Raw genomic sequence first — 461373 nt, forward strand, 5'->3', positions numbered from 1 at the left:
TTTACAAGCTGATCTTGGAATGGTGTGCGACCGCCAAGAAACAGAATTACAAACTGCGCGCTATCAAATTGTGCTGGCATCTCGTCTTGCACAAATTGCCCCTCCTATTGATGGGGTTACACCATCTACCGATGATATTGAGCGCATTACTGATGATGCTGAGCGCGCCAAGCGCATGGGCTTTGGCGGCAAGTTATGCATCCACCCAAAGCAAGTCAGCATTGTTGTTAAAGCCTTTACCCCAACGGAGGAAGAGCTGGCGTGGGCTGCACGGGTTATTGAGGCCGATAAGGCGTCCAAAGGGGGTGCAGTGAAGCTGGATGGCCGCATGATCGATCGACCAGTAGTCTTACTAGCCCAAAGAACCTTGGCAATTACTGGTAAACACTAGGGTTTTTGCGAGACAAATAAGTAACAAAACTGGCAAAATTGGTCTACACAAAAACAAGATGGAGACCAAAGTGAAAATCAAGCAATTCTTATCTTCCGGAATAGTCGCAGCATTGACTGCCGGCGCACTTCTAAGTACTAGTGCGCTCGCACAAAAAGATTGGCCGACTAAATCAATCACACTGATTGTTCCTTTTGCAGCCGGCGGACCAACTGACTCTGTTGCACGCTTAATTGCAGTGCCAATGGGTCAAGCCCTTGGACAAACTGTTGTTGTTGAAAACGTGAATGGTGCTGGCGGAACAATTGCTAGTACTAAAGTTGCACGTGCAGCACCAGATGGCTACACAATCTATTTGCATCATATGGGCATGGCAACTGCTAATGCACTTTATGACAAGCTCCCATACGATCCATTGAGTAACTTTGAATACATTGGCCAAGTAGCTGATGTGCCAATGGTACTTTTGGGTAAAAAAGATTTGCCAGCAAATAACTTCAAAGAGCTCGAAGCCTATATCAAAGCAAATGGCTCTAAAGTAACAATGGCTAATGCTGGCCCTGGCGCTGTTTCACAACTTTGCGGCCTACTCTTTCAGAGTCGCATGGGCGTCAAGCTAACCAACATCCCTTACAAAGGAACTGGCCCTGCTCTGACAGACTTATTGGGCGGTCAGGTTGATTTGCTGTGCGACCAAACCACTCAAACCATTCCCTATATTAAGGATGGTCGTGTGAAAGCCTTCGGTACAACTACTTTAAAACGCTTGCCAGCCATTCCAAATGTACCTACTTTGGATGAGCAGGGCTTAAAAGGCTTTGAAGTCAAAGTTTGGCACGGCATGTACACACCAAAAGGCGTTCCAAAACCAATCTTGGATAAATTGAATGCCGCTTTGAAAAAAGCACTCAATTCTCCTGATGTTAAAAAACGTTTAGAGGATGCCAATATCGATATCGTCTCTCAAGACAAAATGACTCCTACTGGCCTCAAGTCTCATCTTGAAGCTGAAATCAATAAATGGGGTCCAATTATCCGTAAGTCCAATATTCCGGACTAAGCGTAGTTTCTCCAAAGAAAAAGCCAGCTAACTTAGCTGGCTTTTTTGTTATTCAGTGCTGTTATTTACAAGGGTAATTAACCGTAAAAAAGCGCATTAAGGTTTTTGCTGCTTTCTCATTATTGAACTGAGGATTAGTCTTGGACCACGCCAAAAACTTTTGCAAGATCTCATTGCGAGTCTCGCTTCTTTCTCCAAAGCAGATGGCTGGCTTCGCGTCTTGACGACGGTTTGCTAAGTACCCCTGATACACACCCTCTCCAAAACCAAAACAGAAACTGCGGCCTTGTTCGTCATCAGGATTTTTGCAGAGCTCAACAAATGCAGTGGTGCTCGCATCGTCCGCCGGGAGATCCTTCTGCGCAAAAGCACTTGGCACAAAGGAAAGAATGGATGCCGTGAGTATGAATGCTGCTGTTAATGTTTTCATGGTTCTCTTCTCTAAATAATAGTTAACGTCTAAAGCCACCCATATGACCCCCGCCAAATCCACCCATGCGGCCAGCGCCGCCGCCATTAAATCCACTCATGCGACTGCTACCGCCACCATATCCACCGCCGCCAAAGCCGCCCATGTGACCGCCACCATAGCTGCTGGAGCGATCTTGATTTCCATCAAAGCGAGCTTGATCACGCAAAGCGTTTTCTTGAGCGGCCTCACGATAAGCATTGGGATCAGATCTATCCATCTGGGCGTCATTGCGGGCTTCTTGATTTAGTCGGTCCGCTTGATTCCGCTCTTGAGGGGTTGCGTCTTTCTGGAATGCATTATTGGCTCGTTGACCATCCATTCTGGCAGCCTGCCTCTCCCCTGGGGTGGCATTATTTTTCCAATCATTTAGCAAACGTTGCTGGTTAGCGATATTGGCTGGCCCAATAATTGGACGAGACGGTACGCGCCCAGAAGAGTTGATGGTCGTTGAGTTAATCGTGCCGCTATTCCAATTTGGATAGGTCCAAAAACCATCACCAATCATGAAGCCCACACCAAAAGTCATTAGCCCCCAAGCAGGATCATAAATAGGGTATGGCGGATAATCTGAATAAGGCCATGGTCCATAAACAACCGTAGGGTTATAGCTCGGGATGTAAACCACTTTTGTATTGGCCGGACTAATTAAGATGTTTCCGCTTGCGTCGGTAGTAACAGTAATTTGTTTATTCGATTTCAGGGTGCCGGCTTTAATGGCCATTTTTCTAAGATCCTGAACCGCCTTCATGGTATCTGCAGCTTGGAGCTTATAAGCGTTACCTAGATTCTGGGTCCACTGTAACTTGCTACCCATCATGTTGAATGCACTTGGAAATGACATTAGTGATTTCACACTGTCATTCCAGGATTGCGCCTTCAGTGCATTTTGCAGATCATCGCCCTTTAATGCAGCATTACTATTTCGCCAGTTATAGGCTTCAGCCACTTCTAGCGGATAAGTAGAGGCTAGAAGCATTAGTGAGAGCAAAGAATCTGGATAGAGCGCTACTGGCGAAACCAATGACTGCAATTGCTGTGAAGAAATCGTTTGTGGGCCAGCGTTATAGCTTGGATCCTCGTTATAGCCTTGGGGGTAGTAGTCCCCGCTAGATTGATATGGACCAGGATTCATCACACAACCATTGAGCAGAGATCCAAAAGCAAGCGTTGCTAGCGCTAGCAACCCCAGCTTTTTACTCAATATAGGAATACTTGATTGGCTTGTCTGTTTCATATCTGCCTCAGTATGGATTTATTCATAGCGATCTTTTGAAATAACTCACTAGATTCATCTCAATGTACTACTTTACGTTTAATTAGCATTAACCCGGTCTAAATAGATAGCCAGAACGAGCCTTATCACGTCGCCTTCTATACATGGCGCCTATGAAAGCAACTAGCGCCCAAACTGCTAAAAATGGATCTAGTAAGTAGTCCCATAAATTTGCAGACTCATGCCAATGAGCTGCCCAGGCAAGAATGGCTACAGAAATAATCCAAACACCCTTGCTCCATCCAGCAAACCCACAAACCACTGCCACCAAAATCACGGCAATGAAGAAAGCAATAGAGCCGTAGCCCCATCCATATGGGTCAAACATACCAAGCCCTAAGGCTAAGGGATAAAAAATCAATGCAATCAGGGCGATGACAAATTGAAAGCCAATTGGCGTTGGCTTATTTTTTGGCAATAAGGCACTCCAAAGTAAGAGCATGGTTACGACACTGAGATCTCCAACTACACCACGTACATATGCAGCAATAGGCAGCTCAACTGGAAGTCCAAGCGGCCAGAAAAAGAGATTTGTGAGGACCAACACCAAAATCACCTTGGCAATAAAAGGCCACCCCTTCGGAGAGAGCTTTTGCAAAAACCAAATAATCAACACAGCACTAGTGAGCGACATCTCTAACAAGGCAATGGTTTGCATGAGGCTATTCATTAGTTAACCTCCTTAACAACGCTAGCATTGGCATCTGGTTCGCCCGCTGAAAATTGACTAAAAGCGCGTTTCAACCATGCGCCCGAAAAATAACGATGCCGAATCTTTTTGCGATCCCAGGTATATACCAAATGTGCATCATTGCCATCGACAGTAATTAAATACGGATAGGAAAACTCTTTACGTTGCTCATCAGCCAAAGCACCATCATCCTCTAACACCTCAACAGTTTGCCAACGGTCAGATTTAGCATCGCTAATTAAAAGGACCAAGCGATAGCGGCCGGCTTCAATATTGTTTAATACCAGCAAGCGAGCGCCACTATTGAGTGTCAGCCCTGTCACCGCAGAATTTGGATTGGCAATTGGCAAATCCTCTGAAACTTGCCAGGATTGACCTGAGTTCTGGGTGTAGCTCACCGGAATCTGTTTGGGCTTTCCAGAACTGCGTGTTTGCCGAAATACTGCAATGGCATCTTGAGGATCATTCACAAAAAGTAATGGCTGAATCGCACTGCGCCCGGAGCTCATGCGACGCTTATCTATCACTTGGCCAGCATCAATTCTCAAGAATTCCCCAAAGCGCCCTATCCACTCGTGATATGCAGGCAGACCAAGGCGGCCATCAGAAAATTGCACTGCTGGTGATTTAACCAGCGTACTTAAATTAATTAATGGAGAGCTAATCAATCTTTGAGGATTGCTCCAAGTTAACCCTTCATCATCAGAAACAATTGAGGAGATTGAACTTCCAGCCCATCCACCAATAGAGACAGTGACAAAGAAAAGTTGTAAGCGTCCATCAGCCAGTCTGGTCGGCACAGGATTGCCTAATTTAGCAATGTAGCGAGATAACCCTTTTTCAGCACTAATGCGATCCATCGCCACAGTGGGGGCGCTCCATTGATTGGCTTTTGGGTCAAAAACAGCGCTATAGATAGCCACATCAGCAGCACCCTCGCGACTGCCAGCAAACCAAAAAGCACGAATTGCGCCATCTTTCAGGGCGATCAGTGAGGCAGCATGAACAGATGCGGCGCCGGTATCTGGCAACCATGTTGCTATCGGATTGGCAATGCTAGGCTTGCTGGCTAGCTTTGCTTTTGGTGGCAAGACTTGCTCAGCTTCTTCAACCGGATTGCCTGCAGTAACGGTAAACGGCGCCCAAACTGGACGACTATCGATATGCAAGAACCCAGTCACACTTGCAAGCAATAAAAAACAAAAGGCTATGACACGACTCATCTACAAACATCCTTGATATTGGAAAGCTCTGGAATACTCGCTGGAGTAGAAACCAGATACTCAATCACAAATAGATGTTTCCCTATTTGCCCTTTAAACATTTCTACAATCTCTTCATTGGAGTGGCGAGCCCGCATCTCCATTCTTTGGCCGATGATTTGGCAAGATTCACATAATTCTGGCGCAACTCCCAAGGGGGTCTGCACTGCTACAAGAGGGTAAGCAGTTGTGAGTCCGTTGATATCGCCAGCATCTTTGGCTAGATACCCGTGCAACTTTGCTCCAGGCATCAGCAACCTGTACTCTTCGTCTTTAGCGCGATAGTCACAGGGAATCCAAACATCTTTACCTTGGAGCTGAGCAATGGATGCTGAAGAAAAGTGTCCTAAGCGCCCCTCTAGAGGCGCCAAGCTACTGGTTAAAGCGCAATACACTACAAAACATCCCGCCAATGAGACAGTCTTAGTGAGGTTTGGTCTAACCAATCCCGCCAAGACAATCATCAATCCTGCGGCCATGAGGATCCAATGACAATATGAGTAGATCCAGGCTCCAGCCCCCTCAATGAATGGCATGAGCTGTAGGTTGACGCCAATCCAAAGAAGTAGTGATAGCACTATCAATTGCAACGCCAAGGCAATCCGGAAACCCCATAAAGGTAACTTTTCCCAATACAAAGCAATCAATGCGGCGAGTGCTGGCATTACTGGCAATAAGTAACGACCAGAGCGTTGGCTTGGCAAACTAAAGACCAACAAGAATGCGCCAACCAATAACAACAAGAGTACTTCTTCAAAAGATAAAAAGCGTCGGCCACGCCAGCATTGCACTAATGTTGATATCAATACAAAACTAAATAGACCTGCATTTGCAATCGTGGTGATGAGCAACAACCAGATGCTGTCACCACCGCGAATGAAATCCATTAAATAATTAGTCTGGCGTGCAGCAAACTTGCCGGCATTTTCGCCTAGAATGAATTCACTCCAAATCGCCTCTGGATAAGGGTCCAAGGCAAACCAAAGCGCAAAGACTCCTAAAGCTAAAACACATACAAGAATGACTTTATAGAGATCTCGCACTAAAACTTTCGGGATACTCCACTCTTGCCAACGCCAGTAATACAGACCCAAGGCAAATGATGCGGGAACAATGTAAGCAAAAGACTTGGCTAATAAGGCTAATCCGAAACAGATGCCAGAAAAAATAGGAAAAAAGAGTTTTGATTCAAATGCACTTCTGCCCCAATATAAAAGTGCGAAGAATGGCAGAGTAATCCAAAAGACTTCAGGGGGGTCAGTTAAGAACGGGCGGCCATAACGATAGGTCGCAAAAAAAGATAACCAAATTAAACTAGCCAGAATTCCAGTTTGCGTCTTGCCGCTAAATCGACGCACAGCTAGGAATAAGAAAAATGCGGTGAGGCCGGTATAGAGAACGCTAGGCCAACGAAGATTTGCCAAGGTCCATTCACTCGCCCAGCCAGTGCTCGCAATGCCCTGCCAAAAAATGAGTGGTGGCTTGGTATTTTTAATGCCGTCCATTTGAGACTGTAGGGGCAGCCAGTTGCCAGCATCCGCCGTCATCCGAACAATGTGCATATACGGATACTCATCGCCATTTTTAGGGGCAAATCGACTATCCAGGCCGTATAGGTAGGTAAATACACCTAAAAGCAGTATGAATAAGGCGGAACGGTATGAAAATGAAGCTCGCATACCTATAGTTTATAGGCCTTACAAGAAGTTCCTGCAAAACTCAATACACCCTCATTTTCTAATGAGCTTATAAAAAATGAATCTGTAAGAAGCGTCACTTTTCAGGAAGATTTTGATTAAGATGCTGGTATAGAAGAATGTAGTCAATTACCCAGAAATATTGCCAACGGAGATAGCCCTTATGCGAGCAAAGTATTTAAAACCCGCAATCCTAGCGACGATTTATATCGGCTTAAGCCAGTGGAGCACATTTGCCCTTGCGCAAAATGCGGACGCAAGTAACTTATACAAACGCGGTCTTGCTGCAACCTGTGCCAACTGCCATGGAACTGATGGCAAAGGCGTAGTAGATGGGGGCATGCCCTTGATCAACGGTCTGACGAGCGAGCAAATGCTTACCCAGTTAAAAGCATTTAAATCTGGTGCACGCGAAGGCACCATCATGCCGCAGCTAGCCAAAGGCTACTCTGACGAGCAACTCGAAATCATCGCCAATCAACTTGGCAAAAAATAATAAAGGAGCACATCATGGATCGTCGACACTTTATTGGTAATAGCGCGGCTGCGCTTGGCTTGCTGGCTGGCTTCTCAGGCCAAGCTCGTGCCAATTTACAGAAAGCAGAAATTCTTGTTATTGGCGGTGGTTACGGTGGCGCAACTGCCGCTAAGTACCTGCGCCTCTTCTCTAACAACACCGCCAAAGTCACGCTGATTGAGCCAAACGCATCGTTTGTGTCTTGCCCACTCTCGAATTTAGTAGTTGGCGGCTCACGCACACTTTCAGAAATCACTACGCCTTACGACAATCTGAGCAAGCGACATGGCGTAAAGATTATTCAAGATAGCGTTGCCAGCATTGATACAGACAAAAAAACTGTCAAGCTTGCGTCTGGAAAAACTTTGCGTTACGACAAGGCTGTTGTTTCACCTGGTGTTACCTTGATGATGAATAGCATTGAAGGTTTGGCGCAAGCAAATAAAGCAGGCGTTACTTTGCAAGCCTGGAAGGCAGGGCCTGAAACAGTAGCACTTCATAAGCAATTGGCGTCTATGCGAGATGGCGGAACTTTTGCCATTAGCATCCCAGAAGCCCCGTATCGCTGCCCTCCTGGACCGTATGAGCGCGCTTGCCAGGTTGCCAACTACCTAAAGCAAAACAAGCCCAAATCTAAGGTGTTGATTTTGGACGCAAACCAGGATGTCACATCTAAGGGCGCTCTTTTCAAAAAAGTCTGGGCCGAGCAATACGCAGGAATGATTGAGTACTTACCTAAGTACAACGTCACTGCAGTTGATGCAAAGACCAAAACCGTTAAGTTTGAAGTACAAGATGACATCAAAGCAGACGTTTTAAATTTATTGCCTGCAATGAGCGCCGGAGAAATCGCCGTTAAAACCGGTTTAGCAAATGCTAATGGTCGCTGGGTCAATGTGAACTTCCTCAATTTTGAATCCACAGCACAGAAAGATATTCACGTGCTCGGCGATTCCATTCAAATTGCACCTGCCATGCCCAAGTCTGGACACATGGCAAATCAACATGCAAAAGTAGCTGCCGCTGCTATTGTGGCGGAACTCAGTGGTTGGGAAATTAATCCAGCTCCAGTTCTCACCAATACCTGCTACAGCTTTGTGAATGAAAAGGAAGTGGTTCATGTGGCCAGCGTTCACCAATACAACGCTGCTGAGAAAACCTTTAAAACGGTTCCTGGATCTGGAGGTCTATCTCCGGCACCATCCACGCTAGAAGGGGTCTATGCATGGGGTTGGGCTCACAATATCTGGGCAGACAGCCTGGGTTGACCTAAGTCAATTCTTCCCAAAAAAAACAGGCCATAGTGCCTCTTTTTTGTTTACATGAGCAGATAGATACCTATACTGGGTAAAACACATCAGAAAACTGGAGACTTCATGAATATGACCCCAACATCCCCCAAAGATGCATCCAAGTTAGAGGATGCCATTGAAAAATGGACGGTGCCTATTGGAAACCTATTTGTATCCCTCTTTCACCGCATTGCTCTTTTTGGAATTGGGGCAGCAACCGTATGGTCAGCTGCAGTTGCCTTCTTAGGAATGGTAAGCAAAGGTTCTGCATCTATTGAAGACTTACTCTTGCTATTTATCTACCTGGAGATTGGTGCGATGGTTGGCATCTACTTCAAAACCAACCATATGCCTGTGCGCTTTTTGATCTACGTTGCCATCACAGCAGTAACGCGGCTCATCATTGATCTTGTCAATACAAAACATGAAGCGGATATGGCTATCTTATTCATGGGCATTACCATTCTTGTGCTTGCTTTGGCAAATGCAGTGGTACGTTACGCCTCCTTCAAATACCCCAGCAGAACAGGCGACAACGAATAAAGCCCTAAAGATCCGGATCAACACCCTCGTCAAACTGATAAGGGTGTTGCCCCCTATTCAGGCAGTTACGGACATAGTCAATGCTTGTTCGCAAAGCATAGTAATCGCTCGATAGGCGCTTAGAGACTTGTACATTCAGGGCTTTGTACTCCAGCAAATCTAATTTCTTTAGATATTCATTGCGCTGCTCTGGGTTGTAATTCAACAGCAATTCTTGCTCAAACTTTTTCAGCTCCCCATAAAGACGATTGAGCTTGTTTTGCATCCGCTTCGCTCGATAGCTTGGAAGCGCTTGCAAAATTGGGTAGGCAAGCACACAAAACGGCAACAACACAAATATCAAGCGACTAATTAATTCAGCAATCCAAAATGGGAAATAAGCAGCTAATAAAGGATAGTTATTCTTCTCGTAGTGAACGGCAACTGGGCTCTCAGTCGTGATCGAATCTTTGAAGGATGGGAACTCCCCACGCTCTGCAAAAAATGAGCCTTTACCGTTTATCGTTCTAGCGGCCTCCAAGAATAAAAACTGAATCGCTGGATGCATACGGTCATCAATCAATATATTGGTTGTGGTTGCAAGCAACTTCATATCCGCAGATGGAAAGTTTCTCGGCAAGCTAAATGCTCCTTGAGGAACATCCAAAAGATGCAGATAAGGGATGAGCTTGGCATAAGCCTCCGCCCGCTTAAAGGTTACGAGATGCATCATTGGATCGTTCAGTAGGGCCTGGACATTCGGGGCTTCATAGCTGTCCACAATGAATGCGCCATCGATCTCACCAAGTTGCAGCGCCTTCACAGCATCTCCGCCTGGAAGATTGCGCAATTGCACCCCACCCACATAACCAGACTCTTTTAAGATCTTGGTCGCCTGAGCATGCGTACCGCTACCCTCTACCCCAGTAGAAATTGTCTTGCCCAAGAAATACTTCAACATGCCATCTACCGCTTCAAGATCGGCAGACTTCATTTCTGGACCGCGATAAAAGAACCAAACAGGGTCGTAACCGATTGCGCCCAAAGACTGGATGCCTTTTATATGCTTTGCATGGACCACACCAGCTTGGACAAAGGCGGCCTGCACCGGATCATTTCGATCAGCCAGGCGCTCGATGTTTTCTTGCGCACCTTTAGTTGGAACAATCTCTAGGGTGACACCTTTTTCTTTAAAGAATTCTGCGTATTTTTTTCCAAGGTCCTCATAGGATCCGCCAGGAGATCCTGTAGCGATCATCACATGCCTTGGAGGCGGAGGATCTGCATATAGCCAAATGCCAACCAGAATAGCCAACAACAGCACTAAGAGCGGCCAAGCCTCTTGCATGAACTGAGTAAAGTCGCTCCACTTCTCCTCTGCAGTCTCTGCGAGGCCTAAATAGGTTTCTTTTAAGTCTTGTTTAAAGCTTCCCATGCATTACCGATCAGCAAATATGGCAAAAGCTAATGATAATGTGCTTATTGTCATTTTCTCAACTTGTATTCGGATACCCCAAAACCATGATGTTTCTTAGAAAATCCCAAGATCGCGGCTATGCAGACCATGGCTGGCTAAAAAGCTTCCACTCTTTCTCATTTGCCGGCTACCACGACCCTAAATTTATGGGCTGGGGAAACCTAAGGGTCATTAACGAGGATCGGGTTGCTGCTGGCATGGGCTTTGGAAAGCATGGTCACCGCAATATGGAAATTATCAGTTACGTACTTTCGGGCGAGTTAGCGCATGAAGACAGTATGGGTAACGTTAAAGGCATTCCTCCGGGTGATGTCCAGCGCATGAGCGCTGGTACAGGCGTTACCCACAGTGAGTTTAATCACGCCAAAGATCAAACCACCCACTTCTTGCAAATCTGGATAGAGCCAAATTTACTGGAGATTGCACCAAGCTATGAACAAATCAGCGTGCCCAGAATCGAAAAAGAAGGGAAGCTTCGACTCGTAGCATCCCCAAATGGCAAAGACAATTCCGTAAAAATTCATGCTAATGCCTACATGTACGCAGGATTATTTAATGGATCAGAATCGACCACCCTAAGCCTTAATCCACAGCGCAAGGCTTATGCGCACTTAATTCGAGGATCGCTCACCATCAACGGTCAGCAGCTTGAAGGAGGTGATGCCCTCTTGATAGCTGATGAGGGCTTATTAGAGATCACCAATGGAAAAGACGCTGAAGTCTTGATATTTGACCTCAGCGCCTAAGTTGAATTCTAGAGTTAGTCCAGCTTAATCTTTGCTTTCTCAATCACCACTTTCCATCTAGCAATATCGGAGTTATACAAATCCGTAAATTGCTGGGTGTTCATTGGCGCAATTTGAACGCCCGCTTTTTGAAAACGCTCTTTCATTTCGGGGGTTTCTAAGATTTTTAATACCGCGCTATTAAGCGCCTGAACAATACTAGTAGGCGTGCCAGCAGGAACAAACATTCCTTGCCATAGAGCCATTTCATAACCCTTTACACCAGCCTCCTGGATGGTCACCAACTCAGGAGCGCCGCTAAAGCGAGCCTTGCTAGTAACAGCCAATGCCCTTACCTTTTCACCTTTATACAAAGGAAGACCTACTGGCATACCAGCAAAATAGAAATCGATTTGACCACCCACTAAATCAGTTGCTGCCGGTGATCCACCTTTATAAGGAATATGAATTGCCTGTAAGCCGGTAGTGGCGAGAAACAGTTCGCCCGCCATATGATCTGAATTTCCAATCCCTGAAGATCCAAAACTTAACTTGCCAGGTTCTGCTTTGAGCATCGCAATGAGATCAGCGACACTTTTAGCGTTGGAATTGTTATTCACAATCAAAATATGCGGTGTAGCAGCAACGCCTACTACTGGCAATAAATCCTTTTGGCCATTAAATGGCAATCTAGGATTTGCTGCCACATTGATTGCCAAGCCATTTTGTGCAAACAAAATGGTATAGCCATCCGGCGTACTTTTCGCTACCGCATCGGCAGCCAAACTACCCGCCGCACCACCACGATTCTCCACCACAATCGGTTGCTTTAATGCAATGCTCAGGTCATTTGCAATCATCCGACCCACAATGTCGGTTGAGCTACCTGGCGCATAGCCAATCATCATTTTGATTGGCTTATCTGGGTAAGCAGCAAAGGCCGCCCCCGCTATTACCGGAACTACTGCCACGCTTATTGCTATGTTTTTTATTAATTTTTTAAACATATTGTCTCCTCCAGTATTTCTATAAATGTAAAGCTGCGATACCGCACTCCTTAGCGCAGGTATTCAAAGCCTGCAACAACTCAGGCGCTACCGGAATGCCTTTGCGCATTCTTTCCGCCATCACTTTTGCCGCACCTTCTCCAGGCACACGAATTTCTTTTACACCAGGCAGTGTTGATGAGTTCTTAAGATCCTCAACCAAGGTCATCACCCGTTGAACAAAATCTTCTCTATTTCCAAAGGCGCTTGGATCAACAGCAATAATGGTTTGTCCAGTGTTGGTAATCAAATCATGATGTGCATTGAAATCAATAGTTCCCTTACCAACAGCCGCATTATTTAAAGCACCCGCAAGCAATCCAATCATTACGGCCAGACCGTAACCTTTATAGCCACCAATAGGCAACAAAGAGCCCTCAGAAGATTTTTGTGGATCAGTAATTGGATTTCCCTGACGGTCCATCATCCAACCTTCTGGAATAGGCTCGCCTTTTTGGGCGGCTACCTTAACCTTGCCATAAGCAGCAACTGTTGTTGCTATGTCTAATAGCACAATAGGTTCATTGCCAGCTGGCACAGCGATCGCTATAGGATTTGTAGAAAGCAGTAAATCAATTCCGCCCCAAGGAGCCATGTGATTTGCGTTGCCGACTGCCATATAAATACCGATATAACCCTGCTCCGCTAATTTCCGTACGTACACCGAAGCCGCGCCAGAGTGATTTCCAAAGTGACTACCAATCCAGCACACGCTGTGTTGTTTCACTTTCTCAATTGCAAGCTCTACCGCTTTATTCATCACCAGGTGACCTAATGCGTTATCACCATTAATCAAAGCCGTTGCACCTTGCTCGCGCTCAATATGAATATTGGGATTCAGGTTTACGCCCCCTGCACGAATTCTCTTTAAATAAGCAGGCAGGCGAAAGATGCCATGGCCATCAGCACCAACCAAGTCAGACTGGATCATTAACTCTGCAATGAGATTCGCATCAGCCAACGGAACTTGCGCTGACTGCAATGCACTAGAGATAAATGCCTGTGCATCAGAGATGGGAAGATATTTTATGTTTGACATACTGATTTAGATTTCGGAGCTTGCCTTGAATTCCATACTGTAGATGTATTTATTTTCGGGGTGGTGAGTCACTGTAACCTCAAATAACTTATCTTGGTCATCAAAATAACGGCGAATAATCACCAAACACGGATCATGTGGCTTGAGTATTAGCTTTTCCGCCATTTCGACCGAGGCTGGAGCTGCATAGACATCCACTTCCGCCCGCTCAATTCTGGCGCCATACTTTTTTTCAATCTGCTCGTACACCATCACCTGAGCATGCTCTGGGTCTGATGTTAAGGACGCGAATTGAGGGAGGATATAAATATCTGTATACGCAATCACCTCTTCCGATTGCTGACGTTTGCGTATGCCGCCAATGTGATACCAAGAAGAGCCAATCGGCGCGCCCACAATTTGGCTGAGATTGCCATCAAGCTCTACAAACTCTTCAACCAAGTTAACTCGATAGGTATTGCGCGAATAACTCAAGATATCGGTAGGCGAGTTATAGCTTTGACTAAAGCGACGCAACCTTTGCCTTGAAACCACTTGAGTAGGTGCGCCCTGTCGGCGATAGATCAGCCCATTGGATTCCAGAATTTGGAGGGCATGCCGTAAGGTATGCCTGCTGGACTGAAAATCTCTACAGAGATCTGCCTCAGCAGGCAAGATAGAGCCAACAGGCCAATCCCCTTTGTATATATGTTGCTCTAGCGTATTCGCTAGAGCTTTATATAGGGGCAAACGTTCGGTCAATTTAGGAAAGTCCAAACATTTTCTTGCCAGCAACAGGCAAGCTAGCCTTCAAGATATCACCTGATAAAGATTCAGTAATGTACAAATCCTTATTCTCAGGTCCACCAAAACACATATTGGCCAAATGATGATGATGTGGGTTCTCAGAGTAGATTAAATGTGTTGGCAACATATTGTTATCAAATCTCCAGATGCCAATACCAAGATGGCACACCAATAATCCATTTTCAGAATCCATTTCGATTCCATCAGGTCCCGCTACACCACCCGTCAATTGAATGGCAACGCCGGTCTTTGATACAGAGCCATCGGCCATCAATGGCAATCTCCAGATTTGCTGTGATCTAGTTGCCGCTACAAAGACGTGCTTTTCTTGGGTATTCAAAGTGATACCGTTTGGACTTGGGACGTTTAATGCCAAACGATCCAATTGACCATTGGCGCGCAATCTAAACACTCGACCTGTAGGGTCTGCAATACCAGTTTGACCTTGGTCCGTGAAATACAGGTCCCCATTTGAAGCAAAGTGAAGATCGTTTAAACCTTTAAAGTTTTCGCTATACATAGAACCCAAAATGGTTTCAATCTTTCCAGTCTTGGTGTCTAAAGCAAGCAAACCTGCTTTGTAATCACAAATGAATGCGCGGCCATCTTTATGAAACTTCAACCCGTTTGGCCAACCATCGTATTGCGTTACCAAATCCCAATTACCTTTAGTGTCGATTCTAAAAACACGGCCGAAAGGAATATCCACAAACCATAAATTACCTTCACGGTCGAATGATGGGCCCTCTAAAAAACACTCCACCTCAGCGCCCTGACGATTAGGGTCAGACCAGCCGGTGCGGGATTTTTTCCTGAATTTCTCAGGCATCGTTGAAAACACTTCAGTTTTAATTTTTTCGACTGGCTGGAAAGGGTTATGCATAGTCATTTGGGCTGTCTCCTAAGCTAAGTTATGCGTATATGTTATGTTTTATCACCATACTATTAAACCATATTTAATGTTAGTCTTATATCTTTATTGAGCTGTATTGATAAAGCTCACTTCTTAACTTAGCCGTATAGGTTGAATAATATGAAATCTGTAGCCGTCATCGGAACTGGCATCATGGCAGCGGGCATTGCCGCTGGATTCATTGCCAGAAATATTCCTGTTGTCATTTTGGGTAGAAGCAAAGAAAAAGCGGATGCCTGTTTAGATAAGTCCATCACACTAGCTAAGAAAATTGGCATGACTGGCCCTAATGCACAAAAAGATCCAGCGCTAATTAAGACCGAGCAAAGCACCGATACCTTAGAGGGTTGGAGCGATTGGAACCAATTTCAGTGGGTTATTGAAACCGTTGCTGAGAACTTAGAAATAAAGCAGGCCGTATTTTCTTTTCTTGATAAGACTGTGCCGCCTCACATTCCTATCGGTAGCAATAGTTCTGGATTTCCAATTAGCAAAATTGCCGAAGGCCTCACTACTGCGAATCGCATGATGGGTGCCCATTACTTTATGCCTGCGGAAGTCGTGCCATTGGTAGAAATTGTGATGGGACAGAAAACAGATCTGGCAAGCGCGCAACAAGCCTGTGAACTTTATAAGGCGATTGATAAGAAGCCAGTGCTCGTCAAAAAAGATATCCCCGGCTTTTTAGCCAACAGAATTCAACATGCTTTGATGAGGGAAGCCTTGTCCCTGGTTCAAGAGGGTATTGCAACACCCGAGGATATTGATGATGCCGTCAGATACAGCTTTGGATTTAGGTATGCCGCCGTTGGACCAATGACCCAAAAGGAAATTTCCGGTTGGGATGGCATGGCCAATGCAGCCAAGGAAATCTATCCATCACTATCGAATATCACCACCCTACCTCCAAAAGTCGTTCAGCTCATGAGTGAGGGCAAGACCGGCATGAAGGCAGGCGAAGGATTTAGAAAATGGAGTCCAGAAGAAATTGCAAAAGTGTCTGACTCTTATTCAAGAAGACTTAAAGCAGCCTTTGATGTTCTCAATATTGAATAACTGAGTAACCCTTGCAAACAGCCTCTTTTACCCTCTCAGCATTTGGAGTAATACCAATGCCGGTATCAGCTAACTGCGACACAGGGAAATGGCCTTGTTCCGCAGCCAATGGCTTCTCGCAAATATCAAACTGCAAATATTGATTTGACATGCTAAAGCCCCAAGGTACATCTCCTAATGCAAAGCCAATGGATGCTGTTGCTGCAGCCGATAAGGAGGTTTCTGCAACCTTGCAAGCCAAATTCAATTGCAATGCATTAGCAGCTAAAAATCTTGCGCATTTAAATGCCTTAGTTACACCACCTGTTTTGATTAACTTCAAACTTGCGCCGTCAAAGGCGCCCGCCTCCAGAAATTCACTAATTTCTTCCAATCCGTGGATAGATTCATCCAAACCAATCGGAATGGCAGATTCTTTTTTGAGCAGCACAAAGTCTTCCATAGGTAAATCTGCTGCGATGAGCTGCTCTGCGAATGCCAATTTTTTTGCTTCTGCAGATCGGCAAAATGTCATGGCGTTTTCTAAACTCATTGCACCGTTAGCATCCACGGAAATTACATCATTGCCTAAAGCCTCAGAGAGCACCTGGACTCGATGCAAATCCTCGGCCAAGCTTAAAGAGCCAATCTTGATTTTCCAGTGCTTAAAGCCTAGCGCACGATACGCTTTTGCATCTGCCAATTCTTTATCTAAGGTTCCGCCCAACATCCTGAGCAAAGGAATGCTGGCGGGTTTTGTGCGCAGATCCAAATTGGCACTCTTGCGCAAAAATTGCCACAAGGCAATGGATTCTTTTTGGGTGTACAAATCTAATAAAGCCATTTCAAGGCAAGACTTGGCAGAAGCGTTGCCGTACAAAATACAATCAAGCTGCGCACAAAATTGGCTTGGGTCACTCCACTCCAACGAGCGGGCTTTATCAACAAGGTATTTCACATTTGCAAGCAAACTATCAAGCGTCTCACCAGTCATCAATGGTGCGACAGAGGCCTCACCCCAACCTTTTCGGCCCTCTGCGTCTTCAAGGCATACCAGCACTGTTTTGGCATCAACAATCAGCTCACGCGCCATCTTAATCGGCTCAATGAGCGGAATAGATAGCGGAAAGATGGTGGCTTGAGTGATTTTCATTTTTACAGTGGTTTACAGTTTTAACTAATAAGAATAATTCAGGAGAACCTTACATGAGAAAAATAATTTTGGCATTGTCGCTGGTCAGCGCTTCTTTAATGGCTTCGGCACAGACCTACCCTAACCAACCGATTAAGCTCATTATTCCATTTGCAGCTGGGGGGCCCTCTGACGTACTAGCTAGAGGCTTTGCTCCAAAACTGGGGGATAACCTAGGTCAACCAATCATTATTGAAAATAAGCCGGGGGCTGGAGCAAATTTAGCCGCTGAATACGTTGCCAATGCTAAACCAGATGGTTACACACTCTTTTTAATGATGGTGGGCACACAAGCGATCAATGAAACACTCTACAAGAAATTAAATTACAACTTAGTAAAAGACTTTGCACCAATCTCACTGGTTGGCTCATCTTCACTAATGTTTGTAGCAACCCCAAGCGCTCCATTCAAAACAATTCCTGAATTGATTGCCTATGCAAAAGCCAATCCTGGAAAAGTAAACTTTGGCTCCTCCGGGACTGGTACGCCATTACACCTTGGTGGAGAGCTCTTTAATACCCAAGCAGGCACCGATATTCTGCATGTCCCTTACAAAGGTGCTGCCCCAGCTCTAACTGATGTCTTAGGCGGTCAGATTCAGACTGCCATCGTTGGCACACCTGCAGCTCTCCCCTACGTGAAATCTGGCAAGCTAACTGCGTTAGGAGTAACCAGCCTCAAGCGCTCTCCAAATGCTCCTGAAATTCCTGCTGTTTCAGAAACGATTCCAAAGTTCGAAGTAGAGCTAGTTTATGCAATCGTTGCCCCAGCAGAAACTCCTAAAGCAATTGTTGATAAATTGAATGCGCAATTAATCAGCGTATTAAATAATCCGGAGATCAAAAGCCAGTTGAACTCTAGAGGCTTTGAGGTGGTCACAAGTACCCCGAATCAATTAGGTGAATACATTAAATCTGAAGTGACTAAGTGGGGCCCTATCGTTAAAAAATCTGGCGCTAGCGCTGAATAACTGAATATTGAAAAAGAAAGAGCATCATGATTGAAATATCCGAAAAACGTCTAGCGGGCCCTATTATTCGCCTGCATCCCAACGACAATATCGTTGTTGCACGAATTGATGTTGGTATCGGCACAGAAGTGCCTAGTGAAAATTTCACGAGCCGCAGCCAGGTTCCAGCTGGATACAAGATTGCTGCCAAGAAAATCTCCAAGGGCGAACCAATCCTGAAGTACAACGTGACTGTCGGCTTTGCTAATACCGATATCGAAGCAGGCACGATGGTTCATAGCCACAACACGGAGTTTCGTGAATTTGATCGTGACTATGCTTATGCCAGCGAATTCAAGCCAACACAGATGTTGCCTGAATCAGAGCGCGCAACCTTTCAGGGTTATGTAAGGCCCAATGGCAAAGTAGGTACACGCAACTTCATTGGCATCTTATCCACCGTCAATTGCTCTGCGACTGTCGTTAATAAAATTGCCGACTGGTTTACGCCCGAAAGATTAAAAGATTATCCAAATGTGGATGGCGTGGTTGCATTTAGTCACGATATTGGCTGCGGTATGGAGATGAGCGGTGAGCCCATGGAGCTGCTTCGTCGCACCATGGCTGGATATGCTCGCCACCCTAACCTGGCTGCAGCGCTGATTGTTGGGTTGGGTTGTGAGCGCAATCAACTCAAGGGATTGATGGAGCAAGAAGATTTAACTGCTGGCACCAATCTACATACTTTCATCATGCAAGAAACTGGTGGAACACGCAAAACGATTGAGGCTGGTATTGAGGCAGTTAAGGCCCTACTTCCTGAAGCAAACAAAGCCAAGAGAGAAACCGTTTCTGCAAGCCACCTTTGTGTAGGTTTGCAATGTGGTGGATCAGATGGTTTTTCATCCATCACCGCAAATCCTGCTTTAGGGGCAGCAATAGATATCTTGTCCCGTCATGGTGGAACTGGCATTCTTTCTGAGACTCCAGAGATCTATGGCGTCGAACATACTCTTACCCGTCGTGCTGCAAGCCAAGCGGTTGGTGAAAAACTCATCAAGAGAATCCGCTGGTGGAAAGATGAATATTCCGTTGGTAGGGATGTACAAATCAATGGTCAAGTAAGTCCAGGTAATCAGATTGGCGGACTTGCGAATATTTTTGAGAAGTCCCTAGGCTCATCCATGAAGGGTGGTACAGGCCCCCTCATGGAAGTTTATAAATATGCTGAACCGGTTACTGCAAAGGGATTTGTATTTATGGATACGCCCGGCTTTGATCCAGTGTCAGCAACTGGTCAAATTGCTGGTGGTGCAAATCTCATCGCCTTTACAACAGGTCGAGGCTCAATGTTTGGCTCTAAACCAGCGCCTTGCATCAAGCTTGCCACCAATACCCCAATGTATCAACGACTTACTGAAGATATGGACATTAACTGCGGAGAAATCTTAGATGGCACCGTCTCTGTCCAAGAGATGGGTCAACGGATATTCGAGCTTTTCCTCAGAACTGCATCAGGAGAGGCCTCCAAGAGCGAACTTTTGGGCTTGGGCGATTATGAGTTTGTGCCCTGGCAAATTGGCGTTATGAGCTAAGAGGACTGTAGAATTCATCATTAGCTCAATAAGGATTTAATTCAGCTTATGAAATTTAAGGATTACTACGAGACTCTTGGGGTGGCACGCTCTGCCACCGAAGCAGAAATCAAGTCAGCGTATCGTAAGCTGGCGCGCAAATATCATCCGGACGTTAATAAAGAGGCCGGAGCCGAAGAGCAGTTCAAGCAAATTGGCGAAGCTTATGCTGTTTTAAAAGATACCGAGAAGCGTGCAGCCTACGATCGCTTTGGTGAAAACTGGAAAAATGGTCAGGACTTCACTCCCCCACCAAACTGGAATGAAGGCTTTGAGTATTCAGACGCTGGTTTTGGTGGTGGACACCCAGGCTATAGCGGTGGATTCGAGGGAGATCAAAGCGAATTCTTTGAATCCCTTTTTGGCAGAGGCAAACATCGCCAAGGCGGCCGTGGAGGCCAATCACGCCAGGGCATGAATTTCAAAGGCCAAGATCATCATGCCAAAGTATTTATCGATTTATCGGACGCCTATAACGGTGCTAAGCGGACGATTGCTTTGCACATGCCAACGCAAGATGCGAGCGGCCATGTCATCACCCAAGAGCGCAAGCTCGATGTCAGCATTCCAAAAGGCATTAAGGCTGGACAAAATCTTCGCCTCTCAGGCCAAGGCGGCCCTGGTATGGGCGAAGGACCTGCAGGCGACCTCTATTTAGAAATTGATTTTCATCCGAGTGCAATTTACCGCATAGATGGTAAAGATGTATTCATCGATATTCCACTAGCACCATGGGAAGCGGCATTAGGCACGACTGTTAAGGTTCCCACCCCAGCAGGTACAACTTTAGAGCTCAAGATTCCCGCAGGTACAGTAGCTGGACGTAAGATGCGCCTCAAAGGCAAAGGCATTCCAAGCGCAGAACCTGGCGATCTGTATGTTGTCCCCACGATCGCCTTGCCCCCTGCCGAAACCGATGCACACAAAGAGGCTTATCAAGCCTTTGAAAAAGCATTTGATTTCAACCCGAGAACTCACCTGAAGGGATGATGAACATGACGCAAACGAATATCACCTGGATTGAAGGCGAAGTAGTTGAGAACGAAGTCCACATGACGATTATTGAGCTCTCACATGCTTCACGTACACCTGAAGAGCTCATCATGACTTGGGTATCTGAAGGCGTTTTGAGTCCTAGTGGCTCATCACCAGAAGACTGGCGCTTTGGTGGCGACTCTTTAAGAAGAGCAAAAACAGCCGCTCACCTAACCCACGATTTAGAACTGAATGTTCCTGGTGTTGCTCTAGCATTGGATTTGCTAGAAGAAATAGCCCAGCTTCGAGCTCGCTTACCGCGCGAGAGTTAATCTAGCGCTAAGACTCTGAACGACTCAAGAGCTGCTCCCAACGTTGCAGCTTTTGATCCAAGTCAGCGGTGATCTCACTTAAGCGTGCTTGCATGCTGGCAGCTAACTCTGGCTCATTCTTATAAAGATCCGGATTACTCATGGCAATACCAATGTCAGCCTGCTCCGTTTCTAACTCTTCAATAAGTAAAGGCAGCGACTCTAACTCTTGGCGCTCTTTACCGTTGAGTTTTGACACTCCGCTTTTAGCTGTCGGCTTAGACTCTACTTTTTCAGCTTTGACTTCGACTTTTGCCTCTGCTTTGTCGGAAGTTTTTGCGCTCGCATTGGATGCACGAATTTTGTCAGAGCGTGCTTTTTGGATCTTCCAGTCTTCGTAGCCGCCCTCATACTCACGCCAGAAGCCATCACCCTCATTCGCAATGATGCTAGTGACGACGTTATCCAAGAAGTAACGATCATGACTGACCAAGAAGACTGTACCTTTATAGTCTTGCAAAAGTTGCTCAAGCAAGTCCAGGGTATCAATATCCAAATCGTTGGTTGGCTCATCTAATACCAAGACGTTAGCTGGTCTTGCAAATAAACGAGCGAGCAGCAAGCGATTGCGCTCGCCGCCAGATAAAGTACTTACGGGCGAATTGGTTCGCTCTGGTGCGAATAAGAAATCGCTTAAATAACTCTTAACGTGCTTCTTATTGCCATTGATTTCTATCCATTCACTACCAGGGCTGATGTAATCCTCAAGCGATGCATTGAGATCCAAGCCTTCACGCATTTGGTCAAAGTAAGCAACCTCAATACGGGTACCCATTGTTGCAGTGCCAGAGTCTGGCGCGATGGTTCCTAAAATTAATTTCAGCAGTGTTGTTTTGCCTGCGCCATTAGGACCCAACAAGCCAACCTTATCACCACGCAAAATTGTTGCTGTGAAATCTTTAACGATTGGACGGTCGTATGTCTTGCTGACGTTTTGTAGGTCAGCCACAATCTTGCCGCTTCGATCGCCAGCTGATACTGCCAGCTTTACTTGACCCATAGCATCTCTGCGCTCAGCCCGGCTGGTGCGAAGTTTTTCTAGTCGCGCAATACGGGCAACACTTCGGGTGCGACGTGCCTCAACACCCTTGCGGATCCATACCTCTTCTTGCGCAAGCAGCTTGTCAGCCCTGGCATTAGCCAATGACTCTGCATTGAGTTCCTGCTCCTTAAGAACTTCATATTGCGTGAAGTTTCCAGGGTAGCTACGCAATATGCCGCGGTCTAATTCAACAATTTGTGTGCAGACGTTATCCAGGAATGCGCGGTCATGGGTAATCAGAATGACGGAGCCTTGATATTCTTTTAAGAGTTCTTCAAGCCATGCAATCGAATCTAAGTCCAAATGGTTGGTTGGCTCATCCAGCAAAAGCACATCAGGCATTTCAACTAAAGCACGCGCAAGTGCAACCCGTTTTTTTGTGCCTCCAGAAAGCGTGTTGATTTTGACATCCGCCTCTAGGTGCAAGCGATCCAAAGTTTCGTGAACGCGTTGCTCCCAATTCCAACCACTTAAAGCCTCGAGCTGAGACTGCACTTCATCTAAGCGATGATGTGATGCATCATCCCATTCGCCTACGCTTAAGGCCTCATACTCTTCGCGCAAAGCCTTGGCTTGCGCAACGCCTTTTGAAACGGCATCAAATACCGTTTCTTCTGCCTCAAAAATAGGCTCTTGAGGCACATAGGCGATACGGAGTCCTTGCTGATACTGCAAGAGTCCATCATCCATTTTTTCAATGCCGGCCAAGATCTTCAGCAGAGAGGATTTGCCAGTGCCATTACGGCCAATTAAGCCAACACGCTCACCAGATTCCAGTGAAAAAGCGGTGTTTGCGAGGAGGTCAACGTGGCCGAAAGCCAGTTTTGCATCAGTAAGTACGATTAAAGCCATGGCGACATTATCGTCCCATACCCAAAATACGAGATATTTCTGCCAATTTCTGCGAGACTAAGCCCATATGGTCTGCAAACTCACCCCCTCTGCACCCCGCCTCATCCTCTTTGCCGGACATGCCGGCACTGGCAAGTCGACTTTAGCCAAAAAGGCCCTACCCCTTATTGTGGAGAGGACTAGCGAGGATTTCTTCTTTTTAGATAAAGATACTGTCTATGGAGCCTTTAGCGCCCACATGATGGAACTCACCACACAAAATCCCAATGATCGCGATAGCCCCTTCTATCTAGAAAATCTACGCGATTGGGAATACAACGGACTCATTGATATCGCCAGAGAGAATTTACTCTTGGGTGTTAATGTCATCTTGGTTGGCCCATTCTCTAAGGAAATTCAGAGCGGCAGAATGTTTGACCCGGTAGCATTAGGCATTCCACCTCAAACCAGCATTTCAGTTGCCTGGATTGACTTAGAAGAAAGTGTCGCCAAAAGTCGTATGGAGCAACGTGGCGACCCCAGAGACGAATGGAAGCTTGCCCACTGGGATCAATATGCCAAGCGCCGTACTGAGCCACCGACCCATCCCTTAGTGCATCGATTTAATAATTTAAGTTTTAATGAGTCCGCATTCGAAAAACTCATTGATGACTTACTTCAATAAATTACAGACAAAAAAATAGAGCCCCTTAGGGGCCCTATCTCAAGATCCAAGAACTGAATTCTTAGAACTTGTAAGTTACACCAACCGCAGGCATCCAAGGATTCAATGTCAACTTACCAAGGTTTGCGCCGCCAGCAACAGCCTGAACATTGGTAGCCATTGTTGCGTATTTAACGTCAACGTTAAGACCCCAGTTTTTATCAAACATGTAGTCTGCACCAACTTGACCAACAGCACCAAAGCTTGATGGCTCAACTTGCAAACCTGCACCAGCGCCGTAGAAATTTTGACGGTTGCTGAAAACTGTGTAGTTCACACCTGCGCCAACGTAAGGCTTCAAAGCACCTAAATCGGTGAAGTGATATTGAAGCAATAGTGATGGAGGCAGCGCGCTAATCTTACCTACGTTGGTGTTGGCACTAGTAGCAGTAATGTTTACTTGCTGTGGCCAGGTCAATACCAACTCAGTTGCGATATTTTTTGTAAAGAAATAAGTGATATCAAATTCAGGGATTACTTGATCCTTTGCCTTGATATTGGCTGCCTGAGCAATACCAGATTGGCCATTTTGCCAAAGCAGGTCAACGGCACGTACACGAACCATCCATGGATTCTCAGAAGAAGACTGTGCTTGTGAGGCGATTGGAGCTAAAGAAGCTACTGCAGCCATTACTGCTACTAGTGATTTAAGACGCATGTTGTTACCCCTTTTGTTATCAATTTCGATGTAATGATTTTCGAATTGATAGGGATGGTGCGATTTGATTCAGATCAAATTGAAATAGGTTCTGATTTTTTTCTTGGTTTAAAAGCAACAGTGTTTTATTGCTTATTTGATCTAGGTCAAACGGATCCTGATTAACCCTAATGCAGATGCACGATGAACCTACAAGACCTTGGAGTAGGTCCCTTTTGCTTGAGATTCTCGTAGGTGCCTGTCAAAAGTCATGGCTACCCTTCTTGCTAATAGGCGGCCCTTAATTGGAACCAGCATGCTCTGACCCTGCCACTCCAATAAGCCAGCTTCTTCTAGGCTCTTGAGCTCTTCAATCTCTCGTCCAAAGTAAGCCGGAAAATCAATTCCATGGGACTGTGCAAACTGATCCGTATCTAATGCAAATTGACACATGAGTTCGCCAATGAGCTCGCGACGCAAGAGATCATCTTTATCCAACTGCAATCCTCTAAGAACTGGTAGATGGCCTTTATCTAAGGCTTCGTAATACTCATCTAGCGTACGTACGTTTTGAGAATAGCAATCATCCACTTTTCCAATCGACGAAATACCAAATGCGAGCAAGTCACACTCGGCTTGCGTTGAATAACCCTGGAAATTACGATGCAGTTTTCCTTCTTTTTGGGCAATCGCTAACTCATCGTCCGGCTTAGCAAAATGATCCATGCCGATAAAGACATACCCCGCCTCACCTAGCCGACTAATGGTATTGGACAAAATATCCAGCTTATCTGCGGCAGGCGGAAGATCAGCCTCAGCAATACGACGCTGTGGTTTAAAGATGTGAGGCAAGTGCGCATAGTTATAGACTGACAATCGATCTGGGTTCATGGCCAGCACCGCATCAACCGTTTCTTTAAAGGTTTCCGGGGTTTGTTTTGGCAGGCCGTAGATCAAATCAACGCTTCTGGATTTAAAACCATACTTTCTGGACCAATCCATCACCGCTTGAGTTTCTTCAATGGTTTGCACACGGTGCACCGCTTCTTGCACGGCCAGATTAAAGTCCTGAACACCCAGGCTAATACGATTAAAGCCCAGCTCAGCAAGTAGTGCAATATCTTGCTCTGTTACACGACGTGGATCAATCTCTATTGAATACTCGCCACCCGGCAGTAATTCAAAATGCTCGCGAGTGTGATGCATTAACTCTGTCATCTCTTCGTGAGATAAGAAGGTGGGTGTGCCACCACCCCAATGCAACTGCGTCACCGGTATTTTTTTCTGCGCACCCATGGCGGAGCAGACCATCGCCATTTCTTTCGCTAGATACTTAATGTATTTAGCACTGCGGCCATGATCTTTGGTGATGATTTTGTTGCATCCGCAGTAGTAACAAATATTAGGACAGAACGGTAAGTGGAAATAGAGCGATAAAGGCTCGTTAGCTTTGGCCACTCTCTTGAGAGCGCCTAGATAGTCGCTCTCACAAAATTCATTATGAAAGCGATCTGCACTTGGATAAGATGTGTAACGAGGGCCGTTGATATCAAACTTTTGCAATAACTCCGGATGAAATAAAACTTCTTTTTCATCCGCAATCTGATTGTTTGCCACTGAGCTCATAGGGCAATTGTAATCCGGGGTATTAGCTCGCCAGATAATCCAAGGCAACTGCCTCAGCTACCTTAATACCATCCACTCCCGCAGAGAGAATGCCGCCAGCATAGCCAGCACCCTCGCCTGCTGGGTAGAGCCCTTTGATATTCAGGCTTTGGAAGTTGGGTCCACGCGTGATGCGTAGAGGTGATGAAGTGCGTGTCTCAACTCCAGTTAAAACAGCATCCTTCATTGAGAAACCTTTGATTTGCTTCTCAAATGCAGGTAGCGCTTCCCGGATTGCCTCAATGGCGTATGCCGGCAAACTTTCGGCTAAGTCAGTTAAATGTACGCCAGGTTTATAAGAAGGTATTACGCTTCCAAATTGTGTAGATGCCTTACCTTCCAAGAAATCACCGACCAATTGGCCTGGAGCTTCGTATGTTCGGCCACCCAATTCAAATGCTTTGGATTCAATTGCGCGCTGAAACTCAATGCCTGCAAGTGGTCCGCCTGGGTAATCTTCTGGGGTGATACCAACAACGATGCCTGCATTGGCATTGCGCTCATTCCGTGAGTACTGACTCATTCCATTGGTAACCACACGATTTGGCTCAGAGGCTGCAGCCACCACAGTACCGCCAGGACACATACAAAAACTGTATACAGCGCGGCCATTCTTGGCGTGATGCACTAATTTATAGTCGGCGGCGCCGATAAGCTCATTACCTGCATGAGGGCCCAGGCGTGCTTTATCAATTAATGACTGTGGATGCTCAATTCGAAAGCCTACTGAGAAGGGTTTGGCTTCCATAAATACGCCTGCATGATGAAGTGCTTCAAAGGTGTCGCGTGCGCTATGACCTAAGGCAAGCACCACGTGATTTGCAGGCAGATCGTCGTGCCCCTCGATTTTTACTCCAGTAATTTGCTGATCTTGAATATCAAAACCAATCACTTTTTGAGAAAAACGAATTTCCCCGCCCAGATCAATAATCTCTTGGCGAATTTTCTCGACCATACCTACCAAACGGAAGGTGCCTATGTGGGGTTTTGCTACATACTGAATTTCTTCTGGGGCACCGGCTTTCACAAACTCATTGATCACCTTGCGTCCATAAAATTTAGGGTCCTTGATTTGGCTATAAAGCTTGCCATCTGAAAAGGTGCCTGCCCCACCCTCACCAAACTGCACGTTGGATTCTGGGTTGAGCACATTCTTGCGCCATAAGCCCCAAGTATCTTGAGTCCGCTCGCGAACTTTTTTCCCGCGCTCCAAAACAATAGGCTTAAAGCCCATCTGCGCCAACACTAAGGCAGCAAATATTCCACAAGGGCCAAATCCGATGACTACAGGACGCAATGCTGTTCCACTAGCTATAGATTCTGGAGCCTTGGCAACAAAGTGATAACTGGTATCTGGCGATGGTCTTACATGAACATCGCCTGAGAATTTCTGAAGAATACTTTCTTCATCTTTCAACGAGAGATCAACGGTATAGATAAACGAAAGCGCGACATTTTTACGAGCGTCATAACTACGCTTAAAGACCTCAAATTGAATTAAGTCTTTTGGGGATAAATTGAGGCGCTTCAGAATCGCTGACTCCAGGGCTTCTGGGGCATGGTCGATTGGCAAACGCAGTTCAGTAATACGGATCATGGAGCTCAACAATACACAGTAATTTGAGGGTTTTTGCGCCTCTTTATGTAAATAATACTGGTTATAGAACCCTTCAACCAAAGTGCTAGCACATAAAGGCGATAATGCGGCATGGCCCTACGCGCAACAATCCACAAAGCCGACCTCCACGTCGCAGACTCTGACCGCCACTATTACGGCAGTCACTCCCTTACGATCGCCAAGCACCCCTCAGAAACTGAGGAAAGGATGATGATCAGAATCATCGCCTTCGCCCTACAGGCAAGTGAAGACTTGGTCTTTACCAAGGGCTTGAGCGACACCGACGAGCCTGATCTTTGGATTAAAGACCTCACCGATGCCATTCAGCTGTGGATTGAAGTTGGGCAGCCAGATGAACGCAGAATTCTGAAAGCTTGCGGCCGGTCAGATCAAGTGATTGTTTATTGCTATGGCGGACATACCAGCAAAATCTGGTGGGATGGCATCGCTAATAAGCTCACTAGAGCACGTAATCTACAAGTCGTATCCATTCCAGCAGAACAGGCAAATGAATTAAATAAGCTGGTCGAGCGCAGCATGGTGATTCACGTCAATATGCAAGATGGTGAAGTCTACATTTCTTCCGATAAGGGCCAAGTCACTATTACCCCAGAGAACTGGCGCAAAAATCAAGACTAACCCCCCAAGATAAACAACCAAGATAAAAGTGGATTGCTGATATGCGTGTCGTCATTCTCGATACCAATGTTTTGCTCGATCTCTTTGTCTTTAATGACTTTAGAGCGCTTCATTTAAAGGAAGCTTTGCTTGCCCGCCACATTAGCGCTCTTGCCACCCCCAAAACACTAGAAGAATTTGCTGATGTGATTTCTCGCCCGCTGTTTTCTTTAGATCAAACAGCTCAAGAGAAAATCTTCACGCAGTGGAGTTCTTTAGCCAAGATCATTGGCGATGAAGATCTCCAAAATTCTCCCTGGCAATGCCAAGACCCAGACGATCAAGTCTTCTTGGATTTAGCTTACACGCATAAACCCTGCACTTTGGTGAGCAAAGACAATGAAGTCTTAAAGTTTGCAAGCAAAGCTGCTAAAGAGCAGATTCTGATTACGGCCGATTACACGCAAGCCTTATAAGCCTTGGGCAGCCTGCGCCGCTATCTCGAAGGATTTGAGTCTGGCTTGATGATCAAAGATCTGACCAGTAAATATCAATTCATTAGCGCCAGTTTTATCCAGCCACTGGCGCATTCCCTTTTTAACAGTCTCCAAAGAGCCGACCACAGAGCATTGCAGGGCGTGAGCGGCGGTAGCTTGCTCGTGAGGCTCGCAAAAGTCATCCAGATTCTCAATCGGAGGTGGCAGTTGTCCGCGCGTATTGCGCCGCATTCTGACAACATTCTGCTGCAAGGTGGTAAAGAGATGTTGCGCCTCTTCATCCGTATCTGCAGCTACGACATTCATAACAAATGCTGAGTAAGGTGATGCAAGTTGCGCAGACGGCTTAAATAATTCACGATAAATCTTCATTGCTTCCAATAGTTGTTCTGGGGCAAAGTGCGAGGCAAATGCATATGGCAAACCAAAGTGTGCAGCCAACTGCGCACCATACAAGCTAGAGCCCAAGATCCAAATCGGTACGTTGGTATTGGCTCCCGGGATTGCTTTAACAGACTGCCCTTCCTGAATGGGACCAAAGTAATGTTGAAGCTCGCGTACATCTTGCGGAAAGCGATCATCACTTCCCAATAAATCACGGCGTAGCGCTCTTGCCGTCATTTGGTCAGTTCCAGGTGCGCGTCCTAAGCCCAGCTCAATACGACCTGGATAGATAGATTCCAAAGTGCCAAATTGTTCTGCGATGACAAGTGGCGCATGGTTTGGCAACATGACCCCGCCAGAACCTACCCGGATATGTGATGTGCCTGCGGCGATATAACCCACTAGCACTGCAGTTGCGGAACTGGCATTTCCAGTCATATTGTGATGCTCTGCCACCCAGTAGCGGGTGTAGCCCCATTTTTCTGCATGTTGCGCCACATCCAATGAATTACGAAGCGCATCGCCCGCTGTAAATCCCTGAGGAATGGGAGATATATCTAGAATGGAGTATGGAATGGGATTGGCCATTACCAGATCATACTGAGAAAGTACGTTATTGACATGAGCAAACCAAAAATGGCAGCCCCTGATGAAGGGCTCTTTAAGCCTGGCAGTAAATTACGGCACGTTAAAACAGGCGGCTTCTATAAAGTAGTGTTACTAGCCAACCAAGAGGCCACACTGGAGCCAGCTTACGTTTATGAATCCATGCAATCTCACGACTTTTGGATCAGGCCCCAAGCGGAGATGGAAGATGGTCGCTTTGAACTCGTTGCGCAATAAGAAAGATATCAAATGACTGAAGATCGAATCACGAATCTAGAAATCAAGCTCAGCTTTACTGAGGACTTGATTGAGAAACTCAATGAGACCGTCTATAAGCAACAGCAGCAGATTGAATTTCTTTATCGGGAACTGAAGGCCATTAAAGAGCAAGCTAGCAGTGGCGGTGGAGGCGGCAGCCTCAAAGATGAAATCCCTCCACACTATTAACTTACTGCTAATATCTTCATAAGTATTAATAAGACTAACTACTCCATAGGAGCAAAACCATGAGCAACTTAACGCTATTTATAGTCCAGTGGGGCTTAACTTCTTTATCCCTATGGGTGGCTAGCTATATTTTTAGCGGCTTACGCTTTGCTGATGGCGGTTCGTTATTGATTGCCGCTCTCTTGCTTGGCTTTGCCAATGCTATTGTGAAGCCGCTATTGATTTTATTCACACTTCCACTAACAGTAGTGACCATGGGGCTATTTTTGCTGGTGATCAATGCGCTGGTATTGATGCTGGTGTCTGCAGTAGTGAGCGGCTTTACGATCTCTAGCTTCTGGACAGCATTCTTCGCCAGTATCTTTATTTCTTTGTTCAGTCTCTTTGTGAGTGGACTCGTATTTTAAGAGTGCATTACCTGGGTCTATTTAGACCCAGGATAAATGTCTGACCAAGGTCGCAGCGCTGTTTTGCAAGAATAGGATTTCGTAACCAGCGATTTAGCATTTTCAGCGGCAATACTGATTCCGCCCGTGATGATGCCTAAACCAATAGTGACAGCACTATTAACTACCCCCTCCTTATTAATCCCTGCGCTGGGATTTTGCAATGTACCTTGCAGCATCACCAAACTGCCAAGATCGAGGCCAGTTGTTAGGCCAGACTTTTCATTGGGATTAATTTTGATATTGATAGCTTCGGTATTGAGGTTGACCGTACCAGCCAACAGAATATCCAAGCGATCGGTAACTGCGCCAACAGAATCCTTCGCAGTGATAATGCCATTAGCAATTGGTAGATAGGCTACTGCGCACTCTAGAATAGTTTTTTTGGTTTTCTTGCGCATTGGATTGACTGCATCCAATACCGTGATGACAAAATCACCGCCCTTATTCATTAAAGCGGAGTCCAACACTGCATTGCCAATATAGACCTGGACCGTACCGTTTGCCGAAGCAGCTATCTGGTGCAAGCTTTTCCCTCGACTGCTGATGTTAAAGGCCAGTTCAGTGTTGCCGCCGCTTACCCGCGCATTGGGATCTGCGGTCACTACAATTTGCTCCAATGAGAAATCCTTGGCGATACCTTTTGCCACTAGCACAGGGCTTGGACCATGAAATTGAGAGAGCTTAATTTGCGCCTGCGCCTCACCCTTGCCTACGGCAAAGTTCAAATCGTTGATTTCTAGATCCTGACCTTTAAATAAGAGATTGGCCTTTACATTAGTAAATGGGGCTTGATCGGGAACGCCCAGCTTATCAATATTGAGAGCAATCTTGCCGGTAGCCTCTGGGATTAAATCAAATGGAAGCATGTCAGCACTAAAGAAATATTTTTCTCGAGCCTTGGGGGGAGCGCTTACAGAATTTACCTTTGCGCCATTCGCAGCAATGACTGCTGAACCTGCAAGCGGAACCAAATCAAACGATTTGGAATTTAGTGAAATATCGAACTTAGGCAATACTTTTGGCGTCTTATTGATCTCGCCCTGAATGTCGAGAGTCTTGCCATTTAAGGTGAGCACCAAATCAATATCCATCTTTACGGGAGACTGATCCCAATCCATTATCGCCGTGCGTAACGAGCTCACTTTTCCTTTTAGACCTAGCGTGTAGTTAGCGTGCTGGGCATCCACAATAACGGACGTTTTTGACCCGCTCTTATCCAAAGCAAATTTAGGGAGTGAAAAAATCTTGGTCGAGCCATTTGCCTCTTGATAACTTATTTGCGCATCAGAAATATTGACAGCTTCAATCGCCACAAATGCACTGTCATCAGACGTTGATTGGGTAGCAGAATTGCCTGAAGAAGCATCGGGAGTGCTTGCTGAAGAAGTCATATCCCAGTTACCTACCCCAGCCTTATTGGTTTGTAGGCGAGCATCAAGCCCCTTCAAATTCATACTGCTAATTTCAACATTACCAGTCAGCAAAGGCAGTAATTTGATATTCATCTCAATGTATTTCAAGGTCAGCATTTGCGCATCACTAGCCCAAGATGCATTACTTAATGAGACCTGCTCTGCAGTAACCCCAATAGAGGGGAATATCTTCAAGCTAACAGGCCCTGAGATTTTAAGATCTCGGCCAGTAGCATCTTTTACTGAGCTACTTAGTAATTTGGTTAATTGCGCTGGATTGACCAATGAAGATCCGTACCATAAGTCCACCCCTAATAAAGTAAGGGCTACAGCAGATATAGCCAAAATGAGCTTGATCGTTTTATTCATGATTTAAGCATTCTATATGGCTAGACTAAAATACTCACATGAGCACAGATAACCTACCAAAATGCCCTGCTTGTCAGGAAGATATGACTTACCCAGATGGCGAAAACTATGTTTGCGCCCAATGTGGGCATGAATGGCCTATGGCTGGACCCGCCGAAGAAATTGAAGCCGGTTTAATTGTCAAAGATGCCAATGGCAATCTCCTGGCTGACGGCGATACGGTGACTTTGATTAAAGATCTAAAGGTTAAGGGCTCGTCTACCACTTTAAAGGTGGGCACCAAGATTAAGGGAATTCGCCTGGTCTCTGGAGACCATGAGGTGGATTGCAAAACAGAAGCAGGCAATATGTTGCTTAAAGCCTGCTTCCTGAAAAAAGCTTAAGTAGCTTGCGAGCGTTTTAGGTGCTCGCCTTTTTCAGTACTGCGTAGAGCTGGTCTTTTAAAAGTAATTTCTCTTTTTTCAAAGTTTCAATTTCTTCCGGAGTAGATGGCTCGGTGTGGGCCTCCATCCGTTGAATCTTCTGATCCAAATTATTGTGTTTATCAAATATATGCGAGAAGTGACGATCTGAAGTTTTGAGCTTAGTGATTAATTCGCGATATTCAGGGAACATAGATTCTCTTTATATAAAGGTTATTCAAAACTACTCGATTCCAGTGTAGCAAGGACGCGACCCCAGAACAATGGTCGGCCAAACAAATATATCTCCCCCACAGCCCTTGAAATGAGCAGGACAAACCCCATATGAGAATGGTTATTTCCCTATGGAAATTGCAGTAATATCATCAAGTGCAGTAAGCACAATAACTACCAAAGAAGGGTAATAAACCATGGCTACAAAGAAGTCTCCAGCAAAAAAGAAAGTAGCTACCAAGGTGGTAACAAAAGCCCCTGTTAAGAAAGCTGTTAAAAAGCCTGCTGCTAAGAAAGTGGTAAGCAAGAAGACGGCAAAGAAGGTAGTGAAAAAACCAGCGGCAAAGAAAGTTGTCGCAAAAAAACCAGCAGCAAAAAAAGTAATAGCCAAGAAACCAGCAGCGAAGAAGCCTGCCGCTAAGAAAGTGGCGAAAAAGGCTGTTAAAAATGCTGCAGCCAAATCTCCTAAGGTAGATCAATACGGTCTAGAGCAGGATGATGAGTTCTATGGTCTGTACTTTGCTAAGTCCACCAAAAAAGGCTTGGTAGAAGTAAAGCCTTGCACCTTCTCTCTCATGTACTGGTGGAAAGGTTTGCTCGGCTACCCTGACATGATCGAAATCTCCAAAGGAAGCAATACTGCAATGTTGCAGTTTGAATCTACTTTTGGTGGCGGCGACTCTGGCGAAACAGAATTGACCGAAAAAGATGTCTTAGATATTGATCACATCATTGAAGTTGATGAAGAAGAGATGCTGGTATCGCTCTACTCTTATGTACCGATCCCCGTCCCAGAGAAATTGATTGGCGCATTGGGCTTGGCGATTCTGAATATCAACCCAGAAACCCGCTATGGCAGCCTTGAGCTATGCACTACCGATAACGAAGAAGGTGAAATTGAGCATTTCTTACGCTATCGTGCTGCAACCTACCTGCGCGGCATCAAGGCTGGCAAAGTCGAAGCTATTGAAAGCATGGTCACAAATGGCTCTGAATTATTTGGTCTTGCTTTAGATGCAATGTGTGTCAATAAGTCTATTAAGAAGTGGTTGCTAAGCTAATTAGCCAATCAAACCTATAGAGATTTATCTACAAACATAGATGTAAGTCATCGGAAAACGGTCATTGGCCGTTTTCCGAGCCTCCACAATAGTGACGGCTCGTTTCCCAAGCTTTTGACATTCGGCAAGAGCCACATCCCTAGCCTCCTGCTCTTTTGCATCCTTTGGTGAATGCACTCCAATCGTGCCGTCTGATTGCTGATAGACACCAAACTTACTTGGCGGCGTTGAGCAGGCTATGCATATAAATCCAAGACATAGAAGCGAGCTAAAGCGGATGATTTTCATATAGTCGGTCAATTAGCGTGATTGACTCATTCTAGTACAGGGCAATTTAATCCTCAAAACTGTCACACAACTGTCATATATCCTTGAAAAGTGTCGTTATAGAACGTAGGATCGGGGTGAGGACACATATATCCACAAAATTCGTCAATTAATAGAGGAACAATCATGAGTCAAAAGAAATTAGTTAAACAGTTATTAAAAAAGCTTGATAAATTAGAGTCCGACAGAGAAAAGCTAATTGATAAGCTTGCAAAAGCCCTGGATAAACTCGATAAAAAAGTAGCCGATAAGAAGGCGCCGGCTAAAAAAGCCGCGGCAGCAAAAAAACCCGCCGCCAAGAAAGTCGCAACCAAGAAGACCTCGGTAAAGAAGGTTGCCGCCAAAAAGGCACCAGCTAAAAAGGCAGCCGCCAAAAAGACTGTTGCCGCAACTAAAACGGCAACCCTAAACGAAGCCAATTAATGAGCAAAAAGAGTAAAGATGCTCCGGTGCAGGCTAGCTATGAAGACCAACTGCGTTTACTTCAAATACAGTTAGTAAAACTGCAAAATAGCCTGATCAGTAATGGTGATCAGATATTAGTGATACTAGAAGGTCGTGATACAGCTGGCAAAGATGGAACAATTAAAGCAATCACCCAACATTTAAGCCCGAGGGAAACTCGGGTGGTTGCACTCGGCAAACCCTCCGATAGCGAGTCTGCTCAATGGTACTTCCAGCGTTATGTAGCTCAACTCCCCATGAAGGGCGAGTTCGTATTATTTAACCGCAGTTGGTACAACCGTGCCGGGGTTGAACGTGTAATGAATTTTTGCACCAAAGACCAATACACCAATTTTATTGAGACGGTGAATGACTTTGAATCAATACTGGCAAGCTCCGGCATCACCCTACTGAAGTACTACTTAGATATTTCCAAGAAGGAGCAAGCGGCGCGACTTAAATCCCGAGAGGATGACCCCCTTAAGCAATGGAAGATTAGCCCAATTGATCAGCAGGCACAGAAAAATTGGAATGCCTACAGCAAGTGTAGAAATGAAATGCTGCAAAGTACCAGCCCTAAAGATGCTCCCTGGACAATCGTAAGGGCCAACGATAAAAAACTAGCTCACTTGAATTTAATCAGGGATCTACTTTCCAGAGTTTCTTACCCAGGCAAAGACAAAACTTTGCTCAAGGCAGATAAAGAGATTGTCTTTAAATGGGATGGAAAGCTGTCTAAGCTCGAGAAATAAGCTGCCTAGAATACTTCAGGCACATACATTTCTGGGGGAACTGGTCCACGCAGATAATCGGGGTTATGCACCCGTTTTGGCAATGTAATTACCGGATGATCAATTTCCTGATATGGAATTTGACTCAACAAATGCGTGATGCAATTGAGGCGTGCTTTTTTCTTGTCATTAGCCGCCACCACCCACCAAGGAGCCTCAGGTATATGCGTACGTTCAAGCATTGTTTCTTTTGCTTTGGTATACGCCTCCCACAGCCTTCTTGCTTCTAAATCCATTGGACTTAATTTCCATTGCTTTAATGGATCATGGATGCGCATCATGAAGCGATTGTATTGCTCATCATCGGAAATGGAGAACCAATACTTAATCAAGATGACTCCAGAGCTAATCATCATTCGCTCTAAATCCGGCACTGTTCTTAAGAACTCTTCATACTCGTCATCAGTACAAAAACCCATTACCCTCTCAACGCCCGCGCGGTTGTACCAACTTCTATCGAATAGTGCGATTTCTCCACCAGCAGGCAAATGAGAGATATACCTTTGAAAATACCACTGCGTCTTCTCTCGCTCGTTGGGTGCAGGCAAAGCAACCACCTTACAAACACGCGGATTGAGTCGCTGCGTAATACGCTTAATTGCACCACCTTTACCCGCAGAATCACGGCCTTCAAATAAGACAGCTACCTTAAGCTTGTTAGCTACCACCCAGTCTTGCAACTTGACTAATTCGCCCTGAAGCCTAAAAAGCTCACGGAAGTAAACATTACGCGGGATTTGTGATTGACTGTCGCCGTCAGGAGATAGGCGATCGTCATCGAGCTCCATCTCAAGTTCTTCATCCATGCTATCAAGAATCTCTTCTTGCGCACGGCGATACCACTCAGCCATCTCTTTATGTTTTGATGTCATATCCACTCCCTAACAATACTTATAACGAGGGAAGATGACACTTTTATTACATCAAGCGTTGATCGCCCTTTAAATAGGCAGAAATGGCATCCTGACTATGTAATGCAAGCCATTTTCGATCCTTTGGTGCATCAGGACTTGCACCCGATGGAGGCAGAAAGCTTAATTCCACCATGATGTTGCGGTCATTTAGGATATTAGACATAGACTCAAGCAAACCCATATCTCCGACAAAGGCTGGCGATTCAGACCTCTCTCCAGTAAGCGTGGACCTATACGAAATAGCAAGGGAGTAAACGGGTGCCTGCGCAAGAGCTGCTGATTCAAATAAGTTCGGCTTAAAGGGAAGGACTCCCTCACCCACGGTCGAAGTTCCCTCGGGGAATATGCAGACTGACTGAGTTTCCAGCACTTCACTAACAACGCCAGCAATTTGCTTTCCGTGGCGAGCGCTATCCCTTTTGATAAATAAAGTACCCAATTGCTTAGCCATCCAACCAAAAACAGGCCACCCCTCTACATCTGATTTAGCTACGAATCGTATGGGCTTAAAAGCATTGATGGCATGAATATCCATCCAAGAAATATGATTGGCTGCAAGCAGATATGGCACAGAAGGAAGTATTCCACTGTTATTGACCCGCAGTTGAACTCCAAAGATATTGAGTAACTTAATTGACCATTGCTGAATATGTGTACTTTTAGATTCCTGGGTGGCAAATGGAAAGCGCAAAGCCAGGGTTGCAAGGCCCACAATCACATGTCCCCATACCCGAACCCATGACCACAATGTGGTGCATGCATGCAATAGCGTCTTTTTGGGTAGCTGGTTCTGACTCATATGACCTAGAAATATAAATCAAATTTGAAAAATCTTTGCCTCGTCACAAAACTGTCTTAGAACCGTCATGCTAGTTTCATACTCGGTTGGCTTAATACTGTTTCATGATGCATTACAAAGCTATCTGGATTTCAGACGTGCACCTAGGCACATCAGGGTGTCAAGCTAGCTACCTTCTGGATTTCCTTAAACATAATGAAGCTGATAAGTTTTATCTTGTGGGCGACATTATTGACGGCTGGAGACTAAAAAAGTCTTTCTATTGGCCGCAATCACACAACGACGTAGTTCAAAAGCTCTTGCGCAAGGCGCGCAAAGGTAGCGAGGTGATCTACGTCCCAGGCAATCACGATGAAAGTGCAAGACAGTTTTTTGGCCTTTCATTTGGTGATGTCAAGATTGCAGAAGAAGTAATTCATACGACCGTTGATGGAAAACGTTTATGGGTTACTCATGGCGATCAATTTGATGCAGTGATGCAATACGCTAAGTGGCTTGCCTATGTTGGAGACACACTCTACTCCTTCATTCTGTACGTGAACCGCTATTTCAACATGCTGCGGGTCAAGATGGGATTGCAATATTGGTCTCTATCTCAATATCTAAAGAACCAAGTGAAGAATGCTGTTAGCTACATTGCAGATTTTGAGCACATGATGGCCAGAGAAGCCCGTCTGCGCGGTTGCGATGGGGTTGTATGCGGCCATATTCATAAAGCAGAAATTCGGGAGATCGATGGTCTGCTGTATTGCAATGATGGTGATTGGGTTGAAAGCCTAACAGCCCTGGTTGAAACACAAACCGGCGAACTCAAAATTATTCATTGGACTCACATTAAGGGCGAGCCTGTTGAGATTGCTCAACCTTCTCTTCCACCCGCTATCGAATCACTCATCAAAGAGGCTGTTTTATGAAAATTATGATCATCACCGATGCTTGGGATCCTCAGGTAAATGGCGTTGTCCGGACCTTAAAGCAAACTAGAGCTGAGCTAATGGCTATGGGGCATGAAGTAGAGATGATTACCCCAACAGGCTTTAAATCCATTCCATGTCCCACATATCCTGACATTGCTCTTTCACTATTTCCGGGCAAAGAGGTAGCGCGACGAATTAAAGAATTTGCGCCAGATGCAATGCATATCGCTACCGAAGGTCCGCTGGGCCTATCTGCTCGTGCATATGCCGTAAAGAATAGTCTGCCCTTCTCTACCGCCTACCACACACGCTTTCCAGAGTATGTAAAAGCCAGAACTGGCATTCCACTGGCAATTACTTACGCATTCATTCGCTGGTTTCATGGGCCTTCCATGGCAGTCATGGCACCAACCATAGTCGTGAAGGATGATCTCGAGAAGTTTGGACTGAAAAATGTTGTGCTTTGGTCCAGGGGAGTAGATCTCGATATTTTTAAGATGCAGGACTCAAAAGCCTTAAACACTGCTCACCCGATCTTCTTGTATGTGGGCCGAGTTGCTGTTGAGAAAAATATCAATGCATTCTTAGAAATTGATTTACCAGGCTCTAAGTGGGTGGTAGGAGACGGTCCAGCGATGGCTGGCATTAAAGAAAAATACCCAGATATTAACTATCTAGGAGTATTGCAGCAGCACGAATTAGCAAAAGTTTATGCCGCGGCAGATGTATTTGTCTTTCCAAGCAAAACCGATACCTTTGGCCTGGTCTTACTTGAGGCAATGGCATGCGGCACACCAGTGGCTGCCTATCCAGTTACCGGCCCGATAGATGTCCTGGGCAATTCCAATGCTGGCGCCATGAATGAAGACCTACGCGAGGCTTGTATGCGGGCCCTAAGAATTCCTCGCGAAACTGCCCGTGCACATGCAGAGAAATTCTCTTGGAGAGCCGCTTCCGAGCAATTTGCTCAACATTTAAAGCCTGTTCCAACGCCAGAAGTTCATGTAACGGCATTAGCCTAATAAATGCCCAATATGAACTCCCCGTATCACATTGACCAAAATCCTCATAAAGGAAATAGAGGTCTTACTAGAGCATGGCATGCGGCGAAAAATTCGTGGTGCGGCTTGGTCTATGCATTCTTAGAAGAAAGTGCTTTTAGGCAAGAGCTCACATTATTTGTGTTGCTCACACCAATCGCTGCTGTACTGCCAATCACACTACTCGAGAAGTCTCTTTTAATTTCCTCGCTAATGATGGTTTTAGTTATTGAACTTCTAAATTCGAGCGTAGAGGCGGCAATCGATCGAATCTCGTTCGAACACCACGACCTTTCCAAGAGGGCAAAAGATTTCGGCAGTGCTGCAGTGATGATTGCCTTGTTTATTGCATCCCTCATTTGGGCTGCAGTCTGCATTCCTTTGATCCCTTAATACCCCATTAACTTTTTCTAAATTAATAATCTCTAAGGCTAGCTATGTCTGATATACCGAATCCTATTGGCTCATTTGAAATTTTCCCAACCAAGAAAGTAAAAGCGCTGAAAAAAAGCGGGCCAAATCCATTTCAAAAACTCTCTAAGAAAATAGCCAAAAAGCTGTTTGGGAAAAAATTTGTTACTAAATCAAGAGCTCAATTACGAGAAGCAGATACGAGCCCAGTCGCCGAGGTAACAAAAGCCAAAAAGCCTACCTTTAAAATCGTCTGGGCAAGTACTCCTGGTGAGATTAAAGAGGCACAAAGGTTGCGCTATAAGGTCTTTGCTGAAGAGATGGGTGCAAACCTAGCAAGCAACTCAGATAACTTGGATATTGATGAATTTGATGCCTATTGCGATCATTTGTTGATTCGCGACCAAGACAGCCTGAAAGTAGTTGGAACTTACCGTGTCCTTCCCCCTCATAAAGCAAAAGAAATTGGACGCCTCTATTCTGATTCTGAGTTTGACCTTTCACGCATCGACCATCTTCGCCCTCAATTGGTTGAACTAGGCAGATCATGTGTGCATCAAGACTATCGTTCTGGCGCGGTGATTATGGCTCTATGGAGTGGCTTGGCCCAATACATGCAAAAGAACAACTACGAAATCATGCTTGGATGCGCAAGCATACCTATGGCAGATGGCGGCCACTTTGCTGCAAGTCTCTATAACTCTCTAGGCAACGATCAAATGGCGCCAACAGAATTCCACGCCTTCCCGCGCCTTCCGCTACCATTAGATAGACTAAACGGCGGCTTAGAAGTGCAGCCTCCCCCGCTGATTAAGGGCTACCTTAAGTTGGGTGCAAAAATTTGTAGCGCACCCGCCTGGGACCCAGACTTTAATACTGCCGACCTATTAACCATGTTGCGACTATCAGATATTAATCCGCGTTATGCAAAACATTTCCTGGGCCTATAAAGTTCAAACGGAATTTAATTAATAAAAAGCCACTTCAGAACGAAGTGGCTTTTGTATTTATATTTAACTGTAATTTTGCCTACTTAAAGCTTACTTGATAAGAGCGACCTACCCTCTCCCACTCTGCAGCCTCTTTGAGAAGACTAAATTCTGTTAGGGGATGCTCTGTAGCCCACTCCTTCGAAAGGCTTACCAAGTAGGAGCCATCGCGCTCAGAAACCTTTACCTTAGGAAAGCTGGTGTCATTGCGTCCGCGACAAAGAACTTGAGCTAATCTCAAGCAAAAGAGCATGCGCCAGTCTTCAAAACTAGAGTTGTTGGCCAACTTACCTAATTTGCCGGTATGGCCAATGAGAAGCGCGGCAAGTCTGGCTTGATCATTCTTCGAGAAGCCAGGCATATCTGCATTGCCTGCGATATATGCAGAGTGTTTGTGATACCCGTTATGGGAAATCGACAATCCGATCTCATGCAAATTTGCTGCCCACTGTAATAAGGCAACATTGTCAGCCCTACTTTCTGATTCAGGCTTAGGAAGTTGCTGCAAAAAATCTGCCGCTAATTTACCGACTCTAGCGGCCTGCTCTCGATCAACTGCATATCGCTGCATAAACTGCTCTACAGTCACATAGCGCATATCATGATGTTGTGATCTACCTAGCAGGTCATATAAGACGCCGCTACGTAACGCAGCATCTGTAACTTCCATTTCTTCGATACCCAACTCATCAAACGCCGCTAACATAATAGCTAGACCCCCTGGCCACACTGCCCGCCTGTCATCCTTTAAGCCAATAAGCTCTACTTGGTTGACATGCTCATACTTGAGGAGGTGTTTTTTGAGATTTTTTAAGCCTTCGCGAGTGATCAGCCCACTAGCGCCGTTTACGCGACCCATGGTTAGGCCATCGCCCTGTCCATTGAAGTTGTTATTAGCAATTAGCTCAGCCAATGCCCTGGCTGTTCCTGATGATCCAATAACTTGATTCCAGCCGCTCTTTAGATAGGCGCCTGAAATCACTTGAATTTCTCGACGAGCGGCTAACTCCGCTTCTTTAAATGCGTGGGCATCAATATTTCCCTTGGGGAAAAAGCGCAAGCTGTGTGAGACACATCCAATATAAAGACTCTCCATCAGCTTTGGCTCGTAACCTTTGCCAATAATGAATTCAGTCGAGCCACCACCAATATCCACAACTAATCTATTGCCCTGCACAGCAGGCACTTCATGTGCCGCCCCAATATAGATAAGTCGAGCTTCCTCCACGCCAGCAATCACTTCAATTGGGAACCCTAATGCTTCTTGTGCGTCCTCCACAAATTGCTGAGCATTTTTAGCAACTCGCAATGTGTTGGTGGCAACTGCCCGAACATTGGCAGGGTCAAATCCACGAATGCGCTCACCAAAGCGTCTGATTGCTATGAGCCCGCGTTGGTATGCATCATTGCCTAATAGCTTATTTTCAGTGAGGCCCGCTGCTAAGCGCACCGTTTCGCGCAAAGTATCAATGGGGCGTAGCTGGGTACCAGAGGGAGTATTGACAGCTTGAGCAACAAGCATGCGAAAACTATTCGATCCTAAATCTACCGCAGCTACAAGCTCTGCAGGATTTGCTAAAGGATCTACGGGATTGCTGGCCAAAATATTCCCCAATAATGGAATGCTGTATCAATTATGTCTATTTTATGTAAAAACCATGACACATTGATGAAATCCAATACCAGCCTATCTGGCTGGGATATGCGGAATAGAGAGCCCTGGTTAGGCTGCTAGATTTTGCTCTGAGCTTGAGCAATCACGATTACCAAAGCTACATAAAATGCAGCAATCGCCTGACTTTGGCTTCAGAATCGCACTGCAAGATTGGCAGCGAAATAGATGTTGAGAGCTGCCATGCTCGATGTCGATAACTTCTGCTGCTTGGCAATGGGGGCAGGTAACAATAGACTGCGGATAGTTGATGGTCTTATTCACAATGCAATACTGAATCAGAATTGTGTCAAGAATATGTCAACTAGGGTATCCCTATCGGCCCACCAGTACCGCCATCCAGATTGTTTAAACCAAAGAAGTCAGCGCTGTCATATTTCTTTGCTAGGATTATTACTACTTAATCCATGGGCTTGATAAGCATGAGCAAATATCAATACGAAGATGCCGTAAAACAACTACAAGAGTCGGGTAGCATTGGTTTAGTGGACTTAAAAAGTCTCCCCCATGACGATCTCGTGGAACTGCTGGAGGAAATTAAGGTTTGGTGTCTTTATGCCAATGGCAAAGCTGATAAGCTGCCAAAAGAATCCAAGAAAAAGAAAAAGAAGAAAAAGGACTGAGTGATTAAACAGCAATCCTATCTTTTGGGAAGCGCAAGGTAAATTTACTACCCCTACCTGGCGTGCTTTCGATAACTAGCTGTGCTTGATGTCTATTGGCAATATGTTTAACAATAGCAAGACCGAGGCCAGTTCCACCCGTATCCCTTGAGCGACTTCTATCCACTCGATAAAAGCGCTCTGTGAGTCGCGATAAATGCTCTGATGCTATGCCTGGACCAGTATCCGTTACTGAGAACTCACCCTGCCCTTGGTCATTCACATTCCACTCAACACCAATTGACCCAACATCAGGGGTGTAACGAATTGCATTGGAAACCAAATTACTAAATGCGGAAAGAATCTCCCTTTCATCGCCTAACAAGTTCTGCCTTGAATTGACATCGAAGTTAAATGAATGCTTTCCTTGAGAAAGCGCTTCAGCATCATTCTTCAGCAAGGCCATTAAGGTTTCAACCTTAACCACAGTATTAGTAGCGGGCAATGCATTGGATTCCAAATTGGCGAGTGTTAACAGATCCTCAACCAAGCTCTTCATCCTCTGAGCCTGAGACATCATCATGTCAAAGTATTGATCCTGCTGCTCCTTCTTTAGATCTAGAGATTGAACGGTTTCCAAGAAACCCATCAGCACTGTAATTGGAGTTCGCATCTCATGGGAAACGTTAGCGACGAAGTCACGGCGCATCGCATCTGCTTTTTGCAAATCGGTGACGTCCTGCACCAATAAAAGATGACGCTTTTGACCAAAAGGAAAGGCTTGCAGCATTAAGCTCAGACTGCCATCTGGCCCCATACGTTCCATCAGCAGAGGTTCTTCGAAAGCCCTCTTATTGAGGTATTGAATAAATTCAGGGCGACGAATTAAAAAATTGATCCGCTGCATGACATCGCGTTTGAATATGAGTCCAAAGAACCTCTCCGCAATACTGTTACACCATTCAATTTGATCGCTCTCGTCGAGCATGACAATTCCGTTTGGCGAAGCCTGAAACGCTTCGATAAAGTGATCGTGTTGTTGCTCAATACTTCGAATGCGCTGTTTTAGATTTCTTACTAAACGCTGAAGTCTAAAAAACACTTCTTCCCAAAACCCACTTGGCAAGGGCATGTTTTCAACAGTATCTGCAAGGATATATTTTCTAAGACGCGCTAAATTGATGTAGGCGTACATCAAGGGTATAGAAAGCACGGAAATTCCAGCAGCTATCGCCCATTCAGGACCCCAAACAGACATCACCACAAACGCAGCAATGAATGCGACGCAGATGATGACAAAAAAGCGGGATAAGACGGATAACATGCTGCAATATTAGAGCATCTCCAATATCACCTGGAAATTATTCTCAAAAGTCTAAAAAATAGCTTAAGTTTCGGTTGGGGTCTTTGTAATACGGTAGCCACTGCCACGGACAGTCTCGACGTAGCGATCACAATCGAATGCGGCCAGAGCAGCCCTCAAGCGCTTAATGTGAACGTCAACTGTTCTCTCTTCGATATACACCTCGCTACCCCAAACTTTATCGAGCAAGCTCCCACGAGAATGCACGCGCTCTGGATTGGCCATGAAGTACTGGAGCAAACGAAATTCAGTAGGGCCAAGGGGAATGGGCTTTGGGTCCATGTTGGGCCAAACAGCTAAAACACGATGTGAACTTGGATCCAGCTTTAATGGGCCAATAGCCAGCGGACCAGTATCTTCCATCGGCGTTTGTCTTCGCAGAATGGCTCTTACCCTGGCAACCAACTCTTTTGGCGAAAAAGGCTTAGTAACATAATCATCCGCACCAGAATCCAGACCAAGGACTTTGTCTGACTCCTCGCTTTTAGCGGTAAGCATCAGAATAGGTAGTGATTTAGTGCGTTCGCTAGCGCGTAATTCTTTAGCAAACTGTACGCCAGACTTACCAGGCAGCATCCAATCCAAAATAATCAAGCTTGGCAATTGATCCTTCATCATCGCCAAAGCAAGATCTGTCTGCATCGCCCTTTCAACCTCATACCCCGCATGGGCAAGGTTAATCGCAATCAATTCTGCAATTGATGGCTCATCCTCTACTATGAGTATGCGGTGAGTCATGATTCAGCTTCCTGATTATTGTCTGTTAGCTTCGCGAACTAAATCTTCATGCGGGATATGACGTACATCAGACCCTTTGGCAATGTAGATCACAAACTCTGCAATATTCTTAGCGTGATCACCAATACGCTCAATTGCTTTGGCAATAGTCAGCATATCCAGACCTGTGCTGATCATATGCGGATCTTCAGACATATAGGTGATGAGCTTACGCACAAAGCCCCTGAACTCCTCATCAATCTGACGATCTTCTTGGACTACCTCAGCAGCCGCAATGGTATCTAAACGGGCAAACGCATCCAGACTACGGCGCAACAAAGAGATCGCCATCTGACCAGACAAACGAATTTCTGCCACATTAATATTGTGTGGTAATCCAGCCTCAATCAGACGCTTAGTACGCTTAGCAACCCGCTCCGCTTCATCGCCAGCTCTCTCAAGATTGGTGATTGCTTTCGATACAGCCATTACAAGACGCAAGTCACGAGCAGTTGGTTGGCGGCGCGCAATCAGTTCGGTGCACGCTAAGTCGATCTGAATTTCGAGATCATTTACTAATTTTTCATTTTCGATAACAACGTTACAGGTATCGATATCCATTTGCGTAAATGCACGCATCGCCGTAGATATTTGCGACTCTACAAGTCCACCCATTTCAAGCAAGCGGCTTGAAAGTGAATTAAGATCTGCGTCAAATTGTGATGATAGGTGTTTATCTGGCATGAATGTCTCCAATTAACCGAAGCGGCCGGTTATATAGTCTTCTGTTTCTTTACGCTTAGGCTTAATAAATATCTCATCAGTCTTGCCGTATTCAATCAGGCTCCCTAAATACATATAGGCTGTGTAGTCAGATACACGAGCTGCTTGCTGCATATTATGGGTCACGATAGCAATCGTGTAATCATTTTTAAGCTCATGAATCAATTCCTCTACCTTGCCAGTAGAGATTGGATCCAATGCAGAGGTTGGCTCGTCCAACAAAATCACTGAAGGCTTAACAGCCACGCCACGTGCAATACATAAACGCTGCTGCTGACCGCCAGACAAAGAAAGACCGCTTTGGTTTAACTTGTCTTTGACTTCATTCCATAGGGCAGCCTTATTTAAGGCCCACTCAACACGCTCATCCATTTCTGAGCGTGATAACTTTTCGTAGAGGCGCACACCAAAGGCGATATTTTCATAAATCGACATTGGGAATGGGGTTGGCTTCTGAAAAACCATACCAATTCTTGAGCGCAGTAGGTTTAAATCTTGACCTGGCTCTAGGATGTTCTGACCATAGAAGTTAATCTCACCTTCAGCGCGTTGACCCGGATAGAGGTCATACATCCGGTTGAGGGTTCTCAAAAGAGTAGATTTTCCACAGCCAGAAGGTCCAATAAACGCAGTGACCTTGCCTTGCTCGATATCGAGATTGATCTTTTTTAGACCTTGAAATGCGCCGTAATAAAAATTCAGATTCCGCACTTCAATCGCATTGACTGCAGTTTTTTGCGGCTCTTGATTTACCGTATCCACTCTACCCCCTTGACTATCAATCTTATTTAAGTCAAACATTGTTTTCATATTACTCATCATCCCTGCACCTTATCTCGGAATACCACGCGAGCCAGGATATTTAATCCAAGCACTGCAAAGGTAATCAATAAAGCACCACCCCATGCAAGATCCACCCAATTGTCATAAGGGCTCATAGCAAACTGGAAAATCACAACCGGCAAATTCGCCATTGGCGCATTCATATTGGTTGAGAAGAATTGGTTATTTAAGGCGGTAAACAGCAGAGGAGCTGTTTCGCCACTAACGCGCGCTAATGCTAGCAAGATACCCGTCATCACACCGCTTTGAGCAGCGCGTAAGGTGATCATGAAAGCGACCTTCCACTTTGGTGTGCCAAGCGCATAAGCTGCCTCGCGCAGACTTCCTGGCACTAAGCGCAGCATATTTTCCGTAGTTCGCACAACGACTGGGATCGCAATTAAGGCCAAAGCGATAGTGCCTGCCCAACCAGAGAAGTGCCGAACCTGAGCCACTACAAATGCGTATACGAATAGGCCAATCACAATCGATGGCGCAGACAGCATGATGTCAGTCACGAATCGAGTGATAGCAGCCACTTTACTTCTATCGCCGTATTCAGAAAGATAGAGGCCTGCAAGCACACCAACTGGCGTGCTAATTAAAGTGCAGCAACCAATCAACATGAGGCTGCCAACAATAGCGTTTGCAAGACCACCGCCATCAGAACCTGGGGCTGGAGTGCTATGCGTAAATAGATCTAGATTGATAGATGAAAAACCTTTTATCACTAGAACACTTAAGATCCAGAATAAAAAAATCATGCCCAAACCCATCGCGGCCATGGATAGGGTTAAGCCAATCTTGTTGGCGCGTTTGCGACGAGCAAAAACTTCTGGATTGATATTAGTGGCTTTGTTCATGATTTCAAGCCCTGCTTCTTCTCCATATTGTTTAGCATCCACTTAGCGCACGCCAAAACAATGAAGGTAATAATAAATAGTGCCAGACCTAAAGCAAATAAAGAGGAAAGGTGGTTGCCAGCTTCAGCTTCACCAAATTCATTCGCAAGGGTCGAAGCAATAGATGTTCCGGGAGCAAATAAAGAAGGGGATAAGCGCTGTGCGTTTCCAATGACAAAGGTCACAGCCATGGTTTCACCTAATGCCCTACCCAATCCAAGCATCACGCCACCGATAACGCCCGCCTTGGTATACGGAAGTACAACATTCTTAACCACTTCCCAGGTTGTGCAGCCAATACCATATGCCGACTCTTTGAGAACTGGCGGAACAATTTCAAAAACATCGCGCATTACTGATGCAATAAACGGAAGAATCATCATTGCCAGAATTAATCCGGCACATAAAACACCAATACCGTTAAAGGCACCAGAAAACAAAATTCCCAGGCCAGGGATCTTTCCAAGTGTTGCCGCGAGCACAGGCTCAATGTAGTCTGCAAATAAAGGTGCGAATATGAATAAACCAAACATACCGTAAATGATGGATGGCACAGCAGCCAATAACTCTACTGCGGTACCCAAAGGTCTACGAAGTGGACCTGGGCATAGTTCCGTGAGAAATACTGCAATGCCAAAACTCAAAGGCACTGCGATCAACAAAGCAATGATGGATGTCACCAAGGTTCCGTAGATGGCAATCAGGCCCCCAAACTCACCATTCACAATGTCCCATTCTTGGGTAAAGAAGAAGCCCAGCCCAAAGGTATTAAGAGCTGGCCATGCATTCATCACCAAGGAAATAATGATTCCGAGGAGCGCAATCAACACGCTACAGGCAAAGAACTGCGTAATCGCGTGAAATAAGAAATCCTGTACACGCTGCAGCTTGGCAATTCTTAGTGCCTGAGGCGTAGGCGCTGAATGGGATTGGGCGTTATCCATCATAGTTTTAGCATTATTAAACATTCAAACAGCCCCACCGAGGTGGAGCTGTTGATCATTGCAATTAAAGGGTTAAATTGCAAAATTACTTAGTAACAATCTTGGTAAATACATTCTTACGAATAAAGTCTGTAGTCTTGTCTGGCATTGGTACGTAGTCCAAATCTTCGGCCATTTTCTTGCCGTCTTTGAAAGCAAAGTCAAAGAACTTCAGCACTTCGGCTACGTTTGCTTTGTTTTCAGGATTTTTGTAGATTAAGATAAATGATGCGCCAGTGATTGGCCAAGATTTAGCACCAGGAGCATTAGTAATAAATGTGCCCATTCCTGGAATAGCCGCCCAATCAGTGCTTGCAGCAGCAGCTGCGAATGTTAGATCATCAGGAGCCACAAATTGACCATCTTTGTTTTTTAAAGAGATGAAAGTCATTTTGTTTTTCTTGGCATATGCATACTCGACATAACCAACTGAGTTCTTTACGCGTGTTACGTTTGCCGCTACACCTTCGTTACCTTTGCCGCCAACTGTTGAGGCTGCAGGCCATTTAACAGAAGCACCAGAACCAACTGAGTCCTTGAATAAAGTGCTTGTCTTAGCTAAGTAATCAGTAAAGATTGCTGTTGTACCAGAACCATCAGCGCGCACAACTACTGTAATTGGGCCGCTAGGAATCTTTACACCAGGATTCATGATAGCAATACGCTTATCACCCCAGTCAGAAATAACACCCTGGAAAATATCAGCCAAAGTTGGGCCGTCCAACTTGATTTCGCCTGGCTTTACACCATCAACGTTAATCACCGGAACTACACCACCAATAATTGCTGGGAACTGAACCAAGCCGTCTTTTTCTAAATCGTCAAACTTCACTGGATTATCAGTGGCACCGAAATCCACTGTTTTAGCTTTGATTTGTTTGATACCACCAGATGAACCGATGGACTGGTAATTTAAATTGGAGCCGGTTTTAGCTTTAAAAGCTTCCGCCCATTTTGCATAAATTGGGTATGGGAATGTTGCGCCAGCGCCAGTCATGTCCACTGCAAATGCTGCTGGAGCAAGTGAAATAGCACCAATAAATAATGCTTTTTTCAGAAAAGATTTCATTCGGTCAGTCCTTACATTGAATATGCGCAACGGCGCGATATAAGAACGATACGGTGGAAATATGACAGCTTTGTGACATCCTAAATGGGGGTAAATTTCCCCCATTCCGGAGCTCTTATTGCCTTAAAAGCTCTAATTAGGGAGTTTTATTGGACGCACGAAGAATTTGCCTCGGCTTGACTCAAATCTTGTGAATTTTTGAGTCTTTCATCATTTCCGGGGTGGGTTGAAAGGAAAGCTAATGCCGGGCCTTGCCCTAAGGCATTCATTTTTTCTGCAAATCGATAGCTTCCACAGGGGGAATAGCCTGCCTTTAAAGCCAGCCTCATGCCAAATTTATCAGCATCACGCTCATCATCCCTGTTATAGGACAGCCCTGCACCCTTAACCGCATTTCCCACCAAGAGCCCGCTAAAGGGGATGAAATAGCTAGAAATTGCCCCCAAAGCCTGACTGGCCACTCCAATAGCAACATCCCTATTTTTGGCGTAATCCGGTTGGGTATGACCCAAATGATGATGTCCCAACTCATGGCCAAAAACTGCGGCAATCACATCGGGATCATCGCCAAATTGGCGCATAAATCCATTGGTAAACACAATGTAATATTGCCCATTTTGCAGGCTTGCAAAAGCATTAATATCATCACTCTCTGAAAAGCCCACAACAAATTTAACTGGGCTTACTTTGGCAATTTTTCCTCGTATGACCGCCAAATTTCGCTGAGCGCTTGGGTCAATCCCATTCAATGAGCCACTTGAGATTGGCCTTCCGGTTTCTTGCTTTGCGGCCGTATTCCACCAAACTTCATTTGGAACCTGAATAACACCTTCACGATCGGACTTCATGCTTGAGCACGCAAATAAAAAGGTGCTTAAGAGCACTAACCCTAGCGCATGCTGAATTCTCAAATGCATCTTGATCCAATGAAAGTGGTTTTCTTAATCAAACGAATGAATTGATGTAGATGAAGCCTTGTTTTGCATGATTAGTCTTTTGCAATCCTATTTATAAATCCCACACAGACGGTTAACGCATTCCTTGCTGCTTTACTGCATTCGCCGGCAATCTAATTAAATGGGATGATTGCCTATGTTTCTAACCCCATCAGGTCTTTTGTGGCACGGTTTTTAACTAAACAGGCTGACTCTTTACTGGGTTCTGCGCCGCTTATTTGTATCGTAGCTTATTGACATGCTCCACATCCGTCTCACTGGTAAGAGCTAAACGAACACACTCCAATCTACCGACTGCAAACTGCATCCTATTCTCAGTGATGGTATCTGCCGTCTGAGTCTTCAAATACGCAATCAAGCCATCAAGCGAGAACACACCCGCTGGTGGAGGCTTCTTAAATTCAGAATCGCCAGCGAACACTACTACCCCTTTTATGAATTGAGGCTCAATGAAGTCGAGCGCCCTCTCTATGGCCTTGAGATGACCGTAATTCTGCTGAATAGGGTTTTGAAACTGGTATCGCCCTCTGCGCGTGATTTGCATCCACAGTTTTTGACTTGCGCTACAGAATATCCAGCCCGAGTAATCTTTAGTCTCTATTACAAATATTCCGCGCCTAGAAATTAATACATGATCTATCTGCGTTGTACCCCCGCCATCCCTCGGTAGTGTTAAATGATTCATCAGATGCCAATCCCTAGATGGTAGATTAGCCATCAATGCATCCCTGACTCTTTGCTCTCCAGCGTTCTGCGCTTGGTACGAAGAATTACGCCTAGACCCTGCTAGATATCCAATAAATAATAGGATGAAGCCGGTTACCAGTGTTATCGAGCCAATATCTTTCATTTAAAAATCCTAACGGGTAAAGCGTCGTGGCGGAGAGGGAGGGATTCGAACCCTCGGTAGGTTTGACCCTACGCCTGATTTCGAGTCAGGTACATTCGACCACTCTGCCACCTCTCCGATAACTGCAGGATAAAACTTAAATAGCAACCTTGTTGAGGGCTTGTTGCTTCAGGCTTGCTGCTTATTGCTCGCAGACACCCGTCATCAAAAGCGAGCCAGAAAAGAATCCAAACGGCTTCTTGCCGTCTTTTGTAAATCCTTCGATGCTGAGATAGTCCACAAAGACACCATCTTTGCCAGCAGCCTTTTGCGTCCAAATAACTTTGTAAGCATTACCGTTGCTTCCAGATGCGATGACTTTAGGCTTTCCCAAAGAATCCATCACATCACCAACCACTTCCCCGGATTTCTTGACCACTGCAAATTCTTGGGCAATTCTGGGGCTATCTTTAACGATATCTAGCTCTCCATTGCTTTTGATATAAGCGTCACTCAACACCTCGCATCGGTAGGTTTTTTCAGTCGCCAAAACCCCTGGAGAAATCAATGCCGTACAAATAAGTGTTAGAAATAATGAGAGCTTATGCATTTGCGCAAACATTAAATAGGCTTGAGCACTTCTAAGCCGCCCAAGTATGGTTGCAGCGCTTTAGGAATGGCAATGCTGCCATCCACCAGTTGCTTGTTCTCTAATAGAGCCACCAATGCTCTACCTACTGCTAAGCCTGAGCCATTTAAGGTGTGAACCAATTCTGGTTTACCTTGCCCAGCTTTGAATCTTGCTTGCATTCTTCTTGCCTGGAAATCACCCATGCTTGAGCAAGAGCTAATTTCTCGGTAAGCATGCTGTGATGGCACCCACACTTCTAAGTCGTAGGTCTTGGTGCTACCAAAACCCATATCACCAGTGCAGAGCAATACTTTTCTATATGGCAACTCGAGCAATTCCAAAATACGTTCTGCATGACCAGTTAATTCTTCTAGCGCTTGCATAGAGTGTTCTGGTTTAGTGATTTGAACTAACTCCACCTTGTCGAATTGGTGTTGACGAATCATGCCGCGTACATCACGGCCATAGCTACCCGCTTCTGAGCGGAAGCATGGTGTATGAGCTACAAATTTCATTGGTAAGTTATCGGCGTTCACGATTTCATCACGGACTAAATTAGTCACCGGCACTTCTGCTGTTGGAATGAGATAGAAGTTTTCAGTCTTCGCTTCACCATTACCGTCTTCACCACCCATTTGACGCGGGACTTTGAATAAGTCTTCTTCAAACTTCGGCAATTGCCCAGTGCCACGCATTGAGGCAGCATTCACCATGTAAGGGGCGTAGACCTCTTGATACTCGTGCTTTGTAGCATGGGTATCAATCATGAACTGGGCCAAAGCGCGGTGCAATCTCGCGATTGGTCCCTTGAGCACTACAAAGCGTGAGCCGCTAATCTTTGCCGCCACTTCAAAGTCGAGTCCTAATGGACCACCAAGGTCAACGTGATCTTTAATCTCAAAATCAAAAATAGGTTGCTCACCCCAACGCTTTACTTCTTTATTCTCGGCTTCATCTTTACCTGCTGGCACAGATTCATCCGGAAGGTTGGGGATGCCCATTAAGAAATCAGAAATCTCTGCTTGAAGGGTGCTTAGTCTTGCTGCACCAGATTCCATATCTGCATTTACTTGCGCAACCTCAGCCATCTCGGCAGAAGCATCTTCGCCCTTGCCTTTTTTCATACCAATGGCTTTAGACAACTGATTGCGTTTTGCTTGCAATTCTTCGGTGCGGGTTTGCAGTGATTTGCGCTCAGCTTCTAATGTATTGAATTTCTCAACATCGAGCTGGAATTTACGAGTAGCTAAACGTGCAGCAACTGCAGCGATATCTTTACGGAGTAATTGCGGATCAATCATATGTAGCTTTGGTTAGGTATATGGGCTCTAGTTTAAGCGCAAGACTTCTGCCCCGGCGGGCGGATAGAAAGTAAAGCGATTGGCAGGTAAATTCACATTGAGCTGGATCTTATCCAGGGTAACGAGCACTACGCTACCCAATCCATCGGTAAGTTCAAGGGCTTTAGGCAAACCGTTGATCATGCCAATCGAAATCTTGGTGTACGGTAAATCACTTTTACCTTTGGCATTAGGGTCTTTTTTAGGTGTTAGAGCTACCCACTTCATACCCAATCGCTCTTCCCCATCCACCAGATCGAAGTGCTGATCTAATGAACTCTCACCAAAGAGAATTGCTGCTGGAGTTGATGCCAATGCTTGTCCAGCTGGACGAAAGGTTGCTTGATTTAAATCCTTGTCCCACAAGATGAGCTGTTTGCCATCAGCGATGAGCTTTTGCTCAAACGGTTTTTGCGTATCCCAAATAAAACGACCAGGACGTTGAAACACAAAATGGCCTTGGGTTTGGCGCACTACTTTTAAACCTTTATCTTGCGGCTCATTTGCTTTAGGTGCGCGTAACTGTTGCTGCACAAAATCGCCTTCAGCTGTTTTTGAGTTGCGCACGAATTGGCGCAATTGCTCTGAACCAGTCTCCGCTTGAGATAGGGCTGCATTTGAAAATAAGATGCTGGCAATACTGAGGATTGCTGCTATGAGAACTCTTGGCATGGAACCTTACTCCGAAGGACGATGCAAAATCTCGCGATTGCCGCCATTACCCATCTTCGATACGAGACCAGCCTTTTCCATATCCTCTAATAAGCGTGCTGCGCGGTTATAGCCAATGCGCAAGTGACGCTGCACTAATGAGATGGATGGGCGCTTGTTTTCAAGAACAATGGCAACAGCCTGGTCATAGAGTGGATCAGCTTCGCCGCCGCTCTCGCCAGTTAAGGCATCGACATTAGATTCATCGGCACCTTCTAATACACCATCGATGTAGTTAGCTTCACCCTTCTCTTTGAGCCACTCAACTACGCGATGCACTTCATCATCCGATACAAAGGCACCATGCACGCGAACTGGTAAGCCAGTGCCTGGAGCCATGTAAAGCATATCGCCCATACCCAGCAGCGCTTCCGCGCCCTGCTGATCCAAAATCGTACGACTGTCGATCTTAGAGCTCACTTGGAATGAAATACGAGTTGGTACGTTTGCTTTGATCAAGCCAGTAATGACGTCCACGCTTGGACGCTGTGTTGCCAATACCAAATGAATGCCTGCAGCACGAGCCTTTTGTGCAATACGCGCAATCAACTCTTCGATCTTCTTGCCAGAAACCATCATCAAGTCAGCTAACTCATCGATCACGATGACGATCACTGGTGCTTTATAGATTGGCTCTGGATCATCCGGCGTCAAGCTAAATGGATTAGTGAGCTTCTCGCCTTTTTCTTCTGCTTCTGCAATCTTTTTGTTAAAGCCGGCTAAGTTACGCACACCAAACTTACTCATGAGTTTGTAGCGACGCTCCATCTCATTTACCGCCCAGTTAAGCGCGTTGTAAGCTTGCTTCATGTCAGTCACTACTGGACATAACAAGTGCGGAATCTTGTCGTAGATTGCCATCTCGAGCATCTTCGGATCAATCATGATCAGACGCACTTCGTCAGGCTTTGCCTTAAAGAGCAAAGACAGGATCATGGCATTAATACCAACTGACTTACCAGCACCAGTGGTACCCGCAACTAAGCAGTGAGGCATCTTCGCCAAGTCGGCCACCATCGGGCTACCGGAGATGTCTTTACCTAGAGCCAGAGTCAATAATGAGTGGTTGTCGTTGTATACCTGTGAAGTCAGGATCTCAGACAGGTAAACCGATTGACGTGTTGGATTTGGTAATTCCAGAGCCATGCAGGTTTTGCCTGGAATCGTTTCAACAACACGCATACTCACTACGCCGAGTGAACGCGCCAAGTCGCGTGAGAGATTCACAATCTGACTACCCTTCACACCTACTGCTGGGTCAATCTCATAACGAGTGACCACTGGACCAGGGTATGCAGCAATCACAGTTACCTGAACATTAAATTCTGCCAACTTACGCTCAATTAAGCGCGAAGTAAATTCCAAGACATCGGCAGAGATTGTTTCTTTTGCTTCAGGCACTGGATCAAGCAATGCGAGTGGCGGTAATTCTGAATCCGGAATATCGACAAACAATGGTTGCTGCTTTTCACGTTCAACGCGAGCGCTCTTAGGAATCTCCACTGGTGCGCGCACAATTTGTACAGGAGCAGCAACTTCAACACGTCCGCGGAACTCTTCCACAAACTCTTCACGCTCTTCCGCAGCAGCTTCACCCAACTTGCGATCTTCTTCGACATCGCGACGTTCGCGAATACGGTGATAAGTCACCTCCAAGAATCGACCTACTTTCTCAGCAATATCGAGCCAAGAAAAATGCAAAAAGAGAGATAAGCCAGCACATAGGCCAAATAGGAGAACTAAGGTCGCCCCAGTAAAACCGAGGGACATTTGCAAGGGATCGCCAATCAACTCACCCAGAATGCCCCCAGGAGGCCTAGGAAGCTGCCAGGACAACGAATGCATCCGAATGGACTCAATGCCCATACTGCAGACCAGGGTCAGGCCAAAGCCCAACCAGCGCATTAATAAGGAATCGGGTTTAGCGTCAGGATCTGGGGGCAATGGAATACTCCAAAGCTCTCTCCAGCCATTGAGGACGCGGCGCCCAAACAGAACTACCCACCAAAAGGCAGATATTCCGAAGATATAGAGCATTAAATCGGCTAAATAGGCCCCAAAACGACCGCCTAGGTTCTTTGGGGTCTCAAAACTGGCGTTTGACCAGGCTGGATCGGCCTTGGTATAGGTCAGCAGGATGGCAAATAAGCCCAAGCAAAGGCCTAGGGAGATGAACCAGCGGGCCTCCAGAAGCAAACGGGGCATTCTGCCCTGCCCGCCGTTATCGGGGGGCTCGGGACTCATTGGAGTCTTGGACTTCGGGTATGCGGTTCTAGCCATGTTCTACCGATTGTAAACAAGCAATTCTATAATTTGCTTATGACTACAAATACCCCAAAACACTCCAAAGTTCTAATCCTCGGATCTGGCCCTGCTGGCTATACAGCAGCTGTCTACGCTGCCCGTGCCAATTTAAACCCTACCCTCATTACTGGACTGGCCCAAGGCGGTCAATTGATGACCACCACTGACGTGGAAAACTGGCCTGCAGATGCGGATGGCGTTCAAGGCCCAGAACTCATGGACCGCTTTTTAAAGCATGCTGAGCGCTTTAATACTGAAATCATTTTTGACCACATTCATACCGCAGCCTTAAAAGAAAAACCCATTCGTTTAGTTGGCGACTCTGGCACTTACACCTGCGATGCATTAATTATTTGTACTGGTGCCTCTGCTCAATACATTGGCTTACCAAGCGAAGAGGCATTTATGGGACGCGGTGTTTCTGGTTGCGCAACTTGTGATGGTTTCTTCTACCGCAATCAAGACGTCTGCGTAGTTGGTGGTGGAAACACTGCTGTTGAAGAAGCGCTTTACCTTACCGGTATCGCTAAAAAAGTTACCGTGATTCATCGTCGCGATAAATTCCGTGCAGAGCCAATTCTCAATGACCGCTTAATGGCTAAAGTAGCTGAAGGCAAAGTAGAGCTCAAACTGAACTCCACATTAGATGAAGTTCTCGGCGATGAAAAAGGCGTTACTGGTGTGCGCATTAAGAAGCAAGATGGCAGCACCGAAGATCTAGCCGTCACTGGCGCCTTCATTGCGATTGGCCACAAACCGAACACCGAACTTTTTGTTGGTCAGCTTGACATGAACAACGGCTACCTCAAGACCCATTCTGGCCTTGAAGGCAATGCTACCGCCACCAACATCCCTGGCGTGTTTGCTGCTGGCGACGTACAAGACCACATCTACCGTCAAGCCATTACTAGTGCCGGCACAGGTTGTATGGCTGCATTAGATGCACAGCGTTACTTGGAAACATTGGAATAAAAAGCTGAGATGTTTCTTTGTAACTCAGTAATAAGGTAATAAAAAAACGCCTAGCAATGCTAGGCGTTTTTGTTTTAGGGACGATGCTTAAACCCAGTTTTCAAGAGCAAGGTTTGGAACCCTCTTAAACTCAGACATATTGTTGGTAACAAGAGTTAGGCCGTGACTTCTGGCGTGAGCTGCAATATGAATATCATTTACTCCAATGGGCTGACCCGCACGCTCTAGAAAAGCCTTAATTTGCCCATAATGCTGAGTTGCAGCTATGTCATAGGGCAAAACCTCTAAGTGGCTAATGAAGTCTTCAATAACATTGAGATTTTTTTCTACGCTTGCACTTTTTTCGGCGCCATAAATTAGCTCTGCCAATGTAATTGCTGATATAGCCATACGATTAGCATTTTTGTTGAATACTTTAAGCGCCTCTAGTGGTTTTTGCTTTATGACATAAATAACAATATTTGTGTCCAATAGGTACTTAAGCATTAGAGGGAGTCTCTATCGCCTTGCTCCTGGGAGCCTCTTTCGTTCATGAAGTCTTCACTTACACCTGCTTCACCCAAGAAGAAGTTGTCCCACATATTTTCTATAGGTGCAATGATGCGCTCACGACCTTTTGAGCGTACGTTAACCTTGCGCACATTTTCTGGCAATCGCATTTCTGCAGGCAATCTCACCGCCTGAGTACGGTTGTTGGTAAACACTGTTGAAATAGCCAAAAGTTGACCCTCCATATGTATATAGCAATTGTATATCGCACTTAGCCTAATTTCAACCCCTTTAAGAGGAAACCTTGTCTGTATGGGGCTTCGGAGAACTTCTAATTAACATTTCCCACTCTAGATCATCTTCCCCCTCATGCACCAAGATTTGCATCTCTGTAACAAGATTTAATGCCTCAATATCGACAAAACCCTTTGGAAAGGTTTTGGAATTTGTAAGATCCACGCGCACTTTAATTAACTCAATTTTTTGCATGGGTTAAATGATAATTAAACCAAAGACCTGAATATCGAAATGGCGATACCAAACAAAAACGCCTAGCAATGCTAGGCGTTTTTGTTTGTTGCGGTTTTATTACTTAACGTGAGATCACTGGCAAGAGTGGCACGATGAGCAACGCCACGATGTTGATGATCTTGATCAGTGGGTTAACAGCGGGACCCGCAGTATCTTTATAAGGGTCACCTACGGTGTCGCCAGTTACTGCAGCTTTATGCGCTTCAGAACCTTTGCCACCGAAGTTACCTTCTTCGATGTATTTCTTTGCATTATCCCAAGCACCGCCGCCAGTACACATCGAGATCGCCACAAATAAACCAGTCACGATCGTGCCCATCAGCAAGCCACCCAAAGCAGCAGGCCCAAGCAAGAGGCCAACAACGATTGGTGCAACTACTGGCAAGAGTGAAGGAACAATCATCTCTTTAATGGCTGCAGATGTCAGCATGTCGACTGCTTTGCCATACTCAGGCTTAGAAGTGCCCTCCATGATTCCAGGAATATCCCGGAACTGGCGACGAACCTCCTCCACTACCGCACCAGCACAACGACCAACCGCTTCCATCGCCATCGCACCAAACAAGTAAGGAATCATGCCGCCAATAAAGAGGCCAATAATCACCATATGGTTAGACAAGTCAAACGACACTTGCTGGCCAATACTCTCTAAAGCGTGTGTGTAGTCAGCAAAGAGCACAAGAGACGCCAAACCAGCTGAACCAATGGCATAGCCTTTGGTTACTGCTTTTGTAGTGTTGCCAACCGCATCTAATGGATCGGTAATATCGCGTACAGATTGTGGCAAGCCTGCCATCTCTGCAATACCGCCAGCGTTATCTGTAATTGGGCCATAGGCATCCAGCGCAACGACGATACCTGCCATTGACAACATTGCTGTTGCTGCAATTGCAATGCCATACAAACCAGCCAACCAGTACGCAGCAAAAATCGCTGCGCATACAAATAGAACTGGATAAGCGGTAGACTTCATTGAGATGCCTAAACCAGCAATGATGTTTGTGCCGTGACCTTTGGTCGATGCTTCAGCAATGTGTTGCACTGGTTTGAACTGGGTACCGGTGTAGTACTCGGTAATCCACACTAAACCTGCTGTGAGCAACAAACCGACTACTGTTGAACCAAACAAACGCCATTGGCTACCAGGGATACCCAAAGCATCATCCGGCATGATGAAGTTGGTTACAAAGTAGAAGGCTACAAGTGACAAGCCACCAGCAATGATCAAACCTTTATACAAAGCAGGCATCACGTTTCTCATGCCGGGAGTTGCTTTAACAAATGAACAGCCAATGATCGAGGCAATGATAGAAACGCCACCGAGAACCAATGGATAGATGATTGCAGCTACTGGCGCACCCGCCACCATTAAAGATCCTAAGACCATGGTTGCAATAAGTGTCACCGCATAAGTTTCAAATAAGTCAGCCGCCATACCTGCGCAGTCACCAACGTTATCGCCAACGTTGTCAGCAATCACCGCGGGATTGCGTGGATCATCTTCCGGAATACCCGCTTCAACTTTTCCGACTAAGTCAGCACCAACGTCAGCACCCTTAGTGAAGATGCCGCCGCCCAATCGAGCGAAGATCGAAATCAATGAAGATCCGAATGCCAAACCAATTAATGGATGCAACACAGAAGAGAGGTCTTGGCCCGCACCAATCGATACGAGGAACATAAAGAACAAACCAACACCTAAGAGTCCAAGTCCAACTACCAACATACCGGTAATGGCGCCACCTTTAAATGCCACATTAAGGGCTTCGTTCATACCCTTGGTTGCCGCTTCAGCTGTACGCACGTTTGCGCGTACTGAAACATTCATGCCGATGAAACCGCAAGCACCAGATAGAACGGCGCCAATCACAAATCCAATGGCAGTTGCAAAATCAAGGAAGAGCGCCATGAGAATGGTCAGAACTACCCCAACCACAGCAATCGTTTTATATTGGCGCGACAAATATGCTGCCGCACCCTGCTGAATTGCCTCGGCAATTTCTTGCATCTTGGCATTTCCCGTACTTTGCTTCAAGATCCAGCCGCGCATCACAAAACCGTAAATTACGGCTATGACACCGCACGCCAAGGCAAAATACAAGCCTAAAGTGACATTACTCATGCTTGAACTCCCTAAAGTTAATGATTTGTTAATCATTTGTTAATCTTTATTGTTTTGCATATCCTGCACTTAGGTAGACCCGGTTCCCGAAAGCTTTAAACTATGGTCTTTAAGCTGTACCAGTATGTAACAGAATCACCCCTGCTCCCCCTCTATAGGATCAGGGTATTTACTAATCATTATTCGGAGTATTTATGAGTCTCGACAAAGTCAAGCCAGGTAAAAAGATCCCTGAAAGCTTCAACGTCATTATTGAAATCCCAATGAACGCGGATCCAATCAAGTATGAAGTAGACAAAGAGAGTGGCGCAATTTTCGTTGACCGTTTTATGGGTACTGCAATGCACTATCCATGTAACTATGGCTACATCAATAAAACGATCGCTGGTGATGGCGACCCTGTTGACGTTCTCGTAATTACTCCATTCCCACTCATCCCTGGTGTTGTTGTTAGCTGCCGCGCAATCGGTATTTTGCAAATGGAAGATGAAGCTGGCCAAGACGCTAAATTGTTGGCTGTGCCTGAAGACAAAATTTTGCCTATCTATACACACTGGCAAAAACCAGAAGACATCAACCCATTGCGTTTAAATCAAATCCAACACTTCTTCGAGCACTACAAAGATCTCGAGCCAGGTAAATGGGTAAAAGTTAAAGGTTGGGGTGGTATTGCTGAAGCCCATCAAGAAATTCTTGAGGGCATTGAGCGTTACAACAAAGAGCACGCTTAATTACTTATTTATTTAATTAATAGCACAGGCTTTGTGAATCGGAGTGAGCGCACAGAAAATTGCTTTAGCCCAAATCAACCCATTACTGGGTGATTTGGCTGGCAACGCGCAACTCATTCACAAAGCCGCTCTGGATGCCCATTCTCAAGGCGCCAAACTCGTAGTAACCCCTGAGCTTTCGCTCACAGGCTATCCCCCAGAAGACTTACTACTCCGCCCTGCTTTTATTGCAGCAGCTCAAGAGCAGCTTGAGCTCTTGATGAAGGAGTTGGCTCAATACTCCGGTCTAACAGTTATTGTGGGCCATCCAAAACAAACATCCGCGGGTTTGCAGAACTATGCCTCTGTTTTACAAAATGGCAAAGTGATTGCAGGCTATGCAAAACAAGAATTGCCTAATCATGAAGTATTTGACGAAGTGCGTTACTTCGTCCCTGGCAATCAAGCCTGTGTCTTTGAGTGCGAAGGCATTCGTTACGGATTAATTTTGTGTGAGGATGCATGGCATCCTGGTCCAGCTATGCAAGCTCATGCAGCAGGCGCACAAGTATTGCTCGTTCCAAACGCCTCGCCCTACCACTTGAAAAAAGAAGCGCTACGTATTGAAGTGCTGCGTGGTCACATTGCAAAAACAAAGATGCCATTGGTTTATGTGAATGCGGTTGGCGGCCAAGATGAATTAGTGTTTGATGGCGGCTCATTTGCATTAAATAGTCGTGGCGAGGTTGTGATGGCCATGCCTCAGTTTGAAACCGGCTTAGGCATTGTTGCCATATCCCCATCAGGCGAGCTGGAAAAGGGATTGATCACCCCACCCCAATCGGTTGAAGCGCAGGCCTACCAAGCCCTGGTTTTGGGTGTACGCGACTATGTCAACAAGAACCGCTTTCCTGGCGTGATCATTGGCTTATCCGGGGGCGTAGACTCTGCACTGGTTCTGGCAATAGCTGTAGATGCTTTAGGCGCGGATAAAGTTCGCGCCGTCATGATGGCTTCACGCTATACCGCAGACATCTCTTGGATCGATGCGCGTGAGATGGCACAGAATTTAGGAGTGCAATATGACGAGATTCCGATCAGTGGACCAGTCGATGCATTAGAAGCTTCTTTGGCTGAACAATTTGCCGGTTTAAAAGTAGATGCTACCGAAGAGAATATTCAGGCACGCGTGCGTGGGACCCTACTGATGGCTCTCTCCAATAAAACAGGTCGCCTGGTTTTAACTACCGGCAACAAGAGTGAAATGGCAGTGGGCTACTGCACTCTGTATGGTGATATGGCGGGCGGCTTTGCGGTGATTAAAGACATTGCCAAAACTCTGGTGTATCGCTTATGCACTTATCGCAATAGTATTCAGGCAGTGATACCGGAACGCATCTTGACTCGTGCACCTTCCGCAGAGTTGCGTCCAGACCAAAAAGACCAAGACAGCCTCCCCTCCTACGAAGTATTGGATGGCATTGTTGAGCGTTACATGGAACAAAACCAATCTATCGCCCAGATTATTGCCGCAGGCTTTGATTCTGAAAGCGTGGAAAAAGTAACGCGACTCATTAAACTAAATGAATACAAGCGTCGTCAGGCCCCTCCGGGCGTCCGCGTGACTACCAGGGCTTTTGGCCGAGACTGGCGCTATCCAATTACGTCACAATTTAGAGCTTAGATTGCTTAGAAGGTCAAATTTGGCAGTTCTTGCCAGTTCTAGGTATGATTACTGCATTAGGGGGAATAAATGAAATTAATTACATCCATCATTAAGCCGTTCAAACTCGATGAAGTCCGTGAATCACTGGCAGAAGTTGGCGTTACCGGACTTACTGTTACTGAAGTAAAGGGTTTTGGCCGTCAAAAGGGTCATACCGAGCTCTATCGTGGCGCTGAATACGTAGTCGACTTTTTACCTAAAGTAAAAGTAGAAGCTGTTGTGGCTGACGACCGTGTTGAAGCGGCTATTGAAGCCATTACTAAAGCTGCTCGTACTGGCAAGATTGGTGACGGAAAGATTTTCGTTACTGCAGTTGAGCAAGTCATTCGTATTCGCACAGGCGAAACTGATAACGCAGCAGTGTAATAACCGATTTAACGCATCAAGAAAACGCAGCGGCTTAAAGGCCGCTGTTTTTATTTGGCCAATATTTATTGAATCAACGCAGTTGAGAATCTGTAGAAGCTGGGGCAGCAGGCTGAGCGATTTCAGCTGGCTCCAGAACAATAGTTTTGCCGCCAGTGTTTCCAAGGCGAACCTTCGCTCCCTGATAAAACAAGTCGACTTGATTTAAGCCACCAGTTAAAACCTTGAGAGGCGGCTTACCGTAAACACTAATACCAACACCAGGCTCTAATTGTTTTGTTTGAGTCTTACCTGTCGCATCCACTACGCAAACCGTTTGAGCGGTCTTGGATTGTAAGAACACCATGTCACCCGCTTTCTTGGGTGCATCTGGCTTGTAACTAATCGCAGAAGAATCTGCAGCTGGGCACTCAACTGATAAAGCAGGGGCCGCAACCGCCGGAGCCGCTACTGGAGCTGGGCTTGGCGGCGTTACCGCTTCAGGCTTCGTTTCGGGCTCAGGCTCTTTGATAACTTCCTCCACAACCACGATTTCTTCTTTAGGCGGTTCAGGGAAAAATAGTGGACGTAAATTGACTACTGAGAATACTAGCGCTGCAGCAATACCCAAAATAATAAAGAGCTTCTTTTTAGGGTCTGCACGCTTTGTTGTCTTTGAGCTATCGAGGGAACCGATAGGCTCGAGAGTTTTCATTGGGGCAACTTGCTCAGGCTGACTCTCTACTTTTTTTGTCTCCCCCGCCTTTGATGGCTTCGCTTTTTTTTCTGGGGCTACTTCTTTGCTCGCTTCAGGGTTCTTTGTTTTTTCAGAATCGTTTACTTTTTCTGGTGCGCCTTTTGGGGCTGGAATGACTTCACCAAAATCAAAAGCATCTTCTTCTTTTAACTTCAGTAAGCCGGCAACTTTTTTGGCCGCAGTCACTTTAACTTGGGCACCATAAAAACTACTGCTTTCGCCATTCTCAATCTGCTCTATTTGGCGAACGGATAGACAGGCCATGCCAGACAAATCTTTGGTGCTTAGCCCAAGATCCTCTCTTGCCTTAGTAAAGACTTCTTTACGAATCTCAGGAAGTTTGACTGGCTTATTCACGAAGCAGCTATGGTCTCAGGTTGAAATGACATAAGTGATAGTAATCCCAAAATGGTACGTGAGTAATTCGCTTTGCGGCTAATGATTTAAAGGATGATTTTCTAAGTCTGACTCGAGGTACTTTTTCACCAATACTTGCACTGAGTCAGCGTGCATTTTGTCCATCACCCTAGCCTTGTGAACCTTAATAGTAGCGTCAGTAGTACCCAATTTGACAGCAATATCTTTATTTAAGAGCCCCTTAACCAACCAGCCGCACACTTCACGCTCTCTTGGGGTCAGGCTTTCGTAATCCTTTTTGGCCTCCACATCCAGGGAGACACGCTTTAACTGACGGCTATCAAAGTCAATTGCATCAGCAACAGCTTTTAATAGCTCTTCCAGGTTGAAGGGTTTGAATAAGAAATCTACCGCCCCCTTCTTCAGACCCTGAACGATCTGGTGGGGGTGACTTTGGCCGCTGACGAAAATAATGGGAGTCTTGCGACCGAGTTTTAGGAGCTTTTCTTGTAGATCCAGACCAGTCATGTCTGGCATTTGCATATCCAAAAGGATTACCGCCGGGGAGACTGGGACTGATTTCTCCAGAAAAATCGTTGCTGAGGCGTAATCCTCGACTAAATAGCCGAGTTCACGCAACATCCTGGATAAGGAAATGCGCATGGACTCATCATCATCAATTAGGTATATGTGGCCGACTTTAGTCATTGAATTCAAAGGAAAAAGTATTCGATGAGCTAATGTACTGTAAGACGTTTCTGCAAGCTATTAGCTACGTAGCTAATAATTACTACTTAAATCAACAAATTCATCACTTTTTTTGTATTGCACCGCAACATTACATACCAACCCATCCCTCTAATCCAAGATGCCACGCAATAGGCATCTCACGGCACAATAGAGCCTGTCAAAAATAAACCTTTTCTGGAGTAATAAGCATGAAACGTCTCAATGAACGCTCGCGCATGGTCACCGAAGGAGTTGCACGCGCACCTAACCGTTCAATGTATTACGCAATGGGTTACGAAGAAAAGGATTTCGTAAAGCCAATGGTTGGCGTTGCTAACGGCCATTCAACCATTACTCCTTGCAATAGCGGCCTACAAAAATTAGCAGATGCTGCTGTTTCCGCACTTGAGGGTGCCGGCGCAAAAGCACAGATGTTTGGTACGCCAACTGTTTCCGATGGCATCGGCATGGGCACCGAAGGCATGAAGTATTCGCTCGTCTCACGCGAAGTGATTGCTGACAGTATTGAAACTTGTGTCAATGGTTTGTGGCAAGACGGTGTAGTGGTGATTGGTGGTTGCGATAAAAATATGCCAGGCGGCATGATGGCTTTGGCGCGCACTAACGTACCTGGCATCTATGTATACGGCGGCACAATTAAGCCGGGTCATTTCAAAGGAAAAGATCTCAATATTGTTTCTGCATTTGAAGCGGTTGGTGAATTTACTTCTGGTCGCATGAGCGAAGAAGATCTTAAAGGCGTTGAGCAGCATGCGTGTCCAGGTAGTGGATCCTGTGGTGGCATGTACACAGCCAACACCATGAGTTCAGCCTTTGAAGCCCTAGGCATGAGCCTTCCCTATTCTTCTACGATGGCTAATGAAGATGCAGAAAAAGTAGCTAGCGCACATGATTCTGCAATCGTATTGGTTGAGGCAATTAAAAAGAATCTACGTCCACGCGACATCATCACCAAAAAGTCTATTGAGAACGCAGTGAGCGTCATCATGGCAGTTGGTGGCTCTACAAACGCTGTGTTGCATTTCTTGGCGATTACTAGCGCCGCTGAAATCGATTGGACGATTGATGACTTTGAACGTATTCGTAAGCGCGTTCCTGTCATCGTGGATATGAAACCATCGGGCACATATCTGGCTACCGATTTACATCAAGCTGGCGGCATCCCACAGGTGATGAAGGTTTTACTCGACGGCGGATTGCTCCACGGCGATTGCATGACTATCACCGGCAAAACCATTGCTGAAGTATTGAAAGATGTTCCATCTGTGCCACGCGCAGACCAGAAAGTCATTCGCACTTTAGACAATCCTTTGTATAAGCAAGGTCACTTGGCCATTCTCAAAGGTAACATCTCTCCAGAGGGTTGCGTTGCCAAGATTACCGGCCTCAAGAACCCATCCATTACTGGCCCAGCACGCGTCTTTGATTCTGAAGATGACGCTATGGCAGCCATCATGGCTCAGAAGATCAAGGATGGTGACATCGTGGTCATTCGCTATGAAGGCCCTAAAGGCGGTCCTGGTATGCGTGAAATGCTTGCCCCAACCTCTGCCCTCGTTGGCCAAGGTTTAGGCGAATCCGTAGGTCTAATTACCGATGGCCGCTTCTCAGGTGGCACCTGGGGCATGGTTGTTGGTCACGTAGCTCCAGAAGCTTATGTCGGCGGCACAATCGCCCTCATTAATGAAGGTGATTCAGTAACGATCGATGCGCATAAGCTACTCATTCAGCTGAACGTAGACGAAGCAGAAATCGCAAAACGTCGTGCAACCTGGAAGCAGCCTAAGCCACGCTATACCCGCGGCTTGCTTGCCAAGTATGCAAGTCTTGCAAGCAGCGCTAGCAAAGGTGCGGTAACGGATTTAGATTTAAAAATCTAAACTGAATCGCCCAAGAAAAAGCCCCTAAGTAAAACTAGGGGCTTTTTTATTACCTCAGCATTGGTGACGAATCTTAATGCTTCATTGCGCCTGGGTTACCCATTGCATTTACAGGCATCTTCACTTCAACTTCACCTGCCTTAGCGAATTTGAGTTTGACTGGAACAGTTTCACCGGCAGTCAACGGGGCTTTAATGTTCATGAACATTAAATGTAGACCGCCAGGTTTCAATTCCACAGCGCCACCCGCTGGCACAACAATATCTTTTACCTGGCGCATTTTCATCACATTGCCATCCATTGCCATTTCATGAAGCTGAACTTCCCCGGCAACAGGCGAGCTAGCAGAGATCAATTGATCGGCAACGCCTTTATTTTCAATCTTCATAAAGCCACCAGCCACTTGTTGGCCAGGAACTGTGGCGCGAGTGTAGGCATTCTCAATTTTGATTGAATTGCTAGTAACGGTTTTAGAAACGCTCTGCGCTGACGCAACCCCGATTAATGCAAGCCCGGCAATTGTGCACATCGTTAACAATAATTTTTTATTCATACCCACTTCCTCCTAGTAATATTTGAGATGCTTCACTTCGATACTACGATTTTCCAATCAAAACCTTTTGCAGCTTCTGAAAATCGACCAAACCACTATTTCGAATAGCCTTGCCATTCTTATCAATCATGATCGTAGTAGGTGTTTCTCCATGCCATTGAGGATCAATCTCATATCGCAAGCGCTCATCAAAAGGCGCTGCAACATAGTAATTATTTGCTTTATCCAGGCCAGCCTTATTCAGCATTTTTTTGATTGAGTCTTGCGAAACATCATCGACCTGAATAAATACCACTTTTGCATTAGGATTATTTTTTAGAAACTGCCCCCACTGCGGCATTTCTTTAATGCAGGCTGGGCAGGTAACACCCCAAAAATGAATTGCCATAGGGGCACCCTTCGCACTTTTAATCAAAGGCTTCCAATCTCCAGCTTGGTAAGGCTTTAGAGAATACGTATCTGCCGCTGCAATACTCGTCACGAATAAACTAAAGATGAGTGTTAACCAATATTTCTTCATTGTTTTTGCCCAACTTTCACTAATTGATACCCGTCAGCTCGCGTAAGCCACGATAAAAATACATCATTTTCTTTTTGAATCAACAAAGGATGGTCGCTATACCCACTTGTTTTCAAAATCATTTTTGGAGAAGACCAAGTCTTGCCTTCATCCCCTGATTCTTTTAAATAGACAGTGGAATGAGCTCCATCAAACTCTTTCCATGCGAGCCAAACTTGCTTACCCATTGCAAATAGATATGGTCTTGATACATTCACACCTTCGGCACCAACTCTGATTGGCGCTGAATAAGTGACACCTTGATTAGCGGAGTTAGCATAAAAGACGCCGGATCGTTTGCTACCCTGGGTATACCAAGCTACATGAAATTTTCCAGATTCTGATACGGCAATCGTTGGTCCATGATGGGGGCAAGCATCGGTCTTCCAGTCATCGTCTGCTACGCGTCGAACAGGATCAGCACCCTTAGCGGTAATGACTTGGCTTGCTTGATCGCGAATGCCGCCAGGAAATATTGCACGATAGGCGATGACTGAATCTCCCTTTGGATCCAGGCTAGCGCCTATACGACAGCACTCACAACTGCTTTCATTAGCAAATCGCTCCGCCTGAAAGGTCTTTCCACCATCCCGGGAGGAGGAATAAGCAATTGATCCACCCAATCGCTTCTCGCCGCCTTGCTTTGCTGCAGCAACTAGACGCTTATCTATCCAGGAAATAAAAATACTGTCATCTGGACTTATCAACACCGATGGGAAGCGCTGACTAGAGCCATCATTCACTAAAGATGCCGGTGCAGTAAATGAATTGCCGCCATCCTCAGAACGAGCAGTATTAATCTGGGCATTCCAATTGGAATCCTTAAAGAATGCATATGCCAGAAATACATGACCCTGCTGATTGGCAACGATTTGTGGGCGTGCATCACTGCCAGTATCGAGAAACTTTCCATGCTCAGCGATTTTGACTGCAGGCAAGAAAGTCTTGCCTGCATCAGAAGATTGAGCGACTGACACTACCCCATTGGCCGTCCATGCCAGCAACAACTTTCCGTTAGGGGCAAAGAATGGTGTCGCTGCATTGGCGCACTCCAAACCAGCCCCTAGACAAGCAACTGGCTTGGAGGAGTGATCCATTTGCGCAGATGCAAAATTCAGAATAGCGAGCTCCAACGCAACCAATAGGAGTGCTTTGAGCAATAGGTTGCTGGAACTATTTCGCATTAGAAAGTAGCCTTGGCTCCAACAGTGATTGCTTGTGGCATACCCATCATATAACTAGCCTGACTAGTACCGGAGCCATATGTAATGTATTGACGATTAAATAAGTTCACAACGGAAGCATACAGCGAGACCTGTTGATTGACTTCGTAGTTGGCGCGCATACCAACTACAGCATAGGCGGGCACTGGCAATGAGTGAGCCGGGTCCATCCAGGAATTACCGATATAACGAATGTTTGCGGTCAAGCTAGCTTTTGGCAAGGGATAGTACGTTAATGAAGCATAGCCCATATTTTGGGGTGTTCCGCCAAGCTGCGTTCTCAGCGGGTTAAGTGCTGCATCGACACTTGAAGCATTCCATGTAACAAACGCTCTGGTGTAGGTGTAAGTTGCATCCGTAGCCCATTTCGAATTAATGTCATGATGCGCCTGAAATTCAAGGCCCTGACTTTGAAGATTTTGATTATTGGAGTAAGAGTTCGCACTGCTCCCATTACATACTGAGCCAGCCGGGCAAAATGCTAAATATGCAGCCGAACCTTGACTTAGTGTTGCCGCATAAATGGCGTTTGTAATGTTATTGTTAAAACCAGTTAACTGAACAAAACCAGCCCCCCAGCGGTAATCGGTACCTACCTCATACCCTGTCATATTTTCTGGCATTAAGTTTGGGTTTGCAAAGCTAAAAGTTTTTCCGGGTGACCCATAACTTCTCAGCATGTTATTCATTCCAGGAGCATGAAATGCCTGGTACGCAGCTCCACGCAGATTCCACTTATCTGTCAATTGATATAAAAGCCCAAGATTAGGACTTAGTTTGGTTTGCTTAACAACCTGGGCATTTGTATAAGTTGGGTTTGCGCCATTTGCACCAGCCACATAATATTCAGGAACATTGCTTGTGTATTGATCTACACGCGCAGACAAAGTAGCCTGCAAAGGAACTTGGGAATTAGTTTTTATTTGCCCCATTAATCCCGAAAAATTTTGGGTAGCTTTTGCATAGGCTACACCCACATTTGTCTGACCTAAAGCTTGGGTGCTCGGTGTGCCTGCCGTACATTTATTGGAGCCCGTACCTGAACAATTGGTAGTGGCCAAACTATTGGCGAAATTTGAGGCGTTAACCTGCCTTAAATCTACACCCACAACATATTGCTCAATTAAAGAATTTTTTAGGTCATGCGTTAATGAAACAGAGCCGCCTCCAGTGGTCGATGGGTCTTGATATGTAGAGGAAATATAAGGGGTATTTGCTGGCGTTAACTTCACTGCAGGTGGAGGGTTTGTAGTTGCTCCATTTTGCTTATTGAAAATCTCATTTTGATAAAAGCCACTTACGGTCACCTTTTTATCAAGATCTAATTTTGTGGTTGTGCCGCCCGCAATATTTGTTGTTTGCACCAAATTTGTCGCAAAGCTATAGTTTGAAGACAGATCTGCCATAGTGCTATAACCCATGCGAAAAAATCCATCGGTATCCTGGCTAAATTTCATGTTTCCCTGCATGCGCATATTTGAATTTGATGCGCTGCCATTAGACATGCCCGGTGCAAGAGGTGCCTGCTGGGCAGTTGCAACGTTTGGAAGCGTTTTTGTAACCCCCCAAAGAGTTGCCGGAGATATTGTGGCGGGACCTACGTAACCATCAGTGCTAAAGTAGTCCGCTGAAAAACGCAGCTTCATTGCATCACTAACGGCCAAATCCTTCGATACAGCTACATTACCTGTGCCGAATGAGCCGTAACTAACCGAAGCCTCATTCTTGCTATTGCTAATATTTTTAGTGTTGATGTTGATTACGCCACCCATGCCATAGTTACCCCACAAGCTTGAGACGCCACCACGGACAATCTCAATGCTTTCGATTGAAGACATCGGTACCTGATTCCACTGAACGGTGTTATAGAAAGGGTCTAACGCAGGTACGCCGTCAATCAAGACTAGAGATCTGGCATTGCCAAGGCCCCGCATATTAATACTTTGTCCTGTTGGGTCTTTCTCGTAGTACGGAGTGTCATTCAAAAATACGCTGGGGGTATTTTTCAGGATCTGGTCAGGCGTTTGTTCTGGCGCTAATTCCAAGACCTCGGGAGTCATGACGGTAGTGTTCATTGTCATGCGATCCAAAGGCGTATCAGAACGACTGGCATTCACCACTACTTCACTTAACTTTTGGTTGTAATCCGGTGGCGGTGCAATCTGCGCTTGCACACCTATTGCCACGAAGGCTGAGCCAAAAATCATGCCTAGGCATGCGCTAATTTTCTTTTGCTGAAACAACATCTACTGCTCCACTTTTTAATACGACAACGTATTGATTGAATCGTTGCCAACTACATAGCTAGGCTATGCCCTAATATTTAATTAGGCATTTACTGGTGGAGCTGCTGAGGGAGGAGTTACCCAAACTGCAAGTGGCTTAGGTGATTGATAGAAAAGCTGTGGCAGCAAAGCTAAAGTTTGCGGCGCTTGAAATGTAAGGTTGGTATTGAATGCTGGTGTGATGGTATTTTGAGCTACGCAATAAGGACAAGGCTGAGCTTGTTCTGCCACTTCTTGATCCTCACCCTGTACTTGAATCTGCATCTTGTTGCCATCAGCCGAGCAAATCTCCATTGCAAAACCTTGACCATGTTTCGCAAGCGATACCGCTTGAGAAACAGCTGGCGCCAGTGCACTCATTGCGATTGCGAAAGCAGCAATCCAGTGAATGAGGCGGTTTTTATGGAAATTCATAGTGGGGGAATTTTATCGGAATTTTGTGCTTGTTTCGTCTTTCGCATGAAAAAAGGGGCTCACGCCCCTTTTTCCTTTGAAATCGCTATTACTAGCGTGATTTCTTATGCAGCAGCAGCTTTTTTCTTGCCTACAAACTTGCCAATCAACGGCCAGAAGAGGAGGAGCAAAGCGATCGATGAGATTCCAGCAACTAAGTAGTTGGAGAAGAATACATCCAAGCTACCTTGTGAAATCAACATCGATTGACGGAAGGAGTCTTCTGCACGATCGCCCAACACCAAAGCCAAGACCATCGGAGCCATTGGGTAATCTAACTTCTTAAAGACATATCCGAGGATACCGAAGCCAAGCATCAACCAAACGTCAAATGTAGCGTTATGCACTGTGTAAGCACCAACCGCACAAATCACGATGATGACTGGTGCAATGATTGAGAATGGAATTCTCAAGATCGATGCGAACAAAGGCACGCAGGTTAATACAACAAACAAGCCAGCCAAGTTACCCAAGTACATACTTGCGATCAAGCCCCAAACAAAGTCTGGTTTCTCAACGAAGAGCAATGGACCAGGTTGTAAACCCCAGATCAATAAACCGCCGAGCAATACCGCTGCTGTAGGTGAACCTGGGATACCCAAGGACAACATTGGGAGGAGTGCTGAAGTACCAGCAGCGTGAGCCGCTGTCTCTGGAGCAACAATACCTTCCATTTGACCTGTGCCAAACTTATCACCATCCTTAGATACGCGCTTAGCAACGCCGTACGCCATGAATGATGCTGGAGTTGCGCCACCTGGAGTAATACCCATCCAGCAACCAATCAAGCAGCTACGTAATGAAGTGGCCCAGTATTTGGGCAATTGTTTCCAGGTTTCCAAAACCACTTTGCCACGAATCTTCGCTGCCGCACCCTGGAATGCCAAGCCTTCTTCCATTGACAGAAGAATCTCGCCAATACCAAACAAGCCGATCACCGCGATCAAGAAGTCAAAGCCGCGCATCAACTCTGGGTTACCGAATGTCAAGCGTAATTGACCAGTAACGGTATCCATACCAACAGTAGCCAAAGCGAAACCGAGCATCATTGCTGAAATGGTTTTGAATGGTGAACCTTTATTCATACCCACAAAGCTACAGAAGGTCAGTAAGTAAACTGAGAAGAATTCAGGTGGGCCAAATTGCAAAGCAAACTTAGCGACCAATGGTGCCAAGAAGGTAATCATCACGATTGCTACAAATGCACCAACGAATGATGATGTGAAAGCAGCAGTCAATGCTTCACCAGCTTTACCGTTACGAGCCATTGGATAACCATCAAAGGTTGTCGCAACAGACCAAGGCTCGCCAGGGATATTAAAGAGCACGGATGTAATCGCGCCACCGAATAATGCACCCCAGTAAATACAGGAGAGCATGATGATGGCTGATGTTGGCGGCATTGTGAAGGTTAATGGCAACAGAATCGCAATTCCGTTTGCGCCACCAAGACCAGGCAATACACCAATGATCACACCGAGCGTTACACCAACTAGCATGAGCAATAAATTAAAGGGTGTCATTGCAACGGCAAAGCCGCTGAATAGAGCGTTAATTTCTTCCAACTTGAACTCCTTTTTTAATCTTTTTTAATAGTTATTCTTTTTATTGCACACCCAAGAACTCGAGCGGGTTAAACCAGGAGCCATGTGGCAACGGTACTTGGAACCAGAACTCGAACATGAGGTACAGGGCAACGCTCACACCTACTGAGACTGCAATAGCCTTCCACAGCGGATATTTACCGAGCCATACCATGAAGATGGCGATGTAAAACACTGAGGAGACATAAATTCCGATTAACTGAACGCCGAGAACAAAAACAATCGCCGGCAATAAAACAGCCATCACTTGCTTGAAAGACTCTCTATCAACAAAAGACTCTGTTTTCTTTTTCTTATTAACAATCGCAGCCTGATAAAGCGTCACAGTGCTCGAGAGCATGATGATCAAACTAATATAGAAGGGGAAATAGCCGGCCTCAGGGCCATCGCTACCCCAGCTGGCGCCTAACTTAAGGCTGCCCACCATCACTGTGAGGCCAATCGCAAGAAACACGATTGCGGTAATGATATCCATCGCTCTTACGCTAATGACGGAGTCTTGATTTGAGTTATTTGTATGTTCAGACATTTTTTATTTTTAATAAAGTTGATTAATGCACTTACTTAAAAAATAGGACCCCCTACTGGAGGTCCTATCTTGTTCTACCAAAATTACTTAGCTAAAAATCCAGCTTCAGACATTAGCTGCTTGTGTAAAGCTTCATTCAATGTGAGCCAGTTTCTAAATTCTTTACCGGTCATAAATGTTTGATTGAATGCACCATCAGCCATGAACTTCTTCCACTCTGGTGTAGCGCGAACTTTCTTGAACAAGTCGACGTAGAAATCAACTTGCTCTTGAGTTACACCAGGGGCCATAAAGATGCCGCGCAACATGACATAGTCAGTTGGAACGCCTGCTTCTTTACAAGTTGGAACGTCGTACCATGATTGAGTATCAGTAACCTTCTCTTTGTATGGCATACGTGTGTCATCAAATACGCACAGTGCACGCAACTTACCGGCACGCCATTGAGCCACCGCTTCAATTGGATTGTTCACTGATGAATCAACGTGGTTACCAACGAGCTGAACGGCAACGTCGCCTCCTCCTTTAAATGGGATATAGGTGAACTTAGCACCTGTTGCTTTTTCAATCGCTACGGTAATGATTTGGTCTTCGGACTTAGAGCCTGTTCCGCCCATCTTGAATTTGCCTGGACCTGCGGCTTTAGCAGCGTCAATATATTCTTTAGCAGTCTTGTATGGCTTATCTGCGTTATCCCACAAAACAAATTGGTCAAGCGCCAACATTGCCACTGGAGTGATGTCTTGCCAGTTAAATGGCACGCCAGTTGCTAATGGAGTGGTAAACAAATTAGAAAGAGTAATAACGATCTTATTTGGATCACCTTTAGCTTCTTTCATTGCCAAGAAACCTTCAGCACCAGCGCCCGCTCCCTTGTTTACAGGAATGATGGCTTGTTTCATTAAATTGTTTTTAGTGATAATCCCTTGGATCATGCGAGCCATTTGGTCAGCGCCGCCGCCAGGACCAGCCGGAATAATGAACTCAACAGGTTTGTTAGGCTCCCATGCAGCAAATGCAGGTGATACACCAACAACACCGAGGGCAAGTGCGGTGGAAATCAACGCCCCTTTTAACTTCATCTTCATAAAGTATGTCTCCAAAATGGTTTACCAATTTAAATTTGGCTTATCTAATGTGAGAGTGATTTTTAAACAAGATGCGCAAGCAGAACTTGACTGCCATCAATAATTTCAAAATCGATTCACAAGCGCTTCTACAACCTAGTAGAAACCCCGATAAATAAAGCCAAAGATCGTCATTAGTGTACTTACATCCACGATTAAAAACCGCATTTTTTGCACGAAAAATGCACATTTCAAAAATCAGTTTTTGGAAGAAATGTGATTTAAGGGTTTTCCCTAAATACGACTTGAATCTAGCGGAAACGATCTAGAAGTTTTTTGCTGAGCTTATCAAGCGCAGTGGAGTCTTTGATGAGAAATTGCAGTCCGTTGGAGTCCGCAATTAACAAAGTGTTGCCTGCAATCCGGCGAATATCCTCTTCGCCCTTAAGACGAATGCGTGTTGGCCCACGATCCGTTTCAATGTCCCAGATACTTGGAGTGGCAAATGTTGAAACCTTAGTAATTTTTTCAATTACCGGCATAAATTCACGCTTAGCCAAATCCTCTTCGATTAAACCAAGCTCTGATTTAGGAATGGCTTCGATATCTGCATACCAGCAGAGCTCTTTGCCAGATTGATCCATGATGGCAATGCCTGCTCCTGCAGCTGTAATCGGAAATGCTCGTACCGGATGTACACCAATATGACGATTACCTTTGGCATCAATGAATACCAGACGACCCAGCGCATCCCGCTCTAGCTGTTGAGTGGATTGATTGATTTGCGTCATACCCCTCCCCCAATTTCTTTGGCAATGACTTGCAGCTTTTCTTCTTGCTTATCTTTTTCTTCTTCCAAGCTTTCGCCAATTGCGCCGCCCTCAACCAATTCTGCGGCATGGCGTAACTGCGCTTGATACAAGGTGTAGTAAGCACCCTGCACCTCCATCAGTTGGTCGTGTGAACCGATCTCAACAATCTCGCCCTTGTCTAAAACCACCAAGCGATCTGCTTTTCTTAAAGTGGAGAGGCGATGGGCGATTGCAATCGTTGTGCGGCCCTTAACCAAGTTATCTAGTGCGCGTTGAATTTCTTTTTCAGTGGTAGTGTCAACAGATGAGGTGGCTTCGTCCAAAATCAAGATACTTGGATTAATCAAGAGCGCACGCGCAATCGATATGCGTTGGCGCTCACCACCAGATAAAGACTGACCTCGCTCACCCACTAATGAGTCGTAACCCAAAGGTAAGCGCAAAATAAACTCATGGGCATGTGCTGCACGCGCAGCCTCGATAATTTCGTCGCGCGTTGCGTCAGGCTTACCGTATGCAATGTTCTCAGCAATCGTGCCAAAGAATAAGAACGGCTCTTGCAATACCAAGCCAATACGTTTGCGATAGTCAGCAATGCCAATGCTACGAATGTCGCGCCCATCCAATAAAACCGAGCCTGAACTCACGTCATAGAAGCGACAAATCAAATTGACCAGCGTGCTCTTACCTGAGCCACTATGCCCTACCAAACCAATCATTTCACCTGGAGCGATATCTAGATCGATACCTTTAGATACAGCACGATTACCATAGCGGAAACCTACACCACGTAAAGTGATGCGCCCTTTAACCTCACCCAACGGCGCCGGATTGATTGGCTCCGGAACGCTTGATACGTGATCCAAAATATCAAAAATACGTTTTGCCCCAGCTGCCGCTTTTTGCGTATGCGACACGATTCGGCTCATCGAATCTAGACGAATATAAAAACGTCCGATGTAGGCAAGGAAGGCAATCAAAACACCAACAGTTACTTTTTGGTGAGCTACCTGCCAAATACCAAAACCCCACACTACCAATAAGCCTGTCTCGGTCAAGAGCGTCACAGTTGGTGAGAACAATCCCCACACACGATTGACGCGATCATTAATTTGTAAATTGTGTTTATTGGAGTCAACGAAACGTTTCAACTCGCGATCTTCTTGAGCAAATGCTTTAACCACCCGAATACCAGGAATCGTATCGGCCAAGATGTTGGTGACTTCAGACCAAATGCGATCGATCTTTTCAAAACCAAAACGCAAGCGATCGCGCACTACATGAATCATCCAAACAATGAATGGCAATGGTGCCAATGTCACTAGCGCGAGCAAGGGATCGATAGATACCAAGATTACTGCAGTCATGGTGATCATCAAGACATCGGTTGCAAAATCAAGAGCGTACAAAGAGAGGAAAACGCAGATGCGATCGGTCTCTGCGCCAATACGGGCAATCAAGTCACCAGTACGCTTGCCGCCAAAGTATTCCAATGAGAGCTTGAGCAAATGCTCAAAGGTTGTATTGCGAAGGTCTGCACCAATACGCTCGCTCACCAAAGCAAGTAGGTATGTTTTCCACCAACCCAAACCCCAGGCAACAATGGCAGCACCGAACAGAGCTAAGAGATACATGCTGGCCAAATGGAAATCAATTGGATTGCCACGTTCATATGGAATCAGCACGTGATCCATCAAGGGCATCGTGAGATACGGCGGTATCAAAGTGGCGCCAGTGGACAACAAGGTCAACACAAAACCTAAGAGCAATTGTTTTTTATATGGTCTTGCAAAACGCCAGAGCTTAAATAAAGTCCAAGTCGATGGCGGGGCATCATCCTCTGGATCACATGTTGGGCAAGCATCAGAATTGGCAGGCTTTGGGCTTAAGCAAACGGGGCAAACCTGTTTGTCGTATTCACTCACCTCGCCTTGGCTAATTTCTTCACCACGAGTTAACTGCCTGAAGCTGGACTGTAAGCGTAAAACTTGGGGGTTGACCGCCAGGGTGAAATTCCAGGATCTGAGCAAACGATCGCTGGATTCCAGGCTTAATGTTCCGACCCCAGCATGGTCACCATGAATCAGGTGCTCTCCTTTGCCCAGGGGCCAGGACTCAAAACGCTTGCCATCCGTCCAAAACAGCTCTTGATCGTTGAGTGCCAAGAGGCTCTTTTCAAAGCGTAAATTGGCGTCTAAATCAAGCTCAACCCAGGCCAGAAGAGGCTTAGAGCCCTGAACTGGGGAGTTTTCACCATCCAAAATGGGCTGCCAATCGCTTGGCAGCGCCGGGGCAAAAGGTAGGATTTCTGGATTCATTGACCTTAAAAGTATAGTGGAGCCAGATTTTTTAGATTTATTGCTCCTGTCAACTTTAGGGGGCAGAAAGCCGTTAAATTATCGAAGTAGGCCTTTTTATGTATTTTTGCTAATTTTGTGAGTTTTAATAACAACTAGAAACAGAGAGACTGTCTGACGCGTCACCGCCAAATACATCCAAATTGGCCCTGACCCTCGCAATACTGCACACATGCCCCAATTACTAGATAAATCCATCGAGATCCTGAGCGTTAAGCATCTCCGTGGCCCCAACATGTGGACTTACCATCCCGTAATTGAGGTTTGGATTGATATTGGCGATCTTGAGGACTACCCCTCAAACCTGATTCCCGGCTTTTATGACCGTTTGGTCAAAGCGCTCCCTAGTTTGGTTGAGCATCGTTGTAGTTACGGAGAAACCGGCGGCTTTCTCAAGCGAGTAGAAGAAGGCACCTGGCCTGCTCACATCATGGAGCACCTTACTCTCGAATTGCAAAATTTAGCCGGCATTCCTGGCGGTTTTGGTAAAGCGCGAGATGGCGATCGTCGTGGCGTTTACAAAGTCATGGTTAGCGCTATCAACGAAGAGGTCACCTTAACTGCCCTTAAATTTGCTCGCGATCTTTACCTGGCATTAGCGCAAGACAATAAAGACTGTGTTGCTGAAGTTCAAAATATTATTGAGAGCCTGCGCGATATTGGTGATGACCTTTTACTGGGCCCTAGTACCGCATGCATTGTTAACGCTGCTGAAGAGCGTGGCATCCCCTCTATTCGTTTGTCTGAAGGCAACTTGGTTCAATTGGGTTACGGCGCTAAACAACGTCGCATTTGGACTGCTGAGACCGATCAAACCAGTGCAATTGCTGAAACCATTTCTCGCGATAAAGATTTAACCAAAAGCTTGCTTCGCAGCGCTGGTGTCCCCACCCCAGAGGGTAGAACGGTTACCAGCCCTGATGATGCCTGGGAAGCAGCGCAAGATATCGGCTTACCGGTAGTTGTAAAACCGATTGATGGCAACCATGGTCGTGGCGTCTTCATCAATCTTTATACACAACAAGAAATTGAAGCTGCTTATGCAGTAGCAATCGACGAAGGTAGCGAAGTCCTGGTTGAGCGCCATATTGTTGGGGACGAGCACCGCTTACTTGTAGTGGGAAATAAAGTGGTTGCTGCAGCCAAAGGTGAAACAGTTTGGGTCACTGGCGATGGTAAACACTCTGTTTATGAACTCATTCAGATTCAGATTAATTCTGATCCACGTCGTGGCACTGCTGAAGAGCACCCACTCAATCCGGTTCGCATTGACTCAGCTGTTGAGCTTGAACTTGCACGTCAAAAATTGACTGGCGAAAGCATTCCTGCGGCAGATCACAAAGTACTCATACAAAGTAACGGCAACGTAGCGTTTGATGTAACCGATTTAATTCATCCAGATGTCGCTAGCCAAGTAGCTTTAGCTGCACGTGTTGTCGGCCTAGAAATTGCTGGGGTAGATTTGGTTGCCCAAGACATTAGCAAGCCTCTTGCCGATCAAAATGCAGCCATTGTTGAAGTGAATGCCGGTCCAGGCCTATTGATGCACTTAAAGCCAGCAAGCGGCAAACCACAGCCCGTTGGAAAAGAAATTGCCAATCACCTCTTCCCTCCTGGTGCTGACTTCCGCATTCCAGTAGTAGGTGTTTGTGGCGAACGCGGCAAGACACCTGTTGCTGAAATGATTGCGCACTTCCTGCGCCTAACGAATGTCTACGTTGGGCTCTCATGCAGCAAGGGTTTATTTTTCGGTAACCGCGCCATCCCAAACACCAATGCATCTAATTGGGAAAATGCTCGTCGCACTCTACTGAATCGCGCCGTTGAAGCTGTGGTGATTGAGAACAATCACTTATCGATGTTGATTGAAGGTCTTGCTTATGATCGCTGCCAAGTGGGCGTCGTACTCAATGTTGATCCAAAGGCAAACTTCCCTCAATACGCGATTTATGATGATGAGCAAGTATTTAGCATTGTGCGCACACAAATCGATGTTGTATTGCCAACTGGTGTTGGCGTACTAAATGCAGATGACCCTATGTGCGTCGAGATGGCTGAACTTTGTGACGGCGAAGTGATCTTCTTTAGCGAAGATCCAGATTCTGAAATAGTTAAAAACCATTTATCTAATGGTGGTCGTGTAGTGATGGTTGGTAAACAACAAATCACTCTGAAGTCTGGCAAGCTAGATCAAAAATCTATTCCAGTGCCACGCCACTCCGAGTCAGACAGCGCCTCACCATGGAAGGCCAGAAACCTAGGCGCAGCCATTGCCGCAGCCTGGGCTTTGGAAATCCCATTCAACGTTATTGAAGCTGGTGCAGAAACGTTTGTTCCTGATGCCACAACTGCTACAGGGGCTTAATTGGAAATCACCCGTATTCGTATGTTGCGCGGCCCAAATTTATGGAGCCGTCATACCGCTTTAGAAGCAATTGTTTCTTGCGAAGAGTCCGAACGATCAATCGACTCTATTCCCCAATTTGAAACCAAGATTCGCGAACGCTTTCCACAACTCGGCAGCATGCGTCGTGGCGGTCACAATGAAATTCTTTCCCTTGCACATGCACTTGAGCATGCTGCTTTAGGTCTACAAGCACAAGCTGGTTGCCCAGTGACATTTAGCCGCACAGTTCAAACAATTGATACTGGCGTATATCAAGTAGTAGTTGAGTACATCGAAGAAGTTGTTGGTCGCATGGCTTTTGATTTTGGCTTTGCATTAATACAAGCAACGCTAAATGATGCCCCTTTTGATTTAGCAGCAGCTCTCGCAGAATTAGAAGCGCTCTACGAAGATGTGCGTCTTGGCCCAAGTACTGGCTCAATCGTCGATGCCGCCGTTCAGCGCAATATCCCTTATCGCCGCATGACTGAAGGCAGCATGGTGCAGTTTGGCTGGGGTAGTAAACAAAAGCGCATTCAGGCGGCAGAGACTAGTGACACTAGTGCGATCGCTGAAGCCATTGCTCAAGATAAAGAGTTAACCAAAAATTTACTGGCTGCTGCTGGCGTATCCGTACCTATCGGCGAAGTGGTAACGACAGCCGATGATGCGTGGCGTGCTGCGCAAAAAATTGGCGGCCCTATTGTGCTTAAGCCTAAAGATGGCAATCAAGGCAAAGGCGTTGTAGCCAATATTCAAACTGAAGAAGAAGTACGTGCTGGCTTTGTCGTGACCCAAGCCTTTGGACGTGAAACCATTGTTGAGCGTTACCTTCCAGGCGCTGACTACCGCTTGCTCGTTGTTGGCAATCGCCTGTCTGCAGCAGCTCGTCGTGAACCTGCTCAAGTTGTTGGCGATGGTACTCATACCGTTGCAGAGCTCGTTGAAATGGAAAATAAAAATCCATTGCGCGGCGATGGCCATGCCACCGCTTTAACCAAGATTCGCTTTGATGACATTGCACTCGCACACTTAGCAAGCAATGGCCTTTCACCTCAGCACGTTCCCAAAACAGGTGAACGCGTTCTTTTACGCAATAACGCCAACCTTAGTACTGGCGGCACTGCAACTGACGTTACTGATGATGTACACCCTGATGTGGCAGCAAGCGCTGTAGCTGCCGCACAAATGATTGGCCTTGATATTGCTGGCGTAGACATCCTTTGTGAATCCATCTACAAACCATTAGAACAACAAGGTGGCGGCATTGTTGAAGTGAATGCAGCGCCTGGTTTGCGTATGCACTTAAAGCCGTCCTACGGCAAAGGTCGCCCTGTAGGCGAAGACATCATCAATATGATGTTCCCGCTTGGCGAAGATGGTCGTATTCCAGTGGTTGCCGTTACAGGCACCAATGGTAAGACAACTACTGTGCGCCTCATCTCACACCTGCTAAATGAAACTGGCCTACGCGTCGGTATGACTGGCACTGATGGTGTATATATCAATCATCGCCTCATCGATACCGGTGATTGCAGTGGTCCTAAGAGTGCCCGCAATGTGCTCATGCACCCTGACGTAGATGCGGCCGTTCTTGAAACTGCGCGCGGAGGATTACTGCGTGAAGGCCTAGGATTTGATCGTTGCGAGGTAGCTGTTGTTACCAATATTGGTGAAGGCGACCATCTTGGTCTGAACTACATCACTAGCGTAGAAGATTTAGCCATCCTTAAACGTGTCATTGTGCAAAACGTAGCGCCTACTGGTGCTGCCGTTCTCAATGCGGCAGACCCTATGGTCGCAAAGATGGGTGACAAATGTTCTGGCCGCGTGATTTTCTTTGCCCAAAATCAACACCATCCAGTTATTACTGCGCATCGGGCTAAAAATAAGAAAGTTATCTTCTTTGATGGAACTTATATCGTTGCGTCCAAAGGCTCTCGTGTGATGTATCGCTTCCCTGTAATCGAAATCCCACTTACGCAAAATGGCGTTCTCGGCTTCCAGGTAGAAAATGCGATGGCCGCTATTGGGGCGGCTTGGGCGCTAGGCTTAGATGCAGAAAAGATTGCACGTGGCCTTCACAGTTTTGAGAGTGATCCCAATTCAGTACCAGGTCGTTTTAACCAATTTCAGCACAATGGTGCTACGGTAATTGCTGACTACGGCCACAATCCTGATGCCATGCGCGCTCTTACCAGCGCTGTCGAGGCAATGAAACCGAAGCAGAGCCATGTTGTCATTAGCGGTGCAGGCGACCGTCGCGATGAAGATATCCGTGATCTAACTCGCATTTTGGGCAACTCTTTTGACAATGTCATTCTCTATCAAGACGCCTGCCAACGCGGCCGTGAAGATGGAGAAGTATTAAAGCTTTTGCAAGAAGGTTTGGTTGGTGCAACTAAAGCAAAGCAGGTCCAAGAAATTCATGGGGAGTTTAAAGCAATTGATACCGCCTTGAATGGTCTTGCTGCAGGTGACATTTGCCTCATCCTGATTGACCAAGTAGAAGAATCACTTGCCTACCTCAAAGAAAAGGTAAAGCCTTAAGATTTTCCCATCTTGAGTTCTGAGTAGTAATTAAAAAGCCCAATCAATGATTGGGCTTTTTGTTGCTTGCTGCCGGAACGATCGTCTTACGAATGGTAATGCTGCAAGCGATCAATCTCTTCTTTAGATCCCAGCATGACTGAAACGCGCTCATGCAAATCGGTTGGCTGTAAATCCATAATTAATTCAGTGCCGTTGGTCGATGCGCCGCCAGCCTGCTCTACCAAGAAGCTCATTGGATTGGCTTCATACATCAAGCGCAATTTGCCTGGCTTGTTAGGTTCACGCTGATCCCATGGATACATAAATACACCGCCACGTGATAGAACACGATGTACATCGGCCACCATCGAGGCAATCCAACGCATATTAAAGTCCTTGTCGCGTGCACCGCCAACGCCAGCTAAGCACTCTTCAACATAGCGACGCACGGGATCAGCCCAGTGGCGCATATTGGACATATTGATTGCAAACTCTTTGGTGGAATGGGCAATCGTGACAGCATCCTTAATAAGCAAGAACTCGCCGGTCACTTTATTCAAAGTAAACATCACTACACCATCACCCAAGGTTAAAGCCATCGTGGTTTGGGGGCCATAGACCACATAACCAGCAGCAACCTGATGTCGTCCCGACAATAAGAAGTCAGAAGTCTGCAATGGTGCGCTTGGGTCTTGCTTTTTCAGAACTGAGAAAATAGTGCCGATGGAGACATTCACATCAATATTGGAAGAGCCATCGAGCGGATCAAACAATAAAAGATAATCACCGGTACCTTGCACTGGAACTGGCAACTCCATCTCTTCGGACGCGAGACCAGCAAGAGATTTGCAACCCTTCACACCATCAATCAATAAGTCATTCGCAATGATGTCGAGCTTTTGCTGAACTTCGCCCTGCACATTACCAGTTCCGGCAGAGCCCAAGAGGCCAATTAAGGCGCCCTGCGCAACTTCATGACTGAGTGTGGAGCAGGTTTCTACCACTGCCAACAAGAGCTCTTGTAAGCCCGCGGGAACAGCGGCACCAGCAGGCTTTACAGCAGCCAGATATTGTTTGAAATTTGTATGGGCACTTGAGGTCAACGGGAATTCTCCAAAGCTCTAATGAGATTAGGGTCTATTTTGCCTTGTTCCTAATGAATACTTAAAAAATGGCCAATTTCCCCTATTAAACAAGGAATGCCTGAGTCTATTTGCTATCATTTCTCCTATATTGATGCTGTTATTGATGATAAAATACATCATTATTGATGAGGATTAATTATGAGAACCACAGTAACAATAGACGACGATCTATACCAAAGAGGTTTAGATCTGGCTGATCCAGAAATGGATAAGGCAGATCTATTTCGAGAAGCTATCAATGTTTTTATCCGAGTTCAGGTAGCCAAAAGACTTGCAGCACTTGGCGGCAAATCCCCCCAGATGAAGGCCGTTCCTCGCCGTAGGCCAAGAGATGGTCAGTAAGCATGACTATGGTTTTAGTAGACACATCAGTATGGGTGGCGCACTTTAGGAAATCAAATACTTCTTTTGAGTCCCTTCTTGTTAACGATCAAGTGCTCTGCCACCCCTTAGTTCTAATGGAGCTAGCATGCGGAACTCCACCCGCACCAAGGGAAAAGTTCTTAAGCAATCTTCAGAAATTACAACAAGCAACCGTGGCAACAACAAGCGAAACTCTAAAGCTTATAGAAAGACATAAGCTCTACGAGTCAGGATGTGGCGCAATTGATGTTTCCCTTTTATCTTCAACGCTGCTTTCAAAAAATGCTTCACTTTGGACTTTTGATAAACACTTAGAAACTCTCGCCTCTAGGTTGGGAATTTCTTACGGAAATAAGCTTCACTAATTACCAAGCGCCTTTCCAATCACTTCCCTAACGTCCGGGGAAAGGGCCTGGCAAGCTGCTACGCGCTCCAGAGCGGCCTTCATTGCATTTTGATAGGGCTGGGCAAATAAACGCCAGCGGTCTAAAGCTCTGGCCAGGCGTGCTGCCACTTGAGGATTAATCGGATCTAGCGCCAAGACGCTGTCAGCCCAAAATTCATAACCACTGCCATCAGCTTGGTGAAAGCTTGCTGGGTTAGCAGCGCAGAAGGAGTGGATCACGCTCCGCGCACGGTTAGGGTTGTTCAATTTGAATGCTGGGTGCTCACGCAACTTCTTCACCTCAACCAAGGTAGGCTCCAAACCTTCGACAGGTGGGCGAGTCGACTGCAGTCCAAACCACTTATCAATCACCAAAGCATCGTTAGCAAAGCGATTATAAAAATCAATTAAACAATCTTTTGCTTCTTTGGCGCCATGGCTCACCAATGCAGCCAAGGCCGCATAACGATCAGTCATATTGTCAGCAATCTGATACTGATTGACTGCCATGGGCGCCCAGATAGCGGTATTTACTTCTAGCAACATATTGAGTGCTAAGTTTTTCAATGCTCGCTTACCTGAGTCGGTTGCATCCGACTTAAATGGTCCTGGGGTTTGCATCTGCTGATACAAAGCAGCCCACTCCAATGCAAGTTGCTTGCCAATTTCCCTGCGGAAGGCGCGACGTGCGTTGAATATTTTCTGAGGATCGACGCTGGTGCATTGCTCATACAAATAAGACTCCGCTGGGAGCGTTAACGCCAGGTCCTTGAAAGCGGGATCTAAATTGGGGTCCATCAAGATATTGCGATAGGCATCAATCAATTGGGCGTCAGGGAGACGATTATTCAAAATCATCTGCATAGCCAGCTTTTGACCAGACTCCCAGCGATTAAAGGGATCATCATCACTAGAAAAGAGCGTTAAGAGATCGGCTTCGCTTTGCTCAAAATCTAAATTGATTGGAGCAGAGAAATTACGATTAATTGAAAGAACTGGACGCTCTGCAATATTGTCAAAAGTCCAGGTTTGACTCTCTTGCGTCAACTCCAGTAACTGCTCTTGTTGATCATTTGCTTTAGTAAGCAAACGCATCTTCAGCGGAATATGAAACGGCTTCTTGGTGGGCTGACCGGGGCTTGGAGCGCAACTTTGGGTAAGCGTTAATTGATACTGCTTCTTAGCTGCGTCATATTGTTCTTGCACCTTCACACGTGGGGTGCCAGCCTGGCTATACCAATTTTTAAACTGGCTAAGATCTTTGCCACCAGCATCCGCCATGGCTGCCAAGAAATCATCGCACGTGACTGCCTGGCCATCATGGCGCTTGAAATATAAATCCATTCCTTTGCGGAAACCATCTTTACCCAAAAGGGTTTGATACATCCGCACAACCTCGGAACCCTTCTCGTACACGGTAACGGTATAGAAGTTATTAATTTCTTGATACTCATCCGGGCGAATTGGGTGCGCCATTGGACCCGCATCTTCAGGGAACTGTAATTGGCGCAACAAACGGACATCTTCAATGCGCTTTACCGCCCTGCCGGATTCACTACCCATTTGATCGGCTGAAAACTCTTGATCTCTAAATACTGTCAAACCTTCTTTGAGCGATAGCTGGAACCAATCCTGACAAGTTACTCGGTTACCGGTCCAGTTATGGAAATACTCGTGCGCGACAACACTTTCAATGTTGGCAAAGTCTCCATCTGTTGCAGTCTCTGGCTGAGCCAATACGAACTTCGTATTGAAAATATTTAAGCCTTTGTTTTCCATGGCGCCCATATTGAAGTCGCCCACAGCAACAATCATGAAGCGCTCCAAATCCAGCTCCAGGCCAAAGCGCTTCTCATCCCAATGGATGGAGGCAATCAATGAATCCATTGCATGTCTCGTCTTTTTCAGATCATGGGGCTCGACCCAGATCTGTAACAACTTCTTGGCGCCGCTACTAGTGGTAATAGTCTCTTCGATACATTGCAATTTGCCTGCAACCAGTGCAAATAAATATGATGGCTTCGGAAACGGGTCTTCCCAAACAGCGCTATGCCATCCATTGGGTAGCTTCTCGGTACCAAGCAAATTACCGTTTGATAGAAGCACTGGATACTGCTCCTCCCTTGCGCGTAATGTCACCTTAAAACGCGCCATCACATCCGGGCGATCTAAGAAGTAAGTGATCTTTCTAAAACCTTCTGCTTCGCACTGGGTAAAGAAGTTTCCATTCGAAACGTATAAACCCATCAACGTAGTGTTCTTCTCTGGAACACAGACGCAAATAATTTCAACAATAAATTTTTCTTTACCCTCGTTTGGCAATGAATGAATCGTCAAAAATTCAGGGGTCAATTCAAAATGTCGATGTGCTTCACCATTGATGCGCAAGCTTACAAATTCCAGTTCACTTCCAACTAGCACTAGAGGTGCGCCAGCGTTAAAGCCCTTGCCGGGTAATACCTCCAATCGACTTTTGATGATGGTGCGAGCTGGGTCTAGGGCGATATCCAGATCGACATGATCAAAGGTATATACCGGAGGCTGGTATTGCAGACGCTTAAAGCTTTGAGGAAGATCAGTTTTCATGGGTTTATTTTAAGTCTGGATAAAGGAGTGTGCTGAGGGCGTCCTGCGTCCCACTAACTCCAAATTAAGGTAGCTATACCTATAGCGATAAAGGTTACTGCTGCTACGGCATGCACCCACTTGATGGGCATGCGCTTTGTAAATTTTTGACCAATCCAAACGGCTGGTGCATTTGCCAACATCATCCCCAAAGTAGTGCCAACGGTTACTGAAAATACATCTTCATAGCGAGCGCCTAAGGCAATCGTTGCAATCTGGGTTTTGTCACCCATCTCAGCCAAAAAGAAAAGTCCGACTGTCAGCAGAAAAACTTGTAGCGCTCGGTCTGCTACTTTTGAGCCAGCTGCATCATCAATATGGTCTGGCACCAGTAACCACAAGCCGATACCCAAAAAGCTCAAGCCCAATATCCAACGCATCACATCTGGCGACACCAAGCTTGTTAACCAATGCCCCAGTAAAGCGGCGCATGCATGATTAGCAATGGTGGCAATAAAGATGCCTGCAATGATGGCAAGTGCCTGCTTTGGATAACGCGCAGCGAGCATGAGTGACAAGAGCTGGGTTTTATCACCCATCTCAGCTAAGGCAACAACGCCTGCAGAAAGAAATAATGCTGAAAAGTCCATAGATTCCAAAATAAAAGGGGCTAAAGGGTAGTTTAGACCCTCTAGCCCCTACTCTATGGAGTGAACTGCTATTTTGCCATTGGCTTTATATCCTTACGCCGCTAGGAGTTCTTCGGCAAGTACAAAGTCCAATCTTTGCGCTTGCGCCACTGGTTCAGAAGTTAGAACGCCCTTATGAACGCTCAGACCATTACGTAGATGATGATCAACCGACAAAGCATTGAGCACGCCGCGATTTGCCAACATTTCCACAAAAGGGAAGGTTGCGTTTGTTAGGGCAAAGGTGGAAGTTCTTGCGACCGCACCGGGCATATTGGCAACGCAGTAGTGAACCACATCATCCACCAAGAATGTCGGATCCGCATGAGTTGTTGGTCTTGAGGTTTCAAAACAACCACCTTGATCAATGGCAACATCAACCACCACCGATCCTGGTTTCATTTTTCGAACCATGTCACGCGTTACCAATTTGGGTGCAGCAGCTCCAGGCAATAGCACTGCACCAATCACTACATCTGCCTCACTAACTTCTTGCTCGATTAATAAACTATCGGAATAAAAGGTTCGCACTCGATTTCCATAGAGCATGTCGATCTGTCGCAGACGATCAATATCACGGTCAAAGATGCAAACATCTGCACCCATTCCTACTGCCATTTGCAAGGCATTGCGCCCCACTACGCCACCACCCAAAATCACAATCTTGGCAGGAGATACTCCAGGAACACCAGCCATTAATACGCCTTGACCGCCATGGGTTTTCTCTAAATGAGAGGCTGCTGCCTGAATCGACATACGACCCGCCACCTCACTCATGGGCGCCAGCAAAGGCAAGGCGCCGTTCATTGCGGTGACTGTTTCATAGGCAATGCAGGTCGCTCCAGAATCAATCAGGGCCTTAGTCTGCGCTGGATCTGGGGCTAAATGCAAATAGGTAAATAGAATTTGATCCTCGCGCAACATCGCGCATTCTTGGGCTTGAGGTTCCTTCACCTTCACAATCATTTCTGCTTTTTGAAAGACTTCTGCCGCGCTATTAATCAGAGTGGCTCCAGCCATCCTATAGGACTCATCTGTTAAACCAATCTGCTCGCCTGCTCCACGTTGAACCAGAACAGAATGTCCTTGCCTGCATAACCCACTCACATTGCCTGGAGTTAAGCCAACCCTGAACTCATTATTTTTCACTTCTTGAGGTACGCCAATAATCATTGATATCTCCTGTTATTGAAAATCACGACTGGTTTTTGTTTTGCGATGTAAGCCAACGATATAAAACATCGCTAGATACACGCCCATCAAACACGGACCTAAGATCAGAGCAATCCGTGCATCTTCATGAAAGCCCATCAGCACAATGACTAAGAAAATAAATGCCAGAGCAAACCATGAAGAATAGGGCCACCAAGGCGTGCGATATGCCAATGCATTCACTTGCTCTTGAGTTAAGGAGCGGCGGAATTTAAGTTGCGTAAACAAGATTGCAATCCAAACCATCAAACCAATAAAGGTCACTGCAGCCATCATGTATTGGAATGCTTTATCCGGCACAAAGTAGTTCAGAACTACGCCGGTCATACAAATAGCAACCGTTGACATAACCGCACGATGAGGCACGCCATACTTTGAGAGCTTGGCAAAGCGTGCTGGGGCGTAGCCATTAGAGGATAGTGAATACAACAATCGGCCACCACTAAAGATGCCGGCATTACAAGAAGATAGTGCAGCAGTAATCACCACAAAGTTGATTAAGCCAGCAGCTTCTCGCAAACCAAGTCGCTCAAACATCACTACAAATGGACTTCCTTGCTGACCTACCTGGTTCCAGGGGAAGATCGCCAGAATTACTAAAACAGCTCCCATGTAAAAAATAAGGATGCGCCATGCTAAGGAGTCGATAGCCATGGGGATGGTTTTTTGTGGGTTCTCAGCCTCTCCTGCAGATAGACCAATCATCTCTATACCGACATAGGCAAACAAGACCATTTGCAATGAGAGCAACATGCCGCTGATGCCATTTGGGAAGAAGCCACCGTGCTGCCACAAATTACTTAATCCTATCGGCTGCCAGTCGTTGGTGAACCCAAATAATATCACTGAGCCACCTAATGCAATCATGGCCACAATCGCCACTACTTTGATAAGAGCAAACCAGAACTCAAATTCACCAAAAACTTTCACAGCGATGAGATTGATTAAGCCCATCATCAAGATTGAAGAAAGCGCCCATATCCACTGTGGAGTTTCTGGAAACCAAATGCTCATATAGATACCAACAGCTGTAACCTCGGCAATACCCACAACAATCCAATAAGTCCAGTAGCCCCATCCGACCATATAACCGGCCAAGGGACCCACGTAGTTATTGGCATATGCCGCAAAGGAGCCTGCCACAGGCTCATGTACCGCCATTTCACCGAGCACCCTCAAGACAATGAAGGCAACAATTCCTGCCAACAAGTAACCCAAGAGAATCGATGGGCCTGCAATTTGAATTGCGCTTGCCGACCCTAAAAATAATCCAACGCCAATCGTTGAACCCAAGGCCATCAAACGAATATGCCTTGCTTTGAGATGGCGCTTTAAGCCAGTTTGTTCAGTCTGCAAAAGAGACCTCCTTTCGAATTGTCGTTGGCGATTTACCAACGAAGCAAAGTCTAGGGAGGACTTGTGGAATGCACTAGGGGATAAAAATAACTAAAGTGCTTAATAAGCTAAAAGTAAATTGAGATATACCTAGTTATTGCATTGGAGTCTTTGAAATCACGACTTTTACTTCTCATGATTTATTTTTGACCGCAAAAGAATCAGTAATTTCCTACAGGGATTCCCCTTAAGGAATAACAATGTTTTTGCTTACTGCTTTTGTTTTTTCTTTGATATTTATTGAGCAGCGATGAGATTTAAGATCTCTGCAGCAGCCGCTAAACCGCAGGCCGCAGTCACCATCACCGTAGAGCCATACCCCGAACAAGCTAGACCGCCATTGGCTGCGCCAGCCCTTGGCTCATGAGAATAGATAGCGCGGATACCAATTTTCTTTTTCAGGTTGCGGGAGAATCCATGATCCTGCCTTAGTCCCTGCCTCACCTTTGCAAGCAAAGCATCTTGTTCAGTTCTTGAAAGATCATCGCAGCGCACAGAGGTAGGATCAGACTTTCCCCCGGCTGCGCCACACATTACCAAAGCGCGATTATTAGCCACAGCCCAGACTGATAAAGCAATTTTGGTTTGCACAGAATCTGTTGCGTCTAATACATAGGCATTGCTTGGAATGAGTGCATCTAAATTCTGCGGCTCTAAGAATTCATCACAAGGTGTTATTTGTATGCCGGGATTAATTTGACGAATGCGATCGGTCATCGCCTCAACCTTCGCCTTGCCATACTGCCCCTCTAGAGCATGCAGCTGTCGATTCGTATTGCTCTCTGCGATGTGATCAAAGTCAACCAAGACAAGATGACCAATGCCAGTGCGGGCCAAAGCTTCAGCCGCCCAGGAGCCAACACCTCCTAAGCCGGCAACGACTACCGTTGCATTTCGAAAGCGTTCGCGCAGCTCTGGTCCGTAGAGTCTAGAAACCCCACCAAAACGACGCTCTTCTACGCTTTCTTCAACCTTGTCTTCTGCCATAGCTTCTCTTTATACTGAATAAATGGACTCTATTGCTCAACTCCGCAAAAACTATACCTTTGGTCAGCTGTCCGAAACCGAGGTTCCGCACAATCCCTTGCCCTTATTTAAGCTCTGGTTTGAGCAGGCAATTAAGGCGGAGTGCCCAGAACCCAATTCCATGACTCTGGCAACTGCCGATCAAGCCGGAAATCCATCAGCCCGTATTGTCTTACTAAAAGGCGCTGACGAAAATGGCTTTACCTTCTTTACCAATTATGAAAGCCAAAAAGGTCGGGATTTAGCTGCTCGTCCACAGGCTGCCCTACTCTTTCATTGGCACGAATTAGAGCGTCAAGTACGAATTCAGGGGATTGTCGAGCGCGTCAGTAGCGCCGAGAGTGATGAATACTTCCACTCCCGCCCTCCCGCCTCCAGAATTGGTGCATGGGCCTCCCCACAAAGCGCGGCAATACCAAGCCGTGAATTTTTAGAGGAAGCTGAGAAGCGCTTTAAGGCTGAGTTTGGTGATGCGCCGCCACGCCCTGCACATTGGGGTGGATATCGTTTACGTCCTACCGAAATTGAATTCTGGCAAGGTCGTCCATCAAGATTGCATGATCGGATTCACTACAAGATAGATGGCAGCACTTGGCAAATTAACCGCCTTGCCCCTTAAGTAGTACTAAGAGTACTGCGGGGCAATTAACGATTTAAATTTTGCCCTGAATTTTGCCAACTTAGGCGCAACCACTGCCATACAGTAACCCTGGTTCGGGTGCTGCTGAAAATAATTCTGGTGATATTCCTCAGCGGGATAAATTGTTGGCGCTGAATCAATTTGCGTCACCACTGGATTGGAATAAATTCCAGATTCTTCCAGCTCCTTCACTACTTCATATGCAATCTGGGTTTGCTCATCACTGTGAGTAAAGATTACCGAACGGTATTGCGTGCCATGATCATTACCTTGGTAATTTAAGGTTGTTGGGTCATGAATCACAAAGAAGATTTCTAGCAAATCTCTAAATGTCACCACTTGAGGGTCGAAGAGGATATCTACGATCTCGGCATGACCACTGACTCCAGTGCATACCGCCTCATAAGTAGGATTGGGACGAGCGCCACCAGCATATCCAGAGACCACGGACTGGACCCCCGAAATTTGCTGATAAACCGCCTCTAAGCACCAAAAACAGCCGCCGCCTAAGGTGGCGCGCTCTAAATGTAGGTCATTTTTATTGAGAGTTTGTTCCATGGCTTTATCCTAATGCCTTATTTCAATGCTTGCCAACTATTAATACACCATGAATCGCTTCACCATCCAACTCGATGAAATCAAGGCAGCCTACGCCGCAGAACCCAATCCCTCGCTTGAAGTCCGATTGGAGCGTATAGGTCGAATCGAAAAGATGCTCGAAGCGAATGAGGAAAAAATCTGCAAAGTGCTCACAGCAGACTTTGGCGTACGCCACTCTGTCGAATCACGTCTCGCAGAATTCCAGATGGTTTACCAAGCCTGCAAATACACTCGCAAGCACCTCAAAGAGTGGATGAAGCCGGTGCAGATGGAAACCCCCTCTTTTATGGGTTCCTCGCAAGCATGGATTGAGAGCCAATCATTGGGTGTTGTTGGCATCATGAGCCCCTGGAATTACCCTATTCAATTAGCGCTAGTGCCAGCAATTGCTGCGTTGGCCGCTGGCAATCGCGTTTGGCTCAAACCATCAGAGCGCAGCTCTCGTACCTCAGGCTTTTTAGCAGGCTTGATTCAGGAATATTTTCATCCTAGCGAATTTTGTGTGAGCACAGGTGGCGTTGATGTTGCAGAGCAATTTGCTGCACTCCCTTTTGATCACCTCCTGTTTACAGGATCAGAATCCATTGGCAAAAAAGTAATGCGCGCTGCTGCTGAAAACCTGACTCCGGTTACCTTAGAGTTAGGCGGCAAAACACCAGCCATCATTGACGCTTCAGCAAAAATCAAGGATGCAGCAGCTGCCATCGTTTATGGGAAATTACTCAACGGCGGACAAACCTGTATCGCACCCGATTATGTGTTGATTGAAAAAAATAATCTCGATGAGTTCATTCAGGAGTTGCAGGCAGCTGCGCAATCTCAATTTAGTAACCCAGAGGAGCTCACTGGACCCATTGATGATGAGCAGTTGCAATACTGGCAGCATTTGGTTGCTGATGCGATTGATCGCGGAGCTAAAGCCATTCCTCTGTTAAGCAATCCCTCAGCAGGCGCCCGAAGATTTGAACCTGTAGCCCTGGTCGACGTTCCATCTGACGCACGTGTCTTGAACGAAGAAATATTTGGGCCTATTTTGCCGATACTAACTATTAGCAATACGGCAGCTGCAATTGAATACGTCAATAACAAGCCCAATCCTTTAGCGCTCTACTGGTTTGGCAAAGATAAGAAGAATATGCAGCGCATCCTGGAAGAAACACGCTCAGGTGGCGTCACGATCAATGACACTTTGCTGCATGCAGCAGTTGAGTCACTTCCTTTTGGCGGCGTTGGCGCAAGTGGAATGGGTAGCTATCACGGCAAAGCGGGATTTGATACCTTTGGCCATCAAAAGCCAATTTTAGAAGTACGTGGCCTCTTAGGTACAAACCTGCTGAAAGGCACGAAGCCTGCCCGCCCACCGTACAACAATAAAACCGAACGTTTGATCCAGCGTCTTAAATAATGGGTTTAGCTAAGCGATTGCTAATCGCACAGCGAAGCCAATAAACAAGATTCCAGCAAAGATCCAGAGGGCTGCGGCATACCGAGGGCGAGTCTCGAAATACTTTGAGAAGAATTGGCCAACGCAAATGAGTCCAGCCAAATACGCCATGCTCATTAACTGCAACACTGTTGCTAGATAAATAAAGGTATGCGCTGGATTAGAAAAATCTGGACGTATAAATTGCGAAAAGAACGCAATGAAGAAAAAGATTGCTTTAGGATTTGTAAGCGATAAAGCGAGTGCGGCCAACAAGGGATGCAGCTGCATTAAGCGCGCCTGAATCTCGTACGCTCCTGCATTCACCCCCAAAGTCCAGCGCTGTTGACCGCTACGCAATACGCCATAGCCCATCCAGGCTAAATACAAAGCCCCTAAGGTACGCACAAGACTAAAGAGTACGGGCGAAGACATCAACAATGAAGCAGCGCCCAAAGCAATGGCGATCATCAGCACCGAATCACCAATAAATATTCCGATCGCGCCCCATGCGCCAAAGCGCCAACCTTTTTGAGTTGCAATTGTGAGGACGTAAAGCGAATTTGGACCGGGGAGCAAAATGATGAATAGCGTCCCAAGCAGATAGCTTGAAAAATCTACAATCCCTGCGTTTGCAGGCGATAAGACGTCGAAAGTGATCCAATCCATGTCTACATCATAATTAATTCGGGAAAACCCTTGTAATCAAGCCTCTTAACTGTCATAATAGGAGGCTTTTTTAAGCATTTTGATTCATCGCCCCCCAGCTATATTTCAGCGTACCGTTTAGAAGTCATAAACACCGAAGTTAAAAAAACGCGCTGCCGCCTGTCTGATGGTCGATGCCTTTGACCATCGCACCCTATAAAAAACCATGGGTGCAACATACGGAGACATCCCTTAAAGGGGATGTGTAATAGCATGACTTTTTCTAAAGAAACTAAACGTGAGCCTAAAGACGCAAGTCAAGACTCAAAGAGCGCTGGAAATGAATTCCAGAATTTCGCCCTAGCGGCATCACTCCTTAAAAACGTTGCTGAACTGGGTTTTACCCAAGCTACTGCCGTGCAAGCTCAGGTTATTCCTGCAGCTTTAGCTGGTGGTGACTTATTGGTCAGCAGCCAAACCGGTAGCGGCAAGACCGCAGCCTTCTTATTGCCGATGATTCATCAGCTGATCGAAGACAACCCGAACAACTCACCTGTACCAGGTCGCGCACAACCTAAAGTGTTAGTGCTTTGCCCTACTCGTGAATTGGCTCAACAGGTTGCTGCCGATGCAGTGAACTTGGTTCGCGGCATGAAAGGTATTCGCATCGCCACTGTTATGGGTGGCATGCCTTACGGTAAACAAATCCAAGCATTGAAAGGTGCATTGTTAGTTGTTGCAACTCCAGGTCGCTTGCTCGACTTGTGCGATAGCAAAGCAATTCGCTTAGATGATGTTAAGCAACTCGTTATTGACGAAGCCGATCGCATGCTCGACATGGGATTTGCGGACGATCTCGAGGCAATTGATAAACGTTGCGCAGGCCGTAACCAAACTTTGATGTTCTCTGCAACTTTTGCGCCAAAGATCATGTCTTTGGCAAACGAGTTGACTACAGATCCTAAGCGCATTGAACTTGCTCACGCAGGTGAAAAGCATGCCAATATCGAACAGAAGTTGCATTGGGCTGACAGCATGTCACATAAGCACAAGTTACTTGAGCATATTTTGGCTGATGCCTCTTTGGATCAGGCAGTTGTGTTTGCGAGCACTCAAGTTGAAAGCGAAAAAATTGCTGATACCTTGCGCGCTAATGGCTACGAAGCTACCGCACTCCATGGTGCAATGCCTCAAGCTGTGCGTATGCGTCGCTTAGAGTCTTTACGTAAAGGTCACACCAAGATTTTGGTTGCAACTGACGTAGCGGCTCGCGGCATCGATGTACCACGTATCAGTCACGTGATTAACTTTGGCTTGCCAATGAAACCAGAAGACTACACACACCGCATTGGTCGTACCGGTCGTGCTGGTCGCAATGGTGTGGCTATCACTTTGGTTGAACATCGTGATCGCGCCAAGATCCGTAATATCGAACGCTTCACACAACAAGATATCGTTGCTTCAGTTATCGCTGGTCTTGAGCCACAAGCCAAGCCAAGCTTTGGTGGTGGCGGTGGTCGCCCTGGTGGCGGCCGTTCAGGCGGCGGCTTCGGCGGCAATCGCTCAGGTGGCGGTGGTGGTCGTTATGGTTCTGGCGCTCGCTCTGAGTCTCGCTTTGGCGGTGGCGGTGGTGGCAATGGCGGTGGAAACCGTTCAGGCAATCATTTTGAATCTCGCTCTGCGGATTCACGTCCTGCACGTTCAGCTGACTCGCGTCCTGCGCGTTCTGCAGATTCACGTCCGGCACGCTCTGGTGACTCACGTCCAGCAGGTGGTCCACGTTTTGCAAAACCAAAGTCCGGCGGTCAACGTCGTAACTTTAGCGGTAGCTAAAAATGATTCACCGTAATCGTCTCCGTTCTGCATGGAATCGAGTCGGTTCCGGTGAAATCCATCGGGCGCCACGCAAGTGGCAACCTTGGCTTAGCGATACCGGGTCTCTCACCCAAAAAATTGAGAAAGCAATTGGTCAAAAACTGGAAGTTCAGGTTTTGCGTGACTGCCCTCAATCACTCAATAGCGACGAAAGTCGCTATTTTCATTTCCGGATAAGACGTTGTCGTGTGCGCGAAGTACTGCTCTGCTCCAATGGGATTCCCTTGGTAATGGCGCATAGCGTCATTCCTACGCTGAGCTCTAGCGGCAGTAACCATGCTGTTTTACGCTTAGGTACTAAACCTTTGGGTGCAGTCTTATTTAGCAAGACCCGCAAACACTCAAAGACAAAACCACCGCGCGATATCGCTCGCTTAGATAAAAGCAGTGAACTATGGAAAAAATGCTCTAAGCACTTTTCTGGCTTGAGCTCACCCTTGTGGGCAAGACGTACCCTTTATCGTTTAAAGGGTCATCCAATTTTGGTAAATGAAATTTTCCTACCAGCCTTACTGAACGCCACGCATTCTTAACTGCGAATTTTTATATCGTTAGCCAGGCCAAAGTTGCTTTCACCAAGGCCTCATCTCCAGGTTCGGTAGTAAACACCTCACCAAAACCAATTAGCTCTGCAGCATCAGCAATGTTGTGATGTGAGCATAAGGCGCTAGCAGTATTGAGGTTTTGCGTAAATTGATCCTGCATTACCTGACCTAAGTAACGTACGGCCTCAGAGGAAGTTAATAGCCAAAGGGATTTAGAGAAATCAAGATCTCGAATGGCGTGCCAAGCGGGATTATCAATATCCAATGGAATGCGAACGTAGGTAGAAATCGCTTCTACAGTTGCACCCGCATTTTTTAAAGTGTCAGCCAGCCAATCGCGCCCACCCTCGCCTTTAAAGATGACTACCTTCTTATGCTGCCAATCCCACTTAAAGGATTGAAGCTCTTGCCACAAACCCTCTGAATCCCACTGCTCATTATTTTTTGGAATGATGATTGGTGTTGGATTCTCCTCTAATCCAATCCCATGATTTTTGAGTGCAAGTTGACTGCTACCACCCATCACGCCAATCGGAATAATCTTCTTTGAGAAGTCTTGCCAGTCTTGCTCCAACAAGCGCATGACACTCTCGATCGCATTGGGGCTAACAAAGATCGCGAGATCGGCATTGCTCAGAGCGCTAACGATATGGTCCGCTAGATGATCATCAGATTTAGGAACAATCGTTAACAAAGGAAGTGAGAGTATTTCTGGAAGACTTCGCTTAGCAACATTACTATGTTCAATATGATGGCTGAGCACCTCAATCAATTGGCGCGCTTGACCAGTAGGCCTGGTAACAATGATGGTCTTCGTACTCATTGCTTGGTGTAATTATTTTTACTATGCGTTTATTTAGGAAGCTGCGGAATCAGGTCTGCTGCACCCTGGGACAACAGGTCCTTTGCCACTGCCAGACCCAGAGCCTCAGCATCTTGAACTGATTGAACCGAGCCACTGCCGTTTGCAAGGCAAATCTGTTTGCCATCAGTACTAGCCACAAAAGAGCGTATGCGCATTTGATTTTGATCCCACACAGCATGCGCAGCCAGCGGCACTTCGCATGATCCACCGAGCTGGCGAGATACCATGCGCTCAGCAGACACTGCAAATAATGTAGGCAAGTCATTTAATGGTGACAGCCACTCTTTGATATTTGGGTGCTTACTTAAGGTCTCAATTCCTAAGGCGCCCTGGCCTGCTGCCGGAGTATATGGATCGTATGGCAAGAATGCGCGGATGCGTGACTCCAAACCCAAACGCTTTAAACCGGCTGCCGCCAAAATAATGGCTTGGTATTCGCCACGGTCTAACTTACTCATGCGCGTATCCAAATTACCGCGCAATGGTTGAATAACAAGATGTGGAAATTTTGCGCGCAGTACAGATTCACGACGCAAGCTTGACGTTCCCACTATCGCACCCTGCGGAAGATCTTCCAGGCTGGCGTAATCATTTGAGACAAATGCATCACGCGCATCCTCCCTAGCCATGACACAGGAAAGGTCAAAACCTTCGGGCATCACCATAGGTACATCCTTGAGGGAGTGCACCGCCAAATCTGCCCGGCCATCCTCGAGTGCTGTTTCGAGCTCTTTGACAAAAAGACCTTTACCACCCACTTTTGAGAGGGCTCTATCCAAAATCTGGTCGCCCCGGGTAGTCATCCCCAAAATCTGGACATCACACTCCGGATAGAGCTTTTTAAGGCAATCCCGCACGTGTTCAGCCTGCCACATGGCTAGGCGACTTTCTCGGGAGGCGATTACTAGGCGCTTGGGGGTGGATTGGGGCGAAGAATTCAGGGTTTGGGACATAACATTTAAAATAATCAAAGACCTACACCAATATACTGCCTTTATGAGCTCATCAAATAATTCCCTAGCCAACAAAGCCCAAGCTTGGTCGGCCCGTTTTGCCGAACCGGTTGACGAACTAGTACAGCGTTATACAGCCTCAATTGGCTTTGATCAACGCTTTGCGATGGTCGATATCGCCGGCTCTTTGGCCCATGCACAGATGTTGGCCACCCAAAAAATCATTAGCGCGCAAGATTTGGCTGATATCCAAAAGGGAATGGCTCAAATTAAGAGTGAGATTGAGTCCGGTCAATTTAACTGGCAATTGGCACTAGAAGATGTGCATCTCAATATTGAAGCTCGCCTCACAGAATTAGTGGGTGATGCAGGTAAACGTTTGCATACCGGCCGTTCACGCAATGACCAGGTTGCAACCGACCTACGTCTTTGGCTGCGTGGCAGCGTTGATGACATTGCTACTACGCTGACATCCTTGCGCACTGCTTTATTAGATTTAGCCGAAAAGCATGCTTCAACCATCATGCCTGGTCACACCCATTTGCAAGTAGCGCAACCAATTACATTTGGTCACCACTTGATGGCTTATTACGAAATGTTTAGTCGCGATGCAAGTCGTCTTGCAGATTTGCGCGCTCGCTTCAACCGTTTACCTTTAGGGGCTGCAGCTTTGGCCGGCACCACCTATCCTATCGATCGCGAGCTAGTAGCTAAGACTTTAGGGTTTGATGGAATTTGCAATAACTCCTTAGATGCCGTATCTGACCGTGACTTTGCAATTGAGTTCTGTGCCTTTGCATCCATCCTCATGATGCACGTCTCACGCCTCTCTGAAGAGCTAATCCTCTGGCTTAGCCCTCGCTTTGGCTTTATTGATCTACCCGATCGCTTCTGCACTGGTAGCTCGATCATGCCGCAGAAGAAAAATCCTGACGTTCCAGAATTGGCGCGTGGCAAGACTGGTCGCGTCTATGGCGACCTCATTTCATTGCTCACACTAATGAAGGGTCAGCCACTCGCATACAACAAAGATAATCAAGAAGATAAAGAGCCCTTGTTTGATGCCGTAGATACCGTACAAGATACCTTGCGTATTTTTGCTGACATGGTTCCGCACATTGAAGTCAAAGCAGAAGTCATGAAGGCTGCAGCTGAGGAAGGTTTTGCTACAGCAACCGACTTAGCTGATTACCTAGTTAAAAAAGGTTTAGCTTTCCGTGACGCGCATGAAGCGGTTGCACATGCTGTTAAAGCCTGTGTTGGCAGAAACTGCATGCTCACAGATTTAAGCCTTTCTGAATTACGCTTCGCTTGTGGCTTGGACAATCGCCCGGAACTCATTAGTGATGATGTTTTTGCATTGCTTACTGTAGATGGCTCAGTTCAGTCTCGCCAACATGCTGGCGGCACCGCACCTTCGCAGGTTCTTGCAGCTATCAAACGGGGTCGCGCAGACCTCTAAAACGCATGGGGTTTTGGTCCAAACTCTCTGCAGGCATCGATCGTGTAAACCAGTTTTTAGGTAAGGCAGCCAGCATCATGATTTTGCTGTCTTGTGTGGTGTCTGCAGCAAATGCCCTACTTCGCTACGGTCTTGATGTCAGCAATAATTGGCCACTAGAGCTGCAATGGTATTTATTTGCTGCTGCCGTCATGCTCGGCGCTTCGTACACACTAAAACGTAACGAGCATGTCCGCGTTGACTTAATCTACTCCCACCTCTCCGATCGCGGACGCCTTTGGGTGGATTTATTTGGCTTGATCGTTTTTCTGATGCCTGCTTGTATCTTATTTGCCTGGCTGTCTTGGACCACCTTGTTTTATCCATCATGGCAGGTGATGGAGCATTCATTGAATGCCGGTGGCCTTGCTCGCTACCCCATTAAATTTGTTGTGCCTTTTGGGTTCTTCATGCTGAGTCTCCAAGGTATCTCTGAAATCATTAAGCGTATCGGCGCACTGAAAGGTGAGATCACCTTGCCTGCCGAAGACCTTCATTACGAAAAGCCAATGCAATGATTCCATTGGAGTGGATGCCGCCCTTAATGTTTGGTGGACTGATCGTCTTTATGTTGATTGGCTTTCCGGTTGCGTTTTCGCTCATGGCTGCTGGGTTATTTTTTTCCTTAATTGCAATAAGCGAAGGGTTCTTTGGTGTCGCGTTTTTACAGGCGATACCTCAACGCATTTTTGGTAGCGTCCTTGCTAACGACCTTTTACTAGCCATCCCCTTCTTCACCTTTATGGGCGCCATTCTTGAGCGCTGCGGGTTAGCAGAAGAGATGCTCGACTCCATGGGCCAACTCTTTGGGCGTGTTCGCGGTGGCCTTGGTTATTCCGTCATCATTGTGGGCTTTATTCTCGGCGCTATTACGGGCACTGTGGCTGCCCAGGTGATCGCTATGGCCATGATCTCTTTGCCGGTGATGATGCGTTACGGCTACAACATGCGCTACGCTACGGGCGTTTTAGCGGCCTCTGGCACGATCACCCAGCTGGTGCCCCCATCCCTGGTGCTCATCGTGCTTGCGGACCAACTAAAAACTCAAAGCGGCAGCGCCGATGTGGGCAGCATGTACTTGGGAGCATGGGGTCCATCCCTGCTGCAAATAGGCTTATTTGCGCTGTATACCTTTTTCTTAAGTCGCATTCGGCCAGACTATTTGCCGCCAGTTCCAGAGAGCGATCTCACGCTAAAAGGTTGGGCGCTTTGGAAAAAGTGCCTGATGGGCATCATTCCTTCGGCTGTTTTAATCTTTTTGGTTCTGGGCACCATCATGACGGGCATTGCCACTCCGACAGAGTCCGGAGCCATGGGTGCAATGGGTGCTTTATTACTAGCGTGGATTCGTAGGGCAAGCATTCCCAACCTCAAAGGATTAATTCAAGAGGCCTATCAAAACACTATGCGTATTACAGCCATGGTGGTCTTTATCTTGATTGGCTCAACTTGCTTCTCCGTGGTATTTCAAGGTGTGGATGGCGGCTTCTGGGTTGAAGAATTATTCTCCAATTTACCTGGTGGCTGGATTGGTTTTTTAATCGTCGTTAATTTGTTTGTTTTCTTCTTAGCTTTTTTCCTAGACTTCTTTGAGATTGCCTTTATCGTCGTGCCGATGCTAGCTCCAGTGGCTGTGAAATTACTCTCACCAGTATTGCTAGATTCTATGAACGGCAACCCTCAGGCAGCTGCAAGCGCAGCCTTGGTTTGGTTTGGCGTCATGCTGTGCGTCAATATGCAAACATCATTTATGCACCCACCTTTTGGATTTGCCCTCTTCTACCTTCGAGGTGTTGCACCAAAAGAAGTGAGGAGTAGCGATATCTATTGGGGTGCATTACCTTGGGTAGGCCTGCAATTAGTCATGGTTGTTCTAGTAATGGCATTTCCGGCTCTCGTAACTACATTCCTAGATAAACCTGCTGCTGTTGTGCAGAGTCAGGACTTTAATTTCACAGGAAGTGAAGAAGGCAAACCAGAGACTCCCTCTACCAAGGTAGACGAGGATGCTCCGGTCACTTTCCAATTGGATAAGCCCCTGAAATAAGCCCACGAGCTGATATAAAGGGGATTGCCCCATTTTTGCGCACGGCCTTAGTGCTTTACCCAAAAAACCAGTACGCTTATAAAAAATTAAACCCGGTTAAAAAATGAACTTTCTATCTTTTGTGCGTAATGCACTTCCAGCGATTGCCGTTACAACCCTCCTCAGTGGGTGTGGTTCCGCTGGAGCACCAGACTTTGGGCAGATGTCAGCTAAATACGCCAACATCCTGGAGCAATATCAGATCAATATGATTTTCCAAAACATATTGCGCTCTTCTGAAAATCGCCCAGTCAGTTTTTTAGATATGCCAACAATTAATGGCTCAGGCTCAATCACTACCACCCCTTATGCAAGTGGTTTTTTTACAGGCGGCATTCTGCCTTATAACGCCAGCTACCTTCCCATTAGCGGAGGTTTAAATAGCATCTCCCCAGGAATATCGCTCTCCGTTGGCAATACATTTAACTTCACCCAATCCTCTTTAGATAATGCGGTATTTTGGAAGGGTTACTTAAACGAACTTCCTATAGAGATGGTGAAGTACTTTGAGCACAATCACATTCCAAGAGAAGTTCTTTTAAGCCTAGTGGTTGACGAAATTGAAATCACCAAACCAAACGGTGAAGCTGTTACCCTCATCAACAACCCCCTTAGACCAGATCATGCCGAATTCCAAAGGCATCTTTACAAGCTGATTTCATATGGGCTCGGAGCGTATCTAGTAGATACCTCACAAAAGATTGGGCCGCCCTTGAGTGTTGCCAATCTTAAATCCACCTTCGGCGATAACTCATTTGATGTCATGAAAAGCGCAGGAATTGTCTTGCAAAAAGTTGGCAGCTCCTCAGACCTTAAGTTTCAACCAATACAGGTCTCACAAAAATATAAGCTATGTATCAACAAAAACAAATATGAGAATTTTGTTCGCCAAGAGTATGGGGATGAGATATTTTGCGAGGAAACCCTCTCTCAAAAAACCAAACAACCTAGTGCTGAAAAAAAATTACAGTCTAAGCTTGCCATTCGAATTCGCTCTACAAATAATATCTTTGAATATTTAGGGCAAGTGGTAAAAGCCCAGCTAGCAGAAAAGCCTTATATGGTTACCTTGCCGCCTACAGCAACAACATTTAGCAGCAAAACAATGGCGTCGAATGAATATGCTTTGTTTGTGGTGTACAAAAACCAATCCACCCCTAGACCCTTTTCCAGCATCGAAGGATTGGATGGCAACCTCTACAACATCCCTAGCGACAATAATGGCTACTCACCGCTGGCCATCAAGCTGCTAGCGCAATTTATGTCATTACAAAAAATTCCGGGGAGTATTCCAGCATCGCCATCGGTACTGCTGAAGTAGTGATGCCATTGAAATAGAAATAAATAAGGCCCCTAGGGGCCTTATTTATTAGAGGGTAATATCCCGCTCTTGCCTCACACAATCGACGTAGTACTCGCTCTTGCCGTCAATGTTAGTTTTCACAAGGCCATGGATATCTGTTTCAAACCCAGGGAACTTCTCATTGAAGTCTCTAGCAAAATAGAGATAGTCAATGATGCGCTTGTTAAAGCGCTCGCCCGGGATCAGAAGTGGAATACCTGGAGGATATGGGGTAACCAACATGGCAGTTACACGCCCTTCCAACTGATCTAACGGCACACGATCTACTTGTTTGTGTGCCATCTTTGCCCAAGCTTCTGAAGGCATCATTGCCGGGACCATATCGGAGGTATACATCTCCGTAGTCATGCGCGCGACGTTACGGCTCTTATAGAACTCATGAATTTGTTGGCAAATATCTTTGAGGCCAACACGCTCATAGCGTGGATGCTTGGCCACAAACTCAGGCAAGACTTTCCACAAAGGCGCATTCTTATCAAAGTGGTCCTTGAACTGCTGTAATTCGGTAACCAATGTGTTCCAACGGCCTTTTGTAATGCCGATGGTGAACATGATGAAGAAGGAGTACAAACCGCATTTCTCTACGATCACGCCATGCTCGGCTAAGTACTTGGTAACGATACTGGCAGGAATGCCCATCGAACCAAAGTTACCTTCAATATCTAATCCAGGCGTAACAACAGTCGCTTTGATTGGATCGAGCATATTGAAATCTCTAGCCAACTTGCCAAAGTCATGCCAAGCGGCAGATGGCTCTAGGACCCAATCAGAACGCTCGCCAATACCCTCTTCAGCCAGGTGATCTGGACCCCAAACCTTAAACCACCAATCCGCACCAAACTTATCATCCACCTCGCGCATAGCGCGGCGGAAGTCCATTGCTTCAGCAATAGATTCTTCAACCAGCGTTGTGCCGCCAGGAGACTCCATCATTGCTGCCGACACGTCACATGAAGCAATAATTGCGTACTGTGGGCTAGTAGAGGTGTGCATCAAGTAAGCCTCATTGAAGCAATCACGGTCTAACTTGGCATCTTCAGCATCTTGGACCAAAACTTGGGAAGCCTGAGATAGGCCCGCCAACAACTTGTGTGTTGACTGGGTTGCAAACATCAAACTCTTCTTGGTGCGCTTTCGATCTGAGCCAATCGCATGCATATCCTTGTAGAAAGGATGGAAGGCGGCGTGTGGCAACCAAGCTTCATCAAAATGTAATGAGTCCACTTTGCCGTCGAGCATCTCTTTGATCATCTCTACGTTGTACACAATACCGTCATAAGTGCTTTGCGTAAGCGTCATTACGCGTGGCACAACATTCTTATCTTTAATGAAGGGGTTGGCATCAATCTTCTTCTTGATGTTTTTCCACTCAAACTCTTCTTTAGGAATTGGGCCGATGATGCCTAAGTGATTACGTGTTGGCATCAAGAAAATCGGGATCGCGCCCATCATGGTGATCGAATGAATGACTGACTTATGGCAGTTACGATCCACCAACACAACGTCGCCAGGTGCGACTGTCGAATGCCAAACAATCTTATTTGAAGTAGATGTGCCGTTGGTCACGAAAAACAAATGATCAGCATTAAAGATACGCGCCGCATTGCGCTCACTCTGTAATACCGGTCCAGTATGGTCCAAGAGCTGACCCAACTCTTCTACAGCATTACAGACGTCAGCGCGCAGCATGTTCTCACCAAAGAACTGATGGAACATACGACCTACCGGACTCTTTAAGAAGGCAACGCCACCAGAGTGCCCTGGACAATGCCAGGAATATGAACCTTCGGAAGCGTAATTGGTTAAAGCGCGGAAAAATGGCGGGGCCAAAGAATCTAAATAGACTTTAGCTTCACGAATAATATGACGTGCTACAAATTCTGGGGTGTCTTCATTCATATGAATGAAACCATGCAACTCACGCAAGATGTCGTTTGGCATATGGCGTGACGTGCGAGTCTCGCCATACAAGAAGATCGGGATATCTTCATTACGCTTACGTACTTCCGTAATGAACGCACGCAAATTATTTAATGCAGGCAGATCATGATCTTCTGAATCCGAGTCAAACTCTTCGTCATCGATTGAAACAATAAAACTGGATGCGCGGGATGCTTGCTGTGCAAATGAGGTCAGGTCACCATAACTGGTCAAGCCAATAACCTCCATGCCCTCATTCTCAATAGCCTCAGCAAGGTCGCGAATTCCAGAGCCCGAAATATTTTCGGAACGAAAGTCCTCATCAATAATGATGATTGGAAAACGAAATTTCATAAAAACTCCCCTGCTGTCTTATCCGAACTGTTCGGAACCCACTTATCAAAATTGGTAAGGTCAATAACCCGACCGCCATCTGGCATCACTGTAACTATGTCGACGAAGGTCGCATTTTGCTGCACATTCTTGGGCAAGTAAACATGACGCGCATAAACCTGATTGGCTAAGCTCTCATGATAGCCAGTAAAGGTAATTAATAAATGCCACTGCTGCTCAATATCAGTATTTCCTAAAAACTCTTTTAGAGCACTGCTGTCATCGACACTATGCATTGCAGTCCATGTAAGAGAAAAGACTGGACTCTCGGAGCGATGAAGTTGCAACTCAACGGACCGACGGTAACGCTCACCTTCGCTAGTCATGCTCTCAGCAATCAACCACAAACGAAGCTGCGCCTCCACAATATGTGAGCTGCGATCATTCGCCACACGAAACTTAAATGTCTTCACGCCATCATGATTACCAACCACGGCTACCTTAGAAAAGCGCACACCTGCAGTTGGCCGAGTAAATCTGGCGAATGCCAAACCCGTCGTTAATGCGGAATAAACGATTCCAAAGAAAGCCTCAAAAGTCACAATTGCATTAGCCCCATGACCAACCGGCGTCATACGCCCGTAACCAATAGTTGCCATGGTTTGTACGCTAAAGAAAAACACATCCAATAAGGAGCCTGGCTCTGCATGGGTAATGGCCCCATCTCCGCAAGCAATATAAGCAAAGGCAAAGAGCAGATTGGTCGATAAATATACAAATACAACCAGCAATAAAAAGCTGGTCCAGCTAGTACCTAATAGCCAGTGATAAAAATTATTCTCAGGTCGCGCCATTTCAGAGCGCGAGAGTGTAGCGCGATATTCGTCTAAATTAATCCGTGCGGGACGGCGATTAAATAAAAATTTACGCACTGCCGTAAAGGCTTAGGTCTTAGGCAGGGTAACGCCCCGCTGACCTTGATACTTGCCACCACGATCTTTATATGATGTGCCACAAACTTCATCGCTCTCAAAGAAGAGAACTTGTGCGCAACCTTCGCCTGCATAAATCTTTGCCGGCAATGGTGTGGTGTTAGAAAACTCGAGAGTGACGTAACCCTCCCACTCTGGCTCAAACGGCGTGACGTTCACAATAATTCCGCAGCGTGCGTATGTACTCTTACCAACGCAAACGGTTAATACGCTACGAGGAATCTTGAAATACTCAACGGTTCTAGCCAACGCAAATGAATTTGGTGGAATGATGCAAACATCACCCTTGAAATCCACAAAGGATTGTTCGTCAAAATTCTTAGGATCAACAATAGTGCTGTTGATGTTCGTAAAGATCTTGAATTCGTCTGCGCAACGAATGTCATAGCCATAGCTTGAAGTGCCATAACTTACGATTTTGTTGCCGGCGGCGTCCTGGCGAACTTGCCCAGGTTCAAATGGGCTGATCATGCCTTGCTCGCCCATGCGGCGGATCCAGTGGTCAGATTTAATAGTCATGGCCGAATTGTAAAACCTTCGCCCTTACCTGCCCACGAATTTATTGGGGGTTTTGGCTAAAAACGACCCTCTCCGGGGCGTTATAGATCTCGAAGTGTTTTCCGGAGCAGCGGGATAGGATCGTGAGATTGGTCTTACGGGCCAAATCCAGGCCCATCAAGGTGACTCCTGAGCGGGTTAACAAGAAGGGAATGCCCATCTGGGCGCCCTTAATGACCATCTCAGAGGTGAGGCGTCCTGTGGTGAAGAAAATCAAATCCCTACCCACTTTGTCGGCCAGCCACATCAAGCCGGAAATCGAGTCGACCGCGTTATGCCGTCCAACATCCTCAATGAAGTGCAAAAGGCGGACACCATCCTTGCCGTCTCGTTCATAGACTGCACAGGCATGAACAGAGCCAGACTTCTTGTAAATCGTGTCATGGGTCCGAATCGAATCAATCAGGGCAACAATTGCCTCTTGGGATAATGTCGGACCCTCGGGGAGCTGAATCTCCGACATTTCCTCAATCAAGCCGCCAAACATTGTTCCCTGCCCGCAGCCGGTTGTAACCACCCGTTTACTGGTCAGGGCATCTATATCCACCGTGCTCCGACGAGTTTTCACTGCCGCCGAATCAGTCTCCCAATCCACATGGATGCTTTCTATATCGTCCGGAGACTCTACAAGGCGCTGATTACGCAAATAACCCAGTACCAGGGCTTCTGGAGCGCTGCCAAGGGTCATGAGCGTGACAACCTCACGCTTATCTAGGTAAATAGTTAAAGGGCGCTCACCAGGAATATGGGTCATCTTTACGCGACCCATCTCATCCATAACCTCGACCTCATGCACCACAGGCACGGAGGCACAAGACATCTGGATGATCGGTTTTACAGCCATAAATTGCTCTCTACAGTCGGACTCAAGGGAAGTTTATCGGTGTTTATCAAGACTTCGCAGTGCTTTACTTTAACCGCAGACTAAAATCACCGCATAAGCCAGCATAATTGAGTGCTAAACCCCATTTAACTGTCCAACCTTCTTATTTAAGTCCGCATTTCATGAGCAGTTCCCAACGCCGCCTTCTCGTCACCTCCGCCTTACCGTATGCCAATGGCCAGATCCACATTGGGCATTTGGTGGAATACGTACAGACCGATATTTGGGTTCGCTTTCAAAGAATGCGTGGCCATGAAGTGCATTATGTTGGCGCCGATGATACCCACGGCACACCCATCATGTTGCGCGCCGAAAAAGAAGGTATTACACCCAAAGAACTTATCGCTAATGTTTGGAAAGAACATAAGCGTGATTTTGATAACTTTTTAATTTCTTTTGACAACTATTACACAACCGATAGCCCTGAGAATGAAAAGTTATCGCAAAGTATTTATATCAAGCTACGTGAAGCCGGCCTGATTGAAAAGCGCGCGATTGAACAAGCTTACGATCCTGTTAAGGAAATGTTTCTACCGGATCGCTTCATTAAGGGCGAGTGCCCAAAGTGTGGTGCTAAAGATCAATACGGCGATAACTGTGAAAAGTGTGGGGCAACATACTCACCTACTGATCTCAAGAATCCGTTCTCTGTAGTCAGTGGCGCAACGCCAATCAAAAAAGTTTCGGACCATTACTTCTTTAAGCTATCTGATCCGCGCTGCGAAGAGTTTTTGCGCGAGTGGACTCAAGTCAAGACGCCCTTGCAGCCAGAAGCCCGCAACAAGATGAAAGAGTGGGTTGGCCAGCCCGGAGAAAGCAAGCTAGGCGACTGGGATATCTCCCGCGATGCCCCGTATTTCGGGTTTGAGATCCCCGATGCCCCTGGAAAATACTTCTATGTCTGGCTCGATGCCCCAATTGGTTACTACGCCAGCTTCCTCAATTATTGCCAAGCCAAGGGCCTCAATTTTGACGAGTGGGTTAAACCAGATACGACTACTGAGCAATACCACTTCATTGGTAAAGATATTTTGTATTTCCACACCTTGTTCTGGCCAGCCACTTTAAAGTTTGCTGGCTATCGAACCCCAACCAATGTTTTTGCTCACGGCTTCTTAACAGTAGATGGCGAGAAGATGAGTAAATCTCGCGGCACTTTAATTTCTGCAAATAGCGTGATTGAGTGCGGATTTAATCCCGAGTGGTTCCGCTATTACTTTGCAACCAAACTCAATGACAGCATGGAAGATTTAGATTTAAATCTTCAAGACTTTGTTGCACGCGTAAATAGCGACTTATTAGGCAAGTACATCAATATTGCTAGTCGTAGTGCTGGCTTTTTAGTAAAGCGTTTTGGCGGCATTGTTTCTGATGAAGCAATGAGCAATCCACTCCTCAAAGAAATTGCTGCGGCCAGCGAAAAAATTGCTGAACTTTATGAGGCGCGCGAATATGCAAAAGCATTGCGCACCGTCATGGAGCTTGCTGACAAAGTAAATGGATTTGTGGATGAGAACAAACCATGGGAAATTGCCAAAGATCCAGAACGTGAAGCGGATTTGCAACGGGTTTGCAGCATCACCCTCGAATCATTCCGGATGCTGAGTCTTTATCTCAAGCCTGTCATTCCTCAAGTGGCAGCTGGCGTTGAAGCGTTTTTTACCCTTCCCCCACTTTCATGGGCCGATATCAATACACCGCTCTCCAGCAAGACCCCAATTAATGCCTATAAGCATTTAATGACCCGTGTTGAAGCCCCACAAATTGAGGCTTTGCTGGCCGCAAACTTGTAAAAAGCCCCCTAAAAAGCACCTATAATGGCGAGTGTAGTCCTGAGATAACTTTTCGAATTAATTTCATAAGTTATTGAATTTATTGAGTATTTTAGGAAATGCCATGGCAAGATATCAATCCGAATTCACCCAGTTCTTAAACGAACTCAAGACCGAGAAACCTCACCTCGAGGCTGATCAGCAAGCTGGTCGCGCCCTCCTTTGGGATAAAGAGCCTTTGACCGTTGAAGATCAGCGCCGCGCAAAAGCTGCAAAACTCAAGCAACGCGCTTACGTTTATTCGAATGACTAATTCAGGTATTGAGCCAAGCGCTCAGCCAATTTCAGATTTGCTAGATAGCACCCCATCGGTTACCGATGGTATGTCGTCTGCGTTCGCCAAACTCTATGGCGAGCCGCTTTTTAAGCTTCCGACTGATTTATACATCCCCCCAGATGCACTAGAAGTTTTCCTAGAGGCATTCGAGGGTCCGTTGGACTTATTGCTCTACCTTATTCGTAAGCAAAACTTCAACGTACTGGATATTCCAATGGCGCAGGTTACTCAACAGTACCTGAGCTATATCGATCAAATCCGCCATCACAACCTTGAGCTTGCTGCTGAGTATTTACTCATGGCTGCCATGTTGATTGAAATTAAGTCTCGCATGCTTCTGCCAATGAAGAAGGCGGATAGCGAAGAAGAAGTAGAAGATCCACGCGCAGAGTTAGTTCGTCGCCTCCTGGAGTACGAGCGTATGAAGCTTGCTGCACAAGAGCTCGATCAGATCCCGCAACAAGGCCGTGACTTCCAAGTGGCGCATGGCTTTGTGGATACCACCATCGCTATCTCCTGGCCTGATGTCAACGTAGAAGATTTGCAAATGGCTTGGCGTGATGTTCTGCACCGTGCAAAACTCACACAACATCACACGATTACTCGTGAAGAGTTATCCGTGCGTGACTTCATGACGCGTATATTGCGTCGCTTGCAGAGTACAAAGTTTGTTGAGTTCGGTGAGCTATTTGAAGATGCGATTAAATCCGGCAGAGGAATTCCGGTAGTGATTGTGAACTTCATCGCCATGCTGGAGCTCTCACGCGAAGCTTTAGTAGAAATTACTCAAGCTGAGCCGTATGCGCCAATCTATGTGCGCCTTGCCTATACCCCTGTTGCATGAAAATCATTAGCGATATTCAAGAGCTGCGCGATCACTTGCGCGGCCAAAATCGCGCCTCCTTTGTGCCAACCATGGGCAACCTACATGAAGGTCACCTCTCACTGATGCGTCTGGCGCGTCAGCATGGCGATCCAGTAGTAGCGAGTATTTTCGTTAATCGCCTGCAATTTGGCCCTAATGAAGATTTTGATAGCTACCCTCGCACGATGCAAGCTGATATTGATAAGCTCGAAAAAGAAGGTGTCTATATCTTGTTTGCGCCGACCGAGCGCGATCTGTATCCGCAGCCACAAGAATATCGAGTCGACCCGCCGCAACAATTAGGTGACACCCTTGAGGGTGAATTCCGCCCAGGCTTCTTTAAGGGTGTTTGCACGGTAGTTCTGAAACTCTTTTCTTGTGTACAGCCTAAGGTTGCCGTATTTGGCAAAAAAGATTACCAGCAGCTAATGATTATTCGTCAGATGGCTAAGCAGTTTTCTCTGCCAGTAGACATCATCCCTGGCGAAACCATTCGCGCTGAAGATGGCTTAGCTCTTTCATCCCGTAACGGCTACCTCTCAGCAGAAGAGCGTGCCGAGGCGCCTGAATTACAAAAGGCATTAAAAGAGGTGCAGGAGCGTGTTCTGCAACTAAAAGATCGCAGCACTCAGTCTATCTCCGAAATTGAAAAAGCTGCTGTTGCATCACTTGCTGTGCGCGGCTGGCAGCCAGATTACATTGCTATTCGTCAGCAAAGCAATTTAGCGCCTGCGTCAGATGAGCAATTACAGGCAGGTGAGCCACTGGTTATCCTGACAGCCGCTAAGCTTGGCAAAACACGCTTGATTGATAACTTAGAGATTTAATCTTAAGCCTATAACGGGACTTATTCATCCCAAGGAAATCTCTCTCGAGATAACTCCTCCATGATTTCACGCTTACTTAGGCCGGGCCTTCTTGAATTCGCAGCTTCAGGCTTGGTTAAATAATCACAGTCCACAAGACTGTCATCCTGCGCTTTATTGCCACTTTCAATCTCAATGGAAGGTTCTTGTTTAGATTCCTTGGTCATGGCTTGATAGGTCAATACTCAAGAAAGGATTTAAAGCGCGAAGAACTGCCCTACTTCTAAATTCAGCTCTTTAGCTAGCTCGGCGCCAGTTACTTTTCCTGCGGCGCCTTTTGCTTTGAGAACCTCTATTTGACCGCCGTGGCAGGTAACAAAGAAAGAATCCAGGGTGATCTGAGTCACTTCGCCTGGCTTGCCTTTAACGGCACCAAATGTAGCAGCAACATGCTTATGGCAATCGTAGATCTGCACCTTTTGTTCGCCAAACTTTGTCCATGCGCCAGGCGCAGGATTGCATGCCCGAATGAGGTTATGAATTTGACTGATGTGTGTTGCCCAATGAATTTGTGCAGCATTTGCATCAAACCAACCTTCATAGTTGGCTTGTGATTCGTCTTGGACGATTTCTTGATGCTTACCTGCGACTACTAAGTCAGCAGCCTCAAGCAATGCTTTTACGCCAACTGGAAACAAGTGGTCAAAATAAATCTTACCCAGAGTGTCATTAGGTCCAATAGGGACTTCTTTTTGCAAAATCACTGCACCTTCATCTAGACCGTCAGTTGGACGGAAGATGGTTAAACCAGTCTTCTCTTCGCCTAATGCGATTGCCCAGTTAATAGCGCTTGGGCCACGATATTTTGGAAGCAATGATGGGTGATATTGAATGGTTCCATGCTTTGGGATCTTGCAGAGCTCTTGCGGCACAAACTGAATGACATAAGCCATTACGCAGATATCTGCGTTGCTATCAATCATGGCCTGAGCAGCTTCGTCACCCTTTAGGGAGGCAAACTGCAAGGGGGTTAAGCCCCTTGCAACCGCAGCCTCTTTTAAGACTTCCGGCTTACTTGATTTGGGATTATCGGGTGGGCAGAAGACAGCAACCACTTCGTCGCCGCGATCCAAAAAAGCCTCTAAAGCGGCTTTACCAAAATCCGCACTCCCAATCAAGGCAACCCGCATCTTAGATCACCTTGTCGTGACGTAATGCAATCAAATCATCAGTGGTGTAACCCAACTCATGCAGAATTTCATCAGTGTGCTCACCAAGCAATGGTGAACGTGTCACTTCTGTTGGGCTATCAGACATCTTGATTGGATTACCAACAGTGAGGTACTTGCCACGAATCGGATGATCCACTTCCACTACGGTGCCAGTAGCACGCAGTGCAGGCTCTTCAGCAATTTCTTTCATCGAGAGAATTGGGCCGCATGGAATATCGTATTTATTCAAAACATCCATCACTTCAAACTTCGTCATAGTCATGGTCCATTTTTCGATCTCACCGAAAATTTCCATGAGGTGTGGCAAGCGCGCCATTGGTGATGCAAAACGCACATCCGTAATCCAATCTTCACGGCCGATTACCTTACAGATTGCCTCCCAAACTGGAGCCTGAACAATCACATACATATAGGCGTTTGGATCAGTTTCCCAACCCTTACATTTCACAATCCAACCAGGCTGGCCACCGCCAGAGGCATTGCCTGCACGGGGTACGGAGTCGCCAAACTCACCGTTCGGGAACTGTGGGTACTCTTGCATGAGGCCTACGCGCTCTAAACGCTGTTGGTCGCGCAACTTCACACGGCACAAGTTCAATACTGCATCTTGCATTGCTGCCAATACTTTCTGGCCACGGCCAGAGTGCGTGCGCTGATACAAAGCTGTAACGATGCCTAATGCCAAATGCAAGCCGGTTCCGCTATCGCCGATTTGTGCACCAGTCACCATCGGAGGACCATCATCAAAACCAGTTGTCGATGCAGAGCCGCCAGCACATTGCGCTACGTTCTCATACACTTTGCAATCTTCGTATGGGCCAGGACCAAAGCCTTTTACAGACGCCATGATCATCATTGGATTGAGCTCTTGAATACGCTCCCAAGAAAATCCCATGCGATCTAAAGCACCTGGAGCAAAGTTTTCTACTAGAACATCACATTCTTTAATGAGGCGCTCAAGGATTTCTTTACCTCTTTGTGTCTTGGTATTTACGGTGATGGAACGTTTGTTATGGTTCAACATCGTGAAGTACAAACTATCCGCATCAGGAATATCGCGTAACTGACCGCGCGTTGCATCCCCTTCGCCTGATTTTTCTACTTTGATTACGTCTGCGCCAAACCAAGCCAGCAACTGAGTGCAGGTTGGGCCTGATTGAACGTGCGTAAAGTCGAGGATTTTGACCCCTTCTAGTGCTTTTGCCATGATTTAAGTCCTAATAAGAATGAAAATTTTGAATTAAGGCAATTTTACCAGCGTGAAATTGGGGTAATTTAAGCGTGCCCAATTATTGGGCACAGCTGCCTTCTAAGCCTGCATTGGCGAGCTATAGGACTATATGCGGCTAGGCTTGGGGATTTTCAAGATCGGCGATACGCTTTTTGAGGGCTCTTTCTTGGGCAAAACGCTCGGTCTCATCCCGAATGATTGCAACTACCCCATTAGCCTTCCCAGAGGCATCAAACAGCATTCCAACGGTAAAGGCAATCGAAAGCATTCCGCCATCTTTATGTTTTGCAGGCACCTTTAATAGAGAGGCTCCATAACGCGTAGTACCTGTTGCCATGGAATGACTGTAGCCTTCATTATGTTTTTGGCGTTGACGCTCGGGAACGATGAGATCAAGCGTTTGACCAAGAGCCTCTTGTTCGGAATATCCAAAGATGCGAGTAGCAGCAGGATTCCACAAAACAATTTTTTCATGAGCATCTGCAACGATGATGGCATCGCCTACGCACTCTACCAATTGGTGCAAATCAATACTTGTCTTCATGGGATCAGTCTATAGGGTTTTTGAGAAATAAAAAAGGCGCTCACAAGGAGCGCCTTAAAGATAACTACAAGAAACTGCTATTAAGCAGATTCTTATTTTTATTAAACTGCTTTAGCTGTGTGCAACTTAGCGATGTCATCAGCGCTATAGCCAAGGTCAGCCAATACTTCGTCGGTGTGCTCACCCAATACTGGAGAAGGCTTCACTTCGATTTCCAAATCAGAGAACTTGATTGGGCTGCCGATAGTTAAGTACTTACCGCGTACCTTATGATCCACTTCAACGATTGAACCGCTCTTACGCAAGTCAGGTGAAGCAGCCAATTCTTTCATGGAGAGAACTGGAGCACATGGAATATCGAACTTGCGGAGGATGTCCACAGCTTCGTACTTAGTTTTGTCCTTGAGCCAATCTTCAATCGTTGCGAAGATGTCAAAAATCTTATCTTGACGTGCTTCAGCAGTCATGTACGCCGGATCAGTTGCCCACTCTGGTTTACCCAAAGCTTTAGTAATTGGCTCCCAAGCGTGACCTTGAATAGTGAAGTAGATGTAGGCGTTTGGATCTGTTTCCCAACCCTTACACTTCAATACCCAACCTGGCTGACCGCCACCACCAGCGTTACCGCCACGTGGGACTACGTCAGTGAATGAACCGTGTGGGTACTGTGGGTACTCTTCCAAGTAACCAACTTTGTCCAAACGTTGTTGATCGCGCAACTTCACACGACACAAGTTCAATACAGCGTCTTGCATTGAGCAAGATACTTTTTGACCACGGCCAGTTTTTTCACGCTGCATCAATGCAGTCAAAATACCGATTGCTAAGTGCATACCAGTGTTAGAGTCGCCCAAAGCAGCTGCAGAAACTGTCGGAGGACCATCCCAGAAACCAGTAGTAGAGGCTGCACCACCGGCACATTGAGCAACGTTTTCATACACTTTTAAGTCTTCGTATGAGTGGCCATCGCTAAAGCCCTTTACAGAAGCCATAATCATTTTTGGGTTCAATTCTTGGATACGCTTCCAAGAGAATCCCATGCGATCCAAAGCGCCAGGACCGAAGTTCTCAACCATGACGTCTGAAGTCTTGATCATCTTTTCTAAAACTTCTTTACCTTCTTGAGTTTTAGTATCGAGAGTCAAAGAACGCTTATTGCCGTTCAACATTGTGAAGTACAAAGCATCAGCGCCTGGAACGTCGCGCAATTGGCTACGTGTTACGTCGCCAGAGCCTGGACGCTCTACCTTGATCACGTCAGCGCCATACCAAGCCAACAGCTGAGTACATGCAGGACCTGCCTGTACGTGTGTGAAGTCAATAATGCGAATACCGTCTAATGGTTTAGTCATGTTTGTTTCTCCTTAAGTCTTTCTTGTTTACTTCTAAATTAATTATTTAATTACTTCTTAGCAGCTGCTGTAGATGGGTTTAAGTTTGTTAAACGTCCACTCTCAGTACCTGCGGTTTCATCAATAACAGCATTGATGAGAGCTGGTTTACCGGCAGCAATTGCTTCTGTTAACGCTGCTTCTAATTCCGCTGGGGTAGTTACGTAGTAACCGACACCACCAAATGCCTCAATCATCTTGTCGTAACGAGCATCTTTAACGAATACGGTAGGTGCAACATCAGCGCCGCCCGTTGGGTTCTTATCAGTACCGCGGTATACGCCGTTGTTATTAAATACAACGGTTGTGATTGGCAAGTTGTAACGGCAAACGGTTTCTAATTCCATGCCGCTAAAGCCGAATGCGCTATCGCCCTCAACCGCAACCGTTGGCAAGCCACTAATTACAGCAGCGCCGATGGAGTAACCCATACCAATACCCATAATCCCCCAAGTACCAGAGTCAAAACGCTTGCGTGGCTTATACATATCAACGATTGCACGGCAATAGTCGAGTGTGTTTGCGCCCTCGTTTACCAAGTTCACATCTGGGTTCTTCTTGATCACATCACGAATCACACGCAATGCGCCATGGAAGTTCATTGGGTTAGCTTCTTTGGCTAATGTTTCAGCCATTTTCGCCAAGTTCTTATCTTTCTTCTCGGCAATAGCAGCAATCCACTCAGCGCTTGGCTTAGGTACTGAAGCAATACCTTTCAAGAGTTCACCAACGCATGAACCAATATCGCCAATCAATGGAGCAGCAATTTGTACGTTGCTATCCACTTCATTTGCTTGAATATCGATTTGAATAAATTTCTTAGGATCTTTACCCCAAGTCTTGCCCTTACCGTGCGCTAACAACCAGTTCAAGCGTGCGCCAACCAACAGCACTGCATCAGCTTCAGCCAATACAAATGAACGTGCTGCAGAAGCGGATTGTGGATGGTTATCTGGCAACAAACCTTTGGCCATCGACATAGGCAAGTAAGGGATACCTGATTTTTCAACCAGATCACGAATCTCTTTGTCGGCTTGTGCATAAGCAGCACCTTTACCCAAGAGAATCAATGGACGCTTAGCGCCTTTCAATACATCCAATGCGCGAGCAACTGCATCAGCCGCTGGGATTTGACGTGGAACTGGATCAATTACTTTGAAAATCGTTTTCTTAGCTTCTTCAGCAGGCATAGTTTGAGCTAGCAACTGTGCTGGCAAGTCCAAATAGACGCCGCCTGGACGACCAGAAACTGCAGCGCGGATTGCACGAGCAAAACCAATACCGATATCTTCAATGTGATTAATACGATATGCAGCTTTGCAATATGGCTTGGCTGCGTTGAGCTGATCCATCTCTTCGTAGTCACCCTGTTGCAAGTCAACGATTTCACGCTCGCTTGAACCGGAGATCAAAATCATTGGGAAGCAGTTCACAGTAGCGTTAGCCAATGCTGTTAATCCATTTAAGAATCCTGGCGCAGAAACCGTCATACAAATACCTGGCTTTTGTGTCATGTAACCAGCAATTGCTGCTGCATTACCTGCATGCTGTTCGTGACGGAAGCCAATAAAACGCAAACCTTCAGCTTGAGCCAAACGACATAAGTCAGTAATTGGAATACCAACAAGACCGAAAATAGTATTGAGGTCATTCGCTTTTAAAGCGTCAATGACGAGATGGAAACCATCTGTTAATTGTGTGTTTTGGTTATCTGTTGTCATAGAAATTTTTATAAGAATTGCAGGTGGGCCATAAAGGCTAACGCAATTTAGCTTTCGCTAATGTCTCCAATGTAGTTATGAATCGCACAACGGGTTTTAAGCTCCCGCTTAGGCTGAAGTGAATATTAGGCCTGGGGAGGGGGTTCATCATTGACTTCGGTCAATTTCCCCCTAAATCCTGTAATTACAGGCGGGTCAAAGGCTTAAACAAAAAGCTCTTTATGCCTCGTTTTGAGGCGGCTCAAGGTCTCAGGGGATAAATTGAGATATGCGGCCAGCTCTTTCTTGGGCAGCAATTCAAATAGGTCCTCGTATTTGCGCAAGAAGCGCTCTACTCGGCCGGGAGCATCGAGCATATGCAGGGTGATAGTGTGCGCCATGATCTCGCTCATAAGGCGCATAACCTCAAACTCAAAGCTTTCTTTGAGAGGTTTTTGCTGTTCAAGGAACTCGGCCCACTTTTTCATGGGCATCCGGGCTACTCGGGCCTTAGTTACGCAAGCAATGCTATAGGGGGCTGCAGTCTTAAGGCGCCAGGCAGCATAGCTAGTTTCAATATCCTTTTCGATAGCGAAGCGCAAGATCATCTCTTTGGCGTCTGGACTAGAAACAATCCGCTTCAAAATCCCGTCCAGCACAAAGTATTGCTCCATCTGGTGGTCACCCTGATGGAGCAAGATTTCTGATTTTTTGAGGTCCGATATCTCTAAATGGCGCTCTAGATCCGCCATTGCAGCTGGGTCCAAGCTTTTTAAGACTGAGTTTTGGCTCAACTGCAAGCGAATCAGGTTTTTTTCGGGGTGCTTATCTAACGCGGTCATGAATCCTTAATCCTAGAGCCCATATTGTAGGCTTTTTTACCCCTTTTTTCAGGGTGAATACACCTAAGTACGCTAGAATCACGGGGTCGTGGTGCTTTATTGCAATGCAACAAAGTTAAACGGGAAACACTAAACGTGTGCTGCCCCCGCAACGGTAGGTAAATACGTCCTTAAGCAATTTTTGGGCGTCAGGAATCTGACAAAGCCACTGTGCGCGTCAATCGCATGGGAAGGCCAGATTCTGATATTTACTAGCCCGGATACCGGCCAAGACAGGTGGAATTTTGCGGACGGGGATCTTCGCGCGCCAATGACAGCGCCCTATCCCTCGATCTGGCGCCCAATTGACGCCTGAACTCACGCTCGTGAAATTCTGTTCGACCCAGCTAACGGGGAAGTTAGCTAGGCAATCGATAACAGAAAGCATTTTATGAAGCAGCAGTTCCACAAGAAAAAAGTCGCCTTACTATGTGGCGCAATATTCACCGTTCTTTCTTCATCATCTTTGCTTGCGCAAAGCTCACAAAATACCGTTGTGGTAACGGGCTCACGATTTGCTGAAAACCTTAATGAGGTTCCCGCGAACGTCAAAGTAATCACACGAGATGAAATTGAGAACTCCAGCTCCAACACCATTCCTCAAGTGCTGTCCCAGATTGGCGGCCTCAAAGTCAGCGGCCTAAATTCCAGCACACTAAATTTAGATGCTTCTGTAGACATGGGTGGTTTTGGTCCAACAGGCAACAGTACAACAGCGGTTCTGGTTGATGGCATCAGAATTAATCCAATCGATTCCGGAAGTGTGGACTGGGAAACGATTCCGATCGACTCTATTGAGCGCATTGAAATCCTTCAGGGCGGCTCAAGCGTCCAATACGGTAACGGCGCAGTAGGTGGTGTCATCAATATCATCACCAATGGTGGCAAGAAAAATATTAATCAAGCGTCGGCAACCTTAGGCACCTGGGGCACATCGATTAATAACGCGATCTTCAGAAATACTGTCGATAAAACTACATATCAAGTCAGTGCAAATACCTCCAACACAAATGGTTGGAGACCAAATACTGCGGCGAATGCTTATTCTGTGGACGCGAAGATTTCGGAAGATTTAGGTGGTGGAGATCGAGTATTTGTAGATGCTTACTATGGCTATACCAATTCACAGATTGCTAGCCCTATCGTAGGTTTAGTGGGCTCAGGAAATCCACTAACGGTAAGCCCACAAAATGCTGGCAATAATTTAACAACCAATAATTCAGGTTTTCGACAAGGCTTAACAAAAAGTCTGAATGAAAATTTTGTAACGGAACTTGATACTTCTTATAGCAATAAAACTTCCTTCTATTACACGCCACAGGCAGATTACTTCACTTCCTTAGATCCAAATAATGCGAATTATGGTTTTGCGGGAAGCGCGATGAATAATAAGCTTCAGGGCTGGCAACTGGCAGCCTCACCTCGATTGAAGGCAAATTTCGCAGAAGTGGGAACTACCATCCTTGGATACGATTTCTCCAAGGCCAACCAAGGTGGTAGCAATAGCTATAGCCCACTATCACAAGGAATTATTCAGGCCAATCCGTATGGCACGTATTACAACAATTTGACTCACGATTCACAAAACGCAACTCAAATTAACAACTCTGTTTATCTAATGCAAAAAGTTCCACTGGGGAAAATTTTTGAGGCAAGCGGGGGATTTCGTAGGCAAGTTCAACAAGCTTCGACAACCAATACAGCAATCAACGCAGCCAATGGCACAGTAAACAATACGCAACAATTCGCAGCTAATGCTGGTGATGTGGCATTAAATGCCAATTACCTGCCGGGCCAAAGAATGTATGTGAAATGGAATCAATCCTTTAGATTCCCAAACATCGATGAATACTGGGGATTTGCATACGATGCAAACGGGGTTGGTAGCACCGTCTTTAATGGCATCTTGCAGCCCCAAACAACTCAAACTTATGAGGTAGGCGGCAACTGGACGGTCTGGAATGCAAAAATCACTTCATCGATTTTTAAATCCATGACGCAAAATGAAATTAGTTACAACCCTGCAACAGGCTATAACTACAACTCTATTTACCAAACCAATCGTGGCGGCATCTTGTTTGATATTGCTACCAATATCACTCCATCGCTCAATATTGGAGCGGGCGGTAAGTATCAGAAGTCCTACTATGCAAATGGGCCCTATGCCGGTAATGCTATTCCGATTGTTCCAGACACTCTAGTAAATGCTAGAGCAAATTACCTCATCACCAGCAGCTGGTCCATAGGCGGTGTAGTGAATTACGTCAGTAATCAATATTACGATGTTGGCCCCAATAGTTACACGGCAGCACCTGTCATGCCCGCTTACGTAGTGGGAGATATTTTTACCTCTTATAAGTTCCAGGCAATGGAGGCACGACTAACAGTGAAAAACGTAGGTAATGCGCAATATTCAAGCTATGGGGGTGTGAGTTCCTTTAGTGGGAACCACTTTTACTACCCTAGTGAACCTAGGTCGGTTTACGTTTCACTGAAATACAACTTCAATTAATCGTTTTAGGCGCATTGGTCCGGTTTAGATCCATCCATCCAAATTTGGGGGTCTAACCGGCACCTCAACACCAAGCTTTTCCCTAGGGCTACAATGCCAATATGAGTGAATTTAGCCCATTTTCCCAAAGCAACGCCGATGGCGATCTGGTTGCGATCAGCGCATCCATCACCCGCCTGTCCGAGAAAATTGCTTTGATCAATGAGGCCGTCAAAAACTTGAGCCAAAATCAAACTCAACTCGAAGGCAAGATCGATGCCGCTCATAAACGTGTTCAACGCATCTTGAGTCGCCTGCCAGAGCAAAGTGATGGCCGCCAACTCAATTTACTAGGCGAAACAATTCCACCAACCAATCCAGAGGACGACAGTGAGCCAACAACGCATTGAAGTAACTCTCGCTGGGCAAAAGATTACTTTAGCCACTAGCACCGAACACGAACCACTGTTGCGTGCAGCTTGCGTATTAGTTGACGAACAAATTCAGCTGGCTATTGGCGGCGGCAATCGCAGCATTGAGCGAGCCAGCATGATGGCTGCCCTTAAAATTGCTGGCGACTTAATCACCCTTCAGAAAAATCAAACGCAGCAAAGCACTTCTTCAAACGTCAGCTCAGATGAAGTCTCACGTCTTCAGAGCGAGATTCATAGACTTGAAGATCAGGTGGATGCTTTGATGCAAACCCTTTCCCTGCCTGGTTCGCCAAGGCCAATAGTTCCTTGAACCGATGCGCAAGCATCCGGAACGATCTTTACCTTGTGGGCGTGAGCGTTTCGAAAGTTCACAGTGCCAACTTAGACTTGGTTACTCCCTGAACCTCTTAATGCACCCGAAACAGAGTAGCCGTTCCACCTTGAACCTTAGGGTTCAGGATGACGGCCTAGCGGCTAAGGCGGGGAATTCATGTTACTAAGCGATATCTTGATGTTGATGTTATGTGGCGCTATTTCTGGCTACCTAGCTGGCTTACTTGGCATTGGCGGCGGCATGATTTTGGTGCCCTTCATGATCTTGGTTTTTAATCACTTAGGCTTTAGTCAAGAAGTGATTGTGCATATGGCAATCGCTACAGGCATGGCCACCATTCTCTTTACTACATCCTCTGCAATTTGGGCCCACCATAAGCATGGCTCCATCGATTGGAAGCTCGTTGCAGCACTTAGCCCCGGAATGATTTTTGGTGGCTTGATTGGCGGAAGTGAATTATTTGAGGTCCTTAAAACATCCTGGCTCTCACTCTTTTTTGCCGTGTTTATTGTTTACACCTCAATCCAGATGCTCTTGAATAAAAAACCAAAGGCTGGCAGAGAATTACCAGGCACGCTTGGATTGTTTTCTTTTGGCGCTTTTGCGGGGGCACTTGCCAGCTTGGTGGGAGCTGGCGGCGCTTTTATCACAGTACCGTTTATGCTTTGGTGCAATGTGAAGCCACATACCGCTATGGCAAGCTCATCAGGCCTAGGATTTCCGATCGCAGCAGCCGCCACAATTGGCTACATGTATGGAAGCTGGGGAAACCCAAACCTTCCGGCTGGTTCATTAGGATTTGTTTATTTGCCGGCCGTTGCCTGCATTGTGGTGGTGAGTATCTTTACTGCACCGCTAGGCGCAAAGATGGCCAGAAAACTCGATATAGCTCAACTCAAAAGAGTCTTTGGCATCTTGCTGTTTTTCCTTGCAGCCTTCATGTTTAATGAAAGCCGCAAGGCATTCGGCTTTTAATTAACTCGTATATTGCTGGCGCAAAATATTCTTTTGCACTTTACCCATCGCATTACGAGGCAAATCAGAAACAATCTCTAAACGCTTCGGTATTTTGAAATTCGCAATTTGCTTTTTGAGTGTGGCAATCATTACTTCGGCATTTAACTTCGCGCCAGCCTTTGGCACAACTACTGCCATCACTGCTTCGCCAAAGTCTGGATGCGGAATACCAATGACTGCACTCTCATCCACGCCAGGCATATCGTCTATAAATCCTTCAATCTCTTTTGGATAGACGTTATAGCCACCCGAAATAATCAAGTCTTTGCTGCGACCAACAATGCATAAGTATTCTTTTGGCGCTTTACCACCATTGGCATCACCACCCCAACGACCAACGTCACCAGTCTTAAACCAACCGTCTTTGGTGAACTCTTCTGCAGTCTTCTCCGGCATGCGCCAGTAACCCTTAAATATATTTGGGCCCTTGACCTGGATGCCACCAATTTCATCAACCTTGCATGGCTTGTTATCTTCATTGACAACGCGCACTTTCACGCCAGGCAATGGCAATCCTACAGAACCGCCAACACGCTTGCCTTTATATGGATTGGAAACCAACATCACGGTTTCACTCATGCCGTAGCGCTCAAGAATAGGCTGGCCAATTACTTCTTTAAAAGTATTAAAGGTTTCTGTCAGCAAAGGCGCTGATCCAGAAATAAAGAGGCGCGTATTGCGTGCAACTTTCTTATTAAAGCCCTTGTCAGCCAACAAGCGCACGTAGAAAGTAGGCACACCCATCATGACCGTAGATTGAGGCATATGCTTGATCAATTGAGCGGTATCCAAACGTGGCAACCAAATCATTTTGCTGCCATTGATGAGAGCGCCATGAGCGGCTACAAATAAACCGTGCACATGGAATATCGGCAAAGCATGTAGCAATACATCGCCCTTCTTCCAGCCCCAGAATTTTTGCAATACCTGAGCATTGCTACCCAAATTTTTATGCGTGAGCATGGCGCCCTTGCTGCGGCCGGTAGTACCAGAGGTATACAGAATCGCAGCTAAATCATCATCTTTAGCTGGAACTGTCTTGAATTTATCGCTCAAGCCTGCAGCACGCTCCAATAAAGTACCCGTACGGTTTTCATCCAATGTGAAAACATGCTTTGTGCCCGCCTTTGCAGCAACCTTAGATACCCATGAAAGATTCTTACCGCTGCACACCACTACCGCCGGCTCAGCATTTTCCAAAAAGTACTGAATCTCTGCAGACTGGTAAGCAGTGTTCAGCGGCAAATACACATAGCCAGCACGAATCGTAGCCAGATAAAGAAATAATGCTTCTGGAGATTTCTCAACCTGAACCGCAACTCTAGCGCCTTTAGGGAGCTTAAGGCTCGCCAATAAATTTGCAAGTTTTGCGGTGGCGCCCTCTAGGTCACCCCAAGAGTAATACAAACCATCATGCGTCTCGATAGCGCATGCTTTTTTATCTTTTGGAAAACCTTTTTCCAATAGTGAATATAAATTCATTCGAACCTCAAATCCAAGGGGTAATGTTTAATAAAATTGCTTAATCTAATTTAGCGCCAGAGGCCTTAGCAACAGCAGCCCAACGCTTGATATCAGCACTTACAAACTTACCAAATGCATCACCCGAGAGATTGGGTGTATCAGAGCCGTTATTTGTCCAAATGGTTTTAAGCTCTGGAGTATTGATCGCCTTCTGCACTTCAGCAATCATCTTGTCAATGATCGATTGTGGTGTGCCCTTAGGAGCAAACAAGCCGTACCAAGTGGATACCTCATAACCAACCAAGCCAGCTTCAGCTGCAGTAGGAACGCTCGGGAATCCAGGGGCGCGCTTCTGAGAGGCAACCGCTAAAGCAACAATGGAGCCGTTTTTAATTTGCGCAGCAGATGAGCCAAGACCATCAAACTCGATGTCGACCTGTCCTGCAATAAGGTCTTGCATCGCAGGGCCGGCTCCACGGTAAGGGATGTGGGTGATAAAGGTTTTAGTCAACATCTTGAACTGCTCGCCAGCCAAATGATGCGAAGAGCCATTGCCTGCACTAGCGTAGTTAAATTTACCGGGGTTTTTCTTCAGAAGTGCGATGAACTCTTTTAAGTCTTTCACTTGAACATTTTTTGGGTTCACCACAATTACCTGAGGTGGACTTGCAATCATCGCAACCGGTATAAAGCTCTTTTCAATGTCGTAATCTAAATTTGGGTACATAGCAGGCGCAATAGCATGATGCGCAGCTCCTACGAAGAATGAGTAACCATCTGGTGCGGCCTTGGCGGCAATGGAGGCGCCTAGGGTGCCTCCAGCTCCACCACGGTTATCAATAATGATTTGCTTGCCCAATTGCTTGGTTAATTGAGTAGCCAAAGGTCTAGCAAAAGCATCAGTGCCTCCGCCAGCGGGAAATGGCACAACAAAGGTAATGGGCTTATTGGGCCACTCCTGTGCGCACACAACTAACGGCGCCGCACAGATTAGAAACACTGCTCTCTTGAGAGTTGCCGCAAGGCTTGATTGCTTAAACATCTTTGTCTCCTCCATTTGCCATTTTCATGGCTATCTATTCATTATTAATACTTCAAACTGCTAAGCATGCAACCATAATACTTTCTGGATCTTGGCGTCCAGTTTATTACCGCAAACCCTAAAGCAAATCTCTTTGGATTCTCCCTTAGAGCATCTCCTCCTAAATTCTTTATCAGGGCGCCATTAAACGCCCAACAGACCTTGAATACACAATCTCGCCATTGGCAAATTTTTCATGGTTCTCTTCTACATTGCCCAAGTCATAGAGATAGTTCACCATCAAACCAGCGGACTGACGCAACCCTTTGCGTGACAAATCGCCGGCCCAGTTCACCAAATGTAGCTTGGCGCCGTTACCCAAGTGAAACTTAGCGACCGGATTGCCATTTCGACCGGTTGAGCCCAGCCCTAAATAAATAGAGGCTAGGCACAACAATGCATCTCTTTCTTTTTCTGAGGCTAGGTCAGGATGCCATCCGGCACTTAATTTTTCAGTCCAAGACTGTACGTCTAGTTTGAGCGTGGCTAATGCCTGCTCTCTGGCTGCTTTTAAATTAGGCTTCAGACGTTCTGTAGGTACATCTTCGCCCAAATGAGCGCCCGCAGACACCCAATCCATAAATCCAGGAATTGGTGACAAGGTTACGAAGGTTTTGAGGCCCGGGAATTCTGCGTGCAACTGCTCTGCCACACGCTTAATCAAAAAGTTACCCATTGACACACCGCGCAGGCCAGGCTCGCAGTTACTGATGGAGTAAAAAACAGCAACCTTGTATTGCGATGGTTGGTCAACAGTCTCCGCCTTCTTGTCCACCAAGGGAGTGATAACTGTAGGGATCTCTGGAAGAAGTGCTACTTCAACGAAGATTAAAGGCTCGCTTGGAAGCTGCGGGTGAAAGAAAGCGAAGCAACGACGATCAGGCTGCAGACGCCGGCGCAGGTCATCCCAGCCATCAATAGCATGCACCGCTTCGTGCTGAATGAGCTTCTCCAAAACCTCTGCTGGCGATTTCCAATCTACGCGATGCATCTTTAAAAACCCTGGATTGAACCAAGAAGATAGCAAATGGCGCATATCAAAATCAACCGCAGTTAACTCGGGTTTCTTTTCTAAAATTTGCAATAGATCACGGCGCATCTGCACTACTGACGCAGTACCATGACTAGCCCGATTAAGGCGGCGGAAAAATTCTTGCCTTGGAGATTCAGAAACTTTTTGCAAGCGAATGTAATTACGCGCATTGGATTCAGCGGCAAAATTTTGCGCCGCTTTAAGAACGGCATCCGCCTGAGGATTTAACTTCTCAAATAGATATGTAAAGAATGGAGTGTGCTGATCTTTACCAAGCTTGCGGTAGTTGTTCACTACATCATCAGCCATGCTGACAGCATTGGACTCGCCGCGCTCGGAAATCAAACGCTTAATGGCGTTATTTGCCTTAGACAGGTTGCGTGCTTTTGCTAACTTTTCAAGCATGTGTTCTTTTCAAAAAGAAATCGTCAAAAAACGGATCGATTCAATGTATTACTCAGAACAGGTGAAATCAATTAAGTTAAGTGAATATTCATTAACTTTAAGTTAACTAATAACCGAATTTGTAAGGGTTAGTCAGGTGTTATTGCGATGCAGCATGCGGGCTTCAGCCGCTAATGCCAATATATTGGGATTGGATTCATTAGCCTGAAGATACATTAAGGCTATCTTTTGAACGACCTGATACTTCCTGGCCAATGGCGTGAATTCAATTGTGTCGCCCATAAGCGCCCTTACTCGACCCGGCAATAGCGTCATCCCCATATCGCTAGAAACCATATTCATCAATGAAAAAATATCGCCGACTTTCATTACCACCTTAGGAGATTGGCCGGCCAGCTTAAAGGCCTCATAAAAACCAGAGGTGGTGGCAAAGCCATCTTGCAGCGTTAGGAATTTTTCGTCTTGATAATCCGACAAGTTAATTTCGGCCTGCTTAGGCTTATTTTTTCTGGAAGATGCGAAATACAACTCATCTTCGAATAAATGAATTACCTGTATACCTTCTGGAAGACCGCTTATTGGAACTGCCATAACAACGGCATCAACAGCGCCTTCAGAAAGCTTTTTCATTAAGTCTTCGTTAGATCCCAAAATTAAATCGATATCTAAATCGGGTCTACGAATTTTTGTGCCCATAATAATTCGAGGAATGATATTAGCTGTCAGCGAATACATTGACCCTAAACGAATTTGACCAATCTCTACACCAGCCTTTGATCGAGTTTTTTTGAGTATGCGATCAACGTCGCCTAGCAGATCCACGCTAGCTTCTGCCAAATAGAGGGCCGCAGGAAGCGGCTTGAGCTGTCGACCCTCTTTAATGAATAAGGGACAAGCAATTGCTGCCTCTAATGAATGTAGCGCCTTATGAATGCTTACGGAGCTCAAATGCAACTCATCCGCAGTCTTCGAAAGAGAGCCCGTTCTAATAAAAGAACAGAGTATTTCTAGTTTGCGTAAGGTAACTTCTTCGTTTTGCATGCGTATTACTTGGCCGCCTTAGCCTGATATGCGGTCATCAAATAAATACCAAACAACATCATGGGCACACAGAGCCACTGCCCCATCGATAAGCCAAGCCCTAGCAGCCCTAAAAAGGAATCTGGCTCCCGTGCGTATTCAGCCAAAAACCGACAGACGCCATAACCCAATAAGAAGAATCCTGAGACTTGGCCTATACGGCGCGACTTGCTGGCATAGATCCACAAGACGATACCCAGTAGAGCGCCTTCGCCCAACAATTGATAAATTTGAGATGGGTGACGTGGAATCGAATCCACCATCGGAAATACCATCGCCCAGGGAAGATCGGTTGGTCTACCCCACAACTCTCCATTAATAAAGTTTCCCAAGCGGCCAAAGGCCAATCCAAAGGGAACCAAAGGAGCGACCAAATCACTCACAACAAAAAAAGTAGTTTTGCGTTTTTTAACAAACCAATATAAGGCAACTAGGACGCCTAATAGTCCGCCATGAAAGGACATGCCGCCCTCCCATATTTTGAAAATCTCCAACGGATGCGCAAAGTAGTGGGCAGGCATGTAAAACATGGTGTAACCCAAGCGCCCACCAAGCACCACGCCCAATACACCGGCAAATAACAAATCCTCAAGATCCTTATAAGTCCAACCCATTGCTTGATAGCGAGGCATCTGCAGACGCAGGCGGCCAAGCAAAAGGAATTGGACAAAGGCCATCAGATACATCAGGCCATACCAATGAATGGCGAACGACCCTATGCGAATGGCTGCAGGATCAAACTGAGGATGAATCAACATGAGGTATTAGCTTTTGGACTGGTCGAAGTTATGTAATTCATGACCCAATTCTCGATAAGCCTTATATCGATCGCGCCCCGCCAAACGTTCTGCCTCGTTGACGGTAACCACTTCAACGATTCTGGGAAAGCGCGCAACCAACGCCGGCACATCAGCAGGCATACGCATTCCCAGGTGAATCATGACATCCGCATGAGGGATATTGTTTAGCGCAGGAGAGGCAAAATCATCCGTTAAAACAATTGGCGTGTCTGCTGCCGCCTCATCATCAATAAAACAATGTGGCAAAAAATCTGTGCCACTAAATGTCCAGAGCAACTGATCTAGCTTTTGAAGATCAGCCTTCTCGCCCACCATCACAATCTGACGAACTGGCTGCCCTTCTGGCGTAGCACTCCAAATCTTGCGAGTTAATCGACAAGCGTATTCCAACTTATCGCTGACATTGCTATGAAAATCTATGCGTGCCATTGGCTATTCATCAATCCTATTGACTTACTTTTCTTCGAGCAAGAAATTAACAAGCAAGGGAACCGGACGACCGGTTGAGCCTTTGGCCGCTCCACTCTTCCAAGCAGTGCCAGCAATATCTAAATGCGCCCATTTGTATTTCTCAGTAAAGCGTGAAAGAAAGCATGCTGCAGTAACGCTGCCCGCTGGACGGCCGCCAATATTGGCTACATCAGCAAAATTAGATTTGAGCTGCTCATGGTAGGCGGCATCCAAAGGCAAACGCCAAACCGTATCCAATGAAGCTTGGCCGGCTTTTGTTAAAGCAGAGACCAATCCTTCGTCCTCAGAAAATAGGCCGCTATGTACGTGACCCAAAGCAATAATGCAGGCGCCAGTGAGTGTAGCAATATCAATCACCGCTTTAGGTTTGAAGCGTTCTACGTAAGTCAGTGCATCACACAAAATGAGGCGACCTTCAGCGTCCGTGTTCAAGATCTCAATCGTTTGACCCGACATACTTTTTACAATATCGCCAGGACGAGTAGCTTGACCAGAAGGCATGTTCTCGCATGTTGGAATAACACCAATCACGTTTTTCTTTAACTTCATCAAACCAATGGAATACATGGTGCCAATTACAGATGCAGCGCCGCACATGTCGTACTTCATCTCATCCATTGCCTCACCAGGTTTTAGTGAGATTCCGCCAGTATCAAAAGTGATGCCTTTACCGACCAACACAATTGGCGCTTCACCAGCTTTACCGCCTTGGTGACGCATCACAATAAATTGAGGTGGTGTATCAGAACCCTGCGCAACCGATAGGAAGGAACCCATGCCCAAAGCCTCTATTTGCTTGCGTCCTAGCACTTCAACCTTGAGGCCGGCTTTTTTACTTAAGGACTGCGCAGATTTACCCAAATAGGTTGGCGTGCAAACATTTGGAGGAAGATTTCCGAGGTCTTTCGCTAGGTTCATACCTTCTACCATCGCAATACCTTGCTCAACAGCAGCCTTCAACTCTTTGGCACATTCATCATTACCAGCGAAGATTAAATGCTTGAAGGTATCGGCTTTATCTTTTGCCTTGAACTTCATTGCCGGCTGACGCACGCCAAAGCGATATGACTGATCACCCGCATATTGAATAGTTAAGCGCACTTCTTCGGCAATAAATTCGGATGAATGACCCAGGGCAAAACTGGGGGTAAACCACAAAGCATTTTCAATCGAAGCACCACTGAGTGCTTTGAGAGCAGCACGTGCAACTTTGGAATAGGTTGTTAAGCTTCGCACGCTTGCGAGATGTACGTCACCTAAACTCAATAACAAAATACGCTTTGCTTTAACGCCGTTTGCTGCCCAAGATTTTTCACTTCTGAGCATGCAAATCGAAGCTTGCTGATTATCCAAGTCACCCACCACATTGGCATGGGTTACTGAGCCGCCTAATAGAGAGTCCAACTCAACCAAAAAACCAGACTTAGCCTTGGCGCCCTTTACTCCGGCAAAGCTATCCAAATCGGTTTTGGAATATGCCAGGACTAAACAGTCAGAGCTATGCGCCAATAGGGTTTTGAGGCTCGATTTAAGCTGTTTTACGCTTCTCAGGTCAGCTTGAGGGAAAATCTTGGTACTAAATTGAATTGTCATAATCTATTGCAGTATTTTGTGTCGATTCAAGGGGGTAAAAGGATGTTTATCCATTATCCTCCGAGATAAGAATAACTTCCCTTACATGCGCCAATATAAGCCATTTACGCCCCACCATTAACCACATCCATCCAGCCAAATAAGCACCCATGATTTTTAAACAAGCCCTGCGCCGAGAACTCAGTTTTACGACTGGTGGCGTGTTTTTGGTCTTGGTCACCATCATGGTGACAACTTTGGTGATTCGGATCCTGGGCTATGCAGCAAACGGTGCCGTCAACCCTGAAGACGCCATCGTTTTAATCGCCCTTGCCACACTAGGCTATTTAGCGGTACTGCTAACGGTCTCACTATTTGTGGCCACTCTGATTGTGCTGGTTCGCTGGTACAAAGATTCTGAAATGATTGTTTGGTTTGCTAGCGGGCTCAGCATCAGCAACCTTATTAAACCGATTTTGCAGTTTGCCACCCCACTCATCATTGTGATTGCTTTACTAGCGCTCTTTGTATGGCCTTGGGCTAATCGTGAGTCAACTCTGATTAGTCAACGCTTCCAACAACGCGATGACGTATCCATGGTGAGTGCTGGTCAATTTAAAGAATCAGCAAAAGCTGAACGCGTCTTTTTTATTGAAGAGTTAGACGTCGACAAAAGTGAAGTAAAGAATATTTTTGTGGCAGATTCAAAAAATGGTCGCTTAAGCATTGCGGTGGCATCTACTGGCTTTATCCAAAACTCGTCAGGGGGAGAAAAATCCATTGTTCTGAATAATGGCCGCCGCTATGAAGGACAACCCACACAGCCCGATTTTCGGATTCTAGAATTTAATGAGTACACCACCAAAATTCAGGGCAAAGATGCAATAGCACCGCCGCCAAGGGATCGCGAAAAAACTGTCTTTGAATTATTTAATAATGCAGACCCACTCATCATCAACGCCAATCAAGCAGAGTTGCTATGGCGCATTGGTCTTCCAATCATGGCTCTTGGACTAGTGTTTATTGCGATTCCATTGGCCTATGTAAACCCACGTCTTGGCAATTACACGGCGATGTTCTATGCGGTGTTGATTTATTTGATTTATAGCAATCTATTGAATCTGACACAAAACTTTGTGTCCCAAGGAAAAGTGGGGTTCTTTGTAGGTATATGGCCAATCCATCTACTGGCTTTCCTCATGGCGACGATACTCATTCGCAACCGTATTAACCCTTCTGTGAAATGGTGGCGTCGTCAGCTTCCAGCGTCGTTCGGTCAAAAATGAAACTTCTCTTCCCATTCATTTATGAGCGGTATTTAGCAAGGCAAATTTATGTAGCTTTTGGGTTTATTTTGTTTGCTCTGGTTGCCCTATTTTTATTCTTCGATATTTTGAGCGAGCTTGGATCCGTGCAAGGGCAATACACCTTGCCGCTTGCTCTCTTACACGTGCTTTTAAAAGCACCAAGCCGAATCTCTGAAATTATTCCAATTGCTGGCCTCATTGGCAGTATTTATGTTTTTGCCATGCTCGCTAGCCAATCCGAATTTACGATTTTGCGCATTGCTGGTCTGGACATTAAACGCAGTCTAATTACGCTGACCAAGATTTCACTTCCGCTGGTGATCCTCACGCTCGTCATGAGTGAATGGGTGGGCCCATATACAGAAGCAAAATCCGATCAAATTCGCATGAAAGCCCTAGGCTCTTCATACACCTCTCAATTTAGAACGGGCGTCTGGGTTAAAGACCGCCTACGCGATGAAGACGGCAGCGGCCCAGTTCGTCCAGGCGTTCGTTATGTCAACGTCGGAAAAATCGACAAAGATAATGAAATTAGCAATATTCGGATGTACGAGTTTGATGACTCCTATCACCTCCTATCCATTCGAAGCGCTAACTCCGGTTACTTCGATGAGACTGGCATCTGGGTGTTGAATGACGTAACAGAAACTCGCTTTAAAGAAACTAAACAGTCAGACCCACTGAATGCCGTTTTTTCTGCGCACACATTTAATCACCCTATCCTGACCTTGGAATCCGAGGTGACGCCTCAGATCTTGAGCGTTTTGCTGATTAGCCCAGAAAAGATGTCAATTGTCAGCCTGGGTCGATTCATATCCCACCTGCGTGATAACAAACAAGATGCGCAGCGCCACTCGATTGCCTTTTGGAAAAAAGTGGTTTATCCATTTACGATTTTTGTGATGCTCGCTTTAGCACTTCCTTTTGCCTATATGAAGGTGCGTGCCGGAGGCGTAGGTATCAAAGTATTTGGCGGGATCATGCTCGGCATGAGCTTTCAGCTATTTAACTCGCTCTTTTCTAATGTGGGCCTGCTTGGCTCATGGCCAGCGCTCTTAACGGCCCTGACACCGCCTTTGGTGTATTTCCTCTTGGCCCTGGTCGCACTTCGCAGGGTTTCTAAGGCCTAATACCTAAAATTCATTTAGAATTTGATTCCTATATCTTTGTAGATATATAGATAGGAATCCTTATGAATCTTCATCAATTCCGCTTTGTGCGTGAAGCTGTTCGCCAGAACTTCAATTTAACGACCGCTGCTAAGGCGCTTTTTACCTCCCAGCCGGGCGTATCTAAAGCCATTATTGAACTCGAGGATGAGCTTGGCGTAGAAATCTTTCGTCGCCACGGTAAGCGCATTCGTTCCCTCACAGAACCAGGTAAACGAATTTTGAGCTCAATTGAGCGCATCCTAGATGAAGTAGAGACGCTTAAAAGAGTGGGCAAGGATTTTGCCAGCCAAGATCAAGGCAGCTTTGTGATTGCCACCACACATACACAAGCGCGCTACGCACTTCCCAAAGTATTGACTGAATTTACCAAGCGCTTTCCAAAAGTAAAGGTGAGCATTCAGCAAGGCAGTCCTGGTCAAATTGCAGAATTACTGACACATGATCGCGCAGATATCGCCATCGCCACCGAAGGTATTGCCAACACGCCCGGCGTGCTAGCGCTGCCCGGTTATCAGTGGCAACATGTACTCATGGTTCCACTGAGTCACCCCCTTCTGAACCAAGCAACACTTACGCTTGAGGACATTGCTAAATATCCAATCATCACTTATGACAAAGCGTTTGCGGGTCGTAGCAAAATCGATGCGGCCTTTGCTCAAAGAAATATCGCGCCAGATATTATTTTGGAAGCCATTGATGCTGACGTGATCAAAACGTATGTAGAAACAGGAATGGGTATTGGAATTGTTGCGGGTCACGCTTACGATCCAGATCGCGATCGCAATCTTAAAGTCATTCCTGCGGGACACTTATTTGGCAACAACGTAACGCATCTTGGCGTTAAACAAGGGGCTTATTTACGCTCTTTTGTTTACACCTTCATTGAACTCTTCTCACCAACACTCACAAAGAAAATTGTTGAGCAGGCAATGTCGAATGAGTCGGACACTTACGAAATCTAGTTTTTTGGAGTTACTCAAAGACAGAACTGTCGTTTGAGTGGTGCCTCGGGGCGGACTCGAACCGCCACGCCTTGCGGCACCGGATTTTGAGTCCGGCACGTCTACCAATTCCATCACCGAGGCAGGTGTTTGCAGTGGAAATTCTGCTTACTTTGCTACTTTGTTACTGCTAAGAGGTGAGAGTGTAACAAAAAATGGCGGGCTACTGCCTCACTTAGGCTCAGAACCCCTTAAAATGGCGTCTTGTAGCCAAATTATTAAAAGGACTTACCCGTATGGCCGGCCATTCGAAATGGGCCAATATTCAGCACCGCAAAGGTCGTCAAGACGAAAAACGCGGCAAGATTTGGACCAAACTCATTAAAGAAATCACTGTTGCAGCCAAATTAGGCGGTGGCGACCTCACCGCTAACCCACGTTTACGCCTGGCAATCGATAAGGCTAAAGATTCCAATATGCCTAACGACAACGTGCAAAGAGCGATTCAACGCGGCACTGGCTCGCTTGAAGGCGTGAACTACGAAGAGATTCGCTATGAAGGTTATGGCATGAATGGTGCCGCCATCATTGTTGATTGCCTCACTGACAATCGAACCCGTACCGTTGCCGAAGTGCGTCACGCCTTTAATAAAAATGGCGGCAATATGGGAACCGAGGGATCAGTTGCGTTCCTCTTTAAGCATTGCGGACAAATGTTATTTGCACCAGGCACCAACGAAGACCAACTGATGGAAGTTGCTTTGGATGCTGGAGCAGAAGACGTCATCACCCATGATGATGGTTCACTTGAAGTTTTAACGCCAGTACCCGACTTCTCTAAAGTACAAGATGCGATCACCAGCGCCGGCCTCAAGGCTGAATTAGCAACGGTTGCCATGCGCCCTGAAACAGAAATTGCACTCGAAGGCGAACAAGCTGAAAGTATGCAAAAACTATTAGATGCTCTTGAGAATCTGGATGACGTTCAAGAAGTATTTACGAACGCATCTTTGTAAGCCTATTTATTAATACCTATAACTAACAAACACAGCTGCTATGAAAATTCTTTTGATCGGATCTGGTGGACGCGAACATGCACTTGCTTGGAAATTAGCGCAATCGCCCCAAGTACAAACTGTTTATGTAGCGCCAGGCAATGGCGGAACTGCCACTGCAAAACAATCTACAGCCGGGATTGAGAACCTTCCGATCACTGGCCTACAAGAGCTAGCTGACTTTGCTAAACGAGAAAAGATTCATCTCACAGTAGTTGGTCCAGAAGCCCCGCTAGCCGCCGGAATAGTAGATGTATTTCGCAACAATGGCTTGCGCATTTTTGGCCCAACTCAATTGGCTGCTCAATTAGAGTCTTCAAAAGATTTCTCAAAAGCTTTTATGAAGCGTCATGGCATTCCTACTGCGGATTACCAAACCTTCTCCAGCGCATTAGAGGCGCATGCCTACATCGATGCTAAAGGCGCTCCGATTGTGATTAAGGCAGATGGCTTGGCTGCAGGTAAAGGTGTTGTGGTGGCTATGAGCCTAGAAGAAGCACACGCTGCGGTTGACATGATGCTGGCAGACAACAAGCTCGGCAATGCCGGAGCACGCGTCGTGATCGAAGAATTTCTCACTGGCGAAGAAGCAAGCTTCATTGTTTTAGTTGATGGCAAACATGTTCTTGCCTTGGCAACTAGCCAAGATCACAAACGCTTGCTCGACGCCGATCAAGGCCCAAACACTGGGGGCATGGGCGCATACTCCCCCGCTCCGGTTGTTACTCCAGAAATTCATGCGCGCGCTTTACGTGAAGTCATCATGCCAACTGTCAAAGGCATGGAAGCAGATGGCATTCCATACACAGGATTCTTGTATGCAGGTCTGATGATTGCGCCGGATGGAAAAATAAAAACCCTAGAATTTAACTGCCGTATGGGCGACCCAGAAACACAGCCTATCATGGCACGCTTACGTAGCGATCTCGTGAATGCCCTAGACCATGCAGTTGACGGCACCCTCAATGAAGTTGAGCTGGAATGGGATCGTCGCACCGCCTTAGGCGTAGTGCTTGCTGCACATAACTACCCCGATACCCCGCGCGCTGGTGATGTCATCACAGGCACTCCAGCAGACACCGAAGATCAAATCACTTTCCATGCTGGTACCAAGCTACAAGATGGCAAAGTAGTGACTTCAGGAGGTCGTGTGATGTGCGTTGTTGGCCTAGCGGATACAGTACGCGGCGCCCAACAAAAAGCATACGAAGCCATTAATCAAATTCAATTTGATGGCATGCAATATCGCAAAGATATTGGCTACCGCGCAATCAAATAACTTTTAAAGCTAGAGATTCCTTGTCAGATCAGCATACCCAAATTGATATTGCAGCCCTAAAAGATTATTTTTTGGGTTTGCAGAATCGCATTACCAATGCCATGAGCGCATTGGATGGAAAAGTTTTTGTTGCCGATGAATGGCATAAGCCTGAAGACAGCAAATTAAAAGGTTATGGCCGTACCTGCATTTTGGATGGCGGCAACATCCTGGAAAAAGGTGGTGTAGGATTCTCACATGTGCGCGGCAATCAAATGCCCCCTTCTGCCTCGCATCATCGCCCTGAAGTAGCGGGTCGCAGCTTCGAGGCTATGGGGGTCTCTTTGGTATTTCACCCCAATAACCCCAAAGTACCAACCACCCATATGAACGTGCGCTGTTTTATTGCACAAGCGCCTGACAAAGAGCCGGTGTGGTGGTTTGGTGGCGGCTTTGACCTCACTCCATATTACGGTGTAGATGAAGATTGCAGGCATTTCCATCAAACCGCTAAAGACGCTTTAGATCCATTTGGCGAAGAACTCTACCCACGCTTTAAAAAGTGGTGTGATGAGTACTTCTATTTAAAACATCGTGAAGAGCCTCGCGGCATTGGCGGTGTTTTCTTCGACGACTTCAACGAGCTTGGATTTGAGAAAAGCTTTGCGATGACACGCGCAGTTGGTGACGCATTTATTGATGCTTATCTTCCCATTGTTGAGCGTCGCTACAAAGATGCATTTACGCCCGAAGAAAAATCTTTCCAAGAATATCGTCGCGGTCGCTATGTTGAATACAACCTCATCTTCGATCGAGGCACTATTTTTGGATTGCACTCCGGTGGTCGTACTGAATCCATTTTGATGTCCATGCCACCTGTAGTTCAATGGTGGTACAACTGGCAACCACAGCCTGGCACGCCTGAAGCCAAGCTATACGACTATTACCTCAAGCCTCGCGATTGGTTAGCTTGAGCAAAGTAAGCAAAATCGGCATTCTGGGAGGAACGTTTGATCCTCCGCATGTGGGTCATCTCAGATTGGCCACGCATTTTTCTAAAGCATTGCATTTAGATGCGATTCTCCTTATTCCAAGTGGTGAGCCTTGGCAAAAGGGCACTGGTATCACGCCCGCAGAAACTCGCCTACAACTCACAGAAGCTGCCGGCATTGATTTGGCGCGCGCATTTTTATATCTCAAGATTTCGACACAGGTTGGCGTAGATCGAATAGAGGTTGATCGTGCTGGACCCAGCTATGCGATCGATACTGTGAAGGCCTTGCGCGAACGCTTTGGAGAAAATGCCAGTCTGACTTGGTTAATGGGAGCAGACTCTCTCGTTGCCCTTCCGAGCTGGAACTCCTGGGAAAAACTCAGTCAATATGTCAATTTTGCGGTTGCCACGAGACCTCACTACGATTTAAAGCAAGAAATCACCCCTGAGGTAGAGCAGTTCTTAATGAATCATCAAACAAAAGATGCCACTACCCTTGAAAAAAGCGCTGCAGGCCTCATATATATCGATGAAAGCCTCAGTGTCGATCTATCCTCGACCGAGTTACGAGACCGCCTCAATTCAAGCTCTCGAAGCGCTATCGCATCCGAACAAATTCCAACCCATACCCTTGAAATCATTACAAATCTAGGCTTGTATCAGTAATCAAGCTAAGATCACCCTAAACATTAGAAAAATATTGCAGAGAAACCATGGATTTACGTAAATTACAACGCGTCATTATTGATGCCCTTGAAGATGTTAAAGCGCAAGATATTCGCGTTTATGACACCACCAAACTGAGCGAACTTTTTGATCGCGTCATCATTGCCACTGGCTCCAGTAACCGCCAAACCCGTTCTTTAGCGATGTCCGTTAAAGAAGAGGTGAATGCCAAAGGTGGTGAGGTGATTTCTGTCGAAGGCCTAGAAACCGGTGAATGGGTTTTGGTAGATTGCGGCGATATTGTTGTGCATATTCTGCAGCCGATGCTGCGCTCTTATTACCAGCTTGAAGGTATGTGGGGTGCTAAACCAGTGCGCGTGAAGCTGGCTGGTAGCAAGGGCTTAGTTAAAGCTAGCGAATCTGAGGACGACGACGAATAATTTGTCGTTGTAGGCATCAATGCGCTTAACCATTGTTTCTGTTGGTCACAAGATGCCAGACTGGGTTGCCACTGCAACCCAGGATTACATTAAGCGCATGCCTGCAGACTGCAGTATCGAGATCAAAGAAATTAAGCCGGACCTTACGCCAGCTAAAGAAGCCATCAAAATCGCTGCGGCTATTCCGAAGGGCTCCAGAATTATTGCCCTAGACGAGCGCGGCAAAGATCAAACCACTCAGAACTTAGCAACCCAACTGGCAAATTGGCGTCAAGAAGGTTTTGATATCACCTTTCTGATTGGTGGGGCCGATGGTTTGGATGCCAGCCTCAAAACGAACGCACAGGCGATGTGGAGACTCTCCAGCCTCACGCTGCCACATGCAATGGCCAGAGTCTTATTGGTAGAACAACTCTATCGCGCTTGGACCATTTTGCAAGGACACCCCTACCATCGTGAGTAATCCTTTTATTTACCTTGCCTCACAAAGTCCACGCCGCCAAGAACTCTTAAAACAAATTGGCGTTCGCTTTGAAATGCTGCTACCCGATGCAGATGAAGATAGTGAAGGTATTGAGACGCCCCTACCCCATGAAAAAGCACGCGCTTATGTCGAACGCGTTACTTTGGCAAAGAGTGCGGCAGCATTAGCGCGCTGGGAAAAAAGAAAACTTCCATGGGCACCCATCTTATGCGCCGACACCACTGTTAGCCTTCCTAATAGTGAAGAGGGAGAGATTCTGGGTAAACCAACTGATGCAGCTGATGCGGCACGTATTTTGACGATGCTGAGCGGCAAGATTCATGAAGTACTCACAGCCGTTGCCATTACAGTAAGACCTAACGAGAAGCCTTTACACATCACTCAAGTTTCTGAGGTGCAGTTTGCGCAACTATCCCCTAAGGAAATTGAGGTCTATATCGCCAGTGGTGAGCCTTTTGGCAAAGCTGGTGCTTACGGTATTCAGGGGCTAGGTGGCGCACTCATACCCTCGATCCGAGGAAGTTATAGCGGTATCATGGGTTTACCTGTTTACGAAACAGCACAACTTCTAGAGCGTGCCCGAGTCTGATACATATGAATGAAGAAATTCTGATCAATATCACCCCCCAAGAAACACGGGTAGCCTTAATTCAGCAAGGTGCAGTGCAAGAGTTGCAAATTGAGCGCACACGTCAACGGGGCATTGTTGGCAACATCTATTTGGCAAAAGTAGCAAGAGTATTACCCGGCATGCAATCAGCTTTCGTGGAAATTGGGTTAGAACGTACTGCATTTATGCATGTGGCGGATATCACCCAAAATAATCCTCAAGCGCAAATCGAGAAATTACTCTTTGAAGGCCAAACGATTTTGGTCCAAGTCTTAAAAGATCCACTTGGCACCAAAGGTGCGCGCCTCACAACCCAATTAAGCATTGCTGGTCGTAATTTGGTTTACCTGCCGCCTGCAGGCAGCGATCCTGCAACCGAAAAATATATTGGTGTCTCCCAAAGAATTGATCAGCCCGAAGAACGGGAGGCGATCAAAACTCGCTTAGCCAGCCTCATGGCTGCCGATGAAAAAGGTGGAATCATTGTGCGCACCAGCGCCCAAGATGCAAGCGACAGTGAACTTCAGCACGATATGCACTATCTGCGCACCACTTGGGAAAATATTCGCGAAGCAATGAAGGTAAAGGCTGCTCCTAACCTCCTCTACCAGGATCTGAGTCTGGCAGAGCGGGTATTGCGTGATGTAGCTGGCGAGGATACAACCCAAATTCGGGTGGACTCCGCCGAAAACTTTGAAAAGCTCAAAACGTTTACCAATTTGTATATGCCTAATCTATTGGGCAAGCTATCGCTACATCGCGGTGAACGTACGCTGTTTGATTTATTTGATGTCGATGCTGAAATCAATAAGGCACTAGGCCGTCGTGTAGACCTGAAATCAGGAGGCTACCTCATGATTGATCAGACTGAGTCGATGACCACGATTGACGTAAATACTGGCAGCTATGTAGGCGCACGCAATCTCGATGACACCGTATTCAAAACCAACCTAGAAGCTGCGCAAGCCATTGCGCGCCAACTGCGCTTACGCAATCTAGGCGGCATCATCATCATTGACTTCATTGATATGGTCAGCAAAGACCATCAAGAGTCTGTCTTGCACGAACTCAAGCGCAATTTAGACCGCGATCATGCACGCACTTCGGTGAGTGATTTTTCTGCATTGGGTTTGGTGGAGATGACCCGCAAGCGCACCCGTGAATCCTTAGCCCACATTACATGTGAGCCTTGCGCAACCTGCATGGGCAAAGGTGAAGTGAAAACTGCCCAAACGGTTTGCTATGAAATCCTCCGTGAGATTGTGCGAGAGCACCGTCAATTTAATCCGCGAGAATTTAGGATTGTCGCTTCGCCAGACGTCATCGATCTCTTCTTGGAAGAAGAAAGTCAGTTCTTGGCGCAGCTAGGTGATTTCATTGCCAAGCCAATTAAACTCCAGGCAGAAGGCACCTTCCGCCAAGAGCAATACGACATCGTTCTCAGCTAAAAACTGGCTTGAGGCTTAAGCATTCGAAAACTGAATGCGGTGCAGGTTGGCATAAAGGCCATCTTGCTTAATCAAATCGGCATGCGAGCCGTTTTCGATTACCTGACCATGCTCTAACACGACAATGCGATCCGCATGCTCAATCGTAGATAAGCGATGCGCAATGATTAAAGTTGTTCTGCCGGTCATTAAGCGCTCTAAAGCATCTTGCACTTGACGTTCTGATTCAGAATCCAAAGCGGATGTAGCCTCATCCAAAATCAAGATTGGCGCATTCTTATAGATTGCGCGTGCAATCGCTAAACGCTGTCGCTGCCCCCCCGACAAACGATTGCCGTTATCGCCAACCATTGAATCAATGCCATCGGGCAATTCTTTAATCATGGCGGTCAAGTTGGCGGCTTCAAGCGCCTCTATCACGCGACCGCGATCAATTCCTGACGCATCGGGAGCCCCATAGGCTACGTTCGCAGCAATCGTATCGTTAAATAGAATGACATCCTGGCTGACAAAAGCAATCTGCTTTCTCACATCCGCTAAAACAATTTCTTCCAAAGGAATGTCATCCAAGAAAATATGGCCTTTGGTAGGCTTAAAGAAGCGTGGCAATAAATTCACTAAGGTGGATTTACCACCACCAGAAGGTCCAACAAAAGCAACTACCTCGCCAGGCTTGATTGCCAGATTGACATCCTTTAAAGCATCTTGACGACCTACTTCTTGTTCGTATGAGAATCCAACATTCTCAAAACGAATAGCCCCTCTTGCCTTATCCAAAGGCTTCATTCCAAGCTTACGCTGTTCATCCTCTTCGAAAGGCTGATCCATCAGGGAAAATACCATTTCAGCAGCGGTAAGACCTCGCTGCAATGGTTGATTGATATCTGCCAAATGTTTTAACGGGGAAATGACCAGCATCATTGCGGTAATAAATGATGCGAAACCACCAACTGTCGTACCCTCAGTGGCAGACTGCATCAAAGCAATTACCAAAACTACCGATAAAGCCATCGAGGCAATTAGCTGAGTTACTGGCTGATTGAGACCCCCAGCGACCGCAGACTTCAATGCAAACTGGCGTAATCGCTCAGCTTTTTCAGCAAAACGATTAATTTCATATTGCTCGGCACCATGCACCTTAATAATTTTATAACCCGCAGCAGCCTCCTCAACAATGTACGCCAATTCACTTGTTAACGCTTGTTGTTCACGATTGAGTGATCTGAGGCGCCGATTGATCTTACTCATGATGAAGGCAATCATCGGAAAAATAATGAGCACTACTAAAGTTAGTCTCCAATTGAGATAAATTAAATAGCCCATCAAACCAATAACAGTAAGCGAATCCCTCACTAGGCTGATTAACATACTGCCCATAACAGATAGCACACCATGAACCTCAAAAACTACTGCATTAATTAACTGAGAAGCAGAATTCTTTTGAAAGAACGATGTGCTCGCACTTAATAATGTCTCAAACATCTGACCACGTAGCTTCACAAGCACAGCATTAATAACGCGAGTTAATAAATAGTTAGAGAAAAATTGCGCCAAACTTCTTATCAGCGCCAACCCAACAAGAAAAACAGGAACTTGCCATAATTTGTCATTCATCTCCCCCGTAAAGCCCCGATCCAACAAAGGCTTCATCAGCGCCGGAATGGAGGTCTCTGCAGCTGCAACAATGGACATAGCCACCAAAGAGCCGAAAATTAGGCCAATATGGGGTTTTAAGTACGCAATTAAGCGATTTAAGGCGGTACGGTCTTGAGCATTCATATAATGAATTATGCCCACCTTATCAGTCATACTCATCACCCGCAATGAAGAGGCCAATCTGGAAGCCTGTCTGGCCTCTCTGGAGGGGATTGCCCAGCAGATCGTGGTCGTTGATACCAATAGCTCAGACCGCACCCTAGAAATCGCTAAAAGCCATGGTGCCCACATCTCCCAGCCGGCTGACTGGCCAGGTTTTGGCCCCCAGAAAAACAGGGCTTTGGACCTGGCAACGGGTGACTGGGTTTTATCGGTAGATGCCGATGAGCGCCTCACTCCAGCCCTCAGATCCGAGATTCTGACGGCCATTCACCATAGCGCCCATGTGGATTGCTTTGCTATCCCTCGCCTATCTTGGTATTGCGGACGCTTTATTCGTCACTCAGGTTGGCACCCCGATTATGTAGATCGTCTTTTTAAAAGAGGGGCCGCCCGCTTTTCTGATGACTTAGTACATGAGCGCCTCATACCTAATGGCCAGGTTGCAAAACTTGAAAATCCTTTATTGCACTACAGCTTCATGAATTACTCCCAGGTGTTGCAAAAACTAGATCGTTACTCCACTGCCTCTGCACAGCAAGCCTTTGCCAAAGGCAAAACTAGCTCTCCTTTAAAGGCGGTACTTCATGGTACGTGGGCTTTTTTCCGGACTTATATATTGCGCGCTGGATTCTTGGATGGCCCACAAGGATTTGCATTGGCGGTATCTAACGGTCAAGGGACTTACTACCGCTACATCAAGCTGTGGCAACTGAATCAGGATGCAGGCAAATGATTTCGATTTTGTTGGCGACCTATAACTGGCCGCAAGCACTAAAGCTTTGCCTTGAATCACTAGCCACACAAACTGATCAGCAGTTTGAAATCATCATCGCCGACGATGGGTCTACAGATAGCACCGAGCAAGTGATTGAGTCATTCAAGAATTCGCATTCCATATCAATCACCCACTTATGGCAAGAGGATCAGGGCTTTCGCAAAACAAAGATTTTAAATGAAGCCATCGCAGCCGCGCACGGCAGCTATCTCATTTTCTTGGATGGTGATTGCATTGTGCAGCCAGACTTTGTTGCAAACCACCGAGCTCTCGCTCAAAAGAATTATTTGGTTACCGGTAGTCGCGTCTTACTCAATGAGACACTCACCAAAGAATTGCTTTCTTGGCCCACATGGGATTTTGCGCGCTTTTGCTCAAACCTCATAGGCAAGCGTTTGAACGGTGGAATTAATAAATACTGGCCGCTCAAAATCAAACTAGGCAATGACTCATGGCGTGATTACAAGAAGTTTGTCTGGCGCCGCATTAAAGGCTGCAATATGGCCTGTTGGAAAGCTGATGCTGAAAGTATTAACGGCTTTGATGAAAGTATGACTGGCTGGGGTCATGAGGACGCTGATTTTGTATTTCGTTTACAACGTCATCAAATCAAACGCAAATCAGGCTCATGGTCAACAGAAGTACTGCATCTCTTTCATAAAATCCACGATCAGAGCAATGCCGCCGAAAATGCCCGTCGCGTGCGCGAAAAGATTCTAGCTAAAGCTATCTAAACCATTGAACACATCCAAAATGAGTTCTAATTCCACACTCAAGCCAAAAAAAGTATTGTTTATTGCTACTCGGCAAATTGGCGATGTACTGATTACCACCCCGCTCATTAGCAAAGCCCGAGAGCTTTGGCCGGATGCTGAGTTTCACTTTTTAGGTTATCGCGGCAAAGTTGATATGTTGCACGGCAATCCCGATATCAGCGAAATCATCGAAACATCAGATCGCCCCGGCTTTGGTGAATATCTCTCACTCTTTAACCGCCTGTTTCAGCGCTATGACTTAGCTGTCGTGACACAGCCCAGTGACCGCGCATACATCTACGGCTTGGTGGCTGCCTTTAGAAGGGTTGGCGTGCTGGGCGGGCACCCTCAGGGCAAGGATGCTGAGGATAAAAGCAAAAGACATAAGAGTGATAAGCAAAATGCCTGGAAGAAATTCATCTGCATGCATACCGTAGATGTTGATTACTTTAAGCAACATGTCATAACTGAAAAACTGCGCTTGTTAGAGGCTTTCTTTAGAAGCCCTGCAGAACTATTTAGCAAACCCACATCCGTTACACCCCCTGCTGGTGAGCCCCTAACCCCGCAGATAACCAATGCACTGAATCAACCTTACGTGGTTATTCATCCAGGACCATTGACCGCTTATAAACGCTGGCCTTTAGCACATTGGCAACAACTCATTACCTGGCTAGTTAAAGCTGGTTACCAAGTTGTATTAAGCGCATCCCCGGCAAAACAAGACGTGCAATTGAATCGCGATATTATTTCTTTGTTAAACGATGAAACACGCGACAAAGTCATTGATGCCGCCGGAAAACTTTCTATCCCGCAGGCAGGCACTCTATTGCGCAGTGCGGCGCTGTATATCGGAGTAGACACCTCCATTACCCATTTGGCAGCAGCTTGCAACATTCCGACCATTACCCTGTTTGGAGCAACTCCGCCAACGAATTTTGGCCCGTGGCCTAATGGTTTTGTAGGCAAACAACCCTATCAATTACGGGCCCGCACTCAAACTGTAGGCAACGTCACGATTCTGCAAGGCCCAGGAGAATGCGTACCTTGTCGCAAGGCAGGCTGTCTTGATAAAGCCGATAGTAATAGTGAGTGCTTAGATCTTTTAGAGCCGAGCCAAGTGATCGCTGCGGTTGAAAAGGTTTTGCAAGGCTAATTTTGCCGCACTAATTTAGTGGTACTGAACCTGTACAGGATCTTTTTGTTTGGAAGCCAGAATCTGATTAAGGCTTTGTAAGCAAGCATCATCTGGATAGATGCGCAACTCTTCAGGAAACTGCATTAAGCAAGCCCCACCACTAGTGGTTACAGCAGCGGTAAGCATCAAACCTTTGACACCATCATTTGAGCCAGGTGTTGGCGGGGTTGGAGCACCGAATTTCGGGTCACGCACACGATTAGCCATCAAATACGGGCCTATTTGGCTGCGGAGCATTTTCAAATCAATGGCTGAATCAATACATACGTGAACGTTACGTGCAAAACGCATACGAGCCCCCGTTATATCCATCACGGCCTCGGATACAACCCGCATACCACCCGAGAATTTATCTGGCGTAACGCTTACCTTTGCAACCAACAACTCATCCTCTTTGAGCCATGAGCGATTTGGCTCATAAACTTCACTATATAAAGTGACTTCGATTGCAGCAGTACCATCATCGATGGTAGCAATCATCATACGGCCACGCTGACCAGTCAACATACGAGCCGAAGTAATAATGCCGGCAATCAACTGATCTTTACCTTCGGTTACTTTTGATAATGGCTGACGAATAAAGTGTGATGTCTCTTCACGATAAGCATCAAACATATGTCCCGTTAAGCAAAGACCTAAAGCAGTCTTTTCTTCTTGCAGACGTTTCTTCTCAGACCAGATTGGCTCACGTACCAATTCTGGGAGATGGCGATTTTCTTCGCCAGCTACATCAAATAAGCTCACTTGATGAATCGAGGCTTCCGCTTGTTCTGCAGCCTCAATCGCTCTAGCCAAAGAGGCGAGCAATGTTGAGCGAATGTCGTATAAATTTCCACCAGCCGGCACTGAATCACGGTACAAGCTATCAAATGCTCCGGCGCGCATCAAAGCTTCAATAGCGCGACGATTAACTTGACGCCGATCTACGCGGGCGCAGAAATCAAAGAGGTCTTTAAAGGGTCCACCCTCTTCACGCGCTTTAACGATGACCTCAATTGCAGCCTCGCCCGTACCTCTAACCGCACCTAATCCATAGCGGATATGGCTAATGGGTGAATCAGGCGCTGCATCCGGTGCGCGCAATGGTGTGAACTCATACACGCCCGTGTTGATATCAGGCGAGAAAACACGAATATTATTTGCCAAGCAATCGTCATACAGAATCTTCACCTTATCGGTGTCATCCATGGCGAGCGATAAGTTGGCCGCCATAAATTCTGCAGGGTAATAGGCCTTCAACCAGGCGGTTTGATACGCCAAGAGTGCATAAGCAGCAGCATGGGATTTATTAAATCCGTAACCTGCAAAGCGCTCCATCAAGTCATAGATCTCGTTTGCCTTGCCTTCAGAAATTCCGCCCGCTTTTGCACCATCACTAAAGATCTTGCGATGCTGCGCCATCTCTTCTGGTTTTTTCTTGCCCATCGCACGACGCAACATATCGGCGCCACCTAATGAGTAGCCGCCAATCATCTGAGCCATCTGCATCACCTGCTCTTGATACACCATGATGCCGTAGGTCTCACGCAGAACAGGCTCAATACGAGGGTCTGGATACTCAACTTTTTGACGCCCATGTTTACGCTCAATAAAATCTGGGATCAAGTCCATTGGACCTGGGCGATACAAAGCCACCAAGGCAATAATGTCTTCAAAGCGGTCAGGCTTAGCCTCGCGAAGCATGCCTTGCATGCCGCGGCTTTCCAGCTGGAATACCGCGACTGTATTGGCACGCTTAAGAACATCAAAGGCTTTTTCATCATCAAGCGGAATTTCGCCGATATTCCAATCTCTGCGATCAGCATGCAAAGCTTTAATCCAACGCTCTGCTGCAGCCAAAATCGTTAAGGTGGTCAAGCCCAAGAAGTCGAACTTCACCAAACCAATTGCTTCAACATCGTCTTTATCGAACTGACTAATGACGGAGCTGCTGTCTTGGTCTTTGCTTTCTTGCGTGTAGAGCGGGCAAAAATCAGTGAGGCGACCCGGTGCGATCAATACACCACCAGCGTGCATACCCACGTTACGGGTCATGCCCTCGAGTTGCTGCGCCAAAGAAAGTAATTGACGCACTTCATCTTCATTCTTTTCGCGTTCAGCCAATTGCTTCTCTTCCTTTTTAGCCATTTCAATGGTCATGTATTGACCTGGCTTATTCGGGACTAACTTAGCAATGCCATCGACGAAGTTATAACCTTGCTCCAGTACGCGGCCAACGTCACGGATCGCCGCTCTGGCGGCCATTGTTCCAAAGGTAGCAATCTGACTTACCGCATCCTTGCCATACTTATCTTTTACGTACTGAATCACACGGTCACGACCATGCTGGCAAAAGTCGATATCAAAGTCGGGCATCGATACCCGCTCTGGATTCAAGAAGCGCTCAAAGAGTAAGTTGTAGCGCAGCGGATCCAAATCGGTAATGCCAAGTGAATATGCTACTAAGGAGCCCGCTCCAGATCCACGGCCAGGACCAACAGGTACGCCATTATTTTTAGCCCAGTTAATAAAGTCTGCAACGATCAAGAAGTAGCCCGGGAAGCCCATTTGAGCAATCGTCTTCACCTCAAACACCAAACGCTCTTGATAGCGCGTCATTTCCTTTTCACGCTCTTGGGGATCTGGAAAGTTGCGCTCCATGTGGCGCTTCAAACCGACCTCGGATTGCTGTAACAAATAGTCTTCTAAAGTAATACCAGGCGGTATTGGAAAATCTGGCAAACGTGGTTGACCTAAAACCAAAGAGAGGTTGCAACGCTTCGCAATTTCAACTGAGTTCACTAATGCCGCTGGCAAATCGGCAAAGCGCTTTTCCATCTCCTCTTGGGTGAGGAAATATTGCTCATCATTAAACTTTTTGGTACGGCGTGGGTTACCTAATAACTCACCTTCAGCGATACAAACTCGGGCTTCATGCGCCGTAAAGTCGCTTTTTTGCATAAATTGCACTGGGTGCGTTGCCACTACTGGTAAATCTAATTCGTTAGCAAGGTGACAAGCCAATTGCAGCTGCTTCTCATCTTGAGGATTGCCGCCACGCTGTACTTCTATATAAAAAGAATCTGGGAATAATTTTTCATAGCGTCTTGCAATAATCTTAGCTTGATCTTCTTGGCCTGCTAATAGCGCAGCGCCCACTTCACCCATGCGCGCACCAGAGAGCGCAATCAAACCATAGGATAAAGTGCGTTTAGCTGCTTTGTCTTCTGCTTTAGCAGCAGGCTCACTAAACCATGCTGAATCCACTTCAGCTCGACCACGCGATTGATTATCTAAAGATGCTCTACTGAGCAGCTCGCATAAATTGAGATAGCCCGAATGGTTTTGCACCAAGAGCAATAAACGGTGAGGTTGATCTGGATCTTGGGGATTGCTCACCCAAACATCAGCGCCAGCAATCGGCTTAATGCCGCTGGAACGGGCTGCAGTATAAAAACGCACTAAACCAAATAAATTACTTAAATCCGTAATGGCTAGGGCGCCCATTTCATCTTTAACGGCTGCGGCAACCGCATCATCAATGCGCACGACTCCATCCGTAATCGAAAACTCGGAATGAATGCGAAGATGTACAAAACGGGGTGAAGCCATGAGATGATTTTAGCTGTGTCCAAGCTCAAAAACCTTCCACCCCCAGCCGACGGCTATCGCGGGCGATTTGCTCCCTCGCCCACCGGCCCGCTTCACGCAGGATCCCTCGTTGCCGCCCTGGGGAGCTGGTTAGACGCCCGTAAAAATGGGGGTAAATGGCTGCTCAGAATCGAGGATTTAGACACCCCGCGATGCGTACCTGGGGCAGCCCAAGAAATTCAGTCCCAATTGCTTGCCTGCGGGCTTTCTTGGGATGAGGAGGTCGTTTATCAATCACAGCGACAAGCGGCCTACCAGCAGGCTTTAGAGCGCTTAAATCGGCTTTCTTGCCTCTATGCCTGCACCTGCTCTCGGCAAATGATTGCCAATACCCTGGCAAGCCGAGGAATTGAGACCCCCCGCAACCAAGAAATGGTCTATCCAGGCACCTGCCGCCCCGCCACCCTCATTAACAATTCCACTGAAACCCCGGGGGATTCCAAAAAAGCTTGGCGGATAGCCCTTCCCGAGAATTGCAACATTCATTTCGAGGATTTGGCGCTTGGTACCCAAAGCCAGAATCTCAATATAGAAGTCGGAGATTTTGTCCTGAGAAGAAATGATGGTCTATTTACCTACCAACTTGCTGTGGTGGTCGATGATTTTGAACAAGGTATTACACGGGTCGTGCGTGGCAAAGATTTGCTCAACAACACTGCAAGACAAATTTATCTCCAAGATAAATTAGGTTATTTAAGGCCGGAGTATTTGCATTTACCGCTCGTACTAGATGAGCATGGCGAAAAACTGAGTAAGCAAACCTTAGCAACACAGATCAATACAGAAGATGAACGGCATGCTCTGCTTGAATTACGCAAAGCAGCTATACATTTGGGGTTACAAGATTTGCCTGATGGGCAGAATGTCACTATTGCAGAGTGGCTACTAGCAGCCACTCATGCATGGCCTACTTTTTCTTAAAGCCGCCTAATAAAGCACCAACTGCAGGCTTAGCAGGCGTAATACCCACTTTTTTCTCTTCAGGCTTTGCTGATTGCGCTGATGCTGCAGGTGCTGAACCCGGCTCATAAGGCATATAGAAGAAGGGGTCAGACATTTTGGCTGGAGCGCTACTAGAGCCGCTAGATGATGGGCGACTTGCTGAGGGCGTACCTTCAGGCAAAGGCTTTACATCCAACTTACGCTTCATTAACTTTTCAATATCATCAAGCAAACGCTTCTCACTAGCATCCACCAAAGCAATCGCATCACCCTTGCTGCCTGCACGGCCAGTACGGCCGATACGGTGAATAAAGTCTTCTGCGTTGTAAGGTAATTCGTGATTAATCACGCAAGGCATATCTGGAATATCTAGACCGCGCGCAGCAACATCAGTTGCCACTAGCGCTTCGATTGCACCAGATTTGAAAGCATCCAAAGTTAAAGTGCGTTCACCCTGACTTTTATCTCCATGAATCGCGCCCGCTTTAATGCCATCACGCTCAAGGGCACGAGATAATTTTGCGCAACCCAAACGGCTGTTCGTAAAGATGATGCATTGACGTGATAAACCAGCACGTGTGCGAGCTTCCAATACTTTGACAATCGCGCGCTGCTTATCAGCAGAAGAAACCATGTGCACCACTTGCTTAACCGTATCGGCAGCAGCGTTTTGACGTGCTACTTCTACAGTTACTGGGGTGCGCAAATAACTTTGTGCGAGTTTTTTAATTTCTGGAGAAAAAGTTGCAGAGAACAACAAAGTTTGTCTTTGCGCAGGAATCAAATTGATGATGCGTTGCAGATCAGGCAAGAAACCCATGTCGAGCATACGGTCAGCTTCGTCCAACACCAAAATCTCCACCTGAGATAAGTTGGCAACCTTAGAGCCAATGTGATCGAGTAAACGTCCTGGGGTAGCAATCAGAATCTCTACGCCATTACGCAGGATCGCAACTTGTTCTTTCATATCCACACCGCCATACACAACCGCAGCGCGTAGATCCGTATGCTTGGAATAACTGGCAGCATTCTCAGCCACCTGCACCGCTAACTCGCGTGTAGGCGTTAAGACCAAGGCGCGGATAGGGTGGCGTGCCGGTGAAGCACTGTTACTAGCATGACGCAAAATCTTTTGAATGATCGGCAGTACAAATGCGGCAGTTTTACCTGTGCCGGTTTGTGCCGCACCCATCAAATCACTTCCCGCTAATACATGTGGAATTGATTGAGCTTGAATCGGGGTGGGAGTGTTATATCCCTGCTCAAGAACCGCTTTTTGAATTTTCGGATCTAGCCCAAAGTCAGCAAAAGTAATTGTGGCTGGAGCAGGAGCGCTAGCAGTGCTAGTTTCGCTAACAGCGTTGGGGGTAGCGACATCGCCAACCCCCGTAGAAGAATTTATTTCAGTAGCAGTATTTGTCAAGGTAACTTACATGATGGCGGCAATGCCGGCCTTAGCGGTCTCAGCATCTTCCGCAGATTTAACGCCGGAAACGCCGACTGCGCCGATGGTAAACCCGTTTACCTCGATATTGACGCCACCCTCCAACATGCCTGATACGTGCGGGGCAGATAAAAAAGCATGGCGACCATTATTAATAATTTCTTCGTAAACACGAGTCTCGCGTTTACCCATTGCAGCAGTGCGTGCCTTTTCTTGAGCAATATAAGCAGACAAAGGAGCACAACCATCGCGACGAATCAATCCCATCATATGACCACCATCATCACAAACGGCAATAGTCACTGCCAAATTATTTGTGGCGGCATGTTTGTTTGCTGCATCCAAAATCTTTTGAACATCAGCTTGAGTTAAGTAAGGTTTAGTAGCCAACATGTTTAATCTTTCTGTCTCGAATATGGTGTATTTGTTTCATGCACTTCTATATAAGTACTTGAATTATAAGGGGTGTAGCGCGATTCCTCATACAGAACCAGGCTCCACCCCGCCCTAACGCACCCCCATTACTGCCTGAGTGCGTCGTAAGTGCTTCTTATTTAAGGAACTCTTGGGCAGCAATGACGCCGCTAGCCTTGGGTTTATATCCCATAGAACCAAGGCTCATTTCCACCCCGCTTAAGGCAGCCATCAAGCTCAATTCATTGCAATCGCCTAAATGGCCAATGCGGAATGCCTTGCCTTTGATTTTGCCCAACCCAGTCCCGAGGGAAAGATTGAATTTCTCTAAAGCATGTTTACGCAACACATCAGCATCCATACCTTCTGGAGTTGCGATGCAAGTTAGCACTGGAGAGTAGCTATCTTTATCCTGACATTGAATCTCTAGACCCCATGCATTGACAGCTTCACGACAAGCCGCAGCCAAACGTTGGTGACGAGCAAAGATCGTATCCAAACCTTCGGTCGTCATCATATCGATTGCTTCATGTAAGCCGTACATCAGATTAGTGCTTGGTGTAGTTGGCCAGTAACCATTTTTATTAGACTCAAGAATTTCATCCCAAGCCCAATATGATTTATGGATTTTGTTATTTTTACTAGCTTCGATTGCGCGTGGTGACAGGGCGTTAAAACCAATGCCCGGCGGCAACATCAAGCCTTTTTGTGAGCCAGAGATCGTGACGTCTGCGCCCCACTTGTCATGCTCATAGTCCGCTGAACCCAAGCCAGACACGCTATCCACGAGCAATAAGGCTGGATGCTTTAAGGAATCAATTGCTTTACGAACGGCAGCAATGTTGGATGTCACGCCTGTAGAAGTTTCGTTATGAACAACACAAACTGCTTTGATTTCATGTTGCGTATCTTTGCGCAGACGCTCTTCAATCACAGAAGCATCTACACCCCAGCGCCAACTATCTTGTCCAGCTTTGCCAACTACTTCGACATCTAAACCAAGACGCTTAGCAAGAGCACGCCATAAGTTTGCAAACTGACCAGTCTCATAGAACAAGACTTTGTCACCAGGATTGAGAACGTTAACTAATGCGCCTTCCCAAGCACCCGTTCCAGAAGCGGAATAAATAATGACGGGTTGCTCAGTTTTAAAAATCTTTTTAATGCCATCCAGCACCTTGAGGCCAAATGCACCAAACTCTGGACCACGATGGTCAATGGTTTGATAGCTGATCGCGCGCAATACGCGTGGAGGCACAGGGCTTGGTCCAGGAATATGTAAAAAATGGCGTCCTGAAGCGTGGTTATCAAGTTTCAACATGCTTTGTCTCACTTTTAAAGTGTTTATAGGTAGTTATTTCTGGTACTAGTGTATGACAATTTTGTGGAAATTTCCATTTTGTATACAAATTATTAAAAATTAATCCAAAAATAAAGCCTAATTTAGGCTTTTAAAGGCTGTATTTATGACATAAGATGGGTTATTCTTATTTTTGTATACAAATTATTAAGCTCAAGGGTTGATCCATGACGGTACTAGAACAGCCAAATTCACAAAATTTGCATGAAGCCACTTTCGAGAAGCTCAGATCCCTTTTGGTCGAAGGCAAGATTGCGCCGGGCAGCAAACTCAATGAGCGTGAATTGGCTGAGAGCCTCAATGTGTCACGCACCCCCATTCGAGAAGCCATTCGCCGTTTAGCTGCTGAGGGTTTAGTGGAACTTATCGCCAACCGAGGCGCGATCGCAGTGCAACTTAGTCTTGACGATGTTTTAAATACTTTTGACGTGATTGCAGACCTAGAAGGTTTTTCTGGAGAATTGGCCGCCAACAATATTAGTGATGCCACCCTCTCTGAATTAGAAGCGCTTCAATATGAAATGATGGCTTCTTATGCTCGTCGTGATTTATCGAGTTACTACAAACTCAATTTACGCATTCATCACCTCATTAATCAAGCAGCCAACAATCCCGTTCTTTCAAAACTCTTTACCCAGGTCAATGCCCGTATTGAAGCACTACGCTTTCGTTCCAATCAGGATGGCGTTAAGTGGGAGAAGGCTGTAGAAGAGCATCAAGAAATGTTAGATGCCTTAAAGGCTCGTGATAGCGCCCGTATGCGCAAAATCATGATTCAACACGTCAGAAATAAACGTGATGTTGTTGCTCAGCTACTCAAATCAGAAATGTCTACGGAGACAGTGAAGTCATGAATAAGCCCTTAGACCTCAAAGAACTCATGGTGGACCAAGCCCAGCTAGCTAAGCGCTTGCGCCAGGAGACCTCTGGTGAAGTAATGGTCGATAGCGCCAGTTGCGGACGTTATGCAACCGATGCCTCAATCTACCAAGCGATGCCTGTTGCTGTTTTTGTACCGAAGACTGCGCAAGATATTGCAAGTGCCATTCAGATAGCTGCAGAACTGGGCGTTCCTGTCCTGCCTCGCGGAGGCGGCACTAGCCAATGCGGTCAAACTACTGGTGCAGCACTCGTTATTGATAACACCAAATACTTCAGAAACGTTTTAGATCTCAATCTTGATAAAGGATATGTAGAAGTTGAGCCCGGAATCGTGCTCGACCACCTGAATGCTTCACTCAAGCAACATGGTCTTTGGTATCCAGTGGATGTTTCCACTGCGGGACAAGCCACTATTGGCGGCATGGCCGGCAACAACTCTTGCGGCAGTCGCTCGATTGCTTACGGCAATATGGTGCACAACGTATTAGAAATAGATGCTTGGCTTGCTAATGGTCAAGTAACGCAATTTGGCAACTATGCCAATAGCTCTGGTGCCGCCAAACAATTGGGCGACTTTGTTAAAGGTTTAGCAAACACCCTTCAACCTGAAATCGAAGCACACTTTCCGAAGGTGCTCAGACGGGTAGCTGGATATAACTTAGATATCTTTCATCCGCAAAGTGAGCTGCCCTATACCCAGGATGGCAGCGTTAACCTCGCCCATCTATTAGTTGGCAGCGAAGGCACCCTCGCCTATTACAAATCCCTCAAGTTAAAGCTAGCTCCTTTGCCGCAACATAAAGTGCTAGGCATTGTGAACTTCGCTAGCTTTTACAAGGCAATGGATAGCGCTCAGCATATTGTGAAGCTCGGCCCTACTGCTGTAGAGCTCGTTGATCGAACGATGATTGACTTGGCACGCAGCAACCCAAGCTTTAAGAAAACCATTGAAACTGCTCTTATTGATCACACGGCCCAAACGCCTGAAGCAATCTTGTTGGTGGAGTTTTCTGGTGAAGCACATGCGCCCCTACTAGACAAGCTCAAGGCCTTACAAGAATTGATGAGCGATTTAGGTTTACCTGACTCTGTAGTGGCTATGCCTGATGCAAGCTTGCAAAAGAACTTATGGGAAGTGCGCAAAGCTGGCTTAAATATCATGATGAGCCTCAAGGGTGACGGTAAGCCGGTCAGCTTTATTGAAGACTGCGCCGTACCACTCGAGAGCTTGGCTGATTACACCCAGGCACTGACGGATGTGTTTTCTAAATATGGCTCACGTGGCACCTGGTACGCTCACGCATCCGTAGGCACCTTGCATGTACGCCCTATTTTGGATATGCGTAGAGATGGCGCACAGAAGATGCGTGCAGTTGCAGAAGAGGCATCGGCATTGGTTCGCAAGTACAAAGGCGCCTATAGCGGTGAGCATGGCGATGGCCTCTGTCGTGGCGAGTGGATCTCCTGGCAGTTTGGCCCCAAGATCACTGAAGCCCTCGCAGAAATTAAGCATGCTTTCGACCCCAAGGGATTATTCAACCCTGGCAAGATTGTCAATCCCCCAAAGATGGATGACGCAAGTAACTTTAGATTTCCGCCAAGCTATAAAGTCATTCCCCTGCAACCAGCACTCGATTGGTCAGCATGGAATGTGCAAAACGACCCTGTCACAGAGCAAACTACTGCACCCGGTACAGGCGGGGATCCAGCCATGGGTCTGGCCAAAGCAGTGGAGATGTGTAACAACAATGGTCACTGCCGCAAGTTTGATGCTGAAGTGATGTGCCCAAGCTATCGCGTCACTCGTGATGAGAAGCATCTCACCCGTGGCAGAGCCAACACGCTACGTCTTGCGCTTTCAAATCAACTCGATATCAAAGATGAATCTTCGCCACTAGGCAGCGATGCCATCAAAGAGGTGATGGAGCTGTGCGTGAGTTGCAAGGCCTGTCGCCGCGAATGCCCTACTGGCGTGGATATGGCCAAGATGAAGATTGAGTTCTTATCTGCCTATAAGAAACGTGTGGGCCACTCATTGCGCGATTTAGCTGTTGCCTATCTTCCTAAATACGCCAGCACAATTAGCGCCATTCCATTCCTACCAACAATTCTGAATTTACGTAATCACATTGCACCGATTGCCAAGTTACAAGAATGGGTCATGGGCATTTCTGCGCAACGAAGTTTGCCGACCTGGAAAGCAAAAACATTCTGGAATCAGAAGAAAGCAAATACTTACCAATTCACTCCAGATCAGTTGGCAAGCAATGCTGATGGCAAGGGCGTTGTACTGTTGGCAGATACCTTTAATGCTTACTTTGAAGATGAGAACCTCATCGCTGCATTGAAAGTACTAAAGGCTGCTGGTTACCGCGTACATATTCCAAAGAAAAGTCAAAGCCAAATAGCCAAGCAAGTGGATAACGCATGCTCTAAAGAGTTTTGCTGCGGCAGAACCTACCTGGCAGCAGGCATGGTAGATAAAGCCAAAGCCACCCTAGGTGAATTGGTCGATCATCTTGCACCCTATGCAGATAAGAATATTCCAATTATTGGTTTAGAGCCTTCTTGCTTGTTCACCTTAAAAGATGAAGCGCTTGTAATGGGCTTTGGTGAGCGCGCAGTAAGCGTTTCTAAGAAAGCGCAATTGCTAGAAGAATTCTTGGCGAGCGAAGCTAAAGCGGGTACGCTTCAGTTGAAACTGAAAGCGGCTGATAAATCAGTACTGTTTCATGGTCACTGCCATCAGAAGTCATTCGCTGCTGTTACGCCTGCAATGGAGTTACTTAAGCTTATTCCAAATGCAGAGCCCAAACTCATTGAGTCCTCTTGTTGCGGTATGGCTGGTAGCTTTGGCTACGAGGCCGAGCATATTGAAGTATCCAAACAAATGGCTGAGGCCAGCCTATTGCCAAGTATTCGTAAGTCGCCTGATAGCTGGGTGGTTGCGGATGGTACTAGCTGTCGTCACCAGATTGCTGATGGCACTCAAAGAGAGGCTGTGCATATCGCCAGAATTTTGGCGGCACACCTGCAATAAAAGTGGTTAACGAATGATTCCGTAACCAACCATGAGCAAAGTTCCTGTCAATAAAGCAGGAACCAAGCGACGGGTTGGTTTGGATACCATCACCCCAATGGCTAGGGCGCAAATGAGAACCCGAATCCACAGAGGGACGGTTGCCATAAGCCCTAACGGCATCACAATCAGTCGCACCGTTAAAGCGGCAACCATTGCATAAGTCACGGCAGCTAACCAGCGGAAGATTTCGCTATCTTGGTTAATGCTTTGCGATAAAGAAACACCGATAGCTCGACAAAAATACGTCCCCAGGCAGGCCCCAACCAAGGCGATCCACAAGCCCCAACCTGAAAGTGCATCACTCATGTGATTGAAAGCGTCCACAGCACCGTTCATCCGATCACCCCAACTTTTTTGCGCAAGAATTTACGATCAATAAAGTAGGCTAGCGTACCGCCCACTACTCCTGCTGTTAGCAGGCTGGTGTCACGATCCAAGACAAAGAAGATGGGGCCAAATACACAGCCTAAAAGGATAGCAACCCGATTAATCCAAGGCTTGACTTCAGTAAACGTCAAAAGGAAAAACAATGGATTGATAAATACCAAGCCCAGCGTCACTGCTGGAGGCACCATACCTGCCAAGTAATAACCTAAGATGGTTCCGGGCACTGAAATTAACCAGCACAGCAATCCGAGTCCCACGAAGTAACTTAAGCGGTGCTTGACTTCAATCGAATGAAACTCGCGCATGGAGACCGCCCATGCAGTCATTGCCAGAAGATGAACAGAAGCATACAAACTGCGATTACGATCTTTTTGATGAAACTGCGGAAAGAGTGTCACCGTCATGGTGATAAAGCGTGTAGACGTTAGCGTGACCGCCAAGGCAATCGCCAAAACAGATGAACCTGTAATAGCCATCTCAATGAGAACAACCTGCCCTGGTAAGGCGAACATAAAAAATGAAGTGAAGGTGGTAAACCAAACATCAAAGCCATTGGTCTTACCCATCGCTCCAAAGCCCACCATGCCAGCAAAGAGCACCATCGCAGGTGCGCCAGCTGCATCACGCATGCCAGACCAGAAAGCATGACGCGGATTTTTAAAGCGTTCTGCTGCAGGCTCCTCTAGCGCGATTTCGCTAGGATCGATATATGGTTGGCCCGCTGATGACATTTGTTAATTGTAAGCGTTTAAAGCCCATTGGATATGCTCAGCTACCAATGGATCTGCAGTAGGTAGAGCTTCGTTTAAGGCGGAGCGTAATAATTCCTTCTCCACCTTATCCACCTTGGTGCTCGCCAAAGCATTACCCATCGCGACCGCTAAATTACGTCGCCATCTGCTGTAACCAATCCTACGAATCGCACTGCCTTCATGGCGCTGCTCAAACTCTGCTTCAGTCCAGGACCACAGATGCATGAGACTGGCCTGGCCTAGACCATGGCGCTGTGCAAAGTCAGGTAGCTGCGTTCGTTTTGAGAATTTATTCCAAGGGCAAATTAACTGACAGTCATCACAGCCATAAACGCGATTACCCATCGCACTTCTAAACTCCACCGGAATCGCTTCGGGATTTTCAATGGTTAAGTAAGAGATGCAACGCCTTGCATCTAGCTGATATGGTGCTGTAATCGCTTGTGTGGGACAGATATCAATACAAGATGTACACGTTCCACAATGCTCTTCTTGCTCTTGGTCTACTGGTAATGGCACATCAACCAAGATCTCACCTAGAAAAAATGTTGATCCAGATTCTCGATTGAGTAGTAGCGTGTGTTTACCACGCCAACCTAAACCTGCCTTGCGAGCCAACTCCACTTCCATCAAGGGAGCGGAGTCTGTAAATACGCGATATCCAAAAGTGCCAATTTTTTCTTCGATCAATTTGGCAAATTCTTGCAAACGATTGCGCAGCACCTTGTGATAATCGCGCCCACGGGCATACATCGATACCACCGCTTGCTTGGGGTCCTCTAGGCGTTGCCACTCTCGCTCAAGATTAAATTCAGGCGGAAGATAGTTCATCGACACACAAATGACTCTGACAGCACCCGGAACCAAGAGCCCTGGGTCAGACCTTAAATCCGCATGCCGTTGCATGTATTCCATATGCCCATGGCGGCCATCAGCTAGCCACTGATTTAAACGCTCACTAGCAACACCCAAATGCGTATTAGTAATGCGGAGGCTATCAAACCCCAAATTGGCAGCCTGCTCCCCTAGCCAAGTTCGTAACTTGGCCTCATCTAAAGAGTTTGGAGTGGCAGATAAAGACATATTGAATAGAGAATGTAGCTCAATAATTGAATAAACTAGGGGCAATGACAAAAATACTGGCATCACTAAAGCAACATTGTAGGCAGGAAGCGGAAACCGCCGCCCTAGCCCAGCAGCTTGCCGCCAGTTTGAAGCAATCCATTCACCAAACTCCAGGCATTCACCTCAACATCTCCCTAGAGGGTGATCTAGGGGCTGGTAAAACCACCTTTGCAAGACATCTAATCCAAAGCCTAGGCCACAGTGGAAAAGTCAAGAGCCCCACTTATACCTTGTGCGAACCGTATCCACTAGTAAGTGACAACCATTCGTTTACCGCTCATCACTTTGATCTTTACAGAATGCGTGATCCACTCGAATGGCAAGAGGCTGGATTTGCGGAATTATTTGATGTGCCTGGCTTTTGCTTAATTGAGTGGCCTGAAAAAGCGGAGGGCACCCTCCCACCTTTTGACATTCAGTTACAGCTCATTGCTGGAGCCGATGAAAATGAACGCTCCATCACGATGAATTCCCTATCTGAAAAAGGTAGCGCAGTCGTAAAAAATACTGAAGTGAGTCAGTGATGACTAGCAAAAAAATAAACCTCACTAGAAGGCAGCATCTCAAGACTTCCGCGAAGTTCTTGAGCTTTGCGCTGCTACTTACCGAAGTAGATATTGCCTGGGGCGCCAAGATTATGGGTGTTCGTGTATGGCCCTCCGAGGACTACACACGCGTGACTTTAGAGTCAGATACACCGTTACCGATTACGCAACAGATTCTGACCAATCCAGACCGCCTGGTAGTTGATGTGCAAGGACTTGAACTTAATCCGACACTTAAAGATTTGGTTGCCAAAGTAAAGCCGAACGATCCTTATATTTCACAAGTACGGGTTGGGCAATTTCAGCCAGGAGTGGTGCGTTTGGTATTTGATTTAAAAGAGCCGATCAAGCCGCAACTCTTCACACTTGATCCTGTGGCTGAATACAACTACCGCATGGTATTTGACTTGTATCCGACAACACCACCAGATCCATTAATGGCTTTGGTGAGAAGCAGCGCCAAAAAAGAAAGTGCGCTTGAGAAATCAAATGAAGAAATAGATTTGATTGCTCAATTTGCTACCAAGAAAGAAAAAGAGCTCGCTAAGACGCCATCCGCACCAGTTGCCCAGGCCATCCCAGAAACCAAGGACGCGCCAGCGCCTGCCAAGTACAAACGGCTGATCACAATTGCGATTGATCCTGGCCATGGTGGCGAAGACCCAGGTGCCATCGGTGCAGCAGGCTCTCGAGAAAAGAATGTGGTCCTAGCTATTGCTAGGCGACTGAAAGACAAGATTGAAGGCGAAGCCTATATGCGCCCTTTCTTGACCAGAGATGGCGACTACTTTGTGCCACTGCATGTCAGAGTACAAAAAGCGAGACGCGTAGAGGCCGATTTGTTCGTATCCATTCATGCGGATGCTTTCATCGAAAGAAATGCCAGGGGCGCTTCAGTCTTCGCACTCTCTCAAATGGGGGCCAGTAGTACGACGGCTCGCTGGATGGCCAACAAAGAAAATGCCTCAGATTTAATTGGGGGCATCAATATCAAGACTCAGGATCGTCAAGTTGCCAACCTGCTGCTAGACATGTCGACCACAGCCCAGATTAAAGATTCTCTACAGGTAGGCAATTCGATCTTGAGGCAAATCGGTGGGTTTGCAACTCTTCACAAGCCCAAGGTAGAGCAAGCAAGCTTTGCGGTTCTAAAGGCCCCAGATATTCCTTCTATCCTCGTTGAGACCGCTTTTATTAGCAATCCCCAAGAGGAGGCGCGATTAAATGATGACGCCTACCAGGATCGCATTGCAGAGGCCATTTTGAGAGGAATTAAGGAGTATTTTTCCAAAAATCCGCCTGTCGCCAGACGGGTCAACTCCTAGGCACTTGTAATTACAAGGGCTGACGGGCAGGCTCCACAGACCCGAGGAACGCTAAGAAACTTCTTGCTATAATTTATGGCTTAACTGGGTCGGTAGCTCAGTCGGTAGAGCAGCGGACTTTTAATCCGTTGGTCGCGAGTTCGAATCTCGCCCGACCCACCAGTTATACAAAAGCCACCCTCGGGTGGCTTTTTCTTTTTAAACTAAATTGCTTGGAAGTTTTATTTTATTTATTTCGATGGGTCAGCTATCTCAGCAGAATTTCGGTCTTTTATGAGATGACCAAGATTTTCAACATCATCGATAGACAGATATCCGTCTGGCACATCAGGATCTGCAGCATCCGAAGGATTGGATCGGTCCGGGTGATACTCCATCATATATGCACGCCTTCTTGCCATGACAGCTTCTGGTGCACTTGCTGCATTAAGATCTTTTTTTAGATCTGGCGCATGAGCCGGCCTTCGAATGAAGATTTTGTAATTTCCATCTCGACCTCGACACAAAAGTGAAGTTGGTGATTCGGCTGTAGCCCCACTTGCCCAACGCGCTGTAAACAAGGGATGTTCGTAACAGCCATCCCCAGATTTTTGGAAAGATTGACCGATCTCGGAATCCAAGGCAATGCGCACTGGCGCAATACCCAAAGTCTCATTTTTGCTGCTAATTAACGCTCCCTCCGGTCTTGAGTGAACCGAAACTGAACCCGCACATGCGCTCAATAACAGTGAGGCTAAAACAGTCAGAGGAAGAGTTTTCATGATGATTTTCTAAAAAACAGGAGCACTTTGACACTATACATTCAACTCTATTGCCGCCTTTTTTATAACTAATTTGAAGTACTATTACTTAATACTATTTGAGCTCAAAGGGCTTAAGATGAAATTTAAAAAAATACTTTACTTAAGCGTTCTTACTTTAGTGGCTGGCTGCCAGGGCATGATGCCGCAAGAAGGCGCAGCCCCTGTGAACCCCGGAGGAGACGTCACCCTAAGCTTCAGCCGCACAAGTACAGTTTGGTTTGCAATTGTGAGAAACGCACAGGTTTATGTGGATGACCTTAAAGTCTGCGTTATCCCCAATTCAGGTAATTGCACGGTAAATATACCTTCAGGAAAACATGTTCTTAAGATTGACAGTACATTTTCTGGTTCTTTCGGCGTGTTTTCTCAAAGCTATCAATTTGATAGTGGTAAGACGTATCGCTTTGTTATTGCACCAAACAAAACTGAAATGGTGGCAAATAGCCTGCCCTTTGGCGTCGCGGATGCTACGTACTATGAAGCAAATAAGGGCAACGCCAGCAGCAATAATGGTGACTTCACCATGATGCCCGCCGACTAATAGCCAAATGACGCTATTGGTCGCAAGTTCGAATATCTCCCTGCCCACTAGCTATACAGAAGCCACCTTCGGGTGGCTTTCCCTTTTGGTCTTTTATCGCCGCCTTTAAAGATCGAAAATTGAAGTACTATTTGCACAGCACTACTTTGGCAAAATGACTGATGATGAATTACAAAAAAATATTCTATGTAGGTTTGTTTTTATTGGCTGGCTGTCAAAGCACGCCCCAGCAGGCCTTTAACGACCCAGGTGGAGATGTCGGTTTAGTATTTTTTCGGGAAAAGAACTTTTCTGCCAGCTTAAAAGATGCGGAAGTATTTGTAGATGGTGTTCAAGTTTGTGCTATTCCTAATGGAGGAAATTGCAGATCGAGCACTACCGCTGGAAAGCATACTCTGAAGATAGATGCCACATTCACAGTCGGCTATTTTTCCAAAAGCTATGTTTTTGAAAGCGGCAAAACCTATCGTTTTAATATATCTGCAGATAACACGCAGTTAGTTGCCGGCCTAGCCGGAGGAGGCATAGGCTATGCAGTGGGAGGCGATATAGGCGGCCTAGTTGGAGTAACCGCCGCTGAGGTTGGAGCCTATGAAGTAAATAAAAACGACACGAGTGTTAGTAATGGCGTTTTTAAAATGGAGTCTTTAGACAACTAAAAAACTACTTCTGCACTCCAGGCTGTGCCTGCTGATTGTTCGGTGGCGTAGCATTAGTTTGAGGAGCATTCGTATTGGTACCCGGAGTCAATATAGTGACTTGATCCACACAATCATTGCTATCGTAGGTCACTTCGTACACCCTTAAATCACCATTATTAATAGCTTCTACTGGGGTGCTAATCACTTCAGTTACACCAAGAGTAAATACGTCCGCAGTTCCCTCTACAAGAGCGCGCGCAGCTTTGTTGCCTTGACTGTAGCCCTGAGTGAATCGATAAATTTCATATTTCTTACCATTCTTCATGCCGCTGGTTACGGGCACACCAAATTCAGCAATTAAGGTATCCCTTGATGTACCTACTTTAAAAAGCGCCTCATTTTTTTGGGATGGCTGATGTGCGGCCATATAAACCGAGCAAGCATTTAGCGAAAATGCCAAGAGAGTTAATGCGCAAAATTTCGCAAATTTCATTTGATACCTTACTTTTGTATTAATCAGGGTAGTTTATATGACTACAAAATATAAGAATATCTTTATATCACCCATACGAACCAAAAGATTCGACCCACCTAATTCAGGTAATTATTAAGCAAAATAATAGAATGGCCTTAAGTATTATGTGGATAAGAACAAATATAGATAAATCCATAGAATGGAATCATGACTAATTTCCTTGACCCCGCTATTCTATTTTTCATCTTTGGGGTGTTTGCGGGGAGTGTTAAGTCCAACCTAGAAATACCGCCACAGATTTCTAGATTCTTATCGCTATATCTATTAATGGCATTGGGGCTGAAGGGTGGATTTGCACTTCATAAGTCTGGGTTTACAAGTGAGATCGCATTCTCATTAGGTCTTGCAATTTTTCTAGCCGTCATTATCCCAATCATTGGTTACCTCATCCTCAGAAGACGCTTAAATGCATTTGATGCAGCCGCAATTGCTGCCACATATGGATCGGTAAGTGCTGTTACTTTTATCACCGCCACCCAATACCTAGATCAATTTGGTATTAGCTATGGTGGTCACATGGCCGCCGCCATGGCACTCATGGAGTCGCCCGCCATTATTCTTGCGATTGTTTTAGCAAATAAAGCTCGGTCATCTCAATCACCCACTCCAACGGGTCATCAAGCTACAAGCATCTCAAAAATACTGCATGAGTCTTTTACTGATGGCGCACAATTATTGCTACTAGGTTCCATGCTGGTTGGTTTGGTGAGTGGTGATGCAGGGCAAAAATTAATGGCGCCATTTTCGATTGATCTATTTAAAGGCATGCTAGCGTTCTTCCTGCTAGACATGGGTTTGATGGCCGCCAGAAATTTAAAGGATCTCAAGGGAAAACCTGCTATCACCTTGCTATACGCGCTCGGCTCACCCCTCTCTCATGCATTGCTTGCTTTGGTGCTTTGCAAACTGATTGGGCTCCCACTGGGAAATACTATTTTGCTGATGGTGCTGGCATCAAGCGCCTCTTATATTGCCGTACCTGCAGTATTGCGTCATGCCCTACCTGAAGTAAATCCAGCGCTCTACATGGGTATGTCGCTTGGAATCACCTTCCCCTTCAACATCATTCTAGGTATACCGCTTTACACTTTACTAGCCAAGCAACTCTTGTAAGTATTTTGTTGGCTACACCCAATATTTAAATGAGTTCAGATATTTCAATTAAATTCTGATCTGGGTCTCGTACATAGACCGAGTTAATTTTTTGTGTGGCACCAGTACGAATCACCGGCCCCTCAATAATTGGCCAGGATTCTGCGGCCAGCTTTTCAATCACCCTTTCTAGAGGGCGATCAGCAATAAAGCAAAGATCGAGTGATCCCGGGGTTGGAGTATCTGCCTTGGGCTCAAACTCCCTGCCTTTGATGTGAAGGTTGATCTTTTGGTTGCCGAACTTAAACGCTTTGCGCTCAACAGGTGGCGTTCCACCAATAAAAGATTCCAACTTCATTCCAAGAACGCGGGTATAAAAATCCACGCACTCTGCTTCTTTTGCAGTGGTGAGTACCAAATGATCTAAATGGTCAATCATATTCATTTCCCCTTCTTATTGAGCGCGGCGAAGTTCATCTACGTAATCTGGTTCGGGATGCAGCGTATATGTGCTGCCTGCCTTTGCTACCTGGCCTGGAACGGGGTGACCCACAATTTGAGGTAACTCTTTAGCGAGCGCTAATAACCTAGGAATATTGATACCAGTGTCATAGCCCATTGCATCAAGCATATGAATCGCATCTTCACTTGAAATATTCCCGCTTGCTCCGGGTGCATAAGGGCAGCCACCCAAGCCACCCAGCGATCCATCAAATCGCACAATACCCGACTGGACTGCTGCTAGAACATTGGCTAGACCCATGCCCCTGGTGTTATGAAAGTGCAGAGTTAATTGGAGATTAGGAAATTGCTTTTGCAAAGCATCGCACATTTTTTTCACTTGATCCGGATTGGCCATGCCAGTGGTGTCGCATATAGTCAGACCTCGAACACCAAGATCTGCGAAGCGCTGCGCAAATCCCTCGACAACTGCTTGCGGAACCTCACCTTCCATAGGGCAGCCAAAGCAAGTGGAGAGCGAAACATTGATTGGTGTTCTGTCATCAACGAATTTAATAACTTCCGCTAGCCCTGCAAAACTCTTTTCTCTACCCATTCTGAGGTTGGCCAGGTTATGAGTCTCAGAGGTAGACATCACTAGATTAAATTCGTCGGCCTTGGATTCAAATGCGCGCTCAGCACCCCTCAGATTGGGAACCAATACAGTGTACTCAACACCTGGAACCCGCTGAATACGACCCATTACCTCTTCGGCATCGCGCAGCATCGGGATAGATTTAGGCGAAGTAAACGAAGTCACCTCAATTTTTGCAAATCCACAAGCGCTTAACTCATCCACCAACTTGATCTTGTCGTCTGTCGGTATGAAATTAGGCTCAATCTGAAAGCCATCTCTGGTTACTACATCATTGAAATAAATTCTGGTCATGATTTTTTCTTTATACGTATTTTGTTGTATTTATTCTTTGCTTACTTTGTAAATGCAATACCACGCTCTTTCAGGGAGGCAACCTGAGCATCACTTAAACCTATACCCTTCAATATCTCATCGGTATTCTCACCAATATCGGGAGCAAGGGTTTTAATCGATCCCGGTGTACGTGACAACTTTGGAATCACACCAGGTACATCTAACCTAGTTCCATCATGCATCTGAATCGTTTGAATATTTTCACGAGCTTTGTAATGCGGATCGTTTGCGATATCGGCAACGGTATAGATGCGACCTGCTGGCACCGCAACAGAATCTAAAATTTCTAATGCTTTGTCGGTACTCACTGTCTTTGCCCACTCACCAATCGCTTGATCAAGTTCGACTACGCGTTTGACGCGACCATCATTGTTTTCCAATTGCGGATCACTACCCAAGTCTTCTCGCCCAATAGCCGTCATCAGGCGCTTAAAAATGCTATCGCCATTGCCGGCAACCAATACATATCCACCATCAGCGCATTGATAGGCATTAGTTGGAGCAATACCAGGTAGAGCGCTGCCTGCCGCTTGTCGCACCTCACCGAACGCACTGTACTCCGGCAGCAAACTCTCCATGCAATTGAAGACCGCCTCATACAACGCAATATCGATCACCTGACCTTTGCCGCTGCTATGACGTTCTTGCAAGGCCAACAAAATTCCAATTACGCCATGCAAAGATGCCAAGGTGTCACCAATGCTAATACCCACCCTTACAGGCACTCTTCCAGGCTCTGCAGTGAGATGGCGCAAACCACCCATTGCTTCTGCAACCACACCAAAGCCAGGCTTATCTCTATATGGGCCTGTCTGACCATAACCACTAATCCGCAAAACAATCAACTTTGGATTGAGCTCAAGCAACACCTTCGGGCCAAGCCCCCAATCCTCTAGTGTTCCAGGGCGAAAGTTTTCGATTAAGACATCTGCCTCTTTAACTAAAGTCCTGACAATATCTTGAGCCTCAGATTGTCTTAAATCCAAAGAAAGAGAACGCTTGTTGCGTGACTGCACTTGCCACCAAATAGATGTGCCATCTTTGAGCAGTCGCCATTTTCGCAATGCATCACCAACTTTAGGTGGCTCGATCTTAATGACATCCGCACCAAAATCCGCCAACGTTTTTGCGGCAAATGGCCCAGCAATGAGTTGCCCCATTTCAATGACTTTTAACTTTGCTAACGGCTCCATGATTTCCTCTGAAATACGCATTTACGCAAAGTTACATTGCTTGCCAATTCTTGAAAATTGCTATTTTTAGCCCTATCCTTCTCATTTTGCGAAGGTATGGTTAGAATTACCCCATGAAATCCCCGCTAAACCCCGCCAGAGTTGACTTTGTTACTCTCAAGCTTTTCTGCTACATCGTTCAATCCGGGAGTATTACCAAGGGTGCGAGCCAATGCAATCTAGCGCTTTCTGCAGCAAGTAGGCGTATTTCTGAGTTTGAAGAAACGGTAGGTATGGCGCTTCTGGATCGATCCGTGAAAGGCGTCACCCTCACTCATGCCGGCCATGCAGTAATGCAACATGCCTTAAGGTTGTTTCAGGGCTTTGAGCAACTCAGCAATGAATTGGGTGAGTATTCCAAAGGGGTAAAAGGGAGTGTCCGGCTTTGGGCGAATATGTCAGCCCTGACTGAGTTTCTTCCCTCAGCTTTAGCAAGCTTTTTAAAAGTGAATCCTGAAATTCAGGTTGAGGTAGAAGAGCAGCTGAGTGGCGACATTGTCAAAGCACTTATGGATGGCATTGCAGATATTGGTGTGTTTGCTGAAGGCCCAAACACCTCTGGACTAGAAACTAAAGTGATGGGCAGCGATGAACTTGTGATTACTTGCTGTAAAACGCACCCCTTAAGCAAAAGAAAGAGTATTTCTTTTGAAGAATGTCTTCAATATGATTTCGTGGGTCTTAATAGAGGCAGCTCGCTACTTGAACTCACCTCTAGAAGCGCAGAGAAACTAGGTAAGCAAATGCGGTTGCGTATTCAGGTACGCAGCTACGATGCGATGTGCCAAATGATTGCAGTCAATCTAGGTGTTGGCGTACTGCCATATCAAGCATGTGCAGCTCAAATTAAAGCCATGGGTTTAAAAGTCATTCCCCTTGAAGATGCTTGGGCAAAACGTAACCTACTGGTAGCAACCAAAGCGGACATCAATCACTCCCCCGCTACCCGCCTGCTAAGCCAGCATTTAGTTGGGTAGTCATCCTTTAACTTACTAGGCTTTGCCTTGAGGATCCTTTTTAGCCCTACAAGCATCAGAGCAGTACTTCACTGAGTCCCAGTTCTTAGCCCAGGATTTTCTCCAGGTCATTTCTTTTTTGCACACTACGCAAATCTTGCTAGGCAAGAAGCCCTTGTTTCCCTTGAACGAGGATTTCATGAGATCTGCCTAGAGCTCATCTAGGTGATTAAGCAGTTTGCTTGCATGTTTTTGTATCTCCAACTGATCCTCTGGACTAATACGCTTCAAATTAGCCGTCATCAATCGAGTACGTGGACTAGCCTCAAATTGTTGGCGATGATTGATTAAGAAGTTCCAATACAGAGTAGTAACTGGGCATGCTTGCTCTCCAAAGCGAACATCCGGCTTGTACTTACAGGAGTCGCAGTAATTACTCATACGCTTGATATATGCACCACTGGCGATATACGGCTTGCTGGTGAAACGACCACCATTAGCAAATAAAGCCATTCCTGCTGTATTCGGGAGCTCCACCCACTCAATCGCATCGACATATACCGCTAGATACCAATCGCAAACTTGCGCAGGAAGTATCTCTGCCAACAACGCAAAGTTGCCGGTCACCATCAGACGCTGAATATGATGTGCATAGCCGTATTTCAGGGTTTGGCCCACCGCATCTTGCATGCAAGCCATCTGCGTTTTACCAGTCCAATACCACTGCGGTAATTTGCGTTGATGCTCGTAATAATTGTCCTGAGCCATCTTGGGCATGTCCAAGTAATACATTCCTCGCACAAACTCACGCCAACCTAGAATCTGTCGAATAAATCCTTCGATCGTCGATAAATCCAGTGAGTATTTTTTCCAAGCAGCCAATGCGGCATCAATGACTTCACGTGGATTTAACAACTTCAGATTGAGCGAGCTAGATAGGATGGAGTGCCAACCAAAAGGCGTATCCGTCCACATCGCATCTTGATAGATGCCGAAGTTCCTGAGGCGATAGTCAACAAAATACTCCAGCGCCTTTAATGCTTGCTCCCTATTTACCGGCCAATTGAAATGCTCTAAGGATCCGGGATGATCTGGATAGGCGCTCTGCACATATGCCAGTACTTCTTGAGTTATTGCATCTATCTCAAATGATGCGGGGGCATCAATAATGCCCGGACCTTTTTTAGGATAAGGCTTGCGATTATCTTGATCAAAATTCCATTGGCCACCTTCAGGATTACCATCTGCGTCAATCAGAATTCCGTGCGTCTTGCGCATCAATCGATAAAAATACTCCAGCCGCAGCTCCTTTTTACCCTCAGTCCAAGCAACAAACTCTTGGTGCGAGCAGAAAAAATGATCGTCATTGCGCATTTCCATTTGAAGACCGCTATCTTTAGCTAACTCTTCAAGAGCAATTTTGAGGCGCCACTCCCCTGGCTCCACGCAAACGAGATGTGTAATCTTTTTTTGGCGCAATTGCTGCTTTAAGACCTCAACAATTGACTGCGGTGACTCTTTAATGTAAGTCAGTGGATATTGCAGATCCTCTAGCGACTTTGCAAAATGTCGCATAGCCGACAGAAATAAAGCAATCTTGGCTTTATGGGTCCACACATAGTTAGCCTCATTCGCCGATTCCACCATTAGCACTTCATCCGTCTTTGGATTAAAGCCCTTCAGTGCAGCGCCCTGGATGTCTAATTGATCCCCCAGAATCAAAAAGAGTCTTTTTATTTGACTCATTTATTTTTGTATTGTGTTGGGCAGTAGGCTCGATTCACATCATCACTACGCAATGCTACGTGCTTCGTGGCTCTACCTGTAACCCGCTTCCGCCAGAGTTCGAATGAACCCCTCTTCAGCTCCTTGCGCATTAGCTCAATTACCATCGACTCTGAGAGGCCAAATGACTTCTCAATCGCATCAAATGGAGTGCGGTCTTCCCAGGCCATTTCAATGAGGCGGGAGATATCGGACTCCGATAGAGCAACTTTGGACAATTTAGGCATCGTGCAAGTTTAAGACTTATTTACTAAACTGGCTGAACCACAATCAGCCCAGTACCAGCCACACAAATGATCGGAAAAATTCGTTCAAAACTCATCTCGCTTGAACTACCCCATACCGTCAGGGAAGGGCCTACCATTTGCCCAATTTGCGATAGGGAGATACCAAAGTCACAAAAGGATGCGCACCACCTTATTCCAAAATCTAAGGGCGGTAAAACTACTGAATTTCTGCATCGCATCTGTCATAAGCAAATTCATGCTCTTTTTACAGAAACAGAGCTGGCCGTTACATTCAATAACGCCCCAATCCTAAGAGCACATCCTGAGATGCAAAAATTCATTGGCTGGGTAAAAAGCAAGCCAAATAGCTTTTATGAAAAAACTCGCAAAAGCGCTCGATTAAAGTCCAGCTGATTCTGAGGAACTTCTCCTTTGGGGCCTGAATACTTTAGGCTATAGTTAATGACCTTAATTGCCTCCATTTACGGACCTTTGCCATGAGCCTACCCTTACTAAGAATTGCACTTGAAGCATCTGACGTTGGCCTACGTCTTGAGCTCATCGTTGTAGTCCTTGCGGTTTGCCTTACAGTCTTTTTTATCTTCCAAAAACTACTAAGAAGATGCCTATTTGGAGAGGATTCTGAATACGCCGGCTATATCTATAACGCAATGGGGGTAGTGTTTAGTTTGGTATTTGCATTTATTACTGTATTGGTTTGGCAAAGCTATAACGGCGTCAATGATGCAGTCACTAAAGAAGCAAATAGTTTAAATAACATTTATCGCCTTTATGCCGCATTCCCCCCGGAAGTAGAAAGTGTTGGTAGAGAACAATTAAGAGATTACACAGAAACCGTAATTAAAGAAGAGTGGCCACTCTTAAGCAAAGATCAATTTAGCATCGATGCTTATAAAAAATTATTAATAATTGAAAATCAAATTATTCGTTTTCAACCAAAAACCGCTGGAGAGATCAACGCGCACCAGCAAATGTTGCGCCTGATTGCAGAATCCTCAGAATTACGTAGAAGCCGTATTTACAACGCTCAATTTGCCCTGGCATCCCCAGCCTGGCTTGGTCTTATTAGCAGCGCATTTATTTTCTTAATCTTCTCATGTCTCTTTCAGATGAAATCCGTGAGAACTCATGTGATCTTGATCGTATTCTTAGGTTCGACAATTGTCGGGGTGCTGTACTTCCTCATCATCTATATCCACCCATTCTTGGGCCCCATGGCAATCCAGCCAGACCCCTTTATCAATCTCCTGAAACTTTCTTGGACTTATTAATCAGTCCCCCTAGTATTTTTTGCTCATCATGACGAATACCAATCGACCACGCCGTTCAGTTTTGTATATGCCAGGCGCTAATACGCGCGCCCTAGAAAAAGCCAAAACGCTTTCTGCTGATTCGCTCATTCTCGATTTAGAAGATGCTGTGGCTCCAGATGCCAAATCAGCCGCTAGAGAAAATATTCTCAACGCACTGCAATCTGGTTTTGGCTATCGGGAGGCTGTTGTTCGCATCAATGGTCTTAGTACCCCATGGGGGCTTGATGAGCTCAAGGCCTTTGCCAATAGCAAAGCAGACGCCATTGTTTTGCCGAAGGTAGAATCTGCTGAACAGGTGCAAGAAGTGGCAAACCTTCTCAAGAAATTTAGCGCTCCCGCAAGCATGACTATCTGGGCCATGATTGAAACACCTAAGGCAATCTTCAAACTATCCGAAATTGCCCAATCTCATCCCTCACTAGAAGCACTGGTACTGGGAACCTCAGATCTCGTCAAAGATTTGCATGCTCGCCACACCCCGACCCGCATTGAAACCCTTACTGCACTATCTTTATCAGTGCTGGCAGCCAGAGCATATGGCTTATGTGTACTCGATGGCGTTCACCTTTCCCTAGACGATGAGGCTGGATTAATTCAATCCTGTATTCAAGGTAGAGATATGGGCTTTGATGGCAAGACGCTGATTCATCCGAATCAAATCAAAGCCGCTAATGAGATCTTTGGTCCATCACCACAAGAAATTGCAGAAGCGCAGGAAAGAATTGTCGCCTATGAGGCTGCAATTACATCGGGAGCTGGTATTGCAGTGCTCAATGGCAAGCTCATTGAAGAGCTTCATATTCAAGACGCCAAAAGAATTTTGGCACTAGCAAATGCGATTGCAAAAACAACTGCTAATTAGTGATCCAAATCTAAGCTCTGCACTAAGCTCGCAAGCTTCACTACCGAATCAAATGCATTGGACTTGCTAGCCTCCACATCTAGGCTCTCCCAATTAAACTCCAGAGAGAAATGTGCTGATTCAATAATGAGTTCATAACTAGATGAAGCCTTACTAGATGGATCACTATTTACCTCATCAGCTACAGGCACCTTGATCGCATTAATGGCATCGATGAGCATTTGTACCTCTGTCGCCAGCAGCTCTCTTGTATGTAGTACGTCATCGGTTCGTTTAATCGAGATTTTCGAGAGCTCGTCGATGGACACTTCATACTGGTTCAATCCCAGATCAAACCAAACAGTTAACTCTAGTGCAATAGGATAGGTTTTCATTAGACTGCCTCATCAAGAAGTGCTTTAAAACATCTTACACCCCATTGATAACGAAGCCTATACCCAAAGATAGTGCTGCCAGTGCCATGATTGCGGTAGCCAACCAACCCAATAACTTCATCGTTTTGCTGGCCACAAAAGAGCCCATCACAGTACTTTTAGATGACAGTAGCATGATTGCAATCATCAGCGGTACAGCCACCACCCCATTAATCACGGCACTCCAAAACAAGGCTTTCATCGGGCTAATGGGGGAATATTGAATGGCGAGCGCCCCTAAAACACTCACAGCAATAATGGAATAAAACTTACTCGCCTGCGCCGCTGAATCTTCCAAGCTAGAACGCCAACCAAATACCTCAGATAATGCATAGGCAGCCGACCCAGCCAAAACAGGAACACCCATTAAGCCAACGCCCAATATTCCTAGGGCAAAAAGTAAAAATGCAAAATCACCTGCAAGTGGTCGTAGGGCTGAAGCGGCCTGCGCGGCTGTATTAATGTCACGAATACCAGCAACATACAAAGTAACCGCCGTTGCCAAAATAATGCAATAGGCAGCAACGTTGGAATAGAGCATACCGCTCCAGGTATCCCACTGAATTCTTCTAAGCTCAGCCTTCGCCTCCTCAGCAGAACTTTCCAGCAAACTAGATTGATGGCGAAGATTCATATCCTCAACTTCCTGAGAAGCCTGCCAAAAAAATAGATAAGGGCTAATTGTTGTGCCGAAGATTCCAACTACGACTGCAGCAGAATCTTTGCTCCAAGTGAAATCCGGCAAAAGTGTGGTCCATACCACCTCACTCCATGGAACATGGACGGTAAATAGAACCGCTCCATATGCCAGCAATGACAAAGAAAGCCATTTAAGAAAGAAAACGTAATGACGGTAAGGAATTAATATTTGCAATGTGAGTGTGAGCAGTACAAATACCGTCGTCATGATGTGCCAGTTGATTCCCGTAACCAGCTGCGCTACCTCACCCATTGCTGCAATATCAGCAGCAATATTTAAAACATTAGCAAACAAGAGTAATACAACAAGCACCATCAAAACCGATGGATGAAACGCAAGCTTCATATTTGCCGAGAGCCCGCGACCAGTTACCCTACCGATACGTGCACATAAGACTTGAATGGTGGACATCAATGGATAGGCTAATGGCATGGTCCACAGCATATTGAAGCCAAATTGCGCGCCAGCCTGAGAGTAGGTCACAATACCGCTAGGATCATCATCAGCAACCCCAGTCACCAAGCCAGGTCCGACTCTAGATAATGGATGACGCTTAATGCGAGCCCACAAATCAGCGGGCCTCATAACTTATCCAAAGGAATGTTGTTCATGACCTCAGTGTAGCGCCTTCTACTTCAACATATAGGCTTGAGTTCAGTGAAAATGTGTTGTTGATCGATAATGTGATTTCTTCTCAAAGAATGGACTTCAGATGGACTTGCTACCTTGTATTGAATTAGAGACCTCACCAAATCCTAGTGCCGCAGTCATTTGGCTTCATGGACTAGGGGCTGATGGCAATGATTTTGTACCCATTGTTCCCGAATTGGATCTCACCGGCTGCCCTGGCATTCGTTTTGTGTTTCCAAGTGCGCCAAGCATGCCAGTAACAGTCAATGGCGGGTATGTTATGCCAGCCTGGTATGACATTATCGGCAGAAATTTGATGGATCAAGAAGATGCTGCCGGCATTCAAAAATCAGCCGCTTCCATTGTGCAACTCATTGAGCGTGAAGCAAGTCGCGGCATTGCATACGATCAGATTGTGTTAGCAGGATTCTCACAGGGCTGCGCTATGACACTGTATGTAGCCTTGCGGTTCCCACATAAACTCGCTGGAATCATGGCTTTATCAGGATATTTACCTTTAGCTATGAGCTTGAATACCGAGAAACATTCTGCCAATCAAAATACGCCAATATTTATGGCGCATGGCGAATATGACGCAGTTGTTATCCCAGAGCGCGCTCGCACTTCATGCGCCCTACTCGAGAAATTAGGCTATTCAGTCAGTTGGAATGAATATCCAATGGAGCACTCAGTCAATCGCGAAGAACTTGTAGACATCTCTCATTACCTACAGCAGGCGCTAGCCAGAAAATAAAAGGGACTCATACGAGTCCTTTTTTGATAGTAGCGCTCTTTTAAAGCTTCTTACTAAAACTGTATTGCGAGAAGGCTTGCTCTGCAACATTAAACCACTGCGCCTCCATATTTCTAAAGACGCGATAGTCCTCAAAAATCTTTTTAAACTGAGGATTCTTAGCCGACTCTTCTGCATACGTTTCTTGAGCAGCCTTAAAGCATGCATCCAATACGGAGGTGTTGAATTTACGTAACACTGCGCCATTCTGCAAAAGACGTTGTAATGCTGGCGGATTTAGCGCATCGTATTTGGCGCACATATCTGTATGCGCCTCAAAACAAGCAGCTTCCCAAGCGGCTTGGTAAGAAGGCGGCAATGAATCCCACTGTTTCTTATTTACCAAGAAAGAAAGGCCGGCAGCACCCTCCCAAAAGGCAGGGTAGTAATAATTCTTAGCCACTTTAGCAAGGCCAAGTTTTTCATCATCGTAAGGACCGACGAATTCAGCAGCATCAATCGTGCCCTTTTCTAGGGCTGAATAAATTTCGCCAGCCGGTAATTGCTGTGGAACTACTCCGAGCTTTGCCAATACTTGACCAGCAAAGCCAGCAATACGGAACTTCAAACCCTTGAGATCTTCTGGGGATTTAATTTCTTTACGAAACCAACCACCCATTTGCGTGCCCGTTTGACCGCCCAAGAAATTCACAATGTTGTAGCTCGCATAAAGCTCGCGCATTAACTTCATGCCATTGCCATGAAGAATCCACGCGGACTGTTGACGTGCGGTCATGCCAAACGGAGCTGCTGTATCAAAAATGAATGCGCTATTTTTACCTAAGTAGTAATAGCTCGCTGTATGGCCGCACTCAACCGTACCATTTTGAACGGCGTCCAAGACTTGCAAGGCAGGCACCACCTCGCCCGCTGCAAATACTTTAACGTTGAACTTGCCATCCGTCGCTTTGCGTAATGCATTGGCAAATACCTCAGGCGTTCCAAACAAGGTATCCAATGACTTCGGAAAGCTAGAAACCAAACGCCAATTAAGCGTCGGCAAACTCTGCGCTATAGATGGAGTCGCTAAGGCTGCTGCACCAGCGCCAATAGTTGCCTTCTTTAAAAATGAACGTCTTTGCATGGATATCTCCCTTCAGTATTCTTCTGTATTCACTAATTTAGCTTTAGCAATTATTTTCCACCAACCGTCATCGATCCAATAAGGATAGAGCCAGTCTCTTTGGTGCCGCGGATTATGGTATCGCTACCAATCAGCGCGATATCCAAGAGCATATCGCGTAAATTCCCTGCGATTGTGACTTCTTCTACGGGATACTGAATGACCCCGTTTTCCACCCAATAACCAAAAGCACCTCTTGAGTAATCGCCGGTGACATAGTTCACGCCCTGGCCCATCAATTCAGTTACTAATAGACCCGTACCCATTTCTTTTAGCAGGGCCGGTAATCCACCCTTAGGCGTCTTCTTACTTTTGAGCGTGAGGTGATGTGATCCACCAGCATTACCGGTGGTTTTCATTCCCAGCTTTCTGGCCGAATAGGTCGAAAGGAAGTAGCCTTCCAAAATTCCCTTGTCGACTACAGTTCTGGCGCTTGTCTTTACACCCTCTTCATCAAATGGCGCGCTTCCTGTCATGGACTTTAGGTGCGGATCTTCAAAAAGGCTAATGTGCTTCGGCAACACCTGCTTACCCAAACTATCAAGCAAAAAACTAGAGCGTCGGTATAAGGCGCCACCCGATACCGCCTGCACCAAGCCACCTAAAAGGCCTGCCGCTAAGGGCGCCTCAAAGATGACAGGGCAACGACGTGTAGTTAAGGATCTTGCCTTTAGCCTTGATAAAGCACGCTCTGCAGCGTACTTACCGATAGCCGCTGGATCCGCCAACTCTTGCGGTATGCGTGAACTGGAATACCAATCATCACGCTGCATATTGGATTGCTTGCCACCTTCACTAGCGATTGGTGCGCAAGAAATGTAATGGCGTGAGAATGGGTAACCGCCCATAAAGCCGTGTGATGTACCCATCATGAAATGCGCATGATGAGCGGACACCGATGCGCCATCACTATTTTGAATTTGTTTGCTTACTGCAAATGCAGCACCTTCTGCAGTGCGTGCAATCTCTACAGCATGCGCAGCATCAATATTCCACGGATGAAACAAATCTAGATCTAGTGGATTTTTTTCTAAGAGTTCTCGCTCTGCAGGGCCAGCGCAATTATCTTCAGCTGTATGTTGTGCGATGTGATACGCAGCATCGACTGTAGCCTTAAGAGATTCTTTAGAAAAGTCACTTGTGCTTGCGTTACCGCGATGATGACCCAAGAATACTGTCACACCAACCTGCTTATCCAGGCTTTGCTCGATTGTCTCAACCTCACCTTTGCGTACGGTGACCGATAGGCCCTGGCCTTCCGAAACTTCGGCAACCGCGTCTGAAGCCCCCCTTCTTTTGGCCTCTTTCAGCATGAAATCAATGATTTCTTGGAACTGGGTAGATGTATATGTAAACATGTCCTAATAATAGCTAGAATATCAACATGAAGCATAACGAAGCCTGGAAGCGCGCCACCCCAAATGAGGTCAAAATTGGCCTCATCTCGATATCCGATAGAGCCAGCAAAGGCGTCTATCAAGACGAGGGCATTCCTGCCCTACAAACATGGCTCATGAAGGCGATTAGCAACCCCTGCGTCTTTCATGAACGGCTCATTGCGGACGAATCTGAAATCATCACCGAAGCCATCGTCGAATTGGTTGATGAGCTGGGCTGCGACTTGGTTTTAACTACAGGCGGCACTGGACCCTCACGCCGTGATGTCACCCCGGAGGCCACCCGTGATGCAGGAACCCGTGAAATGCCCGGCTTTGGCGAGCAAATGCGCCAAATCAGCCTGAACTTTGTACCTACCGCCATCCTCTCCAGACAGACTGCTGTTTTACGCGAAATCGATGGCCATGCCGCTTTGGTGATCAACTTGCCCGGGCAACCTAAGGCTATTGCAGAAACTTTAGAGGGACTCAAGGATGGCGAAGGTAAATCGATTGTTCCTGGCATCTTTGCTGCGGTGCCTTATTGCATCGATTTAATAGGCGGACCTTACATTGAGTCCAATCAAGATGTCATTAAAGTCTTTAGACCTAAAAGCGCCATCAAAAAATAGCTCTTTCGAGCTGAATAAAAAAGGTCCACACAGTGGACCTTTTTCTTTTACGTCTACATGTATATCCCAGCCCTTTTACTCCGGCAAGGGGACAATAAATTTTTCACGGTAGTACTTGAGTTCCTCAATAGATTCTTCAATATCAGCTAAGGCTGTGTGAGCCTGCTTCTTCGTGAATCCCTTGACCAACTCAGGATGCCAGCGCTTGCACAATTCTTTCAAGGTAGATACATCGATATTGCGATAATGAAAGTACGCCTCAAGCTTAGGCATGTACTTAGCCATGAACCGTCTATCCTGACCAATCGTATTGCCACACATTGGCGCGATACCGGCTTTGATGTACTTCTTTAAAAACGCAATGCACTCTGCCTCTACTGTTGCCTCATCCATCGTAGATGCTTTAACCTTTTCGATCAAACCAGACCGTCCATGAGTACCCTTATTCCAGGCATCCATCGCATCTAAGATTGCATCATCTTGATGTACGACCCACACCGGGGCGGTAGCAATGGTATTGAGATGGGCATCGGTCACAATGATGGCAATTTCCAAAATTCGCTCGGTTTCGGGGTTTAAACCGGACATTTCCATATCCACCCAAATCAGATGCTCATTGGCTGGTGCTGTCTTGGCCGGCGCTATCGCCGCAATGTTTGTTTGTTCGCTCATATCTATAATGATCTCATGACCTTCACAATTGTTTTTTTAATCGCTTTTATTGCCAGTTTTGGCCTACGCCACTGGTTGTCCCAACGCCAAATTCGGCATGTTGCCCAGCATCGCCAGGCGGTCCCAGCAGAATTCGCTGAAAAAGTCACTTTAGCTGAACATCAAAAAGCTGCTGACTACACCATCGCCAAATTACGCCTTGGTATTTTAGAAAACGGGGTCAGCGCCATCATTTTAATTGGCTTCACCTTGTTAGGCGGACTTCAGATTCTGAACATGGCACTACTTCAGTTTTTAGGCGCAGGAATTGCTCAGCAAATTGCCCTGCTTGTTTCTATCGTCATCATTTCCGGGATTATTGATATCCCCTTTTCTTGGTACAAACAATTCCATCTTGAAGAACGTTTTGGCTTTAACCGCATGGGGAAAAAATTATTCTTCTCTGATATGTTTAAAGGCATGGCTGTAGGCGGCGCAATTGGCATTCCTCTACTGTGGGTGATCCTCACCTTGATGGCGCAAGCTGGTGACTTATGGTGGCTTTGGGCGTGGGCTGTATTGACGGTCTTCAGCTTATTAATGCAGTGGATCTTCCCAACCTTCATCGCGCCTATCTTTAATAAGTTTCAAGCATTGGAAGACGGCCCTCTCAAAACTCAGATTGAAGCGCTGCTCACACGCTGTGATTTTGCAAGCCAAGGATTATTTGTCATGGATGGCAGTAAGCGTAGCGCGCATGGCAATGCATTCTTTGCCGGCATGGGTAAAGCCAAGCGGATTGTGTTCTTTGACACCCTAATTGAAAAACTCAACCCCGGCGAAGTCGAGGCTGTTCTTGCGCATGAGCTTGGCCACTTTAAATGCAAGCATATTCGCAAGCGTTTACTGGTCTCTTTTGCACTGAGCTTTGGTATGTTTGCCCTGCTGGGCTGGGTTAGCACTCAAGTATGGTTCTATACCGATCTCGGTGTTATGCCTAACCTTAATGGCTATAACGGTGGCTTGGCTTTGGCCCTATTTATGCTGGTATCGCCAGTATTTAGCTTTTTCTTCACGCCGCTATCAAGTCTTGCCTCGCGTAAGCACGAATATGAAGCTGATGGTTTCGCTGCAGAAAAATCGTCTGCAAAAGATTTGATCTCTGCACTCGTAAAGCTGTATCAAGATAACGCTTCAACACTGACGCCCGATCCGATCTATACCGCTTTTTATAGCTCGCATCCTCCGGCCCCGCTACGTATTGCCAACTTACAGCGCTTTATCTAAGTTATAGCAACATGGAACATTTTCACGCGCTACTCACTGCATCCTATGGAAGGCATTATTTAGCGCAACGTTTATTGCCGGATACCCACGGTAATGAATCCCCAAGCGGTCCATTAATACAAGTAAGCACACCAGCAAAACAACACGTTGGCGCAGTGGGCGATCGCTTACTACTGGAAATGACTTCTGCAGATCAGGCGCGCATTATTCAGATTGAGCCACGTGAAAATATTTTGTATCGCTCAGATGCATTTAAGAGCAAGATTATTGCTTCTAATGTTGATCAAATCCTAGTGGTGCTCGCAACCCAACCTGCTTTCTCGCCAGATCTACTCGGCAGGGCTGTAGTAGCTGCTGAGGCCAATCAAATTGGCTTGCATATTCTGCTAAATAAATGCGATCTCAAAGACAATCTAGAGCATGCCCGTAAGATTATTGCGCCGTATGAGCGCATGGGCTACCCAGTAAGCGAAGTCTCTGCTAAGTTTGATTCGGCGTCTATTGATGCGTTGCGCCCAGCACTAGAAGGCAAAGTCTCTGTATTTGTTGGGCAGTCCGGCATGGGCAAATCCAGCTTACTCAATGCGTGGGTACCGAATGCAGCCGCCCTCACCCAAGAATACTCAGTACGCTTAGATACCGGCAAACACACAACGACTGCCTGCCGTTACTTTGAGTTACCAGAGGCTTGGGGCAGAAACGCTGATGGCAAGCTTGGCGCTTTAATTGACTCTCCAGGGTTTCAGGAGTTTGGTTTAGCTCACATGTCTGTAAGCGAGTTACAGCATGCCTTTAGAGAATTTAAAGATTTACTGGGTAAGTGTCGCTTTCATAACTGCGTCCATCAATCCGAACCGGATTGCGCAGTACGTGATGCTGTAGACAGAAATAAAATAGCGCCAGAAAGACTGGCGCTATTTAGACAACTTCGCTCGGACTCAAAAACTGCCGATACGCAAATTCAGGGTATTAGCCAAGCCAAAGAGCGATGGTCAGCATTAGCAACAAAGCCATCCAAGCGATAACCAAGCGCCACACCAAGCCCACTGCAGAGCGCATCGTACGCTCGGTAGGCTCTAAACCCACTTCGTAGACTACTGGCTCACCAGCTTCAGCCATACGCAATGCTTCATCGCTATCTGGCTCACTCATCGGCTCACCCAAGCGCACTCCAAGTGCGCCACTACCGGCTGCCAAAATCACGGCAGATAAAGAGTCAGACCATTTTTGCGTGAGATAGCGCCATCCATAAACAGCACCTTCAAAGTTACCAACAATCGCAAAGCCCATTGCGGTAATACGCGCAGGAATCCAATCGAGTACGTAAAAGAAATGACGTGATGATTCGCTGAGGTTGTAATCACCGCGTTCAGACCAACGTTGAGATGCAAGATCAGCCAAGCGATAGAGCACAACGCCTGCAGGGCCCATTGGCATCATGAACCAGAACAACACACCGAACACATGGTGGTGTGAACCAATAATGGCACGCTCAAGCGCCAATGAAATCACTTCAGCCTCTGTCAAGTTAGCAGTGTCTAGCTCTGGGCCATACCACTCACCAAGGGCAATACGAGCCGCAGGTAAATCATGCGCTTCAATTGCTTCATGAACCGCAGTGAATGAATGACTAAATTGACGGAAACCAAAAAACAGATAAGCGATGACTACGTTCCACAAAAAGCCGAGAACTGGATAGGTCACCATACAGGTGACATACACCATAAACACCAAAAAGGTTGGAAGAACAAAAGCAACCAAGCAGGCCATGCGCGCACCAACCGGGCTCGCACCATCCTCTGTCTTGCCGCCAAACTCACCGGCAACCCAATCTAACCAGCGGGCACTTAAACGCGCGATCCAATGGTTTGCGGTTACTGGGCGATATTGCTCAGCAATGAGGGCGAAGAGAATAGAAAAGAAAGTCATACTTTTAATAAATGATATAGGTTACGTAACATTCCCGCAGTAGCACCCCAAATAAAGCGGTTCTCATAAGGCATTGAATAAAAACGGCGACCACCCTGCTCACTTTGCCACAATCTCACTTGATGGTTGGCAGGATCCAATAAAAAGCTTAAAGGGACCTCAAATACATCCGCCACCTCAAACTCGTCTAAGACATATTCTGCCTGAGCTTGGACTAATCCTACTACTGGTGTGACGCTATAGCCAGAAACTGTCAAATATTCTGGTAAATGACCAATTACCTCGACCCGCTTTCGGTCCAAACCAATTTCCTCTTCACTCTCCCTTAAGGCGGTGTCATTCGGATTTTGGTCCTCGGGGTCCATACGCCCGCCAGGGAAACTAATTTGCCCAGCGTGATCACGCAAATGGTTGGTTCTTTGTGTCAGCAGTACTGACAGGCCATCTTCTTTTAATAACAAAGGAATGAGCACTGCTGCTTTTGTTACTTTGCCAGCAGCCTGACGCTTAGAAATAATGTCTGCAGCAATCACATGACGATTTTCGTCAGTGATTTCTGGCTGCCACTCTGGTGGAAACTGTAAGCGCGCTTTTAAACCAGCTGGCTCGAGAAATTCTTTTGCCACCCTCTTCTCATGAGCGCACACCTGATGAATCGGGATCGCTTGCGCATCAAATCCCGGAGGCGCAGCGACATTGATCGCATTCTCTTCGGGCATTGGATTCTTGGGCATGTTTATATTCTAAGGCAACAAAAAAGGCGACCTAGGCCGCCTTTCTGTTTGCATCAAAGCAGCGATTACTCAGCAGCTACAGCGGCTGTTGGTTTTACACGTGCTTGAAGCTTTTCTTTAATACGTGCTGACTTACCAGAACGATCACGCAAGTAGTACAACTTCGCGCGACGTACATCACCGCGACGCTTCACTTCAACGCTAGCGATCAATGGTGAGTATGTTTGGAAAGTACGCTCAACGCCTTCACCAGAAGAAATCTTACGCACGATAAAGCTGGAATTGAGTCCGCGATTACGCTTGGCAATCACAACGCCTTCAAAGGCCTGGGTACGCTTACGTGTACCTTCAACAACGTTAACGCTAACTACTACTGTGTCGCCAGGAGCAAAGCTTGGCAATACTTTGTTAGCACTTAAGCGAGCAATTTCTTCTTGCTCAATTTTTTCAATTAAATTCATTTTTAATCCTTAAACATCTTATTAGCGTTTAATCCCGAGATATAAATCAACGGACCTAACAGAGGATGCAGTTAAAACAATTTCACTAAACCAAAAAATCAAACCACCTAATCACTACCGCACACTACGAAGAGTATTTACAGCGAGCGAAGAAATTGTTCATCTTCTCGGGTTAGCAACCCTTTGGCTCTAGCCGATTCAATTAAGTCCGGCCTCAACCTCAACGTCAGCTCTAAAGACTTCTGCCGACGCCAATCCGCTATTTTAGCGTGATGTCCGCCTAAAAGCACGTCCGGGACGGATAAATTTTCATATATTTCGGGGCGAGTGTAGTGCGGATAGTCCAAAAGGCCATTCATAAAGCTATCCTGGGTGGCAGATTCGCCATCTCCTAGGGCGCCTGGAATAAGCCTAATCACCGCATCCATCATTGCCATTGCGGGGATTTCACCCCCAGAAAGCACAAAATCCCCTATAGAAAGCTGTAAATCGACATTTCGATCGACAAAACGCTGGTCTACAGCCTCATACCGCCCACAAATAAAGCTTAAATTGCCGTAATTGAGGATATCTGTAGCTATCTTCTGAGAAAAGCGCTCTCCCTGTGGGGCTAGCAAGCAAATTGGTCCACTTTTAACGCCTGCCGCATCATGGGAGGCTCTAATTCCTGCAACGGTATCTTCCAGCGGTTTAGCCATCATCACCATACCGGGGCCGCCGCCATACGCCCGATCATCTACCGTTTTGCGGGGATCAGAGCAAAAGTCTCGAGGATTCCAAAGGTGAACGCTAGCCAATGATTGTTCACATGCGCGCCCTGTGATACCCCACTGCGTGAGAGCAGAGAACATTTCAGGAAATAGAGTCACCACATCAAAGCGCATATCAGTCTCGATTTATCTTTGAGCTTTACTGCCAGTCAGACTGCCAGTCCAGGCTAATGGTTTTATTTGGCAAATCGACGTTTTGCACAACCTCTTTGACAAATGGCACCAAGTATTTAATTTCTTTTGACTCGGAAGTGCCAATCGCAATGACGCCATGCGCACCATGTTCAGTAACGTCAATCACCTCACCAAGAACTTCGTCTTGCAGATTGATTGCTTTGCACCCAATAAGATCAACCCAGTAATAAGAATCGGCATCCGCCTTCGGGAATGCATCGCGCGTCACCAAAATGCGCGCACCTTTTAAAGCAAGCGCTTGATCACGATCATTCACGCCATCTAATGCAATTACTACATTGCCGCTATGCATTTTGGCGCTCTTGACTTTATATTGCGTAAGAGAAGCCTCTTCATGCGACGCAGAAACGCCAGCAGCCCGACGTGGAATTAGGGAAAGCCAAACATTCTTAGAAGATAAAAGTGCAACGGGTTCTGATGAGTGAGGTCTAACCTTCACTTGCCCTTGCAAACCTTGCGCCTCAGAGATGGCGCCAAGCTCAATCAAATCATTTAGGGAAGGCGTGCTCATTTGTAAGACACCTTATTTTCCCGAAATAGAACTACTGATAAATCCTGCCACTAAAAACTTCATCGCAAAGATGAAGTTTTTAGTAAATGAATATTAAACAGCTGGATTGTTTTTGATCAAACGAACAACGGTTGGTGATACTTGCGCACCAACACCAGTCCAGTAAGTCAAACGATCTTGAGCAATACGCATTGCTTGCTCAGATGCAGCTGCTTGTGGATTGAAGTAACCAATACGCTCGATAAAGTTCGAGTCACGACGGTTGCGCTTATCAGTAGCAACGATGCTGTAAAAAGGGCGCTTCTTAGAACCGCCGCGTGCCAGTCGAATGACGACCATACTTATTCCTTAAAATCTAAAATGAAAACAGGTTGATTACAACCCAATGAAATTTCTACAAAAAACTTTGGGCTCCAGCTCACCAACTAAATGTACGGTAGAGCGGAAAACCTCATATTCTAGACGAAAACCCCTACTTCTTCCACCTATTTAAGAGCCCAAGACAGTAGAATAGGCCTGATAAATTCATAAAAAATACATATAAAACAACACTTTACGTAATTATGCCCCTTAAATTAGCGACTCCTCATCCATCCAGAAACCCCTTAAATAGTCTATTTTTGATAGTTTCTGGCCTATCACTTGGGCTTTTAACCGCCTGCGCTAACGTCATTCCTCCATGTAACGCAAAAACCAGTCCTCCGAGTGCCGAGCTACGTAACACCAAGTGGGAGCTTACGCGCTGGAACCTGGCCCCTAACAGCAATGGCGAGGTGCGCACACGTCAGATCCCTCAGGGAGAGGCCAGCAACCCCATCCAGGTTGTTTTTGACGCTAATGGCCAGCGAGTGAGTGGCTCCACTGGCTGCAATCGCTTTACCGCCTCACTTGACGAAGATTCTCGCGGCTTTACGCTCAAGCAAATCGCCGCCACAAAAATGGCCTGTACCCCACAACGCATGGAGTTGGAAAATGATTTCTTGTATGAGCTGAATGACTACCGCAGCATTGTGCGTAATGGCGATCAACTACTCATGATTGGTGCTGATCGCGAAGTCCTCAGCTTTACTCAACGCCCTAACAAATAAAGAATTAAAGTAACCTATCATTTAATAGCCAGAAAGATTCATGAAAAAGTCCAAACTCATTTTTTGCGCGCTCGGATTATTTTTTCCAGGCAGTGGCCTGAATTGTTTTTATTTACAGGGCCTAAAATCATTTTGGGCTTGGGTGCAATTATTTGCATTGATCGGTGGTCTTGCTGGCTGGACTATTTTGAAAGCAGCCCACTTTCATTCGGCGCCAGGCTGGGTATTAATTACCTTTGGCTTTATCGCGATTGAAGCCAGCTGGCTCACTACGATTGCCTTTGGTCTACGCCCAGACGATAAATGGGATGCGCAATTTAATCCTGGCATCGAAGAACAACGTCGCACACGCTCTGGCTGGCCAGTCATCTTGACCGTGATTTTCTCGCTAGTCTTTGGCGCCGGTGTCATGATGACATTCCTAGCGGTTTCGTTTGAGCAATTCTTTATCTCTCAGATTTATGAAGCAAAAAAGCTATCCCAATAATTGCAGATAGCTTATCTTTTCGAAGACCGCTCGTTGGAGCGGTTTTTTTACGCCCTAGAACTGCTCGGCTTCTAGCGCATTCGTTGAGTGACCGCTTTCTACAATAGATGTAGCTAGCGCTTGCGCTTGCGGCATTAAATTCTCCGCAAAGAAACGGGCTGTTGCAATCTTGGCGCCATAAAAAGCAGGATCACTATCACGCAAGCGCTCAGCAGCAAGTAATGCACGAGCCATTTGCCAGCCACCCAATACCAAGCCAGATAGACGCAAATAAGCAAAACTACCTGCATACACCGCCTTTACATCTGTCTTTGCATTCGCAACGATGTAGCCTACAGCCTCATCAAACGCAGCACGTGCCGCACTAAGCTGCTTCAGAACTGCTTTGGCATCTGCTGAACCGCTAGCAGCTAATGCCTTTTCAGTTTCGGCAATTTTCTGACCAAATACTTTAGCGGTAGCGCCACCATCACGTACAGTTTTTCTGCCGACCAAGTCATTCGCCTGAATGGCAGTCGTACCTTCGTAGATTGTCAAAATGCGAGCATCGCGATAGTGTTGTGCAGCGCCAGTCTCTTCGATGAAACCCATACCGCCGTGCACTTGTACACCAAGGCTTGCAACTTCAATCGACATTTCTGTAGAGAAGCCCTTCACAATCGGCACTAAGAACTCATAAATAGCTTGATTGGCCTTGCGCTCTGCTTCATCTGGTGCGGCGTGTTGGGCATCGTAAGCAGCTGCAGCGCAATAAGCCAATGCACGTGAGGCCTCAATATAAGCACGCATAGTCATCAACATACGCTTTACATCTGGCTGATGGATGATGGCTACTGGACCAGGTGAGCCTGCTAAGTCACGACTCTGAACACGGTCCTTGGCGTACTGCACAGCCTTTTGATAAGAGCGCTCTGCAACCGCAATACCCTGCATACCCACGGCAAAGCGGGCAGCATTCATCATTACAAACATGTACTCTAGGCCGCGATTTTCCTCGCCAACCAAATATCCAATGGCGCCACCATGATCGCCAAATTGCAAGACGGCCGTCGGGCTAGCTTTAATACCAAGCTTATGTTCAATGGACACGCAATGCACATCATTGCGTTCGCCTAAAGAGCCATCGGCATTTACTAAGAATTTAGGAACAACAAATAATGAAATCCCCTTGACACCCTCTGGCGCATCAGGCGTTCTAGCCAACACTAAATGGACAATGTTCTTTGCCATATCGTGTTCGCCATAAGTAATGTAGATCTTGGTGCCAAAGATTTTGTAAGTTCCGTCACCTTCTGGCACAGCACGTGCCCGCACCATGGATAAATCGGAACCAGCCTGCGGCTCAGTCAAGCACATGGATCCAGTCCACTCGCCTGAAATCATATTTGGTACAAAGCGCTCTTGCAGTTCTGGGCTAGCAGCAGTCAGAAGCGCCTCAATCGCACCGTCTGTGAGCATTGGGCACAAAGCAAATGACAAACTAGCGGAGTGAACCATTTCAAAACAAGCGGTTGCAATTAACTTTGGCAAGCCTTGTCCGCCAAACTCGGCAGGATGTATAACGCCCTGCCAGCCAGCGGCAGCAAACTGCTCAAATGCCTCTTTAAAACCAGGAGTTGTCGTAACAACGCCATCCTTAAAAGAGCTAGGGTTTTGGTCGCCCGGCCAATTGAGAGGTGCCACTACATCTTGATTGAACTTTGCAGACTCCTCCAGAATTGCTGGCGCCAAATCTACATCGGCGCCTGCGTCTGCGTATGAGGGATAAGCCACGACATCAGATAGCCCCGCTAGTTCGTTCATAACAAACAGCATGTCTTTAACGGGGGCTACGTATGGCATTACAACTCCTCTTTAATCAATTCTCGACTAACGAATTTCAAACAATGAATTTGCGATTTAACCTAAGGCTTTGGTTAACTCTGGTACTGCAGTATTGAGATCAGCGACTAAACCATAATCTGCCACGCCAAAGATTGGCGCTTCTGGATCTTTATTAATTGCCACGATTACTTTTGAATCCTTCATACCCGCCAAGTGCTGAATAGCGCCAGAGATACCTACTGCGATATAAAGCTGTGGCGCAACAATCTTGCCGGTTTGCCCAACCTGATAATCATTTGGAACATAACCAGCATCTACCGCTGCACGTGAGGCGCCCAGAGCAGCGCCCAGCTTATCGGCCAACGGTGTGATCAATTCTTGATACTTTTCACCTGACCCCAGACCACGACCGCCAGATACGATGATCTTGGCAGCAGTCAATTCTGGACGATCAGACTTTGTGAGTTCGCGCCCAACAAAAGAGGATGAGGCTTTGCTGTCAGTTGCAGTCGCTTTTTCAACAGCCGCTGAACCACCAGTAGCAGCTACCGGATCAAAACCAGTAGTACGCACAGTGATCACTTTTACTGGGTCGGCAGACTGAACGGTGGCAATCGCATTTCCTGCATAGATCGGACGCTCAAATGTATCTGGAGAAACTACTTTGGTAATGTCAGATAACTGCGCAACATCCAACTTAGCAGCGACACGTGGCAATACATTCTTACCGTTCGCAGTTGCAGGTGCCAAGATATGGCTGTAGCCGTTAGCAATAGAGAGGATCTGCGCTGCCAAAGGCTCAGCTAATTGATCAGCTAAATTAGCTGCGTCAATTTGAATGACCTTGCGTACACCTGCAATTTTCGCAGCAGCTTGAGCAGCCGCATCAGATTGATTACCAGCAACCAAAATATCTACCTCTGGAGAGCACTGCAAAGCAGCCGCTACCGCATTGAGGGTTGCCGCTTTTAAAGATTGATTGTCGTGTTCAGCAATAACAAGTGCGGCCATTTAGATCACCTTCGCTTCATTTTTGAGTTTTTCTACAAGGGCTGCTACATCAGCAACCATCACGCCAGCAGAACGCTTAGGCGGCTCTTCTACTTTGAGTGTTTTGAGACGCGGGGCAATATCAACACCCAAGTCTTCAGGCTTGACGATATCAATCGCCTTCTTCTTGGCTTTCATGATGTTTGGCAAGGTCACATAACGTGGCTCGTTCAAACGCAAGTCAGTTGTAATAACGGCTGGCAAAGATAGGGCAATGGTTTCCAATCCACCATCGACTTCACGAGTGACAGTAGCTTTACCATCCGCCACCACCACTTTAGATGCAAAGGTTGCCTGTGGAATATCCATCAAGCTTGCCAACATCTGGCCCGTTTGATTACTGTCGTCATCAATTGCTTGCTTACCAAGAATAATGATTTGCGCTTGCTCTTTCTCAGAAAGTGCTTTAAGAATCTTGGCTACTGCTAAAGGCTGCAGTTCAGCATCAGTTTCAACGAGGATAGCGCGGTCTGCGCCAATAGCTAATGCAGTGCGAAGTGTTTCTTGGCACTGTGTTGCACCAGCCGTAACCACAACTACTTCAGTTGCAGTGCCCGCTTCCTTTAAACGCACTGCCTCTTCCACGGCAATCTCATCAAAAGGGTTCATACTCATCTTGACGTTAGCAAGATCAACACCAGAGTTATCTGATTTCACCCGAATTTTGACGTTGTAATCAACAACGCGCTTTACTGCTACTAAGATTTTCATTTGGAATTCTCAATAATGGTTAATGATCTATTTTATCCGGCCTGATACCTAATTCCTAGACATCAATAGCGGTGGCAGATCCAGCCTGTTTACGTAATTCAAACTTCTGAATCTTGCCAGTCGAGGTCTTTGGTAGCTCACAGAACACAATGGCTCTGGGCACCTTAAAGCCTGCCAAATGCTGCTTGCAGTGGGTGATGATCTCGTCAGCTGTAACCTCAACGCCAGGTTTGATTTCCAAGAAAGCGCAAGGTGTTTCGCCCCACTTAGGATCTGGCTTAGCGACAACTGCAGCGGCATTGATTGCTGGGTGGCGATAGAGCACATCCTCCACTTCAACAGAGGAGATATTTTCTCCACCAGAAATAATGATGTCTTTACTGCGGTCTTTCATCTTCACATAGCCATCAGGATTCATGACAGCCAAGTCACCAGAGTGGAACCAACCGCCCTCAAAAGCTTCTTTAGTTGCTTTTTCGTTCTTCAGGTAACCCTTCATGGCGATATTGCCCTTGAACATAATTTCACCCATGGTTTCACCATCGGCTGGAACTGGTTTCATCGTTTCTGGATCCAACACAGAAATCGCTTGTTGCATGTGATAACGCACACCTTGACGAGCATTCAAACGAGCGCGTTCGCCAATATCTAAATCATTCCACTCATCTTGTTTAACGCACACAGCTGCTGGACCATAAACCTCGGTCAATCCATATACGTGAGTTAAGTCAAAACCAAGCTTTTCCATACCTTCAATAATCGAAGCAGGAGGTGCGGCGCCAGCAATCAAGCCCTTGACACCCGCAGGCACGCCCGCCTTGAGCTCATCAGGCGCATTGACCAATAGGTTGTGCACAATAGGCGCAGCACAGTAGTGCGTTACGCCATGCTCTTTAATAGCGGCAAAAATATGTTGCGCATCTACACGGCGCAAGCAGACATTGATGCCCGCACGTGCAGCAATCGTCCACGGGAAGCACCAGCCATTGCAGTGAAACATAGGCAAGGTCCATAGATATACGGGGTGTTTATTAATATCCCAATCCAACACATTGGAAACAGCGTTAATGGCAGCACCACGGTGGTGATACACAACGCCCTTCGGATTACCAGTCGTACCCGAGGTGTAGTTCAGGCAAATGGCTTGCCATTCATCAGCAGGCACTTGCCATGCGAAATTTGGATCTCCTTCAGAAAGTAAAGCCTCGTAAGTGAGTTTTCCTAATTTCTCACCAGGCACATCAAATTCTTTTTCCTCTACATCAATCACTAAAAATTCGCGACCCGAATCCTTCTTTGCAATTTCCAAAGCTTTTTTCATAACGACTGAAAACTCTGGATCCACGATGACTACTTTGGCTTCGCCATGGTTGAGCATGAACGCAACAGACTCAGCATCTAAACGCGTATTGAGTGCATTCAATACAGCGCCAGCCATTGGAATACCAAAGTGGGCCTCTACCATGGGTGGAGTATTTGGCAACATCACCGCTACCGTATCCCCTAAACCGATGCCATGCTTTTGCAAAGCGCTAGCCAGACGGCGGCAGCGCTCATAGGTTTGCATCCAGGTCTGGCGTAATTTGCCATGAATGACGGCTATTTTATTAGGGTAGATCTCCGCAGATCTTTCTAAAAACAAGAGCGGTGTAATCGGGGTGAAATTCGCGGAGTTGCGCTCTAAACCTTGTTCGTAAATATTTGCCATTCTGGACCTTTAATAATCGGTATTACTTTTGAATTTGTTAGATTGATTTAATAAGTTATCTTAAATATCGGCCAAAGCCTTGACGTGTGCCACCACACTCCGACCCAATGCTGATAAGTTGTAACCACCTTCTAAGCAGCTCACGATGCGGTTTTGCGCATATTGCTTAGCGACTTCTTTGAGGCGCTTTGTAATCCACGCATAGTCATCCTCAACCAAACCCATCTGACCTAAGTCGTCTTCTCGATGCGCATCAAAGCCCGCAGAAATAATAATCAGCTCAGGCTCAAAATTACGCAAAGCAGGCAACCAGCGCTCCTCCACGATCGAGCGCACCACATCACCTCGAGTAGCCGCAGGCAATGGCACATTCACCATATTGCTAGCATGATCAAGGCCGCTATAAGGATAAAAAGGATGTTGAAAGAAACTGCACATCATGACATTCGGATCATTGAAAAAGGCAGCTTCAGTTCCGTTGCCGTGATGCACATCAAAATCAATGATCGCCACACGTTCAATACCGTAAGTTTCCATGGCATAACGCGCAGCAATGGCAACGTTATCAAATAAACAAAAGCCCATTGAGCGGGTTGGCTCAGCATGATGGCCGGGGGGACGAACGGCACAAAAGACGTTTTCAACTTCGCCTTTCATGACGGCATCTACGCCAGCAATCGCTGCACCAGCAGCACGAAGAGAAGCTCTATAGGTATGAGGGTTCATGATGGTGTCACCATCAAGCATGAAATAACCACTCTCAGGGGCGCGGTCACGCACAAAAGAGACGTGATCAGGGCTGTGGACTAGCTCAAGCTGATCCTCGGTGGCCAGCGGAGCATCCAAGTGGTGCAAGAAGCGATCAACCCCACTGCGTATCAGCTGGTCATTAATCGCTTGAATTCGCTCAGGACACTCTGGATGATGGCTTCCCATCTCATGTTTCAGAAAGTCTGGATGAGTTATGTATCCTGTTGTCATTACTCAAAAATCCCTAATAGCAAAACTGTAGTTTTTATAATCCAATACAACGTGTTCAATTCTCAAATATCCAATCCCCTGCGCATGAATATTCGCGTCTCCTGCGTATTACTTACTGCAGTGCTTGCGGCCTGTTCTAGCGCCCCAACCCAACAAACTCACCAGCAGCAGCCCATCGTAAACCAGTCTGACGATGCGGTTACTGAGGCCCGTTTTAGCCAAAACTTAAATGAGCTATTGAATCAAGTCTCCCAGACTCAAGAAATACCCCTTTTAGCCCTAGAAACAGGCTTCCTAGATGCTAAAACGATTCCGTCCATACGCAAATTAGTATTACCCCCATCGGGTACTTTTAAGAAAAATTGGCTGGCTTATCGCAAACGCTTTATTGAGCCAGTCAGACTAAAGGCTGGCAGGGCTTTTTGGGACGAGAATCAGGCTTTTTTAAACCAAACCCAGCAAGACTATGGGGTTCCAGCCGAAATCATCGTTGCTATTATTGGTATTGAAACCATTTATGGACGCCAAACAGGCAATTTTCGCGTTAAGGATGTTTTATCTACCCTAGCCTTTAGTTACCCAGAAACCCCCAATAAGCCGGCCAGAGAGCAACTTTTTAAGGACCAGCTCAAGGAATTGATTTTGATGTGCTGGACTGAGGCGGGCGGCAAATTGCCAGCCCACAACGCTAGCCTGGGTATGAACCCATCCCGATTTAGTAGTTGCCTCAACCAAAACAGCTCATATGCGGGCGCTATTGGCTTGCCACAATTTATGCCTAGCAGTATTCGCAACTTTGCAGTGGATGGAGATGGAGATGGGCGCATCGATTTAAAGCAAAGCCCTAAAGATGCGATTGTGAGCGTCGCCAACTTTATGAAGCAACATGGTTGGGAAGCTGGAATGCCAATCTCTTTCCCGGTTCAAACAAATGCTGTACCAGCGGCCAAAGAATTGGCTGACGGTGAGCCGAAATTAAAGTACACAGTACAAGAACTGATTGATCGTGGAATTTTGACAAAGCAACAAGGTGATTTACAAAGCGGTGGTGTTGAACCCCAAAGCAAGGCATTTATTGTGGACTTGCCCTACCCTGATAAAGATGGACTTGATCAAGTGCAATATTTTGTGGGCCTCAATAATTTCTTAACGATTGTTCAATACAACCGCAGTTATTTCTACGCACAAAGTGTTGCTGAATTTGCAGAGGCGCTAGGCTACAAGAATCAAAGTGTTGTACCAGTAGAGACATCTCCAAAGGCGGCAACATCCAAGGCGGGCAATGAAAAGGGTAAGGCTAAAAAATCTGGGGCAAAGAAAAAGACTAGGGCGACCTAAGTCTTAAAAAGGTTTAAGCTGGAAACACCCCTGTAGATAAATAGCGGTCACCTCGATCGCAAACAATAAAGACAATCGTCGCATTTTCAACCTGGCGGGCAATACGCAACGCCACGACCAGGGCACCGCCAGCAGAGATGCCGCAGAAGATGCCCTCTTGTGCAGCTAAGCGACGTGCCATTTCTTCTGCATCGGCCTGCGTGACATATTCGATACGATCCACTCTATCGCCCTGATAAATCTTTGGCAAATATTCAGGTGCCCATTTACGAATTCCCGGAATCTGTGAACCCTCTTCTGGTTGCGCACCAATAATCTGAATCTCAGGATTCATTGACTTGAGATAAGTGGAGACCCCTGTGATGGTTCCAGTGGTGCCCATGGCAGATACAAAGTGCGTGACCTGCCCATCGGTATCACGCCAAATTTCAGGACCAGTGGTTTCAATATGCGCCCTTGGATTATCGGGATTGGCAAATTGGTCTAGCAACCTACCGCGTCCTTCTCTTTGCAATTGCAAGGCGTAGTCTCTGGCAAATTCCATGCCGCCAGAAGCCGCAGTCAAAATCAATTCGGCACCATACGCAGCCATACTTTGGCGACGTTCAATACTCTGGTTCTCAGGCATCACCAAAATCATTTTGTAACCCAGCATGGCTGCAGTCATTGCCAACGCAATTCCTGTATTTCCACTGGTAGCTTCTATTAAGGTGTCACCCGGTTTAATTTCACCGCGCTCTTGCGCGCGCATGATCATCGACAGCGCAGGTCGGTCTTTCACCGACCCGGCTGGATTATTACCCTCTAACTTACCCAGGATGACGTTGCCACGATTCTCATTCTCAAGACCAGGAATACGTTGTAGGCGTACCAAAGGCGTATTGCCCACAGTTTGCGAAATCGTTAGGTAAGAAGGTTTGCTCATAAAGCCATTTTAGCCATAAGCACCACTACACCCGAAAGGGTTTAATTTCGGCGAGTTGACCCCGAACGCTCCGGCTGATGGCGAGCACCAGCTTGACCACGAGAATTGCGTCGACCACTAGCTCCGCCCTCCTTTTTTGCACGCCCATTGGGCTCACGAAAAGAGCTGGGAGCTTCAATTGTGAGGCCGTTATCTACCATTTTCTCAACTGACTTCATGCCGATACCACGCACCCGCTTCTGCAAATCATTGGCATCCTGAAAATGGCCTCCATCCAAACGCTCCGCAATAATGGTTTTTGCTTTAGCTGGACCAATACCTTTAATGCCCTCAAGCTCTGACTGAGTTGCGGTATTTACATTAATTGGGGATGCAGCAGCGCCAAAGGGGACTACCGCAAACGTAAAAGCCAAAGTAGCAGCCCTTACTAGACTTCTGAAATTACTCATATTGAAGTATGTATTCATTCACTCTCCTAAAGTTAATAAAAAACCCACGGACACAAAGTGCGCGTGGATCGTTTACAACGAGAAAGGAAGAGCTTGGTTGACGAGATTAGAGGCCTGGCAACTGAATCTGTATTTTCTGACGCATCGCTAAATTAATGACTCAAGATAAATTGGGCGGCACGTTTCACAAACTCAGACTCCGTTTGATTGAAGCCATGATAGGCAAAGGAATCACAGACATTTCCCTCGCTAATACCGCCCTCAATAATTTCCAATTGAGAAATATATTGAGGAGGCCTGCCCTTAATTACCCTAGAGGTAGCTGCTACCGGAGTACCGACGCATTCATCATCTAGATGATGAATGCCAAGCACAGGCAGACTAACGTCATCATTTAAAGAGGCAGCATTAATAGTCCCAGCAATAATAATTCCAGAAAGTGCGCCTTTTGATGCACCTAATTCATTCGCATAATAAGTGGCTGTGGAGCTACCCATACTATGGCCAAATATCCACACCGGCAAACCAAATTTAGCTTTATAGAACTTAACCACCTCACCCACTCTTGTCAGATGGTCTTGGCGGCCACGTAGATTGCCCCTGCGCAGATCGCCTAAGTCATATGGGCTATCCACTAGCACCGCTGCGATGCCATATTGCTCCCACATCCCCAAAGAGCGAATAAAAGTATGTTTACTTCTTACCGCACCACTATCGGAGATGCCTGCCATGCCACCACCCCCCGGAAATAACAGCACTAGGGCACGTGGTTTTGAGGGTTGGACTAATAAAGTTTTTGTAGGAGCCTCATCTGCATGAGGGACATCAAAAACTTGAGCACTAACACCAAAGCTAATTACCCAGACGGCAATTGCGATGAAAAATTTCATTGGCGGTGTCTTATTTGCTATCCAAAGGATTAGCCAAGAATCCAGCATTAGCCTCAAGCCATTCAATGTAGCGCCCTACACCTTGCTCAACATTCAGGAAGGGCTCTGTGTAGCCAGCAGCTCTAAGCTTAGTTAAATCTGCTTGAGTAAAGCACTGATACTTCCCTCTGAGTGCATCCGGAAACGGAATGTACTCAATGGCCTTTTCTTTGACCAACTCTTGTAGAGTTGCAGGTAAAGCTTTATCGAGCTTACGCATGGCGTTAGCAACTGCATGCGCAACATCATTAAAGGGCTGAGCACGACCGCTACCCAAGTTGAAGATACCGCTAATTTCTGGGTGATCCAAGAAAAATAAATTGACCTTCACCACATCTTCAACTGACACAAAGTCACGACTTTGTTCGCCTGGCCCATAACCGCCATACTCACCAAAGAGTTTTACGTGACCATTGGCTTTGTACTGATGGTATTGGTGAAAAGCAACCGATGCCATGCGACCTTTATGGGATTCGCGAGGACCATATACATTGAAATAACGAAAGCCGACCACTTGAGCAGTATTGGCTTTTTCAGCAAAGCGCTTACGCATCACTTGATCAAATAAGAACTTGGAGTAGCCGTAAATATTGAGCGGCTTCTCATGTTCGCGACTTTCGACGAAAACATCAGAACCCCCATAGGTAGCTGCCGAAGAAGCATAGAGCAACTGCACTTTTTGGGCTGTACAGATATCCAACAAATCCATGGTGTAGCGATAGTTATTCGCCATCATAAAAATGCCATCTGTTTCCATGGTGTCGGAGCAAGCCCCTTCATGGAATACCGCTTTAATTTTGCCTAACTTACCGCTTCTAAAAGCCTCTAAAAACTCATCTTTATCGAGATAATCAATGATGTCTAAATCAGCTAGATTGCGATATTTATCTGCAGGACGTAAATCATCCACAGCAATGATATTTTTCTCACCGCGCGCATTAAGCGCTTGAACAATATTGGCGCCAATAAAGCCAGCAGCTCCAGTTACGATAATAGTCACTGTAATTCCTCTGAAGTAACGGTTGCAGTACCTAATTTACCAACCACAATACCACCAGCACGATTGGCAAGCGCCATCGCTTTTTCTAATGGCCATTTAGCTGCTAAAGCAACTGCCAATGTAGCAATCACTGTATCGCCCGCACCAGACACGTCGAATACTTCCCGTGCTTGCGCCTTTACATGGCTCACACCAGCCTCGGTATATAAACTCATACCCTCTTCAGAGCGCGTCAGCAATAAAGCCTCGAGATTTAATGATTTTCTGAGGTCTTGTGCTTTTTTTGTCAAATCTTCTTCGCTAGTCCAGCTGCCCACCACCTGTCGCAACTCGCTGCGGTTAGGCGTCAAAACAGTGGCACCACGATACTTTTCATAATCTTCACCCTTAGGGTCAACCAAGATCATTTTTTTCTGGGCTCTTGCTTGCTCAATCATGTGGGCAACTTGCCCTAATGCACCCTTGCCGTAATCAGACAGAATCACGACATCTGCAGCGCCAACCAATTTTTCAAAACGCTCCAACTTATGGGCAAGCGCTTTTTCGCTAGGCGCCTCTTCAAAATCTAGACGAATGAGTTGCTGCTGACGAGCAATAACACGCAACTTCACAATCGTTGGAACTTGAGCATCAATTTCAAGCTGACTATCTACACCGCCAGACTTGAGCAACTCAACAACGCGCTTGCCTGGCTCATCATTACCAACGATACCCAAGATGGTTGTATTGGCACCCAATGCAGCGACGTTGCGTGCTACGTTGGCAGCACCACCAAGGCGCTCATCTATTTTGCCAACTTGCACTACTGGTACAGGCGCCTCAGGAGAGATTCTGTTGGTATCACCAAACCAATAACGATCTAACATGACGTCCCCAACTACGAGCAAGCGCGTTTGGGAGAATTGTTCTCGGTTAGCTTTTTCCATGTGCTTTTATATATCTTTTTCTATTTATATAGGCTAGTTAATTATGTCTGCCAATGGCAAAGTACTCAATACCCAAGTCTTTCATGGCTTGTGGCTCATATAAGTTACGGCCATCAAAAATCACTGGGCGAGTAAGTTTTTGCATCACTTGCTCAAAATCGGGGCTACGGAACGCTTTCCATTCGGTAACAATCACCAATGCATCACATCCATCCAAGGCAGCCATCGGATCGGCGACCATAGAAACCTTTTGCAGGCCCGCAGGATTGTCTTTGAAGTCTAAATCTAAGCAATGTTTTGCTTCAGGCATGGCTACAGGATCATGCGCCACTACCGTTGCACCACGCTTAACCAATTCTTGAATAATGACTCGACTTGGTGCTTCGCGCATATCGTCGGTATTGGGCTTAAATGCCAATCCCCACAACGCAAACTTCATATTCGATAAGTCTTTACCAAAGCGCTTGTCAATCTTTTCAACCAAAACGTACTTTTGAATTTCGTTCACCGCTTCAACCGCATCAAGAATCTTTAATTCTCTGCCGTGTTCTTTAGCAGTCTTAGATAAAGCGGATACGTCTTTTGGAAAGCAAGATCCACCGTAGCCAGTACCTGGATACAAGAAACCAAAACCAATACGAGAATCCGATCCAATACCTTGACGTACAGCTTCAATATCTGCACCCACCAAGTCAGCCAAATTCGCCAACTCATTCATAAAGGAAATGCGCGTAGCCAGCATTGCATTAGCAGCATATTTAGTCAGCTCCGCACTCTTCACATCCATGTAATAGGTGCGCTCATGATGACGGTTAAATGGAGCATATAGCTTGCGCATTTGCTCCTTGGCACGCAAGCCAGCAGGAGTATTTTCAGTACCAATCACGATACGGTCAGGGCGCATGAAGTCTTCTACAGCAGCGCCTTCTTTTAAGAACTCTGGATTTGAAACTACCGAGCAAAGATCTAGCGGTAAATTTCTTTTTTCTAGTTCTTCAGTGATAGCTGCTGAAACCTTATCAGCAGTGCCTACTGGAACAGTGGATTTATCAACAATCACCTTAGGTGTTGTTGCATGACGGCCAATATTGCGAGCAGCCGCAACTACATATTGCAAGTCTGCAGACCCGTCTTCGTCTGGAGGCGTGCCTACGGCGATAAATTGAATATCACCATGAGCAACCGAAGCAGCAATGTCAGTAGAGAACTGTAAACGGCCAGCAGCACGGTTACGCTCAATCATTTCCTTTAAGCCGGGTTCATAGATTGGAACGCCGCCAGAATTCAGAATCTCAATTTTTTTAGGGTCCAAATCAAGACAAAAAACATTATTACCTTGCTCGGCTAAGCATGCGCCGGTAACCAAACCTACATAACCGCTGCCGATGATAGTAACTTTCAATTGAACTCCTAATAATTACTCAATATATGGGATTACATTGAAGGGCCGCTAGGGGCGACACCCTCACTTCGTCTTGGGGAGTATGCCTCCCAATGATTGCAACCAGGGCATTGCCAATAAAAACGTCTTGCACGGAAGCCACAGTTGCCACAAGTGTAGCGAGCCAAACTTGTTGTACGTTGGCGCAAAATATTTAAGATGGATTGAAGCTCAATCACCCTCTCTGGATGCGCGCCATTCTCTTCAATCGCTAATCGCGTTTCAGCCAACTTGGATAGAGCACTTAAGCTTGGGGAGTGCTGGATAACCTCAGACAACATGACGTTAGCTGCTTGAGGCCCCCGAATTTTCATGAGCTGCTTGTGGGTGATATCTAAAAGCTCACCAGATGCCTGTGTCTTCAATAGCTCACATAAGCGATCCAAACCTTCATCGGTTTTACCTAGCTCGGTATGCGCCAACATCCAGCGATCAGCCAATAAATGCATATAAGCAGGATGGGAGTTAGCAATTACACTCCAAGCTTCAATCGCCTGGGCTGGACGCTCAGTCGCCATAAAGTAATCGCCCTGCAAAATCAAAGCACGCGCATGGTTCGGAACGGCCTGTAAAGCACGCTGAATAGACTGCTCAGCCTCAGCAAGATCTTTGCGACGCAAAGCATCCTGACCTAACTCACAGTGGAATTGGGCAATCTCAGTTTGATGCGATTTACCTTGCAAGCTTTCTAACTCGGTTGCAGCAATGATGGCTTTTTTCCAATCACGCTCCACCTGATACATCTCTAAAAGACTTTCTTTAGCGGGCACCGCAAACTTGCCTTCACCCACGCGATTTAAAGATGACTCAGCACGATCCAATAAACCGGCACGTAAGAAGTCACGACCTAATTCGTATGCAGCATGATCGCGATCTCGAGGCTTTAAATCATCGCGATTCGCTAGGTGCTGATGAACCTTAATGGCGCGTTCAGTTTCGCCGCGGCGACGGAATAAATTACCTAAAGAAAAATGAAGTTCAACAGTTTCAGGGTCCAGTTGCGCAATCTTGACTAAAGTTTCAATCGCTTGATCTGGTTGTTCATTCAATAAGAGGCTGAGCCCTTTAAAGGTAGAGCGTTGCTGACGCATGCGCTCACGCTCATCCATGCGATTTTCAAGACGCAAATCCCAACGCGCAGCCATCCACCCAACACCAAACATGATGGGCAATAGCAATAACCAAGATGTGGATATCTGAATCATGCTTTGCAGGATTTAAATAAAAAAATGGCCCGAATGGACCACTGAGGTTTAGCCTGAGTACTAGGCACCAGAACCCTCTTTGGGGCCCGCCTGCTTCAATGGCTTGTAATCAACACGCTCACGCAACTCTTTGCCTGGCTTAAAGTGCGGAACACGTTTTTCTGGAATCAATACCTTCTCACCCGACTTAGGGTTACGACCGGTGCGCGCAGGACGATGATGAAGTACAAAACTTCCGACGCCGCGCAGCTCGATACGCTTTCCCTCTGCCAAAGCATGGGTCATTGTGTCCAGCAATGTTTTTACCGCCAACTCCACGTCCCTAGGCAGAAGTTGCGGAAACTGTTCCGCAAGGCTCTCCACTAGTTCGGAGCGGGTAATTGCTTGTTGCTCTTGATCTGTCATGATCTATCAATAAAAAATCGCCGCTCCCCCAATGGAAAGCGGCGATATTGATTTAGCCTTGATTGTCCAATTTTGCTTTTAACAAAGCACCCAAATTGGTTGTGCCAGACTGCGCATCACCTTGGAGCTTGCTCATTGCATCTTGTTGATCAGAGCTGTCTTTTGCTTTAATTGAAAGATTGATTACGCGTGACTTGCGATCAATATTGATGATCATTGCAGTTACGCTGTCGCCTTCTTTCAATACATTGCGTGCATCTTCAACGCGATCTGTTGAGATCTCAGAAGCACGCAAGTAAGCTTCAACTTCATCAGCTAAGTGAATAGTTGCACCCTTAGCATCAACCGCTTTCACAGTACCAGTTACGAGGCTACCCTTGTCGCTGACAGATGTGTAGTTGTTGAATGGGTCACCAGACAATTGCTTGATACCGAGAGAGATACGCTCTTTCTCAACATCGATTGCCAATACAGTGGCTTCAACTTCATCACCTTTTTTGTATTTCTTAACAGCTTCTTCGCCTGGCTCATTCCATGAGAGGTCTGAGAGGTGAACTAAACCGTCGATACCGCCAGGCAAGCCAATGAACACACCAAAGTCAGTGATTGACTTGATTGCACCAGAAAGCTTGTCGCCTTTTTGCTGTGAACGTGAGAACTCTTCCCATGGGTTTGCTTTGCACTGCTTGATGCCCAAGCTAATACGACGCTTGTCTTCATCAATATCCAGAACCATTACTTCAACTTCGGTTCCTAATGCAGTAGCTTTGCTTGGAGCAACGTTCTTATTGGTCCAGTCCATTTCGGAAACGTGGACCAAACCTTCGATACCAGACTCGATCTCAACGAATGCGCCGTAATCAGTCAAGTTGGTTACCTTGCCGAATAAACGGGTATTTGGTGGGTAACGACGAGCGATACCAACCCAAGGATCATCGCCAAGCTGCTTCACGCCAAGTGAAACACGGTTCTTCTCTTGATCGAACTTCAAAATCTTCGCGGTAACTTCTTGACCAACAGTCAACATCTCGCTTGGGTGACGCACACGACGCCATGCCAAGTCAGTGATGTGCAAGAGGCCATCGATACCGCCGAGGTCAACGAATGCGCCGTAATCAGTGATGTTCTTAACGAGGCCAGTAACAACAGCGCCTTCTTTAAGATTAGACATCAACTTAGCACGCTCTTCACCTTGGCTAGCTTCAACAACAGCACGACGTGACAACACTACGTTGTTACGCTTACGGTCAAGCTTAATAACCTTGAACTCCATCGTCTTACCTTCGTAAGGGCTGGTGTCTTTGATTGGGCGTGTATCAACGAGTGATCCAGGCAAGAATGCGCGGATACCGTTAACCATTACAGTCAAGCCGCCTTTAACCTTACCAGTAACAGTACCGGTAACGATCTCAGCTTGCTCGAGAGCTTTTTCCAAGTTCATCCATGAAGCTAAGCGTTTTGCTTTGTCACGGGAAAGGATTGTGTCGCCATAGCCGTTCTCAAGAGCGTCAATAGCAACAGAAACGAAATCGCCAGGAGCTACTTCAATCTCGCCAGCGTCGTTATGGAATTCTTCAACAGGAATAAACGCTTCAGACTTTAAGCCAGCGTTAACAACGACGAAGTTATGGTCGATGCGAAGAACTTCAGCCGAAATAACTTGGCCGGTCTTCATATTCGATCGGGTTAATGATTCTTCAAATAATTCTGCAAATGATTCAGACATGTGTATTCACTTTTTGCCGTCAGAAGGCCCGACGGGTTAGGTTAAAAAAGTCTTAAAGAAACACGCTAAGGAAAAGGTCGCGTTGTGGGGTTTCTTAAGACGCCAAAACTACTACGTACAACTCACTACTTACAAAGCTAAGCAATCGAAGATTGATACCAATCCAAAACTGTCTTAACTGCTTGATCTATCGACAAATCTGACGTTTCAAGCACTTTTGCACCATCTGCAACTAACAAGGGTGCGGCACCTCGACTACTGTCTCTGGCATCGCGCTCTTGCAAATCCTGCAGCAAGTCCTCAAGTTTAGCAGAAATTCCCTTAGCTATCAATTGCTTATAGCGACGCTCGGCCCTGGCGGCGGCCGTTGCAGTGAGAAAAACCTTCAAAACTGCGTCTGGGAATATAACGCTGGCCATATCCCTGCCATCAGCCACTAAGCCTGGTAACTGACGAAAACTGCGTTGCAGACCTACTAATGCAGCCCTGACCTCTGGATGAACGGCTAAAGCAGATGCTCTAAGGCCGATATTTTCTACGCGAATGGCGTCCGTAACATCCTCGCCATTGAGGAAAATTTGACTATTTTTAAATGAAATCAATAACTTAGGGACTAAAAGACCTAATTCTGGGCCGTTTTTGACATCAATTCCCTGTTTTTCACTGGCCAAAGCCACTAAGCGGTAAAGAGCCCCGCTGTCCAAATAATGAAATCCAAGCTTCTCGGCAACTAAAGAGGCAACGGTGCCTTTGCCTGAAGCGGTAGGTCCGTCAATCGCGATGACCGGTGGAAGAGCCATAAAAATAGGTCCGGCTTAGTTCACCACTTTCGCAAACTCAGCGAAGTAGGTAGGGAATGTTTTTGCTACGCAGTTGGGATCATTGATCTTGAGGGCATTCGGACCAAACGCCGCAAGTGAGAAGCACATCGCCATACGATGGTCATCGTATGTATCAATACCTTCGCTCGGAGTCTTCCAATCGCTTACAGATGCTGGGGCTTGCACAACAATGTAGTCGGTGCCTTCCTCAACGATCGCGCCAACTTTTTTTAATTCTTTTGCCATGGCCGCAATGCGATCTGTTTCTTTTACACGCCAACTTGCAATACTGTTTAAGCGAGTTGGGCCTTCTGCAAATAATGCAGCAACAGCTAGAGTCATCGCTGCATCGGGAATCTCCGTGCAATCAATCGTAATGCCATTGAGTTTGCCATTAGTATTTTTCACACCAGCAACCTCAATCCAATCTTCGCCTGCAGTAATCTTTGCGCCCATAAGGGCAAGTGCATCAGCAAAAGCCACATCACCTTGAATGCTATCTTTGCCAACACCCAGAACCCGCACAGGGCCGGCACCAATAGCACCCAGAGCCAAGAAGTAAGAGGCAGATGAGGCATCACCTTCAACCGACAACTGACCTGGGCTCTTGTAAACCACATTCGATGTTTTTGCTGGAATGACAAACGATTGCATATCAGGGCAAGCTACCGTGACGCCAAAACGCGCCATGAGCTTCAAAGTGATATCAATGTATGGACGAGAAATCAGTTCGCCAACTACTTCAATGCGCACCGGCTCATTTGCAACCAACGGCAAAGCCATCAGCAACGCTGTTAAAAATTGGCTAGATACATCGCCGCGAACTTTAACAACATCCTTAATCTGAATATCTGCCGCAGAAATGTTGATTGGGGGATACCCATCTTGCAATTCATAATCGATCTTCGCACCCACTTGGCGCAAACCATCAACCAAATCACGAATCGGTCTTTCGTGCATGCGTGCCACACCAGATAAACGATAGTTGCCGCCTTGCATCGCAAGGGCTGCAGTAAGTGGACGAATCGCAGTACCTGCATTACCCATAAAGAGGTCCGCTTCGCGCACAGGAAATTGACCGCCACACCCCTCAACTACACAAACATGATTTTCTTGATCGGTAACCGATAAACCCAACTGACGCAATGCATTACGCATTACCTGCGTGTCATCAGCATCCAGCAAATTCTTCAGAGTCGTTGTGCCGGTAGATAGCGCAGCTAGTAGTAGAGCGCGATTAGAAATGCTCTTTGAGCCCGGCAACACAATCGAGCCTTGCGCTCGCGTAAATGGCCCAATACTAATATCTGGCAAACCACTCATTAAAGTACGTCCAAATCTTGACGCGCTTTGCTCGCCTTATTGAATAATTTCTCCAAGCCAGCGCCATCGTTTTCGGAGATGAGCTTACGCATGTGATTCACGATCAATAAGTATTGGTCAAGCTCTTTCAAAATGGCAGTGCGATTACCTAAGCAAACGTCGCGCCACATCTCTGGACTTGATGCGGCTATGCGCGTGAAATCTTTGAAACCCGCACCCACGTGACTTAATTTTTGATCGGCATCTTCCGAGTTCACTACGCTAGCCATTAAGGCAAAGGACAAAATATGTGGAAGATGAGAAACGGCTGCATAAATCGCATCGTGCTGAACAACGCCAATCTTTTTCACTTCAGAGCCAGCACTTTCCCAAAAACCGGTGATTAAACTCGTATCTTGTGGAGAATTTTCTTGCAAGGGGCAAATGATGGTCAGCTTACCTTTGAATAAATCTGCCTTTGCAGCACTGGCACCATGCTGAGCGCCTCCAGCAATCGGGTGGGCCGGCACAAATTGACAGGCCTTTTTACCAAGAACCTCTTTGGCAGCCAAAATGACATCGCCCTTCGTGCTACCCGCATCGGTAATCATGGTGCGCGGCTCAAGAAGTGGCTCAATCACTTCAAAGGCAGCTCGCATTTGCGCAACTGGCACGCAAAGCACGATCACATCGGATTGCTTGGCAGCCTCAGCCAAATCCACCACGCCATCAATCGCACCCATCTTCAGGGCTTGATCTAAATTTTCTTTGCTACGGCCAACGCCCAATACTTTTGTAACTACTCCAGCTTGTTTGAGAGCCAACCCTAAGGATGCGCCAATCAAGCCAACACCCACAATGGTGACGGTGCCGTAATTGCTTGCTGGATTAATGATGGTCATTAGGAAAGTATTTCCTTTAGAGCTGCGATGAAGGCGGCGTTTTCTTCCGGAAGACCTATAGAGATACGCAGCCACTGTGGCAATCCATAGTTACCAACAGGACGAACAATGATGCCGCGCTTTAGTAGCTCCAAATTGATACGTGCGCCAGCTTGATCATCATCGCCGACCTTTACCAATACAAAATTACCAGCAGACGGTAGGTATTTCAAACCAAGCTCATCAAAAGCATGAGTCAACTGTGCATAACCAGCCTGGTTTAATTCAAAACCTTGCTGTAAAAAAGCTTGATCTTGAAACGCCGCAATCGCTGCTGCTTGCGCAAGACTATTGACATTAAATGGCTGGCGAATACGATTCAAAAGATCGGTTAAATGCGGCTGAGCAACGCCATAACCAATGCGCAGTCCTGCTAAACCGTAAGCCTTAGAGAAGCTACGCGACAAAATCATATTTGGTAAACGCTTTACCCAAGCAATTGCATCGTAGCGCTGCTCTGGAGTGAGGTATTCGTTATAAGCCTCATCAAGTACCACCACCACATTTGATGGCACCGCCATCAAAAAATCTTCAATTTCTTTTGCCGTCAGATAACTGCCTGTTGGATTATTTGGGTTGGCCACAAAAACCAACTTCGCCTTATCGCCAGACGTTTTAATTGCTGCCAACATGGCCGGCAAATCATGGCCATAAATCTCAGTAGCAGCAACCTCAATTGCTTTAGCGCCTACAGCCTGAGTAGCTAAGGGATAAACAGCAAATGCATGCTTAGAAAAAATGACCTCGTCACCCGCTTGAGCAACAGCCCTGGCAGCTAACTCCAAAATATCATTACTGCCATTACCTAAAGTAATCCAATCGGTTGGCACCCCTAGGCGTGCAGCAAGAACATTCTTGAGCTCAAAACCATTGGAGTCTGGATAACGCCCCAAATCACTAGCCGCCCTGAGCATCGCATCTTGAGCAGACTTGGGCATACCCAGCGGATTTTCATTGGAGGCCAGCTTCACAATCTTGTTTTCATCAAGGCCGTATTCGCGCGCAACCTCACTGATGGGACGCCCACCAACGTAAGGTGCAATTGCATGAATATGTTTTAAGCCAATCTTGGATGTCATTCGAGTTTTGCTAAATGTATTTACTAATTTTTATTTGCTAAAGGATTTATCTATTTTTTGATGCTCAATCACGCAGAGTGTGGATAAGAGCCAAGATTCTTATAGAAGGCGGCAACACCCTTAAGCTCTTCAAGCGCCTTCACGACCTTGGCATCATCAGCATGCCCAGCAATGTCGATATAGAAGTGATATTCCCAAGTGCCTTTACGAGCAGGGCGAGACTCAAAGCGATTCATGGAAACGCCATGTTTTGCTAGAGGCGCAAGCAAACGGTGCACGGCACCAGGTTGATTGTCTACGGAGAGCACCAAAGAAGTTTGATCTTTACCGGTTGATTGGCATGAGTAGTTACCAACAACAACGAAACGAGTGCGGTTGTGCGGGTCATCCTGAATTTGCGCAGCTACCGCTTGCAGGCCGTAAGCCTCTTGAGCAGGATCTCCGGCAATTGCCGCCAAACTTGGATCACTAGCCGCCATGCGAGCTGCTTCTGCATTGCTGCTAACGGCCTGACGCTTTAATTGCGGAGCATGGATGCTGAGCCATTGCTGACACTGCGCCAATGCTTGAGCATGCGCACATACTGTTGTCACACCATCTAAGTTACCGCTCTTAGTCAACAAATGATGACGAATTGGGAGCACCACTTCACCACTAATGCGCATGGAAGAATCCAACAACAAATCCAAAGTACGTGAGATTGCACCTTCGCTAGAGTTTTCTACGGGAACAACACCGAATTGCGCCGCGCCCTTCTCAACCGCCTTAAACACCTCATCCAAGCTTGCGCAAGGCAGGCCAGCAATCGAATGACCAAAATAGGTTTGTGCTGCTTGCTCAGAAAACGTACCCACTGGACCCAAATAAGCAATGGATTGACGAGCCTCTAAAGCCCTACAAGCCGACATCACTTCACGCCAAATAGCAGCAATACCATCGGGCAGCAAAGGACCTGCATTGATTTCTTGAAGACGTGCAACAACTTGACGCTCACGCTCAGGGCGGAACACTGGCGATGCGAAGCCACCTTTGACATGGCCAACTTCCTGCGCAGCTTTTGCGCGCTGAGTTAGCAAATCTAGAATCTGTGCATCTAATGCATCAATCTTTTCCCGCAAGGGAGCTAAGCGCTGTTCTTCAGTACTCATTAAGCCCGCCTTTCAAAGTCGCGCATAAATTCAACCAAGGCTTTTACACCCTCAATAGGCATGGCGTTGTAGATACTGGCACGCATGCCTCCCGCAGCTTTATGACCGCGCAGAGCAACCAAACCGGCAGCATTGGATTGCGCCAAAAACTCAGCGTTCAGGTTCTCATCTTTTAGGAAGAAAGTCACGTTCATGCGTGAGCGATATTCTTTGGTAACGCGATTTTCATACAAACTACTTTGATCCAAGAAGTTGTAGAGCAAATCCGCTTTTTCTTGATTGCGCTTTTCAATCGACTTCACGCCACCTTGCTTGAGCAACCACTTAAAGCCTAATCCCGCCATGTAAATCGAGAATGTAGGAGGCGTATTAATCATGGACTGCGTATTGGCTTGCACAGACCAATCCCAAATCGTTGGAGTGATCCCCATGCTGTGGCCTATCAGGTCCTTGCGTACGATCACAATCGTTACGCCAGAAGGTCCGATATTCTTTTGCGCGCCGCCAAACCAAACAGCGCACTGATTCACGTCCATCTCTTTGGAAAGGATGTTGCTTGAAATATCTGCGACCAGGGGAATGTCGCCAACGTCTGGTACATCAGGAAACTCAACGCCGCCAATGGTTTCGTTCGCACAGTAATGAACATACGCAGCATCGCTTGATAAGCTCCAAGTCGATCTTGCTGGAATCGTATTGAATTTCTCCGCAACAGAAGATGCGGCTAAATTTGCAGTGCCGTATTTCTGCGCTTCTTTATATGATTTTTCTGACCAAACACCTGTTACCAAGAAATCAGCCTTAGGGCCATTCTTTGCCAAAGGCATGAGATTCATTGGAATGGCAGCATTTTGACCAAGGCCGCCACCTTGCAAAAGCAAGATCTCGTATGTATCAGGAATATTCATCAGCGTACGAAGATCTTGAATGACCTCCTCATACACTTCCATGAACTCTTTACTGCGATGGCTAATTTCCATCACGCTAGTACCGAGTCCGCGCCAATTAAGCATTTCATCAGCAGCCTGCTTCAATACCTCTTCAGGCAAAGTAGCAGGCCCCGCAGCGAAATTAAAAATGCGGCGGTCAAAAGTCATGATGTGTCTAGTCTAGAGGTGACGCTTAAGCGTCACCTGCCGTATCGTCATTAGAGTCGGTTGCTGGATCTGCAGATACATCACCCTCTTCTGCGTCGTCAGCATCGTCATCTGAATCGCTTTCAGCAATACGCTGCAAGCCAGACAAACGTGTACCTTCATCTACGTTAATCAAAGTAACGCCTTGAGTAGCGCGACCCATCTCACGAATTTCAGAAACGCGTGTACGTACCAAGACACCGCCAGTAGTGATCAACATAATTTGATCTTCCGGAGATACCAAGGCAGCAGCAACAACTTTACCGTTGCGCTCTGAAGTCTGGATGGCGATCATGCCTTTAGTGCCACGACCATGACGAGTATATTCAGCGATTGGGGTACGTTTACCGTAACCATTTTCTGTCGCAGTCAACACACTACTTGGAATGGCAATACCGTTTGCATCAACCACAGCCGCCTCAACACCTTCTGCAGCCTCCGCTGGGGCAACTAACATCGCAATCACTTGATGACCTTCACCTAGGTTCATACCGCGCACACCACGTGCGGTACGGCCCATTGGACGAACATCATTCTCGTCAAAACGCACTGCTTTACCAGCATCAGAGAACAACATCACATCATGCTGGCCATCAGTAATGGCAGCGCCAACCAAGAAGTCGTTTTCGTTCAAGTCAACCGCAATAATTCCGGCCTTACGTGGGTTAGAGAAGTCAGACAAACGTGTCTTCTTCACGGTACCCAAGCTAGTAGCCATAAATACGTACTGATCGTCCTGGTAACCCTTAATTGGGAGAATCACAGTGATCTTCTCGCCTTCAATCAGCGGGAACATATTGACGATTGGCTTGCCACGTGAAGTACGGCTACCTTGCGGAACTTCCCATACCTTGAGCCAATACATACGCCCACGATCAGAGAAGCAAAGGATTGTGTCATGCGTATTTGCCACGAAGAGTGTTTCAATCCAATCTTCGTTCTTAGTAGCAGCAGCTTGCTTACCGCGTCCACCACGTTTTTGCGCACGGTACTCGCTTAGCGGCTGACTCTTCATATAACCAGTATTTGAAAGTGTCACTACTAAATCTTGCGGCGTAATCAAATCTTCAGTGAAGAGTTCAGTTGCATTCATTTCAATAAATGAACGACGACCTGTATCACCACCAGCAATACCAAATTCAGATTGAACTTCTTTTAATTCGGTTTCGATCACTTGAGTTACGCGCTCTGGCTTCGCCAACAAATCGAGTAAGTCAGAAATCTCTGCCATGACTTCTTTGTATTCGTTAACAATCTTGTCTTGCTCAAGACCTGTCAAACGTTGCAAACGCATTTGCAAAATTTCTTGCGCTTGACTATCTGATAGGCGATACAAGCCAGTAGTTTGCATGCCGTACTCAGGCAACAATCCTTCTGGGCGATAGGCGTTACGGCCGCCTGGCGTATCTGTCTCAGCACGTGCCAACATCTCACGCACCATCGATGAATCCCAAGCCTTGCTCATTAACTCTTGCTTAGCAATCACTGGGTTTGCAGCAGCTTTAATAATCGCAATGAACTCGTCGATGTTAGCTAACGCAACAGCCAAGCCTTCTAAGACGTGACCGCGATCGCGTGCTTTGCGCAATTCAAAAATTGTGCGACGTGTAACAACTTCACGACGATGCTGCAAGAAGTACTCAAGCATTTGCTTCAAGTTCAACAAGCGTGGCTGGTTATCTACCAAGGCCACCATGTTCATACCGAAGTTATCTTGCAGCTGAGTGCTCTTGTACAAATTATTCAGAACAACTTCAGGCACCTCGCCACGCTTGAGTTCAATCACAACGCGCATACCGGATTTATCTGACTCATCACGCAAGTCAGAAATGCCTTCAACTTTTTTCTCATTCACTAACTCGGCAATACGTTCGAGCAAGTTCTTTTTGTTCACTTGATATGGCAACTCATCAACGATGATGGCTTGACGTGCGCCCTTGTCCAAATCTTCAAAGTGAGTCTTCGCGCGCATCACTACACGGCCACGACCAGTGCGATAGCCCTCACGGACACCCTGAACGCCATAAATGATGCCGGCGGTTGGGAAATCAGGGGCTGGAATGATCTCAATCAGCTCGTCAATCGTGCATTCTGGGTTGTGAAGCACGTGTAAACAGGCTGTAACCACCTCATCTAGGTTGTGGGGAGGGATATTGGTCGCCATACCCACAGCAATGCCAGAACTGCCGTTTATGAGCAAATTAGGCACTTTAGCAGGCAAAATCAGGGGTTCTTTCTCGGAACCGTCGTAATTTGGCCCAAAATCGACCGTTTCCTTGTCCAAATCGGCCAAAAGCTCATGGGCGATCTTGCGTAGGCGGATTTCGGTGTATCGCATCGCAGCAGCGTTATCGCCGTCTACGGAGCCAAAGTTGCCCTGCCCGTCAACCAGCATATAGCGCAGAGAGAAATCCTGGGCCATTCGAACGATGGTGTCATACACCGCAGAATCACCGTGCGGATGGTATTTACCGATTACATCGCCAACTATACGGGCAGATTTTTTGTAAGCTCGGTTCCAATCGTTGTTTAATTCATACATCGCGAATAAGACCCGGCGGTGAACCGGTTTGAGGCCATCACGCACGTCTGGCAGGGCTCTGCCGACGATGACGCTCATTGCGTAGTCCAAATAGGACCGCCGCATTTCGTCTTCGAGGGATATTGGTAGTGTTTCTTTAGCGGCTTGTTCCATCTGGAAATAATATCATTTTGATGACAGGTAGGCCCTATGCTAAGATTCTGTCAGTTTGTACGAAATTGAGATGTGTCGCTTTGCAGTTTTTTGCATCAAAGTAGGGCGAATTACATTTAAGTTTGACTTTAATTAAAAAAGAGATTTTTGAGGACTAAAAATGAACAAAACCCTAAAAGTGTTGCTGGCTTCTGTTATTACCGTTTCTGCTACTGCAGCAATGGCTTCTGATAACTGGGAAAACAACTCTGGCTTGAATTGGAAAAACGGCGACGGCACATTGTGCTGGCGTGACAACAGCTGGACACCTGCTACTGCAGCTAAAGGTTGTGACGGTGCATTGACTGGTGGCGCAGCTTCTGGCGTTAGCCAAAGCAAGATCACTTTGCAAGCTGACACACTTTATGACTTCAACAAGTCTGACTTGAAGCCAGAAGGTAAAGCTACTTTGGACAAGATCGCTGCTGACTTGAAGAAAATCAAGTTAGAAGTAATCATTGCTGTTGGTAACACTGACAGCGTTGGTACAGATGCATACAACATGGCCCTCGGTCAGCGTCGTGCTCAGTCAGTTAAGACTTACCTGACAAGCAAAGGTGTTGACGGTAGCCGTATCTACACAGAATCAAAAGGCAAGAGCAATCCAGTTGCATCAAATGCAACTGCTGAAGGCCGCGCTAAGAACCGCCGTACTGACATCGAAGTTGTTGGTACAGCAGCTAAGTAATTCACTTTACTTGTAAAAAAGCCCGCTTCTAGCGGGCTTTTTTATTTCCGCTATATTCATCATCTTCTCCATTAGCAATCTGACCGCCCCATCAATATGAACGTCGACCAATCTGAAATCGCCAAATTTAGTGCCCTCGCCCATCGCTGGTGGGATCCTAATAGCGAATTCAAACCACTGCATGCCATTAATCCTTTGCGACTGGGTTGGATTAAATCCTTTGTCAATTTGGAAGGTAAGAAGGTGGTTGATATCGGCTGTGGTGGTGGCATCTTGGCAGAATCCATTTCTCAATCAGGCGCAGAGACTACTGGCATCGATCTATCTGAAAAAGCACTCAAGGTTGCAGAATTGCACGCACTAGAAGTGGGTGCGAATCTAACTTACCGCTCTATATCCGCTGAAGCACTTGCTGATGAGCAGCCAGAACAATATGACGTAGTGACCTGTATGGAAATGCTGGAACATGTACCCGATCCAGCATCCGTAGTGCGCGCTTGCGCCAAACTTTGCAAACCAGGTGGCACTTTATTTTTTAGCACCCTCAATCGCAGTCCAAAATCATATTTATTTGCCATTATTGGCGCTGAGTACGTTCTCAAATTGCTCCCTAAGGGCACTCATGAATACGCCAAATTTATTAAGCCTTCAGAATTGGTGGCCTTTACGCGCCATGCAGGCTTAGAGATGATTGGCATAAAAGGTTTGAGTTACAACCCACTCACTCAGGTTTACAGCCTAAATGATGATGTGGACGTAAATTACATGATTGCCGTAAAGAAGTAAGCACAATGAGTAATGCATCAAGCCCTTATCAAGGCATCTTTTTTGACTTAGATGGCACATTAGCTGATACAGCACCAGATTTAGTGGCGGCCACCAACCAACTTTTGGTTGCGCGCAACCAATCTCCTAAGCCTTACGAATTTCTCCGGCCCTATGCATCTGCCGGTGCCAGAGGTTTGCTTGAGGGGGCATTTGGAATCGCTCCCGACCATGCGGATTTCATCGCCCTACGCGATGAGTTTTTCAGTAACTATGAAAAAGCTTTGCTCGTTGACAGCAAATTATTTGATGGGATTGGTCATTTACTCGATCAAATGGACGATGCAAAACTCCCTTGGGGCATCATCACCAACAAAAGTGAGCGCTTTACCAACCCCTTAACAGAGCTTATGGGATTACGTCAGCGGGCGGTTTCCACGGTTTCTGGCGACACTACGCCGTACTCAAAACCACACCCAGAACCCATATTGCATGCAGCCAGAGTTGCTAATATTGACCCCACGAAGTCAATCTACGTTGGCGACGACATTAGAGACGTTATCGCTGGCAAAGCTGCCGGCATGAAGACCGTGGCAGCCGCCTATGGATATTGCGGCTGTAAAGAGCCTCCTGAGGCCTGGGGAGCGGATTACCTGGTCGATAACCCCCGCGATTTATTAAAAATCATCTTTCCCAACAGGGAATAAACCAAAAGATATCAAGCAATTTAAGGCCTGGAGCCTTAAAATATGGGTTCCAATGCATGAACTCCGGGGTCGACATGGTTTCGACGTGGATTACAAAGCATCAAGGGCATACCGAGGACCCGTTATCTCGTAAATCAATGGGAATGTTTTAACTGCAAACGACGAACGTTTCGCACTAGCCGCTTAATTGCGGTTGCCCCTGAACTGATTCTCTCTTGGGTCAGCTAGCGCAAGCTAGATCAGGGTCATTTACAAGAGATAAGATCATTTCATGTCACGGGGAATGATTCGAAAACTTAGTGAATCGTCAGCGTGGAACGTGTCAATCCGTGCCTAGCTGATTAAATCAAACGATATGACTAAGTATGTAGAACTTGTTGTGGAGGATTTGCGGACGCGGGTTCGATTCCCGCCGACTCCACCATTAAAAGCAAACCCCTCTGATTTTTAGAGGGGTTTTGTTTTTTATTTAACGCCTAAGCGCCATAGTGAAGTAACTTCCTTAGAGCGCGCTGCATGCAATGCATCCGTTTTATCAAACACCTTGTGATGAGTTGGCTTGGTGTCTACACGCCCTAAAACTGTTAACCCAGCCTGCTCAATCCAATCAAGTAAGACCTCTCGCGTTCGCAAACCTAAATGCTCCGCTATGTCGGAAAGAATTAGCCAACCTTCACCATTAGGCAAAAGATGATCTTTTAGATTTCCTAGAAAGCCTTTTAGCATCTGGCTTTCCGGGTCATATACCGCATGCTCTAAAGATGAGCTCGGTCTTGCAGGCAACCATGGTGGATTGCAAACTATGAGCGCAGCTTTTTCCGGCGGAAATAAATGGGTTTTTCGAATCTCAATTTGAGACTGCAATCCCAAGCGCGCAATATTGTCTTGCGCACAAACGATGGCACGCTCATCTATATCGGTTGCAATAATTTTTTGAATATCTCGCAGAGCCAACACGACAGCTAACACGCCGGTTCCAACACCGATATCAATAGCAAGAGATTCTTTTTTCATGGCGCTTGGTAGAGGCGTCTTAAGCACTAGCTCAATATACTCACCACGAACAGGTGAGAACACACCGTAGTGCGGATGAATGCGAACTTCCTCATCATCCCTAGTAAGGACTTGAACGCCCTTCTTGCGCCACTCATGAGCACTAATTACACCCAACAACTCTCGTAGAGAAATCACATAAGACTCGTTTTGCTTTCCGTATGCCTCGAGACACGCTTGAGTCACGTCAGGAGCACGCCTTAATGGAATGCTATGGTCAGGATTAATCTGAATAAGTAGCATTCCCAAAATACGTGCACGCTGCGATTGTGAGAGTCGATGCAGATTGAAGACATCTAAAGCGCTCTTGATCTTATCTTTTTCAACCCGATCGGCCCTTTTGGATTTTTTGGGAGGCTTATCCACCCTTCTCGCTAGAGCTTGCAAGAGTTGACGTGCATTCTGAAAGTCGCCTTTGTATAGCATTGCCGTACCTTCGCAAGCTAGGCGATATGCAATATCTGCAGTCAGCGTGTCATCGGCTATCTGAATTTTTTTATGCGGGGCAATACCATTCTCGGAATGCCACTGAGCGGAGCACTCCTGCTCACCCTCTAACCATTGAAGTAGCTTAGCTTGGCTCACCTAGGCGATCACAAAACGATTATTTTGATAATCATCAATCGCTTGTTCGATCTCAGTACGCGTATTCATGACAAATGGGCCATATTGCACGATAGGCTCATGCAAAGGTAATGCGGCGAGAACTATAAATTGCGCGCCCAATGCGCCCGCCTTAGCCTTTAAGCGATCACCATCACCCAAAACAACAGCAGCTTGCTTTGGTACCTCACGCATGGGGCCACCAAGCTCTAAATTACCTTCATAAATATAAATGAACGCATTAAGTTCTTTGGGAATGCGGTGCTCGAATTCTGCATTTGGGGGCAGGTGCACATCTAGAAATAATGGCGCCGTAGTGATTCCCTGAATGGGTCCGGCAGTCACATTACCATCGTACTCATAAGTGCCTGCAATAACCTTTACTGATCCGCCGTTAGCCAGAGCCGCCTTAGGAATATCTTCCACTTGGATATCTTGGTATCCAGCGGGCTTCATTTTTTCTTTAGCAGGCAAGTTAATCCACAGTTGAAAACCGCGCATAGCGCCACTGACTTGTTGTGGCATCTCAGAATGAATAATGCCGCGGCCCGCGGTCATCCACTGCACGCCACCAGTCTTGAGATGGCCTTGATTGCCTAAATGATCCTCATGCAACATATGGCCTTCAAGCATATATGTCACCGTCTCAAAGCCCCGATGCGGGTGAGCTGGAAAGCCTGCTACGTAATCATTTGGATCGTTTGATGAGAACTCATCCAACATCAAAAAAGGATCTAGCCTGACTTGATTTTGACCGCCAATGCTGCGACGTAATTTAACGCCCGCACCATCAGAAGTGGCAATGCCAGGAATAATCGTTTGGATATTGCGAATCATGATTTTTTAGGCGGGAGGATGATCTTCGGGATTCACATCCAGGGCAATTAAGAAGCGCGAGACCATGTTGTAAGCAGCAATGACGGTCACCAACTCAACCGCATCCGTATTGCCTAGAGACTTTTGCAAGCGCTTCATGAGCTCAGGATCCACCTTAATATTGCGCGTCATTTGAAAGGTTAAATCGGCAGCGTCATTTTCCACTTGAGAAAAAAGATTTTTAGGAAAACTTGCCTGACCAATCAAGCGAAGACCTTCAACTTGCTCCTCAGTGCCACCCGCTTTTTTAAAGGGAGGCGCATGATGAAAGAACTCATACTCCGCCCCATTTAGAACTGCAACACCACACATTGCCAACTCGCGTAACTTAGGATCCAAAGATAAATTATTGCGAATTTCACCAATGAAATGATTCCAACCTTCTGCAATAGGAACACTATGCAAAAGCATGCGATCGAGATTGATGAATTGACCGCCACGTCTTTTACGAATAGCGGCGACCAGCTCAGCTGGCTCTGCTAAATCCATTGGCTGATACGGAATTAAACGTTCTGACATAAAGACCTTTTATTGACCAGTTTCTTTAATATTGTTTTCAATCACGAACTTACCCCAGACGCCAATTTGTTTGCCTATAAATTCACGGGCAACTTCAGGCGTACCGCCGACAATATCAATACCTTGTGCTTTGAACTTCGCAGCAACCGCAGGCGTTTTTAAGGCCTTATTCAAAGCCTTATTCATTGCATCTACTACAGCAGGTGGTGTTTTGCCGGGCGCCAAAACTGCCCACCAAGCTGGAGCGCTAAAGCCTGGGAAGCCGCTTTCAGAAATCGTTGGGACATTCGGTAGGGAAGGAGATCTTTTCGCTGTAGTAATCACTAAAGGAATGACGCCGCCACTATCCACGTGCGGCTTCACCAAAAACTCTGAACCTACAGCCAACTCAACTTGACCACCCAAAGCATCTTGCATCAAAGGGCCGCCACCACGATAAGGGATGTGGTTCCAATCAAAGCCCGCTTGTTTAGCAAGGCGCGCCATTGCTAAGTGTCCCAAGCTACCAATACCAATCGAACCATAGCTAAATTGTTTACCCGTCTTAGACATATCTACGAGCTGCTTAAAGCTAGTAATACCAGACTTCTTGCTCGCAACCAAAACCATTGGCGATGTACCAACCAAAATGACAGGGGCAATATCTTTAATGGTGTCGTACGGAAGCTTGTCTTTCAAACTTGGATTAACGCCATGGGTATCAAACACCACCGCAAAGGTGTAACCATCTGGATCAGAGCGGGTCATGGCTGAAGTACCAATCACGCCTGAGGCGCCGCCTATGTTCTCAACAATCACATTTTGCTTCAACTCAGCCTGCAAGGCCGGGGCCAATACGCGGGCAACCTGATCTACAGAACCACCAGGAGGAAATACCGCGATCAAGCGAATAGGCTTTTGAGTAGGCCAAGTACCCACCCCAGCAGTTTGAGCGCCAGCTATCGCACTAACCGCCAATAGGGCTAAAAATAGGGCTCTTTTGGCCGTTTTTGCTAAATACAGCATGGATTGTCTCCTTTTAATAAGACCTCAAGATTACCACCCCCTAGGCCTGTTTGCTCGATAATGTGAGGGTTGCTAAGTGAGAGAAACAATGAAGTCTATTTTGAATATTGCCGCCTATTTATTCGTCAGTCTTGATGGACTGCCAGAGTTGCGCTCCAAGATGCTCGATGAATGTAATAGTCGCCAACTAAAAGGGACCATCCTGTTAACTGGCGAAGGCATCAATATGTTTCTCGCCGGCAAAACTGATGAATTACGCGGATTCCTAGACTGGCTTCGTTTAGATCCTCGCTTTAAACCTCTCGAAGCAAAAGAGAGTTGGTCGGATGAGCAGCCATTCAAAAAGATGCTCATCAAACTCAAAAACGAAATTATTCGGATGAATCACCCAGCTATTCGTCCTGAAGAAGGTCGCGCGAATTTCATTACACCTAAAAAACTACAAGAGTGGCTTGACCGTGGTACGGACGACCTCGGGCGCCCAGTGGTTATGGTGGATACACGTAATGCCTTTGAAGTGGATTACGGTACCTTTGAAAACGCCCTTCATTTCAATATTGAAAAGTTCACAGAATTTCCAGCCGCTATCTCCGCACATAAAGAGGAATTAGCAGATAAAACTTTAGTCAGTTTTTGCACCGGAGGCATTCGTTGCGAAAAGTCTGGGCTGTATATGAGAGAAATTGGCATGCAGCATAGCTACCAATTAGAAGGTGGAATTCTCAAATACTTCGAGGAAGTAGGCTCTGCGCATTACAAAGGCAGTTGCTTTGTCTTTGATGAACGCGAAGCGTTGGAGCCAAACCTCGATGAGATTCCTGTAGAAGTTTCTGTGCGGAAAAAACTTAAAGCAGAAAAGTCTAGCTAATTAAATTAGGTGGACTTTCCGACCAAAGTCATGTGCTCCACAAAAGGGGGCTTCACAAAAAAAGGCCCCACGATAGCGCGCCAATCAGCAAATGCTTCTGAGCCTCGAAAATCAACAGTATGGTTTTCCAAGGTATCCCAGTAAATCAGCAATAAATAGCGCGAAGGGGATTCCACACTATGGTTCACCTTAAACCCCCGAAAGCCTTTGGCCTTTGAGATGACCGTCTCCACGCCCCGCAAAATAGCCTCTTCAAACTGCTCCTGCTTGGCTGGGTCGATTTCTAGGTCGCAATGTTCCAAAATCATGGGGTTTCCTTGGTCAAAAAAGATTCGCTATCAATAGTAAAATGTTTAAGCAACAACACATTAATACAAAATAATAAACTGGACTCGAGACATGTCAAAATCAAGCAATCGGCTAGTGCCGATTTTTTTATCATTCCTATTTGCAGCATGTAGCGCTCATGCGCAAACCACAGCCGCTAGCTACCCAGTTAAGCCAATTAAACTAATAGCCCCTGTAGCCGCCGGTGGTGGCTTAGATAATCTTGCGCGCGCAGTGGCTGAAAAACTATCTCGTTCAATTGGCCAAACAGTCGTTGTTGAAAATATGGGTGGCGGTGGTGGTTCTATTGCATCTCAAGCTACCGCAAAAGCACCTGCTGATGGCTACACCCTAATGATTGCCTATGTTGGCACCCATGGAACCAACCCAGCGGTTCGCAAATTACCTTATGACGCGATAAAAGATTTCACTCCCATCGGCATGATTGGCGCAACACCAAATGTGTTGATCATTAACCCAGAACTGCCAATTAAAAATTTTAAAGAGTTTGTTGATTACGCCAAAAAGAATCCTGCCAAACTCAGCTACGGATCAGCGGGCCCTGGAACTCTGACCCATTTGGGCATGGAGCAATTAAAACTGGCTGCAGGAATATTTATGGTGCACGTTCCTTATCGCGGCGTTGGCCCAGCATATACCGACCTTCTAGCGGGCCAGACACAGGCGATGTTCCCAACTCTATTTGCAGCGCTACCTTACATTAATACGAATCGCGTGCGAGGATTGGTTATTACTGGGGCTAAGCGCAGCCCAGCAGCACCGAACATTCCCACCTTTAAAGAACTTGGCTATAACGGCTTTGATGGTCAACAGTGGTACGGCTTAGTGGGACCAGCCAACTTACCGCCCGCCATTGTTACCAAGCTGAATATGGAGCTGAACAAAGTACTGGCATTACCTGAGTTCTCAGAAAAGATGACGAGCGAAGCAATGACTTTGATGCCAATGACGCCACCACAATTTGCCAACTACATCAAAGAAGATATTGCACGCTGGGCCAAAGTTGCCAAAGAACGCAATATTGAAATTGAATAAATTCTCAGTCTTACATTTACCTAAAAATACTCAACATAAATCATAGGAATTTTGATATGTCACACGCTATCGCCGCCGCAGCGGACCTGAATGCCCCACCAGTTACCAAAATATTGGCTGAATTTGTTACGGCTCACCCAAGCCAAGGATGGACGCCTGAGGTTGATCATGAAGCCCATCGCACTTTTTTAAATTGGCTTGGTTGCGCTATTGGCGCAGCAAACCATGAGAGCGTTGAATCCTCATTGGCAGCTATTCGTGAATTTCAGCCAGCACCGCAAGCCAGTATCTTGGGACGCAAAGACAAAGTCGATATGGGTGGCGCTGCCCTAATTAACGGCATCAGCTCACACACTTTTGACTTTGATGACACCCACCTCAAGACGGTTATTCACCCGGCAGGTCCAGTTGCCTCAGCCATCCTGGCGCTTGGTGAGCATATTGGCGCCAACGGACGTCAAATAATTGATTCACTCGTTCTCGGAATTGATGTTGCTTGTCGTGTTGGTAACGCGATGTACCCTGACCACTATCACCGCGGTTGGCATATCACTGGCTCAACCGGCATGCTCGGTTCTGCTGCAGCATGTTCTCGCTTAATGGGCCTAGATTTACAAAAAACTACTATGGCGCTGGGCATTGCCGCCTCTCAGCCAGTTGGTATGCGTGAACAGTTTGGCACAATGACCAAACCTTTTCATCCAGGTGGCGCTGCACGTGCAGGCCAACTTTCTGCGCTACTTGCAAAACATGGTTTTACCGCCAGTCCTAAAGCGCTTGAAGCAGGTCGTGGTTATATGCAAACTGTTTCTACTAAATGCGACTGGACAGAGATCGATCGCAATCTTGGTAAGCAATTTGAGATTTCGCTAAACACCTACAAACCTTTTGCTTGCGGCATTGTCATTCATCCAGCAATTGATGCCTGCGCCCAACTACGCGCCCAGGGCGTAAAGGCGGAAGACGTTGAGCGCATTGAACTTCGCGCCCACCCACTCGTTCTTGAATTAACAGGCAAGAAGACACCTAAAGATGGTCTCGAAGGTAAGTTCAGCGTGTATCACGGCTGTGCTGTTGGCCTGATATTTGGTCAAGCAGGCGAAGGTGAGTATGCCGATGACATTGTGAATCGTCCGGATGTTGTGGCATTGCGCGCTAAGGTGAACGCCACCACAGACACTTCTATTAGCGAAGCCTCAGTTGACGTCAAAGCGTTCCTCAAGAACGGCAAAGAAGTGCATATTTTCGTGAAGAATGCGATCGGCTCTGTTGAGAACCCAATGAGTGATGCAAATCTAGAGCAGAAGTTCACCAGTTTGGCTGAGCCTGTAATTGGCGCAGAGAAAACGCGTCAATTAATTGCTGCGCTGTGGAAGCTAGGCCAAGCATCCGATCTCAAGCAAATCTTGAATCTCTGCACTCCAGATTAAATTCAACTGAAAGTATTTGACTCATGGCTTCATTACCAAACATCGTTATTCTGGGCGACTACGAACGCGCCCTACGTCGCTTTTCTAAGTGGGATAAATTAGATCAGCAAGCCAATCTCACTATTCACCATGATCCCCTAAAGGATGAGGCGCTATACGAAGCGGTGAAGGACGCAGACGCAATAGCGATTGTTCGCGATCGCTCCCCTTTTAACGAGGCCATGATTGCACGCTTACCTAAACTTAAATTTCTGATGTTTACTGGGGAACGTAACGGCACACTAGAAGCATCTGCCTTGGTTTCCCGCAATATTCCAATGGCTTGCACACCTGGCGGCCCCTCTAAAGAAACCACTGCTGAACTTACCTGGGTACTCATCTTGGGGGCATCTAAACGCCTCATTGAAGAAAACAAGCTCATCTCATCCGGTGGATGGCGTGATGAACTATCTCTGCTACCAATGCTATCAGGCGAAAGACTGGGCATCATGGGTCTTGGCGCAATTGGAAGTCGCGTAGCACGAGTGGGCGCCGCTTTTGGCATGGAGGTGGTTGCCTGGAGTCCACGCATGACACCGGAGCGTGCTGCCGCTGAGAATGCAAAAGCAGTGAGCTTAGATGAGCTACTGAAAACATCTAAAGTTGTTTCCATGCACCTTGTAGCGGGACCTGGCACCAAGGGATTAATCAGCGCAGATCAACTAGCGCTAATGCGCCCTGACTCCATACTGATCAACACTTCACGCGCTGCATTAATTAATATGGCCGATCTGCAAAAAGGATTGGCCGCCGGCAGGCCCGGACAAGCTGCTGTCGATGTGTTTGATGTTGAGCCACTCCCAGAAAATGATGTTTTACGTAACACCAAAAATCTTTTAGTAACACCCCATCTTGGATTTATTGCAGAACCTATTTTTGCCACCTTCTCTAAAGGAATTACCGAAACCCTGGAAGCTTGGCTAGAAAATAAACCTGTTCCTCACCCATTTAAGCCACAGTAGATTTGAAAACCCTTACACCACTCGAACTGTTTATAAGCTTTAGCAAAATCGGGATGTCCGGGTTTGGTGGGGTTTTACCATGGGCCAGAAGAACCCTGGTCGAGCGCGACAAAATTCTGAGCTCCGAAGAATTTAGCGCCATGCTGGGCATCTGCCAAATTGTCCCGGGCCCGAATATTGTTAATCTTGCAGTGTGTGTTGGTTCTCGCTTTGGCGGCGCTAGAGGTGCAATTGCTTCTGTATTGGGCTTAACCTTGGGGCCAATTTCCATCGTCATGTTGCTAGCAGTTTTATATGAACATTACAGCTACCTTGAATCGGTCAAAGGCGTTCTCAGAGGAATCTCTGCCGTAGGAGTTGGTTTAATTGCTTCGACAGGTTTCAAAATGCTCAGGGATGAGTTTCGCTATCCGGCAATGTTTATTGTGGTGATTGTCACCATACTGGCCGCTAGCTATTTTCATCTAGGCCTAGGGTGGGTGGTACTTATCTCTTCACCGCTAGCCTTGGTCTTAGCCTGGAAGAAAGCTCATACAGAATGAGCGCTCTTCTTGGTCTTTTTCTTAAACTTTCTGCATTCTCTTTGGTTGCATTTGGAGGGGTGAATGCCCTGCTTCCTGTACTCTTTAACCTAGCAGTGAACCAAGAGCACTGGATCGACGTACAAACTTTTTCCGACTATTTCGCTATAGCTCAAGCAGCTCCTGGTCCCAATTTTATGACCGTCACACTATTGGGTTGGCATGTCTACGGAGTTATTGGCGCACTAACTGCAACGCTTGCAATTGCATGGCCCTCTTCAATTTTGATCTTTTACTTACAGCGCCTCATTTTGGGCATTAAAGATCCCCTGAAAAAGAAATCCATTCAGTACGCTGCTGCTGCCCTAGCAATTGGCTTAGTTTTATCTTCTGCTTGGCAAATTTCCTTACAGATCAATCAAAGCATGGCCGCGTATCTATTGACGATAAGCACTATTGCGATTACCTTGTTTACTCGCTGGCATCCACTTTATTTAATAGCCATTGGTGGAGCACTGGGAATGTTTGGTTTTATCTAACGCAAAGATATAAGGATCAATATGCGCCTCATTCAAGTCATCTCTTTTTGCCTGCTTAGCATTGGCACTGTTTTTTCTTCAGCCGCCATTGCGCAAAGTAACTATCCCAACAAGCCCATCAACTTTATTGTTCCTTACGGTGCCGGCGGTGGCGCAGACTCACGCAGCCGTCAAGTAGCACAGAAGATGAGTGTGATTTTGAAGCAGCCGATTATTGTGGATAACAAACCTGGCGCTGGCGGCAATATTGGCACTGAATACATTTCTCGCGCTGCGCCAGATGGATACACCATTGGCATGGGTAACTTTGCTCCTATGGCTGTCAACAAAACACTCTTTGGGAATCTACGCTACGACCCGGAAACAGATCTAACGCCGATCGTTTTGGTTGAAAAAGGCCCATTGGTACTGGTAGTCAATCCAGCCTCACCATACAAGACGGTGCAAGATATTGTGAGTGCTGCAAAAGCTAAACCCGGTGTACTTACATTTTCATCTGGCGGCATTGGCGGTAGCCACCAACTCTCCGCAGAGTTATTTGAACAAAATGCCGGGATCGATATGATTCATGTGCCATATAAGAGCGGTTCAGCAGGATTAACGGACCTCATGGCCGGAAATGTCACCATGATGTTTGATCAAATGTATTCCGCTATGCCCAGCATCAAAGCGGATAAATTACGTCCGATTGCGATCACCAGCAAAAAACGCTCACCCTTACTTCCGAACGTTCCCAGCTTTGCAGAAGTGGGCTACCCCAAGGTTGAGGTTCTGAATTGGCAGGGCTTGATTGCGCCAAAAGGCACACCCAAAGCCATTATTGATAAATTAAATGCAGCGGCAAATGAAGCACTTAAAGATCCTCAGTTACGCGAACTCATGCTATCGCAAGGCAATGAGATTGGCGGAGGAAGTCCCGCAGACTTTGCAGCACTCATTAAATCTGAATCACAAAAATGGAGTGCCGTTGTTAAAACAGCGAATATCAAACCAGAGTAAAGAAGCAATCACTGATCTAGCAACTGCAATTACCAGGGAATGACATTGGGGGCTTAGGCCCCCAATTTTATTTGAGCGCCTGGTAAGTAAGGATGCCCAAGAAAGTTAATACTAGCGAGCCCACCAAGTGAAGCAAGGCAGTGCCTAGGGCCCAGCTAAGTTCGCCACGCTGCATAAATCCAACAACCTCAGCAGAAAAACTGGAGAAAGTGGTTAAGCCACCCAGAAAGCCGGTGATCACAAAAAGTTTCCACTCAGGCGAGAGATTGGGGTTGTTTCCAAAAAAGGCAATCGCAATGCCAATAAGGTAGCCACCCACCATGTTGGAGAAGAGCGTTCCCAATGGGATCACGGAGGCTGCGCCGACCGTTAAAAAATTAAAGCCCGCTCTCAATAATGCGCCAAGGCCTGCGCCAAAGAAAATTGCAAAGATAGATAGCCACATAATCAGTTCTCTATTGAATTGAAAAACCCAGCATGCTGATTGAACTCATTTCGATTCCATCAATATAGACTTTTGCATGCTCGTCTTCATGTTGTAAAGCTAGGGTATATAAAGCAGGCCAGTAATGCTCGGCCGTCGGAATAGAAAGATGCGCAGCATCCCCAAAATGCTCCCAATCGATTAATGGATCATGATGGTTAGCGCGCATTTCTGAGCTAAAAAAATGATTGAACTCTGATGCCCATGGATAAGGCTTGGCATCTTCTTGCCAATGAATGGTTCGCAGATTGTGCACCACATTACCGCTGGATAGAATCAGAATATTTTCATCGCGCAATGGGCGTAACTGTTTAGCTAACTCATAGTGTTCACGAGCTGACATTGAGCCATCAAGGCTAAGCTGCACCACAGGAATATCGGCATCGGGATATAGATACTTCAGAACAGACCATGCACCATGATCAATGCCCCACTCATTTTCTTCGAGCACTACTGGAACACTTAATAACTCTTGTACGCGATCTGCTAAAGCAGGACTTCCAGGCGCTGGATATTGGATATCAAACAAGGCCTGTGGAAAGCCACCAAAGTCATGAATTGTTTTTGGTCTTGGCATTGCTGTAACCCATACGCCTCGGGTTACCCAATGCGCCGAGATGACTAAGATTGCATCGGGGCGTTTTAATGACTTACCTAGAGCTGACCATGCCGCCGTATAACGGTTGGGCTCTATGGCATACATCGGACTGCCATGGCCAGCAAATATTGCAGGTTGGCGATGGCTAGTCATTAATGCTAATTAACCGAATACGTAACCTGTATGAGCTGCAACCAATGCAAACAAAATAGCCAAGCTTGTAGCGGCTGCCAACATCACGATCAGGGTAATGATCTTTTTGTTAACTTCTTCTTTAGATTCGTTATGCCATTCGTTCATGCTAAATCCTCTGTAAACACATTAATGAATAGGGTAATTATCCACTATCGCCCGCGACCAGCCTTGCGCATCATGCCTTTTCCCCCGCCAAAGCCTGCCTGAGGCCTTCCAGCTGGGCCAGAGGGTCCTTTTGGGACGGGTGGACGTGCAGGCGGCTTAGCTGCTACCACTTTTACTGGGGTTTTTGAATCTGGTTTCTTTTCGTCAGTCACTTTGAGCTCCTATGGATATCATATTGCCATGATTACTGACTATTCTATCCAAGCCGTCGCAATTAATGCGATTCCCCTGATTTTTGCCATCACGATCCACGAAGCGGCCCATGGCTTTGCTGCACGCAAATTTGGGGATAACACCGCTTACATGCTGGGCCGAGTCAGCTTAAACCCTGCAAAACATATAGACCCCGTCGGTACCATCCTCATCCCCCTAGCTCTAATCCTCACGGGATCACCCTTTTTGGTGGGCTATGCCAAACCGGTACCCGTGAACTTTGGCAGACTTCGTAACCCCAGAATCGATTCCATTTGGGTGGCATTGGCTGGCCCTGGCTCGAATTTCATCCAAGCGCTTATTTGGCTCATTCTGTTAATCGTCTTAGTGGGATTTGGGGTAAATGAGAAATTTTTGATCTCCATGTCGCAGGCCGGCATTACCTGGAATCTAGGTCTGCTGGTCTTCAACCTATTTCCACTGCCACCCCTGGATGGCGGCTGTATTCTGGCAAGCTTGCTACCAGCCCGTCAGTCGATCGCCCTTGGTCGATTGGAGCCTTGGGGGTTCTTTATCGTGCTCGCTTTAGTCTTTACGGGGGTAATTGGGGCTTTATGGATGCAACCCTTGATGAGCTTCTTTGAGTGGCTCATCCTCATGCTGACTACCCCCTTAAGAATGATGTTTTAAATACAGCAAAAAATGTTGTTCTGGGATATGCTGATCCCAAGCAATCCTCATTGACCGAAGGAGAATATCCATGAAATTACAGAAACTCATCTTAGCGAGCACCGCCGCAGTTTTAGCAATTGGCACTGGCTCAGTATTTGCTCAATTTAAAAACTCAGAAGATGCTATTAAGTATCGCCAAAGCGCCTTTACTGTGATGGCCAACTCCTTTGGGAAAATTGGCGCCGTTGTAAAAGGCGAAGCACCGTACAACAAAGATGAAGTTGCTAAGAATGCAGCGGTAGTGGCAACTATCTCTTCTTTACCATGGCAAGCTTTTGGCCCTGGAACTGAAGGTGGAAAAGCGCAAGCTGATGTTTGGTCTGATAACGCCAAGTTCAAGGCAGCAGCTGACAAGATGCAACTAGCTGTAGCGGATCTGAATAAGGCTGCGCAGTCTGGTGATTTAGATGGCATTAAGAAATCATTTGGTGCAGCAGGCGCAACCTGCAAAGGCTGCCACGATGATTTCAAGAAGAAGTAAGAATTTTTACTTCGTAATGAAATAACCCACCACTACCGCGATCACACTCAAAAGCAACAAAGCAAAACCGCGCTGTAGCACTCCATCCTTGGAGGCTTGACCCAAGTCAGCTGGCGAATAATTTGCCTCTTCGCTTGGGTCAATTTCTTTGTCGCCACTGATCATGGGCTTAATCAGGTTTTCACCTTTGAATTTGTTGTAATACCAAATAGCGGCAATATGAATAGTGATTAAGGTATAAATCACCACCTGATTTCCTTCGTGAATCTCAGATAGAAATGACGCTAATGAGCTTGACACGTATTTTGCCAAGGGCCCCTGAAAAGCAATTTCATCATCAACAAATAAGCCAGTGGTGACCTGCACAATTAAAGCGAATAGCAAAGCAAATACAGACAACGCACCCACTGGATTGTGCCCAAGCACACGAGGCGCGCTACCTTGCAAATAATCCAGAATTGCTTTTTTATTGGGAAGGAAGGAAGCAAAACGTGCATGCTTAGACCCAATAAAACCCCAGATAATACGAAATGCCAATAAGGTCAAAATACTGTAGCCAAAATAGGCATGCCATTCAATCGCATTACCTCCCAGATTGACGCTAATAATGCTGCCGATAATACAAAGCACCAGCAACCAGTGGAATACACGGATTGGCAAATCCCAGACGCGAATAATTTTCTTCATACCTTAAGGATAAAGCAGCTTCTCCCTTAAACTAAGAAGAATTCATGAATCCCAGCAAAGCCTTTAGAACCCTACTGCTGTATCGCGTCGGCGCAACTCTCAGCTATCAAATTACGATGGTGGCGGTTGGCTGGCACCTTTACGAGATCACCAATAGCGTTGTATCTCTGGGTCTCATCGGATTGGCAGAGCTAGTTCCCTACTTTGCATTAGCACTGTATTCAGGGCATGCGGTTGATCATTACTCTCGCAAACTCATTGCAGCCATCGCTTGCGTAATTCATATTGCAGTGGCGCTATTTTTAACAGTCATTGCACTGGGTTGGCTATCGCCCCCTGTGCCTTTAATTTATACCGCAGTTGCATTTATCGGAGTGGGTCGCGCGCTATTAAGGCCCTCTTACCAGGCGCTCTTTGGACAAATCATTCCAAGAGATCAGTTACCACGCTACACCGCCTATGCGTCTTCTGCCTTTCAGATTTGCGTAGTAGCGGGTCCAGGTCTGGGCGGCCTGATGATCGGATTTGCTGGCCTCGAATGGACCTACCTACTAGCAGCAACTTGCGGAGCATTCGGTTTATACGGCATCACCTTCATTGCTGCTGTGCAAGAAAAAACTGGCAATCTATCGGGAAACTTTTTAAAGAGTTTTCTAGAGGGCTTTCATTACGTCAGAAAACATGAACTGATTTTGGGGATCATGGCGCTAGATATGTTTGCCGTTCTTTTTGGTGGTGCGGTATCTATTCTTCCTGCATTTGTTAAAGAAGTGCTAAACGCTGGCCCAGAAACCTTGGGTATCTTGCGTGCCGCTCCGGCCGCAGGGGCTGTCATCATGGGTATTTATTTGGCTAAGCGCCCAATCCTGACTGATTCTGGCAAACATCTCTTGATTTCGGTTGCTGGGTTTGGCGCCACAATTATTGCTTTTGGACTATCAAGCAACCTTTGGCTCTGTGCATTTTTCTTATTCGCCTCAGGATGTTTTGACGCAGTATCAGTTGTTATTCGCGGCAGCATCATGCAGCTGACAACACCCGATCATATGCGCGGCAGAATCAGTGCGATTAATGGCATCTTTATTGGCTCTTCGAATGAATTAGGTGCGCTTGAGTCCGGCATCGCAGCCAGCATGATGGGCTTAGTGCCCTCCATTGTGTTTGGCGGTGTCGCAACGATCGCTATTGTGCTTATCACTTACCGACTTGCACCACACTTAGGCAAGTTACACCTAAAAGACATTTCCTGAACTTATTTAATCTCAGGCAATTCTTTTTGAATGATCTTTAATCCAGCACGCAGGGCTTCTTGATAACGCTCACGCTCGGCTTTAATGGTTTCTGCAGTCCACGGGAAAAAGCCTTCACCTGTTTTCATACCAAATTTTCCACTCTCTATGCGATCACTTAAGCACTTGGCAATCGTTGGAGAATTATTCAATGTGGGGTAAATAGTTGCGCCCCCAGCACCATGTACCTCAAGACCTGCGTGGTCGCGCTGCATAGCTGGTCCAGCGGCGATATAGCGGAAACCAAAACCAAAACGAACTGCCTTATCAATATCCTCTGGTGTGCAAATGCCCGCATCCACCATAGAGAAAGCTTCACGAGATAAGGCATGCTGTAGGCGATTAGCTAAGAACCCAGGCAAATCTTTTTTAACGGTCACTGGAACCATGCCACAAGCAGTCATCAAGCGCGACAAGCTTTCACCTACCATTGGAGAAGTTCTTTCACCATAAACTACTTCGACACAAGGCACTAAATGTGCTGGCATAAAGAAATGTAAGCCAATCATGCGCGCTGCTGTTTTGAGATCTTTTGCAATTGCGCTAATCGGAAAACTCGTGCTATTACTAGCCAAGACCGCTTCAGGTTTTGCATATTTTTCTAGCTTGGCAAATAACTCCTGCTTGATATCCAAGCGCTCTGGGATGCATTCTATAACTAGATCAATATCCGCCCAATCAACCTCTTCAAGAGACCCTGCCACTGTTAATAAATGAACGCGACTTTCATAGCCAAGGTCGGCCATAGTGTTGGCAAAATAATCTGGCAAGAGGGCTCTACGCTCTGTTGTAGGCTCCACCACTTGCACCGCGCATCCTCCGCGCGCGCATACAGCGGCAACATCGGCGCCCATAGTGCCGCCACCTACGATCACCACCTTGGTTTCAGCTGGGGTAAACAACATTACATATTCTCCTAAAGGCAAGGCACTTTAAATTAAAAATCCTCTTACAATAGGCTCATTATTTCAATAAAAAACATAGTGAGACATGATCCCCGTCAATTCGGTGCTACAGGTCGGCCATTTCCCTGAAATTATGCAGGCAGAAATTGATCGGCGCTTTACCCCAACTCGTCACCTCGATCCTCAAGCCCCTGCGCCAGCTGGAAATTTTCAAGCGATTTTGATTCGCTCGAATACCAAGCTGCCAGAGGCTTTGATTAAACAAATTCCCACCATCCGCATGGTGGCAACTTGTGGCGTTGGCTATGACAACCTCCCTCTGAGCTACCTCAAGGAACAGGGCATTAAAGCAAGCAATACCCCGGGGGTCTTAAACGACGCAGTCTGCGAATTAGCTATTGGCATGATGCTCGCCCTGTTGCGTCAGCTTCCTGAAGCCCAGGAATACGTTAAAAGCACCGCTTGGTCAAAGGCACCTTTCAAACTCACAACCACTCTAGCTGGCAAGCGAGTGGGCATTGTTGGCATGGGTCGAATTGGACAAGATCTTGCGGCACGCCTAGAACCCTTTAAAGTAAATATTGCGTACTCAGGCCCTAATGCAAAGCCAGTACCTTATACGTACTACTCAAGCGCCAAAGACTTGGCCGCTGCCAGTGACATCCTATTTTTAGCTTGCCCAGCAACACCCGAAACAGACAAGATGATCAGTGCCGAAGTTTTGGAGGCTCTTGGAGCGTCTGGTTATTTAATTAATATTGCTAGAGGCAATGTTGTGGATGAAGCCGCCCTTTTATATGCACTGCAACATAAAAAGATCGCTGGAGCAGCCTTAGACGTCTTTGAGAACGAACCCAATCCGAATCCAGCCTTTTTAAGTCTTAGTAATGTACTGTTAACACCACATATCGGCAGCGCTACCTCGGAAACACGGATAGCAATGACGAATTTAGCAGTAGATAATTTAGAGGCCTTCTTTAATCAAAAACCGCTTCCATCGGAAGTTAAAAACTAAAACGGAGACAGCATGACCATTTCCTTGCACCCTTCCACACTGCCAGCAGTGCTTTCGCCAGTATTGACACCATTTAAAGCAGACGGAAGTCCAGATGCCGCAAAATTATTAAAGCAGTGCAAATGGTTAGAAGCTAATGGTGTTGGGCAAGCAATCTTTGGCACCAATTCTGAAGCCAACTCTATGTCCGCTCCACAAAAGATGGCTACGCTCACCACATTGATCGAGGGCGGCTTAAAACCAGAACACATGATGCCCGGAACAGGTGCCACATCTATTGATGCAACTGTAAATATGACGCGTCACGCAGTGAATCACAAATGCGCTGGCGTTCTCATGCTGCCACCGTTTTATTACAAAGACGTTACTGATGATGGCCTCTTTGCATACTTTTCTGAAGTTATCCAAAAAGTTGGTAGCGCGGCATTACAAATTTATATCTATAACATTCCTCCTGTCACCAAAATTAATCTCAGCCTCTCATTGCTTGAGCGCTTGGCAAAAGAATATCCAAAGACCGTTGTGGGCATGAAAGACAGCTCCGGTGATTGGGCGTATACAGAATCGGTCATTAAGTTGCTAGCTCCTGCTGGCTTCCGCGTTTATGCCGGTAGTGAAGTATTCCTCATGCGTGCCTTGCGCGCCGGTGGTGTAGGCTGTATTTCTGCCACAGCAAACGTGAACCCGAAAGCGATTGCCGAGTTAGCCGCGCACTGGAGAGAGTCTGATGCTGACGAACGACAAGCGGGCTTAGATCAAGTTCGCGGAGTTTTTGCGAAGTATCAAATGATTGCCGGTATGAAAACAGCGGTTGCACATTACAGCAAAGATCCTGAGTGGCTTAAAGTGCGTCCACCATTGATGCAGTTAAGCGCAGATCAACAAGCTCAGTTACTGAGCGAGTTGAAAGCAATTAATTTCAGCATGCCTGGCCTTTAATTCAACAACACTAAAAAATAAATAGGAGACAACAATGAAATTACTAAAAGTCATTGCCTTATCGCTTAGCTTTTTATGCGCAAGCGTTAGCGCCCAAAATATTTCAATTGCAACTGGCGGTACAGGGGGCGTTTATTACCCAATGGGTGGCGGATTAGCCTCTGTACTTTCTAGCAAGGTACCAGGCATGTCGGCTACCGCCGAAGTTACTGGTGGATCCGTTGATAACTTAAATCTTATTGGCACAGGCAAGCCTTACGTTGGCTTCTCCATGGCTGATGCTGCAAAAGATGCTCAAATCGGTGATGGTAAGTTCGCTGGCAAAAAAGTTGACCTACGCACTCTCGTAGTTCTCTATCCAAATTTGATGCACGTAGTGACAGTGGAATCTACCGGCATTAAGTCCATGAAAGACCTTCGGGGTAAGCGCATCAGTACTGGAGCCCCAGGTAGCGCTACTGAAGTGATGGCTTTTAGACTTTTAGAAGCGGCTGGCTTAGACAAAGATAAAGACGTTAAACGTGAGCGTTTGAGCGTTGCTGAGTCCGTTAATGCCGTAAAAGATCGCAAGATTGATGCCTTTTTCTGGGTTGGTGGTCTACCAACAGCGGCCGTAACAGATTTGGCTAATAGCCCAGGCATGAAAATTGTCATGGTAGATACAACTGAAGAAGTGCCAGCAATGAATAAGAAGTATGGCAATCTCTATTTCCCAACAGTAATTCCAAAGGCAACCTATAGCGGTATGACTAAAGACAATAAGGTCGCTGCTGTAGCAAATATCTTAGTAGTTAATGCCAACATGCCGGATGACCAAGCTTACAAAATTACAAAAGCAATTTTTGATAACAAGTTAGATTTGGTTAGAACCCACCAGGAATACATGAATGTCAGCCTGGAAAATCAAAAAGTTAAATCAACCCCGGTGGATTTTCATCCGGGCGCTTTGAAATACTTCAAAGAAAAGAACGTCAAAGTAAATTAATTTAGTACCAGGGGTGAGTTGATCTCACCCCTACTGCTTTAAAGAAGTTCATATATATAAATAAATAGGTTGAGACATGAATCAGAACGTTATTGACAATGAAACCCAAGAAAAACTAGACGCCTTCATCAAACAAGAGGAGGGTGACTCTAATGATTACAAAGGTCTTCTAGCGAAGTTCATTACTCTGGTTGCTGTTGGCATGTCTTTGTTTCATTTATATGCAGCCTACTCAATTGTTCCAACCCAGCAACTGCGTGTCATTCACGTTGCTTTAGTGCTTTTTTTGGTTTTCCTCAGCTTTCCGATTGCCGCACGCTTTAAAAACCGCCTGATGATTTGGGATGTTTTATTTGCTATTGGTTCAGTAGCCATTAGTTATTACATCCTAAGTGGTGGCGATGACTTTGCCGACAGAAATACCGCACCCAATCCAACCGACGTGCTCGTTGGCATCGGGCTAATCCTGTTGATTCTTGAAAGCGTCAGAAGAACCAATGGAATGGTGCTGGTTACTGTCACCGTATTGTTTTTACTCTATGCACTATTTGGCAACTACCTACCTGCTCCATGGACACATAAAGGTTATGGTCTCGATCGCCTGGTGGGCTACATGTACATGACGCTCGAAGGAATTTATGGCACCGCGGTTGACGTTTCTGCGACCTTGATTATTCTCTTCACTATTTTTGGTGCGTTTTTGCAATTTACTGGCGCAGGTAAATTTTTCATCGACTTCTCTTTTGCTGCGATGGGTGGCAAGTCCTCCGGCGTTGGCAGAACTATTGTGATGTCTTCCTTCCTACTGGGCGGTCCATCAGGCTCGGGTGTTGCTACGACAGTAACCGTAGGCTCTGTTGCTGCGCCGATGTTAGATAAGGTTGGTTACGAAAAAAATGCAGCCGGAGGTCTTTTGGCTGCTGGTGGTTTGGGCGCGATTATTTCTCCGCCAGTGCTTGGCGCTGCAGCATTCCTGATTGCAGACTTTCTCAAGATTTCTTATTTAGATGTCTTGCTGATGGCAACCATTCCAACAATCCTGTTCTACCTTGGCTTATTTGTGATGGTTGAAATTGACGTGCGCAAATACGGAATGAAGAATATTCATTTCGAATCTGCTGAATCAGCATGGCAGCTCACCAAAAAATACTGGTTCCATTTCTTCTCGCTCATCTCCATTGTTGTCTTCATGCTAATGGGCTTCTCACCAGTGATGTCAGTGTTCTGGGCAACCGTAGTATCCGCGCTATCTAGCATGCTCAGAGAAGACACCGCCATCATTCCATGGACATGGTTTAAGGGCAAAGAGCCAATTCTGTCTGGCCTCTATAACTCCAACCTCACTAAAGCCCTTGCATCCGGCTCTACTGGTGTACTGGCAATCGCTGCTACTTGTGCTGGAGCAGGCTTAATTGTGGGCACAGTAACCTTGACCGGTTTAGGTCTTAAATTTAGTTCGATTGTGATTCAGTACGCAGGTGGCTCACTTTTGCTGACCACCATCTTTACCGCCCTAGTGGTGTGGGTGGTTGGCCTAGCGGTTCCAGTTACAGCGTCCTACATTATCTGCGCTGTGATTGCAGCGCCAGCATTAATTAACTTAGGCGTGCCAGCTTTTGCCGCTCACATGTTCATCTTCTACTACGCAGTACTTTCCGAGGTTTCACCTCCAACCGCACTATCTCCTTTTGCAGCTGCTGCGATTTGCAAAGGCAATCCCTACAAGACGACACTGCAAACATGGAAGTATGTTGCGCCAGCGATCTTGGTGCCATTCATGTTTGTTCTAGATAAGTCTGGTGTCAGCCTTTTGTTGATGGGATCAACCACCGCATTAGAGCAAGCAGACTGGGCGCAAATTGCCTGGGTTTCTTTCACCGCAGTTGTGGGCATCATTTGCTTAGCGGGCGGCTTACAAGGCTGGTTTATTGAGAAAACCAAAGTGTTTGAACGCATCATTATGGTGATCTCTGGTGTCGCCTTAGCCTATCCATCGACTGAGGCTGACTTAGTTGGCTTTATTGGCTTCGGCTTGGTACTCATAACCCAATCAATGACTTACTTCAAACTCAATCGCAAACCTTCGTAAATTACTGAGTTTTGCTGTAGATATAAATAAAGCCCGCAATAGCGGGCTTTATTTATAAAACTTGAATCCTGATGGACCACTTAAAGATAATCAAGCAATTTTTGTCCAAGCAGCTTTGCCTGCGTATTTCTTGACGGCCACTTCATCAAACTCAAAGCCTAAGCCTGGAGTCTTATGCAAAATCAGATCGCCATTTTTAAATGTGAGCTGCTTATTTATCAATCTTCGGAAGTTAAGAACCTGGTCATCTAAGAAGAACTCGACAAAGCGAGCATTTGGTGTTGCTGCAACTAAAGGTGCATGCAAATCATGCATCCAATGAGGGCAAACCGTCACACCTTTTAAGTCCGCATACGCAGAAATTCGGCGCCACTCAGTAATCCCGCCACAGACAGCAGCATCGGACTGCAGTATTGCTGCACCACCCGCATCAATCAATTCTCTAAAACGCCAACGCCCTGCCTCCATCTCGCCAGTAGCAACATTGATTTTGGTTTGACGCGCTAAAGCAGCGTGCAAATCAATCGCATCCGGTGAGAAAGGCTCTTCAATCCAATAAGGGTTGTAGGCTTCGAAGCGACGTACGTATTCCAGTGCAGTCGGTAAATCACGCCAAGCGTTATTGGCATCTAGCGTGAGCAATACATCATCACCCACCGCCTTACGAGCCGCCTTAACGCGCGCCTCTTCCTCAGCAGGAGATAAGCGACCTACTTTCATCTTGACCGCTTTAAAGCCCTGCTTTACATAGGACTCCATCTCCTTGCCTAACTTGGCTGGGGTTTTGCCCTCTAAGTAATAGCCGCCACTCGCATAAGCCGGAACGCGATCGTCCACAACCGAACCCAAATACTGATGCAATGGCAAACCTACCGAACGCGCATTTAAATCCCATAGAGCGGTATCTAAAATCGAAATGCCACGCATCACAGCACCAGCGCGCCCTTGCAAGATGGACTCGTTATACATTTCCATCCATAAGCCTTCACTTCGATGACTATTTTGTCCAATCAGTTTTGGGGCCAGTAACTGTTCAACCGCGATTTTGGCGATATCGCCACCAGCGCTGCCTACATAACAAAATCCAATGCCCTCGTTGCCATCCTTACCGCGCACCTTGACCAAGCAGTAATGCCGTTCCGACACGGTACGTGTAGAGAATGAAGTGACCTTATCCAAAGGCACCGCCACCGAGGCAACTTGTATAGATTCAATAATGGGCATCTGAATTCCTTAGGTAAAAAAATATTGTATCGAGAAATAGCTTTGTGGATTTATTGAGCTAAACCACTTGACCCAATAAGTTTGCTAAATAAGACTGATCAAAGATCCATCACGGCAGGGTTAGCAAGACCCCACTCAAACTTGAAATAACCTCAATTTGCTGCAGGACAGCATAATTATCTGGGGACGCACTCACATTATTAGATAATTGCAGGGTGAATAAAAATGTAACCCGCCACTCCTTCCTCTCCAAAGGGGTGCTCATATTGACGGGCTGGGCCTTCCTTGCTTTAACACCAGGACTCAGTAGCTTCGCCCTAGCCCAAAATAAGCAGACACAAAAAACCACCCCAGCCCGCAATAAGGTTGTAGTTCAAAACCCAAAATCGATTGGATTTAAGGACAGCTCCGCTGGCGGATCCAAGCGCACCAATAGCATGAGTCTTAACCCAGAGCTTTTTCAACGGAAAAATCCGAATGAACTTGCTCTCGATAGCGCCAGCAATTTAGATTACCGAGTTATTCAAGGTTGCTTACGGCGCAATTTCAATGAGGATAATTTACCCTCTAGTATTGGTATTGATAATCCTCAGTTTTCTGATTTCTTTAAAAGTCAGACGAAAGCGTTTTTTGATCGCATGCGTGGAGATTGCATCCCTTATGCGGCAGCATTTGGTAGTCGCAATCGATTTGACTCCCTCAGCATTATGAATGGCCCAATACAAGATGCTAAAACTGAAGTGTGGACCTTTACACCATCAGCAGTCGGCGGATTCTTAATTCAGCAAGATTATTTAAAAAGTGAATCCAAGAATCTGACTGAGATACGTATTCCATTAAAAGATGTTTTATACGACCCGCGAAAAGTGGGTGACATATTGCCTGTAGAGCTTGTTTGGGAGTTGAACTCTCTCATCAAGCAAATCTACCCAGAGGAAAATACCTCTCTAGAAAATACCAATAGCGTGGTTCGCTTGATAGTAGATTTTGGCGATCGCGAACGATGGGCGCAAATTTGGGCCGCTGAAATTCTCGATCCAAGTAATAAAGAGGTTTACGCCAGCGCATTCTGGTTAGAGCGTAGCGACATACCTGGCGGATTCTTTACTGGCAGCGGAGAATCGCTTGAGCGCTCCTTCTGGACTAACCCACTAAGCTATCGACGCATCTCTCGTGGCGTGGGCATGGTGCGAGCGTCCGCCAAACGCAGCAAAGCGTCTGCGCCTGTAGCCCAGGCAGCACCAACAAAGCAACGTTATCGCGCCCACATGGGCATAGATTACTCAGCACCAATTGGCACCCCAATCTTTAGTGTTGCCAATGGCAGAGTAGCGCACATTGGGTATAGCGGTGCATTTGGAAATCTCATTGTCTTGGAGCACCCCGGAAACTATCACACCTACTATGCCCACCTGAGCAACTACAACGTGGAGTTAGGATTGGGCAATGAGGTTCGTCGTGGGCTGGAAATTGGCTATGTAGGCTCCACCGGTAGATCCACCGGCCCACATTTGCACTTTGAGTTGCGAAAAAATGGGATCTACGTTGACCCTTATGGTTCTAAAACTCAACTCGATTTATGGTCTATGCGAGATAACGAAAGTGGCCAACTTACTCGAGAAATTTTGTTACTCGGTAGTCCGATTAGAAATAATTAAGAACGTATAAAGTGTTTGTAGACGCGGAAATAAAAAAGGGTCCAATTGGACCCTTTTGTTTGCCTGGTTAGAAAATTAACCCAGAACCAATACCGGTAATTTTGAGTGCACGATAACCTCATGTGTCTCGCTACCCAACAAAATCCCTTTAATGCCAGTGCGCTTGTGAGAAGCCATCACGATGACATCTGCTTTTGCTTTCTTAGCGCCATCCAAAATACCTTCTGACAAATTAGAATTCGCAATATGCAATGTTTTGGCTTTTACAGCTGCGCCAAGTGCAACAGCTGCTTTTTTAAAGACGTCTTTCGCATAAGCCTCGCATACTTTTTTATGGTCTTTTTGCGAAATGCCATAACCCATTGTGCTGTCGGAGTACACCATTGGGGGAAGTGGATCGGAAACATACACTAAGGTCACAGCAGCGCCATCAGCCTTAGCAAGTTCAGCAACCTTTTTTAAGGATTTTTTACTAACGTCTGAGCCGTCTACGGGCACTAATAAATGCTTAAACATATCTACTCCCTTTAAATTGAACTACTGATCTACTCTTTCCATCATAATGCTTATTATTAGCCTATCAAAGCAGAAAAGGGTAACTTAATTGCTCAAGTATTTAGCCGTATACCTTTCCTTTCTTATTGCACTGCTTGCAATTGATTTAGTGTGGCTTTTAGGGCTTGCCAAAAACCTATATCGAGATCAAATGGGCGATTTGATGGCAAGCGAGCCTAAACTCCTTGCCGGGCTAGCCTTCTATTTAATTTATGCCTTGGGCGTTTGCATTTTTGTGATCGTGCCCGCACTCTCAAAACAATCTTTGTTATACGCACTGCAATATGGCGCACTCTTTGGCTTTTTTTGCTACATGACCTATGACCTCACCAATCTGGCAGTTATCAGAAACTTCCCAACTCAGCTCGCTTTTGTAGATATCGCCTGGGGAAGTTTTGTAACTGCCTTATGCGCCGGCATTGCCTACTGGATTGGCAGTCGGCTTTCTTAAGATAATTTGAGTCTTTAACATTCTCACTATGCTTTTCCACCCTAAAATCCTTGATTCCTTTGCTGGCTATAACCGCACCCTACTTACCAAGGATGTACTGGCAGGATTAACTGTAGGTGTAGTGGCACTTCCTTTGGCTATGGCCTTTGCCATTGCCAGTGGTTTAAAACCTGAGTCAGGTATCTTTACAGCCATTATTGCTGGAGGCCTCATCTCCTTGCTTGGCGGTAGTCGCGTACAAATTGGTGGCCCAGCTGGTGCTTTCATTGTGATTGTGTACGGCATTGTGGAGCGCTACGGAGTTCCCAATTTATTGCTTGCTACTGCAATGTCCGGAATATTGTTATTTCTGATGGGCGTATTTCGACTCGGAACACTGGTTCGCTTTATTCCGATTGCCGTCATTATTGGATTTACTAATGGCATCGCTTTTTTGATTGGCCTATCTCAAATTAAAGACTTCTTTGGTCTGACTATTGAAAAAATGCCAGCCCAGTTTTTTCCAGCCGCTCAGGCCCTATATCAAGCAGCAGATACATTTAATCCAATAGCCTTAGGCTTGGCTGTCGGCAGCCTGATCTTCATTATTGTTTGGAAGTTATTTCAAAAGCGTCTGGGTTGGTTAAGTCATCTGCCTGGCACTGTAGTGGCTATGGTTACTGCAACGATTTTTGCCAGCCTATTGAACTTGCCAGTAGAAACTATCGGCAGCCGCTTTGGAGGGATCCCCTCAAGCCTTCCTTCATTTGAGTGGATACCGATTAGCTGGGAGAGCGCTCAATACATGCTCATGCCGGCATTAACCTTGGCATTACTTGGCGCTATTGAATCATTGCTATGCGCCCGTATCGCCGATGGACTTACACATGAGCGTCATGAATCCAATCAAGAGTTAATGGCGCAAGGTATTGCAAACTTAACAACGCCTTTTTTTGGCGGCATGCCCGCAACAGGAACTATTGCCAGAACGGTAACGAATATTGAAAGTGGCGCCACCACTCCTGTCTCGGGAATAGTTCATGCACTAACCCTGCTCATGATTATTTTGTTTGCTGCGCCATTAGCAAAAGATATTCCCTTGGCTAGCTTAGCTGCAATTCTGATGTATGTTGCCTGGAATATGGGCGACTGGAAAAAGTTTATCGATCTCAAGCAGTTCCGCCTGCCATACAGAATCACCATTCTTAGCGTCTTCATTCTTACTGTTGTACTGGATCTCACCATCGCAGTTCAGGTGGGTTTACTGCTGGCTTTTATCACTTTCATTTACCGAATTTCTAGCCTATCGCGCTGTGAGATTGCTTTAGCGAGCGACTTCGCTGGACTACGCAACCAGCAAGGCCGCATTGATGCTTACCGCATTCATGGGGCAATCTTTTTTGGTGCCGTCAAACTGCTAGAAAAGATTGAGACGAACTTACCATCCAACACTCTCTTACTTGATTTAAAAAATGTAATCTACATTGATACTTCGGGCATGGATACGATCATGGAGCTTGCACACCTTTGCAAGATTCGTAATATCCGCTTGCTCATTTGTGGCCTGGCACATCAACCACTGGAGATGGCTGAACGCAGCAACTTCATTGCTACGCTTCCGGCAGACTCTTTCTACCCTGACTTGATTTCTGGAATTGAAGCGGCGACAACTTAAAGGCGACTTAAGAAATACAGAAGCCGCCTTTTAATAAAGCTTCTGGCAAAGCCCAAGCGCGGTATAAACCAAAGCCTCCCGCAATGAGCAAAAGCGAAGCAGCTAAATAGCGCACCCAGCGATATTGCCCAAACTGAGTGAGCGCCGCAGAAAATTTAGAGATCAATAATAGGTTGGGCAAGGTCCCCAATCCAAATGCCAGCATCAGCCCAGCACCAGTGAGCACATCGCCCGATAAAAACGCCAGCGGCAAAACGCTGTAGACCAATCCGCACGGCACTAAACCCCACAGCATGCCACTAAACCAACGCGATGGACCACTCGCCATACGCCCCAAGTATTTAGCCCAGTAAGTGGCAATTTTGGAGCTGATCCACTTACCTCCCAGCAAGCCTTCTGATGAACCCGCTTTTAAAAGACGAATACCCATCAGTATCAAAATAAGGGAGGTTAAAGCAAACAAGGGTCGCTGAATGGGAATCAGATTTTGCTGCCAAACCACCACACCCACAGCAGCGGCAAGAGCACCCAAAAGAACATAAGTGGTTACGCGCCCCAAATGCATGATTAACTGCAGGTAAAAAAGCTCAGATTTAGCCCTTAATGGAGCCTCCAAAGCGATGGGCCTCTCGATGGCTGCCGCTATACCCCCGCACATCAGGGCGCAGTGCCAGCCGCTCACAAGAGCGCCCAAAAATACGGCAATCAGTAGGCTAGAAGTTAGCATCCGCTATCGAAATAAAGGTTAAAAAACGGGATTCACTACCCATATAGAATAAACTGACTGCATAATTAGTTCCAATATGAATTACAAACCTACCGACACCCCAACTAGCAAATGCTCAGTATGTGTACTGGGTCAGTTTTGCCTGCCGGTTGGTCTAAACAGTAGCGAAGTCTCAAAAATTGACAGTCTGGTTAAAGAACGTGTCCACCTGCAAAAAGGGGAAAGCTTATATCGCCATGGCGATCCACTCAGCTCCGTATACAGCGTCCGCTTTGGCACTCTCAAAACCGAATTTTGCCTCCAAGATGGTCGCCAACAAGTCATCGGCTTTCATCTGCCTGGAGAGATTTTGGGTCTTGACGGCATTGGCGATGGTCACTACCAATCTGATGCAATTGCTTTAGAAGAAAGCGAAGTCTGCATTATTCGATACGATGCTTTTGAAGACTTAGCGCGTCAGATCCCTGTGTTGCAAAACCAGTTCCACAAGATCATGAGTCGGGAGCTCACCCAAGATCAACGTCACCTACTTTCACTTGGCACCATGCGTGCTGAAGAAAGATTGGCAGCATTCTTACTTAGCCTCTCACAACGCTTAGCAGCAAGAGGTTATCTGAATAATGAATTTGATTTACGCATGAGTCGCGTAGAGATCGGTAGCTACTTAGGTATTCAGATTGAAACCGTGAGCCGCATGCTCTCGCGCTTTGCTGAGTCCGGCCTAATCCAAATTAAACAACGCCATATCAAGCTGATTGATATGAACGGCCTATATGAACTGGCAGGCATTCCAAACCCTGATCGCCAGGGCTGCTCAACCCCAGAAATCCCAATCAAACAGGCTTAAATTAAGCCGCGATCAACTTCCTTGCTATCTGGTGCATCAATACCTGGCAAGATATAAGCTGTAAGCGCACTAGATGCAGCGCAAAAGATCCAAATAGCAAAAAATCCAATGGTGTAAATGCCTTCATCTGAAATATCTGGATGATGGCCAAAAAATAACAAATCCTGTGGGTGCACTATGGTGAATAACAAGCCTTCTGCCATGCCAGCCACCAAAAAGGAAGGCCACAAAATCCAGATCAATAGGCGGTACTTCATTTTTGTACCTGCGTATCTTTAATCTGCTGCTCAACCTTTAGTCCGCGTTTAACTACACCATCGCGCAAAGGTTTATCCGCCTGATAATTAATTGCCAAATAAATGGTGATGATGCAACCAATCATCGCAACTGCAGGACCACTGATTAACAACCATGGCCACAATTGCTTAAACCAAGGTTTAGTAGTTTGATGTTCTGTCATATGCATCCTCTCCATTGCTCTTAGCTTAACGGGGAATAATAAAGCTAGATTTTTCATCGCGCTTTCTAGTGATCAACTCATCGCCCGACATCTCATGGGCAATTACATCAAAATGAATTGGGTAATTACCCGGCTGGTTCACACCAGTCTCAGCACTCACCTTAATTGGCATCAATAAATTGCTTGCAGGTGCAACCTCAATCTCAGTAACAACCTGGCCTTGAGAATTCAGCACTTTTAGACCATCCAAACCAAGGGCCTTCACTTGTACGTTCATATTATTTTCAGATGCATTCATGATCTGAATACGGTAAATATTTTCAATTCGCACACCCTCAACCTCACGTGCCAATGCACCACGGTCCCGCATCACATCCACTCTCAATGGATTACGGGTTGCAAGAGACACTAAGAAGGCGGCTGTAAGTACAGTAATGAAGGCTGTGTAGATCAAAACGCGTGGACGCAAGATATGACGAATGGCGCTTTGATTCGATTCTCGGTCCTCAATAGCTCGTTCAGTCGTATATCGAATCAATCCTTTTGGATAATCTACTTTTTCCATTACCTGATCGCATGCATCAATACAGGCGCCACAACCAATGCACATATATTGCAAGCCATCACGAATATCAATACCGGTAGGACAAACTTGCACGCAAATACTGCAGTCAACGCAGTCACCCAAACCTAGAGACTCATGATCAGCAGATTTACTGCGGCTACCTCTAGGCTCGCCACGCACTTTGTCATATGTCACCAAAAAGGTATCTTTATCCACCATCACGCTTTGGAAACGTGCATAGGGGCACATGTATTTACAAACTTGCTCGCGCATAAAGCCTGCGTTACCCCAAGTAGCAAAGGCATAAAAACATAACCAGAAAGTCTGCCAAGGACCCAACGACAAGTGTATTAATGCGGATCCCAGAGTGCTAATTGGTGTGAAATAACCAATGAAAGTAAAGCCAGTCCAGAATGCGATCAACAACCAAAGGAAGTGCTTGGTGATCTTAAGGCGCCACTTTCTAAAGCCCCAAGGCCACTCCTCGCCATCCAAACGAATGCGAGCAAAGCGATCCCCTTCCACCTTGCGCTCGATCCACATAAAGATTTCGGTATATACCGTTTGCGGACAAGCATATCCACAAAATAGTCGACCAGCAATTGCAGTAAAGAGGAAGAGAGCTAAAGCCGAAAGAATTAATAGGAGTGTGAGATAGATCACATCCTGCGGCCAGAGCACTACACCAAAGATGTAAAACTTACGCTGAATTAAATCAAAGAGAACAGCCTGACGACCGTTCCAACTAACCCATGGCAAACCATAAAACAGCAGCTGAGTTGCAAAAACCAGAATTAAGCGCCAACGGGCAAATAAGCCCGTAACAGAGCGCGGGTAAATCTTTCGCCGGACCTCGTAAAGAGACTCCTCAATTACTTCTATCGGAATAGGTTTCCCACCCGGCGGAATATCTGACACCAAATACCTTACTTAGCTGTTGCTGGTTGCTTGCTATTAGACAAACCCCAGACATAAGCAGCTAATAAATGAATTTTCTCAGGGCTCAAGACTTTATCTTGAGAAGGCATCATTGCCATGCGACCTTTAGTTACAGTCTCAATAATGGTTGCCTCTGAGCCACCATACAACCAGGTCTTATCAGTAAGGTTTGGAGCGCCTAAAGCAATATTGCCTTTGCCTTCTGGACCATGACATGCTGCGCAATTCGATTTGTAAACCTCTGAACCGCGAGCCGCTTTGAGGTCATCTGCAGGCAAGCCAGAAAGGCTGCGAACATAGTTAGCAACATCCACAATTTGCTTGCTATCCAATTGCGGGAATGGAGGCATTACACCTGCACGGCCATTAATAAGAGTTGTTTTGATATTTTCTGGTGAGCCGCCATAGAGCCAGTCACCATCGGTCAAGTTCGGGAAACCTTTAGCACCACCGGCATCTGAACCATGACACTGTGCACAAGAATTCAAGAACAAACGTTGGCCCATTTCACGCGCCTTTGGATCGGCTGCAACTTGTTCAATATCCATAGTGACGTATTTAGCATAAACAGGCTTTAACTCTTCATTCGCAGTTGTCATGGATTTCATGAGTGAGCCATCAGTGGTATAGCCCAATACACCAGGGAAAGATCCAAGACCAGGGAACAGAACTAAATAAACCAATGCAAATACGCAAAATATTAAATACATCCAAGCCCACCAGCGAGGGAGCGGATTATTCAGTTCACGTAAGTCACCATCCCAGACATGGCCAGTGTCAGCTACAGCACCATCGGCTGTATGGACTACCTTAGCTTTTCGTTGTGAAGCTAATAGCCATATGCACCAAACAATGCCCACCAACGAAACTAGGGCGATGTAGTCACTCCAACCACCGTTAAAAAAGTCACTCATGATTTATCCTTACTGAATTCATCCGGAAGATCAAATGGAAGCTCTGCTGATTCCTGGTTTGCTTCTTTTCTACCAGGAGACCAAGCCCACCAAACAATTCCAACAAAAAAAATAATGCCTATTACTGTTGAAAATGCCGAGAGATAAGGTGTGATCTGTTCCATTTGATTTATGTAGTTTTAATTAAGAATTACTTCGCTACAACCTCGTCAACGGTGATATACCGACGCGTAATACCCAAGCCCTGAAGGTATGCAACCAATGCATCTAACTCAGTCTTGCCTTCCAATTCTTTCGGTGCGTTAGCAATATCTTCATCGGTATATGGTATGCCTAAGCGACGCATAGCAACCATATGGGCCTGAATAGAGTCAGCATCAGCTTTATTCTTTGCAAGCCATGGGTATGCAGGCATATTGGACTCAGGCACAACATCACGTGGATTATTCAGGTGAATTTGATGCCAAGCATCCGAGTAACGACCGCCTACGCGAGCCAAATCTGGGCCAGTACGCTTGCTTCCCCATAAAAATGGATGATCGTATACAGACTCACCAGCCAAAGAATAAGGACCGTAACGCTCAACTTCAGAGCGCAAAGTACGAATCTGTTGCGAATGGCAACCAACACAACCTTCACGCTGATAAATATCACGCCCAACTAAACGTAATGCGGTGTAAGGCACTACACCAGGACTAGGTTCTGTTGTTGTGTGTTGGAAAAAGAGCGGCACGATTTGCACTAAGCCTGCAATCGATACAACAATGATTGTGGCAATAATTAACCAGCCTACGTTTTTCTCAAGTGTTCCATGGGAAAAGAATTTATTTTCGCTAGACATTTTCTTCTCCTTTTAGTGTTCAGCAACAGCCGTTGGAATAGGCGCATTTACAAAAGTTTTACCTTGCACAGTTTTGAAGACGTTATACGCCATCAAGAACATGCCGCTCAGGTAGCATAAGCCGCCCATCAAACGAATGACATAGAAGGGGAAGGTTGCTTTAACGGACTCAACGAAACTGTAGGTCAAAGTACCATCTGGCTCAAATGCTCTCCACATCAAACCTTGCATTACCCCAGCAATCCACATCGCAGCAATGTATAAAACCACGCCGATAGTAGCGATCCAGAAATGCAGCTCGATCCACTTGGTGCTATACATCTCTTTTTGACCAACTAAACGTGGAATCAAATAGTAGAGAGAGCCGATCGTAATCATGGCAACCCAGCCTAAAGCACCGGAATGCACGTGACCAATAGTCCAGTCTGTGTAATGAGACAAGCTATTCACAGTCTTAATCGACATCATGGAACCTTCAAAGGTAGACATGCCATAGAAGGACAGAGCTACAACTAAGAATTTAAGAATAGGGTCACGACGGAGTTTGTACCAAGCACCTGACAAAGTCATGATGCCGTTAATCATGCCGCCCCAAGATGGCGCCAACAAGATCAAAGAGAATACAGTTCCGAGAGACTGGGTCCAGTCAGGCAAAGAAGTATGTTGTAAATGGTGAGGACCTGCCCACATGTAAGTAAAGTTCAAAGCCCAGAAGTGGACAATGGACAAACGATAGGAATAAATTGGACGCTCTGATTGCTTAGGAATGAAGTAATACATCATGCCCAAGAAGCTAGTAGTTAAGAAGAAGCCAACCGCGTTGTGGCCATACCACCACTGCACCATCGCATCTTGTACACCAGCATATGCTGAATATGACTTCCACAATGTCGCAGGCATTTCCAAGTTATTGAAAATATGCAAAATAGCGATTGTCAGAATGTAAGCACCAAAGAACCAGTTAGAAACATAGATATGTTTTGTCTTGCGCTTCATGATGGTACCGAAGAACACGACTGCATAAGCCACCCAAACCAAGGTGATCAAAACATCGATTGGCCACTCAAGTTCAGCGTACTCTTTTGATGTTGAGTAACCTAATGGCAATGTCACAGCAGCCAAAACAATCACTGCCTGCCAACCCCAAAAAGTAAACGCCGCTAACTTGTCACAGAATAAACGCGCCTGACTTGTGCGCTGCACGATGTAATAAGACGTTGCAAATAACGCCGAACCACCGAAAGCAAAAATCACCGCGTTGGTATGTAGTGGACGTAAACGACCATAGCTTAACCAAGGAATATTAAAAGTGATTTCAGGCCAGATGAGCTGTGCTGCGAGAATAACTCCCACGAGCATGCCAACAATTCCCCAGAGCACAGTAACAATGGCAAATTGGCTGACAACCTTGTAATTGAAGGTATCTTGATTACTCCCCACGGTAAGTCCCATGGTTTCTCCTTTTTTGTGACCAAACAGCGACATAATCCAAATAGACTGGGTCGATTATCAAAGTAAGGCCATTAAGGCAGTTTGATCTATATCAAAAAGGGTGGGGCAAATTGGACTTGCTGAGAAGGAAAATAGGTTATTTTCTAGATCCTTTTAAATATATGGCTATTTTTGAGAGTGTTTACTAACTTCTTTAGGCCTAGGCGCATCATCATCCATCAAAATGGCCTCACCTGGACCATCCAAGTCATCAAATTGACCACTCTTGATCGACCAGTTCAGAATCCAGACTAAAAGCCCGATTAACACCAAAGAGATGGGGATGAGAAGAAAGAGGCTTTCCATCCCTATAGTCTAAGCTTTTCGCAAACGCCAGGCGTTTAAGGTCACCGCAAGCGAGGAAAGTGACATGCCGATTCCTGCGACCCAGGGATTGACCCAGCCCATCATCGCCGCCGGAATGGCAAGTAGGTTATAGATCAGAGCCCACAATAAATTCTCTTTAATAATTGCCTGGGTTTTATCTGCCAATATCAATGTTTTTGCCAAAGGCTCTAATGAGGCAGCAGTGAGAATGGCATCGGCTCCAGCTGCAGCCAATGGCGCACCCGCTCCAACAGCAATCGAGATATCTGCTCGTGCCAGCAAAGGGGCGTCGTTAACGCCATCACCAATAGCCCAAATAAAGCGTCCTTCTTCTTGTAGTCGCTCAATGTAGTCGTACTTATCTTCAGGAGTGCAGCCGCCTTGGTAGTGCTCGATACCAACATGATGAGCCCACCATGCAACCGTCTCACGATCGTCTCCTGAAACCAAATGCACAGTAATGTTTCTAGACTTCACTACTCTTAAGAATTGCTCTAGCCCCACCCTTGGTGTATCCAAGAAAACAAAGCTAGCGATTACCCCTTGTTCATCAGCTAAATGCACCTGACCATATTGACCCTGTTGAGCGCCTTGATCTACACCCAACCATAGCGCGCTTCCTAGTCGATAGGGTCCGGAACTTAGACCTCTACCCAAAAGATTAATAACGGGTTCGCTTAACAAAGGTAGCGTGAGAGCCTCGCTTTCTGCAGCACGTAATAATGAAAGCGCTAGTGGATGTCTCTGCCCAATCTCTAATGCTGCTGCCAATGCTAAGGCATCCTCGCGGCGATAACCGGAGCGCAAATTGATAACTTCCTGTAGCTCTGGCTGGCCCATTGTTAAGGTGCCGGTTTTATCTAGCACCAAATCAGTTGCTTTTACCAGGCCCTCCATCACGTGACCACGCACGATCAGCAAACCTAATTTAGTCACAGCGCCTTGAGCTGCTGCCATGGCAGTAGGTACTGCGAGCGACAAGGCACAAGGACAACTAGCAACAAGAACTGAAACTAAAACTGTCCATGCGCGACTAGGATCAAAGTAAAGCCAAATCGCTGATGAAGCAAATGCACTGAATAATAAGAACGCAACGAAATAGGCGGCCCACTTTTCAGCAAGACTGACCATTACCGGCTTTGCAAGTAGTGCCTGATCCAACAGTGCTGCGATTCCTGCAATACGAGTGGATTGCCCCACAGCTTCAATACGCATAAACAATGGGTTAAGAATATTGTGCGTTCCTGCATATAGGCGATCGCCAATTTTTTTCTCGACCGGTTTTGATTCACCGGTTAGTAATGACTCGTCTAAGGCACTTGCATTTTCAATTAAGACACCATCGGCAGGAACCACTTCGCCAGGGGATACTCGCAACACTTCGCCAGGGTTGCAATTGACTACCGGCACAACTTCAATATCTTGTGATGCAGGGTGATTGAATGCGCGTTCACAGGTAGCAGGCAATTGTTTTGCTAACGCCTCTGCACCGCCTTGGGCATCCTGTCTTGCCAATAACTCGACATATCTTGCAGCCAAAATAAATGCCACAAACATCGTAATCGAGTCAAAATAACTTTGGCTTGATCCATTAATTAAATTAATTGTGCCGGCAATAAAAGCCAATGCGAGTGCCAGCGCAATAGGAACATCCATACCGAGCATATGCGTTTGCTTAACTGACTGGATACTGCGCCAAGCCGCCTGAAATATTGGCCCAGCTGAATACACCATAACCGGCACCGTTAATATCCAGCTAGTCCAACCTAAGAGCACTTGAAACTCGGGGGTAATATCAGCGTCAACATAAGTTGGCCATGCATACATCATGACCTGCATCATTCCAAGCATAGCTACGCCAAGGCGCGAGAGAAGCTGGCGCCTCTCTTTTTTAGCTCTATCCAAAGATTGAGATGGCTCGAATGGCCAAGCCTCGTATCCAATGCGCTCAATTTCAAATAGCAATCGGGCCAAACTGGTTTTATCTGGAGAAAAACGCACAATGACTTTTTGAGTCACATAATTAATTTGCACATCCTTTACTCCTGCGATGCGGCGTAAGTGTTGCTCACACAACCAAACACAAGCAGCGCAACGAATTTTTTCCAAGCGCAGGGTAGTTTCGAGATCACCCTCTTCTCCAGCTGATCGGGTAAATCGCCCCCGCAATGATGGATCATCATAAGGCTTTAGTTTTTCTGGAATCTCATTGAGAGCAAGGTAAGCAGCAGGCTTATCGCTGGATTGAACGCGCCGCGCATAGAAAACCTCTAAGCCTTCGCCATGAATGGTCTGCGCAATCGCCATACATCCAGGACAGCAAAATGATCTGGGCTCGCCACCCAATTCTGCCTCGATTAAATCGCTAGGAAGAATCTGGCTTGAACAGTGATAGCAAACTAGAGAATTCTTTTTGTTCATCAGATCACTCACGCACGCGCTGCACTACCCCAACCTCTACGGCGCTCATAAATCACAAAAAGAACGCCCCACATGACAACAGCAACGTATGCCCATATCCAAGCGGCTTGAGAGGTGCGTGAACCAGAAATATCTAAGACGAAACCAAAAATGGCTGGGCCTAATAAGCCGCCGCCAAAACCCATTAGTGAATGCAGACCCATAGCAGCACCTTTAATATTTTCTTGTGCGCTTATCACTAAGCCTGCAGTAAGGGTTGATGAATCCGCCATGATGAAAATAGCATGGCCAATAGCCAAAGCCACAATCAACCACCAGGATTGACCTGTTGAGCAAGCAAATGCAATTCCCAATACAGCGCTAGTCAGCATCACAATGCATACCCACTTTTGACGACCAACTCTTAAGGCAATCTCATTACCCAATATTGACGCAGGCACTCCAAAGAAATTAATAACGCCTGCCAAGGTTGTTGCCGCCAATATAAAAGACTCTCCAGAAGCAATGGCGCAGAAAGCAAAAAAAGCCACAATCCAGCTTCTAGAGGCAAAGAGCTCCAAAGTGTGTGCGGTATAACCAAAAATAAATCCTGCTGCATTTTTATCTTGCAAAACCAATTTCCATTTATCCACTGGAAAAATGTCGTGCAAGCGAATATTGATTGGCCCATTCCATTTCTCATGCTGCAGCGCTGGAATAAATAGCAGCACAATTAAAAATGCGATAAATGGTCCTAAGGCAATTAGGCCAAAGACATATTGCCAACCGAGTGCACTCAGAATCCAGCCCGAACACAAATAAGAGAATCCTGTACCAATTCCGAAGAAGGCAGTGTAGAAAGCAATATGACGCGTTAGCTCGCCCGACTGAATACGATCAGACAAAATTTTGAGGCCTGGCATATAAGTACCAGCCAAACCTGCACCATTAATTGCCATAAAAAACATGGCGGTCCAAAAGTTATTGGCGAGTAAGCCCATAGCCAAAAGACCGAAAGTAGCCGATAAGCCTCCAATTAAATAAACTTTGCGTGCATCAACCCTATCTGTGAGCGCGGTGGCCAAAGGAACTGCCAACATATAACCAAAGAAAAAGGCGCTGGCAATGAGTCCAGACTGTAAATTGCTTAAATGCCATTCTTCCTGCAAGGTAGTGAGCACTACTGCGTAGCAAGCAAAGCCCAATAAAGCACAGGTTTGTGCCATGAGCATAAGAGGAGTGTAACCAGCCGATCGAAAGCGCATAAAGTGTCAGTAAAAACGTGAACTCATTCTACTCGCCCTAATGCCCAAAGACCCGCTACACTTATAAAAAACTAGACGGAGACAACATGAAAAACAAACTATTCGCAGGACGCCTCATTAAGGCTATTGGAGGTCTATTTATTGGCCTCAGCTGCACCCTTGCCATTGCTGACTCCTACCCTTCAAAACCCATTAAAGCGATTGTGCCGTTTGCACCAGGCAGCGCAACCGACCAGATTGGTCGAGCCTTTGCTGCAAAAATGGCTGAGTCCTTGGGTCAACCTGTAGTGATTGAGAATCGACCCGGTGCCAATGGAATGATTGGCGCAGATTTAGTTGCAAAATCACCTGCAGATGGTTACACATTGCTTTTCGGCACAAACAGTACCAATGCGGCCCTGAAAAGCTTAGTCAAAAATCTTCCTTACAACCAAGATACTGCTTTTACGCCAATCGGTTACTTTGGGTCTGTGCCCCTCATCGTTGCAATTAACAATGATGTTCCAGCTAAATCACTCAATGGTTTTGTTTCGCTTGCAAAAGCAGATCCTGGAAAAATGACGTTTGCTTATGCAAGTACTTCGCAGCGTGTTTCTTCAGAAATGCTTGCCAACGTTGCCGGCATCAAAATGACTGGGGTTTCTTATAAGAGCGGCCCTAATGCGATGACTGACTTAATCGGTGGCCAAGTAAATATGTTTACTGCCGACTTTGCTGTGACCTTGCCACAAGTGCAAGCAGGAAAAATTCGAGGTCTCGCAGTAACTTCCCTCAAGCGCTCACCAGCCATTCCTGAGCTGCCTACCGTCAACGAAGCCTTAGGTATTAAGGGTTACGAACTCATTGCGTTCTTTGCAGCATTTGGCCCAGCCGGTATGCCAAAAGATGCCGTAACCAAACTCAATAAAGCCATCAACGATGCTGCTAAATCAAAAGACTTGGTTGAGCGCTTTTCTGCGATGGGCTTTGAAACCCAGCCTGGCACACCCGAAGCACTCGGTCAAAAAATTAAGCTAGAAACTACCAAGTGGGCAAAAGCCATTCAAGATGCTGGGATGCAGCCAGAATAAATTTCCAGCGCGAATTATTTACAATCGATATTGATTTCCATCGCTAAGAGCCAGTAAGAAAGGCTCTTGCCATGGGAATCCAGATTCAAAGAGAGATTGACTCCGCCATCGAGCACATCATCAATCACAAAGTTAAAAGCCATTAAATTGGGGAGCTCGTAGCGCTTTACTGCGCTGGGATTTCGAAATCCAAAATGGGCTTTAACTTTTTCCTCAGTCAACTCTTTTTGTAATAAAGAAAAATCTTCAGGGTGATGTGCAATCACGCTGATATTAGATCGATTACCTTTATCGCCTGTTCTAGCATGCGCAAGTTTGTACAAAGATATGGATTTATTCATGACTTCTCAACCCTCAAAGAACTCATAAGAAGCCTTCACCAACTCTCGAGGGATAAAGCAAGCTAAAGTATTGAGACGAGGCTTCAGACTGGTTCGGACCCCACCGCCGCCAGCAGGTCCACAGGTATAAAGTGCTGTAATCTCCCTGCATACTCTAAGCGCCTGATTGCGGTCGCCATGCGCTGCCGCAACCCGCAGTCTAATGTCTTCAAAACCTTCCTTGGATTTAAATTGCGGACCCTCTCCGGTATCGCCAGAGAAAATACTGGATGCGCCAATAAAATCGATTCTTAAATCTAAATCACTTAGACGTTCTCGAATAATATTCGCAGCTAACTGGGCGCGCGCATAAGCATTAAACCCTGCATAAGAAATTTCTGCTTCTGCTAGCCAGCCTCCATCAATACAAACATTCGCTTTTAAGGTATCTGGTTTCGGATGACCTAGCACGCCAGTTAAGCTAACCCTATCGCCACCCAGATCGGTAATGTGCGCTTTAGTAATGTCAGCAATAACATCTGGTGTTAAATACTTTGCAGGGTCGTGCAATTCATACAAGAGTTGCTCAGTTACAGTCATGCGATTCACTAAGCCCCCGGTAGATGGTGGCTTAGTTACGCAAATATTTCCTTGTGCATCAAACTCCACAATCGGAAAACCCACCTGAGCCAGGCCAGGAACATCTTTGATGCCAGGATCTGCAAAATATCCGCCAGTGACCTGAGCACCGCATTCTAAAAGGTGCCCTGCCATAGTGGCAGCACCCAAGAAATCCCAGTCGCTCCAATCTTTCTTAAAGTGCGCCATCAATGGTCCAACTGTTAACGCAGGATCAGCCACCCTTCCCGTCACCACCACCTGCGCCCCAGCAATCAATGCATTTGCAATTTCCTGTGCGCCTAGATAAACGTTTGCACTCACCAAAGTACTTTTCGCCAAGATCGCTTGATCTTCGGGAGAAAGTAATGCTTCAAGCTTTGAGCGAAAGGCTGCTGCCGAAACATCATCGCCCTTCACTATCGCAATTCGAATATTCGGCAAGCCCTTTTGTTTCGCAATAGATGCAATCAGCTTTGCTGCGCCCTCAGGATTGGCAGCGCCAAAATTACCAACAATTGGAATGCCCCCATTGATGCAGTCAGCCAAAACGGGCTCCAACATCTCTGATAAAAGAGGTTCGTAGCCCATCTGAGCATTCTGATGTCGTTCTAACTGAGCAAGCGCTAAGGTTCTTTCAGCCAGACTTTCGAAAATAAGACAGCTTGGGCCGCCCTGTCTTAATAACTCATCGACTAAAGGCCTAGCAACATCGGTACGATCACCCGAAAACCCAGCGGCACAAGCAACACGATAGATATCAGTCACGTTTTATAAAGACTTATTGTTGGCTGTGTTGTGGTGAATCTTGAAAGCCACTGGACCTATAAGTGAGCACTAGAGTATCGCGATACCCATAGTTACCAATAGGCTGGATAGGGGTTGACTCATGAATCATGCGTTCATCATTCATGATTAACGCTGACCAAGGCTGAGAGAGTGTGAAGCGCAATCCCGCTGAACCACCTGCGTCAAATATTCTGGTTTCTCCACCCTTAATACCGGAGCGATCCAGCAGAAAAACAGCAACGAAGTCGACTCCATCTCGATGGGCGCCCTCTGGTGTTGGTCGACCAATGCCATCGGTTGTATCAATCCGAAATTGATGTACCTCAACAAACCAAGTGGTAACTGGTTTTAAGCCATTAAATAGGGTCGCCAATCCCAGTAATACGGATTGCCATGCCGGATCTTTTAATAGATCGGCCTGAACTGGCTCAAACCAGCGCTCAATACCACCATGTAGTGCGTTGTAGTTCAAAGACTGCCAGTGCGCACGATGCGGCACTAAATGAAGATGATCGCCTTTGATTTCATAACTAGCATGACGACGAAAGCGGTAGCGCCCACCATCCTTCAAATAAGGATCACGCGGCAAGCCCTCCCAAAACTGCGTTAGGTTTTGTAACCCAGCAAGCGAAGTCTTGCTAACTTCTGCCACTGTCTCAGCAGATGCCACGACATAGCCATTGCTACGCAAAGAATTTGCAAGCTCTTTAGCCGATGTTAGTGGTGGCGCGAGTGTGGCGTTAGTCATGAACTTATTTTAGAGCTAATCGAGCTGGGCCCCAGACGCCTTCACAATTTTTGCCCATTTAGCTAACTCTTCCTTCAATAAAGAGCCTAGCTTTGCGGGTGGCACTGGATTTAAGTCCAATCCCTGGGCAGTGAGCTTCTCGCGTACATCTGCTCTAGTCATGACTTTATCCATTGCTTGCTGATTTTTTTTCACAATATCTGCACTTACACCCATTGGGGCAAATGTAGCAACCCAAACCTCCCCTACGCAATCAGGATAAGTTTCAGCAATTGTCGGAATCTCAGGAGCAGCGCTAGAGCGCTTGGCAGAACTAATCGCAATAGCTTGCAATTTTCCAGCCTTGATGTAATTCAAAGCGGATGGAAGACTAGCAAAAGCCAATGGCACTTGCCCACCTAAAACATCGTTAATTGCAGGGGCTACTCCTTTGTAAGGAATGTGCTGCATCTCAATGCCGGCACTCGTATTGAGCATGGCACCCAATAAGTGACTAATTGTTCCATTACCTGCAGAAGCGTAGGACAACTCCCCTGGCTTCTTTTTAGCCGCGGCGATAACATCTGCCAAAGTTTTATAAGGTGATCCTGGTGGTGAAACCAATACGTATGGTGTAGCGCCAATGTAATACAACGGCACAAAATCATTGACTGGATCAAAACCAGGGTTCTTATACAAAGAAGGGTTGATTGCTTGAGCGCTATTGATTGTGAGAAGTAAGGTGTAACCGTCCTTAGGCGCGCGAGCTACGCTTTGAGTGCCGATATTGCCACCGGCACCAGGTCGATTCTCAACCACAATAGAAGTGCCAAGCGCCTCCCCATAAGCTGGAGCGATCAGACGCGCAACGATATCGTTCGTGCCGCCCGCAGCCTGCGGAACCACAAGAGAGATGGGTTTATTTGGATAAGGCTGTGCCCAAACAGCAATCGAAAAGAACCCTCCCAAAACTGACGCCAAAACTGTATTTATTTTTTTACTTTTTGTTTTATTCATTTTTGTCTCCTAACTTCAAATTACTTATGTAAATTTAAACGTGCTCGCACATCCCCCACATGCCCCTTGAGGTCATACAACTCTTTAGCATCCAACATAGAAACTTTGATATTGCCAACCCGCTTTTCGATAGACTCTAGATCCTTCAGATTCTTTTCTCTCAATTCTGGGTTTAAAGCATTTCTCTCCACAACTTTCAACTCCTCATAAACCTGCGCAAGCTTTAATCTAAGGAAGAAATTCTTCGCCGATGGAATATAGGTGAACAACGGAATCAAGATCACCAACAATGGGATCACAATTTTCACAAAGCGCCCCACCCATACCGCCGTCCAGAAAGGTAGATGGCGATGCAAGAATGAGGGTCCATCTTTTAAATAGATTTCAGCATCGACATGCAAAGGAAAATCCAAACCCGCCCCAGATGGAAACTCGCCTGTTTTTTGTAGACGTGAATAAGACTTGAGGATGTCGTAGGAAGCACCAAGCAGTAAAGAGACCAAGGCAGGACTGATGTCGTCCTTAGCAACCAGGGTAGCCGTAGCAGCAATCACCTGAATGTCTTGACGGGGTAAGTCATGGGCAATACTGAGAAGCCCTCTTGGGACTGTAACCTTAGATAAATATGGCAAGTTACGCGTGTATGCATCTGCCTGTTCAAAGTTCATTAAACGAATTCCAGGAATTTCGTAAAACTTCTGCAAAATGGGAGCCTCTGCAGCTGCAACGATAAAGATGGCATCTAATTCGCCGCTATTAAATTTGGCAATTGCTTCATCTGGCTTTAATTTCTGCGCTTGCATCTCGTCTGCAGAAAGGCCGCTAATCTTCAATAAGGCATTACTCAGAGCCAAGGTGCCACTGCCTTCATTACCAATCGATACTCGCTTGCCTTTTAGTTGACCTAGCACTCTTAATTGACCACCATCATTCTTGAATGCGCTTTCGCGATACCAAACCCAAATCGGCTCATAAAACATGCCTGCAACAGAAACCAAATTAGGATATTTAGCAACGTCAGCAACGCCACCCTGCACCATCGCAAAATCTATGCCTGAGGCTGGGTTATTAAGAAGCGCGAGATTATCAACCGTTCCACCAGTTGTCTTTAGCTCGAGATTCACACCATCATGACCTAGCTCGGCCTTTAAGCGCTCGCCGAATTGGTAATAGAGCCCCGTCTGAAATCCAGTAGCCATTTCGATGACTTTTGGTGGGGGTGGGATTAGGATCCATAAAACCCCAAAAATAACGATTAAAACCGCAAAAAATGCAGCAACGATAGCTAAGGGGTTATAAATTTGTCGTTTAATGGAATTCATGAAAGTCTCGGGTATTGAGGCATTGGTTTTTTGCATTATGCCCCGAGGACAATAATAGGTAAAAGATTGAAATCCTGCCAATTAAATCGAGATAAGATGGGGTTTTTCTGATCTACCCAAAATAACAATGAATGCAAGCAAAACAAAAGTGGCTCTGGTTACCGGCGCTGGCACCGGAATCGGCAAAGCGGCCGCAAATTCACTCCTTAAAGGGGGCTACAAAGTCGTTTTGACTGGACGCAATTTAGATCGACTTCAACAAGCAATCAGCGACATTGGTGGCAATGAAAACAATTGTCTGGCGGTAGCCTGCGATGTTGGCAAGCCCGAGGAAGTCAAAAGACTATTTGTGCAGCTAAAGACTAAATTTGGCAGGATCGATGTACTCTTTAATAATGCCGGAATGGGGGCGCCCGCGATCCCGATGGAAGACTTAACATACGAACAATGGATGAATGTTGTTAACGCCAATCTCTGCGGTGCGTTTCTTTGCTCACAAGAAGCAATTCGCATGATGAAGGCGCAATCACCTCAGGGCGGCAGAATTATTAACAATGGGTCAATTTCAGCACATGCACCAAGACCGATGTCTGCCCCGTATACAGCAACTAAGCATGCTATTAGCGGCTTAACCAAAACAATCGCATTAGATGGACGTCCATTCAATATTGCATGTGGTCAGATTGATATTGGCAATGCCGCTACTGAAATGACCGAGCGCATGGCGGCTGGCATCATGCAGGCAGATCAATCCATCAAGGTTGAGCCTCGCATGGATGTTAATCATGTGGGAGAAGCAGTTCTTCATATGGCCCAACTACCACTTGAGAGCAACATACTCTCAATGACCATTATGGCGACCAATATGCCTTTTGTAGGCAGAGGCTAAATAGCTGTTATTGGCGCACTTGGTCTACCAAGAGTCGGACATTACTTGATCCGACCTTGACGGTTTTTGCAGAAGAAATTAAATCCCCCGCCTCCGGTATAGCCATACCCGTTTTGGAGACTCTGACTTCAATAGAGGCTTCCGATAATTTAGATAATGGTGCGCTTGGATTCATAGCCAATGCATCAGTCAACGAGAAGCTCATTGGAAATTCAGATACGGCAGTCTTTAGCACTGCCACAGGCATGCGCTCTCCCGGCTGACGGGCAATCACCATCACAATATCTCCAGCCTTTAGTTTGGGCTTTAAGTCGGCAGCAATCTCAATCGTGCCACTAATCACTTTACCGCCAGCTGCAACAGGGCTTGCGGAAGGAAGACCGCCCTTCGAACGAGCTTCGGCTATCGAACCTTCTATTGAGCGTGCTTCTTCGGTGCCAGGTGGCAATTGCTGCGCTAGCTTTTCCCAAGCCTGAACAGCCGCCTTATAGTTTCCGGAAGTATAGGAAGCAGTTCCAGAAAGCCAAAGCGCCATCAAGTTATTGGGATCTAACTTCAGCGCTTTATTAATTAGCTGAGTAGGTTTACCAGCAAAACTACCATTCGCATTTGTTGCTAAGACATCTGCATAATCAGCCAACAACTGAGGATCAGAGTCAATAAAACTACCCGCGCGTTCATAGGCAACGGCCGCCTCTTGATTGCGGCCCAAAATGCGATAGGAGCGAGCCAACATAGCCCAACCCTTCAAATTGCTTGGATCTTTTTCCATCTTGGTCGCAAACTCGGCAACCATTTTCTCAACACCCTCACGAGTCATTGGCTGCTCTGCATTTTTTTCAGCAACACGCGTCGCATCACCCAATGAAAAATACATGCCAGATGATAGTAAAACGATAAAAATACAAAGGCCAACCACTGTTTTCTTGCTTGAGCCCATGACAGCACGATCATCTTCTTCGCTGGTATCTTGAAATAAACGTTGCCGCATTTCTGCATGAGCGATTTCATAATCAACTGAGTTAATCACACCAGAAACACGCTCAGCCTCTAACTTATCCAGTTCATCACGATAAATCGCGGCATTCATTTGACGGCGAGAAGTGAGTTCGCCTTTTGCCGGAAATATAAAGGGGCGCAATAGGAGCACCAAGACCAAGGCCAATAAAAGAAATGCTGGAATGAGAAAGCTGGTCATTAATTGCTCTTATCTTCTTTGCCGGCGTTATTTAGTAAGGCATCAATTTTTTGGTTATCCTCATCCGTCAAAATGGTGCTGGGCACACTGCTGTTTCTTCTGCGCAAATATCCTAACAGCCCAAAGATACCGATGAGAAGGATGACAAAAGGCCCAATCCAAAGCAGCCAGGTGATTGGCTTAACGGGTGGGCGATACAAAACAAAATCTCCGTAGCGCTCGACCATAAAGGTTCTGATTTGATCGTCGCTCTTACCTTCTTTAATCAGGATGCGAATTTCTCGACGCAAATCATTTGCCAAATCAGAGCGGGATCCCGCAAGTGACTCATTTTGACAAACCAGGCAGCGCATTTCTTCGGAGATGCTGATTAGACGCTGCTCAGTCAGCGGATCATCAGCCAATGGAGCAGCATCCTTGGCATAAGAAATGCCGCAGCTAAGGGCGCATAAGGCAATGAGCAAAAAGCGCTTCATCATTTCTTGAGCTCGCTTACCAAAGGAAAAATCTTTTGATTCAAGATTTCTAGAGTAAGGGGGCCAATATGTTTAAACCGGATGATGCCCGCCTTATCAATCACATAAGTCTCTGGGACACCATAAACGCCGTAATCAATTCCAACACGTCCATTCGCATCAAATGCCGATAAGAGGTATGGATTTCCCTGTTTTGCCAACATTGCCAAAGCGTCTTCTCGTTTGTCTTTGTAATCCAAACCAATGACAGGTGCTACCTGAGCTTTAGCTAGCTCAACCAACACTGGATGCTCTTCGCGACACGCAACACACCAAGAGGCCCACACATTCAAAATCCAAACCTGCCCCTTCATGCTAGCCGGAGAGAAAGTCTTGTTAGCCTCTGCAAGCTGAGGCACTTCAAATGCGGGCGCTGCTTTATTAATTAAAGGTGACGGCACCTCATGTGGATCGCGATTGAGGCCGATTGCTAAAAAGACAACCAGAACAACGAATAGCAGCAAAGGAATTAAAAATTTTGCCTTCATGAGATCTGCTTTTTCAATTTGATGCGATAGCGTTTATCTGAGATCGCCAAGACTCCGCCAAGCGCCATTAACAAGCAACCACCCCAAATCCAATCTACAAAAGGTTTGTAGTAAACGCGTACAGCCCAAGATTTGTCATCCAACTCTTCGCCAAGGGAAACATAGATATCACGAGTTAAGCCTGCATCAATAGCCGCTTCTGTCATTGGCATCGTGGAAGAGAAATAACTACGCTTTTCTGGATACATCGTTGTTTCTGTTTTGCCATTTTTAATTAATAAGAATGAGCCACGCATCGCTTGATAATTTGGACCCATTGCAGCTGCAACGCTTTGTAACTGAATTTGATAGCCGCCAACAGAAACCGTATCGCCTGCTGACATGCGTACATCTTTTTCTTCTTGGTACGCGCCAACCATTGTGACGCCAATCACAAACACAGCAATTCCAAGATGGGCAACTTGCATACCAATAAATGAGCGAGTGGGTTTACCTGCTTTTGCTTGACGAATGATTTGCAGACAACCTGAAGCTATCACCCAGAAAGCCAATAAGAACCCTAGGCCCGCCAACCAAGTAAATTGACCCATGATGAGCGGGATAGCGACACCCGCAAATACTGCAACCAAGCCTGCGACCCATAAGCGCTTAACTACGGTAATTAGATTGGTATTTTTCCAGCTCGTCCAAGGTCCAATCCCCATCAATACCAATAAAGGAATCATGATGGGCACAAACACACTATTGAAATATGGAGGGCCGACAGAAATCTTACCTAAGTGAAGTGCATCGATCAGCAATGGATAAAGAGTGCCAAGCAACACCGAGCCAGCGGAGACTACTAAAAATACATTGCCTAGCAAGATGAAGGTTTCTCTTGAGCTCAAACTAAATTTACTGCCTAGAGCGCTCTTAGGCGCACGCCATGCGTACAGCACTAAAGAAGATCCAACCACTAAAGCCAAAAAGATCAGAATGAAGATGCCGCGTCTTGGGTCTGTTGCAAAAGCATGAACAGATGTGAGTACGCCCGAGCGGACTAAGAATGTTCCCAATAAAGAGAGTGAGAAAGCAGTGATTGCCAACAATACGGTCCAGCTTTTAAATCCACCACGTTTCTCGGTAACCGCCAATGAGTGCAGAAGCGCAGTTCCAACTAACCAAGGAATAAAAGAAGCATTCTCAACTGGATCCCAGAACCACCAACCACCCCAGCCCAACTCGTAATATGCCCACCAAGAACCTAGAGCAATACCGAGTGTTAAAAATATCCAAGCTGCAGTGGTCCAAGGTCGGGACCAACGTGCCCAGGCAGCATCTAATCTGCCAGACAACAAAGAGGCGATAGCAAATGCAAAGGCCACAGAAAATCCAACATAGCCCATGTACAACATCGGCGGGTGAAAGACCAATCCAGGATCTTGTAAGAGCGGATTTAATGAGCGGCCATCTTGCGCTGCAGGTAAAAGACGGGTGAAGGGACTGGACGTAGTCAACACAAACAATAGGAGACCGCTAGTCACAAGCCCTAGAACACCAATCACTCGCGCCACCATGAACTCATCTAAAGCCTTAGAGAGCTGAGCAACCAAAATCGTCCACGTACTTAATAAGAAAATCCATAACAACAAAGAACCCTCATGCCCACCCCATACCGCACCTAGACGATAAACGACTGGCAGCTGGGAATTGGAATGCTCCGCCACATAGAGCACTGAAAAGTCATTTATGTAAAAACTCCAAGCCAGAATTGCGAATGCAATGGCAAGCAAGAGAAAAACTGTTTGGGCCGCTGGTCTAGCCAATACCAACCACTCACGGCGACCATAATGCGCGCCAACTAAAGGCAAGATCCCTTGTATGCAAGCAACACAAAGAGCAAGTATTAATGCGTAATGCCCAAACTCAGGAATCATTTATTACTTCCGTTTTTCTGTGCCTGATCTAGAGCATGCTTAGCCTCGGGGGGCATATAGTTTTCATCATGCTTTGCTAACACTTCACTAGCTACAAATTCGCCATTCGAATTAAGGCGACCCTGAATCACCGCACCCTTACCTTCTTTAAATAAATCGGGAAGAATGCCGGTGTAAGCCACTGGAATATCTTTTGCCATATCGGTAATTACAAAATGCACTGTAAGTCCGTCGCGTTTGACTGACCCGTCTTTCACCATACCGCCAATCCTAAATGCTTGACCATTGGGAGCCTTGCCAGCGGCAACCTCGCTTGGGGTGACATACAAAGCTATATTGCTATTTAGCGCATTCAAAATCAGAAGTGCGGCCACTCCGATGACAGCGAGAGCTGCAACAATGATGACTGCACGTTTATGTCTAGGTTTCACTTACTGCTCTCTTTATCAAACTGCTCTGCTAGGCGCTCTTGTTGAAGTCTGCGAATAACTGCTTTGAAGCGCGCACGAATTGCCAAAGGCTCTATCAGCATCACCAAAGCACAAACACCAAAACTACTCCACACGTAAAGTGCGTAGCCACCCATAGCAAAGAATTCAGAAGGACTATTCCACATTAATTCTTAACCTCGCTCAATTGTCTCACCCAATCAGCATGAGCCTCACGCTCCAGAATGATGGTCCTGACTCGCATCAAGCCTACTGCAATCGAGTACATCCAGAAACATAAGGCCATTAATAACATTCCTAACAGCATGGTCTGGGCCATAGCGGGCGCCTTGGTTAAAGAAACCGACGCACCTTGGTGCAAGGTATTCCACCATTTCACCGAGAAATAAATGATGGGTATGTTCACCACCCCAACTAACGCCAAGATTGCGCCAGCTTTATCAGCTCTTCGTGGATTATCAATAGAGGCCTGCAAAGCGATAAAGCCTAAATACAAAAATAACAATATCAACTCTGATGTCAGACGAGCATCCCAAACCCACCAAGCACCCCACATTGGCTTACCCCAGAAGGCACCTGTCCACAAAGACAGGAAGGCCATCCACGCACCAATAGGCGCAAGCGCTTGAGCCATCATGGCAGATAGGCGTGTATTAAATACCAATCCCAACCCAGCCCACATAGCCATGACTAAGTAAATAAACATCGACATCCATGAGGCAGGCACATGGATAAAAATTATTCGATAACCTTGACCCTGAACGGCATCTACTGGTGCCACAAAAAAACTCACCCATAAACCAGCGGCGCCAAATAACCCTGCAAGCACCCAAAAAATAGGAATTAACTTGCCTGCCACCGGATAGAAGGTGCTCGGGCTTGATAACTTAAACCAGTTAATCAAGCGGTTTTCAGAAAAGGAGGAGTTATTTGGTTGGTTCATTCAATCGCAATCTTTACAGCAGCACTACTTACCCAAGGTACAAATGCTAAAGCCAAAATCAATAATGCGCCCAGCAATGAAAAATGGCCTGATGTATCCAGACCCACGCTATTGGCATAGACAGCGCCGGCACCAAAGATCAGCACCGGTATATAGAGAGGCAAAATCAAAAGACTCATCAGTACGCTACCGCCCCTTACACCCAGAGTTAAGGCTGCACCAATGGACCCCAGCAATGAGAGCACTGGGGTTCCCAATAAAAGCGTACCCATCAACACATATAAAGAGCTCGCATCTAAATCAAACTGAATACCAATAATAGGAGCCAAGAGCACGAGCGGCAAACCGCAAACAAGCCAATGCGCAATAATTTTTCCTGCCACCAAAAATACCAATGGTTGAGGCGCTAACGCCAACTGCTCCAACGCGCCGTCCGCATAGTCAGAAGCAAACATGCGGTGCAAACCCAACAGGGTAGATAACAAAGCGGCCACCCAAATCACTCCCGGAGCAATCTTGCGCAACAATGCAGCATCCGCACCGATACCCAGCGGGAATAGACTGGTCACCACCACAAAGAAGAACAAGGCAGTCAGCACCTCACTCTTGCGTCGCATGACCAAGAGTAAGTCCCTGTGAATCATTGTTAGCAAGGCGTTCATAGGTCGAGCACCCGCACATTAGGTAGACTCACCTCTTGATGGCTAGTGAAAATCACCAAGCCACCATCCTCCAGCTGCCCTGCAATCAAGCTTTGCAGTTCTTGTACGGCCTTCACATCGAGAGCATTAAACGGCTCATCCAAGATCCATAGCTTGGCCTGACGAGTTAACATTCGCGCCATTAGGACGCGTCGCTTCTGTCCTGCAGATAAATAATTCACTGGCAAGTCTTCGCGACCACGTAGACCAAAACGCCATAAAGTAGCCAACGCTTTTTCGTGACTCAATGCAACACCATCCAGTGCCGCATACATTTGTAAATTTTCTAAAGCCGTGAGGTCTTCCTTCAGGGCATCCCTATGCCCCAGAAACAAAAGATCGCGGTGATAAGCAATCGCATTAGATGCAATGGATTCATCACCCCAAAGAACCTCGCCCGACTCCGGCTTAGCCAAGCCAGTCAAAAGGCGCAGCAAACTTGTTTTACCAACTCCGTTCTCACCTCGAACATGCAAGCAATTTCCGGAGGCTACTCGCAGATTTAAGCCTGAAAAAAGTTGTTTTTCACCTCGCACGCAAGTTAAAGCGCGGGCTTCGAGCACATAGTGTTTATTACCGGAGATTGGGGAAATATTGTTTGTCATGAAAGGCTTGTGGCTTACGTCAAACCACCCCAGGCATTGTCCAAGAGCGTATAGACGCTGTCAAACAAGCAAAAGTGGATTTTGAGAATAATCTCTTTTAATTCAATTGCTTAGAGAATTATAAACCGACCGCGATGGGAAATAAAAAACCACCCGAAGGTGGTTTTTGGTCCGCTCAACCCGTAAACCGCTTATTTGAGACGTTTTGTGATTTCAGCGATACGTTGGCCATAGAGTCTTGCAGTCTCCAAATCGCCCGCATTCACTTCGTCAGCACTCGCATCAGAAGGGGTTTGCATCATTGCACCGGCAGAAGAGCCGACATAGTTCACGTCATCTCGTTTAGCAGCCTTAGAGTTAGAAGGCATAAGACCAGTACCAACCCATAAACCAGAATGCTGCATTGCTAAAGTAAAGAAATAATGCAAAGTGGAATGCTTGTCACCGTTCATTGTGGCTGAGTTTGTAAACCCGCCAAACACCTTGTCTTTCCACTGCTGAGAAAACCATTGCTTGGAAGATGCGTCAGCGAACTTCTTAAATTGCCAGCTCACCGTTCCCATATAAGTTGGGGAGCCAAACACGATTGCATCAGCCTCATTTAAGGTTGCCCATTGCGCATCGGTAATATTACCTTCGGCATCGATGGCAATCAATGTGCCATTGGCACCTTTAGCAACTGCTTCAGCTTGTTTTACAGTGTGGCCATAACCACTATGAAATACCACGGCAATTTTTGTCATATCTTTCTTCTTTTAAATAAATGTAATTATTTGGCTATCGCAATTTTTTCATCAACAGAAAGACTGCCTGCGCCAAATACTGTAACTAAAAATAATCCTCCAGCCATACTGAGATTTTTCATGAACATAATGTTCTGGAGGTAAGCCTGGTCGGCCGGTACAGCCCAGAAGTTATGGAAAACAAAAGCTGCCAAGATGGTAAAGCCCCCCAGTAGAAAGCCAGCTATGCGAGCTTTATAACCAATGGCAATAGCAATTCCACCCAGCACTTCGAGCGCTACCGTTAAGGCCGCCAACACAACAGGTGCAGACAATCCCTTTGAGGCGATATAGGCCACTGTTCCTTCAAAGCCAAATAGCTTAGAGAATCCTGCTGAAATAAAAATTGCTGCTAACAAAATTCTGGCAATCAGTGTGAATGGTTTTGAAAGTGAATGCATATCAACTCCTAAAAAATTAATTTGTGAAAATATGGTTAAGTGATTGAAGAGACTTAGTAACTACTGCTAGTTCTTTTTCATCCAACTTATTAAATGCTTTTGCCAAGTGTTCTAGATGCGCAGGAAATACCTTTTCAAATAATGCTTTCCCTTTTTGAGTGAGGCCAATCATTTGACTGCGCCCATCTTCAGGGTTTAATTTGCGCTCCAATATTCCTTTAGCCTCAAGGCGCTCTAATACGCCAGTGAGAGTTCCCTTGGTTACCAATGTTTTTTCACCCAACTCTTTACAAGTCATCGGCGGTTGATTGCCCAATGTAGCGATCACGTCGAACTGTGTTGTAGTCAAACCCATTGCTTTGACATCAGGCGCGGAATAACGCTCAAATGCTTGATATGCAGAAACCAAATTTCTTAGGGTGGGCAGGAAACTCATTAAATATCCATAAAGTACTAACTAGAACTAGTTTAGTACTAATACGAACTAAAATCAAGCACCCCAAAAAGGTTTTTCAATGACATAGTCATAACCTTGTATTGCAGGTGAGAGGGCATGAAAAACCCCGCCGTAGCGGGGCTGGTATTACTAAGCCAAGAAGATTAAGGAATGAGCACAATAGCGCCAGACACTTTACGCCCTTCAGCTGCGCGATGTGCATCGGCCGCCTGCTCTAACGGAAACTTTGCACCAATCTGAACCTTCACATGGCCCTTAGCGATGGCATCAAATACTGCCTTTGCATTTTCCTGGAGCAGCGCTGGAGTGGCGTTATGCGGAAATACGGAAGGCCTTGTTAAAAATAGACAACCCTTCTTATTCAGAATCTCAGGCTGGATCTCTGGAGCTGGGCCAGAGGCTGCGCCAAACAAAGCAACAGTTCCAAAAGGCGCTGTGCATTCTAGTGAACCCAAGAAAGTAGTTTTAGCAACTGAGTCATAGACAACATTTGCTTTTTTACCGCCAGTTGCCTTGATCACTTCTTCCACCCAATTTGAACTGGAGTAATCAACCACGACATCGCAACCTGCTTCTTTGGCAGCGGCAAATTTAGCTGGAGAGCCAACAGTGCCCACCACAAAGGCGCCCAAGGCTTTTGCCCAGCCCGCCAGAATTTGACCAACGCCACCAGCGGCAGCATGCACCAAAACTACATCACCTGCTTTCACTTTGTAAGTTTTTTGCACCAAATATTGAGCAGTCATCGCCTTAAAAAATACAGCGGCTGCAACTTCATCGGCAATATTGCTAGGCAGCGGAACTAATTTATCAGCAGGTACATTGCGTGCGCTTGCGTATGCGCCAATACCGGCGTTCATATACACAATGCGATCACCAATCTTAAGACCAGTGACACCCTCACCCAAAGCTTCAACCACGCCAACACCCTCATGGCCAAGACCTGTAGGCATATCTAGTGGATAAACACCTGAGCGCTGGTACACGTCTATGAAATTAAAACCAACAGCGGTTTGACGGATTTGTACCTCACCCTTACCTGGGGCAGGCAATTCTTTATCGATTAACTTGATTACGTCTGCACTACCAAGTTCAGAAAGACTAACAACTCGAGCTTTTGTCACGTGTCACCTTATTATTTTTTATATTGAAAAAATCACACAGTAAGGGCGTCTTCTTCAATCACCGCCCAAGTACTGTCACCCAACTTCTTTACTGCCATAGAATAAGTCCAGCCATCAGGAATACCGCAACTCCATTCTTTTGGACCATTCTGAATTAAAACATTCACAGAGTTTCTACTGTCGTAATAAAGATGGTAGATTTTTCCATGAATGGGATTAAAGCTAAATTTTGCACCATGTACCATCTCAGTCGCATCTAGCCTGGCCTGTAACGCTCTTGCCTGCTTCATTAATACTTCGGCTTGCTCCATGATGCGCTCATATTCTTGCTTTGCATTTTGGCGCGCGACATTGACAGCCTTATCTTTTTCTTCGACAACCTTGATAGGTGCAAATACTGGGGCACCAACCTCCATTGGATATTCAATGCCAGCATGTCTTGCTGGATCGGTATCTTCAATTCTCATTTAATGCCCCAAATATCAAAAAACGTGATTACTTAATAAGTCCACATGCAATTCGAGGACCAGAATTGCCGGCTGGCTGAGATTTGTAATCGTCCGGATCACGGTGCACAACTACTGAACGACCTAGAATTCCGGATGGGCCAGTATTGACCGCAAAGCCATGCAATTTAGCTGTGTAAGTTGCATTGCCATTTGCATCAGATTTAATGTTTGGCAAATCACCAGCATGATTCATTCCGCTATTCGGCATGCCATGAGATTTTGTTTCAGGATTAAAGTGACCGCCTGCGCTAGTAGCATCAGGGGCTGAACAATCGCCTTTTTCATGCACATGGAACCCTTGTTCAGAGTTTGGCTTTAGACCTGAAAATGATCCATTGATCAGAACATCACTGCCTTGCCAAGTAAAGGTGACATCACCCTTGGCTTTTGAGCCGGATCTAGATTCAAGGCTTGCACTTGCCTTTTGGCCTGTTCCTTGCTCCATGGATTGGCAAGCAACTAATGCCAATAAACCAGCAGCCGATAATGCAATCGAAATATTTCTTAAATTAGTGCTCATTTGCGTCTCCTGGGTATTGGCGTTCAATGACAGCCTCCAGGAAAGTGTGACACAAATCCAGGTCTTTTGCTCAGCGCTTATAGAAGCTCAAAGTTACCTCGCCCAGATCGATACCAAACTTGCTCATTTTTGCCTTATTGAGCATTACCTTGGGGGTTACTAGGTACATCCAATCATTAAACTGCACGTGATAAATCGTGCCGTCTACCGGCAATGCCAGGGTATATGTCCAGTTCAGAGCGTTACCAGCCAGGTCACCCTGCGCATTACCAACAACATCGTCCGCGCGACCAACAAACTTGCCAGGCGATTGCTCAGTCAAAGTCCAAATCCGTTTTTGCTTAGTCCCGTCAGAGTAGTCAAAGCTCTCATCCAAAGTTCCGACCTTCTTGCCGTCAACCACAGTCCAGCTCGCTTTAATCAACACCGTAAATCTTTTCTTAACTTCGCCGTTGCGATCAGTGAAGATTCCATAGGCATCAATCGTGCCTGAAAAATATTCACTTAAATCTAGCGCCGGCTTTTCATTTGCGTATTGGGATACTTGAGGACTAGAGCATGAGACCAAAAATAAACCGCAAAAAATTAGCAAGATAAAACTAGATAGGGAGCGTTTCATTATTTGCAGACCTCATTAAAAAGTGGTGGCGGACAGCTTTGTCCAAGTAACTCTGTGCGCAGCTGTGGTGCGCTTGTCTTTGGATCAAGCCAAATACCAAAGAAGGCTTTTGGAAATTCAGCTCCAGAAATTTGTCCAACTTGTTTTCCATCATGATAGAAAACAGTCCCTAGCTTAGGGGTATAAATTGCCGTCAATGCTTGACCAGACTCAACATTAGGCAAGAGCGCCGAAAGCTCTTTACCCCACAGAGTTGCCTGCGTATCAGGTACGCCAATTTTTTTCATCTCATCCGCGCTGCGATTGGCGATAGAGGCTCCAGAAAATGATTTGTAATATTTCAAGTGCAATGCAAATTCAGGAGAGGTAAAACTTCCTGAACGATAAAAAGCTGCGTCATAAACATGTAAACCCCACCAAGTGAGCTTGCCGCTTCCTTGAAGCTTTGCAGGATTCAGGCCTGTTTCAATGGGATTTAGATCGCGCGCAAATCCACTAGTAAAAAGGGAAAGGTTGAGGGCGCAAACCACCAACAAGAATTTGAGGATCTTCATTGGCCTACCTTTGACGAATGGTGTTTTGCCAAACGCAATGCTACTGGGCCAAAGAGGCTTGAAATTGCATGTCTGTTTTTGGCAAAAAATTGGTAGCCAAGCCGCAATACAGGCTGAAGTATGCGCCTAGAAAATAACCAGGCTAAGGCTGGGAGGTTGGCCCTGCGATAGGCCTCAGAAAAAACAGGTACTCCATGAATTAATGTGCCACTCGCGAATTGTCCGTACATCGCCGCCAAGGCAGTCGCACATGAAATGCCGATCTTGTCTGAATCAAAGCGATCAGAGTTGATGTCAATAAAATCGAGTAAGCCCGCATTGTTTCTGCCAGACAAAAAAAGAATCTCTGCCTGACACAAAGGGCAGGCACCATCGTAAAACAAAGTAAGTTTTTCCAATTGCGTCATCTCTGAGCAAGTTTAAGCTTTATTCAATAAACTGGCTGGTGACAAAATCATAGAAAGTATTTATGCAAAAGGAAGTGGCGCTCAATGTATTTGGGCAACCCTTGATTCCCTGCTCCTTTGACCCGCTAACAGGGTTTTTCAGAGATGGTTGCTGCAAAACCAATGAAGAAGACATTGGTAGCCATTTAGCATGTGCGGTTGTTACTCGAGAATTTTTGCAATTTAGCCTGGAGCGTGGCAATGATCTCATTACCCCTAGGCCGGAGTATCAGTTTCCAGGTCTAACCCCTGGAGATCAATGGTGTCTTTGCATTAAGCGCTGGACTGAGGCACTGGAGGCTGGATGCGCGCCCTTGCTCAAACTAGAGAGTACTCATATCAAAGCATTGGAAACGGTATCACTGGAGACTTTGCAACAATTTTCGAGTGAAACTTGAAAGCGTTTTATACCGATCATTTTGTTTTACCGCTTCCAGAGGGTCATCGCTTCCCAATGGAAAAGTACTCGCGCTTACGAGATTTGGTGGGAAAGCTTGAAGGAGTTGAACTTGTTGAAGCGCCACCAGCTTCAGACACGCAAATTCTGTATGCTCACGATCCTCATTATCTGATCAAAATTATTGGGGGCAAGTTAACCCCTCAAGAAGAAAGAGAAATTGGATTCCCGTGGAGCGAGAAAATGGTTGAACGCTCACGCAGATCGGCAGGCGCTACTGTTGCAGCAGCAAAAACTGCAATGCAAGAAGGTATTGCAGCTAACCTGGCTGGTGGCACACATCATGCCTATCGCGATACCGGCAGCGGGTTTTGCGTTTTTAATGACTCAGCGATTGCTGCACGCAGCCTTCAAAAAGAGGTGAGCTCAAAACTCAAAGTTGCAATTATTGATTTAGATGTCCACCAAGGAAATGGAACAGCTTCAATTTTGGGAAATGACCCCTCTATCTTCACCCTATCCATCCATGGCGAGAATAATTTCCCCTTTAAAAAAGAAGTGAGCGATCTGGATGTTGGCCTAGCCGATGGTTGCAATGATGAAACCTACCTTTCATCACTAGCGAACTGCCTCGATCAACTCGATAATCGTTTCAAGCCAGACTGCATCATCTATTTAGCTGGAGCAGATCCTCATGAAGGGGATCGGCTTGGCAGACTAAAGATCAGTAAAGAAGGTATGCGTTTAAGAGATGAAGCGGTCTTTCAGTACGCCCTAGATAAAAAGCTACCCCTGGCCTTCTCCATGGCAGGCGGTTATGGCAAAGAAATCACATCTACTGTAGATATTCACTTTCAAACCATTCAAACCGCACTGCGCTTTCAGAAGCAATATTAAGCTGTAGCGTTTAGCTCTTTTTCTTGGGGGCAGCTTTGACGCCCGACAGATTGCTAACATTCTCAACACTCTTTTCAAAGTTAGAGAAAGAGTCTGCCATTGCGGCACGAATCAATTCAAAATTTTGCAGGGCATTATTGAATGATGTCTTAAATACCGAAACGTACGCTTCACTCCCCAGTGGTGCATTATCGGTAGCGTCATTAACAAAATGAATCAAATCGGCCTTTGACTCTTGAATCATTTTCTCCGCAATATCAGTAAGCTCTTGATTGCCACTCTTTAATACCTGAAGCAATTGATTGTGGTATTGAGAAATCTCTTTAGCCGCATCTTGCAATACTTCAGCATGAATATAGTCAAACGCAGTTTTGGGGTCTTGGGTTTTCATCAGCTCTGAAACACGCTTTTGTATTAACTCGGCAAGCTCTTGCGTAGCTTGCTGATTAATATGGGCAATAGCCTGCGCACTTTCAATCGCCACCCTTCCAGCAGCTTTAGTAGCCTCAACTGCTCGTTGCTGACCTTGCACAACCTTTGTATCAAATGATTTCTTGCTCATATCGACCTTTCGGGTGGGGATTGATAGATACCAATCTACTCCGCTTCAGAAGGCTTTCTATAGAGAAATACCAGTAGATGAGTGGCTGAATTACTTTTTCTTTGGCAAACCGCTCAAGGTAGCTGCATCATTTAATTGCTGATCAACTAAATATAAGGTTCCGCCATAGTTAGCCTGTAGATCATACCCAGAAAGACCTACCGTATAAAAAGTGATATCCGGATTGAAAGAACGAATCGTTCCGCCAGATCCAGCTGAGAAATTGGCATCCACATCTACACCACCCCGCTGCCCATCTATCGAGGTCATCAAGAACTGGTCAATTGCCCCCGGGGTCTTAAAAATGGCAATCTGATATTGATCCTGATAACCAGCACCCAAGCCCTCGCCCGTTTTAAGCGCCTGCATAAATACTGGCTCTTTACGTCTCTTATCAAAAAGAACACCTTCTCCGCGCGCCACCACAATCAAAACCACGTTGACGTTAGTGGTACTGAAAACGGCATAGCCTGCAGCTTGATCGATTTGCTTTTTAACCGCGGGGTTTTGTTTGATCAAAGCATCAAGACCGGTCTTAGACATTTGAAGAGTGGCATTGCGCTTTTGAACAATTTGCTCTTGAGTGAGAGGCTTGCCATCCTTGCCTGTAGATTGGCAGCCTACCAAAAAAACTACCGCAAGTAATGCTGCGGTAGTAATACGAGTAATTCGATGAAGTGTTGCTGACATAAAGGAATTAGTTAATTGAGATCGTAGATAAAGGCTTATCTAATTTAATGTACTTCACCTCTTTGGCATTGACATCCATTTTCTTGAGGTCATAAGTGTAGATATTGGTGTTCTCATACATTTTGCTGCTGTAGGTCATATTTTTATTATTTGCCACAACGCTCCACTCGGTTACCTCATACCCGCCAGTACCGCCTCCATAGGGATTGCTTGCTGGCAAAGTGACGGCTCCCGGAGGAATATCAAAACCACCAATGATGTGCCAAGCAGCGCTATTCATTTGCGCTGCAGTAAATGCCTTAGGTACCGAATCGGAAAGGAAAATTGCTCGAATAAAACGACTAGGACTCAAATAGTCCCCTGGCAAACCATGCAACCCACTACCTGAACTAGGTGGAGTAAAAGATGCGCCATTGATCACTAAAGCAGGCTTTTCAACTTTCGAGAGATTTACATAGTTACCAATATTTTTTAGCTGATCTCTAAAAGGAGGGTCATTCGTGAATGCACCCACTGGATTGTCGGTAATCACTAATTCACCTTTGAGATACTCAATAGCTACACTCTTGCCACTAGCATCATGAAATGAATAATGCACTGCGACCGTTTGATTGTTATAAGCAGCAATCGTAGAGCGATTTACTTTAATTTTCTGCAAACCCGCTTTAACCTCATCGACCGTTGCAAAGTTTGTCAAAGCATAAGTAACTACCTGGGCGGAGCTAATGCTATTGGCGGACTCGGCTGGTGCAACCGCTTGGAATACTGCACTATTAGGCGCATTAAACATGCCGCCGATTAACCCTTTTTCATTCATCCCATCTGCGTACATGGGAAGGCCAAGCGCATTCATTCCTACAACAGCATATTTGGTACTCCAATTAAGTCCCGTACCAAGCTTGCCATCAACACCCACACCCTTCATCGCAAAATCTCTAGGCATAACGGCCAACTGAGAATTCAGAGGCATGCCAAACTCCAAAGTGCGGCCATAGATCAAGCCACCATCACTGCCTTTCAATGTGAAGCTAGTGCAAGCGCTTCCAACCATGGGGGCAAGCGCAAGCGTTACCGCCACTGAAGTAGCAACGATTTTTTTAATCATTTTTTGACTCATAACTATTCCTCGAATTGAATTCTGATAATTACTGAAAATAAAGCTTAAGCACTTCTAATAAAAGCAGGTATGGGGAGATCCATTAATTTGGATACATCAGCCTCTGCTGGCTGAGTACTAATATACGCCCCAATGCACGCCCCAAGAATTGCCAACAAACCGACAACTAAAGCCCAGCTTCGCAAATTCTTACGCAATTTCATTCCCCTCATAGGCGTTTAATTCCAGTATTTTCGCCCAGAACAGCACTTGTCACAAGCTCGTTTGACCGCAAGAGCCCTCCATTTTGAGTGCATACTATTACCAATATGAAAGCACATCACTGGACACAGCACTGGCACCACTTAAGCGCCACATTAAGACTTACCATTGGCGCCGCTGCAGGGCTGATTACCTATTTCCTGTTATCCCCTGAAACCGTCCTAGCTGCACGCTTGGCTCTGTCTTGGTCGGCAGCTGGAGGTCTATATCTTTTGCTTAGCTACTTCATGATGTATTTCTCATCCGAAGAAAATATCCTCACGCTATCCAAGAAGGAGGATGATGGCGCTGCCGTCATCCTGCTCATCATTATTTTCGGGGCGGCAGCTAGCCTCATTGCCATTGTGATTATTTTGTCGGGACTCAAATCCCTCCCATTCTCAGTGGCAGCACAGTACATCGCTCTCGTATTAACTACCTACATCGTCTCCTGGCTTTTTGTGCACACTGCATTTGCTCTGCACTATGCACATGTCTACTATCAAGAGCTTCAAAAAACACAAGAAGCGCCTTTACTGTTTGCATCAAAACTAAGGCCCACCTACGTAGACTTTCTGTACTTTTCAATGGTGGTTGGTATGACTTGCCAAACTGCTGACGTCAATATCGCTAGCTCACGTATACGCTTTTTAGTCATGATTCAAGGTATGACCGCGTTTGCCTTCAATGCTTCCTTGCTTGCTTTGGCAATCAATCTGATTTCTGGGGTAGTCGCCTTTAACTAATGCTTCTCAGCAATCGCTCGAAATAGCCTAAATGGCCTACCGGGACTCCATTTGGGGTCTTTTCTTATTATCGAATAAATCGATAATTAATATTAATTTAATTCATTAGACAAATATACTGTTCAAGCTCAAAATGGGGTCTGTTGTTACATACCGATTAACCCAAATAAGGAGCGCAATATGTCCCTCATCAATACCGCAGTACAGCCATTCAAAACTCAAGCTTTCCACAACGGTAAATTCGTGACCGTTAGCGATGAGAGCCTCAAAGGCAAATGGTCAGTATTGATTTTCATGCCAGCAGCATTTACTTTTAACTGCCCAACAGAAATTGAAGATGCAGCAGAGAACTATGCTGAATTTCAAAAGATGGGTGCTGAAGTGTATATCGTTACAACTGACACACATTTCTCACACAAAGTTTGGCACGAAACTTCTCCTGCAGTAGGAAAAGCAAAGTTCCCACTCGTTGGCGACCCAACACACACTTTGACTAATGCATTTGGCGTGCACATTCCTGAAGAAGGCTTGGCATTGCGCGGCACATTCATCATCAATCCTGAAGGCATCATTAAGACTGCAGAAGTGCATTCCAATGAAATCGCTCGTGATGTTTCTGAAACATTGCGCAAACTCAAAGCAGCACAGTACACAGCAGCACACCCAGGTGAAGTTTGCCCTGCTAAGTGGAAAGAAGGCGCAGCAACATTAACTCCTTCTTTAGACCTCGTAGGCAAGATCTAAGCGGAAGCTGTATTGAATTAATAGACTCTCTTCGGAGAGTCTATTGGGGAGAATGAAGTTCTGCCCAATAGACTCACCAAACAACAGATCAAGGAACCCGCCATGCTCGATACCAATATCAAATCACAGCTAAAGGTCTACTTTGAAAAGATCGTTAGCCCAATTGTTCTCACTGCATCTGTAGATGGCAGCGAAAAGTCAGCAGAAATGCTCGAGTTGCTAAATGAAGTAGCTGAGCAGTCTGACAAAATTACTGTCAAGACCGACGGCAAAGCTAATCACATCCCCAGTTTCACTGTTAGCAAAGCAGATGATGCAGCACGCATTACATTTGCTGGGCTACCAATGGGTCATGAAATGACTTCATTTATCTTGGCAATTTTGCAAGCCAGTGGCTACCCACCGAAAGTAGAGCAAGAGGTTCTGGATCGCATTCGTCATTTGGATGGTCAGTTGCGCTTTCAGACTTTTATCTCACTGTCATGCCATAACTGCCCTGACGTTGTTCAAGCCCTTAACCTTATGGCGGCAATCAACCCAAATATCCAACACGAGATGATTGATGGCGCCCTCTTCCAAGAGCTGGTAGATCAATATCAAATTATGGCCGTGCCAACAGTCATCGTGAATGGCGAGGCATTTGGTCAGGGCCGCATGAGTGTTGAAGAGATTCTGGCTAATTTGGATACTGCCAGCCCTCAAGAAGAGGCTGCAAAGCTTTCCGCAAAAGCACCTTACGATGTTCTAGTGGTAGGTGGTGGCCCAGCTGGCTCTTCAGCCGCTATTTATGCAGCCCGCAAAGGCATCCGCACGGGTGTGATTGCTGAGCGCTTTGGTGGTCAAGTAATGGATACCTTAGGAATTGAAAATTTTATTTCTGTTGAGCATACCGAAGGTCCTAAATTAGTCCAAGCTTTAGAGCAACATGTAAAGAGCTACGAAGTTGACATCATGAACTTGCAACGTGCTGCTGCCCTACGCAAGTCTGGCAATGGAATTGAATTAGAGCTCGCTAACGGGGCAGTTCTCAAGAGCAAGTCTGTCATATTAAGTACTGGGGCACGCTGGAGAGAAATGAATGTACCAGGCGAGCAAGAATATCGTGGCAAGGGTGTGGCTTATTGCCCGCATTGCGATGGGCCTTTATTTAAAGGCAAGCGCGTAGCCGTTATCGGTGGCGGTAATTCTGGAGTTGAAGCTGCAATTGATTTAGCGGGCATTGTGAGTCATGTCACCCTAATTGAATTTGATAGCAAATTGCGCGCTGATGCGGTTTTACAAACTAAACTCAATAGCCTGCGAAACGTTACTGTGATCAAGAGCGCCCTCACCAAAGAAGTTATCGGTGATGGCAGCAAAGTCAGCGGCTTACGCTACCAAGATCGCACCAATGACACTTTGCATGCCATTGAACTCGAAGGCATCTTCGTACAAATTGGCCTATTACCAAACACTGACTGGCTCAAGGGAACGATTGAACTCTCCAAGCATGGTGAAGTAATTGTGGATGCTAAAGGTGAAACCTCTCTTCCTGGCGTATTTGCTGCCGGCGACTGCACGACTGTTCCTTACAAACAAATCATCATTGCTATGGGTGAAGGTGCCAAGGCTTCGCTGGGCGCTTTTGATTACCTCATCCGTTCATCTGTTGTGGAGACTGAACTTGCGGTAGCCGCTTAAAATACCCAATTATTCAAAGGAATCAATATGAGTCTGATCGACAAACTACAGTGGCGCTATGCCACCAAAAAGATGGATGCCACACAATCGGTCCCGGAGTCAAAAGTGGATCAGATTCTGGAAGCCATTCGACTCACCGCAAGCTCGAGCGGCTTGCAGCCTTATGAAGTAATTGTTGTTACCAATAAAGCAATTCGTGAAAAGATTAAATTGATTGCTTGGGATCAAACCCAAATTGTGGACTGCTCTCATTTGCTAGTTTTTGCAGCGTGGGATAACTACACCTCGAAACGCATCAATGACGCTTTTGATATGACTGAAAAAATTCGTAGCTTCAAAAGCGAAGCGGGAGATATCTATCGCCAAAAGTTGCTCAGCACCTACCCTATTCGTGACGCTGAACTTAACTACACCCATGCAGCTAAACAAGCCTACATTGGATTAGGTACCGCACTGATTGCGGCTGCTTATGAACAAGTCGACTGTACGCCGATGGAAGGTTTTGACCCAGTAGCACTCGATGAAATCTTAAGCCTTAAAGAAAAGGGGTTACGTAGCGTTGTAATACTCCCATTGGGCTATAGAAAAGCGGATGAAGACTGGCTTATGAATCTTAAGAAGGTAAGAAGAGCTAAGGAAAATTTTGTTAGCCGTATCGACTAATGCAGTCTGGTATTTCAGTTATTAAAAAACCACCTACGGGTGGTTTTTTAATATCCGGAGTAAGCATCCAAAATTAATCTACCGAAATTTTGGCCTTCTCCACTACCTTGGCCCAACGACCCTGTTCTAACTTAATAAATGTGGCGAATTGGCTGGGAGTATCGCCAACTAACACTGCACCATCCTCAAGCATTTTTTTGGAGTCTTCTTTTGACTTTAGCGATTTAGCAATTTCTTGTTGTAATTTATCAATGATCGACTGAGGGGTGCCAGCAGGTACCATAATTCCGTACCACTGAGATGTTTCAAAGCCTTTGTAGCCCAACTCTGACAATGTGGCTACGCCCGGTAACACCTTCGATCTTTCAGAAGAGCCGACAGCTAAAGGGCGCAAGGCGCCCCCTTTAATTTGCCCCATCAAAGACGGCAATCCATTAAAGGTTGCCTGTATCTGACCACCAATCAGATCTGTCAACATTGGGCCAGAGCCCTTATAGGGGACATGCACTAAGTCTATGCCGGCTTCAGATGAAAAATATTCCATAGCCAAATGTCCAGCACTACCGTTGCCGGCAGATCCGTAGTTGATCTTGCCGGGATTCTTTTTCGCATCACCTACTAAATCACCTAAAGTTTTATAAGGGCTCTTTGCGCTCACGGCAATTACATTAGGCACCTTTGCTACCAAGGTAACGGGTGCGAAATCCTTATTTGGATCGTACGGTAACTTTTTACCAAACAGGGCAGGGTTCACTGCAAGCGTTCCTACATGCCCCAAAATTAAGGTGTATCCATCTGGATTGGCGCGCTTTACTTCTTCCATGGCAATATTCCCGGCACCACCAGGCTTATTGTCTACATAGACCGACTGCCCAAGACTATTGCTAAGGCTATTGGCTACTGACCTAGCAACAATTTCCGAAGTGCCGCCGGTAGCAAATGGCACCACCAAGCGAATAGACTTTTCTGGATAAGCTGCTAATGCTAGTTTAGATACCGCCAACAGAATTAAGCAGCTCAGTATTTTCCTGGTAATGCCCATGGCAATCATTTCCGCGCCTAACTTTTACTCTGAAATACTCCACGAGCCACATGTAACTTTCTATAGCTGTCCATCAGACGATGGTGCCTGTCTAGTCCATTAAGCTGCAGATTGGTTGGGGTTAATCCATGGAAGCGCACGCTGCCGTCTACTGAACCCAGTACAGCATCCATCCTGACATCGCCAAACATTCTTCTGAAATTGGCGAGGTAGTCCTCAAGTTTTAGATCATCGTCTAACAATACCTCTAGAACGACATTTAAGGCCTGATAAAACAAACCACGGTCTACCGTGTTGTCGTTATATTGAAGAAAAGCACCTAAGAGCTCATGTGCCTCATCCAATTGCTTTAGGGCAAGATGAATTTGTAGCTTTAACTCCAGGACAGTGAGCTGTCCCCAGACGGTATTTTCATCAAACTCAATGCCAATCAAAGTAGCGATGTCACCGTACTCATCGAGCTCATTGTTTTCTAATCGATCTAGTAATGCTGCAAGCTTTTTATCATCCAAGCGATGGAGATTTAAAACATCTTCGCGGAATAGCAATGCTTTATTGGTGTTATCCCAGATGAGATCTTCTACTGGATACACCTCGGAATAGCCAGGAACTAATATTCGACAGGCTGTAGCACCTAGTTGGTCATAGACCGCGACGTAAGCCTCTTTACCTAAGTCCTTCAAAATACCAAACAGAGTTTCCGCCTCCTGGGCATTCGAATTCTCACCATTGCCCGAGAAATCCCATTCAACAAAGTCATAATCAGATTGGGCGCTAAAAAATCGCCATGACACAATGCCGCTGGAGTCGATAAAGTGCTCAACAAAATTATTTGGCTCTGTTACCGCCTCGCTTGCAAATGTCGGCGCCGGTAAATCGTTTAGCCCTTCCAGGCTCCGTCCTTGGAGTAGCTCGGTCAGGCTGCGCTCTAGAGCCACCTCTAGGCTTGGGTGCGCACCAAAGGAGGCAAACACGCCGCCAGTACGGGGATTCATTAAAGTAACGCACATCACAGGATAGACCCCGCCGAGCGATGCATCCTTTACCAATACTGGGAAGCCCTGCTCTTCTAGACCCTGAATACCGGCCAGAATGCTTGGGTATTTTTCGAGCACCTCTCGAGGAACATCCGGTAAAGCGATTTCACCTTCAATAATTTCACGCTTGACTGCTCGCTCAAAAATTTCTGATAGGCACTGCACCTGCGCCTCTGCCAGAGTATTGCCAGCGCTCATGCCGTTACTGACAAAAAGGTTCTCAATTAAATTGGATGGGAAATACACTGTCTTTCCATCTGACTGGCGCACATACGGCAAAGAACAGATGCCTCGCTGTGCATTACCAGAATTCGTATCCACCAAATGAGAGGCGCGCAACTCACCATCTGGGTTATAAATTTTCCGGCAATACTCATCCAAAATTTCCACAGGGAGTGCATCTTTTGGTCCAGGCTTGAACCACTTCTCATTGGGATAATGCACAAAATCTGCATTGGCTAGATCCTCACCCCAATATGTGCCCGCGTAAAAATGGTTATTACTCAATCGCTCAATGTACTCACCCAATGCCGAAGCTAGAGCACTTTCCTTGGTAGAGCCTTTGCCATTGGTGAAACACATTGGCGAATGGGCATCACGAATATGCAAGGACCACACATTAGGAATAATGTTCCTCCAAGAGGCAATCTCGATCTTGATTCCTAAATTAGCCAGCAAAGCCGACATATTGGCAATAGTTTGCTCAAGCGGCAAATCTTTTCCAGGAATAAAAGTGCTTACGTCAGACACAGGCTGTATTGCCAACAAAGCCTGTGCATCAGCATCTAGATTTTCAACTTCTTCAATAACAAACTCTGGGCCTTCCTGCACTACCTTTTTAACAGTGCAGCGTTCGATAGAACGCAAAATACCTTGACGATCTGCAGCAGAGATATCCGCAGGCAACTCCACCTGGATTTTAAATATTTGCTTGTAACGATTTTCAGGATCAACAATATTATTTTGTGAGAGTCGAATATTTTCCGTAGATAGATTGCGAGTGTCGCAGTAGAGCTTTACAAAGTACGCGGCGCATAAGGCTGATGAAGCCAAAAAATAATCAAATGGGCCTGGGGCTGAGCCATCGCCTTTATAGCGGATAGGTTGGTCAGCAATGACAGTGAAGTCATCGAACTTAGCTTCAAGCCGCAGCTTATCGAGAAAGTTAACCTTAATTTCCATGGGGGCGACTTCAAATAGTGTGAAAAATGTTATGAGAGCTATTATCCCTCGCAATGCGTTTATCGTGTCATGAAGCGATCAGCAGACTAACGAAGTCTAGATTCCATGGCAATAGGCTAGATCAAGGCTAGTCTATCCAAGTGGGATATTTACCCATCGCCGAGGCAAATAAATCAGACGCCATTAACTGATTCAGCCATTTTTTTAAGTTAGGCAATGACAAACCTTCAAATTGCAGAGGCTCCGCTTTGGAGAACTGTCTAATAAACGGAAAAATAGCAATGTCGACCCAGCTAATGCAGTTGCCCATTAAATACTGATTTTTTTGCAATGAAGTCTCCATTGGCTCGAGCATGAGCTCCATAGCCTTAGCTAATGTTTCTTCCTGCTGTAGATCAGGGTATCGATTGGGATATTTATATTGATCTAATACCGTTTTAAAAGGTCCATCATTTTTCTGAATCCACGCTTGAGCAGCAGTCTCATCAACCGCTCTCCAGTTATTTGGATCGGACTTATCTAAAGCCCAATACATGATGTCTAAGCTTTGATCTAAGACCACCCCATCTACACATAACACTGGGACGGTTCCTTTAGGAGAGGCAAGCAACATCGATTGCGGCTTATCTCTTAAAGCAATTTCTCTGTGCTCGACTTCTATACCCGCATAGCGCAAGGCCATACGCGCCCTCATTGCATAGGGGCATCTACGATAGGAGTACAGAATAGGCAGCATGGGTTAATTGAATAGTTGATAGCAAACGATACTAAATGAAAAACCACCCGCAGGTGGCTTATTCACTTCTACCAGATACTGCGCTACTTCATTAGCTCGGCAGTTGAGCTGCTAACTGGCAATTATTGGCAGCAGGCTTACCGGCCAATCGCTCCTTAATCCATGGGATGTAAAAAGGCTTTGACGCTCCAGGAGTTGTAAAGTGGGATTGATCTCCTGGCAATTGCACTCTATTCACATTCCCGCCCATTTTGCACATCTGCTCTTGGTAGAGCTTACCCATGATTGGCGGATTGGTTACGTCTTTATTACCCCAATAAATCACAACTGGCGCAATTGGCTTTGTTGGGTTGACACTACCCTTCACCATCGTCTTGGTCCACTCCAAAGGATTGGTAATTTGATCCTTCAATAGAGTTTTATATTGAGTGCTCAAGTTGAAATTCAGGGTATCAGCAACAGCATGCATACATTTATTACTAATGACCTCATCCAATATCTTGGCGCCATTCTCTGTAAAAATATCGGTCAGCTTTAATTTAGGATTAGCGGCTTGCACACCCCACATGCTCATTGCCATATGAGAAAAGTCAAAGATATTCTTAGTGAACATCTGAATTAATCCACCAAGAGACTTTTGCGCGCTAGCCTCATCTACGGTAGCCCCAGGCAACATGATGGCAATGTCATCCGGCGCCAATGCCACCGATCCAACTAATTCCAAATTGTCTGAAGCGGTTCCTTTTTTCGAGAAGTAGTCTGGCATGCTTGCTGCCGCTACAGCTACGCCACCACCCTGTGACCAACCATAGATGATGGTTTTTTTACCGGCACCAGTTTCCTTCATAGAGCTTGCTGCTCTTGCAGCATCAATCGTATCCATGGAGTTGGTTGTAGCAAGAGCGTATTGGTGTCTACCACCACCACCTTGACCCTGATAGTCAGTCGCCACCACTACATATCCTTCTTGAATAAATTCTTCAATTGCAGGAATTCCGTAATCAGTCCAAGAGTTCCCGCCAATCAGAAAATACTCATTTAGCGGAACCACAGGATTAAGTACCTGCGATGGGCCACAGTTCTGAGCAGCACCAGTGGTCCCATGGGCCCAAGACATAATTGGACGACCCTCTTTAGGTGCTGGGCCAACCGGCGCAACCACCAATCCCGTAACGATTGTTTTACGCTCATATAAATCTGAAGAGATGTATGCAATCTTCCATGCCTGAGCACCCTTGACCGAGGTTTTAATCTGCTCTTTTTTAATTACTTGACCCAACTTTCCATCTGGAGTCATTTTGAGTAATGGCTCGTAGAACGGAGCTACTGGAGGGTCGGCAAATACCACGGAAGAGCCTGCCCCAATGAAAACACCAAGAATTAAGTTGGAAAGTAGTTTTTTCATATTCATTCAAATCAGTGGTTGGTGATAACTGCCTATGATGAGAACTATACCTAAGTCTGGTAACACCTCTTTAATCCAGCAGATGCCCAGTTTTTACAAAGATAGTGCAACCTTCTTTGCTAAAAGGTTGATGTAGGCTCATATGTGGACTTCTAATCCAAGAGCCGGCAGGATAGCGCCCATGCTCATCCTCAAATACGCCATCGACTACAAAGATTTCTTCACCGCCGTAATGTTTGTGCGGATTGAAATATGTTTGAGGTGCCCAGCGAACTAAAGTTGAGCCACTACCTTGTTGCATTAAGGGCATCACGTTCAAGCCAGGAACCATACCTTGATACCAAGGTGCTGTTTTTGTATCAATTACCTCTCGCTCCACTTGATCTGGGCCTAAGTGACGCAATTTAACAAAGAGGGTGCAGCCTGACTTACTAAATGGTGCATGTGAAGATCCAGGGGGATTCATGAGATAGGTGCCGGCAGGATAGTCGCCAGTCTCATCACTAAATACACCTTCCAAAACCAATATCTCTTCGCCAAACTCATGGGTATGTTTTGGAAATTGGGATCCGGGCCGATAGCGAACAATTGAAGTTGCTTTTGCCACCTCGTCGCCAACTCGATCAAGCATGCGTCTCTCAACACCTGACTCTGGACTGGGCACCCAAGATAAGTCATGGTGATTAATGACGACCCGCTTACTGTAATCGGAGTTGATATTCATGTATTGCAGCTCAAATATTGAAAAACAGGATAAGGATAGCAAGCAATTGGAATACGCGCCGGCATGACGCACTTACATGAAGTGAGATAAAGTCTATTGCATTGAGTAATTCTCGGGTAGACACTAATTAAGGGGCTTTATGGGCTTACTGCCAAAACCATTTAACGCTCTCATTATTGGAGCGTCAGGAACTATAGGATCTAGCTTTGTAAAGCTCTTGGAAAGCAATCCCGCTTGCTCAAAAGTTGTTGGGATTCACCGCAACTCTACCCACGCCATTGACTACAACTTACCTGAAACCATTGAGGCATCCGCAAAGAGCCTCGCTTCGCAAGGCCCCTTTCAACTCATTATCAATACCATTGGAGCACTACATTCCAAAGAGTGGATGCCAGAGAAAAAATTGGAAGATTTAAACCAAGCTCAATTAGCCGAAATGTTTAATACCAATACCATCGGCCCCGCCCTCACCATAAAGTACTTTTCAAAACTCCTAGACCCTCAGCATGGGGTGATGGCAACACTATCAGCCAAGGTTGGCAGCATTGAAGATAATCGACTTGGTGGCTGGTATAGCTACAGAGCCTCTAAAGCTGCCCTAAATATGATTCTTAAAACAGCCTCTATTGAGCTTGCGAGAACAAAACCGAATGTTGTCTTAATTGCACTTCATCCCGGCACTGTTAATTCCAGATTGTCACAGCCTTTTCGCGGGCAACAAATAGGTAGGGACCCACTAGAAGCAGTGAGCGACATGTTTCATGTTCTAGAAAATGTAAATAAAGAAGATTCGGGAAGCTTTCTGTCTTACTCAGGTGAAAAATTGCCCTGGTAATTAGTCAAGGCCTTAAAAACAAAAACCCTCAACATTACTGATGAGGGTTTTTTCTAGCTGACCATGAGCCAACAGGTTTATTTTTTCAATGTCGATAAAAACTGCTTAATGGCTTTATTTTGAACTTCATTTTCATTGGGTGTTACTCCCGCCCCTGAAAGATGCCCCATAGGCGCCGCATCATTAATCGCAACATATTTCACATTCGGAATATATTTTGCAGATTCTTTGGCATCGGATTCTGGATTCAATAAGTCACCAGTCCCCGCAAGAATCAATGTTTTCGCTTTAATCGCCTTGAGAGCAGCAATCGTATCGCCATTAAATCCTTTAGTTTGGCCAATATCATGACGGTCATAGGCGCGTGATTGCCAAATCCAATCGTTTGCATCCATGCGCTTCCAAGAGGCATCTTGAAGTTTATTTAGAAAGTTGATTTCTGCTTCAGGTGTGCTGAATTGCTGATTTTGGTAAGAAGGCGTTCTCACAATCACTCCACTTAACCATCCAGCCCATAGACGCATGCCTTTCTCTACAGGCTTGTCATATTTACCGCCTTGGTAGGCAGGGTCAGTCATGATGCTTTGTCTAAGCATCTCAAGAACCCCAGTTGTCCAAGCATGAGTTTTTGCGAGTGGAATAATTGGTACAACCGATTGCATGGCATCAGGGTATGAAACAGCCCATTGCAAAGCCTGCATGCCGCCCATAGAGGCGCCCACTACGGATACCAGCTTGGTAATTCCAAAATGCTTGGTAACTAACTGATATTGGCTGTTAACCATGTCCCGAATATTGAACTCTGGGAAACTAATATTGGGCTGTGTTTGACTATTTGAAGGGGAGCTTGTCAATCCATTGCCAATAGCATCAGTAGCAATAACAAAATATTTATCTGTATCTAAAGCCTTTCCTGGGCCAATAAGATAATCAATCCGATGATGATTTCCGCCAATTGCAGTGACCATCAAAATGGCGTTTGATTTATCCGCGTTCAAAGTTCCCTGTGTTGTGTAGGAAACCTTAAAGTTTTCGATGGTTGACCCATTTTCAAGGGGAAAGTTTCCCTCTGAATAGGTTTGATGAGCTGGATCTGTATCTTTATGGGCAAATGTGCTTGCTGAGAAAAAAGCCAGAGCCAAACATATGCCTACAAGTTGTAATTTAATTTTCATAAGCCTCCCTTTGTTATGAAATGATCTTACAGCACAGTCAAAAAGTTTGTCCTCAAACAATAAAACCACCCAAGGGTGGCTTTATTGATGAATGCTATAGCCTTACTCGCCTGCAATCTTCTTCTCTCTAATCAATCTACCCCAAGTGGCAGATTCTTTGGCCATATATTTTGCAAGCTCTTCACGTGAAGTGGGCATTGGCGTCAGGCCATGATCATTTAATTGGCTTATAACATCAGGTGACTTTAGTACCTTCACAATCTCAACATTCCAGCGATCCAAGATCGGGGCCGGGACCTTAGAAGATGCAACAAAAGCATACCAATTTGTAGCATTAAATCCAGGGAATCCAGACTCAGCAATAGTAGGAACTTTTGGGAGCGACTTAAGACGCTGCGGACCGGTTACCGCCAGAGGTATGAGTTTGCCGTTTTCGATGTACGCCTTTGCTGTGCTGTAGGTTGAAAAATAAGCAGCCACCCTTTCGCCGAGCAAATCCTGCATTGCTGGGGCGCCGCCTTTGTAAGGGACATGCACAGTTTCAATACCGGCCATTTCATCCAACAACTCTCCAGCCAGATGAGAGGCTGACCCTGGCCCAGTGGAGGCGTAATCTAATTTTTTGGGATTTTTCTTGGCATAGGCAATGTACTCTGCGAATGTCTTAATGCCAGCTCCAGAATTAACCACCAAAATATTTGGGAAGTTAACACCCATCGTAATAGGAGAAAGATCTTTAAAGGGATCGTAGGGCAACTTCATCATATGCGGAGCAATGGTGAGCGGCCCAACTGAGCCAAATAGGATAGTGCTGCCATCTGTCGGTCCGGTCGCGGCAAATTGATGTGCAATATTTCCGCCTGCACCACCCCGGTTATCGACGACCACATTGGCGCCAATGTTCTCGCCCAGTTTTTTCGAGATGATCCGAGCCGCTGTATCTGCGGCCCCGCCCGCTGCAAATCCGACAACCATAGTGATCGTCTTTTTAGGCGGGAATTCTTGAGAGTACGCTGAGTAACTAAGCGCCCCTAAAGCAATACATAGGAATTGATTAAGGATTTTTTTCATTTTCATAGCAATCATTATTTATTAATCTCCACTTAAGCCAAGTTTATTCGGCTGGCGTTTCTCAATTGCATTCTTTAAAAGCGCTGCAAGTCTATAGAACCCATGCGCAAATTTCCCATAGGGCATTGTTAAAAAGAAACCCATTACAAAACCCAAATGAATAGCAAGCAATGCGGGCATAGCCCCAGTGTCCCGATAGGCCAATAAAGCCAAGCCTGAGGCGCTAATTAAAAAAAGTAACGCAATAAACGCTCTATCCATGGGCTTTTGTGTTGCATCACCATGCTCAGAGTTTCGCTTGAAATTCAAATACAACAAACCTGCAGGGCCAATTAATAAGCCAATGCCGCCAAGAGTACCCAAAATTACAGGTAAGCTGTTGAGCGCATATGGGGCATGCAAGCCCAGCAAGTAGTGATACAAAGTTGCTACGCTCGTAGCCGCAAAACAGAGCATGAAACCGTAGAAGGTGAAATGATGAAATCGCTTACGCCACAAAGTAAAAGCATCATCCTCGTTATTGCACCCTTCTCCATGACCTCCGCCAAGATACTTCAAGGTTAATGCGTCATGTGTAGCTTCAGCTACAGCCCCACCCGAGGCCATGCCCGGAGCAATGCCTCGCCAAAAATTCTGCAAACCAATCAATAAAGCGATCACTGAAAAACCAAAAACTGCTCCGAACATAATGGCCAGCGTATTGTGAGAATAGATTGCGTAAAAGTTTCCCTTAAGCGGACCTGAAGTTAGGGTGCCGTTAACTATCAGCGTTAATAGCAAAAATAGAATTAGTGAAAGCGAGGCAGCCATTGAGACAGCCACCCCGTTTGTTTTATATAAAGAGCCAAAAGATTTTGGCCATGCATAAGCAATATAGGTATCTTTGCGAACCTGAGCCATGACCCTTGGGATATTGACTGCAAACTCATGTGGGGGGGCGTATTGGCAAGCATGCAAGCAAGCCCCACAGTTATGGCAAAGATTGGCCATGTAATTAACATCGGCAGGCAAAAACTCGATCCTACGTGTCATCGCAGGAAATACTGCGCAAAACCCCTCGCAGTAGCGACATGAGTTACAAATAGTAAGCATGCGAGCAGCCTCTGCTTCTGGCGAATTTGAGCCCAAAGCACTTGCTTCCAAAATTAAGGATTTAAGTTGCTGCATGTATATTGCCCTTTTGATGTAGTGCTGCTTTTGCTGCTTCACTCCCGGCTGCGCGTCCAAACACTGTACCGATTGCCATACCAATACCTGCTGCGTATCCTTTGCCTAAAACATTTCCAGCCATCATTTCTCCGGCAACAAAAAGATTTTCGCTTGGCAGATCATTGAAACGAACCGCTGCAGTTTCATCGGTTTTTAAACCTAAATAGGTAAATGTGACGCCAGGCCGAACTGCATAGCCATAAAAAGGCCCCTTATTGATTGGCAGTGCCCAATGGGTTTTTGGTGGCTCCAAACCTTCGGTATGACAGTCATCCATGATCGTATGGTCAAAAGTGCCAACTCGACATGCTGCGTTATACGAATTAATAGTTTGTACTAATGCGCCTCGATCCAAGCCAAGCTTATCCGCCAACTCTTCTAAGGTATCCGCCTTCTCACCCGGGAATACCGGCGGCATAAAACGACCCAACACTTTTGAATCAATGATGGAGTAGCCAATCTGACTAGGCTGCTGAGCAACTAATCTACCCCAAAATGCATAGCGCTTAGGCCAAAAGTCTTCACCTTCATCAGAGAAGCGTTGCGCATTTTTATTGACCACAATACCAAATGAAACCGCATCGATACGAGTACAAATACCGCCATCATATAAAGGTGCGCGTGCATCAATCGCAACCATATGCGCTTGAGTTTGATCGCTTACGGAATCTGCGCCTAATGCTATTAACTGTTTGAGTAGAACGCCCTTGTTATATTGCGTTCCACGAATTAAAAAATTGTCGGCAGGAGATTCTCCATACTCATTAATACCCCACGCCTCCTTAAGCCATTCGCGATTGGACTCAAAACCTCCGGCTGCCAAGACGCATGTCTTCGCCTCAATACGCACATTACCTACATATGCAGCTAAGAATTTTCCATCTTGAATTTCTAGCGAATCTACTGGGGAGTTGTAACGAATTTGTATGCCCAATTTCTCGGCACTGCGGTAATAGGCATTTACTAAGGCCTTGCCGCCACCCATAAAAAAAGCATTGGTACGAGATAAGTTCAGAGTGCCTGATAAAGGTGGCTGAAAGTGCACGCCATGATGCGTCATCCATTTGCGACATTGCGCTGAAGATCGTATGACAAATCTAGCCAATCTTTCGTCGGTCTTGCCGCTGGTTACTTTGAGCACATCCTGCCAATACTCTTCTTCTGGATAAGACTCCAGCATCACATCCTCTGGCTGGTCATGCATGGCGCGGATATTGCGAGTATGCGCAGAATTGCCACCTCGCCATTCTTTTGGTGCAGCCTCTAAAACCAATACAGATGCTCCAGCCTCTTTTGCCATGAGAGCAGCGCAGAGGGCTGCATTACCGCCGCCGATAACTAGAACATCTGGTTGATTTAGCTTGGTTTGGGAGTTCATGCTGGCAGTATCCAATATATCCTTTATATTGATAAGTGCAATATAAATACCTATTATTGCGTTTTAAGCAACAATAATACGCCAGCACTAATACTTCATCGAAGAGTCTTCTTAAACGCTTTTTTGAATCAGCTTGAAAAATGCCTGGGCCGCCGGAGAGAGGCTAGTATTTTTATGGCGCAGCAAAGTGACCTTACGTTTAACTAGGGGATCTTTTAATGTGATCTTGCGAATATGCGGTCGCTCTCCATCATTCAAGGTCGATGAAGGCAATATTGCGCAACCTACGCCTGCAGCAACTAAATTAATCGCAGTAGCATGATGCTGAACTTCATAGCTGCCATTGAGCTGAATCCCATGTTGGGCAAGTTGATAATCCATCAACACTCTAGTAGAAGTAAAGCTGCTGACCGCAATGAGATCCGCGTCGCGCATATCAGACCACGTAACCGATTTTTTATCCTGGAGCGGATGAGTATCCTGGCAAATGAAGACAAGGGGATCGTCGAATAAAGGCTCCTCAATTAAATCTGGATGTTTTTCGCCATGCAATGCAATACCAATTTCTGCCTGATGATTGAGTACTGCTTTACGCACCTCGTTAGAGGTTGCATCGAGTATGCGGATGCGATTCTCAGGATATAAATTTGCATACTGACGAATCAGATGGGGAACCATGCTGACAGTTAAGCTAGGTATGCATGCAAGACTAAAGCTCCCTTTTGCATGCTCCGACATATCCTTAAGATGTCCAATCGCAGAGGTCATTTCATTTACGATAGACCTAGCCTGCGGCAAGAACTCACGACCAACCGCAGTAAGCTCAACATGACGAGTAGTCCTGTCAATAAGCTTTAGTCCAAGGTAAGACTCAAGCTTTTGCACTCGGCGCGTTAGGGCTGTCTGCGTAATATGCAGCTGATCTGCTGCCTTATTGAATCCGCCGAGCTCTGCTATCACCACAAATGCCTGAATACCGTCGAAATCAAATTTCATGTGGAATACCTAAGTTTTTAATTGAATGCCCAAACCCAAATGACCATCTTGCAATCAGTTTAGATCAATAAAACAGGTGTACCTCGATACCGCGGACTGGAACCATTAAAGAGTTGGATATAAGAAAACCCTCACCATTGCTGATGAGGGTTTTTTCTGGTGGGCCCACCAGGACTTGAACCTGGGACCAAAGGATTATGAGTCCTCTGCTCTAACCAACTGAGCTATGGGCCCGTTAGTCTTGGATCAATCTTCTTCGAGGAAGGTCTTGAGTTTGTCGCTGCGACTTGGGTGACGCATCTTACGCAAGGCTTTAGCTTCGATCTGACGAATACGCTCACGAGTAACGTCAAACTGCTTGCCAACCTCTTCAAGCGTGTGGTCTGTGCTCATCTCAACACCGAAGCGCATACGCAATACTTTTGCTTCGCGTGGTGTCAGCGAATCCAGAACATCCTTCACTACATCGCGCATAGAATCATGCAATGCAGCTTCTGCTGGTGCCAAGGTATTGCCGTCTTCAATGAAGTCGCCCAAATGAGAATCTTCGTCGTCACCAATTGGTGTTTCCATAGAGATTGGCTCTTTAGCAATCTTCATGATCTTACGAATCTTGTCCTCAGGAATCTCCATCTTCAGCGCCAATGTTGCAGCATCTGGCTCATGACCAGTTTCTTGCAAGATTTGACGGCTGATACGGTTCATCTTGTTGATAGTCTCAATCATGTGAACAGGGATACGGATCGTACGCGCCTGGTCAGCGATAGAACGGGTAATCGCCTGACGAATCCACCAAGTTGCATAGGTAGAGAACTTATAACCACGACGGTATTCAAACTTATCTACCGCCTTCATCAAACCGATATTGCCCTCTTGAATCAAATCCAAGAACTGCAAGCCACGGTTGGTGTATTTCTTAGCAATCGAGATCACCAAACGTAAGTTAGCAACAGTCATCTCACGTTTCGCTTCGCGGGCACGTTTCTCGCCGGCGATCATTTGCTTGTTTACTTCTTTCAATTCTGGCAACGGAATAACAACATTCTTCTGAATATCGATCAACTTCTGTTGCAGCTCCTGAATCGCTGGTACGTTACGCTGCAAGAGTGCGCTGTAAGGCTTGTTCTCTTTGAGCAACTTGTCGGTCCAAGTAAGGTTCATCGACATCTTAGGGAAGTCTTTTAGCACTTCACCACGATTCACGCCGACTTTATCTACTAGCAAACTCACAATACCGCGCTCAAGCTTCCATACCTGGTCTACTTGTGAGCGCATGGTGTCGCATAACTTCTCAACACTCTTGGCTGTCAAACGGAATCCGAGCAACTCACCGCGAATAGCGTCTTGCGCTTTCACGTAGGCTGGGCAGTTGTAACCATCCTTATCAAATGCACGGCGCATTTTGTCAGCTTGCGTGCGAACAATCGCAAATTTCTCAAGAGAAATTTGTTTTAGCTCTTCTAATTGCTTGGCATTTGCTGTCGCAGCACCGCCGCCACCACCGCCGCCTTCGTCTTCACCATCTTCTTCGCCTTCTTCGGCGTCAGGATCAACTTCCGGCTCTTCTGGTCCAAGCTTAATATCTTCTGCGTTTGGATCAACCAATCCATCAACGAACTGATCAATCTCCATCTCACCGCTAGCGATCTTATCTACGTTTGCCAAAATCTCAGCAATCGTGACCGGGCAGGCAGCCAAGGCCATCACCATGTCTTTGAGACCAGCTTCAATCTTCTTCGCAATAACGATCTCGCCTTCGCGAGTCAGCAAATCTACCGTACCCATTTCGCGCATATACATACGCACTGGATCAGTTGTACGTCCGAACTCAGAGTCCACTGTAGATAAGGCTGCTTCAGCCTCTTCTTCAGCCTCTTCTTCAGAAGCTGCGGCTGCCGTACTGTCAGACAGAATTAATGTCTCTGCATCTGGAGCTTGTTCGTAAACAGTAATACCAATGTCATTCAGCAAGCTGATCAAAGTCTCTAATGCATCCGCATCAGACAACTCATCAGACATCACGTCATTCATCTCACCATGGGTTAAGTAACCCTTGGACATACCCATCTTGATCAATGTCTTCAAGCGAGCACGACGCAATTCTTGTTGCTCTTCAGTACCCAACTGCTGTGCTGCAAATTCTTTTAAGAGTGCTTTTTCTTTTGCTTTGCGTTCGCGAGCTTTTTGGCGATCCGTCAATACAGGCTCAGCGCCTTCAGCAGGAGCATCCGCTTTAGCTTTGCGACCACGCTTTTTCTCTTCCTCAACTACTTCAACCACTGCTTCAGTGGCTTTCGCTTTTTTGCCTTTAGCCTCTTTAACTTCTTTAGCCGCCTTTACTTCTTCAACCTTAGGCGCAGGAGCGGCTTTACCTTTTTTAACTGGTTCAACTTTGACTTCAGCTTTTGTTGCTTTTGCTACCAGCTTAACTGGCGCTTTTGCTACTGGCTTTGCAGCAGCTTTCACTGGCTTAGCTGGAGCTTTCGCAACAACCTTTGCTTTTGGAGCAGGCTTTGCAGGAGTCTTCGCTTTTGCTACCGGCTTTGCAGCAGCTTTCACTGGCTTAGCTGGAGCTTTCGCAACAGCCTTTGCTTTTGGAGCAGGCTTTGCAGCAGCTTTCACTGGTTTGGCGGGAGCCTTAGCAACAACCTTTGCTTTTGGAGCAGGCTTTGCAGGAGTCTTCGCTTTAGCTACAGGTTTTGCAGCGGCTTTCACTGGTTTAGCTGGCGCTTTTGCTGGCTTAGCTTTTTGTGCTGGCTTAGCAGCAGCTTTCACTGGTTTAGCTGGTGTTTTAGCTTTTGGAGCTGGTTTTTTGGTCTTGGTATTCGGCATTTATTAGCACTTACTCACATTACTGTTATTGATATCGACTGATTAAGCACAGCCCCGTTGTCCACTTACCCCAAATTTCATCAAAATAAAGCGCAAGTGGCTGAATTAATTCGTTTTTTTCTTGGGAACAGAGGATTATAGTCGATTGCGACTTTTTTAACCCCTTTCCACCCAAAAATATGGGTTGTTTTGAGGGGATTTCTAGGGGTGTTTCGGTAAATTCTTAGGAGAATTTCAGCTTTTCGCCCAATTCCCGATAACGGGCCCGATCTTGCTCAGTAGCAGTACTACCGGCGATCTTTTGAGCAATTTCAGTCATTTCCTGTTTGAGATGGCTTAATTCCAGCTTTTTGAATGCCCCATCTAAATCGGCGGCGGCACCTTCCAACTCCAAATCAGAGCCCATCACACGATTTCTGAGAACTTCGTACAAAGGAGCAAGATCGCTGCGGGAGAGTTGATCTTGGAACATCGCAAAAGCACCGGCACCAACGCTAGCTGACTTATTGCCTTCACCAGGAATCAATTCAACCAAGTCGCACTGCGCCAAAAGATCTTTCATCAATGCGTGTGCTTTTACGGATCTTTGTTCTGCCGCTTTTAAAGCAAGCGCTCGCTTATTGGCATCCAACGCTTTTCCTAGATGTGGAAACTGAATGATGACTCGCAACATTTGCTCCGCTAAATCTGTTGGCGCTTTAGGTGGTTCAATATTTTGAGTGGCCACACGTTTTGCAGATCCCTTGGAAGCCTGCCAAGGTGCACCTTGCCGATTGCTGGAATTCGAATAGTTGCTTTGGCCTCCCTGATTGCTTTGGCTACTTTGCATGCGGGCTTGAGATGCCAGATACGAAGATTGCTGAGCAGGTGCTGGCACCACTGTTAGACCGCAAAAAGACTCTAGCTCCGCAGGAGTTGTATTCGTACGAATGGCTAGCTCACGCAGAATTTGGGTGCGCAAAGCAATCGGTGGCATTGATAGCAGAAGCGGCTTAGCGGCATGATGCGTGTGGGCCCTACCTTCTGGGGTAGTGAGCTCATGCTCTTCGCTGACGACTTTAAAGAAGAAGCTTGAGATAGACATTGCTTCTTTAATCACCCTCTCAAATGCAGGTGCGCCATAAGCCCGGACATAACTATCGGGATCGTGCTCTGTCGGCAGAAATAAGAAACGAATTTCTTTATCGTCTGACATGAGCGGCAAACAAGCCTCAAGTGCGCGCTGTGCTGCACGTTGACCAGCAGAGTCGCCATCGAATGAGAACACCACTTTATCGGTTTGACGAAGCAGCATGCGCACATGGTTTGCAGTACACGCGGTACCCAAAGTTGCCACTGCGTTTGGGAAACCCAATTGTGCGAGTGCAACCACATCCATATAGCCTTCACAAACCAAAACATATTCTTGTGCGCGGATCGCTTGTCTTGCTTCAAACAATCCATACAAGGTATTGCCCTTGGAGAACAATGGCGTCTCTGGAGAATTTAAATACTTCGGCTCACCTTGATCCAGAATGCGTCCACCAAAACCAATTGTTTGGCCTTTGGGATTGCGAATCGGGAACATGATGCGATCGCGGAAACGATCGTAGCGTTTGACTGGTTGGCCGCCCTCTGCTTGCTCGCCCTGAATAAGCAGGCCACCTTCGAGCAAAGTCTTGGCGACTTCATCATTGGAATAAGGACCAAAGACCGCCTCCAAACCCTGCCAGCCGTCGGGCGCATAGCCCAAGGCATAGCGCTTGGCGATTTCACCGGTAAGGCCGCGCCCTTTTAGATATTCCACTGCCCGGGTATTGCCCTTGAGCTGTTGGCGATACCAATCAGCCGCTGAACTCATCACCTCACTTAAGGCCATGGTTTGCTGCTGTCTTGCAATATCGTTTGCCGTGCGCTCTTCACGCGGCACATCCAAACCTGCAGAGCGCGCCAAGTCTTCGATTGCATCTACGTAACCAAGTCCGGAATACTCCATCAAGAAGCTAATGGCAGAGCCATGTGCTCCGCAACCAAAGCAGTGATAAAACTGCTTGGTTGGTGAAACTGAAAATGAAGGAGACTTCTCTGAATGAAAGGGGCACAAGCCTTGATAGTTTGCGCCAGCTTTTTTTAACTTTACGTGCTGCCCAACCACATCAACGATGTCAACCCGATTTAAAAGATCAGCAATGAAGGATTGTGGAATGAGCGCCATAAGGCCAGTATGAAAGAATTTTTCTTACTTGGATAGCGGCTTTAATTACTTACTTCGCCAGTGCGGCTTTTACTAAGCCAGAAACTTTACCCATATCCGCTTTACCAGCCAATTGGCCTTTCAGAACGCCAATCACTTTACCCATATCCTGCGGACCTGCAGCGCCTGTAGAGGCAACCGCTGCGGCCACCGCCGCCTCAACTTCAGCATCAGACAATTGCGCGGGCAAGTAGGTTTGCAAAATCACCATCTCTGCCGCTTCAACCGCAACCAAATCATCGCGCCCTGCTTTTTCAAACTGAGAGATAGAGTCTTTGCGTTGCTTAATCATTTTTTCAACAGTCGCAATCACACCGGCATCGTCAACAACAATGCGCTCATCAACTTCACGTTGTTTGATGGCTGCCAACAAAAGACGAATAGTTCCTAAGCGCTCAACTTCTTTTGCGCGCATAGCGTTTTTCATATCTTCGGTAATTTGATCTTTTAGAGTCATGGCTTTATTCCTGATGTTGGATATATCTAGCTGTATAGCTTTCGTTTAGCGATTCAAAAAGCAAAAACCCGCTGCGTTTCACCGTCAGCGGGTTTCAAAGCTTCTCGGTGAAGAGAGCTTTTAAATTCTATTAGTAAAGCTTCTTAGGCAACATTTGGCTGCGAATACGCTTGTAATGGCGCTTAGCAGCTGCAGCCTTCTTACGCTTACGCTCAGCCGTTGGCTTCTCGTAGAACTCGCGTGCACGCAAGTCTGTCAAAAGGCCATTCTTTTCAATGGTGCGCTTGAAACGGCGCAATGCCACTTCAAATGGTTCGTTTTCGCGGAGGCGGACTGTAGTCATACTTATTTAACTCGTATATGCTCGATAAATATCGAAAAATTAACTGAATTGCGATTCTAGCACGACCAAGCCAAAAAATGATTGTTTTAGGAATAGAAACTTCTTGTGACGAGACCGGGGTGGCTTTATACAACACCGGCCCTTGGGAACAGGGCAAACCAGCCTTCCAGGGCATACTGGGCCAGGGTTTGCACTCCCAAATCGCCATGCACCGGGACTATGGGGGCGTTGTCCCTGAATTAGCCTCTAGGGACCATATTCAGCGTGTTTTACCCCTTTTAGACCAATCTTTAGCCCAATCTGGCCTTAAATTAGCCGATATTGATGCCGTAGCCTTCACTCAGGGGCCTGGTCTAGCAGGCGCCCTACTGGTTGGGAGCGCCTTTGCCAAGGCTCTAGCTCAAGGCCTGAATCTACCCTCAATCGGGGTTCACCACCTTGAAGGACACCTACTTTCGCCGCTTTTGGGGCAGACATCCCCCCAATTTCCATTTATTGCCCTACTGGTGTCTGGCGGGCACACCCAACTCATGAAGGTTTCGGGCATTGGGCAATATGAACTTTTGGGCGAAACACTTGATGATGCCGCTGGCGAAGCTTTTGATAAAACCGCCAAATTACTCGGATTGGATTACCCAGGCGGTGCGGCTATTTCCAAATTAGCCGAACAAGGTCGCCCAGGTATTTTTGACTTACCAAAACCCATGCTGCACTCAGGCGATCTTGATTTCTCTTTCTCCGGTTTAAAAACTGCCGTTTTAAATCAAGTGAAGAAGTTTGAAGAAAAGAAAATTACCGATGTCAACGAGGTAGCGCAATTTCATGCGGACCTAGCCAGTAGCTTTGTTGACTCCATTGTTGCGGTACTCGTGAGCAAATCAGAAAAGGCGCTAAAGCAAACTGGCTGCAAGCATTTAGTTTTGGCAGGTGGCGTAGGCGCCAATACACAACTGCGAAAAGCGCTTAATGACAAAGCTCGGAAAAATGGTTTTGAGGTTCATTACCCACCTTTAGAGTTGTGCACCGACAATGGTGTGATGATTGCTTTTGCTGGAGCACTACGGATGTTGGCAAAAAATAATGGCTCCACAACATCTGGAGCCTTTGATATCAAACCCCGCTGGGATTTGGAAAGTAACAACCTAAAGTAGTTGCTCGGCGCAATTACTTTGTATGGCTGATTCTGGCAAAAGCGCTGTGGTTGTGAATCGACTCGAAGTTTTCAGCGTCAACTACAAAAGAGCGAATACGCTCATCAGCCTTAAGACGGCCGGCCACATCGCGCACTAAGTCTTCTACGAATTTAGGATTGCTGTAAGAACGCTCAGTAACCCACTTTTCATCTGGGCGCTTGAGCAAGCCCCATAACTCGCTGGATGCTTCACTCTCTGCTGCCGTTACCAAATCTTCGACAGTCATCTTGGTGTCTGTATCGAGAACCACTGACATCGTGACATGAGAGCGTTGATTGTGAGCGCCAAAGTCAGAGATCTCTTTAGAGCATGGGCACAAACTCATCACTGGAACTTGCGCACGCAAACCTAATTCCACATCTGTATTACCGCTTGCATTTTGTTTTGCAGTAGCTGTCCAGGTCACTTCGTAATCCATCAAGCTTTCGACACCAGATACCGGCGCAGCTTTTTTAACGAAGTGTGTGTAAGTAAATTGCACATGACCTTCTTTGGCATCTAGCAATGGCAACATATTGCGCGCCATCGCTACAACAGTAGTGCTGTCAACCGCAACATCTTGTTGTTGTAGCAACGCCATGAAACGCGACATGTGCGTTCCCTTAACGTGAGCTGGCAACGCCACATCCATCTCAAAGAGACCTACCGAGGGGAAGTTACCGGTCTTACTGCGAATGGTGAGTGGATGACGTACCCCACGAATACCCACCTGCTCAATTGGCAAGGCGCGCTCATCCAATGTGGATTGCACATCAGGCATCGCGCTAGGCTTCAAAAAGGCGGGGTTCATGTCATTCATAGCTCTATTTTCAAGCAAAACGGGCTTATTTGCCTGCCGTAACAGAATTTTTAGTAAATATCGCTGGAAAACGTTGTTTGATGGAATTAGCAATGCCTTCCACATCCAGGCCGCACTTGGTCATTAACAGGTTGTAGTCACCATGTTCTACAAATTCGTCAGGAAGACCTAACTGCAATAGGGGCTTATTGATTCCGAGCGCTGAGAGCGCCTCTAAGCAAGCGCTGCCCGCACCACCTGCAATCACACCATCTTCAATCGTGACCAAATAATCATGATCAGCAGCCAAAGATTTAATCAGATCAATATCGAGCGGTTTCACAAAACGCATATTGGCAACCGTTGCATCAATTCCTTCGGCAACTTCAAGCGCAGGGTACAGCAAAGTGCCAAATGACAAAATCGCTACGCGCTGACCAGTAGGCGCATTCGACTTGCGACGAACCTCACCCTTACCTAATGGCAAAGTGCGCAATTCTTTTGAAGGAATGGCACCAACACCCGATCCACGCGGATAGCGCACAGCGCTTGGGTGTGGCTGATGAAATGCAGTCGTCAACAAATCGCGGCATTCTGCTTCATCCGCAGGCGTCATTACCAACATATTTGGAACGCAACGCAAAAATGGAATGTCATATGCACCAGCATGTGTGGCACCATCAGCGCCGACTAAGCCAGCGCGATCAAGCGCAAACAATACTGGCAAATCTTGCAATGCCACATCATGAATCAGTTGATCGTATGCACGCTGCAAGAAGGTAGAGTAAATCGCTACAACTGGCTTCATGCCCTCGCATGCCATACCTGCAGCAAATGTCACCGCATGTTGCTCAGCAATGCCCACGTCGTAGTAGCGCTTAGGAAAATTCTTTTCAAACTCAACTAATCCAGAGCCTTCACGCATTGCTGGCGTAATGCCAACTAACAAAGGATCTGCATGCGCCATATCGCACAACCACTCACCAAACACCTGAGTAAATGTCTTCTTGCTAGCAACTGCTTTTTTTACGCCCTCTTGCGGATCAAATTTACTTGGCCCGTGATATAGCACTGGATCAGCCTCAGCTAACTCATAGCCCTGACCTTTTTTAGTCACTACATGGAGGAACTGCGGCCCGCGACCTTCTAAGGCCAAGCGACGGACGTTTTGCAACATCGGAATGAGTGCGTCTAAATCATGGCCATCGATCGGGCCAAAGTAATTGAAGCCAAACTCTTGGAAAATCGTTGATGGAGAAACCATGCCTTTGGCATGATCCTCAAGGCGCTTAGCAAATTCACGCAATGGTGGCGCAATGGATAAAACACTATCAATACCCTTCTTGGTAGCAGAGTAGATGTTGCCGCTGAGTAATCGGGCGAGATGGCGATTGAGAGCACCCACCGCTGGAGAGATCGACATATCGTTGTCATTCAGAATCACAACTAACGGTAAGTCATCGTAGACGCCTGCGTTATTCATCGCTTCAAATGCTTGGCCACCGGTCATGGCGCTATCGCCAATCACTGCAACCGCAACATGTCGCTCACCCTTAGTCTGGAATGCGCGCGCCATACCCATCGCTGCAGAAATACTGGTGGATGAGTGGCCAGTACCAAAAGCATCAAATTCACTCTCAGAGCGATGTGGAAAACCAGACAGGCCTTTGTACTGACGCAAGGTATTCATACGCTCACGACGGCCAGTCAATATTTTGTGTGGATAGCTTTGATGGCCCACATCCCAGACGATACGATCAGCTGGAGTATCAAATACGTAATGCAAAGCAATAGATAGCTCTACTGTTCCCAGGTTAGAAGAAAGATGCCCACCTGTTTTGGATACCGAATCCAAAACAAATTCGCGCAACTCATCCGCCAAAGCTGGCAGCTCTTCACGAGAGAGTTTTTTGAGATCGTCAGGAGAGTTGATGGAATGTAAAGTCATTAAATCTAAATAATCTGTACTAATGAATATCTCTAGTGTGTCTACGAGTCTTTCTTCTTTCTTATTTGCCGCGATTGACAACCAAGAGAGCTAAATCTTTTAATGCTTGCGCCTGTGCGCCAAAACTATCTAAGCTAGCGATTGCCAATTCTTGCAATTCTTTTGCCTGCTTCTGTGCATAGTCTAAACCCATCAAGGTCACGTAGGTTGGCTTATTCGCAGCAGCGTCTTTACCAGCCGTCTTGCCCAAGGTTTGGCTATCTGCAGTAGCGTCTAGTACATCATCCACAATCTGAAACGCTAACCCCAATGATTTGGAGTAGTTCTCGAGACACGCCATTTGCGCAGCATTGAGATGTGCTGCAATTCCACCCAGCTCAACTGCACATGACAACAGGGCGCCAGTCTTCATAGCATGCATTTGTTGCAAGCCTGGCAAATCCAAGGTTTTGCCAACGCTCTCCAAGTCAATTGCCTGTCCACCAGCCATGCCGCGAGAGCCTGACGCTGCAGCTAATGCTGCAATCATTTTCAGACGTACCTGCGCATCACCGTTTGCATTGGCCAGAATTTCAAAGGCTCGAGTTTGTAATGCGTCGCCAACCAGTAGCGCGGTTGCTTCGTCATATGCCTTATGAACTGTTGGGCGACCACGACGCAAATCATCGTCATCCATGCAAGGTAGATCATCATGCACTAATGAGTAAGCATGAATACATTCAATTGCCACTGCGGCGGCATCCAATGATTCAGCTCTAGCTGCATCCGTTTTGTCGCCAAGCTGACCAGCTGCGTAAACCAGTAGAGGGCGAATACGCTTGCCACCACCTTGCGCCGCATAACGCATCGCCTCATGCAAACGATGCGGAGTTGTCTGCGCAGAATCAAGCAAACGATCTAAGGCTCGCTCGGTTCGTTCAGAGTGAGAAGTGATCCACTCCTGAAATTGAAAAACGCTAGACATTAGGCCTCAAAAACGCGAACTTGTTGCTCAACTTGTGCGAGTACGCCCTGACAATGCTTCAGTAAGGCTGCCCCTCTTTGATAGGCCAATAAAGTTTCTTCCAGAGAAAATTTGCCGGACTCCATGTCAGAAATGAGCTTTTCCAGCTCTTTTACAGCCTGCTCATAACGAAGATCAGGGTCGATTTGGACCTCTAAACCAGGTTTTTGACTCTCGGACTTCTTGGTTGCCATAAGCTTGTTTCCTTCGTATTTCCCACACGGATAGCCCTACATATTAAAGCGAGAAGCCCTTTGGATGGGTATAATCCACCCCTTCCTTTCCAATATCGATCCGTCGATGGTTGGATTGGTTATTCCGCTTAGCTTCGGCTGACGTTTTCGGGGGTGGGGAGAATGACTAATCTGGCTACCGCGCAGAAGCTTGCGCCGTCCAATCTACAACTGCCGGTTTCGGCATATTTTGACGCTGACTTGTATCAGCGGGAAATTGAACTGCTTTTTAAGCAGGGGCCTGGCTATGTTGGCCACGAACTCATGGTGCCCGAGGTTGGCTCCTATCAAACTTTAAGCGCCGAAAACGAAGGTCGCATCCTCGTTCGCAATGAATCTGGCGTAGAGCTACTTTCCAACGTTTGTCGCCATCGTCAAGCATTAATGCTCAACGGTCGTGGCAAAGCCGACAATATTGTTTGCCCATTACATCGCTGGACCTATGACTTAGGTGGCAATTTATTGGGTGCCCCACACTTTGAAGATAAGCCTTGTTTAAATCTAGGTAAGTCACCACTACAAAATTGGCAAGGTCTATTGTTTGAGGGTCCACGTGATGTACGTGCCGATCTTGCCAAACTGGGCGTTGCTGATGACTTGAAGTTTGATGGTTACGTACTTGATCATGTTGAAGTTCACGATTGCAACTACAACTGGAAAACATTCATTGAGGTTTATCTCGAGGACTATCACGTTGTGCCATTTCATCCGGGCTTAGGGAAGTTTGTTTCTTGCGAAGATCTGCACTGGGAATTTGGTGATTGGCATAGCGTTCAAACCGTGGGTATTCATAAAGACTTACAAAACCCAGGCTCACCAACTTACCGCAACTGGCACGAAGCAGTGCTTCGTCAGTTTGACGGCAAAGCCCCGCGCCACGGGGCTATCTGGCTCACCTACTACCCGAATGTGATGGTGGAATGGTACCCAGGCGTTCTCTGTGTTTCAACACTACACCCAATGGGGCCCAGCAAAACCCGCAACATTGTGGAGTTCTACTACCCAGAAGAAATCGCTTTATTCGAACGTGAATTTGTTGAAGCAGAACGTGCCGCTTACATGGAAACCTGCATCGAAGATGATGAAATTGGTGAGCGCATGGATCAAGGTCGTGCGGCGCTGTTTGCACGCGGCATCAATGAAGTGGGTCCGTATCAAAGCCCGATGGAAGATGGTATGCAACATTTTCATGAATGGTATCGCCGCGTAATGAAGTTTGAAGGCGCATAATCAAGAAGAGCATCCGTTTTTCACTAACCATTCTCATCACTAATCATAGGAAGCACCATGACTCCTCTAATTTCAGCAAACCAGTTAGAAGAAATCATTAATAGCGGTGAGAATGTATTGCTCTGTGATTGCCGCTTTGATTTAGTGGATCCACTGATTGGAAAAAAATCCTACGAAGAAAGCCATATCCCAGGCGCTATCTATGTTGATCTAGATAAAGACTTATCAGGACCTAAGACTGGCGCTAATGGTCGGCACCCTCTTCCAAGCCCAGAGGCATGGGCACAAACCAAAACCCGCCTAGGCATCAACCCAAATACGCTTGTGGTTGCCTATGACAAGCAAGGATCCGTTTACGCTAGCCGCCTTTGGTGGATGCTGAAAGCCACGGGGCATGCCAATGTTCGCGTACTGGACGGAGGATTGGATGCTTGGAATGGTCCAATGGGTAGCGTACCCAGGGCACCCGCCCCTTGCACCCAGAATATTGGTGTGATGCCATATGCTGGCCTCGTCTTAGTTGACGAAGTGTTTGGCAATCTACAAACCCAGAAAAACAAAATCCTCGATGCGCGCGCAGAAGACCGCTTCCATGGTCAAAATGAAACATTGGATCCCGTAGGCGGACATATTCCTGGCGCGATGAATCGCTTCTTTAAAAATAATCTCAATGCAACAGCATTCAAAACCCCAGAACAATTGTTCAAGGAGTTTTCAGAATTACTTGGCTCTATCAAGGCATCTGAAGTGATTCATCAATGTGGATCAGGTGTTACGGCTTGTCATAACTTACTAGCCATGGAACTCGCCGGATTTAAAGGTTCGCGCCTGTATGCTGGAAGTTGGAGTGAGTGGTGCGCAGACACCAAGAGGCCGGTAGAACTCTAAGCTTTATTAATGCAGCAGGGATAGCAGAATGACAAATCCTACGCCGCAAGCAATCAAGACTGTTTGACGTAAAGACTCTGCCCAGTGAGGGCGTCGGTGCATTTGCGGAATGAGATCACTCACCGCAATATAGATAAAGCTACTAGAAGCAATGACTAGCAAGTAAGGCATCGCTGCATGCGCACGCTCCAAGAAGAAGTAGGCAAGCACGCCACCCACCACTGCTGACAAGCCGCAGATAAAGTTATAAAGCAATGCGCGCGCACGAGAGAAGCCGGCATTGAGCAAGACAATGAAATCGCCAATCTCCTGAGGAATCTCATGAGCAATGATGGCAATGGCGGTGAAGATACCCACTTGGTAGTCAGCCATGAAAGCAGCAGCAATCAAGATACCATCCACAAAATTATGGATGCCATCACCGACCAAAATCATCCATCCGCTACGGCCTGCATTTTCAGCATCATGGCCATGATGGTGGTGGTGACCATCGCCCTCATGGTGATGATCGTGACGCAATAAAGCAATCTTCTCCAGCAAGAAGAAACCCAATAAGCCGGCAAGCAAAGTGGCAAATAAGAGTTGGGGTCTTGCACCTTCCATGCTAAATGCTTCAGGCAGCGAATGTAGCAATGCCGTTGCCAGCAAGATACCCACTGACAAGCTCACCATGTTGTTGACCATCTTTGAAAGCATGGGCAAAGAGCAGCTCGCAGCCACCAATACGCTAGCAGTACCCGCTAGCGCAGTAACCAAGAGGATGCTTTGTAAAACTGACATAAAGATTAAGCGACTCCGTTTTTCTTAAACCAGGCAATACATTTTTCCCAGCCGTCTTTTGCAGGACCCTCACGGTAGGTGGCGCGATAGTCTGCGTGGAAAGCGTGTGGCGCATCAGGATAAACCTCAAATTGACAAGCCTTAGCTACAGGATTTTTTGAGGCAGCCGCTAATGCAGCGCGCATTTGGTCAATACTCTCCAGCGAGATTCCAGTATCAGCAGCTCCGTATAAACCAAGTACCGGCGCCTTCAAGTCGGCCGCAATATCTACAGGATGACGTGGACTATTTTCTGTCTTCTCACCAATCAGACGACCATACCAAGCTACACCTGCACGCACTTGTGGCAAGGTTGCTGAAAGCCAAGTAATTCGGCCACCCCAGCAGAATCCAGTAACGCCAACTCTCTTGAGATCGCCACCATTTTTGCCAGCCCATACCAATGCAGCTTGCAAATCATTTAAAACTTGCGCATCCGGAGTTTTGGCTACGATATTTTGCTGAATCTCCGCAATCGTTCCATAAGTATTTGGGTCGCCTGCACGCGTAAAGAATTCTGGAGCAATCGCAAGATATCCCAACTTCGCAAAGCGTCTAGTCACATCAGCAATATATTCATGCACACCAAAAATTTCACTAACAACAATCACGATAGGTAAAGAGCCCTTCGACTTTTCTGGTCGAGAAACATATGCTGGCAACTGAAAGCTCCCAATCGAGATCATTTGCTCGCCAGCTTTGATGCCCTTGAAATCTGTTTCAATGGCTGCAGCCATCACAGGCTCCGATGCCGCTACAAAACCAACTCCAATAGCGGTTGCACCTAGAGCAGACGTCTTTATAAAATTGCGTCGACTGTTTTGAATATCTTTACTCATGGCTTTGTCTCCTTGTTTCTATTTTTTCGTTACTTCATCAAGCAATACTTAGTGAGCTTCTTCCCAATTATCGCCAATCCCAATACTAACTACCAAAGGCACCTTCAGATCGGCAACATGGCACATTAAATCAGGCAACTTTGCTTGCAGCAGCTCAATTTCATCCAAAGGTACATCAAAGACCAATTCATCGTGGACCTGAAGGAGCATTCTGGTTTTTAACTGTTCCTTTTCCAGCCAATCCTCAACAGCGATCATGGCCAGCTTAATTAAGTCTGCAGCGGTACCTTGCATTGGGGCATTGATTGCTGCACGCTCAGCACCCTGACGACGTGGTCCATTAGAACCTTTAATTTCTGGCAACCAAAGACGTCGACCAAAAACAGTCTCGACATAGCCATTCTCTCTAGCCTCAAGACGGGTACGCTCCATGTATTGAGCTACCCCTGGATAGCGATCAAAGTATTTGGCAATGTAATTTTGCGCAGCAGAACGCTCGATGCCCAAGTTACCCGCTAAACCAAAAGCACTCATGCCATAAATGAGTCCAAAGTTAATGACCTTGGCATAACGACGCTGCTCTGAGTTCACGTCATCCAAAGGAACGCCAAAGATTTCTGCAGCAGTAGCTTGGTGTACGTCTTTACCATCCCTAAATGCAGCTAGTAAGTTTTCATCTTCAGCAATGTGCGCCATGATGCGTAATTCAATTTGGGAATAATCGGCTGACAGTAATTTACAGCCATCCGCAGGAATAAACGCCTCTCGTATGCGTCGACCCTCTTCTGTGCGCACAGGAATATTTTGAATATTGGGGTCGCTTGATGCCAGGCGCCCCGTGACTGCCGTCGCTTGCGAGAAGTTCGTATGTACGCGCCCCGTCTTAGGGTCTGCCATGCGAGGGAGCTTCTCAATATAGGTCGACATTAGTTTTGCCAAACTACGATAGTCCAAGATGCGTGCTGGCAGTGGATAGTCTTCAGCCAGTTTCTGCAGCACCTCTTCGTCGGTAGAGGGCGCTCCAGACGGTGTCTTTTTAATCACCGGAAGCTCAAGCTGGCCAAATAGAATTTCTGCAATTTGTTTAGGCGACTGAATATTAAAAGGCTGACCTGCGAGCTTATGAATCTCACCCTCAAGCTCCAAAAGGCGCTTGCCTACCTGCTGCCCTTGTTTTGCAAGCAGCGCGGAATCAATCCGAATACCATTGCGCTCCATGATCCCAAGCACGCGCATGGCAGGCATCTCTACTTTTTCATAGATGTACTGCAGGCCTTGGTTTTCCTGGATCTGCGGCCATAACTCTAGGTGTAAGCGTAGGGTAATGTCAGCATCTTCAGCCGCATAGTCTGTCGCGATTTTGAGGTCAACCTGATCAAAACCAATCTGATGAACTCCTTTGCCACACACCTCTTCATAGCGGATAGTTTTCATGCCTAGGTGGCGCTCAGCTAAGCTATCCATATTGTGCGGAAGATGCGACTCGAGCACATAAGACTCAAGCAAGGTATCAAACGCGACCCCTTTTAGGGTGATGTCATAGTTTGCAAATATGTGAGCGTCGTACTTTAAGTTTTGACCCACTTTTAAATGTGTCACACTTTCCAACCAGGGCTTCATGCGAGCAAGCACTAAATCACGATCAAGTTGTGCCTCACCATTGCGATGTGCAACCGGGATATAACAAGCCTCACCTGGTTTAACAGATAAAGAAATGCCAACCAACTCTGCAGCGAGCGCATCCAAACTCGTAGTTTCAGTATCAACGGCTGTCAGTGAAGAAGATTCAATCTTCTTTAACCACCTCTCCAAACCTGCTTCATCGACCACACATTCATAGTGACGCTCGATAGCATCTTGTGAATCTCGCATCTCTTGCGATAAATCTTTTGTTGGTGAACTAGCAATAGTGCGGATCTTTTTTTCTGTCTCTATATTATTTTCTGTAGAGGCAATTGGAGTGCCAGCCAAATCAAAGCTTGCTGCCTCAGGGCCTTTATTCTCTGGGCTTGTGAGCTGTTTCTCGACATCGCGTAACCAAGTCTTAAATGCATAGCGATCAAATAACTCACGCAGCAAAGGCGCGTCCTCTGGCTTAGCATGCAGGTCATCTAAACCTGGCAAATGCGGTGATAAATCACAATCCGTTTTTACTGTAATGAGCTGGCGTGCTTGCGGAAGCCAAGGCAGAGTAGCGCGTAAGTTTTCACCAACCACACCCTTTACTTGATCTGCATTGGCCATCAAGTTATCAAGATTGCCAAATTCTGCCAACCATTTATTCGCGGTTTTTGGTCCAGCCTTTGGAACACCCGGCACGTTATCAACGGTGTCGCCGATGATGGATAAATAATCTACGATCAATTCAGGAGGAACGCCAAATTTTTCTTTCACGCCCTCAATATCTAACCTCTCATTTGTCATCGTATTAATGAGAGTGACGGAAGGATTTACTAATTGCGCTAAATCTTTGTCACCTGTAGAAATGATTGTTTCCCAACCAGCTTGCGTGGCTTGACAAGCCAAAGTGCCAATGACGTCATCAGCCTCAACACCCGAAACCATTAATACCGGCCAGCCTAGAGCTTTGACCATTGCATGGATGGGCTCAATTTGTTTGACCAAATCCTCTGGCATTGGGGAACGATGGGCTTTGTACTCCGAGTACATCTCGTCACGGAATGTCTTGCCCTTGGCATCAAAAACACAGGCTATATGGTCAGCCTTGAGTTCGGATCTGGCCCGGCGCATCATATTGACCATGCCATAAATAGCCCCTGTGGGCTCTCCAGCCCCATTTCTGAGGTCTGGCATGGCGTGGAAGGCGCGATAGAGGTAGCTAGAGCCGTCTACCAACAAGAGTCTATGTTTAGTCATACCGCAATCGTACAATCTAGTTGTGAATTGCCTACAGGTCTGGTTAAGGAACCGCCCGAGAGTAGGCTTAAAAAGGTGAAAAAATGCATTCTTTAATGAACTCGATTAGTCGCTCAATGGGCCAAAGCCTAGCTCTTATGAGCATTTTGGTGGTTTTTGGTCTTTTTGGAGCCACTTCTGCCCAAGCCCAGAATAACAGCCAAGCATTAAGCCCATCAGAATTAAACCGCATCAATAATCAACCGCTTGCCCCTGCGGTGAGCGCCTCTGGCGCAGTGAGTGCACCTGAGGCACGCAAGCCAAACTATCAATATAAAGATAAGAATGGCACTACAGTTACCGAGTACAGAGATGTCAATGCGCCAACGCAAGTGGACGTAAAAACCCCCTATACAAGTTACGAGATGGCGCCGCCTACATCCGTTATGCCTGGACCGCCAAAAGAAACAGATTTGATTAGCGTACCAAGCATCAGCATTCCTTTTAAATAATTTACGTACCCTGGTTTATGGCTGTATTTACTCCGATCGAACTTGCAGATATTTCCAATTGGATTTCTCAAGACTTTGATATTGGCCAAGCCAGTGAAATACGCGGCATTCATGGCGGTATCGAGAACTCAAACTTTTTCTTAGATACCACCAAAGATGGCAAGAAGCAGGAATATGTTTTAACCATCTTCGAAAGATTATCTGCCGAACAACTCCCGTTCTACCTTGAGTTGATGCGCCACTTGGCTAACAAAGGCATCCCCGTTCCCAAGCCACTTGAGAACAAGCAAGGCGAAATTCTCTTTACCCTCAAAGGCAAGCCAGCCGCCATCGTGACCAAGCTGCCAGGGCTTTCTAGACTTCAGCCAGAAACAAATCATTGTGCACTTGTTGGTGAAATGCTGGCGAAGATGCACTTAGCTGGCAAAGACTTTTCTAAGGCCCAAGAAAATCTTCGCAGTCTAGCTTGGTGGCAAAAAACAATCCCCTTAGTGCTTTCACATTTAAATACATCGCAAAAAGAGTTGCTCACTCATGAGCTGGCAACACAGGAGGCATTCTTTGCGTCAAGCAACTACGATGCCCTTCCGCAAGGGGCAAGTCATTGCGACTTATTTCGTGACAATGTCTTATTTGATCCAAAAGAATCTGCCGACCCATCCCAAGACCATCTGGGCGGCTTCTTCGATTTCTACTTCGCCGGAACTGATAAGTGGCTATTTGATGTTGCAGTCACCGCAAATGATTGGTGCCTTGCTGATAACAAACAAGATTTAGACCCTGCGCGTTTGGATGCTTTCATGAAGGCATATCAAGCGGTACGTCCACTAACCAAAGAGGAGCAAGCGAGTTGGCCACTCATGCTGCGCGCTGCCGCCTTACGTTTCTGGGTATCCAGATTGTGGGACTTTTACTTGCCGCGCGATGCACAGATGCTGACCCCTCATGACCCAGCCCACTTTGAGCGCATTCTCTTGAGTCGTCGCTGCTTATGAAACTCAATTCTGTAGAACCTAAGGATGGCTATACCTGGATTAGGCAAGGAATCTGGCTATTCAAGCAGAACCCCATTGGCTTTCTAATGCTGGTCTTTATGTATGTATTTGCCGCACAACTAGCGGTAATTATTCCGGTGATCGGTGTTTTTGTAGTTCTACTACTTACACCAACTCTAGCAGTTGGTTTTATGACCGCCTGTCGCCAAGCCATCCAAAAGGAACGTATCAGACCTATAGTGTATTTAGTGGCGTTGCAATCTGGCGTGATTGTGCGTAAAAGAATTCTGCAGCTAGGCTTGGTATATGCCGCCATGATTTTGCTCTTAAGTTTTATCTTAAGTCTATTGGTAGATTTTGAAATGCTTCTTCCGCTGATGACAAGCGATAAAACCATTACCCCTGAAGCGCTTCGCCAAGTGTATTTAGTTTTATTCTTTGGCGCTATGTTGTATGTGCCAGTAGCCATGTTGATGTGGTTTTCACCGATCCTGATTGCGTGGGCTGACATGTCAGTGCCCCAAGCACTCTTCTCAAGCTGCTTGGCATGCTGGACTAATAAGGGAGTCTTCTTTTTCTATCTGGCTATTTGGAGCGCGATTCTGATTGCTATTCCACTGACTGTAGGAATGATCTTTGACGCAATGGATTTAGGGCAAGCAGCATCTTTCATCATCGCCCCCATCTCTATGGCAGGTTTAACAGTGATGCACTGCTCTTTTTATGCGGCCTGGAAGGCCTGCTTTACAGAAGATGAAGTGGTTCTTTCAGCTTAGTTGATTAACAACTTAATCAATCGCAGCTAACTTCGCAATACTCAGTTGTAACCACTTAATGCCGTGACGTTTGAAATTGACTTGCGCACGCGCATCCGCATCTACGCCCTCTAACCCAGTCACACGACCCTCACCAAACTTGGTGTGAAATACGTTCTGCCCAATGGTGAATGGATAATTTCCACGCGGAGGAGAAGCCAATCTTTTCACCTCCATAGAGGCTGAGCCAACTCGCTTAGTTGGTCTTGGGTGTTCGGAGCCTGAATCAAAAAAGTCATTAGATTCGTATTCGCGTTGACGGGTATAGCCATCTTGCCAAGTGGATCCTGATCTTGAGTTGCCACCACCCCAACGAGCATCTCTCGCTTTGGGGGTGAGCCACTTTAAGGAATCAGATGGCAGCTCTTCTAAGAAGCGGGATGGCATGTTGTAGCGCACTTGACCATGCAACATCCGTGATTGCGTATGCGAGAGATATAAGCGCTCCTTGGCGCGTGTAATAGCAACGTACATTAAGCGACGTTCTTCTTCCAGGCCATTCTGCTCATTCACACTATTCTCGTGTGGGAATAAACCCTCTTCAAGGCCAGTAATAAACACAGATGTAAATTCCAGGCCTTTAGCAGAATGCACAGTCATCAGCTGGACTGCGTCTTGACCAGCTTGCGCCTGGTTATCCCCTGCCTCCAATGAAGCATGAGATAAAAAAGCCGCCAAAGGTGACACTTCGACAACACCTGGTGCATTCTCGCCGGGCAGCATGGCAGCCGCAGCATCTTGGCCATAACCTTCTTCTGCAATAAAGGCCGTTGCTGCGTTAATCAATTCTTGCAAGTTCTCAACGCGGTCTTGCCCCTCACGCTCTGAGAGGTAGTGCTGAATCAAGCCACTGTGCTGAATCACAAACTCAACTGTTTCTGGCAAAGTGTTGTGACGGGTAGCCTCACGCATGTGGTCTACCAGGCGCACAAATCCACCAAGCGCTGCACCAGCTTTACCTTCCAAAGTGGATGCCGCTAAATATAAAGAGCATTGCTGTGCTCTAGCAGCATCTTGCAGTGCTTCAATCGATCTTGCGCCAATACCGCGAGTTGGGAAATTTACAACTCGAGAGAATGAAGTGTCGTCATTTGGGTTCTCAAGCAAACGTAAATAAGCAAGTGCGTGTTTAATTTCAGCGCGCTCGAAGAAGCGTAAGCCACCATATACGCGATACGGAATACCCGCAGAAAATAATGCGTGCTCAATAATCCGAGACTGCGCATTACTGCGATAAAGCAAAGCCACTTCAGTACGTTTGATGCCGCTATTTACTAGGGCTTTAATTTCATCAACCAGCCATGCGGCCTCTGCGTGGTCACTTGGAGCCTCATAGATGCGGACCAGCTCGCCATGACCAGCATCGGTGCGCAGGTTTTTACCAAGACGCTCTGAGTTATTAGCAATCAAATGATTTGCGGTATCCAGAATATGTCCGTGTGAGCGATAGTTCTGCTCCAACTTCACCATTAAGGGGTGGTATTGCTTCTCATAAAGACGCATATTTTCTACGTCAGCGCCGCGGAATGCGTAAATACTTTGGTCATCATCACCAACTGCAAATACAGAGCTGCTACCCATACCGCTAACATTAATACGGCTTGCATCATGGCCTGATAACAATTTGAGCCATGCATATTGCAAAGCATTGGTATCTTGAAACTCATCAATCAGAATATGACGGAAACGCTCTTGGTAATGCGTCCGAATAGCTTCGCTGTGCTTGAGCAATTCATAACTGCGCAATAAGAGTTCAGCAAAATCCACTACGCCTTCACGCTGGCATTGCTCATCATATGCAGCATACAGTTGCGCCATCTTGGCTTGAAAGTCATCGCCGACTGACAAATCTTTTGCACGTTGACCGCGTTCTTTGGCGTGGGCAATAAAGTATTGCAACTGCTTGGCCGGATACTTTTCATCATCAACCTTTAAGCCCTTTAATAAACGCTTAATCGCAGAGAGTTGATCCTGTGTATCCAGAATCTGGAAAGTTGACGGTAGACCCGCCTCTTTGTGATGTGCTCGCAATAAACGGTTGCAAAGACCGTGAAAGGTGCCAATCCACATACCCCGGGTATTAATCGGCAACATTGCACTTAAGCGCAACATCATCTCTTTGGCGGCTTTATTGGTAAAGGTCACCGCCAGGACGCCAATAGGGGATACCTGACCGGTCTGAATCAACCAGGCTATACGGGTGGTGAGGACGCGGGTCTTGCCGCTCCCTGCCCCAGCCAAAATCAAGGCTGATTGGGCTTGGCCATTTTCATTAACGGGCGGGAGGGTCACTGCCTCGCGCTGTTCTGGATTGAGGTTCGCGAGCAAGTCTGAGTACATCAGCCCAATTATAATTTGCCTCTTATGCCAAATGCCTCAAATACCCCTAATTCACCAGCGGCCAGCTCAGCGGACGAGCTCGCCAAATCCTATGAACCCGCCCCGATAGAGGCCTACTGGGGTCCAGAGTGGGAACGCCGGGGTATTGCTGATTCCACTATAGATGAGGGTAAGGGTGATTTTTCTATTCAGCTGCCCCCACCAAATGTGACGGGCACCCTCCATATGGGTCACGCCTTTAATCAAACCATCATGGATGGCTTAGTGCGTCATGCTCGTATGACAGGTAAAAATACCCTGTGGGTACCTGGCACCGATCACGCCGGTATCGCTACCCAGATTGTTGTTGAACGCCAACTTGATGCGCAAAAAATTTCCCGCCATGACCTCGGTCGTGAAAAGTTTTTAGAAAAAGTATGGGAGTGGAAAGAAACTTCCGGCAATACGATCACCAGACAAATTCGTCGCCTAGGCGCGTCGATCGACTGGGGAAAAGAATATTTCACAATGGACAGCAAGATGTCCAAAGCAGTGGTGGAAGTATTTGTCCGCTTACACGAGCAAGGCTTAATTTATCGCGGCAAACGTTTGGTTAACTGGGATCCCGTTTTAGGTACCGCAGTTTCTGACTTAGAAGTGGTAAGCGAAGAAGAAGATGGCTCAATGTGGCACATCCGCTATCCATTGGCCGATGGCTCCGGTCACTTAACGGTTGCTACTACTCGCCCAGAAACCTTGCTGGGTGACGTTGCCGTCATGGTGAACCCAGAAGATGAGCGCTATAAACACCTTATTGGTAAGTCAGTGAATTTGCCATTATGTGATCGCCAGATTCCGGTGATTGCTGATGACTACGTTGATTTGAACTTTGGCACTGGCGTTGTAAAAGTAACTCCTGCACATGACTTCAACGACTACGCAGTAGGCCAACGCCATCAATTACCACTCATTAACATCCTGACTTTAGATGCCAAAATTAATGAGAATGCTCCAGCGGCATACCAGGGCATGGAACGTTTTGCAGCACGCAAACAAGTTGTTGCTGACTTAGACGCTGCCGGCTTATTAGAAAAAGTTCAGCCGCATAAATTAATGGTGCCACGCGGTGACCGCACCCAAACCATCATTGAGCCAATGCTCACTGATCAATGGTTTGTGGCGATGTCTAAGCCGAGTCCAGACAACAAGTATCAACCTGGTTCATCCATTGCTGGTGCAGCATTAGACGCCGTCACTAAGGGTGATATCAAGTTGGTTCCAGAAAACTGGATTAACACTTATACCCAGTGGCTAGAAAATATTCAGGACTGGTGCATCTCTCGCCAACTCTGGTGGGGTCACCAAATCCCAGCTTGGTATGGTGACGATGGCCAGATATTTGTGGCACGGTCAGAAGACGAAGCCAAGGCTAAAGCTACCACTGCAGGCTATACCGGCAAACTCAACCGCGATCCCGATGTACTAGATACCTGGTTTAGCTCTGCCCTTGTGCCATTTAGCTCGTTGGGCTGGCCAGAAGAAACGCCCGCCCTTAACCATTTTTTACCTTCATCTGTTCTGGTTACGGGTTTTGACATCATCTTCTTCTGGGTGGCGCGCATGGTCATGATGACTTGCCACTTCACCGGAAAAGTGCCGTTTCATACCGTTTATGTTCACGGCTTAGTGCGTGACGCCGAAGGACAGAAAATGAGTAAGTCCAAAGGCAACACTTTGGACCCAATCGATTTGATTGACGGCATCAAGATTGAGGAGTTGGTAGGCAAAAGAACTACTGGCCTCATGAATCCAAAGCAAGCTGAGAGCATCAGCAAGAAAACTAAAAAAGAATTTCCGGATGGCATTCCGGCATTTGGTACAGATGCCCTGCGCTTTACTTTTGCATCTTTAGCCTCGCTTGGCCGCAACATCAACTTTGATCAAAAGCGTTGTGAAGGCTATCGCAATTTCTGCAACAAACTGTGGAACGCGACTCGCTTTGTCCTCATGAACTGCTCTGGCAGCGATGAGGACAATGGTTTGGCGCCGTGCGATAACCAATGCGGTCCTGAAGGTTATTTAGACTTTTCGCCTGCAGATAAATGGATCGTCTCTCAACTCCAAAGAACTGAGGCTGATGTTGCCAAAGGCTTTGAGAACTATCGCTTTGACAATATCGCCAGCAGCATTTACCAATTTGTCTGGGATGAGTATTGCGATTGGTACTTAGAGCTTGCTAAGGTACAACTACAAACCGGCACACCAGCGCAACAACGCGCTACTCGCCGCACCTTGTTGCGTGTTCTGGAAACGATATTACGTATGGCGCATCCATTGATCCCATTTATTACTGAAACACTATGGCAAACGGTTGGGCCTAAGTCTGGAAAAGAATTAGCCAAACAAACTAAGCAGACAATTGCACTCCAACCCTACCCTATCTCTCAGCCTGAAAAGATTGATGAGCAGAGTGAAGCCTGGGTAGCGCAGATCAAAGCGATTGTGGATGCTTGCCGTAACCTACGTGGTGAGATGCAAGTTCCTCCAGGTCAAAAAGTGCCACTCTGGATTTTTGGACCACAAGCTTTCCTAGAAAAGGCCACACCTTATCTCATGGCACTGGCCAAGTTAACGGAAGTCAAAATCTACGCCGATGAGTCCGCCTTAGAAAAAGATGCTCCAGGCGCACCAATCGCTCTAGTAGGCGATATCAAGCTGCTTCTGAAGATTGAGGTAGATGTTGCTGCTGAGCGCATCCGCCTTGGCAAGGAAATTGAGCGCTTAGCGAACGAAATCAACAAAGCTAAGGGCAAATTGACCAATGAAAGCTTTGTAGCGCGAGCCCCAGCTGAGGTAGTTACCCAAGAAAAACAACGCCTTGCAGGCTTTGAGCAAAACCATGAGAAGCTTGTTGCACAATTAGAGCGTCTTAAATAAATACCAGCCAAAAAGCGATTGGAAGCAATATGCCATTAAGCACCAAAGCAGTTACCAAAGCGGTCTTCCCAGTTGCAGGCTTGGGTACTCGCTTCTTGCCAGCAACCAAGGCAAGTCCTAAAGAGATGCTCAATGTAGTCGATAAGCCGCTCATTCAATACGCTGTTGAAGAAGCCATTGCCGCCGGCATTACAGAAATGATTTTTGTTACCGGCCGCAGCAAGCGCGCTATTGAAGATCACTTTGATAAAGCCTATGAATTAGAAGCTGAGCTCGAAGCCAAAAATAAGCAGGCTCTTCTGGATATTGTTCGCAGCGTTAAACCAAGCCATGTAGATTGCGTCTATGTTCGTCAACCTGAAGCCCTCGGCTTAGGACATGCTGTTTTATGTGCTGAAAAGTTGGTGCGTGACGAACCATTCGCCATTATTTTGGCTGATGATTTATTGGATGGCCAACCACCTGTACTCAAGCAAATGCTCAAAGTATTTGAAGAGCAAAATGGTTCAGTAGTTGCGGTAGAAAAAATTGACCCTGCAAAGAGCAGCTCTTACGGCATCGTTTCAGGGGATGAGGTTGCCAAAGGCATCTACCGTTTAAACGGCATTGTAGAAAAGCCTCAACCAAAGGATGCCCCCTCAAACCTTGCTGTTGTTGGGCGCTACGTTCTCTCCTCCGATATCTTTAGCCATATTCGCAATCTCAAGCCTGGTGCTGGCGGCGAGATCCAACTGACTGATGCGATCGCCTCTTTACTAAAAGAAGAGCCGGTATTTGCATATGAGTACGATGGTGTGCGCTATGACTGTGGCAGCAAGCTTGGCTATCTCAAGGCATCAGTTGAGTTTGCCCTGCGTCACCCTGAAGTATCGGCCGACTTTGCCGCCTACCTCAAAAGCCGCTCTTTAACGTAATCGTTTTCAGCTGAAATAAAAAAGGCAGAGATTCGTCTCTGCCTTTTGTTTTGGTGATCACCGTTTGAATCCGCCACTAAGAATGGCGATGAATTTGCTAACTACCTACGTTTCATAAAGAAAACCAAAACATCGCCCTCAGTAGTGCTTGCAAGCAACTCGTTACCGGTTTGCTTAGCAAAGGCAGGAAAGTCGTGGGCAGCGCCCGCATCTGTAGCCTTGATTTTTAAGACTTCGCCCGACTGCATAGTGGCCAAAGCTTTTTTGGTGCGCAGAATCGGCAATGGGCAGTTCATTCCAATGGCGTCTACTTCTGCATTAAAGGCAATGTTGATTGCTTCACTCATTTGGCTGCTACCCAGTCTTTTACGCCAGCCAAAGCAGCGCCTAACTTACTTGGATCCGTTCCGCCAGCCATCGCCATTTCTGGTTTGCCGCCACCTTTGCCACCCACTTGTTGAGCTACAAAGTTCACGAGATCGCCCGCCTTTACTTTGCCAATAGAGTCTGCTGTAACGCCAGCAATCAAACTAACCTTATCGCCTTGAACAGATGCCAGCACAATAGCGGCAGTTTTCAGCTTTGCTTTTAATGCGTCCATAGTTTCACGAAGGACACCAGCATCAGCGCCATCCATACGAGCAGCAAGCACTTTGATGCCATTGACATCCACTGCCTGGCCGGCTAACTCGTCACCTTGGCTTGCAGCTAACTTCGAGTTCACTTTTTCTAATTCACGCTCAGCTTGACGCAGACTCTCTTGGAGCTGCGCTACACGATTTACTAAATCCCCTGGATGGGTTTTCAGAATCGCTGCAGCCTCATTGATCTTGTCTTCCAAGCCTTGCAAGAAGTGCAATGCATTGCTGCCTGTTACGGCCTCAACACGGCGGATGCCAGCAGCGACACCACCCTCAGAAACAATCTTCAAGCTACCAATATCACCCGTACGAGACACGTGCGTACCGCCACATAATTCTTTAGAAGAACCAATCTCTAGAACGCGTACTTCATCGCCGTACTTCTCGCCAAATAGCATCATGGCGCCAGTCTTTTGTGCGTCGTCCAATGACATCACCTTGCCTGAAGTCGCTGTATTTTCAAGAATCTCCTGATTCACAATATCTTCAATGCGACGAATTTGTTCTGCAGTAATTGGCGCATTGTGCGTAAAGTCAAAACGGGTCTTAGTGGCATCTACTAAGGAACCTTTTTGTTGCACATGATCGCCCAACACTTCACGCAATGCTTTATGCAAAATATGTGTAGCGCTGTGGTTGCGCATCGTATCGGTTCTTTGCTGCGTATCTACTAATGCATTGAGGACATCACCCACCTTGAGCTCGCCCTCAAGAACTTCACCCTGATGACCAAACACGTCGGCCTGGATCTTGAAAGTGTCTTCTACGGCAAAACGGATGCTTTCATTGCGAAGTTCGCCTTTATCGCCAACCTGGCCGCCAGATTCAGCGTAGAAAGGGGTGTTATCCAGAACAATCACGGCAGAATCGCCAGCCTTAACTGATGGGACGGCTGAACCATCCACATACAGGGCCGTCACTTTGGCGCCTTCATGTTTTAGGGTGTCATAGCCATGGAACTGGGTTGGCTGGCCCTTGTAATCCAAGCCCTGGGCAACTTTGAACTTACCGGCAGCTCTTGCTTGATCGCGCTGCTTTTGCATGGCCACTTCAAAGCCATCTGCATCAACAGTCACACCGCGCTCGCGACAAACGTCAGCCGTTAAATCCAATGGGAAACCAAAAGTGTCATGTAAGCGGAATGCCGTCTCACCATCGACCACTTTTGCACCACCTGCCAAAGCACCATCCAAAATTTCCATACCATTAGCAATCGTTTGGAAGAAGCGCTCTTCTTCTTGCTTGATTACTTCACTGACTTTATCTTGTGCGGCACGCAATTCTGGGTAAGCATCACCCATTTCTTTTACAAGCGCAGGGACTAATTGATAGAAGAATGGTTTACGTGCACCTAACTTGTAACCGTGACGAATCGCACGACGTGCAATACGACGCAGTACATAACCACGACCAGCATTACCAGGAATGACGCCATCTACAACAATGAAACTGCATGCGCGAATATGATCGGCAATCACCTTCAGTGAGGGGCTGCTCGCATCACAGTTCTCGCCACCAGCAGCATCCACCGCCTCCTTGGAAGCCTTGAGGAGATTGACGAAGAGGTCAATCTCATAGTTAGAGTGAACATGCTGCAAGACAGCTGCAATACGCTCTAGACCCATCCCCGTATCAACGCTTGGTTTTGGCAGAGGATGCATCACACCCGCTTCATCGCGGTTGAACTGCATGAACACGTTATTCCAAATTTCGATAAAGCGATCACCATCTTCATCTGGACTTCCAGGAGGACCGCCAGGAATATGATCACCGTGATCGTAAAAAATTTCTGTACAAGGTCCGCAGGGACCTGTGTCGCCCATCATCCAAAAATTATCTGATGCATAACGAGCGCCTTTGTTATCGCCGATACGAACAATGCGATCAGCAGGCACACCGATTTGCTTATTCCAAATTTCATAAGCCTCATCGTCTTCGGCGTACACCGTTACCAAGAGTTTTTCTTTGGGCAACTTAAATACTTGAGTCAATAAATCCCAAGCAAATTGAATCGCATCCTTTTTGAAATAGTCCCCAAAGGAGAAATTACCCAGCATTTCAAAAAAGGTATGGTGGCGGGCTGTATAGCCCACGTTATCCAAATCATTGTGTTTGCCGCCGGCTCGGATGCACTTTTGGGCGGTGGTGGCGCGGTTATAAGAGCGCTTATCAAAGCCCAAAAACACGTCTTTAAACTGGTTCATGCCCGCATTCGTAAATAGCAGGGTGGGGTCATCCCCCGGCACTACTGGGCTGGATGGGACGATTTGGTGGCCTTTTTGGGCAAAGAAATCCAGGTACGCCTGGCGAATTTGGGAGACTTTCATGGCAATAATTATCGCATTGGCACTAGCCTAGGGCAAACGCTAGACAAGAAGACCTAAACCTGCCTTACAATCCCACAACATCAATAAAATCGGCATTCAAGTCGACAAACAAGGAGAGCAACTTGAAAATTCGCAATCAACGGGATTTTGGGGCCGGAATCATGTACATGGTTATTGGCCTCTTTTTCGCCATTATGGCTACTCAGTACCCAATGGGCACTGCTGCCAAAATGGGCCCCGGCTATTTCCCATTCTTTTTGGGCATCCTAATGGCCTTATTGGGCGTATTGGTTTTAGTTCAGTCACTGAGTGCAAAAGCTGCAATTGAAAGCATCCCAAAATTTAACTGGCGCATCATTGCCCAGATCACTGGTTCGGTAGTGCTTTACGGCTTGCTTTTACCTCGCTTAGGCTTCTTGATCGCTGTAGTTGTTCTGGTATTGGTATCAGCAAGTGCTAGCAAAGAATTCACCTGGAAGGGCTCATTAATTAATGCTGGCTTCCTCGTTGCATTTACTTATTCAGTGTTTGTGTTGGGTCTGAAACTTCAGTTCCCACTCCTGCCTGTATTCCTACAACAATAACGAACCGGGACTCTGAAAAATGGATTTATTTGCTAACTTAGCTCTCGGTTTTGATACCGCGTTCACATTACAAAACCTCCTTTACTGCCTTATCGGTTGTATCCTGGGAACCTTGATTGGCGTATTGCCAGGCCTTGGCCCAATCGCAACGATTGCAATGTTGTTGCCAGCTACCTACGCATTGCCTCCGATTGCTGCCTTGATTATGTTGGCTGGTATTTATTACGGCTCACAGTACGGCGGCTCTACAACAGCAATTTTGTTGAATATTCCGGGGGAGACGTCGTCGGTGGTGACCGCGATCGATGGCTACCAAATGGCCCGCAATGGTCGAGCTGGTGTTGCGCTCTTTACCGCTGGTATGGGCTCATTCTTCGCAGGTTGCGTTGCGACTTTGGTATTGGCTGCTTTTGCTGCCCCACTCTCACAACTCGCATTTAAGTTTGGTCCTGCTGAATACTTCTCCTTGATGGTCTTAGGTTTAATCGGTGCGGTTGTACTGGCATCAGGCTCTTTGATCAAGGCGATTGGCATGATCATCTTGGGTCTCTTGATGGGTTTGATCGGTACTGACGTGAACTCTGGTGTATCTCGCTATGCGTTTGATATCCCTGAATTGAGTGACGGTATCGGCTTCGTAGCTGTTGCGATGGGTGTATTCGGTTTCGCAGAAATCATGGGCAACCTTGAAAAGACTGGCGAAGACGAAGGCTTCCTCAACAAACTCACCAGCATGGTTCCTACCAAGACCGACGTGAAGCGCATGATTCCCTCAATCTTGCGCGGCACCACTATTGGCTCTATCTTGGGCATCCTGCCAGGCGGCGGCGCAGCTTTGGCAGCGTTTGGTGCTTACTCGGTTGAGAAAAAATCGTCTAAGTACAGCCATGAATTTGGTAAGGGTGCGATTGAGGGTGTTGCAGGTCCAGAAGCAGCAAATAACGCTGCAGCTCAAACCTCATTCATCCCATTGCTCACATTAGGTATCCCACCAAATGCTGTGATGGCTTTGATGGTTGGCGCGATGACTATTCACAACATCCAGCCAGGCCCACAAGTAATGACTAGCAATCCAGCACTCTTCTGGGGTCTGATTGCTTCTATGTGGATCGGTAACGTGATGTTGATCCTCTTGAACCTGCCTTTGATTGGTATCTGGGTAAAGCTCTTGAAGATTCCTTATCGCTTCCTCTACCCAGCCATTTTGGTGTTCTGCTGTATTGGTGTGTACACCGTGAACAACACTGTATTTGACGTTTATGTAACAGCAGGTTTCGGCTTGATTGGTTACCTATTCTTCAAACTCGGTTGCGAACCTCCTCCATTGCTTTTGGGTTTCGTGCTCGGACCAATGATGGAAGAGAACTTCCGTCGCGCCCTACTACTATCCCGTGGCGACTTCTCCACCTTTGTAACCCGCCCACTTTCCTTAGGCCTGCTGATCGCAGCAGCCCTCTTGGTAGTGATCGTGGCCTTGCCAGCAGTGAAGAAGACTCGCGAAGAGGCTTTCGTAGAGGATTAATTCTCACGAACTCCCCAGAAACAAGCCCGCAGCAGTTTGCGGGCTTTTTCTTTATAGGCCACAGGGTTTTCTCTACAATGTGGCTATGTCCCAAGATAGCAAACCCTCCAAAGCAAATACCGGCGCTGTAGCCGAGTCATCCAACTTCTTACGCCAGATCATTGACCATGATTTAGCAAGCGGAGCTTTTTCACAGCGCACTAATTTAGCGGGCCAAGCTATCCCATCCATCATCACGCGTTTTCCGCCGGAGCCAAACGGCTACTTACATATTGGTCACGCCAAAAGTATTTGCCTAAACTTCGGCCTAGCTGCTGACTACAACGCTCAAGCTGGTGGTGCGCGCTGCAATATGCGCTTAGATGACACCAATCCAGTTAAAGAGGATGTGGAATACGCTGACAGTATTTTGGATGCAGTGAAGTGGCTTGGTTTTGATTGGGGCACTCACCTCTATCACGCGAGTGATTACTTTGATCGCCTCTATGAATTTGCCGAAGTCTTAATTCAGAATGGCAAGGCCTACGTTGATAGTCAAAGTGCAGATGACATTCACACTAATCGCGGCAACTTTGGCCAAGCTGGAAAAAACAGCCCTTATCGCGATCGCAGCCCGGAAGAGAATCTACAGTTATTTCGCGATATGCGTGATGGCAAGTTCAAGGATGGTGAACATGTACTGCGTCTGAAGATTGATATGGCGCACCCGAATATTGTGATGCGCGACCCTGTGGTTTATCGCATCCGCCATACCGATCACCACCGCACTGGCAGCAAATGGTGTATCTATCCTCTATATGACTTCACACATTGCATCTCGGATGCATTAGAAAATGTCTCCCACTCCATATGCACACTGGAGTTTGAGAACAATCGCCCGCTGTACGACTGGATTGTGAGCTCCCTCAAAGAGCTTGGCGTCTTTAAAGACCCTGTCCCGCATCAATATGAATTCGCACGCCTCAACCTAACCTACACCATCACCAGCAAGCGAAAGTTGTTGCAATTGGTGGAAGAAAACCATGTAGAGGGCTGGGATGATCCGCGTATGCCAACCATCGTCGGCATACGTCGTCGTGGTTACACGCCAGAAAGCATTCGCTTGTTCTGTGAGCGTATTGGCGTCTCTAAAGCGGATAGTTGGATTGACATGAGCACACTAGATCAAGCGCTACGCGATGATCTTGAAGTTAGAGCGCCACGTGCAACCGCTGTTTTAAAACCGCTTAAGCTCGTAGTTGAAAACTTTGATGCGTCAGCAAAAGAAGCTTGCTCTGCACCACGTCATCCCAATCATCCCGAATGGGGCAACCGTGAATTTCATTTCACGCGTGAGCTATGGATTGAGGCGGATGATTTTATGCAAGAACCTATCAAAGGCTTTTTCAGACTGTACCCACCGATTGGTGATCAACCTGGTAGCCGTGTACGTTTGCGTCATGGCTTTGTGGTGGAGTGCACCGGCTATGAAACAGATGCACAGGGTAACGTTACCCAAGTCAATGTGACACACTTCCCGGACAGCAAGAGCGGCACTCCAGGATCTAATAATTACAAAGTAAAAGGCAATATTCACTGGATCAGTGCTGCTGAAGCTATTCCAACTGAAGTACGTCTTTACGATCATCTCTTTAGTGATCCACATCCAGATAGCGGCGATAAGAATTTCTTAGACGCAATCAATCCAAACTCTAAGCAAACCATTGCCGCTTACCTAGAGCCTTGCATGAAAGATGCCAAACCGGAAGATCGCTTCCAGTTTGAGCGTCATGGCTACTTCGTTGCTGATAAGAATGACTCCAAACCTGGTAAGCCTGTATTTAACCGTACGGTTGGCCTTAAGGATTCTTGGAAATAGTTTTCAGAAAATGTCCTACGCTCGGATAGCGTAGCGGCGTTTTGAGTTCATGCAAGCGGGTGTTAGTGACTCTGCGTGACTCGCGCATAAATGACCACAGCATTGGACTCACTAGCTTCTGCAACTCGTTGCCAGGTAAGCGTTTCGGTCTTTCCAACCCAAATGCATCAGCTACTTCGTCAAAGTAATCACCCATTTTGGTTTCACCTCCATCACAGGCATTAATAACGCGCTGGGGTTTGCCGTGAAAAACCGCCGCGCAAACCAGTCTAGCTAAATCATCACTATGAATGTGATTGGAGTAGGCATCTTCTTCGGATAGCAAAGCAGGTGTTTGCGCATGAAGGCGATCGATTGGTAAACGGTCAGCAGCATAAATTCCAGGTACGCGCAAAATCGTTAAAACAACGCCATGGGCGGGCGCCCATAGACGAAGCATCTGCTCCGCATCCACTCTTCTTTTAGCGCGCTCACTTTGGGCATTGACCGGAGTTACCTCACTTACCCTTCCACCCTGGTGATCACCGTATACGCCCGTAGTACTGATATAGATCAGGCGCCTGACAGCATTGGAGCCTTGGGCTAAAATTAGAAGTAGGTTGCGGGTTCGGCAATCACGATTTCCACTGTTTTGAGGTGGCGCCAAATGAATGACGGTTTGAGCTAAACCACTGAGGCGCCAAAGGGTCTCTGGATGATCCAGGTTACCCAAAATAGGGATCGCGCCAACCTCCCTCAACTCCTGAAAACGAGCTTGTTGAGAAGTGAGCGCATAAATACGATGACTTCTAGAGAGCTGCCTAGCCACCCGAAGACCAATGTCTCCGCAGCCAATAATCAGGATTGAAGGTTTACCAAAAGATTGCATAAGTAACATCGTAACGATTTATTGAAAGGAATGAGAGTGTCTCATCAGGTCACGCTCAAAACGAGCGGCAAACAATTTACCGTCAATCCAGATGAGAATCTCCTGGAGGCCGCTCTCCGCCAAGGCATTAACTTACCCTATGGGTGCAAAAATGGCGCCTGCGGATCCTGTAAGGGAAAGATTTTAGAAGGTCAAGTAAGCCATGGTCAGCATAGTGAAAGCGCCCTTAGCAAAGCCGATGAGACAGCAGGCGGGATTTTATTCTGCTGCGCCCACCCGCAGTCAGACCTATTAATAGAAGCTCGCGAAGTTCAAGGGGCTGGCGATATTGCCATTCGTAAAGTACCTTGCCGCGTCAACACAATTAGCAAACCTAGCAGTGATGTTGCCATTTTAAAGTTGCAACTTCCGGCTGCTGAACGCTTCCAGTTCTTGGCTGGACAGTATCTCGAGTTTTTATTGAAGGATGGTCAGCGCCGGGCTTACTCGATTGCGAATGCCCCCGAACAAGAGGGTCCGCTTGAGTTACATATACGCCACCTGCCGGGCGGCTTATTTACTGATTTTGTTTTTGGCGCCGTTACTCCAGCTTTAAAAGAAAAAGATATCCTCCGCTTTGAAGGTCCTTTGGGTAGCTTTTTCTTAAGAGAAGATTCTAAAAAGCCCATCATCTTTTTAGCGGCAGGTACTGGCTTTGCCCCTATCAAATCCATTATTGAACAAATGCAAATCAAAAAGATTGAGCGCCCCATTCATCTTTACTGGGGTGGACGTCGTCCCAACGATCTCTATATGAATGCGCTTTGCGAGTCCTGGGCGAAAGAAATTGCACACTTCAAATACATTCCCGTCATTTCTGATGCCTTAGCTGGAGACCATTGGAAGGGGCGTACCGGGTTTGTGCATCAAGCCGTCATTGATGACCACCCCAATTTGAAGGGCTTTCAGGTCTATGCATGCGGAGCCCCAGTAATGGTTAATGCCGCTAGAAATGACTTTGCAGCCAAATGCCAGCTACCAGATGAAGAATTCTTCGCCGACTCGTTTACCAGCGCGGCGGATTTGGCTACAAGCTAAGTCCTGCGCCATAAATCCCATTCAGCGAGATAATAGAAACCTTATTTGCCCTTATTGACCCACATTAACCTATCACCCCAAACCAGCATGAATAAGCCAGCACAAGCTATCGACACCCACTCAGTGATGTTCATTACCCCACGCCCAGAAGTCATCATGGTCGAAGGTAAGGGCTCATGGTTGACCGATAACAATGGCAAACGCTACTTAGATTTCTTGCAAGGCTGGGCAGTGAATTGTTTAGGTCATGGCAACCCAGGCATGATTGACGCACTGAATGCGCAAGCAAAGAAGTTAATCAATCCAAGCCCTGCGTTCTATAACGAACCCATGATCGGCTTATCTAATCTCCTGACAGACAATAGTTGCTTTGACAAAGTCTTCTTTGCTAACAGCGGCGCCGAAGCAAATGAAGGTGCGATTAAGCTCGCACGCAAATGGGGTCAACTTAACAAGTCTGGCGCATTTGAGATCATCACGTTTGATCACAGCTTTCATGGCCGTACATTAGCCACAATGAGCGCCTCCGGAAAGCCAAACTGGGACACAATGTTTGCCCCACAAGTAGCAGGCTTCCCAAAAGCGGATTTAAATGATTTGGAATCCGTTAAAAAGCTAGTGACCGATAAGACGGTTGCAGTCATGTTGGAACCCGTTCAGGGCGAAGGCGGTGTCATTCCAGCCACTCAAGAATTTATGCGTGAGCTACGTAAGTTCACTAAAGAAAATAATATTTTGCTGATTGCCGACGAAGTGCAGGCAGGCTGCGGTCGTACAGGCAGTCTCTTTGCCTACCAAAACTACGGTATCGAGCCTGACATCATGACCCTAGGTAAAGGTATTGGTGGTGGCGTACCGCTAGCGGCGCTTCTGGCGACTGATGCGGTGGCGTGCTTCGTACCTGGCGATCAAGGCGGCACCTATAACGGCAACCCTCTCATGACTGCGGTTGGCATGAGCGTTATTGAGCAATTATTGGCACCAGGATTTTTAGAAAGCGTTAAAGCAAAAGGCGAACTTCTGAAATCAGAGTTACTTAAGCTTTGCGTTGAATTTAATCTTGAAGGTGAACGCGGCGAGGGTTTACTGCGCGCGTTGATGTTAGGTAAAGATATCGGTGGAAAACTGGTTGATCTTGCGCGCGATCGTAACCCCGAGGGATTGTTGATTAACTCTCCAAGACCAAACTTGTTGCGCTTTATGCCAGCCCTGAATGTGTCTGATGATGAAATTCGTCAGATGTGTAATATGCTGCGCGAGCTACTCAAGGAAGTGGCGTAAGACTTACTGCCACTCAACCGCCTACTTATTCACCAAGGTAGGCAGTTCTCACCCTTGAGTCTTCGAGCAACTCCTCACCTGACCCACTCAGGGTAATTAAGCCACTCTCCATGACGTAGGCCCGATTGGCCATCTGCAATGCAAGGCGGGCATTTTGCTCAACCAACAGAATCGTCATACCGCTCGACGACAAACTCCGCACTACATCAAAAATGGTTTCGACCATGATGGGAGATAAGCCCATTGAAGGCTCATCCAGAAGTAACAATTTGGGCTGCGCCATCATTGCCCTACCCATAGCAACCATTTGCTGCTCGCCACCAGATAAGGTCCCAGCCAATTGAGATAAGCGCTCTTTGAGTCTAGGGAAGTACGAGTACACCTCTTCAAGCTTGCGCTCAATCTCCTTAGCGTCTGTTTTTAAGTAAGCGCCCATTTGGAGATTTTCCAAAATGGTCATGCGCTTAAACACGCCACGGCCCTCCGGAACCATGCCCAAGCCGAGCTGAACTAATTCATATGCGGGCAGCTTCTTGGTTTCACGATTTGCAAAATGAATATCGCCGGCAGAAGGATTTAGCAATCCAGCAATTGCTTTAAGAGTTGAACTCTTCCCGGCACCATTGGCGCCAATTAGGGCAACCAACTCACCATGATTGACTTGCAGATCAATACCCTTAACGGCATTAATGCCGCCATAAGACACTTGAAGACCCTTTACTCGGAGCAATGCATTTGTCATGCTGCCCCCTGACCCAAATAGGCTTTAATCACCTCGGGATGCACACGAACATCTGCAGGTTTGCCTGAAGCAATGACCTTGCCGTAATCTAAAACAGTCAGACTATCGCAAATTCCCATAACCAAACTGACATCGTGCTCGATGAGCAAAATCGTTTTTCCGTCAGCGCGAATACGTAGCAGCAGCTCACGTAACTCCAGCTTCTCAGTAGCATTCATACCTGCTGCCGGCTCATCTAAAGCCAAGAGTTTAGGCTCCGTAGCCAAAGCTCTAGCGATCTCCAGGCGGCGCTGATGTCCATAGGAAAGGTTGCGTGCCTGCATATTAGAAAAATCGCCAAGGTCAACGTAATCTAAGAGCGCTAGAGATTTTTCACGGATAGCCTGTTCTTCACGCTTAGCGGAAGGAGTACGGAAAATAGCGCCAAACAATCCTGCATTAGATCGGCAATGACAACCTACCATGACGTTTTCAAGCACAGTCATTTCACCAAAGAGGCGGATATTCTGAAATGTTCTAGCTAAACCTGATTTTGTTACCTCAGAAACTGACTCTGGAAAATAAGACTTGCCATTAAATAAAAAGATTCCAGAATCTGCTGGGTATAAACCTGTGATGACATTAAAAAACGTTGTCTTGCCAGCGCCATTGGGTCCAATCAAACCAACGATTGCGCCATGAGGAACTTGTAGGCCTACTGAGTCAAGCGCTTGTACTCCGCCAAAGCGCTTGGATACATCAGTGACATCTAAAAGCAGATGGAGTGCCGTCATTGTGCCGCCCCACTTTTTTGCCAAATACCACCAGGGCGATACAGCATGATCAGAATTAAGGCTAGGCCGTAAATTAATTGACGAATAATTTCTACGTCCACAATCACATGCCCAAATAATGCCTGCTGTAGAGGCTGTGCAATACCGCGTAAGACCTCAGGAAAAATTGCCAACAATACCGCACCCAAGATAACTCCAGGAATATGGCCAATGCCGCCGAGAACCACCATGGCCAATACAACAATCGACTCCCAAAGCGTAAAGGACTCTGGCGAAACAAAGCCCTGAAAGGCGGAAAACAACACGCCAGCCACACCCGCAAAAGAAGCGCCAATAGCAAATGCAAGTAATTTCATATTGCGAGTATTGATACCCATCGCTTTGGCAGCGATTTCATCCTCCCGAATTGCAACCCAAGCGCGTCCTATTCTTGAATTCTGCAAATGCATGCAAACGATTGCAACGGTAATTGCTAGCAACAAGAACAAATAGAACACCAAATACAAACCAGGAATCTTGATAAAACCCAGATCCAAGGTTTTGGCAAAGGAGATCCCAAAAAATTGAATGGGATCAATCGCCGCAATTCCTTTGGGCCCATTGGTGAGATTTAGAGGGCGATCTAGGTTATTCATAAAGATGCGAATAATTTCACCAAACCCCAAAGTCACAATTGCCAAATAATCGCCGCGCAATTGCAAAGTAGGCAAACCTAAAATGATTCCAAATAAAGCAGCCAAAATAATTGAGAAGACCGCAACCATCCAGGGTGAAAAATGCATTCCTTCCGGGAAAGCCGCAGCAATACTTTCAAATTGAGCAGGCAAATGTGGTGATGCCAATAAGGCAAAACTGTAGGCGCCTAATGCATAGAAAGCGATATAACCTAAATCCAAAAGACCTGCGAAGCCCACCACAACATTGAGGCCCAATGCCAACACAATGTAGAGCAAAGCAAAATCGAGCACCCTCACCCAGTAGTTGCCGCCACTTGCGCCAACTATCCATGGCAAAAGGAGCAACGCAATGGCGCCAAGCCATAGATAGCTTGTTCTACTGAGATAGTTGAATCGAATCGCCTTAAGCACGATCAGAAACCTTCTCACCTAATAGTCCGGTTGGCCTTAAGACCAATACCAAAATTAATACTAAAAAGGCAAAGATGTCTTGGTAGTTTGAGCCAAACACCCCACCAGTCAGTTCGCCAATGTAACCAGCGCCCAATGACTCAATTAAGCCCAAGAGAAGGCCGCCCAACATGGCGCCCTGTAAATTTCCAATACCACCAAGAACGGCTGCAGTAAATGCTTTTAGCCCAGGGATAAAACCCATATAGAAATGCACATTGCCATAATTGCTTGCAATCATGACACCAGCTAAGCCAGCTAATGCGCCACCCAACATGAAGGTAATTGAGATAACGCGATTGGGATTGACCCCCATCAGCGCAGCAATTTGAGTTTGCTCAGCAGTCGCACGCATTGCTCTGCCCAGTTTTGTTTTCTCTACCAAGAACAACAAACCTGACATCACTACCAAAGCAACCACGATGATCACAATTTCTTTACCGGTAATTGTTGCGCCACTACCCCATAAATCAATCGGACTGGATGGCAGCAATTGTGGATAGGTCATTGGATTACGCGACCAAATCATCATGGCAATCGTCTGCAACAAAATAGACATGCCGATTGCTGAAATTAGAGGGGCCAGGCGAGGCGCATTGCGCAACGGGCGGTAAGCGATGCGCTCAATCCAATAGCTCAAGCCCGCACATACGGCCATAGTGACAGGTAAGACAATCAACAAGGTCAACCAGCCAGGTAAGTCGCTGGTCAGACTCAAAATTAAACGTAGCAATGACAATGACACCATTGCGCCGATCATCAGCACTTCGCCATGTGCAAAGTTAATAATGCCTAAAACCCCGTAAACCATGGTGTAGCCCAAAGCAATTAAGGCGTAAATGCTACCGAGCACTAAGCCATTAATAATTTGCTGTAGAAGGATATCCATTAGGGTTAATAAATGTATTTAGTCTTGATAAAAAAAAATAGCACCGCAAAAGCGGCGCTATTTTTTACAGAGGAGTCTTACATCTTGATGACATCAAGAACGTTTTTCTTTTTGTCTTTGAAGTCATAGAGTGTGATTACACCTTCTTTCATATCGCCTTTTTCATCAAAAGCAATATTGCCTACCAAGCCATTCATTTTGGTATCTGGCATCGCAGCCAAGATCTTTGCCGAATCAGTTGAATTGGCACGCTTCATGGAATCTACGAGTACATAAACTGCATCATAGGTAAACGGTGCATAGATTTGAACGTCTGCGTTAAAGCGCTCTTTATAACGCTTTTGGAAGTCGGCGCCTTGAGCCATCTTAGATAGCGCCATGCCAGCCTCTGAACAAGTCACATTGACGACCGCCTCACCAGCCAACTCAGCGAGCTTCTCGGTACACATACCATCACCACCAACTACCTTTGACTTAATGCCAAGTTCAGCAGCCTGCTTAGTTAATGGGCCGCCAGTAGCATCCATCCCGCCATACATGATGACATCTGGTTTACTGCCTTTTACTTTAGTCAAAATCGCCTTGAAATCAGTCGCCTTGTTGTTGCTAGCTTCACGTGTAACCACTTTCAAACCTGCAGCCTTAACAGTCTTTTCAAACTCATCAGCCAAACCTTTGCCATACTGACTTGAATCATCAATGATGGCGACCGTTTTAGCTTTTAATGTATTGATAACGTAATTAGCTAACGCAGGGCCTTGCTGTGCGTCTGTGGCAACCAAGCGATAAGTAGTTTTAAAACCTTGCTTTGTGTAATCAGGGTTAGTTGCAGATGGGGATACTTGAGTAATTCCTGCATCGCTATAAATTTTTGACGCCGGAATGCTAGTGCCAGAATTTAAATGACCCACTACGCCTACAACTTTTGCGTCAACCAATTTTTGCGCAACTTGGGTTGCAGTTTTTGGATCCTCTGCATCATCCTCAGGAACTAAAGTGAGCACTACTTTTTTTCCGTCGATGGTTAAGCCGGATTTATTAATTTCTTCAATAGCCAAACGAGCGCCGTTCTCGTTGTCTTTGCCTAAATGGGCAATAGGACCGGTCAGCGGTGCAACGTGGCCGATCTTGACCTCAACCCCATCTGCAGGAGCTGCAGCAGTTTTATCGCCGCCTTTTCCGCAGCCCGCCAAAATCAAAGTCGCCACTGACAATGCAATAGCGCTCTTCATAAAAATCACTTTTGATTTACTCATGTACAGCTCCTCTGTTATGAATGAATACTTCAGTCAACTAAATTTTTAGGCAATGAAAACGTGACATCCTCAACAACACCATCCAAAGCACGCACATGCCTTGGGCCAAACTCTTGGATACGCTGAACAATCGCTTGAGCCAAACTTTCTGGGGCCGAAGCACCTGCTGTTAAACCGACGCGCTTCTTACCAGCGAACCATTCTGGCTTTAACTGCTCTGGAGCGTCCACCATATAAGAAGGCACACCTAGCTTTTCAGATAATTCACGCAAACGATTGGAGTTAGAGCTGGTCGCACTACCCACCACAATCACCACCTCAACCTGCGGTGCCATAAATTTCACAGCATCCTGTCGATTTTGGGTGGCATAACAAATATCTTGTTTGCGAGGCTGAACAATATTAGGAAATTTTTTCGTGAGCGCCTCAACAATTTCTCGAGTCTCGTCAACTGATAGCGTTGTTTGGGTAACAAAGGCGATCTTTTCATCGCTTGCGAAAGGTAAGGAATCAATATCACCCAATTTCTCAATCAAGAAGACGCCTTCTTTCACTTGGCCCATCGTCCCCTCTACTTCAGGATGACCTGCGTGACCAATCATCAATACCGTAAATCCATCTTTGCACATCTTGACGACCTCAAGATGAACCTTGGTTACCAAGGGGCACGTGGCGTCGTAGACCTGCAAGCCACGCTCCTGCGCATCCTTGCGGACTTCTTGAGAAACACCATGCGCGCTAAAGACAACGATTCCACCCTTGGGAACCTCATGCAACTCTTCAACAAATACAGCACCTTTATCGCGCAATTCATTGACAACATAAGCGTTATGAACAATCTCATGTCGCACATAAATGGGGGCGCCAAAACGGGCAAGCGCCTCATTGACAATATTGATAGCACGATCCACTCCCGCGCAAAATCCACGGGGCTGAGCCATCAAAATTTCAGCGTTATCGAGCTGGCTCATGTTTTAAAGAATGGCAACAATCTGCGCTTCGAATGTAACGGGTATGCCAGCCAATGGATGATTGAAGTCAAACCACGCACCCTCTTCATTAATCGATTGCAATACACCCGCATACTGAGCGCCACCTGGCGCGTTAAATTCAATCACATCACCCGGATTAAATTCCACGTCGTCATCACGACCTTCTTTGAGCGCCTTCAAGGAAACCCATTGCACCAAATCTTCTTTGCGCTCACCGAAACTTTCCCCAGGCTCAAGTAGCGCACTTTTTTTCTCACCCACTTCAAGACCAAGCAACACACTTTCAAAGCAAGGAGCAAATTGTCCAGAGCCCATCAGAACCGTCGCAGGACGATCGATAAAAGTATTGATGTAATCCTCCCCATTGGGCAAAGTGAGCCGGTAATTGAGAGTCAAATAGGAGTTAGGCAAAACAGTAAGCTTAGTCATAAGGTGATTGTATCTAGGCCTGCGCCTGCTGTGCACTCTCCGATTACGGGTTGGCCAAAAAATGAGCAGCCTCGAGAAAAACTTCGCATTTATGGCGCCTCGGCACTTTCTGACGCAGAGCTGCTTGCCATCTTTCTCAGGGTGGGCGTTAAAGGCAAAAGCGCTGTAGCCCTAGCCAAAGATCTACTGCATCACTTCGGCAGTCTGCCTCGCCTATTGGCTTGTAGCCAAGAGGATCTAACGCGAATACATGGAATGGGGCTTTCTAAGTGGTCACAAATTCAAGCGGCTTATGAGTTGGTCAAACGCAGTCTTGAGGATGGCCTTACCCAAGACCCCATCTTTTCCTCGCCCTGCCATGTCAGAGAGTTTTTACAGGCAAAAATAGGACGTCTGCCTCATGAAGTATTTCTTTGCCTTTATTTAGACTCTCGACTCCACCTGATTGAGTGTCAGGAACTCTTTAGAGGGTCGATTCGACAGGCGGCGGTCTACCCCCGAGAAATCCTCAAGGAAGCCCTTGCTAGGAATGCTAGCGCCCTTATCGTGGCCCATAACCACCCCAGCGGTAACCCCCTACCAAGCGATTCAGACCAAGAACTTACTAAAACCATCATCAACGCCCTTCAGCTGGTTGATATCGCCCTTTTAGACCACTGCATTGTGAGTGGCACTGGTTTTTTCTCTTTTTCAGACTCTGGCCTTATGAATATTGACAAAAAATGATAGTAATTACTAACTTAATCGAAATTTCAAGGCATTTCCACCCACCCATTCCCCTGAAGTCGAGAACTAAAGCCAATTAGGGCTAGCCCAAAATAGGCTGGGACTGATACAATCTTCTTTTTTCGCAATTAATGGAGTTATGTCATGGCAAAAGTTTGCCAAGTCACTGGGAAGAAGCCGATGGTTGGCAACAATGTATCCCATGCAAACAATAAAACGAAGCGTCGCTTTTTGCCGAATTTGCAAAACCGTCGTTTCTGGGTTGAATCTGAAAACCGTTGGATTAGCTTGCGCTTAACCAATGCTGGTTTGCGCGTTATCGACAAGAACGGCATCGATGCTGTGTTGTCTGATCTTCGTGCACGTGGCGAAATTTAAGGAGCGCACAAATGGCTAAAGGCGGTAGAGAAAAAATCAAGTTAGAGTCATCAGCAGGTACTGGTCACTTCTACACAACTTCAAAAAACAAGCGTACTAAGCCTGAGAAAATGGAGATCATGAAATTCGATCCAACCATTCGCAAGCACGTTGCTTATAAAGAAACAAAGCTGAAGTAATCTTTACTTCAAGCAAATAAAAAACCCGCTGATCTAGCGGGTTTTTTATTGCCTAAAGTTGTCTAAACTTTTGAAGAGTTATTTGCTTAGGACTGCATTAAGCATAACGGCGTAATCTCAAAGAGAATTCGCGCAAGCTCGTTAAGCCACTATCTTCAGCACGCTGACACCAAGCATGCAACTGAGAAACCAACTGCTCCCTGGTGGCGCTAGAGCGGCCCCAGATTGCTTGCAGATCACGCCGCATCTCGATCATCTTACGTAACTGAGCGTTACTCGCCATCAACTCTTCGAGGTTTGCTTTTTCTTGCTCCGTTAAGCGAGATTCATCCTTGCTTAACCAAGTGCGCGCATCTTTTAAATGTGCCGCTAAAACCTGCATATGCTGAACCTCATTATTGAAGAAGCTGCGCAAGGTCTTACTATAGCGCGCCATGATTTCATAACGATTTGCAATGATCGCTTCGAGTGTTGTTTGATCTGCAGGACGTAAATCGCTCAACACTGGTTTAGGTGGAGTCTTTTTCACGGTAGCTAAACCCACTGCGCTCATGATTTGGATATACATCCAACCAATGTCAAACTCATACCACTTGTTTGATAACTTCGCGCTAGTTGCAAAGGTGTGATGATTGTTGTGCAATTCTTCACCGCCAATCAAAATGCCCCAAGGAAAAATATTGGTAGAAGCATCTTCGCAATCGAAATTGCGATAACCCCAGTAGTGGCCAATGCCATTGATCACACCAGCAGCAGTGATTGGGATCCACAGCATTTGCACAGCCCATACTGTTAGCCCTATGCCACCGAATAAAAATACGTCAATGATGAGCATGATGGCAACGCCCTGCCAAGAAAACTTGGAGTAAACATTGCGCTCAATCCAGTCGTCCGGAGTGCCGTGTCCAAACTTATCTAAGGTCTCTTGGTTGGCAGCTTCTTTTTTATAAAGCTCAGCGCCCCGAGATAGCACAGTTGTAATTCCTAAAACTTGCGGGCTATGTGGGTCATCCACTGTTTCGCATTTAGCGTGATGCTTGCGATGAATCGCTGCCCATTCCTTAGTAACCATGCCTGTGGTTAGCCACAGCCAAAGACGGAAGAAATGGGAAATGATTGGATGCAGTTCCAAAGCGCGGTGCGCTTGGCAGCGATGCAAAAAAATGGTCACTGCAGCAATGGTGATGTGGGTAGCCACGAGGGTGAAAACAAGAATCTTCCACCAAGCCCAATCCAAATATCCATTGGCAAGCCAGTGGAGGAATAAATCAAAACCTGAAACTGTATTCAAAAGGGAATCCCTAAAGCGGTCTAAAACTCTATTTTAGTTCTTTAGGGGCCTTCTTGTTTTTGACCTTAGTCTCTTTTTCTTCGCCTTTTTCTAATGCAGGCAAAGGGGCTGCAGCTTTCTTTTGAAAAACCGCTCCGAAGAAACCATCCGTTCCATGTATATGTGGCCATAGCTGCCACCAAGGATTATCAAGACTGCATCCCAAAGGTAATTTTTCCTTTGGAAACAATGGCTTAAGAACTTCTGCCGCTGGAACAGCCTCAAATTGCGGGTGTTTTGCCAGAAAATCCTCGGCGATTGCCTGATTTTCTTGGGGCAATAGGCTGCAGGTGGCGTAAACCAGGCGTCCGCCTGGCTTTAATAGTCGAGCAGCGGAAGACAGAATGCTCATCTGCTTCTGGTTCAGTTCCAATACCCCGGTTGGGGTCTGGCGCCACTTAAGGTCTGGATTGCGGCGTAAGGTACCCATGCCACTGCAAGGGGCATCTACCAGCACGCGGTCAATCTTCCCGGCCAGGCGCTTGATCTTCGTGTCATTCTCACTATCAATCCAAACTGGGTGTACGTTTGAGAGGCCACTGCGAGCCTGCCTTGGCTTCAAGTTTGCCAAGCGACGCTCAGATGTGTCCAAAGCGTATAAACGCCCTGTGGATCGCATTAACGCCCCAATAGCCAAAGTCTTGCCACCAGCGCCAGCGCAAAAATCCACGACCATCTCGCCACGTTTAGGAGCGAGCAAGTAAGCCAACAATTGACTGCCTTCATCTTGCACCTCAAACATACCCTCTTTAAAGCCAGTAGTATTTTGCAAGGCAGGCTTGCCCATGATGCGTACGCCATCCGGCGCGTATGGAGTTGGAATTGCTTGATAGCGACCACCCAATGCATTCATCTGCGCGAGCAACTCTTCACGATTGGTTTTCATGGTGTTCGCACGCAAATCCAAAAGTGCTGGATGCATCAAAGATTTTGCAAGTTCTTCACGAGTATCTTCACCTGGATATTGGCCAAATGCATCCCACAACCACTCTGGCAAATTGTTGCGCACGAGAGGATTTAAAGCGGCTGGGTCCACCGTTGCAAAACGTTGCAACCACTCGTATTCACCAGGCTTCAACACATGTGCTAAGTCAGCAATTGCACTCTCAGCACGATTCGCAGAACCCAATCCACCCTCAGATAGAGCGGACAGCAAACCCAATAGAGCTAAGCGTCTAGCCTGGGATCCTTCACCGCTAGAGGCAAATTGAGAGAACTCATTTTTACGACGCAAAATAGCAAACGCACTCTCTGCAATCAAAGCACGGTCACGATTTCCAAGTTGCTTCTCTTCTCTGAAATAACGACTGACTACTCGGTCTGCAGGCTGTTCAAAACTCAGCAATTCAGGGAGCAGACGCTCCAGATGAATCGCATGCTGTGGCAATGCTTTTGCATTCGAGAAATTCTTTTGACCTTCAGGCGCAATTAAATTTCCGCTGGCGTTACGACGCTCAGGGCGACGCAAAGGATCTTTCGATTTCGTTGCGTAACTTTTGTGTGGGGCTAGTCTGCTGCCAGATCTGCGGGGTGGACGTTCTGCACTCATAATTTAAAAAATTGCGACTCCGGGGGTTGTAACTTCACTTGATTACCTTCTATTCGCAATCGTCCATCGAGGAACCATTTTACGGCCCGCGGGTAAATTTGATGCTCAGCCGTCAAAACACGGGCTGCCAAGGTATCCGCATCATCCCCTTCCAACACCGGAACTGAGGCCTGACAAATAATTGGTCCCTCATCTACGCCCTCATTCACAAAATGGACTGTAGCGCCGTGCTCCTTCACACCAGCCTCTAAGGCACGCTCATGGGTGTGCAAACCGGGGAATGCAGGCAATAGGGCAGGATGGATATTGATTAATCGCCCCTCAAAATGACGGATAAAGCTTGGGGTCAAAATTCTCATAAAGCCCGCGAGAACCACCAAATCAGCCCCTAAAGCATCAATCTGCTGGATTAATGCAGCATCAAAGGATTCGCGAGTGGCATGCTCCTTATGCTCAATAGCAAAGGCCGGGATACCCTGCGAGCGAGCAAAATCAAGGCCCTTAGCCGCTGAGTGATTCGCTATGACCCCGGCAAATGTGACCGGCCATTGCTCTTTTTGAGCTGTTTTGACAATGGCCTCGAAATTAGATCCGCGGCCCGATATTAAGGTGACGATAGAAGGCATGCCCACAATATAATTGATGGCTACCCTGAAAGCGATTTTGTGAACGTATTCCGTGGCCCCACCCAGTTTTCTGCAGGACCAGCTTGCGCCCTAACCATCGGTAATTTCGATGGCGTGCACAGGGGTCATCGCGCCCTGCTCAAGCAGCTGGTGGATGGCGCCAAAGAACGAGGTCTAGTCAGCTGCGTTATGACCTTTGAGCCACACCCAAAAGAATTCTTTTCCCCTGAACAAGCGCCGCCCCGCATTCTCAACTTGCGTGACAAGTTAGCCGCGCTTGCACAGCTTGGAATTGATCGTGTAGTGGTTGAGCATTTCAACGCCGCTTTTGCGAAACTCTCGCCAGAAGAGTTTGTTTCAGAAATTATTGTCAAACGTTTAAATGCTAAATGGATTTTGATTGGTGATGATTTTTGCTATGGAGCAAAGCGTGCGGGTAATTTTTCCAGCCTAAAAGCGGCCGGTGAAAAATATGGATTTGAAGTTTCCAGTATTCATACCATCTCTGAAAATGGAGAACGCATTTCTAGCTCCGCTCTCCGTACAGCACTTGCTCATGGCGATATGGAGCAGGCTGAAAAATTATTAGGTCGCCCGTATGGAATCTCCGGCCATGTCATTCATGGTCAAAAACTTGGACGTCAACTTGGCTTCCCTACTTTGAACTTGGCAGTAGCAAATCATCTTCATCATCGTAAACCAGCAAGTACTGGTATCTTCACTGCGCAAGTTCTCGGCTTATCTGACAAACCCCTTCCGGCAGTAGCCAGCCTGGGTGTTAGGCCGACAGTAGAAGATGAAGGCCGAGTATTGCTTGAAACCCATATCTTTGATTACAACGCAGATGTTTACGGAAAAATTATTACCGTAGAACTATTAGAAAAAATTCGTGACGAGGCGAAGTACTCTGACCTCGAAACCCTTACAAAAGCGATTGCAGCAGATGCAGCGCATGCCAGAAATTATTTCCAGAAAAAAGCTTATGTCTGAAAAAGAAAACTCTTATCCCGTCAATCTTCTAGATACCTCCTTTCCAATGCGAGGAGATCTTGCTAAGCGCGAACCACAATGGGTAGCTGGATGGCAAAAGAATAAGCTTTACGAAAAGATTCGTGCAGCGCATGCCAATCAACCGAAATTCATTTTGCATGATGGGCCTCCATATGCGAATGGCGACATTCATATTGGTCATGCCGTGAATAAGATTCTGAAAGACATGATTGTGAAGTCTCGCTGGCTCATGGGTTTTGACTCTGTGTATGTACCGGGCTGGGATTGCCATGGCATGCCGATTGAAATTCAGATTGAAAAAGAATTTGGTAAAAATTTACCGACTGCAGAGGTTCAATCCAAGGCACGTGCGTATGCTCACGTCCAAGTAGAAAAACAAAAGAAAGATTTTGAGCGCTTAGGGGTATTGGGAGACTGGAACAACCCCTACCTCACCATGAACTTCCGTAACGAGGCTGATGAAATCCGCGCCCTGGGGAAGATTTGGGATAAAGGTTACGTCTTCCGCGGCTTAAAACCAGTGAACTGGTGTTTTGATTGCGGCTCCGCTCTTGCTGAAGCTGAAGTGGAATATCAGGATAAAACTGATCCAACAGTAGATGTCGGTTTTGCGTTTGATGATGCGCAGCGCCCGCAGTTAGCAAAAGCATTTGGATTGGCTGAGCTTCCGAATAAGCCAGGGCAAATTGTCATTTGGACAACAACTCCTTGGACCATTCCAGCCAACCAAGCCATGAACGTTCACCCAGAGCTTACTTACGCGCTGGTAGATGTTGGCACTAAATTATTAATTCTCGCTAAAGACCGTGTAGAAACTTGTTTGCAGGATTACGGCCTAGAAGGCAAAGTGATTGCCACTTGCCAAGGTGCTCAGTTAGCAAATATTTCATTCTGGCATCCGCTAGCACCACTGCATGAGGGCTATAAGCGCCTTTCTCCAATCTATCCAGCAGAATATGTAACGCTCGATACAGGTACCGGCGTTGTTCACTCCGCGCCCGCATACGGCGAGGAAGACTTTAAGTCCTGCAAAGCAAATAAACTTGCTGATAAAGATATTCTGAACCCAGTGATGGGTAATGGCGTATATGCATCATGGCTACCGCTCTTTGCCAATGAATATATCTGGAAAGCAAATCCAAAGATTGTTGAAGCCATGCGTGAAGCAGGAAGCTTGCTGCGCGATAAGACCTATACCCACTCATACATGCATTGCTGGCGCCATAAGTCGCCGATCATTTACCGCGCAACCTCACAATGGTTTGCCAGCATGGATAAGAAACCGTCCGATGGCAAAGCAAGCTTGCGTGAAACTGCACTAGCCGGTATTGACAGTACTGAGTTCTTCCCCGCTTGGGGTAAGCAGCGCCTCAACAGCATGATTGCCAATCGTCCTGACTGGACTTTGTCACGTCAACGTCAATGGGGCGTACCGATGGCTTTCTTTGTTCATAAAGAAAGTGGTGAGCCACATCCACGCACTGTTGAGCTGCTTGAGGAGATCGCTAAGCGCGTAGAAAAAGAAGGCATTGAAGCTTGGCAAAAATTAGAAGTGACTGATCTGCTTGGCGAAGAAGCTGCGCAATACGAAAAGAACCGTGACACCTTGGATGTTTGGTTTGACTCTGGCACAACCCATTGGCATGTCATTCGAGGCTCACATCGTGATGAACTCCTAACTGCTGATGCAGAAACTCCCAATGGTCGTCTGGCGGATCTATATCTTGAGGGTTCAGACCAACACCGTGGTTGGTTCCACTCCTCTCTACTCACTGGCGCCATGCTAGACGGCAAGCCGCCATACAAAGCACTCTTGACCCACGGCTTTACCGTCGATGGTCAAGGGCGCAAGATGAGCAAGTCCGTAGGTAACGTAATCGCCCCCCAGCAAGTTGCAGATAAGTTGGGCGCCGAGATCATTCGCTTATGGGTTGCCTCTACCGACTATTCCGGTGAAATGACGATCTCTGATGAGATTCTTAAACGCGTTACCGAAAGCTATCGCCGCATTCGCAACACTCTGCGCTTCTTGCTGGCCAATCTTTCAGATTTTGATCCTAGCAAGCACTCCATCCCTACTGAACAATGGCTTGAGATTGATCGCTATGCCGTTGCGCTTGCCAATCAATTACAAGACGATGTGCAAGCCCACTACAAGGCTTATGAATTCCAGCCGGCAGTGGCACGCATGCTCACTTTCTGCTCTGAAGACTTGGGCGGCTTCTATTTGGACATCCTCAAGGATCGTCTTTACACCAGCGCTCCAGACTCACCTGATCGCCGTGCCGCACAAAACGCCTTGTTCCACATCACTCGCAATCTATTGAAGTGGTTGTCGCCATTCCTCTCATTTACCGCAGAAGAAGCATGGAAAGATTTTCCCCATGGCTCAGGAAGCAAGCCTGCTGAATCTATCTTCATGGAAGAATTTAGCGCGTTCCCGCAAATTGCTCATGCTGACGAGTTGCTCGCCAAATGGGCTCGCATTCGTGAAATTCGTTCAGAGGTTACTAAAGCCATTGAGGTTGAACGTGAAGCAGGCAATGTGGGTTCATCCTTGCAAGCTGAGCTCACCATCAAAGTAGGGGATGTGGACTTTGCAATTTTGCATTCGCTAGAAGATGATTTACGCTTTGTCACTATCACCTCAAGCGCCAATATTGAACTCAGCAATGAAGGCTTAGAGGTATTGGTACGTGGTAGCCAATACAAGAAATGCGGACGCTGCTGGCATCACACCAAAGATGTTGGTAGTAATGCCGACCATCCAGACCTATGTGGACGTTGCATCAGTAATTTATTTGGCAACGGCGATCATCGCTTGTTTGCTTAAGAGCTACAACAATGAAGAGCCTTTCATTACTTCGTTATCTCGCAATTGCAATCATGACGCTTTTGCTTGATCAGCTAAGCAAGTGGTCTGCTCTTAGCAATTTACAAATGGGCGTTCCGGATCCAGTGCTCCCTTTTATGAATTGGCTCCTACTCTTTAATCCGGGCGCAGCATTTTCATTTTTAGCGCAAGGCTCTGGTTGGCAACGCTGGTTCTTTACCGTTCTGGGTCTAGTGGCCTCTTTTTACATTATTTGGCTATTACTAAAAAGTCAAAGCGACAAATTACTCTGCGTGGCCTTGAGCCTGATTTTGGGTGGTGCGCTTGGAAATGTATTGGACCGAGTGATGTACGGCGCCGTAGTGGACTTTATTGATCTGCATTACGCAAATTGGCATTGGCCCGCATTTAATATTGCCGACAGCGCTATCTGCATTGGTGCAGCCCTCATCATTTGGGGTGAATTACGCAAGTCATTTGGCAAATCCTCTCAATCCCATTAAGCTGGCGCCATGCAATCACTTTTAAATAAGAAAATCGTTCTGGGTATCTCTGGTGGCATTGCAGCCTATAAGGCTCCAGAACTTGCACGCCAACTGATGCAGGAAGGCGCCTCGGTTCAAGTTGTCATGACCGAAGCAGCGCAACAATTTGTTACCCCAGTGACCATGCAAGCTTTAACTGGCAATCCCGTTTACTTGAGTCAATGGGATAGCACCGTTCCAAATAATATGGCCCACATTGAGTTATCTCGTGCTGCAGATGCAATTCTGATTGCGCCTGCAAGCGCTGATCTCATGGCAAAGCTTTCCTTAGGTTTAGCTGATGACTTACTCAGCACGCTTTGCCTGGCAAGAGATTGTCCTCTCTTGCTCACACCAGCAATGAACAAACAGATGTGGGAGCATGCAGCCACCCAAAGAAGTGTGCAACGCCTTACAGAAGATGGTGTTGCTTTGCTGGGACCGGCAAGTGGTTTTCAAGCATGCGGTGAGATAGGGTTGGGCAGAATGCTCGAGCCTGCGGAAATCACAGAGCAAGTCATCGCCTTCTTTCAAAAGAAAACGCTAGCAGGCAAAAAAGTATTGATTACTGCCGGCCCAACTTTTGAGGCAATTGATCCAGTACGTGGAATTACTAACCATAGCTCTGGCAAGATGGGCTTTGCAATTGCCCGCGCTGCAATTGAGGCTGGTGCTCAGGTGCATCTCATTGCGGGGCCTTGCGACCTCTCAACACCGCTAGAAGCTACCGGCAGCATTACTCGTACAGATGTAGTGAGCGCCAAAGAAATGCACGCGGCCACTCTTAGCGCGGCAGACTGCGATGTATTTTTTGCGGTTGCCGCAGTGGCTGACTGGGGTATTGCCAAACCAGCCAAGGAAAAAATTAAGCGCCAAGGAAAAGATGCGCCAAGTATTGAATTTTCCGCCAATCCAGACATTCTTCTTGATGTAGCCAAGACTGTAAAAACCAAAGGCGGCAAGTCTTACCCCTATTGCGTTGGATTTGCAGCAGAATCTACCGACCTAGAAAAACATGCTGATGAAAAGCGTAAGCGCAAAGGCATCCCGATGATTGTGGGCAATATTGGTCCCGATACCTTTGGCAGCGACCTCAATCAATTATTAGTAATCGATTCTGCTGGCAGCAAAAAAATTGCTAAGGCAGAAAAGCTGCAATTAGCTCGCCAGCTTATTCAACTAGTTGCCAAGAAAATTTAAGTAGCACCCCTTTATTTACATTCCCCGCTTTAGGAAATTTCATGCAATCTCTTCAAGTAAAAATTCTCGATGAACGTATGCGCGACCAGTTGCCAACCTATGGAACGCCTGGAAGTGCAGGCCTAGATCTACGCGCCTGCATTGATGAAGCAATCGAAATTACTCCCGGTCAAACCATCCTTGTTCCTACAGGCTTGGCAATCTATGTTGAAGATCCGCGCTATGCCGCATTCATATTGCCGCGCTCAGGACTAGGCCATAAGCATGGCATCGTACTGGGTAACTTGGTCGGCTTGATTGACTCTGACTATCAAGGTCAATTGATGGTGAGCACCTGGAATCGTGGGTCAGCCCCATTCAAGCTCGAGCCCATGGAGCGCTTGGCGCAATTAGTTGTAATGCCCGTTCAACAGGTGGAGCTCAAAGTAGTGGAAGAGTTCACCGAGAGTAGTCGTGGCGCAGGCGGCTTTGGCAGCACAGGTAGAGCCTAAGTCAAGTACCTCTAGTGTCCAGATTTTTGGGCAAATAAAAAGACACCCAAGGGTGGCTTTTTATTTTAAGCAAAAATGCTTACTTACGAATGTGCGCTTTACGAGCAGCATCTTGTGACATACCGGCGCCAGCGCCTTCACGAGACTCTTTTTCTGCAGTAATTTCTTTGCGACGCTCTTTGCAAGAACCAGCAATCTCTTGCAATGCTTTACGTGCACGGGCAGCAGATGCCTTAATGCCTTTACCGTGAAACTTTTCGTTCTCTGCTTTGTACGTTTCAAAAGCTTCTAATAATTTATCATGATGAGGCATATTTTCCTTTTTGGGTTGTATTTATTGAAATAATGATTTGATTAAATTTCTTCGGCCGGCGCTACGTCTGCCTTAGTGCGCTTTCCTGGCAATACCGGAGCCTCAAAGTTCAATTGAACTTTGCCTTCCTCATCGATATCAACATCCACATGGCCACCTTGAGCTAATTTACCAAACAACAGCTCATCAGCAAGGGCTTTACGAACGGTGTCCTGAATGATGCGTTGCATAGGACGAGCACCCATTAATGGGTCAAAGCCATGCTTCGCAAGATGCGCTCTCAATGCAGGGCTAAAGGTAGCGTCCACTTTCTTCTCATGGAGTTGCTCTTCAAGCTGCATCAAGAATTTATCTACTACACGCATGATGATGGACTCGTCCAGCGCCTTGAATGAAACGATGGCATCCAAGCGATTGCGGAACTCTGGAGTAAAGAATTTCTTAATATCGGCCATCTCATCGCCAGACTCGCGTGCATTGGTAAAGCCGATAGTCGATTTCTGCATCGCCTCAGCACCAGCATTTGTAGTCATGATGATGATCACGTTACGGAAGTCTGTCTTACGACCGTTGTTGTCCGTCAAGGTTCCATGATCCATTACCTGCAAGAGAATATTGAAGATATCTGGATGCGCCTTCTCAATCTCATCAAGTAAGAGTACGCAATGCGGCTTCTTATTTACAGCCTCAGTCAGCAAACCACCCTGATCAAATCCCACATATCCCGGAGGCGCACCAATCAAGCGGCTCACCGCATGGCGCTCCATGTATTCAGACATATCGAAACGTAGTAATTCAATACCCAGAATATAAGCAAGCTGCTTCGCTACCTCAGTCTTACCAACGCCTGTTGGACCAGAGAATAAGAATGAGCCAATTGGTCTATCAATCTTGCCAAGGCCAGCACGCGTCATCTTGATAGCGCTTGCCAGAGCTTCAATTGCAGGATCTTGACCAAAGACCACACTCTTAATGTCGCGGTCTAAAGTTTGCAACTTGCTACGATCATCCACGGTGACTGATTGCGGCGGTATGCGGGCAATCTTTGCCACAATCTCTTCAATCTCAGGGCGGCCAATCGTTTTCTTCTGCTTAGACTTCGGCAAAATGCGCTGAGCTGCACCAGCCTCATCAATCACATCGATTGCCTTATCAGGCAAATGGCGGTCATTAATATAACGAGCAGAAAGTTCTGCGGCAGCCACCAGAGCGCCAGCCGCGTACTTCACGCTGTGATGCTCTTCAAAACGAGACTTCAGTCCGCGCAAGATTTGCACTGTCTGATCAACGGTTGGCTCAACAACATCCACCTTCTGGAAGCGACGTGATAGAGCTGCATCCTTTTCAAAGATGCCGCGATATTCAGTGAATGTAGTTGCACCAATACATTTGAGCTGGCCATTTGATAAAGCAGGCTTTAGAAGATTGCTGGCATCCAGTGTTCCACCAGATGCGGCACCTGCACCAATCAAAGTGTGAATCTCATCAATAAACAATACGCCGTGCGCATGGTCTTTTAATGACTTAAGAACACTCTTTAAACGTTGCTCAAAGTCACCACGGTATTTCGTGCCAGCTAAGAGCGCGCCCATATCCAATGAATAGACAGTAGCGTCCGCCAAAATATCGGGCACATCACCCTTCACAATTCTCCAGGCCAAACCTTCAGCGATAGCAGTCTTACCAACGCCAGCCTCACCTACCAATAGTGGATTATTTTTGCGGCGACGGCATAGAACCTGAATTACTCGCTCCACTTCGCTCTCGCGCCCAATTAATGGGTCGATCTTGCCCTGTCGAGCCATAGCATTAAGGTTCTGGGTGTACTGATCTAAAGGGCTTTCTTTGCCTGACGATGCAGCTTCTTCTGATTCCTGAGAGGCCTCAGCAGGTTTGACATGCTCCGCTTGATCTTTACGAACACCGTGGCTGATGAAATTGACAACATCTAAACGTGTTACTCCTTGCTGCTGCAAGAAGTACACCGCATGCGAATCTTTTTCACCAAAGATGGCAACCAATACATTTGCACCGGTCACTTCTTTCTTTCCATTGGATGTGGATTGCACGTGCATGATGGCACGTTGAATCACACGCTGAAAACCTAACGTAGGTTGCGTATCCACTTCATCATTACCTGGCACCACTGGCGTGTTGTCATTAATGAAATTTTTAAGTTGAGCGCGTAGCTCTGCGATGTTGACTGCGCAAGCCTTTAAGACTTCTACGGCCGTCGCGTTATCCAGCAAGGCCGCAAGCAAATGCTCAACCGTAATGAACTCGTGTCGCGATGCCCTTGCGTCAACAAACGCCATGTGCAGACTTACTTCTAGTTCTTGGGCAATCATGCTTCCTCCATAGTGCACTGTAGTGGGTGACCCGCTTCACGGGAGAGTTCGATAACTTGATGCACTTTCGTGGCAGCGACATCGCGAGTAAATACTCCGCAGACACCTTTGCCGACTAAATGAACTTGCAACATGATGCGTGTAGCTGTTTCATGATCTTTATTAAAATACTCCTGAATCACCATCACCACAAATTCCATTGGCGTGTAATCGTCATTCAATAGTAAAACTTTATACATTGAAGGTGCCTTTACTTGCTCGACCTGCTTTTCGAGAAGAATGGTGTCCTCAATGTGAGGATTTCCTGGGATGCCAGTAGTGGGATTTTTTGGTGCGCGACTCATGAGAAACATTCTAAACACAGATATTGAAACTTTAATTTACTGGGGTCTTGTTGCGAAAACCACGCAAAAACCCCTCTTAAACCCATATTGGGGCATTTTTCGATAAAAAAAGGGGTATTTACTAGGGGGTAGGGGCATATAACTCCTTGACACCCCTCCAAAAAGGGCAAACAATCGGGGGGTAGGCTTCAAGAGAGGTTCTATTTAGGCGTGTTGTGGATTGAGACTGATTAAAAAGTATTTACCCTCATCACGGTTGTTTTAAGTTTATGTAATGGAGTTCGCATGGCGACCGGAATTGTTAAGTGGTTCAATGATGCAAAAGGTTTTGGCTTTATCAAACCTGATGATGGTGAAGAAGAGTTGTTCGCGCATTTCAGCGCAATTACTATGCCTGGGTTCAAAACCCTTAAGGAAAACCAAAAGGTAACGTTTGACATTACCCAAGGCCCTAAAGGCAAGCAAGCTACCAATATCCAAGCGGCTTAATAGTCCTTAGATCATTATTAAAAACCCAGGACTTGTTCCTGGGTTTTTTTTCGCCCTCAATTTACCTCGCATAAAATGCCCTTCATGCATATCCATAAAAACTTCCTAAGCAAATTCTTTGCGGCATTTCTTTTCATTGGTTCAGGTCTTGCGCAGGCACAGGTCAATGTTGGCCTGCCTACAGTTGAATTAAAAACAGGCATCTATCGTATTCAGGCTGAGCTGGCTGATACGCCGAAGGCAAGAGAGGTCGGGCTCATGAACCGCACCAGCATGCCGACCAACTCAGGCATGCTATTTATCTTTGAACAAAAAGCTGGTCATTGTTTCTGGATGAACAACACCAAGATTCCACTCTCCATTGCTTTCATAGCTGATGACGGGAAGATTGTGAACATTGAAGAAATGCAGGCAGAAACCACCAACAACCATTGCCCTAAGGCTGCTGTGCGTTACGCGCTAGAGATGAACAAGCAATGGTTCTCCGAGCGCGTGATTACGCCGGGCGCAGTGATTAGCGGGCTACCGAAAAGGTAATTGATCTAGCCGAGTTTTATCTTGAGACAATAAAAACGCAGACCGAGGTCTGCGTTTTCTTTAAGTGTTGCCGCGTTTACTCAAAGTGACAAACATAATGTACCGGTTGCTCGGCACGAATAATGAAGTAACCGCCCTTTTCCACTTCCCAGCTTTGGCCAGCCTTGAACTCTACTTCGGGGGCACCATTAATGCTCACAAAAGCATTGCCATCAACCACTTCCATAATTTCTTTTGTACTGAGATCGAAGCGCAAAGTGCTTGGTAATACAACGCCAACAGACTTACGCACGCCATTTGGCAATGTCACAGTATGTGAAACACACTTGCCATCAAAAAATACATTGGCTTTCTTGCCTACGGAAACTTGATCAAATTGCATTGCAGTTCTTTCTATTCGGTTTAGTTCTAATATTTTTCTTTATTGCTGAGTTGCTCAATCACTTCTTAGCGCGCTTGCGTCTAGCTGTTTCAGCAATACGCATACGCAAAGCGTTGAGTTTAATAAAGCCTCCAGCATCTGCTTGGTTATAAGCGCCGCCGTCATCGTCAAATGTCGCAATATTTTGGTCAAACAAAGTATTGGCTGAATCACGTGAAATGACAGAAACGGATCCCTTGTAGAGCTTTAAGCGCACAACGCCATTTACTGCTTGTTGGGTGTGATCGATCAAAGTCTGCAAAGCTAGGCGCTCTGGAGCCCACCACAAGCCGTTGTAAATCAAGCTTGCATAGCGTGGCATCAGATCATCCTTCAAGTGAGCCACTTCACGGTCCAAGGTAATGCTCTCAATACCGCGATGCGCCTTCAACAGAATCGTGCCGCCAGGAGTTTCATAGCAACCACGGCTCTTCATGCCAACAAAGCGGTTTTCTACAAGGTCAAGACGCCCGATGCCGTGCATGCCACCAATGCGATTGAGCTCAGCCAACAATTCATGTGGCTTATACGCCTTGCCATTGATCGCTACTGGATCACCAGCTTTAAATTCAATCTCAATAATTTCTGGAGCATCTGGAGCTTTCTCTGGAGAAACTGTCCAACGCCACATAGACTCTTCGGCTTCAGCATTAGGGTTCTCTAAATGACGGCCCTCATAGCTAATATGCAATAAGTTGGCATCCATAGAATAAGGTGAGCCACCTTGCTTATGCTTCATCTCCACTGGAATGCCATGCTTTTCTGCATAGGCCATCAACTTCTCGCGTGAGAGCAAATCCCATTCGCGCCAAGGAGCAATCACTTTAATTCCCGGCTCTAATGCGTAGTAGCCCAATTCAAAGCGCACTTGATCGTTACCTTTGCCAGTAGCTCCGTGAGATACAGAGTCAGCGCCGGTTAAGCGAGCGATCTCAATCTGACGTTTTGCGATCAAAGGGCGTGCAATTGAAGTGCCCAACAAATATTCGCCCTCGTAAATCGTATTCGCACGGAACATTGGGAATACAAAATCACGCACAAATTCTTCGCGCAAGTCATCAATAAAAATATTTTCTGGCTTGATACCAAATTGCAATGCTTTGGCGCGCGCTGGCTCCAACTCCTCACCCTGACCTAAGTCGGCGGTGAAGGTCACAATCTCACAGCCATATGTATCTTGAAGCCACTTCAAGATCACGCTAGTGTCTAAACCACCGGAATACGCTAAGACTGCTTTTTTAATATCAGACATGTTTTCTTATTCAATCAAAAATAAATTAAAACGACTTACTAAAACTGATTTACCGCTTTAATCCAAACGACCACAGAGTAAATACTCCATCAAAGCCTTTTGAACGTGCAAACGATTTTCTGCCTCTTCCCACACAATGCTTTGTGGGCCATCAATCACCCCAGCGGAGACCTCTTCGCCACGATGGGCTGGCAAGCAATGCATGAATAACGCATCCGGCTTAGCCAAAGACATTAACTCTTCATCAACCATCCAGTCTTGGAATGCATTCATGCGTGAAGTATTTTCAGCTTCATAACCCATGCTGGTCCAAACATCGGTCGTAACCAAGTCAGCACCTTTGCAAGCATCCTTAGGATCAGCACAAACCGTTAAGTGTTTCGATGCTTTGGCAGTCAACCGCGCTGGATCCAATTGGTAACCTTCTGGCGCAGAGAAGCGCAACTGAAAGTCTAAACATTCAGCAGCCTGAATCCAGGTGTAAGCCATATTGTTGGCATCACCCACCCAAGCAACCGTCTTACCTTGGATTGGACCGCGAGCTTCGACATAAGTGAAGATATCGGCCAGTACTTGGCAAGGATGAAATTCATTCGTTAAGCCATTGATTACGGGCACACGAGAGTTAGCTGCAAAACGCTCAATGATCTCTTGGCCAAAGGTGCGGATCATAATGATGTCCGTCATCCTTGAAATTACCTGCGCAGCGTCCTCTACAGGCTCGCCACGACCTAACTGAGTATCGCGAGTGTTTAGGTATACCGCATGACCTCCAAGCTGGTGTATGCCCGCCTCAAAAGAAAGGCGCGTACGCGTGGAGTGCTTTTCAAAAATCATTGCCAAAGTACGATCATGCAAAGGATGCCAGGTCTCGTAGCTCTTGAATTTAGCCTTGAGCCATGCTGATCTTTTCAGCAAGTAGTCATATTCTTCGCGAGTGAGGTCAGAAAACTGCAGGTAGTGCTTTACCTGACCGGGCACTTGGGGCTTTGCCAGAGATGTCATAGTTGAGCTTTCTACTAAAGTTTTGGCTTGCATTTTTTTCTTAAAACATTCGACTGCACGAAAATGGACCCTAAAGTCATATTACGTCCACCTCAGGCTGTTAAGCTAGAGGGCTTAGCAATACTGCTTCTTAACATCATTTGTACGCCAACTTGAACCACAAAAAGCTTTTCATTCAAGGCATTACCACTTCTGGCAAACCGTTTCGGCCCAGCGATTGGGCGGAGCGTCTGTGCGGGGTGATGGCTACTTTCCGCCCTCCCGGCGATTCCGGGGACCCTCGCTTCACTTATTCGCCCTATGTCAGACCAGTGCTTATTGCAAAAGTGAAATGCGTTGTTATCGATACCAGACTGGGTGACTTAGATCCAAGAGCGCTCGACTTTGTCATGAACTTTGCCAAAGACAACAGCCTACCGATCGAAGAGGCATGTGAGTTCAACCCAACATCCCCAGCCCAGCCTTAAAAACAAAAACCCGCTCTGATGAGGAGCGGGCCTAGGTCGAAACTACTTCGACCAGCCTAAAACTAATACTGTATTACGCTGCCATCGCCTTGATAGCTGCAGACAAACGTGACTTCTGACGAGCTGCAGTGTTCTTGTGTGCAATCTTTTTGTCAGCAATCTTGTCGATTGTTGCTTGAGCGGCTGTAAATACTTTTGCAGCAGCAGCTTTGTCACCAGTTTCAATTGCTTTACGAACTGCCTTGATGGAAGTGCGAAGCTTTGAACGCAAACTGGAATTGTGTTCGTTTTGTTTTACTGCCTGGCGTGCGCGCTTGCGCGCTTGTGCTGTATTGGCCATCTTTAAACCTTGCCTCTATAAATTGCAAAATGCGATTAGTTAAAAATCTCGTGGACTTGCCAATTTCATAAGCAAGCTCACCAAAACCCAAGATTTTACCTTAAAGGGGCAAAAAAGCCCAGTCCACCCATAAATAGGTGAAAATCGACTCATGAATCTGCTTTCTGCCGCCGCCAAGGTTAGCTCCCTGACCATGCTGTCCCGTATTACGGGATTGCTGCGGGAGACCCTCATAGCCCGTAGTTTCGGGGCTTCCGAGTGGACAGACGCCTTTAATGTAGCTTTTAGGCTACCCAATTTACTGCGTCGATTGTTTGCGGAAGGGGCCTTTTCCCAGGCTTTTGTACCAATTTTGGGGGAAATTTCCACAAATGAGGACCAAAACAAGGCCAAAATCCTCATAAATGCCGTCGCCACGCTCTTATTTTGGGCTTTGCTGCTTACGGTACTCCTGGGAGTGATTGGCGCCCCATTGCTCATTTTGGTCATTGCTACAGGCTTTAGCGGTGGCCCCGCCTATGACGCCAGCGTTGTGATGACCCGGATCATGTTCCCTTATATCGGGCTGATTTCCATGGTCTCACTATCAGCCGGCATTCTAAATACGTATCACCGCTTTGCAATTCCAGCCTTCACTCCAGTTTTACTGAATCTCGCCCTAATCGGTAGCGCCATGTTTTTGGCGCCGCATTTACAGCAACCAATTTATGCCCTCAGTATTGGCGTTCTATTGGGCGGTATTTTGCAACTAGCACTTCAAGTTCCCGCGCTTGCTCGTCTTGGTCTATTGCCACGCATTGGTTTATTGCCCGGCGCAATCAAGGCAGCCATCACCAACCCCGACGCAAGACGCGTTTTAAAACTTATGGGGCCAGCCGTGTTTGCTGTATCGGTTGCCCAAATATCTTTAATCATCAACACCAACATTGCATCACGCTTACAAGCAGGAAGCGTCTCCTGGCTTTCATACGCAGATCGCCTCATGGAATTTCCGACTGCATTGCTTGGCGTTGCCTTGGGCACCGTGCTCTTGCCAAGCCTTAGCAAGGCCAATGCCAAGAATGATTTAGTCCATGCTGGTGAATTGCTCATCTGGGGTTTACAGCTGACATTCTTATTGGCTGCGCCCTGTGCACTTGCGCTCTTTATTTTTGGCGAGCCACTAGCAGCCGTGCTGTACCACTACGGTAAATTCAACGCACTGGATGTGCTGATGACACAACGTGCATTGGCCGCTTATGGCGTTGGCCTGATTGGATTAATTTTGGTAAAGATTTTGGCGCCTGGTTTTTATTCACGCCAGGATATTCGCACCCCAGTCAAAATTGGCTTATTCGTTTTAGTTGCCACTCAATTAGCTAACCTTATTTTTGTGCCATGGCTTGGTCATGCCGGCCTGGCCTTATCCGTTGGCACTGGCGCATGCCTTAATGCTGCCCTCCTCTGGGTTGGCCTTCATAAGCGCGGCGCCCTACCAAGCTATGCTTGGCTCAAATACCTTGGGCAACTACTCTTTGCATTAATCCCCTTTTCTGCGGTCCTCATTTACGCAGCAGGCGCCCATAACTGGATTGCTTTACAAGCGGAACCATGGCTACGCATCGGCTTATTAGCCGCATGGTTAGGCATTGCTGCAGTTGTTTACTTTGGTTCTCTGGGTTTGGTGGGAATTCGCTGGCAAAAATTCTTGCGTCATGCAAAATAGCTCATATGCCAACACAACAACTCGACTATTTCACCTCCCTAGTTGCTGAAGACGAACACTTCCCTTTAACGGAAGCAGCAATTGCTGTTGCACAACACGCATATCCGGATTTGGATGTACAGGGCGTTTTAGATCAGCTCGATCAAATGGGCAACAAACTCAAAGCACGAATAACTCCAGATACATCACCCGTTCAGCGTCTGCAGATTCTGAAGCATTTCTTTTATACCGAATTGGGCTTTGGCCCCAATCCAAATGATTTTTATGCTCCCGAAAATTCTTACTTACATTACGTAATTGAGAATCGCAGAGGCATTCCAATCTCCTTAGCTATTTTGATGATGGAGTTGGGCAATCAAATTGGTCTCAAGATTCGCGGAGTCTCATTTCCGAACCATTTCATGATGCGCATCTCATTGCAGCAAGGCGAAGTCATCATGGACCCATTGACCGGTGAATCTCTCTCGAAGACTCAGCTGCAAGAGATGCTTGATCCGTACTTGGACGCCAAAGGTTATCGGGGTGAGCTCAGCCTGCCGCTCAATATCTTCCTGCGCGCCTCTAGCTCAAGAGAAATTCTGTCGCGTTTTTTAAGAAACCTCAAAATGATTTACTCAGAGCATGAGCGCTGGGAGCGCTTACTGGGGATTCAAGAGCGTTTAGTGATCTTGTTGCCAGACTCCATTGAAGAAGTGCGTGATCGCGGGTTGATCTTTGCACAATTGGAATATTTGCGTCCCGCTTTAGCAGACATGCATCGCTATTTGAGCGAGCTTCCCGAAGCAGAAGATGCTAGCGATATTCGCGAACACATTGCTACGCTGGAAAGCCAAACGAAGCTGCACTAAATTTTTAGCGGTCTTTACTGTTTCTTGCGCTGAAAAATTTTATAGGCGGCTGCAAAAACAACAGGAACGGCAGCAGCGCCAATCCCAACCAATACGATCACATTTAAATTCTGACGAATGATTGGAATATTGCCGAAGAAATAGCCGGCGATAACCAATCCAAATACCCAAAGAGCGGCGCCAGCGATATTAAAGAATTGAAAGCGCGAGAAGTTCATTTCTGACACGCCAGCAATAAAGGGTGCGAAGGTACGAATGATTGGCAGAAAGCGCGCAAGAATAATGGTCTTGCCGCCATGCTTTTCATAAAAGGCATGGGTTTTTAATAAGGCGCCTTGATCAATCCAACGAGATGTACTGCTAAAGATGCGTTTGCCAATCCAGCGGCCAATGAAATAGTTCACAGTATTGCCAGCGACGGCAGCAACCAACAAACCAATGCATAAAGTCCAGATATTGAAATGCTCAGTAGCGCAATACGCGCCAGCAATAAATAAAAGAGAGTCGCCCGGGAGGAATGGGGCTACAACTAGACCTGTTTCCGCAAAAACAATTGCAAATAGCAAGCCATAGGCCCAAGGTCCGTATTGTGAGATCACCACATCGAGATGTTTATCAATATGTAGCAATAAATCACTTATTTGCAAAAGGGTATCCATCAACTCGCTCTTTAACTTATGGTTTGTTGCGGATATTAACAGGCTCTTATAATTAGGCATGCAAACTGAACCCTACATTCAGCCTATGCATGCGCTAGAGTCGAATCCCATTCTCTGTATCGTGGGTCCCACCGGCGCAGGCAAAACTCATCTCGCTATGTCTCTGGCTGAGCATGCTAAATCTATTGGTTTATCCATTGAACTCATCAGCATGGATTCGGCACTGGTTTATCGAGGCCTAGATATTGGCAGCGCAAAACCCACAAAGGCTGAACAAGCAGCAGTTATTCATCATCTGATTGATATTCTGGAGCCTACTGAGGTTTATTCAGCAGCACGCTTTGCAAAAGATGCAACTCGCCTCTGTGCAGAAATTAGAACCCGAGGAAATATTCCGGTTGTCGTAGGTGGAACGATGCTGTATTGGCGCGCCTGGGCGCACGGGCTCTCCTCCCTACCACCAGCTAATCCCGAAATACGGGCACGCTTAGATGAAGAGGGCAAAGCTATTGGCTGGCCAGCAATGCATGAAAAACTTTCTCAAGTTGATCCAGAAACTGCTGCTCGCTTAAAGCCGAATGATTCTCAACGTGTACAACGCGCCCTTGAGGTTTTTGAAATTACCGGTAAGCCTATGTCAGCGCTATTGGCAGATTCGCCGAGTGAAGACGGACGCGAAGGTTCGGCTATCCCCCCTTGGATTCATCTCATATCTCTCGAACCCAGTGATCGCAAAAGACTTCATCAAAATTTAGAAAAACGTTTTGATGAAATGTTAGCTGCCGGATTTATGGATGAAGTTAAAAAGCTGCGCGCCAATTCAGAATTGCATGCAGATCTCCCTGCAATACGTTCAGTAGGCTATCGCCAGGCCTGGGAATTTCTGAATGGGGAAATTAACGCAGAGGATATGCGCTACAAGGCGCTCGCTGCGACAAGACAGCTTGGAAAGCGGCAGCTCACTTGGTTGCGAGCAATTGAGGGAAGAAAAATATTTGACCCCTTCAACCCAGATGAGTTAAAGGCAGCCCTAGATTTCTGCAAAAAGAACTTAACGAAGTGATCGTTAAGCCTTCAATCAAAGAGTCTTAGATAACGATTGTTTGTGGCGCGTCTTTCGGGCGCTCCACAACTTCACCAACTGTCCAAGCCTTAAGGCCTTGTGCGCTTAATGATTTGATTGCGGCGTCCGCCTGGTCTGGGGCAACAATCACCACCATGCCAATGCCGCAGTTAAATACACGAACCATTTCTGCATCGGCAACGCCACCCTTCATTTGCAACCAACGGAAGAGTTCTGGCATCTGCCAGCTATCGCGATGTAAAACTGCTTGAGTATTTTCTGGGAGTACACGGGGCACGTTATCTACCAAGCCACCGCCGGTGATATGCGCCATTCCTTTTACATTGATTTCAGAGATCAGCTTTAGTAAAGGCTTTACATAAATTTCTGTTGGCGCCATCACTACATCACCTAGTGGGCGACCACCCAAATCGTCAGTCGGCTTTGCGCCAGCACGCTCAATAATTTTTCGCACCAATGAATAGCCATTGGAGTGCGCGCCACTAGAACCGATCGCCAAAACTACATCGCCAGGAACGATTGTGTTTCCTGTAATGATTTTGGATTTCTCTACGGCGCCAACTGCAAAGCCAGCTAAGTCATACTCGCCTGGCGGATACATACCTGGCATTTCAGCGGTCTCACCACCAATCAATGCGCAACCAGATAATTCGCAACCTTTCGCAATGCCACCAACGACTGTGGCAGCGGTATCAACAGTCAGCTTACCGCAAGCAAAGTAGTCCAAGAAAAAGAGGGGTTCAGCACCCTGAACCAAAATGTCATTCACACTCATGGCGACCAAGTCCTGGCCAATGGTTTCATGACGATTCCACTCGAATGCCAATCTCAGCTTCGTACCAACACCATCGGTGCCCGACACCAACACCGGCTCTTTGTAGCGCTTAGGCACCTCAAAAAGGGCTCCAAAACCACCAATTCCAGCCAAAACACCTTCGCGCATGGTTTTCTTGGCCAGAGGCTTAATGCGGTCAACTAAATCGTCCCCAGCGTCAATATCGACGCCAGCATCACGATAGGAAAGGCCTTTTGAGGAAGAATTAGTAGATGAAGTCATGTCGGAGCCGGAATATTAGTAAAAAATGCTACTTCGTCAGTAGAATCATTGAATTCTAGAGGATTGAAGCAAGATGGCCGAAATTTTTACCCCTTTTTTAACCGCATTCATTCTGGCGTATGCTCTGCGCCCCGTTTGCCTGTGGCTTGAGAGGCATCACTTACCCCGAGCACTGGCTGCTGCCATCTCGATGCTGGTCGGTTTGGGCCTGGTTTTTTGCATATTTAGCCTCCTCATTAGCCTCCTCAGATATGAAATACCCCTAATTAAGGCTCAACTTCCCGACTGGATTGCCAACACCCAGGCTTGGTTGGGGCCAAAACTCAGTGAATTTCACATTAATTTTGATTGGGCCACCCTAAAGGCAAGCGTCACGCACAAAATCACAGAACACATTAACGAGAATGCTGACGCGTTAATGAGCTCCACCATTGAGACGGTATTAATGTCAGGAAGCTCAGTCATCGCCGGTTTTGTAAATGCCGTGCTGATTATTTTTGTAATGTTTTATTTGCTCATCGACTGGAATCATTTCTTTGGGCTAGTGAAACAATTAGTTCCAGTGCGCACCCAAGAAACCGTGCATCACTTAGCAATGCACACAGATGGTTTGCTTTCTCAATACCTCAGAGGAATGCTAATCGTGATTGCCATCATGGCAGTCTTTTACAGCGCAGGATTGAGTTTCATCGGCGTCAAAGGAGCTGCTGCTTTAGGTGTCTTTACTGCGCTCATGATCGTCATCCCTTACATCGGCATTACCTTGGGTCTCACGCTTGCTGTTTTATCTGCACTACTTCAATTTGGCCCTGGCACTCAAATCATCGGCGTTCTCATCTTATTTGGCATTGGCCAATTTCTTGAAGGCTTCTTCTTAACGCCCCGCTTGGTGGGCGAGCGCATTGGCCTACACCCAGTTGCAGTCCTATTTGCCTTGCTCTTATTTGGTAAGTTATTTGGTTTCTTTGGTGTATTACTTGCGCTGCCTATCAGCGCAGTCAGCTTGGTGCTGATGAAATATCTTTGGTCCGTTTATACGCAAAGCTCCTGGTATCAAAAATAATTTAGTTGTAATGAATACATCTCCGCTACCAAGACAATTCGCTTTAGACATAAGCCACACACCCAAAGCCAGTTTAGAAAACTATTTACCCGGGAAAGATCTTGCGCTTCTGTCTGCTTTACAGGACCTGCAAAAGACCTGGGCACAATCTGGCATAACTGCGCATTCCAATCCACTCAATCAACGCTGGATTTACTGGTGGGGACCCGAAGGTTCTGGTCGCACCCATTTACTCGAAGCAATGGATCTTGCGGCGCAGACTGCGGGGCTGGAGCATTTCAATTTAAATCCAAGTCAGCCGACCACATGGGTGAGACTTGAAGAAAGAATGGAACCCCTCTCGCAAAGTGATTTGCCATCCATCATTACGGTAGATGATGTTGATCGCTTAGACGAGCGCCTGGTTGGCGCACTCTTTCGCATCCTTAATCAGGTGCAAGCAAGCAAAGCCATCCATATTTTCATGGCCGGCAACGAGGCGCCAGCTAACCTGAAGCTGCGAGAGGACCTACGCACCCGCCTTGGCTGGGGCTTAATCTTCCAAACCCAGGTTTTGGCTGATGATGAGAAAATACAGGCACTAGAGCAAGCAGCAAAGGCTCGCGGTTTGGTGTTATCGCCCGATGTTTTGCCTTGGCTGCTAAATCGCTTTTATCGAGATATGCCGAATTTAATGGCTTTGATTGATGCTTTAGATGCGTATTCATTGGAAACAAAACGTGCTGTAACCTTGCCTCTTGTCCGCGAGCTCTTGCAGTCTAAATAATTTAATTCATATTCATTCGTGACCCAGTTAGCCCTTTTCGATTTAGATCACACCCTTCTACCTTGCGATAGCGATTACGAGTGGGGTCAATTTTTGGCACGCATCGGTGTAGTGGATAGTGCGTACTATGCAAAACAAAATGAGCGCTTCTATCAAGATTACAAAGATGGCAAGCTAGATATTCATGAGTTCTTACGTTTTGCTTTAAAACCTTTGTCCGAGCATTCACGAGTCCAACTCAAAGAGTGGCATGACCAATTCATGCAAGAAGTAATTAACGGACAGCTCCGCCAAAAAGCAATGGATTTAGTTAAGCAACATCAAGATGCCGGCGACTTATGTTGCGTGGTCACAGCAACCAATAGTTTTGTGACGCGTCCGATTGTGGAAAGTTTTGGGATTGCGCATTTGATTGCCACCGAGCCCGCCACCGCTCAGAATGAGCCGCTAGCCAATTACACTGGGGAAGTGAAAGGCATTCCAAATTTTCGTGAGGGCAAGATTCAGAATTTGCATGATTGGCTTACTACTCAAAACCTTAGCCTGGGCACCTTGCAAAAAAGTTACTTCTATTCCGACTCTATGAATGATCTTCCTCTGCTGGAAAAAGTCAGTCACCCAGTTGCCACCAACCCAGATGATCGCCTGCGCTCTGAAGCCAATAAGCGCAACTGGCCAATCCTTGAATTGTTCGCATGATTACCAAATTTATTAAACGCATTCTGCGCCGTGACCCGATGGTTAAGCACACGCAGGCAAACAATACTGGGGCACCTAAACGAATCTCAAAAAAATCGCATCGCATTGACCCTCACCTGCTTTCAAAAAATGCAGTGAAGGTTACCGATACATTGCAGCAAGCTGGTTATGAAGCATTTATTGTAGGTGGCGCCGTACGAGATCTTGCTTTAGGTATTAGCCCAAAAGATTTTGACGTAGCTACCAACGCCACTCCAGATCAAGTACAAAAACTCTTTCGCAAAGCACGCCTCATTGGCCGTCGCTTTCAAATTGTGCATGTCACCTTTTTTGGTAAAGGCCACCCTGAAATTATCGAGGTATCAACCTTCAGAGCCTTGCTAGATAACGCTGGAGACCATGTAGCGGAAAGTGGTCGAATCCTGCGCGATAACGTCTGGGGCTCTCAAGGCGAGGATGCTGCAAGGCGCGATTTCACAATTAATGCGATGTATTACGATCCATCTTCTGAGACAGTCTTGGACTATCACGGCGGCATGGCGGATATGCAAAAGAAAACATTGCGGATGATCGGCGATCCTGCCAAACGCTATCGCGAAGATCCAGTACGCATGCTCAGAGCGGTTCGCTTTGCAGCAAAAACTGGTTTTGATTTAGATAGCGCTACACGCGCGCCAATTGCAAAGCTTGGCAAACTATTAAACGATGTTCCGTCTGCCAGACTTTTTGATGAAATTCTCAAGCTACTCATGTCTGGTTATTCGTGGGCGGCAATACAGGGACTAAAAGAAGCGGGCTTGCATCATGGCCTATTGCCTTTGTTAGATCACATACTCGATGATGGTGAAGCCTCTAAAGGCGCCAATAGTTTTGTCAAACTCGCCCTAGCAAATACCGATCAGCGTATTCAATCTGGGAAAAGTGTGTCGGCTGGATTCTTGTTCGCCACCCTGCTTTGGCCAGATCTTTTAAAGAACTGGAAAGCGAATATCGCCAAAGGGGTTGCCAATATTCCAGCGCTGCACGATGCAATGGACGACACTATCGCCACTCAAAGCAGCGGTATGACTATTCAGCGACGCTTTGAAAGCGATATGCGTGAAATTTGGTCTATGCAGCCCCGTTTTGAAAGGCGCGTAGGTCGCTATCCCTACCGCCTGATTGAATCTCCTCGTTTTAGAGCTGGTTATGACTTTATGTTGCTTCGCTGCGCCACTGGAGAACTAAACCCTGCAATTGGCCAATGGTGGACCGACTTCATCGAGGCCGATACAGTCGGCCAGGACGAGCTCATGGCTAGCGTCAAAAATGAATCTGGCAATAATGCTAGCCCCACCAAGCGACGTCGTCGCAGAAAGCCAAAAGCAGCCCTGCCCCCAGAAGGTGCGTCGAGCTAAGCAGACTTAGAGAAATTTCGGTAAAGTAGTTTTATCTCTAGTTTGGAAGCATATGGCACGGGCATATATCGGATTTGGTGGCAATATTGGCGACACGCGACAGCTTATTACTGACGCGATTGTTTGCTTAGCGTTGCGCTCCGAACTACAAATTCTGGCAAAGAGTTGTTTTTATCAAAGCGCCCCTGTTGAGGCTACTGGCGGGGATTACATTAATGCCGTCATTGAAGTCGAGACGGAATTAACGCCCTACGGTCTTTTGCATGTTTGCCAAGCAATTGAACAAGAGTTTGGTCGAGAGCGCCCCTACGCAAATGCACCTCGCACCCTTGATCTTGATATCCTGTCATTCGAGGGAATTACCCAAAATGAGACCGAACTGATGCTCCCGCATCCAAAAATCGTTGAACGCTCATTTGTTCTGCTGCCACTCCTAGAAATAGCGCCTGATATCTTCTTGCCAAACTGGGGTGAACTGAAGGCCTATCTCCCCAATGTTGCCCACCAAAGAATAGAAAAACTACCCTGCAGGAACTGCAATTGTGGGGAAAAAGACGTTTATAGCCAATCGGCACATTAATTCATTAAACTCTCGCCATGGGTTACTTACAAGGCGACAAGCCAATCACAATTACTAAGCTCCTCGCGATGCATGCTGAGGGTGAAAAAATTACTATGCTCACTGCATATGACTCAACCATGTCCGCATTGTTGAATCGTTGTGGAGTTGAGACCATCCTGATTGGTGACTCGTTGGGCAATGTGATCCAAGGTCATTCAAGTACAACGCCCGTTACCGTAGAACAGGTCGCATATCACACTGAGTGTGTAGCTCGCGCCAACTCCCATGCTTTTGTAATTGCCGATCTTCCCTTTGCAAGCTATGGCGACCCTGTGCAAGCATTGGATTCTGCTGCAACACTAATGCGCGCTGGTGCAGATATGGTCAAACTTGAAGGTGGCGACTGGCAAGTCGAAATCATCCGTTATTTAGTTGAACGCAGCGTTCCAGTTTGTGCGCACCTTGGACTACTCCCTCAATCAGTTCATGTATTGGGCGGCTATAAAGTTCAAGGTAAATCTAAAGATGCAGCTAGCGTCATGCTCGAGCAAGCACTCGCTTGTCAGGCAGCTGGGGCTCAAATGGTAGTACTAGAAGCCATTCCTTCTTCATTGGGAGAAAGAATTACTGAAGAACTCTCCATTCCAACTATTGGAATTGGCGCGGGTTCCGACTGCTCCGGCCAAGTATTAGTACTGCAAGATATGTTGGGCATTAGCCCAGGTAAACCACCCAAGTTTGTCAAAAACTTTATGGATGGTCACCAGTCCGTCGAAGCTGCTGTCAAAGCTTACGTACGCGAAGTGAAGTCCGGCAAATTTCCCGGACCTGAGCACGGCTTCGCCGGCTAATTGCCAGCTAGCCCGCTCAATCAGTACTAGCTAAAGAAACTCTTTACGCCGTCAAACCAACCCTTTTGTTGAGGGCTGTGCTTATCACCGCCAGACTTTAAGCTGTCATCAAACTTCTGCAGTAATTGTTTTTGCTCGTCAGTAAGCTTGACAGGCGTCTCAACCAACACATGCACAAATAGGTCGCCTACCAAAGTAGAGCGCAGTCCCTTGATGCCTTTATTGCGCAAGCGGAAAGTCTTGCCAGTTTGCGTCCCTTCTGGAATCGGGAACTCAACACGCCCGGACAATGTTGGTACCTCGATTTCGCCACCAATAGTTGCTGTTGCAAACGAGATTGGCATTTGTACATGCAGATCACTGCCGTCACGTTCAAATACTTTATGAGGTTTAACGCGCACCTCTACATAGAGATCGCCAGATGGTCCGCCATTAATACCTGGCTCGCCATTGCCTACTGAGCGAACGCGCATACCATCATCAATACCCGCTGGGATTTTGATTTCCAGTGTTTTTTGTTCTTTATGTTTTCCGCTGCCATGACAAGTTTTACAAGGCTTAGGAATATATTCGCCCGTGCCGCGGCACTTAGGACAAGTTTGCTGCATTGAAAAGAAGCCCTGTTGCACGCGAACCTGACCATGACCATTACAAGTGGTGCATGTTTCAGCTTTCGACCCAGGTTCAGCACCCGTACCATGACATGGCTTGCAATTGCTCCAGCTCGGCACACGAATTTGTGTTGTGTAACCCTCAGCAGCTTGCTCCAGCGTAATGTCCATGTTGTAGCGCAAGTCTGCGCCTTTATAGACCTGTGGGCCGGATTGGCGACCGCCGCCTTGTCCAAAAATATCACCGAAGATGTCACCAAAGGCATCGGCAAAACCGCCGCCGCCAAAACCTCCTCCACCAAAACCGCCGCCCATTGAAGGATCAACACCAGCATGACCATACTGATCATAAGCAGCGCGCTTGTTTGGATCGGTTAAGGTTTCGTAAGCTTCTTTAACCTCTTTAAATTGGGCTTCGGCTGTTTTGCTATCGGGGTTGCGATCAGGGTGATGCTTCATAGCCATTTTGCGATAAGCCTTTTTTAGCTCTTCATCACTGGCGCCTTTTGCTACACCAAGCACTTCATAAAAATCGCGTTTACTTTTAGGCACGGCCTATTCCTCTCAACAACCTGAATGACACAAGTCGGCACGAGGCCGACTTGTTATTTAAGTACATCAAAACTACGTTAATGAATGTCTGATTTAAGAATTACTTCTTGTCATCAACCTCTTTGAAATCAGCATCAACAACATCAGCATCAGGAGCAGCACCAGGGGCTGCACCACCAGGAGCCGCGCCAGCGGCAGCGCCACCGGCTTTAGCTTGTTCAGCAGCCATGACCTTTTCGCCTAGCTTCTGACTTGCTTTGCCCAAGGCTTCTGTTTTTGCTTCAATCGCCTCTTTGTCGCTACCTTTGATCGCTTCATCCAACTCTTTGAGGGCTGCTTCAATCGCTTCTTTCTCAGAAGCTTCTAAGCTAGCGCCATGCTCTTCCAAGGCCTTCTTGGTTGAGTGAGCCAAAGCATCTGCAGAATTGCGCGCAGTTACCAACTCAAGCGCTTTCTTGTCTTCAGCAGCATTAGCTTCAGCATCCTTCACCATGCGTTGAATCTCTTCTTCGGTCAAGCCAGAGTTTGCCTTGATGGTGATCTTGTTCTCTTTGCCAGTAGTTTTATCTTTTGCAGTTACGTGCAAGATACCGTTGGCATCGATATCAAAGGTCACTTCAATCTGCGGCATGCCGCGTTGTGCTGGAGCAATACCTTCGAGGTTAAATTCACCAAGCAACTTGTTAGCAGCAGCCATCTCACGCTCACCTTGGAAGCATTTGATGGTTACGGCAGGCTGATTGTCTTCCGCAGTGGAATAAACCTGTGAATGCTTGGTAGGAATTGTTGTGTTCTTAGGAATCATCTTGGTCATTACGCCGCCAAGAGTCTCGATACCCAATGACAATGGGGTAACGTCCAAGAGCAATACGTCCTTACGATCGCCAGATAATACTGAACCCTGAATTGCAGCACCAACAGCAACCGCTTCGTCTGGGTTAACGTCTTTGCGTGGTTCTTTGCCAAAGATTTCTTTTACTTTGTCTTGAACCGCAGGCATACGTGTTTGACCGCCAACCAAAATCACGTCGTCGATATCAGCTACGTTTACGCCAGCATCTTTGATCGCAGTTAAGCAAGGACCAGCGGTACGCTTGATTAATTCCTCAACCAAAGACTCTAACTTGGCACGGGTCAACTTCAAGTTCAAATGCTTAGGACCGCTAGCATCAGCTGTCACGTAAGGCAAGTTGATTTCTGTTTGTTGCGCAGATGATAATTCGATCTTGGCTTTTTCAGCAGCATCTTTCAAGCGTTGCAATGCCAATACATCTTTACTCAGATCTACGCCTTGCTCTTTCTTGAACTCAGCAATGATCCAGTCAATGATGCGTTGGTCAAAGTCTTCGCCGCCCAAGAAGGTGTCGCCGTTGGTGGAGAGCACTTCAAATTGCTTCTCACCGTCAACGTTAGCAATCTCAATAATGGATACGTCGAATGTACCGCCACCCAAGTCATAGACAGCAATCTTGCGATCTACTTTGTCTTGCTTGTCCAAGCCAAATGCTAATGCAGCAGCAGTAGGCTCGTTGATGATGCGCTTAACATCTAAACCAGCAATACGGCCAGCATCTTTAGTTGCTTGGCGCTGACTATCATTAAAGTAAGCTGGAACAGTAATCACTGCTTCTGTCACTTCTTCGCCAAGATAATCTTCGGCAGTTTTTTTCATCTTGCGCAAGATCTCAGCTGAAACTTGCTGTGGAGCCATTTTTTTATCGCGTGCTGATACCCAAGCGTCGCCATTGTCTGCTTGAACAATTTCGTACGGCATAAGGCTAATATCTTTTTGCACTTCAGGATCCGTAAATTTACGACCCATCAAGCGCTTTACTGCGTAGATGGTGTTTTTAGGATTCGTCACTGATTGACGTTTTGCTGGCGCACCAACCAATACTTCGCCGTCTTCAACGTAAGCGATGATGGATGGAGTTGTGCGACCGCCTTCGGCGTTCTCGACAACTTTAGGTGCATTGTTTTCAACGACTGAAACACATGAATTCGTGGTTCCTAAGTCGATTCCGATAATCTTTCCCATAATTGCTCCAAAAAATTAAATTGTTTGTTGTACTAATGAATATTTCGATACCCAGTAAATGGGGTCTAAAAAGGGGATTTCAAGGGGATAAACAGCAAAAAAGGCAGAAATCTGCCTTTTTTATGCTTTTTTGGTGGTTTTGGCGCTTATTTTGGGGCGCTGACCGTCACCAAAGCCGGTCTAAGGACCCTATCAGCCACGGTATAACCCCTTTGAAGCACTGAAACCACTGTATTAGCCTCTTGTTCAGAAGGTACTGAAGCAATGGCCTGGTGGTGGTGAGGATCAAATTTATCTCCAACCGCAGGATTAATTTCGGTCATGCGACCTTTTTCAAAGGCGGACAGCAGCTGCTTCAAGGTGATCTCTAAACCCTCTTTGAAGGCCTTAGCATCACCAGCATCAGTGCTCAAAGCTGCATAGAGGCTATCCGTCACTGGCACTAAATGCTCAGCAAAACTTTCAATTGCAAACTTGTGCGCCTTGGCAATGTCCTCAACCGCACGACGGCGAATATTTTCACCCTCTGCTTTGGCGCGCAAGAAGTTATCTTGCAACTCGCTAATCTTTTGATTCAGTTCCGCAATTTCTTGCTCAGGAGTCTTGACAGCAGATTCAGCAGATGCAGCCTCATTTGCTTGAAGCTCAGCAGCTGGATTTTCTTGCTCTGGAGTTGGATTTTGATTTTCTTGTGTCATGGACGCTATTTTACTTTTCTATAAAGATTGGCTATTACTTTTCAATATGGGGTTGATTATTTCGATTTCAAGTCTTTGTTTTTTCAGCCAACTCCGCTCTTTCATTGCGCTTGGCTAGCTCAGCCTCAGACTCCACGCCTAATGTCCAGCCCTGCAAATGATGATGAGCAATATCGCCCAGAGCCCGAATCCACTTGGGGTTGCTGTTCAAGCATGGGATATAACGATAGTCTTTTCCGCCATGCTCCAAGAAGATTTCGCGAGCCTCCATGGCGATTTCTTCCAGCGTTTCTAAGCAGTCAGCTGGAAACCCTGGGCAAAAAATATCGATGCGTTGACAACCCTCTTTTGCCAGCTTTTCGATGGTTGGTGCCGTATACGGCTTTAACCATTCGGCCTTACCAAAGCGTGATTGGAAAGTCACAATGTATTGGCCTAGCTCCAAACCTAAGGATTCACCAAGTAAGCGACCTGTTTTTAAACACTCACAATGGTAGGGGTCACCCTTCATCAAATTACGCTTTGGTAATCCGTGAAACGACATGACTAAGCGGTCACCCCTGGAAAAATCAGGGCGTCCATCTTTATCCCAACTACTTAAAACTTGATCACGCAATGCGGAGATATAAGCTGGGTTGTCGTGATAGTGTTTCACAAGACGCAACTCAGGCTGATCGCGCCAAGTACTCAAGACGCGAAAGACTTCATCAAAGCTAGATGCCGTAGTGGTGGCCGAGTATTGTGGATACAAAGGCAATAGCAATAAACGCTCCATGCCCTGTGCCTTCAGCCCCTCTAAGACGGATTGCGTTGATGGCTCACCATAGCGCATCGCCAAATCTACCAAAACAATATGGCCTTCATTGGTAAATTTTTCACCAAGTTCTTTTGCTTGTAAACGTGAGTAATGCATCAAAGGTGAGCCTAACTTTGGCAACCAAATTGACGCATATTTCTTTGCAGAGGCACCACTACGAATTGGCAAAATAATGCCATTCAAAATGCACCACCAAATAATGCGCGGGATCTCTACGACACGAGGATCAGAAAGAAATTCTTTTAAATAGGCGCGCACTGCTTTCGCTGTTGGTGCAGATGGCGTTCCTAGATTCAGTAACAAGACCGCAGTTTTAGATGCGCGTAGGTGCGGATTCTGTTTCAAAGTATTTATCTCTGTTAAATGGTTTGTACAAATTTTAGTTAGGAGCTAAGCGCCCCAGACAATAGTTTAGAGGTGATATCTACAATAGGAATCACTCTGTCGTAGGCCATACGAGTTGGCCCAATAACGCCGAGGGTTCCTACTATCTGCCCATCAACGCTATATGGGGCGCTGATCACAGCTAAATCCTCATAGGGCAACAAATCACTTTCGCCGCCAATAAATATTTGAATGCCGTCAGCATGGCTAGACACATCAAGCAGTTGCATGAGCACTGATTTTTGCTCCAACATATCAAACATCTTGCGCAACTTATCGAGGTTGGAGCTTAAATCACCAACATTGAGCAAGCGACGTTCGCCCGAAAGCACCATATCTCCACCACTCATGTCGTAGTCAGCAACACCGCTTTGCAAAGCCAAAGCCATCAACCCGGAAATATCAGCGCGCAAATTATCTAAATCGGATTTCAAATGGAGGCGAACCTGATCAAAACTTTTTCCAGCAAACTGGGTATTGATAAAGTTACCAGCCTCAATGAGTTGGCTCGGCGTGTAATCTTGGGTCGTAGGCAAAATACGGTTTTGCACGTCGCCCTCTGGGGTAACCATAATCAATAAGATCTTGCCTTCGCCTAAGCGCAAGAACTCAATATGCTTAAACACTTGCGCACGCTTGGGCGTCATCACCACCCCTGCAAAATGGGTCAAGTTCGACAAAATCTGAGCGGCCGATGTAAGTACCCGCTGCGGGGAGTCCGGCAAAAGCCCTTTCTCAACCTCTCTAGCCGCCATTTCTTCCAAGGGGCGCACGGTCACCATCGTATCCACAAATAAACGATAGCCTCGAGGGGTTGGAATACGGCCGGCGGAGGTATGCGGGCTTGTTACCAAGCCCATCTCCTCTAAATCAGCCATGACATTGCGAATGGTGGCCGCGGATAGGTCTAAACCCGAGAATCTTGACAGCGTGCGGGAGCCAATAGGTTGGCCCTCCTCGATATAGCGCTCGATGAGGGTTTTTAGTAAGGCGCGGGAACGTTCATCCATGGTGGAAGGGATTTTATGCCTATGGTTTAATCGTCATATGTTAAGCCCATCCCCAAATTCCACCAAGAAGGCATTTAGCCGGGTTGCACTTGTCGGCAAATTCCAGGCTGATGGCATCGAAGAACACCTCAAAGACTTGGCTAAATTGCTCTCAGACTTGGGTTGCGAGGCCTTTATTGAGTTTGATACAGCCACCCACCTCGCTCTTGCTGGCTACCCCACCAAAACGGCGAAAGACTTTGCCGGATCAATTGATCTGGTTGTGGTTCTTGGTGGCGATGGCACCATGCTTGGTATTGCCAGACAACTTGCAGGTAGCAATGTTCCGCTGGTAGGAATCAATATGGGACGCCTGGGATATATGACGGATATTCCCATTCAGTCCGTTCACACCACCTTACCTAAAATCATTGCGGGCGATTATGAAGCCGATACCCGCACATTGTTAGATGCAGTGGTTATTCGTAATGGTAAAGAAATTAATCGCGCACTAGCGCTGAATGATGTAGTTGTAAATCGCTCTGGAATTTCAGGCATGGTTGAGTTGGCCGTTCACGTTAATGGTTCTTTTATGTACAACCAACGTTCTGATGGCTTAATCGTCTCAACCCCAACAGGGTCGACTGCTTATGCACTCTCTGCTGGTGGCCCCATTTTGCATCCTCATGTAGCTGGCATTTTATTGGCGCCGATTGCGCCACACTCACTGTCTAACCGCCCGATTGTTCTGCCGCAAGATAGCGTTACCGTAATTGAGGTGGTTGATGGACGCGAGGTGATTGTGAATTTTGATATGCAGTCTCAAACGAATTTACAAAGCGGTGACAAGATTGAAGTACGTCAATCTAATAAAACGATTGCCCTGCTTCATCCCAGCAATCACAGCGACTACAAAACCTTGCGCGAAAAGCTGCATTGGAATGAATATCCATCGACATTCTGATGTCGAGCTTCTTGCTACGCTAATACATGCTTCAAACTATCTCACTTCGTGACTTTGTCATTGTTGATCAGCTTGAATTAGATTTTTCTTCAGGCTTTACAGTGCTGACTGGTGAAACCGGTGCCGGTAAATCTATTTTGCTAGATGCACTTGGTTTGGTGCTTGGCGAGCGCGCTGATAGCAGCCAAATTCGTGAGGGTAGCAATCGCGCAGAAATCTCCGCCCTTTTTCGCATTGATCCTGAACAAGTTAAATCATTTAGCCAATGGCTTGATGAGCAGGGATTTCCGCTAGAGGATGATGGTCAAAGCTTATTGCTTAAGAGAACTGTGGAAAGCAATGGACGTAGCCGCGCTTTTATTAATGGCAGCGTTGCAACACTAGTCCAACTCAGAGAAGCCGGTGACCAACTAGTCGATATTCACGGACAACACGCACATCAGCTTCTATTAAAAGGTGGCGCCCAGCGCGAACTGCTGGATCGACATGCTGGATTATTGCCACTAGGCATTGAAGTAGCGCAAGCATTTAAAACGGTTGCCGATTCTCGCCGTCGCTTAGAGCAAGCAGAAAATGCGGGTCAAGATATTGAGCGTGAACGTGAACGTCTAGAGTGGCAGCTTGAAGAGCTTAATGAACTCTCGCCACAAGAAGGCGAATGGACGAGCATTCAAAGTGAACATGCAAGACTGGCAAATGGTGCCAAGCTGATTGGTGGCTGCCAAGAAGCAATTGAGATTTTGAGCGATGCAGATAACTCTCTCGAATCCAGCCTAACAAAAGTATCGGGCAATGTCAGCGCCTTGGCTGAACATGATCCAGCGCTTGCCGATATTAGCCAAGCCTTGGAGTCAGCCAGCATCCAGTTGGATGAAGCCATTCACGGCCTTAATCGCTACCTTCAAAAACTAGATCTAGATCCCGCCAGACTGGCGCAGGTTGAAGAGCGTATGCAAGCGCTTCATGGCACCGCCAGAAAATATCGCATCGAAGTTGAGGGCTTACCAATACTTCTTGCAGAGACAACAGAGCGATTAGAAGCGTTAACAGCCTCTCAAAATATTGATGCCCTACGCGAAAAGGTCAAGCTAGAAGAGGCTGCTTATCTCAAGCTAGCCAAACAACTTTCGCAAAAGCGTAGCAAGGCTGCATCCGAGCTGGGCAAACTCGTAACGGATGCGATGCAGGACTTATCAATGGCTGGTGGTCGCCTAGAAATAGCACTTACTCCATTGAGTGAAGGTGGCTCTCATGGTCTTGAACAAATTGAATTCTTAGTTGCTGGTCACGCTGGCAGCACACCGCGCCCACTTGCCAAAGTGGCATCTGGTGGTGAACTAGCCAGGATTAGCTTGGCGATTAGCGTTATCACCAGCAAAGCCTCATTCACGCCAACCCTGATATTTGATGAGGTAGATGCAGGCATTGGTGGCGCAGTTGCTGAAACTGTTGGCAAGCTCTTGCACCAATTGGGGCAATCCCATCAAATCTTATGCGTTACCCATTTGCCACAGGTAGCCGCCCAAGGCAATCATCACCTCAAAGTGAGCAAGTCACAAAATGCTGAAAAAACTGTTTCGCAAGTACAGATTCTTGGCAGAGCTGAACGAGTGGAGGAAGTGGCGCGTATGCTTGGTGGCACCACTATTACCGATACAACGCGTCGTCATGCTCGTGAACTACTTGAGCAGAACTAACAACACCCCACGCAATATCAATTCGTAGCGTCTGAAGGTGCTTTAAATATCTCTAACCAGAGTGCTTGAACTGCATCTCTTGCTTGAATAAGCTCAGGCTCATCATCTAGACTTACCCGAGTTTTATCGGCCCCATCTAATCGCAAGCGATGCTGACGAGATCTCAATAGACGATAGGCGTCACCAACGGCTTTGGCTGCTTGCCCAGAAATCAATCCAACCTCACTGGCAATCTGCAGCAAGGCGATATTTCCCAAGTTACCAATTAGACGAGAGTGTTGATGCGCATAGGCCAACACTAAAAATTGCACAATGAATTCAATATCCACCATGCCCCCGGCATCATGCTTTAAATCAAACTCGCTATTCCCATTGGGATGACCTGCATGCACCTTGTGACGCATCTCTAAAATCTCTTTACGAAGATGGTCCGCATTTCGTTTTTGACTTAATACCTCTGAGCGCACGGCGTCAAAGTACACACCCACCTCAGGATCACCCGCAGAAAAACGGGCACGCGTTAAGGCCTGGTGCTCCCATACCCAAGCGGCGTTGTCACCTTCACGCATTTGGTATTTCTTAAAAGCTTCCGCACTGGTTACTAAAAATCCAGCAGATCCATTGGGACGTAAACGGGTATCAATCTCAAACAAACTACCGGTAGATGTAAATGCTGTCAGCCAATTAATCATCCGCTTTGCAAGCAAGGCGTAAATTTCTTGAGCGGCATAATCTGCTTCATCCGCTTGATATAAAAATACCAAATCCAAATCAGAGGCATAACCCAATTCTTTGCCACCCAACTTTCCATAAGAAATAATCGCAAATGGAGAGTGCACATCTTGCGCAAGACCAAACTTTTGAGCTACTCCAGGCCAAACACGTTCGTAAGCTGTCTGCAAAATCAGATCTGCCAACGTGGATAGATGATCACTCACTCTTTCCACTGGAAGAGGTTTTGTCACACCAATACCCAAGTCTGTTAACAAGGTAATAAAGGTCTCGTTGTGATGTGTGACACGCAAAACATCCATTGCCTGCTCTGATCCATCACCATCAGCCATCACATCATCTAGGCGCATATTCAAGTGGGCTTTCACCTCAGACCAATACTTCTCGGGCTCTTCGATTAAGGCCTTCTCTGTTTGCGCATTGAGCAGATGGTCCAATAAATGAGGGTGGCGAGTTAAATACTGAGCACCCCATTGCGAGGCTCTCAGTAAATCCAGAATGTTAGAGAGAGCTTTGGGGTATTCAGCCAAGATCGAAAGATAGGCGCTACGTCTTGCAATAGCTTCCAGTAAATCAAAAAAGCGTAATAGCGCTTGATCCGCATGTCCCCCGCTAGCACTATCAGACTGCAAAACTTCGGCAGCCTTGCGCATCAAATTATCAAAAATCAGGCGACTTTTTTCAGGCAACAGTTTTTGCTTAGGGCTCTCTACCCATGCCGACCAACGCGCAGAAGACTCAGGAAAAAAGTGTTGGTCAGGAGCCCAGTCAAGCGCCAAGGGCGTCAATGCAAGGCGTGAACTATCGTCCAATAAAAATGCTTTTTCAAAAAGGGAGGCGACATTGTTCTGATGGTGCTCCAGGTTCGCCATGAACTCGGTGGACTTTTCATTTGAATCTTGCATTGCATCCGCAAGACGTAAACGCACCACCTCGTCATCAGAAAGATAGTGAGTCTGCTGGTCATCCCACACTTGAATGCGATGCTCTAAGCGCCTCAGAAAAATATAGGCAGCTTGTAATGCATCCACATCAGCAGCAGGCAATATGCCGCATTGGAGCACGAGATTCAAGACCTCTAGCGTGGGGCGGACTCTAAAGCGAGGATCCGTACCACCGCGCATCAACTGAAACATCTGCGCTAAAAACTCAATCTCCCGAATGCCGCCTCGCCCCAATTTGATGTCTCTTGAACGGCCTTGGTGACCAGAGGATCGCTTCTCAGCCTCACTCTGAATCTGTGCATGCAAATCTCTGATGGAAGCAATCACGCCGTAATCCAAATGTCTGCGATACACAAACGGGCGAATGAGTTGATCTAACTCTTTTTGGCAATGCGCAAAATCTGGGGAGCCTGGCAAGGGCGCTATTAACCGCCCCTTGATCCAGGCATAGCGCTCCCATTCCCTACCCTGCACTAGCAGATACTCTTCCAACATATCCAAACTGCAAACTAGTGGACCCGAATCTCCATTGGGTCGTAGCCGCATATCCACTCGAAATACAAATCCATTTTCATCATGCTCAGCAAGCAACTTAATTAAGCGCTTGCCCATACGAGCAAACCACTCGTGATTCGAAAGACTTTTCGGCCCTCCACTAGTCTCGCCCTCATGCTCGTATAAAAAAATTAAATCAATATCAGAGGAGAGATTTAACTCTAGTCCGCCGAGCTTACCCATGCCAACAACCATCAAAGACATTTCTGATTGGGTTGCGTTGCTCCAAGGTACTCCAAAGCGCTGTTTGAGATCCTGGCGGGTATAAGTAATTGCAGCAGAAACAACCAGCTCAGCAAAGTGACTTAAGGCATGAGTCACTTCATGTAAATCAGCCATGCCATTGAGATCGCGGAATGCTACCCAAAGCATCAAACGCTGTCTTGCTAGGCGCAAGTTAGCCATCCACAGGGCCTCATCCTGCTCGGAGCCCTTTAAGTCAATATCGCACTCCCTGAGCAACTGCTCAATACCCGGAAGATCAACCTTCCTCTGCCCTTTGATGCGCAACCATTCCACCCACTCGGGCTTGGCGTTTAGCCAGCGACGAGCGTAAGTGGAGTTCTGCTCTAAAAATGCAATTTGTCGGGAAAATTCATCCATTCCCCCATCTTAATCCGACCCAGAAAACCCCTTAGGGAAGATTGGCGATCGGGCGTGGGCTGACGGATAATAGAGCCCATGCTGCAAAAGATCATTCCGTCCCGCCTCAAGAGCGTATTTGCAAAGCGTCCTCAAGGTTCCGGTGGGCCTTGGCGCAAACGCGCCCTCATCTTGGTTGGTTTGACTGCGGTACTTTTTGTGCTTGGCCATCTCACCGTAAGGTTTGTTATATGGCCACAAGTTGAAAAATCAAAAGCGTCAATTGAAAAACTTATTGGCGCCCGCATTGGTGTCGACGTATCAATAGATAAGTTGCAAGTATCTTGGACAGGCATCAGACCAGATTTTGAAATTGAAGGTTTACGTTTTAATGGCAAAGGAAAAGTAGAGCCAACCCTTCAAGTGCAAAAAATTAGCGGGGAACTAAGCTGGAACTCTTTCTATCATTTGGCTCCTCACTTTCATGAGCTCTACCTCGAAGGAGCGCAAATTTATGCGCAGAGAAATCAAAAGGGGATCATCAGCATTGCCGGCATTACCACTGATAGCAACTCAACTGATTATGGCTTTGAAAATTGGCTTTTTTCTCAAAACAATATCGACATTAAAGATGTCAAAGTAATCTGGGATGATCAGCTCAATAAAAAATCGATTTCAAATATCGATATTCAAACGCTGTCCTTCAGCAATGGCATTCGCCGACATACTGGAAAACTCCAAACAACAACGCCCTGGACTAGCGGACCATTAGAGCTTGAAGTGAACTTTGCCCCACATCTTGGCGGCCAGGCCGGCAATTGGCGCGACTGGATTGGTACGGTCTCTTGGAATTTGACAGGGCTTAACCTAGATCGACTTGCCAAAGAATTTGCATTGCCCCTCAGCGCTCTTGAGGGAAAACTTAGTACAAATGGAAAGCTAAAAATTGACAACGGCAAGCCCGATGGTGGCGAAGCCTTCATTGCTGCTGACAACCTAGTTATTCAGCTATCTAAAGGTGAAGATGCTATCGCCTTAGGAAGACTAGAAACAAATCTTAGCCAAGAAACTGATAGTGGCCTTATCTCTGTCACCACTCAAAATTTTGCTTGGCGTGATATGGATAGTCCCAAAACAGCTCCACTAGAAAGCTTAAGTCCAATGACTTTCCGTTGGCGCCCCCCAGCGGCCGATGGAGAAATTAAAGAATTTGGTTTTTCATCACCAAAAATTTCTGTGGATGACGTAGCGCTATTTGCCTTAAATTTGCCTCTCTCTAAAAAAGTGCATGAGTGGATTAAAGCCTCAAGAGCGGATGGTGAATTGCAGAATTTAGATATCAGCTGGTCAGAAAGTAAATCCCCTTTATCGGCGCTCAACATTCCAGGCGGCTGGTTTAAGTCAAACAAGATCGACTTTTCAATTAGCGCTAAGTTGATTGATCTCAGCTTTGTTGGCATTAACAAATCAATGCCTACTGTTTCCAATCTTTCTGGCTTTCTAACGGCAAATCAGAGCCAAGGTAGTTTTTCGGTTAACTCCAGCAACCTTGACTTAGAAATCAATGGCCTGTTAGCAGACCCTAAAATTCAACTGGACCAAGCCAATGGTCAAATCAATTGGTCAAAAAGCAAGGGAAGTTGGGTCATTAGTACGAAAAAGCTTTCCTTAAGTAATCCCGAGATTTCTACGAGTCTTAGCATTAACTACGTTATTGGCGGGCCTAAAAATCCTGACTCGATGTCTTTGGATATGGATTTTTCTAAAGCAAAACTCGTTAGTGCATATCGCTATTTACCAGTAAGCATGGATAAAGATACTCAAACTTACTTAAGTAAAGCGTTTGCTGCTGGAGTGATTCAAAATGGCAGCTTGCATATCAAGGGAGATCCAAATGGAATCCCATTCCCCAAAGGAGTTGATGGTGAATTTTCTTTAAAGCTTCCGATTGCCGGAGCAACATTTAGTCCGGTACCCACTTCACCAGGGAACCAAGGTGCCTGGCCTGCATTCACTAACGTGAATGGCGTCATCGCCATGCAGAACTCAAACTTTACGGCGGACATTTCTAAAGCAAACTACAAGCAGGTCGCACTCAATCAATTCCACGCGGAAATTCCAAATGTTAGCGCAAACCAATTAGTGCTTTCTGTTAACGGCAATGCTCAAGGTGAGGCGCCACAGATGCTGGACTACTTGTTCGCCTCTCCGGTAGGTAAAAAACAAGTTAAGCTGGAAAAAAACTTGCAAATTTCAGGGCCGGCCAATCTTGTGCTGGGTTTAAAGTTCCCTCTCTCAGGAAGCGGGAACGGCAATACAGATATCCAACTGGACTTCCCTGGCAATAAGTTGCAATGGTCAGATTTGCCTCCTTTTGAGAATCTCAAAGGAAAGATTCGCATTACCGAAGTCAATCCAGAATTTGAAGATGTCACAGCCAATTTCCTTGGCGGCTCAATCAAGATCACAAGTGCCCCAAGGCCTCAAGGCAAGCAGAGTTTCAATATCTCAGGCGACATCGCTGCTGGCTTTATTAAGAATTATTTTTCTAATAATGCAAGCCCGCAATCAACTGCCTTATTGCAAGCAATGAATGGGTCTGCAAAATACGAAGGCACCATTAACTTCAATAAAGGCGGCAGTGAAACTAGTCTTAAATTGGATCTTCGCGACTGGGCTAGCAGTGCACCTGCCCCACTCAAAAAACCAGCAAGCTCACCAATGCTAGGCCAAGTCACTATTCGCACCAATGCCAGCTCAGACTTAAGTGCTGGTGCTGGCCGAATTTCTTGGAATGGAAAGATTGGTGATCAATACTATGTTCAGGGTGAATTGGGTAAGGATGATGAAATACGTCAAGCAATCGGTATTGGAGCGCCAGCAAACTTACCGCAGCAAGGCATTCAATTACACATCTCAAGTGGCGAGTTAAATCTAGATGCCTGGCAAGATTTTTTAAGCAGCCAAAATAAAAACAGTGCCACCCCTAAGAGCAGCAACCAAGGTGCAAGTAATCTTCAGATCTCAGGGCAAGTAAAAAAGCTCGGCTTATTTGATCGTATTTGGCCAGACTTCAATCTCAGCGCAAATAATAAAAATAATGCATGGCAGATCAAAGTGAGCTCTCCAGCAATTGCTGGAAATCTGCAGTACCAAGAACCTAGCAATACTGATTCAAGCGGCTTAATCAGTGGGCGCCTTGCGCACTTAAAAATTCCCGATGCAATCCCCAGTCCTATTAATACAAAAAAACCAAGCCCCAAAAAGACTTCAGGGGGCAGTAAGGTGGAGCCAAGCGCCATCCCCAGCCTAGACATCAGCATTGATGATTTTTTGTGGAGCAAAGCGCAACTTGGCCAGATTAAATTGAAATCCAAAACCAGCGGCAATCTTCTGAAGATTGAATCGCTTCAAATTAGCAACCCCCAGGGTAATTCAACCCTTTCAGGTCAATGGCGAGGCGCCACCCAAGCTGACGTTGAACGCACCGAACTGAATGCTAATTTGGATGTAAAAGATGCGGGGCAAATCATTGCGCACTGGAGTAGTCAAAAATCAGTAGAGGGTGGCCAAGGTCAAGTGGGTGCCAATGCACAATGGGAAGGCTCACCATTCACGCCTAAATACGAAACGCTATCAGGCAAAGCGAATTTAAATCTCACAAAGGGACGCCTGCTAGAGGTGAATACTAGTGGCGCAAAGCTGCTAGACGTTCTCAGTCTGCAAAGCTTGTTGCGATTTGCAACCTTTGATCTCAAAGGAAGTCTTGGAAACATTGTCACCAAAGGTACTCCTTTTAATTCGATTGATGCCGCATTTGATATCAATGCCGGTGTAGCTCAAACCAAACAATTCAACATGGTTTTAGATCAAGCACGTGTAGCAATGAATGGCCAGATCAATATTCCCAAGCAAACACAGGACTTACGTGTCACTATTTTCCCTACGATTGATGCCACTGCCGGATCATTAGCAGCCTTTGCAATTAATCCAATCGTAGGTCTTGGCGCTTTAGTGGGTCAGTACCTCATTACCAACCAAATTAATCGTAACTTGCAATCAGATTATTTGGTTCAGGGCTCATGGGAAAATCCAGAAGTCATTCCTCTAGATCAAAAAGGTCAGCCAATTGATTCCAAAACATTAGAGAATATTCGCAGCAAAGATTTACTGAAAGAGCAGGTCAAACCCAGCACTAACCCACCTTCTTCGCCAGCACCAAGCAGTCCTTCCAATCCAAGCAAATAAGTCTCTATGAGTACATCAGAACACTTCACGGAACTAAAGGTCGCCTCCATTCAGATGGTGTCGACCCCGGATTTGAAAGAAAATTTGTCGACAGCTAGTCGACTCATTAAGGCTGCTGCCAACGACGGCGCCCAAGTCATTACGCTTCCAGAATATTTTTGTCTTATGGGCCTCAAAGATACCGACAAAGTTCAAGCTCGTGAAAGCTTTGGAAGTGGACCTATTCAAGAACAGCTTGCCGCGTCAGCAAAAGAAAATGGTATTCATCTCATTGCGGGGACTATCCCCCTTAAAGCTAAAGATGAGAACAAGGTTTTAAATACCACTCTCGCCTTTGATCCTCAGGGCAAGACAATTGGTCGGTACGACAAAATTCATTTGTTTGGCTTCCAAACGCAAACTGAACGTTACCAAGAATCTGAAACTATTGAACCGGGAGAAATTCCAAGCCTTTTGAAAATTTCAGCTAATCAAGAAGTGTGGTCTTTTGGTCTGAGCATTTGCTACGATCTGCGCTTTCCAGAGTTATATCGCTCTCTAGGTCAAGTTGACTGCCACGTTATTCCTGCTGCCTTTACTTATACAACTGGTAAAGATCACTGGGAGATCCTCTTACGCGCCAGAGCTATTGAAAATCAATGCTACGTTTTGGCTTCAGCTCAAGGCGGCACACACCAAAACCAACGTCGTACTTGGGGTCATAGCATGTTGATTGACCCCTGGGGCGCAATCTTGGCCCAACTTCCAGAAGGCGAAGGCTTTATTTCTGGGGTTTTGTGCAAAGAAAAATTAAACGAGGTACGCTCTAAGTTACCCGCTCTTGCACACCGCAGGCTTTAACGAAAGATCACCTGAACCAGATGAATGCACCAGAAGCACTATTTCCAGCCAGCTGGACCAAAGCCAAAAAACAAGCAGACCTCATCAAACTAGCGAAGTCAATCCTGCTTGAACCAACAGGGTTATCAGAGCAAGATCTTCACCATACATTTGGCAACATGTTTACCCATCGCCTTGACGATGCTGACCTTTACTTTCAGCATACCCGCAGCGAAAGCTGGAGTCTTGAAGAAGGTATTGTGAAATCTGGCAGCTTTAATATCGACCAAGGTGTTGGTGTCAGAGCAATTTATGGTGACAAGACTGCTTTTGCCTATTCAGACGAAATTAATTTAGAGGCTCTGGATAAGGCTGCAAAAGCCACCCGAGTAATTGGACCTCAAGGCGGAAAACAAGCGGTTGCAAGCAAACTCTTTAATCCGGTTTCTAATAAGCTTTACTCCGATCTCAATCCTCTGGACTCCCTCCAGCCTAAGGAAAAAATTGCCTTACTTGAAAGTATTGAGCGTCGTGCAAAAGCACGTGATCCGCGCATCATTCAAGTCATGGCGAGTCTAGCTGGTGAATTTGACGTCGTCCTCGTAGTGAGAGCCGACGGCCTTCTTGCAGCTGACGTTCGTCCGCTAGTACGGGTTTCTGTACATGTGATCGCAGAACAAAATGGTCGTCGTGAATCAGGCTCTTCTGGTGGTGGTGCACGTCATGACTATCTTTACTTTGATGCCGAACTTATCAATCGCTATGTTGATGAAGCAGTAGATGGCGCACTAGTAAATCTAGAATCACGCCCCGCTCCTGCAGGACCAATGACAGTAGTCATGGGTCCTGGCTGGCCTGGCGTTCTTTTACATGAAGCAGTTGGTCACGGTCTAGAGGGTGACTTTAATCGCAAAGGATCTTCGGCTTTTGCTGGTCGTATCGGACAACGCGTTGCCGCCAAAGGTGTAACCGTAGTCGATGATGGAACTCTTTCTGGACGCAGAGGATCCTTAAATATTGATGATGAGGGCACTCCCACTCAATGCACTACCTTGATTGAGGATGGTATTTTGAAGGGCTATATTCAAGACAGCCTCAATGCTCGACTTATGAATATGCCTCTCACAGGAAATGGTCGTCGTGAAAGTTTTGCATCTCTCCCGATGCCACGCATGACGAATACCTACATGCTTGCCGGCAAAGATGATCCCCAAGAAATTGTGGCCAGCATCAAGCGAGGTCTCTATGCAGTGAATTTCGGTGGCGGTCAGGTAGACATTACAAGCGGCAAATTTGTTTTTTCCGCCTCTGAAGCTTATTGGGTGGAAAACGGCAAAATCCAATACCCTGTTAAAGGTGCAACCATTATTGGTAGCGGTCCCGAGTCCTTAAAACAGGTCTCTATGATTGGAAATGACCTCAAACTAGATGGCGGCGTAGGGGTTTGCGGCAAAGAGGGGCAAAGCGTTCCCGTCGGGGTTGGGCAGCCCACCCTGAGGATTGATAGCCTGACCGTGGGCGGGACTGCCTGAGATTGCCAAATTACGGCTTAAAATAGCCGTATGAGCCAACAAAATACAAACCCAGCTAATTGGTACTCCGCAGTCGACAAGACCTCGGATACCGACGATCAACGCATTCACAACATCTCTGTTCTGCCTCCGCCAGAGCATTTGATTCGCTTCTTTCCAATTTCTGGAACACCAACTGAAGCGTTGATTAGCAAAACTCGTCAAAAAATTCGCGACATTATTCATGGCAAAGATGATCGTTTACTCGTCATCATCGGACCATGCTCAATTCACGATCCAAAAGCAGCGCTTGAATATTGCCAACGTCTCTTGGCTGAGCGCGAGCGTTTTTCTGGTGAATTAGAAATTGTGATGCGCGTGTATTTTGAAAAACCGCGTACCACTGTTGGCTGGAAAGGTTTGATTAACGACCCATACCTCGACGAAAGCTATCGCATCGAAGAAGGACTCCGCCTTGCGCGTCAAGTATTGATGGAAATTAATCGCTTAGGCATGCCAGCTGGTAGCGAATTCTTAGACGTAATTTCTCCACAATATATTGCTGACCTGATTTCATGGGGCGCAATTGGTGCACGCACCACCGAGAGTCAAGTCCATCGTGAACTCGCGTCTGGTTTATCTGCGCCTATCGGATTTAAGAATGGCACTGATGGCAATATCAAAATTGCTACTGATGCTATTCAAGCCGCAGGTCGTCCGCACCATTTCTTATCTGTTCATAAGAACGGTCAAGTATCCGTTGTGGAAACCAAAGGAAATAAAGATTGCCACGTGATTTTGCGTGGTGGTAAAGAGCCTAACTATGAAGCAAAGTATGTTCAGGCAGCCTGCGCTGAGCTAGAAGCAGCAAAGCTTCCAGCCAGTTTGATGGTAGATCTATCTCACGCCAATTCAAGCAAGAAGCATGAGCGTCAAATCATTGTTGCTGATGATGTCGCACAACAAATTGAATCTGGATCCCATCAGATTTTTGGCGTAATGGTTGAGAGCCATCTAAATGACGGCGCTCAAAAATTCACGCCAGGCAAAGATGATCCAAGCAAACTTGAGTATGGCCGCAGCATTACCGATGCTTGCATTAATTGGGATGATTCAGTGCAAGTGCTGGAGCGTCTTGCAACCGCCGTTAAGAATCGTAGAAACAAGAAAAAATAACGCAGCCGAAATTACTCAGTAGCACAGCTAAAAGAGACTAATTTATTTAGTCTCTTTTTTTTCGTGCTTCCAAAGCACATCCGATCCACCAGCTGCACGATTGAGAATACGCGCAATAACAAAGAGTAGGTCAGACAAGCGATTGACATATTGACGAGGAGAATCGTATAAAGGCTCTTCCCAGCCCAAGCGAACAATTGAACGCTCTGCTCTTCTGCAAACAGTACGACAAACATGGGCTTGCGCTGCGGCGCGAGTGCCGCCAGGCAAAATAAACTCTGTCAAAGGTGGTAACTGCTGGTTATATTTTTCTAGCCAAACATCGAGCTGGGCAACATGCTCAGGATTGAGTAGTTTGTAGTTGGGAATACATAGCTCTCCGCCCAAATCAAATAAATCATGCTGCACCTGCAGAAAAAGCTCGCGCATTTCGGCGGAAACGCTTTCCGGGATGTCTTCAGTCATCAAAACGCCGATTTCAGAGTTCAACTCGTCAACATCGCCCATGGCGCAGATCCGTAGGTGATCCTTCTCAACGCGACTTCCATCGCCTAAGCCGGTCATTCCTGCATCACCCGTTCTAGTGGCGATTTTTGATAGTCGATTTCCCATAAGCTTAATTATAGGTAAATGGCTAAAATGATTCTTATGAATATGGTGACCCCACCCCCCGATTTAGCCGCTATTAGCGCCCTTCAGTCCAAATTGGTTAAGGCATTACGCCCAATCCTTCCGGAGCATGCCCTTTTATGGGAGCCGGAGGACACCATTCCCTACGAATGTGATGGTTTAGCTGCCTATCGACGCATGCCTCTGGCAGTAGCACTTCCAGAAACAGAAGAGCAAGTCGTCCAAATTTTGAAGATTTGCCACTCGATGCAAATTCCAGTGGTTCCGCGCGGATCTGGAACTGGCCTCTCTGGTGGGGCAATGCCACTTTCTCAAGGCTTGGTACTTTCTTTGGCAAAGCTTAAAAAAATTATCAGCATCGATCCATTTACACGCACAGCAGTGGTTCAGCCTGGCGTTCGCAATCTTGCGATCTCAGAAGCGGTTGCACATCTTGGCCTGTACTACGCACCAGACCCTTCATCACAAATTGCTTGTTCTATTGGCGGAAATGTCAATGAAAACTCTGGTGGCGTGCATTGCCTTAAATACGGCCTCACTCTGCACAACGTTCTCCGTGTCCGCGGAATACTAATGAATGGTGAGATTGTGGAATTTGGCGGTCTAGCGCCAGATGCTCCTGGACTAGATTTACTAGCAATCATGATGGGCAGCGAAGGTATGCTCGCAGTAGTTACTGAAGTCACCGTGAAATTAGTTGCCAAACCAAAATTAGCGCGCGTGATTATGGCTAGCTTTGATGACATTGAAAAAGGTGGTAATGCTGTTGCCGCCATCATTGCTGCCGGCATCATCCCTGCTGGTTTAGAGATGATGGATAAGGCTACTACCCGCGCCGTAGAAGAGTTTGTACACGCAGGATATGACCTCGATGCTGCAGCAATTTTACTCTGCGAATCCGACGGCACTCCAGAGGAGGTTGCTGAAGAAATCGAACGTATGACCAAGGTACTCGAAGAAGCTGGTGCTAGCGGTATTCAGATCTCCAAGGATGAGAGTGAACGCTTAAAGTTTTGGAGTGGCCGCAAGAATGCCTTCCCTGCTGCCGGCCGCTTAGCACCTGATTACTACTGTATGGACGGCACTATTCCTCGTCGTCATATTGCCACCCTACTCAAACGCATTCAGGGCATGGAAGAAAAGTATGGTCTTGGTTGTTTGAATGTTTTTCATGCTGGCGATGGCAACATGCATCCACTCATTCTATTTAACGGCGCCGATCAAGAAGAATGGCATCGTGCCGAAGAATTTGGTACTGAAATTTTAGAAGCCTGTGTGGAGCTTGGTGGCACCATCACCGGTGAACATGGTGTTGGCATTGAAAAAATTAATTCAATGTGCGTTCAGTTTGGCGAGGGTGAGCGCGAATCTTTCTGGGGCGTGAAGAGCGCTTTTGATCCAGAGAAGTTACTGAACCCAGATAAAGCCATTCCAACATTGAATCGCTGCGCCGAGTACGGTCGCATGAGAATTAGTGGTGGCCAGTTGCCTCACCCAGAATTGGAGCGCTTCTAATGACAATCTCCAATCCGCAGATCAACGCATTCCGCGAGCAAATTCTAAATGCAGCCAAGAATAAGACTTCGCTTTCGATTGAAGGTGGCGGCACAAAATCTTGGTATGGAAATCCGAATGGATACGAAAAACTTGATGCACGCCCTTACTCAGGCATTCTGGAATATCAGCCAGAGGAGCTGGTAATCACCGCGTGTACAGGCACGCCTCTAAAAGAAATTGAAGCGGCTCTCAAGGAAAAAAATCAGGTGCTCGCTTTTGAGCCGCCTCATTTTGGTGAGAACGCAACTTTTGGTGGTGCAATCGCCGCAGGTCTTGCTGGACCTGGACGCATCACCGTCGGCAACTTCCGAGACTTTGTATTGGGAGCTCGTATTCTGGATGGCAAAGGTCAAGACCTTTCCTTTGGCGGCAAAGTTATGAAGAACGTTGCAGGGTATGACGTTTCACGTTTGATTCCTGGATCCCTGGGAACACTAGCGCTTTTATTGGAGGCATCAGTCAAAGTACTCCCAAAGCCAGCAGCTACCGCTACGTTACGCTGTCAGATTTCCCAAGAAAAAGCTCTGAAAGCTTTGAATCAATGGGCTGGTCAACCTCTACCTCTATCAGCAAGTTGCTGGATTGGCTCAGGAAAAGGTGGAGATGGAGAGTTAACTTTCCGTCTCGCTGGTGCAGCTGCTGCCGTTAAGGCCGCAATTCCATTGATGCGTTCTTTAATAAATGCCGCAGAACTCAACGCAGAAGTAGCTGAAAATTTCTGGGATGATTTGCGCGAACAAAAACTCGCTGCCTTTAATAATCTTGGTGTCGATCAAACTCTCTATCGCTTGGCATTACCTGCTGCGTGTGGACCCATCGCGATTACTGGCGCCAATGATGAAATTATTTTGGAGTGGCACGGTCAACAACGCTGGATTAAAGCGTCTGGTGATGAAGCCACCTTTAATACACTCAAAGCATTAGCAAACTCTCATGGTGGACATGCGACTCGCTTTAGACAGGGCGCAAACGTTGACCCTGCTTATCAGCGTTTTACATTGCTATCAGAACAATCCCATTCCAAAGCCCTCGAGGCAGTACAAGAACGCCTAAGATCAGCCTTTGATCCCGCTGGTGTATTTGCTACTAAACGTCTTCCATAAGTATTTCTATGCAAACTCAACTCGCCCCTCAATTTGCCAACACACCGGAAGGTATCGAGGCAGCCCGCATTCTGGGTAAATGCGTCCATTGCGGTTTCTGTACCGCAACTTGCCCCACTTATCAAATACTTGGGGATGAGTTAGATGGTCCGCGCGGACGCATCTATCTGATCAAGCAAATTGCTGAAGGTCAGGCCCCTACTGAAAAAACGCGTTTACATTTAGACCGTTGTTTAACCTGCCGCAATTGCGAGAGTACTTGCCCTAGTGGAGTGCAATACGGGAATCTAGTGGATATTGGCCGCAAGTGGGCAGAAGAAAATACGCCTGCGCGCCCAGTTACTCAACGCCTAACTCGTTGGGCTCTAAAAGAAGGTTTAACAAAACCTGCTTTATTTAATACAGCCATGACCTTGGGTCGTTTAGTGCGCCCATTGATGCCAAGTGGAATCAAACGCAAGATTCCACTTACCATTAATAAAGCCTTAGCCAGCACCACCGATGCCTATGCAAGACCCAGCGCAACTCATCAGCGCAAAATGGTTTTGCTTGAAGGTTGCGTACAGCCTGGCATGTTGCCAAACATCAATTCAGCAACAGCCCGCGTACTGAATGCTTTAAAGATTCAGTTAATTAGCGCGCCAAGCGCTACCTGTTGTGGAGCATTACGCTATCACCTAAATGATCAAGCTGGGGGGCTAGAGAATGCTAAGCAAAATATTGATGCTTGGTGGCCACTAGTTGAAAGTGGAGTTGAAGCTATTGTGATGACAGCCTCTGGATGCGGCGTCATGGTGAAAGACTATGGTCATTTATTTTCCAATGATCCAGTTTATGCAAGTAAAGCCAAAAAGATCTCTGAATTAACTAAAGATATTTCTGAGATTCTTCCGGCTCTTGAAAATGAACTCGTACAGTTGATTGGCACAGATCCAAAACCAGGCGTGGTGTATCACCCACCTTGCACTTTGCAGCATGGGCAACAAATTCGCGGCAAAGTAGAAGGCTTACTCTCCAGCATTGGTGTTGGCGTTCGTTTGTGCGCCGATAGCCATCTTTGCTGTGGCTCTGCTGGCACTTACTCAGTTACTCAACCAGAACTATCCGAGCAACTCCGCAGAAATAAACTGACTCACTTAAATGCGGCCTGCGTGGAATCTGGGGCGGAGGTCATTGTTTCCGGAAACATTGGCTGCATCACCCATCTTCAGCAAGATGACACTCCAGTAGTGCATTGGATTGAAATCGTAGATCAATTGATCAGCAAATCTTCTAAGGCCTCATGAATTCAATTGTTGTAAACCTAATACAAATTAGGGAACGTATTGAGCTTGCCGCTTTGACAGCAAAGCGCGAGCCTGAAGAGATTGAACTCTTGGCTGTTAGCAAAACCTTTCCTGCTTCAGTGGTCGAGGAAGCAATGCATGCGGGTCAATCGGCTTTTGGCGAAAACTATGTCCAAGAAGCAGTCGAAAAGATTGAAAAGCTTGCCAAATTACGCCCTTGGTTGATCTGGCACTTTATTGGTCCACTGCAAAGCAATAAAACTAGAGAAGTAGCAGAGCACTTTGATTGGGTTCATAGTGTCGATAGACTTAAGATCGCTGAGCGCCTTTCTGCACAACGCGGTGAATTTCCAGACTTGCCTCCTCTACAAGTTTGCGTACAAATAAACGTCAGTGAAGAAGACACCAAAAGTGGGATTTCACTGGCGGAAGTGGAAGACCTGTGTAATGCCATTACCTCTTTGCCAAACCTGGTTCTCAGAGGCTTAATGGCTATCCCCGCACCCAACCCAGACCCGATCGAGCAAAGGCAAGCTTTTGCAGCCGTACAGGATTGCTTTAAGAAAATTCAAACTGCTCATGCTACTGAATTGGGATACCAATTCTTTGACACTCTTTCGATGGGGATGTCGGATGATTTGGAGGCTGCTATTGCCGAAGGAAGCACTATGGTTCGTATTGGTACAGCCATTTTTGGGAAGCGCGATAAGATTAGCAAATGACTACAAACAAAACTGTACAAAACTCAACAAAAAAAAATAGCAACGCCCACATTACCTTTATTGGTGGTGGCAATATGGGACGCGCCCTCATTAGCGGTCTTCTTGCGAATGGGTTTGAGCCCAATCAAATTTCCGTTGTAGAAGCAAACGCCTCTACAGCCTTAAAACTTTACGAAGATTTTGGAGTGCAAGGCATTGGCGCTTTAGAGCAAATCGCTTTTGACTTCTCTAAAAATAATGTTGTTGTGATGGCAATAAAACCACAAGACTTCAATGTCGTTGCCAAGGGATTAGCCTCAAAACTAAAACATGCCAGCGCGCCAGGCCCACTAATTCTGAGTATCGCCGCTGGTATTCGTCTCAAAGATATGAGTCGTTGGTTAGATCATGCACGTTGTGTTCGCGCCATGCCAAATACCCCCGCTTTAATTGGCAAAGGAATTACTGGTTTATTTGCAGATGCTGCCGTTAATGAATCTGACCGAGCTTTGGCTGAAACCATTTGTAATGCAGTGGGACAAGCAGTATGGGTTTCAGAAGAAAAACTGATGGATGCAGTGACTGCTGTTTCTGGTAGCGGCCCCGCTTATGTTTTTGCCTTCTTGGAAGCCATGCAATCTGCTGGAGAGAAGTTGGGTCTTGATGCCCAGACTGCACGCAAACTAGCCTATGCAACCCTAGAAGGGGCCACACAGCTAGCCCATAACTCCGATGAGCATGCAGGCGTTCTACGAGAAAGAGTGACCTCCAAAGGCGGCACTACAGCAGCAGCTTTGGATGTGCTGAAGCAGCAAGGCTGGCATGAGATTCTGGAGAAAGCGATTGATGCGGCTAGTCAGCGCGGCGAAACTATGGGTGATGAGCTAGGAAAGAGCTAATTTAGGCTTAAACCTAAAACAATTCCTAGAAATAAAAAACCGCCTAACCAGTTATTGTGGCGAAAAGCCTTGAAGCAATCTTCTCTATTGCGAGTAGATACCAGTTTTAAGTGATAGATTGCGCAAGCCAATGCCGCAAACCAGCCGACTAGAAAATAATTACTGAGATTAGCTAATTGCGCCACCCATAGCTGGCTCAGAAAAAGCATCCCGTAGCTGATTGCGATTGCAACTACATCGAACTGACCAAAAGTGATAGCAGAGGTTTTAAGGCCCAAGCGCAAGTCATCATCTCGATCAACCATAGCGTAAGCGGTGTCATATGCGATTGCCCAAAATATATTCCCAATAAATAAGAACCAAGCCTCTAGGGGAATGAAATCCAGAATTGCAGCATAGGCCATGGGAATACCAAAGCCGAAGGCAATTCCTAAAATGGCTTGAGGAATTGCAAAGAAGCGCTTAGTGAAGGGATAAACAAAGGCGACTAACAAAGCGAATACTGACAATTGCTTAGTAAAAGCATTTAAGGGTTGAATCAAGAGAAAGGCCATCAAAGCCAATACGCCAGCCACTGCAACAGCCTCTTTGCCAGAGATTTTTCCACTAGTGACTGGGCGGCCTTGCGTTCTTTTTACATGGCGATCAAAATCGCGGTCCGCATAGTCATTCATTGCGCAACCAGCACTACGCATTAGAAACGTACCCACTACAAAGATGGTCAAGATAGATAAGTCAGGTGTGCCGCTACTTGCTAACCAAAGGGCCCAAAGCGTAGGCCATAAAAGCAATAAGGTCCCAATAGGCTTATCCAGCCTGATTAAATATGCATATGAAATTAAACGGTCTTGTAAATTCATATAGGAATTATCAAGCCTTTAGAAATTCTGCGCGAGATCCAAGCCAGCGCTCTAAATGTCGTTCAACCAAATCACCATGATCTTGGAGCAAACGATCCGCTGCCTGCTGAGCCAACTCAATTAACCAGGCATCCCGCTGCAAATCCACAAAGCGCAACATGGCATCACCGGACTGCTTGGCACCCAAAAGCTCTCCTGGACCACGAAGCGAGAGATCACGCTCAGCAATCACAAACCCATCCGATGTCTCGCGCAATGTTTGTAAGCGCTCCTTAGCCGCCATAGAAAGTGGCTCCGCGTACATCAAAATACAAACCGAATCCGCAGAGCCCCTGCCCACGCGCCCACGCAATTGATGAATCTGGGCGTAGCCAAAACGCTCAGCATGCTCAATCACCATCAACGCGGCATTAGGGACATCAACACCAACCTCAATAACCGTAGTGGCGACCAAGAGTTGAATCTCATTCGCCTTAAAGGCAGCCATTACTGCCGCCTTTTCATCTGCCTTTAATCTGCCATGCACTAAACCTACCTTAAAACCTGGTAGAGCTTGTGTGAGTTGCTCAAAACTTTCTTCTGCCGTTTGAAGCTGCAGCACTTCAGACTCTTCAATTAAGGGACAAACCCAATATGCTTGCAGCCCCTTAGAGAGCCAACTTTGCAAACCGCCAATGACTTCATCGCGGCGACTCGCTTTAACTACCTTGGTTGCAATTGGCTTGCGCCCAGGAGGCAATTCATCGATTACCGAAACATCTAAATCGGCGTAATAAGTCATCGCCAAGGTGCGCGGGATAGGTGTAGCTGACATCATCAATTGATGGCAGTAAAACAATTCAGATCCAACGCGTTGCTGGATTTCTAAACGCTGCCTAACTCCAAAGCGATGCTGCTCATCAATAACCGCTAGACCCAACTTAGCAAAGCTGACACTCTCCTGAATTAAGGCATGCGTACCAACAATTAACTGCGCCCGCCCATTTTCAATCATCTCTTGTGCAAGTCTTTTTTCTTTCGCTTTCAGGCTTCCCGATAACCAGGCAATTTGAACTCCTAGAGGCTCGAACCATTCCTTCATTTTGAGGTAATGCTGTTCTGCCAAGATTTCGGTAGGGGCCATGATGGCGGCTTGATAGCCATGGTCCATCACTCTGGCGGCAGCCAAGGCGGCCACCACTGTCTTACCACTACCCACATCGCCCTGAAGCAGGCGATTCATAGGAAAGGATTTGGAAAGGTCGCTGCTAATTTCCGACCAAACACGCTCTTGTGCGTTTGTTAATTTAAACGGTAAAACTTTGAGCAAGCCTTCTTCAAAACTTTGCTTTTTTTCCTTTTTATCTTTTATAAAGCTTGGGGCATGTCGCTCACTACGAATCGCATGTGCACGTTTTAAGGATATTTGTTGGGCCAGTAATTCTTCAAATTGCACTCGACGCCATGCCGGGTGAGTTCGCTCTAATAACGATTGGGTATTTGCATCTGCAGGTGGTTGATGTAAATAAGTAATTGCTGCCTGTAAATTTGGCCAATCATTACTGGGCAACAACTCTGCCATCAGTTTTTTGGGCAAAAATTCTGCCAAGCTATCTTGCAGACTTGGGTCACGCAAAGCTTGCGTCACCGCTTTACGAATAATGGTTTGCGACACTCCGACACTTGCGGGATAGACCGGAGTCAAGCTAGCAGGTAATGGAGCGTCTGGTGCTACCGCTCGAACCGTAGGGTGAACCATTTCTGAACCCTGAAAACCCTCGCGCACATCTCCGCGCACCCGCACATGGACTCCGATTGCCATTTGCTTTTGTTGGCTTGGGTAGAAATTCAAAAAGCGTAGATTTAAGGTTTCCGTCTCGTCTTCGATAGTGACGACCATTTGTCGCCTAGGCCGAAATAAGACCTGATTACGGATAACCACACCTTGAGTCTGGGCTGAGGCAAACCTACCCCGGGCAATAGCCTCCTCGATGGTAAGAAGCTCAGTCTCATCCTCATAGCGAGAAGGTAAATGCAAAGCAAGGGCCATTGGGCTGTCTAAACCCATCTTTTGGAGTGTGCTTGGCGCTTGTTTAGTAGTCATCGTTAAAATCTAATACCTGATGGTAATGCTATGCAACTCTCCGACTTCAATTACGAACTCCCACCCAATCTAATCGCCCAACATCCTTTGGCGAATAGGACTGATAGCCGCCTCTTAGAGGTTAAGGCTGACAGGGAAAAACACGTCCAATTGGTAGATCGACAGTTTAAGGACATTCTTAGCCTTGTGAAGCCTGGGGATTTATTAGTCTTCAACGACACCAAGGTAATTCCGGCGCGCTTACACGGCAAAAAGGAAACTGGCGGGGTTGTTGAGCTTCTCATTGAGCGCATTAGCGGCGAAAAGCAGGCTTGGGTTCAAATTCGAGCCTCAAAGGTCCCCAAAACCGGAATGATTGTCCATATCCATAACCAAGCAGGCGAAACCTTTCCTGTTGAGATGATTGGTTATGACGGGCGCTTTTATGAGGTTCGCTTCCCAGAGAATGTTTTTTCTTTATTAGAACGCTTTGGCGAACTACCCCTGCCTCCCTATATCGAGCATCAGCCTGATGGCGAAGATGCGCAGCGCTATCAAACAGTTGTAGCTAAAAATCCAGGAGCGGTAGCCGCCCCAACAGCAGGCCTGCATTTTGATGAGGCGATTTTGCAAAAGCTAAAAGAGGTGGGTGTAAATCAAGCTACAGTCACATTACATGTAGGCGCTGGAACCTTTACCCCTGTACGAGAAGAGGATCTCTCAAAACACAAGATGCACTACGAGTGGTATTCCATTCCTGAACAAACTCTGCAGGCTATCGAGGCTACTAAAAAAAATGGTGGAAGAGTGATCGCCGTTGGTACTACTAGCCTACGCGCCCTAGAAAGCCAGGCAGCTAGCGGGCAAAGTAGTGGCGAGACCAATCTATTTATTAGCCCAGGCTATCAATTTAAAACGGTGGATTGTTTATTAACAAACTTTCATCTGCCAAAATCTACCCTGTTAATGTTGGTTAGTGCTTTTGCAGGGATGGATAATATTCGCACTGCCTATCAACATGCCATTCATCAGAAGTATCGTTTCTTTAGTTATGGAGACGCGATGTTTCTTTGCCGACTCGAGAATATAAAGTTATGACCAAACCCGTTCACTTCAATATCTTGGCGCGCGACTCTCAAAGTCCGGCCCGCCTTGGTCAGCTTGACCTTCCTCACGGCAGCGTACAAACACCCATCTTCATGCCAGTAGGAACATATGGCACCGTCAAAGCAATGACACCACGTGATTTACATGAAGCCAAAGCACAAATTATTTTGGGGAATACGTTTCATCTTTGGCTGCGCCCAGGATTAGACGTTATTAAAAAACATGGTGGCTTACATCGATTTATGGGTTGGGATAAACCGATCCTAACTGATTCAGGCGGCTTTCAAGTATTTAGCTTGGGCGCCCTACGAAAAATTTCTGAGGAAGGAGTGACCTTCGCCTCACCGATTAATGGCGACAAACTCTTTATGTCTCCAGAAGTATCGATGGAAATTCAAGCGGTGCTCAATAGCGATATCGCAATGCAGTTTGATGAATGCACTCCGTATGAGATCAAAGGTCAACCCACCTCTGAAAAAACTGCGCGCGCCTCTCTAGAAATGTCTTTACGTTGGGGTGATCGTTCCCTAAAACGTTTTCGCGAACTTAATACCGGCAATGGACTTTTCGGGATTGTCCAAGGTGGCATGTTCGAAAATCTGCGCGAATTTTCTTTAGACGCCGTGAGTCAGCAAGGTTTTGATGGAATCGCCATTGGCGGTTTATCAGTGGGTGAACCAAAACCCGAGTTTGAGCGAATTTTGAATTTCACCGCGCCAAAGCTACCTGAACATATGCCTCACTACCTGATGGGGGTGGGCACTCCAGAAGACTTAATTTTGGGCGTCAGCCTGGGAATTGATATGTTCGACTGCGTGATGCCTACACGCAATGCCCGTAACGGATGGCTCTTTACACGTTTTGGCGACCTAAAACTACGCAATTCAGGCTATAAGGACGATGATCGCCCTGTTGACCCGACCTGCGCCTGCTATACCTGCCAAAACTTCACCAGATCCTACTTAAATCACCTCCAAAAGGCCAATGAGATCCTGGGATCCCAGCTCAATACCATCCACAATCTCTCCTATTACCTTCAACTCATGACAGAGGTACGCGAGGCCCTGAGCAAAGACCATTTTAGCGCCTATCGCGAGGAATTTCATAGCAATCGCCAACGTGGCGTTGAGCCTGGACAGGACTAATAGCCCTAAAGGGGGCAAGGCCCCCTGCAAATCACCTCCAAAGCCCCACACAGTTTAGAATTGCGGGTTACGGCCTCAGGTTTACAGGTCGAAAAACAAAGCAGTTTTTAATTAGCAATTAACGGAGGTTTTGTATGTGGATTAGTAACGCTTTTGCCCAAGCTCCAGCAGCGGGCGCAGATTCTGGTGGCTTGATGAGCTTCCTCCCATTGATCTTGATGTTTGCTGTTCTGTACTTCATCATGATTCGCCCACAAATGAAGCGTCAAAAAGAAACTAAAGCAATGCTCGAATCATTGGGTGTTGGCGATGAAGTAGTTACAGTTGGCGGCATCATGGGCAAAGTAACCGCACTAAAAGACCAGGTAGTTACAGTTGAAATTTCTGCTGGTACTGAAGTGCAATTGCAAAAAGGCGCCATCACTACAGTACTGCCAAAAGGCACGTTGAAGTCTGCTTAATGCATTTGCTTAATACGTCTTACTAAAAGTATCTCAATATGAATCGCTACCCTCTCTGGAAATATCTAGTCATCGCCGTTGCCCTACTGATCGGCGGACTGTATTCATTACCCAATTTCTATGGTGAGGCCCCAGCGGTTCAAGTCTCGTCTGCCAAACCAACCATCAAGGTTGATTTGGCAACGCAGTCTCGTGTTGAAAAAATTCTGACTGAAGCCAATATCAATAACACCGGCGTCTTCTTTGAGGTAGCTGGCAATGTTGGCTCTATCAAGGTTCGCTTTAATAACACCGATATTCAATTGCGTGCACGTGATCTCTTGCAGCAAAAATTGAACGTCGATCAGAATGATCCCAATTACACCGTTGCATTGAACCTACTATCCAATACTCCTGGATGGCTTAATGCAATGAACGCGCTACCGATGCCCCTGGGCCTTGACTTACGTGGTGGCGTTTACTTCCTTCTGCAAGTAGATATGAAGGGTGCCGTTCAAAAGAAGGTGACTTCTCTTGCAACTGATATCCGCAGTCAATTACGCGATAAAAGCATTCGCCATCAAGGTATTGAACGTGGCGCAGATTTCATCTCCATCAACTTTGGTAGCACTGATGATGCCAATGCTGCTCGCACATTATTAATGACAGCTCAGCCAGACCTCATTTGGCAAGTGAAGCCTACCGGCCTATCTCCAAAGTTGGTAGGTGAATTTAAGCCAGCTGCATTAAAAGAAATTCAAGATAACGCCGTTAAGCAAAACATCATCACCCTCAATAAACGTGTTAACGAGTTGGCGGTTAAAGAACCAGTGATCCAGCAACAAGGTGCAGAGCGCATTGTGGTGCAGTTGCCTGGCGTTCAAGATACAGCTCGCGCCAAAGACATTATTGGTCGCACTGCAACACTCGAGTCACGCTTAGCCGACCCCTTGGTCTCCACTATTGGCTTAGGCGAAACACCTCCTCCAGGCATGGATACCTTCCGCTTTGGCGAAAACCGTTTAGGTGTATTTAAAAAATCCGTTATCTTCAGCGGTGATCGCATCACCGATGCAAGCGCAGGCTTTGATCAAAACCAACGCCCCGCCGTAAACATCTCCTTAGATGCTGCGGGTGGTCGAGTAATGCAAGAAGTTACTCGTGAAAACATTGGCAAACCAATGGGCATGATCTTGTTCGAAAAAGGCAAAGGTGAGGTGCTCACAATCGCAACCATTCAAAGTGAGTTTGGTTCCAAGTTCCAAATTACCGGCCAACCAACTACTGAGAGCGCAAATGACTTAGCCCTTTTATTGCGCGCTGGCTCCTTGGCGGCGCCAATGGAAATCATTGAAGAGCGCACCATTGGACCAAGCTTGGGCGCAGAAAATATTGAAAAAGGCTTCAAGTCACTCTTAATCGGCTTTACTGCCATCGCGATATTCATGATGGCCTATTACCTTTTGTTTGGCACATTCTCCGTTGTCGCTTTGGCAGTGAACTTGCTCTTGCTCATCTCAGTACTGTCAATGTTGCAAGCCACTCTCACCTTGCCAGGTATCGCCGCGATGGCACTTGCTCTGGGTATGGCGATTGATTCAAACGTGTTGATCAATGAGCGTATTCGTGAAGAGTTGCGTAATGGCGCCTCGCCGCAAACGGCGATTGCAGTAGGCTTCGATAAAGCGTGGGCAACCATTTTGGACTCCAACGTCACCACCTTAATTGCGGGTCTTGCTTTATTGGCATTTGGTTCAGGCCCCATCAAAGGATTCGCAGTGGTTCACTGCTTAGGTATTCTGACTTCAATGTTCTCGGCTGTCTTCTTCTCGCGTGGCCTTGTTAACCTCTGGTACGGCAGACATAAGAAGATTCAAAAACTCGCTATCGGCCAAGTTTGGCGCCCACAGGAGAAATAAGCCATGGAATTTTTCCGAATTAAAAAAGATATTCCCTTTATGCGCCATGCGTTGGCGCTCAATGCGATTTCTTTAATTACTTTTTTAGCTGCAGTCTTTTTCCTCTGGCATAACGGCCTACACCTCTCCATCGAATTTACTGGTGGTACGGTCATGGAGGTCAGCTACCCACAAACTGCACCACTAGACTCTATTCGCACGAAAGTTGAAAAACTCGGCTATGCGGATACCCAGATTCAGAACTTTGGCAGCTCACGCGATGTGATGATTCGTCTGCCCTTGCAAAAAGATGCTGAAGGCAAGTTGATTTCCTCTGCGGATCAAAGTACTGCAGTAATGCAAGCGCTTGATCCCGCAACCACTGGAGTAAAACTGCAACGCGTAGAGTTTGTTGGACCGCAAGTTGGTCAAGAACTGGCAATTGATGGTTTAAAAGCGCTGATCTTTGTGATCATTGGCATTGTGGTGTATCTGTCATTCCGCTTTGAGTGGAAGTTTGCGGTCGCCGGCATTATTGCGAACTTGCATGACGTGGTCATCATCTTAGGATTTTTTGCCTTCTTCCAATGGGAGTTCTCCCTGTCGGTATTGGCGGCAGTCCTCGCAGTGCTGGGCTACTCAGTGAATGAATCTGTAGTGATCTTTGACCGTATTCGCGAGAACTTCCGCAAGTACCGCAAGATGAACACGCGTGAAATCATTGATAACGCTATCACCAGCACCATTAGCCGCACCGTAATCACCCACGGCAGCACCGAAATGATGGTTTTGGCAATGCTGATCTTCGGCGGCCCAACACTCTTTTATTTCGCCTTAGCGCTAACGATTGGTATTTTGTTTGGTATCTACTCTTCAGTTTTCGTTGCTGCAGCACTGGCTATGTGGCTCGGTGTTACACGTGAAGATTTGGTGAAGGGTGATAAAAAACCAGACGACAATGCTCGTAATGACGACCCGAACTTCGGGGCACGGGTTTAACGCAACAACTTTTAGTTCAGCGAAAAGTTTTGTTGGTCAAGGGCAACTAAGATTCTGTTGGTTGCGCCTTGATGTTCGACTGAATAAGTCTTAGCATCCCCACTCATCCTTGCAAGCTCAGTAGTATTTAAAAGCGACTCTTTCAAAGCCTCCATCAAGGCAACTGACTCACCTAGCAGCAAATCGCCAAAAACTCGCTTAGCAGCACCGGTTTCAATGGCATCTAATGCAGCCTGCTGAAAGTTATACGTATGCTCACCTAAAAGAACAGGGCATCCAGCAGCGCACGCTTCAATGAGATTTTGACCACCAAAAGGCAATAAGCTTCCACCCATCAACACCAAGTCAGATGCGCTGTAATACATCGGCATCTCACCCATCGAGTCGCCTAGAACGACATCCAGTCCCGCACACTCCTTTGGTGTATCGGGCCACTCACTACGGCGGCGAAACTTTAAGCCAGCAGCATTGATTTGATCTGCTACCTCCGTAAATCGCTCTGGATGACGCGGCACCAAACAGAGTAAGGGTGCAATTGCAAAAGCATTACTCAAGAGCAAGCCCTTCCAAGCCTTCAGAATAATTACTTCCTCTCCATCGCGGGTACTTGCCGCGCAAACCATCAAGCGATTGCCTGCATGTATGTCTTGTTGCCAATGCTTACCTTGTTCCACGAGATGTTGATCCAAAGGCACATCGAACTTTAAGTTGCCAACGATCTGAACGTTCGTAACGCCCAGGCTACGGTAGCGCTGAGCATCAAATTCGGTTTGAGCCAAGATTCCTGCAAACGCTTGAAACAAGGCGCAACCTGCTTTACCAAATCGATTGACGCGACGCGCACTTCGCTCAGAGAGTCGCGCATTTACCAAAAATAAAGGCAAGCCAATTTCTTTGCAACGAAAGACGACTGTTGGCCATGCTTCGGTTTCCATGAAGAGACCTAATTTTGGCTTAAACGTTTTTAAGAAATGCTCCACTGACCAACAGAGGTCATATGGCAAATAGACTTGTCGAATTTTTCCGGAAGCAATCGCTTGAGCAAATAATTGTTTACCAGTACGTCGACCATTGAGCGTCATGTGCGTCAATAAAATGGATTCACCCCTAGCCAAATAGGCTTCAATCAAAGGCTGGGCGGCGCGCGTCTCACCAACAGATACCGCATGAATCCAAATAGATCCCTGAGTAACTGGCTTGCTATAGCCGAAGCCTAGGCGCTCAGGAATGTGATGCATGTAGGAGAAGGCATGACGAGCACGCCAAGCCAGTCGAATGAATGCCAGTGGCAACAACAGATGCCACAGCAATTGATAAACAGCAAACCAGAATCGAGGACGTGCCCCGTATTCTGAATTGGTATTCAAACTCACTTTTTCAGACGTTCGGTCAACTCGACCGCCTTACCCAAATAAGAAGATGGAGTCATCTCCAGCAAACGTACCTTTGCATCATCCGGAATCTTTAAGCCACGAATAAAGGTTTGGAGATCCGCTTGATTAATACCCTTACCGCGAGTCAATTCTTTTAACTGCTCATATGGGTTCTCGATGCCATAACGACGCATAACGGTTTGCACAGGCTCTGCCAATACTTCCCAACACGCATCCAAATCAGCAGCGATTACCGCAAGATTCACTTCCAACTTACCAAGGCCGCGCAAGGCACTGTCGTAAGCCAATACGCTATGACCAAATGCAGGTCCTAGGTTACGCAATACAGTTGAGTCAGTAAGGTCACGCTGCCAACGAGAGATTGGTAATTTTTCAGCAAGGTGACGCAACAAAGCATTAGCCACACCTAAGTTACCTTCAGAATTTTCAAAGTCAATTGGATTTACTTTGTGCGGCATCGTGGACGAACCAATCTCACCCGCTTTAGTACGTTGCTTAAAGTAACCGACAGAAATGTAGGCCCAGAAGTCACGGTCCATATCCAAAAGGATTGTGTTGGCGCGAGCAATCGCATCGAAGAGTTGTGCCATACCGTCGTGTGGCTCGATCTGAATGGTGTAAGGATTAAAAGTCAGGCCAAGACGCTTCTCAACGACGTTCTTAGAAAAGTTCTCCCAGTCAAAATCAGGGTAAGCAGACAAGTGAGCGTTGTAGTTTCCAACTGCGCCATTCATCTTTCCCAAGAGTGGGACTGCAGCAATTGCATCGATTGCTCGCTCCAAGCGTTTAGCGATATTTGCAATCTCTTTACCAAGAGTACTTGGTGAAGCCGGTTGGCCATGGGTACGAGAGAGCAGGGGAACCTTGGCATGCTCAAGAGCTAGGTCAGTGAGAACAGAAAGAACCTTACGAAGTTGTGGCAACAGCACTTCATCGCGCGCACCGCGCAACATCAACCCATGAGAGGTGTTATTGATATCTTCGGAAGTACAAGCAAAATGAATAAACTCACTTGCCTTTAATAAGTCTGGGCGGCCTGCTACTTTTTCTTTCAGGAAATACTCAACCGCTTTTACGTCATGGTTGGTGACTGCTTCAATATCTTTGATGCGCTGAGCATCTGCGTCAGAGAAGCTTTCTGGCAACGAAAGTAAAAACGCTTCATCAGCAGCACTAATTTTTGGGACATCAGGAAGGCCGGCAGTTGCCAAAGCCAAAAGCCAATGAATTTCCACAAAAACACGTTGGCGCATAAAAGCCGCTTCGGAAAGCCACGGACGCAAAGCATCTAGTTTTCCGGCGTAGCGACCATCTAAAGGGGAAAGTGCATTAAGGGTAGAAAGCGGCTGACTCACGAATATTGCCTTTGCATTGAAGATGTCAATAAAAGCTAATTTTAATGTGTTTGGGAGCCCTGCAAGCGGGAATTAGGATCGCTATACTAGGCCCATGAAACTAATCGGATCCCTCACCAGCCCCTACGTACGCAAGGTACGCATTGTTTTTAACGAGAAAAAGGTCGATGTAGACCTCGAATTAGAGAATGTTTGGGCCGCAGACACCAAAATTGGGGTCAACAACCCCCTTGGGAAGGTCCCTTGCCTGATTTCTGACGATGGAGAGGCCATTTATGACTCTCGGGTAATCGCCGAATATGCGGATGGCCTAAGCCCTGTAAGCAAGCTCATTCCAGCCGATAACCGTGAAAGAGCTTCGGTTAAAACCTGGGAAGCCCTGGCTGACGGCGTTATGGATGCGGGCATCTTGGCCCGTTTGGAGCGCACCCTCCGTCCAGTAGAACAGCAAAGCCAAACTTGGTATGACCGCCAAATGGGCAAGATTGATGCCGCCCTTCGCCAAATGTCTGAACAGCTTGGCGAAAACGCATGGTGTCATGGCAATCAAATTACTTTGGCGGACATTGCTGTCGGCTGCGCAATTGGATATTTATTATTTCGCTTTCCAGAGGTGAAATGGCAAACGCAATATCCAAACTTAGATCGTCTCTATCAAAAGTTATTGCAACGACCTTCTTTTATTGAAACTGAACCACCTGCTGCTTAATTAAAAATGCCAATCAAAAATGATTGGCATTTTTCTTTCTGGTGCTGGGCGATGAAACTTATGCGGAAATAATTCCGCCACCCAAACAAATATCTCCGTCATAAAGTACAGCAGATTGTCCAGGAGTAACTGCCCACTGTGCATCAGGAAAACTTAATTCGAAACCGAGTGCTTCAGTTACAGCGCTCAATGTACAAGCAGAGTCTGCCTGACGATAACGGGTCTTCGCTGAATAGTTTCCAGGCGCCGGCATCTCACCAGAAACCCAGCTTGCATCCATCGCAGCTAGCTTGTTAGCCAATAGCCACGGGTGTTCGTGGCCCTGCGCCACATACAGCGTATTGTTTGCAATATCTTTACGAGCAACATACCAAGCATCACCATTGCCATCTTGACTGCCGCCTAAACCAATACCTTTGCGCTGCCCCAAAGTAAAAAAGGCTAAGCCCATATGCTCACCAACGATCTTACCTTCTGGCGTTTTAATGGGGCCAGGTACGCGCGGTAAATAGCGGTTTAAGAACTCCCTAAAGGGACGTTCCCCAATAAAACAAATTCCAGTAGAGTCCTTCTTTTTTGCATTGTGCAAACCAATCTGCTCAGCAATTTTTCTGACTTCAGTCTTTGGAATTTCTCCAAGCGGGAACATGACGTTTGCCAATTGCTGTTGCGTTAAGCGATGCAAGAAATAGCTTTGATCTTTGCTCGCATCGACTGCCTTTAATAGCTGGACTTTTCCACCCTCGTGACGAACGCGTGCATAGTGACCAGTAGCAATCGCATCTGCACCCAAACTCATCGCATGATCTAAAAAGGCCTTGAACTTGATTTCGGCGTTACATAAGACATCGGGATTCGGTGTTCGCCCTGCAGCGTATTCACGCAAAAACTCAGCAAATACGCGCTCGCGGTATTCGGCAGCGAAATTGACTGCCTCCACATCAATTCCGATCATATCGGCCACTGAAACCACGTCTAGCCAATCTTGACGGGCCGAACAGTACTCATCGTTATCGTCATCCTCCCAATTCTTCATAAAAAGGCCAATAACTTCAAAGCCTTGTTCTTTGAGCATCCAAGCTGCCACTGACGAATCTACCCCTCCAGACATGCCAATAACGACTTTCTTGGGCCTGGAAGATGGGATTGCGGAAGAATTGAGCGGGATCATCAAAAAATGCGAGAATTCAATATAAGCTGACAGACCATATTGTAGAAGTCTTAGCCCAATTTCACAGAAATTTAGGCAAAAACCAAGCAAGCGGACTTAGGGGTAAGTAAATAGGTGAAATCAAGCCTATTTAACTAAAATAGATTTTTTTAAAAATTTTGCTTTTGGAGACATGCCATGCGCATAGGAGTGCCACTGGAAACAAGGCCCGGGGAAACTCGAGTAGCCGCCACACCAGAAACCGTTAAAAAATTAATTGGTCAAGGTCATACCGTAGTCATTCAAAAGGATGCCGGCGTAAAAGCCAGTCAACCAGACTCTGCATTTGAAGCTGTCGGCGCGACTATTGGTAGCGCAGCAGATGCATTTGGTGCTGAGATTGTTCTCAAGGTTCGCGCACCTGAAGCTGCTGAGCTCAAGCAAATTAAATCTGGTGCTGTACTTCTCGGCATGCTAGATCCATTTGATAACGACATGATTGCCGCAATGGCAGCGCAAGGCGTTACTGCATTCTCACTAGAGGCAGCCCCGCGCACAACACGTGCACAAAGCATGGACGTCCTATCTTCACAAGCCAACATCGCCGGCTACAAAGCTGTCATGGTTGCAGCTAATGAGTATCAGCGCTTTATGCCAATGCTGATGACTGCAGCGGGAACCGTTAAGGCGGCTCGCGTACTCATCCTCGGCGCTGGTGTTGCAGGTTTGCAAGCAATCGCTACAGCAAAACGTCTTGGTGCAGTAATCGAAGCTTCTGATGTTCGCCCTGCTGCTAAAGAGCAAATTGAATCTTTGGGTGCTAAGTTTGTTGACGTCCCATACGAAACCGATGAAGAGCGCGAAATTGCTCAAGGCGTTGGCGGTTATGCCCGCCCAATGCCAGAAGCTTGGATGAAACGTCAAGCAGCCTTGGTTGCCGAGCGCGCGCAACAAGCTGACATCGTGATTACTACCGCATTGATTCCTGGCCGTAAGCCACCAGTTCTTTTGCATAGCGACACTGTTTCCAATATGAAGCCAGGTTCTGTGGTGATCGACTTGGCTGCTGGCAAAGGCGATAACGGTTCAGGAAATTGTCCTTTAACGCAAGCAGACAAAATCATTGATGTGAATGGTGTGAAGATTGTTGGATATACCAACTTAGCAAGCATGGTTGCAGCAGATGCATCTGCTCTGTATTCACGCAATTTACTCGACTTCATGAAGCTCATTGTGGATAAAGACGCAAAGCTGGTTATCCCGAGTGATGACGATATCGTTACTGCTTGCTTAATGTGCCGTGATGGCCAAGCCGTCCGCAAAAACTAATAGTAAAAATACTAAGGAAACACTATGGATCTCGCTGCCTTTCAAAGCATCCTCACCGTTCAAAACATTACCGTGTTTGTCTTGGCCATATTTGTTGGCTATCACGTTGTATGGAACGTTACCCCTGCATTGCATACACCTTTAATGGCTGTAACGAACGCTATCTCCGGCATCATCATTGTTGGCGCACTGCTCCAGACTGAAGTAATCGGTGGCGATGAAATCACTCTCACCAGCATCATTGGTGCAGTTGCTGTTTTCCTTGCTTCTATCAATATTTTTGGTGGCTTTATGGTCACCCGTCGCATGCTTGAAATGTTCAAGAAAAAAGCCCCAAAAGCTGATGCGGCTGGAACTAAATAAAACCAGAATAAGACCAATATAGAGACCAAAACTATGTCAAACATAACCGCTATTTCCTATCTCATCTCATCGGTGTTGTTCATCCTCGCATTGCGTGGCCTATCCTCACCAACCACCTCACGCCAAGGCAACACCTTTGGCATGATTGGTATGTTGCTAGCAGTCATCACCACTTTCTTTATTCCTGACTTCAAGCCAGTCATCTCCCTAATTGGGGTTGCGATTGTTGGTGGCGCCATCATTGGAACCGTTGCCGCTAAGCGCGTGCAAATGACCAAGATGCCAGAGTTGGTTGCTTTAATGCACTCCTTTGTTGGTTTGTCAGCCGTATTGATTGCGATTGCCGCCGTGTTTAATCCAGCACATGACCATACTGGCGCTCAGAAGATCGAGCTCTTTATTGGCGCGTTTATTGGCGCAATTACCTTTACTGCATCAGTTATCGCTTTCGGCAAGTTGTCAGGCAAGGTTAGCGGCAAACCCGTTAGCTTCGCCGGTCAACATTTACTCAATTTAATCTTGGCTGTTTCAATGGTGGGCGCAGGTATTGCTTACTACATGGGTGATAGCCACGCAGCCTTCCTAGCAATGTGTGCAATTGCTTTGGTATTGGGTGTGACTTTAATTATTCCTATTGGCGGCGCTGATATGCCGGTAGTGGTATCTATGCTCAACAGCTACTCTGGTTGGGCGGCAGCTGGTATCGGCTTCACTTTAAACAACCCAGTATTGATCATCGCTGGTGCTTGCGTTGGATCCTCAGGCGCAATTCTGTCTTACATTATGTGTAAGGCAATGAACCGCTCGATTCTGGCTGTATTGCTTGGCGGCTTTGGCGCTGAAGCAGCGGCAGGTGGTGATGATGATGGCGGCCCCAAGAATTACAAAACAGGTTCAGCTGAAGATGCCGCTTTCCTTATGGAAAATGCTGACACAGTCATCATCGTTCCTGGTTATGGCTTAGCAGTTGCTCGTGCTCAACATGCCTTGAAGGAGTTGACTGAGAAATTAACCCATCATGGCGTGACCGTTAAATATGCGATTCACCCAGTAGCAGGCCGCATGCCTGGTCACATGAACGTTCTTCTCGCAGAAGCAGAGGTTCCATACGATCAAGTATTTGAGATGGAAGATATCAACAGCGACTTTGGTCAAGCTGACGTGGTATTAGTGCTTGGTGCGAACGACGTGGTTAACCCAGCAGCGCGCACTCCTGGCAGCCCAATCTTTGGCATGCCAATCCTGGAAGCATTTAAAGCAAAAACCATCATTGTGAATAAGCGCTCGATGGCAGCTGGCTATGCTGGTTTAGATAACGAACTCTTCTACATGGATAAAACCATGATGGTCTTCGGTGATGCGAAAAAAGTGGTTGAAGAGATGGTTAAGGCTGTGGAGTAAGCAAACTCCTTGTAGAAATAATCAATACTCAATAAAAAAACCCGCTTCGGCGGGTCTTTTTATTTCTAGTGAATCAGAAATCTCTTATTTCGATGACTTTCTGGGCTTACAAGTTTGAGAGCAAAGCTTCAAAATGTTTCTGCATTCTGAATTGAATGACCAAACAGAAGCACGGTCAATGCAGTAAGAATAGTTGTTTACGCAACTACTTGCGCAACCTGAATCTAAATCAGACAAATCAATATCGTTAATATTGACGCTATCCCCAGATGATCCAGCACAAGAGGCAAGTAAAAAAACTGAAGTAATAACTAAAAGTAACTTTTTCATAAACTACACCTTATTTGAGCACTGAATGCACTTGTTCTAGAGTAAATCATACAAGATAAAAGGTCGCCTACGGACAGTTTTGTATTGCGCTAAGATAGGCGCAAGGTATCCACAGAATGCCCAATAACGACAACACTAGAGACAGACAATGCATATCAAATCAGTATTGCTAACAATTATCCTTTCCGTGGCTGGGATTAACTCTGCTGGCGCCCAAAATAGCTACCCCAACCGAACTATTCAAACTATCATGCCGCTGCAGGCTGGCAGTGGGGTAGATATCCTAATGCGCCCTATTGTGCAAAAAATGGGGGAGAACCTAGGTCAGGCGATCACCATAGAAAATATTCCCGGAGGCGCAGGATTAATTGGTACGGCTAAAGTTGCTCAAAGTCCTGCTGATGGCTACACCCTAGGCGCATTTAATGACAGTATTTTGACGATGCTGCCAAATCTTTACAAAAAGATTGACTACGATCCCATCCAAAGCTTTACCCCAATATCTGAAGTTGCAGCCATTACATTTGTGATGGTGGCTAACCCATCCTTTCCAGGCAATACAGCAGCAGACTTAGTGCGAATTGCCAAGGAGCGTCCCGGAAAGATTGACTATGCATCTGGTGGCAACGGCTCACCGCAACACATTGGCATGGAGATATTTCGGCAATACACAGGCGCTCCAATAGTACATATCCCATATCGTGGCGCTGCGGCAGCGGTTACCGATGTGATGGCAGGACAAGTGCCAGTCATGATTAGCGCACTATCAGTCGTACTGCCGCATATTAGAGCTGGAAAACTCAAGGTCCTTGGTGTTGCCAGCAAAACGCGCTCTCCATTACTGCCAAACACTCCAACTATTAGTGAGAGTGTTAAAGGATATGAGTTTTCAACTTGGGGCGCATTATTAGCGCCCAAGGGCACGCCGGCTGCTGTTATTGATAAGCTAAATGAATCTTTGGCGCTTGCCCTCAAAGATCAAAAACTCAGAGAGCAATTAATTCAGCAAGGATTTGAATTTGTCCCGTTGGGCCCAGATCATTTAAAAGAAATGATTTCCCAAGGCTTAGTGAAAATGAAGAAAGTGATCAAGGACGGCGGCATACAAGCCGATTAACTATTAACGCCGCTGGTAACTATTCGATAAGTTGTCTTGCAACACATATGCAACACCATTGGCGACTAATGATAAATCTTGATCTAAAACCCGACTGCTGTAAACCCATCCTGCTGGAAGCTTGAGTTGCTTATCGAGGATCGGCAAGTCTTTTATATTTAATGCTGGGTTAACAATTTGCGAATAAGACTGCATCACATACACCTCACCAGCAGGTGAAGTTAATTCATAAATACTGCCCCCTGCCCTATATATGAAATTTGTAGTTCTGGAAATTTTATTGGGGGTGTAATGCTTACTACCCATCAACTGCTTTAATAAACTCAAATCAATAGTGGCGCGTAAGTTCATCTCCATGCCGCCAAAAGATTCTTTAACACTATTGACCGTTTCTCCTGCCGCCTGAATCTCATCCATCATCCAATAGCGAGGCCCATTGAGCACTACAAATGAAGCGTCATACGCCTTCTCGATAGACTCTTTAGATAACGCTTTCCATTGATCCTCAGGGCACAGGTTTAAACCCTGAGTATTAAATACTTTGACCTCTAAGTTAAGCCAGTGTCGCTTGCCATATAGGACCTCACAATAACGTTGTCCGCGAAGGTTCGAAATACTCCGCTTGAAATCCGGAGCAGGCTGATCTGCAGCCCCTGAAAAAGTGCACACAAAACTTAAAGAAGCTACCGCCAGCTTTAATGCTGTCATTACCATTTTGTTGCGCGACATTTTGGACGCCATTCATTTAGAGTGATGTAGAACTTCACTGTAACAAATAAAAAAAACGCCTAGTCTTTTGAACTAGGCGTTTTAGTTTCTACAGCCAGAGGGCTGAGGAAATTGACAGCTATTACATCATGCCGCCCATTCCACCCATACCACCCATGCCGCCCATATCAGGCATACCGCCACCAGCAGAGTCATCTTTTGGTGCTTCGGAGATTGCACAGTCAGTAGTCAACAATAATCCTGCAACAGAAGCAGCATTTACCAATGCAGTCTTAGTTACTTTGGTTGGGTCAATCACGCCTTGTGCAACGAGGTCACCATACTCGCCGGTAGCCGCGTTGTAGCCGTTATTACCTTTGCTTGCTTGCACGGCATTAACAACCACACCAGCGTCTTCACCGGCATTACTTACGATCGTACGTAATGGCTCTTGCATAGCGCGCAATACGATGCTGATACCAGCGTCTTGATCAGCGTTATCGCCTTTCAAGCCCTTGATGCCTTGCATTGCACGAATCAATGCTACGCCACCGCCAGGAACAATACCCTCTTCAACGGCTGCACGAGTTGCATGCAATGCGTCGTCAACACGAGCTTTCTTCTCTTTCATTTCTACTTCAGTAGCAGCGCCAACACGAATCACTGCAACACCGCCAGCCAATTTGGCTACACGCTCTTGCAATTTTTCTTTGTCGTAGTCGCTAGTTGCTTCTTCGATCTGAACGCGGATGTTTTTCACGCGAGCTTCAATTGCTTTAGCATCGCCAGCACCGTCAATGATGATAGTGTTTTCTTTGCCTACTTCGATACGTTTAGCTTGACCTAAGTGCTCAAGAGTTGTTTTCTCGAGTGTGAGTCCGATTTCTTCAGCGATTACTGTACCGCCAGTCAAAATCGCGATGTCTTCCAACATAGCTTTACGACGATCACCAAAGCCTGGAGCCTTAACAGCACAAGTCTTGATGATGCCGCGGATGTTGTTTACAACCAAAGTTGCCAAGGCTTCACCTTCAACATCTTCTGCAATGATCAACAATGGACGACCAGACTTCGCTACTTGCTCGAGTACTGGGAGCAAATCGCGGATGTTAGCAATCTTCTTATCAAACAAGAGAACGTATGGGCTTTCCAATACGGCAACTTGCTTTTCAGGCTGGTTGATGAAGTATGGAGAGAGGTAGCCACGGTCAAACTGCATACCTTCAACCACTTCGAGTTCATCTTCCAAAGACTTACCATCTTCAACAGTAATAACGCCTTCTTTGCCCACTTTTTCCATTGCTTCAGCAATGCGCTGACCAATGCTGTGGTCGCTGTTTGCAGAGATTGAACCTACTTGAGCGATTTCTTTGGTAGTGGTGCAAGGCTTACTAATTTTTGCGAGCTCTTCAATAGCGGCTGTAACAGCCTTATCAATACCGCGCTTGAGGTCCATTGGGTTATGGCCTGAAACAACATACTTCATACCTTCGCGAACGATAGACTGAGCCAATACAGTAGCGGTAGTTGTACCGTCACCAGCGATATCAGCAGTTTTGGAAGCAACTTCCTTAACCATCTGCGCGCCCATGTTCTGGAGCTTATCTTTAAGTTCGATTTCTTTTGCAACAGATACACCGTCTTTAGTGATTGTTGGTCCGCCGAATGAACGCTCGATCACAACATTGCGACCCTTTGGTCCCAAAGTTGTTTTAACTGCATTAGCAAGAATATTCACGCCTTCGACCATCTTGGTGCGAGCGCTATCTCCAAATACAACGTCTTTTGCTGCCATGATTAAATTCCTCTCTTAAATACCGAAATTACTTCTGTACAACAGCCATGATGTCGTCTTCACGCATCACAATGAGTTCTTCGCTGTCAACTTTTACTGTTTGACCTGCATATTTACCAAACAACACGCGATCGCCTACTTTGACGTCTGGTGCGTTTAATTTGCCGCTGTCATCACGTTTGCCTGGGCCCACTGCCAAAACTTCACCTTGATCAGGTTTTTCTGCAGCAGCGTCAGGAATGATGATTCCGGATGCAGTTTTTGATTCTTGATCTAAACGCTTGATGATTACGCGATCATGTAAGGGACGCAAATTCATCTCTTCTCCTATGTTAGTAAGTGTTAACTATTTAAATAAACCATATAAATCAATGCTTTACAATCTCATTACACGCAAAGCAAGGTAAATTTACTGATAAATCACCTGTTTTAGCACTCGCGTGTAGGGAGTGCTGATTATATAGGTCTGACTCAGCGGATTTCAAGGGCCGATCACCTTAAATTCTTTATGGATTTAAGCCCTATCTATACTGGGGACAGGTAAGTAGGTCTTTTCCTACAGATAAATCAGGCTTAAGCCCTTACCCCTCCAATCCGTCCTGCCTAGACTGGACAGTCACCGATTGGAGAATGCTGATGAGCCCGAAATCCCGGCTGTACACGCTTGTAAAGGCATGGAAGAACAAACCCTTCCAAGAAGTACGAGACGCCTGTGGCGCACCTTGGCTTGGCATTAGCAGCCAAGCCCTTGAAGAACACCAATCCTGGTCCAAGCGACAAGCGATTAGCCATGAACCCATATTTAATTGCAAGGGGACAAAACTGACCGGCTCTTTATTTAGACCATTAATCACTGCAACTGATATGCAGTTTCTACGGCTATTTATGGAAGGCCTAGATGCAATCTCTTACTGGCATCGTAGCGGAAGATTTATTCCCGGAATTTTGCCTGTTCCAGAGCACGTCATTGCCTCTAGCGAATATGTAGATGCCATGAGTGATCTGATTTTGAATTCACGCTTGCCAGTGGGTCTGGTTGCAATCGGATTACAGTCCATGCCAGAGCGCAGTATGTTATCTAAATACAAGGACGGCTTACTACGTATGCGTCGTTTAGGAACACTACTGCACTTACTCAACTTCTCTGGCTGCGCAGAACAATTGCAGTGGGTAGAAGAGATGCAAATGGACGGTGTTCATATTGATATGGCCCAACTCCGAAAAGAGTTACTACCTTTTGATGCACTGTCTCAAATAAGGCGGCCAACATATTCATCAACGCAAATTTACGCCAGCAATATTACGCTTGTAAAAGATATTGAAAATGCTGCCGAGTGGCAGATCGACCATTGCTATGGCGGATTAATGATGCCCCCATTAAGTAGGCACCAAACATTACAAATTAACGATAGCAGAATCGCTAAAGCCATTTTTTCGCTGCACCCTCATCAACACCCAAACCAAAACGGAGATAAGTAATGAGAAAACGCGTGATGTTGGTAGATGACCATCCAGCTATGCTGATGGCTCTAAAAAGTATGTTGCAAGATCAGTTGCTATTTGAAATTGTCGGACAAGCCCAAAATGGCGAGGAATGCCTAAGATCCATGAAAGAAGTAAATCCAAACATGGTGATTCTGGATTTAGATATGCCCAAGACGGACGGCTTTGATGTTATCCGACGCATTGGCTTAATGCATCCCGAAGTTCGCATGCTGGTGCTATCTAGCATGGATGAGGCGGTTTATGGAGGCAGAGTGCGATCTTTGGGTGGCCATGGGTTTGTGAACAAGACGGCTGGAGCCGATGTCATTCTGGCAGCTTGCGTTGCTATCTCACAGGGTTACAACTTTTTTACTCATGGGAAGAATGGCAATAGCTCTCTGAGCGATAACGATAAATTAGCCCTGATCTCTGATCGTGAATTGCAAGTCATGAAATATCTAGGCAAAGGTAATACCAATCAACAAATATCAGACATGCTACATATCAGCAATAAGACAGTTGCCACATACAAGACTCGAGTATTCGATAAATTAGGCATTAACAACATAGCTGACTTAATTTTGTTCTGCCGCATGAATAAGATCATCGAAAGCTAAAGCTAGCATGCATCGATTCATTAGCTCTTTAGTACTCCTTGCCTGCACTCTGGCAGCTGGAACTACCCACGCCCACTCTTTAAGTTATGAAGAGCAGCAATGGATCGATGCCCACCCAATTGTTCGATTTAGCATCCATGAAAAGTATGCACCTTATTTACAAAGCAAGCGAAATGGTACGGATGCCGGTGTATTTCATATGGTTCTTGAAAAGCTTGGAAACTACACTCGACAACAATTTCTGCCGACATGGAGAAAAACGGATAAAGAAGGCTTGCATCAGTTGGCTAAGGGTGAAGTGGACTTCATCATTGATCCGCCTGAGGTCGATGAGGAATATCTACGATTTGGCTCTTTATCGGAAGCCATTTTTTGGGGTCATGATGCCATCCTCGCCAACAAAAATAAAGGTCCGATTGATCCGAAGAATGTTGTGTACTTTGACCGCGGCTTTGAAAGTCCAATATTTACTGCTGAGCCAAAAGCAAATGTATCTAGTCAACTCGATAAGCTGACTCTAGATTTAATAAAAAATGATATTGATGCTCTAATTCTCCCGATTCGTCTGGCTCAGTATTGGGTAAAAAATCTGAACAGAGCAGAACTGCAGATTGACGGTCTTTACACTAGAGAACCATTTGCATACCGCTGGCTAATTTCGCATCAAGACGCTCCGTTAAATAATATTCTTAATCGCTTCCTGGAAAATCTCGATCCAATTGCGTCACGTCATCTATTTGCTATTCACCCGCTAGAGTCGCAGCCTGGTAATAATCTTCACCGGAATAATCTCGCTTGGATTTCAACACTCTTGCTGCTGATTGCCGGCACATTAATGATGTGGCGCTGGCAAAGAACAAAAATACTCCAGGAGCAAATCACGACAAACTTGATTTCCTCTAAAGAGACAGCAGAAAAGGCAAATGCGGCTAAATCCGCCTTCCTAGCAACGATGAGTCATGAGATACGCACGCCGATGAATGCTATTTTGGGGGTTCAAGAGTTATTACTTACAAGTCAGAAATTTCCCGCTAACGACAAATTACTTTTAAAGAGTGCTCATGCCTCTGCAGAATCTCTTTTAGGCATTTTGAATCAGGTCTTGGATCTTTCCAAAATAGAGGCAGGAAAATTAACGCTAAATTTAGAGCCCTACTGCCTCAATTCGCTTATTGACGATATTGACTCTACCTTCGCAACAGTTGCCAATAAACACAAGCTCTCACTGCACACCAGCAAAGATCCGCGCATCGCCCCTGTCCTCATGATGGATGCCTTGCGACTTCGTCAAATCCTGCAAAACTTGCTGAGTAATGCCATTAAATTTACCGATCAAGGTGAAATCTACTTCTCCATTAGCGTGTTAGCCGATGACCATGCTGGACAGCTGATTGAGTTTCGCGTTATCGATACTGGCGTTGGCATGGGTAAAGAAGAAATCAAACTCGCACTACAAGCCTTTGAACAATTACCAGGGAAAGCAGACCAAACCAATGGGACAGGGCTTGGACTTACCATTACCAACCATCTAGTTACATCAATGAACAGTCAACTCTATTTTGAGAGTGCCCCTGGATTTGGGAGCAATATTCATTTCAGCATTGCATTTCCTCGAACAAGCATGGCTGCATCTAAGGCCAGCACTGAAAATGACCAAGCATTACATTCTAAAAAAATTATCCCCAAAAACTATCTGACTGATAAGCGCCCACTGCAAGCATTAGTGGTAGAAGACCATCCAGCTAGCCGCCAGATCATATCCTTGCAACTCGAGGCATTCGGCATTGAGGTTGAAGTCTGTGAAAGTGCGTTCATGGCACTAGAGCTGCTTTCAAAACAACATTTTGATTTACTCATTACAGATCAATCCATCCCAGGAATGCAGGGGTCTGAATTAGCCAAGAAAATTCGTTCACAGGGATTTGCGGATCTCGTCATCATCGGAGTAACGGCAGATATCTATGCACTAGATTCTCGTCATCGATTTTTAGCGGCCGGAATGAACGGGGTCTTAATTAAACCTCTCAGCCTAATGGGCCTAGAAAACGAGCTGACCCGCTATTTCAAGATTATTGAGTTTAGCGCCCCAGAAGACTTACAAAATACCTTGGATGAATATACCTTTGACGCGTTCGCGAATCTCTTAAGAGATAAACCAAATCATATCGCGGTGATACTAGAGGAAATTAAAAAAGTGCACGATGAAGCCCTAGAGATATTGCATCTAGAGCCAGTAAATGAGGTCCTCTTAAAAAGCCTAATTCATAAGGTAAAAGGTGGCGCCCAGCTCCTAGGAGCTGAACGGTTTATTCAATCCTGCGACCACCTAGAGAATGAAGGCTCGCTATCTGAAAAAATAGACTCATTCCAAAGGGTGCTCAAGGAGCAGAACCAAAATATTCTGCGATACCTGGAGAAGTTTTCGGATTCTTAAGTAATTTTGATATCTGATAGCGGGGGTTTATTCTATGGGGGATGCGACACTTTTTTAAATGCCTTCGTAAACCCACTTTAGCAGCCCTAACGGTCTGCGCAGGCTTGCTCACCCCGCCAGTTCATGCGGATGATGTCAGCGTGTCAATTCCCAAGGCAGTAAGCAATAGCCTGGAGCGCAATCAAATCCCAAAAGACTCCATCAGTATTTCGGTTATTGAGATAGAACCAGGTCAATCAGGAAAACAGCTTGGCAAGAGTATTTTGGACTGGCGTGCAGCAGAGGCCATGAATCCAGCCTCAACCATGAAGCTGCTAACCACGCTTTCAGGTTTAGATATCCTGGGATCCAAATATCGCTGGCACACCAATATTTACACCGATGGTCTGATTCGCCAAGGAACGCTGAAAGGTAACTTGTATTTACAAGGCACAGGTGATCCAAAGCTCATTCCAGAAGAGCTGACTAAGCTCATGAAAGAACTGCAGAGTCTAGGCATCCAAAAAATTGATGGCAATCTATTCTTTGATCGTAGCGCCTATGCGCCAAGTGTCATGGAACACAATACGATCGACGGCGAGTCGCTGCGTGCGTACAACGTTCCACCAGATCCTTTGCTTTATGCATTTAGAACACTCTCCTTTCAGCTAGGTAAATCACGTACTGCTGACTTCATAGATATCAGCTATACACCCACGCTATCAGGCCTAAAAATTGACAACCAAATGCAATTGGTTGATAGGTCGTGTGACAACTGGAAGAGCAATATCCAATTTAATCTAGATCCTGAGAGTGGAAATGGCACAAGCCAACTCCTGACTGCACAATTCTCTGGCGCCTTTCCAAGCGCGTGCAAAGGGGTAAATTACAACGTAGTTGCGCTTGATGCCAATACATTTTTGACGCAAGGATTTGCCGCTGCCTGGGAATTAGCTGGTGGAGTATGGGCGCAGCCCCCGATTGGCAAAAATGGTACGGTGCCGCTTGCGGCTCGCTTACTACTGCAATTCGAAGGCATCACTCTGGGGGAAGACGTACAAGACATTAACAAGTACTCTAATAATGTCATGGCCCGCCAACTCCTTCTAACACTGGCATTAGAAAAAATGGGTAAGCCTGCCACTACTGCCAATGGAGAAATCGTTGTTCAGAGCTGGCTCAAACAGAATGGCCTTAACTTTTCTGGCCTAGTAATTGAAAATGGCTCCGGCCTCTCTCGCAATGAAGCAATCACAGCAGGAAATATGAACCAACTACTGTTAACTGCACGCAATTTACCAGTGGGCGATATTTTCTACAACAGCCTGCCAATTGCTGGGACTGATGGCACGATGCGCAATCGCTTAATGACGCAGCTGAGAAAATTTTTACATCTTAAGAAAAAGCCTGAGGCAAGAATTAAAACTGGTTCACTAGCAGATGTTCGCGCGATCTCAGGCTATGTACTGAGCAAATCCGGAAAAATGTATGCGGTCACCTCTTTTATTAACCACCCCAATGCATGGAGGGGTCTTGAGGCGCATGATCAGCTATTAACGTGGCTACTTGAGGATGGCCCAGAACCAAAGCACGCACGCTGAAGTCGATCTCTGACGCCGTCCCACTCCTCACCTGCAGGCGGCTCAGGAAACAGAATTAAATCCCAGCCCTGCTGATCTAAATCACGCAATGAACGATAAAGCCGGCTGGCAAAAGCTCCACTATCGCTAGGCAGCTCAACTTCCTCAAAGTACACCGATGGATGGCCATCCTCACCAAGCGATGACTCCGAGTCCCAAACCCCTACAGCTACACGAGACTTGGTATCCGGGAACTCGCTTAAGGCATCCAAAACGCGACCGGGTGCGTATAAACGCAATGGAGTTGTAGGTGCGTAATGCGCGCGCAAGCTTCCAGAAACTCTTGGCAAGCCTTCATCAGCATTACTTTCTGAATTCTCGCCACGCTGAATTACCTTAATTCCAGTCTTAGCGAGAATCTCACTTGGAGTTATTACACCGGGCCTAAGAAGGAGTACTCTGTCACCCGAAGATAAATCGATAATGGTGGACTCAATGCCGACCTCACAATCGCCGCCATCCAAAATCATAAGATCTAAAACGCCTTCAAATTCATGGCGAACATCTGCAGCACTTGTTGGAGAAACTTTTCCAAAGCGATTGGCAGATGGTGCAACTACACCGCCCTTAAATTTTCGTAACAACTCTTGCGCTATTGGATGTGCTGGCGCGCGTATGGCAACCGTATCCTGACCACCAGTTAATTCATTAAGAACACTTTTATCTTTCTTGAAGACCAGTGTTAGTGGCCCTGGCCAAAAGGCATTTATCAAACGCAAAGCATCTTCAGATATGTCCCTTACCCACGGAGCTAAGATAGAAACCCAATCTACTTGTGCCTGATCAAATTTATCCGGGGCTGCTAGATGCACAATCAATGGATGGTTAGAAGGTCGCCCTTTGGTGGTAAAGATTTTTTTGATGGCCTCAGAATTTTTAGCGTCTGCGCCCAATCCATAGACAGTCTCGGTTGGGAACGCAACTAAACCGCCATCACGTAAAGTTTGCACCGCTTCATTCATCACTGCGGAAGATTGCGGGGACCTACTATCAGCTGTGTCCGCAGACATTTCTAGGGCTCGATCCCTAATTCAGAGGCAACGGCTGCGCAATTTTGACGAGCCTCATTGAGAGCTTCACCTAAACAGTTGATGTGACCCATTTTTCTTCCGATACGCGGATCTGATTTACCGTAAAGATGGAGCTTTGCATCTGGATGTGCAAGCACCTTATTCCAGGCGGGTTCTTTTGCGCGATCCTCACTACCCTCAAACCAAAGGTCGCCCAATAGATTGAGCATTGATACTGGCGCCAACTGACGAGTATCGCCGAGAGGTAGGCGCGCCATTGCTCTCACTTGCTGCTCAAACTGACTACTGACACAAGCATCCATTGTGTAGTGACCGGAATTGTGCGGACGAGGCGCGATTTCATTGGCGACGATATCGCCGTTTTTCAATATAAAGAATTCGATACAAAGTACGCCAACATAATCAATCTTCCGAATCAGGGCTTTAGCAGCTTCAATGATTTTCTTTTCTTGCGCCGGCTTGAGGGATGGAGCCGGCACAGTCGAGGTATGCAAAATACCATCACGGTGAATATTTTGAGATACGGGATAAGCAACTACCGCATCGTCATAACCACGCACGACCAATGCCGAAACTTCAAAATCTAAATCCATGCGCTTTTCTAATACACAAGGTACGCGACCAAAATCATTCCAAACTGTTTTCAAACCTTCTGAGTCATAAACAGTGGCTTGACCTTTGCCGTCATAACCCATGCGCGCAGTTTTCAAAATTCCAGGGAAAAGATCTGCAGGGACATGATCGATATCGGCATCATGCTCAATCACAAAGTTAGGTGCGGGACCAATATTCGTTTCGGATTTCCAGGTGGCTAAAAATTTCTTCTCGGCTACCCGGTTTTGCGCTAAAGATACGCAGCTACTGCGTGGGGCGACAAAGACACCCAATGACTCGAGTTCATCTAGCGCCTGTGCAGGCACATTCTCAAACTCCGTACTCACTGAAGCGCAAAGCGAAGCCATCTCTTTTAGAGCGGCAGAATCCGTGTAATCAGCTTGGATGAATTTTTCAGCAATTGAGCCAGCAGGGCTATTGGATCCAGGATCCAAAACGCAAACTTTGTAACCCATTGACTGGGCGGCTTGAGTAAACATCCGACCCAATTGACCGCCACCTAATATTCCTAAATATGAACCCGGCAAAATGGGTTCCATACGATCTGCCATTACTTAATATCCCGGCAAATTCATAGAGCGCGCAGTATCAGACTGCTTAACGCGGAACTCTTCTAAACGCTTAGCCAAATCTGCGTCATGCAAAGCCAAACCAGCAATCACATGCAAGGCAGCATTAGCGGCGCCCGCTTCGCCAATAGCAAAAGTTGCGACAGGAATGCCTTTAGGCATCTGCACAATTGAATACAAGGAATCTTCGCCACGCAAATATTTACTTGCCACAGGCACGCCATAAACAGGAACGATTGTCTTGGAAGCGAGCATGCCTGGTAAATGGGCTGCGCCACCGGCACCTGCAATGATTGCCTGCAAGCCATTGCCTTGTGCTTTTTCTGCATATTGGAACATGTCATCGGGCATACGGTGCGCCGAAAGAACTTTGGCCTCATGGGCAATTCCAAACTGCTCAAGCATTTGGGCGGCATGTTGCATGGTATCCCAATCCGAATTGGAACCCATCACTATTCCGACTATTGGCTTTTTACTCATTTACCTCTCCAAATGCCTTCAATATCAACTCAATACTTTCGAAGACTATATTATCCCTGAGTTAAGCGAGTCAGGGCTTCACGATACTTTTGAGCAGTCTTTTCAATGACGTCAGCAGGCAATTGCGGCGCTGGAGCAGTCTTAGGCCACAGCTTGCCGTTTACTTCAGCAGTTTCCAACCAATCACGAACAAATTGCTTGTCATATGACGGAGGGTTTGAGCCCACATAATAGGTTTCAGCAGGCCAAAAACGAGAAGAGTCCGCAGTAAGAATTTCGTCCATTAAGACTAGCTGCCCAGCATCATCCAAGCCAAACTCGAACTTGGTATCGGCAATGATGATTCCGCGAGTGGCGGCATACTCAGATGCCTCCTTATAAAGACGAATGCTAACTTCACGGATTTGATTGGCGAGCTTCTCACCAATTAATTCGATGACTTTTTCAAAAGAAATATTTTCATCATGCTCGCCCACTTCAGCTTTTGCAGCTGGAGTAAAAATTGGCTCAGGCAGCTTTTGTGCATTCTCCAAACCTGCTGGCAGAGCAATGCCGCAAACTTTGCCAGTTTCTTTGTAATCTTTCCAACCGCTACCGGCCAAGTAACCACGCACCACTGCCTCAACCAAAATAGGCTTTAAGCGCTTAGCAACTACTGCACGGCCTTTTACCTGACTTACTTCATCTGCACTCACAACAGTAGAAGGATCAATGCCGGTTAAATGATTGGGGATGACTGATGCCAATTTCTCAAACCAAAAATTAGCCATCTGATTCAGCACAACGCCCTTTTCAGGAATCGGCTCGCCCATTACGACATCGAATGCAGACAAACGATCAGTGGTGATCATCAATAACTTGTCATCACCCAGGGCGTATACATCGCGCACCTTGCCTTTAGATAGCAAAGGTAATGACTTAATAGAAGTTGCGTATAAACCAGCCATATTTAAATCACTTCACGATCTGAGTTAGTTTGCCGCTCTTATAAAGTTCAGCCATTTTTTCTAGGGAGATAGGCTTGATTTTCGAAGCCTGGCCAGCAGAACCAAAAGCTTGAAAGCGTGCAATACAAACTTTTTTAGCCGCCTCACGCGCTGGTTTCAAGTAATCACGTGGATCAAATTTACTTGGATTCTCAATAAAGTAGCGACGAATAGCACCCGTCATCGCCAAACGAATATCAGTATCAATATTGATCTTGCGAACGCCATTCTTGATGCCTTCTTGAATCTCCTCAACTGGTACGCCATAGGTTTCTTTCATATCACCACCAAACTCACGAATCTCAGCAAGCAGCTCTTGTGGAACGCTGGATGAGCCGTGCATTACTAGGTGGGTATTTGGGATGCGCGCATGGATTTCTTTAATGCGATCAATCGCCAAGATATCGCCAGTTGGTTTTTTGCTGAACTTATATGCACCATGACTAGTGCCAATTGCAATTGCCAAAGCATCACATTGGGTTGCCTTCACAAAGTCTGCTGCCTGCTCAACATCCGTCAACAACTGTTCACGAGTCATCTTGCCGTCAGCACCATGACCATCTTCTTTATCACCTTGCATAGTTTCCAGGGAACCTAACACTCCAAGCTCAGCTTCCACAGTGACTCCGATGGAGTGAGAAAACTTCACAACCTCTTTGGAAACATCAACGTTGTATTCATAACTTGCAACCGTCTTACCATCGGCCTCGAGAGAGCCATCCATCATGACACTAGTAAAACCACTTTTAATTGCAGCCATACACACCGCTGGGCTTTGGCCATGGTCTTGATGCATGACGACTGGGATGTGTGGGTATGCCTCTACTGCTGCGGAAATGAGATGGCGTAAAAATGCTTCGCCAGCATATTTACGCGCCCCAGCAGATGCTTGCATGATGACTGGAGAATCGGCCTCATTGGCCGCTTCCATAATTGCAGTAACTTGCTCTAAGTTGTTTACGTTGAATGCTGGCAAGCCATAACCATTCTCTGCTGCATGATCCAAGAGTTGTCGTAAAGATACTAAAGCCATGATGTTCTCTTAATTAGTGTTGTGTTTAAAGTGATAAATAGATTGTGAATTACTTCACGTGAATAATTTTGAGGCTATTCGTTCCACCAGGCTCACCCATCGGCTCGCCAGAAGTTAAGACCACCGTATCGCCCTTGTTTACTGCGCCAGCTTTTTTCAAGCAGGCCTCAACTTCTTGCAAAGCGGTATCGCGATCCTTGGTGTAATCGAGGCCAATTGGCGTCACATTGCGATAAGTACTTAATGCGCGCTGTGTTGCAATCTTGGAAGTCAGAGCAAAAATAGGCACATGAATGTTGTGACGGCTCATCCAAATGGCTGTTGACCCAGAATCAGTCAAAGCAGCAATCGCATTGGCATGTAAGTGGTGAGCGGTAAACAAGGCTCCCAATGCAATAGTTTGATCAATACGCGTAAAGGTTTGATCCAGAAAATCAGTATCCAACTTAACGGGATCTGACTTTTCTGCTTCGATACAAATTTCTGCCATCGCTTTAATTGTCTGGACAGGATATGAACCCGCAGCAGATTCGGCAGAAAGCATCACTGCATCAGTGCCATCCAAAACCGCATTAGCAACGTCGCTGACTTCTGCGCGAGTAGGTACAGGAGCATTAATCATGGACTCCATCATTTGTGTAGCAGTAATCGTAAATTTATCTGCCTCACGTGCCCACTTAATCATGCGCTTTTGCAGAGCAGGCACTGCTGCGTTACCAACTTCAATCGCTAAGTCACCACGCGCAACCATGATGCCGTCACTCTCAGCAATAATGCTTTTAAGGGCATCTGGCTCAATAGCTTCTGCGCGCTCAACTTTAGCAATAGTGCGAACCTTACCAACGCCATACTTTGCACTGGCTGCATCCGCCAACTTACGAGCATAGGCCATGTCAGCGCCATCTTTTGGAAAGCTAATCGCCAAGAAATCGACGCCCATAGCAATAGCAGCATCTAAGTCAGCGATATCTTTTTCGGTAAGAGCGGGTGCAGTTAAACCACCACCGGCACGGTTAATACCTTTGTTGTTGGAGAGTGGGCCACCTTGCTCTACGAGAGTAAAAATCTCTCCGCCTTTAACGCCTTCGACACGCAAAACAACCAGGCCATCATTCAATAACAGGCGATCCCCAGGCTTAACATCATTTGGCAACTCTTTGTAATCTAAACCAACCCGACCTTGATTACCTAGTTCACATGCCACATCCAAAATAAACTTTTCACCTTCTTTAAGAAGGATCTTGGTGTCGGCAAATTTACCCACACGAATTTTTGGTCCCTGCAAATCGGCCATGATGCCAACTTCTTTGCCCGCTTCAGCAGAAATACTTCTCACCAAATCATGGCGCGCTTTATGGTCAGCAACTGTGCCATGAGAAAAATTCATGCGCACTACATCTACGCCTGCACGAATCATGTCACGCAATACCTCTGGTTTTTCTGATGCAGGACCAAGAGTTGCAATGATTTTTGTTGCTCGAAGCATATTTAGTCTTTCGCCCGTTCGGCTAATACTGCAAAGGCTGGCAAAGTTTTACCTTCGAGGAATTCCAAGAAAGCGCCGCCGCCAGTTGAGATGTAATCCACTTGATTTTCAATACCGTATTTAGCAATCGCCGCCAAGGTATCGCCACCACCAGCAATAGAAAAAGCTGGTGAATGCGCAATGGCTGCAGCAAGCATCTTTGTGCCGCCACCAAACTGATCAATTTCAAATACGCCCAACGGGCCATTCCAAACAATCGTGCCTGCATGCGCAAGCATGATGGATAGTCTCGCAGCCGTCTTAGGGCCAATGTCCAAAATCATGTCGTCTTCAGCAACCTGATCCGCAGGAACGCGGTTTGCACGTGCGAGTGGTGACAATTCATTTGCAACAACTACGTCCTCAGGAATGGGCACATGAGCGCCACGCTTTTCCATGAGCGCCATAATTTCTCTGGCTTCATCAACTAAGTCTGGCTCAGCAAGTGATTTACCAATTGGCAATCCTTTAGCCAACATGAAAGTATTGGCAATGCCGCCGCCAACAATGAGCTCATCTACCTTTTCTGATAACGCTTTCAGAATGGTGAGCTTAGAAGAAACTTTAGAGCCAGCAACAATTGCTACGAGCGGCCGCTTAGGGCTTGCCAGTGCACGGCTCAAAGCATCCAATTCTGCGGCCATCAATGGACCTGCGCAAGCAACCGGAGCAAACTTCGCGACACCATTGGTTGTTGCTTCTGCACGATGGGCAGTACCAAAAGCATCATTTACATAAACATCACACAAGCCAGCAATCTTTTTTGATAGCTCGTCATTATTTTTTTTCTCACCAACATTCAAGCGACAGTTTTCTAGCAAGACCACTTCACCAGGATTTACTTCAAAGCCACCATTTACCCAGTCGCTAATTAAAGGGACTTTACGGTTGAGTAATGTGGCGATGCGATCTGCCACTGGAGCAAGGCTATCTTCAGGCTTAAATTCACCCTCGGTTGGGCGTCCTAAATGCGAAGTGACCATTACAGCAGCACCAGCATCAAGACACATTTGCACGGCAGGCATAGAAGCGCGAATTCGAGTGTCTTCGGTAATATTTCCAGCCTCATCTTGGGGCACATTCAGGTCGGCGCGGATAAATACTCGCTTTCCCTTGAGTTGGCCTGACTGGGCTAAATCGCTTAAACGCTTAACTTTGAATAATGATTCCGGCATGAGATTAGGGCAAATATGGTGGTTTATGGGGAATGCTCCATTCTAAATGCTCTGGGCTACCAAAACCAATGGAATGGGCCGATCTGACTGCGCTGCCTGCTCTACAATAGAGACTTGGACGCATTTTGGCCCCAGGATGAATAAACCCCTAGCCTAGCGCCCCGATTAACCCGGTTTAATAGATATAAAAAGGTAGAGAAAATGTCGATGTCCGACCGCGATGGCTTTATTTGGTCCGATGGGAAGCTGATTCCCTGGCGTGAGGCCAATGTTCATGTCCTAACCCATAGTCTCCACTACGGAATGGGTGTTTTTGAGGGTATTCGAGCCTACAAAACCCCCCAGGGCACAGCCATTTTCCGCCTCCAGGAGCACGTAAAGCGCCTTTTCAATGGAACTAAGATATTCCAGATGAATATGCCTTACAGCCAAGAAGAGATCACCAAGGGCATTATTCAGGTTGTTAACAGCAATAAGCTGGAATCTTGCTATATCCGCCCAATTATCTTTATTGGCTCCCAGAAGTTAGGCATCTCTCCTAAAGGCAACAGCATCCATACAGCGATTGCAGCCTGGGAATGGGGCGCTTACTTGGGTGAAGACGGCTTAAATAAGGGCATTCGCGTAAAAACCTCCTCCTTTACACGCCATTTTGTAAATTCTTCACTGGTTCGTGCAAAAGCATCTGGCTATTACATAAATTCGATTTTGGCCAATCAAGAAGTAACTGCAAACGGATATGACGAAGCTTTATTACTCGATACAGAAGGTTACGTTTCTGAAGGCTCTGGCGAAAACCTTTTCATGGTTCGCAATGGCATCGTTTACACACCTGATCTTGCCTCTTGTCTTGATGGCATCACACGTGACTCAGTCATGCAGATTGCAAAAGATCTTGGCTACGAAGTTCGTGAAAAGCGTATTACTCGCGACGAAGTGTATTCCGCTGACGAAGCTTTCTTTACCGGTACCGCCGCTGAAGTAACGCCCATTCGTGAACTCGACGATCGCACCATTGGTGATGGCAAGCGTGGCCCTATCACTGAAAAAATTCAGAAGACTTATTTTGATGCAGTCTACGGCAGAGATAGCAAATACAAAGCGTGGCTTACTTACGTTAAGTAATTAGGAAAAGAGATATGACTCAAGCTCAAGTAACAATGGTGGATGGCAAAGATTTGCCATTGCATTGCCCCACCAATAAAACTCCAGCCTGGAATTCGCATCCACGCGTCTTTCTAGATATCACTAAAACCGGTGAAGCGAAGTGCCCATATTGCGGTACTGAATATAAGCTGATTCCGGGTACCAAACCACACGGCCACTAAGCCTTATCAGCGCCCTCAGGGGCGCTGAGTCGGGATACATCTCATGCGCAGTATTCTGATCATTGCCCCAAACTGGATTGGGGATGCGGTAATGACGCAGCCTTTACTGGCAAGCCTCAAGGCTCTATATCCAGAATCCAAAATTGATGTTCTTGCGAGTAGCTGGGTTGCACCGATTTATCGCGCATGCTCAGAAGTACATGAAGTCATCGAGGCAAAGTTTGAGCACAAGAAATTGCAATGGGGCATGCGCAAACAACTCGCGCAAAAATTAGCAGCAAAACACTATCAAGCTTGTTTTGTATTGCCCAATAGCTTTAAGTCCGCACTCATTCCTTGGTTGGCAAATATTCCATTTCGCATTGGTTACCGTGGTGAACTACGCTATGGATTAATCAACCTTTCATTAGACAACCCGAGTAAAGTGAATCGACCCCCAATGGTTGATCACTATCTTGCCCTCAATCAACTACTCAGCGATCACTCTGAAAAAATTGCTACTGATCCGCCTGCGCCAAAATTAAATGTTTCCGCTCTCGCAAAAAGAGTTGTAGAGAATAATTTAGCGGCAGCAAATATCGCTGGCTCAATTTACGTAATGTGCCCCGGCGCTGAATATGGCCCTACGAAGCGCTGGCCAACAGAGCACTTTGCAAAACTTGCTCAATCTCTAATAGACGACAATTCCGATAATCACGTCATTTTGCTTGGTAGCAAAAGTGACTCCGTACTTGCTCAAGAGATCCTCTCCCAAGTTCCCAGCTCAAGAAAACTTCATAACTGGTGCGGCAAAACCTCGCTCGATGAAGCCATTGCCTTGATTAGCCTAAGCCAAGCAGTGGTCAGCAACGACTCTGGATTAATGCATATTGCTGCCGCCCTTAAGGCGCCACAAGTTGCCATATTTGGATCTAGCGACCCGTCACACACCCCGCCTCTATCGGAAAAGGCTAAGGTCATTTGGCTAAATTTGCCATGCAGTCCATGCCACAAGAGAGAGTGCCCTCTGGGTCACTTGAAGTGCCTAAAAGATATCCTCCCAGAGCAAGTTTTAGCTACACTCAATACCTTGCACTAGTCATCCAAGGAACGTAAGCCATGCCAAAACTTGCCAGACTCTTTCACAATGCTGATGATGTTGTAGAGGCTTGGCGCGAGGCCTTACGTCATCGTGATGTAAAGAGTGCCCTGGATATTTGGCTTGATGATGATTCAATCACTTGCGTTCTTCCAGAGGGACATCGCTTAAGTGGGCACGCAGAAATTCGTGAAGGCTTGGAAAGACTCTTAGCCAAACAACCTTTATTCCTAGAACCCATTGCTTGTATCAGTCACTCTGTTTTGGGCGCAGCCGTATATGACACAACTGAGGCAGTACACCTTAGAGCAGATCAAATTGAAGCTGAGTTTTTTCTCAACATTACGCTCGTTCTTCTACAGGACAGTCAAGGATGGAGAATTGCCCATCTTCACGCCAGTCGCTCAACCGAAGATACATTTGACGCCCCTTCCACGCCACACGGCCTGCATTAACTACAGATATGGATGAACAAGTACTGCGGTCACTAGCAAAGTGGCCAAATGTGCCTGATTGTTTTGGTTGGCTTGCTTTAGATCGTCGCGGTCAATGGCGGATGCGCGATGAGTTTGCGCAAACAAATAAGTTACCAGGCCAAGTCATAGAGCATGTGGCATTCAAAGAATATATCTCCAGAAATTATTCGCGCGACTCCATGGGACGGTATTTCTTCCAAAATGGTCCGCAAAGAGTTTTTGTGACTCTAGATGCAACACCTTGGATCGCCAGAATTACTCCCTCTAACGATGGTCTACAGCTGATGACGCAATGTCACAGTAGCATTGAACCAAGCGGCGCTTTAAGTGATGAAAACGGCAATATTTATATTGTTGGTCTGGTAAAGCAGGCGACATATCAAGATCCTCAAAACCACTCGTTTACCCAGCAAAAAAATCTGACTGTTGCCCTGCTGCATGACCACGACTTAGACCATTTCTCTGAGTTGGCGAGTTTGCGCGAGGAAGCCTGTAGTTTTGGTGGCTCATGGAACTGGCAGGGAAAACAACTACCTCTAGACCCAATACATTCAGGTGAGCTCGCCACTCAATTCCACTTTGTAGCTACACCCAATCCAAATAGCCAGGCTTAGCCCGGCATTTGCTTGCCCTGCTCCTTGAGCTCATCCTGATATTGCCTTTGCATTTCGCGAAGACGGGCGTCAATGCTAGATCCTTGATAGTAATCAGCGCCGCCAGCCGAGCGCGCGATCTTAAGTTGCTCAATTGCTGAAGGCCAAGCTCCCTCAAGAGCATATTTTTCTCCAAGTGCGTAATGCCGCATGGGGATATTTTTTGCCTGGTCATAGGACTGCGAGAGCAAGCTCCACCACACAATTTCATTTGGCTGAGATCTGGTGCGCGCCTTAAGCCATGTAATTGCGTCATTGGTGCGACCCAATCTGAGATCGGCGTTAATCATGGCAGCACCTGCAGCATAAGACTGTGGAAAGGCTCTTAAAGTTGCCTGAGCAATCTGCAAGGCCTCCTCACCCTTACCTTTAGCTAAAGCCAATTCGGAAGAAGTGATATCAAGCGAGAGGCTCTGCCTTTGAATAGGCGAACCTGGGGCGCTAGCAGGCTGGGCTAAATTGCGAGCTTGCTGTAAGTAGGTTTCTGCTTGATCTATTTTCCCCTGACGCTGCGCAATGAGAGCGAGGCCATAAAAACCTTCCATCTGCTTACCAATGGGCGCTTGCTTACTTAAGCTCTCAAAGGTATTTTTTAAGTCGTACATACCACTTGATGTGCCGGATTGCTCCATGCGCGCCCTAGCCTTAATAAAATAAAACTCAACAGAAGTTGGCACATTACGCGAGGCAACAGTGCGCACCCTATCTTGCATATCTGCAATACGATCAGTCGTTAATGGATGGGTACGGACATAGGCCGGTACGCCTTTATCCATAATGCCGGTGATTTTTTGAAGACGCTGAAAAAATCCTGGAGCGCCGTTTACATCATAGCCACTGGCATCCAAAATCTGGAATCCTATGCGATCTGCTTCTCGCTCTGCATCTCTTGAGTAGGAGAGCTGATTATTAATCGCTGCTGCCTGACCACCTTGCATGAGGCCTGCACCAGCAGATGGATTACGTGACATAGCTAAAGCACCAAGCACCATGCCCGCAAGAGCAATCATTGTGTTGGTAGCTTGTTTATCCATTTGGCGCGCCAAGTGCCTTTGCAAGACGTGACCCGTTTCATGCCCCATGACTGAAGCCACTTCGGAATCCGACTCTGCGCTAACAATCAGTCCAGTATGAAAACCTATAAAACCACCTGGCAATGCAAACGCATTGATACTGGTATCTTTAACAGCGAATACTTCAAAGTTGTAAGCGCCGCTACCTTGCTCATTGGCGCCGCCTAGCTGTAATTTTTTAGCAGCCTGCAATAAACGACGCTCCATTTGATTAAGATAGTCATATAGTGGCAAGTCATTGGAATAATCTGGATCAGGCCTTATCTGGCGCATGATCATCTCGCCATACTTGCGCTCATCCACTCTACTGAGAGTGTCGCCCCCTGGATCACCCATATCAGGCAAGATAATATTCGGCTGAGTCTGGAGAGTATTGCGTGTGGGCAACTTAGATGATCGAGCATCGGGCGATTGCATTACCCGGCCAATATTTTGAATCGCGGCAGAGTTCCCATCAACTGTGACATCGCCAGTGGCTGCAGCTGCAAAAGCAGGAGTAATACCCGCACAGCCCAGGGCTAATATCAGCTGCGCAGCCAATAGGCGCTGCGAAAAAGAGGGTTTTTTAACTGACTTTATGTCTTGCATTCCTATATGGTAAAACTAATCCCATGAACAAACTAACCCATTTTGATGCCAGCGGCCAAGCCCACATGGTAAATGTCGGCGATAAGCCCAATACTCATAGAGTAGCTGTTGCTACGGGCACAATTTCGATGCTACCCGAAACCTTCAAAATGGTTGAGGCAGGAACCCATAAAAAGGGGGATGTCTTGGGTATCGCGCGTATTGCCGGCATTCAGGCATCCAAGAAAACATCCGATCTTATTCCTCTATGTCATCCATTGGCCCTGACTCATGTTGGCCTGGAATTTAATCTCAATCCCAAAGATAGCAGCGTCACTTGCCAAGTTAAAGCAGAAACCACCGGGCCAACCGGTGTTGAAATGGAAGCCCTCACCGCAGTCCAAGTTGCCCTTCTCACTATCTACGATATGTGCAAAGCAGTAGATCGAGGCATGGTGATGGGTGATGTGAAACTCTTAGAGAAGAGTGGCGGTAAGAGTGGTGAGTGGAAAGCAGGGAAGTAAACAACAATTTCTGTGATGCTGGGCTAGTGGTATTCACCCTGAAAGCAATGTCGAACTTCATGTCCAACGGTATCGTTATTAGTCTTTTTGGTGGTGAAAATTTGACAGGTTCTTTTAATTTTTCCTGACCAGTCTTTTGCATCATCCCAAAATGAACAAGCATCCAGGGGGTACGAAAAGCCATTATTCCCCCTTCTTTTACTCTCAGTCTCACAAGATTTTTGAATATCCCTAACACTTACCCACCTAATGGTGACTTCATTTACTTGGTTTTTACTAGTGCTATATAAGCTATAGGCATCATCCTCAAGCACTGCATTAGCCCCAAAGCTAATTAAGCCTAATGAAAAGAATATGGCAATATATCTAAACATATAAAAATAAACAAAATTGGGGGGTGTAAATTATGTGGGGATGGTCACTTCTCGGAGGAATGGTAACCAGTATTTTTGGGCTCATTGGGTGGTTTGTTGGTATAGCAATAGTTCTTTATATCGCTTATGAGCTTTTCAAGGAGCTATTTTTTGTTGGCATTTTTCTTCTTGTAGTGGGTTGCGGCTTTTTAATTATGGAGATGATAGCAAAATGATTAAATTACTTGCTTTCATGCTGGCATTGATTTCACTGCCTACCGCACAAGCCCAAACTAGCGAGCAAGTATTTATTGAAAAAATTAAAATGGCAAATAAATCACTTAAAGACGCTGAGAAGACAAAGGATTATGGAGGCGCTTGTTTGATGTTTTATTCAGCCTTAATGGAGCCTTATGCGAAAATAATCCTAGCGTCTATAGACAGACTGCAGACCTAGCAAGAAGATCTTGCAATGCCGCTGGAATAAAAGGGCTTACTCCTTAATTAAATTCAACATATTTTTGAATTGCATTAAATACTCGCCAAACAATCTCCAGGGCAAAAAGCTGGTATTTCCCCTGGCTTCATTTCTGAAGCCACTGCATAAGAAATTCATTTTTACTGAAATCTATCTACAGAAGTTTCTAATAATTGCTTTAGCTTGGTCATTGGCCTGCGCCATTGTGACTAAGCCACCACCAGGTAGTTGTTCGGCGGGTCCATTCCCGTAATACTTCTTATACGAATAGTTTGTATATATCTGTATTGTTTGATTTGTGCAATTGACAACACTTTCTTGAATTAATGAAGCCCGTGCATTAGGGTTGAGTTCGAGAAGGCCTTTGTAGTTTGTCATTGTTTCAACAAGGTAGCCACCACCAGATGGCTTTGTAAAATTTTGATTGAAGAATAGTTCTGGCACCCCGTCATAAACAATTCTTTTCCAATTTGGTTTTGTGCTGGCCATTTGAGCGGTCTCAAATGGAATACCTTTCTCCATATTGCCAACATAAGCATCAACAATGCCATATACGGGAGTTGAAACGGTGCAAACGGTTAAGGTAGGGGTATCCCCTTCGACTGATTTGCCGTTTGAAACTAGAGTTTGACCATCCCTAGAACGCTGTATTAGCCTCGCCTGTTTTCCGCCGGTATACCAATACCAAATGTCTGAATCCCCATTTGACTGCATAAACGTGTATTGCCAAATATCGTCCGCTACCTTTGTTTTTGAAGATGTGTCTTGATAGCGCAGCATGTCAGGCTTTGCACCTTTACCTGCAAGGTACCTTATAGTCTTGCCGTTATTATCACTTCTGAACATGACTCCCCAGCCATTTTGACAGTCGGTAGCATAAACTCGCCCCTCGTAATCCATTAATGCCAGAGCATTTGAGCTTAAGAAAAGTGTCGCTAAGAGAGTGAGTAATTTTGTCATCATGGGGGGGGTAATTCGCTTATTAAAAATAGAATAAATATTTGCTGATGAATATAGCACTTCTATCAATATTGCAGTGCATACATTTTAAGAAATAGCCTAGCATTCCATACATCCTTGTATTTACATTGAAATCTGAAAGCTATCTCTACCCCATCCCGTTTCGGATTCAGCTAACCTCCCAAGAGCCTTGAATTCTTGCTAGATTCTTGCTCTAATGAAGTCTTCTTCGCCGTGATGCTCGCAATAAAGTCAGCCATTAATCATTACCCCCCTCACAATCTACGATATGTGCAAAGCAGTGGACCGCGGCATGGTCATGGGTGACGTGAAGCTACTTGAGAAGAGTGGTGGGAAATCAGGAGAGTGGAAAGCGGAGAGCTAATCAACACCTAAACCAAGATAATAAAAAAACCACCCGAAGGTGGTTTTTTTATAAAGCATTAAAACTTCAATTAGAACTTGTAACCCACACCAACCAATATTTGGTAAGCGCTCGGGGCTCCAGGGTTGAAGTTAACATTAGTGCCAGCAGCAATAGAACTAGTCATTTGCGGCTTGCTGTAACTCATGTAGTTACCTTCAGCAAAACCATAAATTCCGCTAGTAATCATCTGCTTGTAGCCTAGGCCAACGATATAGCCGCTTGCAGTAGCAGTGTTGCTGTTAGAACCACCGCCGCTGACTTTAGCTTGAAGATTCTCCATGGAATAACCAGCTTTTAAATACACCAACGCATCTTTATTTAATACATAACCTGGGGTTACGTAAATATTTGCACGATTAGAGATTTGATAGTTGTAATTGCCGGAATTACCTGAAGCACCGCCAGTCCAGTTGGTCGAGATATTAGAGGTATTTTGATTTAAAAATGAATAATCTGCGCCAAGGCCAAGAGTGTATTGAGGGGTCAGTGAAAAGGTATACCCAAGACCAGCGATCAATGGGACATTACCGTTGCTCGAAGTGCCAGTGCCTTGCCCGGTAGCCGAGATCTGACCAGTAATAGTCGGGCTGCTATTGGCAATCGTGTTATTTTCATAGCCGGTAGATAACTGACCATAAAAACCTTGAAATACGCTCTGAGCAGATGCGGTTCCTGCCAAAAGACTAACTACAACAGATGCTAATAATCGCTTTTTCATTTATTTAATCCTTTTTTATTAAGTGCAGCTTGATTGATTATATTTACCTTAATGAGGGCATGTCAGCTAAATGGTTACCCCCCCTCAATAAACACTTAAATAACTGATTTTGTTGGGAAAATACCACCTTAAGTAACTTAGCCTAACAATCAAACAATAAACTTTAATGCTTAACAGGAAAATTTAGTATTCCATCTTTTACTGCGGCATCTACAAAATACAGCGAGCCCTCTTTAGATAAGTGAGAAGTATCAATTCCAATCGGACTAAGAAGATTAGTTGAGGTAGAAAGTAGACACCCTTCGGAATTGCATAGAACCCCAATAGGCGAGACAAAATTAATTCCTAGTTGAGAAGAAATATTCATCATTCTGAGGTCTGCCTCCCTGGACAAAAAATTAAATCTTTTAAATGTTCTGACCTCTTTACCCTCGGAAAATAATATAGAGGCTAATCTAGGTTGATAGACATCAAATACTGGAAAATTTCCAATCAAGGTTATATTTTTGACGCTAGCCTCTCTAAGGACATCTACAGTACTCCGAATATTCATATCGGTTAATTTATTAAATTGATTTATTCCGTCATATTGAGTCCAATTGGCAGCCAATATGACCATCTCTGGATGATTTCTTTTAATCGATTCGAGAATAGTTTTATTGTGGTTAATGCAGATTTTATTTTCCGCCAGCGCTTCTGATCTCTCTCCTCTAGGCTCAAATAAAAGCAATGGCGGACATGCTGACAAGCTGGCGTCATATAGATGAAATCCACGCAATTCAGACTGCGCCTTTAGTCCCGCATAAAGATGGCCAGCATGCGAGTCCCCCCAGAGGTAAATAATTGGCTTTCTATTGACCTTTTCTAGAGGTAAATCCTTGCAATTGGACTGACAATAAGCAGAATCTGATTGAAAATTAAACTTATCTTGGGCAACATTCCTAAAAGGATAGCCTTCACGGTCAAATACATTAAGACCCGCAAAACCAATCAAACCCATTACTAAAACCAAGAATGTGGCCCTTGATTTTAAAGGGGCATGCTTGAGGGGTTTTTCGATATAGGCATAGGTGGCCCAAGCCAAAATTACCGAGCCTATTATTAGAAAAATATAGGTCGATGCAGATGGCTCCTGAATGTGACTCATTCGCCAAAAGGTAAGGACTGGCCAGTGCCACAAATAAAGTGGGTAACTGATAAGGCCAACCCACACAAGCAAGCGATTGGATAGTATTGCGCAATTCACCCATGACTTTTCGGATGCAATCAGACAGGCTGCACCAATAACAGGAATTGAAGCCCACCAACCTGGAAACTGCTTATTTGCACTAATTAGAGCGAGGCCCATGAGAAGTAAAAATACTCCCATCCACGAAAGCAACTCCTTAAGCTTTAGCCATTTTTTACCAGTAAAAAGGCTAGTGATTTGACTCAATAAAGAACCAATTAAAATTTCCCACACTCTAGAAATAGGGGAATAAAAATCGGTGGATAAATTTTCTGTAGAAAAGTAAATATTTACCGCAAAAGATAAGGTGATGGCAATCAGAATAATTTTAGAAAATGAAATATTCCATTTTCTAAAAATCCAAAAAATGAGTGGGGAAAATAGATAGAACTGCTCTTCAACAGCCAGCGACCAAAGGTGCAATAACGCTTTCGTCTCGGCAGAATTATCAAAATAGCTAACTTCTTGCCACAAAACTAAGTTGGAAATAAAGCAGGCTCCTGCTGCAATATGTTTTCCAAGCTGCGAAAACTCTGCAGTACCATATTCCAGCCACCCACAAACATACGCGAATGCCAGCACGACAATAAGGGAAGGGAAAATTCTTGCAACCCTTCTACAGTAAAAATCTATGAAGCTAAATGTATGCTGATTTAAATTCGAAGTAATAATTGATGTAATAAGGTAACCAGAAATTACAAAAAAAATATCGACCCCAATAAATCCGCCATTCAAGAATTCTGGAAATACGTGGTAGATAACAACAAATAAGATAGCAAGACCACGAAGGCCATCAATATCTGGTCGATATTTAAGGTGTAATTGAGAATGCGGATTTAACATGGTCGGCAATAAGAATTGCTTATCTAAAATATAGTCTTTATGTAATAAATAATGATTATAAATACCCAGACCCCTGAAAAGGCTAGGTTGAGAAGCCCTCTGAATTGAGGGCTTGATCAAAAGCACCCCCCCTCTATGCAGCACAAGAATGTGCTCGCCTTACTTAGAGCCATAGATCAAAATTTGCAGGTCTTCATTCACTAAACATGCTTTATATCTAGCATCTAAAAAATATGGGAAGAATCTAATTGGAATGTAAAAAAATAAGCCATCTAATGACGGCTTATTCGCTATAGCTTTAATTATGATTTTTTTATTTTCCAATCCTGCATTCTGAAGGCAGCAATTGTGAGATTAAATTTGTCTCTGTGGATCTACATGACCATCCGCCTGCCCAAGTCGAACCCTCTGGCTTAGATAAATCAATTGGTTTCGGTGAATTTGCATCGGGCTCATTTGTTGGCACTAGATGCAAAGTATTCTTTCCCTCAGGCGCAACGGCTACCTGATAGTCAATTGCAATTGCTCCTGATGGTGTGATTTCAATTAACTTCACACTGCGAGTTGGCGTGAAGGTAAATGCCCCGTGGGTTGCCTCATCCATCGGTACAGTGCCACGACTAGCAAATGCCTCTGTCACGGCTAGCTTTGCGCTTGAGGATAAATTCATCCCCTCTACAACACGACTGCGTGCAATGTAATCCTGGTACTGCGGAACAGCTACCGCCACCAAAATTCCAATGATGGCCACTACAACCATGACTTCAATCAGCGTAAAACCCGCCTCTTCATTCTTCCCATGATCTTGCTTTAGGTGTTCTTGATTTATGTTTTGCATGTAGTTTCGCTCCCGAGGTGAAATACCTCATCTTCCAGTCTATGCCCTTAAATCACAAGGAAGCTAGAAGTAAAAAAGCCGGCTTTAAAGGCCGGCTTTTCTGATTTGATGCGGAGTAATTACGCCGCTTCTTTATGCTTCTGCTTCTTTTTGAGATAAGTGCCAACTAAAAGCACAATCGCAACCCCGATTCCTTCAAAAATCATATGAGCATCTTCAAAAGCTGCTTGCATAGACTCTTTAATTGCTGGATCTTCTACCAGCATTCCACCAGCCAGCAAGCCCAATAGGCCAGCACCTAAAGTGATGATGATCGGGAAGCGATCCATTACCTTTAAGAGCAAAGCGCTACCAAAAATAATCAAGGGAATAGATAAACCCAAGCCAATGATGAGTAATACCAAGCGGGTTTCTTCTGGACCCTTTTGAGCGGCAGCAGCCACAGCCAAAACGTTATCCAAACTCATCACCAAGTCAGCAACCAAGATTGTGCGGATTGCGCCCCAAATATTTGGGTGTGCATGCATATCTTCTTCTTCACCACTATCAGCCAATAGCTGTACGCCAATATAAAGAAGCAAAATTGCTCCAATGATTTTGAGATACGGCAATGTCAGCAACTGAACAGCAGTAATGGTTAAGACCACACGCAAAATAATCGCTGCAGCGCTACCCCAAAAAATGGCTTTCTTTTGTTGAACTGGCGGCAAATTACGTGACGCCAATGCAATAACTACAGCGTTATCGCCAGATAGCAAAATATTCGCAACAATAATTGATAAAAGAGCAGCCCAGAATGCTGGCCCTGAAAATACTGATAAATCCATGATGTCTCCCTACGTTTTTTTATGTTTTAACTGCTTTTTTTCAATACCAAACACTACAAAAAAAGGGTGCTGTTTTATCAGCACCCTTTTTCTCATTACTAATTACAACATGGCTTTCAACAAAGCAGCCATTTCTGATGGGTTCTTTGTGACTTTGAAGCCACACTCTTCCATCACAGCTAACTTGGCATCAGCAGTATCGGCACCACCAGAAATCAATGCGCCAGCATGGCCCATACGTTTGCCTGGAGGCGCAGTTACGCCAGCAATAAAGCCAACTACCGGCTTCTTCATGTTGTCTTTGCACCAGCGAGCAGCTTCAGCCTCATCTGGACCACCGATTTCGCCAATCATGATCACAGCATCAGTGTCTGGATCTTCATTGAACATTCTCATGATGTCGATGTGTTTCAAACCGTTAATTGGGTCGCCACCAATACCAACCGCTGTGGATTGACCTAGGCCAATAGATGTTAACTGACCAACCGCCTCATAAGTCAATGTACCGGAACGGCTAACCACACCAATACGGCCTTTCTTATGAATGTGGCCAGGCATGATGCCAATCTTGATTTCGTCAGGAGTAATAATGCCTGGGCAGTTAGGGCCAAGCAACAAAGTTTTCTTACCACCAGCAGCTTCTTTTGCATGCATCTTATTACGCACTTCAAGCATGTCACGTACTGGAATGCCTTCAGTAATACAGATAACAAAGTCGAGGTCAGCTTCAACCGCTTCCCAAATCGCAGCAGCTGCACCTGGAGGCGGAACATAGATTACAGAGGTGGTTGCACCAGTTTGCTGGGCAGCCTCTTTAACAGTTCCGTAAATTGGAATATTAAAAATGGATTCACCAGCTTTTTTAGGATTTACACCGGCAACAAAACAGTTTTTGCCGTTTGCGTATTCCTGACATTTTTCAGTATGGAACTGACCGGTCTTACCAGTAATACCTTGTGTAATGACTTTGGTGTTTTTATTGATCAAAATAGACATATTGAAATTCCTGGATTATTTGTTTTTGGCAACAGCAGCAACTACCTTGGTAGCAGCTTCAGCCATTGAATCGGCGCTAATAATTGGCAAACCAGAGTCTGCAAGAATCTTCTTGCCCAACTCTTCGTTTGTGCCCTTCATACGCACAACCAAAGGTACTGTGAGGTTTACTGCTTTACATGCAGTAACTACACCGTCAGCGATCACGTCACAACGCATAATGCCGCCGAAGATGTTAACCAAAATCGCCTCAACACTCTTGTTCTTCAACATGATCTTGAATGCTTCAGTTACTTTTTCTGCTGTAGCACCACCACCAACGTCCAAGAAGTTTGCTGGCTCACCGCCGAACAACTTAATGGTATCCATTGTTGCCATTGCCAGGCCTGCGCCGTTTACTAAACAGCCGATATTGCCATCTAATGAGATGTAAGCAAGGTCAAATTTAGACGCTTCGATTTCTGCAGCATCTTCTTCGTCGATATCGCGGTAAGCAACGATTTCTGGATGACGGAACAATGCGTTTGGATCAAAGTTGAACTTTGCGTCCAATGCCTTGATCTTGCCGTTACCCTCAAGAATCAATGGGTTGATTTCAACCAATGAAGCATCGGTATCCCAGTAAGTCTTGTAGAGGTTTTTGAATACATCGCGAGCCATCGGAATAGACGCCTCTGGAACGCCAATGCCTTTAGCAACAATGTCGCAGTCAGCATCTGTTAAACCAACCATTGGATCAACAAATACTTTAATAATTTTTTCTGGATGAGATTCGGCAACTTCCTCAATATCCATGCCGCCTTCGCTAGAAGCCATGATCACATTCTTCTGTGTTCCGCGGTCTGTAACGATACTGAAGTAATACTCTTTTTTAATGTCAGCGCCGTCTTCGATTAAGAGGCGATTTACTTTTTGACCTTCTGGTCCAGTTTGATGTGTCTTGAGTTGCATACCCAAGATTTCTGAAGCGTATTTTTTCACTTCGTCCATGCTTCTAGCCAACTTCACACCACCGCCTTTACCGCGTCCACCAGCATGAATCTGTGCTTTGACAACCCATACTGGGCCACCGAGTTTTTCAGCAGCTTTAACTGCCTCATCAACACTGAATGCAGGAATGCCGTTTGGAACAGGCACATTAAATTGGCGAAGAAGTTCTTTGCCTTGGTACTCGTGAATTTTCATAATTACTCCGAAACGGTATCTTTTTTAGCAAGCGATGAGGATTAGTAAAACCGATGTCGCCACAAATCTCATACTTACTCTGGAAATGGCTAAAAACGCCAAATTTGAATAAATGCGAACGGCTTGACCGACTCCATAAGTCTATCATGCTGCAACGCCGCAAATGGCCCTTACCGATCCGTAATTGCCCTAATCAGGCCTCTGACCGCCAATGATCTTGGCCACCACTTCTGAGCCAAAGCCCTTGGAGGCCAAGAATCGATATTGCCTCGCTCGCTCCTTCTGGTCCTGGGCGCGCTCCCCGTATTTCCTGGTCCACAGCTCATAAGCCCTCTGAAACTCAGTCTCTTTTAAAGCCACAAGCAACTTAGCCGATTGCTTGGAATCCACGCCAGCCCTTTCAAGCTCATCGGCAATCTTTCTCATGCCATAGCGCTCGCTGCGTCGACGGACCAAAGCCTCGGCAAAGCGCTCATCTGAAAGCCAGCCGCGGGCCTCAAAGTCGTCCAAAACGGCCTCGATCTGAGAGTCTCTTAATGCTGGAGTCTGCTCAGCCTGCTCCCCGCCCAACTTACCCCATCTTGCTTCTGACTCCGCCAACTTTGCAGCCAAACCCTTACGACTATATTCACGCAGGGACAAAAGGCGCAAAGCCCGAGCTTTGAGACTCGGGCTTTGTTTAGGCTTTTTACTACTTTGCTCAGACATCGAATTATTCGACTTCCTCTTCCTCGCTCAGCACATCAGTAACCACTGCTGAGCCCGCTTTCACCCCAAGCTTCTCACGAATCTTTTTCTCGATATCTTGAGCGATAGCTGGATTCTCTTTTAAGAACTCACGAACATTGTCTTTGCCCTGACCAATGCGATCGCCGTTATAGCTATACCAAGAGCCTGATTTCTCAACAAGGTCAGCCTCAACACCCATATCAATGATTTCACCTTCTCTAGAAATTCCAGCGCCGTACATGATGTCAAAAATGGCTTCGCGGAATGGAGGAGAAACTTTGTTCTTCACAACCTTCACACGAGTTTCATTGCCAACAACCTCATCGCCTTTTTTGATGCTGCCAATACGGCGGATATCTAAACGCATAGAAGCATAGAACTTGAGTGCATTACCGCCAGTAGTAGTTTCTGGAGATCCAAACATCACACCAATCTTCATACGAATTTGGTTAATGAAGATCACAGTCGTATTTGTACGCTTAATCGCGCCAGTCAACTTACGTAAGGCTTGACTCATCAAACGAGCTTGCAAGCCAGGTAAGGAATCACCCATATCGCCCTCAATCTCCGCCTTTGGAACCAAGGCAGCAACTGAGTCGATCACGATCAAGTCAATCGAGCCTGAACGAACTAATGCATCAGCGATTTCTAAAGCCTGCTCACCAGTGTCAGGCTGTGAAATCAATAAATTATTTACGTCAACACCAAGACGTGATGCGTACTGCACATCCAATGCGTGCTCAGCGTCGATAAATGCGCAAGTACCGCCAAGCTTTTGCATTTCTGCAATTGCATGCAATGTCAAAGTTGTCTTACCGGAAGATTCTGGGCCGTAGATTTCAATCACGCGACCACGTGCAAGGCCACCAACTCCAAGTGCAATATCCAATCCCAGGGAACCGCTAGATACCACCTGAATATCTTGGCTAATTTCAGCATCGCCCAATCTCATGATTGAGCCCTTACCAAACTGCTTCTCGATTTGTGCCAGTGCTGCTGTTAATGCTTTTTGCTTGTCTCCGCTCATTCCCTCAAATTCTGAGGAGGCTGATTTTCTTTTGTCATCCAAGGCCATTTTTTATTCCCTTTTCGCTATGTACTGGGCTTTTTCCCGAAGTTTTATCTACTGTTTAACAACTTAGGAGTTACTGTATATAAAAACAGTAGTCTTGGCAAGCGACTTTTTAACGGAATTTACGTATTTTTTACTAGGCTGCGTTCGACTGGGGTGCGATCCCAGTAGAAAAAGAGGGGAATAGCAATGGCCCAGACCACCCCAACCAAGATAAATCCAATGGTTTGACCTCCAGGAGGCCACGCTCCGGCACCCATTCGAATGCCTGCTTCGTAAGACATTGGACCGCAAATCGCCCCTAAAACCGCGCCTAACACTGGTCTACCGCGTAGCCAAGATAGAGAGCCATTAATCGTGGTGGCCACCAAAACCCAAAGAACCCACATCCAAACCGGCGATAAATAGGTTGAGGGCCATGGGTCCTGAAAATCTAAATAGCCTAGATGCACGATCAGGGTATCGACCACAACCCCATAAATAAGAGCTCTAGTCAGCAGGTGTAATGATCTTTTTGGTTCGTCTAGCCGCCAAATATGGAAGGCTATATAGGCCATAGTGCCGAGAACTGCCCAAAATACCTGTTTATTGGCAGCGCCTAATACACAAGCAAACCAACCTAGCTGGAAAAAGACAAAGTTCCAAAATTTACTCATACCAAGCGCCTAGCGAGCCTAAGAAAAAAGGCCACTGCCGCTGGGCAATGGCCTTTAGATTTGGTGGCGAATCAGGGATTTGAACCCCGGACCTGCGGATTATGATTCCGTCGCTCTAACCAGCTGAGCTAATTCGCCGAACTCGCTATTGTAAATGATCGGAATCCATCTGTCTAAAGGAATGAGCCTTTTGAGGTTTGGGGCCATATGGGCTCTTATTTGATCTGAAATACGCTAACAGCCTCTTCTCGGCCATAGAGGACATTAAATTCAATCTTTTTTGCCAAAAAGAGCTTTTTGAGTACCTCATCCTTATTGTCAAAAACAATGGCGGTTTGCTCGGGATAACGAGAAAAGGGGTCGCTAGTGACATCTACCGCCACTCCATCAATCTTGATTTGCTTAATAGAGCGCTTATAAAACCTATCTGGGCGGATAAAAATGAGGCGCTTTACATACTTATCCAACACGAGCTTTTGACCTTGCTCATTGGTCTTAAAGTAGTAAACCAACTCCTCCTTGCCATTCGCAGTCATGTCACGCTCTTCATCCCATTTAGCGTAAGCTGCTGGATTAAGAATTAGTACAAGCAATGTTGCGGCAAGCAATCTATAAAAGTGCATTATTTACTTTCCATGATTTATCGTTTGATCTTATCAGCCATTCACTCTTATGCGCCTTATCTCCATCTCCGCAGGAAAAGTAGCTCCACTATTTGGCAATCATCACCCTAACTACAAATCCGTTGCCTCGGCGATTCGAAAAAATGTAGTGAGTGATTTAGAAAATCCTATATCCGTAGAAATTACTGCACTTGGAGTTTTGGGCGATGAACAAGCGGATTTATCTGTGCATGGTGGCATAGAAAAAGCGATTTATGTTTATCCCTCAGAGCACTACGCTTTTTGGAACGAACTACTGACTCGTGAAACTAAGAAACCCGTTGATCTACAGCGTGGTGCTATTGGCGAGAACTTCACTATTGAAGGTTTGGCAGAAACCGAAGTATTCGTTGGCGATCGACTGCAAATTGGCGTACTAGAATTTGTCGTTGTAAAGCTACGCGAACCTTGCTTCAAATTTAATGCTGCCATGGGCTATAAAGGCGCAAGCAAAGCGATGCTGCAGTCTGGCTTTAGTGGCTGGTATTTGCGTGTTTTAAAAACAGGCGCATTGAATGCCGGTAGTGTCATTACGGTCATCCCCGGCTCTAGAGAAACTTCTATTGCCCAGCAAAATCAAAAACTATTAAACAATCGCAATCAAAAAGATTTGTGGGAATAAAAAAACCCGACCATTTCTGATCGGGTTTCTTATTTGATGCAGACTAAAAATGCTTAGTCACGTGCGTAAATATCTACGTCTTTAGTTTCACGTACAAACAGCGTACCGATTACCAATGTCATCGCAGCGATGATGATTGGGTACCAGAGACCGTAGTAAATGTTACCGTTTTGCGCTACCAAGGCGAAGGAGATCGTTGGCAACAAGCCACCGAACCAACCGTTACCAATATGGTATGGCAAGGACATAGAGGTGTAACGAATACGAGTTGGGAACATCTCAACCAGCATCGCAGCGATTGGGCCATAAACCATGGTTACCAAGATCACCAAGTACACCAACAAGAGCAATACAGCTACGTAGTTGATGCCAGCTGGATCAGCCTTAGCTGGGTAACCAGCAGCATTCAACGCATCACGAATTTGCTTTTTGAACTCAGCATCTTTTGCTTTTGCATCTGCTGGAGCCATACCTACTGGTGTGTAGCCAGTGATTTCTGTATCACCAATCTTCACCACAGCCAAACCACCTGCAGGACCAGCAATAGTGCTGTAGCTAGCAGAGTTTGCAGCCATCACCTGTTTTGCAATATCGCAAGAACTTGTGAACTTCGCCGTACCTGTTGGGTTGAACTGGAATGTACATTCATTCACGTCAGCAGTAATGGTTGCTGGTGAAGTTGCCATTGCCTTTTCCAATGCTGGGTTAGCAAAGTGTGTCAAAGCATTGAACACAGAAACTGGAGTGTTAGGGATGTAAGTAATTACAGCCAATAACAAACCACCCATGATGATCACTTTACGGCCGATCTTGTCAGACAAGCTACCGAAGATCACGAAGAATGGTGTACCGATTACCAATGAAGCAGCAATCAACAAGTTCGCAGTCTTAGCGTCTACTTTCAACACTTGGGTGAGGTAGAACAAAGCGTAGAACTGACCTGTGTACCAAACCACTGCTTGACCTGCAACCAGACCAAACAATGCCAAGATAACAATCTTCAAGTTCTTCCATTGACCGAATGACTCAGACAAAGGAGCTTTAGACAATTTGCCTTCTTCTTTCATCTTCTTGAAAGCTGGTGATTCATTCATGGACAAACGAATCCATACAGAAATCGCCAACAATGCGATAGAAACGATGAAAGGAACGCGCCAGCCCCAAACGTCAAAGTCTGGACCAGTGAATTCACGTGTGAACAAAATCACGAGCAAGGACAAGAACAAGCCAAGAGTAGCTGTTGTCTGAATCCAAGCTGTGTAAGCACCACGACGACCATGAGGAGCATGTTCTGCAACATAAGTAGCAGCACCGCCGTACTCACCGCCCAAAGCCAAACCTTGAAGCATACGCAATGCGATCAAGATAACTGGAGCAGCAACGCCGATAGTTGCATAGTTAGGCAGAATACCCACGATGAAAGTCGCACCACCCATCAATAAGATGGTTACCAAGAAGGTATATTTACGACCAATCAAATCGCCTAAGCGACCGAACACCAACGCGCCGAATGGACGCACGATGAAACCAGCAGCAAACGCTAACAAAGCGAAAATGAAGGCAGAGCCAGCATCTAGGCCAGAGAAGAATTGCTTAGCAATAATTGCCGCAAGTGAACCGTAAAGATAAAAGTCGTACCACTCAAAAACCGTACCTAAAGATGAAGCAAAAATAACTTTGCGTTCTTCAGCGGTCATTGGGGCTGCTTTAGTTGATGTTGACATCAGTAGCTCCTAACTATTTTTATTAAATAAAAAACAACGGGTTGATTATGCTTTGAAAAAAATCAAAGAAATCCACTACTTAGGGTAATTCCCCATCAAATAGACTCGGGGTTTTCCCGAGAAATGTGGATTTGATGCAACGCATTTAAGCCATGATGAGGCAAGGGTTTAGCACTAACTTGAAGCAATACGCCCAAGTGAGGTGCATTTCTGTAAATCAGGGTGCAACCCTCTCGAATCAACCTTGTCGCACTTAGCTTTAATTGGTCTAGAAGTTAGCAAAAAGGCATAAATAAAAAATGTCATCAAATAATTACTAAACAAGGAGCAAGGCAAATGAAAAGACGTGACTTTTTAGGTAAGGCCGCAGTTGGCGCGGCCGCAGGCGTATTGGCTGCACCAGCAATTGCACAATCCATGCCAGAAGTGAAGTGGCGCTGTGCATCTAGCTTTCCAAAAAGCTTAGATACTATTTATGGCGGTGGCGAATTCATCTCTAAACGGGTAGCAGCTTTAACGGACGGCAAGTTTCAGATCCGCATCTTTGGCGCCGGTGAAATCGTTCCAGCTTTTGGTACGGTTGATGCAGTGCAGCAAGGAACTGTGGAGTGCACCCACACTGCTGGTTATTACTTCGTTGGTAAAAACAAAACTTTTGCTTTTGACACCACCGTGCCTTTTGGTATGAATCAACGCCAGCAAAATGCTTGGATGTATTGGGGTGGTGGCTTGAAGCTCCAACGTGAATTCTTACGCGACTACAACATCATTTCTTTCCCAGCAGGAAACACCGGAACTCAGATGGGCGGCTGGTTTAAAAAGCCAGTGAAAACTGTTGCAGACCTTAAAGGTCTCAAAATGCGCATCGCTGGACTTGGTGGTGAAGTCATGTCTCGCCTGGGCGCAATTCCGCAACAAATTGCTGGTGGCGATATTTATCCAGCGCTTGAAAAGGGCGTGATTGATGCTGCTGAGTGGGTCGGTCCATACGACGATGAGAAATTAGGCTTCTACAAAATTGCTCCTTATTACTACTACCCAGGATGGTGGGAAGCTTGTTCGATGTACTCCATGTACGTCAACATCAAAGAATGGGAAAAACTACCTAAGCAATATCAGGAAGCCTTAGCCTCAGCATGTGCTGAATGCAATATCGACATGATGGCTGAGTACGACTACAAAAACCCAATTGCCTTGCAGAGCTTGATTAAGAATGGCGTCAAGCTGCAGTCTTACTCCACAGAAATTATGAAAGCCGCATCAACTGCAGCGTTTGAAATGTATGAGGAAGAAGCTGCCAAGAATCCATCGTTCAAGAAAATTTACGAGCCTTGGAAAAAATTCCGTAACGATCAGATGTTGTGGAACAAGGTTGCAGAACAAACTCTCATGAGCTTCATGCTAACCAATCCTGTCAAATAAAATTTAAGCGAGTAACTGAAATGCCAAAACAATTTTTAGTTTTTGCAAATTTCGTTGATCGCCTAAATGACCGTTTTGGTGTTTTAGCAAGTTGGATGGTTCTTATTGCCGTACTGGTCAGCACAGCAAATGCGCTGATTCGGTACGGCTTTAATATCAGCTCAAACGGTTGGTTAGAAGCGCAATGGTATTTGTTTGCCGGCATGGTAATGTTTGGTGCCGCCACTACTTTTCGCATGAATGAGCACGTGCGGGTTGACGTGCTCTATGCCTTATATCCCAACAGAGTTCGCCTCTGGTTAGATTTCTGGGGCGGCATTGTTTTCTTTTTACCAATGACCATCATTATTGGTTACTACTCTTGGGAATTTTTTATTACCTCGGTAATTCAAAATGAAACCTCGAGTAATCCAGGTGGTCTTATTCGTTGGCCAGTGCGCGGCGTGATTACTTTGGGCTTTTTCTTATTAACACTCCAAGGTATTTCAGAAATCATTAAGCGCTATGCAGCTTTGACTGGCATGATTCAAATCGATCCTAAATACGAAAGACCTCTCCAATGATTAGCCAAGATTTAATGGCCCCCATCATGTTTGGGGGTCTGATTGTATTTTTATTAATTGGATATCCAGCGGCGTTTTCTTTAGGTGCTGTTGGCTTATTTTTCTCGTTCATTGGCATCGAGATGGGCATGTTTCAGCCCACCTTCTTGCAGGCGCTACCAGATCGAGTGTTCGGCATCTTGTCGAATGACCTTCTACTCTCCATCCCATTCTTTACTTTCATGGGCGCCATTCTGGAGAAGTGTGGGTTGGCAGAAGACATGCTCGAAGGCTTAGGTCAGTTATTTGGTCCGATCCGCGGCGGCTTAGCCTATGCCGTGATTATTGTTGGTGCGATCCTTGGTGCAATTACCGGAACCGTTGCGGCCTCTGTGATTGCCATGGGATTAATTTCTCTGCCAATTATGTTGCGCTATGGATATAACCCGCGCGTAGCAACGGGCGTGATTGCAGCCTCCGGAACGATTACCCAACTTATCCCGCCTTCACTTGTCTTAATTGTGTTGGCCGACCAATTGGGTAAATCTGTTGGCGATATGTATGCAGGCGCTATCGGGCCTTCGATCATCCAAGTGGTGTTGTTCTGCTTGTTCATTTTCTTTTTATCCATTTTTAGACCGCAAGATGTACCAGCACTTCCCCCGGAAGCGCGTCCGAAAATTGACTGGAAATTGTTCAAGAAAATCCTTTGGGGCATTGTTCCTTCGATCGCTCTGATCTTCTTGGTGCTTGGAACCATTTTGATGGGCCTGGCAACACCAACTGAAGGTGGCGCTATGGGCTCAGTTGGAGCATTGGTTCTTGCGGCAATGAACAAGCGCCTACAAAAGCCTTTGGTCTGGGAGGCAATGACTTCCACCATGCGTATTAATGCCATGGTGATTTTCATTCTGATTGGATCAACCGTCTTTGGTTTGGCCTTCCGCGGTGTTGATGGCGACCTATGGATTGAGCATCTATTGTCAGGATTGCCAGGCGGTCAAATTGGCTTCTTAATTGTGGTGAACTTGTTTGTATTCTTTTTAGCCTTCTTCTTGGATTATTTTGAAATTGCCTTCATCATCATTCCACTATTGGCTCCTGTTGCAGACAAGCTTGGCATTGATCTGATCTGGTTTGGCGTGCTTCTCGGTGCCAATATGCAGACCTCATTCATGCATCCGCCATTTGGGTTCGCCTTATTCTATCTTCGCGGAGTGGCGCCTAAATCGCTTAAAAGTTCCGATATTTACTATGGGGCTTTGCCATGGGTTGGCTTACAGCTTATCTTGGTTGCGATCATCATCTTTATCCCAGAAACTGTTACTTACTTCATTGATAAGCCTGCGGTTGCAGTTGATGTGAATGCCATCTCCGTTGATCCGCTTGAAGGCGTTCAACAAAATGAGATCACTGTAGACTCTAGTTCGGAGATCGAGCGTCAATTGCGAGAAAATAAATAGCTATAACAAATAGCAAAATAAAAAACAGAGGGGATTTACGATGCAAGCAAAGTGGGGTATTCGAGGGATGGCGGTTGCGCCGCACTCCCTCGCTTCTGAATCAGCTTTAGCAGTCTTACGCGAAGGTGGCAATGCATTGGAGGCGATGGTGGCTGCAGCTGCAACCATCGCCGTAGTGTATCCACACATGAACTCCATTGGTGGAGACTCCTTCTGGGTGGTGCACTCTCCAGGTAAGGCCATGGGGGGCATTGATGCCTGTGGTGCAGCAGCGGGCTTAGCAACCAAACAATGGTACGCGGAACGCGGTATTACTAAGGCCATACCTTTTCGCGGTCCAATCGCTGCCAATACGGTTGCTGGAACTATTTCAGGCTGGGGTGCTGCACACAAACTTTCCAAGCAAGGTTTGGGCGGCAAGATTCCACTCTCTCGTTTATTGGCTGATGCAATTCATTACGCAGAAGCAGGCGTACCCGTTACCTACAGCCAATCTAGTTTGACCGAAAAAAAACGTGCAGAACTCAGCTCTATTCCTGGTTTTTCTAAAACTTTTCTAGTGAACGGCAAAGCACCAGCAGTCGGCAGTATCTTTAAACAAGAACGTCTTGCAAAAACTTTGCGCCAAATTGCAGAAAAAGGAACGGATGACTATTACCGCGGAGATCTTGCGCAATTACTTGCAAAAGAATTAACGGACATTGGTAGCCCCTTACGCCTAGATGACTTACACCGTCACCATGCCAAGCTGATTGACCCCTTGGAGCTCAAACATAGCTTGGGTAATGTGTACAACATGATTCCACCAACTCAAGGTGTTGTCTCCTTGATGATCATTGGCATCCTAGATCAATTGAACTTAAAACGTTTCAAAGTAGATAGCGCTGAGTATGTACATCACTGCGTTGAAGCTACAAAGCAAGCTTTTAAAATTCGCGATCAATTTGTGACAGACCCTGCGTATATGACAAAAAATGCGCAGTCTTTCTTATCGCCAGCATTCCTCAAAAAACTGGCTAAAAATATTGATCCAAATAAAGCTTTGCCTTGGGGTCAGGGAAAGGGGCCGGCCGATACCATTTGGATGGGCGTGATTGATGGTGACGGTAACTGCGTCTCCTTCATTCAAAGTATTTATCACGAGTTTGGTGCCGGTATTGTTCTACCCAAGTCTGGAGTCAATTGGCAAAACCGCGGATGCAGCTTCTCCCTAGATCCAAAAACCCTGAATCATCTAGAGCCCTATCGCAAACCATTTCATACCTTGAACCCAGCGATGGCGCTATTCAAAGATGGTCGCTCGATGGTTTACGGAACGATGGGTGGCGATGGTCAACCGCAAACTCAATGTGCAGTCTTTACCCGCACCGCTACTTACGGCCTTGACCCGCAAGACGCCATTAGTCGTCCGCGCTGGCTATTAGGCAGAACGTGGGGGCAAACGAGTGACAGCCTGAAATTGGAATCGCGCTTTAGCCCTTGGGTTGCAAAAGAATTGCATGCATTAGGTCATGAAATTGAAATGCTCGATGCATTTGATGAGACCGTTGGTCATGCAGGCTGCATCATCCGCGATCCTTCCGGCACCTTGCGTGGCGGCTGGGACCCTCGCAGTGATGGCGCAGTTAGCGCGTTTTAGTAATAAACATTTTGGGTACGCGCAGATCCCAATGAATAGCGGCTGCGCGTAGTCCAAAAATTGCCAGCATGCAAAGGACAGATCCTTCAAGTACATATTGCGGCAAGAAGTTCAAAACCAATACATAAGCACAGCAACCTAAGGTGACAGGAATGGCATAAAGCTCATGCGACATGATGAGCGTTTTTCTGCCCGCCAAAATATCTCGTATCAAGCCACCGCCAATCGCTGTAATCACACCCAGAATGACAGGGGCAACCGGTAAGCCATAACCCATACTCCAGGCTTTATCGGCCCCCTGAATTCCGAAGAGAGCTGCACCAAAACCGTCGATATATAACATCCAGCGATAAATTTGCGGCTGGGTAAAAAAGGATTCGGCCACGAAGGTCAAAACGCTTGCGCCCAATGCAAGCCAAACATAAATCTGGTTTTCAGACCAAAAGACTGGGGCCTCCAAAATGATGTCGCGAATCGTGCCCCCGCCAATGGCAGTGATTAGTCCGAGCACCAAAACACCAAAGAGATCAACGCCACGATCCGCAATCGCGAGCACGCCAGTCACCGCAAATGCCATGGTTGCAATGATGCCAATCCAAAATTGAATCTGTTCCATAGCAGCCAGTCTAATGCAATTTAGATTGACGCAAGCCTGATTTCGGAGTCATCAATATACTAATGAGAACGGATCCACGAAAGCCCTTCATGAATGCAAAACCTAAGCTGTACAGTTTCTGGCGAAGCTCTGCCGCATTTCGCGTTCGAATTGCTTTGAATCTGAAGGTTATGGATTATGAAATCATTCCCGTGCACCTGGGTAAAAATGGTGGCGAGCAAATGAGTGATGAATATAGCAATAAGAACCCCAATCGTTTGGTGCCTTTGTTTGATGATGGGAAAAATACCATCCATCAATCACTTGCCATCATTGAGTACCTTAACGAAATAGAACCAGAACCGCCATTGCTGCCAGACTCAGCGATAGATCGCGCCTGGGTGCGCGCACTTGCAATGGACATTGCCAGCGACATTCACCCTATCAATAATTTAAGGGTGCTGCGTTATCTCATTAAACAACTAGGCGTCAGCACGGAGGCAAAAGACATTTGGTATCAACATTGGATTGAGCTTGGATTGGCAAGCTTAGAAAAACAATTAAGCAATGATTCAAGGGTTGGAAAATTTGCCTATGGCGATCAACCAGGTTTAATTGACATCTGCCTCGTGCCGCAAATGTTTAATGCCTTAAGTAGCAAAATGGATGTAAGCCCCTATCCCACAATCATGAAGATCTTCAATGAGTGCATGACATTACCCGCCTTCATTAACACCTCATGGGAAAAGCAAATTGATGCCGAGGGCTCAAACCCTATTGCCCCACCACAAAAATAATGAGAGCGATAACAAAGAACCCATAGTAGTGATCAATACCACTCGAGAAATCACGCTACCATCCGCTTTGTAATATTGTGCCAACATAAATGGGCCGGTACCGGTTGGCAGGGCACACAAAATCACAATGGCTGTTACCCACAAGCCGGGCAAATCCAAAATGGGGCTGGCAATTATCCAAGCGATTAGAGGCTGAACAAAGAGCTTGGCAAAACTAATGCCCCATGCCTGACTTGCTGGAGCATCACTTTTTTGCAATAAAAATAAACCGATTGAAACCAATGCGCACGGCGTTGATGCAGCAGCCAAAAAGGCAATCACTTGTGCAATCGGGTCATACATCTGTAGATCACTTACAGCCCACAATAAGCCAGCTACTGGCGCAATGAGCAAAGGATTGGTACATAAGGACTTTGCCACACTCAAAATAATTTCATGGGACTTTTTGTGAGAAAGAATGCCGATTTCAATAAACACTGTTGCCAAGGCAAACATCACGAAGACGATAAAGGTAGAAATAATTGCAGGTGCTAAACCATCTTGGCCGAGCGCTAATGCACAGAGTGGAATACCCATGTAACCAGTATTGGAGTACGAGGCGCTTAATCCATTAAAGCTAGCTGCCGCCAAATCCCCTGTCCGATACCAGCTGATAAATAACACCAAAGCAAAGACCATCAAACAGCTTAAGAAAAAAGCACCGATAAATCCTGGTTGCCAGAGAGTTTGCCAACCACTGTTAGCAGCAAAGTTAAATAGCTGCGCAGGTAAAGCCAACCAGACAACAAACCGATTTAATTCGATAGAGGCACTTGCGCCTAACTTGCCCGTGCGCCCACATAGATACCCAATCAATATGAGGGCAAAGACTGGTAGAACTACATTAAATACGTAGAGCACTTTTTATCAATACTTAAGAGATTTTTTTCAGGGTCTTGTTATAGCGCTGAGCATTTTTGACATAACGTCCAGAAATATCGTGGATGCCAGCAATCTGCTCTGGGGTGAGCTCCTTAACTACCTTGGCAGGCGTTCCCAAGATCATTGATCCATCTGGAAATTCTTTGCCCTCTGTAACGAGAGCGCCAGCACCGACCAAACAATTTTTGCCAATCTTTGCGCCATTCAAAATGACTGCGCCAATGCCAATCAGACTGCCATCGCCAATCGTGCAGCCATGAAGCATGACCTGATGACCTACCGTGACATTTTTTCCAATCGTTAGCGGAAAGCCAGGATCGGTATGCAAGATTGAAGTGTCTTGCACATTGCTGCCTTCACCTATTTGAATGAGATCGTTATCGCCACGGATAACAACCTTGGGCCAGACACTCGCATTTTTATGAAGTTCGACCTTGCCGATGACTTCGGCACTTTCCGCTACCCAAGCACCCTCAGCCAGCTGAGGTGCGTTTCCGTCTAGTTCATATATAGCCATGACTCATTATAGGTATGAATCAGGCTATATATTGATCTGCAGAGAACTACCAGTTAGGTTCGCGGTCTGGCGTAGAAGAAATGCGATGGACGCTCAAGTCAGCGCCTTCAAACTCTTCCTCCTGTGACATACGAATGCCGAGCACGGCTTTTAAAGTGCCGTAGACCACAATTCCGCCGACTAGGGCAATACCAACGCCAAGCGCACTACCGATGAGCTGCCCAGTAAAAGTAACCCCACCAATTCCACCAAGCGCTTTAGTACCAAATATGCCCGCAGCCAAACCACCCCAGAGACCGCACAAACCATGCAAAGGCCATACACCTAAAACATCATCAATCTTCCAGCGGTTTTGCACTAGCGTAAACATGTACACAAACAAAGCGCCTGCTACTAAACCAACGAACAAAGCGCCAACTGGATGCATTAAGTCAGAGCCTGCACAAACCGCTACCAATCCAGCTAGCGGGCCGTTGTAAGTAAAGCCTGGGTCATTACGACCAACAACCCACGCTGCCAAAGTACCGCCAACCATTGCCATCAATGAATTGATTGCTACCAAACCACTAATCTTGTCGATGGTTTGCGCACTCATCACATTAAAACCAAACCAACCTACCGCCAAAATCCAAGCGCCCAATGCTAGGAAGGGAATGCTTGATGGAGGATGAGCAGAGATTTGCCCTTCCTTGGTGTAGCGACCACGGCGCGCACCTAAAAGAATCACAGCAGGCAGTGCAATCCAACCACCGACTGCATGCACTACTACTGAACCTGCAAAGTCATGAAACTCTTCACCGGTCAAACCCTTGATCCACGCTTGAATCCCATAGTGTTGGTTCCAGGCGATACCTTCAAAGAAGGGATAGACAAAACCAACCAATACAAATGTCGCGATCAGTTGTGGATTAAATTTAGCGCGCTCAGCAATGCCGCCAGAAATAATCGCAGGAATCGCTGCAGCAAATGTCAGCAAAAAGAAAAACTTCACGAGCTCATAGCCATTTTTCTCAGCCAACAATTCAGCGCCTGAGAAAAAGTTCACGCCATAGGCAATGCTGTAGCCAATGAAGAAGTAAGCGATCGTTGAAACCGCAAAGTCGACCAAGATTTTGACAAGTGCATTGACTTGGTTCTTTTTACGAACCGTACCAAGCTCTAAAAATGCAAAACCAGCATGCATCGCCAACACCATGATGGCGCCAAGCAGAATGAATAAAGCATCACTACCGGATTTCAGAATTTCCATGAAATTTCCCCCCTTATTTTTTGCATCATTATGGGGAATCAAAAAACCCAAAAAAGTGCAGATTGCACCTATTTAGGGCATAAAACTGCCCTATTTATCGTTTATGATGAATTTACATACACTTAAGGGAGAACCCATGAAGAAATTCCTCGTTGTTTTAGTCGCCCTTGCGACATTTGCCGGAGTTGCGCAAGCCCAAGAATCCATCAAAGTAACTAGCACCCAGGAACTCGCAAATACCTGCAAGCTCCCAGCGAGCCCAGAATCACGTAGTTTCTGCATTGGCTTTACTACTGCCGTTTATGAAACCTATTTGGCAACCCGCCACCCACAACGTGCCAAGCCATTTATTTGCGTGAAGCAACCAGCACCAGCTCGCGATGAAGTGATCGGCGATTTTGTGAAGTTTGCACAAAGCACTCCACAAGTTGCTGACAAACCAGCGGCAGGCGTTTTATTGGGCTTCTTGGCTACACGTTTCCCTTGCGCAAGAAAATAATCCAAACAACTTAGCCAAACTAATACATATTTAAAGGATCAGTTGAGATGAAAAAAATTATCGCGATTACAGCAGCAACTTTGGCAATCGCTGGTTGCTCAAACATGAGCAACACAGAACAGCGCACACTCTCAGGGGCTGGCATTGGCGCAGCAGCTGGTGCAGTTGGCACTGCCATTTTCCACGGCAACCCAATCTGGGGCGCAGTAGGTGGCGCAGCAGTTGGCGCGGCATCCGGTTATGTCTACGACGCGTACAAGAAAGAGCAAGCTTCTGAGTACAACTCTGGCTATAACGCCGGTAAAAGCAATCAGCCAGCTAAAGCGCCTAACTAAGTTTCTTGGTTAGGCCTTTTGAGGTCGCAGTACAGCACTACCAAACCCAGCTCGTATTAATTTACCAGCTGGGTTTTTATTTGGATCTCGCCAGCTAAGGCTTTGTGTATCGGGCACTTATCGGCTATTTCTAATAAGCGCTCTTTTTCTTCAGCAGTTAAATTTCCCATCAATTGAATATCGCGAGAAAATTTTTCGACATTGTCGACTCGCTCGATATCCACAGTCACAATCGCATTTTCTAATTTCATATCTTTGCGACCAGCGTACATTTTTAAAGTCATTGACGTACAAGCAGCCAAAGCTGCACCCAGATATTCATGGGGGCTTGGCCCGGTTCCGGAGCCTCCCTTTGAAACCTCTGCATCAGATAGAAAATGCAAGTCACCGGTAGTTAATTTCTGCTGAAGCGGACCTTGGCCAAATTGCGAGATTACTTTTCTCATATATATCCTAAAAAATGAACTCTATTAATTGCATGACAAATTTACTTTAACTGGAGTGGGGCTTGCTTGCTTTTTCCGCTATAGGTAGTTGGGCTTGCCTCCACGCGCTAAAGCCGCCCTCTAAATGACAAATATTTGGCACGCCCATTCTTTGCAAGGTTTGGGTTGCTAAGGCTGAACGCCAAGCAGAAGCGCAATACAGAATGAGTTTTTTGCCTTCGCCAAACACAGGCTTGTAATAAGGGCTTTCGGGATCAACCCAGAACTCCAGCATGCCTCTTGGTGCGTGTAGGGCATTGGGGATCATGCCCTCTCGCTCCAATTCACGGACATCACGAATGTCAACAAACACCACATTGGAGTCCTCTAATAGTTGCTGAGCCATTTCCGCTGGAAGAGTCTCAATTTCATTCATAGCATCCTGAATGAGCTCTTGATATCCAATCTTTAATTTCACCAAAATCTCCTAAATTAACAAAGCATGCTTTTAATCAAGTACCTGCTACCATTCTGCTATGAACTTTACCCCCACAGAACTTGGCGCAAGTATTATTTTTGCAATTGCCGTTTTGCATACCTTTTGCACCGGTTATTTTGAATCTATTGCCAAAAAATCTCCGCGACATGCTGGGTTATGGCACCTCCTGGGTGAAGTAGAAATTGTTTTTGGGTTTTGGGCTGCTGTACTGGTTATTTTTATTGGCTTTAAAGATGATCTAAGTACAGCAAAAGAGTTTCTGAATAAACGCAATTTCACGGAGCCGCTCTTTGTTTTTGCCATCATGATCGTTGCTGGCACCAAACCAATTCTCTATATCTCTACCCAAGCACTTCATGGGCTCGCAAAAATATTACAGACCATATTGCGCATCAAGAGTGCGCCCGCTCTTTATTTCTTAACCCTAGGCGTCACGCCGCTCCTAGGATCCTTAATTACTGAGCCTGCAGCAATGACCTTGGCAGCCTTTCTACTGCGCGACCTGGTCTATCGCCACAAGTGCTCTAAAGCACTCTTGTTTGGCACGCTTGGTGTTTTGTTTGTCAACATATCAATTGGCGGCACACTAACCAACTTTGCAGCCCCGCCAGTTTTGATGGTTGCTTCCACCTGGGGCTGGAGTTCAGCATTTATGTTTGCGAACTTTGGCTTGGAGTCCTGCATAGCAATTCTCATCAACGCGTTTGCTGCCACTCTTTTATTTCATCGCCAGCTAATTGAACCGAACACCGACAAAAAAGAAGTGAAGCTACCTCTAGCGGTTATTTTTATGCACTTGCTATTTTTGTGTGGTGTTGTTGTCTTTGCCCACGATCCCATTATTTTTATGTGGATACTTTTATTCTTCATTGGCTACACCACCGCTTACCCAAAACATCAAAGCCCTCTTATATTGAAAGAAGCACTATTGGTTGGATTCTTCTTGGGCGGTTTAGTAGTCTTAGGCGCACTGCAGGGATGGTGGCTACAACCAATTTTAGAAATGATGAGTCCTACGGCAGTCTTTTACGGCAGTCTTGTTCTCACCGCATTTACAGATAACGCGGCACTAACGTATTTAGGCTCCTTGGTTACAGGAACATCACCAGAATTTAAATTGGCTCTTGTTGGTGGCGCAGTTGCTGGTGGCGGCCTTACTGTTATTGCGAATGCGCCAAATCCTGCAGGTATTGCGATCTTGAGGCAGCATTTTCCAAACGGTGCGGTATCGGCTCTCTTTCTATTAATAGCCGCAATACCTCCAACCCTGGTCGCCATCCTGGCCTATAGGCTCATCTAAAGCCCACAAAGGCCTTAGGCAGTAAAATCTGAGCTTCGCCCCCAGCTATAAACCTGAGAACGGCATATGAAAAAGCTCTATATCAAAACCTTTGGCTGTCAAATGAACGAGTATGACTCGGGCAAGATGGCCGACCTCTTGCATGCCGATGAAGGCATGGTCATGACAGATAGCCCCGAAGATGCCGACGTTGTTCTTCTGAATACCTGCTCTATTCGTGAAAAAGCAGAAGACAAAGTCTTCTCCGATCTTGGGCGATTGCGTGAGCTTAAGAAAAGCAAACCAAATTTATTGATTGGCGTGGGTGGTTGTGTTGCCAGTCAAGAAGGCCAGCAAATTGTGAGTCGCGCACCTTATGTTGATGTTGTCTTTGGGCCCCAAACATTGCATCGCTTATCGGATCTCATTGCACAGCGACGCAAAACTGGCCTTTCTCAAGTAGATATTTCATTTCCAGAAATTGAAAAATTTGATCATCTACCTGCATCACGACAAACACGCGGCTCTGCATATGTTTCCATCATGGAAGGGTGCTCTAAATATTGCAGCTACTGTGTAGTGCCCTATACGCGTGGCGAGGAAGTATCACGCCCCTTTGACGATGTTCTAACCGAAGTTGCCGGCTTAGCAAGCAAAGGTGTTAAAGAAATTGTTTTGCTGGGACAAAACGTTAACGCCTATCTTGGCAAGATGGGTGACACCGAAGAGATTGCTGACTTTGCCCTACTCATTGAATATATTGCTGAGATTCCTGGTGTTGAGCGCATTCGTTTTACTACCAGCCATCCAAAAGAATTTACGCAGCGCCTCATTGATGTCTATGCCAAGGTACCGAAGCTGGTGAGTCACCTCCATCTACCTGTGCAGCATGGCTCTGACTCTATGCTATCAGCCATGAAGCGTGGTTACACTGCTCTCGAATTTAAAAGTATTATTCGTAAAATGCGTGCCGTTCGTCCAGACCTCACTCTTTCAAGTGACTTTATTGTCGGCTTTCCAGGAGAGACTGAAGCTGACTTTGAAAAATTATTGAAGATGGTGAAGGATCTGGAATTTGATAACAGTTTTTGCTTTATCTTTAGCCCACGTCCAGGCACTCCTGCTGCGAATTTAAGTGATGACACACCCTACGAAGTAAAACTCAAACGCTTACAAACACTTTTAGCGCTAGTAGAAAGTCAAGCCAATCAAATCAGTCAAAAAATGTTGGGCAAGACTGAGAGGGTTCTCATTGAAGGCCTTGCCAAAGATGGCGTCAACTTACAGGGTCGCTCTGAAAATAATCGCGTCATTCATTTCACGGCCCCCGATCAAGACATCGATACCCTTATTGGGCAAATGGTCGATATTCGCATTACCGAGGTCCTAAATTACACCTTAAGAGGTGAACTGGTTGAAGCCCATGCCCACTAAATCGAATGCATCAACATTAGTCATTGATATTCAATGCGCTACACCGGCACTTCAAGCCAGCCTTCATCAAGCAGCAAGCTCGAACGTCATCAAAAAATGGGTTAAAGCAGCAATACCCGGTAATTGCTTATTAACACTTCGGTTTGTAAATGCAACCGAGGGAAAGAAGTTGAACCTGGCCTTTCGTAAAAAAGATTACGCGACCAATGTTTTAACTTTTCCATATGAGCTCAATAAAAATTCCTTGGTGGCCGATATCGTTTTTTGTTTTCCCGTTATACAAAAGGAAGCAAAAGAGCAAAATAAAGCCTTAAAGGCACACTTAGCGCATTTAGTAGTTCATGGCTGCCTTCACGCCAAGGGTCACGATCATGAGATTGAAAGGGACGCCAAAAAAATGGAGTCTCTTGAAATCAATATTCTTCAAAAATTGGGTTTTGCCAACCCCTATTGATTCATTGCCTTATTTCTGCGCTATTCTTGCTATATGCCCGACCCCACTAAATCCCTTTTAGACCGATTAGCTGATTTTTTAACACCTCAGCCAACCAATCCTAGCGAGCGTCGCCAAGAGTTAATAGACACTCTACGTGAAGCACAAGCCGAGGGCTTAATTGATGCGGATGCGCTATCAATGATTGAAGGCGTATTTCAAGTGGGGCAATTATGTGCGCGAGATATTTTGGTGCCACGCGCCCAAATTGACTGGATTGACATCAACCTGCCTTTATCCGAAATCATTAAGAGTGTGATTGAGGCAGCCCATTCGCGCTTCCCAGTATTCGAAGGATCGCGAGATAACGTCATTGGCATCTTACTGGCCAAAGATTTACTGCGACATGCAACAGAAAAAGATTTTCAAGTGCGTGACTGGCTTCGTCCAGCGGTATTTATTCCTGAATCAAAACGCTTAAGCGTTTTATTGCGCGACTTTAAAGATAACCGCAATCATCTCGCTGTTGTGGTTGACGAATACAGTGGGATTGCCGGCATTATTACGATTGAAGATGTTCTCGAACAGATTGTTGGCGACATTGAAGACGAACATGACATTGATGAAGAGGCGGATAACCTGATCGCCCTAGATAATGGTGATATTCGCGTCAAAGGCATTACTGAGCTTGAGCAATTTAATGAAAAACTCGGCACCCAGTTTGAAGAAGATGATATTGAAACTGTTGCGGGGCTAGTTATTCAGCACCTTGGCAGAGTCCCAAAAATGGGAGAGCTCGTGATGATTGATGACATTGAGTTTGAAATTCAGCGAGCAGATCCTCGACAAATCCACATTTTGTTGGCTCGTCAAATCCCCAAAAAATCTGACTGAGATCTGCCTTGGTCATCTTGCACTCTATTGGGCACCGCCGCAGCATTGATGCACTCATTCTTTTTGCATTAGGTGCGCTGCTTGCTGTTGTTGCAGAGCTACCTTATGGCGGCTGGCTTCAGATTCCATTGCTGAGCATTGTTTGGTGGCGACTCAATCTTGAATCCAAATCCACGCTTAAATCTTTTTTGAGTTTTGGCTTAATTTTTGGATTGGGCTACTTTGTAGTTGCTCTGTGGTGGCTTTATATCAGCCTGCACGATGTTGGCGGAATGAACAGCCTGTTTTCTTGCATGGCTGTTTTTTTACTGTCTGCATACGTTGCGCTGTACTTTTCCGCTGCCACCCTTGCAATTCGCTTATTCAAGATCTCGCGCCTTCAGGGTCTTTTGCTTGCTGCCAGCTGGGTGATCATGGAATTCTTACGCGGCTACATCTTTACCGGCTTTCCTTGGATGGGTTTTGCAGAAGCGCAATTTAATGGGCCCTTTGCACCAGTTGCCCCATTCTTTGGAGGTCTGGCCTGCACGTTTTTAGTGATATGGACCTCTTGGGAAATTACCCAAGTACGCAAACAGGCAATCTGGAGTGTCCTCAGCATTATTTGCGTCTTATCCATCGCGCAGCTGGCAAGCCTCGTCAGCTTTACCAAACCCACTGGCGAACCAATTAACGTAAGGCTCATTCAGGGAAATTTTGAGCAGCGCTTAAAGTTTGACCCGTCAGCAATCAACCAGCAAATTAATTTTTATACTGCAGAAATTAAAAAATCAGCAGCAGATCTCATCATCATTCCTGAAACTGCATTTCCTTGGCCACAAAATAATTTGCCAGTTGGTTTAATGAACTATCTGCAAGATTTTTCAAATGCCAGTTCAAGCAACCTACTATTAGGATTGATTGGTGAGGTGCCTGGTGATAAAGCAATGCAGTATTCAAATCGTGCCACCGGTTTATCACCCAACACAGCTCCATATAATTACGACAAAGCCCACCTAGTACCATTTGGCGAATTTATTCCACCGGGTTTCCATTGGTTTGTGAGCGCATTTCATGTGCCAATGAGTGACTTTGCAAGGGGTAGCCTAGATCAATCTCCCTTCAAGATTGCGCGCAAAGATAAAGCCGATGTTTATGCCGCAATCACCATTTGCTATGAAGATGTCTTTGGTGGTGAGCTAGCCTCACGAATCAAAAATAGTGATCAGCCCGTTAATCTTCTGATTAATATGACTAATCTGGCATGGTTTGGAAAATCCCAAGCGTCTACCCAGCAGCTAAGACTTTCTCAATTGCGATCTTTGGAAGCAGGTCTGCCTGCGTTACGCGCAACCAATACTGGCATCACGGCAGTACTTGGTGCCGATGGGAAAGTACTGGCAAACCTGCCAGAATTTACCCAGAGCACCCTAGTCACGCAAGTACAGGGCTATGCAGGCAAAACACCCTTTGTCATTTGGGGAAATTTGCCAATTTTGAGCATTTCATGCCTCTTGTTGATATGGGGCTTCTTGCGTCACAGACGTTTTTAGAGATTTTTAGCTTCAGACCGCTCTAGCCATGTAAAATCAATGGCTTAGCCAGGTTAATCATGCTTACTTTTCAGCAAATCATTCTAAAACTTCAAGAGTATTGGGACCAACAAGGTTGCGCCCTATTACAACCCATCGACCTCGAGGTAGGCGCCGGTACATCCCATACCGCAACTTTCTTAAGAGCCATCGGCCCAGAGCCCTGGAAGGCCG

General features: G+C 46.4%; 452 protein-coding genes, 5 tRNA genes, 2 other RNA genes, 5 pseudogenes and 1 riboswitch (2 of these 465 cut by a window edge). Of the genes and pseudogenes, 197 read left to right on the forward strand and 267 right to left on the reverse strand.

The genetic code is table 11. From position 1 onward, the window contains the following. A protein-coding gene (locus tag C2745_RS06265; RefSeq protein WP_215383522.1) for a CoA ester lyase crosses the window boundary here: on the forward strand, positions 1-391 show its 3' end. Its footprint begins 455 nt before the window's first position; the window shows 391 of its 846 coding nt (coding positions 456-846); the start codon falls outside the window, past its left edge; it ends in the stop codon at positions 389-391. Positions 392-449: 58 nt separating this feature from the next. Then, the gene (locus tag C2745_RS06270) at positions 450-1451 is read left to right on the forward strand and encodes a tripartite tricarboxylate transporter substrate-binding protein (protein WP_215383523.1); all 1002 of its coding nucleotides are present in this window, start codon (positions 450-452) and stop codon (positions 1449-1451) included. A gap of 61 nt (positions 1452-1512) precedes the next feature. Here the strand turns inward: C2745_RS06270 and C2745_RS06275 are convergent, their stop codons facing one another. From C2745_RS06275 to C2745_RS06295, 5 genes are all read right to left on the reverse strand, one after another. Continuing rightward, a complete protein-coding gene (locus C2745_RS06275; RefSeq protein WP_215383524.1) occupies positions 1513-1881 on the reverse strand; it encodes a Rap1a/Tai family immunity protein in 369 nt (122 codons plus the stop codon). 22 nt (positions 1882-1903) lie between these two features. Continuing rightward, positions 1904-3157, reverse strand: a complete 1254-nt coding sequence (locus C2745_RS06280; protein ID WP_215383525.1) for a DUF3300 domain-containing protein — start codon at positions 3155-3157, stop codon at positions 1904-1906. Between the two features lie 88 nt (positions 3158-3245). After that, positions 3246-3866 (reverse strand): hypothetical protein, encoded by a 621-nt coding sequence (locus C2745_RS06285; RefSeq protein ID WP_215383526.1) that lies wholly within the window; start codon positions 3864-3866, stop codon positions 3246-3248. Continuing rightward, positions 3866-5110 (reverse strand): exo-alpha-sialidase, encoded by a 1245-nt coding sequence (locus C2745_RS06290; protein WP_215383527.1) that lies wholly within the window; start codon positions 5108-5110, stop codon positions 3866-3868. Before C2745_RS06290 ends, C2745_RS06285 begins: the two co-directional genes overlap by 1 nt. Next, a complete protein-coding gene (locus C2745_RS06295; protein WP_215383528.1) occupies positions 5107-6828 on the reverse strand; it encodes a glycosyltransferase family 39 protein in 1722 nt (573 codons plus the stop codon). The genes C2745_RS06290 and C2745_RS06295 overlap by 4 nt, the downstream gene beginning before the upstream one ends. A 181-nt stretch (positions 6829-7009) precedes the next feature. On the opposite strand from C2745_RS06295, the gene C2745_RS06300 reads away from it, so the two are divergent. The 3 genes from C2745_RS06300 to C2745_RS06310 all read left to right on the forward strand — a co-directional run bounded on the left by C2745_RS06300 (position 7010) and on the right by C2745_RS06310 (position 9198). Beyond that, the gene (locus tag C2745_RS06300) at positions 7010-7342 is read left to right on the forward strand and encodes a c-type cytochrome (RefSeq protein ID WP_128112424.1); all 333 of its coding nucleotides are present in this window, start codon (positions 7010-7012) and stop codon (positions 7340-7342) included. Between the two features lie 14 nt (positions 7343-7356). Further along, positions 7357-8631 carry an NAD(P)/FAD-dependent oxidoreductase gene (locus tag C2745_RS06305; protein WP_215383529.1) on the forward strand — a complete coding sequence of 425 codons (1275 nt, stop codon included), beginning with the start codon at positions 7357-7359 and terminating at the stop codon, positions 8629-8631. Positions 8632-8739: 108 nt separating this feature from the next. After that, positions 8740-9198, forward strand: a complete 459-nt coding sequence (locus C2745_RS06310) for a phosphate-starvation-inducible protein PsiE (protein WP_215383530.1) — start codon at positions 8740-8742, stop codon at positions 9196-9198. Positions 9199-9202: 4 nt separating this feature from the next. Here the strand turns inward: C2745_RS06310 and C2745_RS06315 are convergent, their stop codons facing one another. After that, positions 9203-10612, reverse strand: coding sequence for a TAXI family TRAP transporter solute-binding subunit (locus C2745_RS06315; RefSeq protein ID WP_215383531.1), 1410 nt, complete (start codon positions 10610-10612; stop codon positions 9203-9205). An 86-nt stretch (positions 10613-10698) separates the two neighbouring features. Here C2745_RS06315 and C2745_RS06320 point away from each other — a divergent pair, with 86 nt between their 5' ends. Then, positions 10699-11400 carry a pirin family protein gene (locus tag C2745_RS06320; protein ID WP_215383532.1) on the forward strand — a complete coding sequence of 234 codons (702 nt, stop codon included), beginning with the start codon at positions 10699-10701 and terminating at the stop codon, positions 11398-11400. Positions 11401-11414: 14 nt separating this feature from the next. On the opposite strand, the gene C2745_RS06325 is transcribed toward C2745_RS06320, so the two are convergent. Genes C2745_RS06325 through C2745_RS06340 form a run of 4 tightly spaced genes read right to left on the reverse strand, consistent with a single transcriptional unit; the run spans position 11415 to position 15139 of the window. Next, a complete protein-coding gene (locus tag C2745_RS06325) occupies positions 11415-12386 on the reverse strand; it encodes a tripartite tricarboxylate transporter substrate binding protein (protein ID WP_215383533.1) in 972 nt (323 codons plus the stop codon). 19 nt (positions 12387-12405) lie between these two features. Beyond that, entirely contained in the window at positions 12406-13464 is a 1059-nt protein-coding gene (locus C2745_RS06330) for an Ldh family oxidoreductase (RefSeq protein ID WP_251368304.1), read from the reverse strand. Positions 13465-13470: 6 nt separating this feature from the next. Beyond that, a complete protein-coding gene (locus tag C2745_RS06335; protein WP_215383534.1) occupies positions 13471-14220 on the reverse strand; it encodes a GntR family transcriptional regulator in 750 nt (249 codons plus the stop codon). Continuing rightward, positions 14207-15139: an SMP-30/gluconolactonase/LRE family protein gene (locus C2745_RS06340; RefSeq protein ID WP_251368305.1), complete on the reverse strand. Its 933-nt coding sequence runs from the start codon at positions 15137-15139 to the stop codon at positions 14207-14209. Before C2745_RS06340 ends, C2745_RS06335 begins: the two co-directional genes overlap by 14 nt. 144 nt (positions 15140-15283) lie before the next feature. On the opposite strand from C2745_RS06340, the gene C2745_RS06345 reads away from it, so the two are divergent. Then, the gene (locus tag C2745_RS06345) at positions 15284-16219 is read left to right on the forward strand and encodes a 3-hydroxyacyl-CoA dehydrogenase family protein (protein ID WP_215383535.1); all 936 of its coding nucleotides are present in this window, start codon (positions 15284-15286) and stop codon (positions 16217-16219) included. Here the strand turns inward: C2745_RS06345 and C2745_RS06350 are convergent. Further along, positions 16206-17351, reverse strand: a complete 1146-nt coding sequence (locus C2745_RS06350) for a mandelate racemase/muconate lactonizing enzyme family protein (protein ID WP_215383536.1) — start codon at positions 17349-17351, stop codon at positions 16206-16208. The genes C2745_RS06345 and C2745_RS06350 overlap by 14 nt on opposite strands. A gap of 53 nt (positions 17352-17404) precedes the next feature. Between C2745_RS06350 and C2745_RS06355 the strand changes: the two genes are divergently transcribed. From C2745_RS06355 to C2745_RS06370, 4 genes are read left to right on the forward strand one after another with little or no spacing between them, the layout of a single operon-like run. Beyond that, a complete protein-coding gene (locus C2745_RS06355) occupies positions 17405-18361 on the forward strand; it encodes a tripartite tricarboxylate transporter substrate binding protein (RefSeq protein WP_215383537.1) in 957 nt (318 codons plus the stop codon). A gap of 26 nt (positions 18362-18387) precedes the next feature. Next, positions 18388-19935, forward strand: coding sequence for a UxaA family hydrolase (locus tag C2745_RS06360; RefSeq protein ID WP_215383538.1), 1548 nt, complete (start codon positions 18388-18390; stop codon positions 19933-19935). 48 nt (positions 19936-19983) lie between these two features. Further along, entirely contained in the window at positions 19984-20964 is a 981-nt protein-coding gene (locus tag C2745_RS06365; protein ID WP_215383539.1) for a DnaJ C-terminal domain-containing protein, read from the forward strand. A gap of 5 nt (positions 20965-20969) precedes the next feature. After that, positions 20970-21281, forward strand: coding sequence for a chaperone modulator CbpM (locus tag C2745_RS06370; RefSeq protein WP_215383540.1), 312 nt, complete (start codon positions 20970-20972; stop codon positions 21279-21281). A gap of 7 nt (positions 21282-21288) precedes the next feature. On the opposite strand, the gene C2745_RS06375 is transcribed toward C2745_RS06370, so the two are convergent. Next, entirely contained in the window at positions 21289-23214 is a 1926-nt protein-coding gene (locus C2745_RS06375; protein ID WP_215383541.1) for an ATP-binding cassette domain-containing protein, read from the reverse strand. Positions 23215-23281: 67 nt separating this feature from the next. Here C2745_RS06375 and C2745_RS06380 point away from each other — a divergent pair, with 67 nt between their 5' ends. Further along, positions 23282-23878: an AAA family ATPase gene (locus C2745_RS06380; RefSeq protein WP_215383542.1), complete on the forward strand. Its 597-nt coding sequence runs from the start codon at positions 23282-23284 to the stop codon at positions 23876-23878. Positions 23879-23939: 61 nt separating this feature from the next. On the opposite strand, the gene C2745_RS06385 is transcribed toward C2745_RS06380, so the two are convergent. From C2745_RS06385 to C2745_RS06395, 3 genes are all read right to left on the reverse strand, one after another. Continuing rightward, positions 23940-24575 (reverse strand): OmpW family protein, encoded by a 636-nt coding sequence (locus C2745_RS06385; protein WP_215383543.1) that lies wholly within the window; start codon positions 24573-24575, stop codon positions 23940-23942. A 189-nt stretch (positions 24576-24764) separates the two neighbouring features. Next, on the reverse strand, positions 24765-26180 hold the full coding sequence (gene hemN, locus C2745_RS06390; protein ID WP_215383544.1) for an oxygen-independent coproporphyrinogen III oxidase: 1416 nt from the start codon (positions 26178-26180) through the stop codon (positions 24765-24767). 22 nt (positions 26181-26202) lie between these two features. Next, positions 26203-27816 carry an NAD(P)/FAD-dependent oxidoreductase gene (locus C2745_RS06395; RefSeq protein WP_215383545.1) on the reverse strand — a complete coding sequence of 538 codons (1614 nt, stop codon included), beginning with the start codon at positions 27814-27816 and terminating at the stop codon, positions 26203-26205. A 111-nt stretch (positions 27817-27927) separates the two neighbouring features. Here C2745_RS06395 and C2745_RS06400 point away from each other — a divergent pair, with 111 nt between their 5' ends. Then, positions 27928-28476, forward strand: a complete 549-nt coding sequence (locus tag C2745_RS06400) for a YaeQ family protein (protein WP_215383546.1) — start codon at positions 27928-27930, stop codon at positions 28474-28476. 41 nt (positions 28477-28517) lie between these two features. Further along, positions 28518-28931, forward strand: coding sequence for a putative toxin-antitoxin system toxin component, PIN family (locus tag C2745_RS06405; RefSeq protein WP_215383547.1), 414 nt, complete (start codon positions 28518-28520; stop codon positions 28929-28931). Here the strand turns inward: C2745_RS06405 and C2745_RS06410 are convergent. Continuing rightward, positions 28926-29924 (reverse strand): LLM class flavin-dependent oxidoreductase, encoded by a 999-nt coding sequence (locus tag C2745_RS06410; RefSeq protein WP_215383548.1) that lies wholly within the window; start codon positions 29922-29924, stop codon positions 28926-28928. The two genes, C2745_RS06405 and C2745_RS06410, sit on opposite strands and share 6 nt — an antisense overlap. Positions 29925-29957: 33 nt before the next feature. Here C2745_RS06410 and C2745_RS06415 point away from each other — a divergent pair, with 33 nt between their 5' ends. Genes C2745_RS06415 through C2745_RS06425 form a run of 3 tightly spaced genes read left to right on the forward strand, consistent with a single transcriptional unit; the run spans position 29958 to position 30796 of the window. Then, positions 29958-30179, forward strand: a complete 222-nt coding sequence (locus tag C2745_RS06415) for a hypothetical protein (protein WP_215383549.1) — start codon at positions 29958-29960, stop codon at positions 30177-30179. Between the two features lie 12 nt (positions 30180-30191). Beyond that, the gene (locus C2745_RS06420) at positions 30192-30389 is read left to right on the forward strand and encodes a SlyX family protein (RefSeq protein ID WP_128112435.1); all 198 of its coding nucleotides are present in this window, start codon (positions 30192-30194) and stop codon (positions 30387-30389) included. A gap of 59 nt (positions 30390-30448) precedes the next feature. Then, entirely contained in the window at positions 30449-30796 is a 348-nt protein-coding gene (locus C2745_RS06425; RefSeq protein ID WP_215383550.1) for a phage holin family protein, read from the forward strand. 17 nt (positions 30797-30813) lie between these two features. Here C2745_RS06425 and C2745_RS06430 read toward each other — a convergent pair whose 3' ends face one another. Beyond that, positions 30814-32619 (reverse strand): AsmA family protein, encoded by a 1806-nt coding sequence (locus C2745_RS06430; protein WP_215383551.1) that lies wholly within the window; start codon positions 32617-32619, stop codon positions 30814-30816. 38 nt (positions 32620-32657) lie between these two features. Here C2745_RS06430 and C2745_RS06435 point away from each other — a divergent pair, with 38 nt between their 5' ends. Continuing rightward, a complete protein-coding gene (locus tag C2745_RS06435; protein ID WP_215383552.1) occupies positions 32658-33002 on the forward strand; it encodes a zinc ribbon domain-containing protein YjdM in 345 nt (114 codons plus the stop codon). Between the two features lie 16 nt (positions 33003-33018). On the opposite strand, the gene C2745_RS06440 is transcribed toward C2745_RS06435, so the two are convergent. Continuing rightward, on the reverse strand, positions 33019-33234 hold the full coding sequence (locus C2745_RS06440) for a YdcH family protein (RefSeq protein ID WP_215383553.1): 216 nt from the start codon (positions 33232-33234) through the stop codon (positions 33019-33021). Between the two features lie 217 nt (positions 33235-33451). On the opposite strand from C2745_RS06440, the gene C2745_RS06445 reads away from it, so the two are divergent. Beyond that, positions 33452-34315, forward strand: coding sequence for a hypothetical protein (locus C2745_RS06445; protein ID WP_215383554.1), 864 nt, complete (start codon positions 33452-33454; stop codon positions 34313-34315). A 24-nt stretch (positions 34316-34339) separates the two neighbouring features. Here C2745_RS06445 and C2745_RS06450 read toward each other — a convergent pair whose 3' ends face one another. Further along, positions 34340-34603, reverse strand: a complete 264-nt coding sequence (locus C2745_RS06450) for a hypothetical protein (RefSeq protein ID WP_215383555.1) — start codon at positions 34601-34603, stop codon at positions 34340-34342. A 165-nt stretch (positions 34604-34768) separates the two neighbouring features. Here C2745_RS06450 and C2745_RS06455 point away from each other — a divergent pair, with 165 nt between their 5' ends. Both C2745_RS06455 and ppk2 (C2745_RS06460) read left to right on the forward strand, forming a co-directional pair. Continuing rightward, positions 34769-35065, forward strand: a complete 297-nt coding sequence (locus tag C2745_RS06455) for a serine/threonine protein kinase (RefSeq protein WP_215383556.1) — start codon at positions 34769-34771, stop codon at positions 35063-35065. Next, complete coding sequence (gene ppk2, locus C2745_RS06460) at positions 35065-35838, forward strand: polyphosphate kinase 2 (protein ID WP_215383557.1); 774 nt, start codon at positions 35065-35067, stop codon at positions 35836-35838. Before C2745_RS06455 ends, ppk2 (C2745_RS06460) begins: the two co-directional genes overlap by 1 nt. A 5-nt stretch (positions 35839-35843) precedes the next feature. On the opposite strand, the gene ppk2 (C2745_RS06465) is transcribed toward ppk2 (C2745_RS06460), so the two are convergent. Further along, entirely contained in the window at positions 35844-36749 is a 906-nt protein-coding gene (gene ppk2, locus C2745_RS06465; RefSeq protein ID WP_215383558.1) for a polyphosphate kinase 2, read from the reverse strand. Positions 36750-36795: 46 nt separating this feature from the next. Then, entirely contained in the window at positions 36796-37590 is a 795-nt protein-coding gene (locus C2745_RS06470; RefSeq protein WP_215383559.1) for a 1-acyl-sn-glycerol-3-phosphate acyltransferase, read from the reverse strand. Positions 37591-37694: 104 nt separating this feature from the next. Between C2745_RS06470 and C2745_RS06475 the strand changes: the two genes are divergently transcribed. From C2745_RS06475 to C2745_RS06490, 4 genes are read left to right on the forward strand one after another with little or no spacing between them, the layout of a single operon-like run. Beyond that, positions 37695-38504 (forward strand): UDP-2,3-diacylglucosamine diphosphatase, encoded by an 810-nt coding sequence (locus C2745_RS06475; RefSeq protein WP_371742978.1) that lies wholly within the window; start codon positions 37695-37697, stop codon positions 38502-38504. Further along, a complete protein-coding gene (locus C2745_RS06480; protein ID WP_215383560.1) occupies positions 38501-39529 on the forward strand; it encodes a glycosyltransferase family 1 protein in 1029 nt (342 codons plus the stop codon). Before C2745_RS06475 ends, C2745_RS06480 begins: the two co-directional genes overlap by 4 nt. Before the next feature lie 12 nt (positions 39530-39541). Then, the gene (locus C2745_RS06485) at positions 39542-39940 is read left to right on the forward strand and encodes a diacylglycerol kinase (protein ID WP_251368427.1); all 399 of its coding nucleotides are present in this window, start codon (positions 39542-39544) and stop codon (positions 39938-39940) included. 44 nt (positions 39941-39984) lie between these two features. Next, the gene (locus C2745_RS06490; RefSeq protein ID WP_371742979.1) at positions 39985-40908 is read left to right on the forward strand and encodes a GNAT family N-acetyltransferase; all 924 of its coding nucleotides are present in this window, start codon (positions 39985-39987) and stop codon (positions 40906-40908) included. 79 nt (positions 40909-40987) lie between these two features. Here the strand turns inward: C2745_RS06490 and C2745_RS06495 are convergent, their stop codons facing one another. Beyond that, positions 40988-42469, reverse strand: a complete 1482-nt coding sequence (locus C2745_RS06495; protein WP_251368429.1) for a Ppx/GppA phosphatase family protein — start codon at positions 42467-42469, stop codon at positions 40988-40990. A gap of 201 nt (positions 42470-42670) precedes the next feature. Next, positions 42671-42883 (reverse strand): GDCCVxC domain-containing (seleno)protein, encoded by a 213-nt coding sequence (locus C2745_RS06500; RefSeq protein WP_215383562.1) that lies wholly within the window; start codon positions 42881-42883, stop codon positions 42671-42673. 158 nt (positions 42884-43041) lie between these two features. Here C2745_RS06500 and C2745_RS06505 point away from each other — a divergent pair, with 158 nt between their 5' ends. After that, a complete protein-coding gene (locus C2745_RS06505; protein ID WP_215383563.1) occupies positions 43042-43242 on the forward strand; it encodes a hypothetical protein in 201 nt (66 codons plus the stop codon). Positions 43243-43246: 4 nt separating this feature from the next. Here C2745_RS06505 and phoR read toward each other — a convergent pair whose 3' ends face one another. The 14 genes from phoR to C2745_RS06575 form a co-directional block, all read right to left on the reverse strand. Further along, positions 43247-44545, reverse strand: a complete 1299-nt coding sequence (phoR, locus tag C2745_RS06510) for a phosphate regulon sensor histidine kinase PhoR (RefSeq protein ID WP_215383564.1) — start codon at positions 44543-44545, stop codon at positions 43247-43249. A gap of 63 nt (positions 44546-44608) precedes the next feature. Continuing rightward, positions 44609-45322 carry a phosphate regulon transcriptional regulator PhoB gene (phoB, locus tag C2745_RS06515; protein WP_215383565.1) on the reverse strand — a complete coding sequence of 238 codons (714 nt, stop codon included), beginning with the start codon at positions 45320-45322 and terminating at the stop codon, positions 44609-44611. A 15-nt stretch (positions 45323-45337) separates the two neighbouring features. Beyond that, positions 45338-46045, reverse strand: a complete 708-nt coding sequence (phoU, locus tag C2745_RS06520) for a phosphate signaling complex protein PhoU (protein WP_215383566.1) — start codon at positions 46043-46045, stop codon at positions 45338-45340. A gap of 12 nt (positions 46046-46057) precedes the next feature. After that, positions 46058-46906: a phosphate ABC transporter ATP-binding protein PstB gene (gene pstB / locus C2745_RS06525; RefSeq protein ID WP_305848887.1), complete on the reverse strand. Its 849-nt coding sequence runs from the start codon at positions 46904-46906 to the stop codon at positions 46058-46060. Further along, positions 46903-47769, reverse strand: a complete 867-nt coding sequence (pstA, locus tag C2745_RS06530) for a phosphate ABC transporter permease PstA (RefSeq protein WP_215383567.1) — start codon at positions 47767-47769, stop codon at positions 46903-46905. Before pstA ends, pstB begins: the two co-directional genes overlap by 4 nt. After that, positions 47766-48755: a phosphate ABC transporter permease subunit PstC gene (gene pstC / locus C2745_RS06535; RefSeq protein ID WP_371743003.1), complete on the reverse strand. Its 990-nt coding sequence runs from the start codon at positions 48753-48755 to the stop codon at positions 47766-47768. The genes pstA and pstC overlap by 4 nt, the downstream gene beginning before the upstream one ends. Before the next feature lie 82 nt (positions 48756-48837). Next, on the reverse strand, positions 48838-49860 hold the full coding sequence (pstS, locus tag C2745_RS06540; RefSeq protein ID WP_215383568.1) for a phosphate ABC transporter substrate-binding protein PstS: 1023 nt from the start codon (positions 49858-49860) through the stop codon (positions 48838-48840). Between the two features lie 146 nt (positions 49861-50006). After that, positions 50007-50708: a M48 family metalloprotease gene (locus C2745_RS06545; RefSeq protein WP_215383569.1), complete on the reverse strand. Its 702-nt coding sequence runs from the start codon at positions 50706-50708 to the stop codon at positions 50007-50009. Positions 50709-51030: 322 nt separating this feature from the next. Beyond that, a complete protein-coding gene (locus tag C2745_RS06550) occupies positions 51031-51666 on the reverse strand; it encodes a nuclease-related domain-containing protein (protein ID WP_215383570.1) in 636 nt (211 codons plus the stop codon). 27 nt (positions 51667-51693) lie between these two features. Further along, a tRNA-Ser gene (locus tag C2745_RS06555) sits at positions 51694-51783 on the reverse strand. 64 nt (positions 51784-51847) lie between these two features. Then, positions 51848-52255, reverse strand: coding sequence for a hypothetical protein (locus C2745_RS06560; protein ID WP_215383571.1), 408 nt, complete (start codon positions 52253-52255; stop codon positions 51848-51850). A gap of 11 nt (positions 52256-52266) precedes the next feature. Further along, positions 52267-53577, reverse strand: coding sequence for a serine--tRNA ligase (serS, locus tag C2745_RS06565; protein WP_215383572.1), 1311 nt, complete (start codon positions 53575-53577; stop codon positions 52267-52269). A 27-nt stretch (positions 53578-53604) separates the two neighbouring features. Further along, positions 53605-54288 carry an outer membrane lipoprotein carrier protein LolA gene (locus tag C2745_RS06570; RefSeq protein WP_215383573.1) on the reverse strand — a complete coding sequence of 228 codons (684 nt, stop codon included), beginning with the start codon at positions 54286-54288 and terminating at the stop codon, positions 53605-53607. Positions 54289-54294: 6 nt separating this feature from the next. Beyond that, complete coding sequence (locus tag C2745_RS06575; protein ID WP_215383574.1) at positions 54295-56607, reverse strand: DNA translocase FtsK; 2313 nt, start codon at positions 56605-56607, stop codon at positions 54295-54297. Between the two features lie 39 nt (positions 56608-56646). On the opposite strand from C2745_RS06575, the gene trxB reads away from it, so the two are divergent. Further along, entirely contained in the window at positions 56647-57603 is a 957-nt protein-coding gene (gene trxB, locus C2745_RS06580) for a thioredoxin-disulfide reductase (protein ID WP_215383575.1), read from the forward strand. Between the two features lie 87 nt (positions 57604-57690). Here the strand turns inward: trxB and C2745_RS06585 are convergent, their stop codons facing one another. The 4 genes from C2745_RS06585 to C2745_RS06600 all read right to left on the reverse strand — a co-directional run bounded on the left by C2745_RS06585 (position 57691) and on the right by C2745_RS06600 (position 60745). Then, on the reverse strand, positions 57691-58089 hold the full coding sequence (locus C2745_RS06585; RefSeq protein ID WP_215383576.1) for a type II toxin-antitoxin system VapC family toxin: 399 nt from the start codon (positions 58087-58089) through the stop codon (positions 57691-57693). After that, entirely contained in the window at positions 58089-58322 is a 234-nt protein-coding gene (gene vapB, locus C2745_RS06590; protein ID WP_251368306.1) for a type II toxin-antitoxin system VapB family antitoxin, read from the reverse strand. The genes C2745_RS06585 and vapB overlap by 1 nt, the downstream gene beginning before the upstream one ends. Positions 58323-58383: 61 nt before the next feature. Next, positions 58384-58581 (reverse strand): hypothetical protein, encoded by a 198-nt coding sequence (locus C2745_RS06595; protein WP_215383578.1) that lies wholly within the window; start codon positions 58579-58581, stop codon positions 58384-58386. A 103-nt stretch (positions 58582-58684) separates the two neighbouring features. Continuing rightward, a complete protein-coding gene (locus C2745_RS06600) occupies positions 58685-60745 on the reverse strand; it encodes a sodium-translocating pyrophosphatase (protein WP_215383579.1) in 2061 nt (686 codons plus the stop codon). Between the two features lie 194 nt (positions 60746-60939). On the opposite strand from C2745_RS06600, the gene ppa reads away from it, so the two are divergent. The 3 genes from ppa to glnK all read left to right on the forward strand — a co-directional run bounded on the left by ppa (position 60940) and on the right by glnK (position 63547). Next, positions 60940-61476: an inorganic diphosphatase gene (ppa, locus tag C2745_RS06605; protein WP_215383580.1), complete on the forward strand. Its 537-nt coding sequence runs from the start codon at positions 60940-60942 to the stop codon at positions 61474-61476. A gap of 43 nt (positions 61477-61519) precedes the next feature. Beyond that, positions 61520-63139 (forward strand): NAD+ synthase, encoded by a 1620-nt coding sequence (locus C2745_RS06610; protein ID WP_215383581.1) that lies wholly within the window; start codon positions 61520-61522, stop codon positions 63137-63139. A gap of 69 nt (positions 63140-63208) precedes the next feature. Next, complete coding sequence (gene glnK, locus C2745_RS06615) at positions 63209-63547, forward strand: P-II family nitrogen regulator (protein ID WP_068323619.1); 339 nt, start codon at positions 63209-63211, stop codon at positions 63545-63547. A gap of 73 nt (positions 63548-63620) precedes the next feature. Here glnK and C2745_RS06620 read toward each other — a convergent pair whose 3' ends face one another. Then, positions 63621-64640: a helix-turn-helix domain-containing protein gene (locus tag C2745_RS06620; protein ID WP_215383582.1), complete on the reverse strand. Its 1020-nt coding sequence runs from the start codon at positions 64638-64640 to the stop codon at positions 63621-63623. Positions 64641-64718: 78 nt separating this feature from the next. After that, positions 64719-65348 carry a response regulator transcription factor gene (locus C2745_RS06625; protein ID WP_251368307.1) on the reverse strand — a complete coding sequence of 210 codons (630 nt, stop codon included), beginning with the start codon at positions 65346-65348 and terminating at the stop codon, positions 64719-64721. A 230-nt stretch (positions 65349-65578) separates the two neighbouring features. Here C2745_RS06625 and ilvD point away from each other — a divergent pair, with 230 nt between their 5' ends. Beyond that, positions 65579-67270: a dihydroxy-acid dehydratase gene (gene ilvD / locus C2745_RS06630; RefSeq protein ID WP_215383583.1), complete on the forward strand. Its 1692-nt coding sequence runs from the start codon at positions 65579-65581 to the stop codon at positions 67268-67270. A 73-nt stretch (positions 67271-67343) separates the two neighbouring features. Here the strand turns inward: ilvD and C2745_RS06635 are convergent, their stop codons facing one another. The 10 genes from C2745_RS06635 to C2745_RS06680 form a co-directional block, all read right to left on the reverse strand. Beyond that, complete coding sequence (locus C2745_RS06635) at positions 67344-67823, reverse strand: copper chaperone PCu(A)C (protein WP_215383584.1); 480 nt, start codon at positions 67821-67823, stop codon at positions 67344-67346. Positions 67824-67866: 43 nt separating this feature from the next. Beyond that, positions 67867-68343 carry a TlpA disulfide reductase family protein gene (locus tag C2745_RS06640; RefSeq protein WP_215383585.1) on the reverse strand — a complete coding sequence of 159 codons (477 nt, stop codon included), beginning with the start codon at positions 68341-68343 and terminating at the stop codon, positions 67867-67869. Next, positions 68340-69566: a sialidase family protein gene (locus C2745_RS06645; RefSeq protein WP_215383586.1), complete on the reverse strand. Its 1227-nt coding sequence runs from the start codon at positions 69564-69566 to the stop codon at positions 68340-68342. Before C2745_RS06645 ends, C2745_RS06640 begins: the two co-directional genes overlap by 4 nt. Continuing rightward, entirely contained in the window at positions 69566-71851 is a 2286-nt protein-coding gene (locus tag C2745_RS06650; RefSeq protein WP_215383587.1) for a TonB-dependent receptor, read from the reverse strand. The genes C2745_RS06645 and C2745_RS06650 overlap by 1 nt, the downstream gene beginning before the upstream one ends. An 81-nt stretch (positions 71852-71932) precedes the next feature. Then, positions 71933-72304, reverse strand: a complete 372-nt coding sequence (locus C2745_RS06655) for a DUF2946 domain-containing protein (RefSeq protein WP_215383588.1) — start codon at positions 72302-72304, stop codon at positions 71933-71935. Positions 72305-72408: 104 nt separating this feature from the next. Next, entirely contained in the window at positions 72409-73908 is a 1500-nt protein-coding gene (locus C2745_RS06660; protein WP_215383589.1) for a tripartite tricarboxylate transporter permease, read from the reverse strand. A gap of 40 nt (positions 73909-73948) precedes the next feature. After that, a complete protein-coding gene (locus C2745_RS06665; RefSeq protein WP_215383590.1) occupies positions 73949-74476 on the reverse strand; it encodes a tripartite tricarboxylate transporter TctB family protein in 528 nt (175 codons plus the stop codon). A gap of 83 nt (positions 74477-74559) precedes the next feature. After that, a complete protein-coding gene (locus C2745_RS06670) occupies positions 74560-75558 on the reverse strand; it encodes a tripartite tricarboxylate transporter substrate binding protein (protein ID WP_215385648.1) in 999 nt (332 codons plus the stop codon). 296 nt (positions 75559-75854) lie between these two features. Further along, complete coding sequence (locus C2745_RS06675; protein ID WP_215383591.1) at positions 75855-76334, reverse strand: DUF1854 domain-containing protein; 480 nt, start codon at positions 76332-76334, stop codon at positions 75855-75857. Continuing rightward, positions 76331-78673, reverse strand: coding sequence for an ABC transporter ATP-binding protein (locus C2745_RS06680; RefSeq protein ID WP_215383592.1), 2343 nt, complete (start codon positions 78671-78673; stop codon positions 76331-76333). The genes C2745_RS06675 and C2745_RS06680 overlap by 4 nt, the downstream gene beginning before the upstream one ends. A gap of 211 nt (positions 78674-78884) precedes the next feature. Between C2745_RS06680 and cphA (C2745_RS06685) the strand changes: the two genes are divergently transcribed. Together cphA (C2745_RS06685) and cphA (C2745_RS06690) are read left to right on the forward strand one after the other, a co-directional pair. Beyond that, complete coding sequence (gene cphA, locus C2745_RS06685) at positions 78885-81077, forward strand: cyanophycin synthetase (protein ID WP_215383593.1); 2193 nt, start codon at positions 78885-78887, stop codon at positions 81075-81077. Continuing rightward, a complete protein-coding gene (gene cphA, locus C2745_RS06690; RefSeq protein ID WP_215383594.1) occupies positions 81078-83648 on the forward strand; it encodes a cyanophycin synthetase in 2571 nt (856 codons plus the stop codon). Positions 83649-83734: 86 nt separating this feature from the next. On the opposite strand, the gene C2745_RS06695 is transcribed toward cphA (C2745_RS06690), so the two are convergent. Further along, positions 83735-84733: a class 1 fructose-bisphosphatase gene (locus C2745_RS06695; protein ID WP_371742980.1), complete on the reverse strand. Its 999-nt coding sequence runs from the start codon at positions 84731-84733 to the stop codon at positions 83735-83737. A gap of 180 nt (positions 84734-84913) precedes the next feature. Here C2745_RS06695 and C2745_RS06700 point away from each other — a divergent pair, with 180 nt between their 5' ends. Continuing rightward, positions 84914-85117 (forward strand): type II toxin-antitoxin system VapB family antitoxin, encoded by a 204-nt coding sequence (locus C2745_RS06700; RefSeq protein ID WP_215383595.1) that lies wholly within the window; start codon positions 84914-84916, stop codon positions 85115-85117. Positions 85118-85119: 2 nt separating this feature from the next. After that, on the forward strand, positions 85120-85503 hold the full coding sequence (locus tag C2745_RS06705) for a PIN domain-containing protein (protein WP_215383596.1): 384 nt from the start codon (positions 85120-85122) through the stop codon (positions 85501-85503). Here the strand turns inward: C2745_RS06705 and pepN are convergent. The 5 genes from pepN to C2745_RS06730 form a co-directional block, all read right to left on the reverse strand. Then, on the reverse strand, positions 85500-88109 hold the full coding sequence (gene pepN / locus C2745_RS06710; protein ID WP_215383597.1) for an aminopeptidase N: 2610 nt from the start codon (positions 88107-88109) through the stop codon (positions 85500-85502). The genes C2745_RS06705 and pepN overlap by 4 nt on opposite strands. 53 nt (positions 88110-88162) lie before the next feature. Then, positions 88163-88738: a TMEM165/GDT1 family protein gene (locus tag C2745_RS06715; protein WP_215383599.1), complete on the reverse strand. Its 576-nt coding sequence runs from the start codon at positions 88736-88738 to the stop codon at positions 88163-88165. Positions 88739-88831: 93 nt separating this feature from the next. Continuing rightward, a complete protein-coding gene (gene ald / locus C2745_RS06720; RefSeq protein WP_215383601.1) occupies positions 88832-89950 on the reverse strand; it encodes an alanine dehydrogenase in 1119 nt (372 codons plus the stop codon). A 12-nt stretch (positions 89951-89962) separates the two neighbouring features. After that, a complete protein-coding gene (locus C2745_RS06725) occupies positions 89963-91288 on the reverse strand; it encodes an amino acid permease (protein ID WP_305848892.1) in 1326 nt (441 codons plus the stop codon). A 333-nt stretch (positions 91289-91621) separates the two neighbouring features. Beyond that, complete coding sequence (locus tag C2745_RS06730; protein ID WP_215383604.1) at positions 91622-92371, reverse strand: ThiF family adenylyltransferase; 750 nt, start codon at positions 92369-92371, stop codon at positions 91622-91624. Between the two features lie 22 nt (positions 92372-92393). Here C2745_RS06730 and pdxH point away from each other — a divergent pair, with 22 nt between their 5' ends. Beyond that, positions 92394-93029 (forward strand): pyridoxamine 5'-phosphate oxidase, encoded by a 636-nt coding sequence (pdxH, locus tag C2745_RS06735; protein ID WP_215383606.1) that lies wholly within the window; start codon positions 92394-92396, stop codon positions 93027-93029. Between the two features lie 6 nt (positions 93030-93035). Here the strand turns inward: pdxH and msrA are convergent, their stop codons facing one another. Continuing rightward, a complete protein-coding gene (gene msrA, locus C2745_RS06740) occupies positions 93036-93608 on the reverse strand; it encodes a peptide-methionine (S)-S-oxide reductase MsrA (protein ID WP_215383608.1) in 573 nt (190 codons plus the stop codon). A gap of 49 nt (positions 93609-93657) precedes the next feature. Between msrA and C2745_RS06745 the strand changes: the two genes are divergently transcribed. Continuing rightward, on the forward strand, positions 93658-95055 hold the full coding sequence (locus tag C2745_RS06745; RefSeq protein ID WP_215383610.1) for a coniferyl aldehyde dehydrogenase: 1398 nt from the start codon (positions 93658-93660) through the stop codon (positions 95053-95055). A gap of 9 nt (positions 95056-95064) precedes the next feature. Here the strand turns inward: C2745_RS06745 and leuE are convergent, their stop codons facing one another. Continuing rightward, positions 95065-95742, reverse strand: coding sequence for a leucine efflux protein LeuE (leuE, locus tag C2745_RS06750; protein WP_215383612.1), 678 nt, complete (start codon positions 95740-95742; stop codon positions 95065-95067). 252 nt (positions 95743-95994) lie between these two features. On the opposite strand from leuE, the gene C2745_RS06755 reads away from it, so the two are divergent. After that, complete coding sequence (locus tag C2745_RS06755) at positions 95995-97554, forward strand: DEAD/DEAH box helicase (protein ID WP_215383613.1); 1560 nt, start codon at positions 95995-95997, stop codon at positions 97552-97554. Positions 97555-97556: 2 nt separating this feature from the next. Continuing rightward, the gene (locus C2745_RS06760) at positions 97557-98129 is read left to right on the forward strand and encodes a chorismate lyase (protein WP_215383615.1); all 573 of its coding nucleotides are present in this window, start codon (positions 97557-97559) and stop codon (positions 98127-98129) included. Between the two features lie 10 nt (positions 98130-98139). On the opposite strand, the gene C2745_RS06765 is transcribed toward C2745_RS06760, so the two are convergent. Then, positions 98140-98964 (reverse strand): uroporphyrinogen-III synthase, encoded by an 825-nt coding sequence (locus C2745_RS06765; protein ID WP_215383617.1) that lies wholly within the window; start codon positions 98962-98964, stop codon positions 98140-98142. Positions 98965-98993: 29 nt separating this feature from the next. After that, entirely contained in the window at positions 98994-99959 is a 966-nt protein-coding gene (gene hemC / locus C2745_RS06770) for a hydroxymethylbilane synthase (protein ID WP_215383619.1), read from the reverse strand. 43 nt (positions 99960-100002) lie between these two features. On the opposite strand from hemC, the gene argH reads away from it, so the two are divergent. The 4 genes from argH to C2745_RS06790 all read left to right on the forward strand — a co-directional run bounded on the left by argH (position 100003) and on the right by C2745_RS06790 (position 104867). After that, positions 100003-101421, forward strand: coding sequence for an argininosuccinate lyase (gene argH, locus C2745_RS06775; RefSeq protein WP_215383621.1), 1419 nt, complete (start codon positions 100003-100005; stop codon positions 101419-101421). Between the two features lie 5 nt (positions 101422-101426). Then, the gene (locus C2745_RS06780; RefSeq protein WP_215383623.1) at positions 101427-101978 is read left to right on the forward strand and encodes a TRAP transporter small permease subunit; all 552 of its coding nucleotides are present in this window, start codon (positions 101427-101429) and stop codon (positions 101976-101978) included. Further along, complete coding sequence (locus C2745_RS06785; RefSeq protein WP_215383625.1) at positions 101975-103507, forward strand: TRAP transporter large permease subunit; 1533 nt, start codon at positions 101975-101977, stop codon at positions 103505-103507. The genes C2745_RS06780 and C2745_RS06785 overlap by 4 nt, the downstream gene beginning before the upstream one ends. A 103-nt stretch (positions 103508-103610) precedes the next feature. Then, on the forward strand, positions 103611-104867 hold the full coding sequence (locus C2745_RS06790; protein ID WP_215383627.1) for a hypothetical protein: 1257 nt from the start codon (positions 103611-103613) through the stop codon (positions 104865-104867). A gap of 48 nt (positions 104868-104915) precedes the next feature. Here the strand turns inward: C2745_RS06790 and C2745_RS06795 are convergent, their stop codons facing one another. The 4 genes from C2745_RS06795 to C2745_RS06810 are packed head-to-tail and all read right to left on the reverse strand — an operon-like array spanning position 104916 to position 109556. After that, positions 104916-107183: an arginine/lysine/ornithine decarboxylase gene (locus tag C2745_RS06795; protein WP_215383628.1), complete on the reverse strand. Its 2268-nt coding sequence runs from the start codon at positions 107181-107183 to the stop codon at positions 104916-104918. Next, complete coding sequence (locus tag C2745_RS06800; RefSeq protein ID WP_215383630.1) at positions 107180-108094, reverse strand: ion channel; 915 nt, start codon at positions 108092-108094, stop codon at positions 107180-107182. The genes C2745_RS06795 and C2745_RS06800 overlap by 4 nt, the downstream gene beginning before the upstream one ends. Positions 108095-108106: 12 nt before the next feature. Continuing rightward, complete coding sequence (dcd, locus tag C2745_RS06805; RefSeq protein ID WP_071464932.1) at positions 108107-108673, reverse strand: dCTP deaminase; 567 nt, start codon at positions 108671-108673, stop codon at positions 108107-108109. Positions 108674-108713: 40 nt separating this feature from the next. Beyond that, the gene (locus tag C2745_RS06810; RefSeq protein ID WP_215383632.1) at positions 108714-109556 is read right to left on the reverse strand and encodes a formate dehydrogenase accessory sulfurtransferase FdhD; all 843 of its coding nucleotides are present in this window, start codon (positions 109554-109556) and stop codon (positions 108714-108716) included. A 161-nt stretch (positions 109557-109717) separates the two neighbouring features. Between C2745_RS06810 and metG the strand changes: the two are divergent. From metG to panC, 4 genes and pseudogenes are all read left to right on the forward strand, one after another. Continuing rightward, positions 109718-111382, forward strand: a pseudogene (metG, locus tag C2745_RS06815) (methionine--tRNA ligase); the annotation flags it as partial. A gap of 109 nt (positions 111383-111491) precedes the next feature. After that, the gene (locus tag C2745_RS06820) at positions 111492-111680 is read left to right on the forward strand and encodes a DUF3460 family protein (protein WP_215383637.1); all 189 of its coding nucleotides are present in this window, start codon (positions 111492-111494) and stop codon (positions 111678-111680) included. Then, a complete protein-coding gene (locus C2745_RS06825; RefSeq protein ID WP_215383639.1) occupies positions 111673-112548 on the forward strand; it encodes a ScpA family protein in 876 nt (291 codons plus the stop codon). The genes C2745_RS06820 and C2745_RS06825 overlap by 8 nt, the downstream gene beginning before the upstream one ends. Then, a complete protein-coding gene (gene panC / locus C2745_RS06830) occupies positions 112545-113396 on the forward strand; it encodes a pantoate--beta-alanine ligase (RefSeq protein WP_215383641.1) in 852 nt (283 codons plus the stop codon). The genes C2745_RS06825 and panC overlap by 4 nt, the downstream gene beginning before the upstream one ends. Before the next feature lie 20 nt (positions 113397-113416). Here the strand turns inward: panC and C2745_RS06835 are convergent, their stop codons facing one another. From C2745_RS06835 to C2745_RS06865, 7 genes are all read right to left on the reverse strand, one after another. Then, the gene (locus C2745_RS06835; RefSeq protein WP_215383643.1) at positions 113417-113602 is read right to left on the reverse strand and encodes a hypothetical protein; all 186 of its coding nucleotides are present in this window, start codon (positions 113600-113602) and stop codon (positions 113417-113419) included. 30 nt (positions 113603-113632) lie between these two features. Beyond that, positions 113633-114565 (reverse strand): methionyl-tRNA formyltransferase, encoded by a 933-nt coding sequence (locus tag C2745_RS06840; RefSeq protein WP_215383645.1) that lies wholly within the window; start codon positions 114563-114565, stop codon positions 113633-113635. 1 nt (position 114566) lies between these two features. After that, positions 114567-115814 carry a formyl-CoA transferase gene (frc, locus tag C2745_RS06845; protein WP_215383647.1) on the reverse strand — a complete coding sequence of 416 codons (1248 nt, stop codon included), beginning with the start codon at positions 115812-115814 and terminating at the stop codon, positions 114567-114569. A 139-nt stretch (positions 115815-115953) separates the two neighbouring features. Next, a complete protein-coding gene (locus C2745_RS06850) occupies positions 115954-116382 on the reverse strand; it encodes a PAS domain S-box protein (protein WP_215383649.1) in 429 nt (142 codons plus the stop codon). A 101-nt stretch (positions 116383-116483) separates the two neighbouring features. Continuing rightward, positions 116484-117734 carry a formyl-CoA transferase gene (gene frc, locus C2745_RS06855; RefSeq protein WP_215383651.1) on the reverse strand — a complete coding sequence of 417 codons (1251 nt, stop codon included), beginning with the start codon at positions 117732-117734 and terminating at the stop codon, positions 116484-116486. A 50-nt stretch (positions 117735-117784) separates the two neighbouring features. Beyond that, positions 117785-119494 carry an oxalyl-CoA decarboxylase gene (gene oxc, locus C2745_RS06860; RefSeq protein WP_215383653.1) on the reverse strand — a complete coding sequence of 570 codons (1710 nt, stop codon included), beginning with the start codon at positions 119492-119494 and terminating at the stop codon, positions 117785-117787. Positions 119495-119697: 203 nt separating this feature from the next. Continuing rightward, complete coding sequence (locus C2745_RS06865; protein ID WP_215383654.1) at positions 119698-120315, reverse strand: Crp/Fnr family transcriptional regulator; 618 nt, start codon at positions 120313-120315, stop codon at positions 119698-119700. A 72-nt stretch (positions 120316-120387) separates the two neighbouring features. Further along, a riboswitch (cobalamin riboswitch) is annotated at positions 120388-120602 on the forward strand. 143 nt (positions 120603-120745) lie between these two features. Between C2745_RS06865 and C2745_RS06870 the strand changes: the two genes are divergently transcribed. From C2745_RS06870 to C2745_RS06890, 5 genes and pseudogenes are all read left to right on the forward strand, one after another. Beyond that, positions 120746-122866: a TonB-dependent receptor gene (locus C2745_RS06870; RefSeq protein ID WP_215383655.1), complete on the forward strand. Its 2121-nt coding sequence runs from the start codon at positions 120746-120748 to the stop codon at positions 122864-122866. Positions 122867-122967: 101 nt separating this feature from the next. Beyond that, positions 122968-123255 carry a hypothetical protein gene (locus C2745_RS06875; RefSeq protein WP_215383657.1) on the forward strand — a complete coding sequence of 96 codons (288 nt, stop codon included), beginning with the start codon at positions 122968-122970 and terminating at the stop codon, positions 123253-123255. Next, positions 123236-123451 (forward strand): annotated as a pseudogene (locus C2745_RS09725) (cell division protein ZapA); the annotation flags it as partial. The gene C2745_RS06875 and the pseudogene C2745_RS09725, both read left to right, overlap by 20 nt. A 99-nt stretch (positions 123452-123550) precedes the next feature. Beyond that, positions 123551-123769: non-coding RNA, 6S RNA (gene ssrS / locus C2745_RS06885), on the forward strand. Then, entirely contained in the window at positions 123770-124588 is an 819-nt protein-coding gene (locus C2745_RS06890) for a sulfite exporter TauE/SafE family protein (protein WP_215383659.1), read from the forward strand. It begins immediately after the preceding RNA gene. Here C2745_RS06890 and C2745_RS06895 read toward each other — a convergent pair whose 3' ends face one another. The 7 genes from C2745_RS06895 to C2745_RS06925 form a co-directional block, all read right to left on the reverse strand. Then, on the reverse strand, positions 124589-126112 hold the full coding sequence (locus C2745_RS06895) for a malonyl-CoA synthase (protein WP_215383666.1): 1524 nt from the start codon (positions 126110-126112) through the stop codon (positions 124589-124591). A 40-nt stretch (positions 126113-126152) separates the two neighbouring features. Next, positions 126153-127136: a tripartite tricarboxylate transporter substrate binding protein gene (locus tag C2745_RS06900; RefSeq protein WP_215383668.1), complete on the reverse strand. Its 984-nt coding sequence runs from the start codon at positions 127134-127136 to the stop codon at positions 126153-126155. 172 nt (positions 127137-127308) lie between these two features. Beyond that, a complete protein-coding gene (locus C2745_RS06905) occupies positions 127309-128613 on the reverse strand; it encodes a malonyl-CoA decarboxylase (protein ID WP_215383670.1) in 1305 nt (434 codons plus the stop codon). Positions 128614-128745: 132 nt separating this feature from the next. Then, entirely contained in the window at positions 128746-129654 is a 909-nt protein-coding gene (locus C2745_RS06910; RefSeq protein ID WP_215383672.1) for a LysR family transcriptional regulator, read from the reverse strand. A gap of 5 nt (positions 129655-129659) precedes the next feature. Beyond that, positions 129660-130451, reverse strand: coding sequence for a prolipoprotein diacylglyceryl transferase (lgt, locus tag C2745_RS06915; protein WP_215383674.1), 792 nt, complete (start codon positions 130449-130451; stop codon positions 129660-129662). A 6-nt stretch (positions 130452-130457) separates the two neighbouring features. Then, entirely contained in the window at positions 130458-130922 is a 465-nt protein-coding gene (locus tag C2745_RS06920; protein ID WP_215383676.1) for a DNA polymerase III subunit chi, read from the reverse strand. A gap of 24 nt (positions 130923-130946) precedes the next feature. Beyond that, complete coding sequence (locus C2745_RS06925) at positions 130947-132557, reverse strand: leucyl aminopeptidase (RefSeq protein WP_215383678.1); 1611 nt, start codon at positions 132555-132557, stop codon at positions 130947-130949. Positions 132558-132706: 149 nt separating this feature from the next. Between C2745_RS06925 and lptF the strand changes: the two genes are divergently transcribed. The 3 genes from lptF to C2745_RS06940 all read left to right on the forward strand — a co-directional run bounded on the left by lptF (position 132707) and on the right by C2745_RS06940 (position 135977). Then, entirely contained in the window at positions 132707-133822 is a 1116-nt protein-coding gene (gene lptF / locus C2745_RS06930; RefSeq protein WP_215383679.1) for an LPS export ABC transporter permease LptF, read from the forward strand. Continuing rightward, positions 133819-134973, forward strand: a complete 1155-nt coding sequence (gene lptG / locus C2745_RS06935) for an LPS export ABC transporter permease LptG (protein WP_215383681.1) — start codon at positions 133819-133821, stop codon at positions 134971-134973. The genes lptF and lptG overlap by 4 nt, the downstream gene beginning before the upstream one ends. A gap of 62 nt (positions 134974-135035) precedes the next feature. Then, entirely contained in the window at positions 135036-135977 is a 942-nt protein-coding gene (locus C2745_RS06940) for a CysB family HTH-type transcriptional regulator (protein ID WP_215383683.1), read from the forward strand. A 38-nt stretch (positions 135978-136015) separates the two neighbouring features. Here C2745_RS06940 and C2745_RS06945 read toward each other — a convergent pair. Next, positions 136016-136100, reverse strand: a tRNA-Leu gene (locus C2745_RS06945). A gap of 152 nt (positions 136101-136252) precedes the next feature. On the opposite strand from C2745_RS06945, the gene C2745_RS06950 reads away from it, so the two are divergent. The 8 genes and pseudogenes from C2745_RS06950 to rng all read left to right on the forward strand — a co-directional run bounded on the left by C2745_RS06950 (position 136253) and on the right by rng (position 142911). After that, complete coding sequence (locus tag C2745_RS06950) at positions 136253-136972, forward strand: YebC/PmpR family DNA-binding transcriptional regulator (protein WP_215383685.1); 720 nt, start codon at positions 136253-136255, stop codon at positions 136970-136972. Positions 136973-137012: 40 nt separating this feature from the next. Continuing rightward, complete coding sequence (gene purD, locus C2745_RS06955; protein WP_215383687.1) at positions 137013-138290, forward strand: phosphoribosylamine--glycine ligase; 1278 nt, start codon at positions 137013-137015, stop codon at positions 138288-138290. A 41-nt stretch (positions 138291-138331) separates the two neighbouring features. Next, positions 138332-139243, forward strand: coding sequence for an oxygen-dependent coproporphyrinogen oxidase (gene hemF, locus C2745_RS06960; protein ID WP_215385650.1), 912 nt, complete (start codon positions 138332-138334; stop codon positions 139241-139243). After that, on the forward strand, positions 139240-139929 hold the full coding sequence (locus C2745_RS06965) for a nicotinate-nucleotide adenylyltransferase (protein ID WP_215383689.1): 690 nt from the start codon (positions 139240-139242) through the stop codon (positions 139927-139929). Before hemF ends, C2745_RS06965 begins: the two co-directional genes overlap by 4 nt. 47 nt (positions 139930-139976) lie before the next feature. Further along, positions 139977-140366 (forward strand): annotated as a pseudogene (rsfS, locus tag C2745_RS06970) (ribosome silencing factor); the annotation flags it as partial. 22 nt (positions 140367-140388) lie between these two features. Beyond that, positions 140389-140832, forward strand: coding sequence for a 23S rRNA (pseudouridine(1915)-N(3))-methyltransferase RlmH (gene rlmH, locus C2745_RS06975; protein ID WP_215383693.1), 444 nt, complete (start codon positions 140389-140391; stop codon positions 140830-140832). Then, complete coding sequence (locus C2745_RS06980; protein ID WP_215383695.1) at positions 140825-141442, forward strand: nucleoside triphosphate pyrophosphatase; 618 nt, start codon at positions 140825-140827, stop codon at positions 141440-141442. Before rlmH ends, C2745_RS06980 begins: the two co-directional genes overlap by 8 nt. 5 nt (positions 141443-141447) lie before the next feature. Next, entirely contained in the window at positions 141448-142911 is a 1464-nt protein-coding gene (gene rng, locus C2745_RS06985) for a ribonuclease G (protein ID WP_215383697.1), read from the forward strand. Between the two features lie 15 nt (positions 142912-142926). Here rng and msbA read toward each other — a convergent pair whose 3' ends face one another. Next, on the reverse strand, positions 142927-144690 hold the full coding sequence (msbA, locus tag C2745_RS06990; protein ID WP_215383699.1) for a lipid A export permease/ATP-binding protein MsbA: 1764 nt from the start codon (positions 144688-144690) through the stop codon (positions 142927-142929). 10 nt (positions 144691-144700) lie between these two features. Between msbA and C2745_RS06995 the strand changes: the two genes are divergently transcribed. From C2745_RS06995 to C2745_RS07005, 3 genes are read left to right on the forward strand one after another with little or no spacing between them, the layout of a single operon-like run. After that, positions 144701-145462 carry a glycosyltransferase family 2 protein gene (locus C2745_RS06995; protein WP_215383701.1) on the forward strand — a complete coding sequence of 254 codons (762 nt, stop codon included), beginning with the start codon at positions 144701-144703 and terminating at the stop codon, positions 145460-145462. Next, positions 145459-146238, forward strand: coding sequence for a glycosyltransferase family 2 protein (locus tag C2745_RS07000; RefSeq protein ID WP_215383702.1), 780 nt, complete (start codon positions 145459-145461; stop codon positions 146236-146238). Before C2745_RS06995 ends, C2745_RS07000 begins: the two co-directional genes overlap by 4 nt. Before the next feature lie 19 nt (positions 146239-146257). After that, positions 146258-147415, forward strand: a complete 1158-nt coding sequence (locus C2745_RS07005; RefSeq protein ID WP_215383704.1) for a glycosyltransferase family 9 protein — start codon at positions 146258-146260, stop codon at positions 147413-147415. Positions 147416-147430: 15 nt separating this feature from the next. On the opposite strand, the gene dnaE is transcribed toward C2745_RS07005, so the two are convergent. After that, positions 147431-151048 carry a DNA polymerase III subunit alpha gene (dnaE, locus tag C2745_RS07010; protein WP_215383705.1) on the reverse strand — a complete coding sequence of 1206 codons (3618 nt, stop codon included), beginning with the start codon at positions 151046-151048 and terminating at the stop codon, positions 147431-147433. Positions 151049-151051: 3 nt separating this feature from the next. Here dnaE and gluQRS point away from each other — a divergent pair, with 3 nt between their 5' ends. Beyond that, positions 151052-152008, forward strand: coding sequence for a tRNA glutamyl-Q(34) synthetase GluQRS (gluQRS, locus tag C2745_RS07015; protein WP_215383707.1), 957 nt, complete (start codon positions 151052-151054; stop codon positions 152006-152008). Here gluQRS and C2745_RS07020 read toward each other — a convergent pair. From C2745_RS07020 to C2745_RS07030, 3 genes are all read right to left on the reverse strand, one after another. After that, complete coding sequence (locus tag C2745_RS07020; protein WP_215383709.1) at positions 151995-153452, reverse strand: DEAD/DEAH box helicase; 1458 nt, start codon at positions 153450-153452, stop codon at positions 151995-151997. The two genes, gluQRS and C2745_RS07020, sit on opposite strands and share 14 nt — an antisense overlap. A 6-nt stretch (positions 153453-153458) precedes the next feature. After that, positions 153459-153863 carry a heme-binding protein gene (locus tag C2745_RS07025; RefSeq protein WP_215385651.1) on the reverse strand — a complete coding sequence of 135 codons (405 nt, stop codon included), beginning with the start codon at positions 153861-153863 and terminating at the stop codon, positions 153459-153461. A gap of 160 nt (positions 153864-154023) precedes the next feature. Then, positions 154024-155208, reverse strand: coding sequence for an alanine--glyoxylate aminotransferase family protein (locus C2745_RS07030; protein WP_215383710.1), 1185 nt, complete (start codon positions 155206-155208; stop codon positions 154024-154026). 206 nt (positions 155209-155414) lie between these two features. Here C2745_RS07030 and C2745_RS07035 point away from each other — a divergent pair, with 206 nt between their 5' ends. Both C2745_RS07035 and C2745_RS07040 read left to right on the forward strand, forming a co-directional pair. Continuing rightward, the gene (locus tag C2745_RS07035) at positions 155415-156101 is read left to right on the forward strand and encodes a GntR family transcriptional regulator (RefSeq protein WP_215383712.1); all 687 of its coding nucleotides are present in this window, start codon (positions 155415-155417) and stop codon (positions 156099-156101) included. Further along, a complete protein-coding gene (locus C2745_RS07040) occupies positions 156098-159169 on the forward strand; it encodes an FAD-binding and (Fe-S)-binding domain-containing protein (RefSeq protein ID WP_215383714.1) in 3072 nt (1023 codons plus the stop codon). Before C2745_RS07035 ends, C2745_RS07040 begins: the two co-directional genes overlap by 4 nt. A 6-nt stretch (positions 159170-159175) precedes the next feature. On the opposite strand, the gene C2745_RS07045 is transcribed toward C2745_RS07040, so the two are convergent. From C2745_RS07045 to queG, 3 genes are read right to left on the reverse strand one after another with little or no spacing between them, the layout of a single operon-like run. Continuing rightward, positions 159176-159547 (reverse strand): AzlD domain-containing protein, encoded by a 372-nt coding sequence (locus tag C2745_RS07045; RefSeq protein ID WP_251368308.1) that lies wholly within the window; start codon positions 159545-159547, stop codon positions 159176-159178. Next, positions 159544-160329, reverse strand: coding sequence for an AzlC family ABC transporter permease (locus tag C2745_RS07050; RefSeq protein WP_215383716.1), 786 nt, complete (start codon positions 160327-160329; stop codon positions 159544-159546). The genes C2745_RS07045 and C2745_RS07050 overlap by 4 nt, the downstream gene beginning before the upstream one ends. Positions 160330-160332: 3 nt before the next feature. Next, the gene (gene queG / locus C2745_RS07055; protein ID WP_215383717.1) at positions 160333-161433 is read right to left on the reverse strand and encodes a tRNA epoxyqueuosine(34) reductase QueG; all 1101 of its coding nucleotides are present in this window, start codon (positions 161431-161433) and stop codon (positions 160333-160335) included. A 44-nt stretch (positions 161434-161477) separates the two neighbouring features. Between queG and tsaE the strand changes: the two genes are divergently transcribed. The 3 genes from tsaE (at position 161478) to C2745_RS07070 (ending at position 163507) form a co-directional block, all read left to right on the forward strand. Next, a complete protein-coding gene (tsaE, locus tag C2745_RS07060; protein ID WP_215383725.1) occupies positions 161478-161999 on the forward strand; it encodes a tRNA (adenosine(37)-N6)-threonylcarbamoyltransferase complex ATPase subunit type 1 TsaE in 522 nt (173 codons plus the stop codon). Then, positions 161999-163345, forward strand: a complete 1347-nt coding sequence (locus C2745_RS07065) for an N-acetylmuramoyl-L-alanine amidase (protein WP_215383727.1) — start codon at positions 161999-162001, stop codon at positions 163343-163345. Before tsaE ends, C2745_RS07065 begins: the two co-directional genes overlap by 1 nt. A gap of 86 nt (positions 163346-163431) precedes the next feature. After that, positions 163432-163507, forward strand: a tRNA-Lys gene (locus tag C2745_RS07070). A gap of 68 nt (positions 163508-163575) precedes the next feature. Here C2745_RS07070 and C2745_RS07075 read toward each other — a convergent pair. Continuing rightward, positions 163576-164106 carry a hypothetical protein gene (locus tag C2745_RS07075; protein WP_215383729.1) on the reverse strand — a complete coding sequence of 177 codons (531 nt, stop codon included), beginning with the start codon at positions 164104-164106 and terminating at the stop codon, positions 163576-163578. Between the two features lie 118 nt (positions 164107-164224). On the opposite strand from C2745_RS07075, the gene C2745_RS07080 reads away from it, so the two are divergent. Both C2745_RS07080 and C2745_RS07085 read left to right on the forward strand, forming a co-directional pair. After that, positions 164225-164689, forward strand: coding sequence for a hypothetical protein (locus tag C2745_RS07080; protein ID WP_215383731.1), 465 nt, complete (start codon positions 164225-164227; stop codon positions 164687-164689). A 161-nt stretch (positions 164690-164850) separates the two neighbouring features. Beyond that, positions 164851-165348 (forward strand): hypothetical protein, encoded by a 498-nt coding sequence (locus tag C2745_RS07085; protein ID WP_215383733.1) that lies wholly within the window; start codon positions 164851-164853, stop codon positions 165346-165348. Positions 165349-165352: 4 nt separating this feature from the next. Here the strand turns inward: C2745_RS07085 and C2745_RS07090 are convergent, their stop codons facing one another. Continuing rightward, the gene (locus C2745_RS07090; RefSeq protein ID WP_215383736.1) at positions 165353-165823 is read right to left on the reverse strand and encodes a hypothetical protein; all 471 of its coding nucleotides are present in this window, start codon (positions 165821-165823) and stop codon (positions 165353-165355) included. 189 nt (positions 165824-166012) lie between these two features. Here C2745_RS07090 and C2745_RS07095 point away from each other — a divergent pair, with 189 nt between their 5' ends. Continuing rightward, a complete protein-coding gene (locus C2745_RS07095; protein WP_215383738.1) occupies positions 166013-166978 on the forward strand; it encodes a sodium-dependent bicarbonate transport family permease in 966 nt (321 codons plus the stop codon). Positions 166979-167003: 25 nt separating this feature from the next. Here the strand turns inward: C2745_RS07095 and C2745_RS07100 are convergent, their stop codons facing one another. Genes C2745_RS07100 through C2745_RS07110 form a run of 3 tightly spaced genes read right to left on the reverse strand, consistent with a single transcriptional unit; the run spans position 167004 to position 169603 of the window. Further along, a complete protein-coding gene (locus C2745_RS07100) occupies positions 167004-167396 on the reverse strand; it encodes a VOC family protein (protein WP_215385653.1) in 393 nt (130 codons plus the stop codon). A 15-nt stretch (positions 167397-167411) separates the two neighbouring features. Further along, positions 167412-168347, reverse strand: coding sequence for a hydroxymethylglutaryl-CoA lyase (locus C2745_RS07105; protein ID WP_215383740.1), 936 nt, complete (start codon positions 168345-168347; stop codon positions 167412-167414). A gap of 41 nt (positions 168348-168388) precedes the next feature. Beyond that, on the reverse strand, positions 168389-169603 hold the full coding sequence (locus C2745_RS07110) for a CaiB/BaiF CoA-transferase family protein (protein ID WP_251368309.1): 1215 nt from the start codon (positions 169601-169603) through the stop codon (positions 168389-168391). A 92-nt stretch (positions 169604-169695) separates the two neighbouring features. On the opposite strand from C2745_RS07110, the gene C2745_RS07115 reads away from it, so the two are divergent. Beyond that, a complete protein-coding gene (locus tag C2745_RS07115) occupies positions 169696-170598 on the forward strand; it encodes a LysR family transcriptional regulator (protein WP_215383741.1) in 903 nt (300 codons plus the stop codon). 15 nt (positions 170599-170613) lie between these two features. Here C2745_RS07115 and C2745_RS07120 read toward each other — a convergent pair whose 3' ends face one another. From C2745_RS07120 to C2745_RS07130, 3 genes are read right to left on the reverse strand one after another with little or no spacing between them, the layout of a single operon-like run. Next, positions 170614-170778, reverse strand: coding sequence for a DUF2256 domain-containing protein (locus tag C2745_RS07120; RefSeq protein WP_215383743.1), 165 nt, complete (start codon positions 170776-170778; stop codon positions 170614-170616). Positions 170779-170787: 9 nt separating this feature from the next. Continuing rightward, positions 170788-172323 (reverse strand): cryptochrome/photolyase family protein, encoded by a 1536-nt coding sequence (locus C2745_RS07125; RefSeq protein WP_215383745.1) that lies wholly within the window; start codon positions 172321-172323, stop codon positions 170788-170790. Continuing rightward, positions 172320-172589, reverse strand: coding sequence for a TIGR03643 family protein (locus tag C2745_RS07130; RefSeq protein WP_215383747.1), 270 nt, complete (start codon positions 172587-172589; stop codon positions 172320-172322). Before C2745_RS07130 ends, C2745_RS07125 begins: the two co-directional genes overlap by 4 nt. 66 nt (positions 172590-172655) lie before the next feature. On the opposite strand from C2745_RS07130, the gene C2745_RS07135 reads away from it, so the two are divergent. The 3 genes from C2745_RS07135 to C2745_RS07145 all read left to right on the forward strand — a co-directional run bounded on the left by C2745_RS07135 (position 172656) and on the right by C2745_RS07145 (position 174785). Then, positions 172656-173003 (forward strand): HNH endonuclease, encoded by a 348-nt coding sequence (locus tag C2745_RS07135; protein WP_215383748.1) that lies wholly within the window; start codon positions 172656-172658, stop codon positions 173001-173003. A gap of 83 nt (positions 173004-173086) precedes the next feature. Then, positions 173087-173881 (forward strand): DUF4239 domain-containing protein, encoded by a 795-nt coding sequence (locus C2745_RS07140; RefSeq protein ID WP_215383750.1) that lies wholly within the window; start codon positions 173087-173089, stop codon positions 173879-173881. A gap of 28 nt (positions 173882-173909) precedes the next feature. Beyond that, complete coding sequence (locus C2745_RS07145) at positions 173910-174785, forward strand: CoA ester lyase (protein WP_215383753.1); 876 nt, start codon at positions 173910-173912, stop codon at positions 174783-174785. Here the strand turns inward: C2745_RS07145 and C2745_RS07150 are convergent. Then, positions 174782-175159: a hypothetical protein gene (locus C2745_RS07150; protein ID WP_215383755.1), complete on the reverse strand. Its 378-nt coding sequence runs from the start codon at positions 175157-175159 to the stop codon at positions 174782-174784. The genes C2745_RS07145 and C2745_RS07150 overlap by 4 nt on opposite strands. Positions 175160-175193: 34 nt before the next feature. Further along, entirely contained in the window at positions 175194-176483 is a 1290-nt protein-coding gene (locus C2745_RS07155) for an NRAMP family divalent metal transporter (protein WP_215383757.1), read from the reverse strand. Between the two features lie 127 nt (positions 176484-176610). On the opposite strand from C2745_RS07155, the gene C2745_RS07160 reads away from it, so the two are divergent. Next, positions 176611-177282, forward strand: coding sequence for an alpha/beta hydrolase (locus C2745_RS07160; protein ID WP_215383759.1), 672 nt, complete (start codon positions 176611-176613; stop codon positions 177280-177282). A 40-nt stretch (positions 177283-177322) separates the two neighbouring features. On the opposite strand, the gene C2745_RS07165 is transcribed toward C2745_RS07160, so the two are convergent. Next, positions 177323-178405: a TRAP transporter substrate-binding protein gene (locus tag C2745_RS07165; RefSeq protein ID WP_215383762.1), complete on the reverse strand. Its 1083-nt coding sequence runs from the start codon at positions 178403-178405 to the stop codon at positions 177323-177325. 50 nt (positions 178406-178455) lie between these two features. Continuing rightward, on the reverse strand, positions 178456-179757 hold the full coding sequence (pmbA, locus tag C2745_RS07170) for a metalloprotease PmbA (protein ID WP_371743004.1): 1302 nt from the start codon (positions 179755-179757) through the stop codon (positions 178456-178458). A gap of 71 nt (positions 179758-179828) precedes the next feature. Between pmbA and mog the strand changes: the two genes are divergently transcribed. Further along, positions 179829-180452 carry a molybdopterin adenylyltransferase gene (mog, locus tag C2745_RS07175; protein ID WP_215383766.1) on the forward strand — a complete coding sequence of 208 codons (624 nt, stop codon included), beginning with the start codon at positions 179829-179831 and terminating at the stop codon, positions 180450-180452. A gap of 75 nt (positions 180453-180527) precedes the next feature. Here the strand turns inward: mog and orn are convergent, their stop codons facing one another. Beyond that, positions 180528-181124: an oligoribonuclease gene (gene orn, locus C2745_RS07180; protein WP_215383768.1), complete on the reverse strand. Its 597-nt coding sequence runs from the start codon at positions 181122-181124 to the stop codon at positions 180528-180530. A gap of 15 nt (positions 181125-181139) precedes the next feature. On the opposite strand from orn, the gene C2745_RS07185 reads away from it, so the two are divergent. Next, the gene (locus C2745_RS07185; protein ID WP_215383770.1) at positions 181140-182390 is read left to right on the forward strand and encodes a M48 family metallopeptidase; all 1251 of its coding nucleotides are present in this window, start codon (positions 181140-181142) and stop codon (positions 182388-182390) included. Between the two features lie 11 nt (positions 182391-182401). After that, positions 182402-183415, forward strand: a complete 1014-nt coding sequence (gene rsgA, locus C2745_RS07190) for a ribosome small subunit-dependent GTPase A (RefSeq protein ID WP_215383771.1) — start codon at positions 182402-182404, stop codon at positions 183413-183415. Here the strand turns inward: rsgA and C2745_RS07195 are convergent. The 6 genes from C2745_RS07195 to rpsP form a co-directional block, all read right to left on the reverse strand. Then, positions 183360-184319, reverse strand: a complete 960-nt coding sequence (locus tag C2745_RS07195) for a CobD/CbiB family protein (protein ID WP_215383774.1) — start codon at positions 184317-184319, stop codon at positions 183360-183362. The two genes, rsgA and C2745_RS07195, sit on opposite strands and share 56 nt — an antisense overlap. Then, complete coding sequence (locus C2745_RS07200) at positions 184316-185053, reverse strand: CoA pyrophosphatase (RefSeq protein ID WP_215383776.1); 738 nt, start codon at positions 185051-185053, stop codon at positions 184316-184318. Before C2745_RS07200 ends, C2745_RS07195 begins: the two co-directional genes overlap by 4 nt. A 65-nt stretch (positions 185054-185118) precedes the next feature. Continuing rightward, complete coding sequence (rplS, locus tag C2745_RS07205; RefSeq protein ID WP_215383778.1) at positions 185119-185514, reverse strand: 50S ribosomal protein L19; 396 nt, start codon at positions 185512-185514, stop codon at positions 185119-185121. 137 nt (positions 185515-185651) lie between these two features. Next, positions 185652-186398, reverse strand: a complete 747-nt coding sequence (gene trmD, locus C2745_RS07210; protein WP_215383781.1) for a tRNA (guanosine(37)-N1)-methyltransferase TrmD — start codon at positions 186396-186398, stop codon at positions 185652-185654. Positions 186399-186423: 25 nt separating this feature from the next. Continuing rightward, positions 186424-186990: a ribosome maturation factor RimM gene (rimM, locus tag C2745_RS07215; RefSeq protein WP_215383782.1), complete on the reverse strand. Its 567-nt coding sequence runs from the start codon at positions 186988-186990 to the stop codon at positions 186424-186426. A gap of 93 nt (positions 186991-187083) precedes the next feature. Continuing rightward, positions 187084-187329 (reverse strand): 30S ribosomal protein S16, encoded by a 246-nt coding sequence (gene rpsP / locus C2745_RS07220; protein ID WP_128112547.1) that lies wholly within the window; start codon positions 187327-187329, stop codon positions 187084-187086. Between the two features lie 281 nt (positions 187330-187610). Between rpsP and C2745_RS07225 the strand changes: the two genes are divergently transcribed. Both C2745_RS07225 and C2745_RS07230 read left to right on the forward strand, forming a co-directional pair. Then, positions 187611-188078, forward strand: coding sequence for an META domain-containing protein (locus C2745_RS07225; RefSeq protein WP_251368310.1), 468 nt, complete (start codon positions 187611-187613; stop codon positions 188076-188078). Between the two features lie 40 nt (positions 188079-188118). After that, on the forward strand, positions 188119-188565 hold the full coding sequence (locus C2745_RS07230; RefSeq protein WP_128112549.1) for a hypothetical protein: 447 nt from the start codon (positions 188119-188121) through the stop codon (positions 188563-188565). 54 nt (positions 188566-188619) lie between these two features. Here C2745_RS07230 and C2745_RS07235 read toward each other — a convergent pair whose 3' ends face one another. Genes C2745_RS07235 through C2745_RS07255 form a run of 5 tightly spaced genes read right to left on the reverse strand, consistent with a single transcriptional unit; the run spans position 188620 to position 194839 of the window. Beyond that, positions 188620-190407 carry an acyl-CoA dehydrogenase gene (locus C2745_RS07235; protein ID WP_215383787.1) on the reverse strand — a complete coding sequence of 596 codons (1788 nt, stop codon included), beginning with the start codon at positions 190405-190407 and terminating at the stop codon, positions 188620-188622. A 57-nt stretch (positions 190408-190464) separates the two neighbouring features. After that, on the reverse strand, positions 190465-191400 hold the full coding sequence (locus C2745_RS07240; RefSeq protein WP_215383789.1) for an electron transfer flavoprotein subunit alpha/FixB family protein: 936 nt from the start codon (positions 191398-191400) through the stop codon (positions 190465-190467). Then, positions 191401-192150, reverse strand: coding sequence for an electron transfer flavoprotein subunit beta/FixA family protein (locus C2745_RS07245; RefSeq protein ID WP_215383790.1), 750 nt, complete (start codon positions 192148-192150; stop codon positions 191401-191403). Between the two features lie 55 nt (positions 192151-192205). Beyond that, positions 192206-193858, reverse strand: coding sequence for an acyl-CoA synthetase (locus C2745_RS07250; RefSeq protein WP_215383792.1), 1653 nt, complete (start codon positions 193856-193858; stop codon positions 192206-192208). 60 nt (positions 193859-193918) lie between these two features. After that, positions 193919-194839: a histone deacetylase family protein gene (locus C2745_RS07255; protein WP_215383794.1), complete on the reverse strand. Its 921-nt coding sequence runs from the start codon at positions 194837-194839 to the stop codon at positions 193919-193921. 84 nt (positions 194840-194923) lie between these two features. On the opposite strand from C2745_RS07255, the gene C2745_RS07260 reads away from it, so the two are divergent. Further along, entirely contained in the window at positions 194924-196177 is a 1254-nt protein-coding gene (locus C2745_RS07260) for a lytic transglycosylase domain-containing protein (RefSeq protein ID WP_215383796.1), read from the forward strand. Positions 196178-196190: 13 nt separating this feature from the next. On the opposite strand, the gene cysM is transcribed toward C2745_RS07260, so the two are convergent. The 16 genes and pseudogenes from cysM to gyrA form a co-directional block, all read right to left on the reverse strand. Further along, positions 196191-197102, reverse strand: a complete 912-nt coding sequence (cysM, locus tag C2745_RS07265; protein ID WP_215383798.1) for a cysteine synthase CysM — start codon at positions 197100-197102, stop codon at positions 196191-196193. A 41-nt stretch (positions 197103-197143) separates the two neighbouring features. Continuing rightward, positions 197144-197569 carry a helix-hairpin-helix domain-containing protein gene (locus C2745_RS07270; protein WP_215383800.1) on the reverse strand — a complete coding sequence of 142 codons (426 nt, stop codon included), beginning with the start codon at positions 197567-197569 and terminating at the stop codon, positions 197144-197146. 134 nt (positions 197570-197703) lie between these two features. Further along, positions 197704-198441, reverse strand: a complete 738-nt coding sequence (locus tag C2745_RS07275; protein ID WP_215383802.1) for an alpha/beta hydrolase — start codon at positions 198439-198441, stop codon at positions 197704-197706. 10 nt (positions 198442-198451) lie between these two features. Beyond that, entirely contained in the window at positions 198452-199480 is a 1029-nt protein-coding gene (gene rfaD / locus C2745_RS07280; RefSeq protein WP_215383804.1) for an ADP-glyceromanno-heptose 6-epimerase, read from the reverse strand. Then, positions 199477-200406 carry a D-glycero-beta-D-manno-heptose-7-phosphate kinase gene (gene rfaE1 / locus C2745_RS07285; RefSeq protein WP_215383807.1) on the reverse strand — a complete coding sequence of 310 codons (930 nt, stop codon included), beginning with the start codon at positions 200404-200406 and terminating at the stop codon, positions 199477-199479. The genes rfaD and rfaE1 overlap by 4 nt, the downstream gene beginning before the upstream one ends. A 37-nt stretch (positions 200407-200443) precedes the next feature. Continuing rightward, on the reverse strand, positions 200444-201808 hold the full coding sequence (locus C2745_RS07290; RefSeq protein WP_215383809.1) for a UDP-glucose/GDP-mannose dehydrogenase family protein: 1365 nt from the start codon (positions 201806-201808) through the stop codon (positions 200444-200446). A gap of 32 nt (positions 201809-201840) precedes the next feature. Continuing rightward, complete coding sequence (gene lapB / locus C2745_RS07295; RefSeq protein ID WP_215383811.1) at positions 201841-203052, reverse strand: lipopolysaccharide assembly protein LapB; 1212 nt, start codon at positions 203050-203052, stop codon at positions 201841-201843. A 66-nt stretch (positions 203053-203118) separates the two neighbouring features. After that, positions 203119-203457: pseudogene (locus C2745_RS07300) on the reverse strand (integration host factor subunit beta); the annotation flags it as partial. Positions 203458-203509: 52 nt separating this feature from the next. Beyond that, positions 203510-205183 (reverse strand): 30S ribosomal protein S1, encoded by a 1674-nt coding sequence (gene rpsA, locus C2745_RS07305; protein WP_215373695.1) that lies wholly within the window; start codon positions 205181-205183, stop codon positions 203510-203512. A 137-nt stretch (positions 205184-205320) separates the two neighbouring features. Continuing rightward, positions 205321-205983, reverse strand: coding sequence for a (d)CMP kinase (gene cmk / locus C2745_RS07310; RefSeq protein WP_215383813.1), 663 nt, complete (start codon positions 205981-205983; stop codon positions 205321-205323). 15 nt (positions 205984-205998) lie between these two features. Next, entirely contained in the window at positions 205999-207318 is a 1320-nt protein-coding gene (gene aroA / locus C2745_RS07315; RefSeq protein ID WP_215385655.1) for a 3-phosphoshikimate 1-carboxyvinyltransferase, read from the reverse strand. A gap of 8 nt (positions 207319-207326) precedes the next feature. Beyond that, positions 207327-208208, reverse strand: coding sequence for a prephenate dehydrogenase/arogenate dehydrogenase family protein (locus tag C2745_RS07320; protein WP_215383814.1), 882 nt, complete (start codon positions 208206-208208; stop codon positions 207327-207329). Beyond that, positions 208208-209326: a histidinol-phosphate transaminase gene (gene hisC, locus C2745_RS07325; RefSeq protein ID WP_215383816.1), complete on the reverse strand. Its 1119-nt coding sequence runs from the start codon at positions 209324-209326 to the stop codon at positions 208208-208210. The genes C2745_RS07320 and hisC overlap by 1 nt, the downstream gene beginning before the upstream one ends. Before the next feature lie 68 nt (positions 209327-209394). Then, the gene (gene pheA, locus C2745_RS07330; protein ID WP_215383819.1) at positions 209395-210474 is read right to left on the reverse strand and encodes a prephenate dehydratase; all 1080 of its coding nucleotides are present in this window, start codon (positions 210472-210474) and stop codon (positions 209395-209397) included. After that, positions 210474-211571: a 3-phosphoserine/phosphohydroxythreonine transaminase gene (gene serC / locus C2745_RS07335; RefSeq protein WP_215383821.1), complete on the reverse strand. Its 1098-nt coding sequence runs from the start codon at positions 211569-211571 to the stop codon at positions 210474-210476. Before serC ends, pheA begins: the two co-directional genes overlap by 1 nt. 25 nt (positions 211572-211596) lie before the next feature. Next, positions 211597-214305 carry a DNA gyrase subunit A gene (gene gyrA, locus C2745_RS07340; RefSeq protein WP_215383824.1) on the reverse strand — a complete coding sequence of 903 codons (2709 nt, stop codon included), beginning with the start codon at positions 214303-214305 and terminating at the stop codon, positions 211597-211599. 160 nt (positions 214306-214465) lie between these two features. On the opposite strand from gyrA, the gene ompA reads away from it, so the two are divergent. The 4 genes from ompA (at position 214466) to ssrA (ending at position 216928) form a co-directional block, all read left to right on the forward strand. Next, positions 214466-215032 (forward strand): outer membrane protein OmpA, encoded by a 567-nt coding sequence (gene ompA / locus C2745_RS07345; RefSeq protein WP_215383827.1) that lies wholly within the window; start codon positions 214466-214468, stop codon positions 215030-215032. A 96-nt stretch (positions 215033-215128) separates the two neighbouring features. Further along, the gene (gene ubiG, locus C2745_RS07350; protein WP_215383829.1) at positions 215129-215818 is read left to right on the forward strand and encodes a bifunctional 2-polyprenyl-6-hydroxyphenol methylase/3-demethylubiquinol 3-O-methyltransferase UbiG; all 690 of its coding nucleotides are present in this window, start codon (positions 215129-215131) and stop codon (positions 215816-215818) included. 5 nt (positions 215819-215823) lie between these two features. Continuing rightward, entirely contained in the window at positions 215824-216504 is a 681-nt protein-coding gene (locus C2745_RS07355; protein WP_215383831.1) for an HAD family hydrolase, read from the forward strand. A 65-nt stretch (positions 216505-216569) separates the two neighbouring features. Beyond that, positions 216570-216928: a transfer-messenger RNA gene (gene ssrA / locus C2745_RS07360) on the forward strand. Positions 216929-216969: 41 nt separating this feature from the next. On the opposite strand, the gene C2745_RS07365 is transcribed toward ssrA, so the two are convergent. From C2745_RS07365 to C2745_RS07380, 4 genes are read right to left on the reverse strand one after another with little or no spacing between them, the layout of a single operon-like run. Next, positions 216970-218142 (reverse strand): class I SAM-dependent methyltransferase, encoded by a 1173-nt coding sequence (locus C2745_RS07365; protein ID WP_215383834.1) that lies wholly within the window; start codon positions 218140-218142, stop codon positions 216970-216972. Next, positions 218143-218997 carry a pirin family protein gene (locus tag C2745_RS07370; protein WP_215383836.1) on the reverse strand — a complete coding sequence of 285 codons (855 nt, stop codon included), beginning with the start codon at positions 218995-218997 and terminating at the stop codon, positions 218143-218145. A gap of 6 nt (positions 218998-219003) precedes the next feature. Continuing rightward, on the reverse strand, positions 219004-219555 hold the full coding sequence (locus C2745_RS07375) for a carboxymuconolactone decarboxylase family protein (RefSeq protein ID WP_215383838.1): 552 nt from the start codon (positions 219553-219555) through the stop codon (positions 219004-219006). Between the two features lie 9 nt (positions 219556-219564). Beyond that, on the reverse strand, positions 219565-220560 hold the full coding sequence (locus C2745_RS07380; RefSeq protein ID WP_215383841.1) for a tripartite tricarboxylate transporter substrate binding protein: 996 nt from the start codon (positions 220558-220560) through the stop codon (positions 219565-219567). An 88-nt stretch (positions 220561-220648) separates the two neighbouring features. Here C2745_RS07380 and C2745_RS07385 point away from each other — a divergent pair, with 88 nt between their 5' ends. Beyond that, positions 220649-221428, forward strand: coding sequence for a sulfurtransferase (locus C2745_RS07385; RefSeq protein WP_215383843.1), 780 nt, complete (start codon positions 220649-220651; stop codon positions 221426-221428). Between the two features lie 5 nt (positions 221429-221433). Here the strand turns inward: C2745_RS07385 and C2745_RS07390 are convergent, their stop codons facing one another. After that, complete coding sequence (locus C2745_RS07390) at positions 221434-221736, reverse strand: antibiotic biosynthesis monooxygenase (protein WP_215383846.1); 303 nt, start codon at positions 221734-221736, stop codon at positions 221434-221436. Between the two features lie 91 nt (positions 221737-221827). Between C2745_RS07390 and C2745_RS07395 the strand changes: the two genes are divergently transcribed. Genes C2745_RS07395 through C2745_RS07420 form a run of 6 tightly spaced genes read left to right on the forward strand, consistent with a single transcriptional unit; the run spans position 221828 to position 227301 of the window. Continuing rightward, positions 221828-222811 carry a tripartite tricarboxylate transporter substrate binding protein gene (locus C2745_RS07395; protein WP_215383847.1) on the forward strand — a complete coding sequence of 328 codons (984 nt, stop codon included), beginning with the start codon at positions 221828-221830 and terminating at the stop codon, positions 222809-222811. 56 nt (positions 222812-222867) lie between these two features. Continuing rightward, on the forward strand, positions 222868-224241 hold the full coding sequence (locus tag C2745_RS07400) for an MmgE/PrpD family protein (protein ID WP_215383849.1): 1374 nt from the start codon (positions 222868-222870) through the stop codon (positions 224239-224241). A gap of 23 nt (positions 224242-224264) precedes the next feature. Continuing rightward, on the forward strand, positions 224265-225242 hold the full coding sequence (locus tag C2745_RS07405; RefSeq protein WP_215383851.1) for a D-2-hydroxyacid dehydrogenase family protein: 978 nt from the start codon (positions 224265-224267) through the stop codon (positions 225240-225242). 53 nt (positions 225243-225295) lie between these two features. Next, positions 225296-225784, forward strand: coding sequence for a chromate transporter (locus C2745_RS07410; RefSeq protein WP_251368311.1), 489 nt, complete (start codon positions 225296-225298; stop codon positions 225782-225784). Continuing rightward, the gene (locus tag C2745_RS07415; RefSeq protein ID WP_251368312.1) at positions 225781-226302 is read left to right on the forward strand and encodes a chromate transporter; all 522 of its coding nucleotides are present in this window, start codon (positions 225781-225783) and stop codon (positions 226300-226302) included. Before C2745_RS07410 ends, C2745_RS07415 begins: the two co-directional genes overlap by 4 nt. A gap of 21 nt (positions 226303-226323) precedes the next feature. Beyond that, positions 226324-227301: a tripartite tricarboxylate transporter substrate binding protein gene (locus C2745_RS07420; protein ID WP_215383855.1), complete on the forward strand. Its 978-nt coding sequence runs from the start codon at positions 226324-226326 to the stop codon at positions 227299-227301. 67 nt (positions 227302-227368) lie between these two features. Here C2745_RS07420 and crcB read toward each other — a convergent pair whose 3' ends face one another. The 4 genes from crcB to C2745_RS07440 are packed head-to-tail and all read right to left on the reverse strand — an operon-like array spanning position 227369 to position 228895. Continuing rightward, a complete protein-coding gene (gene crcB / locus C2745_RS07425; RefSeq protein ID WP_215383857.1) occupies positions 227369-227746 on the reverse strand; it encodes a fluoride efflux transporter CrcB in 378 nt (125 codons plus the stop codon). 10 nt (positions 227747-227756) lie between these two features. Beyond that, positions 227757-228536 (reverse strand): 4,5-DOPA dioxygenase extradiol, encoded by a 780-nt coding sequence (gene ygiD / locus C2745_RS07430; protein ID WP_215383858.1) that lies wholly within the window; start codon positions 228534-228536, stop codon positions 227757-227759. Between the two features lie 9 nt (positions 228537-228545). Continuing rightward, the gene (locus C2745_RS07435) at positions 228546-228683 is read right to left on the reverse strand and encodes a hypothetical protein (protein WP_172793433.1); all 138 of its coding nucleotides are present in this window, start codon (positions 228681-228683) and stop codon (positions 228546-228548) included. A 44-nt stretch (positions 228684-228727) separates the two neighbouring features. Beyond that, entirely contained in the window at positions 228728-228895 is a 168-nt protein-coding gene (locus tag C2745_RS07440) for a hypothetical protein (RefSeq protein WP_215383860.1), read from the reverse strand. Positions 228896-228923: 28 nt separating this feature from the next. Between C2745_RS07440 and C2745_RS07445 the strand changes: the two genes are divergently transcribed. Both C2745_RS07445 and C2745_RS07450 read left to right on the forward strand, forming a co-directional pair. Beyond that, complete coding sequence (locus C2745_RS07445) at positions 228924-229586, forward strand: site-2 protease family protein (protein WP_215383862.1); 663 nt, start codon at positions 228924-228926, stop codon at positions 229584-229586. A gap of 70 nt (positions 229587-229656) precedes the next feature. After that, on the forward strand, positions 229657-230109 hold the full coding sequence (locus tag C2745_RS07450; RefSeq protein WP_215383864.1) for a cytochrome c: 453 nt from the start codon (positions 229657-229659) through the stop codon (positions 230107-230109). A 6-nt stretch (positions 230110-230115) separates the two neighbouring features. Here C2745_RS07450 and C2745_RS07455 read toward each other — a convergent pair whose 3' ends face one another. Then, positions 230116-230796, reverse strand: a complete 681-nt coding sequence (locus tag C2745_RS07455; protein WP_215383866.1) for a cytochrome b/b6 domain-containing protein — start codon at positions 230794-230796, stop codon at positions 230116-230118. Between the two features lie 44 nt (positions 230797-230840). Between C2745_RS07455 and C2745_RS07460 the strand changes: the two genes are divergently transcribed. Continuing rightward, entirely contained in the window at positions 230841-232046 is a 1206-nt protein-coding gene (locus tag C2745_RS07460) for an MFS transporter (protein ID WP_215383868.1), read from the forward strand. Positions 232047-232048: 2 nt separating this feature from the next. On the opposite strand, the gene C2745_RS07465 is transcribed toward C2745_RS07460, so the two are convergent. After that, the gene (locus tag C2745_RS07465) at positions 232049-232990 is read right to left on the reverse strand and encodes a 3-hydroxyacyl-CoA dehydrogenase family protein (protein WP_215383870.1); all 942 of its coding nucleotides are present in this window, start codon (positions 232988-232990) and stop codon (positions 232049-232051) included. 85 nt (positions 232991-233075) lie between these two features. On the opposite strand from C2745_RS07465, the gene C2745_RS07470 reads away from it, so the two are divergent. From C2745_RS07470 to C2745_RS07485, 4 genes are all read left to right on the forward strand, one after another. Beyond that, a complete protein-coding gene (locus C2745_RS07470) occupies positions 233076-234005 on the forward strand; it encodes a 2-hydroxyacid dehydrogenase (RefSeq protein WP_215383872.1) in 930 nt (309 codons plus the stop codon). A gap of 12 nt (positions 234006-234017) precedes the next feature. Continuing rightward, a complete protein-coding gene (locus C2745_RS07475) occupies positions 234018-234944 on the forward strand; it encodes a dihydrodipicolinate synthase family protein (RefSeq protein ID WP_215383874.1) in 927 nt (308 codons plus the stop codon). Between the two features lie 34 nt (positions 234945-234978). Next, positions 234979-235929 (forward strand): TAXI family TRAP transporter solute-binding subunit, encoded by a 951-nt coding sequence (locus C2745_RS07480; protein WP_215383876.1) that lies wholly within the window; start codon positions 234979-234981, stop codon positions 235927-235929. 76 nt (positions 235930-236005) lie between these two features. Continuing rightward, on the forward strand, positions 236006-238018 hold the full coding sequence (locus C2745_RS07485; RefSeq protein WP_215383877.1) for a TRAP transporter fused permease subunit: 2013 nt from the start codon (positions 236006-236008) through the stop codon (positions 238016-238018). A gap of 90 nt (positions 238019-238108) precedes the next feature. Here C2745_RS07485 and C2745_RS07490 read toward each other — a convergent pair whose 3' ends face one another. Continuing rightward, positions 238109-239242: a mandelate racemase/muconate lactonizing enzyme family protein gene (locus tag C2745_RS07490; protein ID WP_215383879.1), complete on the reverse strand. Its 1134-nt coding sequence runs from the start codon at positions 239240-239242 to the stop codon at positions 238109-238111. A 215-nt stretch (positions 239243-239457) separates the two neighbouring features. Between C2745_RS07490 and C2745_RS07495 the strand changes: the two genes are divergently transcribed. Further along, complete coding sequence (locus tag C2745_RS07495; RefSeq protein ID WP_251368313.1) at positions 239458-240900, forward strand: M23 family metallopeptidase; 1443 nt, start codon at positions 239458-239460, stop codon at positions 240898-240900. Between the two features lie 75 nt (positions 240901-240975). Here C2745_RS07495 and C2745_RS07500 read toward each other — a convergent pair whose 3' ends face one another. Beyond that, positions 240976-241416 carry a universal stress protein gene (locus tag C2745_RS07500; RefSeq protein ID WP_215383881.1) on the reverse strand — a complete coding sequence of 147 codons (441 nt, stop codon included), beginning with the start codon at positions 241414-241416 and terminating at the stop codon, positions 240976-240978. Between the two features lie 148 nt (positions 241417-241564). Here C2745_RS07500 and C2745_RS07505 point away from each other — a divergent pair, with 148 nt between their 5' ends. Together C2745_RS07505 and C2745_RS07510 are read left to right on the forward strand one after the other, a co-directional pair. Further along, positions 241565-241906: a DUF2177 family protein gene (locus tag C2745_RS07505; protein ID WP_251368430.1), complete on the forward strand. Its 342-nt coding sequence runs from the start codon at positions 241565-241567 to the stop codon at positions 241904-241906. 28 nt (positions 241907-241934) lie between these two features. Further along, complete coding sequence (locus C2745_RS07510) at positions 241935-243560, forward strand: SulP family inorganic anion transporter (protein ID WP_215383885.1); 1626 nt, start codon at positions 241935-241937, stop codon at positions 243558-243560. A gap of 7 nt (positions 243561-243567) precedes the next feature. On the opposite strand, the gene C2745_RS07515 is transcribed toward C2745_RS07510, so the two are convergent. Beyond that, complete coding sequence (locus tag C2745_RS07515; protein WP_215383887.1) at positions 243568-244287, reverse strand: sulfite exporter TauE/SafE family protein; 720 nt, start codon at positions 244285-244287, stop codon at positions 243568-243570. Positions 244288-244363: 76 nt separating this feature from the next. On the opposite strand from C2745_RS07515, the gene fnr reads away from it, so the two are divergent. Next, a complete protein-coding gene (gene fnr / locus C2745_RS07520) occupies positions 244364-245134 on the forward strand; it encodes a fumarate/nitrate reduction transcriptional regulator Fnr (protein WP_215383889.1) in 771 nt (256 codons plus the stop codon). Here the strand turns inward: fnr and C2745_RS07525 are convergent. The 10 genes from C2745_RS07525 to C2745_RS07570 form a co-directional block, all read right to left on the reverse strand. After that, positions 245131-245391, reverse strand: a complete 261-nt coding sequence (locus C2745_RS07525; protein ID WP_215383890.1) for a hypothetical protein — start codon at positions 245389-245391, stop codon at positions 245131-245133. The genes fnr and C2745_RS07525 overlap by 4 nt on opposite strands. Further along, on the reverse strand, positions 245388-245594 hold the full coding sequence (locus C2745_RS07530) for a FixH family protein (RefSeq protein WP_215383892.1): 207 nt from the start codon (positions 245592-245594) through the stop codon (positions 245388-245390). Before C2745_RS07530 ends, C2745_RS07525 begins: the two co-directional genes overlap by 4 nt. 25 nt (positions 245595-245619) lie before the next feature. After that, positions 245620-247077, reverse strand: a complete 1458-nt coding sequence (gene ccoG, locus C2745_RS07535) for a cytochrome c oxidase accessory protein CcoG (protein WP_215383894.1) — start codon at positions 247075-247077, stop codon at positions 245620-245622. 8 nt (positions 247078-247085) lie between these two features. Then, positions 247086-248012: a cytochrome-c oxidase, cbb3-type subunit III gene (gene ccoP / locus C2745_RS07540; protein WP_215383895.1), complete on the reverse strand. Its 927-nt coding sequence runs from the start codon at positions 248010-248012 to the stop codon at positions 247086-247088. Then, positions 248009-248176 carry a cbb3-type cytochrome oxidase subunit 3 gene (locus tag C2745_RS07545; RefSeq protein WP_371742981.1) on the reverse strand — a complete coding sequence of 56 codons (168 nt, stop codon included), beginning with the start codon at positions 248174-248176 and terminating at the stop codon, positions 248009-248011. The genes ccoP and C2745_RS07545 overlap by 4 nt, the downstream gene beginning before the upstream one ends. Positions 248177-248202: 26 nt before the next feature. Continuing rightward, positions 248203-248853, reverse strand: a complete 651-nt coding sequence (gene ccoO / locus C2745_RS07550) for a cytochrome-c oxidase, cbb3-type subunit II (protein WP_215347220.1) — start codon at positions 248851-248853, stop codon at positions 248203-248205. Between the two features lie 12 nt (positions 248854-248865). After that, entirely contained in the window at positions 248866-250305 is a 1440-nt protein-coding gene (gene ccoN, locus C2745_RS07555; protein ID WP_215383896.1) for a cytochrome-c oxidase, cbb3-type subunit I, read from the reverse strand. Between the two features lie 165 nt (positions 250306-250470). Further along, positions 250471-250650 (reverse strand): cbb3-type cytochrome oxidase assembly protein CcoS, encoded by a 180-nt coding sequence (gene ccoS, locus C2745_RS07560; RefSeq protein WP_215347225.1) that lies wholly within the window; start codon positions 250648-250650, stop codon positions 250471-250473. Positions 250651-250659: 9 nt separating this feature from the next. After that, positions 250660-253092 (reverse strand): heavy metal translocating P-type ATPase, encoded by a 2433-nt coding sequence (locus tag C2745_RS07565; protein WP_215383898.1) that lies wholly within the window; start codon positions 253090-253092, stop codon positions 250660-250662. Between the two features lie 8 nt (positions 253093-253100). After that, on the reverse strand, positions 253101-254303 hold the full coding sequence (locus C2745_RS07570) for a nitrate/nitrite transporter (protein ID WP_251368314.1): 1203 nt from the start codon (positions 254301-254303) through the stop codon (positions 253101-253103). Positions 254304-254422: 119 nt separating this feature from the next. On the opposite strand from C2745_RS07570, the gene C2745_RS07575 reads away from it, so the two are divergent. Then, positions 254423-255406: a tripartite tricarboxylate transporter substrate binding protein gene (locus C2745_RS07575; RefSeq protein WP_215383902.1), complete on the forward strand. Its 984-nt coding sequence runs from the start codon at positions 254423-254425 to the stop codon at positions 255404-255406. Between the two features lie 14 nt (positions 255407-255420). On the opposite strand, the gene C2745_RS07580 is transcribed toward C2745_RS07575, so the two are convergent. The 5 genes from C2745_RS07580 to C2745_RS07600 are packed head-to-tail and all read right to left on the reverse strand — an operon-like array spanning position 255421 to position 260199. Further along, entirely contained in the window at positions 255421-255747 is a 327-nt protein-coding gene (locus C2745_RS07580; protein ID WP_215383904.1) for a hypothetical protein, read from the reverse strand. 6 nt (positions 255748-255753) lie between these two features. Beyond that, positions 255754-257112, reverse strand: coding sequence for an acyclic terpene utilization AtuA family protein (locus C2745_RS07585; protein WP_215383905.1), 1359 nt, complete (start codon positions 257110-257112; stop codon positions 255754-255756). 13 nt (positions 257113-257125) lie between these two features. Next, a complete protein-coding gene (locus C2745_RS07590) occupies positions 257126-257881 on the reverse strand; it encodes a 2OG-Fe dioxygenase family protein (protein WP_215383907.1) in 756 nt (251 codons plus the stop codon). Between the two features lie 15 nt (positions 257882-257896). After that, positions 257897-258877 (reverse strand): tripartite tricarboxylate transporter substrate binding protein, encoded by a 981-nt coding sequence (locus C2745_RS07595; RefSeq protein ID WP_215383909.1) that lies wholly within the window; start codon positions 258875-258877, stop codon positions 257897-257899. A 20-nt stretch (positions 258878-258897) separates the two neighbouring features. Next, positions 258898-260199, reverse strand: a complete 1302-nt coding sequence (locus C2745_RS07600; protein ID WP_215383910.1) for a TAXI family TRAP transporter solute-binding subunit — start codon at positions 260197-260199, stop codon at positions 258898-258900. Between the two features lie 121 nt (positions 260200-260320). Here C2745_RS07600 and C2745_RS07605 point away from each other — a divergent pair, with 121 nt between their 5' ends. Continuing rightward, positions 260321-261088 (forward strand): SDR family oxidoreductase, encoded by a 768-nt coding sequence (locus C2745_RS07605; RefSeq protein ID WP_215385658.1) that lies wholly within the window; start codon positions 260321-260323, stop codon positions 261086-261088. 7 nt (positions 261089-261095) lie between these two features. Here C2745_RS07605 and ccmI read toward each other — a convergent pair whose 3' ends face one another. From ccmI to C2745_RS07695, 18 genes are all read right to left on the reverse strand, one after another. Further along, a complete protein-coding gene (gene ccmI / locus C2745_RS07610) occupies positions 261096-262286 on the reverse strand; it encodes a c-type cytochrome biogenesis protein CcmI (RefSeq protein WP_215383912.1) in 1191 nt (396 codons plus the stop codon). Next, entirely contained in the window at positions 262286-262765 is a 480-nt protein-coding gene (locus tag C2745_RS07615) for a cytochrome c-type biogenesis protein CcmH (RefSeq protein ID WP_371742982.1), read from the reverse strand. Before C2745_RS07615 ends, ccmI begins: the two co-directional genes overlap by 1 nt. Then, complete coding sequence (locus C2745_RS07620; protein ID WP_215383914.1) at positions 262762-263289, reverse strand: DsbE family thiol:disulfide interchange protein; 528 nt, start codon at positions 263287-263289, stop codon at positions 262762-262764. Before C2745_RS07620 ends, C2745_RS07615 begins: the two co-directional genes overlap by 4 nt. After that, the gene (locus C2745_RS07625; RefSeq protein ID WP_215383916.1) at positions 263286-265205 is read right to left on the reverse strand and encodes a heme lyase CcmF/NrfE family subunit; all 1920 of its coding nucleotides are present in this window, start codon (positions 265203-265205) and stop codon (positions 263286-263288) included. The genes C2745_RS07620 and C2745_RS07625 overlap by 4 nt, the downstream gene beginning before the upstream one ends. Beyond that, the gene (ccmE, locus tag C2745_RS07630; protein ID WP_215383918.1) at positions 265202-265636 is read right to left on the reverse strand and encodes a cytochrome c maturation protein CcmE; all 435 of its coding nucleotides are present in this window, start codon (positions 265634-265636) and stop codon (positions 265202-265204) included. Before ccmE ends, C2745_RS07625 begins: the two co-directional genes overlap by 4 nt. Then, complete coding sequence (gene ccmD / locus C2745_RS07635) at positions 265633-265821, reverse strand: heme exporter protein CcmD (protein WP_215383920.1); 189 nt, start codon at positions 265819-265821, stop codon at positions 265633-265635. The genes ccmE and ccmD overlap by 4 nt, the downstream gene beginning before the upstream one ends. Beyond that, positions 265821-266597, reverse strand: a complete 777-nt coding sequence (ccmC, locus tag C2745_RS07640) for a heme ABC transporter permease CcmC (RefSeq protein WP_215383921.1) — start codon at positions 266595-266597, stop codon at positions 265821-265823. Before ccmC ends, ccmD begins: the two co-directional genes overlap by 1 nt. Further along, a complete protein-coding gene (gene ccmB / locus C2745_RS07645) occupies positions 266594-267259 on the reverse strand; it encodes a heme exporter protein CcmB (RefSeq protein WP_215383923.1) in 666 nt (221 codons plus the stop codon). The genes ccmC and ccmB overlap by 4 nt, the downstream gene beginning before the upstream one ends. Continuing rightward, a complete protein-coding gene (ccmA, locus tag C2745_RS07650) occupies positions 267256-267903 on the reverse strand; it encodes a cytochrome c biogenesis heme-transporting ATPase CcmA (protein ID WP_251368315.1) in 648 nt (215 codons plus the stop codon). Before ccmA ends, ccmB begins: the two co-directional genes overlap by 4 nt. A gap of 191 nt (positions 267904-268094) precedes the next feature. Next, positions 268095-268646: a flavodoxin family protein gene (locus tag C2745_RS07655; RefSeq protein WP_215383925.1), complete on the reverse strand. Its 552-nt coding sequence runs from the start codon at positions 268644-268646 to the stop codon at positions 268095-268097. A gap of 26 nt (positions 268647-268672) precedes the next feature. After that, the gene (locus tag C2745_RS07660; protein ID WP_215383927.1) at positions 268673-269086 is read right to left on the reverse strand and encodes a DoxX family protein; all 414 of its coding nucleotides are present in this window, start codon (positions 269084-269086) and stop codon (positions 268673-268675) included. A 16-nt stretch (positions 269087-269102) separates the two neighbouring features. Next, complete coding sequence (locus tag C2745_RS07665) at positions 269103-269522, reverse strand: MarR family winged helix-turn-helix transcriptional regulator (RefSeq protein WP_215383928.1); 420 nt, start codon at positions 269520-269522, stop codon at positions 269103-269105. A 164-nt stretch (positions 269523-269686) separates the two neighbouring features. After that, positions 269687-270667, reverse strand: a complete 981-nt coding sequence (locus tag C2745_RS07670) for a quinone oxidoreductase (protein ID WP_215383930.1) — start codon at positions 270665-270667, stop codon at positions 269687-269689. Positions 270668-270699: 32 nt separating this feature from the next. Then, a complete protein-coding gene (locus tag C2745_RS07675; protein ID WP_215383932.1) occupies positions 270700-271134 on the reverse strand; it encodes a DUF2452 domain-containing protein in 435 nt (144 codons plus the stop codon). Between the two features lie 28 nt (positions 271135-271162). Then, positions 271163-271696 carry a superoxide dismutase family protein gene (locus C2745_RS07680; RefSeq protein WP_215383934.1) on the reverse strand — a complete coding sequence of 178 codons (534 nt, stop codon included), beginning with the start codon at positions 271694-271696 and terminating at the stop codon, positions 271163-271165. A 70-nt stretch (positions 271697-271766) separates the two neighbouring features. Further along, positions 271767-272315: a DUF3833 domain-containing protein gene (locus C2745_RS07685; protein ID WP_215383936.1), complete on the reverse strand. Its 549-nt coding sequence runs from the start codon at positions 272313-272315 to the stop codon at positions 271767-271769. Next, positions 272315-272869, reverse strand: a complete 555-nt coding sequence (locus C2745_RS07690; RefSeq protein ID WP_215383938.1) for a chalcone isomerase family protein — start codon at positions 272867-272869, stop codon at positions 272315-272317. Before C2745_RS07690 ends, C2745_RS07685 begins: the two co-directional genes overlap by 1 nt. Then, positions 272866-273276 (reverse strand): thiol-disulfide oxidoreductase DCC family protein, encoded by a 411-nt coding sequence (locus C2745_RS07695; RefSeq protein WP_215383939.1) that lies wholly within the window; start codon positions 273274-273276, stop codon positions 272866-272868. Before C2745_RS07695 ends, C2745_RS07690 begins: the two co-directional genes overlap by 4 nt. Positions 273277-273338: 62 nt before the next feature. On the opposite strand from C2745_RS07695, the gene C2745_RS07700 reads away from it, so the two are divergent. Continuing rightward, on the forward strand, positions 273339-273713 hold the full coding sequence (locus C2745_RS07700; RefSeq protein ID WP_215383941.1) for a DUF2237 family protein: 375 nt from the start codon (positions 273339-273341) through the stop codon (positions 273711-273713). Further along, on the forward strand, positions 273710-274609 hold the full coding sequence (locus C2745_RS07705) for a histone deacetylase (RefSeq protein ID WP_215383943.1): 900 nt from the start codon (positions 273710-273712) through the stop codon (positions 274607-274609). Before C2745_RS07700 ends, C2745_RS07705 begins: the two co-directional genes overlap by 4 nt. 10 nt (positions 274610-274619) lie before the next feature. Here the strand turns inward: C2745_RS07705 and C2745_RS07710 are convergent, their stop codons facing one another. The 3 genes from C2745_RS07710 to C2745_RS07720 all read right to left on the reverse strand — a co-directional run bounded on the left by C2745_RS07710 (position 274620) and on the right by C2745_RS07720 (position 277017). Further along, complete coding sequence (locus C2745_RS07710) at positions 274620-275171, reverse strand: phasin family protein (protein ID WP_215383945.1); 552 nt, start codon at positions 275169-275171, stop codon at positions 274620-274622. A gap of 90 nt (positions 275172-275261) precedes the next feature. After that, a complete protein-coding gene (locus C2745_RS07715; protein WP_215383947.1) occupies positions 275262-275900 on the reverse strand; it encodes a hypothetical protein in 639 nt (212 codons plus the stop codon). A gap of 7 nt (positions 275901-275907) precedes the next feature. Beyond that, positions 275908-277017: a linear amide C-N hydrolase gene (locus tag C2745_RS07720; protein WP_215383948.1), complete on the reverse strand. Its 1110-nt coding sequence runs from the start codon at positions 277015-277017 to the stop codon at positions 275908-275910. A gap of 308 nt (positions 277018-277325) precedes the next feature. On the opposite strand from C2745_RS07720, the gene C2745_RS07725 reads away from it, so the two are divergent. The 4 genes from C2745_RS07725 (at position 277326) to C2745_RS07740 (ending at position 281090) form a co-directional block, all read left to right on the forward strand. Then, complete coding sequence (locus C2745_RS07725) at positions 277326-278003, forward strand: DUF1345 domain-containing protein (RefSeq protein WP_215383950.1); 678 nt, start codon at positions 277326-277328, stop codon at positions 278001-278003. A 180-nt stretch (positions 278004-278183) separates the two neighbouring features. Further along, a complete protein-coding gene (gene ahpC / locus C2745_RS07730) occupies positions 278184-278747 on the forward strand; it encodes an alkyl hydroperoxide reductase subunit C (RefSeq protein ID WP_215383952.1) in 564 nt (187 codons plus the stop codon). Between the two features lie 102 nt (positions 278748-278849). Beyond that, positions 278850-280427, forward strand: a complete 1578-nt coding sequence (gene ahpF / locus C2745_RS07735; protein WP_215383954.1) for an alkyl hydroperoxide reductase subunit F — start codon at positions 278850-278852, stop codon at positions 280425-280427. Positions 280428-280454: 27 nt separating this feature from the next. Continuing rightward, a complete protein-coding gene (locus tag C2745_RS07740) occupies positions 280455-281090 on the forward strand; it encodes an NAD(P)H-dependent oxidoreductase (RefSeq protein ID WP_215383956.1) in 636 nt (211 codons plus the stop codon). A 73-nt stretch (positions 281091-281163) separates the two neighbouring features. Here C2745_RS07740 and C2745_RS07745 read toward each other — a convergent pair whose 3' ends face one another. The 5 genes from C2745_RS07745 to C2745_RS07765 form a co-directional block, all read right to left on the reverse strand. Then, positions 281164-282141, reverse strand: coding sequence for a tripartite tricarboxylate transporter substrate binding protein (locus C2745_RS07745; protein ID WP_215383957.1), 978 nt, complete (start codon positions 282139-282141; stop codon positions 281164-281166). Positions 282142-282149: 8 nt separating this feature from the next. Continuing rightward, on the reverse strand, positions 282150-284351 hold the full coding sequence (locus tag C2745_RS07750) for an OsmC domain/YcaO domain-containing protein (protein ID WP_215383959.1): 2202 nt from the start codon (positions 284349-284351) through the stop codon (positions 282150-282152). Positions 284352-284478: 127 nt separating this feature from the next. Next, positions 284479-285033 (reverse strand): glutathione S-transferase, encoded by a 555-nt coding sequence (locus C2745_RS07755; protein ID WP_251368316.1) that lies wholly within the window; start codon positions 285031-285033, stop codon positions 284479-284481. A gap of 145 nt (positions 285034-285178) precedes the next feature. Beyond that, positions 285179-286492 carry an alpha/beta fold hydrolase gene (locus C2745_RS07760; RefSeq protein WP_215383963.1) on the reverse strand — a complete coding sequence of 438 codons (1314 nt, stop codon included), beginning with the start codon at positions 286490-286492 and terminating at the stop codon, positions 285179-285181. A gap of 70 nt (positions 286493-286562) precedes the next feature. After that, a complete protein-coding gene (locus tag C2745_RS07765) occupies positions 286563-287216 on the reverse strand; it encodes a cupin domain-containing protein (protein ID WP_215383964.1) in 654 nt (217 codons plus the stop codon). 139 nt (positions 287217-287355) lie between these two features. On the opposite strand from C2745_RS07765, the gene C2745_RS07770 reads away from it, so the two are divergent. Next, positions 287356-288051 (forward strand): SDR family oxidoreductase, encoded by a 696-nt coding sequence (locus C2745_RS07770; RefSeq protein WP_215383966.1) that lies wholly within the window; start codon positions 287356-287358, stop codon positions 288049-288051. A gap of 77 nt (positions 288052-288128) precedes the next feature. Here C2745_RS07770 and C2745_RS07775 read toward each other — a convergent pair whose 3' ends face one another. The 10 genes from C2745_RS07775 to rpsU all read right to left on the reverse strand — a co-directional run bounded on the left by C2745_RS07775 (position 288129) and on the right by rpsU (position 299745). Then, positions 288129-289226, reverse strand: coding sequence for an alpha/beta fold hydrolase (locus C2745_RS07775; RefSeq protein WP_215383968.1), 1098 nt, complete (start codon positions 289224-289226; stop codon positions 288129-288131). 102 nt (positions 289227-289328) lie between these two features. Next, positions 289329-290303: a tripartite tricarboxylate transporter substrate binding protein gene (locus C2745_RS07780; RefSeq protein WP_215383969.1), complete on the reverse strand. Its 975-nt coding sequence runs from the start codon at positions 290301-290303 to the stop codon at positions 289329-289331. 15 nt (positions 290304-290318) lie between these two features. Next, on the reverse strand, positions 290319-291464 hold the full coding sequence (gene tcuB, locus C2745_RS07785) for a tricarballylate utilization 4Fe-4S protein TcuB (RefSeq protein ID WP_215383971.1): 1146 nt from the start codon (positions 291462-291464) through the stop codon (positions 290319-290321). Beyond that, complete coding sequence (tcuA, locus tag C2745_RS07790) at positions 291451-292884, reverse strand: FAD-dependent tricarballylate dehydrogenase TcuA (RefSeq protein WP_215383973.1); 1434 nt, start codon at positions 292882-292884, stop codon at positions 291451-291453. The genes tcuB and tcuA overlap by 14 nt, the downstream gene beginning before the upstream one ends. 111 nt (positions 292885-292995) lie before the next feature. Next, positions 292996-293880, reverse strand: a complete 885-nt coding sequence (locus C2745_RS07795) for a LysR family transcriptional regulator (RefSeq protein WP_215383975.1) — start codon at positions 293878-293880, stop codon at positions 292996-292998. Positions 293881-294037: 157 nt separating this feature from the next. After that, positions 294038-294114: transfer RNA gene (locus C2745_RS07800), tRNA-Ile, on the reverse strand. Positions 294115-294126: 12 nt separating this feature from the next. After that, entirely contained in the window at positions 294127-296712 is a 2586-nt protein-coding gene (gene rpoD / locus C2745_RS07805; protein WP_215383977.1) for an RNA polymerase sigma factor RpoD, read from the reverse strand. Positions 296713-296935: 223 nt separating this feature from the next. After that, complete coding sequence (dnaG, locus tag C2745_RS07810; protein WP_215383979.1) at positions 296936-298906, reverse strand: DNA primase; 1971 nt, start codon at positions 298904-298906, stop codon at positions 296936-296938. A gap of 49 nt (positions 298907-298955) precedes the next feature. After that, on the reverse strand, positions 298956-299402 hold the full coding sequence (locus C2745_RS07815) for a GatB/YqeY domain-containing protein (RefSeq protein WP_215383981.1): 447 nt from the start codon (positions 299400-299402) through the stop codon (positions 298956-298958). A gap of 130 nt (positions 299403-299532) precedes the next feature. Further along, a complete protein-coding gene (gene rpsU / locus C2745_RS07820; protein ID WP_011903537.1) occupies positions 299533-299745 on the reverse strand; it encodes a 30S ribosomal protein S21 in 213 nt (70 codons plus the stop codon). A 77-nt stretch (positions 299746-299822) separates the two neighbouring features. Between rpsU and tsaD the strand changes: the two genes are divergently transcribed. Continuing rightward, positions 299823-300896 carry a tRNA (adenosine(37)-N6)-threonylcarbamoyltransferase complex transferase subunit TsaD gene (gene tsaD / locus C2745_RS07825; RefSeq protein WP_215383983.1) on the forward strand — a complete coding sequence of 358 codons (1074 nt, stop codon included), beginning with the start codon at positions 299823-299825 and terminating at the stop codon, positions 300894-300896. A 13-nt stretch (positions 300897-300909) separates the two neighbouring features. Here tsaD and folE2 read toward each other — a convergent pair whose 3' ends face one another. The 4 genes from folE2 to xseB form a co-directional block, all read right to left on the reverse strand. Continuing rightward, positions 300910-301737, reverse strand: coding sequence for a GTP cyclohydrolase FolE2 (gene folE2 / locus C2745_RS07830; RefSeq protein ID WP_215383985.1), 828 nt, complete (start codon positions 301735-301737; stop codon positions 300910-300912). 25 nt (positions 301738-301762) lie between these two features. Next, positions 301763-303664, reverse strand: a complete 1902-nt coding sequence (gene dxs, locus C2745_RS07835) for a 1-deoxy-D-xylulose-5-phosphate synthase (protein ID WP_215383986.1) — start codon at positions 303662-303664, stop codon at positions 301763-301765. A 61-nt stretch (positions 303665-303725) separates the two neighbouring features. After that, entirely contained in the window at positions 303726-304628 is a 903-nt protein-coding gene (locus tag C2745_RS07840; protein WP_215383988.1) for a polyprenyl synthetase family protein, read from the reverse strand. After that, a complete protein-coding gene (gene xseB, locus C2745_RS07845; protein ID WP_215383990.1) occupies positions 304628-304861 on the reverse strand; it encodes an exodeoxyribonuclease VII small subunit in 234 nt (77 codons plus the stop codon). Before xseB ends, C2745_RS07840 begins: the two co-directional genes overlap by 1 nt. Positions 304862-305023: 162 nt before the next feature. Here xseB and C2745_RS07850 point away from each other — a divergent pair, with 162 nt between their 5' ends. Both C2745_RS07850 and C2745_RS07855 read left to right on the forward strand, forming a co-directional pair. Further along, entirely contained in the window at positions 305024-306130 is a 1107-nt protein-coding gene (locus tag C2745_RS07850) for an SRPBCC family protein (RefSeq protein ID WP_215383992.1), read from the forward strand. 57 nt (positions 306131-306187) lie between these two features. Beyond that, complete coding sequence (locus C2745_RS07855) at positions 306188-307018, forward strand: sulfurtransferase (protein WP_215383994.1); 831 nt, start codon at positions 306188-306190, stop codon at positions 307016-307018. A 6-nt stretch (positions 307019-307024) separates the two neighbouring features. Here the strand turns inward: C2745_RS07855 and C2745_RS07860 are convergent, their stop codons facing one another. Genes C2745_RS07860 through polA form a run of 3 tightly spaced genes read right to left on the reverse strand, consistent with a single transcriptional unit; the run spans position 307025 to position 311553 of the window. Next, positions 307025-307798 (reverse strand): ZIP family metal transporter, encoded by a 774-nt coding sequence (locus C2745_RS07860; protein ID WP_215383996.1) that lies wholly within the window; start codon positions 307796-307798, stop codon positions 307025-307027. 5 nt (positions 307799-307803) lie between these two features. Next, positions 307804-308676, reverse strand: a complete 873-nt coding sequence (locus C2745_RS07865; protein WP_215383997.1) for a dienelactone hydrolase family protein — start codon at positions 308674-308676, stop codon at positions 307804-307806. Positions 308677-308724: 48 nt separating this feature from the next. Beyond that, positions 308725-311553: a DNA polymerase I gene (gene polA, locus C2745_RS07870; RefSeq protein WP_215383999.1), complete on the reverse strand. Its 2829-nt coding sequence runs from the start codon at positions 311551-311553 to the stop codon at positions 308725-308727. A 95-nt stretch (positions 311554-311648) separates the two neighbouring features. Here polA and C2745_RS07875 point away from each other — a divergent pair, with 95 nt between their 5' ends. From C2745_RS07875 to C2745_RS07885, 3 genes are read left to right on the forward strand one after another with little or no spacing between them, the layout of a single operon-like run. Beyond that, positions 311649-312044: a hypothetical protein gene (locus C2745_RS07875; RefSeq protein WP_251368317.1), complete on the forward strand. Its 396-nt coding sequence runs from the start codon at positions 311649-311651 to the stop codon at positions 312042-312044. 17 nt (positions 312045-312061) lie between these two features. Beyond that, positions 312062-313039 (forward strand): homoserine kinase, encoded by a 978-nt coding sequence (locus tag C2745_RS07880; protein ID WP_215384003.1) that lies wholly within the window; start codon positions 312062-312064, stop codon positions 313037-313039. After that, positions 313036-313815, forward strand: a complete 780-nt coding sequence (locus tag C2745_RS07885) for a BPSS1780 family membrane protein (RefSeq protein WP_215384005.1) — start codon at positions 313036-313038, stop codon at positions 313813-313815. The genes C2745_RS07880 and C2745_RS07885 overlap by 4 nt, the downstream gene beginning before the upstream one ends. A 12-nt stretch (positions 313816-313827) precedes the next feature. On the opposite strand, the gene C2745_RS07890 is transcribed toward C2745_RS07885, so the two are convergent. Further along, positions 313828-316194: a UvrD-helicase domain-containing protein gene (locus C2745_RS07890; protein ID WP_215384007.1), complete on the reverse strand. Its 2367-nt coding sequence runs from the start codon at positions 316192-316194 to the stop codon at positions 313828-313830. Positions 316195-316218: 24 nt separating this feature from the next. Between C2745_RS07890 and C2745_RS07895 the strand changes: the two genes are divergently transcribed. Next, complete coding sequence (locus C2745_RS07895; protein ID WP_215384014.1) at positions 316219-319110, forward strand: valine--tRNA ligase; 2892 nt, start codon at positions 316219-316221, stop codon at positions 319108-319110. Positions 319111-319139: 29 nt separating this feature from the next. Further along, entirely contained in the window at positions 319140-320024 is an 885-nt protein-coding gene (gene galU / locus C2745_RS07900; protein WP_215384016.1) for a UTP--glucose-1-phosphate uridylyltransferase GalU, read from the forward strand. Between the two features lie 101 nt (positions 320025-320125). Here galU and C2745_RS07905 read toward each other — a convergent pair whose 3' ends face one another. After that, on the reverse strand, positions 320126-320371 hold the full coding sequence (locus C2745_RS07905; RefSeq protein ID WP_371742983.1) for a sulfurtransferase TusA family protein: 246 nt from the start codon (positions 320369-320371) through the stop codon (positions 320126-320128). Further along, the gene (gene alaS, locus C2745_RS07910; protein WP_215384018.1) at positions 320368-322992 is read right to left on the reverse strand and encodes an alanine--tRNA ligase; all 2625 of its coding nucleotides are present in this window, start codon (positions 322990-322992) and stop codon (positions 320368-320370) included. The genes C2745_RS07905 and alaS overlap by 4 nt, the downstream gene beginning before the upstream one ends. 122 nt (positions 322993-323114) lie before the next feature. Between alaS and C2745_RS07915 the strand changes: the two genes are divergently transcribed. The 3 genes from C2745_RS07915 (at position 323115) to C2745_RS07925 (ending at position 326956) form a co-directional block, all read left to right on the forward strand. Next, positions 323115-323576 (forward strand): tripartite tricarboxylate transporter TctB family protein, encoded by a 462-nt coding sequence (locus C2745_RS07915; protein WP_215384020.1) that lies wholly within the window; start codon positions 323115-323117, stop codon positions 323574-323576. Between the two features lie 19 nt (positions 323577-323595). Continuing rightward, the gene (locus C2745_RS07920; RefSeq protein WP_215384022.1) at positions 323596-325098 is read left to right on the forward strand and encodes a tripartite tricarboxylate transporter permease; all 1503 of its coding nucleotides are present in this window, start codon (positions 323596-323598) and stop codon (positions 325096-325098) included. An 85-nt stretch (positions 325099-325183) separates the two neighbouring features. Next, the gene (locus C2745_RS07925) at positions 325184-326956 is read left to right on the forward strand and encodes a glutamine--tRNA ligase/YqeY domain fusion protein (RefSeq protein ID WP_215384024.1); all 1773 of its coding nucleotides are present in this window, start codon (positions 325184-325186) and stop codon (positions 326954-326956) included. Here the strand turns inward: C2745_RS07925 and C2745_RS07930 are convergent. Beyond that, positions 326937-327824 carry an SDR family oxidoreductase gene (locus C2745_RS07930; protein WP_215385661.1) on the reverse strand — a complete coding sequence of 296 codons (888 nt, stop codon included), beginning with the start codon at positions 327822-327824 and terminating at the stop codon, positions 326937-326939. The two genes, C2745_RS07925 and C2745_RS07930, sit on opposite strands and share 20 nt — an antisense overlap. 36 nt (positions 327825-327860) lie before the next feature. Between C2745_RS07930 and C2745_RS07935 the strand changes: the two genes are divergently transcribed. Together C2745_RS07935 and C2745_RS07940 are read left to right on the forward strand one after the other, a co-directional pair. Beyond that, positions 327861-328901, forward strand: coding sequence for a CDP-6-deoxy-delta-3,4-glucoseen reductase (locus C2745_RS07935; protein ID WP_215384026.1), 1041 nt, complete (start codon positions 327861-327863; stop codon positions 328899-328901). A gap of 87 nt (positions 328902-328988) precedes the next feature. After that, positions 328989-330182, forward strand: coding sequence for an acetylornithine transaminase (locus C2745_RS07940; RefSeq protein ID WP_215384028.1), 1194 nt, complete (start codon positions 328989-328991; stop codon positions 330180-330182). A gap of 25 nt (positions 330183-330207) precedes the next feature. Here C2745_RS07940 and C2745_RS07945 read toward each other — a convergent pair whose 3' ends face one another. The 7 genes from C2745_RS07945 to C2745_RS07975 form a co-directional block, all read right to left on the reverse strand. Then, positions 330208-330924, reverse strand: a complete 717-nt coding sequence (locus C2745_RS07945; RefSeq protein WP_215384030.1) for an ABC transporter ATP-binding protein — start codon at positions 330922-330924, stop codon at positions 330208-330210. After that, positions 330921-331697: an ABC transporter ATP-binding protein gene (locus C2745_RS07950; RefSeq protein WP_215384032.1), complete on the reverse strand. Its 777-nt coding sequence runs from the start codon at positions 331695-331697 to the stop codon at positions 330921-330923. The genes C2745_RS07945 and C2745_RS07950 overlap by 4 nt, the downstream gene beginning before the upstream one ends. Then, positions 331694-332788, reverse strand: a complete 1095-nt coding sequence (locus C2745_RS07955) for a branched-chain amino acid ABC transporter permease (protein WP_371743005.1) — start codon at positions 332786-332788, stop codon at positions 331694-331696. Before C2745_RS07955 ends, C2745_RS07950 begins: the two co-directional genes overlap by 4 nt. Continuing rightward, complete coding sequence (locus C2745_RS07960; RefSeq protein WP_215384035.1) at positions 332778-333713, reverse strand: branched-chain amino acid ABC transporter permease; 936 nt, start codon at positions 333711-333713, stop codon at positions 332778-332780. Before C2745_RS07960 ends, C2745_RS07955 begins: the two co-directional genes overlap by 11 nt. A gap of 77 nt (positions 333714-333790) precedes the next feature. Further along, positions 333791-334945 (reverse strand): branched-chain amino acid ABC transporter substrate-binding protein, encoded by a 1155-nt coding sequence (locus tag C2745_RS07965; protein ID WP_371743006.1) that lies wholly within the window; start codon positions 334943-334945, stop codon positions 333791-333793. A 53-nt stretch (positions 334946-334998) separates the two neighbouring features. Beyond that, positions 334999-335940, reverse strand: a complete 942-nt coding sequence (gene ispH / locus C2745_RS07970) for a 4-hydroxy-3-methylbut-2-enyl diphosphate reductase (protein WP_215384039.1) — start codon at positions 335938-335940, stop codon at positions 334999-335001. 3 nt (positions 335941-335943) lie between these two features. Beyond that, on the reverse strand, positions 335944-336390 hold the full coding sequence (locus C2745_RS07975) for a peptidylprolyl isomerase (RefSeq protein WP_215384041.1): 447 nt from the start codon (positions 336388-336390) through the stop codon (positions 335944-335946). 3 nt (positions 336391-336393) lie between these two features. On the opposite strand from C2745_RS07975, the gene radC reads away from it, so the two are divergent. The 3 genes from radC to rpmG all read left to right on the forward strand — a co-directional run bounded on the left by radC (position 336394) and on the right by rpmG (position 337673). Beyond that, positions 336394-337116 (forward strand): DNA repair protein RadC, encoded by a 723-nt coding sequence (gene radC, locus C2745_RS07980; RefSeq protein WP_215384043.1) that lies wholly within the window; start codon positions 336394-336396, stop codon positions 337114-337116. A 144-nt stretch (positions 337117-337260) separates the two neighbouring features. Further along, the gene (gene rpmB, locus C2745_RS07985) at positions 337261-337494 is read left to right on the forward strand and encodes a 50S ribosomal protein L28 (protein WP_011903570.1); all 234 of its coding nucleotides are present in this window, start codon (positions 337261-337263) and stop codon (positions 337492-337494) included. A gap of 11 nt (positions 337495-337505) precedes the next feature. Continuing rightward, entirely contained in the window at positions 337506-337673 is a 168-nt protein-coding gene (gene rpmG, locus C2745_RS07990; RefSeq protein ID WP_015421876.1) for a 50S ribosomal protein L33, read from the forward strand. Positions 337674-337770: 97 nt separating this feature from the next. On the opposite strand, the gene C2745_RS07995 is transcribed toward rpmG, so the two are convergent. The 3 genes from C2745_RS07995 to purN are packed head-to-tail and all read right to left on the reverse strand — an operon-like array spanning position 337771 to position 341178. Continuing rightward, a complete protein-coding gene (locus C2745_RS07995; protein ID WP_215384045.1) occupies positions 337771-338964 on the reverse strand; it encodes an acyl-CoA desaturase in 1194 nt (397 codons plus the stop codon). A gap of 28 nt (positions 338965-338992) precedes the next feature. Then, positions 338993-340552, reverse strand: coding sequence for an RsmB/NOP family class I SAM-dependent RNA methyltransferase (locus C2745_RS08000; protein ID WP_215384047.1), 1560 nt, complete (start codon positions 340550-340552; stop codon positions 338993-338995). Continuing rightward, on the reverse strand, positions 340549-341178 hold the full coding sequence (gene purN, locus C2745_RS08005; protein ID WP_215384049.1) for a phosphoribosylglycinamide formyltransferase: 630 nt from the start codon (positions 341176-341178) through the stop codon (positions 340549-340551). The genes C2745_RS08000 and purN overlap by 4 nt, the downstream gene beginning before the upstream one ends. Positions 341179-341217: 39 nt before the next feature. Here purN and C2745_RS08010 point away from each other — a divergent pair, with 39 nt between their 5' ends. The 5 genes from C2745_RS08010 to dut are packed head-to-tail and all read left to right on the forward strand — an operon-like array spanning position 341218 to position 347237. Continuing rightward, positions 341218-342168 (forward strand): bifunctional riboflavin kinase/FAD synthetase, encoded by a 951-nt coding sequence (locus C2745_RS08010; protein ID WP_215384051.1) that lies wholly within the window; start codon positions 341218-341220, stop codon positions 342166-342168. Then, positions 342143-345022 carry an isoleucine--tRNA ligase gene (gene ileS, locus C2745_RS08015; protein WP_371743007.1) on the forward strand — a complete coding sequence of 960 codons (2880 nt, stop codon included), beginning with the start codon at positions 342143-342145 and terminating at the stop codon, positions 345020-345022. The genes C2745_RS08010 and ileS overlap by 26 nt, the downstream gene beginning before the upstream one ends. A gap of 11 nt (positions 345023-345033) precedes the next feature. Further along, positions 345034-345525, forward strand: coding sequence for a signal peptidase II (gene lspA, locus C2745_RS08020; RefSeq protein WP_128112650.1), 492 nt, complete (start codon positions 345034-345036; stop codon positions 345523-345525). 9 nt (positions 345526-345534) lie between these two features. Continuing rightward, positions 345535-346746, forward strand: a complete 1212-nt coding sequence (gene coaBC, locus C2745_RS08025) for a bifunctional phosphopantothenoylcysteine decarboxylase/phosphopantothenate--cysteine ligase CoaBC (protein ID WP_215384055.1) — start codon at positions 345535-345537, stop codon at positions 346744-346746. Between the two features lie 41 nt (positions 346747-346787). Then, positions 346788-347237 carry a dUTP diphosphatase gene (gene dut / locus C2745_RS08030; RefSeq protein WP_215384056.1) on the forward strand — a complete coding sequence of 150 codons (450 nt, stop codon included), beginning with the start codon at positions 346788-346790 and terminating at the stop codon, positions 347235-347237. Between the two features lie 79 nt (positions 347238-347316). Here dut and C2745_RS08035 read toward each other — a convergent pair whose 3' ends face one another. Genes C2745_RS08035 through clpS form a run of 3 tightly spaced genes read right to left on the reverse strand, consistent with a single transcriptional unit; the run spans position 347317 to position 350251 of the window. Beyond that, on the reverse strand, positions 347317-347550 hold the full coding sequence (locus C2745_RS08035) for a hypothetical protein (RefSeq protein ID WP_215384058.1): 234 nt from the start codon (positions 347548-347550) through the stop codon (positions 347317-347319). Positions 347551-347591: 41 nt separating this feature from the next. Further along, positions 347592-349898, reverse strand: coding sequence for an ATP-dependent Clp protease ATP-binding subunit ClpA (clpA, locus tag C2745_RS08040; RefSeq protein WP_215384060.1), 2307 nt, complete (start codon positions 349896-349898; stop codon positions 347592-347594). Next, positions 349895-350251: an ATP-dependent Clp protease adapter ClpS gene (gene clpS / locus C2745_RS08045; protein ID WP_371742984.1), complete on the reverse strand. Its 357-nt coding sequence runs from the start codon at positions 350249-350251 to the stop codon at positions 349895-349897. The genes clpA and clpS overlap by 4 nt, the downstream gene beginning before the upstream one ends. 276 nt (positions 350252-350527) lie before the next feature. Between clpS and C2745_RS08050 the strand changes: the two genes are divergently transcribed. Together C2745_RS08050 and C2745_RS08055 are read left to right on the forward strand one after the other, a co-directional pair. Further along, complete coding sequence (locus tag C2745_RS08050) at positions 350528-350731, forward strand: cold-shock protein (RefSeq protein ID WP_011903586.1); 204 nt, start codon at positions 350528-350530, stop codon at positions 350729-350731. Positions 350732-350815: 84 nt separating this feature from the next. Further along, positions 350816-351268, forward strand: coding sequence for a DUF192 domain-containing protein (locus C2745_RS08055; protein WP_215384062.1), 453 nt, complete (start codon positions 350816-350818; stop codon positions 351266-351268). 76 nt (positions 351269-351344) lie between these two features. On the opposite strand, the gene C2745_RS08060 is transcribed toward C2745_RS08055, so the two are convergent. Genes C2745_RS08060 through argF form a run of 3 tightly spaced genes read right to left on the reverse strand, consistent with a single transcriptional unit; the run spans position 351345 to position 353946 of the window. Continuing rightward, positions 351345-351650, reverse strand: coding sequence for a pyrimidine/purine nucleoside phosphorylase (locus tag C2745_RS08060; protein WP_128112657.1), 306 nt, complete (start codon positions 351648-351650; stop codon positions 351345-351347). 58 nt (positions 351651-351708) lie between these two features. Then, a complete protein-coding gene (locus C2745_RS08065; RefSeq protein WP_128112658.1) occupies positions 351709-352941 on the reverse strand; it encodes an argininosuccinate synthase in 1233 nt (410 codons plus the stop codon). Positions 352942-352998: 57 nt separating this feature from the next. Continuing rightward, positions 352999-353946: an ornithine carbamoyltransferase gene (gene argF, locus C2745_RS08070; protein WP_215384064.1), complete on the reverse strand. Its 948-nt coding sequence runs from the start codon at positions 353944-353946 to the stop codon at positions 352999-353001. A gap of 152 nt (positions 353947-354098) precedes the next feature. Between argF and C2745_RS08075 the strand changes: the two genes are divergently transcribed. After that, positions 354099-354413: a DUF3579 domain-containing protein gene (locus C2745_RS08075; protein ID WP_215384066.1), complete on the forward strand. Its 315-nt coding sequence runs from the start codon at positions 354099-354101 to the stop codon at positions 354411-354413. Positions 354414-354486: 73 nt separating this feature from the next. Here the strand turns inward: C2745_RS08075 and rpsT are convergent, their stop codons facing one another. Then, the gene (gene rpsT, locus C2745_RS08080; protein ID WP_128112660.1) at positions 354487-354753 is read right to left on the reverse strand and encodes a 30S ribosomal protein S20; all 267 of its coding nucleotides are present in this window, start codon (positions 354751-354753) and stop codon (positions 354487-354489) included. 151 nt (positions 354754-354904) lie between these two features. Between rpsT and murJ the strand changes: the two genes are divergently transcribed. Both murJ and C2745_RS08090 read left to right on the forward strand, forming a co-directional pair. Beyond that, entirely contained in the window at positions 354905-356458 is a 1554-nt protein-coding gene (murJ, locus tag C2745_RS08085; RefSeq protein WP_215384067.1) for a murein biosynthesis integral membrane protein MurJ, read from the forward strand. A gap of 5 nt (positions 356459-356463) precedes the next feature. Next, positions 356464-357306 carry a SirB1 family protein gene (locus tag C2745_RS08090; protein ID WP_215384069.1) on the forward strand — a complete coding sequence of 281 codons (843 nt, stop codon included), beginning with the start codon at positions 356464-356466 and terminating at the stop codon, positions 357304-357306. Positions 357307-357320: 14 nt separating this feature from the next. On the opposite strand, the gene C2745_RS08095 is transcribed toward C2745_RS08090, so the two are convergent. Next, complete coding sequence (locus C2745_RS08095; RefSeq protein WP_215384071.1) at positions 357321-357965, reverse strand: VTT domain-containing protein; 645 nt, start codon at positions 357963-357965, stop codon at positions 357321-357323. Positions 357966-358023: 58 nt separating this feature from the next. Between C2745_RS08095 and miaA the strand changes: the two genes are divergently transcribed. Next, positions 358024-359028, forward strand: coding sequence for a tRNA (adenosine(37)-N6)-dimethylallyltransferase MiaA (miaA, locus tag C2745_RS08100; protein WP_215384073.1), 1005 nt, complete (start codon positions 358024-358026; stop codon positions 359026-359028). Between the two features lie 25 nt (positions 359029-359053). On the opposite strand, the gene purM is transcribed toward miaA, so the two are convergent. After that, positions 359054-360106, reverse strand: a complete 1053-nt coding sequence (gene purM, locus C2745_RS08105; RefSeq protein WP_215384075.1) for a phosphoribosylformylglycinamidine cyclo-ligase — start codon at positions 360104-360106, stop codon at positions 359054-359056. A 73-nt stretch (positions 360107-360179) separates the two neighbouring features. Between purM and C2745_RS08110 the strand changes: the two genes are divergently transcribed. From C2745_RS08110 to panB, 6 genes are read left to right on the forward strand one after another with little or no spacing between them, the layout of a single operon-like run. Then, the gene (locus C2745_RS08110) at positions 360180-361169 is read left to right on the forward strand and encodes an AI-2E family transporter (protein ID WP_215384076.1); all 990 of its coding nucleotides are present in this window, start codon (positions 360180-360182) and stop codon (positions 361167-361169) included. A gap of 10 nt (positions 361170-361179) precedes the next feature. Next, on the forward strand, positions 361180-361935 hold the full coding sequence (hda, locus tag C2745_RS08115; RefSeq protein ID WP_215384078.1) for a DnaA regulatory inactivator Hda: 756 nt from the start codon (positions 361180-361182) through the stop codon (positions 361933-361935). 18 nt (positions 361936-361953) lie between these two features. Further along, positions 361954-362634 (forward strand): HAD family phosphatase, encoded by a 681-nt coding sequence (locus C2745_RS08120; RefSeq protein WP_215384080.1) that lies wholly within the window; start codon positions 361954-361956, stop codon positions 362632-362634. Further along, complete coding sequence (gene pcnB / locus C2745_RS08125; RefSeq protein ID WP_215384081.1) at positions 362631-364031, forward strand: polynucleotide adenylyltransferase PcnB; 1401 nt, start codon at positions 362631-362633, stop codon at positions 364029-364031. The genes C2745_RS08120 and pcnB overlap by 4 nt, the downstream gene beginning before the upstream one ends. A gap of 52 nt (positions 364032-364083) precedes the next feature. Next, entirely contained in the window at positions 364084-364611 is a 528-nt protein-coding gene (gene folK, locus C2745_RS08130; protein ID WP_215384090.1) for a 2-amino-4-hydroxy-6-hydroxymethyldihydropteridine diphosphokinase, read from the forward strand. Positions 364612-364628: 17 nt separating this feature from the next. Beyond that, entirely contained in the window at positions 364629-365444 is an 816-nt protein-coding gene (gene panB, locus C2745_RS08135) for a 3-methyl-2-oxobutanoate hydroxymethyltransferase (protein ID WP_215384091.1), read from the forward strand. A 26-nt stretch (positions 365445-365470) separates the two neighbouring features. Here the strand turns inward: panB and dnaJ are convergent, their stop codons facing one another. The 5 genes from dnaJ to hrcA form a co-directional block, all read right to left on the reverse strand. Beyond that, positions 365471-366607 (reverse strand): molecular chaperone DnaJ, encoded by a 1137-nt coding sequence (dnaJ, locus tag C2745_RS08140; RefSeq protein ID WP_215384092.1) that lies wholly within the window; start codon positions 366605-366607, stop codon positions 365471-365473. Positions 366608-366707: 100 nt separating this feature from the next. Next, the gene (gene dnaK, locus C2745_RS08145; protein WP_215384093.1) at positions 366708-368645 is read right to left on the reverse strand and encodes a molecular chaperone DnaK; all 1938 of its coding nucleotides are present in this window, start codon (positions 368643-368645) and stop codon (positions 366708-366710) included. Between the two features lie 146 nt (positions 368646-368791). Beyond that, on the reverse strand, positions 368792-369343 hold the full coding sequence (grpE, locus tag C2745_RS08150) for a nucleotide exchange factor GrpE (RefSeq protein ID WP_215384094.1): 552 nt from the start codon (positions 369341-369343) through the stop codon (positions 368792-368794). 67 nt (positions 369344-369410) lie between these two features. Next, a complete protein-coding gene (hemH, locus tag C2745_RS08155) occupies positions 369411-370505 on the reverse strand; it encodes a ferrochelatase (RefSeq protein WP_215384095.1) in 1095 nt (364 codons plus the stop codon). 38 nt (positions 370506-370543) lie between these two features. Further along, entirely contained in the window at positions 370544-371554 is a 1011-nt protein-coding gene (gene hrcA / locus C2745_RS08160; protein WP_215384096.1) for a heat-inducible transcriptional repressor HrcA, read from the reverse strand. A 37-nt stretch (positions 371555-371591) separates the two neighbouring features. Between hrcA and C2745_RS08165 the strand changes: the two genes are divergently transcribed. After that, positions 371592-372497 carry an NAD kinase gene (locus C2745_RS08165; RefSeq protein WP_215384097.1) on the forward strand — a complete coding sequence of 302 codons (906 nt, stop codon included), beginning with the start codon at positions 371592-371594 and terminating at the stop codon, positions 372495-372497. Positions 372498-372523: 26 nt separating this feature from the next. Further along, the gene (recN, locus tag C2745_RS08170) at positions 372524-374194 is read left to right on the forward strand and encodes a DNA repair protein RecN (protein ID WP_215384098.1); all 1671 of its coding nucleotides are present in this window, start codon (positions 372524-372526) and stop codon (positions 374192-374194) included. Between the two features lie 17 nt (positions 374195-374211). Here the strand turns inward: recN and glnE are convergent, their stop codons facing one another. Next, entirely contained in the window at positions 374212-377028 is a 2817-nt protein-coding gene (glnE, locus tag C2745_RS08175; protein WP_215384099.1) for a bifunctional [glutamate--ammonia ligase]-adenylyl-L-tyrosine phosphorylase/[glutamate--ammonia-ligase] adenylyltransferase, read from the reverse strand. 78 nt (positions 377029-377106) lie between these two features. Here glnE and C2745_RS08180 point away from each other — a divergent pair, with 78 nt between their 5' ends. The 4 genes from C2745_RS08180 to C2745_RS08195 are packed head-to-tail and all read left to right on the forward strand — an operon-like array spanning position 377107 to position 384761. Then, positions 377107-381255 (forward strand): YhdP family protein, encoded by a 4149-nt coding sequence (locus C2745_RS08180; RefSeq protein WP_215384101.1) that lies wholly within the window; start codon positions 377107-377109, stop codon positions 381253-381255. A 6-nt stretch (positions 381256-381261) separates the two neighbouring features. Beyond that, on the forward strand, positions 381262-382095 hold the full coding sequence (locus C2745_RS08185) for a carbon-nitrogen hydrolase family protein (protein ID WP_215384102.1): 834 nt from the start codon (positions 381262-381264) through the stop codon (positions 382093-382095). 20 nt (positions 382096-382115) lie between these two features. After that, positions 382116-383606 carry a metalloprotease TldD gene (tldD, locus tag C2745_RS08190; protein WP_251368318.1) on the forward strand — a complete coding sequence of 497 codons (1491 nt, stop codon included), beginning with the start codon at positions 382116-382118 and terminating at the stop codon, positions 383604-383606. Positions 383607-383636: 30 nt separating this feature from the next. Continuing rightward, entirely contained in the window at positions 383637-384761 is a 1125-nt protein-coding gene (locus C2745_RS08195; protein ID WP_215384104.1) for a 3-deoxy-7-phosphoheptulonate synthase, read from the forward strand. Between the two features lie 42 nt (positions 384762-384803). Here the strand turns inward: C2745_RS08195 and C2745_RS08200 are convergent, their stop codons facing one another. Then, positions 384804-385373 (reverse strand): cob(I)yrinic acid a,c-diamide adenosyltransferase, encoded by a 570-nt coding sequence (locus C2745_RS08200; protein ID WP_215384106.1) that lies wholly within the window; start codon positions 385371-385373, stop codon positions 384804-384806. Positions 385374-385400: 27 nt separating this feature from the next. On the opposite strand from C2745_RS08200, the gene C2745_RS08205 reads away from it, so the two are divergent. Genes C2745_RS08205 through proC form a run of 5 tightly spaced genes read left to right on the forward strand, consistent with a single transcriptional unit; the run spans position 385401 to position 390937 of the window. Continuing rightward, positions 385401-386906, forward strand: a complete 1506-nt coding sequence (locus C2745_RS08205; protein ID WP_251368432.1) for an FAD-linked oxidase C-terminal domain-containing protein — start codon at positions 385401-385403, stop codon at positions 386904-386906. Further along, positions 386906-388051: a glycolate oxidase subunit GlcE gene (gene glcE, locus C2745_RS08210; protein ID WP_215384108.1), complete on the forward strand. Its 1146-nt coding sequence runs from the start codon at positions 386906-386908 to the stop codon at positions 388049-388051. The genes C2745_RS08205 and glcE overlap by 1 nt, the downstream gene beginning before the upstream one ends. Before the next feature lie 8 nt (positions 388052-388059). Next, a complete protein-coding gene (gene glcF, locus C2745_RS08215) occupies positions 388060-389337 on the forward strand; it encodes a glycolate oxidase subunit GlcF (protein WP_215384110.1) in 1278 nt (425 codons plus the stop codon). Further along, positions 389334-390059, forward strand: a complete 726-nt coding sequence (locus C2745_RS08220; protein WP_215384111.1) for a YggS family pyridoxal phosphate-dependent enzyme — start codon at positions 389334-389336, stop codon at positions 390057-390059. Before glcF ends, C2745_RS08220 begins: the two co-directional genes overlap by 4 nt. Then, positions 390056-390937 carry a pyrroline-5-carboxylate reductase gene (gene proC, locus C2745_RS08225; protein ID WP_215384113.1) on the forward strand — a complete coding sequence of 294 codons (882 nt, stop codon included), beginning with the start codon at positions 390056-390058 and terminating at the stop codon, positions 390935-390937. Before C2745_RS08220 ends, proC begins: the two co-directional genes overlap by 4 nt. On the opposite strand, the gene ubiA is transcribed toward proC, so the two are convergent. Further along, positions 390934-391797, reverse strand: coding sequence for a 4-hydroxybenzoate octaprenyltransferase (gene ubiA, locus C2745_RS08230; protein WP_215384115.1), 864 nt, complete (start codon positions 391795-391797; stop codon positions 390934-390936). The two genes, proC and ubiA, sit on opposite strands and share 4 nt — an antisense overlap. Before the next feature lie 10 nt (positions 391798-391807). After that, positions 391808-393880, reverse strand: a complete 2073-nt coding sequence (recG, locus tag C2745_RS08235; RefSeq protein WP_215384117.1) for an ATP-dependent DNA helicase RecG — start codon at positions 393878-393880, stop codon at positions 391808-391810. Positions 393881-393910: 30 nt separating this feature from the next. On the opposite strand from recG, the gene queA reads away from it, so the two are divergent. The 5 genes from queA (at position 393911) to secF (ending at position 399448) form a co-directional block, all read left to right on the forward strand. After that, the gene (queA, locus tag C2745_RS08240) at positions 393911-394957 is read left to right on the forward strand and encodes a tRNA preQ1(34) S-adenosylmethionine ribosyltransferase-isomerase QueA (RefSeq protein WP_215384119.1); all 1047 of its coding nucleotides are present in this window, start codon (positions 393911-393913) and stop codon (positions 394955-394957) included. Beyond that, the gene (tgt, locus tag C2745_RS08245) at positions 394954-396111 is read left to right on the forward strand and encodes a tRNA guanosine(34) transglycosylase Tgt (protein ID WP_215384121.1); all 1158 of its coding nucleotides are present in this window, start codon (positions 394954-394956) and stop codon (positions 396109-396111) included. The genes queA and tgt overlap by 4 nt, the downstream gene beginning before the upstream one ends. A gap of 134 nt (positions 396112-396245) precedes the next feature. Further along, positions 396246-396572 (forward strand): preprotein translocase subunit YajC, encoded by a 327-nt coding sequence (gene yajC / locus C2745_RS08250; RefSeq protein ID WP_215384122.1) that lies wholly within the window; start codon positions 396246-396248, stop codon positions 396570-396572. Between the two features lie 38 nt (positions 396573-396610). Beyond that, on the forward strand, positions 396611-398470 hold the full coding sequence (secD, locus tag C2745_RS08255; RefSeq protein WP_215384124.1) for a protein translocase subunit SecD: 1860 nt from the start codon (positions 396611-396613) through the stop codon (positions 398468-398470). Positions 398471-398473: 3 nt separating this feature from the next. Continuing rightward, complete coding sequence (secF, locus tag C2745_RS08260) at positions 398474-399448, forward strand: protein translocase subunit SecF (RefSeq protein WP_215384126.1); 975 nt, start codon at positions 398474-398476, stop codon at positions 399446-399448. An 11-nt stretch (positions 399449-399459) separates the two neighbouring features. Here the strand turns inward: secF and C2745_RS08265 are convergent, their stop codons facing one another. Together C2745_RS08265 and purB are read right to left on the reverse strand one after the other, a co-directional pair. Further along, positions 399460-400821, reverse strand: a complete 1362-nt coding sequence (locus C2745_RS08265) for a 3-deoxy-D-manno-octulosonic acid transferase (protein ID WP_215384127.1) — start codon at positions 400819-400821, stop codon at positions 399460-399462. Continuing rightward, positions 400818-402197, reverse strand: coding sequence for an adenylosuccinate lyase (purB, locus tag C2745_RS08270; protein WP_215384128.1), 1380 nt, complete (start codon positions 402195-402197; stop codon positions 400818-400820). Before purB ends, C2745_RS08265 begins: the two co-directional genes overlap by 4 nt. A 94-nt stretch (positions 402198-402291) precedes the next feature. On the opposite strand from purB, the gene C2745_RS08275 reads away from it, so the two are divergent. Then, on the forward strand, positions 402292-402906 hold the full coding sequence (locus C2745_RS08275; RefSeq protein WP_215384129.1) for a glutathione S-transferase C-terminal domain-containing protein: 615 nt from the start codon (positions 402292-402294) through the stop codon (positions 402904-402906). 58 nt (positions 402907-402964) lie between these two features. On the opposite strand, the gene mnmA is transcribed toward C2745_RS08275, so the two are convergent. After that, complete coding sequence (gene mnmA, locus C2745_RS08280) at positions 402965-404077, reverse strand: tRNA 2-thiouridine(34) synthase MnmA (RefSeq protein WP_215385665.1); 1113 nt, start codon at positions 404075-404077, stop codon at positions 402965-402967. A 177-nt stretch (positions 404078-404254) separates the two neighbouring features. Here mnmA and C2745_RS08285 point away from each other — a divergent pair, with 177 nt between their 5' ends. From C2745_RS08285 to C2745_RS08300, 4 genes are all read left to right on the forward strand, one after another. Beyond that, the gene (locus C2745_RS08285) at positions 404255-405385 is read left to right on the forward strand and encodes a Re/Si-specific NAD(P)(+) transhydrogenase subunit alpha (RefSeq protein WP_215384130.1); all 1131 of its coding nucleotides are present in this window, start codon (positions 404255-404257) and stop codon (positions 405383-405385) included. Between the two features lie 24 nt (positions 405386-405409). Next, entirely contained in the window at positions 405410-405748 is a 339-nt protein-coding gene (locus tag C2745_RS08290) for a proton-translocating transhydrogenase family protein (protein ID WP_011903634.1), read from the forward strand. A 33-nt stretch (positions 405749-405781) separates the two neighbouring features. Next, a complete protein-coding gene (locus tag C2745_RS08295) occupies positions 405782-407149 on the forward strand; it encodes an NAD(P)(+) transhydrogenase (Re/Si-specific) subunit beta (protein ID WP_215384131.1) in 1368 nt (455 codons plus the stop codon). Positions 407150-407627: 478 nt separating this feature from the next. Further along, positions 407628-408596, forward strand: coding sequence for a tripartite tricarboxylate transporter substrate binding protein (locus tag C2745_RS08300; protein ID WP_215384132.1), 969 nt, complete (start codon positions 407628-407630; stop codon positions 408594-408596). Positions 408597-408599: 3 nt separating this feature from the next. Here the strand turns inward: C2745_RS08300 and C2745_RS08305 are convergent, their stop codons facing one another. From C2745_RS08305 to C2745_RS08315, 3 genes are all read right to left on the reverse strand, one after another. Beyond that, positions 408600-409325: a hypothetical protein gene (locus C2745_RS08305; protein WP_215384134.1), complete on the reverse strand. Its 726-nt coding sequence runs from the start codon at positions 409323-409325 to the stop codon at positions 408600-408602. A 121-nt stretch (positions 409326-409446) separates the two neighbouring features. Continuing rightward, complete coding sequence (gene groL, locus C2745_RS08310; RefSeq protein WP_215384136.1) at positions 409447-411099, reverse strand: chaperonin GroEL; 1653 nt, start codon at positions 411097-411099, stop codon at positions 409447-409449. Positions 411100-411127: 28 nt separating this feature from the next. Next, positions 411128-411418: a co-chaperone GroES gene (locus C2745_RS08315; RefSeq protein WP_072582790.1), complete on the reverse strand. Its 291-nt coding sequence runs from the start codon at positions 411416-411418 to the stop codon at positions 411128-411130. Between the two features lie 317 nt (positions 411419-411735). On the opposite strand from C2745_RS08315, the gene C2745_RS08320 reads away from it, so the two are divergent. Genes C2745_RS08320 through dacB form a run of 4 tightly spaced genes read left to right on the forward strand, consistent with a single transcriptional unit; the run spans position 411736 to position 417215 of the window. Next, positions 411736-412578, forward strand: a complete 843-nt coding sequence (locus tag C2745_RS08320; protein ID WP_215384137.1) for a diguanylate phosphodiesterase — start codon at positions 411736-411738, stop codon at positions 412576-412578. Beyond that, positions 412578-413201, forward strand: coding sequence for a response regulator transcription factor (locus C2745_RS08325; RefSeq protein ID WP_215384138.1), 624 nt, complete (start codon positions 412578-412580; stop codon positions 413199-413201). Before C2745_RS08320 ends, C2745_RS08325 begins: the two co-directional genes overlap by 1 nt. 7 nt (positions 413202-413208) lie before the next feature. Beyond that, positions 413209-415635, forward strand: a complete 2427-nt coding sequence (locus C2745_RS08330; RefSeq protein ID WP_215384139.1) for an ATP-binding protein — start codon at positions 413209-413211, stop codon at positions 415633-415635. A 41-nt stretch (positions 415636-415676) separates the two neighbouring features. Further along, positions 415677-417215, forward strand: coding sequence for a D-alanyl-D-alanine carboxypeptidase/D-alanyl-D-alanine-endopeptidase (gene dacB, locus C2745_RS08335; protein WP_215384140.1), 1539 nt, complete (start codon positions 415677-415679; stop codon positions 417213-417215). On the opposite strand, the gene C2745_RS08340 is transcribed toward dacB, so the two are convergent. From C2745_RS08340 to C2745_RS08370, 7 genes are read right to left on the reverse strand one after another with little or no spacing between them, the layout of a single operon-like run. Next, positions 417161-418264 (reverse strand): L-threonylcarbamoyladenylate synthase, encoded by a 1104-nt coding sequence (locus tag C2745_RS08340; RefSeq protein WP_215384141.1) that lies wholly within the window; start codon positions 418262-418264, stop codon positions 417161-417163. The genes dacB and C2745_RS08340 overlap by 55 nt on opposite strands. 2 nt (positions 418265-418266) lie before the next feature. After that, positions 418267-419451, reverse strand: coding sequence for a 5-(carboxyamino)imidazole ribonucleotide synthase (locus tag C2745_RS08345; RefSeq protein WP_215384142.1), 1185 nt, complete (start codon positions 419449-419451; stop codon positions 418267-418269). Positions 419452-419454: 3 nt separating this feature from the next. Beyond that, positions 419455-419949 carry a 5-(carboxyamino)imidazole ribonucleotide mutase gene (gene purE, locus C2745_RS08350; RefSeq protein WP_215384143.1) on the reverse strand — a complete coding sequence of 165 codons (495 nt, stop codon included), beginning with the start codon at positions 419947-419949 and terminating at the stop codon, positions 419455-419457. Between the two features lie 50 nt (positions 419950-419999). After that, positions 420000-420896, reverse strand: coding sequence for a phosphoribosylaminoimidazolesuccinocarboxamide synthase (locus C2745_RS08355; protein ID WP_215384144.1), 897 nt, complete (start codon positions 420894-420896; stop codon positions 420000-420002). A 7-nt stretch (positions 420897-420903) separates the two neighbouring features. After that, positions 420904-421968 carry a class II fructose-bisphosphate aldolase gene (gene fba, locus C2745_RS08360; protein ID WP_215347708.1) on the reverse strand — a complete coding sequence of 355 codons (1065 nt, stop codon included), beginning with the start codon at positions 421966-421968 and terminating at the stop codon, positions 420904-420906. A gap of 49 nt (positions 421969-422017) precedes the next feature. Continuing rightward, a complete protein-coding gene (gene pyk, locus C2745_RS08365) occupies positions 422018-423454 on the reverse strand; it encodes a pyruvate kinase (RefSeq protein WP_215384145.1) in 1437 nt (478 codons plus the stop codon). A gap of 2 nt (positions 423455-423456) precedes the next feature. Continuing rightward, positions 423457-424668: a phosphoglycerate kinase gene (locus C2745_RS08370; RefSeq protein WP_215384146.1), complete on the reverse strand. Its 1212-nt coding sequence runs from the start codon at positions 424666-424668 to the stop codon at positions 423457-423459. Between the two features lie 201 nt (positions 424669-424869). Here C2745_RS08370 and C2745_RS08375 point away from each other — a divergent pair, with 201 nt between their 5' ends. Genes C2745_RS08375 through C2745_RS08395 form a run of 5 tightly spaced genes read left to right on the forward strand, consistent with a single transcriptional unit; the run spans position 424870 to position 428164 of the window. Next, positions 424870-425793 carry a branched-chain amino acid transaminase gene (locus C2745_RS08375; protein WP_215384147.1) on the forward strand — a complete coding sequence of 308 codons (924 nt, stop codon included), beginning with the start codon at positions 424870-424872 and terminating at the stop codon, positions 425791-425793. 14 nt (positions 425794-425807) lie between these two features. Next, positions 425808-425996 (forward strand): zinc-finger domain-containing protein, encoded by a 189-nt coding sequence (locus tag C2745_RS08380; RefSeq protein WP_215384148.1) that lies wholly within the window; start codon positions 425808-425810, stop codon positions 425994-425996. A 43-nt stretch (positions 425997-426039) separates the two neighbouring features. Continuing rightward, positions 426040-427074, forward strand: a complete 1035-nt coding sequence (waaF, locus tag C2745_RS08385; RefSeq protein WP_215384149.1) for a lipopolysaccharide heptosyltransferase II — start codon at positions 426040-426042, stop codon at positions 427072-427074. A gap of 20 nt (positions 427075-427094) precedes the next feature. Continuing rightward, positions 427095-427529, forward strand: coding sequence for a nuclear transport factor 2 family protein (locus C2745_RS08390; RefSeq protein WP_215384150.1), 435 nt, complete (start codon positions 427095-427097; stop codon positions 427527-427529). Positions 427530-427537: 8 nt separating this feature from the next. After that, the gene (locus C2745_RS08395; protein ID WP_215384151.1) at positions 427538-428164 is read left to right on the forward strand and encodes a DUF2946 family protein; all 627 of its coding nucleotides are present in this window, start codon (positions 427538-427540) and stop codon (positions 428162-428164) included. On the opposite strand, the gene C2745_RS08400 is transcribed toward C2745_RS08395, so the two are convergent. Then, the gene (locus C2745_RS08400; protein ID WP_215384152.1) at positions 428161-429864 is read right to left on the reverse strand and encodes a M48 family metalloprotease; all 1704 of its coding nucleotides are present in this window, start codon (positions 429862-429864) and stop codon (positions 428161-428163) included. The two genes, C2745_RS08395 and C2745_RS08400, sit on opposite strands and share 4 nt — an antisense overlap. A gap of 23 nt (positions 429865-429887) precedes the next feature. Here C2745_RS08400 and moaC point away from each other — a divergent pair, with 23 nt between their 5' ends. Next, positions 429888-430367, forward strand: coding sequence for a cyclic pyranopterin monophosphate synthase MoaC (moaC, locus tag C2745_RS08405; protein ID WP_215384153.1), 480 nt, complete (start codon positions 429888-429890; stop codon positions 430365-430367). Between the two features lie 585 nt (positions 430368-430952). Then, a complete protein-coding gene (locus C2745_RS08410; RefSeq protein ID WP_215384154.1) occupies positions 430953-431177 on the forward strand; it encodes a hypothetical protein in 225 nt (74 codons plus the stop codon). 171 nt (positions 431178-431348) lie between these two features. Here C2745_RS08410 and C2745_RS08415 read toward each other — a convergent pair whose 3' ends face one another. Continuing rightward, positions 431349-432158 (reverse strand): hypothetical protein, encoded by an 810-nt coding sequence (locus C2745_RS08415; RefSeq protein ID WP_215384155.1) that lies wholly within the window; start codon positions 432156-432158, stop codon positions 431349-431351. A gap of 274 nt (positions 432159-432432) precedes the next feature. On the opposite strand from C2745_RS08415, the pseudogene C2745_RS08420 reads away from it, so the two are divergent. After that, a pseudogene (locus tag C2745_RS08420) lies at positions 432433-432543 on the forward strand (cyclic pyranopterin monophosphate synthase MoaC); the annotation flags it as partial. Between the two features lie 70 nt (positions 432544-432613). On the opposite strand, the gene C2745_RS08425 reads toward C2745_RS08420, so the two are convergent. The 11 genes from C2745_RS08425 to C2745_RS08475 form a co-directional block, all read right to left on the reverse strand. Beyond that, entirely contained in the window at positions 432614-433303 is a 690-nt protein-coding gene (locus C2745_RS08425; RefSeq protein ID WP_215384156.1) for an outer membrane protein, read from the reverse strand. A gap of 163 nt (positions 433304-433466) precedes the next feature. Then, positions 433467-435494: an acyltransferase family protein gene (locus tag C2745_RS08430; RefSeq protein ID WP_215384157.1), complete on the reverse strand. Its 2028-nt coding sequence runs from the start codon at positions 435492-435494 to the stop codon at positions 433467-433469. A gap of 193 nt (positions 435495-435687) precedes the next feature. Further along, positions 435688-436212: a pilin gene (locus C2745_RS08435; protein ID WP_215384158.1), complete on the reverse strand. Its 525-nt coding sequence runs from the start codon at positions 436210-436212 to the stop codon at positions 435688-435690. A gap of 119 nt (positions 436213-436331) precedes the next feature. Next, positions 436332-437039 (reverse strand): TerC family protein, encoded by a 708-nt coding sequence (locus C2745_RS08440; protein WP_215384159.1) that lies wholly within the window; start codon positions 437037-437039, stop codon positions 436332-436334. A gap of 102 nt (positions 437040-437141) precedes the next feature. Then, a complete protein-coding gene (gene sucD, locus C2745_RS08445) occupies positions 437142-438035 on the reverse strand; it encodes a succinate--CoA ligase subunit alpha (protein ID WP_215384160.1) in 894 nt (297 codons plus the stop codon). A 15-nt stretch (positions 438036-438050) separates the two neighbouring features. Next, on the reverse strand, positions 438051-439220 hold the full coding sequence (gene sucC, locus C2745_RS08450) for an ADP-forming succinate--CoA ligase subunit beta (RefSeq protein ID WP_011903667.1): 1170 nt from the start codon (positions 439218-439220) through the stop codon (positions 438051-438053). 189 nt (positions 439221-439409) lie between these two features. Next, positions 439410-439928, reverse strand: a complete 519-nt coding sequence (gene recX / locus C2745_RS08455) for a recombination regulator RecX (RefSeq protein WP_215384161.1) — start codon at positions 439926-439928, stop codon at positions 439410-439412. A gap of 4 nt (positions 439929-439932) precedes the next feature. Continuing rightward, positions 439933-440976, reverse strand: a complete 1044-nt coding sequence (recA, locus tag C2745_RS08460) for a recombinase RecA (RefSeq protein WP_251368319.1) — start codon at positions 440974-440976, stop codon at positions 439933-439935. Between the two features lie 167 nt (positions 440977-441143). After that, complete coding sequence (locus tag C2745_RS08465) at positions 441144-441677, reverse strand: DUF2878 domain-containing protein (RefSeq protein ID WP_215384164.1); 534 nt, start codon at positions 441675-441677, stop codon at positions 441144-441146. A 61-nt stretch (positions 441678-441738) separates the two neighbouring features. Further along, a tRNA-Met gene (locus tag C2745_RS08470) sits at positions 441739-441815 on the reverse strand. 77 nt (positions 441816-441892) lie between these two features. Then, positions 441893-442300: a hypothetical protein gene (locus C2745_RS08475; RefSeq protein WP_215384166.1), complete on the reverse strand. Its 408-nt coding sequence runs from the start codon at positions 442298-442300 to the stop codon at positions 441893-441895. 49 nt (positions 442301-442349) lie between these two features. On the opposite strand from C2745_RS08475, the gene C2745_RS08480 reads away from it, so the two are divergent. Beyond that, a complete protein-coding gene (locus C2745_RS08480) occupies positions 442350-442961 on the forward strand; it encodes an MOSC domain-containing protein (RefSeq protein WP_215384168.1) in 612 nt (203 codons plus the stop codon). 53 nt (positions 442962-443014) lie between these two features. Here C2745_RS08480 and C2745_RS08485 read toward each other — a convergent pair whose 3' ends face one another. Continuing rightward, positions 443015-444685 (reverse strand): MFS transporter, encoded by a 1671-nt coding sequence (locus C2745_RS08485; RefSeq protein WP_215384170.1) that lies wholly within the window; start codon positions 444683-444685, stop codon positions 443015-443017. 336 nt (positions 444686-445021) lie between these two features. On the opposite strand from C2745_RS08485, the gene C2745_RS08490 reads away from it, so the two are divergent. From C2745_RS08490 to ggt, 4 genes are read left to right on the forward strand one after another with little or no spacing between them, the layout of a single operon-like run. Continuing rightward, a complete protein-coding gene (locus C2745_RS08490; RefSeq protein WP_215384171.1) occupies positions 445022-446107 on the forward strand; it encodes a TRAP transporter substrate-binding protein in 1086 nt (361 codons plus the stop codon). A 20-nt stretch (positions 446108-446127) separates the two neighbouring features. After that, entirely contained in the window at positions 446128-446670 is a 543-nt protein-coding gene (locus tag C2745_RS08495) for a TRAP transporter small permease subunit (protein ID WP_215384172.1), read from the forward strand. Next, on the forward strand, positions 446670-448112 hold the full coding sequence (locus C2745_RS08500) for a TRAP transporter large permease subunit (RefSeq protein WP_371743008.1): 1443 nt from the start codon (positions 446670-446672) through the stop codon (positions 448110-448112). The genes C2745_RS08495 and C2745_RS08500 overlap by 1 nt, the downstream gene beginning before the upstream one ends. A gap of 40 nt (positions 448113-448152) precedes the next feature. After that, positions 448153-449751, forward strand: coding sequence for a gamma-glutamyltransferase (gene ggt / locus C2745_RS08505; RefSeq protein WP_215384174.1), 1599 nt, complete (start codon positions 448153-448155; stop codon positions 449749-449751). Here the strand turns inward: ggt and C2745_RS08510 are convergent. Next, complete coding sequence (locus tag C2745_RS08510; protein WP_215384175.1) at positions 449738-450367, reverse strand: trimeric intracellular cation channel family protein; 630 nt, start codon at positions 450365-450367, stop codon at positions 449738-449740. The two genes, ggt and C2745_RS08510, sit on opposite strands and share 14 nt — an antisense overlap. A gap of 89 nt (positions 450368-450456) precedes the next feature. On the opposite strand from C2745_RS08510, the gene maiA reads away from it, so the two are divergent. Then, on the forward strand, positions 450457-451143 hold the full coding sequence (gene maiA / locus C2745_RS08515; RefSeq protein ID WP_215384176.1) for a maleylacetoacetate isomerase: 687 nt from the start codon (positions 450457-450459) through the stop codon (positions 451141-451143). Here the strand turns inward: maiA and C2745_RS08520 are convergent. From C2745_RS08520 to C2745_RS08530, 3 genes are read right to left on the reverse strand one after another with little or no spacing between them, the layout of a single operon-like run. Further along, on the reverse strand, positions 451114-452043 hold the full coding sequence (locus C2745_RS08520) for an AEC family transporter (protein ID WP_215384177.1): 930 nt from the start codon (positions 452041-452043) through the stop codon (positions 451114-451116). The two genes, maiA and C2745_RS08520, sit on opposite strands and share 30 nt — an antisense overlap. Before the next feature lie 13 nt (positions 452044-452056). Further along, positions 452057-452581 (reverse strand): gamma carbonic anhydrase family protein, encoded by a 525-nt coding sequence (locus C2745_RS08525; protein ID WP_215384178.1) that lies wholly within the window; start codon positions 452579-452581, stop codon positions 452057-452059. 46 nt (positions 452582-452627) lie between these two features. Then, positions 452628-453830: an ammonium transporter gene (locus tag C2745_RS08530; RefSeq protein ID WP_215384179.1), complete on the reverse strand. Its 1203-nt coding sequence runs from the start codon at positions 453828-453830 to the stop codon at positions 452628-452630. 136 nt (positions 453831-453966) lie between these two features. Between C2745_RS08530 and C2745_RS08535 the strand changes: the two genes are divergently transcribed. Both C2745_RS08535 and C2745_RS08540 read left to right on the forward strand, forming a co-directional pair. After that, positions 453967-454329, forward strand: coding sequence for a Rap1a/Tai family immunity protein (locus C2745_RS08535; RefSeq protein WP_215384180.1), 363 nt, complete (start codon positions 453967-453969; stop codon positions 454327-454329). Positions 454330-454376: 47 nt separating this feature from the next. Then, positions 454377-454664, forward strand: a complete 288-nt coding sequence (locus C2745_RS08540) for a glycine zipper domain-containing protein (protein ID WP_215384181.1) — start codon at positions 454377-454379, stop codon at positions 454662-454664. A gap of 56 nt (positions 454665-454720) precedes the next feature. Here C2745_RS08540 and C2745_RS08545 read toward each other — a convergent pair whose 3' ends face one another. Together C2745_RS08545 and C2745_RS08550 are read right to left on the reverse strand one after the other, a co-directional pair. Next, a complete protein-coding gene (locus C2745_RS08545) occupies positions 454721-455110 on the reverse strand; it encodes an OsmC family protein (protein WP_215384182.1) in 390 nt (129 codons plus the stop codon). A 46-nt stretch (positions 455111-455156) separates the two neighbouring features. Beyond that, positions 455157-455567 carry a rhodanese-like domain-containing protein gene (locus C2745_RS08550; RefSeq protein ID WP_215384183.1) on the reverse strand — a complete coding sequence of 137 codons (411 nt, stop codon included), beginning with the start codon at positions 455565-455567 and terminating at the stop codon, positions 455157-455159. A 58-nt stretch (positions 455568-455625) separates the two neighbouring features. On the opposite strand from C2745_RS08550, the gene C2745_RS08555 reads away from it, so the two are divergent. The 6 genes from C2745_RS08555 to glyQ all read left to right on the forward strand — a co-directional run. Next, complete coding sequence (locus C2745_RS08555) at positions 455626-456888, forward strand: putative Na+/H+ antiporter (RefSeq protein WP_215384184.1); 1263 nt, start codon at positions 455626-455628, stop codon at positions 456886-456888. Between the two features lie 66 nt (positions 456889-456954). Continuing rightward, positions 456955-458301 carry a tRNA (N6-isopentenyl adenosine(37)-C2)-methylthiotransferase MiaB gene (miaB, locus tag C2745_RS08560; protein WP_215384185.1) on the forward strand — a complete coding sequence of 449 codons (1347 nt, stop codon included), beginning with the start codon at positions 456955-456957 and terminating at the stop codon, positions 458299-458301. Continuing rightward, positions 458291-458755, forward strand: a complete 465-nt coding sequence (gene ybeY, locus C2745_RS08565; RefSeq protein WP_215384186.1) for an rRNA maturation RNase YbeY — start codon at positions 458291-458293, stop codon at positions 458753-458755. The genes miaB and ybeY overlap by 11 nt, the downstream gene beginning before the upstream one ends. A 33-nt stretch (positions 458756-458788) precedes the next feature. Then, on the forward strand, positions 458789-459628 hold the full coding sequence (locus C2745_RS08570) for an HlyC/CorC family transporter (protein ID WP_215384187.1): 840 nt from the start codon (positions 458789-458791) through the stop codon (positions 459626-459628). An 8-nt stretch (positions 459629-459636) separates the two neighbouring features. After that, entirely contained in the window at positions 459637-461160 is a 1524-nt protein-coding gene (gene lnt, locus C2745_RS08575) for an apolipoprotein N-acyltransferase (protein WP_251368320.1), read from the forward strand. 59 nt (positions 461161-461219) lie between these two features. Beyond that, positions 461220-461373, forward strand: partial view of a glycine--tRNA ligase subunit alpha gene (gene glyQ, locus C2745_RS08580; RefSeq protein WP_215384188.1) — the 5' end (the start) only. 737 nt of this gene lie beyond the right edge of the window; 154 of the gene's 891 nt are visible here — the first part of the coding sequence; it begins with the start codon at positions 461220-461222; the stop codon falls past the right edge of the window.

It is taken from the genome of Polynucleobacter sp. AP-Kolm-20A-A1, from assembly GCF_018688315.1.
Taxonomy (GTDB): domain Bacteria; phylum Pseudomonadota; class Gammaproteobacteria; order Burkholderiales; family Burkholderiaceae; genus Polynucleobacter.

Coding starts and splice junctions, on each gene's coding strand:
- C2745_RS07920 (WP_215384022.1), top strand. CDS start 323,596: ATGGATTTATTTGCTAACTTAGCTCTCGGTTTTGATACCGCGTTCACA.
- fba (WP_215347708.1), bottom strand. CDS start 421,968: ATGGCTTTAGTATCTTTACGACAACTCTTGGATCATGCAGCAGAGAAT.
- dnaK (WP_215384093.1), bottom strand. CDS start 368,645: ATGGGAAAGATTATCGGAATCGACTTAGGAACCACGAATTCATGTGTT.
- C2745_RS07160 (WP_215383759.1), top strand. CDS start 176,611: ATGGACTTGCTACCTTGTATTGAATTAGAGACCTCACCAAATCCTAGT.
- C2745_RS07580 (WP_215383904.1), bottom strand. CDS start 255,747: ATGAATAAATCCATATCTTTGTACAAACTTGCGCATGCTAGAACAGGC.
- C2745_RS06875 (WP_215383657.1), top strand. CDS start 122,968: ATGAGTGAATTTAGCCCATTTTCCCAAAGCAACGCCGATGGCGATCTG.
- C2745_RS07040 (WP_215383714.1), top strand. CDS start 156,098: ATGAATAAGCCCTTAGACCTCAAAGAACTCATGGTGGACCAAGCCCAG.
- ahpC (WP_215383952.1), top strand. CDS start 278,184: ATGTCCCTCATCAATACCGCAGTACAGCCATTCAAAACTCAAGCTTTC.
- C2745_RS07925 (WP_215384024.1), top strand. CDS start 325,184: ATGTCCCAAGATAGCAAACCCTCCAAAGCAAATACCGGCGCTGTAGCC.
- C2745_RS07420 (WP_215383855.1), top strand. CDS start 226,324: ATGCGCCTCATTCAAGTCATCTCTTTTTGCCTGCTTAGCATTGGCACT.
- C2745_RS07455 (WP_215383866.1), bottom strand. CDS start 230,796: ATGAAGAAAATTATTCGCGTCTGGGATTTGCCAATCCGTGTATTCCAC.
- C2745_RS06655 (WP_215383588.1), bottom strand. CDS start 72,304: ATGAATTTCCATAAAAACCGCCTCATTCACTGGATTGCTGCTTTCGCA.
- C2745_RS07410 (WP_251368311.1), top strand. CDS start 225,296: ATGTCCGGGTTTGGTGGGGTTTTACCATGGGCCAGAAGAACCCTGGTC.
- C2745_RS06850 (WP_215383649.1), bottom strand. CDS start 116,382: ATGAAGACAAGTATTGATTTGCACCAATTGGTAGAGTGCGTAGGCGAT.
- glnE (WP_215384099.1), bottom strand. CDS start 377,028: ATGGATGAATTTTCCCGACAAATTGCATTTTTAGAGCAGAACTCCACT.
- C2745_RS07155 (WP_215383757.1), bottom strand. CDS start 176,483: ATGAGGCCCGCTGATTTGTGGGCTCGCATTAAGCGTCATCCATTATCT.
- C2745_RS06285 (WP_215383526.1), bottom strand. CDS start 3,866: ATGAATAGCCTCATGCAAACCATTGCCTTGTTAGAGATGTCGCTCACT.
- C2745_RS07120 (WP_215383743.1), bottom strand. CDS start 170,778: ATGAAATCCTCGTTCAAGGGAAACAAGGGCTTCTTGCCTAGCAAGATT.
- msrA (WP_215383608.1), bottom strand. CDS start 93,608: ATGGAACAAACTCTCAATAAAAATGACCTACATTTAGAGCGCGCCACC.
- C2745_RS07435 (WP_172793433.1), bottom strand. CDS start 228,683: ATGAACGAATGGCATAACGAATCTAAAGAAGAAGTTAACAAAAAGATC.
- C2745_RS06485 (WP_251368427.1), top strand. CDS start 39,542: ATGAACTCCCCGTATCACATTGACCAAAATCCTCATAAAGGAAATAGA.
- C2745_RS06725 (WP_305848892.1), bottom strand. CDS start 91,288: ATGGCCTTGGGTTCAACGATTGGCGTTGGATTATTTTTAGGGTCGGCA.
- C2745_RS06895 (WP_215383666.1), bottom strand. CDS start 126,112: ATGAATTTATATTCACTATTGGAAAAAGGTTTTCCAAAAGATAAAAAA.
- C2745_RS06870 (WP_215383655.1), top strand. CDS start 120,746: ATGAAGCAGCAGTTCCACAAGAAAAAAGTCGCCTTACTATGTGGCGCA.
- pyk (WP_215384145.1), bottom strand. CDS start 423,454: ATGCTTCGAGCAACAAAAATCATTGCAACTCTTGGTCCTGCATCAGAA.
- C2745_RS06480 (WP_215383560.1), top strand. CDS start 38,501: ATGAAAATTATGATCATCACCGATGCTTGGGATCCTCAGGTAAATGGC.
- C2745_RS06645 (WP_215383586.1), bottom strand. CDS start 69,566: ATGCGAAATAGTTCCAGCAACCTATTGCTCAAAGCACTCCTATTGGTT.
- C2745_RS07260 (WP_215383796.1), top strand. CDS start 194,924: ATGAATATTCGCGTCTCCTGCGTATTACTTACTGCAGTGCTTGCGGCC.
- coaBC (WP_215384055.1), top strand. CDS start 345,535: ATGCAATCACTTTTAAATAAGAAAATCGTTCTGGGTATCTCTGGTGGC.
- C2745_RS06765 (WP_215383617.1), bottom strand. CDS start 98,964: ATGAGTACGAAGACCATCATTGTTACCAGGCCTACTGGTCAAGCGCGC.
- C2745_RS06925 (WP_215383678.1), bottom strand. CDS start 132,557: ATGACAATTCAATTTAGTACCAAGATTTTCCCTCAAGCTGACCTGAGA.
- alaS (WP_215384018.1), bottom strand. CDS start 322,992: ATGAAAGTCTCCCAAATTCGCCAGGCGTACCTGGATTTCTTTGCCCAA.
- C2745_RS08195 (WP_215384104.1), top strand. CDS start 383,637: ATGAGCCAACAAAATACAAACCCAGCTAATTGGTACTCCGCAGTCGAC.
- argF (WP_215384064.1), bottom strand. CDS start 353,946: ATGACATCTCTGGCAAAGCCCCAAGTGCCCGGTCAGGTAAAGCACTAC.
- C2745_RS06290 (WP_215383527.1), bottom strand. CDS start 5,110: ATGAGTCGTGTCATAGCCTTTTGTTTTTTATTGCTTGCAAGTGTGACT.
- dut (WP_215384056.1), top strand. CDS start 346,788: ATGCAATCTCTTCAAGTAAAAATTCTCGATGAACGTATGCGCGACCAG.
- C2745_RS06385 (WP_215383543.1), bottom strand. CDS start 24,575: ATGCGTCTTAAATCACTAGTAGCAGTAATGGCTGCAGTAGCTTCTTTA.
- C2745_RS06600 (WP_215383579.1), bottom strand. CDS start 60,745: ATGAGTAATGTCACTTTAGGCTTGTATTTTGCCTTGGCGTGCGGTGTC.
- C2745_RS06425 (WP_215383550.1), top strand. CDS start 30,449: ATGAGCAACTTAACGCTATTTATAGTCCAGTGGGGCTTAACTTCTTTA.
- C2745_RS08220 (WP_215384111.1), top strand. CDS start 389,334: ATGAATTCAATTGTTGTAAACCTAATACAAATTAGGGAACGTATTGAG.
- galU (WP_215384016.1), top strand. CDS start 319,140: ATGCCATTAAGCACCAAAGCAGTTACCAAAGCGGTCTTCCCAGTTGCA.
- phoB (WP_215383565.1), bottom strand. CDS start 45,322: ATGACTCACCGCATACTCATAGTAGAGGATGAGCCATCAATTGCAGAA.
- C2745_RS07780 (WP_215383969.1), bottom strand. CDS start 290,303: ATGAAAATGAAAAAAATCCTTAATCAATTCCTATGTATTGCTTTAGGG.
- C2745_RS07355 (WP_215383831.1), top strand. CDS start 215,824: ATGAGTAATGCATCAAGCCCTTATCAAGGCATCTTTTTTGACTTAGAT.
- C2745_RS08480 (WP_215384168.1), top strand. CDS start 442,350: ATGCGCCTTATCTCCATCTCCGCAGGAAAAGTAGCTCCACTATTTGGC.
- C2745_RS07050 (WP_215383716.1), bottom strand. CDS start 160,329: ATGTCATCAGCGGGCCAACCATATATCGATCCTAGCGAAATCGCGCTA.
- purM (WP_215384075.1), bottom strand. CDS start 360,106: ATGACTTCATCTACTAATTCTTCCTCAAAAGGCCTTTCCTATCGTGAT.
- C2745_RS06450 (WP_215383555.1), bottom strand. CDS start 34,603: ATGAAAATCATCCGCTTTAGCTCGCTTCTATGTCTTGGATTTATATGC.
- C2745_RS07030 (WP_215383710.1), bottom strand. CDS start 155,208: ATGTTGAAACTTGATAACCACGCTTCAGGACGCCATTTTTTACATATT.
- fnr (WP_215383889.1), top strand. CDS start 244,364: ATGAATTACAAACCTACCGACACCCCAACTAGCAAATGCTCAGTATGT.
- C2745_RS07625 (WP_215383916.1), bottom strand. CDS start 265,205: ATGATTCCTGAGTTTGGGCATTACGCATTAATACTTGCTCTTTGTGTT.
- purD (WP_215383687.1), top strand. CDS start 137,013: ATGAAAATTCTTTTGATCGGATCTGGTGGACGCGAACATGCACTTGCT.
- phoU (WP_215383566.1), bottom strand. CDS start 46,045: ATGCCAGATAAACACCTATCATCACAATTTGACGCAGATCTTAATTCA.
- serC (WP_215383821.1), bottom strand. CDS start 211,571: ATGACTTTTGACCGCCGCATTTTTAATTTCGCTGCGGGGCCTGCTACT.
- C2745_RS08510 (WP_215384175.1), bottom strand. CDS start 450,367: ATGGAACAGATTCAATTTTGGATTGGCATCATTGCAACCATGGCATTT.
- C2745_RS06840 (WP_215383645.1), bottom strand. CDS start 114,565: ATGCGGGTTGCCTTGATTGGGAGTGCGGATTTTGGTAAAGCCGCTTTA.
- yajC (WP_215384122.1), top strand. CDS start 396,246: ATGTGGATTAGTAACGCTTTTGCCCAAGCTCCAGCAGCGGGCGCAGAT.
- dxs (WP_215383986.1), bottom strand. CDS start 303,664: ATGACTTTACATTCCATCAACTCTCCTGACGATCTCAAAAAACTCTCT.
- rimM (WP_215383782.1), bottom strand. CDS start 186,990: ATGAGCACGCCTTCCCTAAATGATTTGATTGAGCTTGGCGCCATCTCT.
- C2745_RS06420 (WP_128112435.1), top strand. CDS start 30,192: ATGACTGAAGATCGAATCACGAATCTAGAAATCAAGCTCAGCTTTACT.
- ppk2 (WP_215383558.1), bottom strand. CDS start 36,749: ATGACATCAAAACATAAAGAGATGGCTGAGTGGTATCGCCGTGCGCAA.
- C2745_RS07950 (WP_215384032.1), bottom strand. CDS start 331,697: ATGACGGCACTCCATCTGCTTTTAGATGTCACTGATGTATCCAAGCGC.
- C2745_RS06705 (WP_215383596.1), top strand. CDS start 85,120: ATGACTATGGTTTTAGTAGACACATCAGTATGGGTGGCGCACTTTAGG.
- C2745_RS06505 (WP_215383563.1), top strand. CDS start 43,042: ATGAGCAAATATCAATACGAAGATGCCGTAAAACAACTACAAGAGTCG.
- C2745_RS07140 (WP_215383750.1), top strand. CDS start 173,087: ATGAGCCTACCCTTACTAAGAATTGCACTTGAAGCATCTGACGTTGGC.
- proC (WP_215384113.1), top strand. CDS start 390,056: ATGACTACAAACAAAACTGTACAAAACTCAACAAAAAAAAATAGCAAC.
- C2745_RS06440 (WP_215383553.1), bottom strand. CDS start 33,234: ATGTTCCCTGAATATCGCGAATTAATCACTAAGCTCAAAACTTCAGAT.
- C2745_RS06445 (WP_215383554.1), top strand. CDS start 33,452: ATGGCTACAAAGAAGTCTCCAGCAAAAAAGAAAGTAGCTACCAAGGTG.
- ccoO (WP_215347220.1), bottom strand. CDS start 248,853: ATGTCTAGCGAAAATAAATTCTTTTCCCATGGAACACTTGAGAAAAAC.
- C2745_RS07850 (WP_215383992.1), top strand. CDS start 305,024: ATGACTAATCTGGCTACCGCGCAGAAGCTTGCGCCGTCCAATCTACAA.
- C2745_RS07880 (WP_215384003.1), top strand. CDS start 312,062: ATGGCTGTATTTACTCCGATCGAACTTGCAGATATTTCCAATTGGATT.
- C2745_RS08095 (WP_215384071.1), bottom strand. CDS start 357,965: ATGGATACCCTTTTGCAAATAAGTGATTTATTGCTACATATTGATAAA.
- C2745_RS08355 (WP_215384144.1), bottom strand. CDS start 420,896: ATGGCTGGTTTATACGCAACTTCTATTAAGTCATTACCTTTGCTATCT.
- cysM (WP_215383798.1), bottom strand. CDS start 197,102: ATGAGCAAACCTTCTTACCTAACGATTTCGCAAACTGTGGGCAATACG.
- hda (WP_215384078.1), top strand. CDS start 361,180: ATGAATACATCTCCGCTACCAAGACAATTCGCTTTAGACATAAGCCAC.
- C2745_RS06905 (WP_215383670.1), bottom strand. CDS start 128,613: ATGCTTGAAAAGTTAGCAAAAGCACGCAACCTGTCTAAGGCAAATAAC.
- tgt (WP_215384121.1), top strand. CDS start 394,954: ATGACCAAACCCGTTCACTTCAATATCTTGGCGCGCGACTCTCAAAGT.
- C2745_RS08000 (WP_215384047.1), bottom strand. CDS start 340,552: ATGAGTGCAGAACGTCCACCCCGCAGATCTGGCAGCAGACTAGCCCCA.
- ygiD (WP_215383858.1), bottom strand. CDS start 228,536: ATGACTAGCCATCGCCAACCTGCAATATTTGCTGGCCATGGCAGTCCG.
- rpmG (WP_015421876.1), top strand. CDS start 337,506: ATGGCTAAAGGCGGTAGAGAAAAAATCAAGTTAGAGTCATCAGCAGGT.
- C2745_RS06315 (WP_215383531.1), bottom strand. CDS start 10,612: ATGGGAAGCTTTAAACAAGACTTAAAAGAAACCTATTTAGGCCTCGCA.
- C2745_RS07940 (WP_215384028.1), top strand. CDS start 328,989: ATGAATAAGCCAGCACAAGCTATCGACACCCACTCAGTGATGTTCATT.
- C2745_RS07595 (WP_215383909.1), bottom strand. CDS start 258,877: ATGAATAAAACAAAAAGTAAAAAAATAAATACAGTTTTGGCGTCAGTT.
- ccoN (WP_215383896.1), bottom strand. CDS start 250,305: ATGGGACTTACCGTGGGGAGTAATCAAGATACCTTCAATTACAAGGTT.
- C2745_RS08285 (WP_215384130.1), top strand. CDS start 404,255: ATGCGCATAGGAGTGCCACTGGAAACAAGGCCCGGGGAAACTCGAGTA.
- ilvD (WP_215383583.1), top strand. CDS start 65,579: ATGAAACGTCTCAATGAACGCTCGCGCATGGTCACCGAAGGAGTTGCA.
- folE2 (WP_215383985.1), bottom strand. CDS start 301,737: ATGAATGACATGAACCCCGCCTTTTTGAAGCCTAGCGCGATGCCTGAT.
- C2745_RS08415 (WP_215384155.1), bottom strand. CDS start 432,158: ATGACAAAATTACTCACTCTCTTAGCGACACTTTTCTTAAGCTCAAAT.
- C2745_RS08395 (WP_215384151.1), top strand. CDS start 427,538: ATGGATGAACAAGTACTGCGGTCACTAGCAAAGTGGCCAAATGTGCCT.
- C2745_RS07090 (WP_215383736.1), bottom strand. CDS start 165,823: ATGAAATTTGCGAAATTTTGCGCATTAACTCTCTTGGCATTTTCGCTA.
- C2745_RS07125 (WP_215383745.1), bottom strand. CDS start 172,323: ATGAGTCAAATAAAAAGACTCTTTTTGATTCTGGGGGATCAATTAGAC.
- rng (WP_215383697.1), top strand. CDS start 141,448: ATGAATGAAGAAATTCTGATCAATATCACCCCCCAAGAAACACGGGTA.
- waaF (WP_215384149.1), top strand. CDS start 426,040: ATGCGCAGTATTCTGATCATTGCCCCAAACTGGATTGGGGATGCGGTA.
- C2745_RS07465 (WP_215383870.1), bottom strand. CDS start 232,990: ATGTTGTTTACCCCAGCTGAAACCAAGGTGGTGATCGTAGGTGGCGGC.
- groL (WP_215384136.1), bottom strand. CDS start 411,099: ATGGCAGCAAAAGACGTTGTATTTGGAGATAGCGCTCGCACCAAGATG.
- C2745_RS07590 (WP_215383907.1), bottom strand. CDS start 257,881: ATGACTAACGCCACACTCGCGCCACCACTAACATCGGCTAAAGAGCTT.
- C2745_RS07750 (WP_215383959.1), bottom strand. CDS start 284,351: ATGGAAATTAAGGTTAACTTTCTCGATAAGCTGCGGCTTGAAGCTAAG.
- C2745_RS07460 (WP_215383868.1), top strand. CDS start 230,841: ATGAATCCCAGCAAAGCCTTTAGAACCCTACTGCTGTATCGCGTCGGC.
- miaA (WP_215384073.1), top strand. CDS start 358,024: ATGCAAACTGAACCCTACATTCAGCCTATGCATGCGCTAGAGTCGAAT.
- frc (WP_215383651.1), bottom strand. CDS start 117,734: ATGACTAAACCATTAGACGGTATTCGCATTATTGACTTCACACACGTA.
- C2745_RS07660 (WP_215383927.1), bottom strand. CDS start 269,086: ATGCATTCACTTTCAAAACCATTCACACTGATTGCCAGAATTTTGTTA.
- C2745_RS08330 (WP_215384139.1), top strand. CDS start 413,209: ATGCATCGATTCATTAGCTCTTTAGTACTCCTTGCCTGCACTCTGGCA.
- C2745_RS08050 (WP_011903586.1), top strand. CDS start 350,528: ATGGCGACCGGAATTGTTAAGTGGTTCAATGATGCAAAAGGTTTTGGC.
- pstC (WP_371743003.1), bottom strand. CDS start 48,755: ATGATGGATAACGCCCAATCCCATTCAGCGCCTACGCCTCAGGCACTA.
- C2745_RS07695 (WP_215383939.1), bottom strand. CDS start 273,276: ATGACGCAATTGGAAAAACTTACTTTGTTTTACGATGGTGCCTGCCCT.
- C2745_RS07840 (WP_215383988.1), bottom strand. CDS start 304,628: ATGTCTAGCGTTTTTCAATTTCAGGAGTGGATCACTTCTCACTCTGAA.
- mog (WP_215383766.1), top strand. CDS start 179,829: ATGAAGCATAACGAAGCCTGGAAGCGCGCCACCCCAAATGAGGTCAAA.
- pcnB (WP_215384081.1), top strand. CDS start 362,631: ATGATTACCAAATTTATTAAACGCATTCTGCGCCGTGACCCGATGGTT.
- C2745_RS07515 (WP_215383887.1), bottom strand. CDS start 244,287: ATGCTAACTTCTAGCCTACTGATTGCCGTATTTTTGGGCGCTCTTGTG.
- C2745_RS06570 (WP_215383573.1), bottom strand. CDS start 54,288: ATGCCAAGAGTTCTCATAGCAGCAATCCTCAGTATTGCCAGCATCTTA.
- lspA (WP_128112650.1), top strand. CDS start 345,034: ATGAAGAGCCTTTCATTACTTCGTTATCTCGCAATTGCAATCATGACG.
- C2745_RS07080 (WP_215383731.1), top strand. CDS start 164,225: ATGAAATTTAAAAAAATACTTTACTTAAGCGTTCTTACTTTAGTGGCT.
- pstB (WP_305848887.1), bottom strand. CDS start 46,906: ATGATGAGTAATATGAAAACAATGTTTGACTTAAATAAGATTGATAGT.
- C2745_RS07250 (WP_215383792.1), bottom strand. CDS start 193,858: ATGGCAAATATTTACGAACAAGGTTTAGAGCGCAACTCCGCGAATTTC.
- ppa (WP_215383580.1), top strand. CDS start 60,940: ATGAGTCTCGACAAAGTCAAGCCAGGTAAAAAGATCCCTGAAAGCTTC.
- tsaE (WP_215383725.1), top strand. CDS start 161,478: ATGACAAAAATACTGGCATCACTAAAGCAACATTGTAGGCAGGAAGCG.
- C2745_RS06745 (WP_215383610.1), top strand. CDS start 93,658: ATGAATCGCTTCACCATCCAACTCGATGAAATCAAGGCAGCCTACGCC.
- C2745_RS07470 (WP_215383872.1), top strand. CDS start 233,076: ATGATCCCCGTCAATTCGGTGCTACAGGTCGGCCATTTCCCTGAAATT.
- C2745_RS07385 (WP_215383843.1), top strand. CDS start 220,649: ATGAAGTCTATTTTGAATATTGCCGCCTATTTATTCGTCAGTCTTGAT.
- cphA (WP_215383593.1), top strand. CDS start 78,885: ATGCCCCAATTACTAGATAAATCCATCGAGATCCTGAGCGTTAAGCAT.
- C2745_RS07475 (WP_215383874.1), top strand. CDS start 234,018: ATGACCATTTCCTTGCACCCTTCCACACTGCCAGCAGTGCTTTCGCCA.
- rpoD (WP_215383977.1), bottom strand. CDS start 296,712: ATGCCGAATACCAAGACCAAAAAACCAGCTCCAAAAGCTAAAACACCA.
- C2745_RS07720 (WP_215383948.1), bottom strand. CDS start 277,017: ATGAGTCAAAAAATGATTAAAAAAATCGTTGCTACTTCAGTGGCGGTA.
- C2745_RS07045 (WP_251368308.1), bottom strand. CDS start 159,547: ATGAACGGTGCTGTGGACGCTTTCAATCACATGAGTGATGCACTTTCA.
- C2745_RS07195 (WP_215383774.1), bottom strand. CDS start 184,319: ATGACTTTCTTTTCTATTCTCTTCGCCCTCATTGCTGAGCAATATCGC.
- C2745_RS07965 (WP_371743006.1), bottom strand. CDS start 334,945: ATGAAGAGCGCTATTGCATTGTCAGTGGCGACTTTGATTTTGGCGGGC.
- msbA (WP_215383699.1), bottom strand. CDS start 144,690: ATGAATGCTCAAGACCGTACCGCCTTAAATCGCTTAATTGCGTACTTA.
- C2745_RS07665 (WP_215383928.1), bottom strand. CDS start 269,522: ATGAGTTTCCTGCCCACCCTAAGAAATTTGGTTTCTGCATATCAAGCA.
- C2745_RS07755 (WP_251368316.1), bottom strand. CDS start 285,033: ATGGCCTTGCGCTATGCGGGTATAGAAGTCGAGCACAGAGAAATTGCT.
- C2745_RS07230 (WP_128112549.1), top strand. CDS start 188,119: ATGAAAAAGTCCAAACTCATTTTTTGCGCGCTCGGATTATTTTTTCCA.
- C2745_RS07235 (WP_215383787.1), bottom strand. CDS start 190,407: ATGCCATACGTAGCCCCCGTTAAAGACATGCTGTTTGTTATGAACGAA.
- C2745_RS08370 (WP_215384146.1), bottom strand. CDS start 424,668: ATGCCGGAATCATTATTCAAAGTTAAGCGTTTAAGCGATTTAGCCCAG.
- C2745_RS07710 (WP_215383945.1), bottom strand. CDS start 275,171: ATGAGCAAGAAATCATTTGATACAAAGGTTGTGCAAGGTCAGCAACGA.
- C2745_RS08035 (WP_215384058.1), bottom strand. CDS start 347,550: ATGCCTCATCATGATAAATTATTAGAAGCTTTTGAAACGTACAAAGCA.
- clpS (WP_371742984.1), bottom strand. CDS start 350,251: ATGTTTCTCATGAGTCGCGCACCAAAAAATCCCACTACTGGCATCCCA.
- C2745_RS06345 (WP_215383535.1), top strand. CDS start 15,284: ATGAAATCTGTAGCCGTCATCGGAACTGGCATCATGGCAGCGGGCATT.
- C2745_RS06575 (WP_215383574.1), bottom strand. CDS start 56,607: ATGGCTAGAACCGCATACCCGAAGTCCAAGACTCCAATGAGTCCCGAG.
- C2745_RS06790 (WP_215383627.1), top strand. CDS start 103,611: ATGAACTTTCTATCTTTTGTGCGTAATGCACTTCCAGCGATTGCCGTT.
- C2745_RS07740 (WP_215383956.1), top strand. CDS start 280,455: ATGAGTCTGATCGACAAACTACAGTGGCGCTATGCCACCAAAAAGATG.
- orn (WP_215383768.1), bottom strand. CDS start 181,124: ATGAGCGAACAAACAAACATTGCGGCGATAGCGCCGGCCAAGACAGCA.
- ccmD (WP_215383920.1), bottom strand. CDS start 265,821: ATGTGGAATAGTCCTTCTGAATTCTTTGCTATGGGTGGCTACGCACTT.
- C2745_RS07405 (WP_215383851.1), top strand. CDS start 224,265: ATGGCTTCATTACCAAACATCGTTATTCTGGGCGACTACGAACGCGCC.
- C2745_RS06780 (WP_215383623.1), top strand. CDS start 101,427: ATGGGGTTTTGGTCCAAACTCTCTGCAGGCATCGATCGTGTAAACCAG.
- folK (WP_215384090.1), top strand. CDS start 364,084: ATGGCACGGGCATATATCGGATTTGGTGGCAATATTGGCGACACGCGA.
- ccmB (WP_215383923.1), bottom strand. CDS start 267,259: ATGAACGCCTTGCTAACAATGATTCACAGGGACTTACTCTTGGTCATG.
- queG (WP_215383717.1), bottom strand. CDS start 161,433: ATGTCTTTATCTGCCACTCCAAACTCTTTAGATGAGGCCAAGTTACGA.
- lptF (WP_215383679.1), top strand. CDS start 132,707: ATGATTTTTAAACAAGCCCTGCGCCGAGAACTCAGTTTTACGACTGGT.
- ispH (WP_215384039.1), bottom strand. CDS start 335,940: ATGAGCCAGCTCGATAACGCTGAAATTTTGATGGCTCAGCCCCGTGGA.
- C2745_RS07885 (WP_215384005.1), top strand. CDS start 313,036: ATGAAACTCAATTCTGTAGAACCTAAGGATGGCTATACCTGGATTAGG.
- C2745_RS08475 (WP_215384166.1), bottom strand. CDS start 442,300: ATGCACTTTTATAGATTGCTTGCCGCAACATTGCTTGTACTAATTCTT.
- C2745_RS08380 (WP_215384148.1), top strand. CDS start 425,808: ATGACTCAAGCTCAAGTAACAATGGTGGATGGCAAAGATTTGCCATTG.
- C2745_RS07680 (WP_215383934.1), bottom strand. CDS start 271,696: ATGAGCACTAATTTAAGAAATATTTCGATTGCATTATCGGCTGCTGGT.
- C2745_RS06810 (WP_215383632.1), bottom strand. CDS start 109,556: ATGGCTGTAAAACCGATCATCCAGATGTCTTGTGCCTCCGTGCCTGTG.
- C2745_RS07930 (WP_215385661.1), bottom strand. CDS start 327,824: ATGCAATCTTTTGGTAAACCTTCAATCCTGATTATTGGCTGCGGAGAC.
- C2745_RS07685 (WP_215383936.1), bottom strand. CDS start 272,315: ATGAAACGCTCCCTATCTAGTTTTATCTTGCTAATTTTTTGCGGTTTA.
- C2745_RS08435 (WP_215384158.1), bottom strand. CDS start 436,212: ATGCAAAACATAAATCAAGAACACCTAAAGCAAGATCATGGGAAGAAT.
- C2745_RS06300 (WP_128112424.1), top strand. CDS start 7,010: ATGCGAGCAAAGTATTTAAAACCCGCAATCCTAGCGACGATTTATATC.
- C2745_RS08315 (WP_072582790.1), bottom strand. CDS start 411,418: ATGAATTTGCGTCCCTTACATGATCGCGTAATCATCAAGCGTTTAGAT.
- C2745_RS07480 (WP_215383876.1), top strand. CDS start 234,979: ATGAAATTACTAAAAGTCATTGCCTTATCGCTTAGCTTTTTATGCGCA.
- C2745_RS06430 (WP_215383551.1), bottom strand. CDS start 32,619: ATGAATAAAACGATCAAGCTCATTTTGGCTATATCTGCTGTAGCCCTT.
- C2745_RS07890 (WP_215384007.1), bottom strand. CDS start 316,194: ATGTACTCAGACTTGCTCGCGAACCTCAATCCAGAACAGCGCGAGGCA.
- C2745_RS07255 (WP_215383794.1), bottom strand. CDS start 194,839: ATGACAACAGGATACATAACTCATCCAGACTTTCTGAAACATGAGATG.
- gluQRS (WP_215383707.1), top strand. CDS start 151,052: ATGATTTTAGCTGTGTCCAAGCTCAAAAACCTTCCACCCCCAGCCGAC.
- trxB (WP_215383575.1), top strand. CDS start 56,647: ATGACTACAAATACCCCAAAACACTCCAAAGTTCTAATCCTCGGATCT.
- tldD (WP_251368318.1), top strand. CDS start 382,116: ATGAATGCACCAGAAGCACTATTTCCAGCCAGCTGGACCAAAGCCAAA.
- C2745_RS06910 (WP_215383672.1), bottom strand. CDS start 129,654: ATGCAAAACGAAGAAGTTACCTTACGCAAACTAGAAATACTCTGTTCT.
- C2745_RS06755 (WP_215383613.1), top strand. CDS start 95,995: ATGACTTTTTCTAAAGAAACTAAACGTGAGCCTAAAGACGCAAGTCAA.
- C2745_RS06400 (WP_215383546.1), top strand. CDS start 27,928: ATGGCCCTACGCGCAACAATCCACAAAGCCGACCTCCACGTCGCAGAC.
- C2745_RS07150 (WP_215383755.1), bottom strand. CDS start 175,159: ATGAAAACCTATCCTATTGCACTAGAGTTAACTGTTTGGTTTGATCTG.
- C2745_RS08165 (WP_215384097.1), top strand. CDS start 371,592: ATGTTAAGCCCATCCCCAAATTCCACCAAGAAGGCATTTAGCCGGGTT.
- C2745_RS06640 (WP_215383585.1), bottom strand. CDS start 68,343: ATGAAGAAATATTGGTTAACACTCATCTTTAGTTTATTCGTGACGAGT.
- C2745_RS07085 (WP_215383733.1), top strand. CDS start 164,851: ATGATGAATTACAAAAAAATATTCTATGTAGGTTTGTTTTTATTGGCT.
- tcuA (WP_215383973.1), bottom strand. CDS start 292,884: ATGAACTCCCAAACCAAGCTAAATCAACCAGATGTTCTAGTTATCGGC.
- C2745_RS06900 (WP_215383668.1), bottom strand. CDS start 127,136: ATGTTTAAGCAATCAAGCCTTGCGGCAACTCTCAAGAGAGCAGTGTTT.
- C2745_RS08320 (WP_215384137.1), top strand. CDS start 411,736: ATGAGCCCGAAATCCCGGCTGTACACGCTTGTAAAGGCATGGAAGAAC.
- panB (WP_215384091.1), top strand. CDS start 364,629: ATGGGTTACTTACAAGGCGACAAGCCAATCACAATTACTAAGCTCCTC.
- C2745_RS07075 (WP_215383729.1), bottom strand. CDS start 164,106: ATGAAAACTCTTCCTCTGACTGTTTTAGCCTCACTGTTATTGAGCGCA.
- C2745_RS08495 (WP_215384172.1), top strand. CDS start 446,128: ATGCCAAAACAATTTTTAGTTTTTGCAAATTTCGTTGATCGCCTAAAT.
- C2745_RS07510 (WP_215383885.1), top strand. CDS start 241,935: ATGCTTTTCCACCCTAAAATCCTTGATTCCTTTGCTGGCTATAACCGC.
- C2745_RS06635 (WP_215383584.1), bottom strand. CDS start 67,823: ATGAATAAAAAATTATTGTTAACGATGTGCACAATTGCCGGGCTTGCA.
- ggt (WP_215384174.1), top strand. CDS start 448,153: ATGCAAGCAAAGTGGGGTATTCGAGGGATGGCGGTTGCGCCGCACTCC.
- C2745_RS07000 (WP_215383702.1), top strand. CDS start 145,459: ATGATTTCGATTTTGTTGGCGACCTATAACTGGCCGCAAGCACTAAAG.
- C2745_RS07270 (WP_215383800.1), bottom strand. CDS start 197,569: ATGAATACATACTTCAATATGAGTAATTTCAGAAGTCTAGTAAGGGCT.
- C2745_RS07745 (WP_215383957.1), bottom strand. CDS start 282,141: ATGATTGCCATGGGCATTACCAGGAAAATACTGAGCTGCTTAATTCTG.
- leuE (WP_215383612.1), bottom strand. CDS start 95,742: ATGGATTGGATCACTTTCGACGTCTTATCGCCTGCAAACGCAGGGATT.
- C2745_RS06380 (WP_215383542.1), top strand. CDS start 23,282: ATGGTCTGCAAACTCACCCCCTCTGCACCCCGCCTCATCCTCTTTGCC.
- rfaE1 (WP_215383807.1), bottom strand. CDS start 200,406: ATGGAAAAAGCTAACCGAGAACAATTCTCCCAAACGCGCTTGCTCGTA.
- ybeY (WP_215384186.1), top strand. CDS start 458,291: ATGCCCACTAAATCGAATGCATCAACATTAGTCATTGATATTCAATGC.
- C2745_RS06350 (WP_215383536.1), bottom strand. CDS start 17,351: ATGAAAATCACTCAAGCCACCATCTTTCCGCTATCTATTCCGCTCATT.
- maiA (WP_215384176.1), top strand. CDS start 450,457: ATGAATGCAAAACCTAAGCTGTACAGTTTCTGGCGAAGCTCTGCCGCA.
- C2745_RS06270 (WP_215383523.1), top strand. CDS start 450: ATGGAGACCAAAGTGAAAATCAAGCAATTCTTATCTTCCGGAATAGTC.
- dnaG (WP_215383979.1), bottom strand. CDS start 298,906: ATGGCGCTCATTCCACAATCCTTCATTGCTGATCTTTTAAATCGGGTT.
- hrcA (WP_215384096.1), bottom strand. CDS start 371,554: ATGGATGAACGTTCCCGCGCCTTACTAAAAACCCTCATCGAGCGCTAT.
- C2745_RS08090 (WP_215384069.1), top strand. CDS start 356,464: ATGCCAACACAACAACTCGACTATTTCACCTCCCTAGTTGCTGAAGAC.
- ccoS (WP_215347225.1), bottom strand. CDS start 250,650: ATGGAAAGCCTCTTTCTTCTCATCCCCATCTCTTTGGTGTTAATCGGG.
- C2745_RS06950 (WP_215383685.1), top strand. CDS start 136,253: ATGGCCGGCCATTCGAAATGGGCCAATATTCAGCACCGCAAAGGTCGT.
- C2745_RS07530 (WP_215383892.1), bottom strand. CDS start 245,594: ATGACAGAACATCAAACTACTAAACCTTGGTTTAAGCAATTGTGGCCA.
- C2745_RS08290 (WP_011903634.1), top strand. CDS start 405,410: ATGGATCTCGCTGCCTTTCAAAGCATCCTCACCGTTCAAAACATTACC.
- C2745_RS06795 (WP_215383628.1), bottom strand. CDS start 107,183: ATGAAATTTCGTTTTCCAATCATCATTATTGATGAGGACTTTCGTTCC.
- C2745_RS06715 (WP_215383599.1), bottom strand. CDS start 88,738: ATGGACTTTTCAGCATTATTTCTTTCTGCAGGCGTTGTTGCCTTAGCT.
- C2745_RS08340 (WP_215384141.1), bottom strand. CDS start 418,264: ATGTCTGCGGACACAGCTGATAGTAGGTCCCCGCAATCTTCCGCAGTG.
- C2745_RS07165 (WP_215383762.1), bottom strand. CDS start 178,405: ATGCAAAGACGTTCATTTTTAAAGAAGGCAACTATTGGCGCTGGTGCA.
- rplS (WP_215383778.1), bottom strand. CDS start 185,514: ATGAATTTAATTGAAAAAATTGAGCAAGAAGAAATTGCTCGCTTAAGT.
- C2745_RS08200 (WP_215384106.1), bottom strand. CDS start 385,373: ATGGGAAATCGACTATCAAAAATCGCCACTAGAACGGGTGATGCAGGA.
- ccmA (WP_251368315.1), bottom strand. CDS start 267,903: ATGACAAACAATATTTCCCCAATCTCCGGTAATAAACACTATGTGCTC.
- C2745_RS06700 (WP_215383595.1), top strand. CDS start 84,914: ATGAGAACCACAGTAACAATAGACGACGATCTATACCAAAGAGGTTTA.
- C2745_RS08185 (WP_215384102.1), top strand. CDS start 381,262: ATGAGTACATCAGAACACTTCACGGAACTAAAGGTCGCCTCCATTCAG.
- C2745_RS08535 (WP_215384180.1), top strand. CDS start 453,967: ATGAAGAAATTCCTCGTTGTTTTAGTCGCCCTTGCGACATTTGCCGGA.
- C2745_RS07700 (WP_215383941.1), top strand. CDS start 273,339: ATGCAAAAGGAAGTGGCGCTCAATGTATTTGGGCAACCCTTGATTCCC.
- C2745_RS07600 (WP_215383910.1), bottom strand. CDS start 260,199: ATGAATTCCATTAAACGACAAATTTATAACCCCTTAGCTATCGTTGCT.
- C2745_RS07865 (WP_215383997.1), bottom strand. CDS start 308,676: ATGAGTAAAGATATTCAAAACAGTCGACGCAATTTTATAAAGACGTCT.
- C2745_RS06595 (WP_215383578.1), bottom strand. CDS start 58,581: ATGCAAAAAATTGAGTTAATTAAAGTGCGCGTGGATCTTACAAATTCC.
- sucC (WP_011903667.1), bottom strand. CDS start 439,220: ATGAAAATTCACGAGTACCAAGGCAAAGAACTTCTTCGCCAATTTAAT.
- C2745_RS07895 (WP_215384014.1), top strand. CDS start 316,219: ATGCCAAATGCCTCAAATACCCCTAATTCACCAGCGGCCAGCTCAGCG.
- pdxH (WP_215383606.1), top strand. CDS start 92,394: ATGGACTCTATTGCTCAACTCCGCAAAAACTATACCTTTGGTCAGCTG.
- C2745_RS07095 (WP_215383738.1), top strand. CDS start 166,013: ATGACTAATTTCCTTGACCCCGCTATTCTATTTTTCATCTTTGGGGTG.
- C2745_RS08465 (WP_215384164.1), bottom strand. CDS start 441,677: ATGAGTAAATTTTGGAACTTTGTCTTTTTCCAGCTAGGTTGGTTTGCT.
- C2745_RS08305 (WP_215384134.1), bottom strand. CDS start 409,325: ATGTCGCGCAACAAAATGGTAATGACAGCATTAAAGCTGGCGGTAGCT.
- C2745_RS06295 (WP_215383528.1), bottom strand. CDS start 6,828: ATGCGAGCTTCATTTTCATACCGTTCCGCCTTATTCATACTGCTTTTA.
- C2745_RS07390 (WP_215383846.1), bottom strand. CDS start 221,736: ATGATTTTGGAACATTGCGACCTAGAAATCGACCCAGCCAAGCAGGAG.
- C2745_RS06585 (WP_215383576.1), bottom strand. CDS start 58,089: ATGCTTAAGTACCTATTGGACACAAATATTGTTATTTATGTCATAAAG.
- C2745_RS06410 (WP_215383548.1), bottom strand. CDS start 29,924: ATGGCCAATCCCATTCCATACTCCATTCTAGATATATCTCCCATTCCT.
- C2745_RS06360 (WP_215383538.1), top strand. CDS start 18,388: ATGATTGAAATATCCGAAAAACGTCTAGCGGGCCCTATTATTCGCCTG.
- C2745_RS07760 (WP_215383963.1), bottom strand. CDS start 286,492: ATGAAAAAACTACTTTCCAACTTAATTCTTGGTGTTTTCATTGGGGCA.
- C2745_RS07065 (WP_215383727.1), top strand. CDS start 161,999: ATGACTAGCAAAAAAATAAACCTCACTAGAAGGCAGCATCTCAAGACT.
- C2745_RS07500 (WP_215383881.1), bottom strand. CDS start 241,416: ATGTTTAAGCATTTATTAGTGCCCGTAGACGGCTCAGACGTTAGTAAA.
- pstA (WP_215383567.1), bottom strand. CDS start 47,769: ATGAACAAAGCCACTAATATCAATCCAGAAGTTTTTGCTCGTCGCAAA.
- recN (WP_215384098.1), top strand. CDS start 372,524: ATGCTTCAAACTATCTCACTTCGTGACTTTGTCATTGTTGATCAGCTT.
- panC (WP_215383641.1), top strand. CDS start 112,545: ATGAAAATCATTAGCGATATTCAAGAGCTGCGCGATCACTTGCGCGGC.
- C2745_RS08540 (WP_215384181.1), top strand. CDS start 454,377: ATGAAAAAAATTATCGCGATTACAGCAGCAACTTTGGCAATCGCTGGT.
- C2745_RS07875 (WP_251368317.1), top strand. CDS start 311,649: ATGAACTCGATTAGTCGCTCAATGGGCCAAAGCCTAGCTCTTATGAGC.
- C2745_RS07375 (WP_215383838.1), bottom strand. CDS start 219,555: ATGTCAGAACGTTTAATTCCGTATCAGCCAATGGATTTAGCAGAGCCA.
- hemN (WP_215383544.1), bottom strand. CDS start 26,180: ATGAGCTCAGTGGCAAACAATCAGATTGCGGATGAAAAAGAAGTTTTA.
- frc (WP_215383647.1), bottom strand. CDS start 115,814: ATGGCAAAAGCACTAGAAGGGGTCAAAATCCTCGACTTTACGCACGTT.
- C2745_RS08570 (WP_215384187.1), top strand. CDS start 458,789: ATGCCCGACCCCACTAAATCCCTTTTAGACCGATTAGCTGATTTTTTA.
- tcuB (WP_215383971.1), bottom strand. CDS start 291,464: ATGCAGCAACTTAAATCCTTAATTTTGGAAGCAAGTGCTTTGGGCTCA.
- dnaE (WP_215383705.1), bottom strand. CDS start 151,048: ATGGCTTCACCCCGTTTTGTACATCTTCGCATTCATTCCGAGTTTTCG.
- C2745_RS07770 (WP_215383966.1), top strand. CDS start 287,356: ATGGGCTTACTGCCAAAACCATTTAACGCTCTCATTATTGGAGCGTCA.
- C2745_RS07545 (WP_371742981.1), bottom strand. CDS start 248,176: ATGGAACAGATCACACCTTATCTCTCGGCATTTTCAACAGTAATAGGC.
- C2745_RS08295 (WP_215384131.1), top strand. CDS start 405,782: ATGTCAAACATAACCGCTATTTCCTATCTCATCTCATCGGTGTTGTTC.
- rpsT (WP_128112660.1), bottom strand. CDS start 354,753: ATGGCCAATACAGCACAAGCGCGCAAGCGCGCACGCCAGGCAGTAAAA.
- C2745_RS07450 (WP_215383864.1), top strand. CDS start 229,657: ATGAAATTACAGAAACTCATCTTAGCGAGCACCGCCGCAGTTTTAGCA.
- C2745_RS08410 (WP_215384154.1), top strand. CDS start 430,953: ATGATTAAATTACTTGCTTTCATGCTGGCATTGATTTCACTGCCTACC.
- C2745_RS06330 (WP_251368304.1), bottom strand. CDS start 13,464: ATGTCAAACATAAAATATCTTCCCATCTCTGATGCACAGGCATTTATC.
- C2745_RS07905 (WP_371742983.1), bottom strand. CDS start 320,371: ATGAGTGAAGCAATCAACATTGCCTTTAATGCAGAAGTAGACGCCATT.
- dcd (WP_071464932.1), bottom strand. CDS start 108,673: ATGACTATTAAATCTGACCACTGGATCCGCCGCATGGGCGAGCAAGGC.
- C2745_RS06730 (WP_215383604.1), bottom strand. CDS start 92,371: ATGGCAGAAGACAAGGTTGAAGAAAGCGTAGAAGAGCGTCGTTTTGGT.
- C2745_RS08490 (WP_215384171.1), top strand. CDS start 445,022: ATGAAAAGACGTGACTTTTTAGGTAAGGCCGCAGTTGGCGCGGCCGCA.
- lgt (WP_215383674.1), bottom strand. CDS start 130,451: ATGTTGATTCATCCTCAGTTTGATCCTGCAGCCATTCGCATAGGGTCG.
- C2745_RS08325 (WP_215384138.1), top strand. CDS start 412,578: ATGAGAAAACGCGTGATGTTGGTAGATGACCATCCAGCTATGCTGATG.
- C2745_RS07575 (WP_215383902.1), top strand. CDS start 254,423: ATGAAAAACAAACTATTCGCAGGACGCCTCATTAAGGCTATTGGAGGT.
- C2745_RS08555 (WP_215384184.1), top strand. CDS start 455,626: ATGAACTTTACCCCCACAGAACTTGGCGCAAGTATTATTTTTGCAATT.
- C2745_RS07655 (WP_215383925.1), bottom strand. CDS start 268,646: ATGACAAAAATTGCCGTGGTATTTCATAGTGGTTATGGCCACACTGTA.
- C2745_RS07130 (WP_215383747.1), bottom strand. CDS start 172,589: ATGCCTAAATTGTCCAAAGTTGCTCTATCGGAGTCCGATATCTCCCGC.
- C2745_RS07240 (WP_215383789.1), bottom strand. CDS start 191,400: ATGGCCGCACTTGTTATTGCTGAACACGACAATCAATCTTTAAAAGCG.
- C2745_RS07415 (WP_251368312.1), top strand. CDS start 225,781: ATGAGCGCTCTTCTTGGTCTTTTTCTTAAACTTTCTGCATTCTCTTTG.
- C2745_RS07370 (WP_215383836.1), bottom strand. CDS start 218,997: ATGATTCGCAATATCCAAACGATTATTCCTGGCATTGCCACTTCTGAT.
- cmk (WP_215383813.1), bottom strand. CDS start 205,983: ATGGCTCTTCCACCGGTCATCGCGATTGACGGACCTACCGCTTCAGGC.
- C2745_RS06275 (WP_215383524.1), bottom strand. CDS start 1,881: ATGAAAACATTAACAGCAGCATTCATACTCACGGCATCCATTCTTTCC.
- C2745_RS07005 (WP_215383704.1), top strand. CDS start 146,258: ATGAGTTCTAATTCCACACTCAAGCCAAAAAAAGTATTGTTTATTGCT.
- C2745_RS07400 (WP_215383849.1), top strand. CDS start 222,868: ATGTCACACGCTATCGCCGCCGCAGCGGACCTGAATGCCCCACCAGTT.
- C2745_RS08440 (WP_215384159.1), bottom strand. CDS start 437,039: ATGGATTTATCAGTATTTTCAGGGCCAGCATTCTGGGCTGCTCTTTTA.
- gyrA (WP_215383824.1), bottom strand. CDS start 214,305: ATGGAACAAGCCGCTAAAGAAACACTACCAATATCCCTCGAAGACGAA.
- C2745_RS08300 (WP_215384132.1), top strand. CDS start 407,628: ATGCATATCAAATCAGTATTGCTAACAATTATCCTTTCCGTGGCTGGG.
- C2745_RS06365 (WP_215383539.1), top strand. CDS start 19,984: ATGAAATTTAAGGATTACTACGAGACTCTTGGGGTGGCACGCTCTGCC.
- C2745_RS07035 (WP_215383712.1), top strand. CDS start 155,415: ATGACGGTACTAGAACAGCCAAATTCACAAAATTTGCATGAAGCCACT.
- argH (WP_215383621.1), top strand. CDS start 100,003: ATGAGCTCATCAAATAATTCCCTAGCCAACAAAGCCCAAGCTTGGTCG.
- C2745_RS07975 (WP_215384041.1), bottom strand. CDS start 336,390: ATGACTAAGCTTACTGTTTTGCCTAACTCCTATTTGACTCTCAATTAC.
- C2745_RS06865 (WP_215383654.1), bottom strand. CDS start 120,315: ATGACCGCGTTAGATAAGCACCCCGAAAAAAACCTGATTCGCTTGCAG.
- ald (WP_215383601.1), bottom strand. CDS start 89,950: ATGATTATTGGCGTACCTCAAGAAGTGAAAAATAATGAGTTCAGGGTT.
- ccoP (WP_215383895.1), bottom strand. CDS start 248,012: ATGAGTGACTTTTTTAACGGTGGTTGGAGTGACTACATCGCCCTAGTT.
- C2745_RS06490 (WP_371742979.1), top strand. CDS start 39,985: ATGTCTGATATACCGAATCCTATTGGCTCATTTGAAATTTTCCCAACC.
- queA (WP_215384119.1), top strand. CDS start 393,911: ATGCAACTCTCCGACTTCAATTACGAACTCCCACCCAATCTAATCGCC.
- C2745_RS06665 (WP_215383590.1), bottom strand. CDS start 74,476: ATGTCTGAACATACAAATAACTCAAATCAAGACTCCGTCATTAGCGTA.
- C2745_RS07380 (WP_215383841.1), bottom strand. CDS start 220,560: ATGCTGTATTTAGCAAAAACGGCCAAAAGAGCCCTATTTTTAGCCCTA.
- secD (WP_215384124.1), top strand. CDS start 396,611: ATGAATCGCTACCCTCTCTGGAAATATCTAGTCATCGCCGTTGCCCTA.
- tsaD (WP_215383983.1), top strand. CDS start 299,823: ATGATTGTTTTAGGAATAGAAACTTCTTGTGACGAGACCGGGGTGGCT.
- pepN (WP_215383597.1), bottom strand. CDS start 88,109: ATGAAAACTGATCTTCCTCAAAGCTTTAAGCGTCTGCAATACCAGCCT.
- rlmH (WP_215383693.1), top strand. CDS start 140,389: ATGCGCTTAACCATTGTTTCTGTTGGTCACAAGATGCCAGACTGGGTT.
- C2745_RS06680 (WP_215383592.1), bottom strand. CDS start 78,673: ATGAATCCAGAAATCCTACCTTTTGCCCCGGCGCTGCCAAGCGATTGG.
- C2745_RS07775 (WP_215383968.1), bottom strand. CDS start 289,226: ATGAAAATTAAATTACAACTTGTAGGCATATGTTTGGCTCTGGCTTTT.
- C2745_RS07960 (WP_215384035.1), bottom strand. CDS start 333,713: ATGGATATCCTTCTACAGCAAATTATTAATGGCTTAGTGCTCGGTAGC.
- pmbA (WP_371743004.1), bottom strand. CDS start 179,757: ATGCTGAAAGAGGCCAAAAGAAGGGGGGCTTCAGACGCGGTTGCCGAA.
- C2745_RS07815 (WP_215383981.1), bottom strand. CDS start 299,402: ATGACTCTAAAAGATCAAATTACCGAAGATATGAAAAACGCTATGCGC.
- recX (WP_215384161.1), bottom strand. CDS start 439,928: ATGTCTGAGCAAAGTAGTAAAAAGCCTAAACAAAGCCCGAGTCTCAAA.
- glcE (WP_215384108.1), top strand. CDS start 386,906: ATGACAATCTCCAATCCGCAGATCAACGCATTCCGCGAGCAAATTCTA.
- C2745_RS06340 (WP_251368305.1), bottom strand. CDS start 15,139: ATGACTATGCATAACCCTTTCCAGCCAGTCGAAAAAATTAAAACTGAA.
- lptG (WP_215383681.1), top strand. CDS start 133,819: ATGAAACTTCTCTTCCCATTCATTTATGAGCGGTATTTAGCAAGGCAA.
- C2745_RS07105 (WP_215383740.1), bottom strand. CDS start 168,347: ATGACCAGAATTTATTTCAATGATGTAGTAACCAGAGATGGCTTTCAG.
- ompA (WP_215383827.1), top strand. CDS start 214,466: ATGAACAAAACCCTAAAAGTGTTGCTGGCTTCTGTTATTACCGTTTCT.
- rpsP (WP_128112547.1), bottom strand. CDS start 187,329: ATGGTCGTCATTCGACTGGCACGCGGCGGTTCTAAGAAGCGCCCTTTT.
- sucD (WP_215384160.1), bottom strand. CDS start 438,035: ATGTCTATTTTGATCAATAAAAACACCAAAGTCATTACACAAGGTATT.
- C2745_RS06550 (WP_215383570.1), bottom strand. CDS start 51,666: ATGAAAGATATTGGCTCGATAACACTGGTAACCGGCTTCATCCTATTA.
- C2745_RS07485 (WP_215383877.1), top strand. CDS start 236,006: ATGAATCAGAACGTTATTGACAATGAAACCCAAGAAAAACTAGACGCC.
- purN (WP_215384049.1), bottom strand. CDS start 341,178: ATGCCTTCTATCGTCACCTTAATATCGGGCCGCGGATCTAATTTCGAG.
- C2745_RS08545 (WP_215384182.1), bottom strand. CDS start 455,110: ATGAGAAAAGTAATCTCGCAATTTGGCCAAGGTCCGCTTCAGCAGAAA.
- C2745_RS08345 (WP_215384142.1), bottom strand. CDS start 419,451: ATGGCAGATCGTATGGAACCCATTTTGCCGGGTTCATATTTAGGAATA.
- serS (WP_215383572.1), bottom strand. CDS start 53,577: ATGATTGATCCGCAATTACTCCGTAAAGATATCGCTGCAGTTGCTGCA.
- C2745_RS07525 (WP_215383890.1), bottom strand. CDS start 245,391: ATGAAGTACCGCCTATTGATCTGGATTTTGTGGCCTTCCTTTTTGGTG.
- C2745_RS06835 (WP_215383643.1), bottom strand. CDS start 113,602: ATGACCAAGGAATCTAAACAAGAACCTTCCATTGAGATTGAAAGTGGC.
- C2745_RS06310 (WP_215383530.1), top strand. CDS start 8,740: ATGAATATGACCCCAACATCCCCCAAAGATGCATCCAAGTTAGAGGAT.
- C2745_RS06405 (WP_215383547.1), top strand. CDS start 28,518: ATGCGTGTCGTCATTCTCGATACCAATGTTTTGCTCGATCTCTTTGTC.
- C2745_RS07115 (WP_215383741.1), top strand. CDS start 169,696: ATGAAATCCCCGCTAAACCCCGCCAGAGTTGACTTTGTTACTCTCAAG.
- pstS (WP_215383568.1), bottom strand. CDS start 49,860: ATGAAATCTTTTCTGAAAAAAGCATTATTTATTGGTGCTATTTCACTT.
- C2745_RS06415 (WP_215383549.1), top strand. CDS start 29,958: ATGAGCAAACCAAAAATGGCAGCCCCTGATGAAGGGCTCTTTAAGCCT.
- grpE (WP_215384094.1), bottom strand. CDS start 369,343: ATGACACAAGAAAATCAAAATCCAACTCCAGAGCAAGAAAATCCAGCT.
- purE (WP_215384143.1), bottom strand. CDS start 419,949: ATGAGTAAAAAGCCAATAGTCGGAATAGTGATGGGTTCCAATTCGGAT.
- C2745_RS06820 (WP_215383637.1), top strand. CDS start 111,492: ATGGCAAGATATCAATCCGAATTCACCCAGTTCTTAAACGAACTCAAG.
- C2745_RS08275 (WP_215384129.1), top strand. CDS start 402,292: ATGAAACTAATCGGATCCCTCACCAGCCCCTACGTACGCAAGGTACGC.
- ccmC (WP_215383921.1), bottom strand. CDS start 266,597: ATGAACCAACCAAATAACTCCTCCTTTTCTGAAAACCGCTTGATTAAC.
- C2745_RS07320 (WP_215383814.1), bottom strand. CDS start 208,208: ATGACCATCATTAATCCAGCAAGCAATTACGGCACCGTCACCATTGTG.
- recG (WP_215384117.1), bottom strand. CDS start 393,880: ATGACTACTAAACAAGCGCCAAGCACACTCCAAAAGATGGGTTTAGAC.
- C2745_RS06470 (WP_215383559.1), bottom strand. CDS start 37,590: ATGAGTCAGAACCAGCTACCCAAAAAGACGCTATTGCATGCATGCACC.
- C2745_RS07100 (WP_215385653.1), bottom strand. CDS start 167,396: ATGATTGACCATTTAGATCATTTGGTACTCACCACTGCAAAAGAAGCA.
- ubiA (WP_215384115.1), bottom strand. CDS start 391,797: ATGAATTTACAAGACCGTTTAATTTCATATGCATATTTAATCAGGCTG.
- C2745_RS06325 (WP_215383533.1), bottom strand. CDS start 12,386: ATGTTTAAAAAATTAATAAAAAACATAGCAATAAGCGTGGCAGTAGTT.
- C2745_RS07565 (WP_215383898.1), bottom strand. CDS start 253,092: ATGAACAAAAAGAATTCTCTAGTTTGCTATCACTGTTCAAGCCAGATT.
- secF (WP_215384126.1), top strand. CDS start 398,474: ATGGAATTTTTCCGAATTAAAAAAGATATTCCCTTTATGCGCCATGCG.
- C2745_RS06625 (WP_251368307.1), bottom strand. CDS start 65,348: ATGACTAAAGTCGGCCACATATACCTAATTGATGATGATGAGTCCATG.
- C2745_RS08205 (WP_251368432.1), top strand. CDS start 385,401: ATGATTCTTATGAATATGGTGACCCCACCCCCCGATTTAGCCGCTATT.
- C2745_RS06560 (WP_215383571.1), bottom strand. CDS start 52,255: ATGCATAAGCTCTCATTATTTCTAACACTTATTTGTACGGCATTGATT.
- C2745_RS06650 (WP_215383587.1), bottom strand. CDS start 71,851: ATGTTGTTTCAGCAAAAGAAAATTAGCGCATGCCTAGGCATGATTTTT.
- C2745_RS06320 (WP_215383532.1), top strand. CDS start 10,699: ATGATGTTTCTTAGAAAATCCCAAGATCGCGGCTATGCAGACCATGGC.
- C2745_RS06370 (WP_215383540.1), top strand. CDS start 20,970: ATGACGCAAACGAATATCACCTGGATTGAAGGCGAAGTAGTTGAGAAC.
- crcB (WP_215383857.1), bottom strand. CDS start 227,746: ATGTGGCTATCTATCTTTGCAATTTTCTTTGGCGCAGGCCTTGGCGCA.
- hisC (WP_215383816.1), bottom strand. CDS start 209,326: ATGACATCCAAGATTGGCTTAAAACATATTCATGCAATTGCACCTTAC.
- C2745_RS08065 (WP_128112658.1), bottom strand. CDS start 352,941: ATGTCTGATATTAAAAAAGCAGTCTTAGCGTATTCCGGTGGTTTAGAC.
- C2745_RS06995 (WP_215383701.1), top strand. CDS start 144,701: ATGCCCACCTTATCAGTCATACTCATCACCCGCAATGAAGAGGCCAAT.
- C2745_RS06435 (WP_215383552.1), top strand. CDS start 32,658: ATGAGCACAGATAACCTACCAAAATGCCCTGCTTGTCAGGAAGATATG.
- glcF (WP_215384110.1), top strand. CDS start 388,060: ATGCAAACTCAACTCGCCCCTCAATTTGCCAACACACCGGAAGGTATC.
- C2745_RS07690 (WP_215383938.1), bottom strand. CDS start 272,869: ATGAAGATCCTCAAATTCTTGTTGGTGGTTTGCGCCCTCAACCTTTCC.
- C2745_RS08485 (WP_215384170.1), bottom strand. CDS start 444,685: ATGTCAACATCAACTAAAGCAGCCCCAATGACCGCTGAAGAACGCAAA.
- C2745_RS07945 (WP_215384030.1), bottom strand. CDS start 330,924: ATGACAAATGCATTGCTCCGAGTAAAGGGTCTTCAAGTGTCTTATGGC.
- oxc (WP_215383653.1), bottom strand. CDS start 119,494: ATGACAACAGATAACCAAAACACACAATTAACAGATGGTTTCCATCTC.
- polA (WP_215383999.1), bottom strand. CDS start 311,553: ATGACTAAACATAGACTCTTGTTGGTAGACGGCTCTAGCTACCTCTAT.
- ahpF (WP_215383954.1), top strand. CDS start 278,850: ATGCTCGATACCAATATCAAATCACAGCTAAAGGTCTACTTTGAAAAG.
- C2745_RS06940 (WP_215383683.1), top strand. CDS start 135,036: ATGAATCTTCATCAATTCCGCTTTGTGCGTGAAGCTGTTCGCCAGAAC.
- C2745_RS08055 (WP_215384062.1), top strand. CDS start 350,816: ATGCATATCCATAAAAACTTCCTAAGCAAATTCTTTGCGGCATTTCTT.
- murJ (WP_215384067.1), top strand. CDS start 354,905: ATGAATCTGCTTTCTGCCGCCGCCAAGGTTAGCTCCCTGACCATGCTG.
- trmD (WP_215383781.1), bottom strand. CDS start 186,398: ATGCGCTTTGATGTGGTGACTCTATTTCCTGAAATGTTCTCTGCTCTC.
- C2745_RS07765 (WP_215383964.1), bottom strand. CDS start 287,216: ATGAATATCAACTCCGATTACAGTAAGCGGGTCGTCATTAATCACCAT.
- C2745_RS08375 (WP_215384147.1), top strand. CDS start 424,870: ATGTCGATGTCCGACCGCGATGGCTTTATTTGGTCCGATGGGAAGCTG.
- C2745_RS08425 (WP_215384156.1), bottom strand. CDS start 433,303: ATGAAAAAGCGATTATTAGCATCTGTTGTAGTTAGTCTTTTGGCAGGA.
- C2745_RS06375 (WP_215383541.1), bottom strand. CDS start 23,214: ATGGCTTTAATCGTACTTACTGATGCAAAACTGGCTTTCGGCCACGTT.
- C2745_RS08530 (WP_215384179.1), bottom strand. CDS start 453,830: ATGGAAATTCTGAAATCCGGTAGTGATGCTTTATTCATTCTGCTTGGC.
- C2745_RS06455 (WP_215383556.1), top strand. CDS start 34,769: ATGAGTCAAAAGAAATTAGTTAAACAGTTATTAAAAAAGCTTGATAAA.
- C2745_RS08110 (WP_215384076.1), top strand. CDS start 360,180: ATGGCCGAAATTTTTACCCCTTTTTTAACCGCATTCATTCTGGCGTAT.
- C2745_RS07110 (WP_251368309.1), bottom strand. CDS start 169,603: ATGCGTATTTCAGAGGAAATCATGGAGCCGTTAGCAAAGTTAAAAGTC.
- rpsA (WP_215373695.1), bottom strand. CDS start 205,183: ATGTCTGAATCATTTGCAGAATTATTTGAAGAATCATTAACCCGATCG.
- mnmA (WP_215385665.1), bottom strand. CDS start 404,077: ATGATCCCGCTCAATTCTTCCGCAATCCCATCTTCCAGGCCCAAGAAA.
- C2745_RS06305 (WP_215383529.1), top strand. CDS start 7,357: ATGGATCGTCGACACTTTATTGGTAATAGCGCGGCTGCGCTTGGCTTG.
- C2745_RS07490 (WP_215383879.1), bottom strand. CDS start 239,242: ATGCCCATTATTGAATCTATACAAGTTGCCTCGGTGGCGGTGCCTTTG.
- C2745_RS06355 (WP_215383537.1), top strand. CDS start 17,405: ATGAGAAAAATAATTTTGGCATTGTCGCTGGTCAGCGCTTCTTTAATG.
- C2745_RS08060 (WP_128112657.1), bottom strand. CDS start 351,650: ATGCAATTTGATCAAGTTTCCGTAGGCAAGAAAGCCAATGTATTTTTT.
- C2745_RS07275 (WP_215383802.1), bottom strand. CDS start 198,441: ATGAAATTTTTCATCGCAATTGCCGTCTGGGTAATTAGCTTTGGTGTT.
- C2745_RS06675 (WP_215383591.1), bottom strand. CDS start 76,334: ATGACGCAAATCAATCAATCCACTCAACAGCTAGAGCGGGATGCGCTG.
- C2745_RS07795 (WP_215383975.1), bottom strand. CDS start 293,880: ATGAAATTTGATTTCGACGGTATTCAGGCATTTGTGGTGATAGCAGAG.
- C2745_RS07725 (WP_215383950.1), top strand. CDS start 277,326: ATGAAAGCACATCACTGGACACAGCACTGGCACCACTTAAGCGCCACA.
- C2745_RS06920 (WP_215383676.1), bottom strand. CDS start 130,922: ATGGCACGCATAGATTTTCATAGCAATGTCAGCGATAAGTTGGAATAC.
- ccmI (WP_215383912.1), bottom strand. CDS start 262,286: ATGACCAGCTTTCTCATTCCAGCATTTCTTTTATTGGCCTTGGTCTTG.
- hemC (WP_215383619.1), bottom strand. CDS start 99,959: ATGTCCCAAACCCTGAATTCTTCGCCCCAATCCACCCCCAAGCGCCTA.
- C2745_RS07185 (WP_215383770.1), top strand. CDS start 181,140: ATGACCTTCACAATTGTTTTTTTAATCGCTTTTATTGCCAGTTTTGGC.
- C2745_RS07715 (WP_215383947.1), bottom strand. CDS start 275,900: ATGTCAGCAACACTTCATCGAATTACTCGTATTACTACCGCAGCATTA.
- C2745_RS06670 (WP_215385648.1), bottom strand. CDS start 75,558: ATGAAGTTAAAAGGGGCGTTGATTTCCACCGCACTTGCCCTCGGTGTT.
- C2745_RS06475 (WP_371742978.1), top strand. CDS start 37,695: ATGATGCATTACAAAGCTATCTGGATTTCAGACGTGCACCTAGGCACA.
- C2745_RS07570 (WP_251368314.1), bottom strand. CDS start 254,303: ATGCTCATGGCACAAACCTGTGCTTTATTGGGCTTTGCTTGCTACGCA.
- C2745_RS07615 (WP_371742982.1), bottom strand. CDS start 262,765: ATGATGAAGCGCTTTTTGCTCATTGCCTTATGCGCCCTTAGCTGCGGC.
- miaB (WP_215384185.1), top strand. CDS start 456,955: ATGAAAAAGCTCTATATCAAAACCTTTGGCTGTCAAATGAACGAGTAT.
- recA (WP_251368319.1), bottom strand. CDS start 440,976: ATGAGCGGAGACAAGCAAAAAGCATTAACAGCAGCACTGGCACAAATC.
- C2745_RS08180 (WP_215384101.1), top strand. CDS start 377,107: ATGCTGCAAAAGATCATTCCGTCCCGCCTCAAGAGCGTATTTGCAAAG.
- rpmB (WP_011903570.1), top strand. CDS start 337,261: ATGGCAAAAGTTTGCCAAGTCACTGGGAAGAAGCCGATGGTTGGCAAC.
- C2745_RS06890 (WP_215383659.1), top strand. CDS start 123,770: ATGTTACTAAGCGATATCTTGATGTTGATGTTATGTGGCGCTATTTCT.
- C2745_RS06785 (WP_215383625.1), top strand. CDS start 101,975: ATGATTCCATTGGAGTGGATGCCGCCCTTAATGTTTGGTGGACTGATC.
- ubiG (WP_215383829.1), top strand. CDS start 215,129: ATGAACGTCGACCAATCTGAAATCGCCAAATTTAGTGCCCTCGCCCAT.
- C2745_RS06280 (WP_215383525.1), bottom strand. CDS start 3,157: ATGAAACAGACAAGCCAATCAAGTATTCCTATATTGAGTAAAAAGCTG.
- ppk2 (WP_215383557.1), top strand. CDS start 35,065: ATGAGCAAAAAGAGTAAAGATGCTCCGGTGCAGGCTAGCTATGAAGAC.
- pheA (WP_215383819.1), bottom strand. CDS start 210,474: ATGAGTACTGAAGAACAGCGCTTAGCTCCCTTGCGGGAAAAGATTGAT.
- C2745_RS06825 (WP_215383639.1), top strand. CDS start 111,673: ATGACTAATTCAGGTATTGAGCCAAGCGCTCAGCCAATTTCAGATTTG.
- C2745_RS07395 (WP_215383847.1), top strand. CDS start 221,828: ATGTCAAAATCAAGCAATCGGCTAGTGCCGATTTTTTTATCATTCCTA.
- C2745_RS07135 (WP_215383748.1), top strand. CDS start 172,656: ATGATCGGAAAAATTCGTTCAAAACTCATCTCGCTTGAACTACCCCAT.
- dacB (WP_215384140.1), top strand. CDS start 415,677: ATGCGACACTTTTTTAAATGCCTTCGTAAACCCACTTTAGCAGCCCTA.
- clpA (WP_215384060.1), bottom strand. CDS start 349,898: ATGATTGCCCAAGAACTAGAAGTAAGTCTGCACATGGCGTTTGTTGAC.
- C2745_RS06495 (WP_251368429.1), bottom strand. CDS start 42,469: ATGCTTGTTGCTCAAGCTGTCAATACTCCCTCTGGTACCCAGCTACGC.
- C2745_RS07860 (WP_215383996.1), bottom strand. CDS start 307,798: ATGTCAGTTTTACAAAGCATCCTCTTGGTTACTGCGCTAGCGGGTACT.
- C2745_RS08400 (WP_215384152.1), bottom strand. CDS start 429,864: ATGCAAGACATAAAGTCAGTTAAAAAACCCTCTTTTTCGCAGCGCCTA.
- rpsU (WP_011903537.1), bottom strand. CDS start 299,745: ATGACTACAGTCCGCCTCCGCGAAAACGAACCATTTGAAGTGGCATTG.
- xseB (WP_215383990.1), bottom strand. CDS start 304,861: ATGGCAACCAAGAAGTCCGAGAGTCAAAAACCTGGTTTAGAGGTCCAA.
- C2745_RS07200 (WP_215383776.1), bottom strand. CDS start 185,053: ATGCCCAAGAATCCAATGCCCGAAGAGAATGCGATCAATGTCGCTGCG.
- C2745_RS07445 (WP_215383862.1), top strand. CDS start 228,924: ATGATTACTGACTATTCTATCCAAGCCGTCGCAATTAATGCGATTCCC.
- C2745_RS07675 (WP_215383932.1), bottom strand. CDS start 271,134: ATGAGAATTGAAGATACCGATCCAGCAAGACATGCTGGCATTGAATAT.
- glnK (WP_068323619.1), top strand. CDS start 63,209: ATGAAATTAATTACATCCATCATTAAGCCGTTCAAACTCGATGAAGTC.
- C2745_RS06395 (WP_215383545.1), bottom strand. CDS start 27,816: ATGATCCGTATTACTGAACTGCGTTTGCCAATCGACCATGCCCCAGAA.
- C2745_RS08390 (WP_215384150.1), top strand. CDS start 427,095: ATGCCAAAACTTGCCAGACTCTTTCACAATGCTGATGATGTTGTAGAG.
- C2745_RS08525 (WP_215384178.1), bottom strand. CDS start 452,581: ATGGCTATATATGAACTAGACGGAAACGCACCTCAGCTGGCTGAGGGT.
- rsgA (WP_215383771.1), top strand. CDS start 182,402: ATGGAACATTTTCACGCGCTACTCACTGCATCCTATGGAAGGCATTAT.
- C2745_RS07855 (WP_215383994.1), top strand. CDS start 306,188: ATGACTCCTCTAATTTCAGCAAACCAGTTAGAAGAAATCATTAATAGC.
- moaC (WP_215384153.1), top strand. CDS start 429,888: ATGAACAAACTAACCCATTTTGATGCCAGCGGCCAAGCCCACATGGTA.
- C2745_RS07245 (WP_215383790.1), bottom strand. CDS start 192,150: ATGAAAATCTTAGTAGCAGTAAAGCGCGTTGTTGATTACAACGTCAAA.
- lapB (WP_215383811.1), bottom strand. CDS start 203,052: ATGATTCAGATATCCACATCTTGGTTATTGCTATTGCCCATCATGTTT.
- C2745_RS06760 (WP_215383615.1), top strand. CDS start 97,557: ATGATTCACCGTAATCGTCTCCGTTCTGCATGGAATCGAGTCGGTTCC.
- C2745_RS07620 (WP_215383914.1), bottom strand. CDS start 263,289: ATGAAGGCAAAATTTTTAATTCCTTTGCTGCTATTCGTTGTTCTGGTT.
- phoR (WP_215383564.1), bottom strand. CDS start 44,545: ATGTTATCCGTCTTATCCCGCTTTTTTGTCATCATCTGCGTCGCATTC.
- C2745_RS06545 (WP_215383569.1), bottom strand. CDS start 50,708: ATGAAGTCCGATCGTGAAGGTGTTATTCAGGTTCCAAATGAAGTTTGG.
- C2745_RS07145 (WP_215383753.1), top strand. CDS start 173,910: ATGACGAATACCAATCGACCACGCCGTTCAGTTTTGTATATGCCAGGC.